Origin of the sequence: Pandoraea captiosa, from assembly GCF_902459775.1 — a bacterium.
Classification (GTDB): Bacteria; Pseudomonadota; Gammaproteobacteria; order Burkholderiales; family Burkholderiaceae; genus Pandoraea; species Pandoraea captiosa.
This window is the reverse complement of record NZ_CABPSQ010000002.1, coordinates 288,357-749,729: the sequence shown is the minus strand read 5'-3', so window position 1 is coordinate 749,729 and position 461,373 is coordinate 288,357. Positions and strand designations below refer to the sequence as shown.

At 63.3% G+C, this 461,373-nt stretch carries 416 protein-coding genes, 2 tRNA genes, 11 pseudogenes and 1 riboswitch (2 of these 430 running past the window's edge); of the genes and pseudogenes, 182 read left to right on the top strand and 247 right to left on the bottom strand.

Going from position 1 to position 461,373, the window contains the following annotated elements:
* On the top strand, window positions 1-66 hold the final stretch of the coding sequence (cydB, locus tag PCA31118_RS08625) for a cytochrome d ubiquinol oxidase subunit II (RefSeq protein WP_174990417.1). Its footprint begins 1,071 nt before the window's first position; the window shows 66 of its 1,137 coding nt (coding positions 1,072-1,137); its start codon lies beyond the left edge, outside the window; it ends in the stop codon at window positions 64-66.
* Window positions 67-81: 15 nt separating this feature from the next.
* Complete coding sequence (cydX, locus tag PCA31118_RS08620) at window positions 82-198, top strand: cytochrome bd-I oxidase subunit CydX (RefSeq protein WP_023597792.1); 117 nt, start codon at window positions 82-84, stop codon at window positions 196-198.
* Between the two features lie 84 nt (window positions 199-282).
* On the opposite strand, the gene PCA31118_RS08615 is transcribed toward cydX, so the two are convergent.
* From PCA31118_RS08615 to PCA31118_RS08595, 5 genes are all read right to left on the bottom strand, one after another.
* On the bottom strand, window positions 283-888 hold the full coding sequence (locus PCA31118_RS08615; RefSeq protein WP_150624815.1) for an SCO family protein: 606 nt from the start codon (window positions 886-888) through the stop codon (window positions 283-285).
* Window positions 889-1,006: 118 nt separating this feature from the next.
* Window positions 1,007-1,912 (bottom strand): heme o synthase, encoded by a 906-nt coding sequence (gene cyoE / locus PCA31118_RS08610; protein WP_044453757.1) that lies wholly within the window; start codon window positions 1,910-1,912, stop codon window positions 1,007-1,009.
* 16 nt (window positions 1,913-1,928) lie between these two features.
* Window positions 1,929-3,128 carry a COX15/CtaA family protein gene (locus PCA31118_RS08605; protein WP_150624814.1) on the bottom strand — a complete coding sequence of 400 codons (1,200 nt, stop codon included), beginning with the start codon at window positions 3,126-3,128 and terminating at the stop codon, window positions 1,929-1,931.
* A 121-nt stretch (window positions 3,129-3,249) separates the two neighbouring features.
* Window positions 3,250-3,894: an SCO family protein gene (locus PCA31118_RS08600; protein ID WP_150624813.1), complete on the bottom strand. Its 645-nt coding sequence runs from the start codon at window positions 3,892-3,894 to the stop codon at window positions 3,250-3,252.
* 42 nt (window positions 3,895-3,936) lie between these two features.
* Window positions 3,937-4,653 (bottom strand): SURF1 family protein, encoded by a 717-nt coding sequence (locus tag PCA31118_RS08595; RefSeq protein WP_150625181.1) that lies wholly within the window; start codon window positions 4,651-4,653, stop codon window positions 3,937-3,939.
* A 180-nt stretch (window positions 4,654-4,833) separates the two neighbouring features.
* Here PCA31118_RS08595 and PCA31118_RS08590 point away from each other — a divergent pair, with 180 nt between their 5' ends.
* Entirely contained in the window at window positions 4,834-5,037 is a 204-nt protein-coding gene (locus tag PCA31118_RS08590; protein WP_044453748.1) for a twin transmembrane helix small protein, read from the top strand.
* A 281-nt stretch (window positions 5,038-5,318) separates the two neighbouring features.
* On the opposite strand, the gene PCA31118_RS08585 is transcribed toward PCA31118_RS08590, so the two are convergent.
* The 7 genes and pseudogenes from PCA31118_RS08585 to PCA31118_RS08560 form a co-directional block, all read right to left on the bottom strand.
* Window positions 5,319-6,179 (bottom strand): cytochrome c oxidase subunit 3, encoded by an 861-nt coding sequence (locus PCA31118_RS08585; RefSeq protein ID WP_044453746.1) that lies wholly within the window; start codon window positions 6,177-6,179, stop codon window positions 5,319-5,321.
* Window positions 6,180-6,218: 39 nt separating this feature from the next.
* On the bottom strand, window positions 6,219-6,440 hold the full coding sequence (locus tag PCA31118_RS08580; RefSeq protein ID WP_044453744.1) for a DUF2970 domain-containing protein: 222 nt from the start codon (window positions 6,438-6,440) through the stop codon (window positions 6,219-6,221).
* Window positions 6,433-7,050: a cytochrome c oxidase assembly protein gene (locus PCA31118_RS08575; protein ID WP_150624812.1), complete on the bottom strand. Its 618-nt coding sequence runs from the start codon at window positions 7,048-7,050 to the stop codon at window positions 6,433-6,435. The genes PCA31118_RS08580 and PCA31118_RS08575 overlap by 8 nt, the downstream gene beginning before the upstream one ends.
* Window positions 7,051-7,170 (bottom strand): cytochrome oxidase small assembly protein, encoded by a 120-nt coding sequence (locus PCA31118_RS27190; RefSeq protein WP_217431254.1) that lies wholly within the window; start codon window positions 7,168-7,170, stop codon window positions 7,051-7,053.
* A 2-nt stretch (window positions 7,171-7,172) separates the two neighbouring features.
* Window positions 7,173-8,765, bottom strand: coding sequence for a cytochrome c oxidase subunit I (ctaD, locus tag PCA31118_RS08570; RefSeq protein ID WP_150624811.1), 1,593 nt, complete (start codon window positions 8,763-8,765; stop codon window positions 7,173-7,175).
* 46 nt (window positions 8,766-8,811) lie between these two features.
* Window positions 8,812-10,026: pseudogene (gene coxB / locus PCA31118_RS08565) on the bottom strand (cytochrome c oxidase subunit II); the annotation flags it as partial.
* A 41-nt stretch (window positions 10,027-10,067) separates the two neighbouring features.
* Complete coding sequence (locus PCA31118_RS08560) at window positions 10,068-10,541, bottom strand: DUF2244 domain-containing protein (protein WP_150624810.1); 474 nt, start codon at window positions 10,539-10,541, stop codon at window positions 10,068-10,070.
* 649 nt (window positions 10,542-11,190) lie between these two features.
* Between PCA31118_RS08560 and PCA31118_RS08555 the strand changes: the two genes are divergently transcribed.
* Window positions 11,191-12,051 (top strand): autoinducer binding domain-containing protein, encoded by an 861-nt coding sequence (locus PCA31118_RS08555; protein WP_174990398.1) that lies wholly within the window; start codon window positions 11,191-11,193, stop codon window positions 12,049-12,051.
* On the opposite strand, the gene PCA31118_RS08550 is transcribed toward PCA31118_RS08555, so the two are convergent.
* From PCA31118_RS08550 to PCA31118_RS08505, 9 genes are all read right to left on the bottom strand, one after another.
* On the bottom strand, window positions 12,002-12,646 hold the full coding sequence (locus PCA31118_RS08550) for a flavin reductase family protein (RefSeq protein WP_150624807.1): 645 nt from the start codon (window positions 12,644-12,646) through the stop codon (window positions 12,002-12,004). The two genes, PCA31118_RS08555 and PCA31118_RS08550, sit on opposite strands and share 50 nt — an antisense overlap.
* A 237-nt stretch (window positions 12,647-12,883) precedes the next feature.
* Window positions 12,884-13,843 carry an FAD-dependent oxidoreductase gene (locus PCA31118_RS08540; protein ID WP_174990397.1) on the bottom strand — a complete coding sequence of 320 codons (960 nt, stop codon included), beginning with the start codon at window positions 13,841-13,843 and terminating at the stop codon, window positions 12,884-12,886.
* Window positions 13,840-15,246 (bottom strand): threonine synthase, encoded by a 1,407-nt coding sequence (locus PCA31118_RS08535; RefSeq protein WP_174990396.1) that lies wholly within the window; start codon window positions 15,244-15,246, stop codon window positions 13,840-13,842. Before PCA31118_RS08535 ends, PCA31118_RS08540 begins: the two co-directional genes overlap by 4 nt.
* Window positions 15,246-16,259, bottom strand: coding sequence for an ornithine carbamoyltransferase (locus PCA31118_RS08530; protein WP_174990395.1), 1,014 nt, complete (start codon window positions 16,257-16,259; stop codon window positions 15,246-15,248). Before PCA31118_RS08530 ends, PCA31118_RS08535 begins: the two co-directional genes overlap by 1 nt.
* 100 nt (window positions 16,260-16,359) lie before the next feature.
* Window positions 16,360-17,328, bottom strand: coding sequence for a diiron oxygenase (locus PCA31118_RS08525; protein ID WP_174990394.1), 969 nt, complete (start codon window positions 17,326-17,328; stop codon window positions 16,360-16,362).
* A 16-nt stretch (window positions 17,329-17,344) separates the two neighbouring features.
* A complete protein-coding gene (locus PCA31118_RS08520) occupies window positions 17,345-18,739 on the bottom strand; it encodes an adenylosuccinate synthetase (protein ID WP_246190136.1) in 1,395 nt (464 codons plus the stop codon).
* A 125-nt stretch (window positions 18,740-18,864) separates the two neighbouring features.
* Window positions 18,865-19,893 (bottom strand): 2,3-diaminopropionate biosynthesis protein SbnB, encoded by a 1,029-nt coding sequence (gene sbnB / locus PCA31118_RS08515; protein WP_150624795.1) that lies wholly within the window; start codon window positions 19,891-19,893, stop codon window positions 18,865-18,867.
* Window positions 19,890-20,927, bottom strand: a complete 1,038-nt coding sequence (gene sbnA / locus PCA31118_RS08510) for a 2,3-diaminopropionate biosynthesis protein SbnA (protein ID WP_150624793.1) — start codon at window positions 20,925-20,927, stop codon at window positions 19,890-19,892. Before sbnA ends, sbnB begins: the two co-directional genes overlap by 4 nt.
* Before the next feature lie 479 nt (window positions 20,928-21,406).
* Window positions 21,407-22,327 carry a methyltransferase domain-containing protein gene (locus PCA31118_RS08505; protein WP_150624791.1) on the bottom strand — a complete coding sequence of 307 codons (921 nt, stop codon included), beginning with the start codon at window positions 22,325-22,327 and terminating at the stop codon, window positions 21,407-21,409.
* Between the two features lie 498 nt (window positions 22,328-22,825).
* Between PCA31118_RS08505 and PCA31118_RS27000 the strand changes: the two genes are divergently transcribed.
* Together PCA31118_RS27000 and trmL are read left to right on the top strand one after the other, a co-directional pair.
* Window positions 22,826-23,371 (top strand): ComF family protein, encoded by a 546-nt coding sequence (locus PCA31118_RS27000; RefSeq protein ID WP_174990393.1) that lies wholly within the window; start codon window positions 22,826-22,828, stop codon window positions 23,369-23,371.
* Between the two features lie 10 nt (window positions 23,372-23,381).
* Window positions 23,382-23,852, top strand: coding sequence for a tRNA (uridine(34)/cytosine(34)/5-carboxymethylaminomethyluridine(34)-2'-O)-methyltransferase TrmL (gene trmL / locus PCA31118_RS08495; protein WP_150624787.1), 471 nt, complete (start codon window positions 23,382-23,384; stop codon window positions 23,850-23,852).
* A gap of 103 nt (window positions 23,853-23,955) precedes the next feature.
* Here the strand turns inward: trmL and PCA31118_RS08490 are convergent, their stop codons facing one another.
* The 5 genes from PCA31118_RS08490 to PCA31118_RS08470 all read right to left on the bottom strand — a co-directional run bounded on the left by PCA31118_RS08490 (window position 23,956) and on the right by PCA31118_RS08470 (window position 26,985).
* Window positions 23,956-24,483: an O-acetyl-ADP-ribose deacetylase gene (locus PCA31118_RS08490; protein ID WP_150624785.1), complete on the bottom strand. Its 528-nt coding sequence runs from the start codon at window positions 24,481-24,483 to the stop codon at window positions 23,956-23,958.
* 161 nt (window positions 24,484-24,644) lie between these two features.
* Entirely contained in the window at window positions 24,645-25,664 is a 1,020-nt protein-coding gene (locus tag PCA31118_RS08485) for an NAD(P)H-dependent glycerol-3-phosphate dehydrogenase (protein WP_150624783.1), read from the bottom strand.
* A 63-nt stretch (window positions 25,665-25,727) separates the two neighbouring features.
* Entirely contained in the window at window positions 25,728-26,234 is a 507-nt protein-coding gene (secB, locus tag PCA31118_RS08480; protein ID WP_010804753.1) for a protein-export chaperone SecB, read from the bottom strand.
* A gap of 65 nt (window positions 26,235-26,299) precedes the next feature.
* Window positions 26,300-26,560, bottom strand: coding sequence for a glutaredoxin 3 (gene grxC, locus PCA31118_RS08475; RefSeq protein ID WP_044453710.1), 261 nt, complete (start codon window positions 26,558-26,560; stop codon window positions 26,300-26,302).
* A 17-nt stretch (window positions 26,561-26,577) separates the two neighbouring features.
* Window positions 26,578-26,985: a rhodanese-like domain-containing protein gene (locus PCA31118_RS08470; RefSeq protein ID WP_044457658.1), complete on the bottom strand. Its 408-nt coding sequence runs from the start codon at window positions 26,983-26,985 to the stop codon at window positions 26,578-26,580.
* A 233-nt stretch (window positions 26,986-27,218) separates the two neighbouring features.
* Here PCA31118_RS08470 and gpmA point away from each other — a divergent pair, with 233 nt between their 5' ends.
* The 3 genes from gpmA (at window position 27,219) to PCA31118_RS08455 (ending at window position 30,768) form a co-directional block, all read left to right on the top strand.
* The gene (gene gpmA / locus PCA31118_RS08465) at window positions 27,219-27,965 is read left to right on the top strand and encodes a 2,3-diphosphoglycerate-dependent phosphoglycerate mutase (RefSeq protein WP_044453708.1); all 747 of its coding nucleotides are present in this window, start codon (window positions 27,219-27,221) and stop codon (window positions 27,963-27,965) included.
* Between the two features lie 389 nt (window positions 27,966-28,354).
* Window positions 28,355-29,923, top strand: a complete 1,569-nt coding sequence (locus PCA31118_RS08460; RefSeq protein ID WP_150624781.1) for a S41 family peptidase — start codon at window positions 28,355-28,357, stop codon at window positions 29,921-29,923.
* A 92-nt stretch (window positions 29,924-30,015) separates the two neighbouring features.
* Window positions 30,016-30,768, top strand: coding sequence for a HesA/MoeB/ThiF family protein (locus PCA31118_RS08455; protein ID WP_150624779.1), 753 nt, complete (start codon window positions 30,016-30,018; stop codon window positions 30,766-30,768).
* A gap of 131 nt (window positions 30,769-30,899) precedes the next feature.
* Here the strand turns inward: PCA31118_RS08455 and ptsP are convergent, their stop codons facing one another.
* From ptsP to PCA31118_RS08410, 9 genes are all read right to left on the bottom strand, one after another.
* Window positions 30,900-32,636, bottom strand: coding sequence for a phosphoenolpyruvate--protein phosphotransferase (ptsP, locus tag PCA31118_RS08450; protein ID WP_150624777.1), 1,737 nt, complete (start codon window positions 32,634-32,636; stop codon window positions 30,900-30,902).
* A gap of 143 nt (window positions 32,637-32,779) precedes the next feature.
* On the bottom strand, window positions 32,780-33,049 hold the full coding sequence (locus PCA31118_RS08445; protein ID WP_044453701.1) for an HPr family phosphocarrier protein: 270 nt from the start codon (window positions 33,047-33,049) through the stop codon (window positions 32,780-32,782).
* 3 nt (window positions 33,050-33,052) lie between these two features.
* Entirely contained in the window at window positions 33,053-33,466 is a 414-nt protein-coding gene (locus PCA31118_RS08440) for a PTS sugar transporter subunit IIA (RefSeq protein ID WP_044453699.1), read from the bottom strand.
* Window positions 33,467-33,651: 185 nt separating this feature from the next.
* On the bottom strand, window positions 33,652-34,590 hold the full coding sequence (gene gshB / locus PCA31118_RS08435) for a glutathione synthase (protein ID WP_150624775.1): 939 nt from the start codon (window positions 34,588-34,590) through the stop codon (window positions 33,652-33,654).
* A gap of 59 nt (window positions 34,591-34,649) precedes the next feature.
* Window positions 34,650-35,696 carry a helix-turn-helix transcriptional regulator gene (locus PCA31118_RS08430; protein WP_174990392.1) on the bottom strand — a complete coding sequence of 349 codons (1,047 nt, stop codon included), beginning with the start codon at window positions 35,694-35,696 and terminating at the stop codon, window positions 34,650-34,652.
* A 721-nt stretch (window positions 35,697-36,417) separates the two neighbouring features.
* Window positions 36,418-37,707, bottom strand: a complete 1,290-nt coding sequence (gene gshA / locus PCA31118_RS08425; protein ID WP_150624771.1) for a glutamate--cysteine ligase — start codon at window positions 37,705-37,707, stop codon at window positions 36,418-36,420.
* A gap of 306 nt (window positions 37,708-38,013) precedes the next feature.
* Window positions 38,014-39,492: an ammonium transporter gene (gene amt / locus PCA31118_RS08420; protein WP_246190168.1), complete on the bottom strand. Its 1,479-nt coding sequence runs from the start codon at window positions 39,490-39,492 to the stop codon at window positions 38,014-38,016.
* Between the two features lie 85 nt (window positions 39,493-39,577).
* Window positions 39,578-39,916, bottom strand: coding sequence for a P-II family nitrogen regulator (locus PCA31118_RS08415; protein ID WP_010804740.1), 339 nt, complete (start codon window positions 39,914-39,916; stop codon window positions 39,578-39,580).
* A 13-nt stretch (window positions 39,917-39,929) separates the two neighbouring features.
* Window positions 39,930-40,775 carry a TorF family putative porin gene (locus PCA31118_RS08410; RefSeq protein ID WP_150624767.1) on the bottom strand — a complete coding sequence of 282 codons (846 nt, stop codon included), beginning with the start codon at window positions 40,773-40,775 and terminating at the stop codon, window positions 39,930-39,932.
* 395 nt (window positions 40,776-41,170) lie between these two features.
* Between PCA31118_RS08410 and PCA31118_RS08405 the strand changes: the two genes are divergently transcribed.
* Together PCA31118_RS08405 and PCA31118_RS08400 are read left to right on the top strand one after the other, a co-directional pair.
* Complete coding sequence (locus PCA31118_RS08405) at window positions 41,171-41,419, top strand: accessory factor UbiK family protein (protein WP_150624765.1); 249 nt, start codon at window positions 41,171-41,173, stop codon at window positions 41,417-41,419.
* Between the two features lie 429 nt (window positions 41,420-41,848).
* A pseudogene (locus PCA31118_RS08400) lies at window positions 41,849-42,808 on the top strand (YifB family Mg chelatase-like AAA ATPase); the annotation flags it as partial.
* Between the two features lie 481 nt (window positions 42,809-43,289).
* On the opposite strand, the gene PCA31118_RS08395 reads toward PCA31118_RS08400, so the two are convergent.
* Window positions 43,290-44,891 carry a carboxylesterase/lipase family protein gene (locus PCA31118_RS08395; RefSeq protein ID WP_150624761.1) on the bottom strand — a complete coding sequence of 534 codons (1,602 nt, stop codon included), beginning with the start codon at window positions 44,889-44,891 and terminating at the stop codon, window positions 43,290-43,292.
* Between the two features lie 471 nt (window positions 44,892-45,362).
* Between PCA31118_RS08395 and PCA31118_RS08390 the strand changes: the two genes are divergently transcribed.
* The 5 genes and pseudogenes from PCA31118_RS08390 to PCA31118_RS08370 all read left to right on the top strand — a co-directional run.
* The gene (locus PCA31118_RS08390; protein WP_246190135.1) at window positions 45,363-46,571 is read left to right on the top strand and encodes a LysR family transcriptional regulator; all 1,209 of its coding nucleotides are present in this window, start codon (window positions 45,363-45,365) and stop codon (window positions 46,569-46,571) included.
* A 301-nt stretch (window positions 46,572-46,872) separates the two neighbouring features.
* Complete coding sequence (locus tag PCA31118_RS08385; protein WP_174990390.1) at window positions 46,873-48,273, top strand: sulfatase-like hydrolase/transferase; 1,401 nt, start codon at window positions 46,873-46,875, stop codon at window positions 48,271-48,273.
* Window positions 48,274-48,466: 193 nt separating this feature from the next.
* Window positions 48,467-49,633, top strand: coding sequence for a porin (locus tag PCA31118_RS08380; protein ID WP_150624755.1), 1,167 nt, complete (start codon window positions 48,467-48,469; stop codon window positions 49,631-49,633).
* Window positions 49,634-49,655: 22 nt separating this feature from the next.
* On the top strand, window positions 49,656-49,973 hold the full coding sequence (locus tag PCA31118_RS08375) for a hypothetical protein (protein WP_150624753.1): 318 nt from the start codon (window positions 49,656-49,658) through the stop codon (window positions 49,971-49,973).
* A 380-nt stretch (window positions 49,974-50,353) separates the two neighbouring features.
* Window positions 50,354-50,795, top strand: a pseudogene (locus PCA31118_RS08370) (integrase core domain-containing protein); the annotation flags it as partial.
* Here PCA31118_RS08370 and PCA31118_RS08365 read toward each other — a convergent pair.
* The 10 genes from PCA31118_RS08365 to PCA31118_RS08320 form a co-directional block, all read right to left on the bottom strand.
* Window positions 50,792-51,025: a hypothetical protein gene (locus PCA31118_RS08365; protein ID WP_150624749.1), complete on the bottom strand. Its 234-nt coding sequence runs from the start codon at window positions 51,023-51,025 to the stop codon at window positions 50,792-50,794. The pseudogene PCA31118_RS08370 and the gene PCA31118_RS08365 sit on opposite strands and share 4 nt — an antisense overlap.
* Window positions 51,026-51,214: 189 nt before the next feature.
* Entirely contained in the window at window positions 51,215-51,895 is a 681-nt protein-coding gene (locus tag PCA31118_RS08360; protein ID WP_150624747.1) for a Fe2+-dependent dioxygenase, read from the bottom strand.
* 78 nt (window positions 51,896-51,973) lie between these two features.
* The gene (locus PCA31118_RS08355) at window positions 51,974-54,616 is read right to left on the bottom strand and encodes a TonB-dependent siderophore receptor (protein ID WP_150624745.1); all 2,643 of its coding nucleotides are present in this window, start codon (window positions 54,614-54,616) and stop codon (window positions 51,974-51,976) included.
* Between the two features lie 125 nt (window positions 54,617-54,741).
* Complete coding sequence (locus tag PCA31118_RS08350; protein ID WP_174990387.1) at window positions 54,742-55,773, bottom strand: DUF4880 domain-containing protein; 1,032 nt, start codon at window positions 55,771-55,773, stop codon at window positions 54,742-54,744.
* Between the two features lie 5 nt (window positions 55,774-55,778).
* Window positions 55,779-56,288 carry a sigma-70 family RNA polymerase sigma factor gene (locus PCA31118_RS08345; RefSeq protein ID WP_150624741.1) on the bottom strand — a complete coding sequence of 170 codons (510 nt, stop codon included), beginning with the start codon at window positions 56,286-56,288 and terminating at the stop codon, window positions 55,779-55,781.
* Between the two features lie 430 nt (window positions 56,289-56,718).
* A complete protein-coding gene (locus PCA31118_RS08340; RefSeq protein ID WP_150624739.1) occupies window positions 56,719-58,647 on the bottom strand; it encodes an ATP-dependent nuclease in 1,929 nt (642 codons plus the stop codon).
* Between the two features lie 99 nt (window positions 58,648-58,746).
* The gene (locus tag PCA31118_RS08335; protein WP_150624737.1) at window positions 58,747-59,685 is read right to left on the bottom strand and encodes a LysR family transcriptional regulator; all 939 of its coding nucleotides are present in this window, start codon (window positions 59,683-59,685) and stop codon (window positions 58,747-58,749) included.
* Between the two features lie 199 nt (window positions 59,686-59,884).
* A complete protein-coding gene (locus PCA31118_RS08330) occupies window positions 59,885-61,054 on the bottom strand; it encodes an NAD(P)/FAD-dependent oxidoreductase (RefSeq protein ID WP_150624735.1) in 1,170 nt (389 codons plus the stop codon).
* A gap of 11 nt (window positions 61,055-61,065) precedes the next feature.
* Window positions 61,066-61,236 (bottom strand): rubredoxin, encoded by a 171-nt coding sequence (locus PCA31118_RS08325; RefSeq protein WP_150624733.1) that lies wholly within the window; start codon window positions 61,234-61,236, stop codon window positions 61,066-61,068.
* Between the two features lie 10 nt (window positions 61,237-61,246).
* The gene (locus PCA31118_RS08320; protein WP_150624730.1) at window positions 61,247-62,311 is read right to left on the bottom strand and encodes an aromatic ring-hydroxylating oxygenase subunit alpha; all 1,065 of its coding nucleotides are present in this window, start codon (window positions 62,309-62,311) and stop codon (window positions 61,247-61,249) included.
* 656 nt (window positions 62,312-62,967) lie between these two features.
* Between PCA31118_RS08320 and PCA31118_RS08315 the strand changes: the two genes are divergently transcribed.
* Window positions 62,968-63,777 carry an outer membrane protein OmpK gene (locus PCA31118_RS08315; RefSeq protein ID WP_150624728.1) on the top strand — a complete coding sequence of 270 codons (810 nt, stop codon included), beginning with the start codon at window positions 62,968-62,970 and terminating at the stop codon, window positions 63,775-63,777.
* Window positions 63,778-64,034: 257 nt separating this feature from the next.
* Here PCA31118_RS08315 and fghA read toward each other — a convergent pair whose 3' ends face one another.
* From fghA to PCA31118_RS08285, 6 genes are all read right to left on the bottom strand, one after another.
* A complete protein-coding gene (gene fghA / locus PCA31118_RS08310) occupies window positions 64,035-64,886 on the bottom strand; it encodes an S-formylglutathione hydrolase (protein ID WP_150625178.1) in 852 nt (283 codons plus the stop codon).
* Between the two features lie 21 nt (window positions 64,887-64,907).
* Window positions 64,908-66,014, bottom strand: coding sequence for an S-(hydroxymethyl)glutathione dehydrogenase/class III alcohol dehydrogenase (locus PCA31118_RS08305; protein ID WP_150624726.1), 1,107 nt, complete (start codon window positions 66,012-66,014; stop codon window positions 64,908-64,910).
* A 102-nt stretch (window positions 66,015-66,116) separates the two neighbouring features.
* Complete coding sequence (locus PCA31118_RS08300) at window positions 66,117-66,791, bottom strand: glutathione S-transferase family protein (protein WP_150624724.1); 675 nt, start codon at window positions 66,789-66,791, stop codon at window positions 66,117-66,119.
* 10 nt (window positions 66,792-66,801) lie between these two features.
* Entirely contained in the window at window positions 66,802-68,568 is a 1,767-nt protein-coding gene (locus tag PCA31118_RS08295) for a Rieske 2Fe-2S domain-containing protein (RefSeq protein ID WP_150624722.1), read from the bottom strand.
* A 21-nt stretch (window positions 68,569-68,589) separates the two neighbouring features.
* Complete coding sequence (locus PCA31118_RS08290) at window positions 68,590-69,441, bottom strand: aromatic ring-hydroxylating oxygenase subunit alpha (protein ID WP_150624720.1); 852 nt, start codon at window positions 69,439-69,441, stop codon at window positions 68,590-68,592.
* A 195-nt stretch (window positions 69,442-69,636) separates the two neighbouring features.
* On the bottom strand, window positions 69,637-70,299 hold the full coding sequence (locus PCA31118_RS08285) for a GntR family transcriptional regulator (RefSeq protein WP_150624718.1): 663 nt from the start codon (window positions 70,297-70,299) through the stop codon (window positions 69,637-69,639).
* A 392-nt stretch (window positions 70,300-70,691) separates the two neighbouring features.
* On the opposite strand from PCA31118_RS08285, the gene PCA31118_RS08280 reads away from it, so the two are divergent.
* Window positions 70,692-71,768: an aromatic ring-hydroxylating oxygenase subunit alpha gene (locus PCA31118_RS08280; protein ID WP_217431253.1), complete on the top strand. Its 1,077-nt coding sequence runs from the start codon at window positions 70,692-70,694 to the stop codon at window positions 71,766-71,768.
* 35 nt (window positions 71,769-71,803) lie between these two features.
* Window positions 71,804-72,898 carry a sugar phosphate isomerase/epimerase family protein gene (locus PCA31118_RS08275; protein WP_150624716.1) on the top strand — a complete coding sequence of 365 codons (1,095 nt, stop codon included), beginning with the start codon at window positions 71,804-71,806 and terminating at the stop codon, window positions 72,896-72,898.
* Between the two features lie 1,847 nt (window positions 72,899-74,745).
* On the opposite strand, the gene PCA31118_RS08270 is transcribed toward PCA31118_RS08275, so the two are convergent.
* Window positions 74,746-76,089 carry a nucleobase:cation symporter-2 family protein gene (locus tag PCA31118_RS08270; protein ID WP_150624714.1) on the bottom strand — a complete coding sequence of 448 codons (1,344 nt, stop codon included), beginning with the start codon at window positions 76,087-76,089 and terminating at the stop codon, window positions 74,746-74,748.
* Window positions 76,090-76,694: 605 nt separating this feature from the next.
* On the opposite strand from PCA31118_RS08270, the gene PCA31118_RS08265 reads away from it, so the two are divergent.
* Entirely contained in the window at window positions 76,695-77,765 is a 1,071-nt protein-coding gene (locus PCA31118_RS08265) for an aromatic ring-hydroxylating oxygenase subunit alpha (protein ID WP_150624712.1), read from the top strand.
* Between the two features lie 362 nt (window positions 77,766-78,127).
* Here PCA31118_RS08265 and PCA31118_RS08260 read toward each other — a convergent pair whose 3' ends face one another.
* A complete protein-coding gene (locus tag PCA31118_RS08260) occupies window positions 78,128-78,721 on the bottom strand; it encodes a TetR/AcrR family transcriptional regulator (protein WP_150624710.1) in 594 nt (197 codons plus the stop codon).
* Between the two features lie 237 nt (window positions 78,722-78,958).
* On the opposite strand from PCA31118_RS08260, the gene PCA31118_RS08255 reads away from it, so the two are divergent.
* The 5 genes from PCA31118_RS08255 (at window position 78,959) to PCA31118_RS08235 (ending at window position 86,770) form a co-directional block, all read left to right on the top strand.
* On the top strand, window positions 78,959-80,098 hold the full coding sequence (locus PCA31118_RS08255) for an efflux RND transporter periplasmic adaptor subunit (RefSeq protein ID WP_150624708.1): 1,140 nt from the start codon (window positions 78,959-78,961) through the stop codon (window positions 80,096-80,098).
* 11 nt (window positions 80,099-80,109) lie between these two features.
* Window positions 80,110-83,238, top strand: a complete 3,129-nt coding sequence (locus tag PCA31118_RS08250) for an efflux RND transporter permease subunit (RefSeq protein WP_150624706.1) — start codon at window positions 80,110-80,112, stop codon at window positions 83,236-83,238.
* Window positions 83,235-84,698, top strand: a complete 1,464-nt coding sequence (locus PCA31118_RS08245; protein WP_150624704.1) for an efflux transporter outer membrane subunit — start codon at window positions 83,235-83,237, stop codon at window positions 84,696-84,698. The genes PCA31118_RS08250 and PCA31118_RS08245 overlap by 4 nt, the downstream gene beginning before the upstream one ends.
* A 308-nt stretch (window positions 84,699-85,006) precedes the next feature.
* Entirely contained in the window at window positions 85,007-85,828 is an 822-nt protein-coding gene (locus PCA31118_RS08240; protein WP_150624702.1) for a DUF2971 domain-containing protein, read from the top strand.
* The gene (locus PCA31118_RS08235) at window positions 85,829-86,770 is read left to right on the top strand and encodes a MurR/RpiR family transcriptional regulator (RefSeq protein WP_150624700.1); all 942 of its coding nucleotides are present in this window, start codon (window positions 85,829-85,831) and stop codon (window positions 86,768-86,770) included. It abuts the gene before it with no gap.
* 702 nt (window positions 86,771-87,472) lie between these two features.
* On the opposite strand, the gene PCA31118_RS08230 is transcribed toward PCA31118_RS08235, so the two are convergent.
* The 5 genes from PCA31118_RS08230 to PCA31118_RS08210 form a co-directional block, all read right to left on the bottom strand.
* Window positions 87,473-88,593, bottom strand: a protein-coding gene (locus PCA31118_RS08230; RefSeq protein ID WP_150624698.1) for an IS3 family transposase whose coding sequence is annotated in 2 segments (ribosomal slippage) — window positions 87,473-88,335 and window positions 88,335-88,593 — 1,122 coding nt in all. Because the reading frame shifts where the segments join, the coding sequence is not laid out codon by codon here.
* Between the two features lie 76 nt (window positions 88,594-88,669).
* Window positions 88,670-89,146, bottom strand: coding sequence for a hypothetical protein (locus PCA31118_RS08225; protein ID WP_150624696.1), 477 nt, complete (start codon window positions 89,144-89,146; stop codon window positions 88,670-88,672).
* A gap of 109 nt (window positions 89,147-89,255) precedes the next feature.
* Entirely contained in the window at window positions 89,256-91,037 is a 1,782-nt protein-coding gene (locus tag PCA31118_RS08220) for a hypothetical protein (RefSeq protein WP_150624694.1), read from the bottom strand.
* Between the two features lie 789 nt (window positions 91,038-91,826).
* On the bottom strand, window positions 91,827-92,306 hold the full coding sequence (locus PCA31118_RS08215; protein WP_217431252.1) for a hypothetical protein: 480 nt from the start codon (window positions 92,304-92,306) through the stop codon (window positions 91,827-91,829).
* A 20-nt stretch (window positions 92,307-92,326) separates the two neighbouring features.
* Complete coding sequence (locus PCA31118_RS08210; RefSeq protein ID WP_150624691.1) at window positions 92,327-93,478, bottom strand: ImmA/IrrE family metallo-endopeptidase; 1,152 nt, start codon at window positions 93,476-93,478, stop codon at window positions 92,327-92,329.
* A 302-nt stretch (window positions 93,479-93,780) separates the two neighbouring features.
* On the opposite strand from PCA31118_RS08210, the gene PCA31118_RS08205 reads away from it, so the two are divergent.
* Window positions 93,781-94,353 carry a hypothetical protein gene (locus PCA31118_RS08205; protein WP_150624689.1) on the top strand — a complete coding sequence of 191 codons (573 nt, stop codon included), beginning with the start codon at window positions 93,781-93,783 and terminating at the stop codon, window positions 94,351-94,353.
* Between the two features lie 12 nt (window positions 94,354-94,365).
* On the opposite strand, the gene PCA31118_RS08200 is transcribed toward PCA31118_RS08205, so the two are convergent.
* The 6 genes and pseudogenes from PCA31118_RS08200 to PCA31118_RS08180 all read right to left on the bottom strand — a co-directional run bounded on the left by PCA31118_RS08200 (window position 94,366) and on the right by PCA31118_RS08180 (window position 100,315).
* On the bottom strand, window positions 94,366-95,127 hold the full coding sequence (locus PCA31118_RS08200) for a hypothetical protein (RefSeq protein ID WP_150624688.1): 762 nt from the start codon (window positions 95,125-95,127) through the stop codon (window positions 94,366-94,368).
* Between the two features lie 674 nt (window positions 95,128-95,801).
* Window positions 95,802-96,278 (bottom strand): hypothetical protein, encoded by a 477-nt coding sequence (locus tag PCA31118_RS27345; RefSeq protein ID WP_246190133.1) that lies wholly within the window; start codon window positions 96,276-96,278, stop codon window positions 95,802-95,804.
* Window positions 96,279-96,455: 177 nt separating this feature from the next.
* A pseudogene (locus PCA31118_RS27635) lies at window positions 96,456-96,860 on the bottom strand (TniQ family protein); the annotation flags it as partial.
* A gap of 8 nt (window positions 96,861-96,868) precedes the next feature.
* Window positions 96,869-97,762, bottom strand: a complete 894-nt coding sequence (locus tag PCA31118_RS08190; RefSeq protein WP_150624684.1) for a TniB family NTP-binding protein — start codon at window positions 97,760-97,762, stop codon at window positions 96,869-96,871.
* On the bottom strand, window positions 97,759-99,696 hold the full coding sequence (locus PCA31118_RS08185) for a Mu transposase C-terminal domain-containing protein (protein WP_150624682.1): 1,938 nt from the start codon (window positions 99,694-99,696) through the stop codon (window positions 97,759-97,761). The genes PCA31118_RS08190 and PCA31118_RS08185 overlap by 4 nt, the downstream gene beginning before the upstream one ends.
* Window positions 99,689-100,315: a TnsA endonuclease N-terminal domain-containing protein gene (locus PCA31118_RS08180; RefSeq protein ID WP_246190132.1), complete on the bottom strand. Its 627-nt coding sequence runs from the start codon at window positions 100,313-100,315 to the stop codon at window positions 99,689-99,691. Before PCA31118_RS08180 ends, PCA31118_RS08185 begins: the two co-directional genes overlap by 8 nt.
* A 183-nt stretch (window positions 100,316-100,498) precedes the next feature.
* Between PCA31118_RS08180 and PCA31118_RS08175 the strand changes: the two are divergent.
* A pseudogene (locus PCA31118_RS08175) lies at window positions 100,499-101,152 on the top strand (ATP-binding protein); the annotation flags it as partial.
* Here the strand turns inward: PCA31118_RS08175 and PCA31118_RS08170 are convergent.
* Both PCA31118_RS08170 and PCA31118_RS08165 read right to left on the bottom strand, forming a co-directional pair.
* Entirely contained in the window at window positions 101,112-102,680 is a 1,569-nt protein-coding gene (locus tag PCA31118_RS08170; protein WP_150624678.1) for a hypothetical protein, read from the bottom strand. The pseudogene PCA31118_RS08175 and the gene PCA31118_RS08170 sit on opposite strands and share 41 nt — an antisense overlap.
* Before the next feature lie 304 nt (window positions 102,681-102,984).
* Complete coding sequence (locus tag PCA31118_RS08165) at window positions 102,985-103,524, bottom strand: hypothetical protein (RefSeq protein WP_246190131.1); 540 nt, start codon at window positions 103,522-103,524, stop codon at window positions 102,985-102,987.
* Between the two features lie 79 nt (window positions 103,525-103,603).
* On the opposite strand from PCA31118_RS08165, the gene PCA31118_RS26990 reads away from it, so the two are divergent.
* The 3 genes and pseudogenes from PCA31118_RS26990 to PCA31118_RS27340 all read left to right on the top strand — a co-directional run.
* Window positions 103,604-104,308 carry a thioredoxin domain-containing protein gene (locus PCA31118_RS26990; RefSeq protein ID WP_174990386.1) on the top strand — a complete coding sequence of 235 codons (705 nt, stop codon included), beginning with the start codon at window positions 103,604-103,606 and terminating at the stop codon, window positions 104,306-104,308.
* Between the two features lie 57 nt (window positions 104,309-104,365).
* Window positions 104,366-104,890, top strand: coding sequence for a TlpA disulfide reductase family protein (locus PCA31118_RS08155; protein ID WP_150624674.1), 525 nt, complete (start codon window positions 104,366-104,368; stop codon window positions 104,888-104,890).
* 97 nt (window positions 104,891-104,987) lie between these two features.
* A pseudogene (locus PCA31118_RS27340) lies at window positions 104,988-105,158 on the top strand (carbonic anhydrase); the annotation flags it as partial.
* A 9-nt stretch (window positions 105,159-105,167) separates the two neighbouring features.
* On the opposite strand, the gene PCA31118_RS08145 reads toward PCA31118_RS27340, so the two are convergent.
* From PCA31118_RS08145 to PCA31118_RS08090, 12 genes are all read right to left on the bottom strand, one after another.
* Window positions 105,168-106,505 (bottom strand): sigma-54-dependent transcriptional regulator, encoded by a 1,338-nt coding sequence (locus PCA31118_RS08145; protein ID WP_150625175.1) that lies wholly within the window; start codon window positions 106,503-106,505, stop codon window positions 105,168-105,170.
* A complete protein-coding gene (locus tag PCA31118_RS08140; protein WP_150624672.1) occupies window positions 106,505-108,511 on the bottom strand; it encodes a sensor histidine kinase in 2,007 nt (668 codons plus the stop codon). Before PCA31118_RS08140 ends, PCA31118_RS08145 begins: the two co-directional genes overlap by 1 nt.
* Before the next feature lie 175 nt (window positions 108,512-108,686).
* Window positions 108,687-109,973 carry a dicarboxylate/amino acid:cation symporter gene (locus tag PCA31118_RS08135; RefSeq protein ID WP_044453685.1) on the bottom strand — a complete coding sequence of 429 codons (1,287 nt, stop codon included), beginning with the start codon at window positions 109,971-109,973 and terminating at the stop codon, window positions 108,687-108,689.
* A gap of 44 nt (window positions 109,974-110,017) precedes the next feature.
* Window positions 110,018-110,812 (bottom strand): ABC transporter ATP-binding protein, encoded by a 795-nt coding sequence (locus PCA31118_RS08130; RefSeq protein ID WP_044453684.1) that lies wholly within the window; start codon window positions 110,810-110,812, stop codon window positions 110,018-110,020.
* Window positions 110,813-110,825: 13 nt separating this feature from the next.
* Window positions 110,826-111,617, bottom strand: a complete 792-nt coding sequence (locus tag PCA31118_RS08125; protein WP_044453683.1) for an ABC transporter permease — start codon at window positions 111,615-111,617, stop codon at window positions 110,826-110,828.
* Between the two features lie 95 nt (window positions 111,618-111,712).
* Entirely contained in the window at window positions 111,713-112,681 is a 969-nt protein-coding gene (locus PCA31118_RS08120; RefSeq protein ID WP_150624670.1) for an ABC transporter substrate-binding protein, read from the bottom strand.
* 425 nt (window positions 112,682-113,106) lie between these two features.
* The gene (locus PCA31118_RS08115) at window positions 113,107-113,886 is read right to left on the bottom strand and encodes an IclR family transcriptional regulator (RefSeq protein WP_150624668.1); all 780 of its coding nucleotides are present in this window, start codon (window positions 113,884-113,886) and stop codon (window positions 113,107-113,109) included.
* Window positions 113,886-114,788 (bottom strand): N-formylglutamate amidohydrolase, encoded by a 903-nt coding sequence (locus tag PCA31118_RS08110; protein ID WP_150624666.1) that lies wholly within the window; start codon window positions 114,786-114,788, stop codon window positions 113,886-113,888. The genes PCA31118_RS08115 and PCA31118_RS08110 overlap by 1 nt, the downstream gene beginning before the upstream one ends.
* A gap of 456 nt (window positions 114,789-115,244) precedes the next feature.
* Window positions 115,245-116,252 (bottom strand): lipoyl synthase, encoded by a 1,008-nt coding sequence (gene lipA / locus PCA31118_RS08105; protein ID WP_044453675.1) that lies wholly within the window; start codon window positions 116,250-116,252, stop codon window positions 115,245-115,247.
* Between the two features lie 24 nt (window positions 116,253-116,276).
* Complete coding sequence (lipB, locus tag PCA31118_RS08100) at window positions 116,277-116,990, bottom strand: lipoyl(octanoyl) transferase LipB (protein WP_150624664.1); 714 nt, start codon at window positions 116,988-116,990, stop codon at window positions 116,277-116,279.
* A gap of 101 nt (window positions 116,991-117,091) precedes the next feature.
* Window positions 117,092-118,027, bottom strand: a complete 936-nt coding sequence (locus tag PCA31118_RS08095) for a DMT family transporter (protein ID WP_174990385.1) — start codon at window positions 118,025-118,027, stop codon at window positions 117,092-117,094.
* A 230-nt stretch (window positions 118,028-118,257) separates the two neighbouring features.
* Window positions 118,258-118,590: a DUF2917 domain-containing protein gene (locus PCA31118_RS08090; RefSeq protein ID WP_150624660.1), complete on the bottom strand. Its 333-nt coding sequence runs from the start codon at window positions 118,588-118,590 to the stop codon at window positions 118,258-118,260.
* Between the two features lie 100 nt (window positions 118,591-118,690).
* Here PCA31118_RS08090 and PCA31118_RS08085 point away from each other — a divergent pair, with 100 nt between their 5' ends.
* Window positions 118,691-119,731 (top strand): transcriptional regulator GcvA, encoded by a 1,041-nt coding sequence (locus PCA31118_RS08085; RefSeq protein WP_150624658.1) that lies wholly within the window; start codon window positions 118,691-118,693, stop codon window positions 119,729-119,731.
* Between the two features lie 36 nt (window positions 119,732-119,767).
* Here the strand turns inward: PCA31118_RS08085 and PCA31118_RS08080 are convergent, their stop codons facing one another.
* From PCA31118_RS08080 to PCA31118_RS08030, 11 genes are all read right to left on the bottom strand, one after another.
* On the bottom strand, window positions 119,768-120,040 hold the full coding sequence (locus PCA31118_RS08080) for an HP0495 family protein (RefSeq protein WP_044453667.1): 273 nt from the start codon (window positions 120,038-120,040) through the stop codon (window positions 119,768-119,770).
* On the bottom strand, window positions 120,037-120,885 hold the full coding sequence (locus tag PCA31118_RS08075) for a D-amino acid aminotransferase (RefSeq protein ID WP_150624656.1): 849 nt from the start codon (window positions 120,883-120,885) through the stop codon (window positions 120,037-120,039). Before PCA31118_RS08075 ends, PCA31118_RS08080 begins: the two co-directional genes overlap by 4 nt.
* 19 nt (window positions 120,886-120,904) lie before the next feature.
* Window positions 120,905-122,092, bottom strand: a complete 1,188-nt coding sequence (locus PCA31118_RS08070; RefSeq protein WP_052810869.1) for a D-alanyl-D-alanine carboxypeptidase family protein — start codon at window positions 122,090-122,092, stop codon at window positions 120,905-120,907.
* A gap of 259 nt (window positions 122,093-122,351) precedes the next feature.
* On the bottom strand, window positions 122,352-122,981 hold the full coding sequence (locus tag PCA31118_RS08065; protein WP_150624654.1) for an alpha/beta hydrolase: 630 nt from the start codon (window positions 122,979-122,981) through the stop codon (window positions 122,352-122,354).
* Between the two features lie 45 nt (window positions 122,982-123,026).
* Window positions 123,027-123,356, bottom strand: coding sequence for a (2Fe-2S) ferredoxin domain-containing protein (locus PCA31118_RS08060; RefSeq protein ID WP_150624652.1), 330 nt, complete (start codon window positions 123,354-123,356; stop codon window positions 123,027-123,029).
* A gap of 334 nt (window positions 123,357-123,690) precedes the next feature.
* Window positions 123,691-125,232 (bottom strand): MFS transporter, encoded by a 1,542-nt coding sequence (locus PCA31118_RS08055; RefSeq protein WP_150624650.1) that lies wholly within the window; start codon window positions 125,230-125,232, stop codon window positions 123,691-123,693.
* Window positions 125,233-125,429: 197 nt separating this feature from the next.
* Window positions 125,430-126,602 carry a VanZ family protein gene (locus PCA31118_RS08050; RefSeq protein ID WP_150624648.1) on the bottom strand — a complete coding sequence of 391 codons (1,173 nt, stop codon included), beginning with the start codon at window positions 126,600-126,602 and terminating at the stop codon, window positions 125,430-125,432.
* Between the two features lie 15 nt (window positions 126,603-126,617).
* The gene (locus tag PCA31118_RS08045) at window positions 126,618-127,409 is read right to left on the bottom strand and encodes an ABC-type transport auxiliary lipoprotein family protein (RefSeq protein WP_174990384.1); all 792 of its coding nucleotides are present in this window, start codon (window positions 127,407-127,409) and stop codon (window positions 126,618-126,620) included.
* 296 nt (window positions 127,410-127,705) lie between these two features.
* On the bottom strand, window positions 127,706-128,674 hold the full coding sequence (locus PCA31118_RS08040; protein ID WP_150624644.1) for an MlaD family protein: 969 nt from the start codon (window positions 128,672-128,674) through the stop codon (window positions 127,706-127,708).
* The gene (locus tag PCA31118_RS08035; RefSeq protein ID WP_150624642.1) at window positions 128,664-129,629 is read right to left on the bottom strand and encodes an ABC transporter ATP-binding protein; all 966 of its coding nucleotides are present in this window, start codon (window positions 129,627-129,629) and stop codon (window positions 128,664-128,666) included. Before PCA31118_RS08035 ends, PCA31118_RS08040 begins: the two co-directional genes overlap by 11 nt.
* Entirely contained in the window at window positions 129,629-130,750 is a 1,122-nt protein-coding gene (locus PCA31118_RS08030; RefSeq protein ID WP_150624640.1) for an MlaE family ABC transporter permease, read from the bottom strand. Before PCA31118_RS08030 ends, PCA31118_RS08035 begins: the two co-directional genes overlap by 1 nt.
* Window positions 130,751-131,084: 334 nt before the next feature.
* Here PCA31118_RS08030 and PCA31118_RS08025 point away from each other — a divergent pair, with 334 nt between their 5' ends.
* The 4 genes and pseudogenes from PCA31118_RS08025 (at window position 131,085) to PCA31118_RS08015 (ending at window position 134,182) form a co-directional block, all read left to right on the top strand.
* Window positions 131,085-132,068, top strand: coding sequence for a biotin--[acetyl-CoA-carboxylase] ligase (locus PCA31118_RS08025; protein ID WP_174990383.1), 984 nt, complete (start codon window positions 131,085-131,087; stop codon window positions 132,066-132,068).
* Between the two features lie 65 nt (window positions 132,069-132,133).
* Window positions 132,134-132,340: pseudogene (locus PCA31118_RS27630) on the top strand (hypothetical protein); the annotation flags it as partial.
* Between the two features lie 57 nt (window positions 132,341-132,397).
* Entirely contained in the window at window positions 132,398-133,318 is a 921-nt protein-coding gene (locus PCA31118_RS08020; protein WP_425495339.1) for a type III pantothenate kinase, read from the top strand.
* Window positions 133,319-134,182: an SPOR domain-containing protein gene (locus PCA31118_RS08015; RefSeq protein ID WP_150624634.1), complete on the top strand. Its 864-nt coding sequence runs from the start codon at window positions 133,319-133,321 to the stop codon at window positions 134,180-134,182.
* Window positions 134,183-134,197: 15 nt separating this feature from the next.
* Here the strand turns inward: PCA31118_RS08015 and PCA31118_RS08010 are convergent, their stop codons facing one another.
* The 3 genes from PCA31118_RS08010 to PCA31118_RS08000 all read right to left on the bottom strand — a co-directional run bounded on the left by PCA31118_RS08010 (window position 134,198) and on the right by PCA31118_RS08000 (window position 136,725).
* Window positions 134,198-135,205 (bottom strand): asparaginase, encoded by a 1,008-nt coding sequence (locus tag PCA31118_RS08010; RefSeq protein WP_150624632.1) that lies wholly within the window; start codon window positions 135,203-135,205, stop codon window positions 134,198-134,200.
* Window positions 135,202-135,705, bottom strand: coding sequence for a D-glycero-beta-D-manno-heptose 1-phosphate adenylyltransferase (gene rfaE2, locus PCA31118_RS08005; protein ID WP_150624630.1), 504 nt, complete (start codon window positions 135,703-135,705; stop codon window positions 135,202-135,204). The genes PCA31118_RS08010 and rfaE2 overlap by 4 nt, the downstream gene beginning before the upstream one ends.
* A 147-nt stretch (window positions 135,706-135,852) precedes the next feature.
* On the bottom strand, window positions 135,853-136,725 hold the full coding sequence (locus tag PCA31118_RS08000) for a ferritin family protein (protein ID WP_174556777.1): 873 nt from the start codon (window positions 136,723-136,725) through the stop codon (window positions 135,853-135,855).
* Window positions 136,726-137,446: 721 nt separating this feature from the next.
* On the opposite strand from PCA31118_RS08000, the gene PCA31118_RS07995 reads away from it, so the two are divergent.
* From PCA31118_RS07995 to PCA31118_RS07985, 3 genes are all read left to right on the top strand, one after another.
* Window positions 137,447-138,052 (top strand): chalcone isomerase family protein, encoded by a 606-nt coding sequence (locus tag PCA31118_RS07995; RefSeq protein ID WP_150624628.1) that lies wholly within the window; start codon window positions 137,447-137,449, stop codon window positions 138,050-138,052.
* Window positions 138,053-138,082: 30 nt separating this feature from the next.
* A complete protein-coding gene (locus tag PCA31118_RS07990; RefSeq protein ID WP_150624626.1) occupies window positions 138,083-138,520 on the top strand; it encodes a nuclear transport factor 2 family protein in 438 nt (145 codons plus the stop codon).
* A gap of 202 nt (window positions 138,521-138,722) precedes the next feature.
* Window positions 138,723-139,310 carry a LysE family translocator gene (locus PCA31118_RS07985; protein WP_150624624.1) on the top strand — a complete coding sequence of 196 codons (588 nt, stop codon included), beginning with the start codon at window positions 138,723-138,725 and terminating at the stop codon, window positions 139,308-139,310.
* Between the two features lie 4 nt (window positions 139,311-139,314).
* Here the strand turns inward: PCA31118_RS07985 and PCA31118_RS07980 are convergent, their stop codons facing one another.
* The 6 genes from PCA31118_RS07980 to PCA31118_RS07955 form a co-directional block, all read right to left on the bottom strand.
* Entirely contained in the window at window positions 139,315-140,166 is an 852-nt protein-coding gene (locus PCA31118_RS07980; protein WP_150624622.1) for an AraC family transcriptional regulator, read from the bottom strand.
* 28 nt (window positions 140,167-140,194) lie between these two features.
* A complete protein-coding gene (locus tag PCA31118_RS07975; RefSeq protein WP_150624620.1) occupies window positions 140,195-141,490 on the bottom strand; it encodes a patatin-like phospholipase family protein in 1,296 nt (431 codons plus the stop codon).
* 112 nt (window positions 141,491-141,602) lie between these two features.
* Entirely contained in the window at window positions 141,603-142,604 is a 1,002-nt protein-coding gene (locus tag PCA31118_RS07970) for a PhaM family polyhydroxyalkanoate granule multifunctional regulatory protein (protein WP_150624618.1), read from the bottom strand.
* Window positions 142,605-142,706: 102 nt separating this feature from the next.
* The gene (locus PCA31118_RS07965; RefSeq protein WP_044453636.1) at window positions 142,707-143,528 is read right to left on the bottom strand and encodes an enoyl-CoA hydratase/isomerase family protein; all 822 of its coding nucleotides are present in this window, start codon (window positions 143,526-143,528) and stop codon (window positions 142,707-142,709) included.
* A 194-nt stretch (window positions 143,529-143,722) separates the two neighbouring features.
* Window positions 143,723-144,874 (bottom strand): ABC transporter substrate-binding protein, encoded by a 1,152-nt coding sequence (locus PCA31118_RS07960; protein ID WP_150624616.1) that lies wholly within the window; start codon window positions 144,872-144,874, stop codon window positions 143,723-143,725.
* 363 nt (window positions 144,875-145,237) lie between these two features.
* On the bottom strand, window positions 145,238-146,224 hold the full coding sequence (locus tag PCA31118_RS07955) for a fumarylacetoacetate hydrolase family protein (RefSeq protein WP_150624614.1): 987 nt from the start codon (window positions 146,222-146,224) through the stop codon (window positions 145,238-145,240).
* A 250-nt stretch (window positions 146,225-146,474) separates the two neighbouring features.
* On the opposite strand from PCA31118_RS07955, the gene PCA31118_RS07950 reads away from it, so the two are divergent.
* From PCA31118_RS07950 to PCA31118_RS07930, 5 genes and pseudogenes are all read left to right on the top strand, one after another.
* Window positions 146,475-147,338, top strand: coding sequence for an IclR family transcriptional regulator (locus PCA31118_RS07950; RefSeq protein WP_150624612.1), 864 nt, complete (start codon window positions 146,475-146,477; stop codon window positions 147,336-147,338).
* Between the two features lie 250 nt (window positions 147,339-147,588).
* The gene (locus PCA31118_RS07945) at window positions 147,589-148,710 is read left to right on the top strand and encodes a DUF3108 domain-containing protein (protein WP_150624610.1); all 1,122 of its coding nucleotides are present in this window, start codon (window positions 147,589-147,591) and stop codon (window positions 148,708-148,710) included.
* Between the two features lie 245 nt (window positions 148,711-148,955).
* Window positions 148,956-149,213: pseudogene (locus tag PCA31118_RS27625) on the top strand (alpha/beta fold hydrolase); the annotation flags it as partial.
* On the top strand, window positions 149,173-149,748 hold the full coding sequence (locus PCA31118_RS07935; RefSeq protein WP_150624608.1) for an alpha/beta fold hydrolase: 576 nt from the start codon (window positions 149,173-149,175) through the stop codon (window positions 149,746-149,748). The pseudogene PCA31118_RS27625 and the gene PCA31118_RS07935, both read left to right, overlap by 41 nt.
* A gap of 196 nt (window positions 149,749-149,944) precedes the next feature.
* Window positions 149,945-150,202, top strand: coding sequence for a BTH_I0359 family protein (locus PCA31118_RS07930; protein WP_044453626.1), 258 nt, complete (start codon window positions 149,945-149,947; stop codon window positions 150,200-150,202).
* 154 nt (window positions 150,203-150,356) lie between these two features.
* On the opposite strand, the gene PCA31118_RS07925 is transcribed toward PCA31118_RS07930, so the two are convergent.
* Window positions 150,357-150,749, bottom strand: coding sequence for a rhodanese-like domain-containing protein (locus PCA31118_RS07925; RefSeq protein ID WP_044453624.1), 393 nt, complete (start codon window positions 150,747-150,749; stop codon window positions 150,357-150,359).
* A 154-nt stretch (window positions 150,750-150,903) separates the two neighbouring features.
* On the opposite strand from PCA31118_RS07925, the gene PCA31118_RS07920 reads away from it, so the two are divergent.
* The 4 genes from PCA31118_RS07920 (at window position 150,904) to PCA31118_RS07905 (ending at window position 156,330) form a co-directional block, all read left to right on the top strand.
* Window positions 150,904-151,989 carry a homocysteine S-methyltransferase family protein gene (locus tag PCA31118_RS07920; RefSeq protein WP_150624606.1) on the top strand — a complete coding sequence of 362 codons (1,086 nt, stop codon included), beginning with the start codon at window positions 150,904-150,906 and terminating at the stop codon, window positions 151,987-151,989.
* Window positions 151,990-152,153: 164 nt separating this feature from the next.
* Window positions 152,154-154,859, top strand: a complete 2,706-nt coding sequence (metH, locus tag PCA31118_RS07915; RefSeq protein WP_150625174.1) for a methionine synthase — start codon at window positions 152,154-152,156, stop codon at window positions 154,857-154,859.
* Window positions 154,860-155,011: 152 nt separating this feature from the next.
* The gene (locus PCA31118_RS07910; RefSeq protein ID WP_150625173.1) at window positions 155,012-155,722 is read left to right on the top strand and encodes an MgtC/SapB family protein; all 711 of its coding nucleotides are present in this window, start codon (window positions 155,012-155,014) and stop codon (window positions 155,720-155,722) included.
* Window positions 155,723-156,003: 281 nt separating this feature from the next.
* Window positions 156,004-156,330: a hypothetical protein gene (locus PCA31118_RS07905; protein ID WP_150624604.1), complete on the top strand. Its 327-nt coding sequence runs from the start codon at window positions 156,004-156,006 to the stop codon at window positions 156,328-156,330.
* Between the two features lie 240 nt (window positions 156,331-156,570).
* On the opposite strand, the gene PCA31118_RS07900 is transcribed toward PCA31118_RS07905, so the two are convergent.
* Window positions 156,571-156,894, bottom strand: coding sequence for a DUF1840 domain-containing protein (locus tag PCA31118_RS07900; protein ID WP_150624602.1), 324 nt, complete (start codon window positions 156,892-156,894; stop codon window positions 156,571-156,573).
* A 153-nt stretch (window positions 156,895-157,047) separates the two neighbouring features.
* Here PCA31118_RS07900 and argS point away from each other — a divergent pair, with 153 nt between their 5' ends.
* The 4 genes from argS (at window position 157,048) to PCA31118_RS07880 (ending at window position 161,451) form a co-directional block, all read left to right on the top strand.
* A complete protein-coding gene (argS, locus tag PCA31118_RS07895; RefSeq protein WP_150624600.1) occupies window positions 157,048-158,811 on the top strand; it encodes an arginine--tRNA ligase in 1,764 nt (587 codons plus the stop codon).
* Between the two features lie 60 nt (window positions 158,812-158,871).
* On the top strand, window positions 158,872-159,546 hold the full coding sequence (locus PCA31118_RS07890) for an SPOR domain-containing protein (RefSeq protein ID WP_150624598.1): 675 nt from the start codon (window positions 158,872-158,874) through the stop codon (window positions 159,544-159,546).
* 299 nt (window positions 159,547-159,845) lie between these two features.
* The gene (locus PCA31118_RS07885) at window positions 159,846-160,526 is read left to right on the top strand and encodes a thiol:disulfide interchange protein DsbA/DsbL (RefSeq protein ID WP_150624596.1); all 681 of its coding nucleotides are present in this window, start codon (window positions 159,846-159,848) and stop codon (window positions 160,524-160,526) included.
* 46 nt (window positions 160,527-160,572) lie between these two features.
* Window positions 160,573-161,451, top strand: coding sequence for an SDR family oxidoreductase (locus PCA31118_RS07880; protein WP_150624594.1), 879 nt, complete (start codon window positions 160,573-160,575; stop codon window positions 161,449-161,451).
* Here PCA31118_RS07880 and PCA31118_RS07875 read toward each other — a convergent pair.
* The gene (locus tag PCA31118_RS07875; protein WP_150624592.1) at window positions 161,440-162,390 is read right to left on the bottom strand and encodes a LysR family transcriptional regulator; all 951 of its coding nucleotides are present in this window, start codon (window positions 162,388-162,390) and stop codon (window positions 161,440-161,442) included. The two genes, PCA31118_RS07880 and PCA31118_RS07875, sit on opposite strands and share 12 nt — an antisense overlap.
* A gap of 171 nt (window positions 162,391-162,561) precedes the next feature.
* Between PCA31118_RS07875 and PCA31118_RS07870 the strand changes: the two genes are divergently transcribed.
* The 8 genes from PCA31118_RS07870 to PCA31118_RS07835 all read left to right on the top strand — a co-directional run bounded on the left by PCA31118_RS07870 (window position 162,562) and on the right by PCA31118_RS07835 (window position 170,724).
* Entirely contained in the window at window positions 162,562-163,233 is a 672-nt protein-coding gene (locus PCA31118_RS07870) for an aspartate/glutamate racemase family protein (protein ID WP_150624590.1), read from the top strand.
* Window positions 163,230-164,015, top strand: coding sequence for a cysteate racemase (gene cuyB, locus PCA31118_RS07865; protein WP_150624588.1), 786 nt, complete (start codon window positions 163,230-163,232; stop codon window positions 164,013-164,015). Before PCA31118_RS07870 ends, cuyB begins: the two co-directional genes overlap by 4 nt.
* A complete protein-coding gene (hydA, locus tag PCA31118_RS07860) occupies window positions 164,012-165,493 on the top strand; it encodes a dihydropyrimidinase (protein ID WP_150624586.1) in 1,482 nt (493 codons plus the stop codon). The genes cuyB and hydA overlap by 4 nt, the downstream gene beginning before the upstream one ends.
* A gap of 45 nt (window positions 165,494-165,538) precedes the next feature.
* Entirely contained in the window at window positions 165,539-166,486 is a 948-nt protein-coding gene (locus tag PCA31118_RS07855) for an N-carbamoyl-D-amino-acid hydrolase (RefSeq protein ID WP_150624584.1), read from the top strand.
* 169 nt (window positions 166,487-166,655) lie between these two features.
* A complete protein-coding gene (locus PCA31118_RS07850) occupies window positions 166,656-167,828 on the top strand; it encodes an MFS transporter (protein WP_246190165.1) in 1,173 nt (390 codons plus the stop codon).
* 60 nt (window positions 167,829-167,888) lie between these two features.
* Entirely contained in the window at window positions 167,889-168,476 is a 588-nt protein-coding gene (locus PCA31118_RS07845) for a flavin reductase family protein (protein WP_150624580.1), read from the top strand.
* 303 nt (window positions 168,477-168,779) lie between these two features.
* Window positions 168,780-169,232 (top strand): hypothetical protein, encoded by a 453-nt coding sequence (locus PCA31118_RS07840; RefSeq protein ID WP_150624578.1) that lies wholly within the window; start codon window positions 168,780-168,782, stop codon window positions 169,230-169,232.
* 172 nt (window positions 169,233-169,404) lie between these two features.
* Window positions 169,405-170,724 carry an MFS transporter gene (locus PCA31118_RS07835; RefSeq protein ID WP_150624576.1) on the top strand — a complete coding sequence of 440 codons (1,320 nt, stop codon included), beginning with the start codon at window positions 169,405-169,407 and terminating at the stop codon, window positions 170,722-170,724.
* A 164-nt stretch (window positions 170,725-170,888) separates the two neighbouring features.
* On the opposite strand, the gene PCA31118_RS07830 is transcribed toward PCA31118_RS07835, so the two are convergent.
* Complete coding sequence (locus PCA31118_RS07830; RefSeq protein WP_150624574.1) at window positions 170,889-171,971, bottom strand: MBL fold metallo-hydrolase; 1,083 nt, start codon at window positions 171,969-171,971, stop codon at window positions 170,889-170,891.
* A 155-nt stretch (window positions 171,972-172,126) separates the two neighbouring features.
* Between PCA31118_RS07830 and PCA31118_RS07825 the strand changes: the two genes are divergently transcribed.
* The 16 genes from PCA31118_RS07825 (at window position 172,127) to PCA31118_RS07750 (ending at window position 190,193) form a co-directional block, all read left to right on the top strand.
* Entirely contained in the window at window positions 172,127-172,561 is a 435-nt protein-coding gene (locus PCA31118_RS07825; protein ID WP_150624572.1) for a MerR family transcriptional regulator, read from the top strand.
* A 338-nt stretch (window positions 172,562-172,899) separates the two neighbouring features.
* Window positions 172,900-173,382 carry a PaaI family thioesterase gene (locus tag PCA31118_RS07820; RefSeq protein ID WP_150624570.1) on the top strand — a complete coding sequence of 161 codons (483 nt, stop codon included), beginning with the start codon at window positions 172,900-172,902 and terminating at the stop codon, window positions 173,380-173,382.
* Window positions 173,383-173,491: 109 nt separating this feature from the next.
* Window positions 173,492-174,673, top strand: a complete 1,182-nt coding sequence (locus PCA31118_RS07815; RefSeq protein ID WP_044453591.1) for an isovaleryl-CoA dehydrogenase — start codon at window positions 173,492-173,494, stop codon at window positions 174,671-174,673.
* Between the two features lie 42 nt (window positions 174,674-174,715).
* Entirely contained in the window at window positions 174,716-176,527 is a 1,812-nt protein-coding gene (aceK, locus tag PCA31118_RS07810) for a bifunctional isocitrate dehydrogenase kinase/phosphatase (protein ID WP_150624568.1), read from the top strand.
* Between the two features lie 66 nt (window positions 176,528-176,593).
* Window positions 176,594-177,274, top strand: coding sequence for a carbonate dehydratase (gene can / locus PCA31118_RS07805; protein ID WP_150624566.1), 681 nt, complete (start codon window positions 176,594-176,596; stop codon window positions 177,272-177,274).
* Between the two features lie 196 nt (window positions 177,275-177,470).
* Window positions 177,471-178,655, top strand: coding sequence for an acetyl-CoA C-acetyltransferase (locus tag PCA31118_RS07800; RefSeq protein WP_174990380.1), 1,185 nt, complete (start codon window positions 177,471-177,473; stop codon window positions 178,653-178,655).
* Window positions 178,656-178,720: 65 nt separating this feature from the next.
* On the top strand, window positions 178,721-179,398 hold the full coding sequence (locus PCA31118_RS07795) for an SDR family oxidoreductase (RefSeq protein ID WP_150624562.1): 678 nt from the start codon (window positions 178,721-178,723) through the stop codon (window positions 179,396-179,398).
* A gap of 144 nt (window positions 179,399-179,542) precedes the next feature.
* Window positions 179,543-180,148: a 2-hydroxychromene-2-carboxylate isomerase gene (locus tag PCA31118_RS07790; protein ID WP_150624560.1), complete on the top strand. Its 606-nt coding sequence runs from the start codon at window positions 179,543-179,545 to the stop codon at window positions 180,146-180,148.
* Between the two features lie 19 nt (window positions 180,149-180,167).
* A complete protein-coding gene (locus PCA31118_RS07785; protein WP_150624558.1) occupies window positions 180,168-180,575 on the top strand; it encodes a YchJ family protein in 408 nt (135 codons plus the stop codon).
* A gap of 88 nt (window positions 180,576-180,663) precedes the next feature.
* Entirely contained in the window at window positions 180,664-182,271 is a 1,608-nt protein-coding gene (locus PCA31118_RS07780; RefSeq protein ID WP_044453578.1) for a carboxyl transferase domain-containing protein, read from the top strand.
* Window positions 182,272-182,341: 70 nt separating this feature from the next.
* Complete coding sequence (locus tag PCA31118_RS07775) at window positions 182,342-183,133, top strand: enoyl-CoA hydratase/isomerase family protein (protein ID WP_150624557.1); 792 nt, start codon at window positions 182,342-182,344, stop codon at window positions 183,131-183,133.
* A gap of 307 nt (window positions 183,134-183,440) precedes the next feature.
* Window positions 183,441-184,844, top strand: coding sequence for an adenosylmethionine--8-amino-7-oxononanoate transaminase (gene bioA / locus PCA31118_RS07770; RefSeq protein WP_150624555.1), 1,404 nt, complete (start codon window positions 183,441-183,443; stop codon window positions 184,842-184,844).
* The gene (gene bioF, locus PCA31118_RS07765) at window positions 184,841-186,049 is read left to right on the top strand and encodes an 8-amino-7-oxononanoate synthase (RefSeq protein WP_150624552.1); all 1,209 of its coding nucleotides are present in this window, start codon (window positions 184,841-184,843) and stop codon (window positions 186,047-186,049) included. Before bioA ends, bioF begins: the two co-directional genes overlap by 4 nt.
* Entirely contained in the window at window positions 186,042-186,812 is a 771-nt protein-coding gene (gene bioD, locus PCA31118_RS07760) for a dethiobiotin synthase (protein ID WP_150624550.1), read from the top strand. Before bioF ends, bioD begins: the two co-directional genes overlap by 8 nt.
* Before the next feature lie 60 nt (window positions 186,813-186,872).
* Window positions 186,873-187,964 carry a biotin synthase BioB gene (gene bioB, locus PCA31118_RS07755; protein ID WP_246190129.1) on the top strand — a complete coding sequence of 364 codons (1,092 nt, stop codon included), beginning with the start codon at window positions 186,873-186,875 and terminating at the stop codon, window positions 187,962-187,964.
* A 207-nt stretch (window positions 187,965-188,171) separates the two neighbouring features.
* Window positions 188,172-190,193, top strand: coding sequence for an acetyl/propionyl/methylcrotonyl-CoA carboxylase subunit alpha (locus PCA31118_RS07750; RefSeq protein WP_150624548.1), 2,022 nt, complete (start codon window positions 188,172-188,174; stop codon window positions 190,191-190,193).
* 5 nt (window positions 190,194-190,198) lie between these two features.
* On the opposite strand, the gene PCA31118_RS07745 is transcribed toward PCA31118_RS07750, so the two are convergent.
* A complete protein-coding gene (locus PCA31118_RS07745) occupies window positions 190,199-190,996 on the bottom strand; it encodes an AraC family transcriptional regulator (protein ID WP_150624546.1) in 798 nt (265 codons plus the stop codon).
* Between the two features lie 80 nt (window positions 190,997-191,076).
* Here PCA31118_RS07745 and PCA31118_RS07740 point away from each other — a divergent pair, with 80 nt between their 5' ends.
* The 3 genes from PCA31118_RS07740 (at window position 191,077) to PCA31118_RS07730 (ending at window position 195,002) form a co-directional block, all read left to right on the top strand.
* A complete protein-coding gene (locus PCA31118_RS07740; protein WP_343043267.1) occupies window positions 191,077-192,090 on the top strand; it encodes an NAD(P)-dependent oxidoreductase in 1,014 nt (337 codons plus the stop codon).
* Between the two features lie 227 nt (window positions 192,091-192,317).
* Window positions 192,318-193,529: a porin gene (locus PCA31118_RS07735; protein WP_150624542.1), complete on the top strand. Its 1,212-nt coding sequence runs from the start codon at window positions 192,318-192,320 to the stop codon at window positions 193,527-193,529.
* Window positions 193,530-194,756: 1,227 nt separating this feature from the next.
* Complete coding sequence (locus PCA31118_RS07730; RefSeq protein ID WP_150624541.1) at window positions 194,757-195,002, top strand: hypothetical protein; 246 nt, start codon at window positions 194,757-194,759, stop codon at window positions 195,000-195,002.
* Window positions 195,003-195,007: 5 nt separating this feature from the next.
* Here PCA31118_RS07730 and PCA31118_RS07725 read toward each other — a convergent pair whose 3' ends face one another.
* Window positions 195,008-195,232: a hypothetical protein gene (locus PCA31118_RS07725; RefSeq protein ID WP_150624539.1), complete on the bottom strand. Its 225-nt coding sequence runs from the start codon at window positions 195,230-195,232 to the stop codon at window positions 195,008-195,010.
* Between the two features lie 289 nt (window positions 195,233-195,521).
* Between PCA31118_RS07725 and PCA31118_RS07720 the strand changes: the two genes are divergently transcribed.
* From PCA31118_RS07720 to PCA31118_RS07710, 3 genes are all read left to right on the top strand, one after another.
* Window positions 195,522-196,445, top strand: a complete 924-nt coding sequence (locus PCA31118_RS07720; protein ID WP_150624537.1) for a DMT family transporter — start codon at window positions 195,522-195,524, stop codon at window positions 196,443-196,445.
* A gap of 129 nt (window positions 196,446-196,574) precedes the next feature.
* Entirely contained in the window at window positions 196,575-197,489 is a 915-nt protein-coding gene (locus PCA31118_RS27335) for a helix-turn-helix domain-containing protein (protein ID WP_246190128.1), read from the top strand.
* A gap of 793 nt (window positions 197,490-198,282) precedes the next feature.
* A complete protein-coding gene (locus PCA31118_RS07710; RefSeq protein ID WP_044453566.1) occupies window positions 198,283-198,660 on the top strand; it encodes a helix-turn-helix domain-containing protein in 378 nt (125 codons plus the stop codon).
* A 158-nt stretch (window positions 198,661-198,818) separates the two neighbouring features.
* On the opposite strand, the gene PCA31118_RS07705 is transcribed toward PCA31118_RS07710, so the two are convergent.
* Window positions 198,819-199,655 carry an alpha/beta fold hydrolase gene (locus PCA31118_RS07705; protein WP_150624535.1) on the bottom strand — a complete coding sequence of 279 codons (837 nt, stop codon included), beginning with the start codon at window positions 199,653-199,655 and terminating at the stop codon, window positions 198,819-198,821.
* Between the two features lie 133 nt (window positions 199,656-199,788).
* Between PCA31118_RS07705 and PCA31118_RS07700 the strand changes: the two genes are divergently transcribed.
* From PCA31118_RS07700 to PCA31118_RS07650, 11 genes are all read left to right on the top strand, one after another.
* Window positions 199,789-200,340, top strand: coding sequence for a YaeQ family protein (locus tag PCA31118_RS07700; RefSeq protein ID WP_150624533.1), 552 nt, complete (start codon window positions 199,789-199,791; stop codon window positions 200,338-200,340).
* A gap of 149 nt (window positions 200,341-200,489) precedes the next feature.
* Window positions 200,490-201,434, top strand: a complete 945-nt coding sequence (locus PCA31118_RS07695) for a 2-hydroxyacid dehydrogenase (protein WP_150624531.1) — start codon at window positions 200,490-200,492, stop codon at window positions 201,432-201,434.
* 103 nt (window positions 201,435-201,537) lie between these two features.
* Window positions 201,538-202,470: a hydroxymethylglutaryl-CoA lyase gene (locus tag PCA31118_RS07690; RefSeq protein ID WP_150624529.1), complete on the top strand. Its 933-nt coding sequence runs from the start codon at window positions 201,538-201,540 to the stop codon at window positions 202,468-202,470.
* A gap of 139 nt (window positions 202,471-202,609) precedes the next feature.
* Window positions 202,610-203,128: a YbaK/EbsC family protein gene (locus tag PCA31118_RS07685; RefSeq protein ID WP_150624527.1), complete on the top strand. Its 519-nt coding sequence runs from the start codon at window positions 202,610-202,612 to the stop codon at window positions 203,126-203,128.
* A 106-nt stretch (window positions 203,129-203,234) separates the two neighbouring features.
* Window positions 203,235-203,498: a DUF1289 domain-containing protein gene (locus tag PCA31118_RS07680; protein WP_150624525.1), complete on the top strand. Its 264-nt coding sequence runs from the start codon at window positions 203,235-203,237 to the stop codon at window positions 203,496-203,498.
* A 39-nt stretch (window positions 203,499-203,537) separates the two neighbouring features.
* Entirely contained in the window at window positions 203,538-203,969 is a 432-nt protein-coding gene (locus PCA31118_RS07675; protein ID WP_150624523.1) for a MaoC family dehydratase, read from the top strand.
* A gap of 125 nt (window positions 203,970-204,094) precedes the next feature.
* The gene (locus PCA31118_RS07670; protein WP_150624521.1) at window positions 204,095-205,018 is read left to right on the top strand and encodes an MBL fold metallo-hydrolase; all 924 of its coding nucleotides are present in this window, start codon (window positions 204,095-204,097) and stop codon (window positions 205,016-205,018) included.
* Between the two features lie 517 nt (window positions 205,019-205,535).
* Window positions 205,536-206,483 (top strand): NAD(P)H-dependent flavin oxidoreductase, encoded by a 948-nt coding sequence (locus PCA31118_RS07665; protein WP_150624519.1) that lies wholly within the window; start codon window positions 205,536-205,538, stop codon window positions 206,481-206,483.
* Window positions 206,484-206,767: 284 nt separating this feature from the next.
* Complete coding sequence (locus PCA31118_RS27495; RefSeq protein WP_150624517.1) at window positions 206,768-208,879, top strand: hypothetical protein; 2,112 nt, start codon at window positions 206,768-206,770, stop codon at window positions 208,877-208,879.
* 121 nt (window positions 208,880-209,000) lie between these two features.
* Window positions 209,001-211,181 carry a hypothetical protein gene (locus PCA31118_RS07655; RefSeq protein ID WP_150624515.1) on the top strand — a complete coding sequence of 727 codons (2,181 nt, stop codon included), beginning with the start codon at window positions 209,001-209,003 and terminating at the stop codon, window positions 211,179-211,181.
* Between the two features lie 189 nt (window positions 211,182-211,370).
* Window positions 211,371-213,467, top strand: coding sequence for a hypothetical protein (locus PCA31118_RS07650; RefSeq protein ID WP_150624513.1), 2,097 nt, complete (start codon window positions 211,371-211,373; stop codon window positions 213,465-213,467).
* Between the two features lie 83 nt (window positions 213,468-213,550).
* On the opposite strand, the gene PCA31118_RS07645 is transcribed toward PCA31118_RS07650, so the two are convergent.
* The 4 genes from PCA31118_RS07645 to PCA31118_RS07630 all read right to left on the bottom strand — a co-directional run bounded on the left by PCA31118_RS07645 (window position 213,551) and on the right by PCA31118_RS07630 (window position 217,384).
* A complete protein-coding gene (locus tag PCA31118_RS07645; protein ID WP_150624511.1) occupies window positions 213,551-214,399 on the bottom strand; it encodes a 3-hydroxybutyryl-CoA dehydrogenase in 849 nt (282 codons plus the stop codon).
* A gap of 287 nt (window positions 214,400-214,686) precedes the next feature.
* Window positions 214,687-215,727 (bottom strand): porin, encoded by a 1,041-nt coding sequence (locus PCA31118_RS07640; protein WP_150624509.1) that lies wholly within the window; start codon window positions 215,725-215,727, stop codon window positions 214,687-214,689.
* Between the two features lie 589 nt (window positions 215,728-216,316).
* Window positions 216,317-216,580, bottom strand: a complete 264-nt coding sequence (locus PCA31118_RS07635; RefSeq protein ID WP_150624507.1) for a hypothetical protein — start codon at window positions 216,578-216,580, stop codon at window positions 216,317-216,319.
* A 288-nt stretch (window positions 216,581-216,868) separates the two neighbouring features.
* On the bottom strand, window positions 216,869-217,384 hold the full coding sequence (locus PCA31118_RS07630) for a hypothetical protein (RefSeq protein WP_150624505.1): 516 nt from the start codon (window positions 217,382-217,384) through the stop codon (window positions 216,869-216,871).
* A gap of 616 nt (window positions 217,385-218,000) precedes the next feature.
* On the opposite strand from PCA31118_RS07630, the gene PCA31118_RS07625 reads away from it, so the two are divergent.
* The 7 genes from PCA31118_RS07625 to PCA31118_RS07595 all read left to right on the top strand — a co-directional run bounded on the left by PCA31118_RS07625 (window position 218,001) and on the right by PCA31118_RS07595 (window position 223,845).
* On the top strand, window positions 218,001-218,468 hold the full coding sequence (locus PCA31118_RS07625) for a hypothetical protein (protein WP_150624503.1): 468 nt from the start codon (window positions 218,001-218,003) through the stop codon (window positions 218,466-218,468).
* Between the two features lie 26 nt (window positions 218,469-218,494).
* On the top strand, window positions 218,495-218,899 hold the full coding sequence (locus tag PCA31118_RS07620; RefSeq protein ID WP_150624501.1) for a hypothetical protein: 405 nt from the start codon (window positions 218,495-218,497) through the stop codon (window positions 218,897-218,899).
* An 18-nt stretch (window positions 218,900-218,917) separates the two neighbouring features.
* Window positions 218,918-219,523: a hypothetical protein gene (locus PCA31118_RS07615; RefSeq protein ID WP_150624499.1), complete on the top strand. Its 606-nt coding sequence runs from the start codon at window positions 218,918-218,920 to the stop codon at window positions 219,521-219,523.
* Between the two features lie 251 nt (window positions 219,524-219,774).
* The gene (locus PCA31118_RS07610) at window positions 219,775-220,215 is read left to right on the top strand and encodes a hypothetical protein (protein ID WP_150624497.1); all 441 of its coding nucleotides are present in this window, start codon (window positions 219,775-219,777) and stop codon (window positions 220,213-220,215) included.
* The gene (locus tag PCA31118_RS07605; protein ID WP_150624495.1) at window positions 220,212-221,825 is read left to right on the top strand and encodes a TolC family protein; all 1,614 of its coding nucleotides are present in this window, start codon (window positions 220,212-220,214) and stop codon (window positions 221,823-221,825) included. Before PCA31118_RS07610 ends, PCA31118_RS07605 begins: the two co-directional genes overlap by 4 nt.
* Entirely contained in the window at window positions 221,822-223,168 is a 1,347-nt protein-coding gene (locus PCA31118_RS07600) for a multicopper oxidase family protein (RefSeq protein WP_150624493.1), read from the top strand. Before PCA31118_RS07605 ends, PCA31118_RS07600 begins: the two co-directional genes overlap by 4 nt.
* Window positions 223,165-223,845 carry a cupredoxin domain-containing protein gene (locus PCA31118_RS07595; protein ID WP_246190125.1) on the top strand — a complete coding sequence of 227 codons (681 nt, stop codon included), beginning with the start codon at window positions 223,165-223,167 and terminating at the stop codon, window positions 223,843-223,845. Before PCA31118_RS07600 ends, PCA31118_RS07595 begins: the two co-directional genes overlap by 4 nt.
* Before the next feature lie 78 nt (window positions 223,846-223,923).
* Here the strand turns inward: PCA31118_RS07595 and PCA31118_RS07590 are convergent, their stop codons facing one another.
* Both PCA31118_RS07590 and PCA31118_RS07585 read right to left on the bottom strand, forming a co-directional pair.
* On the bottom strand, window positions 223,924-224,508 hold the full coding sequence (locus PCA31118_RS07590; protein WP_150624491.1) for an IMPACT family protein: 585 nt from the start codon (window positions 224,506-224,508) through the stop codon (window positions 223,924-223,926).
* Between the two features lie 32 nt (window positions 224,509-224,540).
* Entirely contained in the window at window positions 224,541-225,410 is an 870-nt protein-coding gene (locus PCA31118_RS07585; RefSeq protein WP_150624489.1) for a PhzF family phenazine biosynthesis protein, read from the bottom strand.
* A 382-nt stretch (window positions 225,411-225,792) separates the two neighbouring features.
* Between PCA31118_RS07585 and PCA31118_RS07580 the strand changes: the two genes are divergently transcribed.
* On the top strand, window positions 225,793-226,512 hold the full coding sequence (locus tag PCA31118_RS07580) for a pirin family protein (protein ID WP_044457635.1): 720 nt from the start codon (window positions 225,793-225,795) through the stop codon (window positions 226,510-226,512).
* 272 nt (window positions 226,513-226,784) lie between these two features.
* On the opposite strand, the gene PCA31118_RS07575 is transcribed toward PCA31118_RS07580, so the two are convergent.
* Together PCA31118_RS07575 and PCA31118_RS07570 are read right to left on the bottom strand one after the other, a co-directional pair.
* On the bottom strand, window positions 226,785-227,234 hold the full coding sequence (locus PCA31118_RS07575) for a 6-pyruvoyl trahydropterin synthase family protein (RefSeq protein ID WP_150624487.1): 450 nt from the start codon (window positions 227,232-227,234) through the stop codon (window positions 226,785-226,787).
* Window positions 227,235-227,278: 44 nt separating this feature from the next.
* A complete protein-coding gene (locus PCA31118_RS07570; RefSeq protein ID WP_150624485.1) occupies window positions 227,279-228,556 on the bottom strand; it encodes a GTP-binding protein in 1,278 nt (425 codons plus the stop codon).
* Between the two features lie 766 nt (window positions 228,557-229,322).
* On the opposite strand from PCA31118_RS07570, the gene PCA31118_RS07565 reads away from it, so the two are divergent.
* The 5 genes from PCA31118_RS07565 to alkB all read left to right on the top strand — a co-directional run bounded on the left by PCA31118_RS07565 (window position 229,323) and on the right by alkB (window position 233,684).
* Window positions 229,323-229,742 carry a copper resistance CopC family protein gene (locus tag PCA31118_RS07565; protein WP_150624483.1) on the top strand — a complete coding sequence of 140 codons (420 nt, stop codon included), beginning with the start codon at window positions 229,323-229,325 and terminating at the stop codon, window positions 229,740-229,742.
* Complete coding sequence (locus PCA31118_RS07560; RefSeq protein WP_150624481.1) at window positions 229,742-230,731, top strand: copper resistance D family protein; 990 nt, start codon at window positions 229,742-229,744, stop codon at window positions 230,729-230,731. Before PCA31118_RS07565 ends, PCA31118_RS07560 begins: the two co-directional genes overlap by 1 nt.
* A 153-nt stretch (window positions 230,732-230,884) precedes the next feature.
* Window positions 230,885-232,180 carry a bifunctional DNA-binding transcriptional regulator/O6-methylguanine-DNA methyltransferase Ada gene (ada, locus tag PCA31118_RS07555; RefSeq protein ID WP_246190124.1) on the top strand — a complete coding sequence of 432 codons (1,296 nt, stop codon included), beginning with the start codon at window positions 230,885-230,887 and terminating at the stop codon, window positions 232,178-232,180.
* Window positions 232,177-232,992 carry a 2OG-Fe(II) oxygenase gene (locus tag PCA31118_RS07550; RefSeq protein ID WP_150624479.1) on the top strand — a complete coding sequence of 272 codons (816 nt, stop codon included), beginning with the start codon at window positions 232,177-232,179 and terminating at the stop codon, window positions 232,990-232,992. The genes ada and PCA31118_RS07550 overlap by 4 nt, the downstream gene beginning before the upstream one ends.
* Window positions 232,993-233,027: 35 nt before the next feature.
* Complete coding sequence (gene alkB / locus PCA31118_RS07545) at window positions 233,028-233,684, top strand: DNA oxidative demethylase AlkB (RefSeq protein ID WP_150624477.1); 657 nt, start codon at window positions 233,028-233,030, stop codon at window positions 233,682-233,684.
* Window positions 233,685-233,719: 35 nt separating this feature from the next.
* Here the strand turns inward: alkB and PCA31118_RS07540 are convergent, their stop codons facing one another.
* On the bottom strand, window positions 233,720-234,340 hold the full coding sequence (locus PCA31118_RS07540) for an NAD(P)-dependent oxidoreductase (RefSeq protein ID WP_150624475.1): 621 nt from the start codon (window positions 234,338-234,340) through the stop codon (window positions 233,720-233,722).
* A gap of 95 nt (window positions 234,341-234,435) precedes the next feature.
* Window positions 234,436-235,146: a DsbA family protein gene (locus PCA31118_RS07535; RefSeq protein WP_150624473.1), complete on the bottom strand. Its 711-nt coding sequence runs from the start codon at window positions 235,144-235,146 to the stop codon at window positions 234,436-234,438.
* Window positions 235,147-235,278: 132 nt separating this feature from the next.
* Between PCA31118_RS07535 and PCA31118_RS07530 the strand changes: the two genes are divergently transcribed.
* Complete coding sequence (locus tag PCA31118_RS07530; protein ID WP_150624471.1) at window positions 235,279-236,208, top strand: LysR family transcriptional regulator; 930 nt, start codon at window positions 235,279-235,281, stop codon at window positions 236,206-236,208.
* A gap of 283 nt (window positions 236,209-236,491) precedes the next feature.
* Window positions 236,492-238,204: an acid phosphatase gene (locus PCA31118_RS07525; RefSeq protein ID WP_150624469.1), complete on the top strand. Its 1,713-nt coding sequence runs from the start codon at window positions 236,492-236,494 to the stop codon at window positions 238,202-238,204.
* Between the two features lie 99 nt (window positions 238,205-238,303).
* Here PCA31118_RS07525 and PCA31118_RS07520 read toward each other — a convergent pair whose 3' ends face one another.
* The gene (locus PCA31118_RS07520; RefSeq protein WP_174990379.1) at window positions 238,304-238,759 is read right to left on the bottom strand and encodes a MarR family winged helix-turn-helix transcriptional regulator; all 456 of its coding nucleotides are present in this window, start codon (window positions 238,757-238,759) and stop codon (window positions 238,304-238,306) included.
* Window positions 238,760-238,954: 195 nt separating this feature from the next.
* On the opposite strand from PCA31118_RS07520, the gene PCA31118_RS07515 reads away from it, so the two are divergent.
* The 6 genes and pseudogenes from PCA31118_RS07515 (at window position 238,955) to PCA31118_RS07490 (ending at window position 244,382) form a co-directional block, all read left to right on the top strand.
* Window positions 238,955-240,652, top strand: coding sequence for an FAD-dependent monooxygenase (locus tag PCA31118_RS07515; RefSeq protein ID WP_150624465.1), 1,698 nt, complete (start codon window positions 238,955-238,957; stop codon window positions 240,650-240,652).
* 33 nt (window positions 240,653-240,685) lie between these two features.
* Window positions 240,686-240,874: a DUF2783 domain-containing protein gene (locus PCA31118_RS07510; protein ID WP_150624463.1), complete on the top strand. Its 189-nt coding sequence runs from the start codon at window positions 240,686-240,688 to the stop codon at window positions 240,872-240,874.
* A 235-nt stretch (window positions 240,875-241,109) separates the two neighbouring features.
* Window positions 241,110-242,501, top strand: coding sequence for an MFS transporter (locus PCA31118_RS07505; protein WP_150624461.1), 1,392 nt, complete (start codon window positions 241,110-241,112; stop codon window positions 242,499-242,501).
* A 140-nt stretch (window positions 242,502-242,641) separates the two neighbouring features.
* Window positions 242,642-243,401, top strand: a pseudogene (locus PCA31118_RS07500) (NYN domain-containing protein); the annotation flags it as partial.
* A gap of 201 nt (window positions 243,402-243,602) precedes the next feature.
* Window positions 243,603-243,679, top strand: a tRNA-Val gene (locus PCA31118_RS07495).
* Between the two features lie 400 nt (window positions 243,680-244,079).
* Window positions 244,080-244,382, top strand: coding sequence for a hypothetical protein (locus PCA31118_RS07490; protein ID WP_150624459.1), 303 nt, complete (start codon window positions 244,080-244,082; stop codon window positions 244,380-244,382).
* 156 nt (window positions 244,383-244,538) lie between these two features.
* Here PCA31118_RS07490 and PCA31118_RS07485 read toward each other — a convergent pair whose 3' ends face one another.
* The gene (locus PCA31118_RS07485) at window positions 244,539-245,432 is read right to left on the bottom strand and encodes a LysR family transcriptional regulator (protein WP_150624457.1); all 894 of its coding nucleotides are present in this window, start codon (window positions 245,430-245,432) and stop codon (window positions 244,539-244,541) included.
* A 176-nt stretch (window positions 245,433-245,608) separates the two neighbouring features.
* On the opposite strand from PCA31118_RS07485, the gene PCA31118_RS07480 reads away from it, so the two are divergent.
* The 7 genes from PCA31118_RS07480 to PCA31118_RS07450 all read left to right on the top strand — a co-directional run bounded on the left by PCA31118_RS07480 (window position 245,609) and on the right by PCA31118_RS07450 (window position 254,361).
* Complete coding sequence (locus PCA31118_RS07480; RefSeq protein WP_150624455.1) at window positions 245,609-246,322, top strand: glutathione S-transferase family protein; 714 nt, start codon at window positions 245,609-245,611, stop codon at window positions 246,320-246,322.
* 70 nt (window positions 246,323-246,392) lie between these two features.
* Window positions 246,393-247,340, top strand: a complete 948-nt coding sequence (locus PCA31118_RS07475) for a pyridoxamine 5'-phosphate oxidase family protein (protein WP_174990377.1) — start codon at window positions 246,393-246,395, stop codon at window positions 247,338-247,340.
* Window positions 247,341-247,830: 490 nt separating this feature from the next.
* Entirely contained in the window at window positions 247,831-248,679 is an 849-nt protein-coding gene (locus tag PCA31118_RS07470) for a DMT family transporter (RefSeq protein WP_150624451.1), read from the top strand.
* Between the two features lie 146 nt (window positions 248,680-248,825).
* Window positions 248,826-249,722 (top strand): LysR family transcriptional regulator, encoded by an 897-nt coding sequence (locus PCA31118_RS07465; protein WP_150624449.1) that lies wholly within the window; start codon window positions 248,826-248,828, stop codon window positions 249,720-249,722.
* Between the two features lie 208 nt (window positions 249,723-249,930).
* Window positions 249,931-251,265 (top strand): argininosuccinate synthase, encoded by a 1,335-nt coding sequence (argG, locus tag PCA31118_RS07460; RefSeq protein WP_150624447.1) that lies wholly within the window; start codon window positions 249,931-249,933, stop codon window positions 251,263-251,265.
* A gap of 328 nt (window positions 251,266-251,593) precedes the next feature.
* Window positions 251,594-252,994, top strand: coding sequence for an HdeD family acid-resistance protein (locus PCA31118_RS07455; RefSeq protein WP_150624445.1), 1,401 nt, complete (start codon window positions 251,594-251,596; stop codon window positions 252,992-252,994).
* Between the two features lie 194 nt (window positions 252,995-253,188).
* Window positions 253,189-254,361, top strand: coding sequence for an alpha/beta fold hydrolase (locus PCA31118_RS07450; protein ID WP_150624443.1), 1,173 nt, complete (start codon window positions 253,189-253,191; stop codon window positions 254,359-254,361).
* 248 nt (window positions 254,362-254,609) lie between these two features.
* On the opposite strand, the gene PCA31118_RS27620 is transcribed toward PCA31118_RS07450, so the two are convergent.
* The 4 genes from PCA31118_RS27620 to PCA31118_RS07430 all read right to left on the bottom strand — a co-directional run bounded on the left by PCA31118_RS27620 (window position 254,610) and on the right by PCA31118_RS07430 (window position 258,968).
* Window positions 254,610-254,762 carry a DUF6726 family protein gene (locus PCA31118_RS27620; RefSeq protein WP_425495337.1) on the bottom strand — a complete coding sequence of 51 codons (153 nt, stop codon included), beginning with the start codon at window positions 254,760-254,762 and terminating at the stop codon, window positions 254,610-254,612.
* A gap of 424 nt (window positions 254,763-255,186) precedes the next feature.
* Window positions 255,187-256,026: a bestrophin-like domain gene (locus tag PCA31118_RS07440; RefSeq protein ID WP_150624439.1), complete on the bottom strand. Its 840-nt coding sequence runs from the start codon at window positions 256,024-256,026 to the stop codon at window positions 255,187-255,189.
* A gap of 241 nt (window positions 256,027-256,267) precedes the next feature.
* Entirely contained in the window at window positions 256,268-256,897 is a 630-nt protein-coding gene (locus PCA31118_RS07435; RefSeq protein WP_246190123.1) for a GNAT family N-acetyltransferase, read from the bottom strand.
* The gene (locus PCA31118_RS07430) at window positions 256,884-258,968 is read right to left on the bottom strand and encodes an ATP-dependent helicase (RefSeq protein ID WP_150624437.1); all 2,085 of its coding nucleotides are present in this window, start codon (window positions 258,966-258,968) and stop codon (window positions 256,884-256,886) included. Before PCA31118_RS07430 ends, PCA31118_RS07435 begins: the two co-directional genes overlap by 14 nt.
* Before the next feature lie 213 nt (window positions 258,969-259,181).
* Between PCA31118_RS07430 and PCA31118_RS07425 the strand changes: the two genes are divergently transcribed.
* The 3 genes from PCA31118_RS07425 (at window position 259,182) to PCA31118_RS07415 (ending at window position 261,483) form a co-directional block, all read left to right on the top strand.
* The gene (locus tag PCA31118_RS07425) at window positions 259,182-260,129 is read left to right on the top strand and encodes a DUF72 domain-containing protein (protein ID WP_150624435.1); all 948 of its coding nucleotides are present in this window, start codon (window positions 259,182-259,184) and stop codon (window positions 260,127-260,129) included.
* Window positions 260,130-260,313: 184 nt separating this feature from the next.
* Window positions 260,314-260,823 carry a hypothetical protein gene (locus PCA31118_RS07420; protein ID WP_150624433.1) on the top strand — a complete coding sequence of 170 codons (510 nt, stop codon included), beginning with the start codon at window positions 260,314-260,316 and terminating at the stop codon, window positions 260,821-260,823.
* Between the two features lie 66 nt (window positions 260,824-260,889).
* Window positions 260,890-261,483 carry a hypothetical protein gene (locus PCA31118_RS07415; RefSeq protein ID WP_150624431.1) on the top strand — a complete coding sequence of 198 codons (594 nt, stop codon included), beginning with the start codon at window positions 260,890-260,892 and terminating at the stop codon, window positions 261,481-261,483.
* A gap of 12 nt (window positions 261,484-261,495) precedes the next feature.
* Here PCA31118_RS07415 and PCA31118_RS07410 read toward each other — a convergent pair whose 3' ends face one another.
* The 4 genes and pseudogenes from PCA31118_RS07410 to PCA31118_RS07395 form a co-directional block, all read right to left on the bottom strand.
* Window positions 261,496-262,965, bottom strand: coding sequence for a catalase (locus PCA31118_RS07410; protein ID WP_150624429.1), 1,470 nt, complete (start codon window positions 262,963-262,965; stop codon window positions 261,496-261,498).
* A 520-nt stretch (window positions 262,966-263,485) separates the two neighbouring features.
* Window positions 263,486-264,643 (bottom strand): annotated as a pseudogene (locus PCA31118_RS07405) (cysteine desulfurase family protein); the annotation flags it as partial.
* Between the two features lie 154 nt (window positions 264,644-264,797).
* Entirely contained in the window at window positions 264,798-266,234 is a 1,437-nt protein-coding gene (locus tag PCA31118_RS07400; protein WP_150624425.1) for a sensor histidine kinase, read from the bottom strand.
* A gap of 160 nt (window positions 266,235-266,394) precedes the next feature.
* Entirely contained in the window at window positions 266,395-267,084 is a 690-nt protein-coding gene (locus PCA31118_RS07395; protein WP_150624423.1) for a response regulator, read from the bottom strand.
* 273 nt (window positions 267,085-267,357) lie between these two features.
* Between PCA31118_RS07395 and PCA31118_RS07390 the strand changes: the two genes are divergently transcribed.
* The 4 genes from PCA31118_RS07390 to PCA31118_RS07375 all read left to right on the top strand — a co-directional run bounded on the left by PCA31118_RS07390 (window position 267,358) and on the right by PCA31118_RS07375 (window position 272,640).
* A complete protein-coding gene (locus PCA31118_RS07390; RefSeq protein WP_425495336.1) occupies window positions 267,358-268,458 on the top strand; it encodes an ABC transporter substrate-binding protein in 1,101 nt (366 codons plus the stop codon).
* Window positions 268,459-268,593: 135 nt separating this feature from the next.
* Window positions 268,594-270,357 carry an ABC transporter permease gene (locus PCA31118_RS07385; protein WP_150624419.1) on the top strand — a complete coding sequence of 588 codons (1,764 nt, stop codon included), beginning with the start codon at window positions 268,594-268,596 and terminating at the stop codon, window positions 270,355-270,357.
* Window positions 270,350-271,420: an ABC transporter ATP-binding protein gene (locus tag PCA31118_RS07380; RefSeq protein WP_150624417.1), complete on the top strand. Its 1,071-nt coding sequence runs from the start codon at window positions 270,350-270,352 to the stop codon at window positions 271,418-271,420. Before PCA31118_RS07385 ends, PCA31118_RS07380 begins: the two co-directional genes overlap by 8 nt.
* Before the next feature lie 137 nt (window positions 271,421-271,557).
* A complete protein-coding gene (locus PCA31118_RS07375; RefSeq protein ID WP_150624416.1) occupies window positions 271,558-272,640 on the top strand; it encodes a porin in 1,083 nt (360 codons plus the stop codon).
* Between the two features lie 116 nt (window positions 272,641-272,756).
* Here PCA31118_RS07375 and PCA31118_RS07370 read toward each other — a convergent pair whose 3' ends face one another.
* A complete protein-coding gene (locus tag PCA31118_RS07370; protein WP_150624414.1) occupies window positions 272,757-273,854 on the bottom strand; it encodes a saccharopine dehydrogenase family protein in 1,098 nt (365 codons plus the stop codon).
* Between the two features lie 383 nt (window positions 273,855-274,237).
* On the opposite strand from PCA31118_RS07370, the gene PCA31118_RS07365 reads away from it, so the two are divergent.
* The 4 genes from PCA31118_RS07365 (at window position 274,238) to PCA31118_RS07350 (ending at window position 278,019) form a co-directional block, all read left to right on the top strand.
* Window positions 274,238-274,801 carry a lytic transglycosylase domain-containing protein gene (locus PCA31118_RS07365; RefSeq protein WP_246190122.1) on the top strand — a complete coding sequence of 188 codons (564 nt, stop codon included), beginning with the start codon at window positions 274,238-274,240 and terminating at the stop codon, window positions 274,799-274,801.
* A gap of 282 nt (window positions 274,802-275,083) precedes the next feature.
* Window positions 275,084-276,241: a porin gene (locus tag PCA31118_RS07360; protein ID WP_150624412.1), complete on the top strand. Its 1,158-nt coding sequence runs from the start codon at window positions 275,084-275,086 to the stop codon at window positions 276,239-276,241.
* Window positions 276,242-277,240: 999 nt separating this feature from the next.
* Entirely contained in the window at window positions 277,241-277,666 is a 426-nt protein-coding gene (locus PCA31118_RS07355; RefSeq protein WP_150624410.1) for a DUF3224 domain-containing protein, read from the top strand.
* The gene (locus PCA31118_RS07350; RefSeq protein WP_150624408.1) at window positions 277,663-278,019 is read left to right on the top strand and encodes a VOC family protein; all 357 of its coding nucleotides are present in this window, start codon (window positions 277,663-277,665) and stop codon (window positions 278,017-278,019) included. The genes PCA31118_RS07355 and PCA31118_RS07350 overlap by 4 nt, the downstream gene beginning before the upstream one ends.
* A gap of 228 nt (window positions 278,020-278,247) precedes the next feature.
* Here PCA31118_RS07350 and glmS read toward each other — a convergent pair whose 3' ends face one another.
* The 5 genes from glmS to PCA31118_RS07325 all read right to left on the bottom strand — a co-directional run bounded on the left by glmS (window position 278,248) and on the right by PCA31118_RS07325 (window position 283,908).
* Window positions 278,248-280,077, bottom strand: a complete 1,830-nt coding sequence (gene glmS, locus PCA31118_RS07345) for a glutamine--fructose-6-phosphate transaminase (isomerizing) (RefSeq protein ID WP_150624406.1) — start codon at window positions 280,075-280,077, stop codon at window positions 278,248-278,250.
* Window positions 280,078-280,186: 109 nt separating this feature from the next.
* Window positions 280,187-281,548, bottom strand: a complete 1,362-nt coding sequence (glmU, locus tag PCA31118_RS07340; protein ID WP_150624404.1) for a bifunctional UDP-N-acetylglucosamine diphosphorylase/glucosamine-1-phosphate N-acetyltransferase GlmU — start codon at window positions 281,546-281,548, stop codon at window positions 280,187-280,189.
* 145 nt (window positions 281,549-281,693) lie between these two features.
* Window positions 281,694-282,638: a tRNA 2-thiocytidine(32) synthetase TtcA gene (ttcA, locus tag PCA31118_RS07335; RefSeq protein WP_150625168.1), complete on the bottom strand. Its 945-nt coding sequence runs from the start codon at window positions 282,636-282,638 to the stop codon at window positions 281,694-281,696.
* A gap of 13 nt (window positions 282,639-282,651) precedes the next feature.
* Window positions 282,652-283,047, bottom strand: coding sequence for a dihydroneopterin aldolase (locus PCA31118_RS07330; RefSeq protein ID WP_150624402.1), 396 nt, complete (start codon window positions 283,045-283,047; stop codon window positions 282,652-282,654).
* A gap of 21 nt (window positions 283,048-283,068) precedes the next feature.
* On the bottom strand, window positions 283,069-283,908 hold the full coding sequence (locus tag PCA31118_RS07325; protein ID WP_174990376.1) for an SDR family oxidoreductase: 840 nt from the start codon (window positions 283,906-283,908) through the stop codon (window positions 283,069-283,071).
* A gap of 267 nt (window positions 283,909-284,175) precedes the next feature.
* On the opposite strand from PCA31118_RS07325, the gene PCA31118_RS07320 reads away from it, so the two are divergent.
* The 3 genes from PCA31118_RS07320 to PCA31118_RS07310 all read left to right on the top strand — a co-directional run bounded on the left by PCA31118_RS07320 (window position 284,176) and on the right by PCA31118_RS07310 (window position 286,861).
* On the top strand, window positions 284,176-285,390 hold the full coding sequence (locus PCA31118_RS07320) for a class I SAM-dependent methyltransferase (RefSeq protein ID WP_150624400.1): 1,215 nt from the start codon (window positions 284,176-284,178) through the stop codon (window positions 285,388-285,390).
* 38 nt (window positions 285,391-285,428) lie between these two features.
* Window positions 285,429-285,623: a DUF2905 domain-containing protein gene (locus PCA31118_RS07315; RefSeq protein WP_044453465.1), complete on the top strand. Its 195-nt coding sequence runs from the start codon at window positions 285,429-285,431 to the stop codon at window positions 285,621-285,623.
* 335 nt (window positions 285,624-285,958) lie between these two features.
* Complete coding sequence (locus PCA31118_RS07310; protein ID WP_150625166.1) at window positions 285,959-286,861, top strand: glutamate/aspartate ABC transporter substrate-binding protein; 903 nt, start codon at window positions 285,959-285,961, stop codon at window positions 286,859-286,861.
* A 110-nt stretch (window positions 286,862-286,971) separates the two neighbouring features.
* Here the strand turns inward: PCA31118_RS07310 and PCA31118_RS07305 are convergent, their stop codons facing one another.
* From PCA31118_RS07305 to PCA31118_RS07290, 4 genes are all read right to left on the bottom strand, one after another.
* Complete coding sequence (locus tag PCA31118_RS07305) at window positions 286,972-288,222, bottom strand: multifunctional CCA addition/repair protein (protein ID WP_150624398.1); 1,251 nt, start codon at window positions 288,220-288,222, stop codon at window positions 286,972-286,974.
* Complete coding sequence (locus PCA31118_RS07300; protein ID WP_150624396.1) at window positions 288,219-288,863, bottom strand: glutathione S-transferase family protein; 645 nt, start codon at window positions 288,861-288,863, stop codon at window positions 288,219-288,221. The genes PCA31118_RS07305 and PCA31118_RS07300 overlap by 4 nt, the downstream gene beginning before the upstream one ends.
* A 239-nt stretch (window positions 288,864-289,102) precedes the next feature.
* Window positions 289,103-290,053, bottom strand: a complete 951-nt coding sequence (locus PCA31118_RS07295) for a complex I NDUFA9 subunit family protein (RefSeq protein WP_150624394.1) — start codon at window positions 290,051-290,053, stop codon at window positions 289,103-289,105.
* A gap of 52 nt (window positions 290,054-290,105) precedes the next feature.
* Window positions 290,106-292,112: a lytic transglycosylase domain-containing protein gene (locus PCA31118_RS07290; protein ID WP_150624392.1), complete on the bottom strand. Its 2,007-nt coding sequence runs from the start codon at window positions 292,110-292,112 to the stop codon at window positions 290,106-290,108.
* A 22-nt stretch (window positions 292,113-292,134) separates the two neighbouring features.
* On the opposite strand from PCA31118_RS07290, the gene PCA31118_RS07285 reads away from it, so the two are divergent.
* Genes PCA31118_RS07285 through pxpA form a run of 4 tightly spaced genes read left to right on the top strand, consistent with a single transcriptional unit; the run spans window position 292,135 to window position 295,280 of the window.
* Entirely contained in the window at window positions 292,135-292,818 is a 684-nt protein-coding gene (locus PCA31118_RS07285; protein ID WP_343043266.1) for a 5-formyltetrahydrofolate cyclo-ligase, read from the top strand.
* 3 nt (window positions 292,819-292,821) lie between these two features.
* Window positions 292,822-293,484 (top strand): 5-oxoprolinase subunit PxpB, encoded by a 663-nt coding sequence (pxpB, locus tag PCA31118_RS07280; protein WP_150624390.1) that lies wholly within the window; start codon window positions 292,822-292,824, stop codon window positions 293,482-293,484.
* Window positions 293,481-294,494: a 5-oxoprolinase subunit C family protein gene (locus PCA31118_RS07275; RefSeq protein ID WP_150624388.1), complete on the top strand. Its 1,014-nt coding sequence runs from the start codon at window positions 293,481-293,483 to the stop codon at window positions 294,492-294,494. The genes pxpB and PCA31118_RS07275 overlap by 4 nt, the downstream gene beginning before the upstream one ends.
* Before the next feature lie 42 nt (window positions 294,495-294,536).
* Entirely contained in the window at window positions 294,537-295,280 is a 744-nt protein-coding gene (gene pxpA / locus PCA31118_RS07270) for a 5-oxoprolinase subunit PxpA (protein WP_150624386.1), read from the top strand.
* Between the two features lie 162 nt (window positions 295,281-295,442).
* On the opposite strand, the gene aptA is transcribed toward pxpA, so the two are convergent.
* Window positions 295,443-296,774, bottom strand: coding sequence for an omega-aminotransferase AptA (aptA, locus tag PCA31118_RS07265; protein WP_150624384.1), 1,332 nt, complete (start codon window positions 296,772-296,774; stop codon window positions 295,443-295,445).
* 330 nt (window positions 296,775-297,104) lie between these two features.
* Here aptA and PCA31118_RS07260 point away from each other — a divergent pair, with 330 nt between their 5' ends.
* Window positions 297,105-298,568 (top strand): aminotransferase-like domain-containing protein, encoded by a 1,464-nt coding sequence (locus PCA31118_RS07260; RefSeq protein ID WP_150624382.1) that lies wholly within the window; start codon window positions 297,105-297,107, stop codon window positions 298,566-298,568.
* 43 nt (window positions 298,569-298,611) lie between these two features.
* Here PCA31118_RS07260 and PCA31118_RS07255 read toward each other — a convergent pair whose 3' ends face one another.
* Together PCA31118_RS07255 and PCA31118_RS07250 are read right to left on the bottom strand one after the other, a co-directional pair.
* The gene (locus tag PCA31118_RS07255) at window positions 298,612-299,592 is read right to left on the bottom strand and encodes a GlxA family transcriptional regulator (protein WP_150624380.1); all 981 of its coding nucleotides are present in this window, start codon (window positions 299,590-299,592) and stop codon (window positions 298,612-298,614) included.
* 68 nt (window positions 299,593-299,660) lie between these two features.
* Window positions 299,661-300,932, bottom strand: coding sequence for an MFS transporter (locus tag PCA31118_RS07250; RefSeq protein ID WP_150624378.1), 1,272 nt, complete (start codon window positions 300,930-300,932; stop codon window positions 299,661-299,663).
* A gap of 606 nt (window positions 300,933-301,538) precedes the next feature.
* Here PCA31118_RS07250 and urtA point away from each other — a divergent pair.
* From urtA to PCA31118_RS07220, 6 genes are all read left to right on the top strand, one after another.
* Window positions 301,539-302,735, top strand: a complete 1,197-nt coding sequence (urtA, locus tag PCA31118_RS07245) for an urea ABC transporter substrate-binding protein (protein WP_418303932.1) — start codon at window positions 301,539-301,541, stop codon at window positions 302,733-302,735.
* A 63-nt stretch (window positions 302,736-302,798) separates the two neighbouring features.
* Window positions 302,799-304,439 carry an urea ABC transporter permease subunit UrtB gene (urtB, locus tag PCA31118_RS07240; RefSeq protein WP_150624376.1) on the top strand — a complete coding sequence of 547 codons (1,641 nt, stop codon included), beginning with the start codon at window positions 302,799-302,801 and terminating at the stop codon, window positions 304,437-304,439.
* On the top strand, window positions 304,440-305,669 hold the full coding sequence (gene urtC / locus PCA31118_RS07235; protein ID WP_150624374.1) for an urea ABC transporter permease subunit UrtC: 1,230 nt from the start codon (window positions 304,440-304,442) through the stop codon (window positions 305,667-305,669).
* Complete coding sequence (gene urtD, locus PCA31118_RS07230; RefSeq protein WP_150624372.1) at window positions 305,666-306,532, top strand: urea ABC transporter ATP-binding protein UrtD; 867 nt, start codon at window positions 305,666-305,668, stop codon at window positions 306,530-306,532. The genes urtC and urtD overlap by 4 nt, the downstream gene beginning before the upstream one ends.
* A gap of 2 nt (window positions 306,533-306,534) precedes the next feature.
* Window positions 306,535-307,236, top strand: coding sequence for an urea ABC transporter ATP-binding subunit UrtE (gene urtE / locus PCA31118_RS07225; protein ID WP_150624370.1), 702 nt, complete (start codon window positions 306,535-306,537; stop codon window positions 307,234-307,236).
* Between the two features lie 14 nt (window positions 307,237-307,250).
* Window positions 307,251-308,147, top strand: coding sequence for an urease accessory protein UreD (locus PCA31118_RS07220; protein WP_150624368.1), 897 nt, complete (start codon window positions 307,251-307,253; stop codon window positions 308,145-308,147).
* Window positions 308,148-308,275: 128 nt separating this feature from the next.
* Here PCA31118_RS07220 and PCA31118_RS07215 read toward each other — a convergent pair whose 3' ends face one another.
* Together PCA31118_RS07215 and PCA31118_RS07210 are read right to left on the bottom strand one after the other, a co-directional pair.
* Window positions 308,276-309,481, bottom strand: a complete 1,206-nt coding sequence (locus tag PCA31118_RS07215) for an epoxide hydrolase family protein (RefSeq protein WP_425495328.1) — start codon at window positions 309,479-309,481, stop codon at window positions 308,276-308,278.
* 250 nt (window positions 309,482-309,731) lie between these two features.
* The gene (locus PCA31118_RS07210; RefSeq protein WP_150624364.1) at window positions 309,732-310,142 is read right to left on the bottom strand and encodes an organic hydroperoxide resistance protein; all 411 of its coding nucleotides are present in this window, start codon (window positions 310,140-310,142) and stop codon (window positions 309,732-309,734) included.
* Between the two features lie 584 nt (window positions 310,143-310,726).
* Here PCA31118_RS07210 and PCA31118_RS07205 point away from each other — a divergent pair.
* From PCA31118_RS07205 to ureG, 11 genes are all read left to right on the top strand, one after another.
* A complete protein-coding gene (locus tag PCA31118_RS07205; RefSeq protein ID WP_150625164.1) occupies window positions 310,727-311,497 on the top strand; it encodes a transporter substrate-binding domain-containing protein in 771 nt (256 codons plus the stop codon).
* A 60-nt stretch (window positions 311,498-311,557) separates the two neighbouring features.
* On the top strand, window positions 311,558-312,244 hold the full coding sequence (locus tag PCA31118_RS07200) for an amino acid ABC transporter permease (RefSeq protein ID WP_150624362.1): 687 nt from the start codon (window positions 311,558-311,560) through the stop codon (window positions 312,242-312,244).
* Window positions 312,241-312,891: an amino acid ABC transporter permease gene (locus PCA31118_RS07195; protein WP_150624360.1), complete on the top strand. Its 651-nt coding sequence runs from the start codon at window positions 312,241-312,243 to the stop codon at window positions 312,889-312,891. The genes PCA31118_RS07200 and PCA31118_RS07195 overlap by 4 nt, the downstream gene beginning before the upstream one ends.
* On the top strand, window positions 312,878-313,600 hold the full coding sequence (locus tag PCA31118_RS07190) for an amino acid ABC transporter ATP-binding protein (RefSeq protein WP_150624358.1): 723 nt from the start codon (window positions 312,878-312,880) through the stop codon (window positions 313,598-313,600). The genes PCA31118_RS07195 and PCA31118_RS07190 overlap by 14 nt, the downstream gene beginning before the upstream one ends.
* Window positions 313,601-313,797: 197 nt before the next feature.
* Window positions 313,798-314,100, top strand: coding sequence for an urease subunit gamma (locus PCA31118_RS07185; RefSeq protein ID WP_039407388.1), 303 nt, complete (start codon window positions 313,798-313,800; stop codon window positions 314,098-314,100).
* A gap of 181 nt (window positions 314,101-314,281) precedes the next feature.
* Window positions 314,282-314,866, top strand: coding sequence for a HupE/UreJ family protein (locus PCA31118_RS07180; protein WP_150625163.1), 585 nt, complete (start codon window positions 314,282-314,284; stop codon window positions 314,864-314,866).
* A gap of 43 nt (window positions 314,867-314,909) precedes the next feature.
* Entirely contained in the window at window positions 314,910-315,215 is a 306-nt protein-coding gene (locus PCA31118_RS07175; RefSeq protein ID WP_044453428.1) for an urease subunit beta, read from the top strand.
* Window positions 315,212-316,912, top strand: coding sequence for an urease subunit alpha (gene ureC, locus PCA31118_RS07170; RefSeq protein WP_150624356.1), 1,701 nt, complete (start codon window positions 315,212-315,214; stop codon window positions 316,910-316,912). The genes PCA31118_RS07175 and ureC overlap by 4 nt, the downstream gene beginning before the upstream one ends.
* Window positions 316,913-316,969: 57 nt before the next feature.
* Entirely contained in the window at window positions 316,970-317,779 is an 810-nt protein-coding gene (gene ureE / locus PCA31118_RS07165) for an urease accessory protein UreE (RefSeq protein WP_150625162.1), read from the top strand.
* On the top strand, window positions 317,748-318,473 hold the full coding sequence (locus PCA31118_RS07160; protein ID WP_150624354.1) for an urease accessory protein UreF: 726 nt from the start codon (window positions 317,748-317,750) through the stop codon (window positions 318,471-318,473). Before ureE ends, PCA31118_RS07160 begins: the two co-directional genes overlap by 32 nt.
* 57 nt (window positions 318,474-318,530) lie before the next feature.
* Window positions 318,531-319,169: an urease accessory protein UreG gene (gene ureG, locus PCA31118_RS07155; protein WP_044453422.1), complete on the top strand. Its 639-nt coding sequence runs from the start codon at window positions 318,531-318,533 to the stop codon at window positions 319,167-319,169.
* 27 nt (window positions 319,170-319,196) lie between these two features.
* Here ureG and PCA31118_RS27615 read toward each other — a convergent pair whose 3' ends face one another.
* The 14 genes from PCA31118_RS27615 to PCA31118_RS07085 form a co-directional block, all read right to left on the bottom strand.
* The gene (locus tag PCA31118_RS27615) at window positions 319,197-319,487 is read right to left on the bottom strand and encodes a type II toxin-antitoxin system RelE/ParE family toxin (protein WP_150624352.1); all 291 of its coding nucleotides are present in this window, start codon (window positions 319,485-319,487) and stop codon (window positions 319,197-319,199) included.
* A 15-nt stretch (window positions 319,488-319,502) separates the two neighbouring features.
* Window positions 319,503-319,751, bottom strand: coding sequence for a hypothetical protein (locus PCA31118_RS27610; RefSeq protein WP_150624350.1), 249 nt, complete (start codon window positions 319,749-319,751; stop codon window positions 319,503-319,505).
* Window positions 319,752-319,967: 216 nt separating this feature from the next.
* The gene (locus tag PCA31118_RS07140) at window positions 319,968-320,885 is read right to left on the bottom strand and encodes a TraB/GumN family protein (protein ID WP_150624347.1); all 918 of its coding nucleotides are present in this window, start codon (window positions 320,883-320,885) and stop codon (window positions 319,968-319,970) included.
* A gap of 80 nt (window positions 320,886-320,965) precedes the next feature.
* Window positions 320,966-321,994, bottom strand: coding sequence for a peptide ABC transporter ATP-binding protein (locus PCA31118_RS07135; RefSeq protein WP_174990373.1), 1,029 nt, complete (start codon window positions 321,992-321,994; stop codon window positions 320,966-320,968).
* Window positions 321,991-323,007, bottom strand: a complete 1,017-nt coding sequence (locus PCA31118_RS07130; RefSeq protein ID WP_150624345.1) for an ABC transporter ATP-binding protein — start codon at window positions 323,005-323,007, stop codon at window positions 321,991-321,993. Before PCA31118_RS07130 ends, PCA31118_RS07135 begins: the two co-directional genes overlap by 4 nt.
* On the bottom strand, window positions 323,004-323,924 hold the full coding sequence (locus tag PCA31118_RS07125; protein ID WP_150624343.1) for an ABC transporter permease subunit: 921 nt from the start codon (window positions 323,922-323,924) through the stop codon (window positions 323,004-323,006). Before PCA31118_RS07125 ends, PCA31118_RS07130 begins: the two co-directional genes overlap by 4 nt.
* Window positions 323,925-323,935: 11 nt before the next feature.
* Window positions 323,936-324,940 carry an ABC transporter permease subunit gene (locus tag PCA31118_RS07120; protein WP_044453418.1) on the bottom strand — a complete coding sequence of 335 codons (1,005 nt, stop codon included), beginning with the start codon at window positions 324,938-324,940 and terminating at the stop codon, window positions 323,936-323,938.
* Between the two features lie 248 nt (window positions 324,941-325,188).
* Window positions 325,189-326,829 (bottom strand): ABC transporter substrate-binding protein, encoded by a 1,641-nt coding sequence (locus tag PCA31118_RS07115; protein WP_150624341.1) that lies wholly within the window; start codon window positions 326,827-326,829, stop codon window positions 325,189-325,191.
* Window positions 326,830-327,080: 251 nt separating this feature from the next.
* Complete coding sequence (gene metF / locus PCA31118_RS07110) at window positions 327,081-327,911, bottom strand: methylenetetrahydrofolate reductase [NAD(P)H] (RefSeq protein ID WP_150625160.1); 831 nt, start codon at window positions 327,909-327,911, stop codon at window positions 327,081-327,083.
* Window positions 327,912-327,937: 26 nt separating this feature from the next.
* On the bottom strand, window positions 327,938-328,780 hold the full coding sequence (locus PCA31118_RS07105) for a TlyA family RNA methyltransferase (RefSeq protein WP_150624339.1): 843 nt from the start codon (window positions 328,778-328,780) through the stop codon (window positions 327,938-327,940).
* A gap of 48 nt (window positions 328,781-328,828) precedes the next feature.
* The gene (locus PCA31118_RS07100) at window positions 328,829-329,185 is read right to left on the bottom strand and encodes a phage holin family protein (protein ID WP_044453410.1); all 357 of its coding nucleotides are present in this window, start codon (window positions 329,183-329,185) and stop codon (window positions 328,829-328,831) included.
* Between the two features lie 273 nt (window positions 329,186-329,458).
* Window positions 329,459-330,874, bottom strand: coding sequence for an adenosylhomocysteinase (gene ahcY / locus PCA31118_RS07095; RefSeq protein WP_044453408.1), 1,416 nt, complete (start codon window positions 330,872-330,874; stop codon window positions 329,459-329,461).
* 31 nt (window positions 330,875-330,905) lie between these two features.
* A riboswitch (S-adenosyl-L-homocysteine riboswitch) is annotated at window positions 330,906-331,030 on the bottom strand.
* A gap of 151 nt (window positions 331,031-331,181) precedes the next feature.
* Window positions 331,182-331,865 (bottom strand): LrgB family protein, encoded by a 684-nt coding sequence (locus PCA31118_RS07090; RefSeq protein ID WP_150624337.1) that lies wholly within the window; start codon window positions 331,863-331,865, stop codon window positions 331,182-331,184.
* A gap of 77 nt (window positions 331,866-331,942) precedes the next feature.
* Entirely contained in the window at window positions 331,943-332,398 is a 456-nt protein-coding gene (locus PCA31118_RS07085; RefSeq protein ID WP_150624335.1) for a CidA/LrgA family protein, read from the bottom strand.
* Between the two features lie 198 nt (window positions 332,399-332,596).
* On the opposite strand from PCA31118_RS07085, the gene PCA31118_RS07080 reads away from it, so the two are divergent.
* From PCA31118_RS07080 to PCA31118_RS07070, 3 genes are all read left to right on the top strand, one after another.
* Window positions 332,597-333,541, top strand: coding sequence for a LysR family transcriptional regulator (locus PCA31118_RS07080; RefSeq protein WP_150624333.1), 945 nt, complete (start codon window positions 332,597-332,599; stop codon window positions 333,539-333,541).
* 181 nt (window positions 333,542-333,722) lie between these two features.
* Window positions 333,723-334,496, top strand: coding sequence for an exodeoxyribonuclease III (locus tag PCA31118_RS07075; protein ID WP_044453401.1), 774 nt, complete (start codon window positions 333,723-333,725; stop codon window positions 334,494-334,496).
* A 21-nt stretch (window positions 334,497-334,517) separates the two neighbouring features.
* Window positions 334,518-335,279 carry a hypothetical protein gene (locus PCA31118_RS07070; RefSeq protein WP_150624331.1) on the top strand — a complete coding sequence of 254 codons (762 nt, stop codon included), beginning with the start codon at window positions 334,518-334,520 and terminating at the stop codon, window positions 335,277-335,279.
* A gap of 112 nt (window positions 335,280-335,391) precedes the next feature.
* Here the strand turns inward: PCA31118_RS07070 and PCA31118_RS07065 are convergent, their stop codons facing one another.
* From PCA31118_RS07065 to PCA31118_RS06970, 20 genes are all read right to left on the bottom strand, one after another.
* Window positions 335,392-336,684 carry an AmpG family muropeptide MFS transporter gene (locus tag PCA31118_RS07065; protein ID WP_150624329.1) on the bottom strand — a complete coding sequence of 431 codons (1,293 nt, stop codon included), beginning with the start codon at window positions 336,682-336,684 and terminating at the stop codon, window positions 335,392-335,394.
* Window positions 336,685-336,788: 104 nt separating this feature from the next.
* Complete coding sequence (gene metW, locus PCA31118_RS07060; RefSeq protein ID WP_246190119.1) at window positions 336,789-337,451, bottom strand: methionine biosynthesis protein MetW; 663 nt, start codon at window positions 337,449-337,451, stop codon at window positions 336,789-336,791.
* Window positions 337,448-338,653: a homoserine O-acetyltransferase MetX gene (gene metX / locus PCA31118_RS07055; RefSeq protein WP_150624327.1), complete on the bottom strand. Its 1,206-nt coding sequence runs from the start codon at window positions 338,651-338,653 to the stop codon at window positions 337,448-337,450. The genes metW and metX overlap by 4 nt, the downstream gene beginning before the upstream one ends.
* A gap of 324 nt (window positions 338,654-338,977) precedes the next feature.
* On the bottom strand, window positions 338,978-339,634 hold the full coding sequence (gene slmA / locus PCA31118_RS07050) for a nucleoid occlusion factor SlmA (RefSeq protein WP_063389806.1): 657 nt from the start codon (window positions 339,632-339,634) through the stop codon (window positions 338,978-338,980).
* Window positions 339,635-339,647: 13 nt separating this feature from the next.
* Window positions 339,648-340,448, bottom strand: a complete 801-nt coding sequence (locus tag PCA31118_RS07045) for an HAD-IA family hydrolase (protein WP_150624325.1) — start codon at window positions 340,446-340,448, stop codon at window positions 339,648-339,650.
* Window positions 340,449-340,694: 246 nt separating this feature from the next.
* The gene (locus tag PCA31118_RS07040) at window positions 340,695-342,080 is read right to left on the bottom strand and encodes an MFS transporter (RefSeq protein WP_246190117.1); all 1,386 of its coding nucleotides are present in this window, start codon (window positions 342,078-342,080) and stop codon (window positions 340,695-340,697) included.
* Between the two features lie 339 nt (window positions 342,081-342,419).
* Complete coding sequence (locus PCA31118_RS07035) at window positions 342,420-343,493, bottom strand: porin (protein WP_418303958.1); 1,074 nt, start codon at window positions 343,491-343,493, stop codon at window positions 342,420-342,422.
* A 217-nt stretch (window positions 343,494-343,710) separates the two neighbouring features.
* Complete coding sequence (locus PCA31118_RS07030) at window positions 343,711-344,250, bottom strand: nuclear transport factor 2 family protein (protein WP_246190116.1); 540 nt, start codon at window positions 344,248-344,250, stop codon at window positions 343,711-343,713.
* Window positions 344,247-344,999 (bottom strand): alpha/beta fold hydrolase, encoded by a 753-nt coding sequence (locus PCA31118_RS07025; RefSeq protein ID WP_150624321.1) that lies wholly within the window; start codon window positions 344,997-344,999, stop codon window positions 344,247-344,249. Before PCA31118_RS07025 ends, PCA31118_RS07030 begins: the two co-directional genes overlap by 4 nt.
* Window positions 344,996-346,114 carry a 4-oxalomesaconate tautomerase gene (locus tag PCA31118_RS07020; protein WP_150624319.1) on the bottom strand — a complete coding sequence of 373 codons (1,119 nt, stop codon included), beginning with the start codon at window positions 346,112-346,114 and terminating at the stop codon, window positions 344,996-344,998. Before PCA31118_RS07020 ends, PCA31118_RS07025 begins: the two co-directional genes overlap by 4 nt.
* Window positions 346,115-346,124: 10 nt before the next feature.
* On the bottom strand, window positions 346,125-346,829 hold the full coding sequence (locus PCA31118_RS07015) for a 4-carboxy-4-hydroxy-2-oxoadipate aldolase/oxaloacetate decarboxylase (protein ID WP_174990372.1): 705 nt from the start codon (window positions 346,827-346,829) through the stop codon (window positions 346,125-346,127).
* Window positions 346,826-347,581: a PIG-L deacetylase family protein gene (locus tag PCA31118_RS07010; protein WP_150624317.1), complete on the bottom strand. Its 756-nt coding sequence runs from the start codon at window positions 347,579-347,581 to the stop codon at window positions 346,826-346,828. Before PCA31118_RS07010 ends, PCA31118_RS07015 begins: the two co-directional genes overlap by 4 nt.
* 51 nt (window positions 347,582-347,632) lie before the next feature.
* Entirely contained in the window at window positions 347,633-348,370 is a 738-nt protein-coding gene (locus PCA31118_RS07005) for an ABC transporter ATP-binding protein (protein WP_044453383.1), read from the bottom strand.
* Window positions 348,363-349,115, bottom strand: coding sequence for an ABC transporter ATP-binding protein (locus PCA31118_RS07000; RefSeq protein ID WP_150624315.1), 753 nt, complete (start codon window positions 349,113-349,115; stop codon window positions 348,363-348,365). Before PCA31118_RS07000 ends, PCA31118_RS07005 begins: the two co-directional genes overlap by 8 nt.
* Window positions 349,112-350,185 carry a branched-chain amino acid ABC transporter permease gene (locus tag PCA31118_RS06995; protein WP_150624313.1) on the bottom strand — a complete coding sequence of 358 codons (1,074 nt, stop codon included), beginning with the start codon at window positions 350,183-350,185 and terminating at the stop codon, window positions 349,112-349,114. Before PCA31118_RS06995 ends, PCA31118_RS07000 begins: the two co-directional genes overlap by 4 nt.
* A 13-nt stretch (window positions 350,186-350,198) precedes the next feature.
* Window positions 350,199-351,071 (bottom strand): branched-chain amino acid ABC transporter permease, encoded by an 873-nt coding sequence (locus PCA31118_RS06990; protein WP_044453377.1) that lies wholly within the window; start codon window positions 351,069-351,071, stop codon window positions 350,199-350,201.
* Between the two features lie 57 nt (window positions 351,072-351,128).
* Window positions 351,129-352,328, bottom strand: coding sequence for an ABC transporter substrate-binding protein (locus PCA31118_RS06985; protein ID WP_150624311.1), 1,200 nt, complete (start codon window positions 352,326-352,328; stop codon window positions 351,129-351,131).
* A gap of 393 nt (window positions 352,329-352,721) precedes the next feature.
* On the bottom strand, window positions 352,722-354,062 hold the full coding sequence (locus PCA31118_RS06980) for a LysR family transcriptional regulator (protein ID WP_150624309.1): 1,341 nt from the start codon (window positions 354,060-354,062) through the stop codon (window positions 352,722-352,724).
* 1 nt (window position 354,063) lies between these two features.
* Window positions 354,064-354,423, bottom strand: coding sequence for a protocatechuate 3,4-dioxygenase (locus PCA31118_RS06975; protein WP_150624307.1), 360 nt, complete (start codon window positions 354,421-354,423; stop codon window positions 354,064-354,066).
* Window positions 354,420-355,262 (bottom strand): gallate dioxygenase, encoded by an 843-nt coding sequence (locus PCA31118_RS06970; protein WP_044453373.1) that lies wholly within the window; start codon window positions 355,260-355,262, stop codon window positions 354,420-354,422. Before PCA31118_RS06970 ends, PCA31118_RS06975 begins: the two co-directional genes overlap by 4 nt.
* 213 nt (window positions 355,263-355,475) lie before the next feature.
* On the opposite strand from PCA31118_RS06970, the gene PCA31118_RS06965 reads away from it, so the two are divergent.
* The 3 genes from PCA31118_RS06965 (at window position 355,476) to PCA31118_RS06955 (ending at window position 358,260) form a co-directional block, all read left to right on the top strand.
* Complete coding sequence (locus tag PCA31118_RS06965) at window positions 355,476-356,144, top strand: GntR family transcriptional regulator (RefSeq protein ID WP_150624305.1); 669 nt, start codon at window positions 355,476-355,478, stop codon at window positions 356,142-356,144.
* 107 nt (window positions 356,145-356,251) lie between these two features.
* Window positions 356,252-357,313: an aromatic ring-hydroxylating dioxygenase subunit alpha gene (locus PCA31118_RS06960; protein ID WP_150624304.1), complete on the top strand. Its 1,062-nt coding sequence runs from the start codon at window positions 356,252-356,254 to the stop codon at window positions 357,311-357,313.
* Window positions 357,310-358,260, top strand: coding sequence for a PDR/VanB family oxidoreductase (locus tag PCA31118_RS06955; protein WP_150624302.1), 951 nt, complete (start codon window positions 357,310-357,312; stop codon window positions 358,258-358,260). Before PCA31118_RS06960 ends, PCA31118_RS06955 begins: the two co-directional genes overlap by 4 nt.
* A 128-nt stretch (window positions 358,261-358,388) precedes the next feature.
* Here PCA31118_RS06955 and PCA31118_RS06950 read toward each other — a convergent pair whose 3' ends face one another.
* From PCA31118_RS06950 to mdlC, 3 genes are all read right to left on the bottom strand, one after another.
* The gene (locus PCA31118_RS06950) at window positions 358,389-359,753 is read right to left on the bottom strand and encodes an MFS transporter (protein WP_150624299.1); all 1,365 of its coding nucleotides are present in this window, start codon (window positions 359,751-359,753) and stop codon (window positions 358,389-358,391) included.
* Between the two features lie 99 nt (window positions 359,754-359,852).
* Window positions 359,853-361,274 (bottom strand): aldehyde dehydrogenase, encoded by a 1,422-nt coding sequence (locus tag PCA31118_RS06945; protein WP_425495335.1) that lies wholly within the window; start codon window positions 361,272-361,274, stop codon window positions 359,853-359,855.
* A gap of 144 nt (window positions 361,275-361,418) precedes the next feature.
* Window positions 361,419-363,056 (bottom strand): benzoylformate decarboxylase, encoded by a 1,638-nt coding sequence (gene mdlC, locus PCA31118_RS06940; RefSeq protein WP_150624297.1) that lies wholly within the window; start codon window positions 363,054-363,056, stop codon window positions 361,419-361,421.
* Between the two features lie 264 nt (window positions 363,057-363,320).
* Between mdlC and PCA31118_RS06935 the strand changes: the two genes are divergently transcribed.
* Entirely contained in the window at window positions 363,321-364,226 is a 906-nt protein-coding gene (locus tag PCA31118_RS06935; RefSeq protein WP_150624295.1) for a LysR family transcriptional regulator, read from the top strand.
* Between the two features lie 149 nt (window positions 364,227-364,375).
* On the opposite strand, the gene argB is transcribed toward PCA31118_RS06935, so the two are convergent.
* The gene (argB, locus tag PCA31118_RS06930) at window positions 364,376-365,281 is read right to left on the bottom strand and encodes an acetylglutamate kinase (RefSeq protein WP_069343031.1); all 906 of its coding nucleotides are present in this window, start codon (window positions 365,279-365,281) and stop codon (window positions 364,376-364,378) included.
* Here argB and PCA31118_RS27605 point away from each other — a divergent pair.
* Window positions 365,280-365,999 (top strand): cysteine-rich CWC family protein, encoded by a 720-nt coding sequence (locus tag PCA31118_RS27605; RefSeq protein WP_150624293.1) that lies wholly within the window; start codon window positions 365,280-365,282, stop codon window positions 365,997-365,999. The genes argB and PCA31118_RS27605 overlap by 2 nt on opposite strands.
* Before the next feature lie 117 nt (window positions 366,000-366,116).
* On the opposite strand, the gene PCA31118_RS06920 is transcribed toward PCA31118_RS27605, so the two are convergent.
* Window positions 366,117-366,614, bottom strand: a complete 498-nt coding sequence (locus PCA31118_RS06920) for a copper chaperone PCu(A)C (protein ID WP_150624289.1) — start codon at window positions 366,612-366,614, stop codon at window positions 366,117-366,119.
* A 241-nt stretch (window positions 366,615-366,855) separates the two neighbouring features.
* Between PCA31118_RS06920 and PCA31118_RS06915 the strand changes: the two genes are divergently transcribed.
* Complete coding sequence (locus PCA31118_RS06915) at window positions 366,856-368,124, top strand: ATP-binding protein (protein WP_150624287.1); 1,269 nt, start codon at window positions 366,856-366,858, stop codon at window positions 368,122-368,124.
* On the top strand, window positions 368,121-368,663 hold the full coding sequence (locus tag PCA31118_RS06910) for a response regulator transcription factor (protein WP_039394779.1): 543 nt from the start codon (window positions 368,121-368,123) through the stop codon (window positions 368,661-368,663). Before PCA31118_RS06915 ends, PCA31118_RS06910 begins: the two co-directional genes overlap by 4 nt.
* Window positions 368,664-368,751: 88 nt before the next feature.
* Here the strand turns inward: PCA31118_RS06910 and hslU are convergent, their stop codons facing one another.
* The 7 genes from hslU to PCA31118_RS06875 all read right to left on the bottom strand — a co-directional run bounded on the left by hslU (window position 368,752) and on the right by PCA31118_RS06875 (window position 376,765).
* The gene (hslU, locus tag PCA31118_RS06905) at window positions 368,752-370,110 is read right to left on the bottom strand and encodes an ATP-dependent protease ATPase subunit HslU (RefSeq protein WP_150624285.1); all 1,359 of its coding nucleotides are present in this window, start codon (window positions 370,108-370,110) and stop codon (window positions 368,752-368,754) included.
* Between the two features lie 137 nt (window positions 370,111-370,247).
* Window positions 370,248-370,799, bottom strand: coding sequence for an ATP-dependent protease subunit HslV (gene hslV, locus PCA31118_RS06900; protein ID WP_046290402.1), 552 nt, complete (start codon window positions 370,797-370,799; stop codon window positions 370,248-370,250).
* 334 nt (window positions 370,800-371,133) lie between these two features.
* On the bottom strand, window positions 371,134-373,161 hold the full coding sequence (locus PCA31118_RS06895) for a TonB-dependent receptor (protein ID WP_150625155.1): 2,028 nt from the start codon (window positions 373,159-373,161) through the stop codon (window positions 371,134-371,136).
* 395 nt (window positions 373,162-373,556) lie between these two features.
* Complete coding sequence (locus PCA31118_RS06890; protein WP_150624283.1) at window positions 373,557-374,102, bottom strand: hypothetical protein; 546 nt, start codon at window positions 374,100-374,102, stop codon at window positions 373,557-373,559.
* A gap of 239 nt (window positions 374,103-374,341) precedes the next feature.
* A complete protein-coding gene (gene dksA, locus PCA31118_RS06885) occupies window positions 374,342-374,761 on the bottom strand; it encodes an RNA polymerase-binding protein DksA (protein ID WP_044457598.1) in 420 nt (139 codons plus the stop codon).
* Window positions 374,762-375,151: 390 nt separating this feature from the next.
* A complete protein-coding gene (locus PCA31118_RS06880; RefSeq protein ID WP_150624282.1) occupies window positions 375,152-376,231 on the bottom strand; it encodes a CobW family GTP-binding protein in 1,080 nt (359 codons plus the stop codon).
* Between the two features lie 39 nt (window positions 376,232-376,270).
* Window positions 376,271-376,765 carry a Fur family transcriptional regulator gene (locus tag PCA31118_RS06875; RefSeq protein ID WP_044453350.1) on the bottom strand — a complete coding sequence of 165 codons (495 nt, stop codon included), beginning with the start codon at window positions 376,763-376,765 and terminating at the stop codon, window positions 376,271-376,273.
* A gap of 237 nt (window positions 376,766-377,002) precedes the next feature.
* On the opposite strand from PCA31118_RS06875, the gene PCA31118_RS06870 reads away from it, so the two are divergent.
* Window positions 377,003-377,878, top strand: coding sequence for a DMT family transporter (locus PCA31118_RS06870; RefSeq protein ID WP_150624280.1), 876 nt, complete (start codon window positions 377,003-377,005; stop codon window positions 377,876-377,878).
* A gap of 64 nt (window positions 377,879-377,942) precedes the next feature.
* Here PCA31118_RS06870 and PCA31118_RS06865 read toward each other — a convergent pair whose 3' ends face one another.
* The 5 genes from PCA31118_RS06865 to PCA31118_RS06845 form a co-directional block, all read right to left on the bottom strand.
* Window positions 377,943-379,157 carry a class I SAM-dependent rRNA methyltransferase gene (locus tag PCA31118_RS06865; RefSeq protein ID WP_150624278.1) on the bottom strand — a complete coding sequence of 405 codons (1,215 nt, stop codon included), beginning with the start codon at window positions 379,155-379,157 and terminating at the stop codon, window positions 377,943-377,945.
* Window positions 379,158-379,451: 294 nt separating this feature from the next.
* The gene (gene xerC, locus PCA31118_RS06860) at window positions 379,452-380,417 is read right to left on the bottom strand and encodes a tyrosine recombinase XerC (RefSeq protein WP_150624276.1); all 966 of its coding nucleotides are present in this window, start codon (window positions 380,415-380,417) and stop codon (window positions 379,452-379,454) included.
* A gap of 1 nt (window position 380,418) precedes the next feature.
* The gene (locus PCA31118_RS06855) at window positions 380,419-381,087 is read right to left on the bottom strand and encodes a DUF484 family protein (RefSeq protein WP_044453346.1); all 669 of its coding nucleotides are present in this window, start codon (window positions 381,085-381,087) and stop codon (window positions 380,419-380,421) included.
* A 203-nt stretch (window positions 381,088-381,290) separates the two neighbouring features.
* On the bottom strand, window positions 381,291-382,142 hold the full coding sequence (dapF, locus tag PCA31118_RS06850; protein WP_150624274.1) for a diaminopimelate epimerase: 852 nt from the start codon (window positions 382,140-382,142) through the stop codon (window positions 381,291-381,293).
* 42 nt (window positions 382,143-382,184) lie between these two features.
* On the bottom strand, window positions 382,185-383,081 hold the full coding sequence (locus PCA31118_RS06845) for a lipid A biosynthesis lauroyl acyltransferase (RefSeq protein ID WP_044453343.1): 897 nt from the start codon (window positions 383,079-383,081) through the stop codon (window positions 382,185-382,187).
* A 187-nt stretch (window positions 383,082-383,268) separates the two neighbouring features.
* Here PCA31118_RS06845 and metK point away from each other — a divergent pair, with 187 nt between their 5' ends.
* Window positions 383,269-384,447, top strand: a complete 1,179-nt coding sequence (gene metK / locus PCA31118_RS06840; RefSeq protein WP_044453342.1) for a methionine adenosyltransferase — start codon at window positions 383,269-383,271, stop codon at window positions 384,445-384,447.
* A 166-nt stretch (window positions 384,448-384,613) separates the two neighbouring features.
* On the opposite strand, the gene PCA31118_RS06835 is transcribed toward metK, so the two are convergent.
* Window positions 384,614-386,014, bottom strand: a complete 1,401-nt coding sequence (locus PCA31118_RS06835; protein WP_217431259.1) for a coniferyl aldehyde dehydrogenase — start codon at window positions 386,012-386,014, stop codon at window positions 384,614-384,616.
* A 150-nt stretch (window positions 386,015-386,164) separates the two neighbouring features.
* Window positions 386,165-387,829 (bottom strand): isovaleryl-CoA dehydrogenase, encoded by a 1,665-nt coding sequence (locus PCA31118_RS06830; protein ID WP_150624270.1) that lies wholly within the window; start codon window positions 387,827-387,829, stop codon window positions 386,165-386,167.
* A gap of 403 nt (window positions 387,830-388,232) precedes the next feature.
* Here PCA31118_RS06830 and PCA31118_RS06825 point away from each other — a divergent pair, with 403 nt between their 5' ends.
* Window positions 388,233-389,939 carry a GMC family oxidoreductase gene (locus PCA31118_RS06825; protein WP_246190113.1) on the top strand — a complete coding sequence of 569 codons (1,707 nt, stop codon included), beginning with the start codon at window positions 388,233-388,235 and terminating at the stop codon, window positions 389,937-389,939.
* On the opposite strand, the gene PCA31118_RS06820 is transcribed toward PCA31118_RS06825, so the two are convergent.
* The 15 genes from PCA31118_RS06820 to gatC form a co-directional block, all read right to left on the bottom strand.
* Complete coding sequence (locus PCA31118_RS06820) at window positions 389,910-390,836, bottom strand: prepilin peptidase (RefSeq protein ID WP_246190112.1); 927 nt, start codon at window positions 390,834-390,836, stop codon at window positions 389,910-389,912. The two genes, PCA31118_RS06825 and PCA31118_RS06820, sit on opposite strands and share 30 nt — an antisense overlap.
* The gene (locus PCA31118_RS06815) at window positions 390,836-391,927 is read right to left on the bottom strand and encodes a type II secretion system F family protein (RefSeq protein WP_150624268.1); all 1,092 of its coding nucleotides are present in this window, start codon (window positions 391,925-391,927) and stop codon (window positions 390,836-390,838) included. Before PCA31118_RS06815 ends, PCA31118_RS06820 begins: the two co-directional genes overlap by 1 nt.
* Window positions 391,928-392,009: 82 nt before the next feature.
* The gene (locus PCA31118_RS06810) at window positions 392,010-393,734 is read right to left on the bottom strand and encodes a GspE/PulE family protein (protein WP_174990370.1); all 1,725 of its coding nucleotides are present in this window, start codon (window positions 393,732-393,734) and stop codon (window positions 392,010-392,012) included.
* A complete protein-coding gene (locus PCA31118_RS06805) occupies window positions 393,718-394,200 on the bottom strand; it encodes a hypothetical protein (protein WP_150624264.1) in 483 nt (160 codons plus the stop codon). The genes PCA31118_RS06810 and PCA31118_RS06805 overlap by 17 nt, the downstream gene beginning before the upstream one ends.
* On the bottom strand, window positions 394,190-395,596 hold the full coding sequence (pilO2, locus tag PCA31118_RS06800; protein ID WP_150624262.1) for a type 4b pilus protein PilO2: 1,407 nt from the start codon (window positions 395,594-395,596) through the stop codon (window positions 394,190-394,192). Before pilO2 ends, PCA31118_RS06805 begins: the two co-directional genes overlap by 11 nt.
* A 1-nt stretch (window position 395,597) precedes the next feature.
* Window positions 395,598-397,370, bottom strand: a complete 1,773-nt coding sequence (locus PCA31118_RS06795) for a secretin N-terminal domain-containing protein (protein WP_150624260.1) — start codon at window positions 397,368-397,370, stop codon at window positions 395,598-395,600.
* Between the two features lie 48 nt (window positions 397,371-397,418).
* A complete protein-coding gene (locus PCA31118_RS06790) occupies window positions 397,419-397,973 on the bottom strand; it encodes a toxin co-regulated pilus biosynthesis Q family protein (RefSeq protein ID WP_150624258.1) in 555 nt (184 codons plus the stop codon).
* Window positions 397,974-398,012: 39 nt separating this feature from the next.
* Window positions 398,013-398,618 (bottom strand): pilus assembly FimT family protein, encoded by a 606-nt coding sequence (locus tag PCA31118_RS06785; RefSeq protein ID WP_150624256.1) that lies wholly within the window; start codon window positions 398,616-398,618, stop codon window positions 398,013-398,015.
* Between the two features lie 532 nt (window positions 398,619-399,150).
* Window positions 399,151-402,327: an efflux RND transporter permease subunit gene (locus tag PCA31118_RS06780; protein ID WP_150624254.1), complete on the bottom strand. Its 3,177-nt coding sequence runs from the start codon at window positions 402,325-402,327 to the stop codon at window positions 399,151-399,153.
* Window positions 402,324-403,562 (bottom strand): efflux RND transporter periplasmic adaptor subunit, encoded by a 1,239-nt coding sequence (locus PCA31118_RS06775; RefSeq protein ID WP_174990369.1) that lies wholly within the window; start codon window positions 403,560-403,562, stop codon window positions 402,324-402,326. The genes PCA31118_RS06780 and PCA31118_RS06775 overlap by 4 nt, the downstream gene beginning before the upstream one ends.
* A 161-nt stretch (window positions 403,563-403,723) precedes the next feature.
* A complete protein-coding gene (locus PCA31118_RS06770; protein ID WP_044453328.1) occupies window positions 403,724-404,530 on the bottom strand; it encodes a polyphosphate kinase 2 family protein in 807 nt (268 codons plus the stop codon).
* A gap of 318 nt (window positions 404,531-404,848) precedes the next feature.
* A complete protein-coding gene (gatB, locus tag PCA31118_RS06765) occupies window positions 404,849-406,321 on the bottom strand; it encodes an Asp-tRNA(Asn)/Glu-tRNA(Gln) amidotransferase subunit GatB (protein ID WP_150625153.1) in 1,473 nt (490 codons plus the stop codon).
* 143 nt (window positions 406,322-406,464) lie between these two features.
* Window positions 406,465-406,893 carry a hypothetical protein gene (locus tag PCA31118_RS06760; protein ID WP_150625152.1) on the bottom strand — a complete coding sequence of 143 codons (429 nt, stop codon included), beginning with the start codon at window positions 406,891-406,893 and terminating at the stop codon, window positions 406,465-406,467.
* Between the two features lie 101 nt (window positions 406,894-406,994).
* Complete coding sequence (gene gatA, locus PCA31118_RS06755; RefSeq protein WP_150624249.1) at window positions 406,995-408,485, bottom strand: Asp-tRNA(Asn)/Glu-tRNA(Gln) amidotransferase subunit GatA; 1,491 nt, start codon at window positions 408,483-408,485, stop codon at window positions 406,995-406,997.
* 203 nt (window positions 408,486-408,688) lie between these two features.
* The gene (gene gatC, locus PCA31118_RS06750) at window positions 408,689-408,988 is read right to left on the bottom strand and encodes an Asp-tRNA(Asn)/Glu-tRNA(Gln) amidotransferase subunit GatC (RefSeq protein ID WP_150624247.1); all 300 of its coding nucleotides are present in this window, start codon (window positions 408,986-408,988) and stop codon (window positions 408,689-408,691) included.
* 551 nt (window positions 408,989-409,539) lie between these two features.
* Between gatC and PCA31118_RS06745 the strand changes: the two genes are divergently transcribed.
* From PCA31118_RS06745 to PCA31118_RS06695, 12 genes are all read left to right on the top strand, one after another.
* On the top strand, window positions 409,540-410,583 hold the full coding sequence (locus PCA31118_RS06745; RefSeq protein WP_010805637.1) for a rod shape-determining protein: 1,044 nt from the start codon (window positions 409,540-409,542) through the stop codon (window positions 410,581-410,583).
* Window positions 410,584-410,767: 184 nt separating this feature from the next.
* A complete protein-coding gene (mreC, locus tag PCA31118_RS06740; protein ID WP_150624245.1) occupies window positions 410,768-411,736 on the top strand; it encodes a rod shape-determining protein MreC in 969 nt (322 codons plus the stop codon).
* A gap of 9 nt (window positions 411,737-411,745) precedes the next feature.
* Entirely contained in the window at window positions 411,746-412,258 is a 513-nt protein-coding gene (mreD, locus tag PCA31118_RS06735) for a rod shape-determining protein MreD (RefSeq protein WP_150557491.1), read from the top strand.
* Between the two features lie 52 nt (window positions 412,259-412,310).
* The gene (mrdA, locus tag PCA31118_RS06730; protein ID WP_150624243.1) at window positions 412,311-414,620 is read left to right on the top strand and encodes a penicillin-binding protein 2; all 2,310 of its coding nucleotides are present in this window, start codon (window positions 412,311-412,313) and stop codon (window positions 414,618-414,620) included.
* A complete protein-coding gene (gene rodA, locus PCA31118_RS06725) occupies window positions 414,620-415,768 on the top strand; it encodes a rod shape-determining protein RodA (protein WP_150625151.1) in 1,149 nt (382 codons plus the stop codon). The genes mrdA and rodA overlap by 1 nt, the downstream gene beginning before the upstream one ends.
* Before the next feature lie 240 nt (window positions 415,769-416,008).
* A complete protein-coding gene (locus tag PCA31118_RS06720; protein WP_150624241.1) occupies window positions 416,009-416,932 on the top strand; it encodes a hypothetical protein in 924 nt (307 codons plus the stop codon).
* Window positions 416,933-416,960: 28 nt separating this feature from the next.
* A complete protein-coding gene (locus PCA31118_RS06715) occupies window positions 416,961-417,794 on the top strand; it encodes an NADH-quinone oxidoreductase subunit E (protein ID WP_150624239.1) in 834 nt (277 codons plus the stop codon).
* Between the two features lie 308 nt (window positions 417,795-418,102).
* Window positions 418,103-418,972 (top strand): hypothetical protein, encoded by an 870-nt coding sequence (locus PCA31118_RS06710; protein WP_150624237.1) that lies wholly within the window; start codon window positions 418,103-418,105, stop codon window positions 418,970-418,972.
* A gap of 206 nt (window positions 418,973-419,178) precedes the next feature.
* Window positions 419,179-420,465: a protein-tyrosine phosphatase family protein gene (locus PCA31118_RS06705; protein ID WP_150624235.1), complete on the top strand. Its 1,287-nt coding sequence runs from the start codon at window positions 419,179-419,181 to the stop codon at window positions 420,463-420,465.
* A gap of 85 nt (window positions 420,466-420,550) precedes the next feature.
* On the top strand, window positions 420,551-421,522 hold the full coding sequence (locus PCA31118_RS26980) for a hypothetical protein (RefSeq protein ID WP_174990368.1): 972 nt from the start codon (window positions 420,551-420,553) through the stop codon (window positions 421,520-421,522).
* Window positions 421,485-421,868, top strand: coding sequence for a CesT family type III secretion system chaperone (locus tag PCA31118_RS06700; protein ID WP_044453317.1), 384 nt, complete (start codon window positions 421,485-421,487; stop codon window positions 421,866-421,868). Before PCA31118_RS26980 ends, PCA31118_RS06700 begins: the two co-directional genes overlap by 38 nt.
* Before the next feature lie 29 nt (window positions 421,869-421,897).
* Complete coding sequence (locus tag PCA31118_RS06695) at window positions 421,898-422,725, top strand: nitrogen fixation protein NifZ (RefSeq protein WP_150624231.1); 828 nt, start codon at window positions 421,898-421,900, stop codon at window positions 422,723-422,725.
* Between the two features lie 78 nt (window positions 422,726-422,803).
* Here PCA31118_RS06695 and PCA31118_RS06690 read toward each other — a convergent pair whose 3' ends face one another.
* The 3 genes from PCA31118_RS06690 to PCA31118_RS06680 all read right to left on the bottom strand — a co-directional run bounded on the left by PCA31118_RS06690 (window position 422,804) and on the right by PCA31118_RS06680 (window position 426,062).
* A complete protein-coding gene (locus PCA31118_RS06690) occupies window positions 422,804-425,167 on the bottom strand; it encodes a hypothetical protein (protein WP_150624229.1) in 2,364 nt (787 codons plus the stop codon).
* A gap of 110 nt (window positions 425,168-425,277) precedes the next feature.
* Entirely contained in the window at window positions 425,278-425,607 is a 330-nt protein-coding gene (locus PCA31118_RS06685) for a hypothetical protein (RefSeq protein ID WP_150624227.1), read from the bottom strand.
* Complete coding sequence (locus tag PCA31118_RS06680) at window positions 425,604-426,062, bottom strand: hypothetical protein (RefSeq protein ID WP_150624225.1); 459 nt, start codon at window positions 426,060-426,062, stop codon at window positions 425,604-425,606. The genes PCA31118_RS06685 and PCA31118_RS06680 overlap by 4 nt, the downstream gene beginning before the upstream one ends.
* A gap of 341 nt (window positions 426,063-426,403) precedes the next feature.
* Here PCA31118_RS06680 and PCA31118_RS06675 point away from each other — a divergent pair, with 341 nt between their 5' ends.
* Window positions 426,404-428,062 (top strand): winged helix-turn-helix domain-containing protein, encoded by a 1,659-nt coding sequence (locus PCA31118_RS06675; protein ID WP_174990367.1) that lies wholly within the window; start codon window positions 426,404-426,406, stop codon window positions 428,060-428,062.
* 57 nt (window positions 428,063-428,119) lie between these two features.
* Here PCA31118_RS06675 and PCA31118_RS06670 read toward each other — a convergent pair whose 3' ends face one another.
* The 35 genes and pseudogenes from PCA31118_RS06670 to rsmB all read right to left on the bottom strand — a co-directional run.
* The gene (locus tag PCA31118_RS06670; protein ID WP_174990366.1) at window positions 428,120-428,587 is read right to left on the bottom strand and encodes a hypothetical protein; all 468 of its coding nucleotides are present in this window, start codon (window positions 428,585-428,587) and stop codon (window positions 428,120-428,122) included.
* 65 nt (window positions 428,588-428,652) lie between these two features.
* Window positions 428,653-429,831: an IpaD/SipD/SspD family type III secretion system needle tip protein gene (locus PCA31118_RS06665; protein ID WP_150624220.1), complete on the bottom strand. Its 1,179-nt coding sequence runs from the start codon at window positions 429,829-429,831 to the stop codon at window positions 428,653-428,655.
* A gap of 28 nt (window positions 429,832-429,859) precedes the next feature.
* A complete protein-coding gene (locus tag PCA31118_RS06660; RefSeq protein ID WP_150624218.1) occupies window positions 429,860-430,921 on the bottom strand; it encodes a hypothetical protein in 1,062 nt (353 codons plus the stop codon).
* Between the two features lie 10 nt (window positions 430,922-430,931).
* Window positions 430,932-432,671, bottom strand: a complete 1,740-nt coding sequence (sctE, locus tag PCA31118_RS06655; RefSeq protein ID WP_150624216.1) for a type III secretion system translocon subunit SseC family protein — start codon at window positions 432,669-432,671, stop codon at window positions 430,932-430,934.
* On the bottom strand, window positions 432,668-433,990 hold the full coding sequence (sicA, locus tag PCA31118_RS27490; protein WP_281356207.1) for a type III secretion system translocator chaperone SicA: 1,323 nt from the start codon (window positions 433,988-433,990) through the stop codon (window positions 432,668-432,670). Before sicA ends, sctE begins: the two co-directional genes overlap by 4 nt.
* A gap of 118 nt (window positions 433,991-434,108) precedes the next feature.
* Window positions 434,109-435,506: an EscU/YscU/HrcU family type III secretion system export apparatus switch protein gene (locus PCA31118_RS06645; protein WP_150624214.1), complete on the bottom strand. Its 1,398-nt coding sequence runs from the start codon at window positions 435,504-435,506 to the stop codon at window positions 434,109-434,111.
* 5 nt (window positions 435,507-435,511) lie between these two features.
* Window positions 435,512-436,291, bottom strand: coding sequence for a type III secretion system export apparatus subunit SctT (gene sctT / locus PCA31118_RS06640; RefSeq protein ID WP_150624212.1), 780 nt, complete (start codon window positions 436,289-436,291; stop codon window positions 435,512-435,514).
* A gap of 1 nt (window position 436,292) precedes the next feature.
* Window positions 436,293-436,559 (bottom strand): EscS/YscS/HrcS family type III secretion system export apparatus protein, encoded by a 267-nt coding sequence (locus PCA31118_RS06635; RefSeq protein WP_150624210.1) that lies wholly within the window; start codon window positions 436,557-436,559, stop codon window positions 436,293-436,295.
* A gap of 9 nt (window positions 436,560-436,568) precedes the next feature.
* Window positions 436,569-437,213: an EscR/YscR/HrcR family type III secretion system export apparatus protein gene (locus PCA31118_RS06630; protein WP_150624208.1), complete on the bottom strand. Its 645-nt coding sequence runs from the start codon at window positions 437,211-437,213 to the stop codon at window positions 436,569-436,571.
* Window positions 437,203-438,189, bottom strand: coding sequence for a YscQ/HrcQ family type III secretion apparatus protein (locus PCA31118_RS06625; RefSeq protein WP_150624206.1), 987 nt, complete (start codon window positions 438,187-438,189; stop codon window positions 437,203-437,205). The genes PCA31118_RS06630 and PCA31118_RS06625 overlap by 11 nt, the downstream gene beginning before the upstream one ends.
* On the bottom strand, window positions 438,189-439,226 hold the full coding sequence (locus PCA31118_RS06620) for a SpaN/EivJ family type III secretion system needle length determinant (protein WP_150624204.1): 1,038 nt from the start codon (window positions 439,224-439,226) through the stop codon (window positions 438,189-438,191). The genes PCA31118_RS06625 and PCA31118_RS06620 overlap by 1 nt, the downstream gene beginning before the upstream one ends.
* Window positions 439,214-439,669, bottom strand: coding sequence for a hypothetical protein (locus PCA31118_RS06615; protein ID WP_174990364.1), 456 nt, complete (start codon window positions 439,667-439,669; stop codon window positions 439,214-439,216). Before PCA31118_RS06615 ends, PCA31118_RS06620 begins: the two co-directional genes overlap by 13 nt.
* Entirely contained in the window at window positions 439,653-440,966 is a 1,314-nt protein-coding gene (locus tag PCA31118_RS06610; protein ID WP_150624200.1) for a FliI/YscN family ATPase, read from the bottom strand. Before PCA31118_RS06610 ends, PCA31118_RS06615 begins: the two co-directional genes overlap by 17 nt.
* Window positions 440,967-440,997: 31 nt before the next feature.
* Window positions 440,998-443,073: an EscV/YscV/HrcV family type III secretion system export apparatus protein gene (locus PCA31118_RS06605; protein WP_150624198.1), complete on the bottom strand. Its 2,076-nt coding sequence runs from the start codon at window positions 443,071-443,073 to the stop codon at window positions 440,998-441,000.
* Complete coding sequence (sctW, locus tag PCA31118_RS06600) at window positions 443,073-444,215, bottom strand: type III secretion system gatekeeper subunit SctW (protein WP_174990363.1); 1,143 nt, start codon at window positions 444,213-444,215, stop codon at window positions 443,073-443,075. The genes PCA31118_RS06605 and sctW overlap by 1 nt, the downstream gene beginning before the upstream one ends.
* The gene (sctC, locus tag PCA31118_RS06595; protein WP_150624194.1) at window positions 444,202-446,412 is read right to left on the bottom strand and encodes a type III secretion system outer membrane ring subunit SctC; all 2,211 of its coding nucleotides are present in this window, start codon (window positions 446,410-446,412) and stop codon (window positions 444,202-444,204) included. Before sctC ends, sctW begins: the two co-directional genes overlap by 14 nt.
* A complete protein-coding gene (locus PCA31118_RS06590; protein ID WP_217431251.1) occupies window positions 446,409-447,200 on the bottom strand; it encodes a helix-turn-helix domain-containing protein in 792 nt (263 codons plus the stop codon). The genes sctC and PCA31118_RS06590 overlap by 4 nt, the downstream gene beginning before the upstream one ends.
* Before the next feature lie 165 nt (window positions 447,201-447,365).
* The gene (locus tag PCA31118_RS06585) at window positions 447,366-447,680 is read right to left on the bottom strand and encodes a hypothetical protein (protein ID WP_150624192.1); all 315 of its coding nucleotides are present in this window, start codon (window positions 447,678-447,680) and stop codon (window positions 447,366-447,368) included.
* 2 nt (window positions 447,681-447,682) lie between these two features.
* Window positions 447,683-448,498: a hypothetical protein gene (locus tag PCA31118_RS06580; RefSeq protein WP_150624190.1), complete on the bottom strand. Its 816-nt coding sequence runs from the start codon at window positions 448,496-448,498 to the stop codon at window positions 447,683-447,685.
* Entirely contained in the window at window positions 448,455-449,066 is a 612-nt protein-coding gene (locus PCA31118_RS06575; protein WP_150624188.1) for a type III secretion apparatus protein OrgA/MxiK, read from the bottom strand. Before PCA31118_RS06575 ends, PCA31118_RS06580 begins: the two co-directional genes overlap by 44 nt.
* Before the next feature lie 2 nt (window positions 449,067-449,068).
* Complete coding sequence (locus PCA31118_RS06570; RefSeq protein ID WP_246190111.1) at window positions 449,069-449,854, bottom strand: EscJ/YscJ/HrcJ family type III secretion inner membrane ring protein; 786 nt, start codon at window positions 449,852-449,854, stop codon at window positions 449,069-449,071.
* Entirely contained in the window at window positions 449,854-450,159 is a 306-nt protein-coding gene (sctI, locus tag PCA31118_RS06565) for a type III secretion system inner rod subunit SctI (protein ID WP_150624184.1), read from the bottom strand. The genes PCA31118_RS06570 and sctI overlap by 1 nt, the downstream gene beginning before the upstream one ends.
* Window positions 450,160-450,222: 63 nt before the next feature.
* Window positions 450,223-450,495 carry a type III secretion system needle filament subunit SctF gene (sctF, locus tag PCA31118_RS06560; protein ID WP_150624182.1) on the bottom strand — a complete coding sequence of 91 codons (273 nt, stop codon included), beginning with the start codon at window positions 450,493-450,495 and terminating at the stop codon, window positions 450,223-450,225.
* Between the two features lie 19 nt (window positions 450,496-450,514).
* The gene (locus PCA31118_RS06555) at window positions 450,515-451,726 is read right to left on the bottom strand and encodes a PrgH/EprH family type III secretion apparatus protein (RefSeq protein ID WP_150624180.1); all 1,212 of its coding nucleotides are present in this window, start codon (window positions 451,724-451,726) and stop codon (window positions 450,515-450,517) included.
* 173 nt (window positions 451,727-451,899) lie between these two features.
* Window positions 451,900-452,649: a tetratricopeptide repeat protein gene (locus PCA31118_RS06550; protein WP_150624178.1), complete on the bottom strand. Its 750-nt coding sequence runs from the start codon at window positions 452,647-452,649 to the stop codon at window positions 451,900-451,902.
* A 187-nt stretch (window positions 452,650-452,836) separates the two neighbouring features.
* A complete protein-coding gene (locus PCA31118_RS06545; RefSeq protein WP_150624176.1) occupies window positions 452,837-453,259 on the bottom strand; it encodes a DsrE family protein in 423 nt (140 codons plus the stop codon).
* A gap of 82 nt (window positions 453,260-453,341) precedes the next feature.
* On the bottom strand, window positions 453,342-453,596 hold the full coding sequence (locus PCA31118_RS06540; protein WP_150624174.1) for a hypothetical protein: 255 nt from the start codon (window positions 453,594-453,596) through the stop codon (window positions 453,342-453,344).
* Between the two features lie 472 nt (window positions 453,597-454,068).
* Window positions 454,069-454,512, bottom strand: a complete 444-nt coding sequence (gene queD, locus PCA31118_RS06535; RefSeq protein WP_150624172.1) for a 6-carboxytetrahydropterin synthase QueD — start codon at window positions 454,510-454,512, stop codon at window positions 454,069-454,071.
* Between the two features lie 9 nt (window positions 454,513-454,521).
* Window positions 454,522-455,157, bottom strand: a complete 636-nt coding sequence (gene queE, locus PCA31118_RS06530; protein ID WP_150624170.1) for a 7-carboxy-7-deazaguanine synthase — start codon at window positions 455,155-455,157, stop codon at window positions 454,522-454,524.
* A gap of 58 nt (window positions 455,158-455,215) precedes the next feature.
* Complete coding sequence (gene queC / locus PCA31118_RS06525; protein ID WP_150624168.1) at window positions 455,216-455,953, bottom strand: 7-cyano-7-deazaguanine synthase QueC; 738 nt, start codon at window positions 455,951-455,953, stop codon at window positions 455,216-455,218.
* Between the two features lie 261 nt (window positions 455,954-456,214).
* Window positions 456,215-456,290 (bottom strand) — tRNA-Phe (locus tag PCA31118_RS06520).
* A 144-nt stretch (window positions 456,291-456,434) separates the two neighbouring features.
* Window positions 456,435-457,175, bottom strand: a complete 741-nt coding sequence (locus PCA31118_RS06515) for a response regulator (RefSeq protein ID WP_150624166.1) — start codon at window positions 457,173-457,175, stop codon at window positions 456,435-456,437.
* Window positions 457,176-459,554, bottom strand: a complete 2,379-nt coding sequence (locus tag PCA31118_RS06510; RefSeq protein ID WP_281356206.1) for an ATP-binding protein — start codon at window positions 459,552-459,554, stop codon at window positions 457,176-457,178. It abuts the gene before it with no gap.
* 217 nt (window positions 459,555-459,771) lie between these two features.
* Window positions 459,772-460,371: pseudogene (locus PCA31118_RS06505) on the bottom strand (DUF4390 domain-containing protein); the annotation flags it as partial.
* On the bottom strand, window positions 460,368-461,373 hold the 3' portion of the coding sequence (rsmB, locus tag PCA31118_RS06500; RefSeq protein WP_150624159.1) for a 16S rRNA (cytosine(967)-C(5))-methyltransferase RsmB. Its footprint extends 308 nt past the window's final position; only the last 1,006 of its 1,314 coding nucleotides appear in the window; the start codon falls outside the window, past its right edge; it ends in the stop codon at window positions 460,368-460,370. The gene rsmB and the pseudogene PCA31118_RS06505, both read right to left, overlap by 4 nt.

Here is a 461,373-nt window from a genome sequence, read left to right as displayed (position 1 = left end):
TACCGCGTGATCCGTGGCCGCGTGACGATCGAGACGGTCAACGACAACCCCCACACGATGTACTGATCAAGGAGTCGCGACATGTGGTACTTCTCTTGGATTCTCGGCCTTGGCCTCGCGCTCGCGTTCGGCATCATCAACGTGATGTGGTTCGAAGCGCATGACGATCTCGAGCGTCGCAGCCAGGAAGGCAACTGAAGCCGACTTGCCTCATCCGATGCAGAAATGAAAATCGCGCCTCACGAGGCGCGATTTTTTTGGGCGGACGATGTCGGCGAAAACTTAGCTCAACAGTGTCTTCAGGTCCTTGGCCATGGCGTCGACGGGCTCGTCGGGGCGCATGAACAGACGCAATTGTCCGTTCGGATCGAACACGTAAATGCCCGCGGTGTGATCGATGGTGTAATTGTTCGGCGTAGATCCCTCGACCTTGTTCACGACCACGCGAAACGACTTGGTCACGGCTTTGAGCGCTGCCTCGTCGGCCGGACGCAATCCCACGAACGCCGGATTGAATGCCGGGACGTACTGCCCCATCAGTTCGGCCGTATCGCGCTGCGGGTCGACCGTCACAAACAGCACCTGCACACGCTGGGCGTCGTCCGGGCCGAGCTTCTGCATGACCTGGTTGAGTTCGGCCATCGTGGTCGGGCAGACATCCGGGCAATGCGTATAGCCGAAGAACATCACCACCGCCTTACCCTTGTAATCGGCAAGCGTGCGGGTTTTGCCCTGCGGGTCCTGCAACGAGAAGTCCTGCGCGAATTCCTTATTGCCGGTGATGTCCAGACTCGTGAACGTCGGGCCTTGCTTGCCGCACGCGGCGAGAAGTACGGTGAGCCCCATGAGCCACATCGCGCGGCGCAACCAGATGACAGCTAGATTCATGAACGAATGACCCCAGAACGTATGGAAAAAACGCCTTCCGAAAATACAACAGGCGCGCCGGTCGGAAATACCGTAACGCGCCTGTCGTCGTGATGCAGTCTGCGCACTTGCGCCGTGCTCAGCCCAGCAGATAGATCTGTACGTAATGATCGACGAGCAACGCCGCGAACAGCAGCGAAAGGTAGACGATCGAGTAGCGGAACATCGAGCGCGAGAGCTCATCGGAATACTTGCGCCACAGCTTCACGGCGTACCCCAGGAAGATGCCCGACAGCACCACGGCGCTTACCAGATACAGATACCCGCTCATGCGATGCGCGAACGGCAGCAACGACACGGCGAACAGCACCACGCTGTAGAGCAGGATTTGCAGGCGCGTGTACTTCTCGCCGTGCGTGATCGGCAGCATGGGCAGGCCGGAGTTCACGTAGTCCTGACGACGATAGAGGGCGAGCGCCCAGAAATGCGGCGGCGTCCACACGAAGATGATGAGTACGAGGATCCACGCGTCGGCCGGCACGGCGCCGGTGACCGCCGCCCAGCCCAGCGCGGGCGGCATCGCCCCGGCAGCACCGCCGATCACGATGTTCTGCGGCGTGGAGGGCTTGAGGATGATGGTGTAGATCAACGCGTAGCCGACAAAGGTGCCCAGCGTGAGCCACATCGTCAGTGCGTTGGTGAACGTGTAGAGCACCACCATGCCGGCGCCACCCAGAATCGTCGAGAAGACGATGATCTGCCACGGGGCGATCTCGCCGCGTGCGGACGGACGCCACGCCGTGCGGCGCATGAGCGCGTCCACGCGTTGCTCGATCAGGCAGTTCACGGCAAAAGCGGATCCGGCGAGCAGCCAGATGCCGATGGTGCCGCCGATCAGCACCTGCCACGGCACCATGCCGCGCGTGGACAGGAACATGCCGATCACGGCACAGAACACAGCAAGCTGCGTCACGCGGGGCTTGGTGAGCGCCCAGTACTGCGCGATGCGGCTGGCTGGCGGATGGGGAAGGGTCGTGCTTTTCATATCTGAAGGCAATGCGCTACGCCGGGCCAGTGGGGGCGCCGAGCGGTGCGGCAGCCGGCTCCGCGGTGGAGAGAGGCTTCTGGCGGGCCGAAAGGTCTGCCTGATTCATCAGGCCGGACGCAAAAGGCGCCGCTTCAAACTCTTGAACGAGCCGGGCGGCGCGAATGCGGTAGTTTAACATGACGAGCAAAAGCAGCAGGACGGCCGCCCCGCCGTTATGCGCAATGGCGTTGAGCAACGGCCACTGGAAAACGATGTTCGACAGCCCCGTGGCAAATTGCACGAGCACCAGTATCAATACCAGAATCGACAGCCTTCTGAGCGCGGCATGACGTCGCAGCCGGCTCGCCAGCCACGCCAGATACAGCACCACGACCACGGCAAAAGTGCGATGCGCCCAATGGATTGCCACGAGCGCGTCCATGGGAATCACCTCGCCACCGGCCGTCTTGCCCAGTTCACGCCACAGCTTGAAGCCGTTGTGGAAGTCCATCGGCGGAATCCATTGACCCTGACACGTTGGGAAGTCGGTACATGCCAATACAGCGTAGTTGGTACTTACCCATCCGCCAAGGGCAATCTGGAAGACGAGCAACGCCAGGCCGATCAGCGCCGCCGTACGCCAGCGCAAGGCCCCGGGGTCGGCCGCGACGCTCGCGAGCGGCATCTGTCGCGAGGCCAGCCAGGCAAGCGAGCCCAATAGAGTGAGTGCCAGCATCAGGTGAATGGAGACGATCACCGGCTGGAGCTTCATCGTGACCGTCCATGCGCCGAATGCGCCTTGCACGCAAACGAGGACCAGCAACCCTGTGGCGAGCCACGGCGACTGCTTCAGTTCGCGGCGCTTCACCCAGGCCATGACCATCAGCGCGATGATGAGCACACCCACCGCCATGGCGAAATAGCGGTGGATCATTTCGATCCACGCCTTCACGAACGTGACCGGCCCGCTCGGCAGCAGCAACTGCGCGGCATGAATGTCGGCGTGCGCCGCAAACGGCGACGACGTGCCGTAGCACCCCGGCCAGTCGGGGCAGCCCAGCCCCGAATCCGTCAGCCGCGTGAAGCCGCCGAACATGATCAGGTCGAGCGTGAGATAGGTCGTCACCCAGGCCAGTTTGCGGTACTTGTTGGTGTCGCGGCGCAACACCACCCAACCGAGCGGCAGCACCGCGATGCACAGGCCGATGAAGCCCAGTTCCAGAAGGTAAAGCATTGGTTTTACGTCAGTTCTTCGTCATGTCCGGCGTGGCGCAACGCCACACGCGAGGGTTCATTCCGGCACCATCCTGCATCACATCCTGCATCACAAGTTGGCGCCCACTCCGCTCACCGTATCAACCCGTGCCGGACCACTTGAGCAGGCGCGACAGGTCGCTCTTGATCTTGCCCGGATCGGCGTTCTTCGGGAACGCCATCATCAGGTTGCCCAGCGGGTCGACCAGATAAATGTGGTCGCGCAAGCCAGTGCCCTCCTGTGTGGGCAACCACGCGGCGAGCGCGACCGGATCCGCACGCAAACGCCGCGTGTCGGGATAGGCGTCATCGATCTGCTTCGACACGGCAGCACCGTCGGTGACAAGCCACAGGGTCTCGACACGCGTGCGCTCGTTGCCCTGCAGAACGCGGATCTGCCGCATGTAGAACAGCTTGCTGACGCAGTTCTCGTCGCAGGTGGCGGTATCCGCACTGATCATCAGCCACTTTCCCTTGAGCGAGGACAGCGGCAGGTTCTCGCCCGTCTCGTCATCGTGGACGACCAACGTGGGCAGGGGCCGCTGAGGTTCGACCAACTTGCCGTAGGCCGACGTGCCGCCTTGGGGCTTGAAGACGAAATACATCAGGTATGCCGCGACCGCAGGCGCCGCGCACACCGCGAACAGCAGTACGAGCATACGTCGCGCGCGACGTCGCTGCACCGGGTCGATGGCGGGATTGCCGGGGTTCCCCGCGTTTGCGGCGGTCCTCACGTCTGCACTCATATTCACCTATGCCCTTATGCCTATGCCTTTATGCCGATGCCCTTATGCGCTCATGCCCGCACCATGCTGCTGACGGCCGCGTCGATATGCGATTCGCAGACCGAGCACCGCCAGTATCAGCGACAGACCGAACCACTGGGCCATATAACCATAATTGCGATCCGCCCCGCTCGCCGGCGCGGGCCAGTCGCGCAACAGGTGGTCGCCCGTGTCGTTCGTCTGCATGATGACGAACGGCTGCAACGGTAGCGACGTTTCACGCGCGTAATCCGCCACGTCCAGATTCTGGCGAATCGCCAGCCCCGCAGCGGAACCACCGTGCCCCAGTTCGAAGGCGCGCGACGGATCCTGTGTGGCAATGCCTTCTACCGTAACGTCGCCCGCCGGGGTGGCGTACGGCATGATCGCTTCGCGATCGCGCAAGTCACGCGGCAACCAGCCACGATTGACGAGCACGACGTGTTCCGGCGAGACCTGCAACGCCATCACCACATAGAAGCCGGGCAGTTCGTTGCGCGGCCGGTTGTCCAGATACACCACGCGGTTCGTCAAAAAACGCCCGGTCACGCGTACCCGTCGGTGTGTCACGTCTGCGAGCGAATAGGCCCGGTCGCCAAGTGCGATCACCGGCGCACGCTCTGCCTGTTCGATCTGTGCCTGGCGCGCCAGGCGCATCTGCGCGCGCTGATACTGCCACACGCCAAGCGACGCGCTCAGTATCACGCCCAGCAGAATCAGCACCGTCGGCACCGGCCGCATGCCACGCAAAAGGGTTTTCAACACATCCGTTCCCAGTCCGACAGTCCCAACATTCCCAACCGCCCCAGCAGTCGCTGCGGCCGTCCGATGGCGCACGACGCGAGCGGAATACACTGCATTGCAGCGTGCCAGCACAGGGGCATTGCCCGATAATGAAACATTCCCGTGCCCGGACACATCATGCGCATCATCGTTGCCATCGCCTTCGTCCTGATTCTCGGCAGTCTGGCGTCCGCATTGTTTTTCATGATGCGGGACAAGGGCCGATCGAACCGCACCGTGCAATCGCTCGCGGTGCGCGTCGGCCTGTCGGTGACGCTGTTCCTGCTCATCCTCTTCGCCAACTGGATGGGCTGGATTCACAGCACGGGCATACGATACTGAGTCCCGCACCGCCCTCCTGCGGCAAATCGCCGCACCCTTTCTCCGTCGCTCTGCCTGACGCCAAAGAACGTCTTTCTGCGCCGGGCGTCGATGCATTGCGGCGCGCCAAGCGATGAAACTGCGACGCTGCGACATAAGGCCGCATTCCCCGCCGCGCCTGCCGCGACTGAGCTGAAAGCCCCTACTGGCCTATCCGGCAAGCGCACGCCACGTCCGCAAATGGAAACGCCGCCGGAATCCGGCGGCGCCCTGGGCGTTGACGGTATCGACGAGGTCCGGCGTCAGAGCCAGTAGACGACGACGTACAGCCCCAGCCAGACCACGTCCACAAAGTGCCAGTACCAGGCTGCGCCTTCGAAACCGAAGTGATGATCCGGCGTGAAGTGCCCCTTCATCAGACGCACCAGCATGACGGAGAGCATGATCGCGCCCATCATCACGTGAAAACCGTGAAAGCCGGTGAGCAGGAAGAACGTCGAGCCATAGACGCCCGAGGTCAGCTTCAGGTTCAGTTCGGTGTAAGCGTGGTGATATTCGTACGCCTGAAAGCCCAGGAACACGAAACCGAGCACGACGGTGGCGAACAGCCAGAAGATCGCGCTGCCACGATGGTTCGCCCGCAGGGCGTGGTGCGAAATCGTGAGCGTGACGCCTGAGGTGAGCAGCAGTGCCGTGTTGAGCGTCGGGATCGGCCACGGACCCATCGTCTCGAACGCGTCGACCACACCTGCCGGGCCGGTGTTCGGCCATACGGCGGTGAAGTCGGGCCACAGCAGCTTGTTATCGAGGTCGCCCAGCCATGGCATGGCCAGCGTGCGGGCATAGAACAACGCCCCGAAGAATGCGCCGAAGAACATCACTTCCGAGAAGATGAACCAGCTCATGCCCCAGCGGTAGGACACGTCGATGCGCTTGCTGTACAGACCGCCCTCGGACTCTGCGATGGAGTCGCCGAACCAGCTGCGCAGCACCCAAAGTACCCACAGCAGGCCGACCAGCGCCGTCCACGGCGCCCACGACAGTCCGTTGACCCACGCGGCGGCCGACGCGAGCACCACCAGCAAGCCGACGCTGCAGCTCACCGGGTGACGCGAGGGGGCCGGCACGAAGTAGTAAGGCGCCGTTTGGTGTTGACCACTCATTCTTATCTCTCCAGGCTTGGTTCTCTTTGTCTATGCCACTCACGTCGCGAGCCGAATGGCGAGCTTCGCCAGAAACACCAGCGCCACGACGAACAGGATGCCCCCGATCAGTCCCGCAACGATCAGATGCACAGGGTTGAGCTGCGCCATGTCGCGGTCGTGATCACGTCCCTTGCGCACACCGAAAAACGACCAGAACACCGCACCGATGGTCTGGAAGAATGACAGTTTGCGCTGGGTCGCCTCCTTCAGGTCATCCATTGCCGCCCTTGCCTCCTCCTGTCGCTCCTGCGCTCACCTCGCCGACCGGCGAACCCGTCGGGGCGTCCGCGCGTTGGTTGGCGTCGTTCTTGCCGAGATCGAAAAAAGTATAGGACAGCGTGATCGTATTCACATCCTTGGGCAGCTTCGTGTCGACCACGAACACCACCGGAAACTCCTTGGCCTCACCGGCCTTGAGGGTTTGCTGCGTGAAGCAGAAACACTCGATCTTCTTGAAGTAGCTCGCCGCCTGTGCCGGCGCGTAGCTGGGAATCGCCTGCGCGCGCACTTCATGCGGTTGTTGATTCGCCACTTCGTATTCGATGGTCGCCATCTGCCCCGGATGCACCGTCAGGCTGCTCTTCGCCGGCTTGAAGCGCAGCGGTCCCTGCGCGTTGGCGTCGAACTCGACCGTGATCGTGCGACTCTCGTCGACCTGCGAATTACGCGCACTGATCTGCGTGGTGCGATCGCCGAGCTGGTTAATGCCCACGAGGTCGCAAAACGCGCGGTAGAACGGCACCATCGCGTAGCCGAATCCGAACATCACCGCGACGAGCAGCAACAGCTTGCTGAAGGTGCGTGCGTTGATGCGTCGCAGGCCGGCCATTCAGATACCGCCCAGCAGCTTGGTCTTGATCATCACGCCGACGAAGAAGGCCAGCACGACCGAGCCGAGAATCAGCCCGGTGCGCAGGTTCTTCGCCCGCTGTTCACGACTGAGCGCCATGCTCAATGCACCTTCGGCGGCGTCTCGAACGTATGGAACGGCGCCGGGCTCGGCACGGTCCACTCCAGCCCTTCCGCGCCATCCCACGGCTTGGCTTCGGCGGCCTTGCCACCGCGCCATGCCGGCAGCGCCACCCAGAACAGGAAGTACACCTGCATCAGGCCGAAACCGAAGGCGCCAATGGTCGCCAGCTGGTTGAAGTCGGTGAACTGCGCCGGGTAGTCGGCATAGCGACGCGGCATGCCTGCCAGCCCCAGGAAGTGCATCGGGAAGAACGTCACGTTGAACGTGATGAGCGAGCCCCAGAAGTGGAACTTGCCGCGCCACTCGTTGTACATGTGGCCTGTCCACTTCGGTACCCAGTAATAGAACCCTGAGAACAACGCGAAGAGTGAACCGGCCACCAGCACATAGTGGAAGTGCGCCACCACGTAGTAAGTCCCGTGCATCTGGATATCGAGCGGTGCGAGCGAGAGCATCAGGCCAGTGAAGCCGCCCATCGTGAACACGAAGAGGAAGCCGACGGCGAAGAGCATCGGCGTCTCGAACGTGAGCGCGCCCTTCCACATCGTGGCGACCCAGTTGAAGACCTTCACGCCCGTGGGCACGGAGATCAGCATCGTCGCGTACATGAAGAACAGCTGCCCCGTGACCGGCATGCCCGTCACAAACATGTGGTGCGCCCACACCATGAACGACAGGATCGCGATCGATGCCGTGGCGTACACCATCGAGCTATAGCCAAAGAGCGGCTTACGCGAGAACGCCGGAATGACCTGCGAGACGATCCCGAACGCCGGCAGAATCATGATGTACACCTCCGGGTGTCCGAAGAACCAGAAGATGTGCTGATACATGACGGGATCGCCGCCGCCCGCCGCGTTGAAGAACGACGTGCCGAAGTGACGATCCGTGAGCAGCATCGTGATCGCGCCGGCGAGCACCGGCATCACGGCGATGAGCAGGTAGGCGGTGATCAGCCACGTCCACACGAACATCGGCATCTTCATGAGCGTCATGCCCGGCGCGCGCATGTTCAGAATCGTGACGATGATGTTGATCGCGCCCATGATCGACGACGCGCCCAGAATGTGGGCCCCAAAGATCGCCAGATCCTGGCCCGGTCCCATCTGTACCGACAGGGGCGCGTACATCGTCCAGCCGGCGGCGGTGGCGCCGCCCGGCACTAGGAACGACGAGATCAGCAGCAAGCCACCGACCGGCAGCAGCCAGAAGCTGAAGTTGTTCATGCGCGCGAACGCCATGTCCGAAGCGCCGATCTGCAGCGGGATCATCCAGTTCGCGAAACCCACGAACGCCGGCATGATCGCGCCGAAAATCATCACCAGCCCGTGCATCGTCGTGAGCTGATTGAAAAACTCCGGACGAATGAACTGCAAGCCCGGCTCGAACAATTCGGCGCGGATCATCAAGGCCATCACGCCGCCCGAGAGCAGCATGACGAACGAGAAGATCATGTACATCGTGCCGATGTCCTTGTGATTCGTCGCGAACAGCCAGCGACGCCATCCGTGCGGATGGTCGTGCGCGTGATCGTCGTGACCCGCCACGTGATCGTGAGCGATGGAACTCATACCCAATCTCCTTGCTTCGAACTGGTCGAACGACTTAACTGTTCTTCGCTGCGTCTGCCGCGGCGCCGGCCGCGTTGGCCGACTTGTTGCCGCGTGCCTCACGCACCTGCGCCGGCTGAACGACGTCGCCGGTCTTGTTGCTCCACGAATTGCGCTCGTACGTGATGACGGCCGCAAGCTCCACATCGTTCAGGTGCGACCAGTTCGGCATCGCATTCTTGCCATGCAGCACGATGCTGACGTGATCCGCCACCGGACCGGTCACGATCTTGCCGCCATCGAGCGCCGGGAACGCGCCGCCGCCCTTGCCGTTGGGCTGGTGGCACACCGCGCAATTCGATGCGTAGACCTTCTGGCCGCGCTCCATCAATTCCTGCACGGTGTAAGTCTTGTTCGGATCGTCCGCCGACGCCGCCATCTGCTTCTTCTGCGCGTCGACCCACTTGTTGTAGTCGTCTTCCGATACCACCTTCACGACCACCGGCATGAACGCGTGTTCCTTGCCGCACAGTTCGGTGCAGAAGCCGCGATATTCGCCGACCTTCTCGGCTTTGAACCAGGTGTCGCGCACGAAGCCGGGAATGGCGTCCTGCTTGATGCCGAAGGCAGGCACGTAGAACGAGTGGATGACGTCGTTGGCCGTGGTGATCAGACGCACCTTCTTGTTGACCGGCACGACCATCGGGTTGTCGACTTCCTGCAAGTACGTGTTGCTCTTGGGCTCGGCGCCGTCGATCTGGCTGCGCGGGGTCGTGAGCGTGGAGAGGAACTTGATGCCCTCGCCTTCTCCCTTCAGGTAGTCGTAGCCCCATTTCCACTGATAGCCGGTCACCTTGATGGTGAGATCGGCGTTGGTGGTGTCCTTCATCGCGACGACCGTCTTCGTGGCGGGCAACGCCATGAGAATCACGATGATGAACGGCACGACCGTCCAGATCACCTCGACCGTGGTGCTTTCGTGGAAGTTCGCGGGCTGATGGCCCTTGGATTTGCGGTGCTTGATGATCGAGTAGAACATCACGCCGAACACCGCGAGGAAGATCACCAGGCAGATGATCAACATCATGGTGTGAAGGCTGTGAAGCTCTTGCGCGAGCTTCGTCACCGGCGGCTGGAAGTTGAGTTCGTTGACGGCCGGCCCCCCCGGCATATCCGTGACCACCGCCAGTGCCGGAGCGCCGACGAGCAGTGAGGCGCCCGCAAGGAAAGCCGCCAAGGCGTGTTTCGTTTTTTTCATAGCTTCCTTACCCAAAATTACCATCCAAATCCTCCCTGGCGGTCGCCCGAGATCGTCTCCATCTCTCAGGCCTGTTGGGCAAGACAACGGCGCAGCTCGCGCGCAAACGTTTCGCGGCGATGCGGCGCAAGATAGGCACCGACGGTGACCGAGCGGCTACCCGAGCGCAAGACGATGCGCGTACGCGGCGGCTTCTCGATGTCGATGCGCACCCAGCGGGGATTGAACTCGAACTGCGTCAACCTCTGTGCTGAACGTTGCTCGACCACAAGGCTCACGGGCGACAACCGAATGACCTCGTAATCTGTGGCATGCCGGGCATGAATGACGAACGCAACGCCCACCACGAGCAAGTCCAGGCCTGTGAACGGCAAGACCAACCACCCACCGCGCCACGCCGCAATCAAGGCAACACCCAGTGACACGGCGGCCAACGACAGGTAGAACAGGACAAACTGGCGCGGCGATATCGCGCAGTTGCGCTTGTGCTTCCATTCCTTCGTCACCGATCCGGCTTCGGAAGAAGAGGCTGCGAGCATCGCCGTCACCCGTGGGGCATTTTGGGTCTTTCATGTCCGACGGCCGGGAACCAGTTGCGTCCGGGCCGCGACAAACTGCCGCATTATAGAACGCGCATTCTCCAAGCGACAACATTGATACCGAGTATTTGGCGCGCCATAGCATCCTCCTGAACCCATTGATGCAAAAGGGAAATCCGGTAATTCCCCTAGCGAAAAATCTCAGCGACCGGGCGACTACGGGATACTCCCTATGCGCCGACGGTTTGACACATTGCAACACGATGCGACTCGTTGCGGTGTCCTGAATACCCTGATCGACAAGACGCACGATCGATGCTCTGCGTCGTTTCGCATGGCGTCGTGGCGCGTCGCCAACCTCACCCCGAGTGCGCAACGCGCTCCGCTGCGATGCGGGATTCGTCCGATATCCATTCACAGTAGACGGCGTCGCGGATTTCGCGTGCGACGTTATGTCGCGCCCCCTTCATTCGGCTTCGCAAACGTGACCGACGGCATAGACACGACATGGCCGCCTTTGGGCAACGGCAGCCTCGCGAAGCGTCGGCGACATCCCGGACGACATTCGCGCCATGTCCGGGCGACACGCCATGCGCACGGCCATGAGACGCATGCTACAAGCGAAACATGTTCCCTACATCGTCATGCCATGTGCGCCACGCGACACTTCACCCCACGTTCGTTTTCCGACGGTCTCGGTGCCTTGCGGACCGCCAGGGATGTCGACGCCCTGCGCGCTTTGTTGCCGTCGCTGTGTGCCTCGCTCGGGCAACGGTTCTTCCGCTATTGCGGCCGTTTCCCGCTGCCCGACGGTTCCGTTGCGACGCGGCGCCTCGACAATCTCCTGCCCGACTGGCGACAACGTTACGAGCAGCACTATGAAGCGATCGATCCGGCGCTCGCGCGTGCCGCGCGTCAGCTCACGCCCGTCGAATGGACCGCCGGGTTGTACACGTCCCCCGAAGCCCTGTGCCTGCGCGACGAGCAGCGCGCCGCAGGGTTGCGCTTCGGCGTGACGTACCCTGTCTTCACCCCCTCCGGCGCGTTGGGCACGCTGAGCTTGTCGTCGCCGCGTCGGTCGCCATTGCGGCGTCACGCGCGACGCCTGTGCGATACGGTAGCGACCGGCGCACACGTGTGGCGACAGCATGCAGGGGTGGTGCTGGCCACGCATCTGCACGAGGCCGTCTGGCGCGTCGTACAACGCGACACGGCCGCGCGTGCGAACCACCGCGCCGCGCCCGCGTTGACGCCTCGCGAGCGAGAGTGTCTGCGGTGGGTTGCGCGCGGCAAGACGTCGTGGGAGATCGGCCGCATTCTCACCCTCTCCGAGCATGGGGTGGTATTCCATTTGCGCTCCGTCATGCGCAAGTTTGGCGTGTCGAGTCGCCATCGCGCCGCGAAACTGGCGAGCGACTACGGGCTGCTCGACGACACCGCCACACCGCCATTGCCGAACATCACTTGCGTGTCGCCAGATCGGCAAGCGTCCTGTAGCGTGTCAACGTAAAGGTATCGGTCGCTGCGTTCGTGAACGATCCGCCGCCGAGACGTCCCACCGGACGCAGCCCGTGCACGTCCACGTGGCACGTATTGGGATCGAGCAATGCCTCATCGACGTGTGCGACGAGCACCGTCCCCAGCACGAGCCATCCGCCGCCCGGCGCGGCACTGATTTCAATGACGTCGCGCACCCGGCACTCGTAAGCGACGGAAGCCTCCTTGACGCGCGGTGGACGCACCCGCGAAGACGCTACCGGCGTCGTTCCGGTGAGGTCGAATTCCGATTCCCCTGCGGGCAGCGGAGCGGCCGACAGATTCACCGCGTCGATGCAGGAGGCGCTGGCGACATTGACCACGAATTCCGGTACCGCTTCGATGTTGCGCAGGGTGTCCTTCTTGCGTTTGGGCGGTGGTGGTACGACCGGGCAGAACAGCACGGTCATCGGCACACAACACACGCCCATGAAGTAGGCGTATGGCGCCAGGTTCGGCCTGCCCTGAGCATCGATCGTACTGATCCACGCGATCGGGCGGGGCAGGATCGTACTCATCATGAAGTTGTAGATCTTCGCCTCGTCGAGCGTCGACGGGTCCAGTTCCATCGTGCCTCCTCAATAGTCGTTGATTCGCCGTCGGCGGCGACTCACCGCAGCGCCGCGGTCCCGATGTCCCGAGGTCCATGGGACCTGTGGTTCTGTGGTTCTGTGGTTCTGTGGTTCTGTGGTTCTGTGGTTCTGTGGTTCTGTGGTTCTGTGATCCAGTCATCCGGCCGAAACCGCGCGAATGGCAACGGCCATTACAGGTGCGTGTCGTGCGTACTTCGAGACCTGTCGTTCCACTCACGTCCCGGCTGATACGATGCCCGCCAGGCGAAGGACATCGTGTGCGCACCCCCATGACAACGTGAAACCGCCGCCACCGTGACCGTAGTTGTGAAAGAGGCGAGCATGCTTGTCGTCTCGCGCGACGCGCGGCGCACCTCGTATCGGACGAAATCCGATGCGGGCGTCGATCACACGCAACTTGGCAACCCCGTCGCACAAACGCGTGCAGCGATGCAGGATGTCCCGAATCTGCGGCTCGGCGATCACCGTCGACGTCAGACCCGGATCTGCCGTCCCGCCCAGCACAATGTCGTGCACGCGCTCAACGATGTAGGTGGGCAGCGCAGGATCGGAGTCGTCGATATGGCACCCGCTCACCGCATCGTCACGCGCAGCGCGCAGCACGATCGCGCGCGAGAGCGACAGCGCATCATCGCCAAACCGTCGACTACCGTAGCCGCAGCAATTCACCACAACTTCGGCCTCGTCGAGCAACGGCACCGGGTCATCGACGCAGCGCTGCACATACGTTCCGCCCAGTTCGAGGAACATGTTCATCAGATATCGGAGGTAGGTCCCGGTATCGGCGACCGGCACATCCATACGGTACGCGCAGGTGAAACGCGACGACATCCCGGTGTCTCGCACACGCGTCAGATTGGCGACACACTCCGCCCACCACGGTTCGCCCGCGTCGCGTCGAAAGTACTCGGTCAGCGGTTTCGTGATCACCCCCGATGCGGTATCGGCGGACAGTCGGCGCATCGTGGCGTAGGTGTGGCGTGCGCGCGCCAGATAGACGAGATCGGGGGCCTGATAGAACGGATGCCAGATCGCGGCGGCCAGCGACGACGTCGTCTGCGCAGGTCCCTCCGCCGCGTGGATGGCAACGCGGCACCCCGAGAGCGCCATGGCGACGGCCGTCGTCAAGCCGCTGACACCGGCGCCGAGAACGACGACTCGTTCGCGGCTCACAGCCCCTTCCCCCCGGTAATCGACGAGTGCCCGCCATTCGAAATCGGCTGTGATGCTGACTGTGAATTCTGCTGCGAAATCGTCTGCGATGCCGACCGCGATATCAACTGCGATGTCGATACCGACGCCGATGTGGGTGGCGATGTGGGTGGCGATGTGGGTGGTGATTTGGGTGGTGATGGGAGCTGCGAGATGTCGACACACGACGGTTCCGTCACGTGCGCCATGCGATCGAAGCCCTGTGGCGACTTCATGCCGCTGCCGGTACCGAGCAACACCACCTGTTCGCCCGCGCGAATTCGTCCCGAGTCGCGACTTGCGTGGAGGGCCGCGTAACCGGCCGCCGTCGACGGTTCAAACCACAAGCCGAAGCGCTGCGCGAGCGCGCGCGATGCCCATGCAATGTCCGAATCGGTCAGTGCGACGCACGCACCACGTGTCGTGCGCAGCGCGTGTAACGCGGCGAAGTGATCGCGAGGACGACCGACCGCGAGGCTGTCTGCCACCGTATCCGGGACGACCTCCGTAGGCGCTTCGGGCAACGCCGTCGTCTCGTCCCCCCGTTGCCAATCACGCGAGATGCTGTTTGAACTGACGGCTTGCGCCGCCATCAATCGCGGCACTGCAGACGTGATGCCCAGCGCGAACAGGTCGAGAAAGCCCGCCGCCACGCCGGAGAGAATGTTTCCATCGCCCGTCGGCACGATCACCCAGTCGGGCACCTGCCAGTCGAACGCTTCGGCGATCTCGAACGCGCATGTCTTTTTCCCTTCCCGGGTGAAAGGGTTGATGCCGGTGTTTCGGCAACACACCTGTGGGTCGTCCGCCATGCGCTCCGCCATTTCGAACGCATCGTCATAAGTCCCTTGCACCTCGTGGATCTTCGCACCGTACGCCCGGATCTGCGCAAGCTTGACGAAGGGCGTGCGCGCAGGCACGACCACGGTCGCTGCCAGGCCCTGCGACGCCGCTATGCACGCTAGCGAGGCACCGGCATTGCCGGTCGACGCGGTCACTGCGTGGGTGCACCCGGCGCGCTTCGCGACCGCCAGCACGAGTTCGGTCGCGCGATCCTTGAGCGAACCACTGGGATTGCGCGCGTCGTCCTTGACCCACAGTCGCACGCCACCATCGTTGCCGCAATCGACCATCGGCGTGCCGCCCACACGCAATCGACTGCCCCACCGTGCCTCCACCGGCAAAAGCGCCGCATATCGCCACATGCCGTGCATCGCGCTACCGTGGAACGCGCTCAGCACCTCGGCAGCCGATGGCGAATCGGCGTTGGCCCTGCGCTGGACGCGCAAGTTCTGCCCGCAAACAGGGCAGCGATAGCGGATGTCGCCCCACGCCTGCGGCGTCGCACATCGCACGCACGCGTAGCGATAGGAGAATGCCGCCATCACGACAGCGCTCCCGGATTCAACAAGTGCGCCATCACGGCGTTTTGTGCATGCAGACGGTTCGCCGCCTGACGGAAGACCCATGAGGAGACACCTTCCACGACGTCGTCGGTGACCTCTTGCCCACGATCGACCGGCAGGCAATGAAGGTATCCCGCACCGGACGTCGCAAGGCCCATGATGTCAGCGTCCACACACCAGTCCCGGTGCTGCTCGAAAGTGTTGCGCATGGCGACTTCGTCGACGGGATCGCCATGACGCGTCGGCAGGTGTCCCAGGCCGCACCAGGACTTCGCATAAACCGCGTGCGCGTGCGTCACGCCATCGCGCAGATCGTGCGTCACGCGAATACGCGCTCCCGTATCGTCCGCAAACGCCGCTGCCGCCTGCATCACTTGCGGATCGAGTGCGAATGGTTCGGGATGCGCCAACGTGACGTCCATTCCCGATTTGACCGCAGCCAGCAGCAGGCTCTGTGGCACCGCAACAGGCTTGTGCCAACTTCCCGAGTAGGTCCAGGCAATGCACAGGCGTCGACCGGCAAGTTCTCCCAGTTGCTCGCGCAACGTCATCGCGTCCGCGAGCGCCTGACACGGATGAAACCGGTCACACTCCATGTTGATGACAGGTACCCGGCTTGCTTGCGCGAAGGCTTCCAGATGGCGATGCGCAGCGCCATAGACCCAGCCGGCGGGCGCGCCGTACATGCGCACCGCAATCGCGTCACCGTATGACGACAACACCCGGGCCACGTCGGCGACACGCTCCGTTGCGTAGGGGATTTCGGCGTCAGCCAACGCCGGCGTGTAAATCCCGTTTAGCGGATCCAGAACAATGGCGTTTCCGCCTAACCGCATGAGGCCCGTTTGGAAGCTGCTTCGCGTGCGCAGCGAAGGGTTGTAGAAGAGAAAGTAGATCGTCCGGTTGCGAAGCGTGCCCTCGGTATGAAGGGGATATCGGGACTTGAACGACAGCGCCGCGTCGAGCAGCGTTCGATAGTCCTGTGCACTCATCGTCAAATCGGGAGCAAGCCAATGGCAAGTCACACGTCCCTCCTCTGCTCCCGCCTGATCGGCGCCTGCGTCGATGTTTCGCTTTGGTGTGCCTGACACGCTATCGCGGGGGTCTCCAGCGGCGCGCATGCTGCGCGAAGCGCTCGGCACACGACAACCCCAACCGCTCGAAGAGACGTCGTGGCACCAACGCCGCCTCCATCATCTGTATGCCGACTTCCAGTGGATCGATGCTCTCGCCAAGCACCCGGTCCGCCTGCAACGCATCGAGCCCCACCTCGCATAAATGGTCATGCCAGACCGGTATTTCCGGTGCGAGAAAAGCCGTCATCAGCTCAGGCAGCAACGCATCGAGGTACTCGCCCTCGTCCTTCGGCAACGACGGCAACCACTCCCCCGAGAAATGAACGAATGCCGCCTGATGACGCAGCTCGTCGGCACCGTGTTCGGTCAACAGCATTCGCACAGGCGGATAGATGTCGTCTCCCGCGCCCGCCTGACGCAACGTGGTCGTAATCAGGGTCTCCGTCACACAAGCCGCCGCAATGATCGCCAGATCCCGGTAGTGCATCGGCGCACCATCGCAAAGCGACTGCACACGCGCAACGCTCAACGACGGCCCCTGAGCCAGCACATACCCGGTCGCGCGCTGACAATGCCCCCGGAAGCGCTCCATCATCCACGTATGAAATCCTTCGTCGGTGTAGATGGCCAGCAAGTCGTCTCGCGTGACCGAGGTGATTCGTGGAATCTCCAGCATCCGTTCAATGGCGCGATTGACGATGCCTAACTCGACACGCTCGGTCTTGTTGAGGTAGTCCTCAAACCGAAGTGCGCTCAACCGTTGTCGCGCCGATTGCCCAAGCTCGCACACCAGCGGATGCATGGCATAGGGCATGAGCGAAACGTTGAAGAACAAGTGGCCCGGCTCAAGACTCGGAAACGGCGCTTCGGTCGCGCAGCGGGTAACCGCCGCTACCTCGCGCCACGGTCGTTGCGGCGAAGGGGTCACCTCGGGCGCGCCGTATGCGCGATCCCGGCTGCCGGCGTCGGTTGTCATATCAGGCATTGGGCCACCCGTGGAATTAAGCATCGGAGGCGGCTTGCGCGACCGGCGCGGACTCGCGGGGGTCGAGCAACACGAGACTTGCGCGTTCGGGGCCGAGACCCAGCCCTGCCAATGGCGCACCGATGTGTCGCTCCACGAAATCGATGAATCCGATCAGCGCGGCATCAAGTGTCCCTTCGCGACCTGACGTGATCGACTGTGCGGTCAGGCCCGGATAAATCTGCACATCGGGCAACGCGTCTTCCGGTACAGCGTCGCCATGCACGCGAACGGGCACCCCTTGATAGGAGGAGTTCGCATAGTGCGTCAGACAATCCACCTTGTTGAGGTACACACAGTCCACACCATGCGCTTTGATGACGTCTCGCAATTCGCCAAGATCCAGCATGCCGATGCGACGCGGACGACCGGTTCCCGTACCGTACTCGTCGGTGAGCATGCGAAGGGCGGTCCCGACATCCAGCGGATCGCTGGAGCGCAGCAACGATTGCGCGGAGAATCGCGTTTTCTCCTGCGCCTTGCCGATATTCGACACGGACGCTTCGTGGCAGTACCGTGCGGAACGCTCGCCGCCCAACTCGGCGGGAAACGGCCCCCGCCCGACTCGCGACACGATGGCCTTGGCCACGCCAATGACCCGCCGATGGTATTTGGGCGAAAGATCGCCCCCCACGTACGCATAGGCGGGCACGGTGTGGCTGGACGTGACATAGGGCTGGCTTCCGTCCACCACGTCGAGCAAGACCGACTGTGCGCCTTCGAAGAGCACTCTCGCCCCGGCTTTCACGCGATTCGTGAGCCATGTGCGATCGGGCTGGACGTAGCAACGCAGCGTCTTTGCGACCTTGGGCAGACTCAGAAGCAAATCCGACATCTCCGCCACCCACGGTGAGGTTCCGCCGTCTGCGTTGATCATGCGCATGAAAATGTCGCGCATCGCAACGACGGTGTCCGTCTCGTTGCCCAACAAGTCGCCAAGCATCAGATTCACACGGGTATCGTTGCGCACGCGCAGCGCACGATCTGCATAGCACGGGCCAATGCCATTGCCCGTGGTGCCGATCGTATCGCCGCCTCTTCGGTCCATCGCGATGTGATGCGGCTGCACCAGTGCCGCGCGCGCACTGATATGCAGACGCCCTTCGAGCGACACGCCCATCTCCCGCACTTGCTCGATTTCCTCGGCCAGTTTCCACGGATTGATGGCGCATCCCGAACCGATGTAGAGCGTCGCATGCGGATGAAAAACCCCGGAGGGCAACTGCTTTAGCGCGATCCTGCCGTGTGGGGTGTCGATGGTGTGGCCAGCGTTCGCGCCGCCGTTAAAGCGCGCGATCACGTCGTATCCCGGCGCGAGAGCGTCGATGATCTTCGCCTTGCCTTCGTCGCCGTATTGCAGTCCGACGAGCACGTCGGCGAATCCTTCGGCAGCGTGCGAAACGCGATCGGCTGAGAGCGATAAGGGCGATGAGGGCGATGAGGGCGATGAGGCCGATGAGGTGGATGGTGTGGACGAGGGGCAGGAGGCAGCAGTGGTCATGCGCGTTGCATATCAAAGAAAAAACGGGGAACAGGCGTTTGCCGGGCAGCCAGACGTTCGTAAATCCAGTGCCCGACGGCAATGTCGAGAATGCCGAGGCCAAAGGGAGAAAACACGATCGGACGGTCTCGCGCAGGAGGATCACCACCGCACAGCAGATGCGGGAGCGAAGTCGTGACAAAGTGTCGATGCCCCGTGGCTGCCTCGGTGAGATGCAGCGAGGTCATGGCGCGCAGACAATGGTCGACATCGTCCACGACGTTATGCGACGCCAGTACGATGGCCGGCGCCAGATCGCGTAGCGACAGATGCAGCACGACCGGGCAGTGCGAGAACCAGGCCGGATCGTTCACATGCGGCGAAGACGCCGTGGTGGCGAACACAATGACGTCCGACGACCGGATGGCGGCCTCCAGCGAAGGTTCCGTGCGGGCATCCAGGCCGACGTGCGTCCTGACTCGCGTCGCCAACGACTCTGCGTAGTCGCTGTTCAGGTCGTGAATCACCACCTCGTCGATGGGGAGCGCGGCGAGCGACAGACTCTCGACCACATGTCGAGCAATAACGCCCGCGCCCACGAACGCCACACGGCGGTGTACTGACGCATCGTTGCGAGTCAGGCACCGCAGCGCGCTGATCGCGCTGGCCGCGGTGCGCGCCGCGCTGATGATGCTCGCTTCCATGCAAGCCATCGGATAACCGCTCGGGGCATCGTTCAGGATCAGAACGGCCGAAGCGCGCGGCATGCCGCGTTCGATGTTTTCGGGGAAACTCGAAATCCATTTGATTCCCGTCACGCTGTCACCCGCGTCGTTGTGGATGTGGGCAGGCAGGGCGATGATGCGATTGCACCGGGCGTCGGGAAAGCGGAGAAACTGGCTTTGCGGATTGACCGTGTGTCCCGCGTGATGCGAGCGATAGGCCGCTTCCACCGTGTCGAGAATGTCGCGTTTGCCCGCTCTCACGGCCGCGTCGATTTGCTCGCCGGTGAACACGCGGAATTGTGGCGTCGGAAGGGCGTTCATGACAGAGAGGGAGAGACGACTTCGACGAAAGACGAGGGGACGGCCGTTGACGCCGAGGTGCCGCACGCACCACCGGGGTCGCCCCGGCTCTCGGGAATGGCGCTCGCCACCCATTGCGCGTCGTAAATCGTGTCGAGATACTTGTCGCCCATATCCGGCGCAATCGCGACGACCGTGTCGCTCGCGGCGATGTCGAGCGCCGATCGCCGGACTGCGCTCAACACACTTCCGGTCGAGCCACCCGCCACTAGCCCTCGCTTTGCCAACGCATGGCACATGCGAACCGTGTCGTGCTCAGGCACATGGATGATGGCGTCCGGCACCTCGACGTCCGGCAAGTCGCATAACGGCGGCCGGCAGCTTGTGCCGAGTCCCGGAATGCGGCGCGGCCCCGGCGGGCCGCCAAAGGTGACGGATCCGACGGCGTCGACAGCCACGACGCGCGTCGGTAACCGATGCGCTCGAACGTAATGAAGACACCCCAGCAAGGTGCCCGTCGTCCCCGCGCCGATGAAGAGATGATCGACGTCGGGATACGCGGAAAAAATCTCCGGGGCCGTCCATCGGAAATGCGCGCGCCAATTTCCTTGATTCGCGTATTGATTGATCCAGATCCATCGCGAGTCGCGGGCCACCTGCTCGCGAATCCACGCGATCCGTGTCCCGAGATATCCGCCCTGCGCGTCGCGGTGCACCACCCGCACCACGCGTGCGCCTACGGCCTGCATCGCTTTCACCGCCTGGCGCGACGTATTGGGGTCCGTCACGCAGACAAAGCGATAACCGCGATTAGCGCACACCATCGCCAGGGCGACACCGAGATTTCCCGACGACGACTCCACGATCTGCGTATCCGCATGAACGCGATGCGTCGCCTCGAGGTCGTCGATCAGCTGCATCGCTGTCTTGAGCTTGATCGACCCCGCCGCGTTCAGTCCCTCCAGTTTGAGGTGAACGGTTGCCGGGCAAAGGTCATCGATGGCAGCGAACACCGGGACCGTCGGCCGCAGGAATTCGCCATCGACGCGGAGCATCGGCGTCTCGTGCAGTCGATCGCTTCGTGCAGATTCCCCCTGCCGCTGCACCGCCGACGTTTCGTGCTGATAGCCCGCCACTGATCACCTCCCGAAGACTCGCCAACTGGCCACGCGATGGTGTGAAACTGCGCAGGAATCGCGAGCCGAAGTCCCGAAGCGACTTCCAGGACATTGCGCGCCTTTTCACACCGTGAAGCATCATTTAAGCGAAGCGAGCGAGCGCGGAATACCTGCATGGTCGTGTAGGACGCAGGGTGCGGTGAGTCCAGGAGCAGGCGCCGACGCGAGGACGTCGTGACAGCATCTGGCAGCGGGAGTGGTGGGATCGGAGACACATCGGCGGAGATTTCCGCCGATTGTCGCTAACGTCGACGCGCGACGAAAGCGTTGGAGGACAGGGACTTACCGCGAGCTGGCAGGGATATCGGGGGTTAACGCGGTTTACGCGGTTTACGCGGTTTACGTGGTTTACGTGGTTAGCGGGGTCGGCCACCGCGACCGATGTCCTGGATACGCACGACGGCGTTGCCCGCAGCGTCGGTCTTTTCCGGAATCTTCCAGGCGTGTCCGTAGACGAGTTCGAACGTCAGGGAAATGGTGCCGTCACGATCGCGCTGGCGATCTAGTGCCGCCCGCAGCGCCGCAAGCCGCGTACGCCCCGTCAGCCCTTGACGGCGCTCCGGCAATGGATTCACGCCAAGCAGGCGTACGTCGCGCAGCAAGGTGTCCGGCGACTCGAAGGTCAGTGTGAGCCGTTCCATATCGGTCACCGGCGTGTCGAAACCGCTCGCCACCATCATGTCGCCGAGGTCGTGCATATCCGTCGGTTCGAGCGCATGCGGAAGGTCGTCGACTTCTGCCCACGCAGCACGCAACTCGCGCAATGTGTCAGGGCCATATGCCGAGAACATCAGCAAGCCGTCGGTGCTCAGCACGCGGTGCCATTCCGGAATCACACGATGCGGTTCGCGATACCAGTGAAGCGCAAGGTTCGACCACACGAGGTCGAACGAGCGCGGCGCGAACGGCAGTGCCGCGAAGTCGGCCTGCACCACACCATACGGCGGCGCGCTGCGCAGCAAACGTCTCCAGCCCGTCGTCGCGCCGGCCGCTGCGGCAGACCTGGCCATGGCATACGACGCGTCGAGCCCCACCCGATAGGCGTCGGGATACCGCTCGCCAAAACCGAGCAGATCGTTGCCCGTGCCGCAACCGGCGTCGAGCAGACGTTTCGGCTTGAGCTTGATGTAGTCGAGTCGGCTCGCCAGCCGCGACGCGACCTCCCGCATCAGGAAATCGGCATCCGGCCATTTCGATGCGCGGCGATCGAATGCGGTGCGCAAAAAGCGTGCGGAAAACGCAGGGGACGGGTTTTGGGGAGCGTCGGAGGGCTTCATGGGACAGGCGAAAAGACGAGTCGGCAGTATACTCGCTGCTGTCGGAACGCATCGACCACCGCCGGACTGCCCGCCGCACCGACACTGATAGACGCTTCCCATCGTGCGCATCGACTTGCCGACTTCGCGATGGCGTCGCACCGGCAGCCCGCCGCCAACCTGACCTCGTCGCCGTCGCATTCTGCCCTTCCAGCCGTCATCCCCACCGCCGTGCCAATGCTCCCATCCCTCATTCCGACACTTGCCAAGCTCGCAGGTGGACTGCTGGGCATTGTGCTGCCGGATCATTGCGCCGTCTGCCGTCAGCGGGGGCAGCGCCAGATCTGTGCGGACTGCGCCGCCGGCTTCGATGTGTCCAGCGCCATCGCCCCCTCGCGATGCCGTCGATGTGCGATTGCCCTGCCGCCGCAGTGGCTCGGAAGAGACGGAACGTCGGCGTGCCACACGGAACATGCGACAATTTGTCGCACCCTGGACACTGCCCTATGCGGACAATGCTTGCGACACCCGCCGGCGTTCGACGCCACATTGACGCTCGCAGACTACGTGACGCCGCTCGACAGCTTGATGATTCGTCTGAAATACCATGGTGCTCTGCCGCTCGCGCGGGAATTCGGCGAACGACTCGGCGATGCCATTGCATCCCATCATGGCGATGACAGTGCCCATGCAGACGCGACAGCACCGCTGCTCGTGCCCGTGCCCTTGGCGCCGTCGCGACTCGCATCACGCGGCTTCAATCAGGCCTGGGAACTGACGCGCGTAGCCTCGCGGCGAGCCCATCTGCCGGCGAGCGCCAGCATGCTGCATCGCGAACGCACGACAGCGGCGCAGCGACGGCTCTCGCGCGACGAGCGGCGACGTAACCTGCGCGGCGTTTTCGTCGCCGACGCCCGCGTGCGTGGGCGGCATGTCGTGCTGATTGACGACGTGATGACCACCGGCGCCACCTGCGACGCGGCCGCCGCTGCGCTCAAGCGTGCCGGTGCGGCGCACGTCCTGGCAGCGGTCGCATTGCGCACGCCGCCCTTCCCTAACCCTTAGCCGAACCGTCATGTTCAACGTCGTTCTCGTCAGCCCTGAAATTCCGCCGAACACCGGCAACGTGATCCGTCTGTGCGCCAACACCGGCGCGCGATTGCATCTGATCGAACCCCTTGGGTTTCCGCTCGACGACGCGCGCATGCGACGCGCCGGGCTCGACTATCACGAGTATGCGCAAATGAAGGTACACCGGGATTGGGCCGCGTTTGTCGCAGCCGAATCGCCGGACCCCGCGCGCATGTTCGCATTGACCACACGCGGCTCGCGCCCGTTCGGAGAGTTGGCATTCGCGCCGGGAGACTGGTTCGTCTTCGGCTCCGAGACCCGGGGTCTCGATCCGCAGTTGCTCGACACGTTCGCAACGACGCAGCGCGTGCGACTGCCGATGCGCCCCGGCAATCGCAGCCTGAATCTCTCGAATACCGTCGCCGTGGTGGTCTTTGAAGCGTGGCGTCAGCAGGGCTACGCGGGCGGGTCCTGATCGCCGGATTTGCGAGTTCGCCGGTCTGCGGTATCGCGTCGCCCACTCAGGTCGCTCAGGTCCCTCGGTTCGCTAACTCAGGTCGCTAACTCGGGTCGCCAAATCAGGTCGCCAACTCTCGCTCGTAGGCGGCAAACATGGCCGCATCGAAGCACACGAACTCCACACGCTCGATGCCGGGAAAGTGCGGAAGCGCGTCGCGCACCGTGAACACAGCCAGCGGGACCGCAAGTTCGGCAGGGTACCCATACACACCGCAACTGATGGCAGGAAATGCGATGCTCCGGCATCCATGCTCAGCGGCCAGACGCAAGCTCTCGCGATAGCAACTCGCCAGTAGCGCGGGCTCGTCATTCGCGCCGCCGTGCCACACGGGGCCGACGGTGTGAATCACGAACTTTGCCTTGAGGCGGAATCCGGGCGTGAGCTTCGCTTGCCCGGTCGGGCAACCCTGGAGTTTTCGGCAGGCTTCGAGGAGTTCCGGTCCGGCAGCGCGATGGATCGCGCCGTCGACGCCGCCACCGCCGAGCAGCGATTCATTCGCGGCATTGACGATCGCGTCGAGTGTCGAGCGCGTGATATCGCCCAGACTGGCATGAAGACGAACATGGGATGGGACGACTTGCGACATGGGCGTGGCTCCCTTGTGGCGAGTGTCGACGGCAGGCAACCGTCGTCGGGAAACATGATGACCGGCAGCGATGACCGGTCATCCTTCGTGATGACAGCGCGGCGGCGCAGTGCTTTGACCGCCGGTCAGATAACACCGGCATTGCCAGCCCCGCGCACGAATCAGCCTTGCGGGCCGTCGTCCTCGCGTTCCGCGCGGGCGTCGCGGCGCAGCAGTGCTTCGACCGCAGCACGCGCAGGCAATCCATCGAACAACGTTGCGCAAACGGCGTCGGTGATCGGCATTTCGACACCGTGCGCGCGCGCCAGATCGCGCACAGCACGCGCACATCGTACGCCTTCGGCGACATGACCGAGCGACGCCAGGACTTCGTCCAGCGTCTTGCCCGAGGCCAGTTGCAGCCCGACGGTACGGTTGCGCGACAGATCGCCGGTCGCCGTGAGAATCAAGTCGCCCATGCCTGCGAGCCCCATGAACGTTTCGGGCTTGCCGCCAAGCGCCACGCCCAGACGTGTCATTTCGGCCAGGCCGCGCGTGACCAGCGCAGCGCGCGCATTGAGGCCCAGACCGAGGCCATCGCTCACACCGGTGGCAATCGCGAGTACGTTCTTCACTGCCCCGCCGACTTCAACGCCAATGACGTCGTCGCTCGAATAAATGCGCAGCGCACCGAAGTGACACGCCGCGATCGTCAGTTCACACAGCGCTGGCGCCGCGCTCGCAATGGTCAGCGCGGCAGGCAGGCCTTGCGCGACTTCGCGCGCAAAGCTCGGCCCGGACAACGAGCCGCCGGCGACCGCCGGAAATACTTCCGCGACGATCTGATGTGGCAACAGACCGGTATCGGCCTCGAAACCCTTGCAAAGCCAGATGAGGTTCTGCGGCGCGTTGTCAGCCAGCGCCATGTGGCCGGCCAGCGCACGCAACCCGGCCACAGGCACGGCCGCGACACACAGGGCGCGCTCGCCCGTGCCATGCGCCATGGCCGTCGCGAAATCGGCTTCGAATCGCAGACGGGGGGACAACGGGGAACCGGGGAGGTAGGTGGAATTCTCGTGCGAAGCGCTCAATTGCGCCACGAGGGCAGCGTCGCGCGCCCAGAGGACGACGTCATGGCGTGCTGCCATGTGGCTCGCCATCGCGGTGCCCCAGGCACCTGCACCGAATACGGCAATCTTCATGAGAGAGGTCTCGACGCCATCGCAGGCACGGTGCCCGCCATGGCGTCGATGCAGCGCAAGCGCTTAGTGGGTCTGCGCGGACGAGCCGTCGGGCATCACGATACCCGGGGCCGGCGTCTCGCCATTGGCCGCTTGTTGCTCGGCCAGTTGTGCCAGACGTTGCTCGTACAGCGCCTGGAAGTTTACTTCCGCCAGATGAATCGGCTGGAAACCGGCGCGGCTGATGGCATCGGCCACGTTGGCGCGCAGGTACGGGTAGACGATCGTCGGGCAGGCAATGCCGATGAGCGGATCGAGCTGTTCGACCGGCACGTTACGGATTTCGAAAATACCGGCTTGCTTGCCTTCGACCAGGAACGCGACCTTGTCCTTGATCTTGGCCGTCACGGTGGCGATCACGGCGACTTCGAAGATCTCCTCGGCCAGGCGTTCTGCTGCCACGTCCAGCTGCACTTCAACGGTCGGCATCTCCTGCTCGAGGAAGATCGCGGGCGAATTCGGCTGCTCGAGCGACAGATCTTTCAGGTAGGCGCGCTGGATGCTGAAAAACGGCTGATTCTGGTCGGACATTTCGTTTCCTTGGAATAAAGACAGCCGCGCAATCACGCGGCTGGGCGACTATTTTGCAGGCGGGATCAGGCAGCTTGCAAGAGCGGTACGAGGCCACCGGCACGATCGAGCGCCGAAAGATCGTCGTAACCGCCGATATGGCGCTCGTCGATATAGATTTGCGGTACGGTACGACGCCCGGTTCGCGTCATCATTTCCTCGCGGCGGGCGGGATCCTTGTCGATCAGAATCTTTTCGATTTCCTGAACACCACGCTGACGCAGCAGACGCTCCGCCATCTGGCAATACGGGCACACTTGCGTGCTGTACATCACGATCTTCGGCATGACTTGCAACTCCTCGATTACTTGACTACCGGCAGGCCGGCTTCCTGCCAGGCGGCAACACCGCCCTGGAGGCTGAATGCCTCAGCATAACCAAGATTGCGAAGGAGCGTCTGCGCGCGCGCCGAGCGCTGGCCGCTCTTGCACACGATGAGGACCGGAGCCGCCTTGTTCTTGATGACGCCGGCGACCTTTTGCTCCACGTCGTCGAGCGGCACATTGCGTGCGGAAGGCAAGTGACCGGTGGCAAACTCCTCTGCCGTACGGACATCGAGCACCACGGCGCCCTTGCGGTTGATAAGCTGGGTCGCTTCCATGGTCGACAGACCGCGACCGCCACGCTTGAATACCGGCCAGGCCAGCATGCCGCCCGAAACGAGAGCGATGGCGATCAGCGCGAGGTTGGTGTAATCGGCAAAGAACTTCACAAACCACCTGAAAATAATCAAAAGAATCCGATCATTATAAAATATTCCGTGATTGCGCCGACGAGTGACGTTGCCAATCGTTGCGCCGGACCCCGGCAGCCCCGTTTTCGGGGTGCCGAACCTGTCCGGGAGATGGCGTCAAACCCTTACCAGGCTTGGCTGCGCCCCCTCGCAACGAACCGCCCCCACCCAGCCGGCTGCCCCCGCTTTCCTACTCTGACTGAAGTTTGCTCATGTACAAGCTCGTTCTCATCCGCCACGGCGAATCGACGTGGAACAAAGAAAATCGCTTCACGGGCTGGGTCGACGTCGACCTGACCGAGAAGGGTGTCGCCGAAGCCGGTCACGCCGGCAAGCTGCTGGCCGAAGCCGGCTTCAAATTCGATCTTGCCTACACGTCGGTGCTCAAGCGCGCGATCCGCACGCTGTGGCACGTGCAGGACGCCATGGATCAGATGTGGATTCCGGTGGTGCACAGCTGGCGCCTGAACGAGCGCCATTACGGCGCGCTCGCGGGCCTGAACAAGGCCGAGACCGCCGCGAAGTACGGCGACGATCAGGTGCACGTGTGGCGTCGCAGCTACGACACGCCGCCGCCGCCGCTGGCCGCAGACGATGAGCGCAGCTCGTTCAACGACCCGCGCTACGCCAAGCTCAAGCGCGAAGAGATTCCGCTCACCGAGTGCCTGAAGGACACCGTGGCGCGCGTGCTCCCGTTGTGGAACGAGTCGATCGCCCCGGCCGTGCGCGCCGGCAAGCAGGTGCTCATTGCTGCACACGGCAATTCGCTGCGCGCGCTGATCAAGCATCTCGACAACATCTCGGACGACGACATCGCCGGCCTGAACATCCCGAACGGCACGCCGCTCGTGTATGAACTGGACGCCGAGCTCAAGCCGATTCGTCACTACTATCTCGGCGATCAGGACAAGATCGCCGGTGCGCTGGCCGCCGTGGCCGCGCAGGGCAAGTCGAAGTAAGCGTCAAACGTCGTCTGCGGCGGTCCGGCCTCGCGCCGACGCCGCAGAAGGCATATCCCTCCTTATCTCCCTCTCCCCTGTCCGCCGCATCCACCCTTCCGCCTCGTAATAAGCGGTAACACGTCTCCAACTCCGCCGAGAATCCTATTCATCGCACGCTGCGCGTACCGGCGAGGCCTCGTCGCGTCGGCCAAAGCGGCGCACTGTCGGGCGACGTTCACCGAAATTCGTCGTGCGACATCGCTTGGAATGGCACTTTTCGTAGAACCACTCAGGAAAACCCCCTGTCGAATGGGCAATGTCCCGCCTGCGGGCAAACGGTTATACTTCGCCAAAGTGCGCGCGCCCATTGGCGTGCGCCCCAAAATTCCGGGAAATTCCACGCCTATATGCGCCAAACCCTCAAACACATCGGCCTGATCGTGCTGGGCCTCGCGACCGGTGCGGCAGCCACCCTCGCGTTCTCGCAGGCTTCCGCACAAAGCGCTACCACGCCATTGCCGCTCGAACAGCTCCGATTGCTGGCGGAAGTGTTCGGTCAGATCAAGCGGGAGTACGTGCAGCCGGTCGACGACAAGAAGCTGCTCACCGCAGCCATCAAGGGCATGGTGTCGAGCCTCGATCCCCACTCGTCGTATCTCGACAAGGACGAGTACAAGGAACTGCAAGAGCAAACGCGCGGCCGTTTCGCGGGTCTTGGCATCGAGATCTCGCAGGAAGACGGTCTCGTGAAGGTGATCTCGCCCATCGAGGACAGCCCGGCATTCAAGGCCGGCCTGAAGCCCGGTGACCTGATCACCCGCATCGACGACAAGCCCGTGCGCGGCATGACGCTCGATCAGGCGGTCAAGCGCATGCGCGGCGCGCCGGGCAGCAAGGTCACGCTGACGATCTTCCGCAAGTCGGAAGAGCGCACGTTCCCGGTCTCGATCGTGCGTGCCGAAATCCGTGTCCAGAGCATCAAGGGCAAGTTGCTCGAGCCGGGTATCGGTTACGTGCGCATTACCAGCTTCCAGGAACGCACCGTGCCGGATCTGGCCAAGAAGCTCCAGGAACTGGCCAAGGACCAACCGCTCAAGGGCCTGATCCTCGACCTGCGCAACAACGGCGGCGGTATCCTCCAGTCGGCCGTGGGCGTGTCCGCGGCGTTCCTGAAGGAAGGCGCCACGGTCGTGTCGACCAACGGTCAGATCGAAGACGCCAAGCAGACGTACAAGGCGACGTTCGACAATTACCGCTTGTCGGCCAGCCCGGAAGATCCGCTCAAGGGCGAAGCCCCGATCTGGAAGACGGTCCCGATGGTGGTGCTGGTGAACGCCTACTCGGCGTCGGCATCGGAAATCGTGGCGGGGGCGCTCCAGGACTCGAAGCGCGCCATCATCATGGGCAAGACGACCTTCGGTAAGGGCTCGGTGCAGACCGTGCGCCAGATGGGTCCGGATACGGCGTTGCGTCTGACCACGGCGTACTACTACACGCCGAGCGGCCGCTCGATCCAGTCCATCGGTATCAAGCCGGACGTGCCGGTCGACCAGAACCCGAAGGGCGATCCGGACGACGTGCTGGTGACCCGCGAAATCGATTACCAGAACCACCTGCACAACACGCAAACGCCTGACGAGCAGAAGGAAATCGACGCGCGCGAAGCCCGCCGCCTGGAAGAACTGCGCCGCCTCGAAGAAGAGAACGCGAAGAAGACGCCGGACGAGCGCAAGAAGGAGCGTGAAGAACGCCTGCCGGATCTGGGCAGCGCCGACGACTTCATGCTCCAGCAAGCGGTCCACCAGCTCAAGGGCGAGCCTGTCCAGCGCACCAAGTCGCGTCTCGAAGCGAACGCCGGCCCGCTGCCGAAAGACGCGTCAAAGGCTGCTATACCGGCTACCACACCGGCCGCCGGCGCCAAGACGGATCCGAAAACGGACACCGTGGTCCCGGCCAAGCCAGCGGACAAGAAGTAAGTAAAGGCTTTAGGCTTTACACTACAAACCGTGCCCGCGAAAGCCGGCACGGTTTTTTTATCCCTTTGCGTTTTGCGCTTTTGCGTTTTGAGATGAACGACGATCAGCTGCTGCGTTACTCCCGTCATATCCTGCTCGACGAACTCGGCATCGAGGGTCAGGAGCGTCTGCTCGCCGCCCATGCCGTCATCGTCGGTGCGGGGGGACTCGGCTCGCCTGCCGCGCTGTATCTGGCGGCATCCGGAGTAGGCCGCATCACGCTGATCGATGACGACGTCGTCGATCTCACCAACCTGCAGCGCCAGATTCTGCATGACACGCAAAGCGTGGGGCAGTCGAAGGTCGACTCCGGACGCGCGCGCATCGCGCAGATCAACCCGGGCGTGAGCGTCGACGTGGTCAATGAACGTGTGGACGAAGCCCGGCTCACCGCGCTGGCGCGCACCGCGACCGTCGTGCTGGACGGCTCGGACAACTTCGCCACGCGTCACGCCGTCAACCGCGCGTGCGTGGCGGCGGGCGTGCCGCTCGTCTCCGGCGCGGCCTTGCGCTTCGATGGGCAAATCAGCGTGTTCGATGTGCGCAACGACGCGTCGCCCTGCTATGAATGCATCTTCCCCGCGGACGAACCCTTCCCCGAGCAGGCGTGTGCAACGATGGGGGTTCTGGCGCCGCTCGTGGGCATTATCGGCAGCATGCAGGCAGCGGAGGCGATCAAGCTGATCACGGGTGTGGGCACGCCGCTCGTCGGCCGTCTTCAGATGCTCGACGGGCGCAAGATGAGCTGGCACACCATGCACTGCGCACGCAACCCGGAGTGCAAGGTCTGCGGACAGCGTCACTGATCGCATGGGCATTGGGTGACGACCGCCACGGCGGTATCCCAAATTCGAAATAAAAAAACGGACGCTCCGCAAAGGAAGCGTCCGTTTTTTTGCCTATCGCTACGACGATGTGCGTCTGGCGTAACGACCGGTCAGGCGACAGCCAACCGCGCCAGCGCCGCCTGCATCTCCTCGGGTTCGGTCGCCGCGAGCAGCTCCTGCACCGGCCGCTCCAGATCGGGCAGATGCGCCCGCAGGATTTCCTGTTTGACCTGCAACAACTGGCTCGGATGCATGGAGAATTCGCGCAGCCCCATGCCCAGCAGCAAACGCGTGGCCGTCGGGTCGCCAGCCATCTCGCCACACACCGCCACCGGCACACCGAAGGCATGTGCCTCGCGAATCGTCATGGCGATCAGGCGAAGGACGGCAGGATGCAGCGGATCGTACAGATGCGCGACGGCATTGTCTGCCCGGTCGATGGCCAGCGTGTACTGAATCAGATCGTTCGTCCCGATGGACAGGAAATCGAGCCGCTTGAGGAACATTGGCACCGTAAGCGCGGCGGCCGGGACCTCGATCATGGCGCCCAGCTTCACGTTCGGGTCATACAGCAGGCCCGCCGCATCGAGTTGCGACTTGGCCTCGCGCACCAGTTCGAGCGTCTGATCGATTTCCTGCGCATGCGCGAGCATCGGGAACAGAATCTGCACCTTACCGAACGCCGAAGCCCGCAAAATCGCGCGCAGTTGCGTGAGGAACATGCGCGGCTCGGACAAACTCCAGCGAATGGCGCGCAGACCCAGCGCCGGGTTCGGCGCGGTCTCGTAAGTCTCGTGACTGTCGAGGGGTTTGTCGGCGCCCACGTCGATGGTGCGAATGGTGAGCGGCAGCCCCTGCATCGCTTCGACCGCACGTTTGTATGCCTCGAACTGCGCTTCTTCCTCCGGCGCCTCCTCCTCGTTCATGAAGAGGAACTCCGTGCGGAACAGGCCAACGCCGACAGCGCCCGCCGCTACGGCGGTCTTGGCGTCCTCGGGCAATTCGATGTTGGCGAGCAACTCGATATGCGTCCCGTCGATGGTCTGCGCGGGCGAATGCTTCAGACGCTGCAGGCGTCGCTCTTCGAGTGCACGCTCGCTCTGGCGATAGCTGTACTCCTCGAGCACGATCGGCGCAGGGTCGACGATGACGATCCCGTGATCGCCGTCGATGATGATGACGTCATCCTGCTTGATGAGCAGACTGGCCTGTGCCACGCCGACAGCGGCGGGAATCCCGAGACTGCGCGCGACGATGGCCGTGTGCGAAGTCTTGCCGCCGAGATCGGTCACGAAGCCCTTGAACGTCTGCGACTTGAATTGCAGCATGTCGGCCGGCGCGATGTCGCGCGCCACGACGATCATGTCGTCGCGCGGCGTCTCGGTCGCCACGTGGCGAATGCCAGGGGTCCCGGCAAGCGCCTTGAGCACGCGCTCGGTCACCTGTTCGATGTCCGCACGACGCTCGCGCAGGTATTCGTCCTCGATGTCTTCGAAACGCGCGACGAGCACTTCGAGTTGCGTCGTCAGCGCCCACTCGGCGTTGTAGCGACGCTCGCGAATGAGCTTCACCACGGCATCGACGAGCAGCGTGTCGTTGAGGATCAGGGAGTGAACGTCGAGAAACGCGCCCATCTCGCCCGGGGCGTCGTCAGGGAGTTCCTCTTTGAGCGTATCGAGTTCTTGCTGGACGGTCGCCTGAGCGCTTTCGAAGCGAGCGATCTCGTCGTCGATCTGGCTGGGATCGAGCAGATAGTGCGGAACATCGAGCGTGGCGGGCGCGAGCAGATAAGCGCGTCCGATCGCGATGCCGCGGGAAACGGGAATGCCGTGCAGGGTGAAAGACAAGGAAGTCTCCCCAGTTCAGAGGCGGGTGATTCGACCGTATTCTGTGTGTTGGCTGTCGTTGCGGACAGTGAGCGGCGGTGCGGCGAAAGCACGGCCAGCGTGACACGGCGCGCCTGCCGACGCCGCGTCACCACAGCAACGTATTATTCCCCTTCGCCGAACTTGTTCGCGATGAGGTCGAGAATTTCTTGCATGGCCTGCGCTTCGTCCGGGCCCTCGGTCTCGACTTCGACCTTCGAGCCGATGCCGGCCGCCAGCATCATAACGCCCATGATGCTTTTCGCGTTGATCCGACGACCGTTTCGGGTCAGCCAGACCTCACTCTGAAATTTTGCCGCCAGCTGCGTCAGCTTTGCGGATGCCCGGGCGTGCAAGCCCAATTTATTTACGATCGTCGTTTCTTGTCGAAGCATGTTTCAGTGTGACGTAGTGTGTGTGGCCGGCGCACCCGCGCCGACTTCCAGAATACCTTTAGACCCGCCCGAAAGCACCTTCTCCGCCAGCGTGTCGAGGGGCACCGAGCGATAGCAAACCGCTTTGATGAGCATCGACAGATTCACGCCGGCGAGCACGCGCACCTTCGGCCCCACGAGTTGCGCCGCCACGTTCGAAGGCGTCGCCCCGAACAGATCGGTGAGCACCAGCACGCCGTTCTCTTCGTGCAGTTGCGCGAGGCGTTCTTTTGCGACGTCTACGAGCGCCGCCGTGTCCTGGTCGGGGACAACGTCGATCGCGCCGATGCGCGACGGACACCCGCCGTAGATGTGCGAGACGCACTCGCGAAGGGCCGAAGCCAGCGGTGCGTGGGCAATGATCAGAATTCCAGCCATGATGCTAGGCACGCCGGGCGCCGCAGGTGTTCGGGATACAAACACAACGACGAACGCGAACCTGTCGATTTTGGGATTCTTATTTTAGCAGGCGCGACAAAATCCCGAATTAATCCTGAAATTTCATCAAGTTAGGGTTCGACCCAAAGCAGGTCTTCACTGGACGAACCCTTTGCGCGTCCGCGTCAGACCGCCAGTTCCAGGGCGTCGATAAACATCTTCGGCACGTCGAAACCGGTCTGATCGGTAATTTCCTGGAAGCACGTCGGACTCGTGACGTTCACTTCCGTGAGGTAATCGCCGATGACGTCGAGGCCCACCAGCAACAGGCCGCGTTGCCAGAGAACCGGCGCCAGCGCCTCGGCAATCTGACGATCGCGCGCCGAGAGGTTCCGGGCCTCGCCGAGCCCCCCCGCCGCGAGGTTGCCGCGCACTTCGTTCCCTTGCGGAATACGCGCGAGCGAATGGGGGACCACTTTGCCGCCGATGACGAGCACTCGCTTGTCACCGAGCTTGATATCCGGGATGAAGCGTTGCGCCATGACCGAACGCGCGCCGTTCTCGCCCAGCATTTCAATCACCGAGCCGAGGTTACGGCCGTCCGGGCCGATGCGGAACACCCCCGTACCCCCCATGCCGTCAAGCGGCTTGTAGATCACGTCGCCATGTTCCGCGTGAAAGGCGCGCAGACGCACGGCGTCGCGCGTGACCAGCGTCGGCGCCACGAACTGACCGAATTCGGCAATCGCCAGCTTTTCGGAGTGATCGCGAATCGCGCTCGGCTTGTTGAAGACACGCGCGCCGGCGCGCTCGGCAATCTCGAGCAGCCACGTGGCGTTGATGTACTCCATGTCGAACGGCGGGTCCTTGCGCATGAGCACCGCGTCGAATTCGGTCAGCGCAGCCACGCGTGTATCGACGACTTCGTACCAGGTCTGTGCGTCTCCCGTCAGACGAATTTCCTTCACGCGCGCATCGACCGTTGCGCCTTGCCACGCCATCTCGTGCGGCTCGCAAGCGAAGATGCGGTGCCCACGACGCGCGCCTTCGCGCATCATCGAGAACGTGGTGTCCTTGTAGATCTTGAATTGGTCGAGCGGGTCGGCGATAAAGAGAATCTGCATCGATCGGCGGGAATCTTGGAGGTTCGGATGCACACACCGCAAGCTGCGGCGACAGGCGTCTATTCTAGCCGAGGCGTCGTTTTGCCGCTGCCGACGGCACCGACGATGCCGCTCCCTCCCAGCCCGAGCAGCAGCGAGGCGTCACGCACCGGGTCGAGCCGCGCACGCATGAGCGACAGATGGGTCTTGAGTGTCTGTACACCGATCGCGCACGCTTCACGCGTGGCGGTACGCGACTGTCCCGCCAGCAAGCGCATGGCAATGTCACGCTGCACGGGCGTGAGCCCCGTCTCGCACAGTCGCTGCCACAGCCGCATGGCGGGTGGCACGACGAGATGCAGCGCAATGCGCACGCGCTCGGTCGCACGTCCGCCCATGCCGCACAGGTGCGTGGCGTGCAAATGAAGCGTACCGCCGGGCACGGGGACACGCGCGCCGACTTGCGCGAGCGCCGAAGCGTTACCGCCCGGATGCCGCGTCAGTTCGTCTGCGAGACGCTGGCAGGCCTGAACCACCACGCAGGCGTCTGGCCACGCCCGCCCGGGCGAGCGTCGCCAAACCCGACGCATGAGCGCGAGCGCCGTGGGATCCGCCCACTCCGGCGCCTGTCCGTGCCAGACGAGCGTGCCCGCGATATCACGACAAATGGCGTTGATCGGCGCGTGCACGACGTCCGGCGACGCAGGCACCATGGCACTGAACGACGGGAATTGAGGACGTTCGGGCACGACGGAGAACTCCGCCGCTGCCATCTCGAACGCACCGATTTCCCGCGTCGTGAACGACGGGCGCTCGCGGTCGCGCGACACGAGCAAACGTAACGCGCCAATCGAGGTCGCACGGGGTGCCACGCCGTCATCGCAAGCCGGGGGCGCTTGCGCGGCACGCGCGACCGGCAAAAGGCAGACGTCGAGCACATCGCCGTCGGCCAGGCATGCGTTCAACTCCGGCGGGCGATGCAGCACGTCTGCCACGCTGCGGTTGCTGCCATGCGGCCCCGGCTCCGCGCACCGTCCAGGCCGCACATGCCGCCGTGCATGTCGCGCGTGACCACGCAGCATCGCACGGTCGACCAACGCCTGTTGCAGCGTTGCGACAGACGGCATCGGCGGCATCCCCCATGCGCAAGCGGCAAGACGCTCACACGCCGTGACAGACGCCTGTGGTGCATACCAACGGACGCCGCCCGCCGTCGCAGCATCAGCGGCTATAGCGCCGGCCGTTTCAGGCGCCGAACACCACAGTGCGGCCACATTATCGGCGTCAAGCCACAGACGTAACGTCTCCAGCCACAGCGGCAGATAGCCGAGCGTGGGGACCGGCAACCGATGAATTTGACGAAGGCACGTGCGCAAATCCCCCTGCATTCGCCTGTCTCTCCCAGTCAAGAACCGTCCCGTAGATCATCGAGGAAATTTCCTATTCCACTTGAACACGGACGGACATCCCCCATTCGGGGGATGTTGGATGCGTCGAACCGCCGCATTATCACGACATGACTGACGCGAACCAGACGACGGACCGGCACAGTACACCGATCCGAAGGACGAAGGAGATGCGAAGGGAGCCAGTTTGCGGGGGGGACCGCCCAGGAAAGCCCCGATTTCCGACCGTTGCATGAGGCGGCCGGTAAATGTGACGCCCGGCTAGTCGGGGGGCCAGCCGGGCGTCTTTTTCTTTTCGCTTCTCAGGCAGAGAAGCGCACGGGAGCGCCGCCGACCGGAGAGCGTCCCACATCAAAATCAGAAACTTCTCAATACGGCGCTGCGACCCATAGGCAGCAGCGGGCTGTCACTCGGCGTGCAACGGCCCACGCACCGATATCGCTCAATAGGTTTCCGGATCCGGATCGGTGCGCTCGAGTTCGACCGATGCCGCCAGCAGCGCAAGCCGCGCCACCACGCCATACATATAGAAGCGATTGGGCGGCGCCGCCCCCGGCTTGGCGTGGACGTCAGGCAGCGCCGTGTGCTCGAATGCGAGCGGCACGAAGTGCATGCCCGGCGCATTCAGGTTCTCGTCGGTACCCCGCCCGGTGTGCACGCGATAGAAGCCGCCCACCACATAGCGATCGATCATGTAGACGACGGGTTCGGCCACGGCTTCGTTGATGCGCTCGAACGTGTAGACGCCTTCCTGCACGATGAAGTCATGCACTTCGAGCCCTTCCTTCACCACGCTCATCTTGGTGCGCTCGCGGCGGTTCAGGTTTTTGAGCTCGGCAGCGTCGTGCACCATCATCACGCCCATGCCGTAAGTGCCGGCATCGGCCTTGATCACTACGAACGGCTTCTCGGCGATGCCGTACTCGCGATACTTCTTGTTGATCTTCTTGAGTACCGCGTCGACGGTGTCGGCAAGCTTTTCCTCACCCACCCCTTCGTCGAAATCGACGCCCTCGCATTTCGCAAAGTACGGATTGAGCATCCATTGGTCGACGTCGATCATCTTCGAGAACTTCTTGACGATGTCGTCGTAGGCCGAGAAATGCTGGCTCTTGCGACGCATGGCCCAGCCGGCGTGCAGGGGTGGCAGCAGATACTGCTCGTGCAGGCCTTCCAGAATCGGCGGAATGCCGGCCGACAGATCGTTATTGAGCAGAATCGAGCATGGATCGAAGTTCTTCAGCCCCAAACGGCGCGGCGTGCGCTCCAGCGGTTCGATCACGACGTGCTGGCCATCGGGCAGCTCGATGGTCGTCGGTTCGGTAATGTCGTCCGACAGACTCCCCAGTCGCACATGCAAGCCGGCGTGACGCATGATCGTCGACAGACGCGCAATGTTCTGCAAATAGAACGAGTTACGCGTATGACGTTCGGGAATCAGCAGCAGATTCTTGGCATCGGGGCAGATCTTCTCGATCGCGGCCATCGCCGCCTGCACGGCGAGCGGCAGGACCTCCGGCGCCAGATTGTTGAAGCCACCCGGGAAGAGGTTGGTGTCGACGGGAGCAAGCTTGAAGCCGGCATTTCGCAGGTCGACCGAACAATAGAACGGCGGTGTGTGTTCCTGCCACTCGAGCCGGAACCAGCGCTCGATGGCGGGCGTCGCATCGAGAATCTTCTTTTCCAGGTCGAGCAAGGGGCCTTTCAGGGCCGTGACGAGATGCGGAACCATGCTTCTCTCATATCCAGATGGAATATCGATTGTAGAGCATCCACCCGGCGCCCCCGCCGTTTGCCATGCCCCACGAAGGGGCTCCAGCCGGGAAACCGCGGTGCAATGCGGTGAGAAGAGATGGGGGACGAAACGGCCAATCGCAAGCGCGCAGAGGGCACGCCCGCTCTCGCTGGGAAAAAAAACGGGCACCCAACGGGTGCCCGCGCAATGCCGGTGCCGGCTGTCCGACCGACCACCAGCGACTCCTTCTGTCAGGCCGGCTTGCGCCGGGGCAAATCCTTTCAACCTTGCGATGAGGTCAGATCAGTTGTGGTAGGCCGACTCGCCGTGCGAGGTGATGTCCAGGCCTTCGCGTTCTTCGTCTTCCGGCACACGCAAGCCCAGCACGATGTCCGCAATCTTGAAGGCGATGAAGGCGACCACACCGGACCACACGAGCGTGGTCACAACGCCCTGGAACTGAATCCAGACCTGCCCGCCGATCGAATAGTCCGGCGCAACGGCATTGGCCACGTAGTCGTAGATACCCGTGCCGCCAAGCGACGGGGCAGCGAACACGCCCGTCAGAAGCGCGCCGAGCATACCGCCCACGCCGTGCACTCCGAACACGTCGAGCGCGTCGTCCGCCTTGAGCAGGCGCTTCAGACCGTTCACGCCCCACAGGCAGATCACACCGGCGAGCAGGCCGAGCACGATCGAGCCCATCGGACCGACGAAGCCTGCCGCCGGGGTGACGGCCACCAGACCGGCCACAGCCCCCGAAGCACCACCCAGCATCGACGGCTTGCCCTTGCCGATCCATTCACCGGCCGTCCAGGACAGCGTAGCGGCGGCAGTGGCCAACAGCGTGTTGACGAAGGCGAGCGCAGCGCCGCCATTGGCTTCCAGACCCGAGCCGGCGTTAAAGCCGAACCAGCCGAACCAGAGCAGCGAGGCGCCGATCATCGTCATGGTGAGCGAGTGCGGCTTGAACGCTTCCTTGCCGAAACCCACGCGCTTGCCGACCATGTACGAGCCCACCAGACCGGCAATCGCCGCGTTGATGTGCACCACCGTACCGCCGGCGTAATCGAGCGCCCCCTTCTGGAACAACCAGCCGGCGTGTGCGTTGGCAGCGTCGGCAGCGGCGGCGTCGACGTAGGCATCCGGGCCGGCCCAGAACCACACCATATGCGCCATCGGCAGGTACGAGAACGTGAACCAGATCACCGTGAAGAGCAGCACGGCCGAGAACCGGGCGCGTTCTGCAAAGGCACCGACGATCAGCGCGCAGGTGATGGCAGCGAAAGCGGCCTGGAACGCCATGTAAGCGTACTCGGGGACATTCACGCCCTTGCTGAAGGTCGCGGCCACCGAGTCCGGCGTCATGCCCTTGAGGAAGATGCGATCGAACCCACCGAAGAACGCCCCGCCTTCCGTGAACGCGATGCTATAGCCGTAAATGGCCCAGAGCACGACCACCAGCGAGAAGATGATGAAACACTGCATCAGTACCGAGAGCATGTTCTTCGAGCGTACGAGACCGCCGTAGAACAGGCCCAGGCCCGGCAGCGTCATGAGAATGACGAATGCGGTACAGGTGAGCAGCCACGCCGTGTCGCCCTTGTTCGGGGGCACAGGCGTTGCCGCGGCAGGCGCGGCCGGTGCTGCCGCCTGAGCGGCAGGTGCCGGTGCGGCAGCGGGCGCTGCGGTCGCCGCAGCAGATGCAGGCGCGGCCGTGGCCGAAGCGGCCGCAGGCGCAGAGGCGTCCTGCGCCAGTGCAGCGCTCGAGCCGAGGCCCATGGTGCCCACGACGCCCGCGAAGGCGGCGGCGAGCAAGAGTTTGGCAAGCAGTTTTTTCATGATTATTGTCTCTTTTGTGGGACCTTTACAGCGCGTCTTCGCCGGTCTCTCCAGTACGGATACGGACCACGTGCTCGACGTTGGACACGAAAATCTTGCCGTCGCCGATCTTGCCGGTACGGGCTGCCTGCTCGATGGCGTCGATCGCCTGGTCGAGCAAGGCATCGCCGATTACCGCCTCGATCTTCACCTTCGGCAGAAAGTCGACGACATACTCTGCGCCCCGGTACAACTCGGTATGGCCCTTCTGACGGCCGAAGCCCTTGACCTCGGTCACCGTAATGCCCGCCACGCCGATGTTCGAGAGGGCTTCGCGCACCTCGTCGAGCTTGAAGGGTTTCACAATTGCGGTAATCAGCTTCATGATGAGTCGCTCCTTAGAATGTCTTCGACAACCCAACGACGACCGTCGCCTTCGAGAGCACCTTGCCGGAATTCGCGGCGGTGTAGTACTTCTCGTCGGCGTTCGTATCGACGTAGGAGACCGACACGCTGAAGTTCTTGCCCAGATCCTTCGTCAGGCCGATCTTCCAGTCGGTGTAGCTTGCGGGGCTGAAGTTGTGCACCCACTGATGACCCACGTGGCCCACGGCCGAGAGGCCCCAGAAGCCGAGGTCATAGGTGCCCGTCAGGTCGAGATAGCCGCTGTTGGACGTATCCTGGCCGTCCGGACTCACGAGACCGAAAAGACGGGTCAGTGCGTGCGAATACTTCAGCGTTACGGTCTTCCAGCCCACTGCGGCATACAGTTCGAACGTATGCGGACGCGGGTAAAAGTCACCCGACGGGTAGGTGCCCGGGTAGTAGTACTGCAGACCGCCGAAATCGATGGTCCAGTCGGGGATGATTTCCTTCTTCCAGCCACCGTAAAAGTCCATCTCGATGGGCGCGCTCACCTGCGAGTTCCCATCCGAAATCCAGCTGATGTTCGATGCCCACACGCCGGCATACAAACCGGATTCATGCGCGATATCGAAGCCGCCCTGCACCGCCGGGCGCTTGGCCGTTTGCGAAATACCGCGGAAGCGATAGTCCGAGAACAGGCCGATGTTCGCGGTAATCGTCAGCGGCTCTGCCGCCGCAGCAGCAGCTTCGGTCGGCGCCGCCGCGGGTGCGGCGCCATCGGCGGCCGCCTGCGCGAACGCGCCGGTCGACACTGTCATGGCGCCAAAAACCACTGCGCCAGCCACTGCATTGCAAACCGCTGTTGACACTTTTTTCATCACTTTCCCCTAAGTTGACTGTTCGACGTCTTGGTACAGCGTGCGGCAAGTTCCGACATGGGTAGAGCAACTCCCGTGCCAGGTCTTTCGACCGCTTTCGCTGCGAGGCGCACGATACGAATTTCGGGATAAAAAATTGGCAAAATTGCGGGCAAAGTGACGCCGACATGCGACATCTCGGCACCAACGAACCCCGGCACGCGGTGTCCGGGGCCCGCGTGAGGGCCGCTGGCCGGGCGGCTTGGCTGGCTGGGCGCAAAAAACGGTGTTAGAGTTGCGCCAATCCATCAGGTCCCTGCCGAATGCACCACCTTGCACCGGTCAGACCGGCACGGCGAAGCACGCTGAAGGTGCAAGCACCACATCGGTGCAAAGTTTTAATGAGAGGAAGGCTTATGAAACCGAACGAGATCCTGCAAGACATGCAAGCCAAGGTGAGCGAGATGCTCAGGCAATCGCCCGCGAAGGATATCGAGCGCAACGTCAAGAGCCTGCTCAATCAAGGTTTCACCAAGCTCGATTTGGTGACGCGCGAAGAATTCGATGTGCAGGCGCAGGTGCTCGCCCGCACGCGCGAGAAACTCGAGGCGCTAGAGAAGCGCGTGGCCGAACTCGAAGGCCTGCGCAGCGAAGCGCAAGACTAACGACTTGCAGGGGTGCGAAAGCACCCCTTGTTACATCCGGACCGGCCTGGGCGGGCAATGCCGCCGGTCCGTCAGCAAAGCGGTGCCGTTTGCGGCTGCCGTCGCAACTTTCCCGTACCTTGGTTCGGCGCACTCGCTCCGGCCCCCTCCTCCCTTCCGCCTCTCGCTCCTCCCCGTCGTCACCCTCACTCGCTCATCTTCCGTTGCGTCTTCCCCGTAGCGCATGTCTTGTGAATTTCCGAACCCCGCCCGGAATCCTCTTATTCGCCGAGCAGCGCATTCCGAACGGGCAATGGCATCCGTCCGAAATCCTGCCCGGTGTCCGACATTTGCGCCGATAAGGCATTGCGCCATGCCATCAGCCGGGGCGACGATCTTCCATCGCGTCAGACGCCGAGCGCGTCATGAGATCAGGAGGGAAGAAAAGACATGTCATTGGCAGTGGTGAGCAGTCGGGCCATCACCGGAATGGCGGCACGTCCGGTCACGGTTGAAGTGCATCTGGCGAACGGTTTGCCGGGCCTGTCGCTGGTGGGTCTGCCGGATACGGAAGTCAAGGAGAGCCGCGAGCGCGTGCGCTCGGCGTTGCAGAATAGCCGGTTCGAGTTTCCGGCGCGACGTATCACCATCAATCTCGCCCCGGCGGATTTGCCCAAGGCGTCGGGTTGCTTCGACTTGCCGATCGCGCTGGGCATTCTGGCGGCGAGCGGCCAATTGCCGGAGACGGGACTGCGCACGCACGAGTTTGCCGGCGAGTTGTCGCTCACGGGCGAGCTGCGCCCGATTCGCGGTGGGCTGGCCATGGCGAGCGCGATGGCGCAGAGCCGGTCTTCACGAGCGCTGGTGTTGCCCGCGAGCAGCGCGCAGGAGGCCGCGCTGGTGGAAGAGGCAACTGTCTATGGTGCGCAGACCTTGCTCGACGTTTGCGCGCATCTTGCCGAACCGGACGTCGCCACCCCGTTACCGCGCGCGACGGTGCCACGGGGCGTGGCCGAGGAAGGGGCACACCCAGCGCATCCCTCGGAGCAACTTCCGGGGCGACCCCAGCGAGACCTTGACGCGCCACGTCAGGAGACACTACAGGCACCGCACGCCGGCGAAATCGCCGACATGCTCGACATCAAAGGTCAGGAACACGCCAAACGGGCGCTGGAAGTTGCGGCGGCAGGCGGGCATCACATCCTGTTCCATGGGCCGCCCGGCACTGGCAAATCCATGCTCGCCACACGACTTGCCGGATTGCTCCCGCCGTTAAGCAAGGCACAGGCCGTCGAGGCCGCAACGCTCGCCAGTCTCAGCGCACACGGCTTCGACATGCGGCACTGGGGACGGCGCCCGTTTCGTGCACCGCATCACACGGCGTCGGCGGCAGCGCTGGTGGGCGGGGGCTGTCATTTTTCGAAATTAATGCGACTCAGTCGAATTAAATGCGACGAATGACGAATGCTCCCGCCAATAGTGGAGGGGCGTTGCAGCCGCACTTTCAGGTCTTCCCCCTTCCGCGACAAAATCGCGGGCAGCTGCTTTGGCTCCGAAGTCCCAAAAATCAAAACCGACTATGATTTATTCGTAGATACGTCGAGAAACTTGGTAGTTTCCACGAATAAACTATGGAGCTTGTGGGCCCTTGCTGCCATCAGCCGCCCGGTAGCGTCCAACTTTTGACCAGTAATCCTCAACGAGGACGATGTCTCATCTCGACCAGAGGCGGACATTGAGGCGCAACACGTGTTTGTTCGCTTCGGGTCGGCTGCCGTCAGACTTTCGCCTGATTCCGCTGCGGGCCTAATGAGTGGTTTTCCCAGTACGGGGAGCGAGTATCAAAGTTTTCCGCCTCGCTCTACGATGCATGCGCATTGCCTGCATGGCATCACAACCTTGGGAGCACGAGCGCCTTCGCCACGTCATCGCATCGAAAGTGAGTCGATGCAGCCCGTATCGCAGTTGCTCCATTTGCGGTATATCGCAGCGTTTCCTCATTTGTCTCGTCAAAGCGTTTCCAGCGATCCGCACCCGACGCGTTGGGTGAGCCACTACGTGCGAACGTGGTCCAGTTCGACGTCATCCGATCGGCCAACTGGCGCTGCCGAGCATTCAGCGGTGTTTGATGGCCAGAATCACCGTGAAAACCACTGAACAGATATTGCAACTCACTGGTGTGTGCTGCGCCATAAGGAATCGAAGCCTGGTCCAGCAACGGCGGTGCGGACTCGTCCGCGAAATCGTAGGCGTAAACAGGCACGTACCTCGACAGAATGGCGCTGGTCAGAATCGACGAACAAATGAATTTGCTCCGACCGAAGAACGACGCATACTTTTGCGTCACGTCGGTAGCACCCGGCGGGAAGTTTGCGATGTTGTATAGCGATGCGCCAATGCGCGGGCCAAATGAGCCCACGAGCGCCTCGCGCGTATCGCGTTCGGCGATTGGCCGCTTGCGCTGAAGCTCGGCCAACCCGGCAAAGAATGCGCCCTCGTTCTCGTTGTAGCCGTTGATGACGGGCACTCGAAGGAATCTCCCCGCCTGAAACGCGTCGATGAAATCGCTCGGGATGATCGTTCCATCGACGTACACCTGTGCGATCGGGAGGCGATTCGTACCGTGTTGCAATATCGCCTCAGTGGAGGCTTTGCGCAGGCACGATGCTACCGAATCGTCTTCACCGTCGCCGCAACCAAGATCGGACGCAATCTTCCTGCCCCAGACGTTCGCCTCTTTCAGCGACGGCTGGCGAAGCCCATAGGCTCCACTCTCCACTATGGCCCGTTGAAACAACCCTTTCGCGGCGGGCGACACCATTTGTGCAAGCACGCTGTGCCCCCCAGCGGATTCGCCGAAGATCGTGACGTTACGATTATCGCCCCCGAAGCGCCAAATATTGCGTTGTACCCATTTCAATACGGCTTGCTGGTCCAGCGTGCCGTAGTTCACACCGGGATGATGCTCGCGGTTGATGGCCGGGTGCGAAAAGTAGCCGAACGTGCCGAGACGGTAATTGAACGTCACGAGGATCACCCCGTGATCGACCACCGGATGCGGACTGTAATCGTTCCCCGATCCTGTACCCAGGCCTCCCCCGTGGATCCAGACCATCACTGGCAGACGGCCTCTGGCGGCGTGCCCTCGTGGCACGAAGACATTGAGGTACAGACAGTCTTCACTTGAGCTCAGCTTGCCGAATCCTCCGAGGGTGTAGCCCGTTGCACATGTCGCGGAGAAATGGTCCGCATGCAGCGGAGTATCCCAGCGCGCATGGGGTTGCGGCGGCAGCCACCGCAACTCCCCAACCGGCGCTTGTGCATACGGAATGCCCTTGAAAGTCTGAATGCCCCCGTCGACGACCCCGATCACCGGGCCCCGGTCCGTGTCGACCACCGGCTCGCGGCCGTCGGAGCGCGCATGATCGGTTGATGCGTGGACGGCCCCCGATGCGACCAGACTGAGCATCATGACCATTGCCCTGATTTTCATACGTTCTTCCTCGATGATGTTCGTCCGGCACCGTGCCGACTTGCCGTCCGAAGACTCGGGAGCTCCAGGCAACCCGAGGCAGCACGGCACACGAACCGTAGCTGATGCAATCGCGCAGGATAAGGAAGGGTTAACCTCGATCGAACGCCGAGGCGTGATGCGCAGATTGCGCCATAACGCGATGCTTCCCGGTTAGTCCCCGCCATTAGTGCGTTGACGGCATCGCGAACAGGCTATCCTGTGACGACGACGCTGTTCGTCGCTGCAAGGCCATAACGAAAATCGAACGATATGCGTGCAAATGGCAATGCAGGATCCGATCTTCAACTGTGACGATCGGGTTCGCCAGGGGGGAACGCTTCTCTGCGTCATCCGGCGCGTTCGTTTTTCCGGGCATCCAACAACCCACTCTCGCAAACGGAAAACATGTCGCCCTCAGCGCCGATAACGCCCGACGAACTGAGCACCTCGATGAGCCTCGCGCAATTGCAGGTGTTCGCCGCGGTGGCGACCACGGGGAGTGTGGCTGCCGCCTCCGATCTGCTGTTCAAGGCCCAATCGGCCGTCTCACGCTCGATTACCGAATTCGAGGCAACGATCGGCCATACGCTGTTCGAGCGTCGGTCTTTCGGCATGCTGCCGACCCCAGTAGGTAATGCAGTCCACGAACGCGGCGCGCGTGTGCTCGGTGAGCTTGCAGAATTTGCCGTCTGGTGCGAACTTCTGCGATCGCGGCATGTAGCAGCGTCGCGCGGCGTGGTTCCCAACTACTTGCTGAACACCCGTCGCTTGCAGTTGTTCATCGAATTGTGCCGGCATCGCAACATGCAGAGCGCGGCGGTAAGCATGGGCATCTCGCAGCCTGCCGTCAGTGCCGCAGTCAGGACGCTGGAGGCTGGCGCAGGTTTCCCGCTGTTCGAGCGATCGTCGCGCGGGCTCTTGCTCACGGAGTACGGTCAGACCTTCGAACTTCGTGTGCGGCGCGCCCTCAACGAGCTGCGGCAGATACCTTACGAAGTGGCCGCGCTGGAGGGGATGGTCAGAGGTGTGGTTTCGGTCGGCGCACTTCCGCCTGTGAGGTCCAGGATTCTGCCGCAAGCCATCGCCCGACTGAGCCAGACGCATCGTGGCGTTCGTGTGGTGACCGACGAACGGCCGTATGACGACCTGCTCGCCGAACTTCGCTCGGGTGACATCGATTTCGTGCTGGGCGCCATCGCCAACGTCGACGTTTCCGTCGGTCTGGTCACGGAGCTTCTCTACAGGGAATCAATGTGCGCGCTGGTGCGCCAAGGCCATCCATTGGCCCGTCAGGGGAAAGCCTGCTCAGTGGACGCAATCCAGGCCTACGGCCTGATACTGCCTCGCCAGAAATCTCTCGCGCGCAAACTCGTTGATGAGCACTTCCGGCGCCATGGCAGGAAGGCGTTGGTGGCGACAGTGGAGACTGCCGATCTGGCCGTGGTGCGTAGTCTGCTGCTCGACACCGATATGATTGCCTTCCTGTCTGAAAACCACGTTCACCGCGACGTCGTGGACGGCGACATTGTGTCGCTGCCAACGGTCGCCGGTGCGCTGGAGCGCAAGATTGGTTTCACGTTCCGCTCAGACTCGGCGCATTCGCCCGCCGCGCTGGCATTGATCAGTATCGTACGAAGTCTGGCGCCAGACTGTCGCTGATCGACGTCATCGTCATTGCCAATTTCGTTCATCGCGTTCGAAATTGCTTATGCCAATGCGGCGCAACATCGCCGAATCACCACTCTCCCCCGCGAATTCGATATGAATATTTGATTCATATAAAACAATTACTTGAGGCAAATATATCGCCATCGCCAAGCCCCCTCTTTTGCTCCCACCCAGGGTTCGTTAGAGGTTAACCCACCCTTCCAGTCTGGCACGCGAAACCGTACCGTTCGTTCCCGAAGCAGACCAGGGGCGAGAGGCCGTGCCCGATAACCGAATGACTGGAAGAGACACCATGAGCAACAAGACCAACGAAAGCCGGCGCGCTTTCATGATCAAGGTGGGAGCGGCCGGCGTGGCCGCCTCGCTCGGCACGCAGGCAATCGCTGCCACACAGCGCAACGATCGCCCGAACATCGTCTTCATTCTCGCCGACGATATGGGCTTCGCCGACCTCAGCTGCTACGGCCGGCGCGACTACAAGACGCCGAATCTGGACCGACTGGCGAGCCAGGGCATGCTGTTCACGCGCGGCTACGCCAACTCCGCCGTCTGTTCGGCCACGCGTACGGCACTCGTCACGGGCCGGTATCAGGACCGCTTCGAAATCGGTCTCGAAGAGCCTGTCAAGGAAGGTACCGATATCGGCTTGCCGGCCGGTACGCCCACGATGCCGGGACAACTGAAGCGGTTGGGCTATGAGACGTTCCTGGTCGGCAAGTGGCACCTTGGGTCGATCCCGAAATACAGCCCGCTTAAGTTCGGCTACGACCACTTCTTCGGCTTCCAGGGCGGCGCCACCGATTATTTCGCGCATCGATTCAATCCGGCAGAGCCTGCAAGCCCGTCCACGGGCATGTTTGCTGACGACAAGCCGATCGAGCGCGATGGCTATATGACGGACCTTCTCGGCGATGAGACCGTTCGCATCATTCGCGGCGCCTCGGACAAGCCGTTCATGATCAGCCTGCATTTCAATGCGCCGCACTGGCCGTGGGAAGGTCCCGACGATATCGCCCGCTCGCGGACCATGAAAGACATCAAAGACTTCTCCGGCGGCAGCCTCGAGACGTACGGCAAGATCGTGCAGCGGCTTGACGAAAACGTCGGCAAGGTGCTAAGGGCGCTCGACGAGACGGGCGCTGCGAAAAACACCATTGTCGTGTTTACGAGCGACAACGGTGGAGAACGCTTCTCCGACGTGTGGCCGTTGACCGGCCGCAAGGGCGAGCTGCTCGAAGGCGGGCTGCGCGTGCCGCTGCTCGTGCGTTGGCCTGACCGCATCAAGGCCGGCTCGCGCTCCAGCCAGATGGTGATGTCGATGGACTGGCTGCCGACGCTGTTGGCGGCCGCCGGCGGCGTGCCGGATCCGTCGTCGCGCCCCGACGGTGACAACGTGTTGCCGGTCATGCTTGGTGCCGCGCCTCAGTACGACCGCGAGCTGTTCTGGCGATACAAGGCGAATCAGCAAGCTGCAGTCATTCGTGGCAACTGGAAGCTGCTGTTCCTCGCGGGCAAGGAATACCTGTTCGATCTGGCCGCGGACGAACACGAACGCGCCAACGTCAAGGACCTTCATCCCGAGATCTTCAAGTCGCTGCGGCACGACTTCGATCATTGGAATCGTCAGATGCTGCCGTATCCGATTGCCAGCTTCTCCGAGAGCGCTCGCGGCATGCAGCCCGACCGATACTGACCCGTTACACCCCCGCGTGCCTGCGGGCGGAGTAACTAACGCCCAGAAAAGACCGCCCCCGCGAATCGACATCTCGCGGGACGGCCCGCCTTTGCCTCAAAGGCGGTACGAATGCAGCGCTTGACTGCAAAAAAAAGATGGGGCCGGCGTCGAACATCGCCGAGCGTCACGACAACGAAAAACGGAGACACTCATGACATCTCGCCAACTCGCCGGGCCCAGCGCTCGACTCTGTCTCGGTTTTGCCATCGCCGGCCTATGCGGGCCATCCTTCGCGCAAAGTACCGTCACGCTCGGGGGCATGATCAACGCTGGCGTGCTCTACGTGAACAATAGCGCCGGCGCTTCCGCGTGGACTACCACGACCAGCCAGCTCTCGCCGACGCGGTTCTTTCTTGCCGGCAGCGAAGACCTGGGGGGCGGCAATCGAGCGGTGTTTCGCTTGATGGCCCCCTTCAACATCCAGACCGGCACCGGCTCCGGTCGTGCGTGGAACGTCGCCTATGTCGGTCTCGCAAAACGAGGCATCGGCTCGCTGACGATCGGTCGTCAGTTCGACTCGCTGCCGACCATCATGCAGGGCATCGCGAGCACCTCCGAGTGGGGCGGCACCATTTCTGCGCACGCGGGCAATGCCGATAACCTTTCCAGCTCCTTCAAGTCGAGCAATGCGGTGAAGTTCACAAGCGTTGCGTATCGGGGGCTGGTCACCAGCGCGACGTATGCCTTCAGCAACAGCGCCAACACTGGCAATGGCAGCTCGGGCTTTGCGGTCAATCGGATGATGAGCGCGGGCACGTCATATTCGAACGGCCCGGTTCGGCTGTCAGCTGCGTACTTTCTGGCAGATCGGCCGGACGGGCAGGCATCCGGCGCGATCGGCACGACGGGCTCCGGTGTCACCGACGACTTCACGAAGACGGGTTTCACCAGCAGCTACAGCGGGAAGGCGTTGATCGATACGCAGCAGATCTGGATGGCCGGCGGGACCTATGCCATCGGAGACGTCACGATCGGTGCCTTGTATAGCAAGGTGCTGTACCACTATCGGGACAATACCGGCTTTCACATCGAGAACTACGAGTTGAACGCCCGCTGGCGACCGTCGGCCACGTGGCAGTTCGGTGCTGCCGTATTTCGCTCCGCTGGTGCCTACAACGGTGCAGGTACGGGCAATCTGCGCCCGGCGTGGAACCAGTTGACGCTTTCCGTGGAGTACTTCCTGTCCAAGCGGACGTGGCTGTATGCACTGGCGGCAGGGCAACAGGCCAGCCGGACGAAAGCGCAGATCTACTCGATGTCGGCGTCAACGACCACACGTCAACTAGTGCTGACGTCCGGCATCCAGCACGTCTTCTAAGGCCGACAATCCCTCCGCCATCATGACCAAACTGGCGCAACTGCTTTCCCGATGCCGCTACGGTGTGTTTCTCAACATCAATGCGCACCGCGATCAGAGCATACCGATCGAAACTTGGCTCGACTCATTGAGCGAGGAACCCGGTTGCGCCATTTCCGCGACGGTTCGGCGCGGCGTTGTGGAGAGCGGCAACCTTGTCGACCTTCAGTGCTACCCGCACAACGCGCTGGACGGCCACCACATTGTCCATTTCGATGTGGACGTCGCTGTTGAACTCGCGCTCGCGAGTCTCGGCACGGTCGGCGCGCCCCACCTGTCATCGATCAAGAGAATTGCATGAAAGTTACGCCATCCCGACACATCTGCCGGCGACGCATCGGTCAAGGCCGCGACGAACACCGGCCGACGAAGCTTTCTGAGGGCCGCGGCCGTGACGCCGGCGCTTCTGTCCGAGGCAATAGGCGCGGCACCTGTCAGCGCGAAATCGCCCACGAATAGCATCCCGTACATTGAAGGTCCGCTTCTGGCCGTATCTGCCCGTTGCGATTGGCGCATCCCGCCCCGAAGCGGACATCCGCACGACAACGGAGAATGTCCGTTTAGAGGCAGAAACGACAGGTGCGCCGACAGCTACTGACGGCCAGAAGCTGGCATCCGCGCTCTTCGTATGTGTACATGAACTACCTCCAGGTAGTCCAAGATTTTGTCCGCATCCCCGTGTGGTCAATGGACTTCATGCATGACCAGCTCGTTGACGGGCGCAGCATCCGGACGCTGAACGTGATTGATGATTTCAACCGCGAGGCGCTGGGCATTGAGGTGGATTATTCGCACGCTGAAGCAGCACATGGAGTGGCGTGGCAAGCCGAAGGTAATTCGTTGTGACAACGGCCCACAATATCTGAGCACAGCCATCATGACTCGGACGCAGAAGCTAGGTATACGGCTGGAATACATTGAGCCGGGCAAGCCGCAACAGAGCGCGTACATCGAACGGTTCAATCGGACCGCCCGATACGAATGGCTCTCGCAATATTTGTGGGAAGACCTGGAGCAGGCTCGGCAGGCAGCGGCCGACTGGATGTGGACTTACAATCACGAGCGCCCAAATATGGCATTGGGCGGCTATACCCCGAAGCAGCGGCTGGCCATGGCAGCTTAGTTTCTACTTCTGCCGACTGTGGAAAACGGGGGCATTACCGTCTTGCTTTGGGCGGTGTCGTCGGCGGTAGTGGCGGTGGCGGCACTGGCCGGTGCTGCGGCGGCGTCGAGGTCGGCGGATTCGGCCATGACCGACGTCACGGCGAGGCAGATGGCGCTCACCAGCATGCCGCTGCGCAGCAGCGTCTGACGCGACGGCGCGCGGCGTTTCGATACGTAAGTCATTGTCATCCCGATCCCCGGCGCCATGCATGAGGCGGCCGGGCTTGCAAATGGAGTTGCCTGTGGCCGTCGATCGTGAGCGACGGCGCCAACAGGTAAACCGAATCTCGCCGGCGGTTTGTCTACCGGCCGGACGAAATAAACCTGCGGGATGCAAGACGGGGATGGGGGGGCGGCGCGTCGCGAGCCCCGTAGGGCTCAGCAGTCGGCGTGCAGCCGCAACTGGTTGTGATAGACGTTGGTGAGCGACAGCACGGCCGGATGCGTGTCGGGAAGCTCCTGGCGAATTTGCACGATTGCCATGTCGAGTTCGTGCAGGATCGCGCGCTGTTCATGCGAGCGCACGGTCGACTGGGTCCAGAAGAAGGCCGCCAGTCGGGCGCCGCGCGTGACCGGGCTGACGCTGTGGATCGTATCGGTCGGATAGACGAGCAGGTCGCCTGCGTTGAGCTTGTACGTCTCCGTGCTGTGCAGGCGCTGTATCACGAGCTCGCCGCCGTCGTATTCATCCGGGCCGCAGAGAAACAGCGTCGACGACAGGTCGGCACGCATGCGCGGTGCGCCGGGCACCGTGTGAATGGCGCCGTCCACGTGCGCGCCGTAGCTCATGCCCACGTCGTAGCGGTTGAACATCGGCGAGCGAACCCGCAGCGGAATCGCCACAGAGTTGAACAGCGCGTTGCGCCCGAGCGCGTGCAAGATCATGTCGCCAAGCGCTTCGTAGGTCTGCGAGTTGATGCGGATCTGCACGTTGCGCTTGACGTCGCGCGCCTGCTCCCCGGCGCTCTCCTTGCCGTCGACCCAGGCGGCCTGTGCCAGCGCTTCGCGGCAGCGGGCCACTTCTTCTGCGTTCAGGACATTGGGAATGGTGACGATCATGGGGGCACTCGGTTTGACGACAGGGACTTGGGGCATCCGGCCCGGCAGGCACGCCGGGCACGGACGCATTGGCGCAGCTTACATCGAGATGCGCGTGCTCAGGATGAAGGTGCGACCGGCAGACGGGATGGCCCGTGCCGTGTTGGCGTTCTCGCCAGCGAAGTAGTTGTCATAGTTGATGCGGTTCGCCAGGTTGTAGCCGTTGAGCGCGACGCGCACGTTCTTGTACTCCCACGCCAGCATCGCATCGAACGACAGGCTGTACGGGACCTTCGCCATCATGTCGTCGCGAATATACATGCTGTCGCGATACGTCACGCCACCCCCGACCATGAAGCGACCCGGCAGCACCTTCGACCATTGCGGCGTCAGGTCGTAGGTGGTCCACAGCGTGGCGGAGTTGCGCGCGGCGCCTTGCACCGGATTGCCGATGTTGGTCTTGGTGGCGGCATCGACGATCTCGCTATGCAGCCACGTGTAGCCGACATACGCCGTCCAGTGCGGCAGGATGGTGCCGCTCAGGCCGAGTTCGATACCGTAGTAGCGCTCCTTGTTGCCGGTCGCGGTCAGGTTGCCCGATCCGTCGTCATAGTAGGAGTTGTTCTTCTCCGTATGGAACACCGCTCCCGACAGGCCCACGCGACCGTTGGCCAGATCCACCTTGCCGCCCAGTTCGAGCGTCTTGGTCTTTTCCGGCGACAGGTTGCGCAGATTGTCACTGGCTGTCGTCACGCTGTTCACGCCCAGCGGGTTCGCATCGGCCGTGATCGAACCGGCCCACGGCGTGGTCGAGGCCCACCCGTACGACAGGTAGTACGACTGCGCGTTGTTCGGCTCCCAGATCAGGCTCAGCTTCGGGCTGAAGAAGTTCGAGCTGGTGTTGACGTTGGACGTCTGGCTGCCGGTACTGAGCGTCGACAGGCGCGAGGTCTGCGAATAGTAGTCCCAGCGCACCGAGCCGAGTACCGACCATTGCGGCGCGAAGTGCACGCGATCGCTGGCAAACAGGGCCACGTCGGTCAGCGTCGAATCGCGCACGTCGCTGGTGCCGTTCGGATCGATCGCGACGATGTAGTTGCTCGACGAGTTGTTCGGGCTGTTCAGCGTGCCGGGAACCTTCGTCGTGGTGCCCGACATGTCGGGCTTCATGTACGCGTAGGCCTGACGGTGATCGGTCTGGTACGACAGGTCGAGGCCCAGGCGCACGTCATGCTTCAGGAACGCCGTGTCGAAGGCGCTCTTGAGGGTGGTGATGTTCTGCGCGCCGGTCGAGCGCTGGAAGTAGCGCGGACCGCCGCCGGAGCCGAGGATGACGGTGCCGTCGCCCGACGTCAGGAAACTGTTGGCGCAGGTCTGGTCGCACGTCGCCGTGGTCGCGCTGAACATGCGTTCGTAATAGCCGAAGCGCGTGTCGTTGCTGATCGACGTGTCTTCGTTGAACTTGTGCTTGAACAGCGACGTGAAGATGTCGGCCGTCGAGTAGTCGCGGTCGGTGTCCTTGCCGTAGTAGTTCGAGCGATCGACGCCGTACGCCGAGGCCACCGGTTCGCGCACCGACGTGGCGGTACGGCCGATCAGCGGCTGGCCATAGTCGGGCGTGCGGTCGTTGGTCTGGTGCATGTAGTTCATGTACCAGTTGGTGTCGGTGCCAAGGCCGGCGGCGAACGACAGCGCCAGGCCCCAGCGGTCCGACTTCACGTTGTCGCGGTCGACGATCGTCTGGTCCTGTCGCATCGCGTTCAGACGCAGGGCAGTGGTGTCGGTCAACTGATGGTTGAGGTCAACCGTCTGGCGGTTCATCGGGCCGTTGCCGACCATGGCTTCCGCAGCGGCGGCCTCGCCCAGGTGTGCCAGCTTGGTCTCGCTGTTGATGGCGCCACCGTTCGAGCCCATGCCGAAGTTCTCCGACGACGGGCCCTTGATCACGTCGACCTGCTCGGTGTTGAACGTGTCGCGCACGTAGACGCCGAAGTCGCGCAAGCCGTCGAGGTAGGCGTCGTTCTTGGCCGTCGAGCCTCGAATGCGGAACTGGTCGCCGTTGGCGCCGCCGTTCGCTTCACCGATGGCCACCGTGATGCCCGGCACATTGCGCAGCGCCTGCTCCAGCGTGGTGACCTGTTGCTGCTGCATCATCTCCTGCGGCACGACGCTGACCACTTGCGGTAGTTCATGCACCGTGCCGGACATGCGGGCGAGGTTGGTCTGCGCGTGCAGCAGGTTGCCTGCGGCGAGCGGATCGTCCGTGACGTTGGTGGTCGGCAGGACAGCCACCGCCGAGCCGCCACCGGCCGATTGGGCCACCGCGGGCTCGGCCGCCTGCAGGCCGTAGCTGCCATCGGGCCAGCGCACTGCGCGCAGGCCGGAGCCCGCCAGCAAGGCCTTGAGTGCCTCGTCGGCACTGAGCTTGCCGGACACGCCGGCCGTCGTCTTGCCGTTGGTCTGGTCGGGCGTGAACGACAGCAGTGCATTCGATGCACTCGCCCAGCGATGCAGCGCGGGGGCCAGCGGCCCGGCGGGAATGCCGTACGTTTGCGTCGCGCCTTGGGCGGCTACCTGCGCCGTCTGGGCGTGGGCCGTCGAGGGCAGGGCCGCGTACAGCGCCGTCGTGCACAGCGCGGCCGAGACGGCCAGCGTGACGGCGTGACGGGCGGGTTTGACGTCTACGTGTGTCTTGATAACCGTGCGGCTCGAACGAGCACCGCTTCGGGGGCTGCGTGGCATAGCTTCCTCACCTGTGAAAGAGTGGATGTTTTGGTCTTCACCAGGTAGGAACCGCGAGAACGGAAAAAGGCTAGTGGAAGCGCGAAATAATTTGCCAACCGGCGCAATTTGCCGAGGCGAGCGGGTCAGCCTGCGGTCGGCGAACGCTCGAACATCACCCAGTAGCGGGTCCAGCGACGCACATGTACGTGCAAGGTGCGGGCGGCCGATGCAATGACGCGCTCCGTATCGGCCACTGGATAGACGCCCGAGAGCCGCAGGTCGGCCACGGCCGGCGCCACGCGAATGACGCCCGGACGATAGCGGTTGAGCTCGGCCGCGAAGTCGGCGAGTCGCATGTTGTCGGCCACGATCTGTCCGTGGAGCCACGCGAGCATGCTGTCTTTCGACGCAGAGGGTTCGTCGACGCTGGCGCGCGTGAAGCACGTCTGCTGGCCGGCGTCGAGGTGGCGCACGTGCGCACTGTCGTCGGCAGGCACGATGTCGACTGTGCTGCGCTCGACGGCGCACGACGCATAACGATCGTGCAGGCGCGCAACGAAGTCGGCGTCGACGGCACGGATGTCGCCTTGCTCCGAACTCAGGACGAACGGTGCTGCCGCGGCGTCACGCTGCGTGAAGGGCTGCGTCTGCACTCGGAGCTGGCCGCGCAGCAGTGTTACCACGCGCTGCTCGGCGCGATAGCGTACGGCGATCGCGGTCTCGGTATCGAGCATGAGGCGGGTGCCGTCGGCCAGCGTGACGTTGCGCGTTTCACCCTTGGCCGTGCTGAAGTCGGCCGCGACTGCCAGCACGACGTCGCTGCGCGTGGCGATACCCCCGATGCCGAGCGCTGTGCCGCCAAGCACCATTGCCTTGAGGATGGCGCGCCGACGGCGCTGGCGTTGCACGGCCGAGGCACCGTAGGGCGACAGCGCCTGATATGCCGCTTTGGCCTCGAGCGACTTCATGCGGCCGAATACGCTTTCCACGCGCGCCCATGCTGCGGCATGGTGCGGCGACGCCTGCCGCCAGCTTTCCCAGCGCAGACGCTCTTCGGTCGTGGCGTCGCCCGACATCAGCAACGTCATCCATTCGACGGCCGCGTCGAGGGCCGTGTCGATCGGGGGTGGTGCGCTGGCGTTGGTGGGCGCGAGTTGGGGAGCGCGTGCGGGCATCGGCATCAGTCGAGCATGACCTGCAGGCATTGCCGGTTGGCGCGCAGCATGTACAGCTTCACGGACGCCAGCGACACGCCGAGTTGGCGGGCGATGTCGGCGTATTTCATTTCACCCAGGTGCGCCAGCAGGAACGCCTCACGGGCCTTCGGCGGCAGACCGTCGAGGGCGCGGTCGATCAGCGCCAGTGTTTGCAGCGCGACAAGGCGTTCTTCCGGGGCGGGGGAGAAGGCTTCCGGCAGCCCGGCGAGCCAGTCGAGATAACTGGCTTCGAGCGCCTGACGGCGGTGGTAATGGGACAGGATGTGTTTGGCGACAGTGGCCAGGAACGGCCGCGGCGCCTGAATCTGCGTGGCCGTGCCGGCACTCAGCACGTTGACGAAGGTGTCCTGCGCCAGATCGGCGGCAACCCCCGCATCGCCCAGCTTGCGGCGAATCCAGCCCGTCAGCCAGCCGTAATGCTCGGTGTACAAGCCTGCGACATGTTGACGGAGTTCTGTCTCGCTGGAATCCACGGTGTCCTTGCTGCGCCCGCCACTTTCCGCGCGTATGCCGCGTGCCAGTGAAGCGTGATGTTAATGAGAATTATTTGCAATATATACGAATCAGGATGTCTGTGCAATCTGCATTCCGGAGAATGACGGCCGCCGTCAAGCTGCGGCGAGGGCAGGAAATGATCGGGAAGGCGCAGTCGGCGGACAGCCAAAAGCCACCGCTAACACGCGGCGTCTCTCGGACGTTCAAGCGTCGGCTACACCCAGTAACCGGTCATCTAATCGTAAAGGACGAACGCTTGGTCCTCAGCATTTACGGACGCTGATGTAGTTCTACGACTGCGATCCTTGAGTGTCGTAGACCGGCGGCTCAACTATGCCTGGCAGCGGGATGACACGCCCGGACGCGCAACATGCCGAAGCACAATTTGATGTGCACGCCAGATCCAGATCAATGCGTTCCGAACGCAAGTATTTTGTCGCAAAGCTGGCTAAGCGACTTCGAGTCAGCACCTTCATCCAGAGCGAAGGCTAGCTTAGCGCCGATAAGCAGCGGATTCTTATGCAAGCCTTTCGCATTGCCATAGGACAAATGTGCTTGTGTCCTGATGCGTTCAAATCCCTCAGCGCCTAAGACGGCGGTCAGTTCGGAGTCAACGGTCTCGCCGAGATTTGTGTGCCACATAGTGTAGTCCGCGCCCCACACTGTCTCCGTAGGAATCGGATTCTTGTCGTCGCCCCCCAGCATCTTTAGGAGCGCTGTGTTGTCCTTCACATGATGAGGCTTGTATTTTTCGTCACAGTCGCCGTCACCATCGAAGACCAGAAAAACCGGGATCTCTAACTGTCGAGCAATGATTGCTGGCCGAAGCAGATGGCTCTTATTATCGACCGGTACGATGTGACAGCCACCTTTCCGAAACTCCTGCATCCTGTCGGTCAGGGACATCCACGCATGAATGTAGGCGACATCCTCGATACCTTCGACTAGGATGAGCCGTTGCGCGAAGAAAATCTCGGTGAGCGTAGGCTGCAGTATCTGGGCAATCCTAGCGAGACTTCCGCGAGGCGCAACAGGAGGTTCGCCGGTGAGACGTGCATATTCCTCGCCTATTTTCGCCGGAGAGGGGCGCGTCGTGTAAGAGGCTTTCGACTCTGAGTGCCGTCGCACGAGGCGCACGCTTTCGAATGACTCTCCAGAGACAAACAGCGGACTATGCGTCGTCACCAGTACCTGCGAGCCAGCCGCCGCAAGACTATTTAGGACGCTTGCAAGGTGTCGCGCCTGAGGCGGATGTTGATACAGCTCCGGCTCTTCACAACCAAGGATCAGGCGCGGCTCGGTGGTCTCGCCTTGCGTTGCGAGCTCCTGCAATAGGGCGAGCAGGAATGAGCGCTGAAAGCCGTGTCCAAAGCGAGCTATGTCGCCTTCGAACGTACCCTCACCGGCGATGATTTTTGCGAACGGCTCGTCGACCTTGACGGATTTGTCCAGGTCCTGCTGCCAACTGACGCGCAGGCTTGTGTCCGGGTGCGCCCACTGCATTAGCCGCGTCTGGAGCGAACCCGAGATACCCTCAAGCGCCCCTTGGCTCTCGTCGAGGAGCTTTTGATATTCGTCGCGTGCCTGCTGCGCAACGGCGTTCAGCCGCTCGGTGAAATTCACCTTGGAGCGGACTGTCCGCGCAAGTAGCCGGCCTAGTGCGGTAGTCTTGCCTTCGGACTGTTCCGCAGTAGCGTCCTTGACCGCTGGGATGTAGACCCACTGCACATATTTCTGCAGTCGGTTCGCACCCTTGCTAACACCATAGAACTGGTCTTCGCTCGGAATGAGAACACATTGTTCAGGTACGTTCGCCTCGTAACTTTGCAACTCCTCGGCCATCGCGCCTACGCTGCTTGCCTTGGGCAATTTGAATTCGGCTTGTAGGGTCGCGTAAATCTGTTTCAGTTCGTCGGCCTTTGCTTTGTCGCCTTGGCGCTTAAAGAAGTGCATGAACTGAGCCATGCCGAGTCGCTCGCCAAGCTGCCGAACCTCGGCCCGACCGGCTATTGGGTCGAAGGTAGCTTTGGCGGTAACAATCAGACGATCTTGCCGAAAATAATCTTTGAATTCCTGCTTTGCGTCGTCACTCAAGTCGCAGAACGTGACGGTGATTTCGATCGGCTCAGAGGTGTCTTTGCGATGAAAATCTTCGGCCGACAGGTAAGTGACATCCGTGGCCACACCGTCGGTCTCTCGAAAAAAGACGTTAAGCGCAAACAGGAAGGTTGATTTTCCTGCGCCGTTCGGACCGACAAAGCAGTTGTACTGGTCGATGTCGACGACCGCGTCTTTGATGGTCCTCAGATTCTTGATTCGAACAGACTCGATACGCATGACGCCCCCGGTATGTGGCTTTCTTGTTGTTGGAATTATCTGAAGAATTACGTTGGCACACTATGGTTATGTCCATTCGACAAACCTCAGGATGAGCCCTTACGCTTGAGCTTTGGTAGAGCTCCCGAAAATACTATCCGCAACCGAAGCCACCACGCGTCGCAACCATTTGGCGCCTTCATCCTTGTGATTCCGCTCATGCCAAAGCTGGTAATAGCGAAGTTCTCTCGAGTCGGCGGGGAACGGCTCCAGCCGCAGGGGCAGGAAGTTCGCATAGTGACTCGCGAACGCCCGAGTGGTTGTGAAAATCAAATCGGACCGCAGCAGGACGTAGGGGGCCATTCCGAAGTACGGGATCTTCGCCGTCACACGACGAGTTAAGCCAGACCGACTCAGCTCCGTATCAATTGTGTCCTGCCCCGGCAGCTCTCTAGTTACAGCAGACAAATGGTGGGCGCACGCGTAGGTTTCCGGACTTAATCTGCCAATACCGATTGGGTGATCCTCGCGCACCAAACACACCAACTCGTCTGTGCACAGCGTCCTTAGGTGCAGATTCTCAGGGGGCGTCGGCCAGTTTCCGATGACATGATCTAGATCACCCTCGACAAGACCTTGTTCATATCCCCCATGGCCTGTCAAATTCCGGATTTCAAGAACAGCATTGGGCGCTTCCGCTTGGAAGCGTTCTATCACCGACGGCACAAAGAAAACGTCCAGATAGTCGGGAGACCCAATGCGGAACGTCCTCCGAGTCTTCGCCGGGTCAAAATTCGTGTTCGGCTCCAGGATTCTGTTGATGCCGTCCAGTGCTTGCTCGGCCGCAGCAAGCAACGCTAGTCCGTGTTCGGTTGGAACCATTCCGTTCCCATTCCGAATTAGCAACGTATCTCCCGTGATCGATCGCAGCTTTCGCAGCGCGACGCTCACGGCCGGTTGCGTTTGCCCCAGCATCCGCGCAGTGCGCGAGACACTACGCTCCATCAACAGGGTATGAAGAATACGAATCAGATTCGAATCAAGGAGCTCACGCGTCATGATGTTTTGTGGTGGCGGATCTTTACGGCTTCCGTTCGCTCCATGCTGCCATCTGGAATACCAAATGTCTAATCAAAAAAGCCAAAAAATGCCGGCTCGAACGTCACTCTGCGGATGAGAGCGTTGGCCGGCAGACAACTCATGCAACAACCTCATGCCCCTCGATAAATTTTTTGCAAGGGGGGCCGTGGGCACAGCGTTACGAGTTCGACATCATGCGAACGAGGTCCGCCTTCTCGCTGGTGGCAGTTCCCAACAGCGAGAAACCTATTACTTGACCGCTCTCTTCATCGGTGCACAGCGCTTTCACCCCCCCAGTCATCGGCTCGACGACGGTCCAGTGGCCGCGATCGTTTCCGGTATGGACTAGCACCGTCGGCATTGCCGGTGTCTTCACCACGACTGGCATGACGGGAAAATTAACGGATGCGTTGTCCCCGCAAAGAGTCGACCCTAATGCTCGAGCTGCGTGCATGATCGGAAGAACAAAAGGCTGAACCTTCCCATCAATTTCGGCGCAATCGCCAAGCGCAAAAACATTCGCGGCGCTTGTGCGGCAAAATTTGTCGGTTCGAATACCTTTCCCGACTTGAATGCCAGCGCTTCGAGCAAGCTCGATACGCGGAGTCAAACCTATCGCCGAGATGACAAGATCGGCCGCGATGCTGACGCCACTTTCGAGCAGAAGTTTGTAGCCGGACTGCGCCCGCTCCATCCGCATGACGACATCGCCAAGATACAGTTTTACTCCGCACTCAACTAATGCCCCAGCCAATACCTCGCCCGCCTCGCTGGGTAGCATGCGAGAAAGCGGTGTTGGAGCCGGATCGACCAGCGATACAAAATATCCAGCTGTCGCGAGATCGTTGGCAAACTCGACGCCAATCAGTCCCGCACCGAGTATGAGTATGCTTTTCGCCGAATCCAGCTTTCGGCGAAAGTCGTAATAATCAGTGAGGTCGTTGATGCAGAGAATGTCTTCGGCCCCGGTGCCTGGCAGTTTTGGGCGTCGAGGATCAGCCCCCAGCGCAAGCACGAGCTGACTGAAGCCCTGTGTACGCTTCCCGATCTCGATGAATTGACCGCCTAGATCGATTTTTTCTACCGGGCTATGTGTAATCAACTTGATGCCCAGTTGGCTTTCCATCGCTGCGGCGTCAAAGTTGGCAAGTGCCTCAGGTGACTTTCCCAAAGAGCACGCGTTCGACAGCATTGGCTTGGAATACGATGCTCCGTCATCCTTGGTAACGAGGACGATTTCTCTATGCTTGTCCAACTTTCTCACCTCGCGCGCTACTGTGTAACCGGCAAGGCCTGACCCGACAATTACCAGCGGCTGGGCGGATTCATTCGTTAATGCTTGACTCATGGAGGTCTCCTTTATGCGTCAAGAAGCTGCATCTCAAAGTCGTGCTTCCCGGTTCCGCAGTCAGGACAAATCCAATCCGCTGGAACATCTTCCCATCGAGTTCCTGGGGGAATCCCCTCATCGGGAAGGCCAATCGCTTCATCGTAACGAAGGCCACAGATCACACACTCCCAAACTCGCATATCTCCCCCGTTAGCTCGCGTATGACTGACCGAGACCGATTTCCGCCAATGCTCGACGATAGGCGCCGGAAGAGCGGTCGGCCAAGATCGGAACTTCTGCCGATCGATCGATCGGCAAGTCTTCCGGACACTGAAGCTCCACTATCGCGCGATCTTCCTCAAAAATTTGACGGTTAAAGTCGTAGACGTCCTGCACCGGGATGTCATGATCGAAATTCCTTGCGATCGGCACAAACAATCTCGTCTTCCGGGCCGACACCGGACTGGCCGCATTCAGAATCGAGAGTAGTCCGCCCTCCGGAAACTGAACGGTCAATCTTGCAAAAAACGGCACGTCGACCTCGAAAACTCTCCGCCACAGAAAGCCTGGCGGCGTCCGATGCGCAAACGCCTTCGGAAAGTTGCACACAGTACTCACATACTCTGCGCGAAGGCCTGTTCCTTGCCGCTGAACGGTGTACTGGGGAACGACAGCATTGCCCCGATCTGCAAAACTTTGATGATGAATCCACGCGAAGTGCGCGACGTCAATGAAGCCCTCAGTCTGCCTGCCAGCAGAGGCATTGATGTCGATTGATGGGCAAACAATCTGCTGAAACCCCGGCTTCGACCACGCGGAAAACTCAGGGAGGGGCTTTTTACCACCGCCAATCGATACCCAAATAAGACCGTAAGCCTCACAAGTGGCAAAACTTGTCAGTCGCAAGCGATCGGGAATCGGCCCTTCGGGTTGCGAAGGAATGCGGTTACATTGCCCGTCCGTACCGTACGCAAGACCGTGGTAAGGGCACACGAGATTTCCGTCCTCCACCCATCCTTGGCTCAACGGCGCACCTCGATGCGGACAAACGTCACGTGCTGCCATGGCCACACCATCGACCCGATACAGGACTAGGCGCACATCGAGAAGCACCGCAGCGATCGGTGAAGTTAAAAGTTCCGTACTGGCGGCAACGGGGTGCCAATACTGGCTGAGAATCTCCCAGTCCGTGGCGTCGAAGGAGCAATCCTTCGGCATATGCTGCCGATTGCCATGGTGAAGTTGCACGACGTGAGATTGAGCGCTGCTGGACATATACATTCTCCAAGTCAAATGTGTTCGGCTTCCAATTGAAGTCAAGATTAGAGAGCCGAAGCCCGAAATCCAATGGGAAGCAAAACAACTTGGTCATGCCGGATAGCACATATCCATGGTCTCGCGACGCAGAAAACGGTGGTGACACGAGAGGGATCGGAGTAGCAGCACAGCGCACGTTTCCTACGTCGATGACCGTTGTCAGATAGGGAATGGGGCGCCCGCTCAAAGGCAGGATCGCAGAGAGCATCGCTGAGCAGCGACGCATTTCAAACAAGCACTTCGTCTCAGACGCTGAACGCCAAAACGCCCCTTTTTCAAGGCGCACGCGAGACTCACATGAGGACTCGATATTCGATATTGATCCTCAGCCTGTCATCGCCATGTCAGAGCCAATCAGCTACGGCCAGCAAGCGCCTCTAATTTGCAAAAAATTGCGCACCGCGAAGGTGTTGCGTCAAGGCAAAACGGGTAAACACTTAGGTCGCATCAACAGCTTTCTGGTGTTTCAGTCTGATAATCTGGCATCTTAGATCGCACAGATGGAATGCCAAAGTGCGGCGTAGCATCATGCGTCCATGAAGACTGCTCCCAACGACGAAGTACTAGTTTGACCAACCACGTTCGTAAACTTCGCCCAGGGACTACGTATCTCCATGAAATACGCACAGAAAATTGGCATTGTCGCCAGCGGCCTCGCATTGACCCTCGCAACTGCACACTCCGTCGCAGGGGAGTGGAGTGAGAGTGACTTCCAGTACCGGTACGGATCGAACTTCAATGACAATGGAGGTTCGGGTGGATCGAGAATTTCGAAGAACCTCGTCGAGTTTCAGAACAACACGGGATTTGGCTGGGGCCGTAGCTATGTATTCTTGCTGATGTCCAAGGCAGGAGATGCCGACAACAACTCCGCCGACCTTTACAGCGAAGGGCAAGTTACTGCCAGCTTATCGAAGCTCACGGGTAAAGAGCTTTCTTGGGGGGCAATTCGGGATCTTGGCGTCACCGCAGGTTACAACTACGGTGCGCGCAACAGCGCGTACCGATCGAACGCTCGAGTTCTGGTTTATGGCGGAACCGTCGACTTCAACGTCCCTGGCTTCACCTTTTTCAACGTCGACCTCCTCGCATACCATGACGCCGGTACATACGGCGGATATGGGGGCGGCTTCATGTGCGGCCGCGTGGCAACAACCTACCAGGTCACCCCTTACTGGCGATTGCCATTCAACATTGGACCGGCACGTTTCATGTTCGACGGCTACGTCGACTTCATTGGGGCTCACGGAAGCTGTGCTGCGCAGATCTTGGCAGAGCCGCAACTGAAGCTGGACGTCGGCAACTTCTGGGGCTACAAGGATAAGCTGTTTGTTGGCGTTGAGTTGCAATACTGGAGCAACAAGTTCGGGACCCGCGGGGTAAACGAAACGGTCCCTCAGCTTGTCTTACAGTGGAAGCTCTAATCCGGTCAACTGCCGGCATCGACGTACCAAGGAAATGAGGCGGAACGCCAAAAGCAGTCGATGACGCCGCTCCTTTTCAGCTCCTCCGACCACCGACAACTTAAATGCCTGGGGGCATTCTCACTATGTGCACTTGCCCCCTTGCTCCATCAGCCACTTCGTCGTTTTGACGAAAGGTGCCAACCTATTGCGGGACGAGACAGCGAAAAAAAGGCGCTTCAGTCTGAAGCGCCTTCTCTTCCTTGAACAACTAGAGCTCAAACAGATAACTGTGCCGCATGGTGCTTCAGATGGTCGTCTACCAGGGTAGAAATAAAATAATACCCATGGTCGTAACCTTCGTGTCGGCGGACGGTAAGAGGCTGCCCGGCCTTAGCGCAAGCTTCCTCGAATCGCAGAGGCAGGAGTTGCTCCTCCAAAAATTTATCGTCCAAGCCCTGATCCACCAAAATTCCTCCCTGGAACACAGCGCCACCACTCCTTGCCATAAGCTCAGTGGCGTCATAAGAGCGCCAGGTGGATTGATCCGCACCAAGATAGTGGCCGAACGCCTTAATCCCCCAAGGGCAGTTCGTCGGGTTCGCAATAGGCGCGAAGGCCGAGACCGAGCGAAACTTTTCCGGATTCCGAAGTGCGATCACTAGCGCGCCGTGACCGCCCATCGAATGCCCCATAATGCCGATACGCTCGACGTCGATTGGCAACTGTGCAACAACGGTGTCGAAAAGCTCATCGACAATGTAGCTGTACATCCGGTAGTGATTGGACCAGGGACTCTCGGACGCATCGACGTAAAATCCGGCACCAACACCAAAGTCCCAGCTTTCGCGATCACCCGGTATTTCAACGCCCCGCGGACTCGTATCCGGACAGACGAGAATCAAGCCGAGCTCGGAGGCCAACCGCTGAGCCCCCCCCTTGGTGATGAACGTCTCCTCGGTGCACGTCAATCCCGCAAGATAGAACACCGTCGCGCAGCGCCCTCCATTGAGCGCTTTGTGCGGCAAGAAGACCGAGAGCCTCATCGTGCAATTGGTCTGCTCAGACTGGTGCTGATAAAACCGCTGTTCACCACCGAAGCACCGGTGAGTAGAAAGGATCTCTAACATACTCATCACGCTCTCGTCGCCTTAATAGAGAACCACCGAGCGAATAGACTCGCCTCGCTTCATCAGATCAAAGCCTTCATTGATTCGCTCAAGCGGCAACGTGTGGGTAATCAGATCGTCGATATTCAGCTTCCCTTCCATGTACCAATCTACAATTTTCGGAACGTCGGTTCGACCACGGGCGCCGCCGAACGCGGAACCTTTCCACTCACGTCCAGTTACGAGCTGGAACGGACGAGTCGAGATTTCCGCTCCTGCCTCTGCCACGCCGATGACGATCGACTTGCCCCATCCCTTGTGACAACACTCGAGCGCCTGGCGCATAACCTTCGTGTTGCCGATACACTCGAAAGAGTAGTCTGCGCCGCCGTCGGTCATCTGAACGATGTGATCAACAACGTTCTCCACATCCTTCGGGTTCACAAAATGGGTCATACCGAACTTGCGAGCCATCGCCTCTCGATCCGGATTCAGATCGACGCCAATGATCTTGTTCGCACCGACCATCTTCGCGGCCTGGATCACATTCAATCCGATGCCGCCCAAGCCAAAGACGACGACATTCGCGCCAGCCTCGACTTTTGCCGTGAACAGCACCGCACCAACGCCGGTGGTCACGCCACAACCGATGTAGCAAACCTTGTCAAACGGCGCGTCCGGTCGAATTTTCGCGAGCGAGATCTCGGGCACGACGATATGGTTCGCGAAGGTTGACGTTCCCATGTAATGGAAGATGGGCTTGCCGTCCAGTGAAAATCGCGAGGAGCCATCAGGCATCAGGCCCTTACCTTGAGTTGCGCGGATTGCTTGGCACAGATTGGTTTTCCGGGACAAACAGAACTTGCACTGCCGGCACTCTGGCGTGTACAAGGGGATCACATGGTCACCCGGTTTAAGCGACGTGACGCCAGCGCCGACATCCGTCACGATCCCGGCTCCTTCATGGCCGAGAATGGCAGGAAAGATCCCTTCGGGATCGGCGCCCGAAAGCGTGTAGTAGTCGGTGTGACAGATGCCAGTGGCCTTGATCTCGACCAGCACTTCGCCGGCACGCGGCCCCTCAAGGTCAACTTCTTCAACGCTCAGCGGAGCACCAGCCTTCCACGCAATTGCTGCTTTGGTTTTCATAGTAGTTGTCGTCGACGATGTCGATTGAATAAGTATATGAAGCGCGTCCCTCACCAAGGAAGTCCCACGAAGTGACTCGTGGATTGGGGCGCAGTGACGAAGCTAGCGTGCCAACGCAGAGGCCAGCGACTGCTGATCCAACGACGGACCGGCGGGAAACACTCCTGACATGACCGTAAAGCCCGGAACTCGCTTAATGCGATCAGTCCATCGCCGAACCGCCGGGTAATCCTCCAGCGATACCCCCCCCTCGTCCGACAGAGCGATGTAGGGGAAGCAAGCAAGGTCCGCGATCGTCGGGCGAATGGCTGCGCAGAGGTATCCATACCCGCGCTGCTCTTGGAGCCAAAGATGCTCATCCATTACGCGCAACAGTTCGTGAGCGCGGCGCCGACATGCTGCGGCATCAAACTCGAAAAAGAAAAGATCATGTAGACGAGCTGCCGAAATTGACCCAGTCAACCCATCAGCGAACGAAAGCCACATCTGGATTTCACCCATCAGCTCAGCATTGTTCGCGGGATACCAGTGGCCAGACTTGTCATACTTGCGCGCCAAGTACACCAGGATCGCTTGCGCGTCGCGCAGCGTTACTTCGTCATCCCTGAGCGCGGGCAACTGACCAAGCGGGTTAATGCGTAAGAACTCATCGGTCTTGTGCTCGCGCGCCGGATAAAATTCCACCGGCTCAATATCAAACTCGAGCTCGAGAATGCTCAGGAAGAGGCGAACCTTGTAGCAGTTTCCCGAGAGTTCATAGTCGTACAGCGTGATCATCTGAAGCCCCTCAAATATCCAGAACCAGTTTTCCCGACTTGCATCGCGAGACGCACGGCATAATCCACTTCCCGCTCTCACGCTCCTGCTTTGAGAGGTACGTGTCGTGGTGTTCAATCTCGCCGCTTACAACGCCGGTCAGACACGTCCCGCAGACCCCCTGTTCACACGACGCATCGATTTCAACGCCGTGGTCCCAGCAAGCCTTCAGAAGCGAGGTATCTCCTGAGACTGAGAATGCCTTGCCAGACTTTGCCAGCTCCACTTCGAAGGCGTCACCACCCGTCGGCGCATCATCGTTCTTGAATAGTTCGAATCGGATGTTGTCCTCGGGAATGCCGTGATGAGACGCGACTTCACGGACGGTCCCGATCATTACTCCCGGGCCACAGGTGTACACATCGCTGTGCTGTGGTTCGGACGCGGAGAAAATCTTGCCGAGTGCCTCCCGAGTTTCGTCAGGGTTCAGACCGAGGTGGAGCGTGACCTTGTCGTCCAGCTCGCGGAGGCGCTCAACGAACGGCGTGTGCTCAGGACCGCGCACGAAGTAATGAAGCGCAAAGTCGTCACCGCGTGCATCCAATGCTTGTGCCATGGCCAAAATTGGCGTGATGCCAATGCCACCAGCCACGAGGATGGGACGACGCCCTGTGCGGACGAGGGGAAATCCATTTCGCGGCACCGTCACGCGTAGCTCAGTCCCCTCGACAACGTCCTCATGCATCGAACGCGAACCGCCACGCGATTGAGCCTCGAGTTTCACTCCGATAATGAACGCATCACGCTCGTCAGGAGCATTGATCACCGAGTACTGACGGATAGCGCCTGCTGGCGTGGAAACACTCACGTGCATACCAGGAGAGATCGCCGGGACACTGCGATTCACTGGGGTCAAATGCAAGGAAATGATGTCCGGCGTCTCTTGCGACCGCGCGGTTACCTTGCAGGTGAGTTCGGTATTGGCTGCCTTCGGAAACGCAACGACGACCGCAGACGGCTCTTGGGAGCGCGCCTCAGTCGCATCACTTTTTACGATGGATACCGGCGCGGCAGAGATCTCGATCGCTCGACGGAATTCGTTAAAGAGCAAAGAAAAATGACTCCGCGTCGCTATCGAAGGCGGTGTCGAGAATACCCCTTGTGCGTGAACAACTGCTTTCCCCTTAGAGTGCGGCTGGACGTGAAATAGAATTGCTCTCGTGACGTCTTCCGTGGAGACAAGCTCTACCGCATAGGTCCGGACTTGCCGCGCCTCCAACGACTCCTCAGTTCCACTGAAGAACTTGGCGAATCTGCCGGCCTGATGCGTCAGTGCCAGAACCACATCGTCCGGACTTGCGTTGATAGGCAAGCTGCGCATCGTCGCGCGCACGAGTCGGTCCTGCGAGTTTCCGAAGCGGACGGGCTCAATATCAGGTGCACCAAGCGAGGCCCAGATTAGGCCATCTGCTTCCAGAATCGCAAATGTCTGGGCGCAAGCTGAGGTTGTTTGAGACGCATCGCGTTCGCGATGCGCCGGGACGAAAGTGCATCCGCCACTACCGGTCTCATAAGTCCAACCGTGATACTGACAACGCAGTTCGTGCCCGAGGTTCACGCCAAGCGAAAGGCGTAGACCTCGATGCGGGCATCGATTTTCCCACGCGTTAACCAAGCCGTTGTCGTCGCGCCATAGCGCCAGCTCCTGCCCGCCCAACGTGGTGTGATGTACGTGACGCCACGCCAGATCTGACGACGTCGCGACGGGGTACCAACCGTCTCTCACAAATTTCTGCATGACTGGGGACCTATTCTTGTATCAATCTCTGATGGCGCCGTAGCTGAGACCACCTTCACGCAACCAACGGCGATATGCGGTAGCAAGGACATCAGCCCTCACCGGATTCTCGTGACTCGGTGCGATAGGCAGTCGCTTCGGAACCTGATTGAGAAGAATCATCAGGTCCTGGCCAAAGATCGTTTGCTGGAAGCGCCGCAATTGCTCGTCAGAATTCATCTCATCGACATAGCACATGATCGTGTGCGCGATACACCACTCTTCGCTCACCGGCTGGACAAACAAGCAAAGAACATCCCAGCGAGTAGGGTCCGGCGGGCAAGTCTTATAGAGAATGGCCACGTTCGGTCGCGTAACGCGATACACATACTGCGTCTCAATCGGCTCAAGCGCGGTTGCCGAAGCACGAGGTTGTGCAAAGCGGCAGTCAGTTGCAATAACCTCGTCGAGCTCCTCATCAATCTTGACGTTGTAGGGCAGGACCTCAGTAAGCGGCTCCGCCCCGAGAATGTCCGTGTGCACAAACGGGAAATGCGCCATGTCAAGGAAGTTCTCGACGGCCCGAAGTCCCGACACATTGACGCGAGTCGATCCCGCGCTGACAACGCGCCGGTCGGACTCGGCGAATTCCGGCATCGGGAACAACGCACGCGGCGAGTCAGAGAACGAAGCCCACAGCGTGCCGTAATCCTCTTTAATTGAAAGCGGCTTGGACAGCCCCTCTTCGCTCCACGTGCCAGAAACACCGTCTTGAGTGCGAGCAAAGCTGATGGCCCGGCCCAAAAGGCGCGTGCTGAACTCACGCCCCAACACCACATCTTCCAACGCTGCCACGGGGTGCCAATCCTCGAACAGCAACCGATCTGCTTCCACTGCGCCTCCTTATTGGCTTGTTAGATTGCCTATCTGGTATACCAAGATTACCGCAAGAGATTCAGCGAAAACAATATTTTTTGACGTGGGGAAAACACTTATCGTCCGACGCACGGGTCGCACCATGCGCTTGAGCCGGAAACAAAAAAGCCGGCGAAATGGCCGGCTCTCTGCTCGTAGGAACGATGGAATAGGCTAGACAGTGAGCGCAGCCCTCAGATCGACCTCCGGCGGGGCGAGCGCATCAAAGCGATAACCCCGAATCACCAAATTGTAGTGCGACGACAACAAAGCCTTGGCGGCCGAAGCGTCACGCTTCTCTAAGCACTCCACCAGCTTGCCATGCTCATCGCGGAGTTGGCAGTAGTCGAAGCCCACCCGGAACATGGCATTGATCAAGGCCTCGCGACGACGAAGTTGTGAGTGAATCTGGTTGATGGTTGCGTTATTGAGGTACGAAATCAGCAGAGAGTGGAACTCACGCCCCAGCTTGTCACCTTGATCGTGCTTCCCCTTCTCGAAAGCAACCTTTTCCTTGGCGGTATGCGCACGCAAAGCCTTCAACTGCTCCGGCGTGATCTGCTTGATGAGTTGATCAATCACACCACTTTCAAGCACCAGGAGCATCTGGTAAAGCTCGAATGCGTCATCGAAGGTAGGGCGCCAGACCGCGGACGATCGCTTGGGAGATATCTCCACCAACCCGTCCTGTGATAAGCGTATAAGCGCTTGCCGCACCACCGTGCGACTCACACCAAACAGCTCGGCGATGTCGCGCTCATTGAGCTTGGTCCCCGGCGGCAGTCGGCGATGGTAAATCGCCTCCGAGACCGCATTTACAATCGTTTGAGTAAGCATGTTGGGTGCGGTTTCTCCATGCCGCGGTGTCATAACCGAATTCTATCTGGTCGACCAAAGTTTTTGAATTGTATCTTAGACGTGCGTTTTGGCACCAACCTAAGGCGCACTGCACCAATTTGATGCTCGCCCTGTGCTGGGCGGTGAGTAGCTCACATCATGCCACGCGATTGCAGCGGTGCAACACGGCTTGGAACGGCTTTCGTTCCTTGAGGTCACGCTGAGCTGGCATAGTTCCTGCGACCTCGGAGCTAATTCCATTTCCAAATTCGCCGGGGTAATCCCTGATTGCTCATGAATTTTGTGCCCTCTAACTTGGTATACCAGATTGATGATTTGATGCACCAGAATTCGAATTTGGCTTCGCACAAAAACCCCACCGGAGTTCATAAATGAGTGTGAATGAGCAGTACAAGCCTCTCCTGGAGGACAAGACCTATCTCCGACACTTCTGGCACCCCGTGTGTACGTTGGCGGAATTCGAAAAATCAAATCCATCCGGACACGGACCGATGGCGGTAACGCTGCTCGGCGAGCAAGTCGTGCTGGCCCGCTTGAATGGCACTGTGACTGCGGCCGCAGATCGCTGCGCCCATCGCTCGGCAAAATTGTCGATCGGCCGGGTTTGCAATCGCAACGGGGAAGATTTTCTTCAGTGCCCGTACCACGGTTGGGAATACGACAAAGGTGGCGCTTGCAAACTGGTCCCCGCATGCCCCGATAAGTCCATCCCGCCCAAGGCCCGAATCACGACGTACGACTGCGAGGTCAAGTACGACATTGTTTGGGTCCGGCTGGATAGCAGCTTCGACTGTACCGAAATTCCTTACCTGAGCGACTGGGACACCGATGGCATGCAGGTCATCGTGGCTGACTCGTATATCTGGAATACCGTCGCAGAGCGTCGCTGGGAAAACTTTACGGACTTTTCGCACTTTGCGTTCGTCCACCCTGGCACGCTTTACGACCCCTTCTTTGCGAGTCACCCGACGGTCAACGTGAATCGTGTGGACGGTGAGCTGCAATTCAAACTTGCTCCGCCTCGAGAGATGGACGGCATCCCGGAGGAGGCGCCGATGGGCGACTTTGACTATCGATGCACGATGCCGTACGCCATCAACCTTGAAATCAAACTCTGGCGTGACGACTCTCGCTTCATCTTGTGGACAACCGCATGCCCCGTTGACGAAAAGACATGCCGCAACTTCATGATCATCGTCCGCGAAAAGGACGGCCAACCCGATCATATGCACCTCGCTTTCCAGAAGCGAGTTTTGAATGAGGACCAACCGATCATCCAGTCGCAATGGCCTGCCGAAATCTCCAACAGTGAGATCTCGGTCGCCACCGACAAGGTTTCTATTCAGTACCGGAAGTGGCACCGTGAACTCTCGATGGCGGCCCTCAAAGGGAAGGAAGAGTTTCGCGCCGTTCTGCGCAGCAATGTTACTGACGAGTCGGCATCGTAAGTGGGCACAACAAATACTTTAGGAGAAGATTCAATATGAAACCCATGTTCTTGCTCGGCTGTGCGGGTCGAGGCGTTCATCCGTCCTCGCTACAGAATCCGGTTGGCGACGATGAGTTGCCGGTGATGGAACAGTTTCGCCTTCAAAAAGAGTCAGGCCTTTGGGACTTTGTTGATCGGATTCCTCCTGACGACAAATCGCTCGACGAGTACATCAAGGCCAGCCAGCATTACAACTTTCCCGTGCTATCGGGAAGTTGGACGTACACGCTTGGCGTCGACGAACCGAAGATCCGGGAAAACATCGATCGGACGAAGGAGGTTGGGGCGCAATATCACAACTTGATGGTGTGGGCTAAACACGCCGACGGCCACTACATTACCGATGAGGAGGTGGTCACGTCCTACCTCAACACGTTCGAGTACGCGCAGAAGAAGGGCATTACGATCACCTACGAAAGTCACGTGGACATGTGGTCGGAGGATTTCCGCCGGGTGTCACGCGTTGCCGACATGGTCGAAAAGCACGGGATCCCGTTCAACTTTTGCATGGATTACAGCCATTGCATTTTCAAAATCGAAAACGAGGTTGAACACGCCGTATCTCAAATGCGCGGCGATCAAAACGCCATTCGCAAGCTGGACCCGTACAACGATGACAGCTTCGCAGACGAATGGCTGAACCGGAACATGGTTCACTGGACGCAAGTTCGCCCGGCTGCACCGAATGGCCCGGTCAACTGGTGGGCCTTCGAGTCCGGACCGTGGGATGGGCTGGGTTATGACCGCCCCGGACGTTCGATTCAATACCCATTTAGCTTGCCCAAGCCTGGCGAGTGGCACACTGACTTCTGGCACGCACACAAACTGGCATGCACGAAAGAGCTCGTGCGAAAAGTCATCGACCAGTACCTCAGCACCGAGAACTCCGCGATGCGCATCATGACGATCGACAACATTAATCTTGGCGCTTACGGCTTGGGCTGGAAGTACAACATGTTCGCCGATAGCTGTCTCGTTGCTAAGTTCGTACGCGAGCTTTACGCCGAACGTGTGGTTATCGCAGAGGCCAAAAAGGGCAAAAGCGCCGCTGAGTTTGTCGATCAGTATCGAGGCAGCGTAGACCGGTAAGTTCGATCCTCCGTTTTCCGTTTCAAGCATCCGTCGTTGGATATTTGCGGGGGCGTAATGCCCTCGCTTTTTTTGCGTTGCTGGACATTTTCATCAGCACCCCGGTGGCTTGCTTAACCTCACCTAACTGAGGCCCGCATTGTCACGGCAGAAATTGCGCTCTGAACACTTCAGGGCGTAGTTCAGCAGACCGTTTCGCGTGCCTAACTCGGGGCCCCCTCCCTATGCCTCCAACCAATCCCCCTTCGCCTGTCGCCCGTCAATCGCGGCGCCGAACGTTGCCACCCATTGAGCACAGTGGCACCTTTCGCCACGGACAGCGCTTCGGTATGTGGACACTTGATGCTCCGATTGGCGGAGGAGAGAACGGCGACGTCTGGCGCGTATCTAGCCCGAGTCACGCACCGCATGCGATAAAGCTCTTTACATCGATTAGCGCCGACTCCTACGAACATTTCAGGGCAGCGGTCTTGAGCTTGGACATTGGGCACCCCGTCGATGGGGTGATTCCGATCCATCAACGGAACCTACCGCGCTCAAAGTACGGCACTGTTCCATGGCTCGTCATGCCACTTGCGACCGCCCTGACGGAATACGTGCTAACGTCCCGACACGTAGATATCGCCCGTGACTTCTCCGACCTAGCCGATACGGTGGTTCGCCTGGCGGATAACGGTATCTCGCGTGGCACAATCAAGCCGTCAAATATCCTCCATCTAGACGGCCGCTTGTGCTTGTCTGACATCGGCCTACCGCAGTACCCGCGAAAATCACAAATAACGCCTGCGCGACGCAGTAGGGGCAGTGCGTCGACTCCACCGGAAATGCGTCGGCTTGCGGCTCAGGTCGATAGCATTGAGGCGGACGTCTACTCGCTCGGCAAAGCACTGTGGTGTGCACTGACACGAACTCGCGAAGCATTCGACGGCCCGTATGATCCGCGAGCATCTCATGCGTTAGTTCACTATATGCAGGGAGTTGAGACATCGATCTTGGACCGACTGCTTATCGAGTGCACGGACCCGGCCCCTCAGAATCGCCCCCACGCATCGGCTTTCAGCGCCCGGCTTAGAGAATGGTCGGCACCCATTCATGATTTCCCGGCTACCTGCCTGCAGGAGTGGAACGAGTTAATCCACGCACTCTTCCCTTTCGGTCACCCTGCATGTGTCGAGTGGAGAAATGCGGATGTCATTTGCTCAGTTTTGGATCAGGTTGGTAAGACGGGGCTCTTGAACTTCCTAATCTACCCGTCAGGAGGCGGTGTGCGGTTTGTCAGCGCCCGGCGGGCAGGCGAGTCGGGCATGATCTCGCTGCAAATGACTGACGGCGGCGTGGTCGTTCTGAAGCCCAAGAAACTCACGCTCGAACTCTCAAATGATGATGCGGCGTGGTCGTACTTTCGCGTCGAACTTTCCCACGTCCCACCGGCAATACCGGAATTGGCGATGTGCGATGGCGCTCAGAGGGAATATCTAAGCGAGCTGGCGCCTGGCATATACGCCCCTCGCGGACGCTATAGCGGATTCGTCACAGACGCCCAAGAGATCGAGCCTGTCGTCACCGGGCGGCGGGTGTGCCGACTGCTCTCCGGCACCTGTGTGTTGTTCAGCATGCGCTCGCCGTACGGACGTGCACCAAGCTCCGAGCGGAGGTATCACGAACAAATGTCTGAGAGCGCCTTCCGAGCGTTCGTGTCTCGGCAAACAGTGTCAAAACCTCCGAGGAGCTAGCGACTCCGTACGACGCTTGTGCAGCCGAATCGGTATGCGATCATTCTCAGGTGAAAAAAGGGGCACGTCATGTGCCCCTTGATAGCGCTCGCGCTACTGTCCGCGCCAGTACTGTCAAAGCTCAGCCTCTCGCGCCGTTTTCATAAGCGTCACGCGCGCTTCGTCAGCGTCTCCAACACCGTTGAAAAAGACATTCAGTACTATCGCTGATATGGCTGTCAACAGGATGGGGCTCTCAAGAATCGGCGCCAGGTCATGCGGAAACTGCGAGAAGAACTTGGGAGAGACCACTGGCAGCATACCGACAGCGATACTGATGGCAATCACGTAGAGGTTTCTTAGGTCGGTCAGATCAACCCTAGTAAGAACCTTGATACCGCTCGCGGTGACCATCCCAAACATTACGATGCCCGCCCCGCCGAGAACAAACGGCGGAATCGATGCTACGACTACAGCGACTTTGGGAAAAAGGCCAAGCACCATCAACAATACGCCGGCAGTAGCGCACACCCAGCGACTTTTCACCCCCGTGACGCTAACTAAGCCAACGTTCTGTGCGTAAGACGTGTACGGAAAAGTGTTAAAAATCCCTCCGATGATCGTACCCAGACCGTCCGCCCGAAATCCTCGGACAAGGTCTTTCTCTTCGACGGGCTTGTCCACGATTTCTCCAAGCGCCAGAAACATGCCCGCTGATTCGATGAAAGTGACGAACATGACAATGCTCATCGCAGCAATCGGCCAAAAACTGAACACGGGGACGCCAAAGTGAAACGGGAGAATAAACCCGAACGCCGGGACTTCCTTGAGTTCCCCCATGGACACTTGCCCTAGTGCTCCCGACACGACAAATCCGAACAGTAGTCCGAGCAGAATCGCAATGTTTGCGATAAAGCCGCGGGCGAAACGCACCAGCAGAAGAATGGCGACAAGCACCGAAGCGGCGATCCCAAGGTAAAGCGGACTACCAAAGTTGGGATTACCAAAGCCGCCCGCCGACCATGCTGCGGCTACTCCCATCAAAGAGAGCCCCACCGCAAGAATCTCTGTGCCCGTTACCAAAGGCGGAAAAAATCGCAGGAGCTTGCCGACCACGGGCGCCACCAGAATCCCGACGATACCGGCACCAATCGTAGCTCCAAAGATGCCGAGGAGCCCAGCGCTAGGGTTAGTGCCAATCGCGATCATTGGCCCCATCGCTGTGAACGTCACCCCCATCATGACCGGAAGGCGGATGCCGATTCCCCCCACTCCTACGGCCTGCACCAGTGTGGCCAAGCCGCACGCAAACAGGTCTGCATTGATCAATAACGCGATCTGCTGCTTCGGCAAATTGAGAGCTGCGCCTAACACCAACGGAATCGCAATGGCCCCTGCATACATGACAAGGACGTGCTGACACCCGAGAACAAGGAGCGAGAGCGCTCCCAAATTTTCATCAACGCGACGACGCTGCATTTCATCCTCCAAGTTACGTTCCTAGTGGCACCTAATGGCGCCGTCCGTGCGTTGGTGGTTTATGGGAAGTGTGGCCGCGTGATTGACGGCTCTCGTATTCGCTTGTCTCGAAGGTTAAGCGGCACCCGCGAGAAAGGTATACCAGACTAGCATTTCTAAAATGCCAAAAAAAATATATTGACTGGTATTTTCCCGCGATTCGGAGCGTAGACGCCGACAAAGGTTAGAGATAGGTTAGGTGACGTCACGAGAAGCCGTGCGGGAACTCTGCCGGCGTTCCTACTGCGCTTATGAGTGAGGCATCAATCCGGTGCACGCTGCAAATTGAAGCAAGGCACGTACCATTTGACGCATTGCGCGTAGATCAGAGCAGCCAGCGATCCGGAAATCCCCTTGGTTGACAGGGAAATTTCGTCGACCTATTTTTGGTATACCAGAAACTCAACCTAAAGGTCCAAAAATGATCAGGGGGCAGTGACTGGCGCTCATACCTGGCCACAAACGGGGTGAGCGATGAGGGACTCGACAGCAGCAAGAGCGCGTGATTCGCATCACCGATCTCGCTATCGAGTGAACTTCAAATCCACCACAAAGAAGGCATTGACATGCAACAGGCAGCTAAGCAGGAAGACAGGGAGTATCTGCGCCACTTCTGGCACCCCGTTTGCACCGTCACCGAGCTGGAACGAGCGCACCCGTCCAGCGTCGGCCCCCTTGGCGTAAAGCTACTCAACGAACAGATCGTGATCGCGAAGCTCGGCAAAGAGTATGTCGCGATGCGTGATCGTTGTGCCCATAGATCGGCTAAGCTCTCGTGCGGCAAAGTGGTCAACGAGCAAATTCAGTGCCCGTACCATGGATGGCAGTACGATACGAAGGGCGTATGTCAGTTGATCCCTGCATGTCCCGGTAACCCGATTCCCGCTAAAGCGAAAGTTGAACGCTTCAGCTGCGAGGAAAAGTATGGCCTCATCTGGGTCCGTTTGGACTCCACGCTCGACTGCACCGAGATTCCGTACTTCAGCGCGGCCAACGATCCAAAAATGCGCATTGTTGTACAAGAGCCATATTGGTGGGATGCGACAGCGGAGCGGCGCTGGGAGAACTTCACAGATTTCTCTCACTTTGCGTTCATTCACCCAGGTACGCTATTTGATCCCCAGAACGCGGAACCTCCGATCGTTCCGATGGACCGAGTGAATGGGCAACTCCGCTTCGTGTACGAGACGCCCGAAGACATGGATGTTCCGGAAGAAGCCCCGATCGGAACCTTCTCGTACCACTGCAGCATGCCGTTTGCTATCAACCTCGCGGTGAAAAAATACACGAGCGATTCATTGCATGTGCTCTTTAACGTGTCTTGCCCCGTTGATGACACCACGACCAAGAACTTTTTGATTTTCGCGCGAGAGCAGGTCGGGGATTCCGACTATCTGCACATCGCATTCAACAACGTTGTCTTCGCCGAAGATCAACCCGTCATTGAATCACAGTGGCCCAAGGGCATCTCGAGTGACGAAGTTTCCGTCACTACAGACAAAGTGTCCGTTCAGTACCGGAAGTGGCTCAGGGAGTTGCAAATGGCCTATGCGGAAAGTGGCGACGCGTTCCGCAAGGCACTCCTCACGCCTCAGCTGGAAAGCACTCGGGAGTATGCCGACCTGCGGCAGGCTTAACCGTTGAAGCGAGCGGGGGGCGTGTGCGTGCGCCACCCGCTTCACAAGCAAGCAGCCCGTGGGTGAGTACCGATGTCGACGTTGATCGCATAGCAATGGTGTACTACCCAATCAAAGCGGTCGAATTGCTGCGTGAGAGAGGAGGTGATCGAAGCTCGATGGATCGGGCAGAATGCTTTGAACCGCCCCAATCCAGTGGAAAAGCTCATCTTTCCTGAGAAATCGTGCTAGCCGCACTGTCTCATCGGTGGCGCGGACGACCTCACTGGGCGCAATGCCCCCCCACATTTCCTTGCCTGCCGCACGCCCGGTACGCGGATCGAAGTGTCGCTCATTCGTCGCTATATCTATTTCCTCGGCGACTATGCCTCCGACAGAATGTATCCGACGGCGCGTTGCAACATTTCCATGTCAACTGTCTTAGCGGAGTCCGCATTTCGTAGGGCTCGTGCAGACAGACCTTCAAGAAGTGCAGCAACGATCTCACACCGCGATTGGACACCCGGAGTGCCCGCCCCCAGGAGGTCGTGAAATGCCTCGCGCACCTCAAGATCGTTGTTGCCTATCAACTTTGAGACCTCGGGATTCCGGGTCGACTCGGCGAGAATTTCGATCGACAGCGTGGCATTTGCGGAATCCACGTAGCGTGCGACGCTTTTTGGGATGACGTTCAGGATTGCCGAGACGGCGTCCTGGTCACGCGCGGCCGCTCTGCAGTCGTCGATCAGTTGACCGAGCTCGCTGTGCTCTCGGGCGACGATGCCGGCAATGATTCCCTCTTTCCCACCGAAGAAGTGATGGATGTGGCCCGCGCTCATTCCCGCAGCCGCAGAGATTTGGGACATGCTGGTCCGGTGAAATCCTTCGCGTCTCACGCACTCCGCCGCAGCCTTGAGCACTTGCTCCTTCCGTCGAACTGCCACGGCCGTTTCGTTGAGCTTTTTCGCAGTTGTCATCGTTCTTCTCACAGTTGATCGGAGGGTACCTGGGGCGAATTAGAGTGTTTGCTAAGTATTTGCTTGCGCCCGAATAGTGCCTTGATACTTTACACTTTCATTAGGTGGGTCGTTCGACCTAAATTGTAGGTGCGTTCCTTCCTAGCGTGATCCGCTCGCGTTCTGCGATCAGCCCACCACCCCGTCATTTCACCAGAAAAATAGGTGGGTCGAGCCACCTAAATATTAATATATTCAATGAAGAATCAAATGACACCCCGCGCCATGGTTACGGCCTTGGGGATTTTGGGCATTGCGCTCCTGCCCGCTTGCAGCAGAACAGATTCGGGCACGAAGACAGCGGAAGCTCCAGAGGTCAAGGTTGTTACGCTGGCACCTAGGACCGTGAACCTCTCTTCCGATCTTCCTGGTCGAGCTTCGGCATATATGGTTGCCGAAGTGCGGCCCCAGGTGGGGGGCATCCTCTTGAAGCGCCACTTCGAGGAAGGCTCGATGGTGAAAGCCGGACAAGTGCTTTACCAGATCGATTCCGCACCTTTCCGTGCGATCGAGGCAAGAGCTGAAGCCAGTCTGGATTCGGCCCGTTCGCTGTCTCAACGGTATGAGACGTTGGTCAAGGTTCACGCCGTGAGTCAGCAGCAGGTTGACGATGCTCGCTCCCAATACCTTCAGGCAAAAGCTGCAGCCGAAAGTGCACGTATTGACCTTGGATATACCCGCATCACGGCGCCGATCTCCGGCCGTATCGGACGCTCATCTGTTACACAGGGCGCCCTACTTACTGCGAATCAAACCACAGCGCTGGCAACCGTACAGCAGTTGGATCCGATTTACGTCGATATTGAGCAACCGGCTAAGGCCTTACTTCAGATGAAGGAAGAGTTGAGCAACGGGCAAATCAAGAACGTTGGCGGACAGGCGGAGATACATCTCAAGCTGGAGAACGGTCGCACCTACCCTCATGCGGGGAAGCTAAAATTTTCCGAAGTCAGCGTGGATGCTAGCACTGGTGCAGTGACGTTGCGGGCGGTCTTTCCCAATCCGGAGGGAGCTCTGCTACCCGGTATGTTTGTACGAGCTGAATTGCTGGAGGGCGTGCGTGAGCACGCGATTTTGGTCCCGCAACGCGCTGTATCACGGGATACCCAAGGAAATGCGGTCGCGCTGATTGTTGATTCTCAAAGCCGGGTCCAGCAGCGCTCTCTGGCAACCGATCGCGCAATCGATGGGCAGTGGCTGATACGGAGTGGCTTGCAGAGTGGTGACCGGGTGATTGTCGATGGTTTGCAGTTTGCGCGTCCAGGTGGACAAGTGAGGCCCGTTGATGTTAGCCCGCCTAAATCCACCGGCGTATCTTCTCCCCGCCAGACCGACTAAAGGCCGATCACATGTCTAGATTCTTTATCGACAGGCCTATTTTCGCGTGGGTCATCGCAATCGTAATCATCATCGCGGGCTCGCTTGCAGTAGCGAGCATGCCCGTGAATCAATATCCCAACATTGCTCCTCCCGCCATTGGCATTATCGCGAGCTATCCTGGCGCCTCTGCACAAACAGTGCAGGACACGGTCACACAGGTTATTGAACAGCAGATGAATGGGCTGGATGGCCTCCGCTATGTCCGCTCGGAAAGCAACACCGACGGTAGCGTCACTATTATCGTGACCTTTGAGCAGAGCGTTGACCCCGATACAGCGCAGGTACAGGTACAAAACAAACTGTCATTGGCGACGCCAATGTTGCCGGAAGCCGTGCAGAAGCTTGGGCTTCGAGTCGTCAAGTACAAGCTGAACTTCATGCTGGTTGCCGCGCTTGTTTCCGAGGACGGTCGACTAGACAACTATGCACTTGGCGACTTGGTGGTGTCTCAACTCCAGGACCCGATCACGCGAACGCCTGGTGTCGGCGACTTCATGGTGCTGGGCGCTCAGAACGCGATGCGCGTTTGGCTCGACCCTGCCAAGCTTGATAGCTACAAGCTGATGCCAAGCGACGTGATCACGTCAATTCAGGAGCAAAACGTTCAGGTCTCGTCTGGACAACTCGGTGGGCGACCAAGCTCAGGCAAGGTCGAGATCAACGCTACAGTGATTGGGAAGTCTCTGCTCCAAACGCCGAAGCAGTTTGGAGACATCCTGCTGAAAGTGAATGCGGACGGCTCACAGGTGCGCTTGCGTGATGTGGCAGACGTGAAGCTCGGTGCGGATGACTATTCCATTAGTGCTATGTACAACGGGAAGCCAAGTGCCGGTATCGCACTTCGTCTGGTTTCCGGGGGGAACACGCTTGATGCAGTTAAGGCGGTTCGGGAAACGCTCAAGCAAATCGAGCCAACGCTTCCGGCTGGGGTAAAAGTTGTTTACCCCTATGACACCGCCCCTGTCGTCAGTGAATCAATCAAAGGCGTAGTTCACACGCTGATTGAGGCCATCGTGCTGGTCTTTATCATCATGTATCTGTTTCTACAGAACTGGCGTGCAACGTTGATTCCCACTCTAGCGGTACCGGTCGTACTGCTAGGTACATTTGGCGTGATGAAGGCCTGCGGCTTTACGGTCAACATTTTGACGATGTTCGGCTTGGTGCTCGCCATTGGCCTCCTGGTGGACGACGCAATCGTTGTCGTCGAGAACGTCGAACGCCTGATGGCCCGGGAGGGACTGTCGCCAGTAGAAGCGTCGCGGAAGTCGATGGACCAAATTTCTGGTGCGTTGGTTGGAATCGGGCTGGTGCTCTCGGCGGTTTTTGTGCCGATGGCATTCTTCGGTGGGTCGATTGGCGTGATTTACCGTCAATTCTCAATCACCATCGTCACAGCGATGGCGCTATCGGTGCTGGTCGCCCTTGTCTTTACCCCGGCACTATGTGCGACGTTACTAAAGCCGGTGTTTGATGAGCACGAGAAGCGCGGATTCTTCGGGTGGTTTAACCGAACGTTCGATCGAAGTGCCGATAGGTATGAGCGGGGAGTGGCGCGCGTGCTCCGTGGACGTGGTCGTTACATGCTCGCGTTCGTGGGCATTGTAGTTGCTCTCGGCTTGCTGTTTCCGCTTATGCCGACGTCCTTTCTACCCGACGAAGATCAGGGATTTATCGTTACGCAAGTAGAGCTACCCAAGAACAGTACCGCAGAACAGACCGACAAGGTACTGAAGGAAATGTCTGACTACCTCCTAGTTGATGAACACGAAACCGTCAGCGCAGTGTTCGCAGTGAATGGCTTTAGTTTTTCCGGACGAGGGCAGAACTCTGGAATGGCCTTCGTGATGCTCAAGCCGTGGGAGAACCGTAAGTTGACGGCGGCCGAGCTACAACGCAAGGCAATGAAGCGCTTCGGTCAGATCAGATCTGCGGTAGCGCTCGCCTTTCTACCTCCTGCAATCATGGAGCTGGGAAACGCAACCGGCTTCGATTTATTTTTGCAGGATGCTAGCGGCAAGGGACATGAGCACCTGATGGAGGCGCGTGCGAAATTTTTGGCAGAGGCCGCGAAACGTCGTGAGCTTAGTCTGGTGAGACCCAACGGGAAAGATGACGAACCTCAATATCGCGTCTTGATCGATGACGAAAAAGCACGCGCATATGGTGTCACCATCGCTGACATCAATTCCACGATGTCCGCAGCGTGGGGCTCATCGTACGTCAATGATTTCATCGACCGAGATCGGGTTAAGCGTGTCTATGTGCAAGGCGTGCCGGCATCACGTATCACTCCGGAGGATTTCAGCAAATGGTATGTGCGCAACAAAGCAGGCGACATGGTTTCGTTTGCCACATTTGCCACCGGTGAGTGGACATACGGCTCGCCCAAGCTCGAACGCTATAACGGTTTACCGGCGGTGGAACTACTTGGTCAACCCGCACCTGGTTTCAGTTCTGGAGATGCGATGCGCGCAGTGCAGGAGATCGCCGCAAATCTTCCTTCCGGCGTGAGTGTTGCATGGACTGGGTCGTCGTATGAAGAGCGGCTGTCGGGTTCGCAGGCCCCAGCGCTCTACGTGCTGTCGATCATCGCAGTGTTCTTATGTCTCGCGGCCCTGTATGAGAGTTGGTCGGTGCCGTTTGCCGTGCTGCTCGTGATTCCACTAGGCGTGCTCGGCACCGTAATTGCGACCCTTCTGCGCGGCTTGGAAAATGATGCATTTTTCCAGATTGGTTTACTGACCACGGTCGGCTTGAGCGCAAAGAACGCTATCCTGATCGTCGAGTTTGCAAAAGATCTTTACGAAAATGAAGGCCGCAGTCTCATCGACGCAGCAATTGAGGCATCTCGACTCCGTCTGCGTCCGATCATCATGACGTCTCTGGCGTTCACGATGGGCGTGATTCCTTTGGCGATCTCTAGTGGGGCTGGTTCGGGCAGCAAACATGCTATTGGAACCGGTGTTATCGGCGGCATGGCGATGGCCACCTTCCTTGCCATATTCTTCATTCCCTTGTTCTACGTTGTCGTGACGTCGCGCTTTAGCAAACCGAAGAAAAAATCCGATGTACGTCACGCGGAGGCTTCGGCATGAGAATCGAACGAGTCTCTTTAAGCGCGTTGAGTGTCGCACTTTGCTTGCAGTTTGCTGGTTGTGCTCATACGCTTGCGCCGGCATTCGAATCGCCGCCGTTACCGGTCCCGAAAAAATGGGAGTTCGACGATCATTCCGCAGTGAGCAACGGGCCCGCGACCGTGGTCGACGTGTCGTGGCAGCATCTTGTTGCGGATAGCGGCATGCGCCAAGTGATTAGCCTCGCACTCGACAACAACCGGGATTTGCGTGTGGCCGCGCTAAACATTCTCAAAGCGCGCGCGCAGTATCAAATACGTCGCGCAGACTTGCTTCCCAACATGGGCGTTGGCTTCTCAGCGACCAGCGAGCGTACGCCTGCTTCGGTCTCTGTGACGGGATATACAACGACCTCCCACGCCTATGAAATCGGGTTTGGAACCTCGGCGTGGGAGTTGGACCTCTTCGGACGAATTCGTAGCCTGAAAGACGCGGCGCTGCAGCAGTATCTGTCAACGGTAGAGGTCCAGCGGGCGACCAAAATCGGATTGATCGCTGAAGTGGCAAATGCATACCTGCAACTCGCTGCGACAGACGAGCAACTCGCTCTAGCGAGAGACACAGAGCACGGTCGACAACTTTCTTACGAAATTCAGCGTCAGCTATTTGAGACAGGGAGTGACTCGGACGTGGCGTTGAAGCAGGCTCAGGCGGAGTTGCAGGCCGTGCGCGATGAGAGGCTGGCGTTGGAAACAACTTACGCTACCAATCGGCATGCGCTCGATCTACTTGTTGGCCAGGCGTTGCCTCCGGAGCTGCTCCCGCACGCGCCACTTGAGTCAATGTTGGCAATCCAAGAGCTACCGGCCGGGCTGCCATCAGACCTGCTTGAACGCAGGCCAGACATCATCGCGGCAGAACACTTGCTACGCGGTGCCGACGCAAACATCGGCGCCGCACGTGCCGCTTTTTTTCCAGAGATCACTTTGACCGGTGGCATAGGGCAGGCGAGTGCATCGCTAGGCGATCTATTTGTAGCGGCGAATCGCGTTTGGACGTTTATGCCACAGATTAGCGTGCCAATCTTCGCTGGTGGGAGGCTGCAAGCGAACCTGGACGTGGCGAAGGCTGACCAGAAGATTGCAATCGCAAACTATGAACATGCTATCCAGACTGCTTTTCGGGAAGTGGCTGATGCGTTGTCCGCTCGGGAAAAGCTCCGGGAGCGACTGGATGCTCAGCGCATCCGAGTAGACGCTACACGTTCGGCTTTTGCGTTAACCCAAGCGCGGTATGACGGTGGCGTTGACAATTACCTTTCGGTACTTGACGCCCAGCGAACTATGTTCTCCGCGCAGCAACTGTGGATCTCGACTCGCTTAGCCAAGCAAGAGAATATCTTGACGCTTTACAAGGCGTTAGGCGGTGACTGGAGAAACCGGGATCATGCCTCCGAAGTTGGCAGTTCGGATTTCGATTAGTGAGCGCTGCGTTTCCCTGAAGTAATTGCCGGATCGTTTGCAGGGGCTCGACTTTACGTCGATGTGCCGGATTGCGATTCGCGAGGAGAGGGGCCACGTGCTCGGATCGTCGGGCAACATTTTGGACTAGGTAACCGCGAGAGTCAGCGCCATCGCCTTGATGTCGCTACTTTGTGCGGTTAGTCCAAGGCCGGATTGAGGCCTTGCCCATGTCGGGCCTTAATCCGGCACCATGGCCGAAGGATGGTGGCCGCCGTCGCGTAGCAACTTGCACCCTATGCAGTTGGCTACTACGAATATTTACCGAAATGCTGATATACAAGTACATGCCAACAGCGAGGTTCTTTACGAACTTCAAACTTCGTTTCACGCCACCAAGCGCCCTGGCGGACCCACTTGAGTTGATCCCCGAGATTCGCCTTAGAGACCCGGACGGTTGCGCGCAGAACGTACCGCGTCGCGACCTTGAGTCGGCCATCTCACTCTTTCAGCAGGAGCACCCAAATGTTCCTCTCGCTGAAATACGCACTAGAGTGGCGTTGGCCGCAAAGATACTCGAGAGCTTGATGAGGCCCCAGGCAAAGGCGCGTGAGCACTTCCATATGTTCATGAGCGTCACCAATCCGAACATCGGAGTTCTGTCATTGACGACAGATCCAGGCAGCGCACCGATGTGGTCCCATTATGCCGATAAGTATAGTGGGCTTGCCGTTGGCTTCGATTCCGAGAGCAACTTCTTCCGCCCGGCACAGGGTGAGCCAAAGCATTGCGGCGAACTGGTGAGGGTCACGTACACGAACACGCCGCCGGTCGCTTATGTAGAGCCGGGGAAGATTGGTTTTTCAAAGGAGCTATTTTTCACCAAGGCGGAGTGCTGGAGCTACGAAAACGAATGGCGAGTCATTAAGTATCTTCTCCAAGCCCATGAAGTGTTAGCGGGCCCGAACGGGATACCGATCCATTTATTCAAAGTGCCACCGGACGCAATCAAGGAGGTGATATTTGGCTTCCGGATGAGCCCCGTCGCACGCGCCGCAGTAGAAATGGCGTTGGCAGAATTCGCCCCACACGTGGAGAGAAAGATGATTGAATTTTTGCCAAACGTTGGCCTTCGCGTAGTGAGGTGTTAGGTGAAACCACGTTCTCCCCTCGCAGATGAGATCGAACAAGCGTTCGCGACAATGCCCGCGCAGTTGCAAGCGGCTGCGCGCTTCGTGATCGACAATCCTGAGGACGTTGCTTTGCTTTCCATGCGCGAGCAGGCGAAGCGGGCGGGTGTGCCTCCGGCTACGATGATTAGGCTCGCGCAAAGGCTAGACTATGCGGGCTATGACGAAATTCGAGCAGTTCATGCCGAGAGCGTCCGGCGCCAGTCAACTGGGGTTGCCTCGCGGGCAAAGGAACAGATCGCGGGGCATCGGGCTAAGGGTCAAGCGGGGATTGCCGTCAAGTTTGTTGAGTCAGCGGCGAGGCACGTCGATGCGCTCGGCTCGGCCTCCTCGTTGCCCGCCCTGGTGGCCGCAGCCAAGCGAATTGCCTCTGCTAGGCGCATCTACGTCGTGGGGCTGCGACCTAGCTACGCCGTAGCGTTTCATCTGAGCCACCTCCTTGAGTTGATTGGTCTTGACGTTCGAATGCTCGAGGGTCCTGGAGGAACCGGCATTGATCGGCTGGCCGGTGCTGGCGACGCTGACGTGTTAGTCGGAATCAGTGTTCACCCTTACACGCGTGAAACGCTACGGCTAGCGGAAATCACCCGAGAGCTTGGCTGCTATCAGGTTGCAATAACGGACAGCGTGGTGTCACCACTGGCGAAAAACGCAAATGTGGCCGTCATTGTCGGCATCGAGAGCCCGTCGTTTTTTCATTCGATGACATCCTCCGTCGCTGCTGTCGAAGCCCTGGCTGCACTGGCAGCAGCGGAATGCGGTGAACATGCGCTGCGTGCTCTGGAAGTGCGTGACCAGCACTTCAAAGAGCTCGAACTTTTCTTGATGCCTCGACCGAAGCGTCGGCTGCAACGTGTCGAGAAAGTGAGGCAAAGAAAACGCGCACCTGAGCGTTCGAGTTAGGTATGCAAATTAGGAGCCTACCGTGTTTGCCAGGATCAAGCGTGTAATAGCCGGGTTGTCGCCGATTTTGCCTGGGATTCCCACGCCACACGCACGCTTGCCGTGCCGATAAATTACCTCGTCCGCCAAGTGAAGGATGCAGGTCGACCTACGCTCGAAGCCATCGGAGCTTAAGCCCGTTTCCTAGGGGCCTTGACGAGCGATTCGAGCGAGAGTCAAACTCATCTCATCCACTGCAGAGTCTAAAGCGATCGACGTCTGCGCGGGCTGCCGCTGTGCGCAATTGCACCGGATGCGGGTGCAGCGGAGCTCCCTCCGGAATGTAACGACCTCACACATGAACATGCCGAAGCCCCTGAGAGAACGGATTGCGCTTGCCACAGAGTTTGCCGCAGATGTTAAGCGTTTATTTAAGTGCGCTGCATCGGAAGGCCTAGAGGCAACAGATGATGATGTTGTGCGGGCTTGGTGCGACTACTCGGAAACCATATGTGCAGGTTGGCTGACACCTCCCGAAGATGATTCGGAACTCCGCGACATCCTACTCAAACATTTGCCCTCCCCAATAGGGAGCAGGCTGCGGTTTCGACTGACCCTCGCAGATGCTCGCGATGCCCCTGACGAACTGTGGCTCCCATTGCCGGAATCGCTGCTGGAGGCAATGGGGTGGAAAATTGGCGACCAGCCGACGTCCCGCCGTCTTCAGTAGCGTCGGGCTTTAGAGTCCGAGGGTTGATGTAACTGTTTTTCCGCCAGATTCCGGGCGTAGGTCGCTGGCGTTAATCCACCCAGTGATTTCTTCGGTCGCTCTTCGTTGTACTCCCGCCGCCAGGCTTCGATCACAACCTTGGCGTGAGTCAGACTGGTGAACCAGTGTTCGTTCAGGCATTCATCCCGAAGTCGTCCGTTAAACGATTCAATGTAGGCATTCTGGTTCGGCTTGCCTGGCTCGATCAGAAATAATTTCACGCCTCGCCCATGCGCCCAGCTCAGCATGGCACGACCACAGAATTCCTTGCCGTTATCGGTACGAATCACCTGCGGCAAACCGCGATGCAACGCTACGCGGTCCAGAATGCGCGGCAGCGCCAGTCCGCCAATCGCCCGCTCCGGAACGATGGCCACGGCCTCATGTGTGGCATCGTCGACCACCGGCAGATTCTTGATCACACGACCTTCCGCCGTTCGGTCAAACACGAAGTCCATCGACCAAACCTGATTAGCCGCCGACGGTCGCACCAGCGGTTGACGATCTGAGACCGGCACCTTCTTTCGCTTGCGCCGGCGCACCTGCAACTTCTCTTCGGCATACAGTCGCTCGACTCGCTTGTGGTTGACTGGCATGCCGGACTGCCGCAGTTTCAGGTAGATCATTCCCGAGCCGTAGCGGCGATGTCGCTGGGCCAGCGCGACGATCTGCTCTCGCAGGGCCTGATTGCGATCCGGCGCGGGCTCATAACGATATGCGCTGGCGCTCATGCCGATTATCCGCAGGGCTCGGCGCTCACTCAAGCCACTGTCGGTCATATGGCGCACCAGCTCTCGGCGGGCCGGTGCGCTCACCACTTTTTTCGCAACGCCTCGCGCGTGACCTCGTTTTCCAGCATCGACTCGGCCAGCAATTTCTTAAGCCGGGCATTTTCGGCCTCCAGCTCCTTCAGACGCTTGGCGTCGGGCACACTCATGCCCCCGAACTTGCTGCGCCACAGGTAGTAGCTCGCCTCCGAGAAACCGTGCCGACGGCAGAGCTCCTTAATCGGCAAACCCGCTTCGGCCTCGCGCAAGAAACCAATGATCTGTTCTTCGGTGAATCGCTTCTTCATGTCCAATCTCCTGACTACGTGATTGGACTCCAAATCGCCGTGCTACTCAAATTGGGGGAGACGTCGCACGCAGTCCTCATCGCACCGTCCTGCGCCTCACGACCGTTCCATTGATGATGCGCCGGTTGATCTTCTCCTTCCAACTCTTCTGCCCTGCCGACAAGTTCCGTTTACGTGCCGTTGAACGGAGAAACGCGGGTTCCTTGTCGAACAGGTAGCCCTTGGATTCCGCATATTCGATTACAGCCAAATTGGCGTTCGCGTTGATGTCGCTCTTGATACGGCGTAGGCCATCAAATAGGTTTCCGGTGTCGATCCCGATAAAGTTGTTGACACAAACGTTGCCCACATAGGTCATCTTCCCCGTAACCTTATTGCGCAGGTAGCAGTGCTCCTTGATCTCCTGTCCGCACGGGCATGAATCAAACTCCTCACTGACCTCGATGGATTCGAGTACCCATTCTGACCTCGCCGCTTCAAAGGTCGAAGCCTGCGAAAGGGAGAGAATGTGTTCTTTCAAGCGTTCAAAATTTGGACTCACCGCTACCCCCATCAATAAGAGTTGACCTTACTAGTCACTCGATCAGACGAACAGTTCCCCTCATTGCTAGCCAGAGCAATCGAAACGGCCCCAATCCGCATCTGGCACCTTCATAAAGGACTTACGAAGCAGCCTTCCTCAACTTCAGGGAGACGCCTAACTTCTCGAGCCCCGAAAGTAGGGATGCTTCACCGGCAACCTGGGGTGCTTCAGAGGGTTTGTGCTTGAATGCTTTGCACCACCCAAAGGTAGTGCTCTCCAGGTTCCTGATGATCCCTCGTTCTACCGGAATTCTCTCGCGCATGTGAGCGACCCACGCTGTCAAGGCATCCGCTGATTTAGGCACGTACACCATCCCGCGCAACGCCTCCTCTCGCTCAACGTAGAGATCCGGGCGAATTTTTCGAGCCGTCATCTTGCGCTCGATCTCCAAGAAGCACACGCGAAGACCTCTCACGACCACGCTCGCAAGGAGAATGCTTCGAAGCTGCCTATCGATATAGACCCAATTTCGATCGCTTTTACGCATGGCGACATCGTCGGGTACCGCGCAGAGCGGAATGAGCTTCGGCTCCCCCTGGGATTGAAACCCATGCTCAATCGAGTACCACTCAACACTCTCGATGACATACTTCTTCTGCAAGTGCAGGAGCGCACTCCACGTGTCTCTAAGTACACCATTCGGCGGCACGTCCATCAATGGGACGACCGATAAATGTCCGATCCCCTTGCCGCCGCCATGCGAATCGCCTGCCGCATATTGGTGAGGGGACTCTGCGGTAGCAAAGGGGACCGCCAAACGCGCCGTCTTGCGATGCCGACTATCGTGAACAACCCGAGAGGTACCCAGCACTTCGAACGCTGTATCCCACACCTCAACGGTCTCCGCCCCACCGTCCGGTGAATCGTCGGCGGTGACGTGCACAATGTCGGGAGAGAGGACCTGCCGGCGCCCACCGATGGGAAAGCCGCCAAGACCCTCTGCACCACTCTTACTCGCGTCAATCGTGTCGCGCAATCGGTGCAGCGGTGCCCCACCCGGTTCCGACCCACCGACAATGTTCAGCGCGAGGAAAGAGCCGTCGTCACCGAACGGAATCCCGGCCACTTTGAGTCTCGCTCGGCCACGGTGCCATGGCATAACGTCAATAAATGCGATTGACGCCTTCGATGGCTGAAACTGAGCTTGAATCTGACTGTTGATACTGCGTGCCGCGCGCGCCGTGTACTCGTCGTACTTTGCGTGTGCAAGAAAAATCACATCCCCATTGGCCATCTGACGACGCAGCTTTACCTTCCAAACGTCAGGCTCCTCGGGCTCACCAAGCGGCGCATAGAATTTACTCGATGGGCTTTGCCAATCCTGCCATGGATCCGCAGCCAGAAGCCTACGCAGGTTTGAGGATCGTCCGTAGCACCGTGAGTAAAACTCCAAACATGGCACCACGAGCTTGCCGCCCTGAACGAGGTCGAACATCAGCAATTTGTTCTTGTCGTACGTGTTGCTCAACCGGTGTATGCCTATCGGATAGGGTGGTTTCGCTCCGGAGTCAAATGCTTCTTCGAATGAGGATACGCACCATCCCCCCTCGTCGTACGAGACATCAAACTCTTTGACCGGATACCCTACGTGCTGCCGGCTTTCCCCGTCGTTCCAGATGCTACCAACGCTGAATTTCGACAAGAGCGCAATGGGCACGGGCCATAGCACGCTGTTGCCACTTACTTTGCCGTTCACCAACTGCCGGAAATCGACCAGCACCAATGGTTGGGCGTTGTCGAAGTAATTCTTCCGGATGCCGCAGTACCACCAGGCCAGCCAGTCGCCAGGCCCGAGCTTGAGAACGAAGTCAGCCCGAACGACTTCATCACGCGGGTATATTTGATCAGGTGCGATGTGCATTAATTTGTTAAGCGCCTACAACGCCATTCACCCGCCTCGTCGGTCAGTGATCGGCCATCACATTCAACGCAATGGCGTGATGTGGCAGCGGAACATACACGCTTGCGCTCAGCCTCCAATCAAGTAAAGTGATCTCGACACATTTACTCACGAAAGGGAACGCATAGACTGGCGAGTCAAATTGCAACTCTCTGATGGCGAAACTCTGAACCTGGAGCGCTCTTATCCAGAGGGGGCGCTACAGGAGACCGACATCGACGAATACTCCGTACGTGACGCTAACGACGTCGTTGTCGGTAGCGTTAAGCGGACGGTACACGTAGCCATCCGAGGGTTTCGAATCACCGAAACCGTCGAACAACGAGACTCAAAGGGAAATGTGATGAGCAGCGAAACCTGGGATGTGCGCAACTGAGGCCGATGTGCGACTGGCCAGTACGCATCAAAGCATCCTCCGCGACAGGAGTCGCGATGGATGCTTCTGCACACAGGTTACTTCTTCCGTTTGTTACGAATCACAATCCGGAAGGGCTGTCCGTTCGGGCGCCGGATCTTCCGGCCCTTCACGGTGATGGTCATCCTGTAGATGACTTGTTCGCCGTCTTCGTGCATGTTGGATTCCTCCAAAATGCGACTCCAACTTGTAACTTGACTTGACGGGCGTAAACAGCAACACCTATCATTCGGCTGCACTTCCAATGCACCGTAGTATCAAGATGCACAGCTCATGGAGTCTTTGAGCTTTGCATTTTCAGAGGCTCACAATGCTGCAAACATTGTGGGCCTTTTTCATGCCGCTTCGTCTTCTTCGTCCGGTGCGTTCTTTCTCCACTCGATGTCTTCCGTGAAGTCCATCGGGATAGTGATCGGCTCTTCTTCCGGATGGATGCTGTTCCAATGGTCGCTGTCCAACGTCAGTTGCAGACCATCGCCAATCATCTGCTCGCGACGATTGATGAGCGACTTGTGCATCTGCGGCCGCGTGGCTTCGTCGATGTCAACCCACAAAACCATCTGCTGCGTACCGTGCGTCTGATACAGGGCATGGTTGACTCGATACGGCCGGCCAGTCTTGGCATCCTTGCGAAACTCCTGACGCGCGGCCTGTGTAAACTCTCGAGCCAGCAGTGCCATGGGATCCTTCGGTTTCGGAACAGGCCACCCGTTCGCATGAGCGAATTTAGCGACCTTGTTCATATCTACCTCAGTTTCGCCAGTCGTCTCCTTATATCGACGGATCAGCCGCAGCATCTCCTCACTTTTCGTCACTAGACACTCCTTTCAACGGGCTACAAACCAACTGGAGCGACATCGCCCCAGCCATCGACGATAGCGGACGGTGCCACTATCGAACGAACCTTTGACAGGTGCGACCTGAAGCGGTCATAGCGCCCGGTCTTGTGCTGCAACTGGCCAGCGATCAGGCCAGGATGCACGTTGATCGTTTTGGCGAATCCGAGCAAATCCCGCTCAGCAAAGAAGGGGGCCTTTCTCGCGATGAAGGCCTCAAGCTTCTTCCGAGGGACGCAGAATTCCGCGGCTGCGGCGTTCGCCACTCGCTCCTCCTCCGACACGGAATCTCCGGTGCCAGCGCGCTCACCTTCGAGCTCGGCATCAAGAATGACCTGACGCGTGTCCTTGCCGTGCCCCTGGAGCACATGCTCGAGCTCATGGCGGAGCACGAACCAGAAATTGTCGATTCGGTCGTGGCGAATGGACATTCCGATCACCGGCGAGTGCTCATTCAGCCACATGCAAACGCCGTCGATTTTTGCCCCAGTCAGCGACTCAACGATGACAAAACGGATGCCGCATTCCGCCAAGATTCGCGGGACATGACGCACCTCTTCAGCCGCCGCAAGCAGCGTCGACAGCTTCTCGACAGCCTTGCGCCCGCCTTGTTGCGTATATTTCGGCACCAACATCTCAGCGGCGATCTCACGCACGCGATACAACCAAGCCATCTGCACCGCCGTGGCCGTGCCAAGGACCTCGGTTTTCTTGGCCGCGTGGGGCAGGAACTCGATCTCCGACGCCGATTCGACCTTAAAGAACTTCGACATCGCCTTTTCCACGGCCGGCACGTCGCGGGGATTTTCCGCATCCAACCATCCACGCTTGATCATCTCCGTGACCGGCAAGCCGCCAAAGAGCTGCGCGCGGGTTGCCCGCTTCGGGTCGGGGCGCGCCGTGATGCGCGCACGCGCCAAATCGTACGATTTCTGAAGATCCAGGAACACATCGGCTGGGACTGAGAAAATCTCTTCCAGTGCAATCGCCAAAGGCGCATCCACCGCGCGCTTGTCGGAAACGATGCGATTCACCCCGCTATCGTCGATGCCCAAAATGATCGCAAGCACGCGCTTGTGCCATCCACGCTCCTCCAAGAGCGCGTCAATGAACTGGCCAGGGGTCTTGTAATCGTTCGGTTCAATCTTCATGATGAGGCGATGATATGTGAGTTTGCGATTTTGCGCAAACTCACGGTTTCTGCAAATTTTATGTCTGCCCGAGCGAGGCGGGCGCACTCGTTCAGCCGAGCGGAAAAACGGTACTACCGAGGCCTATCAATGGTTCGCTTCACCGAGCCCACTTCTCCCGAAAGTGTCACTGCACATCGGCCCTCCATCCATCTGGCGGTGCTTTCGCTAGCGGGTTACGCAAGTGAAAGCGGATCAATATCCACATTGTCCACCGGAAACTCGCGCGAGAATGACACCCCAGCAACTTCTTACGGATGATCATGACGAAGAAACTCTTGGCCGGGCTGACCGCCTTTCTGATTGGCGCTATGGCAGTCATGGCAAACCTTACAAACATTTGGAGTTTCATCGAACAAAATTTCGGCGATGGCGGGCACGGCACTGAATTTGTCGGTCGTTGGAAAAATACATCGCATCACGTCGATCAGGATGGCATCGCCACTGATTTCGATGGGCAAAGCGAGTACTTCCAAAACGGGCACTTCAATTCCACAGGAAAAATGTCACTCTCTTGGCTAGACAAGGACAAGAAGCCCAACCGCATCGAGTATCAGCTAGCTTGGGCTGGGACCTGGTCCGTGAAGGGCAAGAAAATCCTTACCACCGCAGCAGACGTCAAGTCCCTTGCCACATCACTGGTTACCGAAGGTAAAGCGAGGAACCCTTACGAGGTCGCAACGCTTTTAGGATCCCCGATTCCGAGCCCAGCTCAACTCATTGCCAGCGGAACGACATACTCGGCCACGATTGCCAAGATCGATCACCGTCACATGGAGTTGCAGCAGCTCGATTTCCACGGATCGCCGTTCCTGGTTCTGGGTGATCGCGAGTAACGAAGCCTCGCTCTAGCCTTTGCCAGTCGGGGTGAAGCGCGCCCAAGACGGGATCCATAGATAATTGTCGCCAACGGACACGCTAAACCCACTGCCATCCGGACTTCTCACCACACTGCCGCCCGGCTTCACGTGGTCGTGAAAGTAGGCCAAGCCCGCGCGGATCCACTCCAGCTCAAATTCCGGCGAGTCGACGGCGCGCTTGGCCAGGGCAAGCAACACCTTTTCTCTGACACGTCGACGATGAGCGCGCAGCACGGACTCATCGATTCTTACGTTCAGCGAGGTGCCATGCTCGGCGTTGAGAAATCGTACAAACCCCGTGACTGCGGCCACTTGCCCTGGCGACTGGCTAAGGTACTTCACCAGTGCGGCTTGCGTTGGCAGGGAGCGCCCCTCGGCATCGACGGTAGACAGCAGCGCAAGTGCAGGGGTCAGTGCGAGACGATTCGAGCGAACTGTGGTCGCCCCAGCAACAACCTTCAGTTGCAACTTCCGGTGATAGGCCGCGAGGGCCACCCCTCCGACCGAAGTGACGGGCATCGCGCTCAACAGCGCATCAATCCGGCGTTTCTCGCTATCCGCCTCACGTGCCGACGCATCCACCGTAATTCTCCGCGTCTCCGCGAGCCAAGTCATCGGCAGGGCCACCCTGCGCAGAGCCGCGGCACCGAAATTAACCAACAGTACGTCGTAACTTGGCACGTCAGCCCAACGTTGCTCAATCACCGCGAAGAACTCTAAATATCGCCTCATGGTTTGGCTAGCCTTCATGGGCCCAATACGACAGGCCAGCCAAGCGACAAATTCCTCCCATAGCCTTTGACAGGCCACCGTCGCGAAGGATGCCTGGCAGATCTTCGAGCGTCGTTCAAGCAAGCCCGTCCAATAGCACGCTTCGCATTCGCTCACCCGCCCAGCAGGCATTGGGGCGGCACATTTCGGGCACGGTGACTCTCCGACGTTTCGGCAGCGCCGGCAAAGCATGCGGCCAGCACCATCGTCGAAGAGACGCCTATGGCGGCGGCAAGCCGAGCAGGCCGCGTGGTCCTGCTGCGCACAGGATGGACACACGGGGACATCGATTCCCAAACGTGTCACGCGAGACAGCCGCGTTGAAAGATCACCGCACTCGCCGCACGGTCGCGGCTCAATAAAGTGCGGTCGGCAGCTATTACACACCGGCCCATACTGTGTGAGCAGGCCCACGGGGCGCCCCGTTTCGCCGCATCGGGCACAGGGCGCTGCGTTCTGACAGGTCAGGCATACCGCGCCCAGATCGTTTGGAAGTCGTTTGAAATTTCCGCAGCAGGGGCACATGCGTCGCTTGAACTCTCGCGCGTAGCACGCCGCACAGTACCCAGTCGCTTTGTGCCGGCGATGAATCTTGGACACGGATCGGCCGCAGCAATCACATGTCACTATCGTTAAGTGATCGGTGGACGTCATCACAGTTTTGATCTTCTCTGCAATCGGGCACACATCGTTTCGACGGACCCACGACCTCGCCGACGCTGCGTTCTTTGGCCTGATCGCACCCGCACATGGGGTCTTGCGTCAGGCAGGGTGCCGACGATACTGTCAAAACAAGCTGGCGGATGATGCGTCGCCAAGCGGAAACATCCGACAGTCAACGATAGTTGCTGCGCTTCACGCCGGAAATCGGCTGCGCCCCGATCAAGAATACTCATAGCCCGGGCAAACAGATCGATTCGATCACGGGTTCCAAGCAGTTCGATCGGCAGCGCCGACACGGGCGCATGCACATCGTGAACGTCGATATCCATGCGCGCCAGGAACTCGATGAGGCCGGCATGCCGCGTGCGCATCCCGGCTCGGATTAGAAACACGATGAACCGGGCCAGAGCCAGCGCATCACATGGCGGCAGGCTAAGCTCACCGAATCGCGCATGTCCAGAATCCATCGAGGCATTGCACCATGCTTGGAATCTCGCAGCACCTGCGCTCAAAGGCACCCGGGGAGCCGAGCGCAAGTCAGCATGGCAAAAGGCACATATGGCTTGATGTTCATCTTGAGCACGTAAGCGATGTGGCTCAGGAGCACGACCACATGACCAGCACCTATCCCATAGTGAGCATTGGTGGAACTCACACCCTGTGCGCCAAGCGAGCCGCCCTTTGCGCCCGAAATATGGGTCTCGTACCGTGCTCATGCACTCCGGACAGAACTGAATACCGCCCAACCGCCGAGCGCCCCTACATCCTGCGGCAAGCACCCAAGGCCAAACAGCGCGCGGTAATTCCGAGCCACCTACGATCCGCTCACCGATACTCCGAAGGGTCAACTTCTCGTATGTCTCCCTGTGTTGCGATGGCAGGCCGCATGGCACGGGTAGAGTGCCTCTGTCCAAATCTCGCGCCCAGACTCTGAGGCCAGGCCAAAACGACGAAGTGACAACGATCGGCTCGCAACCCGAGGCAAGCGCACGCCTTACAAGCCACGAAGAAAGAAGCTCGTCCGACAACGGCGGAAAATGCTCAAACATACCGTGCGTCACACAGATATGTGACGTACCCCCTGAGTCGGCCGCATCCACGCTTTGGACTTGATAATCTTGTCGTCGATGCGCTCGGTGCCGGATTTGATCGCCTCTTGCGAGCACTCCACCAGCAGTCTGTGAAGGTTGCCCAAATTTCCATTGCAAATGGTATGCAGCAACGTTGCTCGTTCTGGCTCTGAAAGGTTCGAGGCCTCCTTCAGTGGCAATGTGCGCTCAAAGCTGAGCAACAAACGCTGGAATTCCTTATCAAGCGACCAGATGGGCAAGGGGAACACATCAAATCGGCTTGCGTGTTGTGGATCCGTGTGGAGTACTCGCACCGCCTCCCGGGTACCGACGCCCACAATCGGAATCGCAAGCTCGTTGCACAGCAGCTTGATCGCATTCATAACCTCACGCTGCTTGATCGCAGATCCCGTAAGCATGGAGTGAAACTCATCGATCACCAGCATGCGAACGTGGCAAGTCCGGAACATGTGAATGACCTGATAGCGCAGTTTCGCCGTAGGATCGGAAGCGCGATAAGTCGCGAAGAACTGCTCCAAGATCGAGATATACAGTCCCTTTTCATCCGCGCTCGGAGGTGCCTCGGCCAAGATCACCGGCTTGACAGCCTCCATTTCCTCGGTCACGTAGCCCTTGCCACACGTCTCCAAGAAGCGCCGAACGATCGTAGTTTTTCCGTTGTTTGAGTCACCCACAATTAGCAGACTGGGCATTCTCGGGCGCTGCGGCTTAGCAAGCAGACTCTGCAAGTTGTCGAGTAGCCTCTGTGCCGCCGTGTATCCGATCCAGCGCGGCATGTCGAGGTACGCCAGTCGCTCTGCATCGGAGAGCGCCAAAACGTGTTGAAACTCGGGACGAACGTGTGAATAGTTGTTGCTCATTCAATTTCACCAAACTCGGTCACATCTCCGGACAGAGCCTCGAGTATCGGGCGCGCGAGCGTAGGTTCAGGCGCCGTGGGCGCTGACACTGACTTCGCCCTCAACGGGTCAGCCGGAGAAATCTTTCGCTCATGCTCCTTGCGCCGCTGTGCCTGCCGTCGCGCGATCTTGGTGTTCTCCGATGCCTTATCGACTTTAGTGCGCAACTCACCGACGGCACGCAAAATCTGCGCTGGATCAGATCCATCCGAGCCGTCTTTCTTGATCTGCGCAGTCACCTGCGCGTATTCCCAGATGCTCATGGAAGGTAGCGACAGATCGGCGTAGGGCACCTTGAAATACTGCTTCAAGGCCGGATCGTAAAACCAGAGCGCGCTGATATCTCGAGGGTCTCGCCTGAAAATGAATTTCTGCTTTTTGCCTGTCTCCGCGTTCACAGCATTGATCCAAGGACGCAGCGCTTCCGAGTAATACTCCACATTGTCGACGGTGGTGCCGAACGTCTGAACGGTACGATGGAACGATGGCAAGAAGTCGAGCAACACCGTATGCCTGTCTGTCGGGCGCGGCTGCATCCCAACGCCCAACACATCGCCGTTGCCCAGCACACCAATTTCCCATTTCCGCAGCGGCGACATCATCAGCGCACTATGTTTACGGCCGTGATAAATCTTACAGATCAGCCCGACGAGCCACTCCTCAAACTCCGACTTGGTCATGACTGCCCGCTTTTCCGAGTCGTAGCCGTCGCGCTCTTTGACCGACGAGAACGTGGTCCCGGGGAGGTCGTGGATTTCTCTAAGCACGGTACCCAGCAAACGTTCGATGTGGCCGCCGTAGCGAGGCTGCTTGACCGGTCGGAATTCCAGATTGATGGCGTATTGCAGGCACGACTTCTGGAAGTTGTTTGATCGGAAATCGGCACCATTATCAACGTGGATCTTCTTCGGCAGCCCCCACACCGGCCATTGCGCGTCGACGTTGTGCAACGCAAGCCAATCTTCCTTCGGCAAGATCGAATGGGCGACGCACATTGCGACCGACGCCTCCGAAGGCGGGTCAAATGAAAGGTAGTAGCCGGTCACCATGCGGCTGAAGACGTCGATCGCCAAAGTAATCCACGGCCGACCGATCGGTTTGCGGTGTACATCATCGACAAGGATGATGTCTGCCGGCGTGTGATCAATCTGTATGACGGCCAGCGGGTAATCAGCGCCGGGAAACTTACCGGCGGTAGGAAGAAATCTATTCCTCGCCTTCTCAGCATATCCACGCCGACGAAGTTTCTCGCGCTCACTGAGCCGTCCGATTCTGAGGCGAATCGCAGAGTCGCTTGGTGCCTGAATCCCAACGGCAAGACAACGCCGCTGGATCTCGGTGATCGTCTTGCTCGGTGTGCGGCGTTGATCCGTTAGATAGAAGTCCCGCAACACCTCTGCGACCACCGTCTCGGCCAGGGGAGAGATTCGGCTCTTACCCGGTTTCCATCCGCGCGCGCGCGGGATGAGCGCGGACACAAGTCCAAACGGTTTGTATAGATTCCACCACCGATACAAGGAGCTGACGTCAACTCCCACCTCTGCTGCACGGCGTATGAAGGCCTCACGACCGACCACTTCTCCGTCCACGATGGGTTTGATCGCGGCAAACCGCGATTCCGCGACACGCCAGTCTTCGTCGGCAATTGCGTCCAAATCCGCGCTCCCAGCCGGAGAACGGTCTACGTCAGAGACCGGGCGCAGTTGATCTATTCGCAGCGCGCTGCTACGGCCGGTCTCAACGTCCACTCCAATCGCCGACTCGAAGTCCAGGATCTGCGTGATCTTGAACACGCTGTTCTCACGCTGAACAAACGCCCCTACATCTAGGTTCACGCGTTGACGACTTGGCAAATAGGCTGAGCCGTAGTCGTCGATTTGGTCGTTGTCATTCATGCTCAGGCACCCACAGTTCTGTATGTTCGCTGAGCGGCATGCTCATATCACATTCAATGCGACCGGCCCAAAGAAGGTGCCAAATGTGGGCGATACCTATTGCACGGTCGTCCCCCATGAAGTGACGCGCTACCAGGTAATGAAAAGGCGCCGCTCCCACTGCAGCGAGATTGCTCACGATCCAGGCCGATTCGGTTTCATCGAACATCAACCGTTCAAACCGTTCGAGGAACCGAATATTCAGTAGCGTCTGATCGCGGATCCTAGATTCATCGAAGATCTGAAAGCGCCAACCGTGCTCGTGGGCATATCGGCGTGCCGCCTTCCACTTCCCCGACCACGAACGCCAATGCGCACGCCACGCTTCACCGGGTTTGACCTCGACCAGCAATGGTTTTCGGTAGTTATCAAGGTTGGGAAAACCAGCGCGGTAATAGACGAGGAAATCAGGCGTATAGATGTTCGGGCGGCCCAGCGGCTCCAGAAAAGGAACCTCCACCGGTTGCGGCACAACATCGAGCACGTCACGCAGATGCGCCATTCGGATTAAGAAATCGCGCTCCAATGTCGACTCGTATTGGATCGCAGACAAACCGCGAAACATGTAGACGCCGGACACACTTCTGCGCGTCGGCCCGATGCGCCGTTTTTGCTTTACGGTAGGATAGTCGCATCTATTTCCACTCATTGTAGGCCTAGTCGCAATTAATTCAAAAATTTTGTCGCAGAAATTTCGCCTGATTCAACCGTAGAATAAGGCTTATAGGTCCGATCTGTCGCATTTCATTCGAGATCTTACAGGGGCAGCACGCCGCGTCCCGGAGAGATCAGTCTCGCGCATCGGGGGGTACTTTTTCTTGACGAGTTGCCCGAGTTTCAACGCAGGGTGCTCGAGGTATTACGCGAGCCGCTGGAACTCGGTCACGTGACGATCTCCCGCGCTGGCGGACACGCCACGTTCCCTGCGGCCTTCCAACTGGTCGCGGCGATGAATCCCTGCCCTTGCGGTGATCTGGGGCATCCATTGCGAACTTGCCGGTGTAGCGGCGACGCCGTCGCGAGGTATCGCAACCGACTCTCCGGCCCGTTGCTCGACCGGATCGACTTGCACGTGGAAGTACCGGCGCTGAGTGCCGAGACGTTTGCGGCCCCCGCGTGCGGCGAACGTAGCGCCGAGGTTGCCAAACGCGTGGCACAGGCGCAGGCGAGGCAGTTCTCGCGTCAGGGCCAGTTGAATTGCAGTCTGTCGAACCGCGCGCTGGAAACCCAATGTCCGTTAAGTCCCGAAGCGAAGGCAATCCTGCACCGCGCTGTCACTCAGCATCATTGGTCCGCGCGCACCTATCACCGAGTGTTGCGGGTGGCGCGTACCATCGCCGATCTCGCAGAGCGCGACGCGATCGACGTACCGGAGATCACCGAGGCTGTTCAATATCGCGAGATAGCCATGTCCTGAGATGATGTCGCCATCGCAGCTTTGCCGCCCTTGCCGCTGTCGGCGACACGTAGGGTGCGTATTGCGCTGGCACTACGCCGAGCCGGTATTCGCCCAAAGGCGTCAGCGTCCCGTCCGCGCGGATGAAGCTCTTCAACGATCCGTAAGCGACATCGTACCTTTCGGCGAGACCGGTCAGCCCGCCCGCGCTTCGGATACCCGTTCGACCAAGCGCCTGTATTTCGCACAGAATGTCTTGGGTCACGAGTTTCTTCGGCGGGAATGCCTTTTCCCGAAGCATGCACTTTGCGCGCGAACTCAAGTTGCCGTCGTCGTTGAAGTATTGGCGCAACGACGTGAACGGCACGCCGTATGCGTCGGCCAGCATACGCAGATCAACCTTGGCGCCGCCCGACTGTCGAATGTGCGTATTCACCTGGCGAAGGAGATCGGCGTCGACCACGCGACGGGGCCTCGCAGACGCAAGGAGGCGGGCGTACGCCCGGGGTGTGAGATGGCCACTCGCTTCGAGCCAGTGTTTCAACGAGAGTGGCGAAATATTGAAGATCCTCGCCATCGCCTTGCGCCCACCGGCTTGTCCAATGCGTTGGGGTCCCAACGCCAGGAGCGCCCGCAAGATGTCGGCCGACATTCGGCCTGTCGTCGCAATGCTTCCAAGCTTGAGCTTGATTTCGCCAGTCACGGACAACGTGCCGTCAACACGCAAATAGCGTTTCACCGTCTTGTACGAGACGTGGCACCGCGCCGCCAGCGCTTCTTGCTGCTCGACATTGAGCGTGCCGGCGGGCGCCGCGGCCGCTGCTTGCAAGAATGCGACGACGCCCCTGTCATGCAGCGGCGCGGCGAGCGTTTCCGCTGACCCGGTGGGCATCGACGCGTCGCCGCGACCGGACGTCTCGGCTGAAGTGAAACGCGGCGCGTTGCACGAGACGCTCAAAGCTCGCACATCCGCGCGTTCCTGATGTGGGGCATTAGAAGGCGTGCGGCCTGCCGTGACATCAGGCGTATGCATGATTTCGACGGGCGACGTCGTGAGACTGTCTCGCAACGTACCGTTGGACGATGTGGATTCGACGGACTCGATGAACGCGGCCAGCAGACGCGTTCCCTGGTCGGTCAGATCGGCATTCTCATCGACGTGGGCGCGTAACGCCTCGAAGGAAACACGATGATTCTCGGCAATCGTCGCAAGTCCGCCAGACCGACGCAGTTGCTCCCGACCCATGACCATCAGCATGCAGATCAACTCCGGCGTGATGGGTTGTAAGCCAGCGGGCGCGGCGACCGGCGTGACCCGCGAAACCGGCGAGACCAGCGAAACGGGTGAACTGGCAGCGCCGAGCGTGCGGCCCCAATGCGGTCTCGTCTCGACACCACGCCATCGCGACACGGCAACGTCGTGCAACGAGAGCGCGCTCGAAGCGCCGGCCTGTCGAACATCGCGAAGTTCGCCGACGAACGCGCTCGGTCCGCCAGGCGCTTCATTGCCGAGTTGCGACACCCGCGACATCCGCGACATCTGCGACATGTGGGTCCGGCCGATCGCCGAAGGTCCCCGGCGACCCGCGTCAGGCTGACCCCGGGTCAGCAGCGAGAGAAGTTCGTACATGGGCGTTGGCAGGAGAACGCGGCGACGTCATCGGACGATATGGCGTTGCATGCGGGTTAGGCGTCGGCTCGGGACATGCAGCAAAACTCGCATGAGTCGGCGTGACAATCTTGCACAGAACGCTCAAACCCGAGGGGGCACGCGCGCCGAACGGCCTTCACGGCGGATCTCCGCGATGTCGGCCACCAACCAACACCAGCCCACATCCGTCGACGGTAACCGCCTACTCCAGCGTAAACGAATCGAGAAACTGGTCGACCTGTTCCTTGCCCGGCGCTTTCGTCGCCATGACGACAATCTGATAGACATGATTGCCGCGTCCGACGAAACGCGCGAAAACGTAGCGCTCGGCCTTGTCGCCCGCGACACCCTGCGCCGAGACCGCCAATCCGGGAAGCGCGGGCGCGTCGCCCGCCTGACGCACCATCACCTGCGACGGCGTCGCAGCGCTCTCGTTCACGTTGGCGAGCAAGCCGTGCTGCAATTCGTCGACGACCGTCTGGCGCAACGTCGCGTCATCGCTGGGTAGCGTGACCACGCCGACGGCGAAAAGCGCCGCATCCACGCGCGCCGCCTGCATGCGCATCGGTAACGGTCCGGAAGCGAACTTCACCTCACGCGCGTCCTGCGTCGGTTTGGCGGGATAGGTCACCGCGTACGCCCCATCCTTGTCGTGGACCTCACGCCAGTCGTAGCGGGGCGAACAGGCAGCAAGCACTACCGTTGCAACGAGCATTGCGCAGACACGGACGACGCGATTCATGGACATAACGAGGACCGGCAGATTCGGGGATGGGGAAGCCGCCATTATCCGCCATCGGTTGCAGCAGGAAAAACTGGCAATGGGGACGACGGCAGTTCCCGCAACCTTCGCAGCACCCGGTATCATCGAGCGCATGACACCCGCTCTCGCCCGTGCAATCTCCCGTCAACGCCCCCGCACGCGCGCTGCCGTAGCGTTCGCATGCCTCATCGGCGCCGGCGTGTCGGGCGCAGCCGTTGGCGCGACTGAGACGGGCGCCGCTCGCGCCAAGGCGCCGACGCTCACCGTGGCCCAGGCAACCGGCATCACGTATCCGCGCGAGGGCGTCACCGCCGCACCGCTCGACAGCGGCACCGCAGCGCGGCAGCAGGCTGCCGTTCCCGTCGCCACGGACTTCGCAGCACATGCCCGTCGCGCAGCGTCGCTCGGTGTCCCGCTGATCGTGCTGGTGTCGCTTCGCGACTGCGTCTATTGCGGGCCGATTCGTCAGCGTGAACTGGCGCCATTGGTGCGTAGCGGCAAATATGAAGTCCGCGAAATCGGCATGGACAGCACGACGCCGATACGGGATTTCGACAACGCGACAACGACCGGCGTCGCCTGGGCACGTGCCCACGGCGTCAAGGTTTCGCCGACCGTTTTGTTCCTCGATACCCAGGGACGCCCGGTTGCCGATCCGTTGATCGGCGCCGGCCTGCCCGACTTCTACGGCGCCTATCTCGACGACGCCATCGCCCGTGGCCGCACGCGTATGCCCCCGTCGGGCGACGCCACGACACGCTGAGATTCAGAGTAGAATCGACGTCGACTCGTCATCCTCCCAACCTCACACGGCTGTGTCATGAGCGCTACGACCTCCCGCAAATCTCCTCTGGGCAAGCTCATCGCCATTGCGATCATTGCCGCCGTGGCCATCGCCGCGTATTTCACTTTCGCTGGCCAGAAGCGCGCGCCGGAAGCCACGTTCACCCTGCTCTCGGGCCAAAAACTGGGGCCGGACCAACTCAAGGGCAAGGTCTATCTGGTCAACTTCTGGGCGACGAGCTGCGTCACGTGCATGAAGGAAATGCCGACGATGGTGAAGACGTACGAGAAGTACAAGGGACAGGGACTGGAGTTCGTCGCAGTCGCCATGAGCTACGATCCGCCGATGTACGTGATGAACTACGCGCAGACGCGCCAGTTGCCGTTCAAGGTCGCCATGGATTCGGACGGCAGCGTCGCCAAGCAGTACGGCAACGTTCAACTCACGCCGACGACCTTCGTCGTGGACCGTAACGGCAAGGTCCTCAAGCAATACGTCGGCGAGCCGGAATACGCGGAACTGAACAAGCTCATCGAGACGGCACTGGCGAAGCAGGCCTGACGCCCGGGCCTTCGGCCCGAGCCGAGTGTCCGACGTTATCCGATGACACCCACGAAAAAGCGCCCTGCGGGGCGCTTTTCGTTTTCCGGCGGCAGGTATGTCGACTGCCTTGCCGCATATGGGCCAGACGTGTGGGCAAAACGTGCGGGCCGGGCAAATCACCCCAAACCGAGGCGATCTGTTCACCATTCGCGTGGCCGGCAATATCGTGAGCGACGACGTGACCGGCAGTCTCGAATATGCCGTGGGCGTACTCAAGGTGCCGCTGATCGTCGATCTAGGCGTCGCCATGCCCGCGCGTATGCAGCCCATAGCGCTTGAGCTTTTCATACAGCGTGGCCTTCGGCACATGGAGCGCTTCGGCCGTCGCCGCCACGTTGCCCTTGCTGTGTTCGAGCGCTTCTTGCAGCACGGCGCGTTCGAAGCGTTCGACCTGTTCCTTGAGGGGCAACGGCGCAAGCGAATCCCCCGCGGGCGCGCTCGCCACGCCCAGCACCAGCCGGTCTGCCGCGTTGCGCAATTCGCGCACGTTGCCCGGCCAGTCCGACTGCAACAACTCCTGACGCATCCGGTCGGAGACCACCGGCGCGGGGCGCCCGTAGCGCACGGCAGCGTCGAGCATGAAGTGCTCGAACAGCGGCAGGATATCTTCGCGACGCTCGCGCAACGGCGGTAGGGCCAGCGTGACCACATTGAGTCGGTAATACAGATCGCGACGGAAAGTCCCCTCGCGCACGAGTGCTTCCATGTCGCCCTTGGCCGCCGCCACCACGCGGCAATCCACGCGAATCGACTGGTTCGAGCCAAGGCGCTCCAGCACTCCGTCCTGCAACACGCGCAGCAGTTTGACCTGCAACGCCGCCGGCATGCTCTCGATCTCGTCGAGAAACAACGTGCCCCCGGACGCATGCTCCAGCTTGCCGATCCGACGCTTCGCCGCGCCGGTAAACGCGCCGACTTCATGGCCGAACATCTCGCTCTCGAAAATCGCTTCGGGCAGCGCGCCGCAATTCAGGGCGACGAACGGCGCATCGCGGCGACGCGACAATTCGTGCAGGCTACGCGCGACCAACTCCTTGCCTGTGCCGGTATCGCCATTGATGAGCACCGGGGCATCCGTCATGGCCACGTTGGCGATCAGCGTGCGCAGTGTCTCCATCGAGGGGCTGCGTCCGATGATGCGCGAGGCGCGCCCGCCCTGCTCCGCCAGCTCGCGCCGCAGCGCCTGATTTTCCAGCATGAGCTTGCGGGTTTCGAGCGCGCGCTTGACCGATTCGATCAGGCGATCCGGCGCGAAGGGCTTCTCGATGAAATCGTAAGCGCCGTCGCGAATGGCCTGCACGGCCATCGAGATATCGCCATGACCGGTGACGAGAATCACCGGCACTTCCGGCGCATGCTGACGCAAATGCGCGAGCAATTCGAGCCCGCTCATGCCGATGAGTCGGATGTCCGACACGACAATGCCGGCGAAGTCCGGCGTGATGCGCTCGCGTGCGGCTTCGGCCGAGGCCAGTCCGAAGGCGTCCAGCCCGGCGAGTTGCAGGCTTTGCAGCGTGGCACGCCGCACGAGTTCGTCGTCTTCGACAAATAGGATCTGGAGGTTCTTGTACATCATGCGTTTGTCGCGCCCGCGGCTTGCACGCGGCGCAGCGTCACGAGAAATTCTGCGCCACCGCCCGGAACGTTGCGAGCGACCAGCTGGCCGCCGTTCTCTTGTGCGATGGATGATGAAATTGCGAGTCCGAGCCCCATGCCCTGACCGCCCTCCTTGGTACTGAAAAACGGCTCGAACAGACGCGGCATATGCGCCTCGGCGATCCCCGGCCCATTGTCGCGCACGTAAATGCGCACCCAAAGGTCGTCCGCGTCCACATCGATCCAGATCGACGGCGAGGCCTGCGGTCCGGGGGCTCCCACCACGGCGTCGATAGCGTTGCCCACCAGATTGATCAACACCTGCTCCAGCCGCAAGCCCTCGCACGCGACCTGCACATCGTCCAGCCCGTTGGCAAAGGTCGTCGTCACCTGGACACCGGCCAGACGTCCGCGCAGCAGCATCAGCGTGTTGTCGATCGCACGGCGCACCGAGGCGTCCATGTCGCCGCGACGCGCGCGACCGGCGAAGAGCCGCAGTTGGCCTGTGATCTTGCCCATGCGATCGGTGAGCGATGCAATGGCTTCGAGGTTTTCCTGCGCGGCGTTGTACTCGCGCCGCTCGATGAGCACGCGTGTGTTGTCCGAGAAACTGCGCAGCGCCGAGAGCGGCTGATTGAGTTCGTGCGTAATGCCCGCCGCCATTTGTCCCAGCGCCACGAGCTTCGATGCCTGTACGAGTTCGCTCTGCGCCTCGCGCAATTCATGTTCGGTGCGTGCGCGCTCCTGAACTTCGGTTTGCAGACGTTCGTTCGCCGATTGCAGATCCGCCGTACGCTCGGCCACGCGCTCGCCAAGTTCTGCGTAAGCCGACTGTAGCAACTCACGACTCTTGAGCATGTCGCGCACACGCTGACGCCGCTGATTCCACGCCACGCCCAGCAAACAGGTGAAGGCCGCAAGACACGCTGCGGCCACCGCCGCGATCCGTGCGTTGGCGATCACCTGATCGAGCGGTGCGAAATACATGAGCGTCCAGTCCGGCTCGCCGAGCTTGCGCTGCACGGCAAGAAAGCGCCGGGTCTTACCCGTCGCGCGAGGCCCGGCCGCATCACGCACGGTCACCACTTCGCCATCGGCGTCGAGCCGTTCGTCTTCGCTCCATGCGAGCGGCGTGACATGCTGGTTGTAGTACTGACGCGTGCTCTCGAGCGCCGCCTTCACATCGGGCGTGAGCGGCGTGAGCGAGCGGTACTGCCAGCGAGGCTCGGAGGACAGGAAAATCACGCCATGATCGTCGGCCACGACGACCGGCTCGGCGGCATCGGCGCCGGCGCGCTGGAACCATTCGAGGTTCAGCTTCACCACGACCACGCCGTGAATCTGTCCGTCGACGAGAATCGGCTGAGAGACGAAATACCCCGGCTCGCCGGAGGTCGTCCCCACGCCGTAGAAGCGGCCGAAGGCGCCCTTGATGGCATCGATGAAATACGGACGGAAGCGATACTCCTGCCCGACGAACGTGGCCTTTTCGCGCCAGTTGCTTGCGGCGAGCGCGAGTCCGTTGGCGTCGATCACATAGGCCGCCGACGCCTTGGCGCGCTGGTTCACGTCGAAAAGGTAATCGTTGGCCCGCTGTACCACCGCCTTGTCTTTGGGATTGAGCAGCAGGTCGTGGACGTACGGATGCAGCGAGAGCAGATAAGGCAGAAATTCGTAGCGGTCGACGGTGCTGCGCAGGCTGCCTGCGTAGCGCTCGACACGCGCGCCGGCATTCACGCGCAGGTCGGCCACGCCGCGCTGCCAGCTCAGGGCGTACGTCAACCAGCAGAACAGGACACTCGCCAACAGCATGACGACGATCCATGACCAACGGCGCATCGGGGCGGTCCTCTCGAGATCGATGGGGACTTCGTCGCGCCGGTCGTCCGCAGCGTTCCCGGTTTTCGCGGCCATGGCAGCACCCGGGGGGGCGGCATGGCGACGTATGCGGGCGCGGATCGTGTCGTCTTGCAGGGTGGCCATTAGGGGCGCAGGGACGCAGGGGCTCAAAGGGCCACCGGGCGGCGAAGCTCAGGCGCTATTGTGCCTGTGCCGCGCCGCCCGGTGGCGAACGTCATGTTGACGCGGAGTTGGCAGCACATGCCGGTGTCACGTGATCGTGTTCACGCGACGCATCGGGCATGGCTGCCGCCGACCGTCAGGCCAGCTCCGGACCTTGCTTGCCCGACATGGCGTCGGCCAGCTTCTTGCGGTCCAGTTCCTTTTCCCAGGCCGACACGACGATCGTTGCCACGCCGTTGCCGCAGATGTTCGTCAACGCGCGGCATTCGCTCATGAAGCGGTCGATACCGAGGATCAGCACCATACCGGCAACCGGGATCGTCGGAATCACGGCGAGCGTGGCGGCCAGCGTGATGAAGCCGGCGCCGGTCACGCCCGAAGCGCCCTTCGAGGTGAGCATCGCCACGGCGAGCAGCGTGAGCTGTTGGCCCCAGGTCAGGTCGATGTTCGTCGCCTGCGCGATGAACAGCACGGCCATCGTCATGTAGATGTTGGTGCCATCGAGGTTGAACGAGTAACCGGTCGGGATCACGAGACCCACCACCGACTTCGAGCAACCGGCCTTTTCCATCTTTTCCATCAGGTGCGGCAAGGCCGCTTCCGACGAGCTCGTGCCCAGCACGATCAGCAGCTCTTCCTTGATGTAGGCGAGGAAGCGGAAGATCGAGAAGCCGGTGAATCGGGCGATCAGGCCCAGCACGACGATCACGAACAGGAACGACGTCAGGTAGAAGGTGCCCATCAGCTTGGCCAGCGGCACCAGCGAGGCAATGCCGTACTTGCCGATGGTGAAGGCCATGGCGCCAAATGCACCCAGCGGCGCGACCTTGGTGATGATGTGCACCACGCGGAAGAGCACGCCCGACACGCTGTCGATCCAGCTCGTCACCACGCGACCACGCTCGCCGATCGCAGCCAGTGCTGCGCCGAACAGGATGGCGATCACGAGAATCTGCAGGATTTCACCCTTGGCGAACGCATCGGTGATGGTGTTCGGGATGAGGTGCAACAGGAAGTCGGTGAACGTGTCGCCGTGCGCGGCCTTCTCGGCGTAGCCGGCGATCGCCTTCGGATCGAGCGAATTGATGTCGACGTTGAAGCCGGCGCCCGGCTTGAGCACGTGCGTGGCGATCAGACCGATCACCAGCGCCAGCGTCGAGACGACCTCGAAGTAGATCAGGGCCTTGCCGCCAACGCGGCCGACCTTCTTCATGTCTTCCATGCCGGCGATGCCGGTCACGACCGTACAGAAAATCACCGGGCCGATGATCATCTTGATGAGCTTGATGAACGCGTCACCGAGCGGCTTCATCTCGACGGCCAGATCGGGCCTGAAATGCCCGAGCAGAATGCCGACGACGATGGCAAACAGCACCTGAACATACAGGATGCGGTAGAAAGGTTTCTTGGTCTGAGTTTGCATGTTGTTTCCTCTTCAGGCGGCGGGGCAAGCCACCGCCCTTGTTATCAATCCGCGGTGACGCCGCGAATCTCGCTTTGCGCAAAGCGCATTTGCTCCTCCATCACCATCTGGGCCAGCTCCTTCTTCAACTCGTTGAATTCGCTGCCTGCCGTGTCGCGCGGACGGGGCAGGTCGATGACCACGTCCCGCTTGACCGTGCCCGGCCGGTACGTCATGACGACGACACGGTCGGCCAGATAGATCGACTCCTCGATGCTGTGTGTGACGAAAATGATCGTCTTCTTGAATTCCTCCCAGATGCGCAGCAGCTCGTCCTGCAACGTACGACGCGTGAGCGCGTCGAGCGCGCCGAACGGTTCGTCCATGAGCATGATCGGACTGTCGAGCGCGAGCACGCGGGCAATGGCCACGCGCTGGCGCATGCCGCCCGACAGATCGCGCGGAAAGCGATCGCGAAACTCGCGCAGATTGAGCTTGCCCAGCAGAAGGTCCACGCGCTCGTTGATCTCGGCGCGCTTCATGCCCTTGATTTCCAGACCGAAGGCGATGTTCTGCGCCACCGTCATCCACGGAAACAGCGCGTACTCCTGGAACACCATGCCGCGATCCGGGCCCGGCTCGGCTGCCGCATCTGCCCGTCCGTCGATACGAATGACACCCGAGCTCGGCTGTACGAACCCGGCGAGCGCATTGAGCAACGTCGACTTGCCGCAGCCCGACGGACCGAGCAGGCAGACGAACTCGCCGGCATCGATGCGCAGATCGATGTCCTTGAGGGCGTCGACGACGCCGCCGGGAACGGGGAACTGTTTGTTGACGTGGTCGATTTGAATCAGCATGTCGCTCGTCTCCTCACTTGGTTTCCAGACCACGGTGCCACTTGAGCAGGTGGTTGTTGAGACGATCCATGCCGAGGTCGATCACCAGACCGAGCAGGCCGATGGTCAGCATGCCCGCGATGATCTTGTCGGACCACATGTATTCGCGGGCTTCCAGAATGCGGTAGCCCAGACCGTTGTTCACGGCAATCATCTCCGCGACGATCACGACGATGAACGCCGTGCCGATACCGATGCGCACGCCCGACAGAATGTAGGGCGTCGCGGCCGGCAGAATCACGCGACGGAAAATGGTCAGCTGGCCCGCGCCGAGATTGCGCGCGGCGCGCAGATAGATGCCGTCGACATGGCGCACGCCGGCGATCGTGTTCATCAGCACGGGGAAGAACGCGCCCAGCGCGATGAGGAAGAACGCGGGCGGATTCCCCAACCCGAACCACAGGATCGCGAGCGGGATGTACGCGATCGGGGGAATCGGACGCACCACCTGCACCAGCGGGTTGAACAGGCCGTAGACACGCGTGCTCGTGCCCATGAGCAGGCCCAGCGGCAGCGCAATGCCTGCACCGACGAGAAAGCCCATGACCACGCGGTACAGGCTGTGCGTGGCGTCCATGAGCAACTCGCTCGATTGCAGCCATGCACTGAAGCCGTCGGCCATCGCCACAGTCGGCTTGAGGTATTGCCACCACTTGACCACGACGGCCAGCGGCGACGGAAGAATGATCGGGTTGATCCAGCCCAGGCCGGTGACGATCTGCCAGATCACCACGACCGCGAGCGGAATCAATACACCGCGCAGCATGCGCGCGGCGCGTGAAGTACGTGACGTACCTGAAGCGCCCGAGGCGCCCGAGGCGCCCGGTTTTGCAATGACAGCGGACATCCGGTCGCCTCGCCTTACTTGATGTTCAGCTTGGTTTTCGCCTTGGCGAGCAAGTCGAGCTTGACCCAGTCGTCAGCCTTCGGCACCGGATCCTGCAACTTGCCCACGCCGTACTTCTTCATCAGGTCGGTCGTGAGTTGCACATGCGAGAGGTTCAGGTCGTAGCTGTACGGCGAGTTGCCGATGGCGTCCGTGAAATCCTGCTCGGTGATCTGGTTCTTGAACATGTCCTCGCGAACGAACTTCTCGGCCGCCTTCGGATTCTTGATGAAATAGTCGGTCGCTTCGACGAACGCGTACATCAGGCGTTGTGCGACGTCCGGCTTTTCCTTGTAGAGCTTCTCGGTGATCACGAGCGCACGCACCGGCTCGCCGATCGGCGTGTCGTACGGCTTGAGCACTTCGACGCCGAAGCCCTTGTTGATGGATTGCGAGGCTTGCGGCTCGGACTGGCACATCGCGTCGATGCTGCCGGCGGCAAGCGCCTGATTCAGATCGGCAAAGGCCATGAACATGATCTGCACGTCCTTGCCCGGCTGATCCGACCAGCTCAGACCGGCCTTGGCCAGTTCCGCGTACAGAATCAGTTCCTGGGCGCCGCCACGCGCGACCCCGACCTTCTTGCCCTTGAGATCGGCAACCTTGGTGATCGGCAGTCCCTTCTTCGCCACGAGGCGCACACCGCCCTTGGCAAAACCGGCTACCGCGTAGATCGGCGCGCCCTGCGCACGACCCGCAATCGCGGCATCAAGCGCGCTTGCCGACACGTCGATCTGACCCGCCACGATCGCCGGCATGATGTCCACGCCCTTGGCGAACATGCGCTCTTCGATCTTCAGGCCGTACTTCGGCCCGATCACCTTCATGTACGACACGGCGCCGTAATGGGCGAATTTCAGGTTCCCCAAACGCACCACATCGTCGGCGAAAGCGTGTAGCGAGGCTGCACACAGCGCAGCGGCGGCAAGGCATTGCTTGAACATAAGGTCTCCTCTCTTATTAGAACGGCTTGCTCTGGTTTTCCGGATTCCGGATGGGATTCCGTACGACACGGCAGCACGCGCGTTAGAAAGCAATACTTATGCCAACAATGCAAGTCGTTGATTTTATTGTGGGAAGCTGTGGAAAACCCGATGTTCGGTTATACGAAAAATCGGAAAATACGCCCATAAAGATTCTGGAATTCCAGAAAATCAGGCGAATTGGGGAAGCGCGGCACGCACAACCCCCTCGCCGGCCGTCCTTCCCGGGCGAGGGCGCCACACAACGATTCGTTGAAAAAAACGAAACCTCGCTTCGACGTGCCTCATGACCGGGGGAAGCGGCGGGCGGATTGTCGAGACGAGGTGTCGATGGCGCAGCGCAATGCGTCGCGCCATCGTTTTCCTGGTGCGAACGCCGGCAGCGCTCAGGCAGACAGCACTTCAGGCACCGGCGTCTGATAGCCGAGCGCTGCCGAGATTTCCGCCGCACATGCCGACAGGCGTGACGAGATGTCCGGCAACAGCGCGCGCGTCATGCGCGACGACGGGCCCGACGCCGACAGCGACGCGATGACTTCACCCGACGCATCGCGAACCGGCACAGCAACGGAGACGGCTTCGGGGGCCAGCTCGCCGAAGCTCACCGCGCAATCCTGACGGCGCACGTTGAGCAATTCGGCGGCGAGTTCGTCGCGCTCGATGAGCGTGCCCGCCGTGAAGCGTTTGCGCGGGCGCCCCAGCACCTGTGCACGGACGTCGTCCGAAGCGAAGGCCAGCAGCACGCGACCCGACGCGCCGACATAGAGAGGGCGACGGTTGCCGACCACACCGTGCACGCGCAACTCGTGCGTCGATTCGACGCGCGCGACACACAGCGACTCCAGACCGTCGCGCACGCGCAACTGAATGTTCTCGTTGAGCGCGCGATTGAGCGCCTGCAGATGGCGATGCGCGACCTTCACGAGATTGACCTGCTCGTGTCCCGCCACACCGAGCACCAGCGCCTGGGCGCCAAGCACGTAGGTAACCGGGCTGCCCTCGCGGACCACCCAGCGGTGCTGCTCGAGCGTTGCCAACAGACGAAAGGCCCGCGACTTGTTCAACCCGGCGCGCTGCGCCAGTTCCGTCACACCCAGGCCGGGGCACTCCCCGACCAGCGACAGCAGCGAAAGCGCCGTGTCGACCGAAGCGACTGTGTAGTCCATCAAACTTCCTCGCTATGTTGTTCGGCATACGCGGCGAGCGCCGCCGCAAATTGGCCAAGTTGCGATTGCAGCGTCGAAAAGCCCGAATGTCGTACCGGCCTGTCGACGCTCGATTCATCCAGATAGAGCGCCTGGTTCAGTTCGATCTGCACACTGTGGCGTCCCTCGGCAGGACGGCCGAAGTGGCGCACGAGGTCGCCACCGCGATACGGCGTGTTGTAGGCCACGCGAAAGCCCAGCCGCGTGAATTCCGCCATCACCCAGCGCGAGAACGCGGGATTGGCCGTGGTGCCGTCGCCGTCGCTCACCAGCACGTCGGGGCGCGTCATGCCCGCATCGGGGTCCAGCGCACCGCCGCGCGAACGCATCGAGTGACAGTCGAGATGCCAGACGACGCCATGACGCTGCCACGCGGTGTCAAGCGCGTCGCGCAATGCCTGTCGGTACGGCCGGTAATAGTCGTGAATCCGGCGCTCGACTTCAGGCACCGTCAGACGCCGGTCGTAAAGCGGCACGTTGGGCGCAGCGAACCGGTGCAGCAAGCCGACGCCCCGCTCGCTGTACGCTTGCGGACGTGCGTCATGCGGCCACAAGCTCGCAAGCAATTCGGGATCGAGGTCGTGTTCGGCGCGATTCGGGTCGATGTAGGCGCGGGGGAAGAGCGCCGCGACCAGCGTCGCGCCGTGCCGGGTCGCCACTGACCAGAGTTCGTCGACATAGGCATCGCCGCAGGCGAGGATCGCTGCCGTCGGGGCCACGGTGTCGAAATCCGGCGGAAGCACGTGGCCGCTGTGCGGCACATCGATCACGATCGGCAAGCGCGCGCCGGCACGCTTCGCACCGTTCGGGTCACCTTGCGGCGCCTCCACAAAAAATCGGCCCTCAGTGACCTGACGGGACATGCTGCCTCCTGGCGTGCATCCGGAACTTCCGCCCGAAATAACCATTTCGGGAACAGTGTTTTGCTACGCAAAACGCCGTCCGAATATTCTGAAACAACGTCAGAAAGGCGACAAGGTGATGCTTGTTACAACATATTTCGTGGCAGGGAGACAGGCAGGCGCCGCCGGAAACGGAAATTTCGGCGACGATGAGGGCAAATGGAAGCACGTATTCACCGCGTTAGTCGATATCTGCGAGTGCCGACGGCACGTATCGCCTATCGAACCGGGCGCGGCTTGTGACGTGTCGTAATCGTCTTCGAACACTCGTCGCAGGCTTCGAGCGCCTTACCGGATATGCCCGGACGGCACACTCCCCGCGGGTCGGGTCGTCAACGACCAGGCACAAAAAAACGCGGATCGCCAAAAGACGATCCGCGTTTTTACATGTCACCCGGCAAATTCTGATCGGACCGATCAGATGGCGTCGGCGACACCCGCTTCGTGTGCCTGCACGTCGGCGTGATAGCTCGAACGCACCATCGCGCCCACGGCGGCGTGCGTGAAGCCCATCTTGTAGGCCTCTTCTTCGAACATCTTGAAGGTGTCCGGCGTCACGTAACGGCGCACCGGCAGGTGGTGTTCCGACGGTTGCAGATACTGACCGATCGTGAGCATGTCGACGTTGTGTGCGCGCATGTCACGCATGACTTGCAGGATTTCTTCGTCCGTCTCGCCCAGTCCGACCATCAGGCCCGACTTCGTCGAGACATCGGGATGCGCGGCCTTGAATTCCTTGAGCAGGTTCAGCGAATGCTGGTAGTCCGAGCCCGGGCGCGCTTCCTTGTACAGACGGGGCACCGTTTCCAGATTGTGGTTCATCACATCGGGCGGTGCGGCGTTCAGAATGCCCAGCGCGCGATCCAGACGAGCGCGGAAGTCCGGCGTCAGAATTTCAATGCGCGTCGAGGGCGAAAGTTCGCGAACGTGACGGATGCAGTCGACGAAGTGTTGCGCACCGCCGTCGCGCAGATCGTCGCGGTCCACGCTCGTGATCACCACGTACTTCAGGCGCATCGCGGCGATGGTCTTCGCCAGATTGAGCGGCTCGTCGGCGTCGAGCGGGTCCGGACGGCCATGGCCGACGTCGCAGAACGGGCAGCGCCGCGTGCACTTGTCGCCCATGATCATGAACGTGGCCGTGCCCTTGCCGAAGCACTCGCCGATATTCGGGCAGCTCGCCTCTTCGCACACGGTGTGCAAGTTGTGCTCACGCAGAATTTGCTTGATCTCGTAGAAGCGGGAGGTGTGAGTGGCCGCCTTTACGCGAATCCAGTCCGGCTTCTTCAGACGTTCGATCGGCACGACCTTGATCGGAATGCGCGCCGTCTTGGCTTGGGACTTTTGCTTGGCGGTAGCGTCGTATTCGCCGTCGATCGAGCGAACTTCCTTGCTCGTGCTGTCGTTCTGAGTCACGGTGGTCATGATGGGGGCGTTCCAGGCGTCCAATCAGGCGGCGGCGTTTGCGCTCGTGGCCGGATCGTTACCGGCCTGCGGCGCGACATCGGTCGTCGCGGGGTGCTGTTCGAGATGTTGACCGAGTTGCTGCGCCAGTCGCGCGGCCACTTCGTCCCAGCGGGGAGCCACGCCAAGCGTGGCCATATCTACGGTTTGCAAGCCGGCGTATCCGCACGGATTGATCCAGTCGAACGGGCGCAGATCCATGGCGACGTTCAGCGACACGCCGTGATAACTGCATCCGTTGCGGATCTTCAATCCGAGCGCAGCGATCTTTGCGCCGGCATGCGCTGCGGTGCCGTCGGCGGGGCTCACGTAGATGCCCGGCGCGCCGGCCCGGCGCTCAACGTCGAGATTATACGCTCCAAGGGTGTCGATCACCGCCTGCTCGATCAGCCGCACCATTTCGCGCACGCCAAGCTTGCGTCGACGCAGGTCGACGAGCAGATAGACCACGACCTGGCCGGGGCCGTGATACGTGATCTGGCCGCCGCGATCGACCTTGACGAGCGGGATACCGGTATTGGCGACAAGCAGGTGAGCAGGATCGCCGGCGTGTCCGAGCGTGTAGACGGGCGGATGCTGGACGATCCAGAGCTGGTCGGGGCCGTTCGGGCCGCGCGCGTCGGTGTAGGCGCGCATGGCGTCGAACGATGTGGCGTAGTCTTCCGTGCCGCGCCAGCAAACTTCGATCGGGGAGGTCATGGCCGCAATTTTAGCGAAACCGCGCCGGTCTTGCTCGGTGTCCCGTCGCACGGGCCTCACCGGGCGGGTGTTGCCCGGCTGCAACGCTCGGGCGAGACCGCTCACGCGGCCTTTCGGGACGTCGAGACGCCCATTCCCCGCGCGTACCAGCCCGCCGCCAGCACGATCATCGCGCCGCCAAGCCACTGGGTCGGATGCAGGACGATATCAAATGCCAGAAAATCGACCGCCACGGCGACGACCGGGTAGACGAAGCCGAACACCGCAAGACTCGACGTCGACGCCTTCTGAAACGCGCCATAGAGCAGCAAATACATGAACGTCGTATGGAAAAGCCCCAGCGTGACGATCGCGCCCCATTCGCGTGGCGCGGACGGCAGCTGTCCGAAATCGGCCATCCAGACGAAGACGACAGCGCCGATCACCATGTGCAGCGCGGCAATGATTTCCGGTCGGATCGTCCCGGCGAGCTTCTTGGTAAAGAGCGTGGTGGCCGCGTACAGGGTCGCGGCGGCCAGCGCACTCGCCACGCCGAGCAGATAGCCCTTCCCATGCACGCCGCCCGGTTCCGCCAGGATGACCAGACCGGCGAACGCCACGCCGAGGCATCCCATGGTGGCAAGCGACGGCCGCTCACGCGTGACGACGATGCCGGCCAGCACCAGCAGGAACGGCTGGACGTTGTAGACGACCGTCGTAATTCCCACCGACGTGAGCTTGTACGCCGTGAACAGGAAGTACCAGTTCGAGACGAGCGTCACCGCGCCCAGCACAACGTTCACGACTTGCCAGCGCGCCATGCGAAAGCCGCGCCAGTAGCCGCGATACGCACACCACGCGCACAAACTCAGCGAGCCGATCAGGCACCGGAAGAACACCACGTTCAGCGCGGGTTGCCCCGACATCAGGACGAAAAAGCCGATGGTCCCCGAGATCACCATGGCGGCGATCATCAGCAGACGTCCGAGGCGCTCGTCGGCCTGAGGGTTCGGTGTGGAGGCTGAAGGCATCGGTGTGGGGGGCGAAGCTGGGTTCATCAGGATTGGCTCGGGGGAAACGATTACGCTGGTTTCGACGTATTTTCCGGGTATTGGGGTTCGATTATTGCGCGCCTTGTTGTGAATTCGATTAACACATTCGGGTGACAGACAGTATCGTCCGCAATCATGGAAACGGCACGCAAAATGAAACACGCGCTCCTCGGCAATCATTGCCTCGGAACGCGTGATCTGTTTGCGGGACGATGCCCGGCAGTCCTCAGCTTACGTCAGGCGGCCGCCGTGCACGAATTGGCTTCCCGCGCAGCGCGACGACCGGCCAGCCACTTGCGAAGCACACGCATCAGCGAAAAGCGGCGCGCTACTTCTCGCTCCAGTTCGGCTTCGGCGACATCCTCGGAGGAGAGCCAGTAGCGGCGTCCCGGCTCGACGGCGAGGCGTTGGCCCGGCGCGAGCCAGTAGTCGCGGGGATCGCCCGCTCGCGTGACCCAGACCGACGCGCCGCGCGCGACAAGCGTATGCTCGTGATGCAGGTCGAGCGTGATGACTTCGCCCGGGCGAAGACCGTAGAAGTACTGAACCTTTGTCAAATTGTTTTGCATTTTACGACCCCCACTCAGTGCGAGACAATGACTGAATCATAGGGACTGGCAGGCGCCGCACCAAACGACATATTTTCACGGCCTTGCGAATAAAGCTCACATGGATCTTCGGAGACTTCCCAATCTAAGCGCCTTGCGCGCGTTCGAGGCGGCCGCCCGCCTCGAGAGCTTCTCACGTGCCGCCGAGGAATTGTTCGTCACGCACGGCGCCATCAGCCACCAGATCCGCGCGCTGGAGCAGGAACTGGGCACCACGCTCTTTGCCCGTAACGGCAAGCGCATCAGCATCACGCCGGCGGGACGCCAGTACGCGACATCGATCCGCACCGCCCTCACCGACATCGCGCAGGCCACGCGCAAGCTTCAGGCGGGCACGCGCAGCGAACGCCGACTGGTGCTCACGACCATGCCGTCGTTCGCCAGTCGCTGGCTCACGCCGCGCATCGGCCGGTTCATCGACCGGCACCCGGAACTGGAAGTCGAATTGCGATGCAGCGCACAGTTGACCGACTTCGAACGCGACGACGTCGACGTGGCGCTGCGCATGGGTAAGGGAAACTGGCCCGGCCTGCACATCGAGAAAGTGCTCGACGACGTCTTCTTCCCGGCGTGCAGCCCGACTTACAACGACGGCAAGCTGCCGCAAACGGCCGAGGAATTCCGTGCCAGCACCCTGCTGCGCTCGCACGACGAGCCGTGGGCGCCGTGGTTCGCTTCGGCAGGCTTCGACCTGCCCGAGCCGATGCAGGGCATGATGTACGAGGATTCGGGAATGCTGTCGCAGGCCGCCATCGTCGGCCAGGGCGTGGCACTGGTGCGGCGCTCGCTGGCCGTCGGGGACATCATGGCCGGGCGACTGGTGCGCCTGTCCGATGTCGATACGCCATGCGAATGGGATTACTTCTTCGTGTGCCCGCACGCGGTGCTCGATACGCAGCGCGTTCAGGCATTCAGAACATGGTTTCTGGAAGAGGTGGCGGCGTTCGATCTGGTCAAAGACACACGCGCCCGGCCCGCCCAGCCCAGCGGTGCCGCGCTCGCCGCGGGCATGGCCGCGACGGCGGGCGAGATGACAACGCATGCGCAACTGGGGCTGGCCCCCAGGGTAACGCCGGATGACGGGGCGCCGACGAACGGCTGAGCTGCAACCTGAGCCGCAGCCGCCCCTTCACGCCAGTTAGAGCACCACCTTGACCATCGGGTGGCTGGTCAGCTTGCGGTAGATGTCGTCGAGATGCGCCTGCGAATGCGCACGGACCGTGACGGTCAGACCGAGGTACTTCCCCGAACTCGACGGACGCATTTCGATCGTGGCCGCGTCGAACTGCGCGTCGAACTCACGCAGCAACTCCGCAATCGCCTGCGCAAAACCGTCCTGCGCATGGCCCATCACCTTGATCGGGAAGTCGCACGGAAACTCGATCAGACTCTTCTTCTCTTCCGTCGTCATAGTGCCTCCTTGGCGCGTTGATACGCCGCATAAAGCGCGCGGAAGACCGGACCCGGTTTGCCGTCGCCTACCGGCTTGCCATCGAGCGAGACGACCGCCAGCACTTCCTTCGTGGCCGACGTGATGAGCAGTTCATCGGCGTCGCGCACTTCCGCTTCGCTCACCGCCCGCTCCTCGAACGCAATGCCGCATTCCTGCGCCAGCGCTTCGAGCGCGCCGTAGCGAATGCCTTCGAGAATACGATTATCGCGCTGCGGCGCGGCCATTGCACCGTGCTTGATGACCCACACGTTGCTCGACGACGCCTCGGTGAGCAGCCCGTCACGGAACTGGATGGTCTCCTGCACGTCGTGATCCGCCGCGTATTGCGCCATCAGCACGTTGCCCAGCAGCGAGGTCGACTTGATGTGGCAGTTCAGCCAGCGGCGGTCTTCATGCGTGACTGCGCCAACGCCCTGCTCCACTTTCTCGCGACTCGGCAGCGTGAGCGGCGTGGCGATGCCGAACACGGTCGGCGTCACATCCTTCGGGAAGGTGTGCGCGCGCGGCGCGACACCGCGCGTGACCTGCACGTACACGCTGTGCGGATCGGCCGCGCACGTGGCCGACAGGCGCGCGAACAGCGCCTCCCAGTCGGCACGCGTGTACGGGTTGGCGATGCGGATCTCGGCGAGACTGCGCTCGAGGCGGTCCAGATGCTGCGCAAGGCGGAACGGCTTGCCGTGATAGACCGGCACGACTTCGTAGATGCCGTCACCGAAGAGAAAACCTCGGTCGAGAACGGAAATCTTCGCGTCGGCGAGCGGCACCAGTTCGCCATTGAGCCAGACGGTGGGGTTGTTCATGATGCTGACGTCTTCCGGATTACTTCTTCACGAACATCAGGCGCAGGGCGTCCCACGCACGGCCGATGAAGCTGGCCTGTGCCACGTCGCTCAGTGCGACGACCGGGAATTCGGCCAGCTGCTTGCCGTCTGCCATGACCTTGACGGTGCCCACCTGCGCGCCGTTGGCGATCGGTGCGATCAGCGGCTCACGCAGTTCGAGCTGCGGCTTGATCTTGTCGGCGACGCCCTTGGGCACGGTGATGAAAGTGTCCTTCTTCACGCCGATCTTCAGCTCGCTGTCCTTGCCCTTCCAGACCTTGGGCGTGGCAACCACCTGGTTGGCGCCGTACACGCGCAGCGTGTCGAAGTTCTGGTAAGCGTAGTTCAGGGCCGAGAGGCTGTCCTGCACGCGCGCACGCTCGGTCGGCTCGCCGACGACCACCGACAGCACGCGGCGGTTCACGCCCGGTGCGCCCGGCAGCGGACGCGACGCCGTCGACACGAGGCAGTAACCGGCTTCCTTCGTGTGTCCCGTCTTCAGACCGTCGACGGTGGGGTCGAGGTACAGCAGACGGTTGCGGTTCGGCTGGCGAATGTTGTTGTACGTAAAGCTCTTCTCCGAATAGACCTTGTAGTACTCGGGGAAGTCCTGAATCATGCGCGTCGAGAGCGTGGCGATATCGGCCACGGTCGTGTAGTGCTGCGGGTCGGTCAGACCGTCGACGTTCGTGTAGTGCGTGTTCTTCAGACCCATGCGCTGCGCGGCACGGTTCATCAGTTCGACGAAGCCCGGCTGCGAGCCGCCGACGAGTTCGGCCAGCGCGATGGAAGCGTCGTTACCCGACTGGATGATCATGCCGTAGACCAGGTCGTGCACCGAGACCGGCTTGCCTGCCTCGATGAAGGTGCGCGACTCGTCGCGGCCCACCTTGCGCACCGACTCGCCCGGAATCACCGTCTGCTCCCACGAAATGCGCTTGTCGCGCAGGGCTTCGAAGACCAGATACGTCGTCATGATCTTCGTGAGCGAGGCCGGCTCCACACGGGCGTCCGGGTCACCGGAGGCGAGCACCTGACCGCTGGTCACGTCGACGATGGCCCACGCCTTGGCCGTCATCGGCGGCGGCGGGATTTGTTGAGCACGGGCGGGAAGCGTAGCGAGCGAGCCACAAGCGACAATCGCCGCGGCGACGGCGGCACGGGACAGCGAAGCGTTGAATTTCATTGGCGATGAAGAAAACGAAGTGAGCGATGTAAGACTCAGGGGCATCTGCGCTTGAAAGAGCGCCGTGCAACCGACGCTTTGGCGAGCGCGGCACGGCGAAGGAGACGGCGGCACCGGAGCGCCGGAGCCATGCCTGTCGGGGACATAGACCCGACACGGCACGACATGGTTCAGAGGCGAATTATACCCGTCGCGATTTCACGTCCCCAGCGAAGCGAGCGCTGGCTGTCGAAATTGCGCGAAATTCTTCGGGGATGTATCAATGACGCCACGCGTCGACCACGATCTGTTTCAGCAGAGGCAACAGGCCGTGGAAGAAATGCTCGCCACCGGGGATTACCACGACCGGCAAGGTTTGCGGACGCGCCCAGTCGAGCACCGATTGCAGCGGCACCGTTTCGTCTTTTTCGCCGTGGATGACGAGCGTGTCCGCCGGTACTGTCGCCACTTCCCAGTTGCTCGCGGCGGTGCCGACGAACACCAGACGTTGCGCGGGCGTGCCCGCCGCCTCCAGCGTTTTGGCCACGTGCGAGAGCACGAACGTGCCGAACGAGAAACCCGCGAGCGCGAGCGGCAGCGTCTCCCAGCCCGGCTGCTGGCGCATCCAGGCAATGACCGCGAGCAGATCGTCGCGCTCGCCGATGCCCTTGTCGTGCTCGCCTGCTGTCTTGCCTACGCCGCGGAAGTTCGGGCGCACGACGGCGTAACCGAGCTGGACGAAAGCACGGGCGAGCGTCTGCGCAACCTTGTTGTCGAGCGTGCCGCCGAACAGCGGATGCGGGTGAGCAACGAGCGTAATGCCGCGCGGCGCGCCCGCCGGGCGATCGATGGCGATTTCGATGGCGCCGACCGGGCCGTCGATGGTGAAGCGTTCAGTCTGAGCGTTCATGAGCGATGGTGATCTGAAATGCGGAGCTGCCGAATCCGTCGCGGATCAGTCGATCAGCAGGCGCTCGACGATTTCGCCTTGCGCCAGATGCTTCTCGACGATCTCGTCGATATCGGATTCGTCGATGTACGTGTACCAGGTCCCCTCGGGATAAATCACCACGACCGGTCCCTGTTCGCAGCGATCGAGGCACCCGGCCTTGTTCACGCGCACCTGACCGGGCCCCGCGAGACCGAGCTGTTTGACCTTCTTCTTGGCGTATTCCTGCATCGACTGCGCGTTGCAGTTCGCGCACGACGGGCGGTCGGCACCCGGTTCGCGCTGATTGAGGCAGAAAAACACGTGATGCTTGTAGTACTGCGTGGGGGTAGTCATGTCGGATTTGCGGGGGAATGGGCGACTTAACGACACGCGGCAAGCGTGCTGCTGACGGTTGCGAGCCATTCTAACCGACCTTCCCGGGCCATTGCGGCACGCCCGGCAGGCGGGCCGGGTGGGGCGTCGCAAGTGATTGCGAAAATGCGGATTCCGGGACGGACCGCCCCGGCGTGTCGACGGCGCTGCTCGCCCGGCGCCCATGCCTGCGCCGAAGCTGTCGAACTGTCCGAAGGGACCGGCTGGGTCCGCCTGGGTCCGCCTGGGTCCGCCTGGGTCCGCCTGGGTCCGCCTGGGTGCGCCTGGGTCCGCCGGGTCCGCCGGGTCCGCCGGGTCAGCGAAGACGGCGTTGTACCGCCATGAACAAGGCGCAGAAACCTGCCAGACAGGCGAAGCCGAAGAACACGTTCACGCACGAGAGCACCAGCGCCTGCTGCGAGGCGAGGCTGCCGACCCACGCGGACGCCATGTGCGCCGCCGTCGCCGGATCGACACTTGCCGCGAACGTCTCTTGCGCCTGCGAGACTGCGGCGTTGTAGGCGGGGTTGAGCGGCGTCATGGCGGGCGTGAGCTGATGCATGAAGACCGCCTGACGATCCTGCATGAGCACGGCCATGACGGACACCGACATCGAGCTCACCAACTGCCGCACGATGTTCTTCGTCTGGTAGCCGTGCTGGAACACGTATTCGTCCATGCCGCGAAACGTCAGCTCGGCGATCGGAATCATGGCGAACACACCCCCCAGGCCGCTCAGCACCATCGGAGCAATCAGCCACGCGCTCGACACGCCCTGATAGCTTTGCGAGAGCAGAAACGCGTAGCCCAGCAGACACAGATAACCGAGCAGCACGAAAGGCTTGAGTTGCACGAACTTCGGGCGCGCCAGCGTGTACAGGACCGCGACGACCAGACTCGTCACCGAGGCGACTGCCTGCAGATAGCCCGTATGTTCCACGCTCCAGTTCAGCCCCTGCTGCATGTAGATCGGGAACAGATACGAAGTCGAGTAGGAGAAGAAGTAGTAGACGGCGTACCCGCCCAGACCGAGGACATAGACGGGGTTGCGCACCAGCACGCGAAAGTCGATGAGCGGCTTGTGATGCGAATACTGATGCCACATGTAACCAATCGCGCAGACGGCGCCTACCAGACACAGTTCAAGCAGATGCAGCGGATTGGAGAAGAAATCGAAGCGCGAACGCTGCATCATCACTTCGACGAACAGCACGCCCGCGGCAAAGAACACGATGCCACGCATCTCGAACTCGCCTTCGTCACGCAACCGTTCACGGAAGTCTGGAATGACGAGCCACGACGCGAAGGCGCCGGCCAGCGCAATCGGCACCACGGCGAAGAACACCGACGACCACAGGAAGTGGTCGACGAGATAGCTGGCAAGCAACGGTGCGGAAATCTGCGCGCCGAAGAATCCGTACGTGAAGAAGAGCAGCGCGCGCATGCGCAGTTCGGGCGCAAAGCACAGGTTGATGAGGATACGACTGGCGGTGAACAGCGATCCCGCGCCCAGTCCGAGAATGAATCGTGCCACGGCGAGTTGCGTCGGGTTATGGGCCATGCCACACAGCCAGGCGCCGAACGCCATGAGCGTCAGCGCACCGGTCAGGAACCCGCGATAACCGAGGCGCGCCGCGAGCCAGCGCTGCTTGAGAATGACAAGGATGCCGGCTACGGCATAAAGGGTGGAGACGAAGGCGTACTCTTCGGGCGCCGCGCCGACGCCGCCCGCGATATGCGACGACGCGAACACGAACATGCCGTTCTCCAGCATTTCGATGCCCGTCGCGGCCGCAATCACGGCCATCAGCACACGCTGCCGTGTCCTGTGCGCAAACGCCAATCCCCAGGTGCTCATCCTTCCTCCAATTTCCTCCCAATGAAAACCGCCCGGGATCTCCCTGAGGATGCCGGGCGGTCATGGCACATCAAGTATCAGCGTGCCTTACACAGAAGTTTAGGAGTGGTGCGTCGTCTCACCAAGGGGTTGCAGGCCAATACGCTATTTCCAAAATGGAAACAATCATGAGCGCGCCCTCCGAAGGCGAATGGCGCTTAGCGCTGCTTGCCGACGCTACGTGCAGGCCCGTGATGGCTGGGATCGAACATCGCGAGCAGATAGATCAGTACGAGGTACGGCCACGTCCAGGCGAGCCAGCGGGCGAGCACGTTAAAGTGCACATACCGCCCTTGCCGCCATGACTGAAGCGCCGCTTCGTAGTATGGGTTGGCGGGCAGAAGATTGACGAAGACGAGCAGCACCACGAGTGCCGCCAGCGCGAGGGCACCGCGAAGCGCACGCGGCCCGCGACCGGCCACTGCGAGCACCAGCGCGCCGATGACCAGCCCGTAGATCGCCCCCGCCGTGACCCAGTCGAACGCTTGCGATGGCGAGAACTGCCATGCCGAAGCGATGGCCTTGATCGCGAACGCGCTGATGAACATGGCGCACAACAGCGGCACGCGCGGCGCCGAGCGACGCATCGCCAGCGTAGCGAGCAAGCCGGCCAGCACCGTGCCGCTTGCCGTGACGACCGTTTCCCACAACGCGTGGCTGGCCACCGCATCGAGCGCCGACAAGTAGTCCTGCAATTGCCCGAGCTTCGGCACCCAGTCGAGCACCAAATTCGTAATGTCGGGGTCCTGCCAAAGCCAGATCTGGCGTACGAGATCGCCGTCGCCGAAGAGAAATTGCTGGGGATAGGCTTGCGCCCAGGGCCACAGCGCAAGCAGCACGAGCAACAGACTCGCGTGCCGTTCGAACCATGCGAAACGCAAGTGCCTGAGCCACCCGCGATCGAGCAGCGGGCTCGTCAGCGGCACGGCGATCGCGCCGCCGATGAGCGCGCCGAGGGCGTTCGTCGCCAGATCGACGTTCGACGCTACGCGCGTCGGCAGATACGTCTGCAACGCCTCCATGCCGCATGAGAGCAGTGCGCCAAGCACGAAGGCCGCGAGCACCGCGCGCGTGCCGCGCCACGCCGGATGCAGCGCCAGCACCGTGAGCACGCCGAGCGGCATGTAGCCGAGCACGTTGGTCACGACGTCGAACATCGTCATCCAGCGCGGAAGCGGCGCGAAAAGGTAGTCGAAGGGGCCGACTGCGGCGCGTTGAAATTCGAACGGATAAAGACTCGCGTAAGCCACCAGCAGAATCAGACACAGCAGTGCCTGGCGCGTGAGCGGAGACGCGCGTCGTTGCCAGGGTTTGATGTCATGCTCCGGCATGGGCGAGACAGCCCGCTATCGTGACGGTGCCGCCGCGCGCGCGCCCGACGAAGGCGGCAACGCGGACGATGTCGCTGCCGGGATTGCGCGCGTTTGCGCGGGTGCGCGGGTCGTGGCCGAGGGGGCGGGCACGCGACCGGCAAGCCACTGAATCAATTGACGCTGTACGCTGTCGCTCGCCGTGGCGAGCGCTTTCGCGCCACCGGCCGCATCGGCAGTGGCCGCAGGCGCCTGGCCCCGAAGCGTGGTCTGGGCAAGCAGTTTCGGGCCATCGAACAGCGTCGCCCGTACCTGCACCACGCCGTGACTTGCCGAGGTGCTGTCAAAGTACTGCGCGAACTCCTCGATGTCGACCCGTACCGCAGGCGCTGCCGTCGGGTCTCCTGCAGCGAGCACGATCCGATCGACCGCCAGGGCGGCGCGCAGACGGTCCCCGAACAGCCGTGCGGGCGAAGACAGCCAACGGCTATTCGCATACACACGCGCCTGATCGCCCTCGCTCGCAGGCAGACGGTAATAGATCATGTCGGAGTCAAGCCAGCTGGGCGCATTGACGACGACCTTGAGCGGCGACAACTGCGCCGTACCGGCAGCGGCGACACCCGACGCCGGCGCATTCACGCCATTCACGCCATTCGCGCCGGTCGTGTCGCCCGACATTGAAGCCCCTCGGCCGTTGTTCTGAACATCGGTGCCAACAAGGGCCAACGCAGGCATTGAGGGCGGACCGAGATCGAAGCGCGCCAGCGAAGCCGACGGCGCCGGGGCAGCGCAGCCCGCCACCAGCAGCGCCGTACCCATGACCATACCCACGACCCTACCCAACGTCGTCAAGACCGCCGTAGCGGCCCGTTTCGTCGCGTCACGGACTGACAGGTTGGCAGTGCTCCGCTCGGCATCGCGCCGCCGTGTGTTGAAGCCACGCGGCGGATTCGCATCATCACTCGTCTTGTTCAGTTCGTTCACTGTTGTTGTCCCAGTACCGTCGAACGTGCCGTTCGTCTCCTCAGGCTCGACCGCGTCAGGCCGGACCGCCCCAACCCTTTTCATCGATCCGTTCGGTTCACCCATGTCGATATCCTCTTGCATGACGGTGTCGCACCTCACTGACTTGCCCCGCCGGTGGCACCCGGCCACGTGAAACCGGTCTCACCGGGTCCCGGCGGCGGCGGCGTAGTCCCGAACAGTAGAGCGCGCGGGTTGCGATTGATCGTCTCGGCAGCCTGCCCGACTGCCTGCGAGGTAAAGCGCAGGTCGTCGGAGAGCCGGTTAAGCCGCGGCAGCGCTTCCTGTTGCAGCGATCCTTCGAATGTTTGCATCGTGCCCTGGAAGGCCGCAAGACTCGACGTCGCCTGATCGGCCGCACGGCCCACACTGTCCAGATTGCGCACGAGCGGACCTTGCGGATCGGTCAATTGACTCGTCAGGCGATGCGCGCCCGCGAGCGTGCCGTTCAACTCGCGCACCGTCTCCGGCAATTGCTTCGTGACGGGCTCCAATTGCGTGGCCACGCGATTCACGCTCTGCGCCGCCGTCTTCACGCTGTTGATGGAATCCAGAATCGCCTGTCGGTTCTCGGGAGCCAGCAGCTTGTTGACCGAGGAGGTCGCCTCTTCCAGTTGATGCACGAGATTGTTCCCGCGCCGCTGGAGTTCGTCGACGAAGCTCGGGCGCAACCGCAACTGCGCGACCTGTGTCTCCGACGACGGCAACAACGTGCGATCGTGTCCGTCATCGTCGAGTTGCACGAACGCCAGCCCCGTTACCCCCTGATAGCTCAGCGTGGCGAACGTCGACTTGGTCATCGGGGTACCTTCGTTCACGAGGATGCGAATCAAGATCTGCCCGGGCTTGCGCCGATCGAACTTGATCGATTCCACCTTGCCGACAGCCAGCCCCCGGTAGCGCACCGCCGACTCCGGATTGAGGCCCGTCACGTTGGTACTGGCAACCAGATCGTAGGGCACGCGCACACGGTTGTCGCGATTGAACCAGTACACCGAAGCGGCAACGGCGGCGAGCAACAGCAGGGTGAAGAGGCCCGCCATGAAAGCGTGCGATTTATTTTCCATCGTCGAGTAACTCCGAAATCTTGGCGCGTCGTGCCGCAGGCAAGGCCAGCAAAGCGCGTCTGCCACGCTCACCGAGGAAGAAGGTGTGGATGAACGGATGGTCGACACACACCACGTCTTCGACCGGTGCATTGACGAGCACCTTGCGCTCGGCCAGCACGGCCACGCGCGTGGCGAGCATCATCACCGTATCCAGATCGTGCGTGACCATGACGACCGTCAGGCCGAGCGAGCGATGCAGGCCGCGAATCATGTCGACGAACTCGTCGGACGCCTGCGGGTCGAGACCGGCGGTCGGTTCATCGAGGAAGAGCAGCTCCGGCTCAAGCGCAATGGCGCGCGCAATACCGACACGCTTGATCATGCCTCCCGACAACTCGGACGGCATGCGATTGGCCATCCGTCCCGACAACCCGACCATCTCGAGTTTGTACATCACAACGTCGCGAATCAGGTCTTCGGAGAGCGTATGCAACTCGCGCAAGGGTTGCGCAATGTTGTCGAACACCGTCATGGCGGAGAACAGCGCGCCACGCTGGAACAACATGCCCGAGCGACGGCGCAGCAAGTGCGCCGTGCGCCGGTCGATCATCGTGATGTCGTGACCGAACACCCTGATATGCCCGCTCGTGGGAGCTTCCAGTCCGATGATCTGTCGGATCAATGTCGTCTTGCCCGACCCCGACCCGCCAACCAGCGCGATGATTTCGCTCTGGCGCACCGTGAGATCCAGATGCTCGTGGATCGTGTGGGTGCCGTAACGCTTGGTGAGATCGCGAACTTCGATGACCGGCTGCGCCTCCCCCGGCAACGTGGAGGACACGGGGGGACAACTGGCCGATGCGCCGAACAACACATCGCCTGCCTGCGACGGCACGGCCGCCGCGGCAAACGATGCCGGCGAAGCGGAAGATGCGGAAGATGCGGATGTATCGCGCGCAGTGGAATCGCTCATCACCCGATCCCCACGTTACGGAACAGAATGGCGAAAACGGCATCCGCCAGAATCACAACCGTGATCGAAGTGACGACCGACTGCGTCGTGCCTTCGCCAAGACTCTGGGTATTGGGCTTCACGCGCATGCCGAAGTGGCATGCCACCAGTGCAATCAACATGCCGAAGACAACGCCCTTGCCGAGACCGATCCACAAGTTCGCGATACGAACGGCATTCGGCAACGTGGTGAAGAAGTAATGCAACCCGATGCCGAGTTCGTACTTTGCCGCGAGCGCGCCCCCGAGCAGCGAGACGATGTTCGTCCACATGACCAGAAGCGGCATGGCGATGGCCAGCGCGATAACCTTGGGCAACACCAGACGCAATCCATGCGGGATATCCATCACGCGCATGGCATCGAGCTCCTCTGTCACGCGCATGACGCCCAATTGCGCGGTAATCGCCGAGCCGGAGCGTCCTGCGACAAGAATCGCCGAGAGCACGGGGCCGAGTTCGCGGATCACCGCGAGGCCCAGAATATTCACAATGAAGGTACTGGCCCCATACAACTTCAACTGCTGGGCGGACAGGTAAGACAGCACGATACCGATAAGGAACGCCACCAGCGCGGTGATCCCGAGCGCGCGGGTGCCGGCGCTGTAGATGTTCGCTGACATTTCCAGCCATGGCGCGCGCGACGGGTGACGGACAACGCGGCCGAGGTCGATCACGAAACGTCCGAACATCGTGATGCCGTCACGCAGATGTTCGCCGAGGGTGAACAGCGAGTAGCCCAGCCGGCTGACCGGATCGACGCGACGCGTAGGCACCGGGCTCTGTCGCGTGCGGTCGAACTCGGCAAGGTGATCGAACAATGCGCGCTGCGTGGGGGTAAGTGCGATGCGTTCGGGGTACTTGCGCTGCCAGTAGCGCCATAGCGCTTGCGCACCTACGTGATCCAGACGCTCGACACACGTCAGGTCCCACGCCAGCTCTGCGCGAGGCAGGGCGCGGACCAGTCCCAGCAGCGTCTTCTTGCGCTGCGAGAGCGCCAGCGCCGTCCACAGGCCGCGCAGCATGACCACAGGGCCTTGCGCCGAGGTGGTCAGCTCGAGAGTGGGAACGGCATCGAGGTTCAAAACGTTGGATCTCCTGACGAAAAACTGGCCGGAATGCGGCGTGAATGCGGCGCGAATCCGGCATGAATCCAGCAAAACGCGGTCATTGTACGGTACAGGTGCGACCTGTCGATGGCAACCCGGCGCGGGCTGAAAACCCGCCGGAATTGTCTGATGCATGCCTCGGATCATGCCGAAATGCGCGATCCGACGCAGGACAGCCCGGCACAGCACAAGCCTCGCCGCTACAATAGCAGCCATGAATAACGCCGCATCCTCTTCCCCGGACACGCCCGGCACTGCGACACCTTCCGCCCCGTCGGAAAGCCAGTCCAGCGGGGGTCCGACGTCGCCGATGACTGCACCCGCGCGTCAGCTTGACGGCGAGCGCATACGGTCCCGTCTGGTCACGTCATGCAGGCGCTGGCAGGTCGAAGTCGTCGACGCCACCGGCTCCACCAATCTTGACTTGCTCGCACGGCTGCGCGAAGACGCCTCGTGCGCGCCCATCGTGCGCGCAGCGATGCATCAAACGGCAGGACGTGGTCAGCGCGGACGCGTCTGGCAGAGCCTGCCCGGCGACAGCCTCACCTTTTCACTCGCCTACGTCATGCCCGGTGGGCCGGCCGAACTCGCGGGGTTGTCGCTCGCGACAGGGGTTGCCGTCGTCGAGGGACTCTCCGACCTGCCTTTATCTGCACCGCAGGCCCTGGGCCTCAAATGGCCCAATGACGTGCTGCTGCGTGGCGGCAAGCTCGCAGGCATTCTGATCGAAACCGTGCCGGCAGGACCAGGCCGCATCGGGGTCGTCATCGGCATCGGGGTCAATCTTCGACACGCGGGCGATGTGGCGACGCGCATCGACAGCGCTGCCGCTGCCGCGCGCGCATCGGCCTCGTCAGGTCTCGCGACGCCCGCGGCGTCCGCCCCCTCGGTTGACCGGGCACGCGCCGCGACCGAGACGCTCTCCACCGCCCCGACGATTCCCGCCACGCCACCGGCGGCCCTGGAATCGGTGCTCGCGGAACCGGACATGTCATCGGTCCTCATCGCTCTGGTGCAACGTCTGGCCACGATGCTCGAACGGTTCTCGGCGCAACGGTTCGCAGCATTTCGCGAAGACTGGGAAGCCATGCATGCCTACGGAGGATCGTCGATTCGCGTGATCGAACAGGGTCGCGACGTGTTGCACGGTGTGGCGCTTGGCGTCGATGCTCAAGGATGCCTGCGGGTGGCGACGGACGAAGGCGAACGCACGATCGCCAGCGGCGAAGTCTCGGTGCGCTTGCTCGATCCGTCGTCGAGCGTTGCGGCGTCGGCCGCCAGAGGAGTTCGGTAATGCCTCGATCACGGCAGACATCCGCGCAACCAACGCTCACGTCGCACGGTGCAAAAAACACGCGCATAAGCGCCGCCCCCTGGTTGCTCGTTGACGCAGGCAATAGCCGGATCAAGTGGGCGCTGGCGCCCGCAACGCGGCCTGCGAACTGGCGCGCGGCGGCGCCGTCGTTCCTGGCCAGCGGTGCCGTGGACCACGCGCAGTGGCGACTGCTTGCCACGCAGATTCGTGCCGGGTGGGCAACGCTGAATTCGGACGCCCCGAATACCTCGGATACCTCGGATACCTCGGATACCCCGGCTACCTCGGGCGTCCCGGGCAGTGACGCTATGGACAGGTCCCGAAGCGGCCGGCACTTTGCCCCCAATGCCGCGCCGCTGGCGCTGGGTCAGGCCGGTCGCAGCGCGCAGGACGACGACTTCGTCTGCCCCGCGCCCGCTGGTGTCTGGCTGACGAACGTCGCCGGGGATGCCGCAGAGCAGGCCGTACGCATGACGTTGCAGACGTTGTGGGGCATGGCGTCTGCCGACTGGTTGCAAGTCCTGCGAGCGAGCGAGTCGATTGCGGGCGTTCGCAATGGTTATCGTGAGCCGACGCAACTCGGCAGCGACCGATGGGCAAGTCTTATCGGCGCACACGCCGCGTGGCCGGACGAACATTTGCTGATTGTCACACTGGGCACGGCCACCACCGTGGAGGCATTGCGTGGTGACGGCCAATATCTCGGCGGGCTGATTGCCCCCGGTCCGGCGTTGATGCTGCAATCGCTCGCGCAAGGCACTGCACAGTTGCCGACGCTGGAGGCGACCATGCCGCCGGGCGGGCAGGCCTTCGCGCGCAGCACCGCAGAAGCCATTCTTCGCGGATGCGCCGCTTCTCAGGCGGGTCTCGTGGAGCGCAGCCACGCACAGCTGGAATCGCAACTCGGCGCAACGGTGCGCTGTGTGCTGTCGGGCGGCGCACGTCATTCGCTCGCGCATGCCCTGACGCTGCCGTTCACCGAACACGATCAACTCGTAACGGCGGGCCTTTACGAAGTCGCGCTGCGAACGGCCAACGCGTCTGTGGCTCGCCACGCCGCAACACCCAAAGACGTGGCCACTGCGGCAGCCAACGAGGTAGCCACTGAATCAGCCAATCCGGCAGCCGCTACGAAAACTGGTACAACAACCGATACGTCAACTGATACGAAAACTGATACCCCGGCAAGCACATCACGCGACGCCGGGCACGCAGACGGAGGCGTCTGAATGTTGCGCGCGTTATTGCTGGTCATGTTTCTTGCTGCGAATGCAGCGCTGGTCGCCGTGCAGCTGGGCTGGCTGAAATGGCGTGACGTGCTGCCCGAGACCGGTCGCGAACCGGCACGTGTCACGACACAGGTCGACCCCGCGCGCGTTCGCCTGACCGGCGCGCAAATCAGTGGCCCGACATCAGCCAGTACCGCCACTTCGGCCTCGGGGGCTTCCGAGGCTCCCGGTGGCGCAAGCGGCCTCCAGGTGACGGCCTCTGCAGCATCCGCCGCCGAGGCGGCAGCGAGTCATGCGCTCGCCACGACGGGCCCCGGCGCGGTGTCGGGCGAACCTGCCGCGTCGCAGGCCCCGGCCGCCGCGGTCGCCGTGACAGCCTCCACCTGCCTCGATGTCGGGCCGTTCGCGGCGGCTGACGCGCAACAAGCACGTGGCCTGCTTCTCGCGGCCCTCCCGGCAGGACAAGGCGATATTCAGTCGATCTCGGTCGACAAGCGGTATTGGGTGCATCTCGATGCAGTGCCGAACAAGGCCGCTGCCGACAAGCAGGTGGCGCAACTGCGCGCGGCTGGCGTGACGGAGTATTTTCTGGTGAACGACGAGGGCTCCACGCTTGTCGTCTCACTGGGCCTGTTCAATGACAAGGATCGTGCGACGCGCCTGATGGCGGCTGCGCAAAAGAAAGGCCTCACGCCACAGCTGAGCGAGAGGCCGAATGCCAGGAGCCGAATCATCTACCGCATCGCAGGCATCAATGCGAATGCTGCGACCCAAGTCCGAGGGGTCGTCACCCAGCAATGGTCGGCACAGTTGGTCAAGGCTTGCCCCACCCCCGCGGGTAGCCCACCCGCTGGCGTGCATTAGCCCCGCGCCTGCCCGTCACGATACGCGCCTGAGTTCCACCACTGGCCGCACTACGCCCGTGCGCGTACCGCGCGCGTTCTTTACGACGGGTGTAACCCACGGGGCCAGGCCGGTATCCTCGGGGGTTGTCACGAGACCGAGCGCCTTGAGTACCGCAACGGCGGCGGTGTAGAGCGCACGCATATTGCCGTCGACGACTTTGATTGCGATACCCAGGCCGGCCGAACGCACGCCAATAGTTTGCACGCCGTCTGCGCCAATCTTCGCCACCCAGTCGCCCGGCGCCATGCGCATGAACGCCAGGTCGTTGCGCGCCGTGCCGGACACCATCTCGGGCTGCTGCGTCATCGCGGCAAACAGCGTCGAGAGCGCGGCCTCGTCGCTCGCGGCAAGCCGCGCGTACGCCGCAGCCAGCTTGTCGAGCGGCAGCGCGTAATTCGGCGCCGAGCATCCGTCGATACCCAGGGGCAACGCATCGCCTTCGAGACCCACGACATTGCCCACGCGCGCGCGAATCTTCTGCTGCAATGCGTGATTCGGGTCGAGATAACTATCGAGCGGCAGGCCATGCTGCACGCAATATGCGAGAAAGCCCGCGTGCTTGCCCGAGCAATTGTGATGCAGCGGCGTCGGCTTCAGATCGGCCGGTGCACGCTTGCCGGTCGCGGAGTAAAACGTCGGCACGTGGCACCCGCACTGCAAGTGGCGTTCGTCGCAGCCGGCCTTGCTCAGCAGGCGCTTCACACCGTCGACGTGGAACGATTCGCCGGAGTGGCTGGCGCACAGCAAGGCCAGTTCCGCCTGGGATAGTCCGAAATACGCAACGCCGTCGCCCTCCACGAAGGGGAGTGCCTGAAACGGTTTGAGCGTGGAGCGAGAGAACGTGAGGAACGAAGGGTCGCCGGCGGCGTATCGCAGGCGGCCTTGCGCGTCGACGACTGCGACCGAACCGTAGTGCACGCATTCGACCGTATCGACGCCATTCGCGCCGCGCGTGACTTCAACGAGAGGTGCCAGGTTCATGATTGCGCCCGCACCTTCTTGAGCAACGACGTGGTGGAGCGTTGATGCTCGAACGGAATGGCCAGCGCCTTGCCGCCCCAGCCGCGCACCAGCGCGGACTCGGGCAGCTTGTCCATGTCGTAGTCGCCCCCTTTGACGAGAATGTCGGGGCGCACGGCGGCGATCAGGGCTTCGGGCGTCGTTTCGCCGAACGTCACGACATAGTCGACGCTTTGCAGCGCCGCGAGCAAGGCGGCACGATCGTTCTCGTTGTTGATCGGGCGATCGTCGCCCTTACCCAAAGTGCGAACCGACGCGTCCGTATTCACCCCGACGACCAGACACGCGCCCAACGCACGCGCCTGCGCCAGATACGTCACATGCCCCCGATGAAGAATGTCGAACACACCATTGGTGAACACGAGCGGGCGCGGCAGCGTCGGCGCGAGCGCGGCCAACGCGTCGCGTGAAAGAATCTTGGCCTCGAAGTCGGCCTGGGGAATGACTTGGGAAGATGACATGACGATCGATCGAAGTAGGCGCGCCTGGGCGCTGAAAATGCGGCACGAGCGCTGACGGTCGGTATTGTCCCACGACGCACCAACAAAAAAGGGGCCGAAGCCCCTTTTTCGCTGATACCGCAACGCTCGGCTCGCGCCGACGCCCGTTCAGGCAGATGCCGCCACGGCCGGTGCCGGTGCAGCCACCGCCGCCAGGCGAACGGTGATTTCCTTGCGGTAGCGGTTCAGGTCCTGCGCCGTCGCGAACGTGCGCTCGAACAGCAGCGACATGTTGTGCAGAATGCGCTCGACCACCTTCTTCTCCCAGCTGTCGTCGAACTTGATCTGTTCGTCGAGCCAGTGCTCGAGCCATTCCGGCTCCGGCAGACGCGACTGCACCGTGTCGTTCGGGAACAGTTCCTTGTTCACATGCAGGTTGGTCGGGTGCAGCGGCTTTTCGGTGCGGCGCGCCGCAGCCATCAGCACGCCGATCTTCGCGAACGCAGCACGTGCGTTATCGCCGAAGTTCGTCAGCGCCTTCTTCATGTAACGCAGATAAGCGCCGCCATGACGGGCTTCATCGCGCGAGATGACTTCGTAAATGTGCTTGATGACCGGCTCGGTGTGCCACTCGGCAGCACGGCGATACCAGTGGTTCAGACGGATTTCACCGCAGAAGTGCAGCATCAGCGTCTCGAGCGGCGGCGCCGGGTCGAACGGGAAGCGCACGGCGTGCAGTTCTGCCTCGGTCGGTACGAGATCCGGGCGGAAGCGGCGCAGGTACTCCATGAGCACCAACGAATGCTTTTGCTCTTCGAAGAACCAGACGCTCATGAAAGCGGAGAAATCGCTGTCGTCACGGTTGTCGCGCAGGAACATCTCGGTGGCCGGCAGCGCCGCCCATTCCGTGATCGCATTCATCTTGATGGTGCGCGCCTGATCGTCGGTGAGTTGGCTCGCGTCGAACTTGTCCCACGGAATGTCCTTCTCCATGTTCCAACGCACTGCCTCCAGCGACTTGTACAGTTCGGGATACAGCATTTCGGTCATTTCAATTACCCCCAAGGTCGCGAGACCTTACACCAGGACTCAAGATAGTATTGTGAAAGTTTACGCCGAATTTCGACAGACAAAACGGTGAGCGTGTCACGGTCGGCCCCCGCCGTCCGGTTCCACGTCTTGAACCCTGCCGTCGCATAAGGACGGCGATTTCACGCCTGTAATCTGGCCGCATCCTGGCGATATGGCTTAGAGCGACCCTACTAAAATATGGGCAAACTCTTGAATCATAACATAATTCCCCTTCATTTCCGTGACGTTTGACACTCACGTGACGGTAATGCGTCGTAATTTTGACGCGAGTCAAATTGTCACGCAAAGCCCCTAAGCTCAAGGGGGCGGCGGACTTCCCCGAACGCGCGCTGCAACCCTGGTCGGCCCCTCTTCGAAACGGCTGGACGAAGCGGCCGACGGCGGTTCGCGCCTTGTGCAGCGGCGCATCAGGGTATCTCCTTGTGCCTGCGATCTGCGCGAGTCGCGTTCGATGGTCTACGCTGGAGACATTCTGGCGATATTCGTTACCCAGTTGCGACACCTCTCGAGCGCTGAGCCGATTGTTTTGAGGATAGTTCTCAGTCGCAATTACGCAACACGCATAACACGCATAACACACGTATTACGGGCAGACGCCCGGCCAACGTAGCCGGACGTCCCCAACGGGCCCACCGACTCGACTGAATCCTTGCGCGATAAGGAGCCGAGCATGGCACTTCGAGCACATCGGGCAAGCCGGGCGCGCCTGACACATCAGGCATCTCGTCCCGCTTTTGCCGTTTGGCTGCGCACCGCCTGCTTTTTGATGGCGGTCGCGACAGCTCCCGTCGCGCAGGCGTTCGACGCCGGCCAACTGGCCTCACAAGAGGTCCCCGCCGCCCATCTGGTCGGACAGGGGTCGTTCTCGCGACTGGGGTTCCATCTCTACGACGCAGCGCTGTTCGTCGGCGCCGAGCGTGTCGGCCCGAACTGGAGCGCCCATCCCCTGGTCCTGGACGTGCGCTATGCGCGTAGCTTCAAGTCGCGCACACTCGTGCAGCGAAGTCTGATCGAGATGAGCAAGTTGCAAGTGGGGACGGACACCGAACGGCAGCACTGGGCCGACGAACTCGCCCGCATCCTGCCCGACGTGTCGGCAGGCCAGCACATCACGGGGGTTTTCCGGCCCGGAGACGGCACACGCTTCTTCTCCGACGGCAAGCTCATCGGCCAGATCGCGGGCGACGCCTTCGGTCGCGCCTTCTTCGCAATCTGGCTGGACCCGCGCACCAGCGCGCCCGACCTTCGCGCGGAACTGATCAGCGACGCTCGCTGACCCGCGCCCGGACTCGTCGCCTATGGCGCTATGGAAATCGACCACACGGCAGCGCTCACGCGCCTTACACACTACGTCGAGACCCTGACACGTCAAAGCATCGACAATCTGGGCGAGTTCTACACGCCCAACGTCTACGTGAAGACACCGCTTCACGAAGTTCGCAGCGCTGCCGAAGTGGCCGGACTGCTCACGCATCTGTTCGAGCGCCTCGACGTGCCGCGCATCGAAGTGACCGCCCAATTGCTGCAACACAATCAGGCGCTGATCGTCTGGAATCTCCACTTCCACGCCAGGCGTTGGCTCGACGACGAGCAAGTCATCCACGGCGCCTCACACTTGCGTCTGGCCGTGGACGGACGTGTCGCCTATCAGCGCGACTATTGGGACGCCACGGAAGATCTCTATCTGAAGCTGCCCATGCTTGGCCGCCTGATACGGTGGCTGCGTCATCGACTTTTCCGCTGATTTTGCCTTAGACGTTTCCGCCAACGTCTCCTTCGAGGCCGGACCCGGCTCCTTGCCGCCCCGTCCATGGCTCAAGGGCAGTTTTCTTCCCGACGGCAGTTTTATTCGGCAGTTTTATTCAATACGCAGCAGACATCCCCGCCTACAGTCGGAGTCCAGCACTGACCGCACCGCTGCGGACGTGCTCGCAACGAGGATTCCGATGACAATTTTCTATTCGATGGCCGCCTTCGCGCTGGCCGCCTCCATCACCCCCGGTCCCGTCAACGTCGTGGCGCTCGGTTCGGGCGCGCGTTATGGCCTCGTGCCGAGCCTGCGCCACGTGACCGGCGCGACGGCGGGATTCGTCGTCCTGCTCGTCGCCGTGGGCTTCGGCGTCTACGAACTGCTGCAACGCATGCCGGCGTTGATGCAGGCGATTCAGTGGTTCGGCGTCGCGTTTTTGCTGTACATGGCGTACAAGCTGGCCGTTGATGACGGCGAACTCGGCGACGCCGACCCGCAGCGCGGTCCGTCGATGTCGCACGGCGCCGTCATGCAATGGCTCAACCCGAAAGCCTGGCTTGCCGCGCTGGCGGGCATGGGCGCCTACACCGGCGGCGACGCCAGCCGCATCTGGCAATTCGCGGCGATCTACTTCGTCGTGTGCTGGTTGTCGGTCGGATGCTGGGCGGCGGCGGGGGCGATGCTGCGTCATCACATGCGCCACCCCAGGCGCGTGCGCCATCTGAACCGGGTAATGGCCGCGTTGCTCGCAGGCAGCGCGGTCTACCTCGTGGCGGCAGGGTGACGGCTCAGGCCGCGCGCGTCTCCCGGTATTGTCCGGGCGTGGCGGCAAGCAATTGCTTGAAGGTGCGCTGGAAGTGCGCCTGATCGGCGAAGCCCGCATCGAGCGCCACCTCTGCAATGGCATGTCCGCGCCGCAAGCGCGCCCGCGCATATTGAATCCGCTGATTCATGAGAAAGGCATGCGGCGTGAGGCCGTACCGCGCGCGGAACGACCGCGTCAGGTACGACGCCGACAGTCCCGCCGCCTCACAGATCTGCGCGAGCGTCAGGGCTTCGCGGCAATGCGCGCGGATGAAGTCCGCTGCGCGGCTGAGCTTTTGCGAATCGTCTCGCATCGGCGTCGGCGCAGGATTCAACCGCTCGTGCACGTCGATGAAGAACTGCTGCACGACACCCTCGCGCTCGAGGGTATCGCGCGACGCATCGGTACACACGTCGTAGAGCCGGTTCAGACCTTCGTACAGCGCAGGATCGTTCGACGACATCGGGTCGAACAGATGCAGATCGCGCCCATGCGAAAACCCCAGTTCGCGCTGGAGATCGCGTAGCCACGTCGTGTCGACGAACAGCATGCGATACGCCCACGCCTCATCGCCGATGGGGTTGCATGCATGCACCGCGTCCGGATTCATCACGACGACGCTGCCACGCCCCACCGTCTCGCGCGCGCGGCCGTTCAGATACGTGCTGCGTCCGCCGGTGACCGCACCGATGGAAAACGTTTCGTGGCTATGCAACGCGTAGCACACGCGACGTCCGTCGAGCACTTCGCGCGCTTCGAGGAACGGCAGCGACGGATCACGCCAGAACGTGGACGGATAGGGACAAGCGACGGTCGACGAGACGGATTTCGACATGGATAGGCAAGGCGATGAAAACGAGCGGTCAGGCGGCCGGTTTGCCGGTATCGCCCGTGGCCAAAGCGGCATCAGGGTCGACCGACAGCGGCGAGTTCGCCGGTGGCGCTGCGCCGCCCACGGCGCCGGCCTCGACGTCGTCGAGCGGGCTGGTGCCATCCGCTTCGGCGACGAGCCACGCGGCAATCGCGTCGCGCTGCGCGTAGGCGTCCGCTTCTCCCAGCGCGATGAGTTCCTGAGTGTACGCCGATTCGAACAGCAGGTAGCTGGCGAACGCCGCGCCGCGCTCGGCATCGGCGCCGATGGCGCCCAGCATGGTGCGCACGGCACGAGGCAACTGCTTCAGATGACGCGCCGCAATCGGCTCCAGTCGCTGGCTCGGTGAGATCAGCAGCGTTTCGATGGGACGCCATCCGCTCGACTCGCGCTGCGCTTCGGGCACGTATCGCAGCACATTGTTGATGTGCTGCAAACGCTCCAGATCCGCGGACAATCCGTCGATGAACACGCTCGCGAGCGCCTGCCCGCCAATCTGCGCCAGACTCGGATAGCCCCCGATGCGCTCGCCGCTGCTGTCGAGTCCGTACTGCCCGTGCGAGGCGCCGATGATGAGCACGCGTGTCGCGCCCAGATGGATCGGTGGACTGAGCGGCGCAATCTGACGCATGGAGCCGTCGCCGAAGTACTCGGACTGTCCGTCCAGATCGAGTTCGATGGCCGGAAACAGATACGGAATAGCGCTCGATGCGAGCAGGTGTTCCACCGTCAGCGGCACATTACGGGCCAGACGCAACGAACGCTTCCACGGCTGAATCGGCTCCGCGCTCTGATAGAAGGTCACGTGTTTGCCGGACGAATACGAGAGCGCGGTGACCGACAGGGCTTCGAGCGCGCCGCACGCGAACACTTCGGGCAGCCGGTCGAGGCGAATCGCCTGACGCAGCATGTCAGCGAGCGGCGACCAGTCGAACAGCGAGCGCGGTGAACGGCGCAATGCCCAGCCCAAAGAGAGGGCGGCGAGCCAGCGCGCGCCGGTGCCTGCCATGCCCAGCGAATCGGCACGGAACACCTGCCCTGCGTGAAACTGCCGCCAGACGGCGTCGAGCTTCATGACGCCATGCTGAAAGTCGTCTGCATGCGAGGCAAGCGCGGCCGCGTTGATCGCTCCGGCGGACGTGCCGCACACCACGGGAAACGGAATGGCCCGCCGCGACGGCAGGACCTCGCGCTGGATCGCGGCAATCGCCGCGAGCACGCCGACCTGGTACGCGGCGCGTGCGCCGCCGCCCATCAGGACGAGACCGGTACGTTCGCCTGAGATCATGGGGGCCTCCCTTCTGCCGTCGTTGTGCTTTTCACCCGGTCAGCGGCCGGGGCTCGTGGCCCGATTTACCGATTTCACAGACTTCACGGACCCTTGCGCCCTCAGCCCCCGGTTACCACTTCCAGGCGGCTTGCTTGCCCGTCGTACCTGCGGCTTTGCCTGCCGACTTCACCGCCGCTTTGGGCGACGTCTTGGCGGACGTCTTTGCGGACGTGGCGGACTTGGCGGAAGTCTTGGCAGCAGCCGATTTTGCAGGCGTCGTCTTGCTGGCTGGGCGGCGTCCAGCGGACTTGCCCGACTTCGGCGCCGCCTTGCCGGATGTCCCGGTGGCGGTCTTCTTCGCCGCCGTGCGCGCCTTGCTGCCCGTGGCCTTCCCTGCCGACGATGCCTTTGCCGCACCCGCGCTCGCATGCGTGGCCTTGGCTGCGGCCTCGGACATTTGCGCCGCCGCCGCTTCGGTCATCTGGGCGGCCGATACGCCCGCGGCCTGTGCCGCCGCTGCGATCTGATCGAACTGGGCACGCATCGCGTTAAACCACATCGACGGATCGAGCGCGCCATACGCGCTGCTCGCCTGCGCGAATGGCGATTCGGCGGCACCGGCGCCCCCGGCGTCGTTCGCCCCCGCATTCGATGCGTCATCGGTGTCCTGCGCTTGCTGTGCTTCCTGCGCGGGCGCCTCGGGCTCGGGCTCGGGCTCGCTCGCCTGCGGCTCGACGTCCTGCGGGGGTTCCTGCGTCGCGAACGGCGAGCGCCAGAAGTGGGCCGCACCTGCCTGGCCGGTGGTGTCGGCGGTGCCGGCGCCCGCCGTGTCCGACGCCCCGGCGGTGCCGAAGCTCCCCGTACCGAATGCGCGCAGCGTGGCGTAGGTGGCGCGCTGCACTTCGAAGGCCTGAATGGTCGAGCGCAACACGTTCAGATTGAGCGTGAGCCACTGTTCGACGGCCCGCATCTCGGCGATGCGGTTCTCGATTTCGTCGGGATCGAGCAGCGGTGCGGCGCTCTGCATCAGTTGCGTTAGCGGCGAGGTGAAAGTCGCGGGCGGACTGAATGCCTCCCACATCTTCTTGAGAATGTCGAAGCCGTTGGGCATGGCACTCGTCGAATCGCTCATTACGATCTCCAGTCACGGTCGGGAACGCACGGCTTGTCGCGCAAGCCAGGCGCACAGGGCGTATGGCTATCGATCATACGCCGAGCGTGCGCCGGTGGTGTGTCAAAACGGTGCATCGCCGCTGAAGTCGGGCGCACGGCGCTCGCGCAGCGACGCAAGACCCTCGCGCACGTCCGGCCCGGAAAACCCCATGAATTCGAGCGCCAGCGACGCATCGAACGCCGGTCCGGCGCTGCGCAGCCAATTGTTGAGCGTGTATTTCGTCCAGCGAATCGCCGTGGTCGAACCGCGTGCGAGCTTATCGGCCACCTCGAATGCCTTGGGCAGCAGATCCGCCTCGTCGACGGTCAGTGAAACGAGGCCGATGCGCTCGGCTTCCTCGCCCGTGACCGGCTCGCATAACAACAAGTAGTACTTCGCCTTGGCCATACCGCACAGCAGCGGCCACACGATGGCAGCATGGTCGCCCGCCGCAACGCCCAGACGCGTATGGCCATCGATGATCCGCGCGGTCTTCGCGGCAATCGAAATGTCGGCGAGCAGGCCCGCAACGAGTCCGGCCCCGACCGCCGGGCCGTGCATCGCAGAGACGATGGGCTTGCTGCAATTGATCACGTTGTAGACGAGATCGCGCGCTTCACGCCACACGCGCGCGCGCACGGCGAAGTCATCGGCCATGTCCTCCACGAGCGACAGATCGCCACCGCCGGAGAACCCCTTGCCTTCGCCGCGAATGACGACGGCGCGCGTGTCGGCGTCCCGATCGATGTCGCGCCACACATCGGCCAGTTCCTGATGCATGCGATGGTCGGCCGTCGACAGGCCGCTCTTGTTCGCGCCGGCGCCCATGATGAGTTCGAGCACGCCGTTCGGATGCCGCTTGAATTGCAGCGACTGGTAGTGTTGATACGGATCTAGCGACATGGATTACCGCTCCGGAAAAAAATATCCCCGCGCAGGCGGGGATGGAACAGCGGCACCGGACATCGGCCGGCACCGCCGACGGTCAACCGTCGATGGCGAGGCGTCTCACGCCTCTCGCCTTCATGTCGTCGCCACAGCGGCGGCGATCACGACGGCGGTCATGATGGTGGTCACGACGGCAATCATTACGGGGATTACGGGGCAATCACCCACTTGCCGTTGTCGATCTTGACCATCACGCGAGCGCGCTGGTCGAGCCCCAGGTGATCGGTCGGGCTCATGTTGGTCACGCCGTTCGACACGTGCACGTCCTTGCTCGTCTCGAGCGCATCGCGCAGGGCCTTGCGGAATTCCGGCGTGCCCGGCTTGGCGCTCTTGAGCGCAATCGGAATGGCACGTTGGAGCAGAATGCCCGCATCCCAGGCGTACGAGCCGAACGCCGCCACCTTGCCCGCGCCGTACTTGGCGTCGAACTTCTTGATGTAGTCGAGCGCCACGGCCTTGGCAGGGTGATCGTTCGGCAACTGCGACGCCACGAGCACCGGGCTGGCCGGCAGATACGTGTTATTGCAGTCCTTGCCGCACACGCGCAGGAAGTCGTTATTGCCCACGCCGTGGTTGTGATACACGAGGCCCTTGTAGCCGCGTTCCGCCAGCGCCTTCGGCGGCAAGGCTGCCGGCGTGCCTGCGGCGCCGACAACGACGGCGTCCGGGTTCGCGCCCATGATCTTGAGAATCTGGCCGGTCACGCTCGGGTCCGTGCGGGCGAAGCGCTCGCTGGCGACCATCTTGATCTTGTGAAGGCCGGCGAACTTGGCGACTTCTTCGTAGAAGGCTTCGCCCAGCGCGTCGCCCTGACCGATGAAGGCCATCGTCTTCACGCCATGCTTGCTGGCATGCTCGGCGATCGCGGAGGCCATCTGCGCGTCGGTCTGCGGGGTCTTGAACATCCAGTAACGCTTCGCATCGACCGGTTCGATGATGCGCGCGGACGAGGCGAGCGAGATCGTCGGCGTGGTGCCGGCAGCGATCACGTCGAGCATGGCCAGCGTGTTGGGCGTGATCGACGAGCCGATGATGGCGTCGACGTGATTCTCGGAGATGAGCTTCTTGGTGTTCTGAACGGCAGTCGTCGTGTCGGACGCGTCGTCCAGCACGATGTAGTCGACCTTCTCGCCGCCGATTTCCTTCGGCAGCATGCTGATCGTGTCGCGCGCGGGAAGGCCGAGCGAAGCGGCGGGGCCGGTGAGCGAGATGCTCACACCAATCTTGACCTGAGCGGCAGCGCCGCCGGCCAGCGCCAGCAACATCGCACCCAGCAGGGCAGTGCGCACGGGGTTTCGCATGAAAAATCTCCTGGTCTGGCCTGCGCTGGTTTTTTCTGTCGCGCGGGCACCCCGGAACGGATACCTCGCGCCGCGCCGGCGAAAGTTAGGGCCGAGGCGCATACCCGCGTAGGGCGCGCAACGACTCAAGGAGACAAAGAATAGCGGAGCCAGAATTGCCCGCCATATCCGGGTTCACCCTATGCGAGCATCGCCCGACAGGCCGCAAAGCCTTGCCGGGCGCGGCATTCGGGCCGGTTCATTTTCCCGTCCGGGCGGTCGGCCGTCGCCGTCTGCGGCCCCCAGGGACTGACGACACGAAAGCGACCGGCGATCGCGCGCGCCGGATCACACGCGCAACCGATGGTGACGAACGCGTGACGCTTACTCGTCGAGCGGCGCCACCGCCTGATCGATCGCGCCGAAGATCGTCTTGCCCTGCGCGTCGAACATCTCGATGCGCACGCGGTCGCCATATCGCATGAACGCGGTCTCGGGCGCGCCCTTCTCCAGGGTTTCGAGCATGCGCTTCTCGGCAATGCATGCGCTGCCCCGGCTGCGATCCTTGTTGGAAATCGTGCCCGAGCCGACGATGGTGCCGGCGCGCGCGTTACGTGTCTTGCACACATGCGCGACCAACTGGCCGAAATCGAACACCATGTCCTCGCCGCACTCCGGCGCACCGAACTTCTTGTCGTTCCACTTCACCGTGAGCGGACGGTGCACGCGACCGTCGCGCCAGGCATCGCCCAGTTCGTCCGGCGTGACAGCCACCGGCGAGAAGGCGCTCGCGGGCTTGCTCTGGAAGAAGCCGAAACCCTTGGCCAGTTCGGCCGGAATCAGGTTGCGCAGGCTCACGTCGTTCACGAGCATCAGCAAGCGCACCCCTTCGAGCGCACGCGCCGGGCTTGCGCCCATCGGCACGTCCGAGGTCACGACAGCAACCTCGGCTTCGAAGTCGATGCCGAAGTCCTCCGAGGCGCAAACGATATCGTCCGTCGGACCGATAAAGTCGTCGCTGCCGCCCTGATACATGAGCGGATCCGTCCAGAACTCCGGCGGCATTTCCGCGCCGCGCGCCTTTCGTACCAGTTCGACGTGGTTCACGTACGCCGAGCCGTCCGCCCACTGGTAAGCGCGCGGCAACGGCGCCATGCATTCGGCCGGGTCGAACGCGAAGGCATGGCGTGCGCGGCCATGGTTGAGTTCGGTGTACAACGAATGCAGTTGCGGGGCGTAGAAGGTCCAGTCGTCGAGCACGCGTTGCAGCGTGGGCGCAATGGCGTCGGCAATGCAGGCGGTCGAGAGGTCACGCGAGACGACGATCAACTGGCCGTCGCGGGTGCCGTCCTTACGGGTAGCGAGTTTCATGGCAATGGAGTCTGCGAGCGGGTTCGGGTGTTCAGAGGCAATTCGAACGCCGGGCCGTGGCAATCGTGCATGATGCCGACAGGCATGGAGCAGGACACCGCAGGCCCGATAGAATGACGCTTGAAGCCGAGGATTCTACCCGAGCGCTCCGCAGGCGCTTGCGGACATCGATCGCGAAAGACCACGAAGGATCGCAAACGATCACGAAGGATCACGAATCGAGCGGCCATGACGACAACAAAAGAGACACATGACAGTGCCTGAACAAGACAATGACATCGGTCAAGACAGCGACGGCAACACGGCCGCGCCCGACGAGGAGAAAACCCGCTCGGGCATTCAGTCCATCGAAGTGGGCTTCCGGCTGATCGAGGTGCTGACCGAGGCGTCGAACGCCATGATGCTGCGCGATCTCGCGCACGCCGCAGGCATGAACCCGGCCAAGGCGCACCGCTACCTCGTGAGCTTCCAGCGGCTTGGCCTCATCGTGCAGGACCCGGTGAGCGGACGCTACGACCTCGGCCCGTTCACCTTGCGCATGGGGCTCGCGCACCTCGCCCGCATCGACGCCTTCAAGGCCGCCCGCTTCGCCATGTCCGAACTGCGCGACGCGATCGATCAGACCGTGGGGCTGGCCGTGTGGGGCAATCAGGGACCGACCGTGGTGCATTGGCTGGACTCGACCTTTCCGATGCGCGTGCCGCTGCGACTGGGTGACGTCATGCCCATGCTGGAATCGGCAGCCGGACGCCTGTTCGCCGCCTACCTTCCGGAGCGTCAGACCGCGCCGCTCATCGACGCCGCACTGGCCGCCGCGCAGCACGCGTCGCGGCATCAATTGCCGGCCACGCGCGCCGACTACGACGCCGTGCTCGACGACGTGCGTGCCCATCGGGCCGCGCGTGTGGAGGGCACCGTGTTGCCGTCGGTCAATGCATTCTGCATGCCGGTATTCGATGCGACGGGACAGTTGGTGATGGGACTCATGGCGCTCGGGCCGGAGAGCCGCTTCGACGCGCGCTGGGGAGGTCCGATCGACACGGCGCTGCGCACGCTCGCCCAAAAGCTGTCTGCGGATCTCGGTCACGCCCACGCGCCCGACCGTCGAACGTGACACACTGAAAGTCATTCGCCAGACACGGCCGGGCGAGCGGTGAACGGCACCGGCACGAGCCTGTCGAACCAAACTCGTTCCGATATGCGATCCTGACGCTCCGACGTCCCGATTATCGATCCTCGTGTCTTCGCGCCCCTCCCCTCCTGGCGGTCCTTCAGACCATTCGGGCCATGCCGGTCCTGCCGGTCCGGATCGTCGTAACGTCCCTGAAGCCCCCGACGCGACTTCGGCGTCGGACGCTTCGGCGATGGCGGCGCAGGCCCGCTCGGCCAAGCGGGCGAAGGGACGAGGTAAGCGCTGGAGGCGCGGGGCGCTCTGGGTGGGCGTGCTGACGGCAGTTTTCGTCGCGCATCTGGTGATCGCACTCTGGGTGGCGCGCCATCGCACGACACTCGAAGACAAGCCGATTCCCAGCATTCCGATCACCCTGATCCCGCTCAAGCCGGTCGCCCCACCCGCGCCACCGGCCCCTCCCGCACCGCCGCCGCAGGCGGCAGTGGAGCCGCCGCCCCCTGCCCCAAAACCCGCGCCGCCCAAGCAAGCGCCGCCCGACACGCTGGCTGCGCCGGTGACCACCGACATGCCGGGGCCTCAGGCCGCCTCGACGACGGCGGCCGGTACGGGCGACGCCCCCGGCGCAACGGCGTCGGCGACGACGGCGACGGCGACGGCGACGGCGCCACCGAGCGTTGCCCTTACGGCGGCCGCCGCCAATGGCGACAAGTTCGACCCGCCGCCATCCGTCACGCTGACCTACGACGCGCTCATGAACGGCGTGCGCAACCAGACCGGGCAACTCCACTGGGTCAACGACAACGGGCATTACCAGTTGCGCATCTCGGTGCCGATCCTCTTTTTCGGCACCTTCGAATTCATCAGCGAAGGCGGGTATGACGTCAACGGCATCGCGCCATCCCGCTATGTGGAAAAACGCGGACGCCGCGCCGAATACGTGACGGACTTCCACCGCGAGGCCACGCCCACACTGCAGTTCTCGCGCTCGGGGCAGTCCTTGCCGCTGGCGCCGGGCGCGCAGGACCGCTTCAGCGTGATGATGCAGTTGGCCGGCTACGCGCGAGGCAATCCCGAACGCTACACGCAGGTGGGGGTGACGCACGAATTCACCGTGGTCGATACGGATAGCAGCGAGGTGTGGCCGGTGCAGTACGTGGGCAGCGAGACGATGACGACGCCGCAGGGTTATCTCGAAACGCGTCACTTCACCCGTCTGCCTCGCAAGGCGGGCGACGAACGACGCGTCGACATCTGGCTTGCCCCCTCGCTCGACTGGCTGCCGGTGCGGGTCAAGCAAACGGAGCCGTCCGGCACGGAATTCGAGCTGATATTCACGCAGCGCTCGGCCCCCTGACGCATGGCGCGGTCCGGCGTCATGATTCCCTGCCCGGCACAGGGTTTTCCGTATCGAAAATCCGCGCGCAAATCCTTAGAATTTCAAGCGATGTAGCACCCATGCGGGTATGCGGCGAAGTGTTGCCCAACTACGACGAAACGCTCAGCACAAGTGCGATGTTCCTGACATAATCAGAAACATCCCATCGCATCGACGCCATCGACACTACCTCGCAACGCATCGACGAACCTAGGGGGCCGCACATGAAGGTCAGTGCCAATGGAGCATCGATTCATTACGCGGTCGATGGCCACGGTCCGTGGCTCACGCTGGCGCACCCGCTGGGGGCGGATCTCAGCGTATGGGACGACCTGGTCCCTGCGTTGGCGACACACTTCAGAGTGCTACGCTACGACAGCCGGGGCCACGGCAAGAGCGACGTCACGCGTGGCCCATACTCCGTCGCGCAATTGGCGGCCGATGCGACCGCGCTTCTCAGTTCCCTGGAAATTCCACGCACGCACTTCGCTGGCGTCTCGATGGGCGGCGCGGTCGCCCAACAGGTCGCGCTGGACGCTCGAACGTATCGCGAGCCTGACCCTGATCGACACGACCGCCGGATACGACGCCGCCGATGCCGACCTGTTCCTGCAACGAGCGGCCAAGGCGCGCTCGCAGGGGATGAAGGAACTGGCCGTCGGCACCCTCGAACGCTGGCTCGGCGAGCGCTTTCGCAAGCATCATCCGGCGCAAAGCGAGCGTATCCGCTCACTGGTGGCGCAGGCCGACCCGGAAGGCTTCGCCGCCGCGTGCGAAGCGCTGGCCGCGTTCGATGTGCGAACACGTCTGGGCGAGATCGAAGCGCCCACGCTGGTGCTCGTGGGAGAAAACGACCCGTCGACGCCACCGGCGGTGGCCCGGCGCATCGCCAGCGGGATTGCAGGCGCTCAGTTGGAGATCGTGCCCGACGCAGCCCACCTGTCGATCGTCGAACAGAAACAGTTCGTAACGAATGCCCTTGCAACATTTTTGCAAGGGGCCGCATCTAACGTATGAACCCTGCAAAAAGTGGTTGGAAATGAGGGACTTGCGGGACTTGTTGCGGAACCTTTGATAAAAGGAGGGCCAAAACCATTGAATTCGTCAGCCGGTGTGCCGATAAGCGAATCATGGGGCACTGCCTCTTGAAATCGCGCCGCGTCGCCCCTATGTGGGTTACCAAGGACCATGCAGGAACACCAGGAGAGTTGCCATGCTCATGATTTACAACAGCCCGAATTACTGTGTCGTTGAGTTTGCCGCAGACAACGGCAATCACTCGCTGTCCGCCGGTGGCTATGAAATCGTGGACAAAACCGCCGGCCGCGAGATTTTCCTCGACGGCTCGCTTGCCCGGCAATTCCGTGAAGAAGTGCAGAAACTGATTGCCAGCGAACCGTCGGAGGACGAAGTCGACGAATTCCTCGGGCAGTTCGACAACTTCATGACGAATCCGGTCGTGCTCCACTGACATCCACGGATGTCGATACGTCGATACCCACGCGGTGCAACCCCACAAAAAACCCTCGCTTCGGCGAGGGTTTTTTCATGGACTGAGAATTCGACGTCCTTGACGTCATGTCAGACTTTCGCACGTCCGGCGGGGGGACCGACGCGAGACCGCCTCAGCACTGTTGCCACGGCAGCCCGTCGAAGCGCCAGCCGTTCAAGGCATTGCGGTGGTGAGTCGCATCCAGATCGCCCTCGAAACCGTGCAGCACCCCATAGACATTCAGGAAGCCGGCCGCCTCCAGCGCCTCGCCGGCCGCCGCGCTGCGATTGCCGCTGCGGCAAATGAGCAGAACCGGCCGCTCGCCGCCCGCCCCCGCCAGCTTGCGCACGCTTTGCACGAAATGCGGGTTGATCTCCCAGTCCGGACCGTCGTTCCAGGCCACGTGGATCGCGCCGACCGGGTGTCCGACGAACAGGTGTTCCATTTCGCTGCGGCAGTCCACGAACAGCGCGTTGGCATTGGCTTGCAAAAACTTGTGAGCGGCGCTCGGGAGCAGGAATTCCATATTTTCAGCTTCGTCGACAAAACTTCGGGATCATTGGGCGAGGCCGCCCGGCAAGCGCGCCGGGGCGCATTCGATCAGGCGCCGGCGCACAGGCGCAAACCGCGAAAACCATTACAATTATAGGTTTTCCGGCCACTCCAAGGCGACGTCCGTCATGACCACCGCAACCCCACCCGCCGCGAACGCTCTGCCCACCGCCCTGCCATACACGCGCGGCCAGGCACTGCCCGCGCTGCTCGAACAGCGCATCCTGATTCTGGATGGCGCGATGGGGACGATGATTCAGCGCTACAAGCTGGACGAAGCCCAGTATCGCGGCGAGCGGTTCGCCGACTTCGCGCACGACGTCAAGGGCAACAACGAGTTGCTCTCGCTCACGCGGCCGGACGTCATCAGCGAGATTCATCGCCAGTATCTCGCCGCAGGCGCCGACATCATCGAGACGAACACCTTCGGGGCGACGACGATCGCCCAGGCCGACTACCACATGGAAGACCTGGCCGACGAGATGAACCGGGCGTCGGCGCGTCTGGCGCGCGAGGCGTGCGCCGCTTTCAGCACACCGGACAAACCCCGTTTCGCCGCCGGCGCCATCGGCCCGACCCCCAAGACCGCGAGCATCAGTCCGGACGTGAACGATCCGGGCGCACGCAACGTCGACTTCGACCAGTTGCGCGACGCTTACTACGCGCAGGCGAAGTCGCTCATGGAAGGGGGCGTGGACCTGTTCCTCGTCGAAACCATCTTCGACACGCTCAACGCCAAAGCGGCGCTCTTTGCCATCGACGAACTGTTCGAGGACACCGGCGAGATTCTGCCGATCATGATCTCGGGCACCGTGACGGACGCCTCGGGGCGCATTCTGTCCGGTCAGACGGTCGAGGCCTTCTGGAATTCGCTGCGTCACGCGCGCCCGCTCACGTTCGGCCTGAACTGTGCGCTCGGCGCCACGCTGATGCGTCCCTATATCGCCGAGTTGGCCAAGCTGTGCAATACCTACGTATCGGTCTACCCGAACGCCGGCCTGCCCAACCCGATGAGCGACACGGGCTTCGACGAAACCCCGGATGTGACCTCTGGCCTGCTCAGGGAATTCGCCCAGGCAGGACTGGTGAACCTGGCCGGCGGCTGCTGCGGCACCACGCCGGAGCACATCGCCGAGATCGCCAAGGCACTCTCGGAAGTGAAGCCGCGCCGCTGGCCGTCGCAGTATCGCAACGACGCAGACGCAGACGTCTGAGCCGCGCCGCCCGAACCTCACAAGACTGATTGCATGAAGCCCGGCGCAACGACGCTCTCACCGACCCGGTCGAGCCAATCGACACGAGAGGTGCGACCCGCGTGCGCCACCACACAACGGATTGCCCCATGAGCCAAACGCCTTCCGCACCGCAAGTCCCGCCGATGCGCCTGTCCGGCCTCGAGCCCTTCAACATCGGCGCGGGCACACTGTTCGTGAATGTCGGTGAGCGCACCAACGTCACCGGTTCGAAAGCGTTTGCGCGCATGATCCTGAACGGTCAGTTCGACGAAGCGCTCGCGGTCGCCCGCCAGCAGGTCGAAAACGGCGCACAGGTCATCGACATCAACATGGACGAGGCCATGCTCGACTCGAAGGCCGCGATGGTTCGCTTCATGAACCTGATCGCCTCCGAACCGGACATCGCGCGCGTGCCGATCATGATCGACTCCTCGAAGTGGGAAGTGATCGAGGCCGGTCTGAAGTGCGTGCAGGGCAAGGCAATCGTCAATTCGATCTCGCTCAAGGAAGGCAAGGAAGCCTTCGTGCATCATGCCCGGCGAATTCGCCGCTACGGCGCCGCCGCCGTGGTCATGGCGTTCGACGAGCAGGGCCAGGCCGACACCTACCAGCGCAAGATCGAGATCTGCGAGCGCAGTTACCGCGTGCTGGTCGACGAAGTGGGCTTCCCGCCGGAAGACATCATTTTCGACCCGAACATCTTCGCGGTCGCCACCGGCATCGAAGAGCACAACAACTACGCTGTCGACTTCATCAACGCCACGCGCTGGATCAAGGAACACCTGCCCGGTGCGAAGATCAGCGGCGGCGTGTCGAACGTGTCGTTCTCGTTCCGCGGCAACGACCTCGTGCGTGAAGCGATTCATACCGTGTTCCTGTACCACGCGATTCAGGCGGGCATGGACATGGGCATCGTCAACGCCGGTCAGCTCGGCGTGTACGAAAACCTCGATCCCGAGTTGCGCGAGCGTGTGGAAGACGTGGTACTCAACCGCCGCGAGGACAGCACCGAGCGCCTGCTGGAAATCGCCGATCGCTTCAAGGGCGGCGCCGCCAGGCGCGAAGAGAATCTGGAGTGGCGCAATCAGCCGGTCGAAGCGCGGCTCGCGCATGCGCTGGTGCACGGCATCACGACGTTCATCGTCGAAGACACCGAGGAAGTGCGCCAGAAGATCGCCAGCGCGGGCGGCCGCCCGATCCAGGTGATCGAAGGCCCGCTCATGGACGGCATGAACGTCGTGGGCGATCTGTTCGGCGCGGGCAAGATGTTCCTGCCGCAGGTCGTGAAGAGCGCCCGCGTGATGAAGCAGGCCGTGGCGCATCTGGTCCCGTTCATCGAGGAAGAAAAGGCGCGCATGGCGGCTGCCGGGGAGGATGTCCGCTCCAAGGGCAAGATCGTGATCGCCACCGTCAAGGGCGACGTGCACGACATCGGCAAGAACATCGTCACCGTGGTGCTTCAGTGCAATAACTTCGAAGTCGTCAACATGGGTGTGATGGTGCCGTGCGCCGAAATTCTCGCGAAGGCGAAGGAAGAAGGCGCAGACATCATCGGGCTGTCGGGACTCATTACGCCGAGTCTCGAAGAAATGGCTTACGTTGCCTCGGAAATGCAGCGCGACGACTACTTCCGCCTGCGCAACATTCCGCTGCTCATCGGCGGGGCCACGACATCGCGCGTGCACACTGCCGTGAAGATCGCACCGCATTACGACGGGCCGGTGATCTACGTGCCGGACGCCTCGCGCTCGGTCTCCGTGGCCTCGAACCTGCTCTCGGACGAAGCCGCCGAGCGTTACCTCGAAGAAGTGAAGACGGACTACGACCGCGTGCGCGCACAGCACGCGAACCGCAAGGCCACGCCCATGGTCTCGCTCGCTACGGCGCGCGAGAACAAGTTCAAGGTCGACTGGTCGACGTATGTGCCACCCAAGCCAAAGTTCATTGGCCGACGCGTCTTCAAGAACTACGATCTCGCGGAACTCGCCGAATTCATCGACTGGGGTCCGTTCTTCCAGACGTGGGACCTTGCCGGCCCCTACCCCGCGATTCTCAAGGACGAGGTCGTCGGCGAATCGGCGCAGCGCGTGTTCGCCGATGGTCGCGCCATGCTCGAGCGCCTGATCAAGGGACGCTGGCTCACCGCAAACGGTGTCATCGCCATGCTGCCCGCGAACGTGGTGAACGACGACGACATCGAAATCTACACCGACGAATCGCGCTCGCAAGTCGCGTTCACGTGGCATAACCTGCGCCAGCAGAGCGAGCGTCCCGTGGTGGACGGCGTGCGTCGCCCGAACCGCTCGCTGGCCGACTTTATCGCCCCCAAGGATAGCGGCGTGGCCGATTACATCGGCGTGTTCGCCGTGACGGCCGGCCTTGGCGTCGACGCCAAAGAAGCCGGGTTCCTCGCCACGCACGACGATTACAGCGCCATCATGCTCAAGGCACTGGCCGATCGTCTGGCCGAGGCCTTCGCCGAGTGCATGCATGCGCGTGTGCGGCGCGACTTCTGGGGCTATGCGGCCGACGAGCAGCTCGACAACGACGCGCTCATCAAGGAACAGTACGTCGGTATCCGCCCGGCACCGGGCTATCCGGCCTGCCCGGAGCATTCGGTCAAGGGACCGATGTTCCATTACCTGCAAGCGCACGAAATCGGCATGAGCGTGACGGAATCGCTCGCCATGCTGCCGGCGGCGAGCGTCTCGGGGTTCTATCTGTCGCATCCGGACAGCACGTACTTCAGCGTCGGCAAGATTGGTCCCGATCAGGTCGAAGACTTCATGGAGCGCACCGGCGTGGACGAGGCGACGGCACGTCGTCTGCTCGCGCCGCAACTGTCCTGATTCGGTCACGTCACGGTATACGTGCGCCGGGGCATGCGCTGGACATGCATTGCGGCGCATGACCGGCGGTGCGTCTTCCGTCGGACACGTCCCGGTGCCATAATGCGGCGGCGCAACATTGCCGGATTACGTCGGGACGTCCCATGCAAGCACTGCACAGCCTCCAGAACTTCCATCTCCTGCCGCTGCTCAATACGCTCATTTCGCTGGCCGTCGCCTTCATTCTGGGCACGATCATCGGCGTGGAGCGGCAGGTCCGCCAACGTACGGCCGGCTTGCGTACCAACGTGCTCGTGGCGGTGGGCGCCGCGGCGTTCGTCGACCTGTCGATGCGGCTGATGCCCGGGGATACCCGCGTGATCGCGTATGTGGTGTCGGGGGTGGGTTTCCTCGGCGCGGGCGCGATCATGAAGGACGGCGCCTCGGTGCGCGGTCTCAATACCGCCGCCACGCTATGGGGGTCGGCGGCCGTGGGCGCAGCGGCCGGGGCCAGTCTGATCGTCGAGGCGATCGTCGTGGCGCTGTTCGTGCTCGCCGCCAACACGCTGCTGCGTCCGGTCGTCAACCGCATCAACCGCGCGCCAATCAACGAGGCGACTTCCGAAGCCACGTATGCGCTGTCCGTCATCTGCGCACGCACGACGCAACGTGAAGTGCTCGACAAGGTGGAAGCCTGGCTCGAAGCGTCCAACTATCCGGTGCGCGCGCTCGACATTCATCCCTTCGGCGAAGCGGAAGTCGAGATCGAAGCGCTGCTGCTGCCCACTGCGGTGAAGGCCGGTGAACTCGACGCACTGACCGATCATCTCGAAACGCTGCCCGGCGTCAATCAGGTGTTCTGGTCAAGTCGTTCGGACGACTAACCGATCTTGACGTCGGATGGCGCCTGCTTTCGACCGGCTTCCGACCTGCTTTCGACCTGCACGCGCCTTGACTTCTCACGCCGATGCCGACGGATCGGCAAGGGTCCAGAACTTCGGCAGATGCGAGAAATTTCCCGCGAAAAAGCCGAATTACATTCGATTACAAACCCTTACAGCACCGCGCGGCGCGGCTTCTTAGACTGGAATCTCACTAACGCAAGTGATGCCTGCACGAAAGACGTTTCCTGCAATGTGCAGCGCAAAGCAAAGGAGTCCATCTGATGAAGAAGCTGATCATTTCGGTTGCCGCCCTGACCCTCGCCGGTGCCTCGGCACTGAGTTTTGCACAAGGTTCGGCTGGTGGCGGCGCGGCCGGCCCCGGCGGCGGCACGACGACGGATCCGACCACCCCCATGCCCAGCCAGGCGTCGCCGGACGCACGTCAGTCGGCCCCGACGCCGGGCGCACAAACCATGACCCCGTCGGATCCGCAGCCGAACGCCAAGGCCCAGAAGCCGCGTCACAGCACCAAGAAGACGCCGAACAACGGCAATACGGGCAATGGCGCCACCAACGCGCCAGATAACGCCCCGGGCAAGGCGCAGTAACCTCCAATGGCATCGGGCGCGTCGCGCCCGCACGGGAACCGGCGCCGCCGCTGCTCATGCCGCTGCTCACGCTTCACTGCCGAGCCCGATCCCCTCGCCCGGGGGCGGCCCCGGTTGCTCGATGCCACCCCCTCCGGTTTTGACGGACACAAAAAAAGCAGGCTCGCATTTGCGGCCTGCTTTTTTCGTTTGAACCTGTGTTCGGCGTAGGTGCGGGCGTGGGTGCGGATGTACGTGCGCTTAGCGACTGACTTCCCACATCACCGCGCCACCCTCGGCGTGGGCTTCCTTGAGCATGTTCAGCAGCGGATAAGCACGCTGCGACAAACGCAGGCGATTGTCCTCGTCGCGCTCGTCGGACTTCTTCCCCTCGCTTTCTCTGTCTGCCGCCGCCTTGTCTTCGGCAATCGCCGCTTCGAGCTTGGCGATGGCGTCCCCTGTTTCGTCCGATCCGATCGCACCGCGCTCGCCGAGCGTCTTGCCCACGATCCCGAGCAGCAACTGCGCGAGATTTTCGAGCATGTTGATCGTTGGCGACGCATGCGCCTTGAACGTTACCAGCATGGTTGGCTCCCTATTCGAGTTATCACCACCACCGTCCCTGCCGATGTTACCCAGGGAGGGGTACCGTGACTTCATCATACACCTGTTAAAATCCGGTGCTGACGATTCAATTGCCTGTCCGGACGTGTCCGGACGCACCCGAAACACCCGCCAATGCTACCCGCACAAAAGAATGCTCTCGTCGCGCTGATCGGCGACGTCGTCGCCGGTTTGATGCCCGCGGACGGCACCGCGCCCGCCGCGCCCGTCATCCTGCTCGAACGCCCGAAAGTCGCCGCACACGGCGATCTGGCCTGTAACGTGGCAATGCAGCTCGCCAAGCCGTTGCGCGCCAACCCGCGCGAGCTGGCCCAGAAGATCGCCGACGCGATCCTCGCCGACGCCCGCGCCAAGGGGCTCGTCGACGCCGTGGAAATCGCCGGTCCCGGCTTCATCAACCTGCGTCTGGCCAATGCCGCCAAGCAGTCGGTAGCCCGCGCGATCCTGACCGAAGGCGCCGCTTTCGGCCGGCGCGCCGCCAGCAACGACGCCGCACCGGTACTGGTCGAGTTCGTCTCGGCCAACCCGACCGGCCCGCTGCACGTCGGTCATGGCCGTCAGGCCGCCCTCGGCGACACGATCTCGGCGCTGCTCGGCACGCAGGGGCGCCCGGTCCACCGCGAGTTCTACTACAACGACGCCGGCGTCCAGATCCAGACGCTCGCCACGTCGGTGCAGGCCCGCGCGCGCGGCTTCAAGCCGGGTGACGCCCAGTGGCCCGAGTCGGCCTACAACGGCGACTACATCGGTGACATCGCACAGGACTTCCTCGCCGGCAAGACCGTGCAGGCGTCCGACGGCGCGCCCGTCACGGGCAGCGGCGACATCGAGGACATCGACTCGATCCGCGCCTTCGCGGTGGCGTATCTGCGTCGCGAGCAGGACATCGATCTGCAAACGTTCGGCGTCATCTTCGACCAGTACTACCTCGAATCGTCTCTGTATGCCGACGGCAGCGTCGAGCGTACGGTGCAGGCGCTCATCGACGCCGGCGTGACGTACGAACAGGAAGGCGCGCTGTGGCTGCGCACCACCGATTACGGCGACGACAAGGACCGCGTGATGCGCAAGTCCGACGGCACGTATACCTACTTCGTGCCGGACGTTGCCTATCACACGCGCAAATGGGACCGTGGCTTCCATCAGGTCATCAACGTGCAGGGCTCGGACCACCACGGCACCATCGCCCGCGTGCGCGCCGGCCTGCAAGCGCTCGGCATCGGCATTCCGAAGGGCTACCCCGATTACGTGCTGCACAAGATGGTCACCGTCATGCGCAACGGCGAAGAGGTGAAGATCTCCAAGCGCGCGGGCAGCTACGTGACCGTGCGCGATCTGATCGAATGGTCGGGCGGCATTACGGCGGAAACGCCTGTCACGGACCCCGCCGAGCGTGAAGACGCCCTGCGTCGTGGCCGCGACGCCGTGCGTTTCTTCCTAATTTCGCGCAAGGCCGATACCGAATTCGTGTTCGACGTGGACCTCGCGCTCAAGCAGAACGACGAGAACCCGGTGTACTACGTGCAGTACGCTCACGCGCGTATCTGTTCGATCCTCACGCAGTGGGGCGGCGACGAAGCCGCACTGGCGAACGCCGATCTCGCCCCGCTCGACAGCGAACGCGCCCTCGCGCTGCTGCAACTGCTCGCCGAGTACCCGGACATGCTCACGCGTGCCGCCGAGGAACTTGCGCCGCACGCCGTGGCCTTCTATCTGCGGGATCTGGCAGGCGCGTTCCACTCCTTCTACAACTCGGATCGCGTGCTGGTCGACGACGAGACCGTGAAGCATGCGCGTCTGGCATTGCTTGCGGCCACGCGTCAGGTGCTGCGCAACGGGCTTGCCGTGCTGGGCGTGTCGGCCCCGGCCAAGATGTAAGTTATCCACCACTCCGAACGGCAAGCCGCATCGGAACTCTGTAAGGACGGAATCGACTCGATGGCAAACACACGTCGACCACCCCGCCAGCGGGGCGGTACTTTTCTGGGCATCGTGCTCGGCCTGATCGTTGGGCTGGCCGTTGCCGTCGTCGTTGCGCTCTACATCACGAAGACACCGACCCCGTTCGTCGAAAAGACGCCGCCGCGCCCTGCCGAAAATTCGCCGGCGGCGCAAGCGCCCGATCCGAACAAGTCGCTCCAGCCGCGTACGCCGCTGCCGGGGGCGGCGGCGCCTGCCACACCGGACACCGCGTCGGCCGTCGAGTCGTCGCCGCTCGTGCCCGGAACGCCGGTCACGCCGCCGGTGGCTTCCGCCCCCACGGCACCGGCACAACCCGCGCAGAAGCCGTCGCCGGCCGACATTCTGAACGGCAAGTCGACGGTGCCGGTCGCCCCGCCGACCACGCCGCCGGCCAGCGCCACGGATAACGCCAGCACGGGTTACTACCTGCAAGTGGGCGCGTTCAAGTCGCAAAGCGACGCAGAACAACTGCGTGCCAAGCTGGCCCTCTCGGGCTTCGAGGCGAAGATCACGCAGCGCGATGCCAACGGCCTGACGCTCTTCCGCGTGCGTCTGGGCCCGTACGGCAAGCTCGACGAGATGAATCACGTGCGTCAGCGCTTGCAGGATGGCGGTTACGACACGGCGGTCATCCGTTTCACGAAGCAATGAACGAGAAAGGCGCTGCACCGAAAGGGGCAGCGCCTTTTGTTCCAGCGGCATCCCGTTCGGCAAGGATCGGCAAAAGCCCGCATCATTAGCCCGTGCGTAGTCTGCGAAGGCGGCGAAAGCAGCGAAAGCAGCGAAAACGGGCTGAAGGCGGTGACAGGGCCTGCGGGCGTTGAACCCGGCAGCGCCTCGCCGGTCATACGCACTGGCTCATTTGCCTGAATCCGGGATATGGTTTCGCTCACACGCTGCCACTCGCTCCTTGCGGACCGGCGTGTTTGCCTCACTCCTATACAACGATCATGAAAAAACTTCTTGGTGCCTTACTGATTTCTTTCGGTTTCCTCTCTGGCGCCGCTTCGGCCTCGCCTGAAGCACCGGTCGCGGGAACCGACTATCTGACGATTTCGCAGCAGCCGTTGACCGCCGGTGCGGGCAAGATCGAAGTGACCGAATTCTTCTGGTACGGCTGCCCGCATTGCAATGCGCTCGAGCCGACGCTGGAGAAGTGGGTCAAGGCCCAGGGCAAGGATGTCGTGTTCAAGCGCGTGCCGGTCGCCTTCCAGAGCCGGTTCGAGCCGCATACGCGCATGTTCCTGGCGCTCGCGGCGCTGGGCAAGGAAGCCGAACTCACGCCGAAGGTTTTCAATGAAATCCACGTCAAGCACAACTACCTGCTGACGGCCGATCAGCAAGCCGATTTCCTGGCGACGCTGGGCGTCGACAAGCAAAAGTACCTCGACGCGTACAAGAGCTTCGGCGTCGACAACGGTGTGAAGGTCGCAAACAAGACGTGGCAGGACTACAAGATCGACGGCGTACCGACGATCGCGATCAACGGCAAGTACCTCGTCTCGCCGGCCACGTCGGGCGACGCGCTGCAAAAGCAGGGCAAGCCGGCCACGACCGAGCAGCAGACATTCGATGCGGCGCTCAAGACGGCCGACTCGATCATCAACCAGATCCGCGCGAAGAAGATGTAAGCTTCGCCGCTCACAAAGCCCGGCCCCGGCCGGGCTTTTGCGTTACATGGCTACACACACGACATCACCGAAGGTCTTCATCACCGGCGCATCCAGCGGGTTGGGACAGGCACTTGCTCGCCACTACGCGGCGCAGGGCGCCATTCTCGGCCTCGTTGGTCGTCGCGGCGACAAGCTCACCGATCTGGCAGCCACGCTCCCCCACCCGCATGCGGTGCATTGTTATGCGCTCGACGTGCGCGACACGCTGGCGCTTCGCGCCGCCGCCGGCGACTTCATGTCGCGCCATGGCGTGCCCGACATCGTGATCGCCAACGCCGGCATCAGTCACGGCGTGAATACGGAAGACGCTGCGGATCTGCCGCATTTCGCGTCCGTCATGGATACGAACTGGATGGCGATGGTCGCCACCTTCAGCCCGTTCGTCGGCCCCATGCGCGAGCGCAAGCGCGGCACGCTCGTGGGGATCGGCAGCGTGGCAGGTGTGCGCGGCTTGCCGGGACATGGCGCGTACAGCGCGTCCAAGGCGGCGGCCATGACTTATCTGGAGAGCCTGCGCGTCGAACTGCGTGCGGACAAGGTACGCGTTGTGACGATTGCTCCCGGTTACATCCGCACCCCGATGACCGACGGCAATCCGTTTCCCATGCCGTTCCTCATGGACGCGGACAAGTTTGCCCGCAAAGCGGCGGCGGCGATCGCGCGGGGCAAACGTTTTGCCGTGCTGCCGTGGCAGATGGGCGTCGTGGCGTGCCTCATGCGACGCCTTCCCCGGTGGCTGTACGACGCGCTCTTCGCCCGCGCACCGCGCAAACCGACGATGGCGCAGAAGCAAGCCCAAGAGCAAGCCCATAACGCCCATAATGCCGCCTCGACGGCGAAAGACGACACCACCAGGCCGGGCGACGACAACCTATCCCGCTGATCGGCGCAATCCGTCCACCGCACGAAGATGATCGTCGAGGATCGACTGAAGCATCCGGATGAAGGCGCGTCCGGCGTGCGATAGCGGCTCCGCCTGCGAGTAGACGGCGTGCACGCGCAGCTTTCTCGCCGGGCGGATTTCGTGAACGTCGATCCGCTGAAAGGTCGATGCATCGATGCAAAACGGATCGACGATCGCCACCCCGACGCGCTCCTTGACCAGCACCCGCGCGCTGATCGCCGAGCGCACCTCCACGATGGGCGACGGCCGGCGATGCCTGCCGAAGATGTCCCCGACGATCGCCCCCAGCGGCGTGTCGTGCCCGTAGTCGATCCACGGATGCGACGTCAGGTCGTCCACCTTCACGATGCCCCCCGGCGCGAGCCAGCCCGGCGGACTGATGCACATCATCGGCCCATCCACCAACGCCTCCATCTTCAGGTTGTTCGAGTTCACCGCGAACATCGATATCCCCAGGTAGTCCTTGCCCAGCAGCACGCGAGGAATCAGATTGTTGTGCGTGAGCGGCTCGAAGTGAATCGGCAAGTCCGGATATCGCTGGTTGAACAGCGCAATCGCTCGCGGCACCAGTTCCGCGCCGAGGCTCGGGCTGCATACGATGTTCAGCTTCCCGCTCTTGCCCTCGATGATCGCGCGCACCAGATCGTCGACACGCAACACGCCGGCATACGCCGTCTCCACTTCGCTATAGATGCGTCGGGCTTCGGGCGTCGGGAATAGTCGCCCCTTGGAGCGCTCGAACAGCGCGAAGCCGAGGCGACTCTCCGCCGCCGCCAGAATGCGACTGGCCGAAGGTTGTGTAATGAAGAGCATCTTCGCCGCCTCGGTGATCGAGCCGGTCATCATGACGGCGCGAAAGGTCTCGATCTGCCGCAGGCTCATGGCGAGCGGGCGCTGTATGGGGGCGGCGGATACCACGTGTGCACCTGTCTGAAGGGGTCTCGATGGTGCAAAAGCTTACCTCAGGCACCCTCGTGGTGCGAACCCATGCATTGAGGCTATAAGGTCCGAAAATCGTTCTATTGGACCCCTCGTCGATGCGGTTGTTATCGTGAATCCGTCACATTTGCCGTGTAACGGGTTCCCCGCATGCCACCTACCCTGCTTGTCCTCAACCCCAACTCCCTTGTCAGCGTGACGCAAAGCATTGCGTCGACAGCGAGTGCCCAGTTCCGCGACAGCCCCGTGCGCCTCACGTACGAAACGCTGACGGAGGCCCCCGCGGGCATCGCCACGCAGCGCGACGCCGAGCGCGCCGCCGTTCTGGTCGTCAACGCCATCGAGCGCAACTTGCAGGGCACCGACGCCGCAGACGCTTTCGTCCTCGCATGTTACAGCGACCCGGGCCTCGCCGCCGCGCGCGAAATCACGCGTAGGCCGGTCATCGGCATCGGTCAGGCAGCGTTGGGAGCCGCCTCGGCCCTGGGTGAGCGCATCGGTGTGGTGGCCATCACGTCCGGCAGCATCGCCCGGCATTGGCGCGCCTATCGCGCCCATGGATTCGCACAGAAGATCGTCGGCGAGCGCGCCATCGATCTGAGCGTGGCGGAATCGGGCGACGACACCCTCGCCGTTCCGCGCATTATCGAGACCGCGCGTGCGCTCATCGAAGAGGATGGCGCCGATGTCGTGGTGCTCGGCTGCGCAGGCATGGCCGCACTGCGCGCCCGCATCGAACATGCGATCGGCGTGCCCGTCGTCGAGCCCTGCATGACGGCGATCGCACTGGCATCGAATGTCCTCACCGGAGCCGCCCGATGAGCGCCAGCGTCCACACCTGTTCACCGATACTCGGCGTGCTCGGCGGCATGGGACCGCTCGCCACGGCCGACTTCATGCGCAAGCTCGTGCAGAGCACGCCGGCCACCAGGGATCAGGATCACATGCCGGTGTTCGTCCACAGCGTGCCCCAGATTCCCGACCGCAGCGAGTCGTTTCTCGCCGGGTCCGACGCCCCCTGGCCTTTCCTGCTCTCGGGGCTGCGCATTCTCGAGACGGCCGGCGCCGGCGCCATTGCGATTCCCTGCAATACCGCGCATCTCTGGCATGCGCGTCTGGCCGCAGCAACGGATCTCGAAGTGTTGCATATCGGCACGGCAACGTCCGATGCGATCGCCGCACATCCCGCGGGACTCACGCGCGTCGGTCTGATGGCCACGTCGGCCACGATCGAAGGGCGCATTTATCACGATGCGCTGCGCGCAGCAGGCATCGACGTCATGACGCCCTCGGCCCGGCAACAGACCGATCACGTCATGGCAGGCATTGCCGCCGTCAAGGCGGGCGAGCTCGGCACCGCGACTTCGCTGCTGCAATCGGCCGCAACCCGCCTGATCGACGACGGTGCGCAAGCCGTGATTCTCGGATGCACGGAACTGCCGCTGGTCCTTGGCGGTAAATCGGTCGGCGCATCGCCTGGCGAGTCCAACGCATCGCACGACGTCCCCTTCTTCGACACCACGCAGTTGCTGGTGAAGGCTTGCCTTGCATGGTGGAGCCGGTCAAAGGCAGCTCAACTCCGGAGCGAGAGCTTTTCACAATGAACGACTTCGATCTGATCATTCGCGGCGGCACTGTCGTCAATGCCACGCACACCTGCGAGGCCGACGTCGCGATTCGCGGCGACAAGATCGCCGCCATCGGCCCGCATCTGCCGGGCAGCGCAGCACGCGTCATCGACGCGACCGGTCGTCTCGTCATGCCCGGCGGCATCGACACGCACTGTCATGTCGAACAACTGTCGGGCATGGGCAAGATGGGTGCCGACGACTGGTACTCGGCCAGTGTGTCGGCCGCCTTCGGCGGCACGACGATGATCGTGCCCTTCGCGGCGCAGCATCGCGGCAACTCGCTGCGCAAGGTCGCCGACGACTACGCCGACCTCGCGCGGCGCAAGTCCGTCATCGACTACAGCTATCACCTGATTCTCTCGGAAACCGACCCGCAGACGCTGCACACGGATCTGCCCGAACTCATTCGCAGCGGCATCACGTCGTTCAAGGTCTACATGACGTATGACCAACTGAAGATCGACGACTACCAGTTGCTCGACGTGCTCGCCGTCGCCGCACGCGAGCGCGCGCTGGTCATGGTCCATGCAGAGAACAACGACGTCATTCGCTGGGTCTCGCAACGCCTGCTCGAACGCGGCTACACCGCGCCGAAGTTCCACGGCGTAAGCCACGTTGCGCTCGCCGAGGCCGAAGCCACTCACCGCGTCATTCAGCTCTCGCGCCTTTTCGACGTGCCGGTCATGATCGTGCACGTCTCGGCCGTCGAAGCGCTCTCGACCATTCAGGCGGCACGCCAGATCGGCGCACAGGTCTATGGCGAAACGTGTCCGCACTACCTCGTGCTGACGGAAGACGACATGGACCTGCCGGGCACCGAAGGGGCCAAATACTGTTGCAGCCCGCCACTGCGCGACGCACAGGCGCAGGCCAGTCTGTGGGAAGGGCTCGCCAACGGCACGCTGCAAACCCTGTCCTCCGATCACGCACCGTATCGCTACGACGAGAGCGGCAAGATTCCTTACGGCGACAAGACCACCTTCAAGCAGATGGCCAACGGCATGCCCGGCCTCGAAGCGCGGCTACCCCTGCTGTTCTCCGAAGGCGTTGGCGGCGGGCGTCTGACCCTGCAGCAGTTCGTGGCGCTGAGCGCGACCAATCACGCAAAGATGTACGGCATCTTTCCGCGCAAGGGCCATATCGCCCAGGGCGCCGATGCCGACATCGCCATCTGGAATCCCGAGCGCGAAGTCACGCTCACCGTCGCCGCGCTGCACGATCAGGTCGGCTACACGCCGTACGAAGGGCGCACGGTCAAGGGGTGGCCGGAGACCGTCATCAGCGCAGGGCGGGTAATCGTGAGCGACGGTCGTCTCGACGCCGCCCCCGGCAGCGGCCGGTTCATTGCGCGCGGCGTGCCCGAACCGCACACCGTCGAGCGCGAGATCTCGCCACGCGCGACATTCTTCCGCACGTTGGCCCTGACCCAGGAGAAGCAGAAGAACTATTGATGTTCCGGATGACGGATTGCGTTTTGTAATTTCAAGAGAGTGAATATGAGCAAGAGCAGAAAACTTGGACTGGCCGTCGCGCAAATGGGCGCAGTGAACCTGGCGGACGATCGTCGCAGCGTCGTCGCACGTCTGGTCGAGATGCTGCGTGAGGCGGCCGGACGCGGCGCAAAACTCGTGGTGTTCCCGGAAATGGCCCTCACGACCTTCTTCCCGCGCTACTGGATGCCCGAGGAGGAGGCCGTCGCACGCTACTTCGAGAAGTCGATGCCCAACGCCGACGTGCAACCGCTGTTCGACACCGCGAAGCAACTCGGCGTCGGTTTCTATCTCGGGTATGCCGAGCTCACCCCGGACGGTCGGCGCTTCAATACGTGCGTGCTGGTGGGTACCGACGGCAACATCCTCGGCAAGTACCGCAAGATTCATTTGCCGGGCCACGCGGATCACAAGACCGAGGCGCCCTTCCAGCATCTGGAGAAGAAGTTCTTCGAAGTCGGCAACTCCGGCATTCCGGTGATCGAGTCGTTCGGCACGCGCGTAGGCATGTGCCTGTGCAATGACCGTCGCTGGCCCGAGACGTGGCGCGTGATGTCGCTGCAAAGCGCCGAGATCGGGCTGGTCGGCTACAACACACCGTCGATCAACATTCACTGGAACGAGCCGGTGCATCTGCGCATGCACACGCATCTCGTGTCGCTACAGGCCGCCGCGTACCAGAACGCCATGTTCATTGCGGCAGCCGCCAAATGCGGCAGCGAGGACGGTCATCACATGATCGGCGGATCGGTCATCGTGGCGCCCACGGCCGAGATCGTGGCGCAGGCCGTCACCGAAGACGACGAAGTCATCGTCGCGTCGGTCGATCTGGCGGTCACCGAAGGCTTCCGCAATCACGTCTTCAACTTCGCAAAGCACCGCCGTCCGGAACATTACCGCCTGATCGTGGAGCGCACGGGCGCCGGCGCCCCGCTGCCGCAGGAAGACATCTGAGACACCCGTCCATATCGCGTGCCGAGCGCACGGAGGAAACATCATGAGTGGCTATGAAACGAACAGCCTGAGTCCGGCGCAAGGGGCTCAAGACCGACCGGGTGCGTCCGCATTACAGGGAACGGGCACAGGCGCGGGCGCGAGCGCAGGGCAGCCGGGCAATAGTCCGATGCGCGCGCTGATCGCAGCCGTATCCGGCTATGCCATGGACGGCTTCGACCTTCTCATTCTGGGTTTCATGATGAGCGTGGTCAGCGTCGATCTAGGGCTCAGTGCTACGCAGGGCGGCTCGCTGGTGACGGTAACGCTCATCGGCGGCATCTTCGGTGGCATCGGCTTCGGGATTCTGAGCGACTACTACGGCCGCGTTCGCGTACTGACATACACGATCCTCGTGTTCGCGCTCTTCACCGGTCTGTGCGCTTTTGCCACGGGCTATTGGGACTTGCTGGTCTATCGCTTCCTCGCGGGTCTCGGACTCGGGGGGGAGTTCGGTATCGGCATGGCGCTGGCCATCGAGGCGTGGCCGGCCGAGAAGCGCGGGCGCGTATCGTCTTATGTCGGCATGGGCTGGCAACTCGGCGTGCTGCTCGCCGCGGTGCTCACACCGCTGCTGTTGCCGCATATCGGCTGGCGCGGCATGTTCGTCGTGGGCGTGCTGCCCGCGCTCGGCTCGTTCGTGATCCGCAAGGTCATTGGCGAGTCGGAGATCTTCCTGAAGTCGGCACGCAAGAAGCGCGAATTTCCCATCAAGACCTTGTTCCGCGACGCCCAGACGACCAAGCGAAGCATCGGCGTCATCATTCTGTGTTCGGTGCAGAACTTCGGCTACTACGGGCTGATCGTGTGGATGCCGGCGTATCTGTCGAAGATGTTCGGTTACAGCCTCGCGAAATCGGCGGTGTGGACCGGCGCGTCGATCATCGGCATGCTCGTGGGCATCTGGATCTTCGGCCAACTTGCCGATCGTATCGGGCGTCGCCCGACCTTCATCGGTTATCAGATCGGGGCGCTGGTGATGGTGTTCGTGTACTCGCAACTGAGTACGCCGGAAGCGCTGCTCATCGGCGGGGTCGTCATGGGTGTCTTCGTCAACGGCATGATGGGCGGCTACGGTGCACTGCTCGCGGAGCTCTATCCGACGCACGCCCGTGGCACGGCGCAGAACGTGCTGTGGAGCATTGGCCGGGGCTTTGGCGGTCTGAGTCCTCTGGCGATCGGCGTGATTGCGGCGCACTACTCGTTCGAGATCGCAATTGCAGCGCTCGCGGGAATTTACGTCATCGACATTCTCGCCACGGTATTCCTCATCCCTGAACTGAAGGGCGTGGAACTGGAGTAATCCGGACAGGGCGGGGCGAAGCCGCGCGCCCGCCTTGTCGGTTCTGCCACTGGAGATCGTGTGGAAATCGATTTTGGAGACCTCACGCCTTACGAGCGTTACAAGCTGATGAGCAGCCTGATCGTGCCCCGGCCCATTGCCTTGATCACCACGCTGAGCGCCGACGGCACGGTCAACGCCGCGCCCTTCTCGATGTTCAACATGCTCGGGGAGGACCCGCCTATCGTGATGGTGAGCATCAACCGGCACGACGACGGCGCGCTCAAGGACACCGCCGTCAATATCGCGCGCGCGGGCGAGTTCGTGGTGCATCTGTGCGACGAACGGATTGCCGACAAGATGCACCGATGCGGCGCGCGACTGCCGTCGGACATCAGTGAGCTCGACGCCGCAGGCTTTACCCCGGTGCAGAGTGTCGACATTGCGCCACCTCGCATCGCCGAAGCCCCCGTCGCGTTCGAATGCACGGTCTGGGAGACGCTGAGTTCCGAGAGTCGTCGGATCTTCATCGGTCGCGTACTGCGTCTGCATGCGCGCGACGGCCTGATCGATCGTGACACGTGCCGCATCCGTCTGGACGATTACGCCCCCGTCGGGCGGCTCGGAGGCGGCGTCTATACGACGACGCGAGATCGCTTCACCCTATGACTGCGTTCGTCGGCACATCGGCGACGTCCGATGCGCCCCGACACACGCACGACGCCCGCACGACACCGTCACAACACCGTCACGGCACTGTCACCGCACAGTCGGGCCCACGCATTCGGCGGGCGCGACTCGGACATTCCCCAAATCGCAGGACGAAGCGCAGGCGTGAGGCATTGGGCGGGGTACAGTGCCCCGCCTTCCCAACCCTGCGGTGTCCCCATGAACGCGATCTTCCGGCAAGCGGCACCCCGCGCTTGTTCCTCATCCGGCGTTGTCCTGCGTCGTAACTCAGGCCTGTCGCTGATGCGGACCGCCGTCGCGCCGTCCTTCGCACTGTCCGTCGCACTGCTGGCAGGATGCGCCGCGATGGACCCCGGCAACTGGCAGGTCGTCGGACCGCCATCGTCCTATGTGCGCCCCGCACCAACGGTCGTTGTCCCTGCGCCGGTCATCGTGCAGCCGGGTCCCGCCACGCTGGCCCCAGCGCCAGTCGTCATCACGCCGGCACCGGCCATCGTGACACCGGCCCCGGTGATCGTCGGTCCCCGTCCGCCTCCGCCCGTCATCGTCGCGCCCGTGCAGCCTCGCACCTCACGCGACGCCGCCCACTTTCTGCGCGAGCGCTGCTATCTGGAAAAGGGCGGCTGCTACACGTCCGAATCTCGTCAGGGGTACGAATTCAATCCGTACACCGGCACCTGGGACTGGGTGAATCAGACGGATTACCACTGGAAGGGACGTCGCGGACATCGTTGATTTTTGACCCGTTGTGGTGCATTCCAAACCTGCGTTAGAGTGTTCGGGTAACTTGAACAGAGGTAAACACGACGTTAATCCGGACTCGCCGCCATAGAGCGGACGCGTGTCGACGACCATTCTGTCGGCTTCCGATCCGCCTGCGGCACTCCCAACCAAGCAGGAGAGGCACATGCAGACAACCCCCACCGGTACGCCGGTCATCGATCCGGCGCTGCGTCGCAAAGCGGTGATCGGCTCCACGCTGGGCAATGCGTTCGAATGGTTCGACTTCACGGTCTACGGGCTTTTCGCCGTCGTGATCGCGAAACTCTTCTTCCCTGCCGATAACGACACGACCTCGCTGCTCGCGAGCGTGGCGTCGCTCGGCGTCGCGTTCTTCTTCCGCCCGATCGGTGGCCTGGCCTTCGGTCTGTACGCCGACCATGCCGGGCGCAAGTCGGCGCTGTCCGTGATGGTGCTGTTGATGGCGCTCGGCACTGGCCTCATCGGTATCGCACCGACCTATGCGCAGATCGGTTTCGCCGCGCCGTTGCTGATCCTGCTCGCCCGCGTGATTCAGGGCTTCTCGGCAGGCGGCGAGTTCGGCGGCTCGACGGCCATGCTCATCGAGTTCTCTCCGCCGAATCTGCGCGGCTTCTATGGCAGCTTCCAGATGTGTTCGCAGGCGCTGGCCGTCGCGCTCGCGGGGCTGTGCGCGTATGCCCTGAACACCGGGCTCACGAAAGAAGCGCTCGAATCGTGGGGCTGGCGTCTGCCGTTCCTGTTCGGGATTCTGATCGGCCCGGTGGGTTTCTACATTCGTCGCCGCATGACGGAGTCGCCGGAATTTCTGGCCTACGCCGCAGCGCGCGAACCGGCCCGTCGTACGCCGCTTGCCGACGTGTTCTCGAAGCACTATCGCGCACTGATCGCGGGCTTCGGTCTGACGGTGGCGGCCACGACGTCGTTCTACGTCACGCTCATCTACACGCCGATTTACGCCGTCAAGCAACTGGGTCTGACGCAAGGCGTCGCAAGCCTCTCGACATTCATCGCCGCCATGCTGATCGCATGCCTCTGCCCGCTCACCGGCTGGATTTCGGATCGGGTGGGGCGCAAGCCGCTGATTCTGCTGTTCGTGCTGCTCTACGGGCTGACGTCGTTCTGGATGTTTACGCGTCTGCACGGCGCGCCGTCGATGGGCAATCTGCTGCTCGCGCAAATTCTCCCGGCGATCTGCATGGGCTTCGTGTGGGGGGCGTTCCCGACGGCCGTCACGGAAGTGTTCCCGGTGGGCGTGCGCTCGACGGGCGTCTCGATTCTGTACAACATTTCGGTGATGCTCTTCGGCGGCCTCGCACCGTTCTGGATCACGTATCTGATCAAGATCACGGCGAACCCGCTGGCGCCCGCCTATTACATTCTGCTCACGGTAACGATCAGCCTCGTCACCTACGGTCTGCTGGGCCGCGACGGCCGGCATATTCAGGCGTCGCCGCAACACGCCTGATACCGCTCCGGCGTCAGGTGTCAGCACGAACCGCGCTCAAGTCGCGCCGGCGTTTAGTGTAGGCAGGAACGGCGCGCGCGGCGCGCCATAAAAAAGCGCCCCGCAGACTTCGGTCTGCGGGGCGCTTCGTTTGCAGCGTAATGAAAGTAAAGCGTGAAGGGCAATCAGACCGGCGAGAAGCGCCAGACGCCCTTGGCATCGCGCTCGCGCTTGAGTTCGCCCGAGCGCCAGAGCATATGCAGGTGCGCAAGCGCTTCGCCCATGGCGAAGGTCGTTTGATGCGCGTCGAGCTTGCGATGGAACATGATGGGCACGATGTCGCCCGCGCTTTGCGGCGACTTCGCGCATGCCTCACGCACTTCTTGCAGGCGTGCGGCGTGGTGATCGCGCAGCTGTTGAATGCGCGTGTGCAATCCGGTGAACGGCCGACCGTGCGACGGCAGGACGAGGCAGTCGACCGGGAGGTCGAGATACACGCCGAGCGAGTCGAGGAACAGTTGCAGCGAGTTGGCCTCGGGCTCGATGTCGAACACGCTGACGTTGGTGGAAATGCGCGGCAGCACCATATCGCCGGAGATGAGCACGTTATGCTGCTCGGAGTAGAGCGCCATGTGCTCGGGCGAATGACCGTAGCCGGCGATCAGACGCCAGTCGCTGCCGCCAATGCGCAGCGAGTCGCCATCTCGCAGTCGGAAGTAGCGCGACGGCACTTCGGGCACGAGATCGCTGAAGTACGACTTGCGATTGCGGATCTGCTCGATCATGGCCTCGTCGGCGAGCCCATGCGCGAGGAAGTGCGCGACGGCGAATTCTCCCCCGGCGTTGGCGGCATTGTTGTTATCGCCTTCGGACATGAGACGTCCCCAGGCGTAGTCGCCCAACGACATGGCAAGGCGCGCTTGCCAACGTTGCTTGTCGCCGCCTTTGCAGATCCAGTGCGCAAGGCCGAGGTGATCGGGGTGGCAGTGGGTCACGACCACGCGCAGCACCGGCTCGCCGCCGAGCGCGCTGTCGAACACTTGTTCCCAATACGCCTTGATCTGGGGATGCGTGATGCCGCAGTCGACAACGGTCCATCCCTTGACCCCGTCGATTTCATCGCGCAGCAGCCACAGATTGATGTGATCGAGCACGAAAGGCAACGGCATGCGTATCCAGAAGACGCCGGGGACGACTTCATGCACGGTGCCGCCGTCGGGAAGGAAATCGCCAAGGGGATAGTTCAGTTGTTGTTCGAGGGCATTCACGGGGACCACACTCCAGAGGGACTTGTTCTCTTGTTGTCGGTTGACGCCATCACCGATTGCATACGATGCAAGTTGACGCTAACGTAAACGGCAATTCTAGCTGCAATGGTAAGCATTCGCTTAACCTCATGCTTCACATCGCATAACCCGACCCGATGCTCACATACACGATTACCGACCTCGCCCGCGAGTTCGACATCACCCCCCGCGCGATCCGCTTCTACGAGGATCAGGGGCTGCTCACGCCCGCCCGCGAAGGCCCCGGCGGGCGCCATCGTGTCTACACGGGCCAGGATCGCACACGCCTGAAACTCACCCTGCGCGGCAAACGCCTCGGACTGACCCTCTCCGAAATCAAGACGATTCTCGACCTCTACGAATCGCCGAAAGACACGGTGCCGCAACTGAAAGTCTTCCTCGAAACGCTCGCCCAGCACCGCCAGGTGCTCGAACAGCAACTCGAAGACCTCCACGCCACGCTCGACGAAGTCTCCCAGCATGAGGCCCAGTGCCTCTCGCTGCTCGAAGCCGCCGGTGAAGCCGTGCCGCCCATCGCCCGACGTGTTAAGGCTGCGGCGGCCTCTCACTGATAACACCACATCCCGCTTCACTCCCCCTCGCCCCCGCTCACCCCCAGGGCCGCGGGAACCAGCACTACCCTGACTCCGTTCCACCTGAAAGTCTCTCCGTCAGGGCAGCGCCGGTCCCCGCCCATCCGACGCCCATACCCCCTCGCCTACTTGCCTCCCCCTAGCCCTTCCCACTCCCGCTTTCCTCCCGCTTTCCTCCCGCTTTCCCCCCCTTCCCCTCGCCCATCGTCCCCCGCCAGACCGACGCTCCCGCCCTCTGGAAAGTCCTTACTTTACGTTTACGTAAACGTTAAGTAACATCGGGGCACTCGGCTTCCCACTGCCCTTTGCTCGCGACCATGGTCAACGCTCCTGCCACTCACGCCGCTCCGCTCGACGACGCCGTCGCTGCGAAAATCCGCGCCAGTTTTGACAAACAAGGCGTGATGACCCACTGGGGCGCGCAACTCACGCAGCTGGCCGACGGTTTTTGCGAGATTTCGCTGCCGTTCTCCGACAAGGTCAATCAGCAGCTTGGCTACTTTCACGGTGGCGTGATCGGCGCCATTGCCGATTCGGCAGGGGGCTACGCCGGTTACACGCGCATCTCGCCCGAGCAGGAACTGGTCACCGCAGAGTACAAACTGAATATTCTGGCCCCCGGCAAGGGCGATACACTGGTCGGACGCGGTCAGGTCGTGAAAGCCGGTCGCACCCTCATCGTCGCCACGGCCGAGCTGTTCGCCGTCGATCACGGCCAATGGACGCTCTGCGCCCTCATGCAGCAAACGCTCTTCGTGCTGCCACTCAATTCCGCTACGGCGGCAGGTACGGCGCGCTGATCGGTTCGCATCACCGGACGCATTGCAGCAACATCGCTTTCGAAGCCCACTACATCATCGAACATGCGCGCGGGCCGAACGCCACGCGCCACCCTCTGGAGACTGTGTCATGACGACGTTGCCCGGCCTCAATTTCATGCTCGGCGAAGACCTGGACATGCTGCGCGAATCGGTCGCGAACTTCGCATCGAAGGAAATCGCGCCACGCGCTGCGGAAGTGGACCGCACCGATCAGTTCCCGATGGACCTCTGGCGCAAGATGGGCGACCTCGGCGTACTCGGCATGACGGTCTCGGAAGAGTACGGCGGCGCGAACATGGGCTATCTCGCTCACATGATCGCGATGGAAGAAATCTCGCGCGCCTCCGCTTCGGTCGGCCTGTCGTACGGCGCGCATTCGAACCTGTGCGTGAATCAGATCCATCGCAACGGCACGGCCGCACAGAAGGCGAAGTATCTGCCCAAGCTGGTGTCGGGTGAACACGTGGGTGCGTTGGCAATGAGCGAGCCGAACGCCGGTTCCGACGTGGTGAGCATGAAGCTGCGCGCCGAGAAGCGCGGCGACCGTTACGTGCTCAATGGCACGAAGATGTGGATCACGAACGGCCCGGACTGCGACACGCTGGTCGTCTACGGCAAGACGGATATCGACGCCGGCGCGCGCGGCATGACGGCATTCCTCGTCGAGAAGGGCATGAAGGGCTTCTCGGTCGCACAAAAGCTCGACAAGCTCGGCATGCGCGGCTCGCACACGGGCGAACTGGTGTTCGAGAATGTGGAAGTGCCGGAAGAGAACGTACTCGGGCAGGTCGGCGGCGGCGTGAAGGTGCTGATGAGCGGCCTGGACTATGAGCGCGCCGTGCTCGCCGGTGGCCCGCTGGGCATCATGCAGGCAGCCATGGACGTGGTGGTGCCATACATCCACGACCGCAAGCAGTTCGGCCAGTCGATCGGGGAATTCCAGCTGATTCAGGGCAAGGTCGCCGACATGTACACGATCCTGCAGGCAAGCCGCGCGTATCTGTACGCCGTGGGCCGTCAGCTCGATTCGCTCGGCAGCGATCACGTGCGTCAGGTACGCAAGGACTGCGCCGGCGTCATTCTCTACACGGCGGAAAAGGCGACGTGGATGGCCGGCGAGGCGATTCAGATTCTCGGCGGCAACGGCTATATCAACGAATACCCGGTCGGACGCCTGTGGCGCGACGCCAAGCTGTACGAAATCGGCGCGGGGACGTCGGAAATTCGCCGCATGCTGATCGGTCGCGAGCTGTTCGCCGAGACAATGTAAGCGCAGCGACGCAAATCCTCTCTGTCATCGCCGTCGCCCGGTATGAACCGCTTCCCGAAACTCCTGTCGTCGCAGGTCGCTTTCGATGTCGCCCGCCTGATGCTGGACGGCTTCGACAAGCATTACCGCATCTTCCGCGAGGTATGTGTCGCGGCGCGGGCCTGTTTCGAGGCGGGCGATTTCTTGGGCATTCAGAAACTCCAGCGTGACCGCATCGCCTATTACGACGAGCGGGTTCGCGAATGCATCGTCACGCTGGAAGACGAGTTCGACGCGCAATCGCTCGACGACGATGTCTGGCAGCAAGTGAAGCTGCACTACATCGGCCTGCTCACCGAGCATCGTCAGCCGGAACTCGCCGAGACATTCTTCAACTCGGTATGCTGCAAGATCCTGCACCGCTCGTACTTCAACAATCGCTTTATCTTCGTGCGTCCGGCGCTCGCCACGGAGTACATCGAGAACGACGCACCCGCGGCCAGGCCAACGTACCGCGTCTACTATCCGGCGCAGGACGGCATGGCGGCGACGCTCACGCGCATCGTCACGAATTTCCAGTTGCAGCGCCCGTTCGCCGATCTGTCGCGCGATGTGAGCTACGTGATGCGCGCCATCGAAGAGGCTTTCGGCACGTTCGAAGCCGCGGCGAACTTTCAGATCCACGTGCTCGCGTCGCTGTTCTTTCGCAACAAGGCGGCGTACATCGTGGGACGTATCGTGAACGGCGACGCAACGACACCGTTCGCCATCCCGATCGTGCATGACGACAACGGTCATCTCGCACTCGACGCCGTGCTGCTGCGCGGCGAGCAACTGCGGGTGATGTTCAGTTTCGCGCACGCGTATTTCATGGTCGATATGGAAGTCCCGTCGGCCTACGTGCACTTTCTGCGCACCATAATGCCGGGCAAACCCAAGGCGGAGATCTACACGTCGGTCGGCTTGCAGAAGCATGGCAAAAATCTGTTCTACCGCGATTTTCTGCATCACCTGAAGCATTCGAGCGACAAGTTCGTCAGCGCGCCCGGCATTCCCGGGCTGGTGATGCTGGTGTTCACGCTGCCCTCGTATCCGTATGTCTTCAAGCTCATTCGCGAGCGCTTCGCACCGCCCAAGGAGACGACACGAGAGCAGGTGAAAGCGAAGTACCTGATGGTCAAGCAGCATGATCGCGTGGGGCGCATGGCCGACACGCTGGAGTTCTCCAGCGTGGCTTTCCCGCTCTCGCGTTTCGACGACGCCCTGCTCGCCCAGCTGCAAAGCGAAGTGCCCTCGCTGCTGGAGATCGACGGCGATGCGCTCGTGATCCGTCACTGCTATATCGAGCGCCGCATGACGCCACTCAATCTGTGGCTGCAAACGGCGTCCGACGCCGAGGTGGATCACGCGATGCGCGAGTACGGCAACGCGGTCAAGGAGTTGATGGCGGCGAACGTGTTTCCGGGCGACATGCTGTACAAGAATTTCGGCGTGACCCGTCACGGCCGGGTGGTCTTCTACGATTACGACGAGCTGGAATATCTGACGGATTGCCACATCCGCCGGGTGCCCGAACCCCGTAACGAAGAAGAGGCGATGTCGGGGGAAGTCTGGTACCGTGTAGGCCCGCACGACGTGTTTCCCGAGACGTTCGAGACGTTTCTGACGGGGGACGCGCGCGTGCGGCACTCTCTGAGCCAGCATCATCCGGATTTTTTCGACCCCGACCTGTGGCAAGGCTTTCAGGATCGGGTGCGAGCCGGACAGATGCACGACTTCTATCCGTACGATGTCGCGCTGCGTTTCGTCAATCGCTACGGCGCCGGCCGCCATGCCGACGCCTCGGGTGCGCCGCCGCACGCGGCGGCTGCCTGAGGCTCGCGCCCTCTGGACGCTATCGACGAGACCCAGCCAACGACACGCCCGCCGGATGACACGATCATGACCGAAGACAAAGACCAGCCTCTCATCCATCTGCTCGATAACAACCGCGCCTGGGTCGCCAGCGTGAACGCGGAAGATCCCACGTTTTTCGAGCGACTGGCCAAAATACAGACCCCGGAATACCTCTGGATCGGCTGCTCGGACTCTCGCGTACCCGCCAACCAGATCACGGGTCTCGCCCCGGGTGAGGTGTTCGTCCACCGCAACATCGCGAACGTGGTCGTGCACAGCGATCTGAACTGCCTGTCGGTGTTGCAGTTCGCCATCGAAGTCCTGAAGGTGCGCCACATCATGGTGGTCGGCCACTACGGCTGCGGTGGCGTGGGCGCGGCGCTCGACGGCGCGAAGATGGGCCTCGTCGACAACTGGCTGCGCCACGTGCGCGATGTCTACGAGCGCCACGTCGACCAGATCGACGCCCTGCCCTCGCGCGACTCGCGCCACGACCGCCTGTGCGAGTTGAACGTCATCGAACAGGTCGTGAATATTTGTCACACGACCGTGTTGCGCGACGCCTGGGCTCGCAACCAGCCGGTTACGGTGCATGGCTGGGTGTACGGCCTGCGCGACGGCCTGGTGCGCGATCTGCGCATGTCGGTGAACAGCCTCGAAGCCCTGCCGCGGGTTTATGACCGCTGCGTGGAAGCGATGGCCGAATTGCGTCATCCACAGGCGTAGCGCTCGCGGGGGCGCGCGAGCGCGACGCCGTCCGGCATGGCCTCGCGCCGCCGGCCCCCCCCCTGAGCCGATGCACGCTCGTGTGGACGTGGAAGGACTGAAGCTTTGGATATCCGGGCGTTGGCTGCCCGTCCGAGAGGACAACGGCGCCGGCGCCTTAACCCGTTAAATGCATCAACGAGTCAAGGAGATTGCCATGCAACACGACCCGATCGTCATCGTCTCCGCAGCGCGCACCCCCATGGGCGGCCTGCAAGGGGTTTTCGGCGACGTTGCCGCCCCGCAACTGGGCGCGGCCGCGATCCGCGCCGCCGTCGAGCGCGCCGGCCTCAAGCCGGAACAGGTCGACGAAGTGGTGATGGGCTGCGTGCTGCCCGCCGGTCAGGGACAGGCGCCGGCGCGTCAGGCCACGCTGGGCGCCGGCCTGCCGCTCGCCGCCGGCGCCACCACCATCAACAAGATGTGCGGCTCGGGCATGCGCGCCGCCATGTTCGCCCACGACATGCTCGTCGCCGGCAGCGCCGATGTGATCGTCGCAGGCGGCATGGAAAGCATGAGCAACGCCCCCTATCTGCTGCCCAAGGCACGCGCCGGCATGCGCATGGGGCACGGTCAGGTCATCGACCACATGTTCTTCGACGGTCTGGAAGACGCTTACGACAAAGGCCGCCTGATGGGCACCTTTGCCGAGGAATGCGCCGACCGTTACGCCTTCACCCGCGAAGCGCAGGACGCCTTCGCCATCGCCTCGCTCGAACGCGCTCAGAACGCCACGAAGGACGGCTCGTTCGCCTGGGAAATCACCGCCGTGACGGTGCCGGGCCGCAAGGGCGACACGCTCGTCGAACAGGACGAACAACCGTTCAAGGCCAATCCCGAAAAGATTCCGACGCTCAAGGCCGCGTTCCGCAAGGACGGTACGGTGACCGCCGCGAACTCGTCGTCGATCTCCGACGGCGCCGCCGCCCTCGTGCTCATGCGCGAATCCACCGCGAAGCGCCTGGGTCTTGCGCCGCTCGCGCGCATCGCCGGACACAGCACGTTCGCACAGCAACCGGGCCTGTTCACGACCGCCCCGGTCGGCGCGATGCGCAAGCTCTTCGAGAAGACCGGCTGGTCGACGACGGACGTCGATCTTTACGAAATCAACGAAGCGTTCGCGGTCGTCACCATGGCCGCGATGCACGAGTTCGATCTTCCGCACGACAAGGTCAATATTCACGGCGGCGCGTGTGCGCTCGGTCACCCGATCGGCGCCTCCGGCGCACGTATTCTGGTCACGCTGATCGGCGCCTTGCGCAAGACCGGTGGCAAACGCGGCGTGGCCAGTCTGTGCATCGGCGGCGGCGAAGCGACGGCCATGGCCATCGAACTCGTCTGACGCCCCCGCTCCCGGGGCCTGCCGCGTCCTGCGGCTCAGGCCCCGGCCAACAGGACACTTACGTCATGAAAACAGCACTCATCATCGGCGCCTCACGCGGCATCGGCCTGGAATTCGTACGGCAATATCGCGAGGACGGCTGGCGTGTCTTCGCGAGCGCGCGCAGCGACGATGCGCTGGCCGCGCTGCGCGAAGTGGGCGCCGAGGCCCTGAAGCTGGATGTCACGCGTGTGGAATCGCTCTCCGGGCTGTCATGGCAGCTCGACGGCGTGGAACTCGATGTCGCGGTCTACAACGCGGGCGTGAATTCGGTGCGCACGACGGGGCTCGCGCCGATCACGCAACCGGAGTTCGATCGGGTATTCCACACCAACGTGCTCGGGGCCATGCAGGTCGCACCGCTCGTGCTGCCCTTCGTGGAAGCGGCGGGCGGCGCGTTCGGCTTCCTGTCGAGCCGCATGGGCAGCGTCGCGCTGATGGATTCGAACGGCAGCTGGCTCTATCGCGCCAGCAAGGCCGCCGTGAATTCGGTCGTGAAGGCTGTGTCGCTCGAAGCGCAGCGCGCCACCTGCGTGGCCATGCACCCGGGCTGGGTGCGCACCGACATGGGCGGCGAGAACGCCGACATCGACGTGCACACGAGCGTGGCCGGCATGCGTAGCGTGCTCGCACGTGCATCGGGCGAGCGCGCCACGTACAACGGCGCGTTCTACAACTACGACGGCAACGCGCTCACCTGGTGATGCGCGCCGCAAGGACTAGGTCGAACAACGAATGGACGAATCACGTCATTCATAACAAGCTGTTGCCACACCGCCGTATCTTTTGATTCGCGGGCCAGAAACGTCACCCGGAAACATTCGGAAACACTCGGAAACGGAGCGAACATGACGTCCGCCATCGACTTTTATTTCGACTTCGCATCCCCGTATGGGTATTTTGCGAGCACCTGCATCGACGATATCGCCGCACGCAACGGGCGCGGCGTCGCGTGGCATCCGATTCTGCTGGACATCGTCTACAAGGTGAACGGCACAGGCGCGCCGATGCAGCATCCGATCAAGACGGAGTATCTGCGGCACGACGTGGAGCGCACGGCCCGCTTTCACGGCATCGACTACAAGCGCCCGACGCATTTCCCGATCCCGACGCAGGCCGCCGAGCGCGCCGTGCTGTGGGTGCAGGACCACCGGGGGGGCGACCTGTCCGCCGAGTACGCGAAGTCGATCTTCCGCGCGCTGTACGTCGACGACGTGAACATCGGCGAGCCCGCCGAACTCGTGCGTCTGGGCGAAGCGCTCGGCATCGACGGCAAGGCGCTCGAACTCGGCATGAACTCCCCCGCAGCCAAGGATCATCTGAAGGCCGAGATCGATCTGGCGATGGCACGCGGCGTGTTCGGCTCGCCCTTCGTGATCGTGGACGGCGAACCGTTCTGGGGCTTCGACCGCTTCTCGCAGGTCGACGCCTGCCTGAAGCACGGCAAGATCTGACTACAAGGCAAGACACACCATGGCAAGCCCCCAACCGTCGCAAAACAACGAACACGACGCCTGCCCCTGCGGCGGCCTCTCGTTCGACGCTTGCTGCGCCCGTTATCTGGAGCGCGGCGAGATTGCGCCGACGGCCGAAGCGCTGATGCGTTCGCGCTACACCGCATTCGTTCGTCACGACGCGCCCTATCTGCTCGAAACGTGGGCGGCCCGCACGCGCCCCGCGACACTCGACTTCGACGACGCACCGCCGTGGCTCGGCCTTCAGGTCAAGGCGCATCTGCAACGCGACGACTCGCATGCGGAAGTCGAATTCGTGGCGCGCTACAAAGTGGGTGGACGCGCGCACCGCCTGCATGAGCGCAGCCGCTTCGAGCGCACCGACGACGGCCGCTGGCGCTACATCGACGGCGACCTGTTCGACTGACACCGCATTCGCATGCGAGCGTGGTCGTGCGCGACAGCCGCCTGCACAAGCACTCAACGACAACTCACACTCCACCGGATTTCGTCACATGCCGATTCTTGAAAGCAAACTCAACCCGCGCAGCGAAGACTTTGCACGCAATGCGTCCGCCATGCAGACCGTCGTCGACGAACTGCGCGCCCGTATCGCGCAACTGGCCGGTGGCGGCGGTGAGGCGGCACGCAAGAAGCATGTCGGACGCGGCAAGCTGCTGCCGCGCGATCGCGTGCAGCAACTGCTCGATCCGGGCTCGCCGTTCCTCGAACTGTCGCAACTCGCCGCGACGGGCATGTATCACGACGAGGCGCCGGGCGCGGGCATCATCACCGGCATCGGGCGCGTGTCCGGCCAGGAATGCGTGATCGTGTGCAACGACGCCACCGTCAAGGGCGGCACCTACTACCCCATGACGGTCAAGAAGCACCTGCGCGCCCAGGAGATCGCCGAGCAGAACCATCTGCCGTGCATCTATCTGGTCGACTCGGGCGGCGCCAACCTGCCGAACCAGGACGACGTTTTCCCCGATCGCGATCACTTCGGCCGCATCTTCTACAACCAGGCGCAAATGTCCGCGCAGGGCATTCCGCAGATCGCCGTGGTGATGGGCTCATGCACGGCCGGTGGCGCGTATGTGCCGGCCATGAGCGACGAGTCGATCATCGTCAAAGAACAAGGCACGATTTTCCTCGGCGGCCCGCCGCTGGTGAAGGCCGCGACGGGCGAGGAGGTCAGTGCCGAAGACCTCGGCGGCGCCGACGTGCACACGCGCCTGTCGGGAGTCGCCGACCACTTCGCGCAGAACGACGCGCATGCGCTGTCCATCGCGCGCAGCATCGCGGCGAACCTGAACCGTCGCAAGCCGGCGACCGTGGCCGTCAGGACGCCGGTCGAGCCGAAGTACGACGCGCGAGAACTCTATGGCGTGATCCCCGCCGACACGAAGAAGCCGTTCGATGTGCGCGAAGTCATCGCGCGTCTGGTCGACGGCTCCGAATTCGACGAATTCAAGGCGCGTTACGGCACCACGCTGGTTTGCGGCTTCGCGCACCTGTGGGGCTATCCGGTGGGTATCGTCGCGAACAACGGCATTCTGTTCTCCGAGTCGGCGCAAAAGGGCGCGCACTTCATCGAACTGTGCTGCCAGCGCAAGATTCCCCTGATCTTTTTGCAGAACATCACCGGCTTCATGGTCGGGCGCAAATACGAAAACGAAGGGATTGCCAAGCATGGCGCAAAGATGGTGACCGCTGTCGCGACGGCGAACGTGCCGAAGTTCACCGTCATCATCGGCGGCTCGTTCGGCGCTGGTAACTACGGCATGTGCGGTCGCGCCTACTCGCCGCGCTTCCTGTGGATGTGGCCGAATGCACGCATTTCCGTCATGGGCGGTGAGCAGGCCGCGTCGGTGCTTGCGACCGTCAAGCGCGACGGCATCCAGGCGAAGGGCGGTCAGTGGAGCGCCGAGGAAGAAGACGCTTTCAAGCAACCGATCCGAGACCAGTACGAACGTCAGGGCCATCCGTTCTACGCGAGCGCGCGCCTGTGGGACGACGGCGTGATCGATCCGGCCGACACGCGCACCGTGCTCGGGCTCGGGCTGTCCGCGGCGCTCAATGCCCCCATTCCGGAAACACGCTTCGGCCTGTTCCGCATGTAAGACGTGGGTGACGCGGTCGGCGTGGGCAAAACGCCGATACCGCGTCATCGAATCATCAAGGATTACCGTCATGAATCTCGCAACGCTCAAGCTCAGTGTCGACGCCCACGTCGCCACCGTCACGCTCAACCGTCCGGACGTACGTAACGCCTTCAACGAAACCGTCATCGAGGAATTGACGGGCACGTTCCGGGCGCTCGCCACGAACGACGACGTGCGCGCCATCGTGCTCGCGGCCGAAGGTGTCGCCTTCTGCGCCGGCGCGGATCTGAACTGGATGAAGAAGATGGCCGGATACTCTGACACCGAGAACCGCGCCGACGCCATGACGCTCGCCGTCATGCTCAATACGATCTATCGCTGCCCGAAGCCGGTGGTCGCGCGGGTGCAGGGCGACACCTATGCCGGTGGCGTGGGACTCGCGGCGGTCGCAGACGTGGTGGTCGCCGTGGACACCGCGCACTTCTGCCTGTCCGAAGCGAAGCTCGGCCTGATTCCCGCCACGATTGGCCCGTACGTGATCCGCGCGCTGGGCGAGCAGGCGTCGCGCCGTTACTTCGTGACGGCCGAACGCTTCACGGCAACCACGGCACAGCGCCTCGGCCTCGTGCACGAAGTGGTGAGCGCAGACGCCCTCGACAGCACGGTCGGCGCGCTGACCAAGGCGCTCGTCGACAACAGCCCGAATGCCGTGGGGGAATGCAAACGTCTGGTGCAGGACTTCGCCGGGCGCGCCATCGACGAGGCCGCCATCGCCGATACGGCCGATCGCATCGCCAGGATCCGCGCCTCCGACGAAGGACGCGAGGGCGTGCGCTCGTTCCTGGAGAAGCGTTCGCCGTCGTGGCGCGACGTTTCGTGATCGGACGCCGAACGACCGATGCCGTCGGTTACAAAATTTATTTGCGAGGGGTGACAGCGGAGATGCCGCAACGTTGACGGCGAGATTTACGAAATTGTCGATAACGTCTCTTTACGGCTAACAAAACAGCGAGTTTTCTCGCCAATTCCGCCTATTGCCCTGCCAAATCGCTTTGCCTACCATGCGCCCATCCCCCACCTCCGGCCTCGTGCAACCCAGCGCAGTTTCCTGCGCCGCACCGGCCAGCCGCACGAACGGCGATCGTCGCGACGATCGTTGTTCGGTGCGGCCCTCCAAGGAGTCAACGATGGACGCCTCCCCGCGCCCCCCCACCGGTCCCGGTGATCTCGCCGCGCGCAGTCTGCGACAGGTCTGGCACCCCTGCACGCAGATGAAGCAACAGGCAAAGCTGCCCCTCGTCGCGCTGTCTCACGGCGAAGGACCCTGGCTCGTCGACACCGGCGGCGAGCGCTACCTCGATGCGATCAGCTCGTGGTGGGTCAATCTGTTCGGCCACGCCAACCCGCGCATCAACGCGGCGCTCGTCGATCAGCTCGGCCGCCTCGAACATGCCATGCTCGCGGGCTTTACGCACGAGCCGGTCGTCTCGCTGGCCGAACGGCTCTCGGCATTGACCGGCGGCGTGCTCGGTCACGCGTTCTTTGCGTCCGATGGCGCATCGGCCGTTGAGATCGCCCTGAAGATGAGTTTTCACGCGTGGCGCAATCAGGGCCACGGCGACAAGCGCGAGTTCGTGTGCGTGCGCAACGGCTACCACGGCGAGACGCTCGGCGCGCTGGCCGTCACCGATGTGGCACTGTTTCGCGACGCCTACGATCCGCTGTTGCGCCACGCGCACGTTGTCGCCTCGCCCGACGCGCGCAATGCAGGCGACGGAGAAACGTCGCTCGACGTGGCACGCCGCGCCGCCGCCGAACTCGATACTCTGCTCACGCAACGCGAAGGGCGCATCGCCGCGGTCATCGTCGAGCCTCTCGTACAGTGCGCAGCGGGCATGGCGATGCACGACCCCGAGTATCTGCGCCTCGTGCGTGCGCTGTGCGACCGGCACGGCGCTCACATGATCGCGGACGAAATCGCTGTCGGCTGCGGTCGCACCGGTACCTTCTTCGCGAGCGAGCAGGCGGGTGTCTGGCCCGATCTGCTCACGCTCTCCAAAGGCATCAGCGGCGGCTATCTGCCGCTCTCGCTCGTGCTCTCGCGCGACGCCATCTACGACGCCTTCTATGACGACGACACCGCGCGCGGCTTTCTGCATTCGCATTCGTACACCGGCAACCCACTGGCGTGTCGCGCCGCGCTCGCCACGCTCGACATCTTTGCCGACGACGATGTGCTCGCCGCCAACGCCGTGCGCGCACAACGCCTCACTCAGGGTCTTGGTTCGCTGGCCGACGACCCACGTGCGAAACACTTCCGTCATCGCGGCATGATCTGGGCGTTCGACGCCGTGCTGCCTGAGGTGCCTGACGTGCCTGAGGTGCCCGGCATGGCCGGTACATTCGCGAAACGCTTTTACACCGAAGCCCGAGCGCGCGGCGTGTTGCTGCGTCCCATCGGCGCGACCGTGTATCTGATGCCGCCCTACGTGCTGGACGACGACACCATCGACTGGCTCGCCCGGCAAACGCTCGCGGCCTTCGATAGCACGATGGGCGCGATCGCCGCGGGCCAGGAGATGACGGCATGACGAACCATCCTCTGCTCGATCGTCTCGACGCCGGCCTCGCGGAAATCGACCGGCAGCATCTGCGTCGACGCCATCGCGTGGTGTCCACGCCCTGCCAGCCGCACGTGCGCGCTGACGGCCGCGACATTCTCGCTTTCGCCAGCAACGATTACCTCGGCCTTGCGGCACACCCCCGGGTCGTGGAAGCCCTCATCGAAGGTGCACAGCGCTACGGTGCGGGCAGCGGCGCATCGCACCTCATCAGCGGACACTCGCAAGCGCATGCGGCGCTCGAAGACGCACTCGCCGAGTTCATGTCGCCGCATCTGGTCGACGCCCGCGCGCTGTACTTCTGCACCGGCTACATGGCCAATCTGGCCACGATCTCGGCACTCGCCGGCAAGGACGCCGAGATCTTTTCCGAAGCGCTCAACCATGCGTCGCTGATCGACGGCGCCCGTCTGTCGCGCGCGAAAACACACGTCTATGCCCATGGCGACGTCGACGCGCTTGCCGCGCTGCTCGACGCGAGCGCCGCGCAGACGAAGCTGATCGTCACCGACGGCGTGTTCTCGATGGACGGCGACATCGCGCCGCTGCCGCAACTGCTCGCGCTCGCGGAGCGCCACGACGCCTGGCTGATCGTCGACGATGCGCACGGCTTCGGTGTCGTGGGTGAGAACGGTCGTGGCGTGTTCGAGCACTTCGACATGCGCTCGCCCAACCTCGTCATCGTGGGCACGCTCGGCAAGGCGGCAGGCGTCGGGGGTGCGTTCGTGGCGGCCAACCGCCGTGTCGTCGAATGGCTCATCAACCGGGCGCGTCCGTACATCTTCACCACGGCGGCCGCACCGTCGCAGGCCCATGCCCTGCTCGCCAGCCTGAAGATCATTGCAGGCGACGAAGGGCGGGAACGGCGCGCCGCCTTGCAGGCGCGCATTGCGCAACTTCGGGATTCGCTCACGCTCACGCACTGGCATCACATGGTCTCGCCCACAGGCGTTCAACCGATCATCCTCGGTGAGAACGCCGCCGCGCTGCACGCGCAGGCAGGGCTTGCCGAGGCCGGCCTGTGGGTGCCCGCCATCCGGCCGCCGACGGTGGCGCCCGGAACATCGCGCCTGCGTCTGACGTTGAGCGCAGCGCATACGGTTGGCGACGTGGAGCGCGTGACGCGCGCCATCAATCAACTCGATCGGGACTGGACGGAGCGCGCCCATGGCTGAACACACTCTCCCGCTCGACCTCCAGACGCCGGTCGCACGCACCACGCCGGCGCGTCACGCCTTCTTCGTCACCGGCACGGATACCGAGATCGGCAAGACGCTCGTGTCGTCGGCGTTACTGCATGCGGCGGCACGTCGCGGACTGGTGTGTGCCGGGCTGAAGTCCGTCGCTGCGGGCGCGTCGGAGCGCAACGGGCGCTTCGTCAACGACGACGTCGAGCAATTGCATCACGCGAGCAATCTGAAGTTGCCCGACGACTGGTACTGCCCTTACGTGCTCAAGGACGCGACCGCGCCTCACATCGCCGCTGCCGCCGAAGGCGTGGCGCTCGATTGCAGCGTGATCCGGGCGGGCTACGCACGCGTCGCGGCGCGGGCGGATCTGGTGATCGTCGAAGGCGTCGGCGGTTTTCGTGTTCCGCTCGGCCCTGACGCCAGCGCCCCCGACACGGCCGACCTCGCACGCCAGCTCGCCCTGCCGGTGATCCTCGTCGTCGGGCTGCGGCTGGGCTGCATCAGCCATGCGCTGCTGACCGCTGAGGCGATCACCTCGCGGGGCCTGACACTGGCAGGCTGGGTGGCGAATCACGTCGATCCGGACATGCGTCACGTCGACGCCAACATCGAGGCAATCGCCGCGCGACTGGACGCGCCGCTGCTCGGACGCGTGCCGCATCTGCCGCACCCGGATGCGGCGACCGCCTCCGGATACCTCGATATCGCGCCTCTGGTCGACGCGGCGAGGCACCGCGCGGCGCCCTGAGCGCCCGCTTCCCGTCCATCGCACCTGCTAACGAAACTACAGAATTCAAGGATTCACACCATGCAAGTTCACGCTCACACCGCCGCCCACGGGCACGACGAAGCCCTGCGTCGCAACGACACGCCCTGGACCGTCGCCGAGATCGAAGCCCTGTTCGCGCTGCCGTTCAACGATCTGATCTTCCGTGCCCAGCAAGTGCATCGCGAGCACTTCGACGCCAACGCCGTACAGCTGTCCACCCTGCTGTCGATCAAGACCGGCGGCTGCCCCGAGGACTGCTCGTACTGCCCGCAGTCGGCGAAGTACGACACCGGCGTGGAAGCCGAGAAGCTCATGCCGATCGATGAAGTCGTGGCCGCCGCCCAGCGCGCAAAGGATGCGGGCGCCACGCGCTTTTGCATGGGCGCCGCATGGCGCAGCCCGAAGCCGCATCAGGTCGATGCGGTGGGCGAGATGGTGCGCAGCGTGAAGGCGCTTGGTCTGGAAACCTGCGTGACGCTGGGCATGCTGCGCGACGGTCAGGCGCAGCAACTGCGTGACGCGGGCCTCGACTACTACAACCACAACCTCGATACGTCCCCCGAGTTCTATGGACAGATCATCACGACGCGTACCTATCAGGATCGTCTGGACACGCTCGCCCGCGTGCGCGACGCCGGCCTGAAGGTCTGCTGCGGCGGGATCGTGGGTCTGGGAGAGACCCGTCGCGAGCGCGCCGGGCTGATCGCGCAACTGGCCAACATGTCGCCGTATCCGGAATCGGTGCCCATCAACAACCTGATGAAAGTGGAAGGCACGCCGCTGGCGGACAACGAGAGCGTGGATCCCTTCGACTTCGTGCGCATGATCGCCGTGGCCCGCATCACGATGCCGCGCGCCATGGTGCGCCTGTCGGCCGGACGCGAGATGATGGACGACGCGCTGCAATCGCTGTGCTTTCTCGCCGGCGCGAATTCGATGTTCTATGGCGAGAAGCTGCTCGTCACGCAAAACCCGCAGGCCGAGCACGACCGCGCGTTGCTGGCGCGACTCGGCATGCGCACGTCGACGGAGGAGAAGCTTGGTGCGCACAACGACGATGCTGCCGATGCCACCTTTAGCGCCGATAGCGCGAGTGCATGCGACAACCGCAAAGCCTGCGCGACGCATTAATTGAGCGCGAGGCGACCGCGCTGGCGCTGAACGATTGAAGGATTGAAGGACTGAAGGGCCGTCGCAGCCACGACATCGCACGAGACGATTCGCTGCGGCGGTATCGCGCAATAGCAAAAACAATGGAGCAAGTGCGTGGGAATTGCGTCACAAGCGCAACCTCCCGCGCATGAGCGCCGCCCAAATCGATCATTTTCCGGAGGCAACATGTTCGACAAGATCCTCATCGCCAACCGCGGCGAAATCGCCTGCCGTGTGGCCGCTACGGCCGCCCGTCTGGGCATTCGCACCGTCGCCGTCTACTCCGATGCCGACGCACAGGCAAAGCACGTTGCCGTATGCGACGAAGCCGTGCACGTGGGCGGCGCGGCCGCACGCGATAGCTATCTGCGCATCGACGCCATTATCGATGCGGCCAAGGCCACCGGCGCTCAGGCCATCCATCCGGGCTACGGCTTCCTGTCCGAGAACGAAGCATTCGCCGCTGCGTGCCACGAAGCCGGCATCGTCTTCATCGGCCCGCCGGTCGGCGCCATTCATGCCATGGGCAGCAAGAGCGCGGCCAAGACACTGATGGAAGGCGCAGCCGTGCCGCTGGTGCCGGGCTATCACGGTGACAATCAGGACGCGGCGTTTTTGCATGCGCGCGCCGACGAGATCGGCTATCCGGTGTTGCTCAAGGCCAGCGCGGGCGGTGGCGGCAAGGGCATGCGCGTGGTCGAGAGCAGCGAGGCATTTCGCGCCGCGCTCGCCTCGTGCCAGCGCGAAGCCGCCAGCAGCTTCGGTGACGACCGTGTGCTCGTGGAGAAGTATCTGACACGTCCGCGTCACATCGAAATTCAGGTGTTCGCCGACACGCACGGCAATTGCGTCTATCTGTTCGAGCGCGATTGCTCGGTGCAGCGTCGCCATCAGAAGGTGCTGGAAGAAGCACCGGCGCCGGGCATGACACCAGAGCGCCGCCGGGCGATGGGCGAGGCCGCATGCAATGCCGCGCGCGCCGTGGGTTACGTGGGCGCGGGTACGGTCGAGTTCATTGCCAATCAGGACGGCTCGTTCTACTTCATGGAGATGAATACGCGTTTGCAGGTCGAGCATCCGGTCACGGAGATGATCACCGGTCTCGACCTGGTCGAATGGCAATTGCGCGTGGCCGCCGGTGAAGTGCTGCCGCGCAAGCAAGACGAGCTGCGCATTCACGGGCATTCGCTCGAAGCGCGCATCTACGCCGAGAACCCGGACAACAACTTCCTGCCGTCGACCGGCACGCTCTCGACGCTGCGTCCGCCGGCGGCGGTGCAGTTCGATATCGGCAGCGCAACGTCGCCCGCCGCCGTGCGAATCGATTCCGGTGTGCGCGAAGGCGACACGATCTCCCCGTTCTACGACCCGATGATCGCCAAGCTGATCGTGTGGGGGCAGGATCGCGACGAAGCACTCGCACGCATGCGCCGCGCACTGGGTCAGTACCGCGTGGTGGGCGTGCAGACGAACATTGCCTTTCTCGGGCGCCTCGTGGCGAGCGAGCCGTTCGCCGGCGCCGACCTAGACACGGGTCTCATCGAGCGCCATCGCGACACCCTGTTTCCGGCGGCTGCGCCCGTGCCCGCCACGACGCTGGCGCTCGCCGTGGCCGCGCAGCTCGCTCGCGAGACGGTCGTCGGCCTGCGCAAATATCAGGACAGCATCGACCGACATTCGCCCTGGCAGCTTGCGACGGGCTGGCGTCTGAACGGCGACTACCGGCGTACGCTGTCGTTCGATCATGGCGAGACGCGCCTGGATGCCGTGCTCACGAGCGGCGCGCAGGAAAGCACACTCACCATCGACGGGCAGACCTACCCGTACCGCTATGCGCACGAGGCCGGCGCGTATCGCGTGACGCTCGGCGAGCGCCGCGTGCAGGGGCATGTCGACTTCGAACACGAGACGGCCCACGTCTTCGCCGACGGCCTGTCGTGGACGCTGCGCTGGCATGATCCGCTGGCGCAGGCCGGTGCGCACGAAGGCGGTGAGGGGCGCCTGACCGCCCCCATGCCGGGCAAGGTCATTGCCGTGCTCGCGGCGGCAGGCACGAAGGTCGAGAAAGGCGCACCGCTGCTGGTGATGGAGGCGATGAAGATGGAGCACACCATCAGCGCGCCGGCAGACGGCGAGATCGAGGAAGTGCTGTACGCGGTGGGCGATCAGGTGCCGGAAGGCGCGCAGTTGCTAGCGTTCAAGCGGTAACACGATCACGCAGTCACGCGATCGCTGAGGATCACCTGGCGCCGGAACTGCTCCGGCGTCAGTCCCGACTGGCGCGTAAACATCTCGATGAAGGTCGAAGGCGTGGCGTAACCCAGATCGAACGCGATCGACTTTACCGTGCGCCCCGCCTCCAATCCTTCGATCGCGCGCAAGAAGCGCATGCGCTGACGCCATTGTCCCAACGTCATCCCCAACTCCGTCAGGCAGTGACGCGCCAGCGTGCGCTCCGTCATGGAGACGGTCGTCGCCCACTCCCCCACGGTCCGGCTGTCCCCCGGCTCGGTCTGCAATGCATCGAGTACGCGTACCAGCGAAGGCGATCTCGCCTGCGGCAGGAAACGCGGTTCGGCGGGGGCGAGCGCAATCTGATCGACCAGCACGTGCGCCAGCCGCTTGTCCGCCTCGGTCTGCGGGCACGCCACGCCCCGGTCGGCGAAGTCGCTCAGAATCGCACGCAGGAGCCCGCTGATGCGCAACGTGGCCGCTTGCGCCGGTAGCGCGGTGGCAAGCGAAGCGTCGATGTACACGGACCGGTAGACGATCGCTTCGGCGTTGAAGCTTGCGTGCGTGGCTTTCGGCGGCACCCATACGGCGTACTGTGGCGGCGACAGGAAGCGCGTGCCTTCGATCTCGATCTGCATCACGCCACGGGCCACGTAGCTGAACGTTCCCCAATCGTGGCGATGCGGCACCCATGCGGTCTGGGCATCGAACTCGTCGTTGCGGAAGTAGACCGGATACGGCAGCGTCTGGAAGGTCGGCCAGTGGTAACGAACGGTCATGATGGCTGGGGGCACACAGGGCGGAACGATGTCGAACATCTTACCGGTGCCCGGGTCTGCCCTGCAAAAACCCGTGTCCGGTGTCATGCTTTCTGGAGGTACCGGTCCGCCCCCCCGCCCGCCGGGTATGTCGACGGACGCATGGGCGCGGCACCGCACGCGTCGCACGCGCAGCAACCCCACCTCATGCACCAGGAGAAGGTATGAATATCGGATTTCTCGGTCTCGGCACGATGGGTGCCCCCATGGCACGCAATCTGCTCGACGCAGGCTTCGCGCTGCGTGTGTGGAACCGCTCGACCGAGCCGGTCGACGCGCTCGCGGCGCACGGCGCTTTCGCCGCATCCAGCCCCGCACAGGCGGCCCTCGGTGTCGACGTCCTCATCGCCATGCTCGCCGACGATGACGCATCGCGCGCCGTCCTCGTCGACGGGGGCGCGCTCGCCGCGCTCACGCCGGGCGCCATCGTCGTGAACATGGCGACCGTCTCGCTCGCGTTCGCCCGTGAAATGCGCGCGCAGTGCGAGGCGCTCGACCTGCGTTATGTGGCAGCCCCCGTGCTCGGCCGCGTGAATGTGGCTCAAGCCGGCAGGCTCAACATTCTGGCCGCCGGTCAGTCGACCACGCTCGATGCGATCGCGCCGCTGTTCGACGTACTCGGTCAGCGCACATGGCGTTTTGGCGACGCCCCCGAGAGCGCCAACGTAGTGAAGCTCGCCGCCAACTTCATGATCGCCAGCGCTATCGAGTCGATGAGCGAAGCGGCCGCGCTCGCACAGGGACACGGGGTGGCGGGCAGCGATTTCCTCGACATGATCACCACCACGATGTTCAACACGCCGGCGTACACCGGATACGGTGCGTCGATTTCGAAGCAGGTGTTCGAACCGGCGGGCTTCAAGCTTTCGCTCGGCGCAAAGGACGTGCGTCTCGCCCTGCTCGCCGGGGAAGCCGCCAACGTGCCGATGCCCTTCGCGAGCGTGCTGCGCGACAATCATCTCGACAGCCTCGCCCATGGTGAAGGGCAGCTCGACTGGGCCGCGCTGTCGCGGGTGGCGGTGCGTCGCGCAGGTCTGGCGAAGGACGAGACGTAAGGGCTTGCGCGCCGCGCACGTAGTGGATCGTTTCGCAAGGCCGCTTATCGCGGAGTCCAGGCGAGTTTCCTAAGGAGGGTTCCTAGAAAATTTGGCAGCAACACAGAACGATGGTCGCTGCCATGGGGCTTTGCGTGGTTTCGGAATTTTCATAAGGAATCCGAATAGGGGTTCAGAAATATTCTCGGTGTCGATTTCAACCCTGCGCGCCAAGAGCGCCCGACACCATGACCCAACGTCCACACTCGACCACCGGCGTGCGCGCCCTCGCGCTCGCCGCAACGCTCTCGTTGTTTGCCCTGCCCGCGAGCGTCAGCGCCAGCAACGTCACCCTCTACGGCACCATCGACCCCGGCTTCGTGCATGCGAATCACACGGCGCAATCCAATGGCCCCGAGTCGTTTTCCGGCATCACGAGCAACATCATCGGCGGTAGCCGCTGGGGCCTGCGCGGCACCGAATCGCTCGGTCGCGGCCTGTCCGCCCTCTTCCAGATCGAAAGCGGTTTCAACGCCGTCAACGGCAGCATGGGCAACGGCGGACTCGCGTTCGGCCGGAAGGCCATCGTCGGTCTCAGGAGCCCCGAATGGGGTGAGGTGACGATCGGCCGCCAGTACGATCCGGTCGTCAATCTCGTGCAGGGCCTGACCGCCGACGGTTACTTCGGCGGCTTCTTCGCCACGCCGGGCGATGTCGACAACTACGACAACGGCGCACGCATCAACAACTCGATTCGTTACGCAACGCCGAACTTCGGCGGTCTGCAATTCGAGGGGATGTATGCGACGGGCAACGTCGCGGGGAAGGAAGGCGCGGGCCGCGCGTATGGCCTCGCGGGTGCCTACAGCAATGGGCCGGTTGCTCTCGCGGCAGGCTACTTCTTCGCCGATGGTGGCAGCAACCGCGGACGCTTCGGCGAGAACAGCGACTGGCCTTACCGCGAATGGACCAGTAGCGCCGGTTCGCTGTTCAACTCGCCGATCAACGCCGGATTCCGCACGGCGAGCAAAGTGCGCATCGCCCGCGTGGGTGGCAAGTACGCGATCGGTCCTGCCATTCTGGGTGTGTCGTTCTCGAACGCCCAGTACGCGAGCGATGGCCTGTCGAACTTCTCCGGTACCGCAAAGTTCGACACCATCAATGCCTTTGCGACCTACGCGCTCACACCGGCGATCAATACCGGCGTGGGTTACAGCTACACCCGCATGCGCGCGGACGGCTCGATCGGCGCGCATTACAACCAGTTCAATGCTGGCGTCACTTATGCGCTGTCCAAGCGTACGTCCACTTACGTGATCGGTGGTTATCAGCAAGCCGTTGGCAAAACGCTGAATCAGGGACGCGCAGTGGAAGCGACGGCTTCCGTCGGATCGTACGGCATCGATGCGGGTGCGCGAACGCAATTGCTGGTGGGTATGGGGTTAAAGCACAGCTTCTGATGGCGAAGTCGTGACCCCACTCGGCCCGAACGCGTTTAACCATGCGGGTTCGGGCCGAATTTCCCTGTGAAATCAACGACCTCTCCATAACGTTTTCGGAACGCCGCGGTAAGGTCTAAATGGCGCTTCAATAACGCATTTATTCAAACGATCGTTTGGAGTTTTGGCATTGTTCGTCTAAAAAAATACACTCTTTACGATTTTAAGGGTTTACCCTATTCGGGAATCTATTTAGAATGCACTCCATTGAAGTGACATGCAGTTGCAACCGGCGGTTACCACGCTTTTTGATTTCCCTATGAATTCGATGCGCACCGGTTTGTCCTGGCGCTGCAAACATCAAAGGGAGAAACGTAGTGGTGTTCACGAGTTGGTTGTTGATCGCGACATTTGCGGTTTGCGTGTCGGCAGCACGCGTGAGGCAGTTGCATCGACAGTCGATGCGCACAGCCGCTGCGGCCCACGTTGAACGCGTGCTGCGGTACCGCCGACGTCACCGCGTGACGCCGTGCCCCCGCATCCAGTTCAAGGACGCCGCATAACCCGGCGATGTCCGCAAGCGCGTATCGGATGCAGTAGCAGTAGCAGTAGCAGTAGCAGTAGCAGTTCGGAAGTTGATGGTTGGTGTAGTTCCGTAGTTTTGTTTTATCCGCAGTGGCAGTTCAGCAAGTCGCAGTCTCGGAATATCGATGTCTGCATCGCTGTACACGCATCACCCGCAGTCCTGAAGTTGGAAGGTCTCGCATCACCGCAGTACCCGCAATAGCTTGCAGCACCCGTCATCGATATCTGGTGACGATCGTTGTAGTGATCTTTAGCAATACCCGCAGTCGTAGTTAGCAGTACTCATGCTGTATTCCGGCGCCATTGTCGTGGCCGGATGGAGAGTCATCCCTCCCCGTTTTTACGAGGCATCGCTCTCACGCGTTAGTGCCGTACCGCCGCCAATGCTGGATTCAGGCGGCGGATTGCGCGCCCACAGCCTCGTATTGCCCACGCGTTGCAAAAGACAACCCGACGCCACGATCACACGTTGCGTGCTTCGTCGGAATCGATTTCGCCGTTCAAACACTGCGATGTCGTTCCTTCGTCGTATCCGCGATGTTCGCCCTATCGGCCGATCCAGCGTAGTCGGATCCGGCTCGCCCTCGTTTCCACGTGGGCGTTTTGGCATGCGCCTGCCTGCGCGTCATGCCCGAAGTTTTGAAAAAGAGAAAACCGAAAGACATGAATACCGACCCAGAGCGCGTTACCCTCACCATCTCGCTGCATCCGAGTGACCTCAAGCAACTCGATCACGCTTGCCGGCGCGTGGGTATGCGCCGTGAAGATTTCTGCGTATTGGCCACGCATCTGGAAGGTGCCCGCGTGCTCAACGGCGAGGGACTGGCGACGCTCGCGCGTCCCTTCAGCTTCGCCGCCGCTCTGCCTGCCGCGCTGCGCGGTGCGCTCACACGTCTTTGCGTGCGCTGATTCGCTTAGTCAGCGTAACGGGGGGTTGTCGGCCAATGGCGGGCCGCCCGCCCCATCGACGTCCCGAATCCGTCAATCGGTGCCACGCGAGCGCGCAGATCGGCCAGCAGACGATGCATCAGATCGCGTCCCGCCACTTCGCCGGTGTTCACGAGCACCGCACCGAACGCCTCCCACCGTAACGCCCGACTGCGCCGATCTCCCGCAGCCGCCGACGCAGCAGCGAGCATCGGTACAACGGGTCGGACCAGCGCACTTCAAACGCCTGCCCAAAGCCTTTCGACGCGTTTCGACGCGTTTCAACGCGCTTCGAGCCCGGCTGCATCATGCCGTCGTCGCGTCCGAAATCCCTCATCTTTTGTCTGAAATTCGTTATGCGATAGGGCCGTTCGGGCTGACAATTGGCTCCAGCGTTTGCTCTGGTTCGCCTCTTCCCCTCTTTGTCCCTTTGCCTCTTTGCCTCTTTGCCTCTTTGCATCCGCGCCGATTGCGGGTCCGACCGGCACACTCCTCCCCATCATGGCTAATTTCATTCTGCCGCTGACCGCTGTGCTCATCTGGTCGGCCAACGTGATCGTCAACAAGCTTGCTGTCGGTCACATCTTTCCTGCGGAGATCGCCTTCCTGCGCTGGTTCGCGGCAGGGCTGATCCTCACGCCGCTGGCGTTGCCGCGACTGTGGCGCGCGCGCCAGACATTTGCGCCGCATATGGCGCAGTACGCCACGCTTGGCGTGCTCGGCATGGCGCTGTATCAGGGCATCGCGTACTCGGCGGCGCACTACACCAGCGCGACGAACATGGGCATCATTCTGGCGCTGCTGCCGCTCACCACGCTCGGTCTGGCCGTGATGCTCCTGGGCGACGCCCTGACCGCCGGGGCACTCGTCGGTGGCCTGCTGTCCATCGGTGGCGTGTTGCTCGTGGTGGGCCACGGTTCGCTATTGCATCTGGCAGATCAGGGTATCGGCGTGGGTGACGCGATGATGGTCGTCGCGATGCTCGCCTACGCCATCTACTGCGTGCTGCTGCGCAAGTGGCGCTTGCCGCTTGCGCCGCTGCCATCGCTCTACGCACAGGTCGTGTTCGCGGTCATTGCGCTGCTGCCGTTCTATCTGTTCTCGCAAAAGGCCGGAGTCTCGCTGGACAACCTGCCCGAGCTCGCCTTTGCCGCCATTCCGGTGTCGGTGATTGCGCCGTTCATCTGGATGGTTGGGGTCGCACGCATCGGCCCGCGACGCGCAACCGTCGTCATCAATCTGGTACCGATCTTCACGGCGCTGATCGCCGCCTTCGGCCTGGGTGAACATCTGGCGCTCTATCACCTCGTGGGTGGCGCGTTGATCCTTGCCGGCGTGGCGCTCGGCGAAAACTGGCATCTGCCGATTCGCAAAGCGCGTGAAACGATGTCGCCTACTGCGGATGAATTGGGAAGCGTCCGATAAATTTTGCGCTATAAAGGTCGACGACTCTTTATAGAGGCCCGCCTGTAACGCATGGGAAGGAGAGCGATATAACGTCGCAGGGCGCGGGGGGATTGATTACGCTGTGTGACTCGTCAACGGAGTCTCGCCATGCAAACGAATCCACTCGCGCTGTTCGGAGACCACCTCGCCCGCTTGCGCAAAGCACGCGGCTGGTCGCAGGAGAAACTTGCGCTCGAGAGCGGTCTGGCTCGCTCATATGTCAGCGGCATCGAGCGCGGTCGACGCAACGTCGCTCTCGTCAACATCTGTGTGCTGGCCGATACGTTGGGTGTTCCAACGTCCGAGATGCTGCGCTTTGCGCAGAACGCGTCGAGCGCCGCCGACGGCGCCGATGCTGCAACGCCCGGCGAGCGCACGCCGCTGCCGCAAATCAGTCGCTCGCTGTGCAAGCTCGAAAACCGCGATCAGGTCTGGCTCGCCGAGATCATCCGCAGTCTCAGTTCCCGTTTGAGTCATGCCGCGCCACCGGCCGCAACCGCCGCCTATGCCCAAACCCGCGCCGATGCGCTCGACGGCGATGTCGTCGTCGATCAGATTCAAGGTGAGGGGCAACACGAGCGGCGAGATGAGGGAAGAGACGAGGGAAGAGACGGGGGAAGAGACGAAGCAAATGACGAAGGCCTCGACGGCATCGAAGACCACGAGGGGAAGGCAGCGAGCGTGGCCGGCGACGGCGAGGGCTCAAGTGGTGAATTCATCGCGCTGCGTGCGGATGCCGCAGACGGTGCCGACAATGCCGCCCGGACGCGTGAGCACCACGCCCGCTTCGGCGAAACCCCGCCTCGTCTTCCGGTTGACACCGGCGTCGAGCCCGCCTATGCGGCAGGTCACCGACTCGCCGCATCGCGTTCCGGAGATGCCGATGCCGACGCAGCGGCGCGCAACGCGTCCACCGGCGCATCGCCGATGGTGCGCCCGATCGGCGAGCCGGATCGCGAGTCTGGACCCTCGGGCGGTGCGGCCCGCGAACCGTCGAGACCCCTGATCGACGGCGACGACTAAGTCGGAGAGCCCATACCGCTCCATATGGCCCCATACCTCTGCATACCGCTGCATACCGCTGCATACCGCTGCATATCGCCGAACATCGCGGCATATCGCCGCTAATCGACAGCCAATGGGCCGCTAATGACGCTCTAATCGGCCACTCATCGACTGCCAATGGCCGCTGATTTCAGCCGACATCGGCAACGGGCCTGCTTAGGACATCGCGCAAAGTCCCCCGGTTCTGCCGGGGGCCTCGCACCATGATTCGTCTCGTTGAAGTCACTGTTTAACCTCTTAAAAATAATCCCCCTTACGCCCGTCGCGCGTTTGCGCGATGAATCCACCTCGACGTCGGGCGGACGCTCACAACGTCAATAACGACAGGAATGCCAGCGGTTCGACGCCTACGCCAATTCCCTACCGCTCGACACAACATCACGCTCTGCTCGTCAACATCGAGTGACATCCCAACGCGGAACCTTTCAGAATCCCCGCTCTATTCCGTCCGGTCAGACCAGTGTCACACTGCGCGGCTCTGGTTGGCGCCAGTGCGGCAAAGGGAAGCGAGCACGCCGGACGCATCGCAGCGCGTGAATTCAACACGTGCCCTATGCGCGTCCCGTACGCGAAATAGCGTCACCAGTGACGTCGGGATGACCGCGCTCGTTGTGCCTTCTCCGAAAGTCCGCGAAAAATCTGCGAGGCGCCCCCGACAGTTCGTGCCTCACAAACGAGGGACACCCGAGGCACCGCCCCCGATGCCGGATTTTTGTTCCAATCTTCTCGTCCCTAACAAGGAAACTTTTTTATGGACACCAATTTATTCCGATTCGGCAGACACCTCGCCGGTTTGCGCAAGAAATACAACTGGGCGCAGGACAAGCTCGCCCTGGAGAGTGGTCTTGCGCGTTCCTATCTGAGTGGTGTCGAGCGTGGCAAACGCAATATCTCGCTGCGCAACATCTGCATTCTGGCCGACACGTTGGGGCTACCGCCGCACGAACTGCTCGCGTTCGATTCGTCTGGCAGCATGGCGGCCGATACCGGTGTCGCGGCACCTTGCGATCCGTATCCGTCACTCAATCGCGCAATGCAAAAACTGTCGGATCGGGATCAGGCGTGGATGGCCGATCTCGTGCGTACGCTGAGCTTGCGTCTGGGTCACGGCGTGTTACGCGACGAATGACGGCGAGGCAAGTGTCCCGCGCGGCACGCTCATGCCCGGTTCGGCAGGACCGTCCGGCGCGTCCGACGCGTCCGACGCATGGGACGCATGGGGCGCACGGGTCACATGTGACGCACGTGACGCATGTGATGCATGCGGCGCGCGAAACGTGTGGGACGTCAGTCGTTTCCGAGGAAGGCATCCACCGCGCGGTGAAACGCGATCGGATTGGCGAGGTTCATGCCGTGCGATGCGTCCTGAATCAGCATGCGACGCGCGTCCGGCATGGCGTACGCGAGGGCATTGAGTACGTCCGGATAGGGGGCGGGGCTTTGCGCACCGCCCATGAGCAACACCGGGGCATGCAGCGCACCCAACGCGTCGATGGGCAGTGGCGTGCGTGGCTCGGCGACCTGTCCGATCAGCGTACGGGCGTTGTCGCGCACCATTTGCTTGAACCACGGCACCATGCGCCGCCATGTGTCCGGACCGCTGACCGCGTCGATGAAAATCGCCAGGCCGCCATCGACATCGCCTGCCTCGATGGCGTTCAGTGCCTTCTGCCGGAAGTTGCCACGCTCGCCGTCGAGCGAAATCTGTACCGGCCCGCCACTGATTTCCACGCCGGGGTCGGCCAGAATGAGCGAGCGTACGGTATCGGGCGCGAGCAGCGCGGTGCGCAGAGCGACGTAGCCGCCGCGCGAATGGCCGAGCACGTGGACAGGGCCGACGCCCAGTGCCGTAATGAACGCCGCGAGATCCTCGGCGTGCTGCTCGCCGGAGAACACGCCGTCGTGACCGTTCCAGGCTTCGGGGAAATAGTGCCGCAGACTGACCGAGATTACGCGCCGCCGTTGTCCGAGCGGGGCCATGTTCGGCTTGAAATAGCGGTAGTCGCAGAGCGAGCCGTGAACCAGCACTAGCGGGGCGCCGACAGCGTCGGCAGGTGCGGGGGTTTCGACGTACGCCATCGGGTAGCCGTTGACGTCGATCGTTTGCGGTGCAGGAACCGGCATGGGGATGCTTCTGGTGAGACGAAGGCGCCAGTATACCGAGCTTGCCGGCCGCTCGCAGCGACACGGGTCCCTGCGCACGCTGGTGTATCCTTGCGACTTTCTTCATTCCTGCGGTTGCCCGCGATTCCCCGGTATGGCACTCAAAGCCACCATTTACAAGGCCGAGGTGCAAATCACCGACCTCGATCGCCACTACTACGCGACCCACAATCTCACGATCGCCCGCCATCCCTCGGAAACCGACGAACGCATGATGGTGCGTGTGCTGGCGTTCATGCTGTACGCCGGTGAGCGCCTCTCGTTCGGCAAGGGCATCTCGACCGCCGACGAGCCGGACCTCTGGGAGCATGACTTCGGCGGTGACATCGTGCGCTGGATCGATGTCGGCCAACCGGACGCCCGCCGTCTCGTCAAAGCGGCCGGCCGCGCGCAGCATGTCGATGTCATCGCATACGGCGGCAAGCCGGCCGCCATCTGGTGGCAGACGACGCTCAAGGAGGTAAACCGCTTGTCGAACCTCACCGTGCGAATGCTGGACGACGAATCGGCCGAGGCGCTCACCGCGCTCGCGTCGCGCACAATGCGTCTGCAATGCACCCTTCAGGACGGCGAGGTCTGGGTGGCGGACGACAACCATAACTTCGCGGTCAAGCTCGACACGCTGCGCGACGCCGCGCGCGACTGATCCGGCGAGATGGGAATGCGGGGCGGTGGGGGCAAGGATTTCGTCTCGGCTCGGGCCTCGCCCCAATACGCGACGCCCGGCAAGCTGCGTTACACTTGACGTTAACGTAAATCGAGTGAACGCGACCGCGCCGACGGCACGCGCAATTCATGGACATCCTCATCTATTCCCCGGACGGCAAGACTGCCGCTTACGAGACCGGTCTCGCCGAGCATTTGCCGCAGGCCAACATTCGCGGCTGGCAGCCGGGCGACACCGCGCCGGCCGACTATCTGGTGCTTTGGAAACCGAACGCCGAAGTGCTGCAACCCCGTGAGCGTCTGAAGGCGATCTTCAACCTCGGCGCGGGGGTGGACGGCGTGCTGGGCACCCGCGGCGAAGGGGCGCATCGCCTGCCCGCCGGCGTGCCGCTTGTGCGTCTGGAAGACGCCGGCATGGCCGACCAGATGGCGCAGTACGTCAGCGCCGCCGCGCTGCGTTACTTCCGTCGGCTCGACGATTTCGACGCCCAGCAGGCACAAGCGCAGTGGAAATTCCAGAAACCCAACCGTCTGTCGGACTTTCCGATTGCCGTGCTGGGTTACGGCACGCTCGGTGCGCACGTCGCCAAAGCCCTGAAGACGTTCGGCTTTCCGGTGCGCGCGTGGAGCCGCAGCGAGCGTCAGGACGACAGCGGCGTCGCGCTGTATCACGGCGACGCGGGTTTCGACGCCTGTGTCGGCGGCGCACGCATTCTCGTCAACCTGCTGCCGCTCACGCCCCAAACGGTGGACGTGCTCAATGCGAACCTGTTCGCCAAACTGGCCCAGGGGGCATTCCTGATCAACGTTGCCCGCGGCGCGCATCTGGTCGAAGCAGACCTGCTGGTCGCGCTCGAAAGCGGTCAGATCGCGGGCGCCACGCTCGACGTGTTCCGCACCGAACCGCTGCCGGCCGATCACCCGTTCTGGCACGCGCCGCGCGTCACCGTCACGCCGCATATCTCGGCGCTGACGCTGCGCGACGAGACGGTCGCCCAGATCGCAGGCAAGATCGCGGCCCTGGCGCGTGGCGAAGCCATCACCGGCATCGTCGATCTCGCGCGCGGCTACTGAGGTGACTACTGAGGCGGCTACTGAGCCGCCGCCCGCCGTCCCGACTGCCCATCCCGGACAAACCCAACAGACACATCAGACGAATTCGAGGAGACCGATTCCCATGTCCGCATCTCATCTGCCGCAACGTGTGAAGGTGGTCGAAGTCGGGCCGCGCGACGGTCTGCAAAACGAAAAGCAGCCCGTGCCCACCGACATCAAGATCGCGCTGGTCGACCGGCTCTCGGCCGCCGGCTTCGCCAATATCGAAGCGACGTCCTTCGTATCGCCGAAGTGGGTGCCGCAGATGGCTGACGGCGCCGAAGTCATGGCCGGTATCACGCGCCATCCGGGCACGATCTACTCGGTGCTCACGCCCAATATGCGCGGCTTCGAAGGCGCCGTTGCGGCGAAAGCGGACGAAGTGGTCATCTTCGCCGCAGCGAGCGAAGCCTTCTCGCAGCGCAATATCAACTGCTCCATCGAAGAGAGCATCACGCGCTTCGAACCGGTCGCGCGCGCCGCGAAAGACGCCGGTCTGCGACTGCGCGGCAGCATTTCGTGTGCACTCGGATGCCCTTACCAGGGCGAAGTGCCCGTTGCAAACGTGGTCGACGTCGTGAAACGTCTCGCCGCGCTCGGGTGCGACGAAATCGATATCGCCGACACCATCGGCGTCGGCACGCCCTCGCGCACGCGCGAAGTCATGGAAGCCTGCGCCAGGGCGTTCCCCATCGAACGTCTCTCGGGCCATTTTCACGACACCTATGGTCAGGCGACGGCCAACATTTACGCCGCGCTGCTCTCGGGCATTTCGATTTTCCACTCGTCTGTCGCCGGGCTCGGCGGCTGCCCGTACGCCAAAGGTGCCACCGGCAACGTGGCGACGGAAGACGTGCTGTATCTGCTTCAAGGACTGGGCATCGAGACCGGCATCGATCTCGAGGCGGTGGTTCACACCGGGGACTTCATCTCGCAGGCTATTGGTCGCCCGAATGCGTCGCGCGTGGGCCGCGCGATGCTTGCCAAGATGAAGGACGCTGCAACCAGCGCCTGACGGGCGCGAAGCTCCCCGGGCGGCGGATGCAAGAGACGCGCCGCACGCTACGCGCCTCTGACGCCGCGAACCTCAAGGACACTCGCGTCGCGCGAATCCTCGTCGCACGACGCATTGCCACAAACTCGACGGACCCATCATGAGCGAAACGCCCCAGATCCCTGAATCCGCCAACGAGCAAGACCTTCCCGAGGGCGCGCGGCATGTCGCGCGACTGCTCGCCGGCATGGGCCACGACCAGCCTATCGTGCTGCTGCCCGCGACCGGCAAGACGTCGGCCGAAGCCGCCGCCGGGCTCGGTTGCGAAGTCGCCCAGATCGCCAAATCGATCATCTTCCGTCGTGCGGCGGACGACACGCCGGTGTTGGTCATTGCCAGCGGCGTCAACCGTGTGGACGAGAAGAAGGTCGCCGCGCAGGTCGGTGAACTCGCACGCGCCGACGCGCGCTTCGTCAAGGAAAAGACCGGATATTCGATTGGCGGCGTGAGCCCGATCGGTCACGTGGTCTCACCGGTGACGCTAATCGACGAAGACCTGCTCAAACTCGCCAGCTTGTGGGCAGCTGCCGGGCATCCGCACGCCGTGTTCAACCTCACGCCACAGCAGTTGGTCGCCATGACGGGCGCACCGGTCGTCGACGTCGCGCTTCGCAGCTAGGCGCCCGGCATCGTCGCCACGATTGCCGCCCCGGCGAACGGACAAGCCCATCAATGGAAATCTGCCATGCCGATCCCCGAACCTGTGCCGGGTCTGACCAGCGCTCATGATCCCGCCCGAGTCGTTACCTGAGTCGCCGGTGCCGTCGCCCTGCACCAACATCTGCCGCATGAACCCGGCAACGGGCTGGTGCTCGGGTTGCTGGCGCACGCTCGACGAGATCGCGTCGTGGTCGACGATGGAGGACGACGCCAAGCGCCTCGTCTGGTCGCTGCTGCCTGCACGACGCGCCGAACACGAAGCCCCGCCCGTGATGCATCGCCGCGTGGTCGCGCGAAGTCGAAGTCCATCCGGTGAGGACGACACCTGAGATCGCGCCCACACCGCCCCCAACTCTCTGTCATCGCATATGGGAAAAATCGTTGCCGTCGGCGAGACGTTCTCCGCCACCCATCATTTCTCGCCGGATTCGATTCGCGAATTCTCCACCCTCGCGCACGACTTCAATCCGCTGCATCTCGACGCCGAATACGCCGCTGCCGATCCGCGTTTCGGTGGGCTGATCGCGTCGGGCACGCAGCAAATGTCCTACCTCGCCGCACTGCTTGCCACGCACTACGCCAAGACGGCGCAACCGCTCGGACTCGAATTCGACATGAAGCTGCGCCGTGCCGTGCACGCGGGCGACGACATCACGGTGCGCTGGACCGTCACCGAAAGCCTGTGGAAGGAAAAGCTCGCGGGCGACATCGTGTCGCTCGAGGGCGAGGCCTTCAACCAGCGCGGCGAGACGGTGATCGCGGCCACCGCCAAGATTCTCGTGTGCCCCAAACCGTCGTGATCCGCGCGTGGTGACGCGCGTTGCCGCCTGATGCCTCGCGACAACGCCCGATACCGCGAACCCGCGATCGTTTCCCCCTTGCCAACTTTGCGACCGCAGACCTGACCTGAAATGAGATACGCCCAATGACCTCGCTTGCCCTGCCTGCCGGGTTGCGCGTGTTCGAGCGCGGCTGGCTCTCATCGAACAACGTGCTGTTCCTCGGCGATACGCCGACGCTCATCGATAGCGGCTACGTCAGCCATTCGGAACAGACGCTTGCGCTCGTCGCGCATGCGTTGCCCGAAGGCCGTGCGCTCGCACGCCTGATCAACACACATCTGCACTCGGACCATTGCGGCGGCAATGCTGCCTTGCAGGCCCGATACGGCTGCCGGACATGGGTGCCGGCGGCCGAGGCCGACTCCGTGCGTCACTGGGACGAGAAGCGACTGTCGTTCGACGCCACCGGCCAGCAGTGTGCGCGCTTCACGTTCGACGACACGCTCTCGCCCGGCGACACCGTGCCCCTCGGCGATCACGAATGGCTCGTGCTGGGCGCGCCCGGACACGATCCGCATGCGCTCATGCTTTACAACGCCGCCGAAGGCATCCTGATCTCCGGCGACGCCCTGTGGGAGCGCGGCTTCGGCGTGATCTTCCCGGAACTCGACGGCGAGTCGGGCTTCGCCGAGCAGGCCGCCGTGCTCGACCTGATCGAGCAGATCGACGTCTCACTGGTCATTCCCGGCCACGGCAAGCCGTTCAACGACATCGACGCCGCGCTCGGCGCTGCACGCTCGCGGCTCGACTATCTGCAAAGCGACCCTGCGCGCAATGCGCGCAACGCACTCAAGGTACTGATCGTTTTCCGCCTCATGGCCGAAGTCACGATGACCGGCGCCTCGCTCAAGGCCACGCTCGACACCGCGCGCGCGTGGCGCAATGCGGCCGCGATGCTCGCGCCGCCATCGGAGTGGCCTGCGCTCCTCGACCAGCTCGTCGCGGAACTGGCGAAAGCCGGCGCGATTCGCTACGACAGCGAGACGGGCGCGCTGCACTCGGTGTGAACGAAGGGGGCTGCGGCAGATGATGGACGGCGATGGTGAATAACGGATGACGGATAAGGAATGACGCGGCGCTGTCGAGGCACCCCGCACACCGGCGATGCGCGGGGCAAAAAAATAACGCCGCTGGCCAGTCACGGCAAGCGGCGTTTGAGGACGTGACGTGCCGGACGAACGCTGCGGTCGCTAACGCGGCGCTCGTCCTGCGACACGGTGATGCTGTGTCCCCTGGCACGCGATTCCATCGTAGTCAGCCCGTTCGCGGCGCCCAAGAGGACTTTCCCTGATAGGGACGAAATATGGACGAGACAGGGACGAGAGAGGGACGGGACTGGCCGGTGGGAACTGAAGCTTTCTTCGAGTGACCGCACGTCGGGCAACGTCCGAATCCCCCTATAATCGAACGACCGTTCGCGAATATCGAGACCACCGAATCCCTTCCGCCACGGCACGCGCTCGCACGCCAATGTCGCAAGTGCCGTCGACCGAACGCCCTGCCTCAGGAGACTCAGGAGACTTCATGGCCCTTCCCAAGATTCTGCAAAACCTGGCGCTGCCCGTGGTGGCGTCGCCCATGTTCATCGTGAGCTACCCGGAGCTGGTGCTCGCGCAGTGCAAGGCCGGCATCGTCGGCTCGTTCCCCGCGCTCAACGCGCGTGAGCCGCAAATTCTCGAGGATTGGCTCTCGCACATCAACGAGGAACTCGCGTCGCACAAGGCAGCGAACCCGGACGCCGTCGTCGGCCCGCTCGCCGTGAATCAGATCGTGCATCAGTCGAATCAGCGACTCGAACACGACGTGCGTGTGTGCGTCGAGCATCGCGTGCCGATCTTCATCACGAGCCTCAGAGCGCCGCCCAAGGAGGTGCTCGATGCAGTGCACAGCTATGGCGGCATCGTGCTGCACGACGTGATCAACCTGCGTCACGCGAACAAGGCGCTCGAAGCCGGTGTCGACGGCCTGATCCTCGTTGCCGCCGGTGCCGGCGGTCACGCGGGCATGCTCTCCCCGTTCGCGCTGGTCGGCGAAGTACGCAAGATCTTCGACGGGCCCATCGTCCTCTCCGGCTCGATCGCCAACGGCGGCTCGATTCTCGCCGCGCAGGCCATGGGCGCCGATCTCGCCTATATCGGCACGCGGTTCATCGCATCGACCGAAGCCAATGCCAGCGATACCTACAAGCAGGCCATCGTCGACGCGAGTGCGAACGACATCATCTACACGAACCTGTTCACCGGCGTATCGGGCAACTACATTCGTCAGAGCATTTTGAACGCGGGTCTCGATCCGGATAATCTGCCCACCGCCGACAAGTCCGCCATGAACTTCTCGAAGGCAAAGGCGTGGAAAGACATCTGGGGCGCGGGCCAGGGCGTGGGGCTGATGGACGATGTGCAACCGGCGGCGGAGATCATCGCGCGGCTCAAACAGGAGTACGACGACACGCGCAAGCGACTCGCAGGCTGATGCGCCACGGCTGACGCCGGGCCAGTCTCATGGGCGACGCGAATGCGAGACGGGCGCCGCCAGTGCGCCCGGCCGACCTCATCCGACGATCGCTTCAAACCATGTGTTTGATGACGAACCTCCTGCGCGCGCCCACCCACGGAACCGCAAACCGATAGTCATCCCGACCGATACGCAAGCCCGGGGCATTGGGGCGATGGCAGTCTTCTCATCCCGGGCCACCGATACGTCAGCGACTCCGTCATGCTGTGTGTGAGATGGCCCTCACTTCGGGAGAGGCCGCCATGCCGCACATCTCGCATCACATCCCGCACCACATTCCACATCACCGCGCGCGGTACGCCACGCCGCGCTATGGCCTGCCGCTCACCAGACAGCGACGTGACTCGCCTGCCACCGCGCCGGGAAGCTTCACCGGCAGCTTTCGCCATGCCGGGCTTCGCTCAGGTGCACGCAAGGCGAGCAAGTCTACGTCGGCGGCAGCGGGCCACGTGAGCAGCAACACGCCCCCCTCCTGTCGCCTATGGCCCGCCACCCTGGCGGTGCTGCTGGTCGCCAACCTGACAACGCCGGCCAGTGGCGCCGTTCCGCGCCGTCATCTGATTGCCGACACGCACGGCAACGCGCATGACCCCGCCAACGATCATTCCCTGCCGCAACTCGCCCCCGCCGCGATGCGTCACGAAGCGTGCCACAGCACCACGGGCGCACCGGACGATGTCGATATCCGCCCCGTCGAGCGCCCGCGCTTCAGATCCGACTACACGCTGACGGACTTGCTTCGCATCGTTGCGGCCTCACGCTCACCGTTCGAGAAGCTGGGCGAATCGCTGGGCGACGCCTACGAGGTCTTCACCGGCGACGTTCCCGCGCCCGAGACCCGCGCAGCGATTCTCCGGGGCGGCATGGCGGCCGATATCGCGACCGGGATCGTGCCTCAGGTACGCATGGCCCGCATGCCGGGCGACATTTCGCATGTCGCGCTCAGGCAAGTCGAGGGACACGGCTTCGTTGCCGAAGACCTTTCGACGTTGATGCAGGCGCTGGATCCGCGCACGTGGCGCGCCGACATCGGGTCGGACACCGTCGCTGCACCAATCGCGCCGGGCGCGCGCAGGGCAATCGACGCCGTTGCCGTTGCCGATGCCATTGCTGCCGTCGACATCCCGGATTCGCTGCCGGAAATGGCCGCCCCCGATGTCCCCGATGTCCCCGATGCCCCCGGACACGACACGTTGGCGAAGCCTCGCATCGAGGGTGAGCGCGAGCATCTTGCCGGCTACGAGCAATCGCCAACGGCGCAGCGTCCACCGGCCGACCGGTCCTCGCAGCCGCTGCTGATCGACGGCCATCACTATCTCCTCGGCGAGAACGGCTACTACCGCGTAAGCCGAGGAACGAGCGAGAGTACGTGGCTGGTGGATGCTCCCCGTCACGACAAGGCGCAGGTGCCCGTCACCTTCGACCCGCTGAGCGGTCATTGGCGTGCGAATCCGCCCTTGCGGCTGTGCGGCGGCGGCTGCGGGCAGAGCAAGCGCATGCCGGAATCCGACAGCATCGTGGACGGCTGGGCCGCCATCGCCTCCACCATCTCGCACCTGCCCGACCTGGATACTCAGGACGCCATTCAGGCAGCCTTCGGCAACCTGAGCAGTCTGCGGCTGCTGCGCGGCAACCGCGTGGACTTGCGCCCCTCCCGCGACTATTCGATCGTCGGGCACCGTGCGGCGCTGCGCAAGGCGATGCGCAATATCGACCGGGATGAACCCCTGCTCCGGCAACAGGAGGAAGTCGCGGCGGCCACGGCGATGTATTACTCGGACAATCCACTGGCCGAAGCCTTCTGTCAGGAGAACGCCGAGATTCTGTTTCATCTGCTGCTCGAAAGTGGCGTCCCGGAAACGCGGATTCGCATGATCACGTTCCAGCCCAAGCATCGTCCGGCGCATGTGATGGTCCTGTATACCGAGTCGGAGACGTTCATCGACATGCTGCACGTCGCCACACCTCAGCCGCTCGTCGTCGGGCGTCCGGACGGTATCGGCAATCGCATGTTCGCGCGCGCCATTTTTCTCACGCGGGACACGACCCTGCTGCTCGACCCGTGGAGCCGGACCAAGGTCACCGGGTTCGCGGGCGCCATGACGGAACGCGACATCGAGCAGCGCCTGAACCGCATGCTCGCCACGCTCGGGCATCGGGAGGATCATCCGTTCGTCGTCTCGATCACGCGACCGCTCGGCCGAGCCGCCGCCACGCGCCCGCACAGTGCAGGCAGTGCAAGCAGCGCGGACAGCCCGGTCAGTGTCGGCAGCGAGAGCAACGGCAGTGTGTTCGATCCGTCGATCGTGCCGGACCTCACCTCCTCGGACGATGCGCCCGAAGACGGCTTCTGACGCACGCACGTCGTTGCCCGCTTCATCTTCCCGTCGGTCCGGGCCGCGCATCTCTTCCCTCTCTTCCCTCTTGCCCCTCTTGCATCACGCCGCGTGAAAGCCCTCTTTCGGAGACGTCGCCATGCCCTACCGCTCCCATTGCCGCGTCACCCACGCATCGCCGCAGTACGGCATGCCGCCCGCAGGTCAGTCCACTCATCAGCCCACTCGTCAGCCGCCTCGTCAGCTCACCCATCAACTCACCCGCATGTGCGCCGATGCAGACGTCGGTCTGGCGCGTTCCTTACGTCGTGCCCGGACCACCCACGCCGCATGCCGAGGCACGCAGCGCAGAGCGTCGAGCGTGTCATGTCACCGGCAACAGGGCGACGTCCCATGTCACACGGGCAAGGCCTGGCCGGCGGCTCTCGCGCTGCTTCTCGTGGCGAACATGATCTCGCCGGTGGCCAGCGGCATTCCGCGCGGCGCAACGCATCGGACACAGCCTGGCAAGGAGGCGCCGTCGTTCGTCGACGGGCAAGCGGCGGCAAGCACGCCGTTGCGCGCCTCATCCGATGGCGTCGCCGTTCGTCCCGTGGAATTCCTGCCGATCAAGTCCGATTACACCCTGTCCGAATTCCTGGGTGCGGTTGCCGCATCGAGCGCCCCGTTCCAGCACACTGGCGGGGCGCTGATCGAGATGTACGCGCTCGTGACTGGCGACACCGTCGATGCCGGAACGCGCAGAAGCATCGACCAATGGACCGAAGCCCTCGACTTCGCCACCGGGCTGATTCCGGATGTCGGCTTGTCGCGTATTCCCGGCGAAGCCGCCGGTATCGCGGCCGAGGGGATCGACGGGCGCGTGCCCGATGCCGGGCGCCTCATGTCGGTGGTGCAGTCTGCCGACGCACGCAACTGGCAAAGTCGTGGCGTCGTCCGCGCGCGTCCAGACTTCGCCCGGATGTACAAGGACCGACGCACACACGCAGGGCGTCGAAACGATGCGTCGCACAGCGTTGCAGCCGCGCAAAACGGTCCGGATGAGACACCACCGTCATTGCCCGAGCCGGTCGGCGCTGCCCTGCCGTCGGCCTCCGACATGTCTGGCGCCGGCAATGGCCCGGCGACGCTTGCGCGACCCGACTGGCACATCGAAGGCGAGCATGAACATTTGCGCGGCTACGCCCAATCGTTCTCTGCGGACCGCCTGCCCGACGATCGCCGTGGTCGTCTGATCCTGCTCGGCGGTCGGCACTACCTTCGCGGGGAAGCCGGTTACTACCACGCCATGCGCGGGCGCAGCGCGGACCACTGGCTCGTGTCGCCCCCACGCGGTAGCGGTCACGTCGCGCAGGTGCCGGTGACGTACGATCCGGCCACCGGCGCATGGCGCGCAGAAAAGCCATTACGCCTTTGTGGCGGCGGGTGTGGGCCGAGCCGCGAAGCGAGCCCCGACAGCATCGCCGTCGATCGGCAGAAGATTTTCGACGCCCTTGCGCACCTCGACGACAGCGCGCGCGAAGGGATTCGCTACGCGTTCAACGATCTGAGTTTGCTGCATCTCACACGCAGCAACCGACCCGATCTTCACATGATGCGAGACAACTCGATCATCGATCACCGCGAAGCGCTGCGTGTCTCGATGAAGCGCATCCGGCGCGACCTGCCGCTGGTCAGGCAACAGGAGGAGGCGTCTCTCATCACCACCATGCACTACTACTGGAATCGCTACAGCGAGGCCTTCTGTCAGGAGAATTCGGAGATCCTGTTTCACTACCTGCTGGCAAACAACATTCCGACCGAGCGGGTTCGCATGATCACCGTGCAACCAAAGAACCGGCCGCCGCACGTGCTGGTGCTGTACACGGAGTCGGAGCGCCTGATCGGTGTGCTCGAATCAGCGACGCCCCAACCGCCGCTGAACCTGGAGCCCGACGGCATCAGCGACATGCTGTTCGCGCGCGAGATCTACGAGTCGCGCGATTCGACCGTGCTGCTCGATCCCTGGAGCCGCGCACGCGCGACGTCCTTCGCGAACGCGAATCATGCCGTCGATCTGGTCGACGCGCTCGACGCGGCGTTCTCCGATATCGGGCATCGGCCTGGCAACCGGTACCGCGTCTCCATCACGCGCCCCCTCGGCGCACGGCGCACCGGCACCGGTCGTCAGGCGAGCGTGGGCAGTCGAGGGAGCGTCGGCAGCAACTCGCTCTCCGGCCAATCGACCGGTGCAACGAGCTGGAATAGCGAGACGGGTCAGGTACCGGGGCCGCCACGCGAGTCGATCGATTTGCCGCAGGCACAGCCCGTCAGTGTGTGAGTGCCTCCCGTTCGTCCACGCAGCGTATTCTTCGGAGACTTCCCCGTGCCTTTGACCCACCATCACCGGGCGTTGCCCGCGCCTGTGTGCTACGGCTTGCCTCATGCGTCGACACGCACGGCACATCGAAATGGTTTTCCCGCCACGTTCCGCCGCGCTCGGACGGCACGGCCGCAGCGAGACAGCCGTGTGCGATCTGCGCCGTCGAGCGCACCGCACGAGCGTGCACACGCGCATCGGCATCCGGGCGGGGCATGGCCCGCAGCACTGGCGATCATGCTGGTCGCGAACTTCGTCACGCCGTCATCGGCAGCGGTACCGCAACGTTTTCGCGACCCCGATGATCCCGCGCGACCGACCGTTCCCGGTGACGTCGTGGCGCGCGACGCCATCTCGCCGATGCCCGACGGTGTCGACGCCGCAGTTCCAGCATTGGAAACATCGGCGGCATCGGGGGTCATGATCGAGCCGGTCAGACACGCGGCGCTCAAATCGCAGTACGCCCCTGTCGACGTACTCAGAGCGCTGGCCGCCGCACGCACGCCGTTCTCCAGCACCGGAGAGTCGATATCCGACGCCTACACACTCGTCACCGGCCGGGAAGTTCCCGCCACCGTTCGTAAAACGGTCAAGGGCTGGACGGCCGCCATCGACATGACCACCGGTTTTCTCCCGGAGGTTCAACTGCTGCGTCTGCCGGCGGAAATCTCCGACGTCGCCGTCGAGCGCATCGACGGCAAGACACCCTCCACCGATCAATTGATCGGGCTGGTGCAATTTGCGTCGCCACGCGGTGTCGGCGCTCCCGCTACCTCCCGTGCCGCGCGGCCGCGAGCGGGCGCGCCGCGCAATGCGCCCGCATTGATTCCGTCGAAGCGCGAGACACCGTGGCAGATACCGAAAGACGAGCGCGCGGGCATCGTCAGCGCGCCGGACAATCTGTCGACCCACGAACGGAGCGCGAGCCGCTTCGCCATCAAGGGCGAGTTCGATCATCTCGACGGGTATGAGCAACGCTTCACCGAAGCCGAGTTGCCGTCCGACAAGGCCTCGCGGCTGGTCGTCGTGGGTGGAAATCGCTATCTTCGCGGGGAGGCAGGCTACTACCGGGCCACACAGGGCATCAGCGCCGATCACTGGCTCATCGACGCCCCGCGACACGCCCGCGCGCAAGTGCCCGTCACCTACGATCACGCGACCGGGCAATGGCAGGCGCACGAACCGTTGCGCCTGTGTGGCGGCGGCTGCGGGTCGAGCCGCCCGTTGACACCGGACAGCATTGCCGGCAGCTTTGAAGACATCTTCTCCGCAACGCGCCATCTGCCCGACGAGTCGGCACAGGAAGCCATTCAGAATGCGTTCGCCGATCTCAGCCGTCTGCATCTCGTACGATCCAATCGTCCCGACTTGCGCACGATGCGGGACAACTCGATCGTCGACCATCGTGCGTCGCTGCGCACCGCGATGAAAGGCATCGACCGTCGGCTGCCGTTGATCAAGCAGCAGTGCCAGGCCGCAGAGGTGACCGCACGGTATTACTACTCCCATCCGTTCACCGAAGCCTTCTGTCAGGAGAATGCCGAGATCCTGTTTTTCTTTTTGCTTCAGGACGGCATCGACATCGACAACCTTCGCATGATTACCGTGCAACCCAAGAATCGGTCGCCGCACGTCATGGTGCTCTACTCGGAGTCGACCCGACTGATCGACATTCTCGACGCCTCGACACCGCATCCGCGCGTGAGCCTGCATCAGGATGGCATCTCGTCCGCGCAATTCGCCTGGGCCGCCTATATGACGCGCGACACCACGTTGCTGCTCGATCCATGGAGCCGCAGCAAGGCGGTCTCGTTCGCACGCGCCGACACGCCGCAAGACGCCGTGGACATTCTCGACGTGGCGTTCACCGACATCGGGCATCGCATCGGCAGTCCGTACACCGTGTCGATTACGCGTCCGCTGACCGCGCGCAAAGGGTTGCTGAGCAGCCATAGCAGCTTCGGTAGTGTCGGCAGCGCAGCAAGCTCGGGCGCGATTTCGGGAAGCTCGGGGAGTTCCGCGACATCGGGGGCAGCGGGGACATCGCTGCTGTCGGCATCCACGTCGGTATCGAGTGCGGCCTTCGAGTTGGGGCTTGACGCGCGTCGCCCATCGGCTGCCGGTGCTGCCGGCAAGCCGCGTACGGCGCCTCAAACGCCCCAGACACCGGAGACACCGGATATGCCGGAAACACAGGAAGCACCGGTCAAAGCCGAATCACCGCAATATGCGGCGAACGACGTCTGAGCGCGCCACGCCTGCGTTACCTGTATCGCCGGCCGGCGCGCCTTGCGCGCGCCGTACCGACTTGCCTCAGTCCATTCAGTCGCTCAGTACGTGTAGACGCCGCGTCCCGTCTTGCGTCCCAGGTAGCCGGCGGCCACCATCTCCTTGAGCAGCGGACAAGGGCGATACTTCGAGTCGGCAAATTCCTCGTAGTAGACGTTCATCACCGACAGGCAGACGTCCAGACCGATCATGTCGGCCAACGCCAGCGGGCCGATCGGGTGGTTGCAGCCGAGCTTCATGCCTTCGTCGATTTCTTCGGGCGACGCCAGATTCTCCGCCAGCACGAAGAAGGCTTCGTTGATCATCGGCACCAGAATCCGGTTGACGACGAAGCCCGGCGCATTCTTCACGGTAATCGGGGACTTGCCGAGCGCACGCGCGAGGGCGTCGACGCGTGCATGCGTTTCGTCGCTCGTTTGCAGGCCGCGAATGATCTCCACGAGTGCCATGAGCGGCACCGGGTTGAAGAAGTGCATGCCGATGAACTGCGCGGGCTTCGAGACGACGGCCGCGAGCTTGGTGATCGAAATCGACGACGTATTGGAGGCAAGAATTGCCCCTTCGCCGACCACACCTTCGAGCTGCTTGAGGATCTTCACCTTCAGATCGAAGTTCTCCGTGGCAGCTTCGATCACGATGTCGGCGCTTGCGAACACCGCGTAGTCGGTGGACGTCTTGATACGCGCGAGCGCAGCCTCCTTGTCGGCGGCGGTGATCTTGTCCTTCTTGATGAGGCGATCGAGGCTGCCGGCAATCGTCGCCACGCCTTTTTGCACCGCCGCGTCGCTGATGTCGACCATCGTCACCGACAATCCGGCCACTGCACAGGCCTGTGCAATGCCGTTACCCATCGTGCCTGCGCCAATGATGCCTACGTGTTGAATCGTCATGTCGTCTCTGCTCCGTTGATGTGGAATTGATGCCGGATCTGCCAAAGGGTTGGGGGGCCCCGTCTTGCGCGGTGCGCAAATCATAGCGCGGACCCGCCGTATCGGTGACACGCGGGACCGCTGTGCGAAACATCTACGACGCCATGCGCGATCATGGATGTCGCCGATCTGCGCGGACAATGAAAAAAGGGGCAGACAACGATGTCTGCCCCTTTTCACACCCGGCAAGTTCGGCAACTTTGGCAAGTCGCTACGGCACGCGCGTGCGGCGCGTGCGCAGGGGTGCCTCAGAACTTCATGCGAATGCCGCCGCCGAAGGTGTCGCCGCCCGAGAGCGTGCTCACCTTGTCGTTCATGTACGCGGCATAAATGTCGGTACGCTTGGACAGGTTGTAGTCGTAGCCGAGCGCCCAGGTCTTGCGGTTTACGTTGCTCGCACCCGAGCTCTTCGTGTACGCATACGAGGCGAGCACCTTGCCGTTACCCAGCGGCACCGACACGCCCAGCTGGCCGCCGTTTTCCGACACGCCACCGCCCGTGACGTTGTTGCGGATGTACTGGTACTGACCGAAGAGCTTCACGACCTGAAGGTCGTACGTGGCGCCCAGTTGCACGGCCTGCTGGCTGCGGAAGCCCGTCATGCCGGCGAGGTCGTCCGGCACGGCGTCGAACTTGACTTGCTGATACGCGAGCGACGCGGCGAACGGACCGTTGAAGTACAGCGCCGATGCGCTCCACTTGTTCTGGCCGGCCTCACCTGCCTTGTTGCCGAATGCGTATGACACGCTGCCCGACAGGCCCTTGAAGTTCGGCGTGGTGTACATCACGGCGTTGCTCCAGCCGGAGTCGCCCACGATACCCTGACCGGCCAGACCGATGAAGGTGTGGAACACCATCGGGCTGAACGTGTACGAGTCGACGAACGGGTTGAAGAGGATCGTCGAGACGAAGTACGACGTGGTCAGTCGACCCATCGTGACCGTACCGGCCGTATCCGATTGCAGGCCGACGTAGGCGTTGCGCGAGAACATCGTATCGCCCTGGAAACGGCCGTACTGACCATTCTGCGGACGGAAGAAGTCTTCGAGCACGAACACGGCCTTCAGGCCGCCGCCGAGATCTTCGCTACCCTTCATGCCCCAGTACGACGTGGACATACCGCCGCCGCCCGGCGTCCAGGCGCGATCGCCGCCCGGATTCTTGACCGCGCCCACCCAGGCGTCGACCTGACCGTACAACGTGACGTTCGATTGCGCGAAGGCCGGTGCACTCATGCACGCGCCCAAAACGATCGCCCCGCCAATTCCCTTGGCCATGCTGCGCTTCATTCACTTCTCCTTGCTTTATGTATTTTGTGTGCCTGTTCCCGCCTTGCACGGGACCTGCCGGCGCCCATTCGAGAAGCGCCTCCCTGTTAAACGGCCGTGATTCTCGCATAGCCGCCCCCCGCTCATAAAGGTCGGAACGGCCGGAAAAATGCACCACACGAAGTGGCTGGGAAATGGTGGAGAGACAAAAATCGGAGGACCATCCGCGCCGCAATTAATCTCGGTATAACGAGATCGATATAACCCGCATATTGCGGGGTTAGCGATCACTCACATACGCGGTGATGTCCACGAATAATGGACGTTGCGCAAGGCCGACCGGCAGCCGGCTTTGGCGGTCGATGAACGCATCTAATGTTGCACATGTGCAACATTCGGTGCAGTCAACCAGTTACGCAGGAAAGAATTTCGGCTGGGGCGCGGTCGGCGAAAATCGCGAGTACGCAGCAGTGAAGCGTCAGTAAAGCGGCAGTAAAGCGGCAGGGGACAGGGAGGGAGAGATGGACGGGATAACGCTGCGCGGCCCGAGCGAGCCGAACGAACCGATGAGGGGGCGGCAGCACTCACCGCCCACGCAAACGTCGACGCGTCAGCGGTTGCGGCGACCGCCCTCGCCGCGCTGGCCACGAGGTTCGCCTTGCGGCGTGTACTGGCGCTCACGCGGTTCCGCCGGCGCAGCCCAGTTCGGATAAGCCGCCTGTCCGCGACCGCGATCCGCGTTGAAACGACTGATGTCTTCGCGCAGCGATGCCTTGTTCAGGTCCAGCATGTCGCGACCCCGCCCGCCGTCGGCCCAGGCAGGCAAGGCACACACCAGCAGTAACAGGAAGCAGCAACGCAGTCGGGCACTCATTTCGGTTCAGCCACATCACCCGGCCACGAAGGTGGGGCCGGTTGGCACGAGACGCGGTTTCCACCTGTGGGTGACAGGTGCGCCATACGCCTCACGAATGACTTTACCGGGTCAGCCGAACGAGCGTCGACCGAAAAGATGTTAATGCGCAGAGCGGTCTGCAACCGTTTGTAACTGCCGTGCCCCCGAGGGCAAACCGTGGTGCCCGGCCCAGGTCACGATGCGCCGCCCCGCCTTTACCGGCGGGGCTGAGCACGACGCTCCCGCGTGCCCCTGAGCTGCGTCGTTTTACTTGTCTACCTGCTTCTCGACCGACAGCGAAATCTCGCGCATCCGTTCACCGCGCGGCGTCACCAGATCCTGCGCCGTAATGGTGAAATTGACCGGACGCGCGAATTTCCGGCTCGCGCTTTGCCATTCGGCAGGCAGTCCGGCGGGATTCGTCGTGGTCGTGCGCATGGTCGTCACGCCGCGGGTGCAACGCGACACGTCGGTGGCGAACTTCTGCGCCTGACGGCGCAAGTCCATCGGCGTGATCTTCTGGTAATCCCAGATGCATTCGTAGGTCGGCGCGAGGCCTGTGGCGCGGAACACCTTGCAGTCGCCGCCCGGCACCGAATAGGTCGCCTGATAGCTCTCGCCAAGTTCGTTCTTGGCCACGAGCGGGCCCGTCACGTCTTCAAAGCCGGTTTGTGCGCTCTTGGCGAGCATGAGGATGCCCTCGCACTGGTCGGCGGCGAACGCCGTCTGGGCTGCGCAAAGGCACGCCAGCAAGGCCCATCGTTGTAGAGGTTTCGTTGACATTATTGGAATGTTCGACTGGGTACGCCAGTGCGCGGCGTGGCTGCCATGCGCGCTTTCATGCTTTCACGCCCTCGCGCCTTTGCCGGTTCACGTATTGCCTGGAATGGTGCCATTAGAACGCAAAGTTCGCGCGGACGAAACCACAGTCATGAGGGAAATCGTGCGTCAATTCGAGTGCGTCCTCTTCCGATAGTTCTCGCCAGACACAGGCGTCGCTCTCATCCGAAAAGCCGATTGGCGAGTGGCGTGCGCGTCCTATACTCCAATGGCAGCGAAGCTGCACGGGCACGGCCGGGAACCCTGCGGGGTTCATCCGCTTCACGGCAATGCCCTCTGGTGCCAAGTCTCCTTGGCCCATACCATGCCGCGCCGGTACACGCGGCTGGCGATGCCCTGATGGGGCCTCAACCGGCGGCTTAGTCCGCCGGTTTCCATTTGTGCGTTCCATGCCCGCCCCAGGGTCCATGCACTGCGTGCGCTCACGGTGAGCCCGCCCCACTCATGCCGACGGACTAAGCGAAAGTGCGGATTTCGCCTACGGCACCTGTCTGCAACTATCGAATCACAAGACCAATATTTACCGGGCACTCACCTTCGGGAAGTCAACGGAGCGTTTGTGTACACCAACGGGTACGGCACGTCGCACCTGATCGACTTCGTTCGCGGTCATGGCGGCACGCTGGCGCATGTGCTTGGCGCGCTCGGTCGGTTTCGCCTCCGGCACGGCCATTGGCCGTCCCGCGTCTTTCTCTATCCCGAGACCCTCGCCGCGCTCGTCCAGGACCTCACGCCCCTGGGCTTCTACCGCGTTCAGCAGCGACTCGACGTCGTGGCCGATCTGGAGCGCGACCTGTTCTGTTCGGACGACTGCGGCAACGTTGCCGTGTATCGCATACAGGCCCCTTCGAACCCGGCGAGCGTCGACGCTGCCGCCGTTTGGCTCGGCCTTGCGCTGCCCGCAGTGGCATCGACGGTCCCGCGTCCCCCCACATCGTCGGCAAGGTCGGGTACAGCGGACACGTCCGATATGCAGGAGGACGATGCCCAGCCGCGCCCGTACGTCGCGCCATCACCGCCGAGCTGATCTCGGCGCGCCGCCGGAGAGTTGTCATGAACCGACTCGCAATCGTTCTCGATGGTCTGATGCTGCTCTACCTCGCTGCGGCGACGGTGGTCGGCGTGCAATCGAGCGCCGCCGACGGGCACGCGCTGCTGGCCAGCGTGCTCGGCGTGTTGCTCGCGCTTTGTGTGCTCGCCATGATCGCGGCGCCGTTCTACGTTTCGCTCGTGGTACTCGTCGCGCAGTCCGAGCGATATCTGCGTCTGGCCGCATGGTTGCATCGCGTGCTGCTCTCGCTAATGGTATTGCTGACGGTTTTCTCGCTGCTTGCACGCGATACGGTGGAAGTGTCCGCCCCGCTGTTCGTGCTCGTCGCGCTCGTGTGCGTCGTCAATCTCGTGGCGCTGTCCAGACGACGCACTCACTTCGAGACGTTCCATCTGTTCGAACATTGACATTGGGGTGTCCTGGGCGTGCGTGCTGCCGACGCTGTCCACGCGTTGCGGGCGATGCTCGCCATCATGCGCCGCACGTCGATTTGCGAGCGGCGCGCAGGCGGTGCTAGACTGCGCGGCATGAATCGCTGGCGCAAACTCCTCGTGCTGATGCTGTTGTGCGTAACCATGCCGTTACAGGCCATGGCTGCGCTGCGCACGCATTGCGCGCCGGGAACGCCTGCGACGTCGGCGACGTCGGCGCAAGCTGCCGCTGCGACGGCAAGCGAGGCCGCCGTCATGGCGCCACTGCCGATGCCCCGGCATTACGCGACGACGTCCGGCGGCGTGGCCATGGACGACCACGCGATGTCCGGCGCACACCATCACGGTGACGACGGCGTGATCGCTTCATTGCGCGAACCTGGCGCCTTGCCGGACTCGCACGATGCCGGGGGCGCGCACAGTCTTCACGCCAGTTGCTCCGCGTGTGCGGCGTGCGTCGTCTGCACGGCGCTGCCGCCAAGCGTGGCGCTGCGCCTGCCGGACGCCCAGCCGTCCACCGCCATTCCTTTCCTGCGTACGTCTGCCGCCAGTGCCGTCGTCGCAGTGCCTGAACGCCCTCCCAAAGCACTCGCCGTCTGACGACACTGCGTCCACCGCGCACGCGCGAACCGGATGCACGTCGTCTTCGTTCCCCGTCGAACTGACTTACGTCGTCGTGCACGACCGGCCCCGGCTCACTCGCGGTCCATGCTGGCCACGTCATGCACACCGTAAGTCCGTCCGCCCGATGAATGGGTGATGCGCGACGGCGTTCGGGCCTTTCCTGCCTTTCCGACATTTGGCAGGCCGAGCGCATCGTCTGCGGCATCGCCGTATCGACGAGTCTTTCGATGACGCTTCTTCTCTTACGACGGCACGCGTGGCGCGTGCCTGTCGCGCTATCGCTGTGGGGTGCCGGGTCGGTAACCGCCACCGCAGCAGACAGCGCGACGCCACCGGTCGTGATCCACGACCCGGCTTCTCCGGACGCCCCTGCGGGTCCCATTCCCGCCAGCGTGCTCGGTGACTTCACCGCACCGGCGTTGTCGGTGCCGACCGGCGACTGGCGCGCGATCAACGCCAGCGTGTCCGGCAACGCCGGCATGTCGGGCGGCCACCACGATATGCCCCGTCAACGCGACAATCCCCCAACCACGCCGACGGGCCATGCGGGACACAACATGCCGGCCTCACCAGCATCGATGGACCACAGCGCAATGGGTCACAAGATGCCGATGACTCCGGCGCCCGCTGCGCATGGCGGACACATCCCGGAAGGGGACTCGCAATGAGGCACGCGACTTCCTTTCCTTCGACATTGCGCATCGCCACGGGCACCCCGTCGCATGTCGCACCGTCGCATGTCGCGTCGTTAGGCCGGCGACCTTCCCGGCGAACACCGTTCGTCCTTGCCTCACTCACCGCGCTCGCGACGCTCGCCCTCTCGGGCTGCGCCACGTTCAGCGACGACGGCGGTTTCTCCCCTGTCGCGCAAGCCACGCAAAAGCGTCTCGGCGCCTCCGCCGTCTGGGCGCGTGACGACGCCACCGCGCAAGCGCTGGCCGATGCCCGCGACGACTTGCTCAAGCGGCCGCTCGACATCGACGCCGCCGTTCGTGTCACGCTGCTCAACCATCGCGGCTTGCAGGCGACCTATGCGGAACTCGGTATTGCCGAGGCGTCGCTCGTACAGGCCGGACGGTTGCCTAATCCGCGCTTCTCGTTCCAGCGCGTGCAAGGCGGCGGCGACGTCAGCATCGAACGCACGTGGGGCATCGACTTCGTGCGCGTGCTGACGATGCCGCTGGCCGCGCGCATCGAAGCGCGTCGCTTCGCGCAAGTGCAGGCGCAGGTAACGCAAGCCATTGTCGAACAGGCCACGCTCACGCGCCGGGCCTGGATCGACGCCGTTGCCGCACAGGAGCGCGTGGCGATCCTCGAGCAAACCCGTCTTGCCACGCAGGCCGCGAGCGAACTCGCCGACGGCATGACCCGCGCAGGCAACTTCAGCGCGATGCGCCGCACGCAAGCGAATCTCGTCTACGCGGACACGGCGGCGCGGCTCGCCCGCGCACGCGAGCAGGCCAACTCGGCGCGCGAACATCTGGCGCGCCAGATGGGTCTGTGGGGGCAACAACTGGAATTCACGCTGCCCTCGCGATTGCCCGACTTGCCGCGCACCCGGCCGGCCTGGCCAGATGCGCAAGCGCAAGCCCTGCGCGAGCGTGCCGACGTGCGCGCCGCGCGCGCAGCGCTCGACGCCACGGCCAGCGACCTCGGTCTCACGCGCGTCACGCGTATCGTCAACGTGCTCGACACGGCATACCGCAACAACAGCGAGACAGGCAAACCCAGCGAACACGGCTATGAGATTTCACTGGAGGTTCCGCTGTTCGACAGGGGCTCGGCGCGCGTTGCCGGTGCCGAAGCGCGCTATCGCCAGAGTGTCGACCGTCTGGCGGACACGGCGGTGGCCGCGCGTGCCGACGTTCGCACGCGACGTGCGCAGGCGCTCGCCGCGTGGGACATCGCGGAGCATTACCGCACGACGATCCTGCCGATGCGCCAGCGCGTCTCGGACGAATGGTTGCTGCGATACAACGGCATGCTGGCGAGCGTGTTCGATCTGCTCACCGATGCCCGCGAGCAACGTGACACGATCCTCGGCGACATCGATGCGAGGGCCGACTACTGGCTTGCCGACACCGCGTTTCGGGAAAGCGTCGGCGGGGCAGAACCGGACGAGGCAGACACACCGCCGGGCGCGAACGCCCAGGCGCGGGGCACGCCCTCTGCATCGGGCAGCGTCGCCACAGGCGTAGCAACGCCAACGCCAACATCCTCGCAACCGTCACCACCCACACAGCCCTCGCAATCCCATCGACACGGAGGTGACGCATGACTTCGCGCCGACGATTCCTGCGCAACGCCAGTCTTGCCGTCATGGGCGCGGCTGCCGTCGAACGCACCAGCCTCGCCGCGCTGCCGGACGCCGCCACGCGCAACGATGCCAGCACCGCCAAGCCCCTCTCACCGCCGAACGGGCGGCCCTATCGCCCCGTTGTCACGCTCAACGGCTGGACACTGCCGTGGCGCATGCGCAATGGCGTCAAGGAGTTCCATCTGGTCGCCGAGCCTGTCGTGCGGGAAATTGCGCCCGGCATGCAAGCGAACCTCTGGGGCTATAACGGCCAGAGCCCGGGCCCGACCATCGAAGTCGTCGAAGGTGACCGTGTCCGCCTTTACGTGACGAACAAGCTGCCCGAAGCGACGAGCGTGCACTGGCACGGCCAGCGATTGCCCAACGGGATGGACGGCGTAGCCGGCCTCAACCAGCGCGCGATCGCTCCCGGCCAGACATATGTCTACGAGTTCGAGGCCAAACGTCCGGGCACATTCATGTATCACCCGCATGCGGACGAGATGATGCAAATGGCGATGGGCCTCATGGGGTTCTGGGTCACGCATCCGAAAGACCCGTCGTTCATGCCGGTGGATCGCGACTACGTCTTCCTCATCAACGCCTATGCGATCGACCCCGGCACGCGCACGCCGCGCGTGAACGAGATGACGGACTTCAACCTGTGGACCTGGAACAGTCGTGCCTTCCCCGGCATCGATCCGCTGGTCGCGCGCCAGGGCGACCGGGTGCGAATCCGCATCGGCAATCTGACCATGACGAATCACCCGATTCACCTGCACGGGCACGAATTCAAGGTCACGGGCACCGATGGCGGCTGGGTGCCGCCAACGGCGCAGTGGCCCGAGGTCACCACGGATGTCGCCGTCGGGCAAATGCGCGCCATCGAGTTCGACGCCACCGAACCCGGCGACTGGGCGTTGCATTGTCACAAGTCGCACCACACGATGAACCCGATGGGACACGACGTGCCCACCATGCTCGGTGTCAACCAGCGCGAGATCGCCGCGAAGATCGCCCGCATCATTCCCGACTACATGGCCATGGGCGAGACCGGCGGGTCGATGAACGGCATGGACATGCCGTTGCCCGAAAACACGCTGCCGATGATGACGGGCACCGGCCCGTACGGCCCCATCGAAATGGGCGGCATGTTCACCACCCTGAAAGTGCGGCAGGACCTGCCGCGCGACAGTTATCGCGATCCCGGCTGGTATCGCGCGCCACGCGGCTCCGTCGCAAGTCCGTGGCAAGGCAGCACTTCAGCGTTACCCTCTACCCATCGCCAGCCCGCAAAGGCGGCCAAAACCGGAGTCAAATCATGATTCGCACGCCCCTCGGCTCACGCCACGATGCAAGCCTCGACTCACTTCTCGGTTCACGCTTCGGTTCACGCTTCGGTTCACTTCTCGGTTCACCCTTCGGTTCGCCCGTCAGTTCGCCCCTCGGGTCGAACACGGCCCCGCATACCGCCGGGCAAAGCCGCTTGCAACGTGCGGCGCGACGCCTGCGCTTCGTGCGCGTTCCTATGCTGAGTGCGGCCATGCTCGGGCTTGCCACGCCCGCGTTCGCCGACGATTCACACGCGACGCATGCCATGCACGCGCAGCACAGCCATGGGGGTGAAGCGGCCGCTATCGGCGAGCCGGGCGACGACGCGAAGGCGACGCGCACCGTCGACGTCGACATGCGCGACACCATGCGTTTCTCGCCCGCCACGCTGACGGTCAAGCGTGGCGACACGGTGCGCTTCGTGGTGGCGAACAACGGCAAGATTCGTCACGAGTTGACGCTGGGCACAGCGGCTTCGCTCGCCGAGCACGCCAAAATGATGCAGCAGATGCCGGGCATGACGCACACCGAAGCCAACGCCGTGACGGTCGAACCGGGTCAGAAGAAAACGCTGGTGTGGCATTTCACGCAAGCCGGCACCGTCGACTTCGCCTGTCTGGAGCCCGGTCACTTCGAAGCCGGCATGCGCGGGGTGATCAACGTGCGATAGCGTTGGAGGTGAGGTCAATCTCGGGTCGAGTTCGGGCCAAAGCTCGGGCCGAGATGGCGTCGACAACGCCCGAACACCTCAGTCGTCACATCGTTCGAGGCCGCCGCTCAACGCTTGCGTTGCGGCGGCTTCGAACGCCTCCACGTCACGCGCCTTCATTCGCAAGCGCAGGGTAACGGCGTCGTCGTAAGCGACGTCGAGCACGTCCGCGGCGTGACGCTCCGCCAGCCGGCGCAGCGTCGCTTCATGCGCGAAAGCGCAGCGATACCGCGGCTGCGCCATCGGCTCGACGGCAGTGAGCGTTGCGAGCTTGAGCGCCTCGCTCACCGCCTGTCCGTACGCACGCGTCAGCCCGCCGGCACCGAGCTTGATACCGCCGTAGTAGCGCACCACCACCGCGAACACGTTCATCAGCCCCTTGTGCATGAGCACGTTGTACATCGGCTTCGCGGCGGTGCCGCCCGGCTCGCCGTCGTCGTCGAAACCCGACGCGCCATCGCACAACAATACCCAGCAGTAATGCGTGGCGTTCGGAAAGCGCACGCGCAACGCATCCAATTCGCGCATGGCCGATTCACGCGACGCGATGGGCATGACGATGCCGATAAACCGGCTCTTTCTGATGTCCAGCTCGGTTTCGACCGGTGCTGCCAATGCGTACATACGACTGTCGTTCCCTGACGTTTCCCCGAGCCTTACAGGCTCACTTCGCCGCGTGCGATCTCGATGACGTTACCGCCCACTCGAATCTCGCGCTTTTCCGTGACTTCGAGCGTCAGTCGGCACGGACGCTCGATCGCATCGCCCTGCGACACGCGCGCACGCACCGGCAGCGGATAGTCCTGCCCGATCAGCCATCCGCCGAGGTTGGCGCACGCCGAGCCCGTACCCGGATCTTCGCTGACACCTCCGCCCTGCGTGGTGAAGAAGTATCGTGCCGTCACCTGCAATTCGTTACCCGTCTGATCGTCGATGGAGAACACGTACCCGGTCTTGCGCTCCAGGCTCGAGAGCGGCCAACGCTCCAGCTTCGCGCTGTCGGGTTGTGCACGGGCAACGGCTTCGGCGTTGCGCACCGGAATCAGCAACTGGTCGGCCCCCGTGTCGACCCACTGCGGCGATTGCGCGAGGTCGTCGCGGCTCAGGCGCACGAGCGCCGCGATGTCCGCATCCGCCTCGGTCGCCTTCTCGATCTTCGGCTCCCCCGACGACGGCGCCGTCAACGTCCAGTGATCGCCCTTGGCCTGGACCGGCACCAGACCCGCTGCGAACTGCAGCGTGACGTGATCGCCCAGATTGCGCATGGCACGCAGCACATGGGCCGTGCCGAGCGTCGGATGGCCCGCGAAACGCATTTCGTAGCCGGGGGTGAAGATCCGCACATGCGCATCGGCCGTCTCCGACGGCAAGATGAAAGTCGTCTCGGACAGATTGAACTGGCGTGCCAGCGAACGCATCTCGTCGTCGCTCAACCCCCGCGCGTCTTCGAACACGCACAGCGGATTGCCGCCGAAGGCGGATTCGGCGAAGACATTGACGATGCGGAATGCGTAACTGCGGCTCATGGCGATGCTCCAGTAGAGAGTGATCGGACAGGGTGACAGCCTCCCCACCTTGTGAGTGAGGGCGACCGCCGGTCGGCGGGCCTTGCCGTCCGATTCGCGGGGCGGTCGGCTGACCTTTCAAATGAAGGCTCGTAGTCTCGCACATCGGCTCCCGGCACGCGCGCCAATGCAGCCGTTTTCGGCATTTTGTACCCCACCCCTTAAGAAACTTCTGCCCCGTTGCCGGAAAAACGGCCGAAATCGGCTCACCAGCATTGTCAATCTATACGAGACAATTATTCTCAATTCAGATGGATTGTAGTTCTCCATGGGGACCCTAAAATGTCATTCATCGAGGCCAAGCAAGCCTCTTAACGAAACGATGAAGACACAGGAGCCCATCATGCTGGACATCAGAAAAGCTACCGACCGAGGCGTTGCCGACCATGGCTGGCTGAGCTCGCGCCATACGTTCTCGTTCGCCAACTACTACGATCCGAAGCAAGTCGGCTTCTCCGATCTGCTGGTGATCAACGACGACCGCGTGGCACCGGCACAGGGCTTCGGCAAGCACCCGCACCGCGACATGGAGATCTTTTCGTATGTGCTCGAAGGAGCGCTCGAACACAAGGACACCATGGGCACCGGGTCGGTGATCGAGCCGGGCGACGTGCAACTGATGAGCGCGGGACGCGGCGTGGCGCACAGCGAGTTCAATCACTCGAAGACGTCGCCGGTGCACTTCCTGCAAATCTGGATCGTGCCGAACCAGGCAGGCATCGCCCCGGAGTATCAGCAACAACGTTTTACGCCGGAAGAAAAGCGCGGCCAGTTGCGCAAGATCATCTCGCCGGACGGCAGCGACAACTCGCTGCACATCCATCAGGATGCGCGCGTGTACGCCGGGCTGTTCGACGGGGATGAATCGGCCACGCTCACGCTCGCACCGAACCGCTACGCCTACGTGCATGTCGCACGCGGCAGCGTCAGTGTGAACGGAGTGGCGCTGGGCGAGGGAGACGGGGTGCGCGTGCGCGATGAAACCGCGCTCACGATCGCCAACGGCAACGATGCCGAAGTGCTCGTGTTCGATCTGCGCCCGGTGGAAACGCCCGACTTCTAAGTTGCGTCGAAGCGCGGCAGGTGATGGCGGCGTACGGACAGGCTTCCCGCCGTGCGACGCCTCTCGGACACCGCCTTCCCTCGGTGTCCACGCGGCCGGTACCTCACGGTGCCGGCCGCATCTCGTTTGCTGCGGACGTTAGCGCGGCACGGTGTGCGCAAGTGACGTCCTCTCGTTGATCGCTCATGGATCGCTCACGGATCGCTCATGGAACGCTTGGATAGCGGATGGATCGTGCACCCATCACGCCCAAGCACCGCACGCACCACGCATCATGCATCGCGCATGGAAAGCGAACAGGCGTCACCTCGCGCGTCGCGGCCGACCGTCACGCGCGACAGGCCGACCAACTGCGGCGCGAGCGCGCGCCAGATGAACACACACAGGTTTTCCAGGGTGGCGGGGCCGAGTCCGGCCACGTCGTCGAGCAAACGATGATCGAGCCGATCGCTGATCTGCGAGAGCACGCCGTCGAGCCGTGCGAGGTCGATCACCATGCCCGACTCGCCCGTCGGCACGCCGGTGATTTCCACCGTGGCGCGGTAGCTGTGACCGTGAATCCGGCGGCTCGCGTCGATACTCGGCGGATCGATGTCGCGCCGGACCAGCGTGTGCGCCGCTTCGAACACGAAGCTGCGCGAGAGCGTAAACTGCGCACGTGTCTCGCCCAGCGCATGCTCGCGCGTGCTGCGCGACGCCGCTCGTCCCGTCGGTAGCTTCATCGACGGCTCACCTGCCAGTGCCGATTTTTGTCGACGCCCGCCGCTCATGCGCCAACGTCGGCCGCTTCCGGCATTTCCAATGGCAGGGCATGCGCCGCGTCACGCCACGCCGCATCCCCCTGCGCGAGTTCGGCCACGCTCAGGCGACACGCCCGAAACGCCTTTTCGATGGCGTCGCGGTCCAGCGCCCGACCGATGAACACGACTTCGTTGATACGGTCGCCCCAAGGGGCTTCCCAGTTCGATTCGATCGCCGCGCGTTGCGGATCGCCTTCCGGCGGCCAGTGCTCGGGGTCTGCCGCTGCCCACCATTGCCCCACGCCTTCGAGCGTTGCCGTGTTGCCGGCGCGCGAGTATGCCAGCGCCCACGCCGGACGGTTTGCCGCCCATACGTAACCCTTCGCGCGAATCAGCCCCTCGAACGGCATCGACATGAATGACGCAAAGCGCGCCGGGTGCATCGGCTCGCGCTGGCGCAGCACGAAGCTCGTCACGCCGAAGGTATCGGCTTCGGACGCATGATCGCCGGCAAGCGCCTGCGCCCAACCGGCCATTTGCTCCGCACGATCCGGATCGAATCGGCCGGTGCCCAGGACTTCGTTCAGCGGCACTTGTCCGCGCTCGCCGAGCACGATTTTGGCCGACGGATTCAGACCGGTGATGAGGGCCCTGACGGCGTCGAGCTGGAGCGCGTCGACGCAATCCACCTTGCTCACCACCACCACATCGGCGAATTCGATCTGTTCGGTCAGCAATTCCGCCAGACGGCGCTCATCCTCCTCGCCCGCGACCTCGCCGCGCTCTGCAAGCGTATCCAGTCCGTTGAAATCCTGAAGCACGTGCAGCGCATCGACGACCGTCACCATGGTGTCGAGGCGCGCGACGTCGGCGAGCGACTGTCCTGCCTCGTCACGGAACTCGAAGGTCGCCGCCACCGGCATCGGCTCGGCAATGCCCGTGGACTCGATGAGCAGATAGTCGAAGCGGCCGTCCTGCGCGAGTTCGCGCACGGCGATGAGCAGGTCTTCGCGCAGCGTGCAGCAGATGCACCCATTGCTCATCTCGACCAGACGCTCTTCGGTGCGCGAGAGCGCCGCCCCCGCGTTGATCGCCCCGCGCTCGACGAACGAGGCGTCGATGTTGACTTCGCTCATGTCGTTCACGAGCACGGCTACGCGCAAGCCTTCGCGATTGCGCAACACGTGGTTGAGCAGCGTGGTTTTGCCTGCGCCGAGAAAACCGGAGAGGACGGTGACGGGCAGACGGCGATCGCCGGCACTGACGGCATCGCCGGCAGCGGAATTCGAAAAGGGATGAGTCATGACATCTAAGTCCTGTGTTTCAGGGGCAGGTCTTCGCCCGAAGGATGCGCGCCGACGTCACCCACACTGAGGCGGGTTCCGCTGCACCGGGGCCTGGGATAACCGGTACGGCGGACCGTGACGCCGTCAGTGCGCGCCGTCGGGGGGACCGGCGCGATACCACGCCACAGGCTGGCGCGTCGGCGCGCATTCATGGCGATGTCAGCCGCTTATCGATCATCGTGACCATCGCGACCATCGCGGCTATCGAGGACATCGCAAGGCGGGAGCCGAACGTCACCGCCGGGATCGACGACACATGCGGGAGCCGAGGGCTTCCGTCGCTGTCGCCGGCAGCATCGTTCGCAAACGCATAATGCAACCAAGTTGCAATAATGCGCGATGATACGGCGACCATTCCGAATTTGCAACTCAGTTGCACATACCCGACACGTTTCCCGGCATTCCCTCCTTTTGCGTCCCAGCGCAATCGCGCGCCGCACGGCGAGGGAACCGTGGCGACCGCTTGCCAGCACCACGTGCTAACACCCCCTGCCACCGCCTGCCGCCATCGTTTGCCACGGCCTTGCACGCCGTGGGAACTGGCGCGCGGCTGCGCCGGTCTGCAAGGTCTGCGATACTTCACGAGCGGCGCGACTCGCGTGAACGACGGCATCGTCGGATGTCCCGCTTCACGGGTGAGCGACAGGTTCTTCCTTCTTGTTTTCCCGGCGTCCGGTCGATGACGTCGCAACGATATCCCCGTTTTTTCTGAGTCCAACCCGATATGCGCACTCCCAAGAAAGCCTTCCACGACGCCCACGCGTCGCGTGCCACCGGTCTGCTGCGTCGCGCGACGCAGGGCCTCGCCGTGGCCGCAGCCATCGGCCTGTCCAGCATCTCGCAAGGCGCCTGGGCCCACGCGCACGTGACGTCGAGCGAGCCCGCCGCACAAGCCACGGTCGAAGCGCCCCGGGCGGTGCGCGTGACGTTCGACTCGGTGCTCGAAGGCGCGCTCTCGAAGCTCACCGTGGTGGATGCCAAAGGCAAGGCCGTCACCAACGCGAAACCCGAACTCGACGCCGCTCGCAAGACCCTCACCCTGAGCGTTCCCGCATTGGCGGCAGGCGACTATCAGGCGAACTGGGTCGCCGTGGCCAGCGACGGCCATCGCACCCAAGGCAGCTTCAAGTTCACCGTGAAGTGATGTCGGCCGATCTGGCGGCCGGAACGTGGCAGCCGGCGACGGCGGGCCTGTTGAATCTCGCCCTGGCGCTCGCGCTCGGCGTGTTGCTGCTTCGCAGCCCGCATGCGGTCAAGCGCGGCCTCACGCTGCGCGTCCTTCCGGCATTTGCGGCGGGACTGGCGGTGCTCGCATGGCTCGCCTACGTGCTGGCGAGCACGGAAGCCATGACCGGCGGCGACTGGGAAACCTCGTCCGCAATGGCCTCCGACGTGTGGCTGGTGCTCACGCAAACCCATTACGGGCGTGCGCAGTGGGTCGCCGGACTGGGTGCGGCCTTGCTGTGTGCGGGTGCATGGGCGTGGTACGACGCACGACGGCGGCTGCGCGCCGTCATGCCCATCGCGGACGATCCCCGTGACCGGCATCACCGTCGCGAGCATCTTCAGGAACGATACGCCCGCTGGGTCTATGCGGCCGGCGCACTCGTCCTTGCGCTGGGACGGGCGAGTACCGGCCACGCCGCCGATGCCGCCATGCCGTGGCTCGCCATCGGCGTGCATACGCTTCACGTGGCAGCGGCGGCGTCGTGGACCGGCGCGCTGCTCGTGGCCGGATGCGCGATTCCCGGATGGCGTCACTGGCCGGTCGGCGCGCGCGCCGCTTACGGCGATCGGCTGTCGTCCGTCGCAACGCTGGCCATGGTCGTCGCCCTCGTTACCGGGGCGTTCAACGCGTGGCGCACGCTCGGCGAGAACGCATCGCTATGGTTTTCAGCGCAGAATGGGCCTTATCTGGCGTGGCTCGTGACGAAACTGGTGCTCGTGGCCTGTGCTGCGATGCTGGGCGCGTGGAACCGCTGGCATTTTCTGCCGCGACTGGCGCTCGATACCGGTGAGACGCCGCTGGACACGTCGGCATTCGCGCGTGTCGTCGCCATCGAGGCATTGGTGCTGGTGATGGTGATGAGTCTCGCGGCAAAGCTCGGCACGACCATGCCGCCGGGCGTCTGACCCACGGCACTCACGCCCTTGTTCGCTTGAGCCCTTGTTCCTTTGAAGCACGTTCGCCACAGACGTCGAATTCGATAGCAAGAAACGGAGCGCAGCGTCACACCTCTCTCCCTAGACTGAAGGCTAGTCATCAGCCATCGGGAGACCCTCGTGATGCATTCCCAGACCATGACCGCCAAACGTGCGTCCACCCAGCGCAGCGACATTGCCGACTCGCATCGGGAGACGGCGCACGCGCCTGCGCAGGGGCCGTCGCCATCTCATCCGCCACACTCTGCCCACTCGGCCCACTCGGCCCATTCGGCCCACTCGCGTTACGCCAGCGACGACGCCAAGTGGGCCGCCGTCACCGCGCGCGACAAGCAGGCGGACGGCGCATTCTTCTACTCCGTGCGCACGACCGGTGTTTACTGCCGCCCTTCGTGCGGCGCGAGGCTCGCGCGCCGTGAGAACGTCACCTTCCACGCGGATAGGGCAGCCGCCGAGCGCGCAGGCTTTCGTCCCTGCAAGCGGTGCAAGCCAGACCAGGGTGCGGAGGGTGCAATGGATACGCGTCACGCTGCGCTGGTGACAGCGGCCTGTCGCCGTATCGAGGCGGCCGACGTGCCACCGACGCTGGAAACGCTCGCGAACGAAGCCGGCCTCAGCCCGCATTACTTCCACCGGCTGTTCCGCTCTGTGACGGGCGTCACCCCGCGCGCCTATGCGAACGCCCGCCGTGCCGAGCGCGTGCGCGATGCGTTGCCGGCGGCACCCAGCGTCACGTCCGCCTACTACGACGCCGGCTTCAACTCCAACGGACGCTTCTACGCCAAGTCGGACGCCCTGCTCGGCATGAAGCCCGCCGCATTCCGCGCGGGCGGCAAGGCCGAATCGATCCGTTTCGCCGTTGCGCAATGTTCACTCGGCGCACTGCTGGTCGCGGCCACGTCGCGCGGCCTGTGCGCCATTTCGCTGGGCGACGATCCGGACATCCTCGTGCGCGAGTTGCAGGACCGCTTCCCGCACGCCGAACTCGTCGGCGCCGATGCCGGGTTCGAGCGCTGGGTTGCGCAAGTGGTGGGTTTCGTCGAGTCGCCGCACATCGGTCTGTCGCTACCGCTGGACGTGCGCGGCACGGCGTTCCAGCAGCGCGTATGGCAAGCGTTGCGCGACGTCCCCGCCGGCGAGACGGCGAGCTACGCGCAGATCGCCGAGCGCATCGGCGCACCACGCGCCGTGCGCGCCGTTGCGCAGGCGTGTGCGTCGAACACGTTGGCCGTGGCGATTCCTTGCCACCGCATCGTGCGAAACGACGGCGCCGTCTCGGGCTACCGCTGGGGTGTCGAGCGCAAACGCGCGCTGCTCTCGCAGGAGCGGGAAGCTACAGAAGCCCCGGAAGCCCGAGTGGCCCGAGTGGCCCGAGAGGCCCCGGCACCCGGCGACACCGTGACGAAGGGGAAGCGATGAATGCGCGCGTGCCCACAACGGTTGCGTCTCGCGTCGCCTCGCTGGATTGGCCTGCGCTCGAAGACGAACTCAACGGCTTCGGGGCCGCGCGGATTCCCCGATTGCTCGACGCCGCAGAGTGCGCCGCGCTTCGCGAGATGTACGACGACGGGCTAACAACGCAGAGCGGGACGGAAGCGGGGACGGAAGCGGGAACGGAAGCGGGAACGGAGACCGGACGCGGCGGCACCACGCCGACGTCCGAGCGGTTTCGCAGCCGGATCGTGATGGCGCGTTACGGCTTCGGACAGGGGGAATACCAGTACTTCGCCTACCCGCTGCCGTCGCTCGTGGCCGACCTGCGCGAGGCCTTCTACGGGCCGCTGCGCGGTATCGCACACCGTTGGCACAAGGCGATGGGCGTCGCGACGCAATACCCGTCGACGCATCGCGCCTATCTCGCACAGTGTCACGACGCCGGCCAGCGCCGCCCGACCCCGTTGCTGTTGCGCTACGAAGCGGGCGATTACAATTGCCTGCATCAGGACCTCTATGGGGAACACGTCTTCCCGTTGCAGGTCGCGGTTCTGCTTTCGCAACCCGGTGAGGACTTCACGGGCGGCGAGTTCGTACTGACCGAGCAGCGCCCCCGGATGCAGTCACGCGCCGAAGTGGTGCCGCTCACCCGCGGCGACGCCGTGGTGTTCGCCGTGCATCATCGTCCGGTAAACGGCACGCGTGGCGTGTATCGGGTCAACATGCGACACGGCGTGAGTCGCGTGCGCAGCGGCCATCGGCATACGCTCGGCGTGATCCTGCACGACGCGACCTGACCTGTGCTGCGCCGGTCGCCACCCACGTAACCCCTATGACGCTCGACCTCTTCGGCAATCACACCACTGACGACATCGCGAATCCGCACGCCGACACGCTGGGTCCGGGCGCGTTCGTGTTGCGCGGCTTCGCGCGTTCGCGTCTGGCCGTGTTGCAAGCCGATATCGACGCGGTGATCGCACAAGCGCCGTTACGGCACTGGCTGACGCCGGGCGGCAAGCGCATGTCGGTCGCGATGACCAATTGCGGGGAGGTGGGATGGATCAGCGACAGGATGGGCTATCGCTACGGCACACACGATCCGCTCTCGAAGCAGCCCTGGCCTGCCATGCCTGCGTCGTTCTTAGCGCTGGCCCGTGAGGCGGCGGACGCGGCCGGGTATCGCGACTTCACGCCTGACGCCTGCCTCATCAACCGTTACACGCTCGACGCGCGACTGACATTGCATCAGGATCGCGACGAACGCGAGTTGGGCGCACCGATCGTGTCGGTGTCGCTGGGATTGCCCGCGGTCTTCCTGTGGGGCGGTTTGCAACGCGGCGATCGCACGCGTCGCGTGCGGCTGGAGCCGGGCGATGTCGTGGTGTGGGGCGGGCCGTCGCGACTCGTCTATCACGGCATTGCGAGCGTCGAAGGCAGCTTCGACGCTCAGGCCGTACGGTACAACCTCACCTTCCGGCAGGCACGCTGATCAGGCACACGCGACGCACACGCCAGGCATACCGCTCAGTAGCCGACCGTGAAACGCGCACGCGGATGCTGGTTCTTCTCGAGTTCGTCGACCAGCGCGATCGCGAAGTCTTCCATCGAAATCCAGCTTTTGCCGTTGGCGTCCACGAGCAGGGCGTCGGCACCGATACGGAACTTGCCGGTGCGCTCGCCCGGTTCGAACAGCGCCGACGGCGACAGGAACGTCCAGTTCAGCGGCGAGTCTTTCGGCTGCGCGCGCAGGACATCCAGGAACACGCGACCCGCGCTCGCTTCCGGCTTGTAGGCGTCCGGAAACTCCGGCGTGTCGATGAGTGCCTTGCCCGGCGCGACCTCCAGACTTCCCGCCCCACCCACGACCAGCAGACGCGGCACGCCCGCGCGCTCGACGGCGTCGATCAGCTTGGCGGCATCCATCGAGACGAATCGGCCCGCGCTGATGACCGCATCGTGACCGGCGAGCAGCGGCGCGAGCGACGACGGATCGGACGCGTCGCCCTTGACGACCGTGAGCCCTTGCTCGGGTTCGACGCGCTCGGGATTACGCGCGATACCGGTCACGGTGTGACCACGCTGGAGCAATTCTTCGGCAACGCGCGTACCCACGCGGCCGGTAATACCAATCAATGCGACTTTCATCAGGACTCTCCTGAGGGTGAGGGGGAAGACTAAGGTTCGGGTTCGGAAAACGGCGGATATCGGATATCGCGGATACCAGATGGCGGCCAGCGCACTCAGATCGCGCAGCCGTCGGGGCCGCACTGCGGCAGCGCAGCGCCGCCTGCGGCATCGGCGGACCGGGCCGCGAGCAAACGCGCGCGAAGCATGTCGCGCCAGGCATCGGGCTGGCCGAGGTATCGCCCCGGTTCGAGCCGTTCGAGCTCGCCGTCGATGTCCAGCACGAACGTCGGGAAGCCGCTGCCGCCTACCCGCGCGAGCCAGTTGCGGCTGTCGCGGAAGTGCTGCATCAGCGCGGCCGCGTCTTGCGCATCGAGCGCCGTGGAAAACGCGTCGCGATCCAACCCAAGGTCCGCAGCGAGGCCGACCAGCACATCGCGGTCCGCAATGCGCTTGCCGTCGACGTAGTGGGCGCGTTGCACGGCGGAGAACATGTCGAGCCCGCGTGCGGCCAGCGCTTCGGCTGCCAACACGGCGGCGGTCGGGGGTGCGGAGTCGAAGACGGCGGTACCGTCGCACAGCAATCCGTCGAAGTAGGCGTCGCCGAACGGCTGCCCCGTCAGCTCGGCGATCCGGTGATCGTGCGGCATGACGTAGTTGCGCAGTTGCGGCGTGACCGGCTGCACGTTCGGGCCGGCCATCATGCCGCCGCCGTGAAACGCCACGCCAAGTCCCGCCACGTCGCGCGCTGCGCGCACGAGGGGTGCGGCGGCATAGCACCAGCCGCACAGCGGATCGGCAATGTAATGCAGGGTGGCTCGGGTCATGTCGGGTGTCCTCGGGTGTTGCAGCGCGCGCGGGATGCGTTCGACGCTTGTCATGCATGCCATCGTAGTCGCGCTACTCGCGCAAAAAAAGCCCATAATGACGATCACTTTGTTGCACGGATCGAGCAAATCATGGACCGTCTGACGGCAATGCGGGTCTTCACGGAAGTGGCGGAGCGCGGCTCGCTCACGGCGGCGGCGCAGCGTCTCGACATGTCGCGCGCGATGGTCTCGCGCTATCTGGCGGAACTCGAAGCGTGGCTCGGCACGCGGTTGCTGCACCGGACCACGCGCGCAGTGAGCCTGACCGACGCGGGTAACGACGCCCTGCCGCGCTGTCGCGAAATGCTCGGTATCGCAGACGACCTCGCGTGCGCATCGAACGCCGACAGCACACCGCGCGGCCTGCTGCGCGTGGCGTGCAGCACCTCGCTCGGACAGGCGTTTCTGGCCGCAGCGGTGACGCGCTTCATCGTGCGGCATCCGGGGGTGGCCGTCGATCTCGTCGTGGCGGACCGCACCGTCGATCTGGTCGACGAGCGTATCGATCTGGCGATTCGCGTGACGACCGATCCGTCGCCCGGGCTGATTGCGCGCAAGCTCGCGACGTGCCACTCGGTCGTATGCGCGGCGCCTTCCTATCTGGAGCGTCATGGCACGCCTGAACGTGCCGAGGATCTCGCGCTTCACAACTGCCTGACATACACCTACTTCGGCAAAAGCCTTTGGCAGTTCACGCACAACGGCGCGCCGCTCGGCGTGCCCGTGGGCGGCAATCTGTCGGCTAACGAAGTGAATGTGGTGTTCGCGGCAACGCTCGCGGGTGCGGGCATCTCGATGCAGCCGGTCTACTCCGCGCTGCCGCATCTGCGCGACGGCACATTGCGCGCGCTGTTGCCCGACTACGTACCGCGCGAGATGACCGTCTATGGCGTGTACATCTCACGCAAGCAGATGCCCAGCGCGCTGCGCGCACTGCTCGACGATCTCGTCGTGCAGTTCCGTACGGGGTTGTTCGAAGACACCGGATATCCGGGGCGAGCGGCCACGCCGCCCGGCTGACCGGCATCGGGGAAACGTCACACTCGCGCCACACTCGCGCCACACTCGCGCCACACCCCCGCCACATCCCCGACCCCGCCATGTTTCACTCTGCGTGACGCGTCGACGATGTCACCGAAATGTCACATTCCCCGCGTAAAAACGTCGCTTGCCTCGCCCGCCCGGGCAAGCTGACGACGTAGCGCGACCGCAATCCTTCTGCGGCATCTTCCCGTCAGTCCTTGCCGACCGGTCGCGGGCGCTCGCGCGCGCCCCACTGCCCGACACGTCAACCAAGGACATCATGACGCACGACACCACGCCCCAGCCGCACGATCCGGCACTCGATACCGATCTCTCACACGACGACGATCCGACGAATCCGTCGCGCCGCCGGGTGCTTCAGGGTCTGGCCGCCATCGGCGCGGCAGGTGCCGCAGGCGCCACCCTGAGCGGATGCGCGACCGAAGGCGGTGCGGGTGCACCGACGGCCGTCGCCGCCGGCGGCACGTTCGACGCGCAGCTCAAGGCGAACGTCAAAACGGTCGTCGTGATCTATCTGGAAAACCGCAGCTTCAACAACCTGTTCGCCGACTTCCCCGGTCTCGAGAAGCCGTTGTCGAAGGTGCCTGCCTCGGCCTATACGCAACTCGATCGCGACGGCAAGACGCCGATGTCGCTGCTGCCCCCGGTCTTCGACGGTCTGGTGCCGCGCGCGCAGATGATCGGCGGAAAGAAGTACCACATCACCGAGAAGGACATCGCCCGTCAGCCGAATGCGCCGTTCATGCTCAAGGACGCCGAAGGAAAGTTGCTGCCCGAGTCCGTCATCACGCGCGATCTGTGGCATCTGTTCTGGCAGAACCAGATGCAGATCAACGACGGCGCGAATAACCAGTTCGCCGCATGGGCCGACTCGGGCGGTCTGGTCATGGGCTACTACGGCGAGACGGCCAAGACGCTCGACCTGTACAAGATCGCGCAGCAGTACACGATGTGCGACAACTTCTTCATGGCGGCTTTCGGTGGCTCGTTCCTGAACCATCAGTTTCTTGTGACGGCGCGCCCGCCGGTTTATCCCAACGCGGCGCAAAGCCCGGCAAAAGACAAGATCGCGGTGCTGGCCGACGGCCCGCAAGGCGTGCGCCTGGCGGTCGCGCCGGACTCGCCCGCCTCGGCCGCCGACGGCAAGCCGAAGTTCGTGCGCGACGGTGCGATCACGCCGGACAACTACGCGGTGAACACGATGATGCCGGCTTACCAGCCGTCCCCGGTCAAGCCTGCGGCGTCGGGCGACAAGCGTCTGGCAGACCCGGCAAACCCGGCGACGCTACCCCCGCAGAACTACGCGACCATCGGCGACCTGCTCTCGAACAAGGGTGTGTCGTGGGCCTGGTATGCGGGCGCCTGGCAGTCGGCGCTCGATCACAAGGGCGGGGCGGACAAGCCGAACTTCCAGTATCACCATCAGCCCTTCAACTATTTCGCGCAATTCGCGCCCGGCACGTCGGCACGCGAGACCCATTTGCGCGATGGCGGGGAAGGCGACAGCCCGATCTCGAACAAATTCATCGCCGACGCGATTGCCGGCAAATTGCCGGCCGTCACGTTCTACAAGCCGCAGGGCAACCTGAACCAGCACGCCGGCTATTCGGACGTGGAGTCCGGCGACCAGCACGTGGCGAACGTGCTCGCGCATCTGATGAAGTCGCCGCAGTGGAACAACATGGTGGTGGTCATCACGTATGACGAGAACGGTGGCTGGTGGGATCACGTCGCGCCGCCGAAGGGCGATCGCTGGGGCCCCGGTTCGCGCATTCCCGCGATCGTGGTCTCGCCGTTCGCCAGGCGCGGCGCCGTCGATCACACGTTCTACGACACCACGTCGATTCTGCGCTTCGTCACGCGCCTGCACGACCTGCCGACGCTCGAAGGCATCGCCTATCGCAACGCCGCCTTCGCGGCGCGCGGTGCGAACCCGCCGGGCGACTTGACGAAGGCCCTGTCGTTTTCGTAATTAGGTTTGCGTAATTAGGTTCGCGTAATTAGGTTTGCCCAATCAGCTTTGTCGCAGAAGAAGAAGAAAGGGCGCCCTCGGGTGCCCTTTCTTCATGCGTCACGCCTGCTCGTCCAGTTCGTCCGAACGTAGCAGCAGCTTGTCCAGCAGACGTTCGTACACGCGCATCTCGTCGTCGCTCAACGCCTCGAACAATTGCTCGTAGTGCGAGCGCGCGGCGTCGATCACTACGCGCCAGACTCGCTCGCCCTCTGAGGTCAACGTCACCTTCACGGCACGGCCGTCGTGTTCGTCAGGGGCGCGGCGCACCAGTCCGCGCGCCACCAGCCCGTCCGCCCCGCGGCTCGCCTGACTCTTGTCCAGATTCGCGCGACGCGCCAACTCCGAATTCGACAACGCCCCCGCCGTTCCCACCGCCGCCAGCACGCGCGATTCCGCAAGACTCAACTGGGCGCCGTGCGCGTACGACTGCGAGACACGCCTGTCGTGCTGCTTCATCAGGCGGTGCATCTTGTACGTCAGGAACTGGTCGAGCGATTTGTGGGATGGCCGCATTTCAGTGTTTTCCCCTAGACGAAATGGGTCGATATTTGGTTGCGGACGCAACATTAGCACACTAGAATTGTTGCGTTAGCAACTAAATGCTCGATGACGTTTCACGTCGATCGCGCGTGGTGCAGGCGCGGTCTCCCCGCTGACACGAGACCTCGCTGCGCGCGCGCCGAGCCGCTTTTCGGGTGCCGCATCGCCATGCACAAACCAGAGACCACCCCGCGCGCGTCGCTCTATCACGCATACCGCGTTTATTCACACTTTTCTCCGCAGTCCGCGCACCAGAGCGAACACCGCGACATCCCTGTCACGGTCGTCGGCGGCGGTCCGATCGGCATGGTCACAGCGCTCGCGCTCGCACGCCATGGCGTGCGCTGCGTCGTGTTGCAAGCCGAGCAGCAAGTCTCGGAGGGCAGCCGCGCCATCGTCTTCACGCGTCGTTCGCAGGAAATTCTGCAGGCCGTGGGCGTGTCGGACGCCGTTGTCGCCAACGGTCTGCCGTGGACCAGCGGCAATTCGTACTATCGCGGTCAGCGCGTGTTTCGCATGGAGTCGCCGGTCGACGAAGACGACCGCTTCGCGCCGCTCATCAACCTGCAACAGAACGTGCTCGAGAGCTATCTGGTGGACGCCATCGAGCGCGAACCGCTCGTCGAGATCCGCTGGGGCAACAAGCTCGTGGGCGTGACGCAGGACGACGAAGGCGTAACGCTGCAAATCGACACGCCCGAAGGCGAGTACTCGCAACGCACCGGCTGGCTCGTGGCGGCCGACGGCGCACGCTCGACGGTACGCACCGCGCTCGGCCTTCGCTTCGAAGGAGCGAGCTACGAGGGACGCTTCGTGATCGCGGACATCCGCATCGATCTCGATCTGCCGACCGAACGACTCGCGTACTTCGCGCCCGACTGGAACCCTGGCAATACCGTGCTCATGCACCGCGAGCCGGGCGGCATCTGGCGCGTGGACTATCAATTGCCGGTCGAGGAAACGTCGGAACATGCGTTGCAACCGGACACGATCCGCGAGCGCATCGACGCACAGCTCGACATGATGGGCCTGGGCGGCAAGCCCTGGGAGCTCGACTGGTGCTCCGTGTATTCGGCGCGCGCACTCACGCTGCCCGACTACGTGCACGGTCGCATTCTTTTCGCGGGCGACGCCGCGCACCTGCTGCCGATCTTCGGCGTGCGCGGCGCGAACACCGGCTTTCAGGACGCCATCGATCTGTCGTGGAAACTCGCCGCCGTCGCGAAAGGCGCGGCGCCTGCGACGCTGCTTGCCTCCTATACGCACGACCGCGTGGGCGCGGCGCGCGAGATCATCGCCGAAGCGGGCAAGAGCACGCGCTTCATGACGCCGCCCTCGCACGGTTTTCGCGTGCTGCGCGACGCCGTGCTCGATCTCTCGCTCGATCACGAATTCGTGCGCCCGCTGTTCCACTGGCGCACGTCGCGCGCGCACGACTACCGCGACTCCCCGCTCAACTGCCCGGGCGACGACAACACGTCGATGACCGCAGGTCCGGGCGTCGGGGCGCCGACACCGAACGTAAAGCTCGGCGAGAACGACTACCTCTACGACCATCTCGGCGCGGCTTTTCATCTGCTGACGTTTGGCGACGCCCCCGTGAGCGACGCGCTGCGCGAGGAAATCGGGGCATGGCGTGAGCGCGGCGTACCGGTCAGAGTCGTGACGTTCGCCGCGTGCGCAGACACCGTAGCCGGGGCGGACGTCACCCTGCCCGATCCGACGGGCCACGCCGCTGCGAAGTATCACGCCCAGGACGGCACCGCTTATCTCGTGCGTCCCGACCATCACATTTGCGCATGCTGGCAGCGGCTCGATGCCGGGCGTCTGGCCGAAGCACTCGCGCACGCGACGGCACGCGTCTGAGCGCGGACGTCAACGGCACCCAAGGAATTCATCATGACCGCCCAGCAAACCGCCATCGCCGGCCTCGAAGACATTTACGACACGCTCGCACTCGCCATCGACGCAGCCCCCGAAGACAAACGAGAGCTATTGCTCGCCAAAGTCGTGCTGCTGCTCGCGAACGACGTCGGCGATCCGAAGCGCGTGATCGAACGCATTCAACAAGCGGCCGATAGTGCGTAATGACTCGTAATGACTCGTAATGACTCGCAAGGACACGCAAGGACACGCAATGAGCCGCAATAGCACGCGGTGACGGGCGCCAGCGAACTGCGTTCGCCGTAAGCGGCTTCGGCGAGCCATCAGCCAAGCCGCCCTTACCGTTCCATTTTTTGGCGCGTGCCCTCGACGGCGCGCCCGCATACCTAACACCGCCACACATCCAACAAGGCGGGGAGCGTCGGAGAAGACACCCATCATGAGCCGTATCACGCCCGCCACCGGTCTTGCCGGCGGCATTCCCTCGCCCGTGCCCGGCGACAGCGGCACCACCGTCCATCGCATTGCCAGCGAAGCGATGGAACGCGCCGTCGTGCGCAAGGTCTCGCGCCGCTTGCTCGGCTTCCTGTTCGTGCTGTTCCTTTTCTCGTTCCTCGACCGCATCAACGTCGGCTTCGCCGCGCTCACGATGAGTCAGGATCTCGGGCTCACGAGCACGATGTTCGGCATGGCGTCGACCGTCTTCTATCTGACGTACGTGCTTTGCGGCGTGCCGAGCAATCTCATGCTCGTGAAGTTCGGCGCACGTCGCTGGATCGGCGCGATTCTGATCGCGTGGGGCCTCGCGTCGAGCGCGACGATGTTCGCCCACGACGCCACGAGCCTCTATCTGATTCGCGCCATCGTCGGCATTACCGAAGCCGGGTTCCTGCCGGGCATGCTGCTCTACATGGGCGACTGGTTCCCCTCGGCGGCGCGGGCACGCGCCAACGCCTGGTTCATGATCGCCATGCCGGTGACGTCCGCGCTCGGCGCGGCGGCATCGGGGTATCTGCTGCGACTCGATGGCGTAGGCGGCCTTGCGGGATGGCAGTGGCTGTTCGTACTCGAAGGACTGCCGACGGTGCTGCTCGGCGTCGTCACCTGGTGGTATCTCGACGACAAGCCGGCGGATGCGCGCTGGCTGAACGCTGCCGAGAAGCAGACCCTCGCCGCGATGATCGAGCGCGACCGCGCTGCGGCGCTCGCCAGACTCGCGGGCACGGCATCCGGCAAACCGGTTGGCATGTGGCGTGCGATTCTCACACCGAGCGTCGCCCGGTTTGCGCTCGGCTACTTCTGCCTCGTCAATACGCTCTCGCTCGCATCGCTCTGGATTCCGCAGATCGTGAAGAGCTTCGGCACGACCAGCAGCAACGTCACGATCGGCCTGCTCGCGGCCATTCCGTCGGTGTGCACGATTGCGGGCATGATTTGGTGGGGACGCCGCTCCGATCGCCTGCAAGAGCGTCGCTGGCATCTGGTGTTGCCGATGCTGTTCTCCGCCGCCGGCTGGGGCGTGACGTGCTTCGCACCGGACCCGTCGCTGCGTCTTGCCGGGGTGGCGATGGCCTCGACCGGCGCGTACACCGCGATGGCGATCTTCTGGACAGTGCCGGACCGCACGCTGGCGCCGCATACGCGCGCCCTCGGGCTGGCGGTCATCAACGCCGTCGGCAACCTCGGCTCGGCGCTCAGTCCGATTGTCGTCGGCGTGCTCAAGGACTGGACGCACTCGTTCACCTCGGGTCTCATGTTCGCCGCCGTGAGTCTGCTCGTGGGCATTGGCGTGCTGTGGTTCGCGCCACTGGGCCAACGCCGCGCCGGCTGAGCGCAGGCACACATCGGAACCGTGCCTGGCATGGCGGTCACGGTTCCGGGCCATAATGCGGTCTTTCCCGAACGTCTTCGCATGACGTTGCATCGCTTCGCATCGATATGCGGCAGTGCTCACGTTAAAGGAACCCCGCCATGCCAGTCGCAACGCCAGTGGCCGCCCAAGGCCCCACGCTCGTCGTACTGATCGACGCCGATAACGCCGCCCCCGCCATCGTGGAGGGACTGCTCACCGAAGTCGCCAAGTACGGGGTGGCGAGCGTGAAGCGCATCTACGGCGACTGGACGAAACCGAACCTCGACGGCTGGAAGAAGTGTCTGCTCGAATATTCGATTCAGCCGATCCAGCAATTTCGCTACACCGTCGGCAAGAATGCCACCGACAGCGCCATGATCATCGACGCGATGGATCTGCTCTACACCGGGCGATTCGATGGCTTCTGCCTCGTGTCCAGCGATAGCGACTTCACACGACTGGCGTCGCGCATTCGTGAGCAAGGACTGATCGTGTACGGTTTCGGCGAACGCAAAACCCCGCAGCCCTTCGTCACGGCGTGCGACAAGTTCATCTACACGGAATTGCTGCGCCAGGACGACGAACCCGACGACGATGAAGCGCCCACGCCGCGCAAGCGCCGCAGCGCCTCCGAACTCAAGCGCGACACCCGCCTCGTGCGACTGCTGCGCAACGCCGTGACCGGCGTGTCCGATGAGGATGGCTGGGCCAGTCTCGGGGCGATCGGCAGCCACATCGCCAAACAGGCGCCCGACTTCGACGCGCGCAACTACGGCTTCGGCAAGCTGAGCGATCTGGTCGCGACCGTCGGACTGTTCGACGTGGAGCAGCGCGCGGGCAGCGGCGGCAACAAGGGCATCTGGGTACGACTCAAACCGAAGCGCGGGGCGTCCGGCGGCGCAGAAGGCGGTGCAGCAGGAAGTGCAGTAGGAAGCTCGGAAAGCGCAGCAAAAAACGCAAGCGCACCGTCGTCGTCGAGGACGAAGCGCGGCAAATGAGCGTGCCTCGCGCTTTTTTGCGAGAAATTTTCGCCAAACGCTTGCCAGCCTCGAAAACTCACCCTATAATCGCGGTCTTTCTAGGCTCGTAGCTCAGTTGGTTAGAGCACCACCTTGACATGGTGGGGGTCGTTGGTTCGAATCCAATCGAGCCTACCAACGAACAAAAAACAAAAGGCGTCCGCGTTTTCGCGTGACGCCTTTTTGTTTTGCCTTTTTGTTTTTCGTCCTCCGCATTGTCGGCTTCCGCCGCATCTTCCGCTTTGCCCGGGGAGCCCTCTTCTCTCGCTTCCTCCTTGCCCGACGCCTGTCGAGCGCCACATCGAAGGGCGCAACTTCCCGGCGTCCACACGCGTTACAAAACGACACATCCCGAACACACTCGTAGCACCTGCGATGCGAGGCCATCGCTAGACTTGCATCAACGGTTCAACGAAGGTCTTGTGCCCACAGCAGCTTCAGGGCCTCTCGCGACACCGATCCGACTCACTGGCTTTTTGCCGACGCGCACGCAGTCTGCTGCAACCCGCAACGACGGCGAGCGCTCATGGAGGACACCATGAAACGCATTCTCATCATCGCTGCCCTCGGTGCCGCCGCTGCGGTGGCCTCGACCGCCGCATCGGCTCACGTGGATGTCGGCCTCTATCTGGGCGTTCCTGCGCCGGTGGTCGTCGCACCGCAACCGGTCTACGTTGCACCCGAGCCAGTGTATGTGGCACCGCGCCCGGTGTATCGCGCACCGCAACCCGTGGTGTACTACGGCCGCGATCGCTGGGACGACTGGCGCGAGCGTCGCTGGGAAGAACGACGCCACGACCGCGGCTGGCACCGTGGCTGGTACAAGGGCGACCGCGATTGATCTGACGGCGTCCGGACAACGAACGAAGCGGCCCGCCGGTTGGCGTCGGCGGGCTTTTTAAGCGGGAAGCGGCTCCGTCGCTTTCCGCGTTCTTTTGTCCGAAAACCGTTGCGTTGAATCAGCGCGACAAAGTCAGTACGGCAAAATCAGCGCGCCTTACGTCATCGCCACATCACGCAGTTCGCGCTTCATCCACTCGACGAACGCCCGCGTGCGCGAAGGCAACAGCCTGGCATGCGGATACACGATGCTCACCGGCCGCGCCGGTCCTTCAAAGTCTTTCAGCACACGCACGAGTCGTCCGTCGGCCAGTGCACCGGCGACCTGATACGACAGGAAGCAGCCGTAGCCAACGCCGCCGACACACGCGTCGACCGCTGCCATCCCGTGACTGATGTCGAGATTGCCGTCCACGGCGACGACGTATTCCTTTCCGCCCTCCCAGAAGCGCCAGTGCCCGTAGCCGCCCCCGTGCGAGATGATGCAATTCTTGCCGATCAGCTCGCGCGGATGCGTCACCGCCCCCTGCTCGGCGATACATGCAGGACTGGCCACCACGACACGACGGATCGCGCCAATGCCTTGCGCCACGAGCGTCGAGTCGTCCAGCGGTGAGATGCGGATACCGACATCGATGCCCTCCTCCCACAGGTTCACGACGCGGTCGTTGAGCATGAGCCTGCATTTGACGGCCGGATACGCCCGCAAGAACCGATAAAGCGCGGGTGCAACGTGCAGTTGTCCGAACAGCACCGGCGCGGTGACGACCAGCGTGCCGGTCGGCGCTTCGTGGCGTGCGGCGAGCCGTGCCTCCGCCTCATGCAACTCGCTCAGAATCTGACGACAGGTGTCGAGATACGTGCGCCCTTCCTCCGTGAGTGCAATGCGACGCGTGGTGCGATTGAGCAGGCGCACGTCGAGCGACGTTTCCAGCGCCGCGAGTGTACGCACCACCGCCGGAAGCGACGAGTCGAGCGATCGGGCCGCCGCGCTCAGGCTGCCCTGATCGACGATGGCGACGAATGTCTGCATTGCGCGGAGTTTGTCCATGTGGCGCATGATTACTCCGATTTTCGGAGTAGTCAAATCAACCTAACGCCATTTATCCGGAAATCGGCGGGATGGAGAATTGGGGCATTGGATGACCGCGCCACGTTCCGGCGCACACCGGTCGCTTCCGTTCCGCTCCTGTTCTCTTTGCCCGACTCGTTACCCGGAGATGCTCGATGTCCCTATCCACTGCTGCCACTGCTGCCACTGCTGCCACCGCTCCCCACGCTGACCGTCCTGCCCGCCCTGCGCGCCCGATCAAGCTGTATCGCCTCGCGCTCTCGGGTCACTGTCACCGCATCGAACTGATGCTCAACCTGCTGGATTTGCCCTACGAGAACGTCGACATCGATCTGGGTGCGGGTGAGCACAAGCAACCGGCGTATCTCGCCATCAATCCGTTTGGACAGGTCCCGGCCATCGACGACGATGGTGTGGTGCTTGCCGATTCGAACGCGATCCTGGTGTATCTCGCCACGCGCTACGACGCACAGCACAGCTGGCTGCCGCGCGACGCCGTCGCCGCCGCTCGCGTACAGCGCTGGCTGTCGGTGGCGGCAGGCGATCTGGCGTTCGGCGCTGCGGCCGCGCGCGTCGCAGTGCTGTTCGGTCGCGATGTCGACACGACCGCAATGATCGAGCGCGGCGTGCTGCTGCTCTCGCGTCTGGAAGCGCATCTCACGGCACCGAACGCCACGCCGTTCGTCACGGCCGCCACGCCGACGATTGCAGATATTGCGCTGTACACCTATCTGGCACACGCGCCCGAAGGGAACGTGTCGCTTGCCCCGTACCCGGCCGTGCGGGCGTGGCTCGCGCGCATCGAAGCGCTGCCGCGCTTCATCCCGATGGCATCCACGCCCTGCGGCCTGAACGCCGTCGCGGCGTAAGGCCCCCGAGTGCTGCAAGTCCGAACCGACGGAGAGCATGATGAATGCCCCTACCCCCGCGTCACCCGACATGGCTTCCCCCTTTCATGCCGGAGAAACCTACGTGCAAACACTTGCCGGTTCTCGCGAAGCGATGGCGGAGGTCGGGGGGCGCGTCATTCGTGTCGCCATGCCGGACCAGCATCGTCAGTTCTTCGCGCAGTTGCCGTTTCTCGTGATGGGCGCGCTGGATGCCGACGATCAACCCTGGGCCACGCTGCTCAGCGGCACGCCGGGCTTTGCCCACTCGCCCGACCCGCGGCTGCTGCGCGTGAACGCGTTTCCCCCGTCAACCGATCCACTGCATGGCGCCGTGAGACCAGGCGCGTCGATCGGTTTGCTCGGCATCGAGCCGTCGACACGTCGCCGCAATCGCGTGAATGGCCTCGTCGCGGAGATGGATGCGCAGGGCTTTACGATGCGCGTTGCGCAGAGCTTCGGCAATTGCCCGCAGTACATCCGCAAGCGGGAGATGACGCCCGCTGGCCATGACGCGCCGCCGGTCGCCGAACCGGCGCAGACGTCGCTCGACGACGACGCGCAATGGCAGATCGTCAGCGCCGATACGTTCTTCGTTGCCACGCACTACGCCGGAGACGGCGCCACCGAGCGCAGCGCAGGCACGGATGTCTCCCACCGCGGCGGCAAGGCAGGCTTCGTCCGGGTCGAGGACGCCAATACGTTGATCTGGCCCGACTTTCGCGGCAACGCGTTCTACAACACGCTTGGCAATCTTCAGATGAATCCGCGTGCGGGGCTCGTGTTCGTCGACTTCGCGTCGGGCGACTTCCTGCATGTCGCGGGCGACGCAGAAGTGCTCTGGCAGGATGAAACCCAAAGCGGCTTCGAAGGCGCGCTGCGACTGGTGCGTCTTCGCATACGCGAAGTGCGACGCGTTCGCGGGGCATTGCCGCACGCATGGCGCGAAGGCGAGGCATCGCCCAGCGTCGAACGCACTGGCGCATGGCCAACCGTCTGAGGCCGGACGCCACCCTTGCCTGCATCAAACGCTGCGTGTACAGTGTGTCAACGCCTGTCGAGTGACAGGCGTGTTCTTCTCTTCCTCGATCCATGACTGCTGAATCGTTCGCCCGTCTCGCTGTATCGCCGCCGCCAAGCGGTGCCGGCGCTCGGCTGCGCGCACGGTTTGCAGCTGTCGCCCCTCCCCCTGCTCGCGGCGTGGCACCGCCCGCCGTGGTCGTCGCCGACGTTAGCGACGCTGTGGTCGCTTTCGTAGCCTGACGTCAAGGGCTTACCGAGGGCACGTCCGGCGTTCGTCGCCCGGCACGTGACCCACACGACTTATTCATTCGAATTTCAGTTTCGTTCTGCCTGTCTGCGCGTTGCGCAGCGTTGGCCGATGCGGCATCGCCCCGCGGCTGAGCGCGCGAGCGTGCGACGCCATGGCGTTTGCCCACGACGGCAAGCCATGATCCGGCAGGCCGGACGAGCTGCACAGGGGAAGATCGATGCAATCAGAGAGTCTCGCGTGGCGCCGACATGGCGCGACGCTCATGTTCGTTCTGCTATGGAGTGGCGGTGCACTCGCCGCCAAATGGGGGCTGGCGCACGCGTCGGCGTTTGCGTTCCTCGTGATCCGGCTCGGCGTGGCGTTCGCCGCGCTCGCGCTTATTGCACTGACGAGGCGTCAGTGGTGGCCAGCGCCCGGCACGCGATGGCAGGTCGCAGGCACTGGGGTGCTGCTCGTCGGCGGCTACCAGACGGCATATCTGCTCGCACTCGCGAACGGCATGACGCCCGGCGCGCTGGCCACCGTGCTGGGCGTGCAGCCGATTCTGACGCTCGTGGCGCTGGAGCGGGCACACAGCGCACGACGTCTGCTGGGGCTCGCTGTCGCCCTTGCCGGCCTTGCACTGGTGGTGGCGCAAAGTCTGCTCTCGGCACGCCTGTCGGTGGCGGGCTCGGCGTGGGCGCTCACCGCGCTCGCCTGCATGACACTCGGCACCATTGCACAGAAAGGCTCGCGACAGACGCCGCTCGACGTCCTGCCCTTGCAGTACGCCGTCGGGCTGGCGATGGCGCTGCTGATTGCGCCGACGCAGCCGTTGCAAATCGACGGCACGCTCGGGTTCTGGCTTCCGATGCTCTATATGGGCCTCGTGATCTCCGTGGGCGCAACGCTGCTGCTCTATCGCATGATCGCCTCCGGCAATCTCGTGACGGTCACCAGCCTGTTCTATCTGGTGCCCGTGGTGACAGCCCTGCTCGACTGGGGCATCTTCGGGCATCGACCGACGGTGCTTGCCGTGGCAGGGACCGGCGCGATCCTGCTGGGCCTTCGGCTGGCGCTGCGGTAGGCCCGCGCTCGCGCGGGCAAGGACAGCGACCGGCATTGCCGTGAAACGGCGTGCCATCTCGGCTAAGATTGTCGGCCTGCGGGTGACAATGACGGCATGTGTCCGTCCGTTGTCACCCGTCAACTTCTCAAGACGGGATCTTGTCGATGGACCTGCTCGACGACATGCGCATTTTCGTCACGGCCGTGGACGCCATGAGCTTTACCGGCGCGGCGGCGAAACTCGGACTGTCCAAGCAGTTCGTCAGTCGCCGCATCTCGTCACTGGAGCAGTCGCTGGGCGCTCGCCTGTTGTTGCGCACGACGCGGCGGCTGTCGGTGACCGACCTCGGGCGTGTCTATTACGAGCGCGCCAGACGCATTCTCGAAGACGTCGAAGCCGCGAACCTCGCCGTGAGCAGTCAGGGCGAGCGCCCGCGCGGCAATCTGCGTGTGTCCGCGCCGATGTCCTTCGGCACGATGTTTCTCAGTTCGGTGATTCCGTCGTTTCTCACCACATATCCGGACGTCAGCATCGAACTGGAATTGAACGATCGTACCGTCGACATCATCGGTGAAGGCTACGACGTGGCGGTACGCATCGGGGCGCTGGCCGATTCGTCGTTGATCGCACGCACGATCGCGCCGATGCGAATGGTCACCTGCGCGAGCCCCCGCTATCTGGAAACGCACGGTGTGCCGCAAACGCCCGAGGACCTGCGCGATCACACGCTGCTCCCGTACGGCCACAGCCAGCGCGTGAGCTGGCATTACGCGCGTGACGGGCAACCACTGGAGATTCCGGTCACCGGGCGGCTTCGCGTGAACAACGGTGAACTGGCGCGCGACGCCGCCGTGGCGGGACTCGGGGTGACCTGGCTGCCGGTGTTCATCCTGGCGCCAGCCCTGCTGGGCGGACGTCTGGTGACGGTGCTCGACGACTTCGAGCCTGCGCCCTCGTCGATATATGTCGTCTACCCGCAGCATCGTCAGGCATCGCTCGTGATTCGGGCCTTCTCGGATTTTCTGGCGTCGGCGTGCAGCGTGGCGGGCACCCAGTGGTGACGCGCCGCAGCGTGACATCGCAGGAAGGTTGTCCCGGCCCACGGGAATGCGGGTGATTCCGGCTGGTTTCGGGGAAATTCGGACCGTATTTACGGCACACGGGGAAGAAATCGGGGCGCCGATAGCGAAGCGATCGCCCGTCAGACTTGACCATCCATAGCCCGGACGGGGATACTTGACAGGTTAAAAACCCAGCTTTTGCACGCCGATGACCACGATTCTGCAACATATCCCCACGGGACAACGGGTCGGCATCGCCTTTTCGGGCGGTCTCGACACCAGCGCTGCGCTGCTTTGGATGCGCCAGAAGGGCGCGATTCCTTACGCATACACGGCCAATCTGGGTCAGCCGGACGAACCTGACTACGAAGAGATCCCGCGCCGTGCCATGGGCTATGGCGCCGAGAACGCCCGCCTGATCGACTGCCGTGCGCAACTCGTGGCAGAAGGTATCGCCGCCCTGCAATCGGGCGCGTTCCACATCTCGACCGCCGGCGTCACGTACTTCAACACCACCCCGATCGGCCGCGCCGTCACCGGCACGATGCTCGTCGCTGCCATGAAGGAAGATGGCGTCAATATCTGGGGCGATGGCAGCACGTACAAGGGCAATGACATCGAGCGTTTCTACCGCTACGGTCTGCTCACGAACCCGGGCCTGCAAATCTACAAGCCGTGGCTGGATCAGACGTTCATCGACGAACTCGGTGGCCGCAAGGAAATGTCGGAATTCCTGATCGCCAACGGTTTCGATTACAAGATGTCGGTCGAGAAGGCCTATTCGACGGACTCGAACATGCTTGGCGCCACGCACGAAGCCAAGGACCTGGAACACCTGAATTCGGGTATCAAGATCGTTCAGCCGATCATGGGCGTCCCGTTCTGGCGCGATGACTGCGCCATCAAGGCCGAGGAAGTCACCGTGCGCTTCGAAGAAGGCCAGCCGGTCGCCCTCAACGGCAAGACGTTCGCCAACGCCGTCGAGCTGTTCGAAGAAGCCAACCGCATCGGTGGCCGCCACGGTCTGGGCATGAGCGATCAGATCGAGAACCGCATTATCGAAGCCAAGAGCCGCGGCATCTACGAAGCCCCGGGCCTCGCACTGCTGTTCATCGCTTACGAGCGTCTCGTCACCGGCATCCACAACGAAGACACCATCGAGCAGTACCGTGAGAACGGCCGCCGCCTCGGTCGTCTGCTGTATCAGGGCCGCTGGTTCGACCCGCAGGCCATCATGCTGCGCGAGACGGCACAACGCTGGGTGGCACGCGCCGTGACCGGTGAAGTGACCATCGAACTGCGTCGCGGCAACGACTATTCGCTGCTCAACACGACGTCGCCGAACCTGACGTACAAGCCGGAACGTCTCACGATGGAAAAGGGCGACTCGGTCTTCACGCCGCTCGACCGTATCGGTCAGCTCACGATGCGCACGCTCGACATCGTCGACACGCGCGAGAAACTGATGACGTATGCCAAGGCCGGTCTGCTGACCTCGACGAGCGACGACGCTCTGCCGCAGCTCGAAGGCAAGAAGGACTAAGTCGGCCATCCGAGGCTTCGCACCTCCCGGCGAGGTGCGAAGCGCCCGTGTTGTCCGCTGCAACAGGCGGCGCGCCCCGAAAGGAGCGCGCCGCCTTTGTTTTTGGCCTGTCACGGATGACGCGATAAGATATCGCCACAACGATGCGTCAACGATGCTTCAAGAACGGCTCAACGATGCATCAACGACGCCTCATCGATATCTGAAGAGACGCCGCAAATAGCGGTGAAAAATTAGGCCGCATTCCAAATTAGTCCAAACCCTCCCGCATTCGGGGTGTGTGTTATGCCCGGTCGCCGGGGAACGCGCATGCGATGGAGACTCTGCGTTGGTACGTCTGATTCTGTTGTTGCTCGGCGTGAACTACTTGCGTCGCCGGGCCCGCGCGCTGATCTGGATCGGCGCGATTTTCTTCGCGTTCGGTCTGGCGCTGATCGTCGACGCGCTCGATGGCGTGGTGCACTTCCCACTCAAGGTCTTCGCGTGGCTGCTGCTGCTCGAAGGACTCGCCACGCTGGCCATCGCCACGATCGGCGTGGGCGGACAGCGACTCGTGCGCGGGCTCAAGGGCGGCACCTTCGCGGTCGCGGCACTGCTCGTGCTGCTGTTCGATCAGCACAACGGCAACTTCTGGCTCTCGATGCTGTTCGGCACGCTGTTCCTCGCCGACGGCCTGCTGCAATGCGTGGCGGCCTACGTGGTGCGCTATCCGCGCTGGATATGGGCCATGGTCGGGGGACTGTTGGAGATCGGCGTCGCGGTGTTCTTCTATCAACCGTATCCCACGCACTACAAGGGCACCTTGCCCTATGCCATCGGCCTGGGTCTCGTCTTCACGGGGTGGAATGTGCTGGTGCTCGCCATGCGCGCGCGACGCATGCGTGGCGACTTCCGTGTCGAACAGATTCTGGGCAGCCCGGAGGACAAGCGCCGCCTGTGGCGCGAACGTCCCCGTGCTCCGCGCTGGGACGGCCCGCCTGCCGACTCAGAACCCGCACTGACGGTCCACGTCTGGACGCCTTCGGGTTCGGCCAAGGCGCCGGCACGCCGGCATCCCGTGATCGATCGCTACATCGCCGCTGTCGACAAGAATGGCGTGATCTCGACCGGTCATGCGGCGCTGGAAAGCCACGAAGGCGTGTATGTGAGTCTTTACCCAGCCAAGGAAATCGACCGTTCGCCGGATCAGTTCGGCCAGCTTCTGCGAGCCACACGCGAGAACGACGTGCCCGGCACGTTCCAGCCCGACTACGCTACCGAGTCGAAGGCGTGGTGCCCGTCCACGGTCAAAGTGCGCATTCGCAACTACAGCCCGCAACAATTGGCCGCTTTCTGGCAGACGTACCAGCAGGACGCGACGTATAACCTCACGCACCGCAACTGCTCGAGCAGTGTGGCCAAGGCACTCGAAGCCGCGATCGAGGGGCGTGTGGGGCAACTGCCGAACGGCGTGGATGCCGGTTGGTGGACTTTCGTGCGGTTGTGGCTGACACCGGAGCTGTGGGTCGCCGCACAACTTCGCAAGCGTGCCAAGACCATGGCGTGGACGCCCGGCCTGGTCCTCGATTACGCCCGCGCCGTGAGCATGCTGGTCGATCCGCGTCCCTTCGGATGGATCACGATGTCGTCGCTGGCGTTGCGCCGCATGCGCCGCTCGCGTCGCGCGTGGCGCGAGGCCGAACAGGCCGCCGCCGCTCAGGCGCAGGGTAATCAGCCATCGCACGGTTGACGCCCGTCTGGGTAAGATCAGGCAAGATGGTGGCGACGCTTCGGGACGTATCGATTCGGCACGAATGCGTCACCCCCAGGGCGACGGCATAACGTCACCCGTATTGGCCCCGCAACAGCAGCAGGCATCCGGGCAACGCGAGAGCGCTGCCTGCCCGAGCTTCAAGAGCATTCCCAATACGAGGACAGTCCAACATGTTCAACCGCCTCTGGCGCTACGTGAGCGCCGCCCTGTTCGCCAGTCTGGTCATCGGCCGCGCTGCTCACGCGGTCACCGCCGACACCGCGCCCGTCACCATTCCGCACGGCGCCATGGTCGAGCGCCAGCCGCTCAGGGCGGATTACGGACTGGCCGAAGCCGGCGAGCAGTTCCATATCCGGTACAGCTCGATCGACGGTGTCGGCGGCATCGAAGCCCGCGAAGATACGGGCGCTGTCTTCCTGCCCAAAGGGCCGACGCCGCCCGGCGGCTGGCCTGTGGTCCTCTGGGCCCATGGCACGGTCGGCATCGCGAGCGCATGCGCGCCGTCGCTCAACGTGCGCAGCCCGCGTGACATTCAGTATCTCGACACCTGGCTCTCGCTGGGATTTGCGGTCGTGGCGCCCGACTACGCCGGGCTCGGATCGCCGGGGCTGCACCACTATCTGAACGCCCGCGCCGAAGCGTATAGCGTGCTCGACAGTCTGCTGGCCGCGCGTAGCGCCTTCCCGTTACAGAATCGCGTGGTGCTCGTGGGCCAATCACAAGGCGCACATGCGGCCTTCGCCGCCGCGGGCTATCAGCCGCAGTACGCACCGGACGTCAAAGTCGTGGCCACCGTGCTGACCGGAACCCCGTACTTCAACGCGCGCACGTCGGCCGGCACCCTGTTCGCGAGCCAGCCGGACCCGGGCGCGCCGGACCCCAAGATCCCGTATGTCATGTACATGTTCCTGTCGGCCGCCGACCGCGATCCGTCGTTGAACCCGGCGAAGTACTTCTCGCCGCAGGCGCTGCCGGTGCTCAACGAAGCCCGCACGCTATGCATCGACACGCTGACCGATCACTCCACGGCCGCCGGACTCAATGCAGGCAACAGCGTGCAGCCGGGCATTCAGAAACTGCTCGATAGCCAGACGCCATCGCTGCGCTACCCCACGCTGCGAGTCAGGCATCCGGTCTTCATCGGCATGGGTTCGGAGGACATCGACGTGCCGCTCATCATGCAACAGGCTTTCGCTCAGGACGTTACGAAAGCCGGGACGAAGACGCTCGTGCGCGTATACAAGGGGCTGGACCACGATGCCACGGTCAATCCCTCGCTGCGCGACTCCGTGCCGTTCGTGCTTGACCTGATGTCGACGAAAAAGCGTGCGCGCGCACAATAACTAGAGGATTGATTCGAGATTAGAGCTGGGAGCGGAGGAGAGTCTCTTGGCGCAAGGAAATAACCCATTGATTTCGTTCGGTTTATTTTCCGTTGCATGAACGCAACATGCGGACACTTACGTAAAAATACATATGGTGCATCGCAACACGGCGTCCTATACTGAACTCGTCTCCTCCATGTCTCCTCCTGATATGGATTAAGCCCGCAACGCGCGGGCTTTCTTTTTTTCTGCGGTCAGTCCTGCGGTCAGTCAATTGCCGCAGCGCAGGCATCCGTCGGCGTTGCCAGCACGCCCCCCACCCCCGGAATGATCTTCAGCCCTGCCGAAGCCACCCGGCACGGTGCCGCAAGCAATCCACACCCCGCCACCGACGTCACGAACGGCAGAATCGCAAACACGGCCCACCAGCGACGCCAATGGCGCGGCGCAGGCGTCGAGACGGACGGCTCGCGTTCGGCCTTGCCAGAGTGCGCCCGCGGGTCATGTTCATCAGTCGGCGCAGCGTTAGCGGCGTGCATAGTGGCGCGTGTGGTGGCGTGCGTGGTGGCGATGGCCTTGCCGCGCATCGTGGAGAGCGTGTTCATTGGGGGGCGTCCTGAATAGCGCTGGAGAGAGCTGAGATGGTCTGAGGTGGGTTGAATCGGTCCGGGGACAAAAGTCCCGGAAAGTCGGCGCGCAACGGATCCGACGCATCGCGGGTTACGTGTTTCAGTGTGTAGCCATCGGGCGGGGTCGCCTATGGACCTCGCTGGCGCTCAAACGTTTCCGTTTGCCGGACCCACTCGCGTCGTCATATCGGTTCGTCTGCCTCTCTCGAGTGCCTTAGCGCGGCACGGTGAGACCGACCGACTTCGCAAGGGGGGTCGGCGAAATGCCCGACACGCCACGGAACGGTTCGTCGAGATTCACGATCAGTGCGATCACCATGCCGATCGCCCCCATGTGAATGGCGATGATGAAGTTACTTTTCCATGACCCCGGATAGCGGCCATTCATTGCCATCGCCGCGAGCATGAAAAGTGAGATAACCCACCAGAAGACACCGGGCACCGTCTTCGTCGAGTTCTCGAAGCGTCCCTGACGCGCCTCCTCAAGACGATCGAGCAGGGTGCGAATCGAACTGGCGCTGTCTTCATGACGCGCCACGACTCGTCGCGTCGCACTCACAAACGCCGTAAGCGCTGCTTCGGTCTTGGGCGACAAATCCGGATCCGCAGTACTCAACGTCTTCCATTCGTCGGTGACGGCCGATGTCACATAACCGCGCAGTAATACGCGTGCCGCCTGTGCGTCGTCGTCGCCAACCGCCTTTAGTTCGCGATCGAGTCGTCGCACGACCGAGGCCTCATGCAGCGCCTGATCGTCGGCATGACCGAGATTGGCGCGCACGTCGGTCAACACGTGAGCCAGCACGAAAACGATAAAGGCGAGCAGGCTGCCGTGGACCACGTCCGCCACCGTGCCCCGCATTTCCGAGGGATCCTCCAGCCGGTCGAACAACGAGACGCGCGCCAGCCAGGCGACGAAAACGGCGAGCACCGCCGTCCCGAGCGCCATGCAGACGAGCAACACGCCCGTCGGCAGCAACGTCATCTGATCCACCAGCCACTGCATGCCTGTCTCCCTGCGTTCGTCGTCGATGCGACTGTCGGCAATTGCCACACCTATCGCATCTATTGCGCCTGCCGCGCTTGCCTCACTCCTTGCGGATATCGCAACGAGCCGCAATCCTGTGCGCCCCCTCTGAATCCGTCTACGCCTTCGCGCCGTTCTCGGCGGCGCACATGCCATGTCTCGCCGCCGATGCGGCGACTATACCTGATGCATAAAAGACGGCAACTTTAGAAAATTTCCGGGCCTGACAGCGGAAACGTGACGAAAGATTTCGTGCCCACCCCGGCAGTCAGAGCGCCTTGGTAAGCAATACGGTCGTAAAGCCGCTGTCCCACGCATCATCGGGGTATGTCGCCACCTCGGCATAACCATTGCGAACGTAGAACGCGCGGCTTTGCGCGTTGAACGTGTCGGTCTCCAGACGCGCGAGACAATGGCCGCCCGCGCGCATCTGCGCTTCGGCGTGGGTGAGCAGCAACACCCCGATGCCCTGGCGTTGGCGCGACGGCGAAACATGCAGCGCGTCGATGAAGTCGCCGATGACGTGCACCATGCCGACGACCTCGTCTTCGAACGCGACGTTGCATTCGGCTGCGGTCTCGCGCGGAGTGTCGCCTGTTAGCTCGCCTGTTAGCTCGCCTGATGTTTCGCCTGATGTGTCGCCTGATGTGTCGCCTGATGTGTCGCCTGAGGACCGGCTTGAAAGCTCACTTGCGAACGTCCGCGATACCGCAACAGTGAACTCACGCCAGTGCGCAAGCACGTATGCGCGCGTCCGCTCGCCCGAGGCGAACGTTGCGGCAACTTCGGGGCGCAGCATTGGCGCCCACGTTGTGTGATACGTCTGCATGAGAAGCGCCGTCACCGCATCGACATCCGATAGGCGCGTCATGCGCAGCGCGATTTCAGGACCACGCATTGCGAAGCTTCCTTGCCACATCGATATGCACCGTGACGTCTCCCACCGGCCCGCGCGGTGCATCATCCTCGCGCGGTTTCGGAAAAATGTCGTACAGCGGCAACATCGTGTCCGGGACAAAGCGGCTACGCGTGCCATACACGTGTCGGTCGCCCATGCCGGTTTGCTGATGCACATAGAAGCGCTGCGGCACGATCAGTTGCAACGACTCCTTCGCACGCGTCATGGCGACGTACAGCAACCGCCGCTCCTCCTCGATATCCTCGTCATCCCCGGTGCTCATGTCGGAGGGAATGCACCCGTCGACAACATTGAGCACGTACACCGAATGCCACTCCTGCCCCTTCGCGCTGTGAATCGTCGACAGGATGAGGTAATCCTCGTCGAGCAACGGTGGCCCGGACTGGGCGCTGGTCGCGTCCGGGGGATCGAGCGTGAGTTCGGTCAGGAATTGCTCGCGCGAACCGTAGGTGTTTGCAATCCGTGCGAGTTGTTCGAGATCGGCTTGCCGCACGGCGGCGTCATCGAAGCGTTGCGCGAGCAGCGGCGAATACCAGCGCAGTGCAAGATCGACGTCTGCCGGCCACGCCAGACGCGTATCGTGCAACACCATGAAGACCTCGACAAACGCGCGCCACGCCGTCGTGGCAGCCGCGGGCGGTTTGAACTCAGCCAGCACCTGGGCCGGCGTTGCAGATTGCGCCATCGCGTCGAGCAGCCGTGTGGCGCTCACCGGGCCGATGCCCGGAATCAACTGTGCGACGCGAAACCCCGACAGGCGGCTCGCCGGGTTGTGCGCCCAGCGCAGAATCGACAACATGTCCTTCACATGGGCCGCTTCGAGAAACTTCAGCCCACCGAACTTCACAAATGGAATATTGCGCCGCGTGAGTTCGAGCTCCAGCGCGGCGCTATGGCTGCCGGTACGAAACAACACCGCCTGCTGCGTGAGCCGGGTGCCCGTCTCGCGCTGCGCCAGCACCTGATCGGCGACCCAGCGCGCCTGCCCCGATTCATCGCTCACGTTCACGAGTTGCGGCAGACGTGACGATTGCCGGTCCGTCCACAGCGCCTTGGCGTAGCGCTCGCTCGACTCGGCGATGACGGCATTGGACGCATCGAGAATCGGTTGTGTCGAACGATAGTTGCGCTCCAGCGTGACCACATGCGCCGGCTCGGCGAACTGCCCGGGAAAGTCGAGGATGTTGCGGATCGTCGCTGCACGAAAGGCGTAAATCGATTGCGCGTCGTCCCCCACCACCGTCAGGCCCCGCCCTTGCGGCTTCATCGACAGCAGAATCTGCGCCTGCAAGCGATTCGTATCCTGATATTCGTCGACGAGCACATGGTCGAAACGCGCGTCGAGTTCGCGCGCAAGTTCCGACGCCCCCATCGTCTCGGCCCAGTACAAGAGCAGATCGTCGTAATCGAGCACGTGTTGCGCCTGCTTGGCGTCGACATATGCGCCGAAGAGCTGCTTGAGCTGGCCTTCCCACTGCGCGCACCATGGAAAGTGCTTCGCCAGGACGTCTCCCAGCGGCGCCTGACTGTTCACTACGCGCGAATAGATGGACAGACAAGTGCCCTTGAGCGGAAATCGCGACTGCGTGGCCGAAAACCCCAGGTCGTGACGCACCAGCCCAAGCAGATCTTCGGCATCGCTGCGGTCATGAATGGTGAACGCCTCCGACAGGCCAATGCGCGGCGCAAAGTCGCGCAACAATCGTGCGCCGATCGCGTGAAACGTTCCCGCCCACGGCAGCGACGGCGGCTGCGTCGATGAGAGCCCCAGCACCTTTTGCAGCACTGCGCCCACACGTCGCTCCATCTCGCTCGCCGCACGACGCGAGAACGTGAGAAGCAGAATGCGGTTCGGATCGGCGCCGCGCACGATCAGGTTGGCGACGCGGTGGGCGAGCGTACTCGTCTTACCTGACCCCGCCCCGGCAATGACGAGCAGCGGGCCGCCCGGCGCGCCGTCGTCGCCCACGCCATAGTCGACCGCTTCGCGCTGGCGGTCATTCAGTTCGGCCCATGGGTCGCGGGCAGTAGCGGACGGCTGTTCGGACATGCGAGTTAGCGAAAGAACCACGAAAATACGCACACAAGCGAACGAAACGCATCGCTTGTGTACGAGGACGCTTTAAGAGTACTGTATATTTATACATTATAACGATGGGTTTGACGCCCATCGAGCTTCCCGCGAATTTAAGACGAGTCCTCGGTGCGCCGCTTGTTCACTTTTCTCCATTCCGGCCCCTGATGACGCTCTGATGACACCTTAATGACGATTCGCATCGGTACATCGTCCTGGACCGATCCCACGCTTATCGCGTGCGGACGGTTCTATCCGCCCGGCGTCGACACGCCGCAGGCGCGCCTGCGGCATTACGCATCGACGTTCGATCTGGTGGAGGTCGACAGCAGCTATTACCGGCTGCCCGATGCCGCCGTCGCATGGCGATGGACACAACGCACGCCCCCGTCGTTTCGCTTCCACATCAAGGCGTTTCGCGCCTTCACCGGCCACGCCACACCGCTGAATGCGTTTCCGAACGACATCGCGCGGGCGCTGGGGGCAAGGGCGTTGGACGACTCGGAGGATGTCCCTGCGACGCAAGGCGTTCAAATCGCGGCCAGCGACATTCCCGCCGAGTTGCGAGACGAGTTGTGGCGCCGCTATCTGAGCGCCGTCGAACCGCTGCGCCAGAGCGGACAACTGAGTGCGATTCATTTTCAGTTTTCGCCGCGCATACAAAACGATCCGGCCGGGCGCGCCCTGGTCTTCGAGACGGCGCGGAGACTGGACGGCGAGCGCCACGTCGTGGAATTTCGCCATCGCAGCTGGTTCGATAGCCCTTCACGCGAGACCGCCACGCTGGCGATGCTTCGCGAGACGGGCGCGGCGCACACCATCGTCGACAGCCCGGTGGGATTCGACAATACGGTGCCCGCCGTGTGGGCGACCACACGCGACGATCTTTGCGTGGTACGCCTGCATGGACGCAACGCCGCCGCATGGAATCGCCGGGGAATCACGGCGTCGTCGGGTCGCTTCGTCTACGAGTACAGCGCGAGCGAGCTGATCGACATCTCGGCACGGGTCGAACGCATCGCCGCGCTCGCCGATGACACGCACGTGCTCTTCAATACCAACCACGAAGACCAGGGTATGAAAAACGCCTCGGCGTTTCAGCGGGCACTGGCCGATCTGGCGCGCCTCGGACGTTAGGCGAGACGCCCGGTCTCAAGCAGACATCCCGCTACACGACGCGGTCACTCACAACGAGTGACATTTTCCCGCCGAAACTCAGACAAAAAGCCGAACCGCATCGGCCAATTCCGATAAATCGGCCACTTGCCGTTTTCCCGCCATTCCCGCCTCTAAAATCGGCCTGAGATTCACGGAGAACGGCATGGTCGCAGACAGGGAATATATCGAACGCGTGCGAGGGTACGGATGGAAGGATGTCGACGGATTATGGCGCGACGTCAAGCAATGCTCGACACCGGGTTGGGACGCAGGCAAGGCGCTGGAATATCTCGTGCTCAAGGGATTCGAGCTCAGTGGTGCGACAGTGAAGTGGCCATATCGCGTCGACTTTCTCGATACGAAAAATGTGGAGCAAATCGATGGCGTCGTTTATGTCGCAAACATCGCTGCAATGATCGAATGCAAAGATTATTCGACACCCTGCCGCCCGTGCGAAACGCAAGATGACGCATGGCCCCATCGCCAAATTGCAGGGGCAACTGGCTCGACGTCCATCCTCACTCATTGGCTGCCTGTTCACTTCTGGAGGGCTAAGCGAATCCGCTCGCACGCTGGTGAATTTCACGAAGCCCGCCACGATTCTTTGCTGGACGGGGAAAGACATCGACGACTGCGTGCGCCGAAAGGACTTCGCCGAAACCCTTCAGCGTAAGCTTCGCGCCTGCATGGAAGGCGCTGCGCATTTCGACAACCATACTCCTCATGAGGCACAAGACTCATGCTGAAACGCTGCATCGTTTGCCCATCCAACGATAGTGCAAAACTCCTGCGGGCCTGGCTGCCCCGACACATCGTCACTTCGTCCAAGTTCTATGTCAGTGACAGTCAATCGCTCGCTGCCAGCAATGCTCAAGCGCTGCTTGGGAGTTGCCCCGCACAACTTCTTTTGATTCGCAACGCCTACACCTACCACGAGGAAACGATTCTGGACCTGGAAGGCGAGTCGGAAGACGCGCTGTCGTTGTACTCGTCGTCGCGACGTTTTGAAGTCGAAGTGGTTGCACCCGCGTTGGAATCGATGCTGTTCGAAACACCGAAAATCTTCGAAGCTGTCTTTCGCGAAATGGCGACTCAGCGGCTTCATTTGATTGGATTTTATGAACCCGACCGAGCGATCAGAGAGGCAGGGTTGACCATGAGAGAAATTGTCGCCTCCGCCGATGAGGTCACCCGGGATTTGATGCGAGAGACATCGATCGCACAGAGAATATTGGCGCGCATTGCGAAACTTGACGCCAAGCCCTTCACATACGTCGACGGCGAGGACCATGCATGGCACAGTCGCTCGCCGCCGTTCACTGCCGGGCAGTAGAATTGAAAATCGTTACTTCTTCGCGTCCTTCACAGCCTTCTCGATACGCGCACCGACGTCGGGGTCAATCTGCTTCCAGTAGTCGAACGCGCGCTCCAGCACCGGACTGCGCACGCCGCCGAGCAGCGCCCCGGACACGGTTTCGACAAGACGCGCTCGCGATGCATCGTCGAACACGTTGCGAACGAGATCGCCCGGTTGCGAGAAGTCGTCGTCGTCCTTGTGCAGCGTATAGGCGCTACGAACCATGTCGCCATCCGATTCCCAGCCGTCTTCGGCCGCACCGGTCTGGTCGGCATACGGCCGTCCGGCGCTGTTCGGCACGTACACCGGCGCGTTGCCCGTGTGCTCGAACGTCATGTGGCCGTCGAACATGTAGGTGTTCACCGGTACCTTCGGACGATTCACCGGCAGCTGATGGAAGTTCGTGCCGATACGGTTGCGCTGTGCGTCGTTATAGGCAAACGCGCGGCCAAGCAGCATCTTGTCCGGCGACAGGCCAATGCCCGGCACCGTGTTGCCCGGGGAGAACGCAGCCTGCTCGATTTGCGCAAAGAAGTTCTCCGGATTCCGGTTGAGCGTCATCTTGCCCACCTTGATCAGCGGATAGTCCTTGTGCGACCACGTTTTGGTCAGATCGAACGGATTGAAGCGGTACTGCTTCGCTTGCGCGTACGGCATGACCTGAACGGACAGGATCCAGCTCGGATGCTCGCCACGCGCGATGGCGTCGAACAGGTCGCGACGATGGAAGTCGGCATCCTGACCGGACATCGTGGCCGCTTCGGCATTGGAGAAGAACGCCATGCCCTGCTGGGTGTGGAAGTGATACTTGACCCAGAATTTCTCACCCTGCGCGTTCACCCACATGTAGGTGTGCGAACCATAGCCGTTCATGTGGCGCCAGGTGCGCGGCAAACCGCGGTCGCCCATCAGATACGTGACCTGGTGCGCCGACTCCGGATTGTTTGTCCAGAAGTCCCACTGCATGTGGTTGTCGCGCAGCCCCGAATCCGGCAGACGCTTCTGGCTACGGATGAAGTGCGGGAACTTCATCGGGTCACGCACGAAGAAAACGGGGGTGTTGTTGCCGACGAGATCGTAGTTGCCTTCGTCGGTATAGAACTTGAGCGAGAAACCTCGCACGTCGCGCCAGGTATCCGGACTGCCGGCTTCGCCCGCGACCGTGGAGAAACGCGCGAGCATGTCAACTTTGGCGCCCTTCCTGAACAGGGAAGCCTTGGTGAAGCGGCTCACATCTTCGGTGGTTTCAAAAATGCCGAAGGCACCTGCACCCTTGGCGTGGGGTTGACGCTCGGGGACCTTCTCCCGATTGAAGTGCGCCATCTGCTCGAGGAAGTGAACGTCGTGCAACAGAAGCGGCCCGTCTGCGCCGACCGACAGCGTGTTCCGGTCGCTTGCCGCCGGTGCACCTGCACCGGTCGTTGAACCAGTGCCCGGACGTTCGTTCTCTTTGCTCATACATACCTCCGACAAGAAGGTGGGTGGGGAGAGGGAGAGAATAGGAGTCAGCGATGCCGCAAGTGGTTCAAAGCATAATACAAGTCGATGAAATGCATCCACCGGCATATGGCGCGCTGAATATCCGTCAACTTGCGAACGACCTGCCGCGACGCGCCCGAACCGCTTGGCGCAATGTGGCACGAGCATTGGTAATGCGTATCGATATGGGTATGGACGTGGGTGCGGATGCGAGGACTGCTACGGATCGTAGCGCACGTACTGACAGGAGGGGCGGCGACAGGTACGGTCACTGACGCTGCGGCGCACCATCCAGAGCGACTGCGATGACTGGGCGACGACGAGACTAAGCGACAACGAGACCCAGCGGAAACGACAGACCGACGACGACCAGGCGAAAACGATCAACCGACGATGACCAACAGGAGGTTGCCGAGCGCCTCAGGCGCGAGACGCTCGGCCCTGGCCGCCTTGCGTCCTATACTCAAGACCCCAAGACATGAAGACATCAAGACGGTCAGGCGGCCAGCGCGCGACACTGACCCACCACGCGCTCGAAGCATGCGATCGCAAAGTCGACGGAGGCCTCGGAGGTGAAGCGTCCGAGACTCACACGTACCGTACGGCCTGCGGCCTCGCTGTCGAGCCCGATCGCACTCAGCACATGTGACGGTTGCCCCGAAGCCGAATTGCATGCCGACGTGGACGATACCGCCAGGTTGCCGTTGAGCATGAACGTGAAGAAGCCCGGATGTCCGATGGTCAGGCTCAGCGTATGCGGAATGCGTCGCGCATCCGCCGCGTTGTGCACCACGCCGTCGAGCACCCGCACCCCGTCGAGCAGACGACGGCTCAGCCGGGCAATGCGTTCGTTGTCGGTCGTCATGTGCTGGCGGGCCAACTCGCAAGCCGTTCCCATCCCCACGATCTGATGTGTCGCCAACGTGCCGGAACGCAGTCCGCGCTCGTGACCACCACCATGCATCTGCGGGGCGATGCGCGCCATCACGTCCTTGTTCACGTACAACGCACCGATACCCTTCGGGCCATAAACCTTGTGCGCCGACATCGACAGCATGTCGATGCCCATGGCCTTCACGTCGATGGGGGTCTTGCCCAGCGCCTGCGCAGCATCCACATGCAGCAGCGCGCCCGCTTCATGCACGACTTTGGCGATGGCCGCGACGTCGGTCAGCGTGCCAAGTTCGTTATTGACGAGCATGACCGACACCAGCCCGGTGTCGGGACGCAGCGCCGCCGCGACGGCGTCCGCCGTGATCTCTCCCGTGGCCGAAGGCTTCAGGTACGTGACCGGCGCGCCTCGCTTTTCCAGATACGCCATGGTGTCGAGAATCGCCTTGTGCTCAAGAACGCTCGTCATCAGATGCGCACGTGCCTGCCCCAGCTCTGCGTACCCCTTGAGCGCAAGGTTGTTGGACTCGGTAGCGCCGGACGTCCAGACGATTTCCGCGGCATCGGCACCGATGAGCGCAGCAACCTGCGAACGCGAGCGCTCCACGAGACGACGGGCGCTCACCCCGGCCGGGTGCGAACTGGACGCCGGGTTCCCGAACACGCCGTCGACACCGAGACACTCGGCCATGGCCGCGATCACCTCGGCATCCGCCGGTGTCGTTGCTGCGTAATCGAAATAGTGAAGTGTGTCGCTCTCGCGCATGATCGTCCCCCGCCCAAAAAATTGTGCATCGATCGTACGCGCCGAAACTGAGAAAAGGCTTGCAGAATCACCCGCAATAAACGCATTTCATAGAAAATTCATCCAGATATCACGGCACTGCGGGAAATTTCATCCAAGCCGTCCGCCGACTGGGTCACATATCCTCATGCGGCGGGAATCGAACGGTAACCGCCAACCCGCCGCCAGCGGCTTCGTCGAGCGTCACCTGCGCGTGATGCTTGCGCGCGATTTCCTTGACGATGGCCAGCCCAAGGCCCGAGCCATCGGCGGACTGGGTACTCGTGCGGCTTTGCTCGCTACGATAAAAGCGCTCGAACACCGCGTCGCGCTCGTTCGCCGGAATGCCGGGGCCGTCGTCGAGGACCTGAAGCACCGGCACCCCGCCGTCGAGCCGTGTCCGCACGGTGATGACCGCGCCATCGCCGGCGTAACGAATGGCGTTGTCGATCAGGTTGCCGCATAGTTCGGCAAGCAACTCGCGCTGCGCGACCACTTGCACCGGTCCATCCTGCTCGAATCCGAGATCGATGTGCCGCGCGCGCGCGACCGGCGACCAGTCGAGCGTTACGCTCCGAGCCACTTCGTCCAGTCGCAACGGCACCATCGCCACGGGTGGCCCACCCTCCGCCTCAAGGCGAGACAACGACAGCAACTGCCGCACGCTTTTCCCCGCCTGCTTCACCGCCTGGTTGAGCCGCTCGACACGTTCGCGCGCCTGAGCGCTCAACGACTCGCGCAGCGTCAGTTCCGACTCCGCCTGGATGATGGCCAGTGGCGTCTTCAACTGATGCGCCGCATCGGCGAAGAAGCGCTGACGGGAGGCCTGCATCCGCCCGACGCGTCCCACGTATTGATTGATGGACTCGACCAGCGGTTTGACTTCGGTGGGCAGATCGACGTTATCGAGCGGAGTCGTATCGTCTTCGCCCCGCGCAGCCACCTTGGCGGACAGGCGATTGAGCGGACGCAGACCGCGCGTGACCCCAAGCCACACGATGGCAAGGGCAAGCACCACCAGCAACACCTCCTGCTGAAGCGCCCCGGTGAGGATCTGGCGGGCGAGTTCGTGCCGTGCCTCGGTCGTCTCGCCGACCACGATCCAAACGACACGCGTCCGGGCGTTCGGCACGTCGTGCACCGGCAGTTGCAGCGCGCCCATGCGCAGCGTCTCACCCCGATATTCGGCGTCGTAAAACGCAGTGTGATAAGGCTCCGGCCTGAGTCGGCCGGGCGGCAACGGAAGGTCGTGATACCCCGTCACCGCGCGTCCGTCGTTGCCGCCGCCCTGCGCGCCGTCGCCACCTTCACGGATTACGTAGTAGATTTTGCCGCCACGATCCGACTCGAACATTTCCAGTGCGAGATACGGCAGATTGACCTGGACTTCGTCATCAATGAGCTGCGTGCCTTCTCGGATCGACTTGATCGAGAACTCCAGCGAACGATCGAACGCCGAGTTGGCCGCGCTCATCGCACGCTGATAGGTGAGCCACGTGTCGAGTGCGAGCAATCCGAGCAAGGGGAACAGCAGCCAGAGCGCGAGTTGACGTCGGAGATTCGGTTGCGGCATACGTGGCGAGATAGCGAGGCTTGAATGACGAAGGTGTGGCAAAGGCGTCCGAGTCGCGGCTCAGGCATGGCTGAGGCACAGCTAAGGCGCTGCAAAATCGCTGCAACGGCGCTTCAGGCAGAACGCGTGACATCGACGGGCGCACGACGCGTCGCCCGGATCACCCTCCGGGCGGTGCAACGTCCGCTTTCTCCTCGAGCAGATAACCGAGCCCGCGCAGCGTGACGATCGCGACACGGCTACCTTCGAGCTTCTTGCGCAGGCGGTGGACGTAGATTTCGATGGCGTCCGGGCTGACAGACTCGTCGATACCGAACAGCTTCTCCGAGAGCGCTTCCTTGTTGATGGCGCGCCCGCCCCGCAAGATCAAGACTTCGAGCACGGCGCGCTCGCGTTTGGTCAGGGCCAGCAATTCGCCATCGAGCCGAAAGCTGCGCTCCACGCCGTCGAACACCAGCGGACCGCACACCACGTCGGCGCTCTCATGATGTTGCGATCGACGAATCAACGCACGGGCGCGCGCCTCCAGCTCATCGAGTTCGAACGGTTTGGAAAGATAATCGTCGGCCCCGAGATTGAGGCCCTTCACGCGATCTTCCAGTGAGCCGTGTGCCGTGAGAATCAGCACCGGCACGCGGTTGCGCCGCGCGCGCAATCTGCGCAGGATCTCGAGACCATCGAGCCGTGGCAGTCCGAGATCGAGAATCACGAGCGAGTACTCCTGCGTGCGCAATACATGGTCGGCCGCTTCGCCGTCATGCATGCAGTCGACGGCAAAGTTCGCCTGCGTCAACGCCTCGGACAGCGATTTGGCCAGGCTCGGGTTGTCTTCGACAAGCAGAATGCGCATGAGTGCAGGAATGACAGGAGACGGAAAAGCACCCTCACGGCGCCGATGCCTCCGATTCCGGCCATGCGTCACGCATCGAACGATTGATGTCACGCATGACGACACTAGGGAAATCCATGACCCCAAAAATAGGCGTCAGGCGGGATTCGACAGGAAATCGAAAGCGAATTGAAAGTTTCGGCAAATTAACATGCGCCACGCGAAAACGACAAATCCCTCTCAAGGGATCCTCCGGAGGATGACATGAAGCAAACGACAACGCGCGGCGCCGTGATGGCCACGACCACGGCCGCGTCCATCGCGCTCTCGCTCCTGGCAACGGTTGCCGCCGTGCCCGCAGCGCATGCACAGGTGCCGGCCGGCTATCCGGCGAATTACCAGACGACCATCGACGCCGCGAAAAAGGAAGGCAAGCTGATCGTGTACTCGGTGACCGACACCGCGCTCGTGCGTCCGCTCATCAAGGATTTCGAGTCGATGTACGGCGTCAAGGTCGAGTACAACGACATGAACAGCACCGAGCTGTACAACCGCTACATCAGCGAATACGCCGCGAACAGCACCAGCGCCGATGTGCTCTGGAGCTCGGCCATGGACCTCCAGGTCAAGCTGGTGAACGACGGCACGATGGCCAGCTACGAGTCGCCGGAGGCCGCACACATTCCCCAATGGGCGCAGTACCAGAAGCAGGCTTACGGCACGACGTACGAGCCTCTCGCGATCGTCTACAACAAGCGCCTGCTGCCCGCGAACGAAGTGCCGCAAACGCGCATGGAGCTCATCAAGCTGTTGCAGGCGAACCCGGCCAGATTCAAAGGCAAGGTCACGACGTACGACATCGAAAAATCCGGCGTAGGTTTCAACTACCTGACGCAGGATGCCCGCGTGAACCCGGAAGTCACGTGGGAACTGGTCGGCGCGATCGGCGCCCTCAACCCCAAGCTGCAATCCAGCACGGGCGCGATGATGGAGCGCATCTCGTCTGGCGAAAACCTGATCGGCTACAACATCCTGGGCTCGTACGCGTTCGCCAAGGCGAAGAAGGATCCGTCCATCGGCTACGTCTACCCGCGCGATTACACGCAGGTGGTGAGCCGTCTCGTGACGATCTCGAAGAAGGCGAAGAGCCCGAACGCCGCGAAGCTCTGGATCGATTACCTGCTCTCCAAGCGCGGCCAGACGTTGCTCGCCAATCAGGCCAACCTGTTCTCGATCCGTGCCGACGTGGACGGCGAGACGTCGATGGCCGGCCTGACGCAACAACTCGGCTCGGCACTCAAGCCGATTCCGATCGGCGCAGGTCTGCTCGTCTATCTGGATCAGTCCAAGCGTCTCGAATTCCTCAAGCGCTGGCAGCAGTCGATCAAGCGTTGATCCCACGGTAATCGGGCTTCGCCCCGAACCTCCACGCCCTGGACCGGCGGCAGTACCCGGCATCAGTCGCCGGGACGTGCCGCCTCTCCCCTGGCCTTTCTCGATATGCACCCTGCGGGGTGCAGGGAGACCCTCATGCTGTCGTCTTCTACCGCCCACCGCGCTGCGGCATCAAGCGGGCGTTTGCCTGCGAGCGGCGCCCCCCATGTGGCGCCTGCCTGGCGTGCGCTGGCCGCCACCTCGCGCTGGCTCGTCATCGCCGTGCTGACGATCGCGGTGCTGCTGCCGCTGTCGTTCATCGTGCTGCAAAGCGTGCTCTCCGCGCCGTTTTTCGACGCCGGCCGCACGTTCGGCATCGACGGCTATCGCTTCATCTTCACCGACCCCGACTTCTGGTCGGCCGTGAAGAACTCATTCATCATCGCGTTCGGGATGCTGTTCATCTCGATCCCGTTCGGCGGCATTCTCGCGTTTCTGATGGTCCGCACCGACTTGCCCGGTCGCCGCTGGCTCGAACCGCTGCTGCTCACGCCGGTGTTCGTCTCGCCGATGGTGCTGGCGTTCGGCTACGTGGTGGCCGCCGGCCCCGTGGGCTTCTATTCGGTGTGGTTCCGAGAACTCACGGGTCTCGACGCCCCATGGTCGGTGTACTCCGTGCTCGCCATCACCCTCATCGTCGGCCTCACGCATGTGCCGCACGTCTACCTGTACTCGTCGGCGGCGTTGCGCAATCTCGGGTCCGACGTCGAGGAAGCCGCGCGCGTCGCCGGTGCCCGCCCGTTCCGGGTGGCACTCGACGTCAGCCTGCCGATGACCATGCCCGCCCTGCTCTTCGCCGGCGTGCTCGTATTTTTCCTCGGCTTCGAAGTCTTCGGCCTGCCCCTCGTGCTGGGCGACCCCGAAGGCCACCTCGTGCTCGCCACGTATCTCTACAAGCTGACCAACAAGCTCGGTGTGCCGTCGTATCACCTCATGGCCGCCGTCGCGATGTGCATCGTTGCGATCACGTTTCCGCTCGTGCTGTTGCAACGTCATCTGCTCAAGCGCGCCAACAAGTTCGTCACGGTCAAGGGCAAGGCGGGACGTCAGACAGTGCTGCCGCTGGGCGCGTGGCGTTGGGTAGCGCTGGCCATCGTCGCCGCGTGGCTGATCGTGACGGTCTTCGTGCCCATCTCGGGCATCGTGCTGCGCTCGTTCGTCACGCATTGGGGCGAAGGCGTGGCCCTTGCCGACGTGCTCACGATCGGGAACTTCACCGAGCTATTCGAGCAGGACAACCTCGTACGCGCCATTCTCAACACGCTGGGCATCGGCGTGATCGGCGGTGCACTGGCCGTGGGGTTTTACTCGCTCGTGGCCTTCGCCGGCCATCGCCGCAACGACTGGGCCGCCAGGCTGCTCGACTACCTCGTGCTGCTGCCGCGCGCCGTGCCGGGGTTGCTGGCCGGTCTCGCCTTCCTGTGGATCTTCCTCTTCGTGCCGGGGCTGCGCGAGATGAAGAACTCGATGTGGAGCATCTGGGTGGCCTACACGGTGGTGTGGCTCGCCTACGGTATGCGCCTCATCCAAAGCGCTCTGCTGCAAGTCGGCCCCGAACTGGAAGAAGCGGGGCGCAGTGTCGGCGCCACGCGCAGCCGCGTGAGCCTCGATGTCACGCTGCCGCTCGTGCGCTTCGGTCTGCTCGCCGCGTGGCTGCTGATTTTCATGATCTTCGAGCGCGAATATTCGACCGCCGTCTACCTGCTGTCGCCCGGCACGGAAGTCATCGGCTCGCTGCTCGTGTCGCTGTGGGCGACCGGCGCGGTCGATCAGGTCGCCGCGCTCTCTGTCATCAACATCGCGATGGTCGGCGCCGGTCTGGGCGTGGCGTTGCGCTTCGGAGTCAAATTGCATGGATAAGCTCGTCGTCGACAATCTCTTCCTGAGCTACGGCGCCAACCCGATCCTCAAGGGTGTGTCGTTCGAACTCAAGGCCGGTGAAGTCGTGTGTCTGCTCGGGGCTTCGGGCAGCGGCAAAACCACGCTGCTGCGCGCCGTGGCCGGTCTTGAACAACCGTCCGCCGGACGCATTGCGCTCGACGATCAGGTCTTCTTCGACGGCGCCGGGCACATCGACTGCCCGGTCGAACAGCGTTCGCTGGGGCTCGTTTTCCAGTCGTACGCCCTGTGGCCGCATCGCACCGTCGCGGACAACGTGGGTTACGGTTTGAAGCTGCGTAAGGTGGGCGCGGCCGAGCGGCGTGAGCGTGTGCAGAACGCGCTCGACCAGCTCGGTCTCGGCCATCTCGCCGAGCGCTTCCCGTTTCAGCTCTCCGGCGGTCAGCAGCAGCGCGTGGCGATTGCCCGCGCGCTGGTCTACAACCCGCCGGTCATCCTGCTCGACGAACCGCTCTCGAACCTGGATGCAAAGCTGCGCGAAGAAGCGCGTGCCTGGCTGCGCGAACTGATCGTCTCGCTGGGGCTCTCGGCGCTGTGCGTGACACACGATCAGACCGAAGCGATGGCGATGTCGGATCGCATTCTGCTGCTGCGCAACGGTCGCATCGAGCAGGAGGGCACGCCGGCCGAACTCTATGGCTCGCCGCGCTCGCTCTACACGGCGGAATTCATGGGCAGCAACAACCGGATCGACGCCACGGTGAGCGCCGTCGACGGCGACATCGTCACGCTCTCGGGCGAAGGCTTCGCGTTGCAGGCGCGCGCCCGCGACCCGCTTGCTCCCGGTCAGGACGCACAGGCCGTGATCCGTCTCGAACGGGTGCAGGTGGCCGATGGCCCGGGCCACAACCGCGTGAGCGCGCAACTCGTCACCTCGATGTATCTCGGTGATCGCTGGGAGTACCTCTTCCATTGCGGCGCGCTGCGCTTTCGTGCGTTCGGTCACGTACCGCGAGAGCCGGGCCATCACTGGGTGGAGTTTCCGGCCAACGACTGCTGGGCGTTCGCGCAATCGAACGCCTGAGGCGAGGGAACGCCCCTACACGGCCCCTACTCGGCCCCTACGCGGCCCCTACGTAGCCACCTAAGCAGCATCTTCATGCGACGCGCGGGCGCTCTCCCGCGCAAACACCACGAGAAACAAAAAGAGAGGAGACGACAATGAAACGACGCAGTATCGCCCTGGCCGCGACAGTGGCCTTGACGGCCGCGGGCACGCTGGTCGGCCAGGCCCACGCGCAGTCGAACGTGACGATTTACGGGATCATCGACGCCGGTGTGGAGTACGTGAACCACGCCAGCGACAACGGCGGCGCGGTGCGCGCCATCTCGGGCGGCAAGAATACGTCGCGCTTTGGCTTCAAGGGCACGGAAGACCTGGGTGGCGATCTCAAGGCGGTGTTCAACCTCGAGAGCGGCATCAACATGGTCAACGGACAGTTCGACGACGGCCCCGGCGCGATCTTCGACCGCCGCGCGACAGTCGGCCTGTTGCACAAGACCTGGGGACAGTTCACGCTCGGGCGCACGTTCACCACGACGTACGACTATATGCTCCCCTTCGACCCGATGGGCTATGCGCCGAACTATTCGTGGGCAACCAGCGCCACGGCCACGGGCGGTCGCAAGGATGGCCTGTTCTCGCGCTCGTCGAACGTCGTGCGCTATGACGGCGACTACAACGGCCTGAAGTTCGGCGCGATGTACGGCTTCGGCAATGTGGCCGACAGCATGAAAACCTCGTCGAAGTACGACGTCGCGCTCGGCTACGAGAACGGCCCGTTCGCCATCGTCGCCACGTACGATCGTCAGAATGGCGCAGGCAGCAGCGTGACGCCGGCCGACACGACGGACTACATTCAGGGCATTCACGCCGGTGCAAGCTACCGCTTCGGCAGCGCCAAGATCATGGCGGGCTACCGCAATTACAAGAAGACGTTCGTGACGGCAGGCACCGCGTCGTTGCGCAGCGATATGTACTGGCTGGGCGGCTCGTACGACTTCACGCCGGCGTTCACCTTGTACGGCGCGATTTACCATCAGAACATCAAGGACGCGGGCGACGCCGATCCGACGCTCATCTCGCTGCGCGCGCAATACGCGATGTCAAAGCGCACGGCCCTGTACCTGTCCGGGGGCTACGCCTTCGCGAAGCACGGCCAGAAAGTCAGTCTCTCGCGCGATCTGACAGGCGCGGCGGATACGCAACTCGGCGTGACGGCCGGTATCCAGCACCGCTTCTGATGCGCTGATCCACCGTCGATACCCCGCCTGAACCTGTTTTCCTCAACGACGGCCCGGTGGTGCGGGGGTGCACCGCTTGCCGGGCCGTCGTGTTTTTTTGTGAGGACTGAGACGTGTCAGGACAGCGATTCGATGTGCGTGGAGTGCGCGTAGACCTGCCCGAAGCGATTCGCAAGAAAGTCGGGCAGCGCGATCTGCTCCTGGCGCACGAATCCTCGTTGCGGGAGCTGCTGTGCGAAGAACATGTCGACAGCCGCGCAGATCGCGGATGCCGTGGTGATCTGGATCGCACTGGCGCTGTGCCCGTTGTTACGCTCGGCAAAGATCTTCCGCGCAAATACTTCCTGCGTGAGTACACCGCCGCGCAGCCCATTGACCACCACGAAGATGAGCACCACGTCCTGCAAGGTGCTCGGTATCGCCCGCTTGAGAATCGTCTTGATCGTTTCCTGATCGTCCTTCAGGCGCAATTCGTTGAGCAGGACTTTCATCAGCGCGCCATGCCCCGGATAGCGCACCGATTTGTAGTCGAGATCGCGCACGCGTCCCGCCAGCGTCTCGCATAACGTTCCCAATCCGCCCGAGGTATTGAACGCCTCGTATTCCACGCCGTCGAGCGAGAAGTGCTCCAGGTCCTCCAGCGGTTGCACGCTGAGTCGCGCGCCATCGCGAATCGCTTCGCAAGGCTGGCAGTACTCGTTGATCAGGCCGTCGACACTCCACGTCAGGTTGTATTTGAGGGAGTTGGTCGGAAACGCAGGAAGCGCGCCGACGCGCATCTTGACGGAATCGACCTGATCGAACTCGGCAGCGAGGTGATGGGCGGCAATGGCAATGAACCCGGGTGCCAGTCCGCATTGCGGCATGAGCGCCGTCGAGGCGCCCTCCGCGAGCTGCGCAATCGCATGCGTGGCGGCCACGTCCTCCGTCAGATCGAAGTAGTGACACCCGGCGGCGACGGATGCCGTCGCAGCGCTCGTCGCCATGGTGTAGGGCAATGCATTCACGACGGCGTCGAAACCCGTGACAGCCCGTTGCAGCGCGCCGGTATCGTGATGCGTCAGTTCGACGAAGGCGTGCGCGTATTCGCGCACCGCGTCGCGCGATTGCGCGTTGCGGTCGAAAACCGTCACCTGGTAATCGCCACTGTCATGCAACAGACGCGCAATGGTCTGGCCGATGTGTCCCGCACCCAGCAAGGCAATCTTCTTCATGTTTTCCCCCTATTCAGGAACGTCGGTCAATGCGCCGCCGGTCTGGCCGACAACGCGTCAGTGCTTCAATTCTAGGGAGAGGTGACGATGAAATGTAGCGTTAAATCGTCGATAAATATGCCGTTTGTGACGAAATGACGATATTTACATACGTTTCGTCACGTGGTGGATTGCGCGCTGCTCGGGACATAGGGGACGAACGCGCCAACCGTGCCACACGGGTCGGTGAGTCTGGCGCGCTTCCGAGCGAATTTCGGAAGCGCGCATCGTACTGTGGCACCAAGCTTGCGTTGCGACTTTGACGAACGCCGGGACCGCGTCGGGCGGACCGGAGGTCGAAACGTCTGAATTTATCGTCTACGGCTTTGCGCCGGTATGAACCTATGTGGCTGCTTATGCATCGCCTGCGCATGCGTGGCATGCGTGTATTCGGGGTGGTTGCCATTTCAGCCATCGGCTTGCTGCACGCGTCGCGCGCGAGCGCCGACTGCTGGGACGTGGCCGCTGAGCGCTATCAGCTCGATCCGCTACTGCTCTACGCCATCGCCCAAGTCGAGTCGAATCTCGACATGAACGCACGCAATACCAATCGCAATGGCACCTATGACATCGGTCTGATGCAGATCAACAGCATTCATCTTCCCAAGCTGGCGCAGTACGGGGTGACGGAGCGGCATCTGCGCGAGGACGCGTGTGCGTCGATCGTCACCGGTGCGTGGATCCTCGCCGGGTTCGTGCGTCAGTACGGCTATGGGTGGGAAGCCGTAGGCGCCTACAACGCCGGGACAGGTGAAGCCCGCGCGCCTCTGCGAAGACGCTACGCCGACAAGGTGCGCAAGCGTTACGCACGGCTTGTCGCGGAACGCACGCGGCGCATGGCCTTAAGTGCGTGCGACGGACAAGATGACATCGGTGCGTGCCCGAACACGACAGCGTCACAACCGTGACACCGGCGTCTGCCCGTTGTTTTGATGATCGCTTTGATGATCGGTGGACTTTGCGCGCATTTCCTTTATACGGCGTTCATATGTCATGAAAATGAATTCACGCACGTTCGTCGACAACGGATTCATTACGTTGCAGCGGGAAGACACCTCACGCGAATTTTCGTTAATACACCTATTGAATTGCGAATTCCTTCGATATAGTTCGGCCCGAACCCACGGGGCGCCCGTCCACAGGCGAAGGGTTCGCATTGACCCATAAGTTATCGATAGAGGAATCGACCGATGAAAATGACGCAATTGGCCGCCGCACTGTGTGGCGTTATCGCAGCCGCCGCCACCGGTGCTGCACAAGCACAGAGCAACGTCTCGCTGTACGGCATTCTTGACGGCGGTCTCGCCTACGTGAGCAATGTCGGCGGCAGCAAGAACTTCACGACGGCTGACGGCCTGCAATCGGGCAACCGCTGGGGTCTGAAGGGGTCGGAGGAACTGGGCGGCGGCACGTCGGCCATCTTCACGCTGGAAAACGGCTTCAACCTCACGAACGGCGCGCTGGGCCAGGGCAGCCGCGAGTTCGGCCGTCAGGCGTTCGTGGGTTTGTCGAACAAGTCGTTCGGTAGCGTGACCATCGGTCGTCAGTACGACTCCGTGGTCGACTTCGTGAGCGGCCTGACATCTGCCAAACAGTTTGCGACGAAGCTCGGCGCTCACGTCGGCGATGTCGACAACCTGTACAACTCGTTCCGCATCAACAACTCGATCAAGTACACGAGTGCCAATTACGGCGGCTTCTCGTTCGGTGGCCTGTATGGCTTCTCGAACCAGCCGAGCAGCAGCACGCCGGGCAATGGCTTCGCCAACAACCGCGCGTGGAGCGTGGGTGCGAGTTACGCGAACGGCCCGGTCAAGTTCGGCATCGGTTATCTGGAAGTCGGTACGCCGAATGGCAGCAACACCGGTGGCGCGGTTTCCGGCGACTACAGCGGCGATTTCTACTCGGCCCGAATTGGCACGACCACGGTCGGTGTGGACAAGCAACGCGTGTTCGCCACGGGCGGCAGCTACAAGTTCGGCCCGGCCAACGTTGGCTTCGTGTACAGCAACACGCAACTGCGTTACGTCGGCGGTACGGGCGCGCGCGTGTCGAACTACGAACTGAACGGCACGTACAACCTGACGCCGTCGCTGTTGCTCGGTCTGTCGTACACGTACACGGATGCCAGCACGCGCAGCGCCACACTCGCCGATCTGAGCCCGAAGTACCACCAGGTCAATGCCGCAGTGGACTACCTGCTCTCGAAGCGTACCGATGTGTATCTGGTCGGTATCTATCAAAAGGCCGCAGGCGACGCGACGGCCGCCTCGATCAACGGTGCCGGTGGTGCGTCGAGCACGAAGACGCAGGCGGCTGTGATCTCGGGCCTGCGTCACAAGTTCTGAGCCAACGCCTTCGCGAGAGGTTTTTGTCGTTGGTTTGAGTGCTCCAGTCGTTTGGGGGAGTCCTGAAGGGGACTCCCCTTTTTGTTTGGAGATTCCGGGTCATACGAGGCGCACTCCATCCAACTCAGAAGATCAGCAAGTTGACTGGTCAAAACGCCTTGTATTAGTATTTGCGCTGAAAACTACGTACAAGCGGGTGAAAAAAACGTAGCGCCGCCCGGCATGCCGGGTCCCACCTGGAGTGGGAATTCTACTTGTGTAGATAGAGAATCCCGCCTGCAACGGCCACCTCATGGTGGCCGTTGGTCTTTCCGATATGGGCTATGCCCGTATCGCGGTGCCTTCGTGAACCTTTCGCAGCAACGTCGCCAGCGCAATTCTCTTCGCCTCGCGTTGACGCCTCGTTAGACCACCTTCCAAGACATATGCGGACTGGACACGTAATACCAGTCGATTGCGCACCTTGTCTTTTTCGACTTCAAAAAAAACGGCGTAAAGCCCCATCTTTCCGTTTTCGTCGACATGCTCACGTGTGACGAAATCGGGCCGTCTGTCGTCCGCCAACGTTATCCTTCGAGACCCCAAACTCAAAACGATGCCTGGCAGAAACTTGCGGGAGAGACGGTACCGAACCGGGCAAAGAATTCTGCGTTCGCGTGCATCCGAGTAAATCTCGCTTCGAGGAATGGACACTAAAGGACGGTCGTCCCACTTGAGACTCTTCGTAAAGCAGTGGCACGAAAAGAGCACGATCACCGATACGTCACAGTGCTCGCGCACCCGTGCCCTGAACGCGAACGGCGACAAGTGGCTTAGATCCCACGGCGTTCAATCTCAAGAAACTCGGAAATGTCCTGACGCTTATACGGTTAGTGGTGCAAATCGTTGTTTACTTGTAGCCATCTCTTTCGTCGTGACAAATTTCACCTTGCATCTCACTCAAGTTCGAGTACACTCGATGCTGTACAAAAACACAGTACTCAGACAAGGAGAGCAACCGTGGATTTCTCGGCAAAAGGGCCCTTCGACGTGCAACTCGGGCCGCAGGAATTGAGTGCTGTGGCGCAGAGCACCGGGCTTGGGCGCCTGTCGCTCGATAAGACGTACCACGGCGATCTGAATGCCACCAGCCAAGGAGAAATGCTCTCGTTTCGCAGCGGCACGGCGGGCTCTGCCGGGTATGTCGCGATGGAAACGGTGCGTGGCACGCTGCACGGGCGCAGCGGCACGTTCGTGTTGCAGCACAGTTGCACGATGGCGCGCGGGGTGCCAACGCAGTCCATCACGGTCGTTCCCGACTCCGGCACCGACGCGCTCGTCGGTCTTGCCGGCCAGCTCGTCATCGACATCTCGGACGGCAAACACGCTTATCACTTCAGCTACACGCTGCCGGACGCGCAACCATCGAACGGAGAACACGCATGAGCCAACGAGGCACCGATCGCCAGATCGACAACATCGAATTCAACGTCGCCGACATCGCGCGTAGCAAAGACTTCTATGGCAGCGTGTTCGGCTGGACATTTACCGATTACGGTCCGACCTATACGGAATTCAGCGACGGGCGTCTGACGGGAGGCTTCACGACGGGCGAAGCCGTTCGTCCGGGCGGTCCGCTCGTGATCCTTTATGCGGAAGATCTGGCGGAGACTCAGCGTCGCGTCGAATCCGCCGGCGCGAGGATCAGTCGGGCAGTGTTCTCCTTTCCGGGCGGTCAACGGTTCCACTTCCTCGACCCGGACGGATACGAACTCGCCGTGTGGTCGGCGGTAGCCTGAGCCGTGGCATGAGATGAGCCCGTACCGTCGCGCCACGTGGCGCGCTGCGCTGCCCACGTCGCGCAAACGCGCCAATGGAATACGCCTCGAATACCTCTCGAATACCTCTCGAATACCTCTCGAATACGCCTCGAATACACATCGAATACGCAAACAAAAGGCCGGCACGCTAACAGCGTTACCGGCCCTTTTCGCAGCCCGGGAAGCAAGCTCCCCGGCTTCACTACATCACTCCACCGTCACCGACTTGGCAAGGTTACGCGGCTTGTCGACGTCGGTGCCGCGTGCGCACGCCGTGTGGTACGCGAGCAACTGCAACGGCACCACATGCAGAATCGGCGAGAGCTGGCCGTAGTGTTCCGGCATACGGATCACGTGCAGGCCCTCGGCGTTGGCGATCTCGGTGTCCGAGTCCGCGAAGACATACAACTGGCCGCCGCGAGCGCGCACTTCCTGCATGTTCGACTTCAACTTCTCGACCAGGGCGTCGCGCGGCGCCACCGTGACGACCGGCATCTGCTCGGTCACCAACGCCAACGGACCGTGCTTCAATTCGCCTGCCGGATAGGCCTCGGCGTGAATGTACGAGATTTCCTTGAGCTTGAGCGCACCCTCCAGGGCGATCGGGTAATGCAGACCGCGTCCGAGGAACAGCGCGTTCTCGCGGCGGGCAAACTCTTCCGCCCACGCAATGATCTGCGGCTCGAGCGCCAGCACGCTATTGAGCGCCGCCGGCAGGTGGCGCAGCTGCGTGAGGTATTCGGCTTCCTGCGGTGCCGACAAGCGGCCACGCAGCTTGGCAATCGTCAGCGTGAGCAGGAACAGTGCAGTGAGTTGCGTGGTGAACGCCTTGGTCGACGCCACACCGATTTCCGTGCCCGCGCGCGTGAGGTAGTGCAGTGCCGTCTGACGCACCATTGCACTCGTGCCCACGTTGCAGATGGCCAGCGTGTTCGTCATGCCCAGCGACTGCGCGTGTTGCAGCGCCGCCATCGTGTCGGCCGTCTCGCCCGACTGGGAAATCGTCACGACCAGCGTTTTCGGATTCGGCACGCTATCGCGATAGCGATACTCGCTCGCCACTTCAACCTGCGTCGGAATCTGCGCCAGCGACTCGAGCCAGTACTTCGCCGTCATGCCCGAGTAGTAGCTCGTGCCGCACGCCAGAATCAGAATCGAGTCAACGCTGCCCAGCATCGCCTCGGCGTTCTCGCCGAAGAGCGTCGGTGAAATGCCTTCCACGCCCTCCATCGTGTCGCCGATCGCGCGCGGCTGCTCGAAGATTTCCTTCTGCATGTAGTGACGATACGGTCCGAGCTCCACGGCGCCCGTATAGGCCTGCACCGTGCGCACTTCGCGCTCGACGGCCACGTCGTTGCGATCCACGATCTTCACGCCATCGAGCGTGAGTTCGACGACATCGCCTTCTTCCAGATAGATGAACTGGTCGGTCGTGCCGGCCAGCGCCAGCGCGTCCGAGGCGAGGAAGTTCTCGCCCTCGCCAACACCGACCACCAGGGGTGAGCCCGCACGCGCGCCCACGACACGGTGCGGCTCCTGCTTGCGGAACACGGCGATGGCATACGCGCCATGCAAACGGCGCGTGGCCAGACGCACCGCCTGATACAGGTCACCGGCGGCGCCGTTCGACAGAATGTGATGAATCAGATGCGCGATGACTTCCGTGTCCGTCTGCGACACGAACTCGTAACCCAGACCGCGCAATTCGTCGCGCAGGCTCTCATGGTTTTCGATGATGCCGTTGTGCACCAGCGCCACTTCGTCGCGCGAGAAAATGGGATGCGCGTTATTCGTGACCGGCGCACCATGGGTCGCCCAGCGGGTATGGGCAATGCCCGTCTCGCCCGCCAATTGCGTTTGCTTGAGCTGCTCGTCGAGATCGGCCACGCGCGACACACTGCGCGCGCGTTGCGGCACACCGTCCTTGAGCACGGCCACGCCGCACGAGTCATAGCCGCGATACTCCAGACGGCGCAGCCCTTCGACCAACACCGGTACTACATTACGTCGCGCTACCGCGCCGACAATGCCGCACATATTCGCTTCCTTGAGGGCCGGATCGTCTCCGGCGCATTCGAACGGATGAGATCCGCTTTAACTCCCCGGCACACGTCTGTCTCTCGCGCACCGGCACATAACCGCGATTTTACTGCTTCTGCTTGCGCGGGCGGACATAACCCGCCTTCGCTTCCTGCGTCTTGCCGTTGAGCACCAGAGAATCTTCCGGTGTGTCCTTCCACACGGTCGTACCGGCGGCAATGGTCGTGCCGCGACGCACCGTCACCGGCGCGACGAGCTGGGTGTCCGAGCCGATGAACACGTCGTCCTCGATGACCGTGCGGTGCTTGTTCGCGCCGTCGTAATTGCAAGTGATCGTGCCGGCGCCGATGTTCACGCGCGCGCCCACGGTCGAATCGCCGACGTACGCCAGATGGTTGGCTTTCGAGCCCTTCGCCATCGAGGCGTTCTTCACCTCCACGAAGTTGCCGATGTGCACGTCGTCCGCAAGATCCGCTCCCGGACGCAGCCGGGCGTAAGGCCCGATATGCGCATCCGCGCCGACAACCGCACCATCCAGATGGCTGAATGCCTCGATGCGCGTGCCCGCGCCGATGGTCGTGTTCCGAATGACGCAGTTCGCACCGATCGACACGCCGTCGCCAATCGTCACCTTGCCTTCGAACACACAGTTCACATCGATGGACACATCGGTGCCGCATGCGATCTCGCCGCGCAGGTCGAACCGTGCCGGGTCGATCAGCGTGACGCCAGCCGCCAGCAGGGCGCCTGCTGCGTTGCGTTGATAGTCGCGCTCCAGCTCGGCCAGTTGCGCCTTGTCGTTCACACCGTTCGGTTCCCACGCGAACGCCGGCTGCGTGGTGACGACGGACACGCCGTCCGCCACCGCGCACGCAATCACGTCGGTCAGGTAGTACTCGCCCTGTGCGTTCTGATTCTTCAGTCCGCCAAGCCACCCCTTGAGGGCACGCGTGGGCGCGACCAGGATCCCGGTGTTGATTTCGCGGATCGCCAATTCGGCTTCGTTGGCGTCCTTTTGCTCGACGATGCGCTGCACGTTGCCCGCCGCGTCGCGCACGATCCGACCGTAGCCGGTGGGGTTGTCGAGGTCGACGGTCAGCACGCCCAGCTTGTCGTTGCCGGCGGCGTCGATCAGACCCTTCAGGGTCTCGGCACGCGTGAGCGGCACGTCGCCGTACAGCACGAGCGTCGGAGCCGACTCGTCGAGCAACGACACCGCTTGTTGCACTGCGTGGCCCGTACCCAACTGTTGCGCCTGCTCGGCAAACAACACACCGTCACCGGCAACCGCCTCGCGCACGGCGTCGCCGCCGTGCCCGATCACGACGATCAGCTTGCCGGGTTCGAGTTTGCGGGCCGTCGCGATCACGTGCGACAGGAGCGGGCGGCCGGCCAGCGGTTGCAAGACCTTGGGCAACTTCGAGCGCATGCGCTTACCCATGCCTGCGGCGAGAATCACAATATTCATAGCGTCGTGACGATTCGAAAATAGGAAGGCTTGATTCGGGATCTCGCGCCCCGCCCTCGCACGCGAGGGTGGGGGCGAGGCACGTTCGTATCGATGGCTGGCGAGCGATTCGGTCGAAAACTCGGTCGAAGACTCGGCCCGAGACTCAGTCGTCGAACTGAGTGATGCGGATGATGCCCGCATCGTTCTCATCGCCGCAGGGGGCCTCGTCGAACGCAATGTCGCCGAGCGGATCGGGTTGTCCCGTTGCGCGCAAGTTCTTGAAGTCGTGCAGATTCGTGTCCATCAGATGCGACGGCACCACGTTGGACAACGCGCTGAAGATCGACTTGATGCGCCCCGGGTGCTGCTTCTCCCACAGGCGAATGAGCGACTTCATTTCCGCACGCTTCAGGTTGGGCTGGCTGCCGCACAGCGTGCACGGAATGATCGGGAACTGCTTGTACTCGGCATAGCGCTCCAGATCCGGTTCGCGCACGTAAGCGAGCGGCCGGATCACGACGTTCTTGCCGTCGTCCGATTGGAGCTTCGGCGGCATGCCCTTGAGCTTGCCACCGTAGAAGATGTTCAGGAACAGCGTCTCGATGATGTCGTCGCGATGATGGCCCAGCGCAATCTTCGTCGCCCCGAGTTCGCCCGCCACGCGATAGAGAATGCCGCGGCGCAGACGCGAACACAGCGAACACGTGGTCTTGCCCTCGGGCACCACGCGCTTCACGATGGAATACGTATCCTGATTCTCGATGTGGAAATCCACACCGATGGAGCGGAAGTAATCCGGCAGCACATGCTCCGGGAACCCCGGTTGCTTCTGATCGAGGTTGACGGCCACGATCGAGAAATCGATCGGCGCACGCTCGCGCAGTTTGAGCAGGATGTCGAGCATCGCGTAGCTGTCCTTGCCACCGGACATACATACCATCACACGATCGCCCTGCTCGATCATGTTGTAGTCGCCGATCGCCTGCCCCGTCAGACGGAACAGACGCTTTTCGAGCTTGTTGTTCTCGAACGCCAGCTTCTGCGCTTTCTTCACGCTCTCGGCGGCGGGATTGCCGGTCGCGGCCAACGGCGCGCCGGTCTCGGGCATGACGGCACTCATGTCAGGCATCCTTCATCTGGAACACTTCGATGCCGACCGAGTGGCAATCGGGATAAACGTCGGGCTTCTCGGTCGACACGCCCACGGCTCGCACGCGCGGATGCGCCAGCAGCGCACGCGCGACGTCGTCGCAAAGGGTTTCCTGCAAATGGATATGGCCTTGCCCCACGCGCTTGGCGATGGTCTCGCGCATGAAGTCATAGTCGACGACTTCGTCGAGCTTGTCTTCCGTGGGCGTGCTGTCGGCCAGCGGCACAAACAACTGCACGTTGATGAGCACGCGCTGCTCGCCACGCTTTTCGTAATCGTGCACGCCGATATTGATGAACACTTCGTAGTCGCGCAGGAACATGCGACGGCAGTCCATCAGGCGGGGGTGGGAAAGAGCGCTATGCATTTTCAAGACTCGTAATGACAATCAACGAGACCGGTCGGCGTCGGCCGGCTCGGTCAGAAATTTCACGTCTCGCGATGAACTCGCGAGATGCTGCCCGCCGTCGACATACAACACCGTGCCGGTCACGGCAGGCGCCTCGGCCAGATACGCGACGGCCTGAGCGATGTCCTCCGGCGTCGAGGACGCGCCCAACGGCGTTGAGGCATGCGCCGCCGCAAAACCCGCCGGGGTCTGGTCGACGGACAGGAGCGTGACGCCCGGCGCCACGCCGACCACGCGCAAGCGCGGCGCAAACGCCTGCGCCAGCAGCGTGGTGGCGACATCGAGGGCCGCCTTCGACAGCGTGTACGACAGGTAATCGGGGTTCGGATTCGCCAGCTTCTGATCGAGCAGATTGACGACCACCCCGCGCCCCGTCTCCCCGAGCGCAGCGTGCATCTCGCGCGCGAGCACGAGCGGCGCGCCCGCGTTCACACGCATGTGACGCTCCAGCGCCTGATACCCGAAATCGTCGGCGCTATCGTATTCGAAGCGCGACGCATTGTTCACGAGGCAACGAACGACACCGAGCGATTCACGGCAACGGGCGATCAAACCGGCAGTCGCGGCTTCGTCCGCCAGGGACGCCTGCAATGCACATGCGCGGCGCCCGAGCGCCTCAATGGCGGCGACGGTCTCGAGCGCTTCGTCGTGCGAGCGCTCGTAGTGAACCGCAATGTCCCATCCCATGCTCGCCAGCTTCAAGGCAATGGCCCGCCCGATGCGGCGCGCGCCGCCGGTCACGAGCGCCACGCGCGACACGTCTGACGTGCTGGCGCTGTCGCTGGCGGATGCGGGGCGTGGCGTCGATGCAACGGTCATGCGGCGAATTCCTGTCGAATGCCTCTCAGGGGCAGATTGGGGGACGAATTTCGGATGGCTTGGTGCGACACCGACCGTCGCCTGACACTGACGGGAAGCGTTGCCCGCATCGCGCACGCGACGGCAGACATTGCGAAAACTGGCGAAAAACTCGCAAAAAGCATCGAAAACCGGGAAAAATCGGCGCAAAAGTCGTCGATTTTGCCCGCAGACGCGCTTATCTCATCCATCGCAGCCAGTCTGCATCGTCTCCGTTACAATGCCCGCATGAATCAGGTCGCACCGAAACCCCATAGTTTACCCGTTCCGGAGACGGACGCGCTCGAACACTCGCGCCGCCTCACGGCTTACCTTGCCGACGCCATCGCAGCAAGCGGCGGCTGGCTGCCGTTCGATCGCTTCATGGAACTGGCGCTGTACGCCCCCGGCCTCGGCTATTACGCCGCCGGGGCGGCCAAGTTCGGGCGCCTCGCCGCCGACGGCAGCGACTTCGTCACCGCGCCGGAGCTCACGCCTTTCTTTGCCCGTACGCTGGCTCGCCAGCTCGGCGAGATCTTCGAGCAGACCGGCGACGCCCGCGTACTGGAGTTCGGTGCGGGGTCGGGGCGACTCGCCGCCGATCTTCTGCTCGCGCTCGAGGCCGAAGGCACGCCATGCGAGCAGTACTCGATCATGGAGCTCTCCGGCGAGCTTCGCGCACGCCAGCGCGACACCATCGAGAAGGCGGCGCCGCATCTGCTCGATCGCGTCACGTGGCTCGACCAGTTGCCTGACGCCTTTCACGGCGTGATGCTCGGCAACGAAGTGCTCGACGCCATGCCGGTGCGGCTGTGGGCGCGCCGTCCGGATGAAAAAGGTCAGCCGCACTGGTTCGAGCGCGGCGTCGTCCTCACGCAGGAGGGCTTCGCATGGGAGGAACGTCTTTACACCGGGCCGCTGCCCGATGCCCTCACCGCGCTCGACGACCTGCCGCCGACACAGGAATATCTGACGGAAACCCATGAAGCGGGCGCCGCGTTCGTGCGCAGCGTGGCGCCGTTGCTCGCACGCGGTGTGCTGCTGCTGATCGACTACGGTTTTCCGGCGCGCGAGTATTACCATGCCCAACGCGCGGGCGGCACGCTCATGTGCCATTACCGTCACCATGCGCACGACGACCCGTTTTACTACCCGGGCTTGCAGGACATCACCGCGCACGTCGAGTTTTCGGGCATTGCCGACGCGGGCGTGGAAGCCGGCCTCGATCTGCTGGGGTTCACCTCGCAAGCGCGCTTCCTGATGAACGCGGGCATCGTCGATCTGATGAGCGCGCTCGATCCGACCGACCCGAAGACGTTCCTGCCGGCGGCTTCTGCCGCGCAGAAGCTGCTGTCCGAGGCGGAGATGGGCGAATTGTTCAAGGTCATCGCCTTCGGGCGGGGCATGGACGAATGGGCCGGGCTCATCGGCTTCGCCAACGGCGACCGTAGCCACGCCCTCTGATTCTCCACCCCCACAGCCCCACCACCGAGAGGCCGCCGATGTTTCGCTGGATGTTCACCATCTTCTTCGCGATCTGCGTCCTCTCGGCGGCCGCGCCGTGGCTCACCAAGCTCGGCATCGGTCGTCTGCCTGGCGACGTGCGTCTGCGCTGGCGCGGCAAGGAGATGGTCTTTCCCTTCGCCTCGACCGTGTTGCTTTCGCTCGTTTTCAACCTGCTGATCCGCCTGCTGTAAGCCCGCCCTCCTCGTGCCCGCGGGCGCGTCGCAACACCTGTTGCAGCATTGACGGCCGCAGCACGCGCTCGCGACATCGCCTCCGATTTGCCCCTCGATTTGCCTCTCGATTTGCCTCTTTCCCACTGCTGAGCGCCCGCGAAGCAACGGTTTGCGCCGTCCCCAGCGCTCGTCACGCGGAGCGTGCGCCGTCACGTCCGGTCATCTGTTTCGGTGCGTCCCGTTTTTCAGGGTTAACAACGATTTGATCATTTGTTGCAAAAAAATTACTATGAAACAAATGATTCAGAAGTGAATCACGAGAAGACCATTTTCAGGAGCAGGACATGATCAAGATGCAGTTGACCGGGGTGATGCGTGGCGTACTGGGTGTAGCAATGACATTGGCCGCCGGTGCGGCGCTGGCTCAGGGCGCATCGGAGACGCTGCAGAAGATCGACAGCAGCGGCGTGATCTCGATCGGCCATCGCGAAACGTCGATTCCGTTCTCGTACTACGACAACAACCAGAAAGTCGTCGGTTACTCGCAGGACCTGTGCAACAAGGTCGTCGACGCCGTAAAGACCCGCCTGAAAAAGCCCGACCTGCAAGTGCGCTTCATTCCCGTCACGTCGCAAAACCGCATCGCCCTCGTGCAGAACGGCACGGTGGACATTGAATGCGGCGTGACGACGAACCTCAAGGCGCGTCAGGCGCAGGTCAACTTCTCGAACACGTTCTTCGTGGCCGGCACGCGCCTGCTCGTGAACAAGAACGGCGCCGTGAAAGACTTCCCGGATCTCGCGGGCAAGTCCGTGGTGACGAACGCGGGCACGACCTCGGAGCGCATCCTGAGCAAGATGAACAACGAGAAGAAGATGAACATGAACGTGATCTCGGGCAAGGATTACGGCGAGTCGTTCGTCATGCTCCAGAGCGGGCGCGTGCAGGCATTCATGATGGACGACGTGCTGCTCGCCGGCGCGCGCACCATGGGCCGCAACCCGGATGACTGGGTCGTGACCGGCACGCCGCAATCGTTCGAAGCCTATGGTTTCATGATGAAACACGGCGACGCCGAGTTCAAAAAGCTCGTGGACGACACGCTCGCCGGCGTGATGAAGAGCGGCGAGATCAACGCGATGTACAAGAAGTGGTTCGAAACGCCGGTGCCGCCGAAGAACATCAACTTCAACTTCCCGATGAGCGAGCAGCTCAAGCAGCTTTACGCCAATCCGAACGACAAGGCGTTCGAGTGAGACTGCCGAACGACTGATCACCGGGCGGTTGCCCGGTGACAGGCGAAGGAAAACGCGAGGGCGTGCACGGATTCGAGAATCCGGCACGCCCCTCGGTCATTCGTTTCCGGTCACTCGCCCTCGCCCCGCAGACCGGCCGCTTCAACCGCATCGATTCTTGCCGCTTGCACGGCGTCCCGAATTCTTGCGGGTTGGTCGGCGTACTGACGCGCCACCGCCCCCGCGTCGATGCTTCGCGCCGCGTCGAGCGCCGCCATCAGCCGTTCGCGCTGCGGGTACGGCGCCGTGGCGAACTCACCGCCTCGCCCACGCGCATCGGCCTCGCAGGCTTGCAGCACTTCGACGAAGCGCTCGGGTTTGCGCAGCGCATCGCACCGCTCCAGCAGACGTACCAGCGCGCCAGCACCGAACTTCAGGCTCGCATGAATATTGCCGTGCTCGCGAGCCACGACCTGCGCCAGCTCGCGGCAGTCGACCGGCACGCGAAGGCGCGCGCACAACGGACCGAGCAATCCGACGCTGCGCCCCTCGTGTCCGATGTGACGCGGCAGTACGTCTTCCGGTGTCGTACCCTTGCCGAGATCGTGCGTGAGCGCCGCGAAGCGCACCGGCAGCGAAAAACCCCGTGTCGCGGCGTAATCGAGCACCATCATCACGTGCACACCGGTATCCACTTCCGGGTGATATTCGGGGCGTTGCGGCACGCCCCACAGGCGGGCGACCTCCGGCAAGATGCGCTCAAGCGCGCCTGCGGCACGCAACACCTCAAACATGCGCGACGGCCGATGCTCCATCAGGCCACGCGAAATCTCCTGCCAGACGCGCTCGGGCACCAGCGCGTCCACCTCGCCGTTGGCCGTCATCGCCTGCATGAGCGCCAGCGTCTGCGGCGCGACATGAAAGTCGGTGAAGCGCGCGGCGAAGCGACCGCACCGAAGAATCCGCACGGGATCTTCCGCGAACGCCTCGCCGACATGGCGGAACAACCGCGCCTCCAGATCGCGCTTGCCACCATAAGGGTCGACGAGGACATCGGACAGACTGTCGTCCGGCAGCACTTCGCGCGCCATGGCGTTGATCGTGAAATCGCGTCGGATCAGATCCTCTTCAAGCGTGACTTCCGGAGCGAAATAGAACGAGAAGCCGTGATAGCCGCGCGCGGTCTTGCGTTCGGTACGGGCGAGGGCGTACTCGGCCTGGGTTTTCGGATGGAGGAACACGGGAAAGTCGCGCCCGACCGGGCGAAAGCCTTTCGCGACCATTTCCTCCGGGGTCGCCCCGACCACGACATAGTCGCGATCCTTGACGGGCAGCCCCAGCATCTCGTCGCGAATGGCGCCTCCAACGGCGTAGATCTTCATGGACGCACGTCGTAGAAAGCGATGCTTTGCGTCTCGGCGCGCCCGCCTGCGACCCATGCCTGCACCGCCGGCACTTCGCGAATGCGATCGGCGTAGGCCTGCGCGTGAGCGGACAACGTCGGCTCGAACGTCGCGAATCGCATCACGACCGGCGCGTAGAACGCGTCGGCAATCGAGAAATCCCCGAACAGGAACGGGCCTTCGTAGCGCGCGAGGCAATCCTCCCAGATCGCCTCGATGCGCCGCACGTCCGCGAGCACTTCCGGTGTGGCGCTCGCGCCCGGCCAGTGCGCCGCCACGTTCATCCACATGTTCGTGCGCAACGCCGTGAAGCCGCTATGCATCTCCGCGCAGACGCTGCGGGCGTGCGCGCGCGTGCCAAGCGATTTCGGCCAGAGGGGGAGGTGCGCATAGGCGTCGGCCAGATACTCGCAGATCGCGAGCGAGTCCCACACGGTAATGCCGTTGTCGATCAGACAGGGAACTTTGCCCGTGGGCGAATACCGCAAGATCTGCTCGCGCGAGTCCTGCTGCGCCAGCCACACATTCTTTTCTTCGAAGGCGATGCCGAAATGCTTGAGCAGCACCCACGGGCGCATCGACCATGAGGAGTATTTTTTGTTGGCGATGATGAGTTGCATGAGGGCTTTCCTTGCTCGCGCGGCACCGGGGTGTCGCGCGTTTCCATTGATTTATCGAGAGGGACTACGCATGACGATGGCGATGACGATGACGACGGCGACGGCGATCGCACAGTCGCAACGTCAGTAGTGCCCATCACGCCGATCGCGCCGATCACGCCAGTCGCTCGGATAATGGCGGGCGTCGAACGTCTGAATCCGAACGCCGGGACCCCACCGTCAGCGACCATCGGCGATCGTCAGCGACCGGCGAAACGCCGATAGTCCGCCATCCGCTTTTCCCAGTTGCCGCCGTTGAGATAGTCGACGGCGATCTCCAGGCCGTTCGGCGTGAGACCCAGTTCCGGCGCCAGCGGGCCGGTCATGACGTTGTCCACCGTCATCGAGTCGAGGTTGTCGCGTGTGATGATCGGCTCGCCGGGCAACTTCTCGAAGATCACGGCCTGAAGTCGCGCCGTGCTGTCCGGCAACGGCAGAATCGGTCGCTCGCAACCGCAGGCTGCACCGGCGAAGCGCACCAGTTCTTCCAACGTATAAACGTCCGGCCCGCCAAGCTCGTAAGTCTTGCCCACGGTGGCATCGTTGTCTAGCGACTGGGCGAACGCCTGCGCCACGTCCGTGACATACACCGGCTGAAACCGCGCCTTCGCGCTCGCCAGCGGCACGATGGGCAAACGGCGTTGCAGCTTCGCAAACGTGTTCAGGAAGTTGTCGCCGGGGCCGAACACAACGGACGGACGGAAGATCGTGGCAGCAATGCCCGTCTCCCGAATCGCCACTTCGCCATCGCCTTTCGAGCGCTGATACATGCTCGGACCGCTCGAATCGGCGCCGAGCGCGCTCATGTGAAGCACGCGCGCGATACCGCGATCCGAGCAAGCCTGAGCAATCTTGCGCGGCAGCTCGACGTGCGCACGCGCAAAGGCGCGACCGTAAGGCGTGCCACGATCGCCATGCAGAATGCCGACGAGATTGATGACGGCGTCGCTGCCGGCGATCACGCGCTCCAGCGCGCGCGGGTCGTGCACGTCGCATTCGACGAGTTCCACGCCGGGCAGCACGGCGAGCGCCTTGGCGGCCTCGACACGACGAGTCGGTAACCGCACGACATGCCCCATCGTCACCAGTCTCGCTACCAGATGGCTGCCGATGAAGCCGGTGCCTCCGACGACACAAACGTTATAGCGCATGCGTCACCTCCGCGTTATGACCATGGGTTCGCGGCCCCGACCGCTGCCCCCGTCACTGGGGCAGGATTACGCCGAGCCGCTCCTTGAGCGATTGCGGACGGCCCGTGATGATGGCCGAGTAATACGTGGTGTTCGACAACACGTTCTCGACATACTGACGCGTCTCGTTGAACGGAATCGTCTCCGCGAAGATCGCGCCCTCGACCGGACGGTCGAGCGTAGAGCGCCACGTACGCGGACGCCCCGGACCTGCGTTGTAACCGGCAGATGCCAGCACGGCCGATCCGTCGAACTGATTGTAGATACCCGACAGATAGCTCGTGCCCAGACGGATGTTGGTGTCGATGTCGTGCATCATGCCCGGGCTGTAGTCCATGCCGATCTGCTTGGCGACCATCTTGGCCGTCGCCGGCATGACCTGCATCAGACCGCCGGCGCCAGCCGACGAGCGGGCATTGATGATGAAACGCGACTCCTGGCGGATCAGGCCGTAGGCCCACGCTTCGTCCAGATCGACGCTCTTGGAGAAGCGGTCGACCTTGTCGCGGAACGGCATCAGATAGCGCAGCGTGAAGTCATGCTCCACCTTCGTACGATCCGCCGTGTTCACGGCGCGGTCGAACAGTTCGATGCCGTTGGCGTACTGCGCGGCGGCGATCAGCTGACGGTCGGTCATGTTGCGCAATTCCCAGTTCCACTCGCGGTTGCCTTCGAAACGCAGGCCCAGGTCGTAGAACTTCGCCGCGCGCAGGAAGCCGGGGTTGGAACGGTTCGCGTCGATTTCGGCTTGCGTGACGGTGGTGCGCGGCGGCAGCGCCGTCTTGTTGCCGAGTTCTTCGTTCGCGAGTTGCCCGTAGAAATTCGGTTGCGAGGCAATTTTCTGGAACTGTGCACGGGCGGCATCCGCTTGTCCCGCTTCGCGCAGCGCGCGGCCGTACCAGTAAGTCCACACGCCGTCGTCGCGCAATGCGGCGGGCATTGCTTCGATACCGGTACGCACGAGATTCCAGTCGCCTGCGCGCAGCGCCGCACGGATCTTCCACTCCTGCGCCGTGTTGGAGAGCTTGGCGTTGCCTGCCTGGCGATACCAGTTGATCGCCATCGGGTTCTGCGACAACGCGCCGCGCATGCCGATCGCGCCCCAACCGATGGCGCGCTCGTCCTGCGACAGGCTGCCGGCGATGCTGCCGAAATTGCTCGCGGCCAGCATGGCGTCCGAGCGGGCCATGCGAACGGTGGCGAGCAGCGCGAGCTGGCGCGACGCCTCCGAGCCGTCCACGCCGCGCGCGAGAATCTGTGCCGGGCGCGTGGCCGCCATATCGAGCAGGGTGTCGTCCGGACGTGCGGCGCCCAGCGCATCGGCAATCTGCTTGCCAAGCGAGGTGTAGTTCTCTTCGTAGGCCAGGCGAATCTGATGCCAGACTTCCTTGCGCGGCAACTGACCGCTCGCCGCCAGCGTATTGATCATGTCGACGCAACCGTCGCCGTAGTACTTCGGCGTGGTCAGCAAATCGATGGCCGCCTGCGTCACGTTCTCGCCACGCGAGGCGCGCGACATCAGCGCATAGCACTTGACCTGGGTATCGTCGTCGAGGACGAACTTCGGATACTGCGCGTCGAACGTTTGCCAGTCGTGCCGCTTACCCAGCGAAAGCAGCCAGTCGTTGCGCAGGCGATCAGCGATGGCCTGACCGTCGTACGTGCGCAGGAAGGCGCGAATTTCGTCGTCGGGCGTGTCGATCAGCGCCTTGCCCGAGCGATCGAACATGCGTGACTTGATCTGGAAGTACTGGACGTACGACGGCACGTCGTAGTCGGAGAGCATGGCGGCGAGCGCGGCGACACGCGGCGTATCGTTGCTGCGGGCAGCGTCACGCAGCTGGACGAAGATGTCATCCGGCGAGCGCTGCGAAAGCGCGTCGGCAGACGTTGCCGAGCGGCTTGCCGCCGTCTGCGCCTTGGGACGGCCGGTCGCCTCGGTCGTGCTGCATGCCACCAGCGTTACGGCAGTCAGGGCAAGCGCGGCGGCGCGATATACTCGGGTCAAACGTTCGGACATCTTCGGGAGCGTCGGGTAAAAAGTGAATTCAAGCATAGCACGGGACCCCGCCCAATCGGCGGCCCAGACGTCGGGAAATGAGGCGGATGCAACGCCCGCGAAAGCCCGGCTGCGCAAGGCGTTGCTCGAAGCTCGCAGCACCCTCGAAGGGCGTGCCGCGCGCGACGCCGCGCTCGCCCTGCGGCTCGCCGACGAACTGGCTCGCCGCGCGCCGCGCTGCGTCGGGTTCTACTGGCCGATTCAGGGGGAATTCGACGCCCGCGCCGTCGTCGCCGACTGGCTCGCACAGGCCGACGCCGATGCGGTGACAACAGGTCGCCCGGCGGCTCGGCAGGCCGCCCTGCCCGTCGTCACCGCACCGGCGGCGCCGCTCGTCTTCCACCGCTGGACACCGGACACCCCCATGATGGAAGGCCGCTATCGCATTCCGGTGCCGCGCGAGACCGAAGTGCTGGTGCCCGACCTGCTGCTGGTGCCGTGTGTGGGCTTCACGCGCGACGGCCTGCGCCTCGGCTACGGTGGCGGCTTTTACGACCGCACGCTCCATTCGATGGCACCTGCACCGCAAACGCTCGGCATCGCGTACGATGTCCTCGAAATCGAACATCTCAGCGCCGAAGCGCATGATCTGGCGCTCGACGCCATCGTGACGGAATCCGCCACCTTTGCGCGCCATCCGGCGGGCGTCTGCCGCAATCCACGCTAATCCATGACAACGCTCAAGATTCTGCCGCTCGGCGACAGTGCGCTCGTGTGCGAAGCCGGCACCACTTCCACGTCGGCTACGCTCGCCACACAACGCCGCGTCTGGCACGTCGCGGCGCTCGCCCGCGACTGGCCCGACGTGCGGGAGGTCGTGCCGGGCATGAACAATCTCACGCTGCTCTTCGACCCGCTCGCCACCGACATCGAGGTGCTGGGTGAGCGTCTGCGCGACGCGTGGCAAACCCAGCCGGCGGCGGGCGAAGTGGGACGCGACATCGAGATCCCGGTTCACTACGGCGGCAAACACGGCCCCGATCTCGCAGACGTCGCCAAACACGCGCGCCTGCAACCGAAGACGGTCGTGCAACGCCACACGGCGCCGGAATACGTCGTCTACTTCCTGGGATTCCAGCCGGGCTTTGCCTATCTGGGCGGCCTCGACGATTCGATTGCCGCGCCGCGCCGCGCCGAACCCCGGCTGTCGGTGCCCGCCGGGTCCGTTGGCATCGGCGGCAATCAGACGGGCATCTACCCACTCAATTCGCCCGGCGGCTGGCAGATCATCGGCCACGCCACGAGCGCCCTGTTCGACCCCGCCGCGAACCCGCCCGCCCTCCTGGCGCCGGGTGACCGCGTGCGCTTCACCATCGCGAGTCTCGACCTGTGATCGAAATCCAGCGTGCCGGCCTGCTCACCACGGTGCAGGATCTGGGCCGACCCCGTCAGCGCGAATTCGGCGTTGCCAGTGGCGGCGCCCTCGATCCGCTCGCCTGTGCCGTCGCCAACCGTCTCGTCGGCAACGACCTGAACGCCGCCACCCTCGAAATCACGATGGGAACGTGCGTGATGCGCTTCACGTCCGCCACCCTCGTCTCGCTGACCGGCGCGGACTGTCATGCGGATCTGGACGGCACGCCCGTGTGGTCGTGGTGGCGGTTCCCCGTCGCACGCGGCCAGACCTTGACGCTACGCCCGTCGCGCTTCGGCATGCGCACGTACCTTGCCGTGGCAGGCGGCATCGACGTGCCCGAGACGCTCGGCTCACGCAGCACCGACCTGAGCGCTGCGTTCGGCGGCTTCGAGGGACGCGCGCTGCGCGATGGGGACCGCGTCGCCATCGGGCATCCGAGCGCCGCCGCGCGCAACGCCGAACCGCTGGGCGTTCGCCCGCCGCTATGGTTGTCCGACCCGCTGGCGCATCGCGTGCGCGTGCTGCCCGGCCCCGAGTACGACGACTTCACCGCCGCCACGCACAAGAGCTTCTGGGAGAACCCCTGGCAGGTCACGCCCAACAGCAACCGCATGGGCTACCGCCTCTCGGGTCCCGAGCCGCTCGCGCGCAAGAAGAACCGCCTGCACGACCTGCTCTCGCACGGCGTACTGCCGGGTGTGATTCAGGTGCCGCCATCGGGGCAACCCATCATTTTGCTGGCCGACGCGCAAACGACAGGCGGGTATCCGAAGATCGGCGTGGTGATCAGTGCGGATCTGTGGCGTCTGGGACAGGCACGGCTCGGCAGCACGCTCTACTTTTCGGAATGCACCCCCGCCGAGGCTCGGGAAGCGCTGCGCGAGCAACTGCGCTATCTTGACCAGATCGAGCGCGCGCTCGCCTGGCACGACCGCGGCATTCTGCATTCGCCGAAGATCCCGGCCATCACGCGCCAACGTGCGTGAGCCGGCGTCGACAGAGATGGCGGTGTTTGCGCAGGAGAACTCATGACGAAGATTGACCTGAATGTCGACCTCGGAGAAGGTTGCGATTACGACGAAGCGCTGCTCGCGCTCGTGAGCTCGGCCAACGTGGCGTGCGGCTGGCACGCGGGCGATGCGGGCACGATGCAGCAGGTCGTGCGCTGGGCACTGGAGAACGGTGTCGCCATCGGCGCGCATCCCAGCTTTCCCGATCGCGAGAATTTCGGACGCACCGAAATGCAACTACCGCTCGACGAAATTCGTGCGGGCATGCTGTATCAGATCGGCGCCCTCGCCGCGCTGGTGCGCGCACAGGGTGGCTGGCTCTCGCATGTCAAACCGCACGGTGCGCTATACAACCAGGCGGCGCGCGACCCGGCATTGGCCGAAACACTGGTCGAAGCCATTCGCGCGTTCGATACCGATCTTGCCGTCTTCGGGTTGGCGGGCGGTGAAATGGTGAAGGCGGCCCGCGCGGCCGGCATGACGGCCGTCGAGGAAGTGTTCGCCGATCGTGGGTACAACCCCGACGGCTCGCTCGTCAAACGCGGCACGCCGGGTGCGCTGATCGAACGGGAAGAAGAGGCGCTGGCACAAACGTTGATGATGGTCAGAGAGCAGCGTGTTCGCGCCATCGACGGCACGTTCGTGCCGATTCAGGCGCAAACCGTTTGCCTGCACGGCGATGGCGAACACGCGCTGGAATTCGCGAGGCGCATTCGCAGCTTCCTGCTCGATGAAGGCATCGAGATCGCGCCGGTGCGATAGATCGAATCGGGTCCGATCGGGTCGCGTCGGGTCGCGTCGGGTCGCTTCGGGTCGAATCGGCAAACACACCGCACCAACGAAAAACGCCGTCCGGGGTCTCCCGGACGGCGTTTTCGCATGACGTCATCGCGATGGCGCCAATGCCGTTGCTTATGCCATTGCTTATGCCGTCTCGCGAATGGCTTGCGCCACGATGCCGAACAGTTCGTCGATCTGCGCTTCGCTGATGATGAGCGGCGGCGAGAACGCCAGGATATCGCCCGTGTAGCGGATGAGTGCGCCCCGCTCGAAGCACTTCACGAAAATCTCATGCGCCCGCGCGCCCGGCTTGCCGTCGCGCGTTGCCAGTTCGATTCCGCCGACCATCCCCAGATTGCGAATGTCGACGACGTTCGGCAGGTCGCGCAGGCCGTGAATCGTCTTCTCGAAATGCGGCGCGAGCTTGGCAGCGCGCTCGAACAGCCCCTCGCTTTTGTAGAGGTCGAGCGCCGCGCACGCCGCAGCGGCAGCCAGGGGATGGCCCGAGTACGTGTAGCCGTGGAAGAACTCGATCGCGCCCGTGTTGCCGGCGTCGACGATCGTGTCGTGCACGCTGGTCTTCACGGCCACGGCGCCCATCGGCACGGCGGCGTTGTTCACGCCCTTGGCCATCGTGATGATGTCCGGCGTCACGTTGAAGTATTGCGCCGCGAACGGCTTGCCCAGGCGACCGAGGCCGGTAATGACTTCGTCGAAAATCAGCAGGATGCCGTGCTTGTCGCAGATCTCGCGCAGCTTTTGCAGATAGCCTTGCGGCGGCACCAGCACACCGGTGGACCCGGCAAGCGGCTCCACGATCACGGCAGCGATGGTCGAGGCGTCGTGCAGCGTGACGAGACGCTCCAGTTCGTCGGCCAGATGCGCGCCCCATGCGGGCTGTCCCTTCGTGAAGGCGGCTTCCTTGATATTGAGCGTGTGCGGCAGATGATCGACGGCGGGCAGCAACTGGCCCGAATACGCCTTGCGGTTCGGCGAGATGCCGCCTACCGAGATGCCACCGAAGCCCACGCCGTGATAGCCGCGCTCGCGGCCGATAAGGCGCGTGCGCTGGCCTTCGCCACGGGCGCGATGATAGGCAAGCGCGATCTTCAGCGCCGTGTCCACCGATTCCGATCCCGAGTTCGTGAAGAAGATGCGGTCGAGCCCTTGCGGCGTGATCTCGGCGATCTTGGCCGCCGCTTCGAACGCCTTGGGGTGGCCCATCTGGAAGGTCGGTGCGAAGTCCATTTCGCCCGCTTGCTGACGAATCGCCTCGACGATTTCCGTGCGGCAGTGACCGGCGTTCACGCACCAAAGACCTGCGGTGCCGTCGAGGATCTGTCGATTGTCCGACGACGTGTAGTACATGCCCTCGGCGCGGGTGAGCAGGCGCGGCGCGCTCTTGAACTGACGGTTGTTGGTGAACGGCATCCAGAACGCCGTCATGTCGAGATTGAGCGCTTTCATCATGTTCATCGCGGGTCTCCCCAAGGCTGGGTAGGGTTAGGTGGGGTTCGGCAGGGTTGGGCTGGGTTCAGTCAGGTTGTTCCGGCGACGAACGCCGTCACACGGGTAGATGGAACGATGCTACGAGAGGCCGACCGATACAGACATGTACAGTAACGCGGAATATGGTTATTCTGTATCGGTCAATCACCCAAACTGTATTGGCAACAGCCGATGTAGCGGACACCCGGCAATGCCGCGCCCCGTGGGCGCGCACGTGTGTGCCGCGCGCTCGGGATTTACCCGTACACCGTACGCTGTCTGTACTGTTTCGGAGATGGTTTCCCCTCGAATTGCCCTATGGTCCAGCCGCTCGCCTTCTCCCTGAACCGCGCCCAGCCCGAAGCGCTCGTCGATCAGATCGTGCGCGAGGTCGAGCGTGCGCTACAGCGTCAGACGCTGCACGCCGGCATGCGCATGCCGTCGATCCGCTCATTGGCGAAAGCACACGGCATCAGCACGTTCACGGTCGTCGAGGCATATGACCGGCTCGTCGCGCATGGCACGCTGATCGCCCGGCGCGGTGCGGGGTTTTTCGTGGCCGGTGCGGCGGAAGGGCGTGACACACGCACCGCGCATCCCGGCGGAACGCTCGCGATGGGGCCGACCGCGAGCGAGGTCACGAACGCGTGGCTGCTCTCGGAGATCTTCGCCGACGATTCGATCGCGGTGAAAAGCGGTTGCGGCTGGCTCCCCGACAGTTGGCTGGACGAAGACGGGCTGCACGGGGCGTTGCGCTCGCTGTCGAAAGGGCCTGGTGCGCATTTCGCGCATTACGGCCATCCGCACGGGTACGGGCCGTTGCGTCAGTGGCTTACACGTCGGCTCGGCGAGTTGTCCATCGATGCGCCGCCCGAGCAGATCGTGCTCACTCAAGGCGCCACGCAGGCCCTCGACCTGATCGTACGGACTTTACTCAAGCCGGGCGACACGGTGCTGGTCGAAGCGCCCGCGTATTGCAACTTGCTGGCGGTGTTGCGCCTCGCGGGGTTGAACGTCATCGGCATTGCCCGCACGGAAGCGGGACTGGATCTCGCCGCGCTGGAGCAGGCGGCGCAGATGCATCGCCCACGAGCGTTGTTCGTCAACCCGGCGTTGCAGAATCCACTGGGCACGTCGCTGACGCCGGCCTCGGCGCATCGCATTCTGCAATGCGCCGAGCAGCACGATTTCTGGATTGTCGAAGACGACATCTATCGCGAGCTGGCGCCGGCGGGCACACCGTCGTTGGCGGCCATGGACGGGTTGTCACGCGTGATCTACGTTTCGAGTTTTTCGAAGACGATCTCGCCGTCGGTGCGTGTGGGATATCTTGCGTGCTCGCGTGAGATGGCGCATGAAATTGCCCGCAGCAAGATGGTGGCGGGTCTCACGTCCTCGGAGATCAATGAGCGTATCGTGCACGCGATCCTGACCGAAGGCCGTCATCGCAAACACATCGAGCGCCTGTCGGACCGGCTGACGCGCTCGCGCGCGCGATTGATCTCGCAACTGCAATCGCATGGCGTCACATTGCTCGCGCAGCCCGAGGGCGGCATGTTCGTCTGCGGCAGCTTGCCCGACACCGCGCAGCCCGCGCGCGAGCTGGCGGAAGCCGCACTCCTCGAGAGCATCATGCTCGCCCCGGGCGAGTTCTTTCTCGCGCACAACGAACCGTGCCACTGGTTCCGCTTCAACGTCGCGTACTCGGACGACGCACGACTGTTCCGGTTTCTGGAGAAGGCTGCGGCGGGGAAGTGGGTAGCGGGGAAGCGGGCGGCGTGAGGCGAATCGGCACCGTAATGCTCTTGTGCCCTCATGCCCTCATTCACGCGGTCACGCCGAACCGCTCCCGATACGCCACCGGCGTCACTCCGTACTGCCGCTGAAATGCGCGTCGCAGGTTTTGTTCGTCGCCGAATCCCACGCGGGCGGCAATGCGTTTGAGCGGCGCGTCGGAATCGAGCAGCGCAAATCGCGCGGCTTCCAGGCGCATGCGCTCCACCGCCTTCGCCGGGGTCGATCCGGTGCGCGCGAGGTAACTGCGTGCGAATGTCCTCGGGCTCATGTTCGCCTGCTCCGCCAGACGCATCACCGACAAGTCGCCGTCGAGCCGCTGCGACATCCACGCGTGCAGGTCGCCAAACGGCGCGCCGGCCGCCACCTGCTCCTGCAACGGCGGACTGAACTGCGATTGCCCGCCCGCACGCTTGAGGAACACCACGAGCCGACGCGCCGCCTGTAACGCAACATCCACACCGCAATCGTCCTCGATCAACGCCAGCCCGAGATCGATGCCCGCCGTGATCCCGGCAGACGTCCACACCGGATCCTGACGCACGTAAATCGGATCGGACTCGACGATCGCCGCCGGGTAGCACTGTTGCAGCATCGCCGTATCGAGCCAGTGCGTGGTCGCACGGCGTCCGTCCAGCAGCCCCGCAGCGCCGAGAATGAACGCCCCCACGCACACCGAACATACGCGTCGCACCCTCGGCGCATACCCGCGCAACCAGTCGCCCACCGGCCCCGGGACCGCCGGTCGATGGGCCACCGCGCCTCCGACGGCGATCAGCGTATCGACGAGCATGTCGTCGAGCGCGTGCATCGGCTCTGTGTGCAGCGTAATGCCGGAGCCGGTTTCCACCGGACCGCCATGCTCGGATACGACCACGGTCCTGTACGGCGCCTCCTGCCCCCGCTCCGTAAAGTTGCGGATGACGGCGTGAAACGCGTCGAGCGGCCCCGCCAGATCCAGCAACACGAACGGCGGCACGATCAGAAATGCGACGAGACGAGGCTGGCTCATGGGGGTAGCGATGGGCAAACAACACACAAACAATAGGTCAATGAAATTCCGCTTCGCCGTACCAGACCCTAGGCGGCGGCCTGCGCCGGTCGACGCTTCGCATCGAGTGCGTACCACACGGTGGCCAGCGCGGCGACGAGCAGCAACGGGAACGTCGCCTGATTGATCGTCGACCAGCCGAAGCGCGCGAGCAGTTGTCCGGCGAACAGACTGGCAAGCGCTGTCCCCGCAAAGGTGATGAACTCGTTGGCCGCCTGCGCACGCGCGCGCTCGGCCGGGCGATACGACATCGTGAGCAAGGTCGTGCCGCCCACGAACATGAAGTTCCAGCCCACGCCAAGAAAGGCCAGCGCGGCATAGAAGTACGCCAGACTCGTCGACATCAGCGCCAGCACGCCGCACAACGCCGACATTGCAATGCCCAGCAGCAACACCGGCACCACACCCCAACGCTTGACGAGATGTCCCGAGAAGAACGACGGCGCATACATCCCGACCAGATGCCATTCGATGATGTGCGCCCCATCGTCGATGCTGTGGCCGCACGCGACTGCCGCAATCGGTGTGGCCGTCATCACGAACATCATGACCATGAAGCCGATCAGATTGTTCGCCAGCGCTGCCACGTATATCGGCTGACGCATGATCTGGCCCAGCGGACGTGCGGGCAACTCGGCCGCGCTCCCCGTCGCACCCACCGCCGAATGCACCGGCAGATCGCGCAGAAAGCCTGCAAGCAAGATCAACGAGATGCCCGAGAGTATCGTGACGACGAGATACGACCCGGCGAACGTCACCGGCGCGAGCCAGTCCTTGCTCCCCGCCGCCAGGGCCGGGCCAACCACGGCAGCCAGCACGCCGCCCGTGAGCACGATGGAGATGGCGCGCGGCTTGTCTTCCACGGGCACCACGTCGGCCGCCGCCAGACGGTAGTACCGCGCGAATGCCTGGAACACCCCCACGCAGGCCGTGCCCGCACAGAACATCGCGAAGTGGCGCTCATAGATCGCCAGCACCGACACCAGACCGCCGACGGTGCCGAACAACGCGCCCAGCGCGAAGCCGATACGCTGGCCGAAGCGCTGGATCAACATCGACGCGAAGATCGTCGTAATGGCCGATGCCACCGTGATCAGCGAAAACGGCAACGTCGCATAGCCCTTGTCGGACGCCAGCATGTAGCCCACGAGCCCCGTGAGCGTCAGATCGACGGAGAGCGCCGCCGTGTAGAGCGCCTGGCACGCGGCGAGCACGGCGGCGTAGCGTCGGCCCAGCTGACGGCGTTGCCGCTGGGCAGGATCGGTGGGCGGCGCAGCGCGCCCGGCAACGGTATCGGTCATAAGCGGTTATCCAACAAGTCGGGAATCTTCAGGAATCCTTGAGAGCCCCCATCTTGCCGTCGGCGGGTTTGGCACGAATGCCAATCATGCATCAAAAAATGCCATGCGTGGCCAGCGTGGAACGGCCGAAGTTCTTCCCGCCCCGGGGAGGGAGCCACAATGCCCCGACACCCTGACGCACCGCTAAATCCTGCGGCCAGCCCGGCGACGGTGCGCGATGCACAACCGTGACCCATCGCCTGCGTCGCGCCAAATCGGTGCGCACCAACTCAGCGCACGTCGCACCATGGTGCCGCTCGCCCCCTCGGCTGAACGGACGATGCCCGCCGAAAGCGCACGCCGCCATCCGCCGTGTCGATGGCTCGGGAAGCCGGATCGCGCTCGGCGCCGAATGAAGTCCGGCCATTCCGTCGACCGTCGCAGGGGCGCCCGTCACACCGGCAAATCGGCGCGCTCCGACGCATTCCCCGTACGCTGGCACAGCCCTTGCGTATATCTCCCCGACACCGGATCTACCGGTCTAACCAGGAAAGGGGAAGACGTACCATGAAACGACGCACGCTACTCCAGATGGCGGCCCTGTCGGGCGCCGCATCACTTACCGGCATGGCGCCGAATCTGTTCGCGCAAAGCAAGCAGCCCATCAAGGTCGGTATCCTGCACTCGCTCTCGGGCACGATGGCCATTTCGGAGACGTCGCTCAAGGATGTCGCGCTCATGACCATCGCCGACATCAACGCCAAGGGCGGTGTCATGGGTCGCCCGCTCGAAGCTGTGGTGGTCGATCCGGCGTCGAACTGGCCGCTCTTCGCCGAGAAGGCGCGTCAGCTGCTCACCAAGGACAAAGTCGCCGCCGTGTTCGGCTGCTGGACCTCGGTGTCGCGCAAGTCGGTGCTGCCCGTCTTCGAAGAACTCAACGGTCTGCTGTACTACCCGGTGCAGTACGAAGGCGAAGAGATGTCGAAGAACGTCTTCTACACCGGCGCCGCGCCGAACCAGCAGGCCATTCCCGCCGTGGAATACCTGATGGGCAAGGAAGGCGGCAGCGCCAAGCGCTTCTTCCTGCTGGGTACCGACTACGTCTACCCGCGCACGACGAACAAGATCCTGCGCGCGTTCCTGCACTCGAAGGGCGTGGCCGACAAGGACATTCAGGAGGTCTACACGCCGTTCGGACACAGCGACTATCAGACCATCGTCGCCAACATCAAACAGTTCGCGCAAGGCGGCAAGACGACGGTCATCTCGACCATCAACGGCGACTCGAACGTGCCGTTCTACAAGGAACTCGGCAATCAGGGCCTGAAGGCGACCGACGTGCCGGTCGTGGCGTTCTCCGTGGGTGAGGAAGAACTGCGCGGCATCGACACGAAGCCGCTCGTGGGCCACCTCGCTGCGTGGAACTACTTCATGTCGGTCAAGAACCCGACCAACGATGCCTTCAAGAAGGAGTGGTTCACGTATGTGAAAGCCAAGGGGCTGCCCGGCGGCGACAAGCGCGTGACGAACGACCCGATGGAAGCAACATACGTCGGCATGCACATGTGGAAGCAGGCCGTGGAGAAGGCGGCGAGCACCGACGTGGACAAGGTGCGCACCGCGATGATCGGCCAGTCCTTCAAGTCGCCGGACGGCTTCGACATGGTCATGGACGGCAACCACCACCTGCACAAGCCGGTGATGATCGGCGAGATCCGTCCGGACGGCCAGTTCAACGTCGTGTGGAAGACGAAGGCACCGGTGCGCGCCCAACCGTGGAGCCCTTTCATCGCGGGTAACGAAGGCAAACCCGACAAGGTCTGATCTTCCTTCCATTCCCTGCGCCGGAGCCTCATCGAAAAGCTTCGGCGCATGCAGAGGTTTCACATGATAACGATAAGACGCTGGACCGCTGCCGCCCTTGTCCTGATGTCACTGGGCGCTGCGCTGACGATGTCCTCCCAGGCCGTTGCGGCCGCCTCCACCGGCTCCACCATCACCCAAGACGATTTGCACGCGCTCGCGGGCGACGACTTCGACGCCAAGGCGCAAGCCATCGACCACCTCGCCGCCGACGGCTCTGCGCAGGCCACCGCCCTGCTCAAGGCGCTTGCCGACGATACGGCCGTGACGGTGGGCGACAGCCTGGCGATTCAGAAAGACGACAAGTACCTCGACCCGATCACGGGCGCACCGGTCAAGGGCGACGACGCGGGATCGCTCACGCTCAACAATGTGCTGCGCGCGAAGGTGGCCACGGCCGCCGCTGCTGGCGCGCTGCTCTCGCCGGATCACGACGCGCGTGCGCACGCCATCGACACGATGCTGCAAAACCCGTCGCCGGCGTTCAAGACGCTCATCGAACAGGCGCGCCAGAAGGAGACGGATGCCGTGCTGCGCAAGCGTCTCGACCAGCTCTGGGCGCAGTCGGCGCTGCATGACGCCGATCCGAACAAGCGCAAGGAAGCCATCGATCTGATCGCGGCAGCAGGCGATCCGCAGATGCGCGACCTGCTGCTGCCCATCATCGCCAGGCAAGCCGACGGCACCTTCGCCGAGCCGGACGCCACGGTGCGCAGCGCCGCCGACATTGCGCTCACGCAACTCGCCGCAGCACAGCGTCGCAGCGAATTCTTCGGGACCGTGTTCGCCGGTCTGTCGCTCGGCAGCGTGCTGCTGCTCGCCGCGCTGGGGCTGGCGATCACTTACGGCCTGATCGGCGTGATCAACATGGCGCACGGCGAATTCCTGATGATCGGCGCGTACGCCACCTACGCCGTCCAGACCCTGTTCCAGCGATTCCTGCCGGGGGCGTTCGACTTTTATCTGGTCGCCGCCGTGCCGAGTGCGTTCGTCGTGGCCGCTGCCGTGGGGTTCGTGCTGGAGCGCACCGTGATCAAGCATCTGTACGGAAGACCCCTGGAGACGCTGCTCACGACCTTCGGTATCAGCCTGCTGCTGATTCAGGCGGTGCGCACGCTGTTCGGCGCGCAAAACGTCGAAGTCATCAACCCGTCGTGGATGAGCGGCGGCATCGCCGTGCTACCCAATCTGATGCTGCCCTACAACCGCATCGTGATTCTCGTATTCGCGCTGGTAGTCGTCGCACTCACCTGGTCGGTGCTCAATCTCACCCGTCTGGGCCTGTTCATTCGCGCCGTGACGCAGAACCGGTCGATGGCCGCATGCGTGGGTGTCAAGACGGGGCGCGTCGACAGCTATGCGTTCGCCTTTGGTGCAGGCATTGCCGGTCTCGGCGGCTGCGCACTCTCGCAGATCGGCAACGTCGGCCCTGACCTCGGGCAGAGCTACATCATCGACTCGTTCATGGCCGTGGTGCTCGGTGGCGTGGGTCAGCTCGCAGGGACCATCGTCGGTGCGTTCGGACTGGGCATCGCCAACAAGCTGCTCGAACCGGTATGGGGCGCCGTGCTCGCCAAGATCGCCGTGCTGATCCTGATCGTGCTGTTCATCCAGAAACGCCCGCAGGGCATGTTTGCGCTCAAAGGGCGCAGCGCGGAGGCCTGAATGCAGACGTCGAACTTTCTTCCCGAAGGCGTCACGCCAACGATGTCGCTCGATGTCCCGGCGCGCGCGCGCCTGTTGCCCAGGCATGTCGCGCCGGTGTTGCTCGCCTTCGTGCTCGCCGTGATGGTGATCGTGCCGGTATGTGCGCTGGTCCTGCCGGCCACGCACCCGTTGCATCTCTCGGCGTACGCCATGACGCTGGTGGGCAAGATCATGTGCTACGCCATCGCAGCGCTCGCGCTCGATCTGGTGTGGGGCTACTGCGGCATTCTGAGCCTCGGCCACGGCCTGTTCTTCGCGCTGGGCGGCTATGCCATGGGGATGTACCTCATGCGCGGCATCGGACGCGACGGCGTGTATCACAGCGACCTGCCGGACTTCATGGTGTTTCTCGACTGGAAGGCATTGCCCTGGTACTGGACCGGCACGGAACATTTCGCCTGGGCCATGTTTCTTGTCGTGGCGTTGCCCGGTGTGGTGGCGTGGCTCTTCGGCTATCTGGCCTTCCGCTCGCGCGTGAAGGGCGTGTATCTGTCGATCATCACGCAGGCGCTCACGTTCGCCGCCATGCTGCTGTTCTATCGCAACGAAACGGGCTTCGGCGGCAACAACGGCTTCACCGACTTCAAGCGCATTCTCGGCTACTCGATTACGTCGGCGAACACGCGCACCGTGCTGTTTCTGGTCACGTTCGCGGTGCTCATCGGTGCGTTCCTGTTGTGCCGCGCGCTGGTCGTCTCGAAGTTCGGTCGCGTCGTCACCGCCATTCGCGACGGCGAGTCGCGCGCCATGTTCCTCGGCTACCGACCGCTGAGCTACAAGCTTTTCGTGTGGACGCTGTCCGCCATGTTGTGCGGTGTCGCCGGGGCGCTGTACGTGCCGCAGGTCGGCATCATCAACCCGAGCGAGATGGCGCCGGTCAACTCCATCGAGATGGCGATCTGGGTGGCCATCGGCGGGCGTGGCTCGCTCGTGGGCGCGATTGCGGGGGCGTTCATCGTCAACGGTGCGAAGAGCTTCTTCACGGCGTATTTCGCCGAGTACTGGCTGTTCTTCCTTGGCGCGATGTTCGTGCTGGTGCCGCTGCTGTTGCCGCAAGGGGTGATCGGTCTGCTCACGCAATTCTCGCGCAAGCGCGCGCAGCACGCGCCGACCGAGGCCGTCGGCGACGTTCCTCATCACGCCTCCCCCGTTTCAACCGCTTCATCCGCTTCCGGAGACCGCGCATGAGACCCGATTACGACATCACCTGGCAGCAGGCCGATGCGCCGGAAGCCTCCGTCACCGTCAGCGGCGACGCCACCGGCATGTCACACCTCGTGGTGCCCGGCGAGATCGATACCTCGCACGGACTGATTCTCTATCTGGAGAACATCTGCGTCTCGTTCGACGGCTTTCGTGCCCTGAACGATCTTTCGCTGTCGATCAAGACCGACGAACTGCGCTGCATCATCGGCCCGAACGGCGCCGGCAAGACGACGATGATGGACGTGATTACCGGCAAGACGCGCGCCGATTCGGGCCGCGCCTTTCTCGGCCAGACGCTCGATCTGTCGCGTCTGGACGAACCGGCCATCGCGCAGGCCGGCGTGGGACGCAAGTTCCAGAAGCCGACCGTCTTCGAGCATCACAGCGTGTGGGAAAACCTCGAACTCGCGTGTGCGGGCGACAAGCGTTGGTTCCGTGCACTGTGGGCCATGCTCACGCCGACGATGCGCCGTCGCATCGAAGAGGTGCTCGCGCTCACGCATCTGGAGCATCAGGCCCACGTGCGCGCGGGTCAACTCTCGCACGGCCAGAAGCAGCGGCTGGAGATCGGTATGTTGCTCATGCAGCAGCCGCAATTGCTCCTGCTCGACGAACCCGCAGCCGGCATGACTGACGAGGAAACGGCGCAACTGGCCGAACTGCTCAATCGTCTGCGCGGACATTGCTCGATGATGGTGGTCGAGCACGACATGGCGTTCGTCGCCGCGCTCGCGGGCGATTCGGGAACGGTGACGGTCATGGCCGAAGGCCGGGTACTCGCCGAAGGCACGCTCGACGCGGTGCAACGCGACGAGCGGGTGATCGAATCGTATCTGGGACGCTGACCATGCTCGAAATTCACGCACTCAATCAGTACTACAGCGGCAGCCACATCCTGCGCAACGTCGAGTTCACAGTGCCCGATGCACAACTCACCGTGCTGCTCGGACGCAACGGCGTGGGCAAAACCACGCTGCTCAAATGCCTCATGGGCGTGGTGCCGGTGAAGTCGGGCAGCATCGCCTGGCGCGGCAAGACGATCACATCCGCGCCGTCGTATGCCCGCGTGTCGGGCGGTCTGGCGTATGTGCCGCAGGGGCGGGAAATTTTCCCGCGCCTCACCGTCGAGGAGAACCTTCTGATCGGTGCGGCGAGCCGTCCGTCGCGCGACGCCAAGCGCGGCGTGCCCGACGACATCTACGAACTGTTCCCCGTGCTGCGCGACATGAAGCAGCGTCGCGGCGGCGATCTGTCGGGTGGACAGCAACAGCAACTCGCCATCGGACGCGCGCTCATGAGCGAGCCGCAGCTGCTGATTCTCGATGAGCCGACCGAGGGTATTCAGCCATCGATTATCAAGGACATCGGGCGTACCTTACGACGTCTTGTCGACGAGCGCGGCATGACGGTGCTCCTCGTCGAGCAGTACTACGACTTCGCCCTGGAACTCGCCGATCACTATCGTGTGATGAGCCGCGGAGCCATCGTGGCCAGCGGTCTGGGCAAGGACATGGAGGCCGACGGGGTGCGGCATATGGTGGCGGTGTAAGGCATCGAACTTTCATGAACATCTCGCAAGTCCCCTCCGATACCGTGGCGGCCGGTGGCAGCGCCGCCGCAACGAACGCACCCACCGGCTGGCATGCCGAGTTGACGCTCGGCTTCGTACGCCAGGACGCGCGCACCGTGCTCGCCACGCGCCGCCACCAGGGACCGCTCGTCGTACAGAAGTCGCTGCACCCGGAAGGCCCCGGCATCTGCCATGCGGTGGTCGTGCATCCGCCGGGAGGGATCGCGGGCGGCGATGCGTTATCCATCGATATCGGCGTGGGCGAGAAGGCCCACGCGGTGCTGACGACGCCCGGCGCGACCAAGTGGTACAAGTCGCAGGGCCGCTTCGGCACGCAGGACATTACGCTCACGGTGCAAGCCGAGGCGAAGCTCGACTGGCTGCCGCTGGAGAACATCGTGTTCGACCATGCGGATGCGCGTCAGCGCATTACCGTGCGACTCGGTGAGAACGCCACCGCCATCGGCTGGGACGCCACGCTGCTCGGCCGTCAGGCAGCCGGTGAGCAGTGGACGCAGGGAAGCTGGCGCGCCAACTTCGAATTGCGCGACGCGCAGGACCAATTGCTGTGGGCCGAGCAAGCGGTGCTCGGTGCGGATGACGCGCAGCGCACCGGCGCGACCGGCCTCGCCGGCTTTCCGGTCTTCGCCACGTTGTGGGCCGTGGGCCCGGCGTGCACGCGCGAGTTGGCGGAGTCGCTGGCCGAGGGCCTGCCGTTTGACGACAAGCTTCGCGCGGGTATCACTTGCCTGCCGGGCAACGTGCTCGTGCTGCGTGTACTTAGTCACGACATGGAAACGGCGCGTGAGCTGCTGATCGCGCACTGGCTCAAGCTGCGCCCGCTGGTTCACGGCGCACCCGCGCAACCCCTGCGGATCTGGGCGACCTGAGAGGTGACCTGAGAGGCGACCCAAGAGATAACCTGAAACGCAACAAGAAGGCGGCCGTCGACCACCGTCCGCCTTCCTGCTTTCCACCTTCTGCTTCCACCTTCTGCTTCCACCCTCCTGCAAGATCGTCAGCGCACCGACCGGAATGCCTGTCGAAGATCCTTCGTCAGCGTATCGGGCTGCTCCCATGCGGCGAAGTGCCCACCCTTGTCCGCACGGCTGTAGTAGATGAGATTCGGAAACGCCCGCTTCGCCCAACTTTCCGGCACCTGATACAGCTCGTCCGGGAACGCGCTCACGGCGACGGGGATCGTGATGCCCTTCGGCGCGAAGAACGCAAACTTGTTCTCCCAGTACAGCCGCGCCGAGGACACCGCCGTATTCGTGAGCCAGTACAGCGTGATGTTGTCCAGCACGTCATCGCGCGTCAGTCCCTCGCGCTTGCCGTCGAACACGCGCGCGATCAGCGCGTAGCTTCGTGCGTCATGATCGAGCATCCATGCGGCCAGACCGATCGGGGAGTCTTCGATACCGTACAGCGTCTGCGGGCGCGCCGACATCTCCTGCGCGTATGCGAGCCCGTGCGAGTAGAAGACATCGAGTTGCTCGTAGGCGCGCTTTTCATCGGGCGTCAAATTCCCCGGCGCCGGCAAATGGGCATCGAGCGACTTCTGGATGTCGTCGGGGACCGCACCCGGCATGTTGGTATGGATAGCGAGTAACCCGGGCGACGCCTGCACGGCCATCTGCTCGGTCACCGCGTCTCCCCAGTCGCCGCCTTGCGCGACGTAATGCGTGTACCCCAGGCGTCGCATCAGTTCGGTCCAGGCCCGGGCGACATGTGCCGGATCCCAGCCGAGTTCGGTGGGCTTGCCCGAGAAGCCGTAACCGGGCAGTGACGGGATGACGATATCGAAAGCGTCTTGCGCGTCGCCGCCGTGTGCCGTCGGATTCGTGAGCGGATCGATGAGCTTCAGTTGCTCGATGACCGAACCAGGCCAGCCGTGCGTGACGATGACCGGCAAGGCGTGTTTGTGCTTCGAGCGCACATGAATGAAGTGAATGTCCACCCCGTCGATGTTCGTCACGTACTGCGGCAGCGCATTGAGCTTCGCTTCCACCCGGCGCCAGTCGTAATCGTTCGCCCAGTACTGGGCGAGGCGCTTCATCGTTTCGAGTTGCACGCCCTGGGAACCGTCGCTCACGAGTTCGCGATCGGGCCATTTCGTTGCAGCGATTCGCTGACGCAGGTCTTTCAGCGATGCCTCCGAGGCGCGAAAGCGGAATGGGCGAATCGAGGTATCGACGGCCTGCGTCGCCGAAGTGATCCCCACGATTGCCCCGGAGGTTGCCTCTGCCGACGCTCCCGAACCATTGACGGCCAGCTGTGCGGCATTGGCGCCCGCAGAAGTCAGGGCGCCGGCGCACAGGAATGCCGCCGATAGGGCGATCAGCCGTGCGCCATGCACGGAAAGAGAGAAATGAGTGGAACGAGTGGGACGAAGGGAGCGAGGGGCATGAAATGAATCAGGCGAACGCGAACGCTTGGCGGATGGCATGTCGGTGTCTCCGGGGGTCCGAGCGTCAGACGAGATTGAGTTCGACGTCGATGTTGTTGCGGGTGGCCTTCGAGTAGGGGCAGGTCTGATGCGCGGCCTCGACAAGCGAGCGTGCGACATCTTGCTCCAGCCCGGGCAGGCTGACGTTCAGGCGCGCCTGAAGGAAGTAGGCACCATCGGCGTTCGCGAGATCGACTTCGGCGTCAACGGCAGTGTCGGCGGGCAGCACGATCTTCAGCTTGGCGGCGGCCAACCCCATCGCCCCGATGAAGCAGGCGGACCAGCCGGCGGCGAACAGTTGCTCGGGGTTCGTACCCACACCCGGCGTGCCGGGGGCGGACAAACGGATGTCGAGTTTGCCGTCGGAGCTGCGCGCCGCGCCATCGCGCCCGCCGGTGGTGTGGGTCTTGCCGGTGTAGAGCACTTTGCCAGTCATGATGATTTCCTCTGAGGTTACGTGACTTCGTCACATTGATCGAATGCGATTACATCGCATGCGATGCATATTGCACGCTTCGATCGGCGAAGTCAATACCGCGCGATTAAATCGCATGCGAATCAATGCGAGCGGTATCGGCCTGACAGGCAGTCACGACGGCAGCGCCTAGGCGCGAGCCGGGTGGCCGATCCGCGCCTTGCGCACCATTGCGGTGATGCCGACGCGCCAGCCTTCGTCGCCCGCCGCCTTTGCGCACCCAATACGCACCAACATCGTGCATGCGCGTCTTGCCCACGACATCGCCCACGGCTGGGATTTCACTGCCTGGCGCGGCCGCCGGCCTTTTCCATCAGGCTGAGGCAGCGCTTGGCACGGTCTGGGCACGATTCCTGCTACCTCACTGTATCGACCGGTCAGACCAGATGATCCGGCCGCCGGAACACTCCCGTTGCCGGAACGCTTCGCCCCCGATTTACGAGGTTGTCGACATGCTGCCGTTCATCCGCTCCGCCGTCTCTCACGACACTATCGCTGCCACGCTCGGCGCGCGCGCCCGCGCCCGTCGTCTGTTCGCCACGCTCATGCTGAGCGTGAGCGCCGTTGCCGCCTTCGCGGTGGCCATGCCGCGCGCCGCCCATGCCGACGGTCTCGACGACATCGTCAAGCGCGGCACCCTGCGCGTGGCGGTGCCGCAGGACTTCCCGCCGTTCGGCTCCATCGGCCCGGACATGAAGCCGGCCGGCTACGACATCGACACCGCCGCGCTGCTGGCCAAGGGCATGGGTGTGAAGCTCGAACTCGTGCCGGTCACGAGCGCCAATCGCGTGCCGTATCTCACGACGAACAAGGCAGACCTTGTGATCTCCAGCCTCGGCAAGAACGCCGAGCGTGAAAAGGTCATCGACTTCTCCGACGCCTATGCACCGTTCTACAACGGCGTGTTCGGCCCCAAGGACATCGCCGTGTCGAAACCGGCCGACCTGTCGGGTAAAACCATCGGCGTGACGCGCGGCGCAGTGGAAGACCTCGAACTCTCGAAGGTCGCGCCGGCAGACGTCACGATCAAGCGTTTCGAAGACAACAACGGCACCATCTCGGCATTCCTCTCGGGCCAGGTGCAGCTCGTCGCCACGGGCAACGTCGTGGCCGCCGCAATCGTCGCCAAACATCCGCCGAAGCTGCCGGAGCCGAAGTTCCTCATCAAGAACTCGCCCTGCTTCGTCGGCCTGAACAAGAACGAGCCGCGACTGCTCGCGAAGGTCAACGAGATCATTGCGACCTCGAAAAAGGACGGCTCGCTGGGCAAGGTCTCGCAGAAGTGGCTCGGCATGCCGCTGCCGACCGATCTGTAATCGCGCGTCGTCGCCCCGACCGATGCGTCTGACACGCTGAGCGCCTCACTGCCCCCCCTCATGCACTACGTCCTCGACTTTGCCGATCTGCGGCAATACTTCATGCTGTTCGTGCGCGGCGCCGCGCTGACGATCGCGCTCACGGCCGTCTCCACGGTCATTGGCGTGATCATCGGCGCGCTGTGCGCCATCGCACGCGAGGAAGGCTCGAACGTGTCCAGGCTGTTTGCCGGCCTTTACGTCGAACTCATTCGCAATACGCCGTTCATCGTTCAGCTGTTTTTCATCTTCTTCGGCCTGCCCAGTCTCGGCATTCATATCGACGAGACGTCCGCCGCCGTGATTGCCATGAGTCTCAATCTCGGCGCCTATGCGACCGAGATCATTCGTGCGGGCATGCGCGCCGTGCCCCGTGGATTGTCGGAAGCGGGACTGTCGCTCGCCATGACGCGCGCGCAGATCCTGCGGCATGTGATCCTGCCGCAAGCGTTTGCCAAAGTGTTTCCGGCGCTCGCCAGTCAGATCGTGATCGTGATGCTCGGCTCGGCGGTCGTCTCGCAGATCTCCGTGCCGGATCTGTCGTATGCCGCGAACTTCGTGCAGTCGCGCACGTTCCGCGCCTTTGAGAGCTATCTGATCGTGACGGCGTTGTATCTCGTGCTCGCCATCGCGCTGCGTCGTGTCCTCATGCGTTGTGCGCGACGTCTGTTCCGAGGCATGATCAAGGTCGGAGGAGGCGCGCGATGATCGAATTCTCAATATGGGACATGCTGCGCGGGCTCGTGCTCGCGGGACGCTGGACGCTCGCGCTATCGGCCATCGCGTTCGTGTGCGGCGGGCTCGTCGCGCTCGTGCTGCTGGTGATTCGCGTCGGGCGCGTGCAATGGGCGGCGCGCGCCGTCGCGCTATACATCGAGGTGTTCCAGGGCACGCCGCTTCTCATGCAGTTGTTCCTGGTGTTCTTCGGCCTTCCGTTGCTGGGCTTCGAAGTGTCGCCGTGGGTGGCGGCCGCCGTCTGTCTTACGCTTTATACGAGCGCCTATCTCACGGAAATCTGGCGCGGCTGTGTCGACGCCATTCCGCACGGTCAGTGGGAGGCGTCGTCGAGTCTGGCCATGCGCTATGGCGAGCAACTGCGCCACGTCATCCTGCCGCAGGCCCTGCGCATCGCCATCGCGCCGACGGTCGGCTTCTCGGTGCAAGTGGTCAAAAGCACCGCGCTCGCGTCGATCATCGGCTTCGACGAACTCACCAAGACCGGCACCATGCTGACCAACGCCACGTTCCAGCCGTTCACGGTGTACGGCCTCGTCGCGCTGCTTTACTTCGCCGCCTGCTATCCATTGTCGTTGTGGGCGCGCCATCTCGAAAGGAAACTCCATGTCGCTAATTAAAGTCAGGGGCATGCAAAAGCGCTTCGGCGAAAACCCCGTGCTGCGAGGCATCGACATGGACGTCGAGCGCGGTCAGGTCGTATCGATCATCGGCAAGAGCGGTTCGGGCAAAAGCACGCTGCTTCGCACGCTCAACGGCCTGGAGCGTTTCGATGCGGGCAGCGTGGACGTCGATGGCGTACTCGTCGGCGCGCGCGACACCGATCTGCGGGCGCTGCGCCTGAAGGTCGGCATGGTGTTCCAGCAATACAACCTGTTTCCGCATCTGACGGCGGGCGAGAACGTGATGCTCGCGCAGAAGGTGGTCAAGAAGACCGCCGGCGCACAGGCACGCGACATCGCGCGCACGATGCTTGCGAAGGTCGGGCTGGCCGACAAGTTCGACAGCTATCCATCGCAACTCTCCGGGGGGCAGCAACAGCGTGTGGCGATTGCGCGCTCGCTGGCCATGCAGCCCGCCGTGCTGCTGTGCGACGAAATCACCTCGGCGCTCGATCCGGAATTGGTGGCGGAAGTGCTCAAGGTACTCGAAGACCTCGCAGCCGAAGGCATGACGCTGATTCTCGTCACGCACGAGATGCGCTTTGCTCGCCACGTGTCGGATCGCGTGGTGTTCATGCATCAGGGAAAGATATGGGAGTCCGGGGATCCGGAACAGCTCTTCACGCAACCGTCGACCCCCGAATTGCAGCGGTTCATCTGCCAATGAAAGATGACCGGGGCCGATGTTCGGCGCCGGTGTGTTTCACCCGTTGAAGTGACGTCGTTGGCTCGTCGTTTTTCGCACCATTCAGGTGCGTTTTGCGTCGTTTTCAGAAGCTTGTAGCGCGGCATTGGCGTCGTGCTTATGATGTGCGGCAGCAGCGTCACCCCATGAACCTTTGGCATTGAAATTCACCCGTCACGATGAAGCTCACTCCGCGCGAAAAAGACAAGTTGCTCATCTTCACTGCCGCCCTGCTCGCCGAACGGCGCCGTGCACGCGGACTGAAACTGAACTACCCGGAGGCGGTGGCGTTCATCAGCGCGGCCCTCATGGAAGCGGCGCGCGACGGACGCACCGTCGCCGACCTCATGCACTACGGCACGACGCTCCTCACCCGTGACGACGTCATGGAAGGCGTGCCGGAAATGATCCCGGACATTCAGGTGGAAGCGACCTTCCCGGACGGGACCAAGCTCGTTACCGTGCATCACCCGATTCCCTGAACGTAACGCCTGTGCAGGCGTTGCGAGCCGCATGGCCGGCGCGACGCCACGCATGACCCGACGAATCCAGACCTTAGCCACCGATTGAGGACGCCCCGATATGCCCCGCAACGACACCCTTCACGACACCAGTGAAATGACGCCCGTCCCTTCCTCCCTCACGCGCCGTCGCACGGCACGCATGGCGAGCGTGGCCACCGGCCTCGCACTACTCGCGAGCTCGGGCGTTGCGCTCGCGCACCCCGGCCATCCCGGGCACGACGCCGCCAGCAGCTTTGCCGCAGGTTTCCTGCATCCGCTCACGGGCGCCGACCATCTGTGCGCAATGGTCGTCGTGGGACTGTGGAGTTCGCTCACATCCAAACGCGTGTGGGCCGCGCCGCTCGCATTCGTGGCCATGCTCGCCGCCGGCGGCCTGCTCGGCATGGCGCACTGGTTCGCGCTGCCGGGCGTGGAGCCGATGATTGCCGTCTCGCTGCTCGTGCTCGGCCTGATGCTGGCCACGCGCACGCAACTGCCGAGCTGGGCGGGTGCGACGATAGTGGGCGCATTCGCCGTCTTCCACGGCTTTGCGCACGGTGCCGAGTTGCCCGACGAGGCAAGCGCCATGCACTACATGGCCGGCTTCCTGGTGGCGACCGGCATGCTGCACTGTATTGGCCTCGGCGCGGGGGTGGCCCTGCGTCACCGCACGATCTGGGTGCCGCGCGTGCTTGGCGCCGGTGTGCTGGCCTACGGCGCGACGTTGCTTGCCGCAGCAAGCTGATGTCGACACCCTCTTCCCGACCGCCCCTATCCCGGAGACACGCATGATTCCCGGAGAACTGCTGCCCGCCGATGGCGAGATCACGCTCAACGAAGGGCGCGCGACGCTCAGCGTGACGGTTGCGAATACCGGCGACCGTCCGATTCAGATCGGCTCGCATTTCCACTTCTATGAAGTCAACGATGCCCTGCAATTCGACCGGGAAGCCGCGCGCGGTTACCGTCTGAACATTGCGGCGGGGACCGCCGTACGCTTCGAGCCGGGGCAGCAGCGCACGGTGGAGCTGGTCGCGCTTGCGGGCGATCGCCGTGTTTATGGTTTCGCAGGTCGCGTCATGGGGGCGCTATGAAGATCTCTCGCCGCGCCTATGCGGAAATGTTCGGCCCGACGACGGGCGACCGGCTGCGTCTGGCCGACACGGAACTCATCATCGAGATCGAGCGCGATTACACGATCTACGGCGAGGAGGTGAAGTTCGGCGGCGGCAAGGTGATTCGCGACGGCATGGGACAGTCCCAACGCACGCGGGCCGACGTGGTCGACACCGTCATCACGAACGCCGTCATCATCGATCACTGGGGCATCGTCAAGGCGGATATCGGCCTGAAGGACGGGCGCATCTGGGCCATCGGCAAGGCCGGGAATCCGGACATCCAGCCCGGCGTGACGATTCCGCTGGGCGGTGCGACGGAGGTCATTGCGGGCGAAGGCATGATCGTGACCGCCGGCGGTATCGATTCGCACATCCATTTCATCTGTCCGCAGCAAATCGAAGAGGCGCTGTCGTCCGGCGTGACGACGTTGCTCGGCGGCGGCACGGGTCCGGCAACGGGCACCAATGCCACGACCTGCACGCCCGGGCCGTGGCATATGGAGCGCATGCTTCAGGCGGCCGACGGCTGGCCGATCAACCTCGGCTTCCTAGGCAAGGGCAACGTGAGTCAGCCCGCACCGCTCATGGAGCAGATCGAAGCCGGTGCCATCGGGCTGAAGCTGCACGAAGACTGGGGCTCGACACCCGCGGCCATCGATGCCTGCCTGTCCGTGGCCGACCTCACCGATACGCAGGTCGCGATTCACACGGACACGCTCAATGAAGGCGGCTTCGTCGAGGCAACGGTTGCCGCGATCAAGGGCCGCACGATTCACACGTATCACACCGAGGGCGCCGGTGGCGGCCACGCACCGGACATCCTCAAGGTGTGCGGTGAGGCGAACGTGTTGCCGTCGTCCACGAATCCTACGCGCCCCTACACCATCAACACGCTCGACGAACACCTCGACATGCTGATGGTCTGCCATCACCTCGACCCTGCGATTGCGGAAGACATCGCTTTCGCCGAATCGCGCATTCGTCGCGAGACGATTGCCGCCGAAGACATCCTGCATGACCTCGGCGCGCTGTCGATGATCTCGTCGGACTCGCAGGCGATGGGACGCGTTGGGGAAGTCGTCATGCGCACCTGGCAGACGGCGCACAAGATGAAGGTGCAACGCGGCGCGCTCGGCACCGATTCGTCGCAATCGGACAACTTCCGCGTCAAGCGTTACGTTGCGAAATACACCATCAACCCGGCGATCACTCACGGCATGGCCCATGAAATCGGGTCGGTCGAGGTGGGTAAGTGGGCGGATCTGGTGCTGTGGGAACCGGCCTTCTTCGGTGTGAAACCGTCGCTGATTCTCAAGGGCGGCATGATTACGTCGGCGCTGATGGGAGACCCCAATGCGTCGATCCCCACGCCGCAACCGGTGCACTACCGCGAGATGTTCGGCGCGCGGGCCGGCGCGCTCGCACGCACCTCGCTGACCTTCGTGTCGCAAGCGGCGTACGATGGCGACGTGGCGGGCCGTTTCGGTCTGTCCAAGCGCATCGTGCCGGTGCGCAATATCCGGCAGGTGACCAAAGCCAACATGATCAACAACGACTGGCTGCCGCAGATCAGCGTGGACCCCGAGACCTATCAGGTCATCGCCGACGGTCAACTGCTGACCTGCGAGCCGGCGACCGTGTTGCCGATGGCGCAACGCTATTTCCTTTTCTGACCTATGTCGCAAGATTCCGAATCGCCCGCCGCGGCCGATCCCTCATCGTCGTCGGCACTGCGTCGCGTCGAAAAACGCTTCGAAGCCGGACGCATCGCCGCATCGCTCGCGCGACGCGCCCCTGCGCTCGTCCTGCCGTTCGATGCACGTAGCAAGAGCCGCCTGCGGGCCACGCTGGACACCGGGGAGGAAGTTGCGCTGTTTCTGCCGCGCGGCACCGTGCTGCGCGGCGGCGATATGCTCGTTGCCGACGACGGCGGTTTCATTCGGGTGGAGGCTGCGCCGGAGACGGTGCTGCTCGTCACCGCGACCACGGCGCTCGCGCTCACCCGCGCGGCGTATCACCTCGGCAACCGTCATACGCCCGTCGAAGTCGGTGACGGTTATCTGAAGCTTGAGTACGACCCGGTGCTGCGCGACATGTTGCTGCGTCTGGACGTCGATGTGGCCGAGGCGTTGATGCCGTTCGAGCCGGAAGCCGGCGCCTATGGCGGTGGTCACAAGCATGGTCACGATGCGACGTTCGCCGAAGACTTCGCCCTCGCGCAGCAAGTGTTCCACGAGCACCACGGACATTCTCATGACCATGACCATGACCACGGCCATGATCACGGACACGTTCACGGCCCCGGATGCGGGCACGATCACGGACACTCGCACTCGCATTCGCACTCTCATTCGCACGGTCACGACTCGGGTCATGTGCACGGCCCGGCATGTGCGCATGGTCATGGGCACTCGCACGACCATGACGGTGGCCACGTGCATGGCGCCGACTGTGGGCACGATCATGTGGCCGACGCGAACGCCACCTCCCCGACGATGAGTCCGAGCGATGACGGCAAGTCTGGCCAGCCCGCTCACTGAGCCGGTCGCCGCGGCGTCGTTGCAGTCGCTCGCGGCGCTGCTGCATCTGGCTTCGCCAGCGCTGCCCATTGGCGCCTTCAGCTATTCGCAAGGGCTCGAAGCCGCGGTCGAACACGGCATCATCCACGACGCGCCCAGCGCCGAGCAATGGATCGCCAGTCAACTCGATGGCGTGTTTACGACGGGGGAGATGGCGTTGCTCGCGCGACAGTGGCGACATTGGCAGGCGCGAGACCTCGTGGCGCTCAGGCACGTGAATGACTGGCTGCTCGCCACGCGCGAGGCGTCCGAATTGCGCGCCGAGACCGAGCAGATGGGCTGGTCTCTCACGCAACTCGCCGTGTCGCTTGAATGGGGGGACGCCGAGCAGCGGGTGCATCTGGCGTCGATCAAGCCGATTGCGCTGCCCACGGCGTTTGCGTTCGCTGCGCTCGCGCATGGCGCGCCGCTGGCCGATACGCTCGTCGCCTACGCGTTCAGTTGGCTGGAGAATCAGGTGGCCGGCGCACTCAAGGCGGTGCCGCTTGGGCAGCTCGCGGCGCAGCGCGTGATCGTGGCGCTGCGGCCTCGCGTGGTCGACGCGGCGCATCGGGCGGCGTCGTTGCCGGACGACCGGATCAATACGTTTTCCCCGGCGCTTGCCATTCTGGCGTCGCGCCACGAGACACAATATTCACGGCTATTCCGTTCCTAGGACGCGGCGCACTGCGTCCTTTTTCATCGATATTTCACCGCCACCACGACATTCGCCATGACGACATCTGCCAACGCCCGTCGTACCAAGAAGAATCCGCCGCTGCGTGTCGGCATCGGAGGCCCGGTCGGCTCCGGCAAGACCACGTTGACCGAAATGCTGTGCAAGGCCATGCGTGAGCGCTACGACCTCGTGGTCATCACCAACGACATTTACACGAAGGAAGATCAGCGTCTGCTGACCGTGGCCGGTGCGCTGGAGCCCGAGCGCATCCTGGGCGTGGAGACCGGGGGTTGCCCGCACACCGCGATTCGCGAGGACGCTTCGATCAACCTCGAAGCCGTGGAGCGCATGCTGGATCGCTTTCCCGATGCGGACGTCGTTTTCATCGAGTCCGGCGGCGACAACCTGGCGGCGACCTTCAGTCCGGAGTTGTCGGACCTGACGATTTACGTGATCGACGTGGCCGGCGGCGAAAAGATTCCGCGCAAGGGTGGCCCGGGCATCACCAAGTCGGACCTGCTGGTGATCAACAAGACGGATCTCGCCCCGTACGTTGGCGCGTCGCTCGACATCATGCGCTCCGACACACAGAAGATGCGTGGCATGCGCCCGTTCGTGATGGGGAACATGAAAGAAGGCAAAGGCCTTCAGGAGATCATTCGCTTCATTGAAGCACGGGGGATGTTGGCGTGAGGTGATGCCAGGGCCGCCGGGATTACGTCATGCCATCAGGAATGTTCGCCGACGCACGTGGTGCACGGCCAGCACGGTGATATACGCCTCATCAACCATGTAGATGACCTGGTAGTTTTTGTGGACCGTGAGGTGTCGCGTTCCCGGGATGTCGCCTTCGCGACCGAATCCCGGGAACGTTTGCAACCGGTCGACAGACGTCTTGAACAACTGGTTCATGCGTTTCGCAGCCCCGATATCCTTTTCCGCAATATCTCTCAATATCCGTTTTCGTTCGCCTGTCGCTTCGACGGTCCACGGGATCCGTCGAAAGTGCATGACAAATGCCTCGCCTCATCGGAACAAGGCGTCGCACTCCGCTTCGGCGGCGTCTGCAGTAAGCACACGTCCGGCGGCGACATCTGCCAATCCACGCATCACTTTTGCGCGGACGATGCGCGCATCGTCAACATCCGGGTCGGCACCGGTATCGGCGGCGACGGCGGCGTCGACATGAATAAGGTGAACTTGCGTTGAAAGCGCCTCTGGTACCGGTTGACGGCGTATAGGCATTTCCGAGATCTGTGGGTCGACAATCTGCATTGTGATTCCTGGCTGGGTATTGGCGGGGGGCCACTCACACGAGTGTTGCCAAATTAGCTGTCAGGAATAAGGCCAGTCAACAGGGGCGGACGATAACTCGGACGATGCTCGGGAGAATCGCCAAATTAGGATTTCGCCCGTTCGAACGACAGACGTCTGACCGTCTCGATTCCGCTGTCGTTATCGCCGTCATTACCGCCGTCGTAATCTCTGCCGTTACCGCTGCGAGACGGAAAACCCATGTTCTCGCAACAGTTGCAGCACGCCGCGCGGGCCGCCGAGATGCAAGGTACCGACCGCGACGAAGACCGGCTTGCCCGGGTCCGCGAGGAACAGCATGCGCGCCAGAAAGCGGCGGTTGCGCGAATAAAGAATGCGCTCGTCGATGGCGTCCGCCAGCGCGACATTGCGTCGTACCTGCGCCGCCTTGGCCTGCGACCAGTCGAAGACCAGTTCCGCATCGCCCGCCCGCCACAACCGGTGCAACTCTTCGACCTGCGCCGTTGCCATTTTCGGTGTAAGCACCAACTCCTGCGCGAGCAACTCGTTTTGCTGCGGGCCCGTCAGTCCGGTGAATGCCTCCATCTGCTCGGCCAGCGATTCGAGACCGACGATGCGACCGCGATAGATGTTCTCCAGCTGGTTTTCCGTGCCGTACTCCGTTTGCAGGTCCGCGCCCATCGAATCCAGCGTCTCGACAAGCAGCGCCGCCAGCCAGGGCCGCATATGGCGAATCTCGGCGAGCATCGCCGGATTGCCCTTGAGACGATCGCGCAACGTGCGCCACATCGGCGCCGGAATCAGTCTCGGCAAACAGGCTCGAGGACACATGCCGTACTTCTGCACGTCGTCCTGCGACATGGTGAGATCGTCGGGCGAGAGCTCGAACGCCACCACGTTCGATACGCGCAGCGCATCGACCACGACTTTGCGGAACGGATAATCGTCAGGCTTGCCGACATGCAGCGTGCCCATCACGTAGATGGTCATGTCGCCCTTGCGGGCTTCATAGAACGGGAGATTGGCGCCCGGCGGCGGCTCGCCGGGCTCCGGCACCACCAGCGGAAAGGCTCGCGGCGCCACCGCGCGCGGAACGGCAGTCGACGCCGCGTCCAGCGTGATAGCAAGCGTCATCAGCAGGCAACCCAGCAGCCAGCCGGTCCATGCAACGCCCCGGCGAACATGCGTCGCGCGTGGTGGTCCACCCAATCTCGTTATCCCTCTATGTCTTCAACCCGATGGCACGCCACCAGACGGCCATCAAGCTCGCGCAATTGCGGCACTTCCCCACGGCAACGGTCTATCGCGTACGGACAACGCGGCGCAAACGCACACCCGGGCGGCGGGCGCAGCGGCGACGGCAGCTCGCCGATTAGCGGAATTTTCACCCGCCGCTCGGATGCCTTGATCGCCGGCGTCGCCGACATCAACGCCTTGGTATACGGATGCAGCGGCTTGCCGAACACGGTGGCCTTGGGACCGTGTTCGACCGCGCGGCCGAGGTACATCACCATGACGTCGTCGGCCACATGCTCGACCACCGCGAGATTATGCGACACGAATACGTAACTCGTCGCGTATCGGTCCTGCAAATCCATGAAAAGATTCAGGATTTGTGCCTGAATTGAGACATCCAGGGCGGAAACGGGCTCATCGGCCACCACGATGGCAGGCGACAGGATCATCGCCCGGGCAATCGCCACGCGCTGACGCTGCCCGCCCGAGAACATGTGCGGATACCGCGCCACGTGCTCGGGACGCAGCCCGACGGTGCGCATCATCGCGGCAATCTTCTCGCCGCGCTCGGCGCGGCTCAGCGATGTGTTGATGGCCAGCGGCTCGTCGAGCGCCTGTCCGACCGTCTTGCGCGGATTGAGCGACGCGTACGGATTCTGAAACACCATCTGGACCCGCGTGCGCAGCGGCGCCAACTCGCCCGCCGACGCCGTCGTCGTCTCGGTCGCATCGACGAAGAGTCTGCCGGACGTCGGCGGCTCGATCAACGTCAGCACCCGGGCCAGCGTCGATTTGCCGCACCCCGACTCGCCGACCACGGCAAGGGTGCGTCCGGCCTTCAGATCGAACGACACGCCCGCCAGCGCCTTGACGCTCGCCTGCCCCCGAAACAACCCGCGATTGACGGTATAAAAACGCGTCAGATTCTGCGCGGCCAACACCACGCGCGCGTCCGGCGCGCCTGCCGGCGGCGTTCCCGGAGGCGTCGCGATCACCGTTTCACTCATTGCGAACCTCCCATCGACCGCTCACCCGACGACACACCCGCCACCTCATGCGGCAAGGGCTTGAAACACCGCACCAGCGGCGCACCCGCCGCGCTCGGCCCGACGTAGGGCGTAAGCGTGGGTTGCACCTCGCGGCAATGATCGTCGGCGTACGGACAGCGTGGTGAGAGCAGACAGCCTGCCGGGCGGTCGTCGCGCCCCGGCACCACCCCCGGCAGAGTACGCAACCGGCGTACTCCTCGGTTGTGCTCGGGAATCGCCGAGAGCAAGGCTTCCGTATAGGGATGATGCGGCGCATCGAACAGCGCCGGCACCTGCTGGACTTCGATCACCTGGCCGGCGTACATCACGGCCACCTTGTGCGCGACTTCGGCCACGACCGCCAGATCGTGGGAAATCAGCACGAGCGACATCCCGTAGTCCTTTTGCAGCTGGAGCAGCAGCGCCATGATCTGCGCCTGAATGGTGACGTCGAGCGCCGTCGTCGGCTCGTCCGCAATCAGGAGCTTCGGACGGCACGCAATCGCCATGGCAATCATGACCCGCTGGTTCATCCCGCCGGAGAGCTGATGCGGATACGCGCCCAGCCGGTTCGCAGCATCCGGAATTTCGACCTGCTCCAGCAATTCGACGATACGCTCGCGCAACGCGCGGCCGCGCAGGCCCATGTGACGGCGCAGGACCTCACCGATCTGATACCCGATGGTGTAGCTGGGGTTCAGGCTGGTGAGGGCGTCCTGAAAGATCATCGAGACGTCGCGCCCGACGATGTTGCGACGCTCCCGCCGCGACGCATGCAACAGGTCTTTCCCGTCGAAGCGCACCTCGTCGGCCGTCACGCGCCCGGGGGCATCGATGAGGCCCATGAGCGCGAGCATCGTCACGCTCTTGCCAGAGCCGGATTCGCCGACCACGCCGAGAATCTCGCTCGGGCCGACGTCGAGGTCGATGGCGTCGACAGCGCGAGCGCCGTCGAAGGCGACCGATAGATTTCGTATGGAGAGCAGACTCATGCGATTCGCTTCAGTTTGGGGTCGAGCGCATCGCGCAGGCCGTCGCCGACCAGGTTGATGGCAAGGACCGAGATGACGATCGCCAGGCCCGGCAGTGTCACGATCCACCAGGCGCTTTCCATATAGTCGCGTGCAGAGGCGAGCATCGAGCCCCACTCGGCGAGCGGCGGTTGCACGCCGAGGCCGAGGAAGCCGAGCGCCGCCGCATCGAGAATGGCCACCGAGAAGCTCAGCGTCGCCTGCACGATGAGCGGCGCAGCGCAGTTCGGCAGCACCGTCGAGAACATCAGACGCAGCGTGCCCGCCCCCGCCATGCGCGACGCCACCACATACTCGCGCTGCAATTCACCGATCGCGGCCGCGCGTGTCAGACGCACATAGGCGGGCAACGTCACGATCGCGATGGCGATGGTCGTATTCGCCAGACCCGGACCGATCACGGCCACCACGGCCACCGCCAGCAGCAGCGACGGCAGCGCCATCATCATGTCCATCAGACGCATGATCGGCGTGTCGAGCCAGCGCGGGAAGAAGGCGGCGAGCAATCCGAGCAGAATGCCCGGAATGAGCGATAGCACCACCGACGACAGGCCAATCCAGAACGACAGGCGCGCGCCGTAGATCAGCCGCGAAAGAATGTCGCGCCCGGCTTCGTCGGTGCCGAGCAGAAACTTCGCGTTGCCCCCCTCGAACCACGCGGGCGGGATTTTCACGAAGTCGCGATATTGCTCGATGGGGCTGTGCGGCGAGATCACCGGCGCGAGAATCGCGGCCGCGAACATCAACAACAGGATAATGGCCGCCACCGTGGCGCCACGGTTGGCGGTGAAGCTGCGCAGGAACTCCCGGACCAGACGCGCGCGAGGCGTCGCGGTCACAGCGGCGGGAGGCGGCAGCGTAGCAGGCGTGTCATTCATCAGAGACCTCCTCAGTGCCGGATGCGCGGGTTGACGACGCCGTAAAGCACGTCGACCAGCAGGTTGACCAGAATGACGCCCGTCGCGATGAGCAGAATGCCGCCCTGCACCACCGGATAGTCGCGTCGCAAAATGGCGTCGATCAGCCATTTGCCGATGCCGGGCCAGGAGAAGACGTTCTCGGTCAGCACCGCGCCCGCGAGCAGCGTGCCGACCTGCAACCCGATCACCGTAATCACCGGAATCAGCGCGTTACGCAGCGCGTGCACGACGATCACACGCCACGGCGACAGGCCCTTTGCCCGCGCAGTGCGAATGTAGTCCTCGCGTAGCACCTCCAGCATGGCCGAGCGCGTCATGCGTGCAATCACCGCGAGCGGCACCGTACCGAGCACGATGGTCGGCAAGATTAGATGACTGAACGCCGATGCGAAGGCCCCCTCGTCGCCCGAGAGCAGTGTGTCGATGAGCATGAAGCCGGTAACGTGCGGGACGTCGAACTCCACGCCGATCCGCCCGGATACGGGCGTCCATTGCAGGTCGACGGAGAACAGCATGATGAGCAGCAGGCCCCACCAGAAGATCGGCATGGAGTAGCCGGTGAGCGCCGCGCCCATGGTGGTGTGGTCGAGCATCTTGCCGCGCCGCAACGATGCCGCCACACCGGCGGGCAAGCCGACGACCAGCGCAAAGATCATGGCGCACAGCGCCAGTTCGAGGGTGGCGGGAAAGCGGGCGAAGAACTCGTGAAGCACGCCTTCGTTGGTCACGATGGAGCGACCGAGATCGCCTTGCGCGGCGTGCTTGAGATAGACGAAATACTGCGTGGTGAGCGGCTGATCGAGCCCCAGCCGCTTCATTGCTTCGGCGTGCATGACGGGATCGAGATTTCGCTCGCCCACCAGCACTTCGATCGGATCGCCGGGAATGAGGTGAATGAGCGCGAACGCGAGGACAGTGATACCGATGAAGGTCGGGATCACCATGCCTAGTCGTCTCAGGACGAATCTCAGCATAGGAAAGTTCCGTGGGGGCTTCGCGCGCCGTCCGCCCCCGGCAGGGACGGGTGACGCTTTGCCGCGTTAGTCGATCTGGTCAGTCTTGGACGGTACGCCGTCGGCATGCTGCAAACCGGCTGCAGACCGGCTGCAAACTGCGTGCAAACCGGCCCGGGCGCGGCGGCCGGGCCAGTCGGCCTTCTTGTTGCCACCGGTTCGGGCGATTGCGTCATCGCCCGAACCGGTGTCCTGCAGCGCCAGCGCGCTTAATCGAGCGACACGCCGGCGAAGCTGTTACGGCTGAACGGGCTGAGCTTGAAGCCCTTGACGTTCGTGGCCATCGGCTTGTATTGCGTGGAGTGCGCAATCGGCGAGAACGGCAGTTGCTGCGCGAAAATCTGCTGCGCCTGCGTGTAAAGCCGCGTGCGCTCCTTCACGTCCGTGGTCTGACGCGCCTGCTTGATGAGGTCGTCGAACGGCTTGTCGCACCACTTCGAGAAGTTGTTGCCGTTCATCGAATCGCAGCCGAGCAGCACGCCGAGCCAGTTGTCCGGATCGCCGTTGTCGCCCGTCCAGCCGATGAGCATCGCGTCATGCTCGCCCGCCTTCGCACGCTTGATGTACTCGCCCCATTCGTACGTGACGATGTTGGCCTTCACGCCGATCTTCGCCCAGTCGGCCTGGATCATTTCGGCCATGAGCTTGCCGTTCGGGTTGTACGGACGTTGCACCGGCATGGCCCACAGCGTGATCTCCACGCCCTTCACCCCAGCCTTGTCGAGCAATGCCTTGGCCTTCTCAGGATCGTAGCTGGCCGACTTGATGTTCTTGTCGTAGGACCATTGCGTCGGCGGCATCGGTGCACCGTTCGACAACTGACCGGCCGAACCGTACACCGACTGAAGGATCGCCTTCTTGTTGATCGCCATGTCGAGCGCCTGACGCACCTCCACGCGATCGAGCGGGGCCTTCTTGACGTTGTAAGCCACGTAACCGAGATTGAAGCCGACCTGATCCGGCATCTTCAGCTTCGACGACTTGCCCTGTGCCTGAATCTCCGCCTTGAGCGCATCGACGTCCGCCGGACGCGGATACGTCACGACCTGACACTCGTTGCGCTTGAGTTTCTGGATCCGCACGTTGGCGTCCGTCGTGATCGCGAACACGAGCTTGCCCACCTTCGGCGGCAGGTTCGTGTTCCAGTACTCCTTGTTGCCGTCCATGCGCAGCGTGGCGTCCTTCGTGTAGCTGCGGAAGATGAACGGGCCGGTGCCGACCGGCTTGAGCGCGATGTCACGCGGGTTGTTCGCTGCAAGCAGCTTGTCCGCGTATTCCTTCGAGAGAATCGACGCGAACGACATGGCCAGGTTCTGAATGAACGGCGCGTCGACCTTCTTCAGCACGAAGCGAACGGTGTACGGATCGACGATCTCGATGCGCTCGATGTCGGCCTGCAGGCCCATGTCGACGTAGTACGGGAATTCCGCCGGATAAGCCTTGCGGAACGGCATTTCGCGATCGCCCATGCGCTCGAACGTGAATTTCACGTCTTCGGCATTGAAGTCACGCGTGGGCTTGAAATACTCGGTGGTGTGGAACTTCACACCCTTGCGCAGATGGAACGTGTAGACCTTGTTGTCCGGCGAAATGTCCCACTTCTCGGCCAGCGACGGCATCACACCGGTCTCGCCCGGAACGAAGGCAATGAGACGGTTGTAGATGGCGTCGGCGGGGTCGAAGTCGGTGCCGGTGGTCAGTTGCCCCGGATCGAAACCGGCGGGGCTGCCCTCGGAGCAGTACACGAGGGTCTTGTTCGGGAGCTCGACGGCTGCCGCGGGCGGGATCACTGCCGCGCCGGCGAGCACGGTTGCAGCCAAAAGCAAACGCAGGGTGTGAGTCTGTTTCATAGGCTCCTCGGGTTCTGAGTAGACGCCCGGCAGCGATCCGCCGCCGAGCCCACGAGGGATATTACTGAAGCTTCACCTGCGTAACAACACGCCAGATCCCTAGCAAACCGCCTATTTGTGGTGTTTTTGAATAGGAAATTGCTTAATTGTGATCGGGATTGACTTCCATCGGTCCGATGGGTAGCAAACCATTGCGCGCGCGCCGTCTCGATATTGGGCTTGCCCCGACGTCACGCGCGCACCCCCGGGGCTTACAACCCGAGCCGCTGCCACATGGCCTTGGTGGCCGACGCCGCATTGAGCGTGTAGAAGTGCAGGCCCGGCGCGCCTTCCTTGAGCAGGCGTTCGCAAAGCGCCGACACCACGTCCAGCCCAAAGGCGCGGATCGACTCGCGGTCGTCGCCGAACCCTTCGAGGCGCTTCGCAATCCAGCGTGGCACTTCGGCGCCGCACATTTCCGAGAACCGCATCATCTGCGAGTAGTTCGTGATCGGCATGATGCCCGGCACGATCGGCACTGTCACGCCCAGACGCGAGACGTCGTCGATGAAACGGAAGTACGCGTCTGCGTTGAAGAAGTACTGCGTGATTGCAGCGTTGGCGCCGGCTTTCACCTTGTGGGCGAAGTGCTCGAGATCGAGGCGCGGCGACTTGGCTTGCGGATGGTACTCGGGATATGCCGCCACTTCGATGTGGAACCAGTCACCGGTTTCCGCACGAATGAATTCGACCAGTTCCGAGGCGTAACGAAATTCGCCGATCTCGCCCATGCCGGACGGCAGATCGCCGCGCAACGCGACGATGTGGCGGATGCCGTTGTCGCGATACGTTTTGAGAATGTCGCGAATGTTGTCGCGCGTCGAGCCGACGCACGAGAGGTGCGGCGCGGCGTCCACACCTTCGCGCTGGATTTCGATGACGGTATCGAGCGTGCCCTGTTGGGTCGAGCCGCCCGCGCCGAACGTCACCGAAACGAACTTCGGGCCGAGCGGGAACAGTTGCTGACGCGTGGCGCGCAGCTTCTCCGCGCCATCGGCCGTCTTGGGCGGGAAGAATTCGAAACTGAAGGATGGTTGCGTCATGATCGTCTTGTCATCGAGAGAGCCGCTCATGCCGCACGCCTGGCGTGCACGAAGAACTCCCGGTTGCCGTCACCGCCTGCGATCGGACTGTCGAGCCAGGCGGCCACGGTCAGTCCAAGCGCTTCGCAAGCGGTGCGGATCTTTGTCTCTACTTGCGCGTACTGCGCGACATCTTTCACGAGGCCACCGCGCGCGATGTGCTCTCGTCCGACTTCGAATTGCGGTTTCACCAGCATCAGCAGATCGCCGCGCTCGCTCAGCAAGGGCGCGAGTGCGGGTAGCACCAGCGTGAGCGAAATGAACGACACGTCGCCAACGATCAGGTCGAAACCCGCTTCCGGCACGGCACCCGGTGCGCCTTGCGCGGTGCCATCAGAGACACCATCGGAAGCCGTCGCCTCGGCCAGGCGTTCGTCGAGCATCTCACGCGTCAGGTGCCGCGCGTTGATCCCTTCGAGCGATACGAGCCGCGCCTCGCCTGTCAGACGCTGATGCAGTTGCCCATGCCCCACGTCCACGCCGATCACGCGAGCCGCGCCCGCCTGCAAGAGGCAGTCCGCAAAGCCACCGGTCGACAGTCCGACGTCGAGTGCCACGCGGCCCGTCACATCGAGCCCCGTCTGCGCGAGCGCGCCGGCCAGCTTCAGGCCGCCGCGCGACACGTAACGGTCTTCGCCCGGCAACCCGTCAGCCGCCGCGCGCACTTCCAGCGCCTCATCGCTCGCCACGGGCTGGCTGGCCTTTTTCAGCGCCGTGTCGGTGCCGGCGTAATACACGCGGCCGGCATCGATCAGACGTTGAGCGACGGTGCGCGATGCCGCGAGCCCTCGGGAGACGAGAGCCTGATCGGCGCGAAGCGCTTGTGACATGAGTTACTGACTTCCTGCGAAATGTTGTCGACGCGGCGACGTCGACACTTAAACGTTGGTGGCGCGATCGCCGAACACCAGTGCCGACAGAATCCACGAAATCAGGCTGTACAGCAGCGAGCCGAACAGCGCCGCCCAGAAGCCCGAGACCTCGAAGCCTTTTACGACATGCGAGGCCAGCCAGAACAGCAAGGCGTTGATGACGAAAATGAACAGTCCCAGCGTCACCACCGTGACCGGCAGCGTAAGCACGACGAGCAGCGGGCGCAGGAACGCGTTGATCAGGCCGAGTACGACGGCCACGATCAGTGCCGTGCCGATGCCCTTGAGCTGAACGCCCGACACGATGTAAGGCAAAACGAGAAGTGCGATGGCATTGATGAGCCAAATCAGCAGCAAACGCATGGCAAGCTCCGGATAACGTGACGGCGCCGATCGTCATACCGGCACCGGCGATGGGAAGGCAACGAACGGCAACGAAACACTACGAGAGGCAACGAGAGACTTCCGGCGCGAGGGCAACTGACGCCCCCGCGCTGTCCCGACGTCCGCATGCCTGATTGCACCGATTGCACCGATTGCATGGTCGCACCGGTCGCCGGCTGCCGAGACCTCGCACCCCTCCGAATGCGAAATCCCGGCAGACCGACGGCCGATCAGGCGACGGACGTCAAAGCATCAATAGCGATAGTGTGCCGGCTTGAACGGACCGTTCTTGTCGACACTGATGTACTTCGCCTGATCGTCGGTCAACACGGTCAGCTCGGCACCGATACGACCCAGGTGCAGGCGCGCGACCTTCTCGTCCAGATGCTTCGGCAGCACGTACACGCTGTTCTTGTACTTGGCGCCATGCACGAACAGTTCGATCTGTGCGAGCGTCTGGTTCGTGAACGAGTTGCTCATCACGAACGACGGGTGGCCCGTCGCGCAACCCAGGTTCACGAGGCGACCTTCCGCGAGCAGAATGATGCGCTTGCCGTCCGGGAAGATAATGTGATCGACCTGCGGCTTGATGTTTTCCCACTGGTACTTGCGGGTCGACGCCACGTTGATTTCCGAGTCGAAGTGACCGATGTTGCACACGATGGCCTGGTGCTTCATGGCGGCCATGTGGTCGTGATCGATCACGTGGAAGTTGCCGGTGGCGGTCACGAAGATGTCGGCCTTGTCGGCGGCGTAGTCCATCGTCACGACGCGGTAGCCTTCCATCGCAGCTTGCAGCGCGCAGATCGGATCGATTTCCGTGACCCACACCGTGGCGCCCAGACCGCGCAGGCTCTGGGCACAGCCCTTGCCCACGTCACCGTAGCCCGCCACGAGGGCGATCTTGCCGGCGATCATCACGTCGGTAGCACGCTTGATACCGTCGACCAGCGATTCGCGGCAGCCGTACAGGTTGTCGAACTTCGACTTGGTGACCGAGTCGTTCACATTGATGGCCGGGAACGGCAGCGTGCCGTCCTTTTCCATCTGGTACAGACGATGCACGCCGGTGGTGGTCTCTTCGGTCACGCCCTTGATCTGCGACAGGCGCTTGCTGTACCACTGCGGATCGACTTGCAGATGACGCTTGATCGACGCGTACAGCGCCACTTCTTCTTCGTTGGTCGGGTTGCCCACGACCGAAATGTCCTTCTCGGCCTTGCTGCCGAGAATCAGCAGCAGGGTGGCGTCGCCGCCGTCATCGAGAATCATGTTGGCGAACTCGCCGTTCGGCCATTCGAAGATGCGGTGGCTGTATTCCCAGTACTCGTCGAGCGACTCGCCCTTGAAGGCGAACACGGGAATGCCTGCGGCCGCGATGGCGGCAGCAGCGTGGTCCTGCGTCGAGAAGATGTTGCACGAGGCCCAGCGCACTTCGGCGCCCAGCGCGACCAGCGTCTCGATGAGCACGCCCGTCTGGATGGTCATGTGCAGCGAACCGGCGATACGTGCGCCCTTGAGCGGCTGGGTCGCTTTGAACTCGGCGCGCGTGGCCATCAGACCCGGCATTTCGCTCTCAGCGATGGTCAGCTCTTTGCGACCCCAATCGGCCAGCTTGATATCGGCAACGTGGAAATCGGAGAATTTCGAATCGACTACGGCGTTCATCACGCCTCCTTTCTCTAAAGTCTAGATAGTTGGGACGTGAGCGCCGTTCTTGGGGCCCACTCGCCAACGATCCGGGGGTAACCGGCGGCCGGCGGGGCCAATAGGAAGGATCTTGAGCCTGGCAGCACTTCGGCTGTCGCAACGCTCCTCAAGACCCCGGCATTGTAGCAAAACTGATGCGCGACGTAGTATCCGGGGCGACGCCCGAAGGGTTATTTTTTACAAGGCGGAAACGCTGTCGAAATGGGCGACGAACGACGGAAGCCCACCCCCGCAGGAATGTGGGCTCCTGAAGAACGCAAAAACGTCAGAGCGGCAGATGGGCGATCAACGGGGCGGCGAGCACCATGAGCACGCCGTTGATCATCATGACCAGGCTGGCGACCACGCCTTCCTCGCCGCCGATCTGGCGCGCCTTGGCCGTGCCGAAGCCGTGGGCGCCTGCGCCGAACGGCGCGCCGCGCGCCATGCGCGTGCGCAGCGGCAGCCAGGAGAGCAGCGCCTCGCCGAGCAGCATCCCGATCAGGCCCGTAATGATGACGAAGAGCCCGACCAGATCACGCGAGCCGCCAAGTTGATCGGAGACAGCCAGCGCGAACGGCGTCGAGATGGAGCGGGCCAGCAGGCTGCGCGCCATCTCCGGCGGCAACTGAAACAGGCGAGCCAACACGTAGGAGCTCCCGACAGCGACCACCATGGCGACGATCACGCCGAACGTCAGCGCAAAGGCATGACGGCGGATGATGCCGCGATGCTCGTAGATCGGCACCGCGAACGCGATCGTCGTCGGCCCCAGCAGCCAGACGAGCCAGCGCGAGTCGGCGATGTACGTCGTGTACGAGATGTCGCCGCCGATCATCACGCCGATGACCAGAATCGGCGCGAGAATCGCCGGCCCCAGCCATACCTTGCCGAAGCGCGCATAAAGACGCTTCGAGACGTAATAGAAGAAGATCGTGAGAACGAGCAGCAGGAGCGCCGTATGATTCATGACTGGACCCCGAAGGCGCGATTCACGCGAAAGAGAACTTGAGTCGGTTCAATGCATCGCCGGGCATCGGGCGGGCATCACCGGGCATCGTGCGCATGCGCGCGCCGCGCCGGAATGCGCACCAGTGCGCGCTTCAGACGACGCTCGGCGCGGCAGCCAAAATCAACCGCCAGTGCGGTCGAGACCATCACAAGCACGGTGCCCACGCCAATCACGGCGAGCAGTTGCAGACCTTCCTGGCGCAGCAGGTCGGTGTATTGCATGACGGCAGCGACCAGCGGCACGAAGAAAAGGATCATCTCGGCCAGGAACCAGTCGGCCCCGCGCTTGATTTTCTCCGTCTTGAGCACACCGCTCATGAGCAGCGCCACAACCACGAGCAGACCCAGCACGCCGCCCGGCAGGGGCAGATGAAAATGACGCGATGCAGCATCCGCTGCCAGATAGATACCCATCAGGAGCGCAATTTGCCAAAGCACAGCGATAATGGCCTTGCTGCGGCCATACACATGGCGGGCGATCATCTTGGTCATGGCGGACTCCCTAGGGGTTTTCACGAATATGGAGCCAAGTATAGGAAGCACCGCAACATAAATATAATGAATTAGTCGTATAAAAACGATTCCAAATTGGAATATTTTAAGTATTAACCCTAATAGTGCATGGAAAAGCCTTACGGGGCGGGCTTCTTCACAAAAATGCACTGACTTGGTGCGACCGAGAGAACCAAAATGGAACTGCGTGCATTGCGAGGATTTGTGGAAGTTGTGCGACAGCAGAGCTTCACAGCGGCGGCCGAGGCGCTATTTGTTACGCAGCCTACGGTGAGCAAGATGGTCAAGGCGCTGGAGGACGAACTGGGTACGCCATTGATGTTGCGTGAGGAGCGCGGCATGGGGCGGCGGCTTCAGTTGACCGATGCCGGACGCGTCGTGTTCGAGCGCGGGCAGGACGTACTCGCCGCCTACGCCCGCTTGCAGCAAGAGCTCGCCGACCTCGAGACGGTCTCGCGCGGCGAGCTGTCGATCGGCATTCCGCCTCTGGGCGGCGACCTGTTCATTCCGGTGATCGGCGCGTTCCATCAGCACTATCCGGACATCGAGATGAAGTTGTTCGAGACCGGCTCCCGGGCGATCGAGCAAGCGTTGCTGGCCGGCGAAATCGAGCTGGGCGCCGTATTGCTGCCGGTGGATCCCACGGTCCTGGACGTGCTGCCCGTGTGCCACTACCAGTTGCGACTGATCGCCCCCCGCGAATCGCGTTGGGAGGGACGCGCCTCCGTTGGCCTCGGCGAATTGCGCGATGAGCCGTTCGTCTTCTACGGCGAAGGGTTCGCATTGTCGGAGTTCGTGATTGCCGCGTGCCGGCGTGCGGGCTTTACGCCGAAGATCGCCGGGCGCTCCAGCCAGTGGGACTTCATCGCCTCGATGGTGGACAACGGCGTGGGCGTCGCGCTGCTGCCCGAGCCGTTTTGCGCTCGCCTCGATCCGAAGCGCTTCGTGATCACGGACGTGCGCGACCCGGCCATTGCGTGGGACCTCGCCATGGCTTGGCGGCGCGATTCCTATTTGTCGCATGCGGCGCGGCGCTGGCTCGCGCTGGCGCGCGACCTCCTTGGCCCCGGAGGCGACGGCGAAGCCAAGGCCGCGATTGCCGGTGCGGCACGGCGCACGTGAGCGCCACGCGCTCGCGAAGGCGGTCCGACCGCCAGCGACCGGCGAACGCTCACCGACCGCTGACCGCCGATACGAAACACCTTCGTCCAACACGATTCGGCGATTGCGGTATCCTTGCCGCTGACAAATTTCCCCCCCAAGCGATCGCGCCAGATGTCCCAGGCGCGATGCATCGATACCCATGCGCATCATTACCGCGAATCTCAACGGCGTGCGATCGGCCGCCAAGAAAGGCTTCTTCGAGTGGTTCGGCAATCAGGAAGCCGACATCCTCTGCGTGCAGGAGATCAAGGCTCAGTTGCCTGACATGACGCCCGACTTTCTCAAGCCGCACGACTATCAGGGCTACTTCCACTACGCCGAGAAGAAGGGGTACAGCGGGGCGGGCGTGTACGTTCGCCGCGAGCCGGACGACATCGTCATCGGCTGGAACAATGCGGAATTCGATGCCGAAGGCCGCTACGTCGAGGTGCGCTACGGCAATCTGTCGGTGATCTCCGTATACATCCCGTCGGGATCGAGCGGTGAAGAGCGCCAGGCGGCCAAGTTCCGTTTCATGGCGGACTTCATGCCGCACCTGCTCGCGCTCAAGGCCGAGGGACGCGAAGTCGTGCTGTGCGGCGACGTGAACATCGCGCACAAGGAAATCGACATCAAGAACTGGAAGGGCAATCTGAAGAACTCGGGCTTCCTGCCAGAAGAGCGGGCGTGGCTCACGCAGTTGTTCGACGACCACGGTTATGTGGACGTCTTCCGTACGCTCGATCCGCGGCCGGAGCAGTACACATGGTGGAGCAATCGCGGTCAGGCGTATGCGAAGAACGTCGGCTGGCGCATCGACTACCAGATCGCCACGCCCGGCATCGCCGGCAAGGCGAAGACGACTTCCGTGTTCCGCGACATCAAGTTCAGCGACCATGCGCCGCTGACGGTCGACTACGATCACGCGCTCTGAGGTTACGCTGTCGAGCGCATCATGAAGACCCTTTTGTTCTGCACGAGCTACATCCGCGATGCCGACGCGTGGCACACGCGGTATCAACGCTGGCTGGATTTCTACGGTAACGGGCCGATCCACGCCGACAAGACCGTCATGATCGACGACGGGTCACCCTACCTGCCGCCGGCCGAGATCATTCCGACGATCCCCGCAAGCCGCGACATCCAGGAACACGACCACGCCCTCGGCATCGTTCGCTTCGAGGAGAATCTCGGACGGCGAAGCATGAGCGACTATCCGGGATGGTGGCGCAGTTTCCTGCACGCGCACACCATCGCCACGGCCATGGGGGCGGACAAGATCGTCCACATCGAATCCGATGCCTATTTGCTGAGTCAGGCGCTCGTGGACTTCGTCAACGAGACCCGCAGCGGGTGGCATGTCATGTGGGCGCAGCGCTACGAACTACCCGAGACCGCCATTCAGGTCATTTGCCGGGACCAGTTCGACGCGCTCGAAGCCTTCAAAAACGCGCACGCCGACATGCATTTCACGGATATCGCGGAACGCCTGCTGCCGTTCACGTCGGTCAACCGGCAATTCAAGGGCGATCGGTATAGCGAGTTCAAACGCAACCGGGGCATTTTCCGGTCGCGCAAATTCAACTTCATTCCGATCTTCCAGCACGACTTTTTCTGGGAACCGATTCCGTCCGATGCGGACTTTGCCACCCAGGTCGTCAAACGTCAGAAGCTCGTGGTGCGTCACACCGGGCGCTCAGGCACAACCCATCGATGAACGGTGGCGGGTAGCGGGCCGCGCAGCAGGCCCACGGCAAGCGCTGTCGACGCCGATCGCCTTCGCCTTTCCGCGTCCCCGCCCCCCCTTGCTCACGTCGCCTCACATCACCTCACGTCCGGCTGGCGGCGGGCACACCGTCGCCGCCGTCGTCATCAGCGCCCCACGGCGCCACTTTCGGCAGCAGCAACATGCCCGGCAAGGCGAGCGCCGTGCAGATCAGGAAGAAGGTCAGCCACCCCACGCCATCCACGATATAGCCCGTGCCCGCGTTTGCGAACGTGCGCGGGACCGACGCCAGACTCGTGAACAGGGCGAACTGCGTTGCCGTGTAGCGCGGGTCCGTGGTCCGGGCAATGTACGCGGTGAATGCCGCCGTGCCCAATCCTGCGGTGAACGCTTCGAACGCGATCACCACGCCCAGCCCCGCCACCACCGGCCCGGCTTCGGCGAGCCACGCGAAGCCCAGCACCGACACGAGTTGCAGCACACCGAACACCCAGAGTCCCCGGTTGATACCGAGCTTGATCAACCAGATCCCGCCGATAATGCCGCCGGCCACGCTTGCCCAGAGGCTGGTCGCTTTCGCCACCACACCGATCTGCGTCTTCGTGAACCCCAGATCCAGATAGAACGACGTGGCAAGCGACGTCGCCATCGAATCGCCCAGCTTGTACAGAAAGATGAACGCCAGCACCAGCAGGGCCTGCGACCAGCCGCCACGAGTCACGAACTCGTGAAACGGTTCAACCACCGCCTCGCGCAATGTCTTGGGCGGCGTGCCACGAATCTCCGGCTCCTTCACCACCAGTGTCATCACGATGCCGGGCAGCATGAACGCCGCCGTCGCGAAAAAGACCTGCGACCACGGCAGGTGATCCGCCATGATCAGCGCCAGCGAGCCCGGCACCAGACCGGCGACCTTGTAGGCGTTCACATGCATGGCCGTGCCCAGTCCCTGCTCGCGGTCGGACAGCAACTCACGTCGATAGGCGTCCAGACAAATATCGAGACTCGCACTGAAGAACGCCAGCGCCGCCGCCAACGCGGCGATCGTCATCAGATCGCGCTGCGGCGAATAGGTCCCCATGACCGCGACCGCACCCGCGACCAGCAATTGCGTGACGAACATCCAGCCGCGACGCCGTCCCGGCTTCCAGCCCAGCAAATTGGGTGCGAAGCGATCCATGAGCGGTGCCCACAGGAACTTCCATGTATAGGGAAACTGGATCAGCGCAAACAGGCCGATCGACTTGAGATCGACGTGCTCGCTGCGCAGCCATGCCTGCACGAGATTGAGCAGGATGAACAGCGGCAGACCGGAGGTGAAACCCAGAATCACGCAGATCAGCATCCGCGTGGGGTGAAAAACGCGCCCGTCGTCGGGCCGCAGCGAATCGATCATGGAAAAGACAGTTGGGGCCAGCCGCCGGCGGTGCACGGCGCCCTGCCCCTTTGTCTGCTCGTCACGGGGCCTGGCGCAGCGCTGCCCCGCGAGCTGCCGTCGGTTCAGGAACGCTTGACGCGATAGACCGCAAGACTACCACGCCAGTTCGCGCCCACCGACACGAGTCGTCCGTTGTGCAACACCGCGCGATCGAGAATCTTCACACCGACGTCGGGCGCCAGCGCCTCGAAATCCCGGATCGTGAGCACACGCACGTTCGGCGTGTTGTGCCACTGGAACGGCAAGCTCTTCGACACCGGCATACGGCCCTGCAACACGGAGAGCCGGTGCGGCCAGTAACCGAAGTTTGGGAAGGAGACGATGGCCTCGCGACCCACCCGCACCGTCTCGCGAAGAATATCCGCCGTGCGATGGATGGTCTGCAACGTTTGCGACAGGATGACGGTATCGAAGCTCTGGTCTTCGAACAGCTTCAGCCCGTCTTCCATGTTTTGCTGAATCACGTTGATGCCGCGCTGCGCGGACGCGAGCACGCCGGCGTCGTCGATCTCGATGCCGTAGCCGCTCACGTCGAGTTCGTCGGTGAGCAAACGCAGCAACGAGCCGTCGCTGCACCCGAGGTCGAGCACCTGCGACGACGGCTCGATCCATCGCGCGATGACACGAAAGTCGGGACGCTCCGCAAGCGAGGCCGAAATGCGATGGCGCGACGCCGCCAGTTGCGCGGCCTGTGCGCTGGTGGACGGGTTCGTGGATTGACTCATACCCCGACCTCCTGGGCGATACGTTCGTAGTAGGCGCGCACCAGATTGTGATAGCGCGAATCGGTGAGCAGGAACGCGTCGTGACCGTGCGGCGCGTCGATCTCGGCGTAGCTCACGGTGCGGCGCGTATCGAGCAATGCCTTGACGATCTCGCGCGAGCGCGACGGCGCAAAACGCCAGTCGGTCGTGAACGACACGATCAGATATTTGGCGGACGTGTGCGACAGCGCCTTCGCCAGATCGCCGCCCACGGTGCGCGCCGGGTCGAAGTAATCGAGCGCACGCGTGATCAGCAAATACGTATTGGCGTCGAAGTACTCGGCGAACTTGTCGCCCTGATAGCGCAGATAGGACTCGACTTCGAATTCGACGTCGAAGCTGAACCGGTAGCCATCGTCCTGGCCGTTTCCGTTTGCGCCGGCGTTGCCCCCGGCGCCCGCCTTCACGCCGTCGACCAGCGCTTCGGCGCGACGCAACGCCCGCCCGAACTTGGTCGCCATGTCCTCGTCGGACAGATACGTGATGTGGCCGATCATGCGCGCCACGCGCAGACCGCGACGCGGCACGACACCGTGCGCGTAATAGTCACCGCCATGAAAATCGGGATCGGAGAGGATGGCCGAGCGCGCCACTTCGTTGAAGGCAATGTTCTGCGCGGAGAGCTTCGGCGTGGAGGCGATCACCAGACAATGCCCCACGCGCTCGGGATACATGATGCTCCACGCGAGCGCCTGCATGCCGCCGAGGCTGCCGCCCATCACGGCGGCGAACTTGCGAATGCCGAAAGCGTCAGCCACGCGCGCCTGGGCGTTGACCCAGTCTTCGACCGTCACCACCGGGAAGCGCGCACCGTAAGGCGTGCCTGTGGCTTCGTCGAGACTCATCGGCCCGGTCGATCCGAAGCACGACCCGAGGTTGTTCACGCCAATGACGAAGAAGCGGTTGGTGTCGAGCGGCTTGCCCGGTCCGACCATGTTGTCCCACCAGCCGATGTCCTTAGGGTTGTCGGCGGCAATGCCCGCCACATGGTGCGACGCATTGAGCGCATGACACACCAGCACGGCGTTGCTCCGGTCAGCGTTCAGCTCGCCATAGGTCTCGACCATGAGGTCGTAACCGGCAAGGGTGCTGCCGTTTTGCAGTGCCAGCGGCTCAGCGAAATGCATCCGCTGCGGCGTGACGATTCCGATTGAAGATTCCATAAATCCCTGTCCGAAACATACCGGAGGCCAACGTCTTCATCGATTCGTAACGACAAATGACGAATCGACGGACGATGTCCAGAAGTGTTCTGTGCGGGAAAAGGGGTCGACGGAAAAACGGCGGGGTGCGCGAACGACCTCTTTAGCCGCATTTTTAGTGAATGTCCCAACCGAAGTGTCTCCGGCAGAGTCATTCGCGCGCCCGCAAGCGAGTCACCAAATCGGCGCGCCAATGATCGCGGCAAGACCGGTGAACCTGGCACCGGCCCCGTCGCGAGTTGCAAAAGTATAACGTAATCTGCGCACAGGGCGCAGACCACCACCTCAGCGCAGCAAGGCTGCGACTTGCGGCTCGGCGCCTTCGGCCGGCGAGCGCTTGAAGCCGCTCTTGGCAAAACGGTGCCAGCGGCCGAGCACGTAGGATACGAGCAGATTGGCGCGCGAATTGGCGTCGAACGTTTCGGGCAGCGTGCCCTGTGCGGCGGCCAGACGCAGTACTTGGCGCAGCGACGCCTCGATGCGGTCGAGCAGTTGGTTCATGCGCTCTTGCAGGCGTTCGTGTTCGCCGACCAGCGCTTCGCCCGTCAGCACACGCGTCATGCCGGGGTTCTTCTCGGCGAAGCCGAGCAGCATCAGCACGATAGCGCGCGCTTGCGACACGCCATCCTGATCCTGAGCGGAGATCTGGTTGATCAGACCGAAGATGGTCTGTTCGATGAATTCGATCAGGCCTTCGAACATCTGGGCCTTGCTCGCGAAGTGGCGATAGAGCGCCGCTTCCGAGACGTCGAGCCGCGCAGCAAGCGCGGCCGTGGTGATCTTTTCGCCTTTGGGCGTTTCAAGCATGGCAGCAAGGGTCTGCAACACTTGCACGCGGCGCTCGCCCGGCTTCGGGCGGGTGGTCTTCACCGGCGCTGGCGCGGCCTCCAGCGCATCGGCGGTGCCGTAACCGGCGCCGTTCGAAGAATTTTCCTGCTGCATCGTCTGGTCGTTATCAGTTGGGATTTGATTGTCGGGCTGCCCGGGCCACGCGTTTCGCGCCTTCCCCGGTCGCTAGGCTCGCCCGTAACTCGCGCAGAGATTGTACTTTGATATCCACGTAGTGTGGGCGGCCACTTCGCGGCATAACCTTGCCAAGACTGTTTCTGATCGGCAGATGCCCCGTGATCCAGACCGTCTTGATGCCGAAATGCCGCAGGTGCTTGAGGTGCGAGCGCGTGTCTTCGACGAGCCACGTGCGCGCCGGCGCCAACCCCTCACGCACGAGCAGACGGCGCAGCATCGTGGCATCGGGTTTGGCCCGCCATGCCCGGCGATCCGCCATGTCTTCGATACTCACGCATCGCTCGAAATGGCGACGAATGCCAAGCGCCTCCAAGATAGGCATGGCGTAATGGGCCGGTGCATTCGTGAGCAGGATCTTGCGCCCGGGCAACCCGGCGACCAGCCGGGCGATGCCGCGCTCGGCGCGCAGCACGTCGGCCAGCGGCGGCAATTCGTGCACCTGCGCAAGAAATTCGTGAGGATCGATGGCGTGGTGCCGGATCAGCCCGAGCAGCACCGCCCCATAGCGCTCCGTGTACGAAGCGCGCATCAGATTCGCCTCGTCGTGCGCCACCCCGAGCTTCTCGACGATATAGGCGGTCATCGCGCGGTTGATGCGCGGAAAGATCGCGTGAGACGCGCGATGCAGTGTGTTGTCCAGATCGAACAGCCAGACCGGACCGCGCGTGCCGTGCTCGCTACGGGCGCGGTGCACCCGGCGTCGCCGGCTCAGAACGTGAGAAGAAGACACGGAGATAGCGGATTCTTGCGAGGAGATACGAGAACATGACCGGCGTCGCCCGACGACACCCCGTCAAGCCGGGGGAAGCGACATGGTCACGGCAAGGCAAGATGCTATCGCGCGATGCCCGCTTTGACAAATCGGCCGGACCCGCCTCGCGGCCAGGTGCCTGCCAACACGGGTCCAACCCACGTCCAACGTCGGCCGCCGGCATTTCACATACATCCGCCCATACAAGCAGCGCATCTCCAGGCATTACGCGCCCCGCGTTTTCGCCCTCACGCGCAGCAGACCGACGCCGCCACCGAGCGCGGCCAATACCGTTGCCCCCACCATGGCCGCGCGCGCACCGTCGTCGCCGTACACATCGAACAGCAGCGCCACGACCGCCGCGCCGAGCGTCATGCCGACGGTACGGGAGATCGTCATCAGACCGCTGGCCGCACCGCTGCGCTCGCGCGGCGCGCCCATCATGATGATGCGATTGTTCGGCGTCTGGAAAAAGCCGAAGCCCACGCCGCATACCAGCATTCGCCACGCGATGCCCCAGTCGGTGGCCTGCATCGGCAACGCGGCCAGCAGCGCAAGTCCCACCGCGAACACCCCCAGTCCCAGCGCGCTCATGCGCGCGCTGTCGAAGCGATCCGACAACCGCCCCGCCAGCGGCGCAATGAACACGATCACGAGCGGCCACGGCGTAATCAGCAGGCCCGTCGCGGCTTCACTGCGTGCGAACGTATGCTGCAACAAGAACGGCATACCGACGTAAGCCAACGTCTGCGCCATGTAACACGCCACAGAAGTCAGCGACGACAACGCCAGCACCGGTACGCGCAAAAGATCCAGGGGCAACAACGGCGCCGGGCGATTGCGTTGATGGCGCACCAGCACGACCGCAACGATCAGTCCGAGCGCGATCTGCAACGCGGCTACGCCGTGGCGTCCCGGCTCGCCCACGTGCCCCAGTCCGATGATGATGAGCGCGAGCGTGACAGCGTTGAGCAACGCGCCGGGCACGTCGACGCGACGTGGCGCGCCCGGCGTATGAGGCAAAAACCGGGCGGACGCCAACAGCGCGACCATCCCGATCGGAAGATTGATGGCAAACAGCCAGCGCCAGTCGCCGAGCGACAGGATCACCGCGGCGACACTCGGCCCGGCCGCCGTCGACAGTGCGACGGTCAACGCAAGTAACGAGATGGCGCGCCCGCCCATCTGCGGTGGAAACACCATGCGCAGCAACGCCGGGACGATGGTCGACATGCATGCGCCGCACAGCCCCTGCGCGACCCGTGCGGCGACCAGCCACGACAACGTCGGCGCCATCGCACAGCCGAGCGAGGCCAGCGTGAACCCCGCAACGCCGAAGAGAAAGACGCGCCGGTAGCCAAGCTTCTCGCCCAGTGCGGCGAGCGGCAGCACGGCCATCGCGAAGATCAGTTGATAAGCATTGACGACCCACACCGTCGATGCCGGATCGGCCACGAGATCGCGCGCAATGGTCGGCAGCGCCACGTTGGCGATGGAGGCGTCGAGATTGCCGAGGAAAGTGCCCAGCAGAATGGACGGAACGGCGATGCGGCGTGCGCTCGCGCCAAGCCCTTCGGCAAGCGGTGCGCTGGGTGTCATCGATGGCTTCATGGGTCGAACGGCGCCGCGAAGCGCGCGGCAAACCAGATGGCGAATCTCTTGAAAAAATCACGGCCCGGGGAATCGCTTCTCACTAGCCTGTGCCTACGTCGGCATCATAGCCCGGGCCGGGCAGGAAAATCGTGCGCAATGGTGCAGCTCGGGGAATGTTCGGCTGCACACGGTGACGCCGCACGACGTCTGCCGGATCACTCGCGCATGATGCGCGGCACGCCACCACGACGCTCGCCGCACAACAGGGAGTGACGCAGCACCGCGTCACGTGTGAATCGCCCCCCCGGACGCCTCACACGTGCTCGCTACGCGGTGCCGCGTGCCTGATGAACCCGATCAGAACGTGTGCTGAATCCCCAGCATCGTGCCGAACTGGTTGCCACCGGTGACGACCGAACCGCCCGCGGCAATCGCCACTGCGCCGTTCTGGCTGTTCGCCACCCAGCCGGCCATGCCATACAGCGACGTACGCTTCGAGAGCGAATACGTGGCGCGGCCGATGAGCATCGTGGCATTGGCGCGGCTCTTCAACTGATAACGGATCGCCTGCGCGTCGAACGCCCAGGTGATCGTCGGCAGGTACGTGAAGCCCAGGAAGTAGATGTCCGAGCGCAGCGATGCGGCGTCGGCGCTCACGTTGCGGTGAATCCAGCCCCCGCCCACGCGACCCGTCGACCACTTGTAGTACGCGTTGATGACCGAGTGCGAATCGGTGTAGTTCGAGCTGGTGAGCGGCGCAGCGGCGCCGGTGTTGCCGCGCATCTGGTCGTACGACGCCGAGATACCGAAGTTCTCGTAGTCGTAGCCGAGCAAGCCGGTGAACTGCTTGCACGCCTGATAGTTGCCTGCGACGTTGCCCGCGCAGTTCGTGGCCGAGGGACCGCCTGCGGCCGACGCGTCGCGACCGAAGCTGTACGTCGCACCGACGGTCACGCCGGAGAACTTGCCCATGTACCCGATGGCGCTGTCGCTACGTGCGTTGGCAATGTACGGATCGATACTCGCGAGCGAGAAGATCGACGGTCCGATCACATCGGCGTTGCCCGTCACGTAGAACGTCATGTTGTTCTGGCGGCCGATGAGCAGCGTGCCCCACGAGCTCGACAGACCGACGTTGGCCTGACGGCCGAACAGACGCCCGCCGTAGTTAAGGCCACCGGTGCCCGGCTGGAAACCGTTTTCGAGCGTGAAGACGGCCTTGAGGCCACCGCCCAGATCCTCGACACCCTTGAAGCCGAAGCGCGACGGCACCTTACCGGTCAGGGTCGGTTCGCCGACGAAGCTGCCGCCATTGGCGGCGTTGTTGTAATAAGCGATGCCGGTATCGATGATCCCGTACACCTGCACGTTGCTTTGCGCGTGCGCCAGGCCTGCACCCAGCAGCAGGCCAGCGGCCAATGCGTATTTCACTTTCACTTCTGTCCCCTTGTTTTTGAATACACAGCTACTCCAAACCACAACCTCCAAGCCGCTGGCAACGCCATCAGCCCAGCCTTTTGGGACGGCACTGCGGCCGCCTCCGGTACTGCCTTCTTGCGCATGCCGGGTGATCGATGCCGCCTCCTGTGCTGCCTTTCGGCATCGATCCCCGTTGTTTTTCAGCGCGACGCGAGGTGCTGTTTTTGCCTCAGGCCTCGCGTAAGAAAGTGAATCGCGCTTCGCGGCGCGCGATACGCCATCCCTGCGCCGTGCGCACGAACGTGTCTTCGAATTCGCCCATGACCTGACGCCCCTGTGCCGGACGTCCGAACGGCCCCGGCGTGTCCTGCGCCGACCCGCTCCAGACCAGCACCGCGCTGCTGCCGATGGCGCTCGTAGCCGAGGTCACGTCGATCAGCACATTGCCCACGAGGTGCTGGGTCAGGCGATCCGCCGGACGATCCGCATACGCCGCCGCAATCGCCGCCTGACCGACGAGCGTTTCGCCATTCGGGCGCACCAGCACGCCGTTGTGCGCAAACAGCGCGGCAAGCCCTTGCGGATCGCGACGGTCGTTGCACAGCGCAAAGCGCATTACGAGGTCGTAACACGCCTGTCTGGCGCGCAAGACGTCGAGGCTCTGCGGGTCGATGGCATCGGCGCGTTGCACGGCCTGTGTGGCTTGTGCGGCTTGTGCGGCTTGTGTGTCTTGCATCGGTGCGCCTTCGTTTGGAATGTCCTGCGTCATGACAACGCCCCCTGCATCGATGGTGACTGCGGCGCGCGCGCCAGCCACGCACGCATGGCCTCGGCCACGGCTTCGGGGCGCTCCATCGGACTCATGTGGCCGCTATGCTCGATGACACTCAGCACGGCGCCGGGAATCAGTCCGGCCATGACTTCGTGTCGGGCGAGCGGACTCCATGTGTCCTGGCGACCGCAAAGCACGAGCGTCGGACACCGGATCTCCGGCAGTTGCGACGTTGCGTCGGGACGCCCCAGCAGCGCATGAATCTGCGCAGCGAACTGATCGGGATGACTGCGCTCGATCATGTCGAGAATCGCGTCGAAGAGGGGTGTGCCGATCCGGTCCGGATGCACCATCCCGGTCGCCCAGACTGCGCCCATCGTACGCATGCCCTCGTCGCGCGAACGCGCGAGCAATGCGGCGCGACCGCTGCGCTCCTTGTGCGCCGCTTCGCCTTCCGGCAGCGCCTGATACCCCGTGTCGAGCAATGCCAGATGGCTCACGCGATGCGGCGCGCGCCGCACCACTTCCAGCGCCACGCGCCCCCCCATCGAATGACCGGCGAGCGCAAAACGCGACTCGGGCGTCGTCGCCAGCACGTGCTCGGCCATCGCGCCGATGGTGTCGAGCGATCCCCAGGCGGGAACGCGGCAATCGAACTCGGGCAGCAGCGCTGCCGTGGCGGCCCACGCCACCTGATCGCAGAGCAGGCCGGGCAGCATGAGCAACGGGGAACGTTCGCGGCTCATGGTGTGTCTCCCTGCGCCCAGATGTGTTTCGGAATACAGACCTCGCCGTCGAACAGCCAGCGCGCCGTTCGCAACAGGCCCGCACCGGTGACTTCCGGCGCGCCCCCGGCATCGCGACCGAGCGCCAGGCGCACGGTGAATTCTCCCGTCGGGTGCTCGATGGAAAGCAGCGGTGCGTCGCCATGCGGCACCACCACCATCTCGTGGCAGACGGTGCCCGGCAACGCCGCCGCCGTCGCCACGCTGACCGCCGCGAGCACACCGATGGATGAATGACACCGATGCGGAATGAAGCAGCGCGTGGCGAGTGCGCCACCGGCCTGCGGCGGCGCGACGAGGCACATCTTCGGTACCGTGCGCGAGCGCACGTCGCCCAGATTCATGCGCGGACCGACAGCCAGACGAATCGCCTCGATGGTCTCGCGCATCGCCTGAAACTTGTCGTCCGATTCGAGTTGCTCCCACGTCTCCGTGCCGGTGCACCCGAGATCCGCCGCGCGCATGAGCACGAGCGGCATGCCGTTGTCGATGCACGTCACCGTGACGCCGTGCACGACATCCTGCCGTTGTCCGGTCGGAAACAGCGCACCGCACGACGCGCCTGCGGTGTCGCGAAACATCAGCGGAATCGGCGCCGCCGTGCCCGGCACACCGTCAATGGCCACATCGCCGTCATACTTCGCCGTGCCACCCGGCGTCTGCACGGTAGCGACCGCCACCTGCCCCGTATTGACCATGTGAATGCCGACCTCCGTCACATCGGCGGTCGCGGCCACGAGGCCTCGCTCGATGGCAAACGGGCCGACGCCCGCGAGGAGGTTGCCGCAGTTCTGGCCGTAGTCCACGCGTGCCTCGTCGACGACGACCTGCGCAAAGAGATAGTCGACGTCGGCGTCTGCCCGCGTGGCGCGCGAGACGATCGCGACCTTGCTCGTGAGCGGGTTCGCCCCGCCCATGCCGTCGATCTGACGCGCATCGGGCGAGCCCATCGCGGCGAGCAGCACGGCGTCGCGCGTGGCGGCGTCCGATGGCAGGTCCTCGGCGAGGAAGTACAGCCCCTTCGAGGTGCCCCCGCGCATGACGGCGGCGCGAATGCGCGTTTGGGAATGCGTCATGGCGCGCTCGTCACTTGCCTTGCAGTTCGTCGAGCGAATCGACATAACGCAGGCCCTTCTGCGCCAGACGCTCGCGCATCTTGTAGTAGTCGAGCCCAAGCGTGCCGCCCGCCAGCACGCCGCGCTTGTACGCTTCGTCGGCGGCGCGCGCCGCAGCCGCCTTGGCCACGACCTGCGCGACAGCAAACGGCACGACGACCACACCGTCGTCGTCGGCCACGATCACGTCGCCCGGGTTCACGATCTGGTTGGCGCACACGACCGGCACATTGACCGAACCGAGCGTTTCCTTGACGGTCCCCTGCGACGAAATGGCTTTGGACCACACCGGGAACTGCATCTCGGTGAGCGTGCCGATATCGCGGCAACCGGCGTCGATGACGAGCCCGGCGACGCCGCGCGCTTTCATCGACGTGGCGAGCAGATCGCCGAAATAGCCGTCCTCGCACGGCGAGGTCACGGCGACCACCACAACATCGCCAGGCTGCGCCTGCTCGACCGCCACGTGCAGCATCCAGTTATCGGAGGGCGGCGCGAGCACCGTCACCGCGCTGCCCGCCACCGTGGCGCCTGCATAGATCGGACGCAGATAGGTCGCCATCAGGCCGAGTCGGCTTTGCGCTTCGTGCACCGTGGCACTGCCGGCGCTGCGCAGAATGTCGAGCGTGGCGGCATCGACCCGCGGAATTTGACGAACGACGACGCCGCGAATCATGACAGTTGCTCCGTGACCACGGGCGTGAGGCGCATCAGCCCTTCCGCATACTTGATGTCGCGCGAGGCCGTGATGCCGATGTTGCGCTTGGCCTGCACACCGCGTTGCAGCGCCACGCGCGTGTAGTAATCCCAGAGATGTTCCTGACCGGCCATGCATTCGATGGCGGCGCGCTTCTTCTCCCACACCGGCGTGATGTCCACGAACGTGTTGGGAATCCATTCGCACTGCTCCGTCTGGTGCGGCTCGAACGCCAGCACCGCCGGTGCGCCGATGATCTTCTCGCCCGGCTTGTGGCCTTCGGCCTGCGCGATCACACGTGCCTCCTGCGTGACGTGCATCGCCAGCGGGTGATCGAAGTTGTACGGGTCCTTCTCCGAATGGCTCAGCACGAACGACGGCTGCAATTCGCGATAGATGTCCACAAGCTTGAAGAGCGTCTCGTCCGACACACGCATCGGGTAATCGCCGATGTCGAGAAACTCGATTTCCGCACCGAGAATGTCGGCTGCGCGCTGAGCCTCTTCACGGCGTGCCGTCTTGACCTTCGCCTCCGTCATCTCCGCGCCCTTGCGCCAGAGCTTGGCCGACTCGCCGCGCTCGCCGAACGACAGGCAGACGACCTTCATGCGGTAGCCCTGCGCCACGTGCGTGGCGATCGTGCCCGCCGCACGCCAGACGAAATCTGCCGAATGGGCGCTGACCACGAGACCCGAGGGCCCCGTGTTGTTGCTGTTCTGTGTTGTGCTCATGTGGTTGACTCTGATACGTGTTGCACTAGGTGCGCGATGCCGTCCGGGCGCTCAGGCACTTTCCAGGCCGACGAGCGTGCCGAGCAATTCCGGCGACGCCGCCAGATCGGCGCTGCGCCCCGCCCAGACCTGACGGCCCCGGTCGAGCACCAGCGCACGGTCGGTGAGCTCCAGCCCCAATTCCGCGTGTTGCTCCACGAGCACCACGCCCATGCCGCCGTCGGCACGCAGCTTCCAGAAGGCGTCGACCAGTTGATCGACGATCACGGGCGCAAGCCCTTCGAATGGCTCGTCGAACAGAATCACGCGCGGATTGCCGATCAGCGCGCGACCGATGGCGAGCATCTGCTGCTCGCCGCCCGAGAGCTGATTGCCAAGATTGCGACGGCGCTCCTTGAGTCGCGGAAACAGGTCGTACACCCGTTCGAGTGTCCAGACCTTGCCGTCGGCGCTCGCGTTAGCCATCTCGGCCATTGCGGAGACTTGCAGGTTTTCCTCGACGGAGAGCGACTTGAAGATCTCGCGCTCCTGCGGCACCAGCGCCAGACCGGCGCGCGCACGGCGAAAGGCGGGCCATGCGGTGATGTCGTCGTCGCGATAGCGCAGCACGCCGCCGTGTCGTGTGGTGAGTCCCAGCAGGCTCAGCAGCAACGTGCTCTTACCCACGCCGTTACGGCCCAGAATGGCAACGGCTTCGCCGGCGCCGACGCGCAGGCTCAGATCTTCGAGCACGATGGTCTCGCCATACCCGGCACTGAGCCCGCCGGCTTCGAGCAGAATGTCAGTCATGATGGCGACGCCCCAGATAGATATCGCGCACGCGCGGATCGCTGCGCACTTCGTCCTTCTCGCCTTCCATGAGCACCGCGCCCTCGACCAGCACCGTGATGCGGCGCGCGAAGCGGAAGACCAGATCCATGTCGTGTTCGATAACCATCACCGCCACGTCTTCCGGCAGACGCTCCAGCAGTTCGAACAACTTGCGCCCCTGTCCCGACGGCACACCCGCCACGGGCTCGTCGAGCAGCAGCACCTTCGGGTCGAGCGCGAGGCCCAGCGCGATTTCCACCTGACGACGCTGGCCGTAGGCGAGTTCGTTGATGCGTCGGCCGGCGAGTTCGATCATGCCGAGTTCGCGCAGGCGTTCGGCCGCTTCCTCCACGACGGCGGGACGACTCGCCAGCGGCTTGCCGATGCGCCCGTCGAGGCCACGACGCGAGGTAATGGCGAGCGCCACGTTCTCCGCGACGGTGAGCGTGTCGAACAGCGTGTTCAGTTGGAACGTGCGCGCCAGCCCAAGCTTGACGCGCTTGTGCGATGACATCGAGGTGACATCCGTGCCACCGACACGCACCACGCCGGCATTCGGCTTAAGCACGCCCGTGAGCAGGTTCATCAACGTGCTCTTGCCCGCGCCATTCGGCCCGATGAGTGCATGACGCGCACCGACCGGCAGCGAGAGACTGACGTTGCGGGTCACGTCCAACTGGCCGAAGCGCTTGGACAGTCCCTGAATTTCGAGTGCAGCGCTCACGGCGTCACCTCCTTGTCCGTGGTCGTTGCCTGAGGGTTGGCGGCTTCGGTCGGCGCGACCGCCGGGGCCGGGCGACGCACGCGCGCCGTGAGGCGATCCACCAGGCCGATCAGGCCGTCCGGGGCGAAGCGCACCACGACGATCAGCAACACGCCAAGCGCGGCAAGCCAGTTCGTCGGATCGATCGCCGCGATCCGGTCGGAGAGCACCATGAAGACGACGGCGCCGAGCACCGCGCCATACAGGCGTCCCGTACCACCGAGCGCGAGCATCACCAGCACGTTGGCGGAGAGCGTGAACGACAGCGTATCGAGCGCAACGATGTTGTTGACCTGCGCCGAGAGCGCACCCGCGACGCCCGCCACCGCCGCCGCAATCGTGTACAGCATCAGCCGGCGCAGGCCGACCCGAACGCCGAGCAACGACATGCGCATGGCGTTCTCGCGAATGCCCTGCACCGTCAGCCCGAACGGCGAGTTCACGAGGTACTGCGTGAACAGATAGACGACGAGCAGCACGGCGAGCGCATACAGATAGGCGGTATGGCCGTAGATGTCGAATTCGAACATGCCGAGCACGGGCGCAATGGTGTAGCCCGTCAGACCGTCGTCGCCCATCGTGATGGACTTGGCGATGTTGCCCGCTTCATAAAGCAGCGTGGCGCATGTGAGCGTGAGCATGATCTGCGTGAGGCCGTTCACGCGCAGCACGACCACGCCGGTGATCAGTCCCACGAGACCCGCGACCACCGCACCGACCGCGAGACCCAGCAGGGGATTCGGCGAGACATGCAGCGCGAACAGTCCGGCGGCATATGCCCCGCTGCCGAAGAACGCGGCATGCCCCAGCGTCTCGATACCGCAGTAGCCCTGCACGAGATCGAGCGAGAGCGCGAAGACGATCATGATCAGCACGCTCGTGGCGAGCGCCAGATACAGATCCGCGAAGAAGTACGTGGCAATGGCAGCCAGAAGCAGCAGCGCGTCGAGCATGCCGAGGCGCTTGCGACGCAGCGCCGGTGCGACTTGTTTCATACCGTTGATCGACGGCGAAGGATTCGTTCGGGACATCGTCATCCTCCGCTCAGGCACGACCGACCAGCCCTTGCGGGCGGATCAGCAGAATGGCCAGCACGGCCAGATAGATCATGAAGGCGCCGAGCGCCGGCACGTAGTAGCGGCCCAGCGTGTCGATCAGCCCAAGCAGCAAACCGGCATACAACGAGCCGCGCAAGCTGCCCAGCCCACCGGCGGCCACCACGATCAGCACCAGCACCAGATACTTCAGGCCGTAGTAGGGCTCCAGCGGCAGGATCTGGCTCGACAGCGCGCCGCCCAGTCCGGACAGCCCGCAGCCGATGGCGAACGTGATCGAGAACACGACCGGCACATTGATGCCGACGCAACGCGCCATGCGCGGATTGTCGACGGCGGCGCGCAGCTTCGCACCGAACGACGTACGTTCGAGGCCCAGCCAGATACCGAAGGCGACGACCGCACTGCACACCAGCGCGAAGATGCGGTACACGGAAACGGAGAACGCACCGAAATCCCAGGTGCCGCGCAGTCCCTGCGGCACCGGAATCGTCTGCAATTCGGTACCGGCGAGATGCTTGGCAATCGCGCAGATGATGAACGCGAGGCCGATCGTCATGAGCAACTGCCCCAGACCGTTGGCTGTGTAGACCCAGCGGTACAGCGTGCGCTCAAGCACCGCGCCGAGCAGCATGGTGCCGATCACGCCCACGAGCAGGGCGACGAAGAAGTCGAGCCCGGCGCGCTGCATGGCCCACAAGGTGAAATAACCGCCGATCATGGCGAAGGCGGAGTGCGCGAGATTGACCACGCGCATGACGCCCAGCGTGACCGTGAGGCCCACGGAGATGAGGAACAGCAACATCCCGTAGGCCACACCGTCGATCGACAACGACAGGAAAGTGGCAAGCGATTGCGTCATGACGAAGTACCGGAACCTAACGATCAGAGCGAACTTTGGGGGGTGTTGTCGCCTGCGTTACTTCGCGGCCACTTGCGGGTGGCCGATGTGCCACGGCTCCACCACGGACTTGTACGTGTCGATCGGCTTGTTGCCAAGCTTGCCGTCGATGTTTTCCACGCGACGGATGTACACGTTCTGCACGATTTCACGCGTCTTGGGATCGATCGACACCGGACCGCGTGCGCTCACCCACGAGTACCCCTTCACGGCGGCGATGGCCTTCTCGGCGTCCTTCTTGCCCTTGGTCGCCTTGATCATCTGCGCGATGAGCGTCATCGAGTCGTAGGCCGACACCGACGCGATCGACGGCAGCGCGCCCGGTCCGTACTTGGCCTTGTAGGCTTTCACGAACGCGGTGTTCTCCGGCGTCGTGAGGAACGGCGAGTAGTGCAGTGCGGTGATGGTGCCCAGTGCGCTGTCGCCAATGGCGGGCAGGTCCGACTCCATCGTCTCGGTCGTGGCGAAGAGCTGAATGCCGGCCTTGTCGAGCTCGCGTTCCTTGAAGGCCTTCACGAAGCCAGCCGACATCGGGCCGACCGGCATGAACATGAAGACGGCGTCCGGCTTGGCGTCGCGCACACGTTGCAGGTAGCTGGAGAAGTCCGTGGTGCCCAGCGGGACCTTCACTTCGACCGCGACCTTGCCGCCGGCCTTCTTGAACGTTTCGCTGTACGCGTCGATGGCGTCGTAGCCGGTGGCGAAATCGGCGACCACGATGGCGGCGTTCTTCACGCCCTTCTTCGCGGCGTACTCGACGAGCGGCACGCTCACGGTCCATTGCGTAAAGCCGGTGCGCACGAAGTACGGCGACTTCAGCGTCACGCTGGACGTGCCCGAGTTACCGATCACGAGCGGCGTCTTGGTCTGGTTCACGACGTCGGCCATCGCCAGCACGTTCGGCGTGAACGAGCCGCCGAACAGGTACTGCACCTGATCGCGCACCACCAGTTCCTGCGCGAGCTGACGCGTGCGCTGCGGGTTCACGCCGCCTTCGTCGCGCTCCAGGATGACGAGCGTGTCGTCGCCGACCTTGTTCTTGTTCTGTTCGAGCCACAGGTTGATACCGCGGCGGTATTCCGTGCCCCACCACGACGCCGAGCCCGAGAACAGACCCAGCACGCCGATCTTGATTTCCTCGGCGCGGGCAGCCGAAACGGCAGTGAATTGGCAAACGCTCGCGAGTGCAACTGCGAGCCAGAGATGGCGCTTCATCATGGTGTCGTCTCCTCGTCGGTGTCGTTGCACCGAGCCGTTTTCTGATGAGGTCGCGCCGGGGGTTGGCGCGCCTTTTCTATGTGTCCGGAACAGCTTAGGCAGACGAAATGTGAACGTCGAACGACCTTCTCGCGTCGAGCGTTGCGTTTTTCGTATATCCCCGAGATTTCCCCTACGGTTCGCAGTGGATTTTTCGAAGGGAATTTCGCGCTGCGGGACGCCTTGCGTTCCGTGGGTGGAACGCCCGCCGGACAAGGCGCGGCAGGCGGTCGTCAGTGAGCGTGCCGTACTGCGAGAACCGGGTACGGCCGAAGAAGGCGAGACATGCAACTCATGGCGAATCCGGCGATTTTCGCCGCGCTCGCCGTGCGTATCGCGAACATGATTCGCGTTTTATGTCGGATGCTGCATCGTCGGCGCAAGCGCGCGCAATTCGTCGAGCAATTGCTCGGCGGCGGGCGAGAGCAAACCGTCGCGCCGTGTCGCCACCCCGATCGAGCGGCGCGCATGTTGCAGCGTCACCGGCACGACAGCCAGCTCCCCCGTGCGCAGCTCGGACGTGATCTGCACCGGCGAGAGCAGCGCGAGTCGGTCGCTCGACGACAACAACCCGCGCACCACCGGTGAACTGCTCGCATGCACCTGCGTCTGCGACAACGCCAGGCCTTCGGCATGAAACACGCGCTCGAACACGCCGCGCGCCGGCGTGCAGGGCAACGGACTCACCCAGCCGTAGGCGGCAAGCTCCGTGAGTGTCGGCGCCCTGCCCGATGTCAGGCACGGGTGGTCCGCTCGCGCGACGACCGACAGGTGGTCTTCGAAAAGCGCCTCCTGCCGGATGTCCGGCGGCACGTCGTTCGCACGCAGCGCACCGACGATCATGTCGACGTCCGCCTGACGCAACTGCCGAACGAGCGCTTCATACGTGCCGTCGACCACGGTGACCGTGAGATACGGCGACTTGTGCAGCAGGCTGTCGATGGCCTTGGGCAACAGGAAACCGCTCGAGAGCGGCAGCGCAGCGACGATGACCGTCCCTTGCTGACGGCCACCGAACGGGGCGAGCTCATCTTCGGCAATCGCCAGTTCGGCCAGTGCGCGCTTGACGGGACCCAGCAGCGCCAGCGCCTCGTCGGTCAGACGTGTGCCACGCGGCGTGCGCCGGAACAGCTTGATGCCGATGAGGTCTTCGAGCTGATCGAGATTGCGCTGAATCGTCGGCTGCGAACACTGAAGACGACTCGCGGCGAGCGGCCCGCTGCCCAGTTCCGCCACGGCAATGAAACTGGTGAGCTGCTGCGGCGCGACCACGGCAGCGAACCGGCTCGCGGCGCGCGCCCCGCCGTCGGCCTGCGAGGCCGTCGCCGCGAACGCTTCGCGATAACCGTTCGCCAGTTCCGCGAGCGCGCGCGTGGCGCGCACGCCGAGGCGCTGCCCCGCAGCATTCGGGATCAGCCCACGCGCGCTGCGATGGAACAGCGGAAAACCCAGTTCGGCTTCGATATCGGAGATCGAACGCGCGACGGCCGACTGCGACAGATGCAGCATGCGCGCCGCACGCGCGACCGAGTCGCATTCGAGTACCGCCACCATCGCGCGAAGGCCGCGCAACTTGCGCACCAGCAGCGTGGCGTCGTTGCTTTGCGGCGCGCGACTCCACGTGCCGCGCTCGTGGCAGGCGAGCCGGGGCGCGGCCGGTGCGTTGGTGAGACTGACGGCAGTGTCGATCGCCATGTCAGCGCATGGTCGGTACGCGGCGCGTGGCCATGAACTCGTCGAGCGTCTCGCCGCGCATGAGCGCATAGACTTCCAGGTTGGTCCTGCGCACCACGCGGGCGAACTTCTCCAGCACGAAGAAATTCACGCCGTGGCGCACGAGGCCCAGCCAGTCCTGCGCCTGCACCAGCGCTTGCTCTTCGGACGTGAGACCGGCAGCGGTCATCGCCGCGACGGGATCGCTCAGATACGTCTCGCGATTTTCCGCGCGGATCATGTGCCAGAAGAAGCGGTTGAGCTTGAGGGTGCGATTGCTCACGCGCAGGTCGAACGCGTAGGTGCCGGTAATCGCTTCGATGCCTTCGAGTTGCGGATTCATGCTGCGTCCTCCTCGTAAAGTGCCACGGTCATGGCGGTGGTCGTCGCGAGGTAGTAGTTCAGGTGCAGACGCTTGATGCGCGGGCCCATTGCGCCGCGCATCGACAGCCACATGATTTGTTCGACGCTCTCGGCGCCGCCGCGCGCCACGTAGTCGACATGCTTGAGTTCCGTGAGCTTTTCCGGCTGATGCTCCAGCAAATCGAGGAATTCGCGGTCCCACGCTTCGTCGTTGTACCCGGTGCGCTCGCCGTGGATCTGATGCGAGAGGCCGCCCGTGCCGACGACCACCACACGCAAATCTTCCGGATACGACTCGATGGCGCGACGCACGGCCTGACCGAGGCGATAGCAGCGACGCCCGGTGGGCAGCGGATATTGCAGCACGTTGATGGCGATCGGCACGACCGTGCCGGGCCAGTCCGGCTTGTGCGGCCAGAGCAGCGGCAGCGGCGACGCGCAGCCGTGATCGATGGGTTTGTCCTGGAAGACGGTGATGTCGAACTCGTCGTTCACCAGCGACTCGGCGATATGCGCCTGCAAGGCAACGTCACCGCGAATCGGCGGCAGCGGACGCAACCCGGCGCCCTCGTCGGCAATCGGGAACGACTCGCCCACGCCCAGCGCGAACGTCGGGTACATGTCGAAGAAGAAGGTGGTGGCGTGGTCGTTGTAGAAGAACACGAGCACGTCGGCCTGCTTCTCGGCCAGCCACTTCGCCACGGGCTCGTAGCCCTGAAACAGCGGCGCCCACGCGGGATCCTGTTGCTTGCCCTTGTCGTACGCCACACCGATGGTCGGCACGTGCGACGTGCCGATCCCCCCAATGATCTTTGCCACGCTGAAAGTCTCCGTCTTTTGTTTTGTCATGCCCGGGCAGCAGAATGAAACTGCCCGCATTTATGCAGGGCCGAGTCTATCCGGGATCCCATATGTCCATAAACAAGGGTATTTACCGATGCGTTTACGAATTACGGGATCCCATAATGAAAAAAAGCCGATGCCATCAAGCCCAGCTTGGGGGCAGGCACGAAAGGAAATGAAAGGAGACGCATGCTGCATCCCACCCCGACCACGGTTCAACTGCGCGAAATGATCCTCAAGGGCGAACTCGCGCCCGGCGAGCGGCTGGCCGAAGCCAAGCTGGCGGAGCAACTGGGCGTGTCGCGCATGCCGGTGCGCCAGGCGCTGCCGGTGCTTGCGGAAGAAGGGCTGGTGGTGCGCGCGGGACAGCGCGGCTACGCCGTGCGGGCGCACACGCGTGAGGAGAGTGTCGAAGCGTTGCATCTGCGCGGCACGCTCGAAGGCTATGCCGCGCGGCTGCTCGCCGAGAAGGGGGCCAGCGCCGAACTGCTCGGGCAACTGCGCGAGTTGCTGGCCGAGGGCGATGCGCTGCTCGCCGATCACACCATGACGCCCGAAGTGCAGATCGGCTATGCGTCGCTCAACGCCCGCTTTCACGACCTGCTCATCAGCGGCGCGCGCAATCCGCTGCTCGAAGGCTTCATCGCGCGCTGCAACCTGGTGCCGTTCGTCGCACCGCGCACGGTCGCTTTCGGTCATGAGGACCGACGCCAGTACGCAGACATCATCGCTTACGCGCATCGCCAGCATCACGCGATCGTCGAGGCCATTGCGGCACGCCAGCCCGACCGTGCGGAATTCATGTGCCGCGAACACATCGTCACGCAGGAGCACAGCATGGGCGCGCAGTTACTCTGACGCGCACCCGCCATTCACGTAGTCACCGATTCCACGCATTCCACGCTTTCATTGCAACAAGAGCGCGCCGCACTCCGCGTCGAGGCGCGCCAAGGAGACAAACGATCATGTTCCTCAAAAATACCTGGTACGTCGCCTGCACGCCGGACGAATTCGCCGAGAAACCCCTCGGTCGCAAGATCTGTAACGAAGCGATGGTGTTCTTCCGCGACGGCAACGGCAACGTGGCCGCGCTCGAAGACTTCTGCCCGCATCGCGGCGCCGCGCTCTCGCTCGGCTTCGTGAAAGACGGGCATCTCGTGTGCGGCTATCACGGCCTCACGGTCGATGGCGGCGGCAAGTGCACGAAGATGGTGGGCCAGCGCGTGGGCGGTTTCCCGAAGACGCGCGCCTTCCCGTGCGTGGAGCGCTATGGGTTCGTGTGGGTCTGGCCGGGCGACGCCGCGCTGGCCAATCCCGACGAGATCCCGCACCTCGAATGGGCGGTGAGCGACAAATGGGCGTATGGCGGCGGCCTGTACCACATCAAGTGCGACTATCGCCTGATGATCGACAACCTGATGGATCTGACGCACGAGACGTATGTGCACGCCACCAGCATCGGTCAGGAAGAGATTGAAGAGGCGCCGCCGAAGACGACTGTCGAAGGCGACGTGGTCATCACGGCGCGCCACATGGAGAACATCAAGGCGCCGCCATTCTGGGCAAGCGCCCTGCGCGCGAACGGTCTGGACGATCAGGTGCCGTGCGATCGGTGGCAAATCTGTCGCTTCACGCCGCCGAGTCACGTGATGATCGAAGTGGGTGTCGCGCATGCGGGCCATGGCGGCTACGACGCCCCGGCGGACAAGAAGGCGGGCAGCATTGTCGTCGATTTCATCACGCCCGAGACCGACGAGTCGATCTGGTACTTCTGGGGCATGGCGCGTAACTTCAAGCCGCAGGACGCCGAACTGACGGCTGCGATCAAGCGCGGCCAGGGCGGCATCTTCGCCGAAGACCAGGAAGTGCTCGAAGCGCAGCAGCGCAACCTGTCCGCCTACCCGGAGAAGAAGATTCTGAAGCTCAATATCGACGCAGGCGGCGTGCAGTCGCGCAAGGTGCTGGACCGCCTCATCGAAGCGGAGCGCGCGGGCACGAACACCGCTGGCGCGGAGAACGCAGCATGAAAGTCCGGCTGGCGAACAAACGCGATGTCGCCACCGACATCTGCGAATTCGAGCTGGTGAGTGTCGACGGCAGCGCGCTGCCGCCGTTCACCGCGGGCGCGCACATCGACGTGCATGTGGCCGACGGCGTCATTCGTCAGTACTCGCTGTGCAACGCACCGGGAGAGACGCATCGCTATTGCCTTGGCGTGCTGCGCGATCCGCAATCGCGTGGTGGCTCGGTGGGCATGCATGCGCTGAAGGTCGGCGCCGAGATCGACATCAGCGCCCCTCGCAATCACTTCCCGCTCAACGAGCAAGCGACGCACAGCATTCTGCTCGCCGGCGGCATCGGCGTCACGCCGATTCTGTGCATGGCCGAGGCGCTGGCCGCCAGCGGCGCGTCGTTCGAAGTGCACTACTGCACACGCGAGCCGGCGCGCACGGCGTTTCGAGAGCGCTTCGCACGTGAGGACATTGCCGCGAAAACGCATGTGTACTTCGACAGCGAAGGTGCGCGCGCCGACCTCGACGCGATCCTCGCGCAACCGTCCGGCGGCAAGCATCTGTATGTGTGCGGTCCGGCCGGCTTCATCGAGGCGGTGCTCGCACGCGCCGAAGCAGCACAATGGCCGGAAGGGAATGTGCATCGCGAGTACTTCGCCGCGCCCGCGCAGGCAAGCACGGATAGCGACGGAGACAAGCCGTTCCAGGTGAAGCTGCATTCGAGCGGCCGCGTGATCGACGTGCAAGCCGGGCAGACCATCGTGGCGGCACTGGCCGCGCAGGGGGTCGAAGTGCAGATGTCGTGCGAGCAGGGCGTGTGCGGCACGTGCCTGACGCGCGTCGTCGACGGCACGCCCGATCACCGCGACGTTTACCTCACCGACGAAGAACGCGCCGCCAACGATCAGATTCTGCCGTGCTGCTCCCGCAGCAAGTCGGCCATGCTGGTGCTCGATCTCTGACGTCGACGCGGCCGCTCTCGTCCTCTAGTCCTCTCGTCCCCCAAAAAACAGCCCCGCTTCGCGTTGCGAGCGGGGCTGTTCGTTTTCATCGACGTCCCGTGACCGAGACGATCCACGTGCGTCACACGTTACATCGTGCGGTGACGGGTCTCACGCACCAGCACCGTGGAGATCAGCGCCATCGCCGCCAGCACGAGGAAGTACACGATCACCGGCCAGATCTGCCCATGGCTCCACGCCAGCAAACTCGCGGCAATCATCGGCGCGAGGCCGCCGCCCATCACCGTGCCTACCTGCTTGCCGAGCGACACCCCGGAGAAGCGCACACGCGTGTCGAACAGCTCGGAGAAGAAGCTGCCCTCGGGGCCGAACATCATCGGATGAATCACGCCCGCTCCGATCACGATGGCCAGAACGACCAGCGCCGTCTCCTTGCTGCCCATCATCAGGAAGAAGGGATAGATGAAGAGCGCCGTGGCAGCGAGCCCCATCAGGAACATCGGGCGACGTCCCAGCTTGTCGGAGAGCATGCCGAACGCCGGGATCGTCAGCATGGCGAGAATGTTCGCGTACAGCACGCCGTCGGCCATCACGTTACGCGGCAAGCCGAGCGTCTTGGTGCCGTACGACAGCGAGAAAATCGCCACCAGATAGAAGAAGCTCGTCTCCGCCAGACAGATGAAGAACGTGACGAGCGTCGGGCGCCAGTAGTTCGTCAGCACCTCGGCCACCGGCACCTTGGCAATGTCGCGGTGCTGTTCGGCCGCCTTGAAGCTGGGCGACTCCTCGACCTTCAGACGCACGTACGTGCCGAGCGCGACGAGCAGCAGGCTCACGAGAAACGGCAGACGCCAGCCCCATGACAGCAGATCGTCTTCCGGCAGGCGCGTGACGAGCACGATGGCGAGCGACGCGCCGACGATCGAGGTCGGCCCGGCCGCCTGAATCAGCCCGCCGAACAGGCCGCGCAAATGGGCCGGCGCGCCTTCGACCGTCATGAGCAGCCCGCCGACGGATTCGCCGCCGAGCGCGAAGCCCTGGATAAAGCGCAGCGTGACGAGCATGATGGGCGCCCACACGCCGACCATGGCGTAGGTCGGCAGCAGACCGATGAGCGTGGTCGCCACGCCCATCAGAATCAGCGTGAACAGCAGAATCGACTTGCGCCCGATACGGTCGCCGAAGTGTCCGAAGACGATGCCGCCGATGGGGCGCGCGAGAAAGCCCACGGCGAATGTCGCGAATACGGCGATCATGCCCGTCATCGAATCGAGCTGCGGGAAGAACAACCGGTCGAAAACGATGGGGGCGAGAAAGCCGTAGACGAAAAAGTCGTACCACTCGATGGCCGTGCCGAAGCAACTTGCCGCGACGACGCGGCCGAAGTTCGGCGCAGCCGCGGCGGGCGCTTCCGTGGCGTTGGACGAGGTGCCGGGTGCAGACGAAGATGCAGCACGCGCGCCCGCAGGGGCAGTTTCAAACGGTTGTGACACGGTTGTCTCCTCCGGCCGTCTATTCCGGTGTCCGGCTGCGGCGGTATGGTGGATGTAGAGTGAAAAAAGTCATCGAAAGCGGCTACGAGCCGCTTCCGCTCAGAACGGGTAGTGTCGCGGCGTGGTCTGCACCGTCATCCAGCGCAAGTCGGTGAACTCGTGCACGCCGGCCTTGCCGCCAAAGCGTCCCCACCCGCTCGCCTTCACGCCGCCGAACGGCATCTGCGCTTCGTCGTGCACGGTGGGCCCGTTGATATGGCAGATACCCGACTCGATGCGCTTCGCAACGCCCATCGCGCGTGCGATATCGCGGCTGAACACGGCCGACGACAGGCCGTACGCGTTGTCGTTGGCGCAGGCGATGGCGGCTTCGTCGTCCTTCACGCGCACGATGCCCTTGACCGGGCCGAACGACTCCTCGGCGTAGATCCGCATCTCGGGGGTGACGTGATCGAGCAGCGTCGCGGGCATCAGCGTGGTTTCGGCTCTGCCACCGCACAGCAGCTTCGCGCCTTTGGCGAGCGCGTCGTCGATGAGCGCATTGCAGCGCTCGACCGTCGACATGTCGATCACCGAACCGAGCACGACCGGGCCGTTGCGGGGGTCGCCCAGCGGCAGCGCGCGCGCCTTGGCTGCGAGCCTTTCGACGAACACGTCCGCAATCGATTCCGCCACGACGATGCGCTCCGTCGACATGCAGATCTGGCCCGAGTTGGCGAAGGCGCCGAACGCCACGCCGTTCACGGCATCGTCGAGCACGAGGCACGGGGCCTTGCCCCCGAGTTCGAGCACTGCGGGTTTGAGATGCGTTGCGCACAATTCCGCGATGATCTGCCCCACGCGCGTGGAGCCGGTGAAATTCACGCGCCGCACGGCCGGCTCGGCAATCAGGGCTTCGACGATGGCACCCGCGTCCTTCGGTGCGTTGGTGATGAAGTTCACCACCCCCGGCGGCAGACCGGCTTCGTCGAGGGCGTCGGCAATCAGGCCGTGCGTGGCCGGACACAGCTCGGAGCCCTTGAAGACGACGGTATTGCCACACGCGAGCGGCAACGCCAGCGCACGCACGCCAAGGATCACCGGCGCATTCCACGGGGCAATGCCAAGGACGACGCCGGCCGCCTGACGCACGCCCATGGCGAGGCTGCCGGGCACATCCGAGGGAATGATTTCGCCAGCGATTTGCGTCGTCATGGCGGCGGCTTCGCGCAGACCTTGTGCGGCGAGATGGACGTTGAATCCGGCCCACAGGCCGGACGCCCCCGTCTCAGCGGCCATCGCGGCCTGAAACTGCGCTACCCGCGCTTCGAGCCGGTCGGCGGCCTTCATCAACAGCGCACGGCGCTCGCCGGGGCCGGTGTTCGACCACGCAGGAAACGCGTCGCGTGCGGCGTGCACCGCAGCTCTCGCATCGTCGGCCGTCGCCGCAGGCGCGCGCGAGGCCACTTCGCCGTCGAGCGGATTGCGTCGCTCGAACGTCGCGCCGTTGGTCGCGCCGACGCGCCGACCGGCAACGAGCATGGTAAGGGCTTTGGGGTCCTGAACGGACACGGGGACAGACATGGGAACGGACATCGGATTACGTCTCCTGGTTCTGAAGGGCGACTCGCGCGGACATGGGTGTCCGGATGGGTGCCCGCATGGGTGCCCAAATGACGTCGGGCATCATGCCACCACCAGCTCGACGAGCTGCGTCTCGCCGCTGGCGATGGCTTGCGACAACACGTCGTGCAGCTCGCCGCCCTGCGTCACGCGCTGCGCCTTCACGCCCATGCCCTGCGCCAGTTGCACGAAATCGAGATCCGGCAGATCGGTGCCCTGCACAGGGTCTTTCGGGCCGAAGCCGAACGACGGCGCGAAGTCCTGCAATGCAGCGTAGCGACGGTTATTCAGGATAACGAATGTTATTGGCAAACGCGCCTGCGCCGCGCTCCATAGCGCCTGAATCGAATACATCGCCGAGCCGTCGCCGATCAGGCCGATGACACGCCGCCCCGGATTCGCCATCGCCACCCCGACTGCGGCAGGCATCGAATAACCCAGACCGCCGCTGTTCATCGTGTAGAACGTGCCCGCGCGCGTGAACGGCAGGTATTGCTGCATGACGGGGCGCGCACTCGGCGCTTCTTCCACGACGATGTCCTGCGCATCGCGCACCTGCGCGAGCGTTTGCAGTGCGAACGCCGTGGTCATCGGCGCGCCCGGCGGGTTGGGCAGCGCCACGGGCGGCACGGCACGGGCAGGCGGCACATCTCGCTCACGCGGGACATCGCGAACATCGCGCGCGAGCAGCGCATCTACGCCAAGACGCACATTGCCGACGACCGAGGCACCGACCGGCGTCCATGCCGCAACGCCCGGATCTTCGATGAGCTGGAACAACGATGCGCCTTCAGGCACATGCGGCCCCGCGCCTTCCACGTGATAGGTGAAGGCCGGTGCGCCGATCACGAGAATGAGGTCGTGGCCGCCGAGCAGCCCGACGATCTTCTCGCGCATCGGCGGCAGGAAACCGGCGAACAGCCGATGGTCTTCGGGGAAGGCACAGCGCGCGCACATCGGTGCGGTGAAGACGCGTGCACGATGGCGCTCGGCCAGGGCCACCACGGCGTCGATCGCGCCTGCGCGATCGATGGACGAACCAACGACGAAGGCCGGACGCTCGCACGCGTCGAGCGCCGCCGCCAGTTGGGCGAGCGCCACGGGATCGGGCTGCACGCGCGTGCTCACCTGACGCGGGGGCACGGGCTCGGCAGGGCGGTCCCAGTCATCGACCGGAATCGACACGAAAACCGGACCCCTCGGTTCCTGCATGGCAAGGTGGTATGCACGGGCGAGCGCGAGCGGCACGTCTTCGGCGCGCGCGGGTTCGAGGCTGAACTTGACGTACGGCTGCGGCAGTTCGGTCGCACGCACCGAGGCAAGGAAAGGATCGAACGGGAGAATCGAGCGGGCCTGCTGTCCGGCCGTCACGATCAGCGGCGTCTGATTCTTGTACGCGGTGAAGATATTGCCCATCGCATTGCCCACGCCGGCGGCGGAGTGCAGGTTGATGAACGCCGCGTTGCCGGTGGCCTGCGCATACCCGTCCGCCATGCCGACGACGACGGCTTCCTGCAATCCCAGCACGTACTCGAAGTCTTCGGGGAAATCGCGAAACAGCGGCAGCTCGGTCGACCCGGGATTGGCGAACACCTTCGTCATGCCGTGGCGACGCATCAGATCGATGACCACCTCGCGCACGGAGAGGCTCTGGGGGGCGCCGGCGCTTTGCCCGGCACGCAGTTCTCGACTGTCTTTCATGGAGGCGGATTGTCTACGGTTGTCTCGTGCCGCCATCGACGCGCAGGACGTGGCAGCGTGGTTTTGTATTGGCCCGGTGGCGCAGTGGCACAGTGGCCCGGCGATCGGGCAAGCGATGGGGACAAGTATAGGCAGCCGATATATGCATCGGAATTGCTTTTACGTACCGAAGTCATTACGCTTTTGCATGACTTTCGGAGGCGCCGTCGGCGGCGCCTCCTCGGGGTCGGCTTCCTCTCACCTACGGGACTTCCTTCGTCCGACATGAGCCTCAATCTTCAGCAACTGCGCGCCTTCACGACCATCGTCGCGACCGGCAGTCTGGGGCGCGCCGCCACCGAACTGCATCTCACGCAGCCCGCGCTCAGCCGCACGATAAAACGTCTCGAGACGGATCTGGGCGCGCCGCTGTTCGAGCGTCACAGCAAGGGCATGGAGCTGACGGCGTTCGGTCAGGCGCTGCTGCCGCACGCAATGCTGCTCGCGCGGGAAGCCGAGCACGCGCGCGAGGAGATCGATGCGTTGCGCGGACTCGCGAAAGGCACGATCAAGGTCGGCGCGGTCGGCGCCATTGCCAGCCATGTGCTGCCGCTGGCCGTCGATCGCGTGCTCACCCGATGGCCGAATTTGCGCGTGGAGATCATCGAGGGCGTGTGGGACCGGCTCGCGCAGGGACTGATGCGCCACGAGATCGATCTGGCGCTCTCGACCGTCGCCCCGGACACGGAAGACATCGTCGCCATCGCGGACTGCCACTGGGAAGACGACAGCTACGTGGTGGCAAGGTGCGATCACCCGCTGCGCCAGCGCAAGACGATTACGCTGGCCGACACGCTCAGCGAACGCTGGGCGATTCCGCCACGCGGCACGGCGCCGTACGCCCATATGCAGGACGTGTTCGCTGCGCACGGACTGGGCCTGCCGAATATCGTCGTGGAAACGCGCTCGGTGCCGGTGCTCAAGAGCATGGTCGCGCGATGCGGCTTTCTGACTTGGATGCCGGAGCCAATGTACGACGTCGAGGCCGCCGCGCGCGTGATGGATACGCTGCCGATCGCCACCGTGCGTGCGACGCGCACGCTCACGGCGTTTCGCCGTCGTCAGGGCATACTGCCGAGCCCTGCCGCGAAATTGCTCGACGAATTGCGGCGGCTCACGGCACCGGCCTGAGGGTTCGTCAGGCGTTCAGCAGTCATTCCACGGTCATCGGTGCCGCCCAAATGCAAAACGGACCCCGAAGGGTCCGTTGTCTGCAACTTCACAGGCTTGCGCACACCGTCATGCATGGTGTGCGCCGGTGGCGCCCGCCGAGAACGCGCTCAGTGCGAGCGGATCATCGTGCCGAACGGCTGCTCGGTCAGAATCTCCAGCAGCACCGAATGCTCGATGCGGCCGTCGACGATATGCACCGACTTCACGCCGCTCTTGGCAGCGTCGAGCGCCGACGAGATCTTCGGCAGCATGCCGCCCGAGATCGTGCCGTCCGCGAAGAGCTCGTCGATCTCGCGCGCCGACAGATCGGTCAGCAGATTGCCGTCCTTGTCCATCACGCCCGGGATGTTCGTCATCATCACCAGCTTCTCGGCGCCCAGCACCGTGGCGAGCTTGCCCGCCACGAGGTCGGCGTTGATGTTGTACGCCTGACCGTCTTCGCCCACGCCGATCGGCGAGATGACGGGGATGAAGGCGTCGTCCTGCAGCGCGCGCACCACGGCCGGATTGATGGAGTCGACTTCACCGACATAGCCGATGTCGAGGAACTGACCGGCGTTCTCGCGATCCGGCATCATCATCTTGCGGGCATTGATGAGGCCGCCATCCTTGCCGGTGAGGCCCACGGCCTGACCGCCGTACTGGTTGATCAGCATGACGATGTCCTGCTGGACTTCGCCGCCGAGCACCCACTCGACCACTTCCATCGTCTCTTCGTCCGTCACGCGCATGCCCTGGATGAACGTGCCCTGCTTGCCGATCTTCTTGAGCGCCTGATCGATTTGCGGGCCGCCACCGTGCACGACCACCGGGTTGATGCCGACGAGCTTGAGCAAAATGACGTCGCGCGCGAAGCCACGCTTCAATCGCTCTTCGGTCATGGCGTTACCGCCGTATTTGATCACCACGGTCTTGCCGTGGTACTTGCGGATGTACGGCATCGCCTCGGCCAGAATTTCGGCCTTGAGAGCGGGTGCGATGTCGTCGATGGAGTTCAGTTGCTGATCGGACATGGCGGGAAGGTTCGGAAGGGAAAGCGGGTGGACCGGGAAACAGGGCGAATTGTACAGCCAAGAAGTCTTGCCGTGCGGGGCGTTCATGGGTTTCGGCGGCTTTCGGGGAGTGCCGGGGCTTGCCTCGGCCCACACCCGAGGCTACCCTTCGCCACGCGTTCGGCGGCAGGCGCAAAAGCGGCGATTCTCGCCCCGTCAGCGGCACAGGCATGTAGGTGCGTATCACCCCTTTCACTTGCCAAAGGACGCCCGTGCGTGGCCGATTTTTACCTTGTTGCTTCTTCATCGCCCGATTGCCGCGCGCATGTGGTCGGCGGGTGACGCCCGACAGGCTGTTGCACCTGCGCAACTCGGTCGCCCTGCGGCACCCGGGAGAGGAGACGTCCGGCAGCATGTCTCTCACGAGACGGAAATCAGTGAGCAAGTTCAGGTGATGAACGGCAAACCAACGCGAAACGACACGCCAAGCGACACGACGAACGACGCAACGGATCTCTCGCGCTGTCCGCAGTGCGGGGGCGAGGTCATTTGCGGGGCCGTACCCGGCGCGCAAGTGTCGGGCGAGGTGCGCTGTTGGTGCCTCGATTGGCCGCGCCTGCCAGTATCGGCAAGACCCGGCGCCGGGAGCTGCCTGTGTCCAGCCTGTTTGCGTGCGGCGCTTTGCGCCGCCGGCGTGGCCGTCGACGGCACCGCCGCCGACCCCGGCAAAGCGATTTGAGCGACCGGCTCCGGCCGCGCTCTCACGTTGAATCACACCCCGTCACGTCCCCATGCCCGACCACGCGAGCGAGGTGCGCCCGGACTACCATCCTGCCGACCGTCACGTCCGGTCACATCACTTATGTGCGCCGTGCGCCATGCCCGCCATACCGCCACCCGCAGGGGCGGCCGCGCTCAGGTCGCGCACCGTGGCCTGCACCTGCTGCTCGCTGGTCTTGTGGTCGGCGGTCTCGAACTTCAGCGTCACGGGCACGGTATCGCCCTTCTTGAGCGGCGCCTTCAGATCCGTGAGCATGATGTGATAGCTGCCCGGTTTGAGCTCCACCGGTTTGTTCGCCTCGAGCGGCAACCCCTTGGGCAGCGCGCGCATTTTCATGAGCGTGCCTTCGAGCTTCATTTCATGGACTTCGGCGTTGGCTGCTGCCGGCGTGCTCACGCTGAGTAGCGTCGTGGGCGCATGCGCCTGCAAGGTCATGTAGACGGCAGACGACGTCTGGCCGGGAACGGTGCCGCGCGCCCAGGCGTCGGACACGTCCACCGTGTTTTGTGCGAAGGCCGTGACCGAGGCCATGCCGAGACCGAATGCGACCGCCGCCAAAAGCTTGTGCTTCATGCAAACTCCTTTTTGTTGTCGACGGGCCGACTCTCGTCGCTCGTCACGGGTCTATGTCTGTCGGTTCGACGAAGACATCGCGCGACGTTATGCCGCGCAAAACGCGAGCGATCATTGTAGTCGCGCGCCGTCGAATGCGTGCGCGGGCGATGGCATACCGAACCTCAGAGCGATGCGGCAGAGTGTCGCAGCGACTCGCTGCGCCCGATGGCGCGGGACGCGGACTTGGTACACTTGTCGTATGACTCATTTTCCCATCGAGCGGACCAACGTCGTCCAGCTCTTCTGGTTGCGCTGCCTGGCGATCGTCGGCCAGCTGGCGACCATTGGCGTGGCGCAACTCTGGCTTGGCGTGCGCTTGCCGCTCGAGCCGATGCTCACCATCGTCGCCCTGGAAGTGCTGTTCAACGTGCTCACGTGGATACGGGCGCGACGCGGCATGGAACGCGCCAAGCGGCGCACCGATCTCGATCTGATGGGGCAGTTGCTCGTCGATCTGGCCGCACTCACGGCGCTGCTGTTCTTCTCCGGCGGCGCGACCAATCCCTTCGTTTCGCTCTTCCTTCCCGGACTGGCGATTGCCGCTGCCGTACTGCCGTGGCGTAACGCATCGCAACTCGCGCTGCTCTCGCTCGTCGCTTACGGCGCGCTCAACTTCCAATACGTACCGCTCGATCTCGCCGACCCGGGCAACCTGCTGCGCCTGCATCTTGCCGGGATGTGGGTGAACTTCGTGGTCAGCGTGCTGGTGATCGCCTGGTTCGTCTCGCGCATGTCGCGCGCGCTGCGTGCGCGCGACGCGCAACTCGCCCGCGCCGAGCAGCGTCTGCTGCGTGACGAGCGGATGGCGGCCCTTGGCGCCCAGGCGGCGAGTGTCGCGCACGAACTCGGCACGCCGCTCTCCACGATGGCGGTGGTCGTCGGAGAACTGCGCAGCGAAAGCGTGGGCAACAGTGCATTGAAACCGTTCGAGCCGGACCTTCAGACGCTGGAGCAGCAGATTGCGCTGTGCAAGAGCGCCATCGGTCACGTGCAGATGCGTGCGGCCGCGCCGGTGCGTCAGCCGCTGGCCGAGTGGCTGCCCGCCTTCACCACGCAATGGCGGTTGCGGCATCCGCAGGTGCAGTTCCAGTTGCACATGCCGCCCGAGTTGGCCGCACGTATCGAGGACACCGTGCAGGTCGGCCAGATCCTGACGATCCTGCTCGACAATGCGGCTTACTTCAGCCCGTCGTCGGTCACGCTCGACGTGGCCGTGGCCCCCGAGGACGTGTGCTTTACCGTTTGCGACGAAGGCCCGGGCATGAACGCCGAACTTCGCGCCCGTCTGGGCAACTCGCCCGTCATGAGCACGCATGGCGGCCATGGCATGGGCCTGTATCTGGCGTTCGCCAGCGCACAGCGCCTTGGCGGCGACATCGCCCTTACCCCCAACACGCCGCAAGGCACGCGCGCCGAATTGCGCCTGCCACTGGCGACCTTCTTCTTCGGTTCGCGGAGTCAGACATGAACGCCTCCCACTTTCTTCTTATCGACGACGATGTCGTGTTCGCCGAGACGCTGGCCCGGGCCTTGACCCGGCGCGGCTACGACGTGCAGATCGCGGCCGACAGCGCAGCGGCCTTGCTCGCCGCACGCACGCGTCAGTTCGATCTGATTTCGGTCGACCTGCATCTGGGGCACGACTCGGGGCTGCCGCTCATCGCGCCGCTACGCGCGCTGCAACCGAAAGCGCGCATGCTGGTGCTCACCGGTTACGCCAGCATTGCCACGGCAGTGCAGGCCGTCAAGGACGGCGCCGACAACTATCTCGCCAAACCCGCCAACGCGGACACCATCCTCGCATCGCTGCGCAGCGATGCGAGCGAAACGCAGGCCGACGAAGCCATCGAGAACCCCTCGCCGCTGTCGGTCGCGCGACTGGAGTGGGAGCACATTCAACGCGTGCTGGCCGAACACAACGGCAACATCTCCGCCACGGCCCGCGCGCTGAACATGCATCGCCGTACACTGCAACGCAAGCTGCTCAAGCGTCCCGTCAAGCAGTGAGCATGGCATTGCGACGCCGTCGCCGAACGAAAAAAAGGCCCCTTGCGGGGCCTTTTCGTTTGACATGCGACGTGACAGCGTTACAGCATCACAGCACGTAGCGCGACAGATCTTCGTTCTGCGCCACTTCTTCCAGGAAGCGATTCACGTATTCCGTGTTGATGGTGACCACTTCGTTGGACTGCTTGCCTGCGCTGTACGAGATGTCTTCGAGCAACTTCTCGATGACCGTGTACAGACGACGCGCACCGATGTTTTCGGTCTTCTCGTTGACCGAGAACGCGATCTCCGCGAGACGCTTGATTCCGTCCGGCGCGAATTCGAGCTTCACGTCTTCGGTGGCCAGCAGCGCCTGATACTGCTTCACGAGGCTGGCGTCCGTCTGCGTGAGAATCGCTTCGAAGTCCTCGACCGACAGCGATTCGAGTTCGACGCGAATCGGGAAGCGGCCCTGCAGCTCCGGAATCAGATCGCTCGGCTTCGCAAGATGGAACGCCCCGCTCGCGATGAACAGGATGTGGTCCGTCTTGATCATGCCGAACTTCGTGCTCACGGTCGTGCCTTCGACCAGCGGCAGCAGGTCGCGCTGCACGCCCTGGCGCGACACGTCGCCCCCGCCCACTTCGCTGCGCGTGGCGATCTTGTCGATTTCATCGAGAAACACGATGCCGTTCTGCTCGACGTTGCGCAGGGCCAGTTGCTTGACCTCTTCGTCGTTGAGCATCTTCGACGCTTCTTCGTCCGTGAGGATCTTGAGCGCGTCCTTGATCTTGAGCTTCTGACGCTTCTTCTTCTGGTTGCCCAGATTCGCGAACATGCCCTTGATCTGCTCGGTCATCTCTTCCATTCCCGGCGGGCCCATGATTTCCATGCCCTGTGCCGGGATTTCGACTTCGAGTTCGATTTCCTTGTCGTCGAGCGCACCTTCACGCAGACGCTTGCGGAAGGTCTGGCGCGTGGCGTTGTCTTCGCCGCTCGGCTCGCTGTCATGCGCGGCCGAACCGAAACGAATGTCGCGCGACGACTCGCGCCCGGTCGGCAACAGCAGATCGAGAATGCGATCCTCGGCGCGGTCTTCGGCCTTGGTGCGTACCTTCTTCATCTCGGCTTCGCGCGTCTGTTTGATCGCGATTTCCGCGAGATCGCGCACGATGCTGTCCACGTCGCGGCCCACATAGCCGACTTCCGTGAACTTGGTCGCCTCGACCTTGATGAACGGCGCGTCCGCCAGCTTGGCCAGACGTCGCGCGATTTCGGTCTTGCCGACACCGGTCGGGCCGATCATCAGAATGTTCTTCGGCGTAATTTCCTGACGCAGGGGCTCGGCCACCTGCTGACGACGCCAGCGGTTGCGCAACGCGACCGCGACGGCTTTCTTGGCCTTGTGCTGGCCGATGATGTGTTTGTCGAGTTCCGAAACGATCTCGGAGGGGGTCATATGGGTCATGACGTTCGCCAGTGTAGGGGTTCGCAAAGCAGGTGACGCCCGGCCCGGCGGCGAAACGTGGTGATCTGACGATTCGCCACCGGCCGGCAAGTCGCGCCGCAGGAGTCCACCTGCTGCGGCGCGTGCGTCGTCCGACGTTACTTCGCTGCCTTCGGCGGCAGCGATTCGATGATGTGATTGCCGTTGGTGTAGATGCACATTTCGCCCGCGATCGTCAGCGCTTTCTTGACGATCTCCGCCGGCGTGAGGTCGGTGTTCTCGACCAGCGCGCGTGCGGCGGCCTGTGCGTACGATCCGCCCGAACCGATGGCCGCCACGCCGCCTTCCGGGTCGAGCACGTCGCCGTTGCCGGTGATGACCAGGGTGGTCTCGGCGTCCGCGACGATCATCATCGCCTCGAGACGTCGCAGCATGCGATCCGTACGCCAGTCCTTGGCGAGTTCGACGGCCGAGCGCGTGAGATGGCCCTGGTGCTTCTGAAGCTTCGCTTCGAAGCGGTCGAGCAGCGAGAAGGCGTCTGCGGTAGCGCCCGCGAAACCGACCATGACCTTGCCGTCATAGATCGTGCGGACCTTGCGCGCCGTACCCTTCATCACGATGTTGCCGAGCGTGACCTGTCCGTCACCGCCGAGCGCGACCTGATCGCCGCGCCGAACGGAGACGATGGTGGTGCCGTGATATTGCTCCATGCCTGTTCCTTTTCGGGGGGCGACATGCGCCCCGTAACGATTGGCCCGGCGGCCGCGCGCATGCCGTCCGTGGACGGTAACGACGCGCCCTGCGGGCGAGACGTCACTGTAGTTTAGGGCAATCGAAAGAATATCAAGAGGCGTCGACGGCATCCGGCAAGGCATGCCGCCGACGATAAGCCGATGCCCGGGAAGCGGCATGGATCGCGGCATTCGCGCGGCGTTGCCCCGCACGAACTTGGGGATACGAGGCAATTTCTCGGAAATTGCCTCGATGATGCGGTAGGACGCAGCAGAATGCGGCGCCGTCCCGTGCGTTGCACGGCCAACGCGTTCAGAACGTGGTGCGCAATCCCACGCGAACCGCGCGACCGCCCTGCGGCGCAATGTCGCGCAGTACCGAACTGGCCAGACGCACTTCCTGATTGGTCAGGTTCTCGCCCTTCAGATAGGCCAGCCACTGTGCGCCACCGGCCTTGAACTGATAGGTGAGCGCGGCGCCCAGTGTGGTGTAGCCGCTTGTCGTCAGATCGTTGGCCGGCACACGCCCCTGATTGCTCGCGTGGACCATCTCCAGGCGTGCGCCCCAGTGGCCCAGCCCGTACACGAGCGCCGCCGTCAGACGCAACGGGGCAATGCGCGGCAGCGGCTCACCCGTGTCGCGATTGCGACCGATCGTGTAATCGCCGCGAAGCTCGACGTCGAGATTGCCGTAGCCCTGCCAGACACGGGCACGGCCTTCGGCTTCGAAGCCATAGAGGTCGGCAGGCACCCCGGCGTATTGATAGACCGGCAGCGGATTCTCGTCACCTTCAACGGTGCGGCCCGTGTTGTTCAGCGAAATGAAGTTGGTGAAGCGGCTGTAGAACACCCCCACGCTGCCCTTGTTCGGACCGTTTTCATAGCGCAGCGACAAATCGGTGGAGAACGCCTTCTCAAGCTTGGCCTGCGGATCGCCGATTTCATACACGCCGGTCGCGAGGTGCGGGCCGTTGGCGTACAGCTCGTAGAAGGTCGGCGCACGTTCGGTGTAGGCGGTATTGAGCGCCACGGACCACGCCGGCGCCAGCGCGAACACCGCCCCGGCCGACACGCTGCCCGGCGTGAAATTGCGCGACGGCAGGTTATCGAAGCGCTCGTTGCCCCCGGCGCTCGGCTTCACGCTGGAGTGCTCGACGCGCGCACCGAACGAGAGCTTCACCGCCTGATTGACGGCCCACTCTTCGAGCGCAAAAAGTGCGACGTTGGTCGTATCGCTCTTGGGCACGAATGCTTCTTCGCCAAGGGCGGAGAACGTGTTTTGCGAGAACTGCACGCCCACGGCGCCTTCGAGCGGCCCGATCTTCGCGTGACGGGCTTCGATGCGTCCCTCGTAGCCGTGGTTCTTGAACGTCGTGCCCGTCTGCCCGTTCTCGATTTCCTTGTGCTCGTAATCGGTGTAACCGAAATCGAACTTGAACGCCGTAAAGGGGCCGGCGAGATTACGTACTTCACTGGCTAGCGCAAGACGCTGCTGACGCAGGCGGATGCGGGTGTTTTCCTCCGCAACGGTGCCGTAGTCGGAGTCGTAACCGGAGTACGAGAGGCCCGCATAACCGTCGGCCCAAGTCCACGAGGCGCCGGCGGCCGCGCCGCTCGTCTGCCCGTCGCTGTTGGGCAACGTGCCGGAGGGCTGCGCCACATCTTCGTCGTCGCGCGCGCGTTGTTGCGCCGAACGGGCGAAGCCCGGAATGCGCAGGTCGGCGCTCTTGCGCGCAAAACCGTCGACGTGGAAGGCGAACTGGCCGTTGCCGAATTCGAGTTGTGCGGCCCCGGCACGCTCCCGGTTGGCGCCGCCATAGCTCACGTCCGTGGCCCCCGAGATGCCGTTGAGGGCTTCACGCGGAATCCGGTTGTCGATGGTGTTGACCACGCCGCCCACGGCGTTGCCGCCGTACAGCAGCGCCGCCGGACCTCGCACGATTTCCACGCGCTCGATGCTCAGCGGATCTTGCGCCACGGCGTGATCGTAGGACAGCGACGAGGCGTCGAGCGACGCCGTGCCGTTTTGCAGAACGCGGATGCGGTCGCCGTCGAGGCCGCGAATGATCGGACGGCTGACGTTCGGGCCATACGACGTGGCCGACACGCCCGGCAGACCGTCCAGCGTCTCGCCCAGCGTGGCGGCGCGACGCAGCGCGAGCGCCTTGCCGTCGAGCTCGGTGATCGGGGCGGCGAGCTCGGCGGCAGCGCGACCGAGCGGGTTGCCCGTGACGAACGTGGCGGGCAGTGCGGCTTCCGGCGTGGTGCTCGTCGCGGGCACGCTTGTCGAGGTGGTCGAGCCGGGCGACGCGTCGGCGGCGTGCGCCGAGACGCCGGTCATTGAGGAGGCGCTGAACGCGAGCGCTGCGGCGAGCGGCAACGGGGCGAGCGTCGCGCGTGAGTGGCGGCGCGCACCGGTGTCGGGGGCAAGCGAGCGGGCGGCGGCACGTTTGTGTGCGACGCGAGAAGACGGCGTTGAAGAAATTGAGGGCGTTGCCATATCGGTCTGGTGTGAATCGGTCTGGTTTTGTTCGGTCTGATGCGGGCGGGCGCACGCGTCGCACGACGGCACCCCGCATGTCCCACCATTCGGCACGAACGCGCGCGCACAACGCACCGGCGTCGCCTGCCGTGAAGGGCATGAGCGGCGTGAGGTACGTGAGGAGGCCTGCGTCAGCGGCGTGCTGGCGAGAATTCGTGGAAAACGTCGAAGACGTGATCGGAGACGTTCGGGCGTCAGACCGCGACCGGTGGCGCGCGGGAATCGAAAGGCAGAAGGACGGCGCTCGCGTGGCTTCGTCCATGGGCGCGTAACGGGGCTTGCGCCGTGTGGGCATCGCCCGACCACTGAAGCGTCGCCACGGCCATGGCCATGGCGAGGGTCGCGCCCTCGAAAAGATGGCAATGATGGTGATGCGTGCCGAAACTCGCGTGCGACGTCGGCATCGATTGCGCTGCCCCGGCGGCGGCGTCGCGCGCCATGGCGGGGACCGGGCCGTCGTCGCCATCGGTTGCGGCGGCGGAGATGATGACATCGCCCGCCGCAGGGCTGGCCTTTGCGAGATTCGACAGGACCTTCGCGGCGACCGGGCCGCCGCCCGGCAGCGCGCCCGACAGCGCGCCCGACAACTCGCGAGCATGCACGATCTCATGCTGCAAGCCCCACATCTGCACGCAAAGCAGCGCGACGATAAGCCATGCGATCCAGCCGCTGCGCCCACGCCCGAGCGGCATGCGCGAGCGCGCACGCCACAGGCGGAAGGCGGAATCGATGGAAGGCATGGAAAGACTAAATTGCAACTGAGTTGCAATTCTGCCATAAAGCGATGTCCGCTGCGAGCATAGCGTAACGTTGCGCGCAGGCCACACTGGGCGGCACGTGCGTCTGGCGCAAGCGCGTGCGCGGTCGACCGGTCGCGATCGAAGCGCAATAAAAAAGGCATGCCGTCAAGACATGCCTTCGATCAAGCGTGGTACCCGTTCACCGCCACCGCACGGGATCGGGACCGGTCATGCGTGCATCAGTCGCCGAACAGCTTCTGGCGCAGTTCGCGGCGCTCCTGCGCTTCGAGCGAGAGCGTTGCGGTCGGCCGTGCAAGCAGACGCGGCACGCCGATCGGCTCACCGGTCTCTTCGCACCAGCCGTACTCACCCGACTCGATGCGAGCGAGCGATTGCTGCACCTTCTTCAGAAGCTTGCGCTCGCGATCGCGAGTGCGCAGCTCAAGCGCGTGCTCTTCCTCGATCGTGGCGCGGTCGGCCGGATCCGGAACCAGAATGGTTTCCCGCAGGTTCTCGGTCGTCTGGCCGGCGTTACGCAGAATTTCGGCTTGCAGCTCTTCGAGACGATTCTTGAAGAAGTCGAGTTGAGCCTGATTCATATAGTCCTTGTCGGACATCTTCAGAATTTCGGCTTCGGTCAAAAGTCGTTGCTTGCTCATGGGTTTCTGTGGCGTCTCTTTCGGATGATCCGGCGATGCCCCTGTAGCGGGTGGCACGTCTTGCTTACCGGCAATGCCGCGGGCGGCTTCTTGGGTTACTTTCCTGCCGGACGATTTGGGTGGCCCCTTCTTGGCGGCGGCCTCGTCGCCCGTCTTCGATTTGCCTGCTGGAGCACGCTTGGCGCCCGCTCCCGGTGCCGGTTCTGACCGGCGCGTGGGGCGTGCGGTGGCAGTCTTGCGAGAGGCGGTGGCCATGACGGTGCTCCCCTGCCTACCCTCCGGAGTGCCGCGTCGGTTCGCTGGCGGCAGCCCCAGTGGGCAGGTATTGTAACCGAATCGTCCGACGGTCCCGATTAAGGGCTTTCCCGTCACCGAATTCGGCAATTCCGCTCAGACCAGACAGCGTTCCAGCCCTTGCAGGATGATGTCTTTCGGCAGTTCCGCGCCAATGAACACCATCTTGGTGTTCGGCGTCTCCCCGGGTTGCCACTTCGCGCCCACGTCGCTACCCATCATCTGGTGAACGCCCTGGAACACGACCCGGCGGTCGATGCCGCGCATGTTTAATACGCCTTTATAACGCAATAAGCGTTCGCCGTACACCTGTAGGATGCTCCCGAGGAAATCCTCCAGCTTGGCCGGGTCGAACGCCTTCTCGCTACGGAACACGAACGACTTGATGGCGTCGTCGTGATGGGCGTGGTGATGGTGGTGGCCGTGGTCGTGACCTTCGTGGTCGCACTTGCCGTGATCGTGGTCGCAATGCGAATGATCATGGTCATGGCCATGATCATGACCGTGGTCGTGCGCGTGCTCGTCGGCGGCGAGGAAGTCCGGATCGATGTCGAGCTTGTCGTTCAGGTTGAAGCCATGAATGTCGAAGATCTGCTTGAGGTCCGCCTGACCGAAGTCGACCACGAGTTGCGGCGCACGCGGGTTCATGTGGGCGAGACGATGCTTCAGGTCATGCAGGGCGTCCGGCGTCACGAGGTCGGCCTTGGTGATGAACAGGCGGTCGGCGAACCCGACCTGGCGCTGCACCACTTCGTGCTGATCGAGCTGCTGCTGGCCATGCTTGGCGTCGACCAGCGTGATGATGGCGTCCAGACGGTAGGTATCGGCCACTTCATCGTCGATGAAGAACGTTTGGGCCACCGGTCCAGGGTTGGCCAGACCGGTCGTCTCGATGACCACGCGATCGAACTGGATCTTGCCCTCGTCGCGCTGCGTATTCAGGTCGGAGAGCGCCTGCACCAGATCGCCGCGGATCGTGCAGCAAATGCAGCCGTTGCTCATCTGGACGATCTGCTCGGCGTTGTCCTGCACGAGGATGTCGTTGTCGATGTTCTCTTCACCGAATTCGTTTTCGATGACGGCGATCTTCATGCCGTGCGCTTCGGTCAGGATGCGCTTGAGCAGCGTGGTCTTACCGCTGCCGAGAAAGCCGGTCAGGATGGTGACGGGAGTCATGAATGCAATGTCCTGTGGTGGTACTGCGCGAGGGTCGCGTCAGTTGGTAGCCCCGGCGCACTGGGCGCAGGTGCCATGAATCAGAAGCTCGACCTGTTCGCCGACAAACCCCTTGGGCAGGCGCTTGAGTTCGCGCTCGCTTAATTGGGGATGCTGCGGCCAATCGTCAAGACAGAAAGTGCGGTGGCAGCGTACGCAGCGGAAATGACCATGCTGCGTATGCGGACGCGGCGCGTTGGCACGTTCCGGATCGACGTGCTCGGCCATGACGAAGCGGAAGATGCGGTCGTCGCCCGCCTGCTTGATGGCCCAACCCTGCGCGACCAGCCAGTCGAGTACGCGGTAGGCCGTCACGCGGTCAAGCGGGTCGGCGTCGGTGGCCAGGTCGGCCAGCACCTCCTGATGCGTAAGTGGCCGCCCCGCCTTGAGCAGCAATGCCAGCACACGTACGCGCCCCGAGGTCACACGGCCCGATTGCTCCTGCAAGCTCGCGCGGGCCGCTTCCAGATACGGTTGTAATTGAGTAAGGCTCATGAATCGATTTAAGCACAGCCCCGTCAGCGCTGCAACCGAGTTGCAAAAGTGGGGATAAGCGCAGGGATTTGCGGGACAACGCAGAATATTAGCAAGCCATTCGCACTCGATGGCACCACATTACACACAATTACGCGATTTTATCGATGTGCGGTCTGCCGCACCCGGAAGCGATCCGAATTGCCCCGTGGTCACCGGCGATGCGACATACAATTGACACAAAAAACACCCTTCGTCATGTCGCTCACCGCCCTCGCCCTTGTCGTTACCGCTGCTTTCCTGCACGCCACCTGGAACTTCGTCGCCAAACGAATCGATACCCGTGAGGGCGGTGGCCCGCAACTTGTCTTCCTTTACGCGTTGCTCACGGTCGTTATCTACACGCCGCTCGCACTCTATTTCCTGACGGGCACGCAAGCCAGCTGGCCTTCGCCGCTCGGTTGGGGCGTGATTACCGTAAGCGCCCTGCTGCATTACGGCTACACGCTGGTCCTGCAGCGTGGCTATCGCGTGGGCGACCTGTCGGTGGTGTACCCGCTCGCGCGAGGCACGGGCCCGTTGCTCTCGTCACTCGGCGCCATCGTATTGCTGGGAGAGCGTCCCGGCTGGCTGGCGCTCGTCGGCATCGGACTGGTGGTTTGCGGCGTGCTCGTGATCGCTGGCGGCGAACGCCTCTTTCGGCGCGGCAGCATGCACGCGGGCGCCGGCTGGGGCGTGCTGACCGGCGGGTTCATCGCGGCTTACACGCTGGCGGACGCCTACGCCATTCGCACGCTGATGCTCGCACCGCTCGTCTATTACTACCTGGAGAATGTGCTTCGGGTGGTGCTCTCGGCACCCACGGCCTTCTCGCGCCCCGCACGCATCAAGGTGCTCTGGCAGGCGAACTGGCGCAAGATTCTGGTGATTTCGACGATCTCGCCGATGTCCTACTTTCTGATTCTCACTGCGCTCAGGTATGCGCCGGTGTCCCACGTCGCCCCGGCGCGCGAGATGTCGATGATGGTCGCCGCGTTACTCGGCGTTCGGGTGCTGGGCGAAGGCGACATGCACCGCCGCGTGGGCGGTGCCGTGCTGATCGCGCTGGGTGTCGCGGGCCTGACGCTGGGCTGATGCGCCGGTGCCGGAGTGATGTCGGGGCGACGTTGGAGTCACGCCGCCCCGACGAAGCGATGGCTCACATGCGTTGCAGCCAAAGCCCCTTGAGGTATTCGCCTTCGGGGAATTGCGTGAGCATCGGGTGATCCATGCCCGCCGACAGCCGACGCAGGATACGCGCGTCGACGCCGGCATCCACCGCAGCTCCCGCCACGATCTTCTGGAACAGATCGGCGTCGATGGCCCCGGAGCACGAGTAGGTCAGCAACTGGCCGCCCGGACGCAGCAACTTGAAGCCCGCCATGTTGATGTCCTTGTAAGCCCGCGCAGCGCGGTCGACGTGGTGCGCCGACGGTGCGAACTTCGGCGGATCGAGCACGATCATGTCGAAGGTCCGACCCTCTTCGCGCAAGGCACGCAACGTTTTGAAAACGTCGGCATCGCGCCATTCCGCCCGGGCGGCGTCGAAACCGTTGAGTTCGACGTTGCGCGCGCCGATGGCGAGCGCCTCGCCAGACGAATCGATGGACAACACGCTCTGCGCGCCCCCGGCCAGCGCCGCCAGCGAGAAACCGCCGGTGTAGCAGAAGCAGTTCAGCACATCGCGGCCCCTGGCCTGTTGCTGCACGAGCAGACGATTATCGCGCTGGTCCACGTAGAAACCGGTCTTGTGGCCGTTGCGCACGTCGACGTAATACTTCACGCCGTTCTCGTGGGTCGTCAGCAACTCGGGCGCTTCGGGCGGCTCGGCGCCCGCCAGCACGCCGGTGAGGCTCGGCAGACCTTCACGCTCACGCACGGCGGCGTCCGAGCGCTCGTACACGTTCGGGCAACCGGTTGCGCCGACGAGCGCCTTCGTGATGGCGTCTTTCCAGGCTTCCACACCCGCCGCCATGAACTGGCATACGAGCTGGTCGCTCGCCGGTTGGCCCGGCGCGGATTGGTAGCGGTCGACGATCAGGCCCGGCAAACCGTCGGCCTCACCGAAGATCAGGCGCGTGGCGCCGGTGCCCTGCACCATGGCCTCGCGATAGGCGAGCGCCGCCGACACGCGGCGCTTGAAGAACGCGTGGTCGACAGGCTCGTTCTCGGCGAACGTCCACACGCGTGCGCGAATGGCCGAGACCGGGCTGAATGCGGCGCGCGCAAGAAAGCGGCCGTCGGCGGCACGCACCACGACCGTCGCGCCGGATGCCGGATTGCCGTCCACACGGGCCACGGCGGTGGCGTAAATCCAGGGATGGCGGCGCAGCAAGGACTTTTCTTTGCCGGGCTTGAGGGTCAAGGTATTCATGCGGGACGGACCAACGGTTGCCTACGGTTACATACGGGGTGACGGCAAGTCTCGCGACACGGCGCCGGATTCGCAAGACGCGAAGCGTGCGATGCGCCGTGCGGGTGGCGTCCATGGCATCGACGGCATCGACGGCTTCGATGATCGACGTGCGGACTTGCTGGGAAGGACGCGATTCTACACCGACTCGCGTTGTCGACCGTCGGACCGGTCGGGTTCGGTCGCGATCGGTCGAGATCGTCCGGGAAGACACGACACTGGCCGGCGGCGCATGGCGGGCGCTCCGGCCATCGTTCAGGGCTTCTTGCGCGAGCGCGGGTGCGCCTGGTCGTAGACCTTCGCCAGATGCTGGAAGTCGAGTTTGGTGTAGATCTGCGTGGTCGAGATATTGCTGTGGCCGAGCATTTCCTGCACGGCGCGCAGGTCGCCCGACGATTGCAGCACATGCGTGGCGAACGAGTGGCGCAACATGTGCGGATGGACATGCGTCGGCAGTCCGGCGGCGAGCGCATGACGCTCCAGCCCCTGCTGCACGGCCCGCGCGCCGATACGCTTGCCCCGCGCGGAAAGAAACAGGGCATGAGGCTCGGCCGACGCCAGAGGACCGCGCATCTCGAGCCACTGTGCCAGCGCCTGCGCCGCCTTCTCGCCCACCGGCACGCGACGCCGCTTGTTGCCCTTGCCCGTCACCACGACTTCGCGCTCGGCAAGGTCCAGCCAACTTGCCGAACGGTAGCCGTCGGCCTCCACATAACGATGATCGAGCCCCGTGAGCTCCGACAAGCGCAGCCCGGACGAATACAGCAGTTCGAACATCGCCCGGTTGCGCACGGCTTCGGCAGACGTGCCCGTCTCGAACTCGACGAGCGCCGAGGCCTGATCGGGCGAGAGCGCCTTGGGCAGCGGTTTGGGTTGTTTGGGCGCGCGCACGCCCTCGACGGGATTGGCTGCGAGCGTCGTGCGCTGGGCCAGCCACGCGAAGTAACCGCGCCAGGCGGAGAGCTTGCGGGCAATGGAGCGACCGACCAGTCCCTCGCCGTGCATCTTCATGACGAAGCGGCGAATGTCGCCGTGCTGCAACGATTCGAGCGGACGACCGTTCGCGAGACGCTGCAACTGACGCAGGTCCCGCGTGTAGTTTTCCAGCGTGAGCGCGGCCAGCTTGCGCTCGCTGGCCAGCGATGTGAGGTAGGTGCGGATGCCCGGCTGGAGCGGTGTCTGGTCGGACGTATCGTCCTCGACCGGGAATCCGGACGACATCTCAGTCGTCGGCGCGCAGCTTGCCGAGCGCAGCGCCGGCCAGCTCGCCGATCTGCGTCAGGAAGTCGGTTGCCATGCCTTCGTGGAAACGGCGGGCGTCGTCCGAGCCCATGACGAGCAGGCCGAAGACCGGGCCGTCGACCACTTGCGGGTCGCGCAGCGCGAGCAACGCGACGGAGGCCGGATCGCTCGGCGCGCCCAGCCACGTCACGGCTTCGAAACCGGTATTCGCACCGCAATACGGCGTGGCGAGGCTCGCCGCAAAGATCTTCACCTCTTCGCTCACGCTGCGTGCGAATTCCGCAGGTTGATACGGGGCAGCGACATTCCACAGACGCACGGCGGCGAACGGCACGCTGAAGACGTCGCGCAGACCGCGGGCGATGGCCTCGGGCAGTGCGTGCGGATCGCGCTCGCCCAGCAGGCCGAGGGTCCAACGGTGCAATTTGCCCGAGATATCGTCGTTTTCGTGGCCGTAGCGCATCAGTTCGGCGAGGCGTCGCTCGATCTGCTTGGTCTTCTCGCGCTGCATCTCGATCTGACGTTCCTGCAGCGACACGGCACGCTGGCCGTGCGGGCTCGTGAGCCGCACACCGGCAAGCAACTCGGCGTGGCGTTCGAAGAAGTCGGGATGCGCGATCAGGTATTCGGCAATATCTCGGTCGTTCATGAATGTCCGTCTGCTATTCGTCAACTGCCGCCCGCCGCCCCGTGGTGTCATCCACAAGGAAGGCCAGCGGCTGCCAGGGTCGCTAAATCAGAATCCTCGGATCCGTCTCTTACCAGTGACTTTACTGCGTGGGCCATGCTGATTCGGCCGTGCTGATTCAGCCGTACTGCCCGAGGCTGCATTGGGCTGCATCAGGCACCCATTCAAATCTCGATGGTGCCCTCGAAGACCGTGGCCGCCGGTCCCGTCATGATGACCGGGCCGCTTGCGCCGTCCCAATCGATGGTGAGCGTGCCGCCGTGCGTCTCGATGGCGACCGGTGCCTTGAGCAGCCCCCGACGGATCCCCGCCACGGCCGCCGCACAGGCGCCGGTGCCGCAGGCCAGCGTCTCGCCCGCGCCGCGCTCGAACACGCGCAGACGGGCTTCGTGCGGCGACACCACTTGCAGGAATCCGGCGTTCACGCGGCGCGGGAAGCGCCGGTGACGCTCGACGAGCGGGCCATCCGTCTCGACGGGCGCCGTGTCGACGTTATCGACCACCTGCACGGCGTGCGGATTGCCCATGGAGACCACGGAAATCCAGGTTGTCCTGCCGCCGACATCGAGCGGCCAGAGCGTGTCGTCGCCCTCGCGACGGCCTTCCAGGCCGGTGGCATCGAACGGTACGTCGGACGGCGTGAGAATCGGTGCGCCCATATCCACGCTGACCTGACCGTCTTCGCGCATCGTGAGCGTGATCACGCCCTGCTGCACCTCGACACGCACGGTCTGCTTGTCCGTGAGCCCCGTGTCGCGCACGAACTTGACGAAGCAGCGCGCTCCATTGCCGCAGTGTTCGACCTCACCACCGTCCGCGTTGAAGATACGATAGCGGAAGTCCACGCCGGGCAAGGCCGAGCGCTCCACGAGCAACAACTGGTCCGCGCCGACGCCAAAATGGCGATCGGCGAGCGCACGCCACTGTTCGGGCGTGAAATCGATGGTCTGCGAGATGCCGTCGATCACGACGAAGTCGTTCCCGGCACCTTGCATCTTGGTGAATTTGAGCTTCATGCCGCTATTGTAGTGGAGAAGGTCGACGCGCATCCGGTGTCGTCAATAGACGCCCGGCTCGCCCGGGGGGCGTGTCTTGAAGCGCTTGTGGACCCAGTAATACTGCTCCGGCATCTTGAGGATCTGCGCTTCCAGGAATTCGTTCATGCGGCGGGCGTCGGCGTCCGGGTCGCCGCTCGGGTAATTCTCCCAAATGGGGAACACCTTGAGCCGATAGCCCTTGAAATTCGGCAGCACCTCGCCGATGAAGGGCAGAATCTGCGCCCGGCCGACTTCGGCCAGTCGCGACACCGAGGTCAGCGTGCAGGCCTGCATCCCGAAAAACGGCACGAACGTGGAATTGCGCGCGCCATAGTCCATGTCCGCTGCCAGCATGACCGGTTTCTTCTTCCGGAACATGCGCAATACGTCGCGGGCACTGTCGCCGCGCGGGATCATCTCGGCGTCGAAGCGACCGCGCTGCTCGCGGGCCATGGCGTCGAACGCCGGGTTCGACATCGGCGTGTAGAGCGACGCGCAGGGCCGGCGCAGGGCGTGATTGATGAAAACCGAGGCCGCCTCGATCCCCACGAAGTGGAAGCCCAGCAAAATCGTGGGCGGCATGTCCGGCGCGAGCAGATCCACGGCCGAATCGACCTCGATTAGCCGCTCCAGCTTTTCGGCACTACCGAACCACTGGACGCTGCGCTCGGCATAGCTGCGGATCGCGTGGACGAAGGACGCCTTGGCCACCCGCTCGCGGGTAGCGTCGTCCCAATGGGGGAAACACAGGCGCAAATTGGTATGGACCACCCGTTTGCGGGAGCTCGGGATCCGGTACAGCACATGCCCGATACCCGCGCCAAAGCGCGCGACCCAGCTATAGGGCAGCAGGTTGAGTCCGCGCAGCAGACCCACGCTCAGGTAATACCCGAGGGATTTCTTGGGAGTGGTTGACATGTCGCAAGCAGGATTTCTTCAGGGGCGTATAATAAGCGACATCGCCGAGTTAACTGACAACTTGCGGGGCGATTCGGATGTGCCACCCTATCGAGGCAGCGCATTCGACCAATTTTCCGCTAAAGCGTCGCCGCTTCCCCTCCGATGACGGCAACGTGAGTCGCCAAATACGTTAGAGGAGCCAGAAGTGGCGAACGACTATCTCTTTACCTCCGAATCCGTCTCCGAAGGCCACCCGGACAAGGTCGCCGATCAAATCTCCGACGCGGTTCTCGATGCCATCCTGACCCAGGACAAGTACGCGCGTGTTGCCGCGGAAACGCTCTGCAACACGGGTCTCGTCGTGCTCGCGGGGGAAATCACCACGACAGCCACGGTCGACTACCAGCAAGTGGCGCGCGAAACGATCCGCCGCATCGGTTATGACAACACCGACTACGGGATCGATTACAAGGGCTGCGCCGTGCTGGTCGCCTACGACCGCCAGTCGCCGGACATCGCCCAGGGTGTGGATCGCGCGCATGACGACAACCTCGATCAGGGCGCCGGCGACCAGGGCCTGATGTTCGGTTACGCCTGCGATGAAACGCCGGAACTCATGCCGCTGCCGATCTACCTGTCGCACCGTCTGGTCGAGCGCCAGTCGCAAGTGCGTCGCGACGGTCGTCTGCCCTGGCTGCGCCCGGACGCCAAGTCGCAGGTCACGATCAAGTACGAAAACGGTCGCCCGCACAGCATCGACACGGTCGTGCTGTCGACCCAGCACCATCCGGACATCGGTCTTGAAGCGCTGCGCGAAGCTGTCATCGAAGAAGTCATCAAGCCGGTGCTGCCGGCCGACCTGATCAAGGGCGACATCAAGTTCCTGGTGAACCCGACCGGCCGTTTCGTGATCGGTGGCCCGCAGGGCGACGCCGGCCTCACGGGCCGCAAGATCATCGTCGACACGTACGGCGGTGCCGCACCGCACGGCGGCGGCGCCTTCTCGGGCAAGGACCCGTCGAAGGTCGACCGTTCGGCAGCCTACGCCGGCCGTTACGTCGCGAAGAACATTGTGGCTGCCGGTCTGGCCTCGAAGTGCGTGATTCAGGTCTCGTACGCCATCGGCGTGGCGCGTCCGACGTCGGTCATGGTCAACACGTTCGGTACGGGCAAGATCAGCGATCAGCGCATCGCCGAACTGGTCGAGAAGCACTTCGACCTGCGTCCGAAGGGCATCATCCAGATGCTCGACCTGCTGCGTCCGATCTATGAGAAGACCGCTGCTTACGGCCACTTCGGCCGCGAAGAGCCGGAATTCTCGTGGGAAGCCACCGATCGTGCCGACGCGCTGCTGGCCGACGCCGGTCTGCGCGCAGTCGCCTGATTCGGCTCCACGTCTGATGGGCAATGCCGGTGCAAACCGGCATCGTTCCGACAAAACCCCCGCTCGGGTCACACCGGCGGGGGTTTTGTTTTGGAGAGATGGCCGACGATCATTGCGCGCTCAGCGGCGCTCATCGGCGCTCATCGGTACTCACGCAGCAGCGCATTCACCGGATCAGTTGCCGAATCATCGCGGCGAACACCTTGCCATAAGGCGGGTTGAGCAATCCGGCGCCATTCCAGCGGGCCTGGCGAAAGATGGGCTTCTCCTTGGAGAACGTGCGAAAACCCGCTTCGCCGTGATACCCGCCCATGCCCGACGGTCCTACACCGCCAAACGGCAGCGAATGTTCCGCAACGTGCAGCAGCGTGTCGTTGATGGTCACACCCCCCGAAATCGTGCCGTTCACCACCCTGTCGATGCGCGTGTTATCGGTATCGAACACGTACAACGCGAGCGGTCGCGGCCGCTCGTTCACGTAGGCAATGGCAGCCTCCAGATCGTCGTAAGGCACCACCGGCAACAGCGGCCCGAAGATCTCCTCGCGCATCACGCGCATGCCATCGTGCACGCCCGTGAGTACGACCGGCGGCAAGCGTCTGCGCGACGCCTGCGGCGCAGCGTCGAACAGCGCATGCGACGTTGCCCCCTGTGCTGCCGCCTCGCCCGCCAGTCCTGTCAGACGCTCGAAGTGCCGCGCCGACACGATGCTCGTGTACTGCGGATTGTTCACGGCATCGGGGTACATCCGCGCCGCCACACGACGCGCGGTCGCGACGAAACTGTCGAGCTTCTCACGAGGCACGAGCACGTAATCGGGGGCGACGCATGTCTGCCCCGCATTGAGCAGCTTGCCGAGCATGATGCGCTCCACCGCATGCTCCCAGCGCGCGCCCGGGCCGATGATGGCGGGCGACTTGCCGCCAAGCTCCAGGGTCACCGGCGTGAGATGCTCGCTTGCCGCACGCATCACGTGATGCCCGATGGACGTCGCGCCCGTGAACAGCAGATGGTCGAACGGCAGCGTCGAGAAGGCGCGTGCGACCTGTGCGTCGCCAGTGACCACCGTCACCCACTCCGGCGCGAACGTTTCGGCAACGGCCGAGGCAAAGACTTCTGCGAACCGCGGTGTGACCTCGGACACTTTGATCATGACGCGATTGCCCGCAGCCAACGCATCCGTCAATGGACCGACTGCGAGAAACAGCGGGTAATTCCAGGGCACGATGACGCCGACCACACCTAGCGGTTGGGGCACCACCGCCTGACGCGCAGGCAACAGCCACAGATTCGCCCAGCCTTGCGAGCCACGCATCCAACGCCGCGTGTGGGACAGCGCATGCTTCAGATTCCCCAGCGACGGGAACAGTTCGAGCATGTCGGTTTCCTGCATCGAGCGTCCGCTGAAGTCGGCGTCGATAGCCTTCGCAAACGGCTCGCGATACTTGTGCAGCATCGCTTGCAATGCCTTCAGATGGCGTTTGCGCGTCGGCCAGTCGACGTGCGGCGAGGCGTTGTGAGCATGCCGCATCGCGTCGAAGCGCGGCAGCAGCATTGCACGCGCCATGTCGTCGTCGGTGGAGACGTCCAATGCCGCTGCCGGATGCAGTTCACCCGTCGGCCCGCCCGGCTCATCCTTGTGTCCCATGCGTATCCTCCCTGCCGCTGTCGAAGTCTTGTAATGATGTGAAGCGATGCGAATTGCGCAGCAACCGTCTCATCCGGGAAACGCCCGGTCGAGCCATGCGCGCTGGGCACTGGCGGCGAGCGTATCGGGCATCACGCCGTACACGCGCCCGCCGAGGGTAGAAAACCGGCTTTCGATGAAACCATGCGCCAGATCGGTCGGCGCATGCTCGAGCAGCAGCGCGGCCTGTGCGAGCAACACGATCTGTTGCGCAATGGCACGCGCGCGCACCGCATGCGTTGCCGGGTCCGCCGCGAGCCAGCCATGCAACTGCGCGAGCGCGGCGCGCAGCGCGGGGTGCGACCCTGTGTGCTGGGCGAGCCAGTGGAACCAGCTTTGCGCCACGTCCGGCTCGCGGCTCATGGCCCGCAATACGTCCAGACACATCACATTGCCCGAGCCTTCCCAGATCGAATTGACGGGCGCCTCACGATACAGCCGCGCGAGCGGTCCGGTCTCCACATACCCGTTGCCGCCCCACACTTCCATGCATTCACCGGCCAGTTCCAGCGCGCGCTTGCATACCCAGAACTTCGCCGCCGGCAACACGATGCGGCGCCACGCACGTTGCAGCGGGGAATCGTCGTCGGCGGCACTCGCATCGAACGCCTGTGCGAGGCGCATCGCGAGCCAGGTCGCCGCTTCGGATTCCAGCGCGAGATCCGCGAGCACCGTCGTCATCAGATCCTGATCGACGAGCTTCGCACCGAACGCCACGCGGTGGCGCGCGTGATGCGTCGCCTGCACGACGCCCGTGCGCATCATCGCAGCACTGCCGATCACGCAGTCGAGTCGCGTGTACGTCGCCATCTCGATGATGGTGGGGATGCCGCGTCCCGGTGCACCGACACGCACGCCGTAAGCGCCCTGAAATTCGACCTCGCTGCTCGCATTCGACCGGTTCCCCAACTTGTCCTTGAGACGCTGGACCTGCACGGCGTTCTTGCGGCCATCCGGCGCGTATCGCGGCACGAAGAAGCATGACAATGCGTCGCTGTCGTGCTCACGCGCGAGGACGAGATGCGCGTCGCACTGCGGCGCGGAGAAGAACCACTTGTGCCCGACGAGCGAGAACGTGCCGTCGCCGCGATCGGTGGCGCGCGTCGTGTTGGTGCGCACGTCCGAGCCGCCCTGCTTTTCCGTCATGCCCATGCCGATGAGGATGGCGTGCTTCTGCGCAAGCGGTACGTCGCGCGGATCGTGTTGCGGCGCAAGCAACTTGTCCTTGAGGCTCGCGAAGAGCGCAGGCTCGCGAGCGAGCACGGGAATGCTCGCGAAGGTCATCGTGGTGGGGCATAGCGAGCCGGCTTCATTCTGCGCGTGCAGGAAATACGACGCCGTGCGCGCCGCCATCGCCCCACCGCGCGGCTGCGCCCAGGGCAGCGACTGCAACTGCGCCCCGCGCAACAGCCCCATGAGCGAATGCCACGCCGGATGGAACTCGATACGGTCGATCCGATTGCCTTGAGAATCGAAGGATTGCAACTCCGGGGCGTGCCGATTGGCGTCCTGCGCCCATTGCTGCACCTCCGCCTCGCCCAGCCGCGCGCCCTGACGATGCAACGTCTTTGCATGCCAGGCGGCGTCGAACGCGGCCACGGCGGCTTGCAGCGCCGTGTCGGTGGCGTACAGGTTGTAGTCCGTGAGCGGCGGCACCTGATTGGTGACGTCGTGCGTCTGCCAGAGCTCAGCCATCGTGTCTCCCTGTCTCCCTGTCTTCCCTACCGGCCTCGGTGCAATCCCTCGTGTCGTCTGGCTGCGCTCGGAATGCCAATCATGGGACGGTCACCTGAAGGCAATCATTTCATCATAGCCCTCATGTTCCCGAGTTCGCACAAATTAGAGGAATGCTTCACTTCGCCCCCGGTCGGGCCCGATGTCTGCCTACAATAAGCGCCACCGCAAAGTGACAACGGGTAGCGTCCGTACAGAACACACAACCGTCACATGCATCACGTGCATCAGTGCATCGAGAGACAGCAGCAACGTGCAGCGCAACGACGCAAGCCACGGCATCGCGAAAAATAAGAGAAGCAAAAGCAGCGAACGCATTCAACACCACAGTTGAAGCAATGCCATCCAAAGGGAGGATGACAGCATGGACTACGACTACGTCATTGTCGGTGGCGGTTCGGCCGGTTGCGCACTGGCTGCGCGACTGGCGGACGGTTTGCCCGAGCGCACCATCGCGCTCGTGGAAGCGGGCCCGCCCGACAACAGCTTCCTTGTGCGTCTGCCACTCGGTCTCGCTGCACTGGTGCCGTTCGCGTCGCGCCGCAACTATGGCTACCGCACGACGCCGCAGGCGGGACTGGGAGGACGTCAGGGCTATCAGCCACGAGGCCGCGGCCTTGGGGGTTCCAGTTCGATCAACGCGATGATCTACACGCGCGGTCATCCCGACGACTACAACGATTGGGCGGCTGCCGGGTGTACCGGGTGGGGGTGGGACGACGTGCTGCCTTACTTCCGTCGCAACGAGAACAACGAGCGCGGCGCCAATGCGTGGCATGGCGTCGGCGGCCCGCTCAACGTCGCCGATTTGCAGACCGTCAATCCATTCTCCCGACACTATGTCGACGCCGCGCGAGAAGCCGGATTCCCCGTGAGCGAAGACTTCAACGGCGAGCATTACGAAGGCGCGGGCATCTATCAGGTCACGCAGAAAGGCGGCCAGCGATGGAACGCCGCGCGCGCCTATCTGCACGGCAAGGCGCGCGCGAATCTGCACGTGATCACCGACGCGCTCGTGCAGCGCATCGTCTTCGACGGCAACCGCGCCGCCGGCATCAAACTGCAACGCCACGGCGCGGTGCAGACCCTCCGTGCACGCGCCGAAGTCGTGCTGAGCGCCGGGGCATTCAATTCGCCGCAGTTGCTGATGTGCTCGGGCATCGGCCCTGCCGAGCAACTTCGCGCGCATGGCGTGGAGGTCCGTGTCGACGCGCCCGGCGTCGGCGAGAACTTGCAGGACCACATCGACTTCATCGTCAACAAGTACGTCGCGCATCCCGACCTCGTCGGCTACACGCCCGCCGGGCTGTGGCATCTGCTCACACAGGGATTGCAGTATCTGCGCGACCGGCGCGGCCTGTTCGCCAGTAACGTCGCGGAGGCAGGCGGATTCCTCAAGAGCGATCCGTCACTCACGCGGCCCGATTTGCAGATGCACTTTCTCGTGGGCATCTGCGACAACCATAACCGTCGGCCGCACCTGCGACGCGGCATGTCGCTGCACGCGTGCGTGCTTCGCCCGAAGAGCCGCGGACGCGTGACGCTCGCCTCCGCCGACATGCGCGACGCCCCGCTGATCGACCCGGCATTCCTGAGCGCGCAGGAAGACGTCGACACGTTGCTGCGCGGCGCGCGCGTCATCCGTCGCATACTCGCCGCGCCATCGCTCGCCAGGTTCGGCGGCGAAGAGTTACATAGCCGGGGGGTGGAATCCGACGAAGCCCTCACCGCGCTGATTCGTGCGCGTGCGGACACGATTTATCATCCGGTCGGCACGTGTCGGATGGGCGCCGACGCGCAGTCGGTCGTGGACACCGAACTGCGCGTGCGCGGCGTCGAAGGGCTGCGGGTGGTGGACGCCTCGATCATGCCGACGCTCATCGGCGGCAACACGAACGCGCCATCGATGATGATCGGCGAGAAGGCGGCGGATCTGATGTTGGCGAGCGCGGCAGCAAGCGGTGTGACTGCGTCTGCTGCCAGCGACACGCCTCGTATGCCTGCCGCGCAGACCATTGCCGCGCTGCCGGAAACGATCGCCTCAGGCGCGCGTGCGCAGCCACAGGTTTAGGAAGCGCTCGCCCCACAGTGCGCTCGTCAACGCGCCGAACACCAGCCACGGACCGAACGGCAGTGGTTCGCGCAACACGCGCCCGCGCACAAGCCCGAATGCCGCGAAGGCGAGCGTTGCCGCCGTGGCGCCGAACGCCAGCATCAGCGGAATACCGGTCCATCCCAGCCATGCGCCGCAGGCGGCAACGAGCTTCGCGTCGCCGCCGCCCAGGCCGTCCTGATGCGCGAGCGCCCGATAGACGCCCCCGATCAGGCACATCACGCCATAGCCCAACGCCGCCCCGAGCACGGCCTCGTCAAGGGGTAACGTCAGGCCCGCTACCGCGCACAGCAAACCTGCCCACAGCAGCGGCAACGTCAGCGCATCGGGCAGCAGACGCGTGTCCATGTCGATGAGGGCGAGCGCAAGCGCCGTCGCGCCAAAACCGCACCACGCGAGCATCGTGCCGTATTGGCTCATCGGCACGAATGTCCACGCGAGGGCCGCGAACAACGCGCCGACCGACAATTCCACCAGAGCATAACGGGCCGAGATGCGAGCGCCGCAAGCCGCACATCGCCCGCGCAGCCCCAGGTAGCTGACGACCGGCAGGTTATGACGCGCCGCAATCGGTGTCTCGCAGGACGGACAGCGTGAGCGCGGCCATGCGAGATTGAACGTCGGCGTCACGGGCGGTGTCTGCCCCGACCAGGCCGCGATTTCCCGCGCCCATTGCGTCTCCAGCATGCGCGGCAGGCGATACACGACCACGTTCAGGAAGCTGCCGACGAACAGTCCCAGCGTCGCCATGACGGCGACGACGCCTTCACGCGGCAGGTCGCGAAAGGCCTCAAGGGTCTCAACGGTCTCAAGGGCATCCAAGGCACCCCATAGGCAATCGATGAACGCGTCCATCAGAACATCGACTGCGCGTATTCGCCCGCCGCATGGCCGATTTGCAGCATGCCGCCGACGGTGAAGATGATCGTCAGGCCCACCAGTGCGAGCAGCACCGAGCGCAACGTCGCCGAGCGCGCCTTGATGCGCTCGGCAACTTCCTCGATGGTCATGAGCCCGATCTTGCGAATGCCGGCGTCGAAATTGGTACGACCGGCATACTCCACGAGGCGGTCAAACACTTCCTCATTGAAGAGGCCGGTGTCCATCGCCTTGATCATGCTGCGCTCGCTCCTGAGCGACGCGCGCATGCGCAGCAAATGCCAGCGCAGCCACGGCGACGCACGCGCGAGCAACAGCGAGACGGCGTCGAACACCGAGGTCTTGGCGCTCGTGAGCGCAGCGAGCGCCACGAGAAACTCGCCGGCGCGAACGTCGCGATACACCGCATACGGGCCGAAACTGTCGAAGCGCCGACGCAGCGGCCCCGTCCAGCGGCTAAACGACAGCGACATGCCCACCACGAGGGCAGCGGGCACGCCATAGAGAAGCGGCCACCACGTCGCAACAAAGCCCGACATCGCGTAAAGCCCGGCACCGACGAGCGGAAACTTCTCCGGCGGCATGATCTCCGTCATGATCGGCATCATGCCGTAGGCCACCCCAAGCTGAATGGCTGCGAGCAGCACCGACATGAAGATCGGCAGTGCTACTGCCCCGGCGATGGCCGAGCGGGTTTGCTGTTGCAGGGTGACCACGCGTGCGAGAAAACGCAACGTGCCGGGCAAGTCGCCTTTTTCGCCCGCCGCGATGACCACGAGGTCCTCGTCGGGAATCGTACCGGCCCACGACTTTTGCAGATTCTTCGAACTGGCGCGGTCGCGCCAAACGGCGTACAGCGGCGCCATCGGATTGCGTCGCTCCTTCGCACGCGCATGGCGTCGGGAAAACAGCTCGAACGGATTCGCGCCGTCTTCGATGGCGTCGGCGAAATCGCTGTAGAACTTGGCGCGCGTCTTGCGGAATCGACGCTTGGCCTTCGTCAAACCGGGATAGGGATCGCGAACGGGGGTGAGGTTGGCGAGCAGACGCTTGGCGGCTTCGATCATGGCAAAAGAGACTGGAAAGCCTGGGAAGGCAGGGAAGACCAGGGAGGCGAGGACATTAGACGCACGTAAACGTCATGTCATGTCAAACGCTGGCAAGCCGCCTCGATGACGGCGCACTCAACGACGCGGACTGGCGAAAATGGAATTTCTTGAGCTTGCAGAACGCGGCTTCCACGTCGCGGGGATCGACCAACCCCTGCGACATCTTGTACATGGCGTGCTCCATCGCGGACTTGCCGGTCATGTTCGCGCTGGTGAGGTCACCGTCGTGGCATGCACGCCAGTGCCGCTCGGCTTCCCAGAAGTGCCCTTCGCGCAACAGATCGAGCAGCGCGTCGGACAATTCGCAGACTTCGGCAACCACCGTCTGCCCGCGCGTGCCGCGCCCGTTGCAGCGCTCACAACCCGGCCCTTCGACGCAGACCTTCGAGGTATCGATGCCGAGTGCGCCGATCACCGACAGCGTGGCGTCGTCGAGCGCCTGCGACGCAGGCCGCTTGCAGTGGCCGCACAACACGGGAATCAGCTTCTGATAAACGATGGCCGTCAGGAAGTTCGGTGAGGTGACGGCGGCGAGCGGCATGCCGATCTCGTCGCTAACGAGACGTGTGACGATCCCGAACGCACTCGATGCGTGCACCGTCGACAACACCTGGTGGCCCGTCTCCGTCATCGACTTGGCGAACGACCCGGTCTCCACGTCGCGGATCTCGCCGGGCATGAGTTTGTCGGGGTCGCCCCGCAACAGGACTTTGGCAGCGGCGCCAAACGGAGAATCGCCGGGACTGTCCTCCGCGCGACGCTGAATCGGAATCTGCGTCATATGCGGCTGAATGTACTCGACCGGGTCCTCGATGGAGAAGAATTTCTTGCCGGAGTCGCGCTCGTAAGTCATCAGCGTGCGCAACGTCGTGGACTTTCCCGACCCGGTCTCGCCGGCAATGATCGTGAGCCCGGGGCTGCGATGCACGGCATCTTCCAGAATTTCGACCTGATCGTCGGAATAGCCCAGTTGCGACAACGTGAGCACGTCGCCATCGGTTGCTTCGTTGACCAGCAGGCGCAACACCACGTCCACGCCGCGATTCTCCTTCACGCTCTGGAACCGCAACTGATACTTGCGCTGGCGGATCGTCAGCGGAATCGAACAGCTTTGGTGCTGCGCTTCGTCGAAGTGATTGTGGCTGCGGCTGCTCGGATCGGCGCGCGAGTTGTAAGCCGCGGACACCGCGTCGAGCATGGCATGATAGTCGCGCGCCAGGCGGTCGCTCTCGGCGGCGGTGCGCAACTTGCCGTGAATCCGCATGCGCACGTTCACTTGCCGTCCTTCGCGAAATTCGAAATGGATGTCCGACGCACCGGCGTCGACCGCGCGCTCGATGATCAGATCGAAATTGCGATACGCGCCCGTTCGCTGCTCGCCGGTCTGGCCGCCGTCGTCGCCCGGCTGTTGCAACCGCGATTGCATCAGCAGAATCTCTTCGGTGGTGCCGACGTAAATGCCTTCGAGATCGAGGCGATGCTTTGCCCGCACGGCGCGGTCGAAGCGCTCGAGCAAGTCCGACCCCTGCGTGCGCACGAAAGTGGTGTGTTCGAGCAGCATGAGATACAGACGCGGCTTCATCGCCACGAGTACCAGCGAGCCGTGCTCCGCGCCTGGGAGCGTGATGCCCAGGTCCTGACGCCAGCCAAGCGTCTGAATGTCGGACTCGCGCAGATCGGTGATGGGGTGAACGACGGCGCGCGTTCTGGCACGCTGCCCGAAACGCGCCAACGCAGCGCGAATCCGCTCAGAAATCGTCGCCACGTGAGTGCTCCGGGTCACGGTGACTCGTTTGCACAGTCGACGACGACGCCTGCCCGAAAGCATTGGGTAACAGCAGGCGCTTCTGGCGTGCGCCGTGGCGCATGTCGACGTAATCGTCGCCGATGTTCACCACCTGCCACTCGCCGACCTTGTCGCCCTTGACGACGTTGCGGCCAAAGCGCCCGTCTACGCGTAGGTAGGCCACCACGGCGTTCTCCACGCCGTAGATGAAGAGCAACTCCGGGGACGCTTCGGAACGCGCCGATGTGGCAGAGGCAGGCGTCTTCGCCTCGCCCGCCCCCGCCGCACTCGCTGCTCTGGCTTGCGCCTCGCGGGCGTCCTGCGCTTCCTGAGACGCCCGGAGATGAGCACGGGCGAAGGCGTCTATCGTCTCCTCGGCACGCGCGCTCGCGGGCAACATCACCGAAAGCGTGAGCACGGCACCGCCGAAAAACTTAATGGACATAGTAGGTTCCTTGTGCGGAGAAGACAGGTTTGCCATCGTCGATCACGATCTTCAGTTCGCCGAGCGACATGTTGCCCGCGCGCATCATCAATCCCGCCACCGAATCGAAGAACGCCAGATGTCCGGCCATCTTCCATTGCCCTTTGGAGATCGGTGGCGGCACGTCGTGACGTGCAGCGACGCCGGGTGGGACGGGCACCAGCGGTACCGGCATCGTCAGTGCAATGTCCATGCCGTAGTCGCCGAGCGCTTGTAAGCGCGCGCCGGCAGTCCGAAGGAACTGGTTGCGTGGTATCGGGGTAACGCGTGCCTCGCCGTCGTCTTCAGCGAGGTCTTCCTCGGCCTGTGTCTTCGCATCCGTGTCGACCTTCGCCGCGCCGGTTGGCGTTGGCGTTGGCGTTGGCGTTGGCGTTGGCGTTGGCGTTGGCGTTCGCGTTGGCGTTGATGTGGCTCGCTCGGCAGGCAACGCAACGATCTCTTTCGCGTGATCGAGATCGACGATCTGCGCATTCGGCCGATGCGAGAGCAGCAAATCGAATGTCCCGCCCTCCTTGCGACGCCACTCGATGGCGCATTCCCGCCCCTTGCAGTCGATGGTCGCAGGTCGCCATCCGCCAGCGCTCGCCGGCAAGCGTTGAATCGCGTGCTGCAAATGTCGTGCATATGACGCCCCGGTCGAGAATGGTTCGACCGCCAGCGCACGACCAAGCGCGGCCTTGTACGCGTCGATCGGATCGACACGATTGGCCGCGGCGAGCTTTTCTCGCTGCATCGTCTCGTACCATGTCCAGCCCCAGTATGCTGCCCCACCGATGACAACGAACGCCGCCACCAACACGGCAGCGATTGCAATCTGCCGGGCGGGCAAGGCCTTGCGCACGAGTTTGAGCCGGGCTTGCGCCGGACCGTCGTGAAGCGCTGTGGCGGCAATGTCGTCGAGCGTGAGCACGACGTCTGCCTGCGGCAGGTCCACGTGCGTGACGCCAGCCACCTTCACCGGACCTTCGACTTCAGCGGACCACTGCGCCAGACGTTGCTTGACTTCCGAGGCAGGAATCTCCAGATCGAGCTCGGGACGCCGGTCGCGCAGTGTCACGAAGACAATCTTGGTGGCATCGTCCGGAGCGGGGTGGAGGAAGGCGACGTTCGGCCCGTCGACCAGCGTGCCGAGCACGGCGGCCAGCGCGTAAGCGTGCACGGCAGCATCGGCTTGCGGGCCGTCCGCCATCGACACCAGGCCGACGGTGCGCGTGCCGGCCCCGTCGTCGGCCACGGCGAAGTGGGAGGCGTCGCGACTGCGCGCGAGGCTGCGAATCTCGGTCATCTCCTTTTCGAGACCGATCAGCGTTTCCCACTGCGCGCCGACGACGAGCCGATTGGACAATGCGCGCGCCATCTCACACGCCCTCGGTCAATTCCGGCGAGATCAGAATCACGACCTCGTTGACCCGTTGGCGCGCTTCTTTCGTGCCGCCCTCGTAGTGATAGATGCCGTCGCGGTCCGTGGTGTCGTCCTTGCGACGGAATCCGCTGAGCACCAGCGTGTCGCCCGACTTGAGCGAGGCACGCTGCATCGTCTGCACCGAGGCCGTGAGCGGAAGCTGCATGAACGTGCCGACGCCCAGTCCGTCGTCGCCTCGGCCACGGCCATCGCGTCCACCGCCTTTACCATCATCCCCCAGCGTTACGCTCGTGCCGGCCCCGCTCTCGCCGAAGTTCGCCTTGATCTGCGCGCCACCGGTGTCGCTGCCGCTGTCGGATTCCTTGCCGGTGCGCAGATTGATCTTCTCCAGCTTCTTCAGGTCGGACATGTCGATCTGCACCTGCAACATCACACTGCGGTTGTCCATGAGCGTAGGCAGCAGGTTCATGACGAACCCCGTCGTGAGCACCGACTGCTCGGCGGTCACCACCGCCTGTCCGCCATAGCTGCCCGGCGACATCTTGGTTTGTGCCACGAACCCCTGATTCTGGGTGACGGCCACCGGCGCAGGCTGATTGTTCAGCGTGACGACCGTCGTATCGATCACCGTACTCACGCGCCCCTGTTGACTGAGCGCGCGCAGGAACGCGGTGGAACCCGCCAGCCGCCCATTCGGAATTTTGCTGACGTTCAAGCCGCCCTGGCGCGCCATGAGCATGCCGCTCGCGGCCGGACCGCCGAGAGACGCCACGAGACCGCTCGCCGACTGATAGACGAGTGACCAGTCGATACCGGCCGCCGAGTTCTCATCGAGGCTCACGGAGTACACCTGGACCCGTAGCTTGACCTGACGGCCCAGCACCGCGTTTTCGGCGTCGACGTATTGCGCCACCCGCGAGATCACGTCCGCCGTATCGGTCACGACCAGCGAACTGGTGACGACGGACGGCGTTACGCGGCCGCCGGGCGACAGCATGTCGCTGACGGTCTTCACGAGGTCCGTCCAATAGTCGAGTTCCGACTCGACGGTGACGTTGGCGTCCGCATTGAAGCTCAGATCGACACCGCCCGTCGAAGCGCCACCGGCGCCACCGCCGCCCGAGGCGCCGCGGTCCGCCTTCATCTTCGACGCCTTGCCGACCGAGGCCGTGTACGACGAACTGCCCGGCATCATCTTGATCTGGAACGTGCGCGTGACATATCGCGCGAATTGCACCACGCCGTCGCGATAGGTCCAGTGGGTCCCCGAGCGATGGGCAATGGTGTCGAGAAGGCCCGAGAGCGAGCCGCGATATTGCAGCGGCACGGCGGGTTCGCCGCTCTCGGTGCAGTTGATCTGGAAGCGCTTCAGGGCACTGCCGCTCTGCCCGCGCATGCCACTCCCCGCGCCCCCGGCATTCGCCTCGCAGGCGACATCGGAGGCGACGCGGATCGTCAGCCCGTTGCCGCGCGCGACCTGCGCAAGCAACACGGAGATGGGTAGCGCAGTCCCCGTGGCGAAACGCACGTCGCGCTTGAAGAAGTCCGGCAGCGCGACGGTGGCGTTGACGGCAACGGACTTTCGGGAAAGCCACGCGCCATCCACGCGTTCGATGGCGCTGATCGGGGGCGCCGTGTGTGTGTCGAGCGCCGCGCGCGCGTCGTTGCGCGAGCGGGTAATGTTCTCGTCGGTTTGCGACAGCATGCCCGGCGTGCCGCACGCTGTCAGTAACGTGATGGCGCACAACACGCCGAGTCGCATTCTCATGGATTACCGCTTCCGAGGTAGTTCGCCGTGCGCACGGCACGGCGCGAATTATTGTGTGGCGTGCACGACACGCAGCACGCGATTGGCCTCGTAGACCTTCACGCGTATCGGCGCATCGGTGTTCTGGAGCGAGCGCACGATCTGCTCGACGACGCCAAGAAAATCGCCACGAAACGTGGCCGGATATTCAATGGGGAAATCGCGGTCGATCTCCCACGCCAGTTGCCAGCCGTGGCGCTCAGCGTAACGCCGCACCGCCTGCGAGACGCGGCCGTCCGACGGCTGCATGGCCAGCTCGAACCCGGCTTGCGGCGCAAGCGCCGGCGTGGCCTCGGCAAGCGCAGGAGCAGGAGCAGGAGCTGCCACGGACGACACGCGCCGCGGCGCGTCGTCCAGCACTTGCCGAGGCAGTCCGCCGACCGGTTCCGCGTCGGGCACGGGCCCCGCGCTGGCGATGCTGCCGACGGACTGCATCAGAGGCTTGTGGCTCGCGAACATCCACGTGACGTCGGGTTGGGGCGATGCGTCGAACGCGGGCGCCGTACCCGGCGCGCCGCCGAACATCAAAGCGATCAACGCAACACGCATGCCTGAATAAGTCATGTCTTGTCCGCCTTCAAGTCAGATCCCCGTGAACGCCTCTCATCCGGCGATGGTGAATTCGATTTCGGACTGCGTGACGTTGTCCTTGCCGTTGGACTTGCAGTAATCGTTGATCTTGTTGAGCTCGATCTTCGTTCCCGACTTCACTTCCTGCTTGTTGATCGTGAGCGTGGAGAAAAGACCGTTCATCTTGCTGGCGAACTCTTCGCACTGCGCACTCGGGTAACCCACCGACGTGACGGAAACGCCGCTGGACGGATACCCCGTGCCGGGCACCGGCGTGATCGTGATCGCGCCGCCGAAACGATTCAGAATCTGCGTGCCGCCTTCCGGTCGGTTGAACGGCTCGGCGATCGCCATGTTGCGAATGACGTCGGGCGCTGTCGCCGGCGTCAGCGTGCCGGAAGCCACGGCGTTCTGCACGGCCAGCGCCGACATCTGCCAGTCCTTCATTTCCTGCGACAGCTTCACGCTGTTCATCAGGCGGGGTACCCCGACCATGGCCCCCGCCATGATCAACCCCATTACCGCGACGGCGACCGAGAGTTCGACCAGCGTCACCCCCCGCTGCCGACGCTTGTTCAGGGGTTGCGTCGATGGGGCTTTCAATTGCGCGATTGCGCTCGCGTCTGTGCGTACGTTCATCTTTGAGTCCAGTTTTTTTGAAGGAGTAGAAAGAAATGACGTCACGATCCGAGAGACGTATTCGTGACGACAGGGGCGATTTATGCCCGAATGTGCGTCGCCGCGTTGTCGCGGGCAGCACGCGTCTTTCGCAAATTGACATTTGGCGCAAGCAAGAAATCGCCCATTGGTGTGTCGTTTCCGATACCTCGGGACACGCGTCGACAATCGCGAAATCAATCGCGAAATGCGAGGAAAAACAAGACGGAGGCGGGAGACCGGCCGACAGGACGTCGGCCGTTACATCAATGTGAAAATAGGAATGCGACTAAACGCAAAACGAGGGCCTTCAACGGCGTGCGCGAAGCACAGGAATCAGCCAATTCACAAGCCATGTGGCGTGGGCTTTCGACGTTTTGCACGGCACGCGCGATGGCCTCAGGTCGTGCAGAGGCGATGCGAAGGCGCGCAGCATGCATGAACGCATGCCGCGCGCCGACGTGGATGGCGTCGCCGACGCCAGGTTCACCGACGCCGCCGATGCCCGTCCTGCTTAATGCGCGTGCCCGGCCGTGAAGCCGTCCACGGCGTTGGCGCGCTGTGTGCCTTGAGCATCGTGAGCGCTGTGAGCGTCATCGGCGCTGCGGCCGCCATCGTTCGCTGCCTTGTCGCCGGGCAACACCAGCGGGCCGTTACCGGCGAAGCGATCGAGATAGAGATAGATGACCGGCGTGATGTAGAGCGTAATCACCTGCGAGAACAGCAGACCGCCCACCACGGCCAGACCGAGCGGCTGGCGCAACTCCGCCCCGGCCCCGAGGCCGAGTGCGATCGGCAACGCCCCCATGAGCGCCGCGAGCGTGGTCATCATGATCGGCCGGAAGCGCAACGCACACGCCTGACGAATGGCCTGTGTCGGTGTCATGCCCCCGTTTCGCTGCGCGTCGAGTGCGAAGTCGATCATCATGATGGCGTTCTTCTTCACGATACCGATCAGCATCAGAATGCCGATCACCGCGATGAGCGACAGATCCATCCCGAACAGGCGCAACGTGATCAGCGCGCCAACGGCGGCCGACGGCAGTCCCGCCAGAATCGTGATCGGGTGAATGTAGCTCTCGTACAGCACGCCCAGCAGCACGTAGATCACCAGCAAGGCGCCCACGAGCAGCACGACCTGACTCGACTGCGACTTCTGGAACGCCGCGGCATCGCCGCCCCAACTCGTGATGATGCTAGGCGGGAAGCCGAGCTGTTGCTGGAAGCCGACGATCTTCTGCGAGGCGTCGCCCAGCGCCGCGCCCGGTGCGAGGTTGAACGACAGCGTCACGGCCTGCAACTGGCCCTGATGGTTCACCGACACCGGCCCCATCTTGCGCTCGACGGTCGCAACGGCCGAGAGCGGCACCAGCGCACCGCCCTTGCCCCGCACATAGATCTTGTCGAATGCGCCTTCGTCGCGACGGTCGTTGTCGTCCGCCTGCAGAATCACCTGATAGCTGTCGCTCGGCGTATAGATCGTGGAGACCTGACGCTCGCCGAACGCGCTGTACAGCGCACTACGAATATCGCCGATGGCCACACCCAGCGTGTTGGCCTTGTCCCGGTCGATGGTGAGCTGCGCTTGCAGGCCCTTCATCTGCGCGTCGGTCGTCACGTCGCGAAAGATCGGATCGGCGCGCATCAGGTTCATCAGCCGGTCTGACCACAACTGCATTTCCCCCGGCTTCACACTCTGCATCACGTACTGGTAGCGACTCTTGCTCTGCTTGCCGCCCAGTTGCAGGTTCTGCACCGGATTGAAGTAGACGTTCAGCCCGGGCACCTGTTTCACGTCGCGCCGCAGCGCTTCGAGCACCTCGCTCATGTGCGCACGTTCGCCATGAGGCTTGAGGTTGATGAACATGCGCCCCTGATTGCTGTCGTTGGCCGACACGATGACCGTCTCTACCGCAGGATTGGCGCGAATGATGTCGCCCGCCTGACGCAGCAGCGCCGACATGGCCGCGAACGAAATGTCCTGCGCGCCCTCGGCCGTCACCTGTACCTGGCCGATGTCTTCGCTGGGGAAAAAGCCCTTCGGAATGGTGGCGAAGAGCACTCCGGTCGCGATGAACGTGGCGCCCGCCGCGCCCATCACCCATTTTCGATGGGCGAGACACCAGTCGACGCTGCGCACATAGCCGTTCTGCACCCACACGAAGCCGTCCTCGAACCACTGCGTTGCCCGCAGCCCCAGTCCTTCGTCCTGCTCGTGCTTGAGATAGCGGCTGCACAGCATCGGAATGAGCGTGAGCGACACGGCCGCCGACACGAGAATCGCCAGCGACACCACCACGGCGAACTCGTGGAACATCAGCCCGATCACCCCCGGCATGAAGAAGATGGGGATGAACACCGCCACCAGCGAAATGGAAATCGAGAGAATCGTGAAGCCCATCTCGCGCGAGCCGACGAGGGCTGCACGCAGCGGGGGCACACCGTTTTCGATGTGGCGCACGATGTTTTCCAGCATCACGATGGCATCGTCCACGACCAGACCGACCGCGAGCGTAATGCCCAGCAGCGAAATGTTGTCGATGGAGTAGCCCATGCCCTTCATCAGTGCGACCGTGCCGATGAGCGACACCGGCAGCGACATCACGGGAATGAGCGTGGCGGCCAGCCGGCGCAGGAACAGGAAGATCACCAGTGTGACGAGAATCACCGTGAGCGCGAGCGTGAACTGCACGTCGTCGATCGATTCGCGGATCGAGACCGACCGGTCGTTGAGCAGCTTGACCTGAATCGACTGCGGCATTTGTTCGGCCAGACGCGGCAGCGCCGCCTTGACCTGATCGACCGTTGCCACCGTGTTGGCGTTGGGCTGGCGTAACACCGCGAGCACGATCGAGCGCTCGCCGTTGACCCAGCTCCCCGTCTTCACGGATTCCACGCTGTCCTGCACGTCGGCCACGTCGCGCAGATACACCGGGTTGCCGTTCACGCTGGCGATGATGAGATTCGCGAACTGTTCGGCCTTCGTCATCTGCCGGTTGGCTTCGATGGTCAGCGTCTGACGGCTGCCGTCGAGCGTACCCACGGGGCTGTTGGCGTTGGCCGAGGCCAGCGCGCGCGCCACATCGTCGAGCGTGAGCTTGCGCGCGGCCAGCGCGTCGGGGCGTGCCTTGACCCGCACCGCAAACCGCTTTTGTCCGAAGATGAGCACCTGCGCCACACCGGGCAGCGTGGAGAGCGTGGGAGAGACGAGGTTCTCCGCGTAGTCGTCGAGCTCGGCCAGCGACATCGACGGCGAGTTCATTGCGAGGAACAGAATCGGCGCGTCGGCCGGATTGACCTTGCGGTACGACGGCGGCGTCGTCATCTCCACCGGCAGCTTGCGCTGCGCTCGGAAAAGCGCCGCCTGCACGTCGACAGCCGCCGCGTCGATATCGCGGTCGCTGTCGAATTCGATGATGATCGAGGTGGTGCCCTGCGTGTTGGTCGAACTGATGACCGCGACGCCCGCAATCGTCGAGAACTGCTTTTCCATCGGCGCAGCCACCGACGCTGCCATCGTCTCTGGACTGGCGCCGGGCAGCGTGGCGGTGACCTGAATGACCGGCGAGTTGTAGCTGGGCAGCGCGGAAATCGGGATCTGGCCGTACGCGATCAGCCCGGCCACGACGGCCGCCACGCACAGCAGGATCGTCATGACCGGCCGGCGGATGCAGAGTTCCGAGAGGTTCATGGCGCTTTCCCTGCCCCTGTCGCGCCACCCTCACGCGACGCGACGACCGTCACCTTGTTGCCCGGGCGCAAGTTTTCCGCGCCCTCCTGCACGACCTTCGTGCCACCGGGCACGCCGTCGACCACCGCGAGCTTCGCTTCCACATAGCCGACCTTCACCGCTTTGGCGCTCACCTTGCCGTCCTCGCCGATCACATAGACGAACTTGCCATCCGGACCGGTTTGCACCGCCTGCGGCGGCACCACGCTCGCCTGCCTGAGCACGCGGCCAATCACGGCGACGTTCAGATACATGCCGGGCCACAGCTTCGCGTCGCGATTGTCGTAGGCGGCCTTCAGACGGATCGTGCCCGTTTGCGAATCCACGGCGTTATCGATGAAGCTGAGCTGACCGGTGGCCGTCACTCCCGTGGTGCCGAGCGTGGCCGTCACCGACACGGGACCGCCTGCGCGCGCGGCCTGAAGTTCGGCCAGCGCGCCTTCAGGCAGCGTGAAACTGATGTCGATCGGGTCGAGCTGGGTGATGCTCACGAGCGCCGCCCCGCCCGGCGTCACGAGACTGCCCGGGTGCACGTTGATCGCGCCGGTGCGTCCGTCGATACCCGCGCGGATCTGGTTGTAATCGACCGCCACCTGACTGGCGGCAATCGCGGCGCGGTCGGCCGCCACCTGCGCGGTGAGACTGTCCACGCTGCTTTGCGCCGTATCGAGCGCGCTTTGCGAGACGAAATGCTCCGCGATCAGTTGCCGCGTCCGGGCGAGCGAGCGACGCGCGTTGGCGAGATCGGCCTCGTCCTTGGCGAGTTGTGCCTGCACCTTCTTGAGGTTCGCCTCGTCCATGCGGGCATCGAGCGAGAACAGCAACTGTCCCGCTTTGACGAAGTCGCCTTCCTTGATGTGCACCTGGCGGATCGTGCTGGAGATTTGCGGACGAACGTCGATCGTCTGCCGCGCCGTGACCGTGCCGTTAGCGACGAGCCGCACCGGCACATCGCGCACCTCGACCGTCGCGACCGTCACCGAAGGCGCAACGGCCGCCTTGACCGGCTTCTCCGCGCCGCGCGAGCGCAGCCAGAGCGCCCCACCCGCCACCAGTACCACAGCGAGCAGGCCGACGCCCCAGCGGCGCGCCCCGCGCTTGCCTGGCTTATCCGGTTGACTCGGCTTACCCGTCCCCGCCTGCCCTCGGGCAGCCGCCTCCCCCGGCAACGGCCGGCGGGCGTTCTCGTCACTCATCTTCTTCCCCGTTTCCCCATGCGACGCCAATTTGCCGGTCAGGCCCCCGCCTGCCTCGGTTGCGTCTGTTTCTACTGACAAAACCATCGTGAACGCCTACCGCCATCCACGTCACTGCGCTGCTTTATTTTCTGTCTTGCGACAGCCTGTGCTGCGCTGCGTCATTCCACCTTCATGCCCGTCAGTTCGGGCCGGGCCGGCGGATAGGTCAACTTCAGCTCGCTCAATACGTGCACAAGCAACTCTGCCACCATCAGATTACGGTGACGTTTCGAGTCGGAAGGCACGATATACCACGGCGCATGTTCCGTCGACGTTGCCGACAACGCGGCTTCGTAGGCCTTTGTGTATTGCGGCCAGAAGCTGCGTTCCTTGAGGTCGCCCAGCTCGAATTTCCAATGCTTGTTCGGATCGTCGATGCGCTCCTGCAAGCGCTTGCGCTGCTCTTCGGACGAAATATGCAGGAAGCACTTGATGATGTGCGTGTTGTTGTCGATGAGCAGTTGTTCGAAGTTGTTGATGTGCGTGTAGCGACGCTTGCACTCGTCGGCATCGATCCAGTCGTGCACGCGCGTGATGAGCACGTCTTCGTAATGACTGCGATTGAAAATCGTCAGCTCGCCAGCGGCGGGGACCACGGCGTGAACGCGCCACAGAAAGTCACGCGCCAGTTCGATCGGCGTGGGCGACTTGAAGTTGGCGACGCGAATGCCCAGCGGATCGACGTTCTGGAATACCGCGCGAATGGTCCCGTCCTTACCGCTGGTGTCCATGCCCTGAAGGACGAGCAGGACCCGATGCCTGCTGTTGGCGTGCAGAATCGTCTGCAACTCGTCGAGCTTGAGCGCCAACTCGGCCATGCGCACCTTGTCGTCGTCCTTGTTCGCGCTGGAAAAGGGTTTGTCGGCCGGGTCGAAGGCGGACAGGTCCAGCTTCTTGCCGAGCGGTACGCGGTATTTCTCGAACATCGCCAACTCCTCCCGTTTCAGTTAGCTGGGAGTATGGCGCAATTTGCGGGGGGCCCAAAAAAGTCCCGGCATAAGGGAATTCAGGTGGACGATAAGTGGACGAGTGACGGGGGTGGCGCAGTGACGGGGCGCAGGGGTGAAAAGATGAGCAGGCGAATCGGGGCGTCGCCCGGCCCAAAAGGGCAAAACAAAAGGCGCGGTGCCGAATCCCGGCGACCGCGCCCTTCGTGCATCACGGCTTACCGGCGGCTGTTGCCGCCGTTATTGCCGTTATTGCCGCTACTGCCGTGAGCGCCATGAGCACGCCCCCGACGTTCGTCAGGCACCCAGCTTCTTCTTGAGCAGCTCGTTGACCTGTGCCGGATTGGCCTTGCCCTTCGTGGCCTTCATCGCCTGGCCGACCAACGCGTTGAACGCCTTTTCCTTGCCCGCGCGGAACTCTTCGACGGACTTGGCATTCGCAGCCAGCACTTCGTCGATGGTTTTCTCGATCGCGCCCGTGTCGGTAATCTGCTTCAGCCCCTTCGCCTCGATGATGCGATCGGCCGCGCCGTCATCGGTAGCGCGCTCCTCCCACATCAGCTGGAAGACCTCCTTGGCGATCTTGTTCGAGATCGTGTTGTCGGCGATACGGGCGAGCAGACCGGCAAGTTGCGCGCTCGACACCGGGCTCGCGTCGATGGTCAGGTCTTCGCGATTGAGCATCGACGACAGCTCGCCCATGATCCAGTTCGCAGCGGGCTTGGCGTTCGCCTTGCCGGCCTTCGCGACCACGGCTTCGAAGTATGCGGCTTGCGCCTTCGACTGCGTGAGCACGGCGGCGTCGTAATCGGACAAACCATACGACTCGACGAAGCGCGCCTGCATACCTGCGGGCAACTCCGGCAATGCGGCGCGCACGCGCTCGACCCATTCGCTGTCGATCACGAGCGGCATCAGGTCCGGATCCGGGAAGTAACGGTAGTCGTGCGCGTCTTCCTTGCTGCGCATCGAACGCGTTTCCTTCTTGTCCGGGTCGTAAAGACGCGTTTCCTGCACCACCGTGCCGCCATCCTCGATCAGTTCGATCTGACGGCGTACTTCGTACTGGATCGCCTCTTCAAGGAAGCGGAACGAGTTCAGGTTCTTGATTTCGGCGCGCGTGCCGAATTCCTTCTGGCCAAGCGGGCGCACGGACACGTTGGCGTCGCAACGGAACGAGCCTTCCTGCATATTGCCGTCGCAAATGCCGAGCCAGACCACCAGACCGTGAAGCGCCTTGGCGTACGCCACGGCTTCGGCCGCGCTGCGCATTTCCGGCTCCGTCACGATTTCCAGCAGCGGCGTGCCTGCACGGTTCAGGTCGATGCCCGTCATGCCGGCAAAGTCCTCATGAAGCGACTTGCCTGCGTCCTCTTCGAGGTGAGCCCGCGTGAGCGTGACCACCTTCTCGTAGGCTTCGCGGCCCGTGCGGGCATCGGCTTCGACCTGAATCTTCAGCGAGCCGCCCTGCACCACCGGGATTTCGTACTGGCTGATCTGATAGCCCTTGGGGAGATCCGGGTAGAAGTAGTTCTTGCGCGCGAAGATGCTGCGCGGCGCAATCGTCGCGCCGATGGCCAGACCGAATTCGATGGCACGCTCGACCGCGCCGCGATTGAGCACCGGCAGCACGCCCGGCAATGCCAGATCCACCGGACATGCCTGCGTGTTGGGGGCCGCGCCGAACTGCGTCGATGCGCCCGAGAAAATCTTGGAAGCGGTGGAGAGCTGTGCATGCGTCTCCAGACCAATAACGACTTCCCATTGCATAAGGTTCACCCTTGTCTCAACTTGTGGGCATGGCGCATGTCGCCCTGCCTTTGCTGCCGGTCATCGCCGGGTTCATCCCCGGCGGCGACCGGCCTGTTCCTGTTCGTCGCCGCTTGCCAGCGCTCACCAGCGCTCACCAGCGATTACCTGCGCGTGCCGCGTGCGCAAATGCCCGACTGCGGATCGAAACTCACCGGCCACGCCGTCTCGTAGACGCCCGGCGTGCAATACGCCTCGCAATTCGCGTGGCCGATGGTCACATTGCCCGGATCCTGCCAGATCAACAGCTTGCAGCTACCGCGGTTGGCGCGCAGCTCGATGCTCGGGCGCCACTGCGTCTGGTGAAAATCCGCCAGATTGAAGTGGCAACTGCCGCGATTGCCGACCCACAAACGCCAGTCGAGGGACTGCACCTGATTGCCCTGGACCTTGAGCGTCGCCTGTTCGCGAAAACCGTCTTCGTCGGTCTGCGAGCAGTAGCCCGACAGATTGATCTCGCGATAAGCGATCGGCGTCGGACGCGAGAACGGCAACGAGCACGACGCGAGCGTGAGCACCATGCCTGCAAGCATCAGGCCACGCGCGAGCAGACTGCGCGCGCCCGGCGCAACGATCGCCGCACGGGCGGCGGGAGATGTCGTGTCGTCGTGTTGCATACGCTGGCCGCCCATGATCAGACGCCTGCCGGCGCGCGTTTGTGCCAGTCGGTCGCACGCTGGAACGCGTCGGCCACTTGCAGCAGGCGGGCTTCGTCGAAGTAGTTGCCGATCATTTGCAGACCCACCGGGCGCGCGTCACGCCCCGGCCCGACCGGCAGGCTCATGCCCGGCAGACCCGCGAGGCTCACCGACAGCGTGTAGATGTCGGCCAGATACATCTGCACCGGATCGGCGCTCTTCTCGCCAAGGTTCCACGCCACCGACGGCGCGACCGGTCCCATGATGACGTCGCACTGCGCGAACGCGTTCTGGAAATCCTGCGCGATCAGGCGGCGAATCTTCTGCGCCTGGAGATAGTAAGCGTCGTAGTAACCGTGCGAGAGCACGTAGGTACCCACGAGAATGCGGCGCTTGACCTCCGTGCCAAAGCCTTCGGCACGCGACTTCTTGTACATGTCGAGCAGATCGCGGTACTCGGCGGCGCGATGGCCGAAGCGCACGCCATCGAAACGCGACAGGTTCGACGAGGCTTCCGCCGGGGCCAGCACGTAGTACACCGGGATCGAGAGTTCCGTCTTCGGCAGCGATACCGGCACGCGCACGGCGCCGAGCTTCTCGAATTCGGCAAGCGCGTTGTCGATGGAGGCGCGCACGTCGGCGTCGAGCCCTTCACCGAAGTATTCGGCCGGCAGACCGATGCGCAGACCGGCGAGCGGCTTGTCGGCCGTCGCGCCATCGAGCGGCTTGCCCAGACCGCGGGCGAAGTCTTCGTCCGCACGTTCCAGACTGGTCGAATCGCGGGCGTCGAAACCGGCCATGCCGTTGAGCAGCCACGCGCAGTCGGCGGCACTGTGCCCGAACGGGCCGCCCTGATCGAGCGACGAGGCGAAGGCGATCATGCCGTAGCGCGACACGCGGCCGTACGTCGGCTTGATACCGGTCACACCGCAGAACGCGGCCGGCTGGCGGATCGAACCGCCGGTGTCGGTGCCCGTGGCGACCGGCGCGAGACGTGCCGCCACCGCGGCGGCCGAGCCACCGGATGAGCCACCGGGCACGGCCAGCTTGTCCCACGGGTTCTTCACCGGGCCGTAGTAGGAGTTTTCGTTCGACGACCCCATGGCGAACTCATCCATGTTGGTCTTGCCCAGCGTGACCATGCCGGCGTCCGAGAGACGCTCCACGACAGCGGCGTCGAACGGGCTTTGGTAGCCCTTGAGCATGCGCGAGCCGGCAGTGCTGTGCCAGCCGCGCGTGACGAACACGTCCTTGTGCGCGACGGGAATGCCCAGCAGCGGCTGGTTCGCACCATCGCCTGCGGCGATGCGGGCGTCGGCCGCGCGTGCCTGCGTGAGGCTGGCTTCGGCGTCGACGTGAACGAAGGCGTTCAGATCGGCGGCAGCGTCGATGCGCGCCAGATAGTGCTGCGTGAGCTCGACGCTCGAGACGCGCTTAGCGTCGAGCGCGGCGCGCAAATCCTGCAAATGAATCAGATCTTGTTCCATGATGGCGGCTGTGCTGGGTAGCGCATGAAAGCTGCGTGAATATGCGTCAGTGGTATGCGTCAGTGGTATGCGTCGGTGGTGCGCGTCAGCGGTGTGCCGGCGACCGTGCGTCGATACTGAGCGGCAGTAACCGGCGGCGGACCTGAGCAGCGACGACGAAGCCCGCGCGCGGCGCTAGGCGCCTCGGCCGACGACCTCCGACCTCACTCGATGACCTTTGGTACCAGATAGAGGCCGTCCTGCACGGCAGGCGCCGGACGCTGATTCGCGTCGCGATCGACCAGCTCGGTCACGGCATCGGTACGCAAACGCTGAGCGACTTCCTGAATTTGTTCGATCGGATGCGCAAGCGGGGCGACGCCCGTCGTGTCGACCGACTGCATCTGCTCGACGAGCGCGAAGAAGCCGTTGAGCTCCTTTTCCATGTGTGCCGCCTCGTCATCGGCCAGCTCGAGACGCGCGAGATGGGCAATGCGTTTGACGTCTGAGAGATTCAAAGCCATGAAGAAATCCCGAAAAAATGCGCATTGGAGAGCAGCCCGATGCATGCCTGACGCCAAAATTAGGGACAGAATGCGGAGAATCTGCGACCGAGTCGGAACTCGACCTCTGTTTTACTCCATGCACCGCGCTGCGCAGGAGGGCTGACACGCCGTGCCGCAAGGCTCCCGGGCGAAACTGCCGCGGGGGTCGAATGTGGTGTCAACGTGCTCGTTTTTCCTGCAAAACCTGCGAAATTATAAGGTATCATTGCGCATTAAATTTGCGTCGGAGCGTGTTTTTGCACCCTCCGCCGCTGTCGCGCAGGTGGGCCACGGCCAGTCCGGGGGGCGCGACAGACGATCGCGCAGTCCATTGGAAGACCCTGACGCGACGGATTTTTTGACGGCAGCCCCGCCTCCTGCCCAGTACAGCATTCCTCGGTTTGTCCGCATGTTTCGCGAGCCGCCGCGTGGCGCCTGGCGATTTTTTTGCGAACAGGCCGGAACCCAGACGACAGGCAGCCGTCCCAGTCAAGTTCATTGGGCGGCCTCACGCAAACACAGGATTTTGCATGTTCGGTTTTCTTCGCAGCTATTTCTCCAACGACCTGGCCATCGACCTGGGCACGGCCAACACCCTGATCTACATGCGCGGCAAGGGCGTCGTTCTCGACGAACCCTCGGTTGTCGCCATTCGTCAGGAAGGCGGCCCGAGCGGCAAGAAGACGATTCAAGCCGTCGGTAAGGAAGCCAAGCAGATGCTCGGCAAGGTCCCGGGCAACATCGAAGCCATTCGTCCGATGAAGGACGGCGTGATCGCCGACTTCACCGTGACCGAACAGATGATCAAGCAGTTCATCAAGATGGCTCACGAGTCGCGCCTGTTCTCGCCCTCGCCGCGCATCATCATTTGCGTGCCGTGCGGTTCGACTCAGGTCGAGCGTCGCGCCATCAAGGAAGCTGCGCACGGCGCCGGCGCCTCGCAGGTGTACTTGATCGAAGAGCCGATGGCCGCTGCCATCGGCGCCGGCCTGCCGGTCTCGGAAGCCACGGGCTCGATGGTCGTCGACATCGGCGGCGGCACGACCGAAGTGGGCGTGATCTCGCTGGGCGGCATCGTCTACAAGGGTTCGGTGCGTGTGGGCGGCGACAAGTTCGACGAAGCCATCGTCAACTACATCCGCCGCAACTACGGCATGCTGATCGGCGAACAGACGGCTGAGGCGATCAAGAAGGAAATCGGCTCGGCCTTCCCGGGCTCGGAAGTCAAGGAAATGGAAGTCAAGGGCCGCAACCTCTCGGAAGGCATTCCGCGCGCCTTCACCATCTCCAGCAACGAAATCCTCGAAGCCCTGACCGATCCGCTCAACCAGATCGTTTCCTCGGTGAAGATCGCACTCGAACAAACGCCGCCGGAACTGGGCGCCGACATCGCCGAGCGCGGCATGATGCTCACGGGCGGTGGCGCGTTGCTGCGCGACCTGGACCGTCTGCTCGCCGAAGAAACCGGCCTGCCCGTGCTCGTCGCCGAAGACCCGCTCACCTGCGTGGTGCGTGGCTCGGGCATGGCGCTCGAGCGCATGGACAAGCTCGGCAGCATCTTCTCCTACGAGTAAGCCAACGTGCGTGGTTCGTCGTCCGGCGCGGTGGGGCAATCCCTTCCACACCTCGCCTGGCACGACCGGCCACGCAGCAAGACCTCGCGCGCGGAGTCAGGCGTCACGCCGCTGCGTCGCGCCCGACTGACACCACTCGCGCACCGCGGCGTCTCGCTGCGCGTGCTTCCCTGAAGGGCCCACCATGCAGTACAGTCCGCCGCCACTGTTCAAACAGGGACCGTCGGCGTTGGCCCGGCTGATCTGTTTCGTCGCGCTCGCCATCGGCCTGCTCGTGGTCGACTCGCACTACAACACACTGGAGCGGGTACGAACCGTCGTCGGCACCGCGCTCTACCCTGTGCAACGCATGATGCTGTTGCCGCGCGACGCGATTCTCGGCGTCGCGGGTTTCTTCTCGACCGAATCGCAACTCACTACCGAAAACGGCAAGCTCCGCGAACGCAATCTCGAACTGTCCGTGCAGGCCCAGCGCAACAACCAGCTGGTCGCCGAGAACGAACACCTGCGTCAGATGCTGGCCCTTCGCGAGCGCCTGCCTGTGCCGAGCATCCCCGCGGAGATCGAATACGACACGCGCGACCCGTTCACGCAGCGTGTCGTGATCGACCGCGGCACGAAACATGGCGTCAGGCTCGGCGCCCCCGTGGTGACCGAGCAAGGGTTGCTCGGTCAGGTCTCGCGCGTCTTCCTGATGCAAAGCGAGGTGACGCTGCTCACCGACAAGGAACAGGCCGTGCCGGTGCAGGTGACCCGCAGCGGTGTGCACAGCGTGATCTACGGCGGGCTGCGCGGCGACGTGCTCGACCTGCGCTTCATCCCGCTCTCGGCAGACGTGAAGGTCGGCGACGAGATCGCCACCAGCGGGCTCGACGGCGTGTACCCCGCCGGTCTGCCGGTTGCGCGCATTACCAAGGTCGACCGGGTGTCGGACACCGCGTTCGCGCGCATTCTGTGTCAGCCGGTCGCCAACCTGCGCAGTCAGCGTCAGGTACTGGTGTTGCAATACACCACGCCGCTGCCGCTGCATCCGGACGCCGCCGCCGATCTCGCACGCGCCTCGGATCCGGCCGCCAGCGGCGGCAAGCCCGCCCCGAAGGGCGGCACGCGCGCAGACCCGAAACTCGCGCCGGGCGCCCGCAAGGGTCATTAAGGAATTCACATGTCACGACCGCAATACATCCTGCTGCCGGTCAATCCGTACTTCATCACGCTCAGCCTCGTGGTGGCGTTTCTGGTGAACCTGATGCCGTGGGGTCACGCCCCCGCCATGCCCGACTTCGTCGCGCTGGTGCTCATGTTCTGGAACATCCACCAGCCGCGCAAGGTTGGCATGGGCGTGGCGTTTCTCGTCGGTTTGCTCATGGACGTGCACAACGCCGGGCTGCTGGGCGAGCATGCCCTTGCCTATACGCTGCTGTCGTACGGCGCGATCATGATTCACCGCCGCGTCCTGTTCTTCACGTTGCTGGGGCAGGCGCTCACGGTGTTGCCGCTGCTGTTGCTCGCGCACGTCGTGCCGTTCATCATCCGTCTGGCGACTGGCGCCGCGTTCCCCGGCTGGTGGCCGCTTGCTGCGAGCTTCGTGGAAGCGGTGCTCTGGCCGGTGATCAGCATTTTGCTGCTGGCGCCTCAGAAACGCGCCGTCGACCGCGACGATACGCGTCCGATCTGACGGGCGCCGCCCCTCAGATCGCACCCACGAGTCCCGCCACGCACCGCCGCGCATGACCGAGTTCAAGAACCCCCAGCAACAACTGCAGACGTTTCACGTGCGGGTGACGGCGGCCGCGCTGTTCGTGCTGATCTGCTTCAGCCTGCTCGCAGTCCGCTTCGTCTACCTCCAGGTCTTCCGTCATAACCAGTACGCGCTGCAAGCCGACGAAAACCGCGTTTCGCTCGCGCCCATCGTGCCCAACCGCGGCGTGATCATGGATCGCAACGGTGTGGTGCTGGCGCGCAACTATTCCGCTTACACGCTGGAAATCACGCCGTCGAAGATCGGCCGCCCGCTCGAAGACCTGGTGACGGATCTGTCCGATGTGATCGAAATCACCCCGCGCGACCGTGCCCGCTTCAAGAAGCTGATGGACGACAGCAAGAGCTTCGAGAGCTTGCCGATCCGCACGCGACTCACCGACGAGGAAGTGGCGCGCTTTACCGCACAGCGTTTCCGCTTCCCCGGCGTCGACGTGCACGCGCGCCTGTTCCGGCAATATCCGCTCGGCGAGACCGCCGCCCACGTGATCGGCTATATCGGCCGAATCTCGCAGCGTGACCGTCAGCGTATTGACGCGATGAGCGAAGAGAACGACAGCGACAGCGCGAAGTACGACATTCGCCGCGACGCGAACAACTACAAGGGCACCGACTACATCGGCAAGATCGGTGTCGAGCAAAGCTACGAGACGCAGTTGCACGGCATCACCGGCTTCGAGGAAATCGAAGTGACGGCGGGCGGGCGTCCGGTGCGCACGATCTCGCGCACGCCGGCCACCCCCGGCGACAACCTCGTGCTGTCCATCGACATCAAGCTCCAGCAGGTGGCCGAACAGGCCTTCGCAGGTCGCCGCGGGGCCGTCGTCGCCATCGAACCGAAGACGGGCGACGTGCTGGCCTTCGTCTCCGCGCCGAGCTTCGATCCGAACCTGTTCGTCGAAGGCATCGATCAGCAAAACTGGGACGCCCTGAACAACTCGCCCGACCGGCCGCTGCTCAATCGCCCGTTGCGCGGCACCTATCCGATCGGCTCGACGTACAAGCCGTTCATGGCGCTCGCCGCCCTCGAACTCGGCAAACGCACACCCAACTGGGGTTTTCAGGACACGGGCTCGTTCACGCTGGGCAACCACACGTTCCGTAACGACGTGCGCAACGGTCAGGGCTGGATCGACATGTATCGCTCGATCGTGGTCTCGAACGACACGTATTACTACATGCTCGCGCATGACCTCGGTGTGAACGCCATCCACGACTTCATGGCGCCGCTCGGCTTCGGCCAGTTGACGGGAATCGACATCGAAGGCGAGGCGCGCGGGATCCTGCCGTCCACCGAATGGAAACGCAAGGCGTACAAGAAGCCCGCGCAACAGAAGTGGTACGACGGCGAGACGATCAGTCTGGGCATCGGTCAGGGTTACAACTCCTTTACGATCCTGCAGCTCGCGCACGCCACGGCCACCCTCGCCAATAACGGCGTGGTGATGAAGCCTCACCTCGTAAAGGCGGTCGAAGATCCGGTCTCGCATTCGCGCCAGCTCACCGTGCCGCATGAAAGCGCGCGTCTGCCCTACAAACAGGCGGACGTCGACTTCGTCAAGCGTGCGATGGTCGGTGTCATCAAGGAAGGCACGGGACGCCAGGCCTTTGCCGGCGCCCCATACGACGCTGGCGGCAAGACCGGCACGGCACAGGTGTACTCGCTCGGCAAGAACGAGAAGTACAACCACAACGCGATTCCGGAGTTCAAACGCGACCACGCCCTGTTCATCGCCTTCGCACCGGCGGACGATCCGAAGATCGCCATCGCGCTGATCGTCGAAAACGCGGGTTGGGGGGGGGCACAGGCCGGTCCGGTGGCGCGCAGTCTGCTGGACTACTACCTCATCACCGAGCCGAAGGAGCGTGCCGCCGAGGCGGCTGCGCTGCAGGCAGCAGCGTCGGGCGCCGTTGCCTCGTCGGCTTCGTCGGTCTCCGCCGCGCCGGATGCGCCGCCTGCCAGCGCCGCCGAACTCGATCGCGCCGTCATGACGGGTTCGACGACGGTGCCGCGCGTGGCCCCCGGTGCCCCAGGTTCATCGGTACCGTCGGGAGCGGCGGGAGCGAGCGCGGTAGCACCCACTTCGCGCGCCCCGACCGCCAAGGCATCGGCCGCAACAGCCGCTGCGGCCGACACGCCGAAGCCCGCGCCGCAAACACCGTCCGACAAACCGGCCATCAGCCCGACCGTCGCCGACGAAGCGCGTCATCGCGCCGCCATCCGTGCTCAGGGGCAAGGCACGCGCAACGCCAAGGGCGCGCAAGGAGAAACGCCATGATGGCGCTCGACAAACGTACGTGGAAAGAACAGGTGAAGCGCCTGTTCGCCGCCTTCGACAAACCGCTCGCGCTGATCGTCTTCCTGCTGCTGTGCGTGGGGCTGGTAACGCTCTACAGCGCCAGCATCGACGTGCCGGGCCGCGTGGAAGACCAGATCCGCAACATCGTGCTCACGTTCATGCTGATGTGGGTGCTGGCGATGCTGCCGACGCAAACGCTGATGAAGTTCGCGGTACCGCTGTATACCGCGGGCGTGGCGTTGCTCATTGCGGTGGCGATGTTCGGTCTGACGAAGAAGGGTGCGAAGCGCTGGCTCAACGTCGGCATGGTGATCCAGCCGTCCGAAATCATGAAGATCGCCATGCCGCTAATGCTGGCCTGGTACTTCCAGAAGCGCGAAGGCAACATCCGCTGGTTCGACTATCTGGCCGCCCTCGCATTGCTCGGCGTGCCCGTCGGGCTGATCGCAAAGCAGCCCGACCTCGGCACCGGCCTGCTCGTGGCCGCCGCCGGCCTCTACGTGATCTATCTGGCCGGGTTGTCGTGGAAGCTGATTCTGCCCGTGCTGATTGCCGGCGTCGTCGGCATCGGGACCATTCTCGCGCTCGAAGACAAGATCTGTCAGCCGGACGTGGAATGGCACATTCTTCACGACTATCAAAAGCACCGTGTGTGCACGCTGCTCGACCCGACGTCCGACCCGCTCGGCAAAGGATTCCACACGATCCAGTCGGTGATCGCCATCGGCTCGGGGGGCACCACGGGCAAGGGCTGGCTCAAAGGCACGCAGGCGCACCTTGAATTCATTCCGGAAAAGCACACCGACTTCATCTTTGCGGTGTTCGCCGAGGAATTCGGTCTGATCGGCGAGGGTGTGCTGATTCTGCTGTATCTGCTGCTCGTCGCGCGCGGACTGATGATCGCCGCGAGCGGCGCCACCTTGTTCGGCCGCCTGCTCGCAGGTGCGGTCACCATGATCTTCTTCACCTACGCCTTCGTGAACATGGGCATGGTGAGCGGCATTCTGCCGGTCGTCGGCGTACCGCTGCCGTTCATGAGTTACGGGGGTACCGCACTCGTGACGCTCGGCCTCGGCGTCGGCATTCTCATGAGCGTGGCGCGTGAAAAACGCCTCATGCAGAGCTAGCGTAAGTTACCGCAGCACCGCAACGCCAACAGGACGGCAGGGCAATCGCCCTGCCGTTTTTGCATTCGGCCGAAGCTTTCGTCGATTCTGATGAGCGAAACTTGGGATTCAGCCTAGTCCCAATCCTATAAAAACGAGGCTCATATTCGACAACACACGTGCATTCGCCGCGTTTGCGGCTTGCCTCGACAGACGTAGTCCGGCAGGCGTCATGCACATAACCGAAGGAGAAGCTTCGCGATGAGCATGAGCACCTCGCTGCAATCCGTGGCCAATGTCTCGCGCGCCACACTCGAGCGTCTGAGCGCCCCGACCATCAACGCCTCGCTCAAGGGCGCGCGCATCGGCATCAACCGGCACGACGAACTCGTCGTCTTCAAGGGTGCGCGCTTTGTGCTGCATTTCCGGGAATGCCGTCGTGCGGCGCGGTTCGTGAAAACGCAGGACATTGCGCAGGACGTTACGGGCGAAACGAAAGCATCGCGCCTGTCGTCGCTCAAATTCAGCAATCTCAAGGTTGGCACGCCGTCCATGGTCGCGCTGGTGACGAAGATGAAAGCGGCCAATGCGGACCCGGACGCAGGCATCGGCGCGGCGACGCTCGCGCGGGAAACGCCCCCGCCCGGGCCCTGTGCGAAACGCGCCTCGTCACCGCGCGCATTCTCGCGGCTTGTCATGGCGGCCTCCATTTCGCAATCACGTGAGGACGCCAAAGGCTTCTCCAGCCCCACGTCCGCCATCGGTCATGGACGCATTCCGACCGACCCGCTCGAAGCCGCCGCCCTCCATCGCCGCCTTCAGGACGAGGCGGCGAGATTGTGGGACGAACGATTCGCGGACGCCCCGGGCACGACCCCCTACCGGTTCACGGCGGATGAAACGCGACCGCCCCCGCTGTCACCGAAACGCAATTCGGTCGAGTTGAAACGGAATGTCAGTCTCGAACGGCTTGCGCATGGCGATCCGACACCGGTCTACGTGTCGTGCGCATCGGAAGCCGGGTTCGCCGGGTGGTCCGGGCCGGATACGTCGATGCGCGCAAGGTTAATGAAAGTGACGAACCGGCCCGAGAATGCCGGACGAGCGCGCACGCTCGGGTTCACCCGCACCGAACTGCTCCAGCAGTTGGCTGCGACATCGGCGTCCGAAGTGCATCCGGTCTGATGCCGACAACCCAAGGAGGAGCTTTGCGATGAGCACCAGTATCTCGCTGCATTCGGTGGCGTTACATTCCCGCGCCACGCTCGACAGGCTGGATTCGCTTGCGCAGCCCAAAGGCGGCGCGGCCATCACCAACGGACGCATCGGCGTCAACAGCAAGGACCAGCTCGTCATCTTCAAGGGCAAGTCGTTTCTCTTGCATCTGCGCCAATGTCACCGTGCGGACAAGCTGATACGCGAGAGCAAGACGGCCACCCGGCCTGCGACGTCCCTTTTGTCGAAACTCAAGTTCAAGGATCTGAGGCTCGGCAAACCGTCGGTCATTGTGCTCGTGAAAAAGATGAAGGACGCCAACGCGCAGTCGGACATGACGGGCGCGCCTGCGGTATCGGTATCGGCGACGTCCCCCTTCAAGGGCATCCTCAGGGAGGCGCTGGCAAAGGTGAGGCTCAGGTCGGATCCGCCGACCGCGCGCGTGCGGATTACGACGCAGCCCCCCATGTCGCTCAGTGAGGTCCTCGTCGCGGCACCTGCGGCCAACGACGTGGACTCTGCCGCCGAGTCCAGGCCCCGGACTGCGCCGCCCAAGCCGCTACGCAGCTTCACGTCGCCGCTTTCACCGAAGCTTCCCGCGGGCAGTCAGTCACCTGCGGCGATATCGTCGCATTCGTTCGATTTCTTTCCGGGAACACCGCCACAAAGCCCAACGGACTCCGCGCCGTCGTCGGCCTCGGGCACACCGTCGGCGCCCCCCTCGCCAGCGTCGAACGAGCCCACTCGCCCTGCCTTTCTGGACGACCTGGAACGAAACGGTTTCGTGAACGCCGTCCTGCTGCAAAACGTGCTGAATAACCAGGAGCGATAGCCCCATCCTTCAGATGCCGTGCGCGTGTACCGCACGCGGTCTCGCGTCGCACGGTCTTCCCACGTCCGCCGGAGGTTGCCGCGCGCCCGCCGAATTCTCCGGGGGCGCCGGCCCGGAGAGCCAAACGTGGAAGCCCGCGCGCGCCGCGCGCACGACCATTCATGCCTACGAACGGTCTGCGATGATTCGCGTCATCTCACTCGCCAACCTGCCCGGCGCGGGCGAAATGCATTCGCGGCGTTCGTGGAATCCGTCGACAGACGCATTCCTGTACGCAGCAGGCATTCAGGCGAAGGAGAAACGTTGCGATGAGCACGAACATCACGCTGCAAGAGGTAGCGCTGGCATCCGCCCCAACGCTTTACACACTTTACGGCTGGAAGAGTCAGTACCCCACGCAAGACAAGCGCATTGGCATCAACGAGCGTGGTGCGATCGTCATCTTCAAAGGCAACCGCTATCGGCTTCATCCCGACCAATGTCGGCGCGCCTGGGATCTGATGGTCCGCGAAAATCTGAACGTCGAGCCGAAGGCAACTGTCCCGACCTTATCCAAAAGCAAAGGCCTGCGGATGGGGAGCGCCCCGGTCGTGCGGCTGCTCAATCTCCTGAAGCAGCACATGCCGACCGACGACGGCAAGGTGTCTTGCTTCACCAGCCTTCTCGACCCGGCCCCCGATCCGGCGCGGGCTCGGGCGCTGCAGAAGTGCAAGTCGCACAAGTCCGGGTTTCGGGCGGCCATGGCGAGCCTCACGCCGACACGACAGTGCGATGCCTACCAGCGACTGCGCTCGGCCGAAGACGACGACACCGAACCCGGCGCCGAGATCGAATCGCGAACGAAGACACTCCAGGCCCTGACCGATCAATTGCGACGTGAGTATGTCGCCTCCAGAAACGGCGACGACCAGGACCTTCCCGACACTCGCGAAGCCACATTGGACGCCCGTCCAAACCCATCGCTGTCGTCCAAGAAGGATCGGGACACACTCATCAGGAACGTCAGCAAGTTTCAATTTGCATGGCTCAATGACGTGAGGAAGAGTCTGACGCTCGGGCACGATGTCGTGCCGGACAAACGACCGCTCCCGCCCCCGCCGCCCAAGCCGCCCCGCAAATTCCTCTCTGCGCAGGCCCAACGCCCATCCGACACGTCGGCGCTCGTGCGCGGCAAATGAGCCCACTGGCGTGCGGCGCTGTCCCGGTCCCGCAATAGCCCACCGCATTCAAGGGCCTTCGGATATCGCCCAATCGCGATGCGCCCGATGAGCACGGCCTGCCGGGCGCCGTGGCGTATACGATGAGCCAAACCTGCAAGCGGCTTCCTGCGGTGGACCCGACCATTGCCTCTCGAACGTTCCGGAATCGGGAGGCATTTCCACGCATGGCATCGATCCACACCCAGATCAACGCCGCCACCATGACGAACCAGGAAGCCGAGCAGCTCCACCGTCTGATCTGCCGGCACGCGCTCGATCCTGCCCGCACGACAGTCGGTGTCACCCGCGACGGTTTTCTCGTTCTGCTTATCGGATGGAGCGCCTACCGGCACCCGCACCTGTGGCGTCGCGCACGCGACCTGGCGCTCGCCGCCCATCCGAATGCGCCGGCCAGTGGGCCGGAGTCGTCCCGCCCCGGTGTCCGGTCCATGCGACTCGATCAGCCCTTCGTCATTGTCTGGTTGTTGCGCAACGCCACCCCGGGCGTCAAGGACCGGGTGCTCCAGGGCATCAGGCGCCAACTCGATTGGCGCGGCAACCCCGAGGCCTGCACCATCGATGTCTTCGAGCGCAGCTGCCCGGAAGATGCGTTGCATGAGCTCAAACTTCGCATGGGCTCCGCGCAGAACGTGGTCGGGCACTACAAGCTGATCACGCAGCCCAATGCGTCCTATCGCGATCACTATCACCGCGACCTGGCGACGAGCCGGGAACGCAAGCTCTGGGTGGCGCGCCGCACGGCGTTACGCAGTCACGACGGCGCGTTGCTCCCCGCCAGTGTCGTTCACGTCGCCCGCCAACCGCTCGCAGTGGTTTGTCAGTCACCGCAACACGGCGCCATCGAAGCTTTCCTCACACTGCTCATGCGACTGCGGCCTTGCGTGGTCGTGCACGTCACGCCGCAGTGCGAGCCGCACGGTGCCGAGCGTCACGACGGCGCCATTCGCGTGAGCCGGCGTCACATCACCACCAGTACGGCAGCCACCTTCGTCACGGACTTCAGTGTGTACGAGACGACGCTGCGCTCTTCGGAGCGGGAAGTGACGTTTTCGGTATTGCACGCGCCCTATCGCCAGGCGCCCGACATTTCGTCCGACCGACTTTACGTCACGCAAACTCTGCAGTTCGTCGAGAACGCGTTGCGCCATATGTCACTGCCGCACGATGTCGGCGCGAAGCGCACCGCGAGCACGAGCAACGCTGCGGGGACGAACGGCACGTCGCCCATCGGCTGCCCGGTCATCGTCTTCGACGATCCCGAAGGCATCGCAGGCGTGCTCGTCGCCGCGCTCGCCATGTCGCGTGGCCATCACGAACATCTCAGCGTAGAGGAGATCGTGACGGACATCCGACTCACCAGCGCGCCGCAGCTTGTCGGCACCCATCATCAGCTCGACGTCATCGGTGCGTTCGCAGACGATCTGCGACGGCCCTTGTTGATGCATCGCTAGACGAGATGCGCAGTGCGTTTCATTTTCGCATCGCCCGTCCAACCGCTTCTCGCGCCAAGACGCTAACGCATACAGGAGATTTGCCATGTCGTCCCCGGTCAACGTGACTCCCGCATCTGCACGCGCTACGACGATGGCCGCCCGGCGCTGCGCCCGAGACGCCCGCGCAGCGGCGACACGCGACACCGAGACAGTCGCGGCATCGGGCGACAAGTCGCCCCGCGATTCGCAAATGCTCTCACACGCCAAACGCACGCTCGCCGTGCGACGCGAACCGCCGCGCGCCCCCGACATCGAGCGATATCTGAGACGCTGGCTGGTCGCCCCGCCATCGGTACTCATCACCCTGGCCTCGGACGACGAACTGCTCGCACGCAACGCGTCGTATCCGTTGCTATCGTCGAGAAGCCGACGCTTCGGCGACATCGGCTTCGCATCCTACCTGCTCACCCACAGCGAGTGCGGCTATCGCGGCACTCAACTGCGCACCTGCATCGTCTCGATGACGCACGGGGCCAACGTCGTGACCTTTCCGGCGCTTCAGGCATGGGCAGACGACGGCGAGACGATCGTCCGTGCCGACGCCCTCTCGCATCTTTATCAGGCCGCAGAGCGCCTGAAAGCGACCACGCCCGCGCAGCACATGCGCCGCCAGGATTTCTATCACACAGAAACGCTGTGCGCGACGCCGCACCCGGCCGTCGTGCAGTCGACACACCGCACGGCGCGTCTGGGCATGTGGCTGGCGGCAACCGCCTTGCTTGAGCGCGGCAGCGCGACGCTCGATAGCGTGCTGCGCGACATTCGTATCGGATCGACGAAATTCGACCCGACCTTTCGTCAACATCAGGAGCTCGCCCGCCTGGCGCGCGCGCGCAATCGCCGTAACAGCGCGCGACCGGCGGATGACACCACTCCCGCCGCTGCGGTTGCCGATGCTGCACCCACATCCGCCTGCGATCCGCTCGACGCCCACGACAACGGGATGGGTGCCTCTCCCTTATCAAGGACCTTCCACGATGCAAGACCTGCACACTTTTCACAACGTTGTCGGTGAGCTACTGCACCACATCGGATTTTTCGCCTTCGAACCGGCGCCGGATCAGGAAGTCGTGAGTCTGGATGTCGAGGACCGCATGTCCGTGCACTTCGGCGCCATCGATCACGCTTCGTGGTTCATGCTCGCCGAGTTCAACGAAACGCCCTCGACCGACTCGCTGATGGCCGCGCTCGCGGCGAACCATCTGCGCGCCGATTTTTGCCAGCCGGTGTTCTCGCTCAACGATAACGGAACGCTCAACTGCTGGATGAAGATGCCGCTCGCCGGGCAGGACCGGGCCACACTGGCCGACGCGTTCGGTGAATTGCTCGACGTTGCCCAGGCGTTGCCCTCGGCAAATTAGCACCGCGTTACCGGCTACGGGAGATTTCAATGTCCAAGATCGTTTTCGCGAGTACGGTGGTGGCCCCTTCCACCCTTTCCATGAACCCTCCAGAGCGCACTAACATCGCCCACGCCAAGCCCAACGAACACGTGTCGTATGGCGGTCAGAGCATCACGCTCGTGCCGGTCGACGGGCTGCGCACGCAACAGTTCGTTCGCACGAACGATAGTCGCGCGGCGCCGAAGCCCAAGCCCTGGGCCACCATCGTCACCCGCCTTCGGGCGACCTTCACCCGCGTGAAACTGTCGCGGCTGATCCGGAACCTGGGAACCTGTCCCGGCGCACCGATCGGACGCACCGCTTCGCTCGACTCGCTGCCGCGCTCGCCTCTGTCTGCGTCGCCTCTGTCTCCGTCTCCTTTGCAACCGTCGCACCACCGTCGTCTGTCGTTCTTCAACTTTCAGCCCCATGAGGTCGTCGACCGGAGGATCGATCAGGCGAAAGCACAGATCCTGGCCATCTACGCGAGAGATCCCGTCGGTCCGGCCGCGTCGCCAGCCCCGGCTGCCAGTGCGACACGTCGCGCGTCCATCCCCTGCCCGATATCGGCGCAGCGGGATCGTCCGTCTGCGCCGGCGGCATCGAACGCAGCACGTCCGGCGACGCCACATGAACCGCCAGCCCCGCCATTTCCGGCACGTCCGTCCCGGGTCGCGGCCAACACGCCCATTCTCGTCGATCGGCCTGCGCTTCTGAGCCCGCAAACGAACGCGCTGAAAGCGGCCATCGCGAGCGCTGACATCGGCATTCCTCCGATCCTGATTCCCCCCAAACCTCCGAAGCCGGAACCGGACGGCGGCACGGGAACCAAGTGATCCCCTCCTCGTGAAGACGGAAAAGGCGCGGTACGCCCGCGCCTTCCTTTTTTCCTCGAGACAATCGGATAAGGTGGATCAGGCGGCCATCGCCTCACGCGTCGTCTGGGGGGTGGAAGCCGGGGCCGCGGCCTGAGCCGGTAGTGCGATGCGTTTCCCGTTCACGGTCGGCTGCCACTTGGCGGACACCTTGTCCTTGTAGCCCCCTTTGACGTAAGCCATCAGAAACTCCGCCATCGCGTCGTTGGCGACCGCCCGGTTCTGCGGTGTGGTCTCGTCCGCGAATTGCGCGGCGGCGTCGCGCAGTGCGTTCAACAGCGGCCGGATGGCGGGCATCTCGCAGACCACGCGTTCGAGATCGGCTTCGAGCGTGGTATTCGGCACGGCGTCGGCGATCTTGAAGTACATCTCGTCGAGTTCCTCCTTGTGAAGCACCGTGAAGTCGTTCCACCACGCTTCGCCGCCGAATCTCGGATTGGCATAGCGCATGCGCATCATCGGCAGCAGCAGATCGAGGCAATCGCTGCCGATCGTCAGCTTGTCCGCCGTATTGCTGTTCCACATCAATCCCGCAAGCACGGCGACCGGCGTGGGAAGCTTCCGGTCGAATCCGAGCGTGCTGGTAATGCCACGGACCGAGTGCATCAGCGCCACGCCGTCTTTTTTCAGCTTGAAGCGCATCGAGGTCATGATTCCGGCGCTGTAGTCGAAATCGATCTTCCTGAGCGCCGTCTGTATCTCTGCCACGCCCCAACCACCGCCGGCGGACACCCCCACAGCTTCGAGCGCACCGGTCACGGCACCCGCCACCGCAACGATGCCGGCCACGTTCACGTTCACGAAATGGCCGCAGTAGTGCGGATCTTCATCTTCGGTGACGTGCTCATAAGTCACGCTGGCGTTGACCCCGTTGGGAAACACCAGCGGCACGCCGGCCACCGTGGCCAGCTCGGCCTGCCATTTGGTCTGGCGACAGCTCAGTTCATGGGTCGCCAGCGCTGCCGGGCGCAAGATGCGCTCGCGCTCCTTGAACAGGTCCATCAGAATCGCTTCGACTTCCGGGGTCAGCCCGCCTTCGAGCTTGAGCAGCGCAAACTGCTCCAGCAGAAACTGCGCCCGCTCCTCCATGTCCTGCACGGCAGTCCCGGACCTTTTCGCCATGATCTCGGCCGTAATCTCGGTGCTGGACGTCTTGAGATGCGAACGCACGGCTTCCAGAAGCGTCAGCGGACTGCACACGAGTTGCTTTTTGGCGAGTAATTGCCGCGCCCATTCAGGGCGTATGTCGGCAATTGCCAGAATGTCGTGATGCGCGCGTTTGGCCGTGACCGACCGGCGGCCCGCCGCATTGACGCTCGCGGTGATGCCGACATCGACCGCCGCCGTGCCCTTCACTTCGCCGGCCAGCGTGTCGTGCCGCTCGATCGGCAGCGCTCCCGGTCCGCGCTGCCGAATGTCGATGCTCCTGCCGCAAAGCTCGATCAGGTTCGCTTCGAGACAGTCGCGACTGAAGTCGGCACGCGCCCGACCGGCCTCGTAAGACGACGAGATCATGAACAGATGCCGGATCTTGGCAATCAGCGCGATCGGGCCCTGCTTGACCCATGTGGTGAACTTGTGGCTCTCGCTGGTCACATAGTCCGATAAGGAACCGTAAATGTCGGCGCGCGAAGACGACGCCGACAGCGACAACTCCGTCTTGATGAAATCGAGCACGTCTGCGCCGGCCGACAGCGTGACCTTTTTGCCCGTCGCATCCACCAGCCATTCGGTAGGCGTGATCGACAGGCTCGAATCGCGCGTCACGCTGGCATTGATCCCCACGCCCGGCACCACGTCGATACCCACGCCGCCTTTCGCGCTGAAAGATGTCGCCGAGCCCGGCTTCATGTCAGCCAGACGTTTCGTCAACGCACGGTCGAGCTTCTGCTTGACGCACTCGTCGGCACTGGCCTTGAACTGCCACTCCAGAAACAGCCCCGTATCCACGGCGAGCTGGAAATGCGTGACGTTCTTGCCCTTGGGATGCTCGTGATGCTTCAGGCCGCGCACCAACTTACCGAACAGTTGCTTCGCCTGCATCATGTCGCTGCGCTTGACGCCCGCACTGGCGGGCCGTGCGAGGAAGCGCTCGACGTCCTTCTTGAGATCGTCGTACTGCCGGCCTTTATCCGGCAACCCCAATGCGCTGCGGCTTTGCTGAAAGACACTCCACAGCGCGGCAACCGCCGTGCGGGCGTCTTGTTGCGTGAGCGGTGGAGGAATGGCGTCACGCTTCGTTCTCGTGACGCTCAGCTCGTCGTTATCGTTACTGGCCTGGAACAGGCTATCGTCGTTTGCAATTCGAGAGTCGAATTCGTTTTGCGAAATATCGACTGGCATCGAGGCCGCCATCGCGGGCGCATTCTGTACGCCCGGACTCGACTGAATCATTGCTGCCATAGGATTTTGTCCCCTTCAATTTTCGACACTGCGCCACTCCCCGGGAAAGAGAGCCGGTCTCCGGCCGGCTTCCATTTGCTTTCTTGCGCTTCAATGCGCGTCAATGCAATTCAATGCGCCAATACGCGATGCAGGAACAGCTCCACGCAGGCGACGATGTCCGCGCGGGTGCCGCGAACGGCGCTGCCGTACATCAACAACACCCGACGCGATTCGAACAGCGCGGGACTGCACATCCAGAATTCGCAGACCGGTGTGCGTTCGCCGAAGTGCACTTCGGGCAGCGTTGCCCCGGCGATCGCGATCATGAACGTCAGATGGCCGTGCGAGTATTCGAGCAGCCAGAACGGCTCGAATCCCGCCGACGAACGCGCCTGCACGAACGTGCTCACCGTCTCGGGAAGCGAAGCGCGAAGCATCACCACGATGGCGTGACTCATATCGCCATCACCGCACGCTTGATGCGTTCCGAGACCACGAAGAACTCGCGTACTGCCGTCATGCACGTCTCAAAGCTCTCCCACGGCGCAACGTACCGGTGCAGCACCAGCACGCCGCGCCTCACCCCGAAGGCAAAGCCCTGACGGCACAGCGTGAGGTTCATCGCCAGTGCGCGGGCAGCCGCCGCATCGTCTGCCCCCGTCATACGCCGCTCGATGTGTGTGCCTGCCGTCTGACGGATCAGACACGTGTCGAGGTCGCGCGCCTCGAAGAAGATCGTTTCGCGCCGCAGCGTCACGTCGATTTCCCAGCGCTCGCGCATCTCGGTGCAAATTCGTGCTAGCGACGGGGCATCCGCGAGCGCCGTCACCACGGTGTCGTGTCGGCGCGACGCTGCGTGTCTCCGAAGCTCTGCTGACGAAATCGAACTGCCAAATACGAGGGCTCCGTCCATGATTTCTTATAGGTTGGGGACTTTCAGGAACATGTCTTGCTTGCGGCCATCATCCCGGTCTTATCCTGCGAGTGCATTTCATCTTTCGCCCAAGCGCGGGAGATCCGTATGGGCCACTGACGCAAACTGACAGGGAATCGGCCCAATTATTTATGTTCATCCCCCCAGAAACGTTAGTTCCTCGCATAGTCTCCTCGCTTTGAGGAACATGATTTCGCCGGAGCCCCCCGCGGCGATGATTCAGCGCACGTATGTCTCACACGTCTTCGGTTTGCGACGGGGCAAACCGGCAGTCGTCGTCGCTCGCGTCGAGCAGGGCTTGCTGGCAGGAGACTCGGCACGTGAATCAAATCAGCTCGACGCAGACCGGAAAGATCTATCTGTTCGACGATTTTTCGTTGGACGCGAACGGCATACTCAAGCAGGGAGACCGGCAGATCAGCCTGCCGCCCAAGGAAGTCGCGGTACTGCGCACGCTGCTCGAAGCGGCCGGCGAGAACGTCAGCAAGGACAAGTTGCTCTCGCTGGTATGGCCACATCAGGACGTCAGCGAAGAATCGCTGACACGGTGCATTTACGCGATCCGGCGCGTGCTCAGGGAGAAGAAGTCCGACCGCATCGTGGAGACGGTATATGGCACCGGTTACCGGATTCGACGCTCGGTCGCCATCGTGTCGGGCGCCACGCGCGCAGCCGCGTTATGCACGCTCGCCATCATGCCGTTCCGGCTGCCGAATTCAGCGCAAACGCTCATGCTGCACGACCGGCTGGTGACACGCTTTTTCGAGTACACCGCTTACGGGCTGCGTGTCCTGCCGGCGTCGATCACCCGCACGGTGCTCGAATGTCACGACATCGCCACGTTCGTCGAGCGCTTCGCGCCGGACTTCTACGTCACCGGCCATGCGATCGAACGCGACCGGCTGCGCATCGAGCTGGTCAGCTCGGATGGCCATCAGTTGCTGTTCAGCGAAGACTTCGTGCTGAGCGACGCCAACAACACGCTTCCCATCGAAATCCGCATCACGGACATCGTCACGAAGCACGTGCCGGGCCTCAAGGCGTCGGTGCACCTCTCGCATTCCTTCGACTCGTTCGACTCCGCCACGACGTTCCTGCACGCCAGATTCAAGCTCCAGCAACACACGCCGTCGAGCCTGCGGCAGTCGCTGCAGTTGTTTCATCAATGCGTGGGGGAAGGGGCGTCGCGTACTGCGCCGTATTGCGGACAGGCCGAATGCTATCTGGCACTGGCGCATCTCGGCCTGTTCGACCAGAAAGCGGCGTTGCACGGCGCGCGCGCGGCCGTCGAGGCCGCTCTTGCGCTGGCGCCGCGAGATCCGCATGCCGTGAGTCTGCTGGCGATCCTGCACAGTATGAAATTCGAGTCCAGCGTGGCGAACATTCTTTTCGACCGTGCGTTGTGGTCGGCCCCGTCGAATCCGTACGTGCGATATCACCACGCCTGGCACTGCATTCTCAAGGGAGAATCGAAGGCGGCGGAGATGGCGCTCGATATCGCGCTGGAACACGATCCGAGTTTCATCGCGGCGGCCATCCTCAAGACATGGGCGATGTTCTTCGACCGACGCACGGACGAAGCCATTGCCGTGGCGCGAGAAAATCTGCAACGGTTCGGCCAGCATCATCCGGTGCTCACCAGCGCGTTGGCGATCATGTTGTCGCACCAATGCCGTCATGCGGAAGCGGAGGCGCTCGTGCGCGCGGTGCGCGAAACCGGTGACGATGCCGGTCTGTTGCGCGTCAACCGGCATTACGTCGAACTGGCGCGCGGGGGAATGCCGGCCAAGCGCGCAGCCGAGCAACTGCTTGCCGAGATCGACTCGCGCCAGGTGCGCGCGGGCCTGCTGCCGCTGATCCTGCACACCCACGGTATCTGGGCGGCGCGAGACGCCTGGCGTCGCATGCGCACCGACTGGTATCCGTGGCAGCGGCTATACCGTCACGATCCGCGGCTCGAAACGCTGTTCTCCATCTGAGCGCACAACGAAAAAACCCCGCCGGCGCCGGCGGGGCTGAACGTGTGAAGTTTCGCGTTATTGCAGTACGGCAGAGGCCGACGGCGACGAGCGAGAGAACAACCCGAGCCCGGCAAGCATCGCCGCGACGAGCGGATTGCGCCGTATTTCGTGTGCCGGCGCGAAGTCGCGCAAACAGAGTTGTGCGGCAAAGTCGCGCAAGGCGTCACGCTGCGGGTGGTCGGCCAGTAGCGTAATCAGCAACCCCAGCGTGTCGCCGAGCGGCTTGGCTTCACCGCTGGCGAAGCGCTCCAGAATGGCGCGCTGACGCATGGCGTCACGCGGCAAGATTGCGTCACGCATCGCATTGCATTGGCGCCGCAACGAAATGTCCGGCAATGCGGACGGATCGAAGGCGTCGCGCACCACCATCAGCAACGCGACACCGAGCGCCCGCGCGTCGCCCGTGCAGAGCAGCGCCGACAGGTAGGCCTGCGACGGCAGATTGCGCAACGGGCCGGGGCGAAAGCGGGCACAGGGCAGCATTTCCCGTGTGAGGCTCGGCACCCGGCGTGAACGGGCTGCGTGATGAAGAATGCCTTCAGCGCCCATTACCGGAAGAACCCCTTGTTGGATTCGCTCATCGCGAGAATCGCACCGCTGAGCAACTTCACCAGATTCTCGTTCGTGGCGTTGGCGGTGGCGAAACGCTGCGACAACCCCTGCACCTGCGTCTTGACGACACTTTCCTGCCCCATGAACCCGGTGCGCCAGATTTCGAGCTGCTGGGTCGTCATCCGGGCTATACCGTTATCACCTTTGGGCAGCGAATCAATCATCGATTGGATGGTGCCGGTATCGACCACGACAACGTAGTTATCACTGCCTTTGGGTTGCTCCACCACACTGCCTTCCGGCAGGCCCAGGTCTTTCGCCCACTTCTCGGCGTCCGCCTTGCTTCCGCCCTCAGCCTCACCGTCGCCCTCCTTTTGCTTGGGCCAGAGAACGCCATTCTTGCTCGGCAGCGAGTACTTATCCATGAGGGCCTGGAGCGCCTCATTCAACTTGCCGACATCCAGATCGACCTCTTTGCCGTCCTTCTTGTTCTCGATCCATCCCGACAATTTCGAGATGATGTCGGCAAGCTCCTTGCTGAAGTTCAGATACTTCTGGGCCGCATCGCCGAAGATCTTGAGGAACTCCTCCTTCATGTGGCCGATCACCTCGACGAGCTTGTCCCATATCTGCCCGTCGGTCGGGGGCACATAGTCGTCGTCGCCCTTGTCTTTGCCGTCGTCTGCGTCGTCCTCTTTGTTTTCGGGCGCGTCATTGTTATTGACATCCGTCTTCGGAGCATCGTCCGCCGACTTTGTGCCCAACCCATCCGGATCGTTGCCTTTGCCGGCGCCGGGTCGCTCGGTGAAGCGATCGACCAACTGCTCCTTCAGCGCGTCCGGCACGGGAATATCGCTGCCTGCCAACCCTTTCAGCCGCGATCCCAGGTCGAGCGCGGCGATGCGCGCATCGTCGAGCGTCTCGTCGAGCGCAGCGGCAAGCACCCGGCCCTGCTTCAGATCGCTCATCGAATCGTCGACGCTTCGCAGCGCCGCACCCAATCGGTCCGCGCTCTTGACGACCCCGGCGAGCAGGGACGCCATCGGCGACAGGTCGTCGCTGGATTGCTGGCCGGGCGCATTGTTCTCCTTGCGGCCCTCGACACCCGGGTCTATGACGCTCGCCTCCTGGAACATGAGCCAGGGAACGAAGCGGTCGCTAACACTTTCCGTCATTCATCTGTCCTTTGAGAATCGCGGCACATCAGGCACGCAAGTTACCTGCAATGGCGGAACCCGCCCCAGCCTTCGCCTGAGCAATGGCATCGCTCGCCTTGAGCATTTCCCGCACGAGCGAGAGATCGATGTTCGCCTGCTCCTGCGAATTGGTCGTGCCGTCACGGCTAAGCTGTGCGCCGCTGTCGGCCAGCTTCTGATTCTGCTGCTCCAGCGCTGCGGCGTATTGCGCGGTCCCGTTCATCATGTTGGCCAACGGCCCCGCCACCATCGAGAATATTCCGCCGACGGCCGCATCGTTCTTCGCATTCAGATTCAACGCATCGGGACCGGGCCCGTCCGGCACCGGCGGAGGTGTCGAATCACCGGACGTCGCCGGGGCAGGGACATCGGGCACGTCGTCGGGTACGTTCACGCGCGGCGGCGCCGCGTCGAGCACGTCGTCGGCGCCAACGCCGGGGGGGCGCGTGCCCGGCAGTTGACCGTCCGGGGTATTGGATGTCGACAGCGCATCGGGCGAACTGTTGGCCGGCGGCGCCGTGGGCGGCGCATCCGGCTTCGGTGGCTGCATTTTCAACGCGCTTCGCTCCTTGGACACTGCCGAGAGGTTTTTGAAAGCACCGAAGCCGCCGAGGAGGCCCTGCGTGAGACCCGCGGAAATTCCCCCCCACATCTGCGCCTTGCCGGCCTCTTTCACCGCGTCACTGCCGGCGATCACCGACTGCAGGTTCACGTCCGCCATCTTGTTGCGCAACTCAATGCCGTTCTGGAACGACTTCTGGAAGAACTCGAAGAACTTGCCGAGCAGCACCACGTCTGCGGAAATCAGGCTGCCGTACTGCGATCCCCCGTCCTTATTGCCGGGCTTGTCCTTGGCATCGAGGTCCTTGAGCCAATCGAGTGCACCGTCGCGGTCGGCGTCGAGGGGCGGACTCAGCAGCGACGGACGGTATCCATCGCCGTCGTCCTCCTCGTCGTCGAGAGGGGGGGTGAAAACGTTGTACAGCAACGCGGGCGGTGGCGCGTCTTTCGGGGTAAGCGAGTCCAGCGTCGGTACGACGGGCTTGTGACTGACTTCAAGAATGTTCATGAGAGGCTCCTTAAACGACAGCGCGCACGTTGTTCATCACGAAGCGCTGCGATTCCTGTGCGACCCGGCCCGCATCGGACATCTGGGTCACGAGGTTCGTGACAACGTCTTGCGTCGCCGCGAACTTGTCCGACGACTGCTTCACCGAATCCGTGATTTTTTCCAGCGTGTCCTGCGACACCATCATGTCGGCGGCCGCGTCCGAAGCGTTCTTGGCGTAGATGCCGGTGACCGTGCTGCCGGTGGCCTGCACCGTCGCGTTCGTCAGCTCGCCGGCGGTCACGATCTGACGAAGGATGTTCGCGAGCATCTGAGCGTTTCCTTCTTTCACACCGAGCTTGGCGGCCGCCGCCGTCAGGTTCTGTGTCAGATACTTGCTGCCCGCCTTGCCGGCTTCGCGCAGCAGATCGGGCACGAGTTTCTTGACGACATCGCCCACCATCTGCCCGAGCATCTTGCCCATATTGGTGGCGGCCGCCGCACCGCCCACGGCCACCGTGACGGCAACGGCGGCGACCACGACGACCGCGGCCGCCACGACACCCACGATGTTGCCGATCAGCTCCGCGGTGTCCTTGGCGACGCCGAGCTCTTCGAGCATCGAACCGACGAAACTGCCGATTTTTTCCGCCAGCGGCTGAACGACGTGCGTCATCACCGGTTTGATAGCCTCGCCGACCAATGAGAAGCCGGTCGCCGCGCCCATGATCGAGTCCGCCATCAATCCCACGCCGATCACGGTCAGCGTGGTGCTCATGCCACCGGTGAACACCGCGCCGAGCACGCCAACGACGGCCAGCACGGCGCCGAGAATCTTGCCGAAGATGCCGAAGATCTTGTTCATCTTCTCGGCCTTCTTCACTTGCTCCTCGTACTCCTCGTTCTTCTTGATCATGTCGGCTTCACGCGCCTTGCGAATCTTCTCGAAGAACTTCATGTCCTCCTGAATGGCGTCGTTCGCGGAGTCGCCAAGCAACTTCGCCAGTTGGGCCATCAGGTAGATGAGCGTGGTCGTATTGTCGAGATGGTCTTTGCCGGAATTCTGGTTGAGTTGTCCGAACGGATGCTCGCTCAGAAACTTGTCGAGCAAGTCGTCGGCTTTTTTCATCGCATCCTTCGCCGCGTCGTGGGCCTTGAGGGCGTCCTGCTTTGCAGCGTCGTACTTGCCCTTCGCCGCGTCGTATTCGGACTGCGCCTTGTCGTACGCCTGCTTCGCCGCGTCGTGCTCCGGGGTTCCCGGCGTCGTGGCGTCGAGGGCGGCTTTCGCGGCAGCGAGCTTGTCCCTGGCGTTATCGAGCGCCTTTTGTGCCTTGTCCAGGTTGTCGGCTGCGGCCTCGTAGGCGGCGAGCGCGTCGTTCGCCTCGGCAACGGCATCGTCGAACGCCTTCTGGCTTTCCTGCGCCAGCGCCTGCTGCGCGGCGGCCCTCGCCTCCAGTTCCTTGAGACGGCCCTGCAAATCGGCCAACGATGACTCACCGAACAGTGCGGTGATCTGGCTGAGCAGATAGGTCAGCGTGACACGCGTGTCCGTCGCCGGTGGCTTCAGGTCCGGAGGATCCGACAGCTTGTCGGACGTACCGTCTCCCTTCCATGCCATGTTTTCAACGATCTTCTTCATCACCGAACCGAAATCGAACTTCTCGACGACGGGGGGCTTGTCGGTCCCTTGCGTGCCGTTCGTTCCCGCGTCTTCTTCGGGTCCGGGAGCGGGCGGTGTGACGCCGTACTGCGAAACCGTCGACGTATTCATGCTGCCTCCTTGTCGTCAGGTGTTCCCCCCGTGGCAGGGGCTTCGGGCGAATCGCCGGAACCCGACGCCTTCCGGTCGTCGTCGCCGGGACCGGTGGCGTCGAGGTAGGCACGCGCTTTGGTGCGCAGATCCGCGTCGCAACTGCTCTCGCACACGAGCGAGAAGCATTCGCGCGCCAACGGCAGATTGCGCATCATCAGTTGGCACTGCCCCGCGTAGAAGACAGGTCGGTAATCATTCTTGCCCACAGCGAACGCCATCGCGTAGAGATCGACCGCTTTTTGATACTCCTCCTTGAGCTGACACACCGCCGCGAGTCCCACGATGTACTCGGGGTTATAGAAGTCATAGATGCACAGGAAGCGGAAGAACGCTTCGGCCTGTGCCAACTGACCGTTGGTGTAGAAGTCGTAGGCGTGCGCGTAAAGGCCGTCCATGGTTTCGCTCGGAATGCCATGAATGTCCTTGAGACTCGCGCCGGCGATTACGGCATTCCAGATTGCGTTGGTGACGCGACCTTCGTCCGTGTCTGATTGTGTTGCCGCTTGTGTCATCGAATTACCTCCTTCCGATACCCGAAAACGGGTCAATCTTCTGTTGGCCAGCCGGGTGACTGGAATGAATGCGAGCCGGGACACCGCCGCGCGACGGCATCCGTTCGCCGGACGTCCCCAGAAGGCCCGATGCTCGCCCCGGCTGTGATTGCCGGAACGGCTACCCCTGGACGAGGCCGCGCGCGTCTGCGGAAAATCGGGCAGTCGCGCCAGATGCCGGATCCACGACTCCACGGCACTCTCGCGAAGGCGCCGATATCCCTGGTCGGCCTGCGTCGCCGCGTCTCGCGCCTCGGCTAGCGCCGCGTGGCGCTTGCGGCTCGCCCGCGCGTACTGCGGGTCGTTCGGAGAGAGGATCTCGAGCACCAGCTGAACCTCGGCGACCACGGCGTCGGCCTGCATCGCCCGTGCCTGACTGCGTTCGAACGCCACCCGCGCGCGGTCGTGGGATGCGAGCGCCAGGCGAGCTGCGTCGCTCAGGCGCACCCGAGCAATGCGACGACCGACACCGCACGACATGCCCGCCGACAAGCGTTGCAACAAGCGCGGCGCCGACGGATCGGGAAACAGCTCGTGCGCGGCGGGCAGCACGAGCCCGTCGATCGACACGCGCCTCGTGAGCCCCGCATACGCCTGTTGCGCCATGGCACGCAGACATGCCCCGGTCTGCGCAGCGTCATCGTTATCGATCTCGTTCGCAGGCACGCCGGCATCGTTGCCGACGGTATGCCACCGCCAGAGGTGGCGCATGTCCTCACGTTCCATCGTTCCTCCCGGGGGCTCATCAAAGTGGGGATTGCGCCGTGTTGCTCGTCGTCATTGCCGGCATCCCGATAACTAGCATTTAAGCAACGCGTCCTTTGGGAGACTTCCAAAAAGCGTTCTATCGAATGTGGTCACCAATGTCGGGTTTCGTCGGTTCGACACCCTGTGATTCCTGACGGGGGGTGACACCGCGCGAAGCCCCGTACGGCGGGGATTGCGCGTGCTCTTCGGTACCGAGCCGAATCTCGCGCGCGAATTGAGCCGTTTCCTTTTCCAATCCCATGACGCCGCCGCTGTCATTGTTCTCGCCTTCATCTGTGCTAGTCGAACGCTCGGCTTGCGGCGCGCCGATGATCTCACCCGGCGCCCCCGGCTCAGGCGGCGCGTCCGACCCACCCGAAGCCTCGCCGTCGCTGGAGTCGCTGGAGTCGCTGGAGTCGGTGGAGTCGGTGGTATCGGTGGTATCGGTGACATCGACAGCGTCGTGCATTCCCGCCCTTTCCACGTCTTCGAGCCAGACGAGCAGCCGCATGATGGCGTCGATCTCATCGATGGACACGAAGGTGTACCGGCGGTGCGTGGCATACAGACGGCGCGCGAGCGCCACGTCGCCGATCACCGGCACACCTTGCGACTCGGCATAGCGGCGCACGGCAAGCGCCCGGGCGTTGGTCTCCATCACGGAGATGAACGGCATCACGACAAGGTCGGGCCGGAAGTAGATGCCCACGGCAATGTGTGTGGGATTGGCAATGATCAGTCGCGAATCGCGAATGTCGGATTTCACGCCTTCGGAGAGCAGTTCCGTGTGCATGGCGCGCCGTCGTTGCTTGATCTCGGGGTTGCCGTCGGAGTCCTTGTGCTCGCGTTTGACCTCGTGCCGTTCCATGCGCTGCTCTCGTATGAACAGCCAGAACTCGACCATGGCGTCGAGAATCGCAATGGGAACCACGCAGACCAGTGCGATCCAGACCAGCTTCGCCGTCAGCGCAATCCATGCGGCGGCCACCCCCGCGGGACTCATGTGAATCTGGGCGAAGAGCAAGCCTTTTCCGGTGCTCCATAACGTGAGGGCGATGGCACCGAAGCTGAGCAGGTACAGCACCGACTTGATCGCGTCCTTGAGGGTTCTCAGGCTGAAGATGCGCTTCATGCCCTGCAACGGGTTGATCGCGCCGAGATTGAGCTTGAGCGCCTGACTCGCCCAGAGAAATCCGGTCTGGAGCAACGTGGGCAGCACCGCCGCTGCGATGCATACGAGCAACACCGGCATAAACGCTTCCAGTCCGTGTCGGAAGAGCCTCACGGCGAATGCTTGCGGATTGGCGAAGCGCCCGTCTGCGAGCACCTGACGGTACTCCTGCATCAGCCACAACAACGGATCGGTCGAGAGCACGAAGAGCAGCCCGCCGAACACGAGCGTGACCATCGTCAATTCCTTGCTCTTGAACGACTGCCCTTTTTTTGCGGCATCGCGCAGCCGCTTTTGTGTCGGCTTCTCTGTTTTCTCCCCCATCGAGCCTAGCCCCCGGGCACGGAAGGCGAGAGCCAGCGCACCACGTCGTCGGGGCGCATGAAGAGCGGGACGATGGCGTCGGGCAGGGTCGCGGCGAAATAGATCAGCAGGATCGTGAAACCGATGAGACTCTTGATCGTGAGCGACAGCGCGAACGCATTGACCTGCGGCGCGAACCGCGACAGCAATCCCAATATGACTTCCGACAGGAACAAGGCGCCGACGACCGGCGCCGAGAGCGCAATTGCGTGTCCGACCAGCACGTCGAGGAATGCATGCACACGCGCAGCGGATAACGTGCATCCGGCAAACGGCGCACATACGCGGTAACTTCGGGCGAGCACTTCGAGCAACAGCGTCATGCCGCCCAGATGCAGATAGATCACCGCGCCGAACCACTGAAAGAAGCCCGCCAGTTCCGACGTGTCGACGCCATTGGCCGGGTCGATCACGCTGCTGAGCGTGGCACCGCGCTGGTTGTCGATGTACGCGCCCAAGCCATGAAACACCCAGAACGGGAATGCGACGGCCACGGCGATGACCAGTCCGATGGCAGCCTCGCGCAGCAACACGACCCACACGGGCGCATCGAGCACCAGCGGCGTGCCGTACGCATATGGCCAGACACCGACGGCCATCCACATCGAAACCACCGTAAGTACTACGCCGGCGAGCACATTGCCGTTGAGAATCGGCAGCAGAAACACCGACGGGGCCACGCGCGCGTAGGCGATGGCAGTGGCCATGATGCCGTCGTGATGCGCAAATACCAGTGACAGATCCATCTCAGGCTTTGCCTGCCATGGCCAGTCGCATCATGTCCGCACCGAACGCCACCAGGGTCTCGCCGTACCAGTCGGCCAGCAGGAACAGACTCATGGACACCGCGAGCAATTTCAGGCCGAACGGCAGTGTCTGCTCCTGCACCTGTGTCACGGTCTGGAGCAAACCGATGGCCACGCCCACGAGCGTTGCCACCGCCACCGGCCCCGCCGAGAGCACCAGCACGAGGTAGAGCGCACGGTTGCCTGCGAAAATCAGGTTATCGAGCACGTGCGACCCTCACGGCAGATACTGGCGAACCAGCCCTTGCGACAGCAGCGACCAGCCGTCCATCGCCACAAAGAGAATTAGCTTGATCGGCACCGAAATCGTGACCGGACTCATCATCATCATCCCAAGCGAGAGCAGCACACTCGAGACCACCAGATCCACCACCACGAACGGCAAATAGAGGTAGAAGCCGATGGTGAACGCGTTCTTGATCTCGGTGAGCGCGTACGCCGGCAGCAACGCGAAGATCGACGGCGTCGAGGCGTCGACCGGCATGTCGGCGCTGTCACGCGTCATCTCCTGCCGCGCGAAGAATTGCGTGAGTTGCGGGTCGGCGTACTTCACCAGATAGTCGCGGTACGGGGAGAGCCCATCGTCCAGAAAACGCCGGACCGAATTCGGATCGGCGAAATTGACGGGGTTGGCATGATAGGCGTCGAGCACGGCGGTTGCCACCGGCAACATCACGAATATCGAGATCAGCAGTGCGACGCCGTTGAGCGTCATGTTGCTGGGCACCTGCTGCAAGCCCAGCGCATTGCGCACCATCACGAACACGATGGAGAACTTGACGAAGCAGGTGCCCGAGGCGACCAGAAAGGGCAACAGCGTGAAGAAGCTCAGTATGCCGATGACCGGCATGTCACTCCACATGATCGGGCCCCTTCGCGCCTCGCACGCCCGGCGTCTCCAGCAGCCACTCGGAGACTTCGACCCCGAGCCTGCCGTCGAGCTGCACGAGTTCGCCGCGCGCGAGCAAGGTGTCGTTCACACGCACTTCCACACGCCGCTGCGCATCGGCATGCAATGGCAGCAGGTGCGTGCGCCCGATCTGCTGCAATTCGGCGAGTGTCATCCGCTCGCGTTGCAGCACGAACACGAGCTCCACAGGAAGTTGCGCGAAGGGCATCGCCACCGCCCTTTGTGCCGATTCTCCAAAGCCTTCGTCGTGTGCGTCGTGCTGCGCGTATTCATCGCCACCGTCCGGCGACGTGTCGTCGACGTCGTCGTGCAAAAAAGTCTCCAGCATCGCGTTCCCTTCTTCCTGTTGATAACCGCCGATCACCTGTCCGGCACAGCTCAACGAGCGCCGCACGTCGCGCACGATCAGCACATCGCCCCGTTTGACGTTGCGCAGCGTTGCCAGACGCGCGCGGCTGCGCCCGAGCTCCACGTTCAGCCAGAAGCGCACGCCATGCAGATCGAGCGGCTCGTGACTACGGACCTCAGGCACGCGCGCGAGCCACACGGGGCATTCGGCAGCGCGCACCTTGAGCAACGTTGCCTCGGGCAGCGCGGCCCCATCCACCGGGGCGCCGACATCGAGCACGTCGTAACGCAGCTCCGGCATCGGCAGATGCAGCGGACTGGCGGTGACCGCGAACAGGCGGGCGGCCAGTTGCTCCGAGTCGGCACTGCAAGCGAGCGACGCGAGTTCGTGCGCCACGCCTTCGAGCCACATCCCCGGCTCCACCCAGCCTTGCCACGTATGTGCCGTGTCCTGCACCCGCATCCACGACCCCGTGCGCGGCAAATGTTCGAGCGACGCGTGCCACCCCCGCGCGCGCCACGCCCGAGCCGCCGCATTCAGTCGCGTCATGTCCTCATCGATACGGCGCAGTCTGAGCATCACGACGCCTCATCGGCGCTATCGCCCGTCGACTCGATCGCCTTGACGGTGTGCAGGTCGATGCCGTTCGGACCGTGCGACGACGAGACGCCACTCGCCGCGTGCGGCAATGCCGCCGACAACCGCCGCTGCACGATGGCGTCGGACGCGCCAAGCACAAAGCTGCGCCGACCGTCCGTCTGTACGACCTGCACGTTGACGAAATGCCCCCTGCCCCAACTGCCGAATGCGTAGCGCAGGCTCTCGCCCGCGCCCGACGCTCGGGCGCCGCTGCCACCGCTGCCGCCGCCGTCTGTCTGGCGTGGCAGGTGTGCCTGCGACTGCGCCCCCCGAGGCATGCGTACGGGCGCACTCAGCGCCGGTCGATGCAGGGTGGGGGCCTGCCCGTTCAACAACGCAAGGACAGGGGTTCCGGAACCGCCCGCGTCGGCGTTGCCGTGACGGCCCGATCCGGACGTATCGCTTCCCGGCGTTGCTTGCGCGATTCGTGCGTCGTCGGAAGCGGAAGGGTTGGAAGGGGCGGACAGGAGCATCTTTCCCTCCTTCGCGTGGTTCACGGCCCGCTCGCCGCCTTGCGCCGTCGTGGTCTGATCCGCCGTACCGCTGCGGCCGTCCTCGGTCCCGGTCGGTGTCCTCGCGGTATCGATTTCTCCCGCGCGCACCGGCGGCGACATCGACGCGTTCGCTTTCGCGGCGGGCCGCTCGGCGGCAGCCCCCGCTTCGTCACGCAAACGGCGCTCGGCACGCTCGACCTCCTCGGTCGCGCGCTTGCCGGACGATGCGTCGCTGTCGCTGTCCGTTCGTCGGGCGCCGCGCCGTTCGTCGAACGACAAAGGTGGCGAGCGATCCTGCGGCACATGCATCAGCCAGACGAGCGCGGCATCGAGCGGCACCTCGCGCTCACGGTCCGCCGACTCGTGCTGGCGTCTGGCCTCGTCAACCCGATCGCGCATCGATTTTTCGTCGGTCTGCTGCAAACCCGGCTCCGCCGGACCGACCGACGGCACTACCGTGACAGCTCCGCTCATAGGCCCCATGACTGACGCTCCTCAAGTTCACCACTCTCAACGAATGCCTGGCGTTTGCGCGCTTCGTTGCGCAGTGTCCTCGCCAGGCGCGTGTACTTCGTCTCCTTTCTCCACCAGCGGCGCCATTCGTTTTCCGCCAGATCCCGGTCGGTTGCGAGTCGTTCACGCGACTCGGCAAGGGTCGTGAGCGTGACTTCGATGTCGCGCACCTGCTGACGCAGCATCGACGTCGCACGCATGCCGCTGCGCAGCCCTGTGATATCCGATTCGCGCTGCGATGGCTTCGAAGAATCGACCAACGCGAGGATGGCGTCGCGCTGCGACGCAAGCGCGGTATATCGCTCGGCAAGCACTGCGTCCTGCGCGGCAATGCTTTGCAGTTCCCGCTCCTGCAATTGCTTCATCTGCAACGCCCCCCGGCAAAGACGTCGCGCCTCAACCCACGATTTCATAGAGCCTCTGCAGCGTGTGCTCCGCCGGCGACCACTCCCCTCGCCCTTGCTGCAAGAATGCGTCGATGTGCGGCTTGGCCTCCATCGCACGGTCGTCCTGCGCATTCGCCCCCGGGCGGTATTCGCCCAGATCCACCAGCGTCTGCAACGATTCGAGACGTGCGAGCCAGGCGCGCAACGCACCGGCGGCGCGCAAATGCTCCTCGCTCGCGACACGGGTTGCGACCCGACTCACACTGCGCAGCACGTCGATGGCCGGATAGTGGTTGCGGTGAGCCAGCTGCGCACTCAGATGAATGTGGCCGTCCAGAATGGAGCGAATCTCCTCGGCCATCGGGTCGGGCATCTCTTCGTCTTCCATGAGCACGGTGTAGAACGCCGTGATGCTGCCGCGCCTGGCCGCACCGGCGCGCTCCAGCAACTGCGGCAGACTGGTGTAGACGGAGGCGGGCACCCCGGCGCGCATGGGCAACTCGCCGGTCGCCAGCGCGAGATCGCGGCATGCGCGCACGTAGCGCGTGAGGGAATCGACGAAAAGCGCCACGCGGTGCCCCTGATCGCGGAAATGTTCGGCAACCGTGGTCGCGAGCAGCGCGGCGTTGCGGCGCGTGACTGCCGGTGCATCCGATGTCGCAAAGATCACGACACAACGGTGTGCGCCCGGTGACTCGCGCAATTCGTCGACGATTTCCACCACTTCACGACCCCGCTCGCCAATCAGTGCGATGACCGTCGTGTCCACTTCCACGCCCGCCATCAGCGCACTGAGAAACGACGTCTTGCCGCACCCCGCCGGCGCGAAGATGCCGACACGCTGGCCGACGCCACAGGGCATGAGCGCATCGATGGCACGCAATCCGGTATGCAGACCGGTATCGACGCCGACACGGTTGTCGTAGGGCAGCGCCGGGGCGAGCAATCCGCGCTCCGGCGCCGAGGCGCGCAATGCCACCCGGGCCCGACCGTCAATGCGGTCCACCACGCCGCCCCCGGCGTCGAGCACCGCGCCGCGCCATTCGTCATGCGGACGGCAGGTCGCCTGACGCCCCGTGGGCATGAGCGCCGAGTCGCAGGACAGCCCTTGCGTGGCGGCAAACAGACTGAGCACCGCCCGGTCGTCGTGCACCGCGATGACCTGCGCCTGTCCCACCACCTGGGCGTCGCGCCATGTCCGCCGAATCTCGCAGATCTCGCCGATCGTCACGCCCGGGATGTGGGCTTCCGCCGTGTGCCCCGCAATGCGGGAGATCAGTGAGAGTTGCCGGATGAGCGGCGCTTGGCGGTTCAATGACGACATGACGGGCTCCCCATATGCAGATTGTCTGCGCTCAGATCGTGCTGATGACGTTGACGGACACGCCGTCGACCAGTTCGCCAAACGACAGCACTTCCAGATCGCGGAAACGCGTCTCGGCGAGCTTCTTCACGAAGCGGCGTACGTCCACCGAGGCGAGCAACACCACGTCCTTGTGCGGACGCCCCGACCCGTCGAGCGCCAGCGCCACCCGGTCGAGCAGCGACTCGGCATCCTTGGGATCCATGTTCACGAACGCGCCGCCCGCCGTCTGGCGAATCGAACGGCGCACGGTCTCCTCGATCTCGGCGGACAACATGACGACGCGCAGTTCCCCGTTGCGCAGGAACTTGTTGCAGATGTAGCGGCCAAGCGCGCCGCGTACGTGCTCGACAAGATTGAGCACGTCCTTCTCGCGCGGCGCCCACATGGCGAGCACTTCCATCACAAGTTTCATGTTGCGTACGGAGATTCGCTCCATGACCAGTCGCTGGAGGATTTCCGACACGCGCTGCAGGGCCACGTGACGCAGCACCTCCTTGACCAGATCGGGGTAGTGCTGCTCCACGAGGTCGAGCAGTTTCTTCGTCTCCTGAATCCCGAAGAACTCGTTGACGTGGCGGGTCAGCAACACGGCCAGGCTCTGGTACAGCTCGTCGGCGGGTGCGTGCGTCAGGTGACGCATCGCAGCGAGCGTTTCTCCCTGCTCCGGTGTTACCCATGCGCATCGGCCACGCTCCGGCCCGGAGAAGACAGGCTCGAACCCCAAAGACGCGATCTCGCCGGTGTAGGCGTCGACACGTACACGGTCGTAGAAGATGACGAACTCGTCGGCGCGAACCTCGTTGATGTACACCGCCGCACGCGAGGCGTTGAGCGTGGGCGATCCCTGCAACAGCAGCTCCGGCAGGTGCACCCCAAAGTCGGTAAAGAACTGACTGCGCACGCGCTGCGGGAAATTCGCACCTTCGAACGCCGGTATCTGGTCCGAGGGAATCACGACCGCCAGCGGTGCGGTCGAGGGCGCCACGTTGTCGAGATTGTCGATGGACGCCAGCGAGCTGTCGGCCTTCGGACCGCTACCGGGTTTCTTCGCCTTGCCGGCGGCGTCGGCAGCAGCGCCGGACTTGCTCGTTTTGCCAAGCGCTGCCGGGGCCGATTTGGCGAAGTAACACGCCAGCGCCAGCAAGCACGACAGCAGCGTAAAGGTGACGAACGGAAAGCCCGGCAACGTGCCGATAATCAGCGTGAGCAGGGCGGTTGCCCCGAGCACGAAGCGATTGCCCATCAACTGGCTGATGATGGTGCGGCCCATGTTGTCCGCCTCGCCATTCACGCGAGTCACCACGAAGCCGGCCGCGACCGAGATCAGCAGCGCGGGAATCTGCGCGACGAGGCCATCGCCGATGGTGAGTGTCGTGTACGTCGTGAGGGCGCCGCTGAGCTCCATGCCGCGCTGCGTCATGCCCACGATGATGCCGCCAATCAGGTTCACGAAGATGATGACGATGCCCGCAATGGCATCGCCCTTGACGAACTTCATCGCGCCGTCGAACGAGCCGTACAACTGGCTTTCGCGCTCCAGCACGCTGCGCCGCTCGCGCGCGCCGTCGTTATCGAGCGTGCCGGCCTTCACGTCGGCATCGATACTCATCTGCTTGCCCGGCATGCCGTCGAGCGAGAAACGCGCCGCCACTTCCGCCACGCGCTCCGATCCCTTCGCAATCACGATGAACTGCACGATCGTGACGATGGCGAACACCACGAACCCGACCGCCAGACTGTCGCCGATCACGAACTGCCCGAACGAATCGATGATCTTGCCCGCGTCGGCGTCGATGAGAATGAGGCGCGTCGTGCTGATCGACAAGGCCAGCCGGAACAGCGTGGTGATCAGCAGCATCGACGGAAACGACGAGAAGTTGAGGATCTTCTCGATGTGAAACGCGCCCAGGAACAGCAGCACCGAAATCGCGATGTTGATGCCGATGAGAAAATCGACCAGATACGTCGGCAACGGGATCACCAGCATGGCGATCACGCACGACATGAGAATCAGGATGACGATCTCGGGACGGCCGCGCAGATCGTTGAGCAACGCCGCGGGCATTACACGCTCCGACGATGCCGCGAAACGGGGTCGGCTGCTGCGGCGCTGCTTTCTCTGGCATAGGCGGCCGTGCCCAGGTCACGCAGCCCGGTGATGATGGCGTCGCGATCCTCCTGACACTGCAACGGTTCACCGGGCAACTTCTGGCATGCGAAAAGCAGGAGATTGAGCAACTGACTGTGTTCGCGGATCTCACGCGTAATCGCACCGACGCCCATGGTGTATCGCAGCGATTCGTCCAGTGCCGTGGGGTCGGTCAGAATGACGAGCAGGAAGTGCAGCCAGTCCTTCTCGCTCGAATTGAACGGCGCTGCGAGCGCACTTCCGCTCACGAGCAACACGAAGCCATGTTCGAGCGTGCGCAGACTGCGCAGCGTGGTGAGGCGCCCGAGCGACGACGTGAATTGTCCCGGCGTGCTGCTGGGGTCGTCTGCGCGCATGTCGTCGACGATCGCCCCTTCCATGAAGTCCAGCACCTGTTCGCGCCGCGCGAAGCCGAAGCCCGAAATCCAGGTCTGATAGATCTCGATATCCGGCGCGTCGGCGGTGAGGAAGCTTCGGTACGCCGCGCGCAGCAAATTGGGCGCAAATTCGAGCGTCATGGCGTGGCCGTAGAGTCGCGCCTTCACGGCACAGTGCACGCCCGCCTTACGCGCGCGAATCTCCTCGGGCGGCGCCGCCTCCGCCTGCGCGATGACGGTTTCGAGCGCGAGTTGCTGCGCCGCAGTGAGGAGGTGTCGCTGCGTATCGAGCGCCTGCAGGGCGAGCCAGCGGTCGCTGACGTCGTCGAATGCCTTGTGCAGCAAACGCGTCAGCTCCTCGGGCGATACCCACGCCGCGCCGAGGATCTCGCGAATCTTGTTCGGGGCGTCCTCTTCGAGGATGTAGTCATAGCTTTGCGCCATGCCCCGGTTCTCTTCCTTGCGATTCGCGCGCAAGCGGAATTGCGCCATGGCGGACGACATTTCGTCGCTCGACTCCGACGCGCGTCGAATATCGGCGACAGGCCCGCCGGTGATCAGGCGCTGCGGACCGTCGTCGTCGTCCGACGTTCGCGTGGCGCGCTGGCGGCCCGAATAGGTTTTGGCAGAGACGTCGGAGTATGACGACGGCGATGGCCGGTGGACATTAAGATCTGGCACGGTCGGCTCCCGTGTAATGAGGGGTGGCATCGCCGGGGGCGAGCGACTCGGTGTCGGTTCCCGTCGATAACTGTGAGGGTGGCGCCTCGGCAGGCACCTGCGCGGGCATAGGGTCCGGCGCCTGAGCGGGCGCCTGAGCGGGCGAATGCGGCAGCGCGCGAGGCGGCGTTCTGATGGTGTCGGCCGTGTCGGCGGAACGATTCATGCGGTTCGTCGCGCCGTGTGTGTCCAGCCCCGTGATGCGCCGCAGGTCCGCAGGCACGTCGTGGGTCGGATAAGGCAACGTCGCCACGGTGTCGGCAGCGATATCGCTCGCGTCGCGCAAGAGCGGGCCGTCGATCTCGCGCGGCTGGATAAGAAACACACGCACGTTGTTGTTCTGCGAAGTGCTGTTGTAGCGAAAGACGCGGCCGAGCCACGGAATGTCGCCAAGCAACGGGATCTTCTTCTCGACCGTATCGCCGCTGTCGCGCGTGTAACCGCCGATCAGCAGACTCTTGCCCTGCGGCACGCGTGCGATGGTGCTGATTCGCGTGCGCGACACCGTCGGCAGCACTGTGTACTTGCTGCTGTCGCCATCGGACTCCTTACCCGGCGCGCTCGTCCCGTCTTCGATGTTGAGCGTCATCTCGATTTCGTCGCGACCGGCAAAGCGTGGCCACACGCTGATCATCGTGCCGTAGGTCACGCTGCGCAGATCCGTCGTGCGCTCGCCTTCGAGCGGCACGTAGAACGTCTGACTGCCGTCGAACAACGCGGGAATGTTCTCTTGCGTGAGAATCACGGGACGCGACACGACCGTCGCCTGCCCGGTCGAGGCCATCGCCTGAATCTTGGCAAGAAAGCGCACGCCGTCGAGCGTGCTGACGGGCGCAGTCGCATTGAGTAACACACCGAACTTCGAACCGATGCCCACGCCACCCGACCAGTCCACGCCCAGCGCGTCGAGTGCTTCCTTGCGCACGTCGATGATCCAGAGCGAGAGCTCGATGTGACGGCGTGGGGCATCGAGCCGTGACACGAGACGTTCCACGCGCTCGACCTGTTCGGCCGTGCCGCGCACGAGCAGGCTGTTGCCTGCGGTGTAGGGCTGCACGATGACCTGTCCGTGTGCCAGGGTCCGCTCACCAGGAACGCCGGGCATGCCCGGCGGCGTGGCAGGGTTGAGCGCCGCCGGTGCACCCAGGCCCGGAAGCGGAGGGGGCAACGCTCCGGCATTGGCATTGGCGGCATTGCGCGTGTCTTGCGGCGAGAGCGGGAGTTGCGTCGAGGGCGGCGCCACGCTGCCGACACCGGCGCGAGACGACTGCACCAGTTGCGTAATGACCGACGCCATGCCGGGAATGACGATTTTCTCGTCGCGCATCTGATACGTGCGATCGGAGACGAAGGCGTTGTCCATGCGCACCACGCCGATCTGGTCGGGGCCCGCTGCCGGAATATCGCTGACCATGACGCGGTCGATGGAGCGCGACGCGGCGAGCACCAGATCGACGAACACGGGCGGTCCCGAGACATAAAACACTTTGCTGCCGGACTCCCCGCGAATCGGATAGCGGCGGTCGTACAGCCCCGCGCTGCGCAGATACGACGTCAGATCGCCAAGCGACGAGTAGTTCATCGAGACGGTGGCATTGCGAATCTCGGAGGCGTCGTACACGAAGATCGACTGGCCGTCGTGGTACCAGATCAGGCCCAGCTTCGTTGCCATCGATTCGAGCAGCGTGCGGGCATTGGACAGATCGAAGTCGCCCGAGACCTGTTTTTTCGCGGCAAGGTTGCTGACGATCACCGGACGGCCCAGATACGGCGACAGCGCCGCGAAGAACTCTCGCAGATTGTCGTTGCGCGCAACGTAGCCGCCCCGTCCGGACTCACCGGTCGGCAGTGCGTTGGGTTGTGCGTTGGGTTGTGCATTCGGTAGCGCGTTCGACAGCGCCTTCGGTGCTTTGGCCGGCACCGAAGGCGGCGCCGGCGCCGGCGCTGTTGGCGCGGGCGCCCGAACTTGAGCCGGGACCTGAGGTGGAACGTGAGGTGCGGGCGCAGGCGCGCTCGTGCCGGTATTCGCGGACTCCGCGTCCATGGGCCGTCCTTCGAGCGAGCCTGCCGACGACAGCGCCAGGGCCCACGAAGCGACGGCGGCCTTCGACACGCCTGCTGCCGTCAGGGCACAGGCAACGTAATACGCCCTGTTCATCGAGCCAGCGTTCGCAACGCACCGGCGGCACTGGTCGGCGACATGCCGATCAGTTCCTTGATTTCAGTCGAGAAGTGCGACGACGACGCATAGCCGTTGCGCAGCGCGATCTCCGTGAAGCTATCGTTGCCCTGGGCGACTTCCAGCATCGAGCGCGCCATGCGCCAGTCGCGCAACGCGATCTTGGCGGATTCGCCGAGTGCGCCTCGGCACAGTCGCCGGAAGTGCGAATACGACACACCGTATTTGGTGCACATGTGTCGCAACGTGCCGCCGGTCGGCGCGCGCGTGAGCAAGAAGCGGATCAGGTCGTAGGATTCGCAACGGCGCAGCATGTCGAGCATCGTACGAAATCCCTCCCCCGGCGCGGCGATCTGGTTGAGGAACCACAGTTCGCACTGGCGGCGGTCCGCCCACGGTTCAGGCACGGGCACACGATGCAACGCAGGCACCGCCGTGCGCCGATAGTTGTCGTGCGGATCGGTCCCTGTCGCATTCGCTTCGTCCATGAAGGCCAGCAGCTTGACGAGCACATCGCAATGGATCCGGTGATAGTGAAGCGCACCGCCTCTGACGAGGAGGTTGCCTTTGCTGACCATCAGCAAACCGCAGTAGTTCGGTGGCAACTCCAGTCGTGCGGCGCTCGCGTTACCGGCAGGTTGGAGTTCAAGCAAAAGACTTCGGGCAGACGGCGGCGAGCAGACGAACCACACGCCATCGCACGCCAATGCTCTCGCCTCGTTCGCGCCCAACGCCTGCGCGTCTTCCATGATTTGCATACTTCTCATCGCCACCTCGCTTCCCGCCGACATCCGGCGGCTCATCTGTTTCGCCACTGTGTGGCGCCTGCACCCGGCGCGGCTGGCGCCGACTTCACCGACATCGATCGGCCTTACGTCGTCGTTGCCGCCGGCGCGCGGCGCCGCGTGCCTCGCCAAACGGTCACGACGCGCTCATTCGCCGTTGTCGACCGTTTCTTCCGCCCGCTCCATCCATCCGTCGAACCATTCCAGCGTCAGTATCTTGTTGAAGAACTCGTCCCATTCCATAGGCTCGTCGTCACCCCGCTTGCCACGGTCCTCGGGCTCCGGCGACGGGAATAGCGATGACGGCGGAGGTGGCGACGGCGTCGTCAGCGGGTCGATGTCCAGATCCGGTGTCTCGTTCGACGACATGTCCCGCACCCGCTGCGCGAGCGTCATGTGCGGCAGCCCATCGTCGGTGGCGTCGGGCAATCTCGTGGTGGGTCCCTCAATCGCAGTCGTCATCCTCACTCTCCATTGCGAAATGGCTCGTCTTGCGGTGCGAGCGCGTCACCCGGCATTTCGGCTTGCCCCTTGGCGCACACACCGGCGCACACACCGGGGGGAATCTCGTGCGGGGGCGTGGGCGAGCCCCCGTTCGGTTCGCTCAGTTCGCGCAGTTCCTTCACGCGCTCGGCCAACGGCGACAACGCCGCCGCCAGCAGCTCACGCAGGTCCTGGCGAGGTGCCCGCGGGTCGATGTCGAGTGCGGCCTCGGCCCGCGCGACGTAATCGCTCGGGTCATATTCGATGACGGTGTCGCCTCGCATGACCGAAATGCGCTCGTCTCGTGCGCGAAATTCGAGCGTCACCGGTATGTGCCCGACGGTGGCCACGCGCGCCAGAATTTCCTCGCGACGTGGCTTGAGCCGCAGCGGCAAGACGACAGTGATCGAGGTCGCGCCACGCGGACCTGCGAGCGTGTGCACCGCATCGTCGAGCGCGGCAAGCAACGCGTGCGGATGTTGCGACGCCGACGTCAGCACCTCACGCACCTGTTCCGTCATGTCACTGCGCCACCTGTCGCACAGCTGCTCGGTGCGCATCAGATGCGCCACCACATCTTCCAGCGCTGCTGCCAGTCCGTCCCGATACCCGTCGCGCATCGCCTGCACACGTTGCGCGTCCAGCGCGCGCTGCGACTCGACGACGCGACGCTTCGCCCAATGACGAATGTCGTCGTCGACACGCGCATGCATCACACCGCGAACCAGTTCGGCCTGCGGGACGATCACCCCGTCAATGACCGGTGTCTGGGGGGGAATGGGGATGCTTCTTGGCATATTGCAGCGCGGTCACGAACAGTCGCACGTCGAGCGTGTCGGGCACGTCTGCGGCGTACGAATCGATGGGAGGAAACAGCAAGGGCAAGCGCTGGCGAAGTGGCTCGCGCAGCGACGCGCCCAGTGCCGTAAGACGCACGTACCCCTCGGCAAGCAGGTCCGCGTGCGACGGTGGCACATCGGTGACCGACGGCGTGGCGTCGAGCACCGGTAGTTTGGTATAGGCGTACGCCCACGCCGGAAGCCGCAGCAACGCGGCGCGTCGGCACAGACTCGCCTTGCGTGCCTGACATCCCATGAGATAGGCCACCTGTGGCAGTCGTCGCCAGTTCAGCACCCACGGACGCTCCACGATCCCGATCTGGTCGAGGGGCCAGTGACTGTCCAGCCGGAAGCCTCTCAAGAGCATCTCGTTGATGACCGCGCGCTGTCGTGGCGACGAGAACTGCGCCGGATACACAAAGCGGGCAGCGTGGATGTAGGACGCCGGGTCGAACATCATCGTGCGCCAGCCCACGGCAATGGCGCTTTGCGACTCGTGCAGTCCGGGAGGCAGCTTCATCGACATGCTCAGCGCTCCTTGCCGTCGAACGAACCGGACGGGGTCGCCGCGCCGGCGGTGCCGATACCGTCGGCGGTTCTACCCGACGCGCGCACCTTCATCCCCACGCCGACGGCCGCCACGAGGCACACGAATGCGCCGATCAGCACGAACGGCCAAATCGCAGAACTGCGGTCGTCTGACCTGGCCAGCGGCATGGGCGCCTGGGCGCCAAGCATGACGGGTTGCTGCGACAGCACGACCGAGATGTTCTCGTAACGCAGGTCGTCGACGCTGTTCTTCAGGAATCGCCGGATATCGTTGATCAGCTCGGTGCCATTCGCACCGTTCTGATAGACCACCACCGCCGAGATGTGCGGACTGCTCTTCACGGGTTCGCCGTTCTGCCCATCGACGTCGTAGCTCACATGCACCCGCGCGGCAAGCACGCCCTGCATCAGGCGCACGGACTGCTCCAGACGCTGCTCGATCGCAGAATACAGGCGCGCGCGCTCGGCCCGGGGGGAGGCAACGAGGGAATCGGGCGGAAACATCTGCGCAATTTCCATGCGCGGGCGTGGCGGCAGATCGTAGGTCTTTAGCCAGTCGACCGCCTGCGGAAAGTCCGCCGCATCCACCGTGATCGTGTAGCCCGCCTTCCCCCCGTCGATTTTCTCCGCCGCAATGTTGTGGCGCAGCAGTACGGCGGCCACTTCGTTGGCCTGCTGCTGGTCGAGCGCGCTCAACAGCGTCTCGGCCTTGCGGCAGCCCGTCAGAAGCAGCACCACGACGAGGGGGAAGACGAAGCGCGACATCACCGCAGCAGTGCCTCCACGGCACCGACCGTTTTACGCGCTACGGTGGCCACGAACTGCACCCCGATACCGTAGTCGGCAAGTTTCGTCTGCAATTCGACGGCGCTGCCGACGTCGGTGACGTCGAAGTTGGCGGTGACGTTCGCGATGTCGGCGCGCTGCGCCTCGAACCCGGCGGACATGTTGGACAGCGCGTTCATGACGCGCGTCTCCAGCGACTGGCCGGCCCCGGGGTCGGCCGCGAGGACCGGCTCCGATGTTTTGTACATCGCGGAGATCGATGACAACGACGGATCAAATGACATGGCAACCTCGTTCGGTAACGTTCGGTGTGGATTCGCCCGGCGACGGCGCGCACGCAGGCCTCGTCAGTACTTGGAGACAACGCCCTGGACAGCGTCCTTGAGCGACTTGACGGTCCCCGACTGGGCGGCGCGCAGCGATGTGTATGCGGCCATGGCCGACTGGAATGTCGCCATCGAGGCAGAATCGGTCGGGTCTTTCTTCACTGCCTCCAGCGCTGCTTCCATGCGCTGTTTAAGCTCGTTGACGGGTGGGTTGAAGCCGTAGGAAATCTGTTCGAGAAGCGTCGCATCGTCCGGCAGGGGCGGCGGGTTATACGGAGGCGGGGGGGCCGTCATGTCTGTCTGGTCTCCTGACTTACTGTCGATTGATGAAGCGCCACTGATGTGGCCCGTCTTTCACATACGCCGCCGTGCCGTACGCGTACGATTGCTGCGCAGTCCAGTCGTCGCGCAGATCGATGTTGAAGTGCACCAGGCGTTTTCCCCAGCGCTTCTCGAACGTCTGCATGAATCCGTAGAGTCGGCGTAGTTGAACGTCGTCGAGCTCGGTGCTGATGTGAAACGTCACACCCTCCGGCGTGTCGGTGCGAAGGAAGGGCACCATCTGCCGCCTGAGAGCGTCTTCGGCCTCGCCACTCGCTTCGCTTTCGTCGTGCAACGTGATGCTCACGCGCCGCGCGTAAGGAATTTTCTCCAGCAGCGATTCACGAAACCGCGCCATCTCCGCTTCGGACAGGCCGTTTTTCTTGCGGTTGATCCACAACTCCGGGGTCGCGGGGTCCTCGAGAGACAGCTTGAAATACAACACGTCGGTGCGCGACGCATCGATCCACTGGGTGATGCGTGCGTTCTCTTCGTCCAGCGCCATGAGCACGAGCCGTTCACGCTTGATCACCTCGGCGCCGAGCGCACGCGCGAGCGCATTGCGCTCGTCACGGTTTTCGGTGAGGACATAGATGTGGCCGTCGTTGCCCGGCAGCACGGTGGCGCGCCCCCCGAGCGACTCGAGATAGTCGGCGACGCTCTGGGCCTGCCGCTGCGGGCCGGCTTGCCAGTAGTAGTACGCGCCGCCCACGAGAAGCATGAGGACCGTGCACGACACGAGCGTTCGCGTCCAGCGCCGTTGCCGTGCTGCCGGGCGTGTCACGTCATCCAGCCGTGCGTCGGCACACAGGCTGCGCTGCACGTCATCGGACCATGGCGCGTCGATGCGTTTGACGCCGACACGCACGTCGCCCATGCGCGCGATCTGCGACGCATCGATGGCGACCTCCGCGCCCGCCCCTTCATTGAGTACGCGAATGAAAAGTCCCTCACGTCCCCCCTCGTCGACGAGCACTTCGAAGTTGTCGCCACCGTCGCCGTCCATCGGCACATAGATGGCGTTGGGCGGCATCTCCGTTTGCCAGCCACGGTCGAAGGTCGGGTCGCTCGGGCCGACGACGAACAGCGTCACACCAGGAGAGAGGGAGAATTCGCAACCGCGCATCGGCCCGGTCAGCAAACGCAATACGGCACCAGGGGGATGGTTTTCGATCTCTGCGGGTCGGGTGTCTGATTCCATCATCTCTTCGCGAGCGTGCGATGCCGGCCAGTCGTCGGACTACGGCATGGGTCGTCGTTCGCGCTCCTCAACAATGAATTCGTTGAGGTTGAGAATACCGACCGTCGATCAGCGATTCATGATGGGATTCTTCGCAACCGGATTAAGACCGATCAAGATTTGCAGGTCCCGTTGCGCTATCTGGCAGCGGGCGTTGGCGGCGTAGTGCCCGCCGCCGGTGCCGCCTGTCGCGCGAGCTCGCGGTTCATTGCGTCGAGCTTGCCCTGGGCGGCCACGTCGCCCTGCGCAGCGGCTTTTCCGTACCACAACCGCGCGCGTTCGAGATCGGGGGTGACGACACCGTAACCGCGTTCGTAATAGCTCGCGACGATGTATTGCGAGGGCAGATCGCCACCGCGTGCGGCTTTCTCGTACCAGGTGAAGGCGGTCTTGTAGTCCTTGGGAACACCGCGTCCGATGAAGTACTCGTTTGCAATGGCGGCCTGCGCTTGCACATGCCCTTGTCGGGCCGCCTTTTCATACCAGAGGTTGGCCTGAGGGATGGATTTGCCGACGACGTAGCCGTCGTCGAACATCTTGGCGTAGACGTATTGCGCCTGCGTCATGCCCGCACTCGCCGCGCGTTCGAGCCAATGCACCGCGCCGTCTGGATCCGCGTCTGCCCCCTCGCCGTTGAGCAACATCATGGCGTAATCGAACTGCGCAAGTCGATTGCCCTGCTCGGCGGCGCGGCGGAATTCTTCGCGCGCTTGCGTTTGTTGGCCCGCTTCGTAGTGATGCACCGCCTGATCGGTGAGCGCCTGTGCAGGTGCCTGCGCGGCGGCAACGGCGTAGGGTATCGGCGCGCACGCCACGCCGCTGAGCACAAGAGCGCTGCCGGCGAGCCAGCGGCGCAAGGCGGGAGTCGTCGGGACGGGACTTCTCATGGGGCACCTCCGAGAGCGGACGTGCGCCTATTGTGCGCCAAATAAAAAGGCTTTGCCCTCAGGGCTGCCGGTGACGTGTGGCGCACGTCCGCAGACAGCCGTTCTCCCGAAAAGCGTTTCGCACAAACGCAGAAACGCAAAAGCCCCGACACGTGGCCGGGGCTTTCCTGGCGCTGCGCAAGACGTCTTACGGCTTGATGTACGCGTAGCCTTTTTGCTGCAAGCGCGTAAGCTCGACCACACCGGACGGGGTGAAGTCCGCGTCGAGCACGAACTGGTCCTTCTTCAGATTGCGCTGCTTGAGCGTGATCTCGCACACCTCGAATTTCACGCCCCGTGCATGCAGCGCGGAGATGAGCGGGCCCACGGTGGCGGCGTCCTTGTAGCTCTCCATCAGGAAGTCGACACCCTGCGAATGCGCGACGACTACGACCTTGGTGTCGGGCACGGTATCGAGCTGGTTGCGAACATTGCGCAAGCCGGCGAGCGCCTGATGCTCGGCATCGTTGATGTGATACACGACCTTGTCTTCCGCGAATGCCGATGTCGCCGGCACAGCGAAAACGGTGAACAGAAATGCGGTCATCAGGCCGCGCAGCAGCGTCTTCATATCGGAGTCCCCTTTCGTTATTTCGGGTTTCGTATCGGGTTGAGGTATGCCAGCCGCATCATAGCGCGACGCGCGCCATACGTCAGACGTCGGCGCTCGGATAGCCCTGCCGCAGATACCAGTCGATCGAGGGACGCTCGTAGGGCGGTGGCAGGTCGCGCAGTATCGGATCGCCCGCGTGCATCGCGTCGCTAGACGTGTACGGAGGCGGCGCGCATGCGGGCAACGTCGCCGGCGTATCGCCCGGCGGCGCATACGGCGGCGGCGGATCGCCCCACGCGTGCTCGGACCGGCCCCGCGTCACATGCGTCACATGCGTCACGTGCATCGCAGGCATGAGGGCGTCGGCCTGGGGCGCGCTGGGCACGACGATTGCCACACGCCCCCGAGCACCACCGTGACATTCACACCGACGCAACCGTCTAACCGCCGCGATTTCCCGGTGAAATTCCCCATCGTGGGCGCCCGCGCGAGACGGTATCTCCGTCGCGGTGGCACGCGCCTCCGGGCGATTGACGACGCGGTTCAACGAAAGCAGGCTCTCGCGCGAGTCGACACGGCGCACCATGCGAAGCTCGACACTGGACGGCGGATCATGGGCTACCACTGCGGACGCTGACATTTTTGTCATGACTTCTCCGAAAAATAAAAAACCCGCCAGATGCCTGATCTGGCGGGTTTGCACTTTCGGTCATGCGGTCCGCGCACGCCGCCGCGATTGCGGCCAAAGTATCGAATCCGTTGCCGCTCGGGTTTCGTCCCAAGGTAACGACACGGGCAACGGGCGTGGCACGCGGAGATGCCGGCGCTCAGGCCGTGACTTCGGACCAGCAGTTCGGCGTCTCGTACAGACGCAGACGCACGAGGCGCAGGTCGCGACCGTAACGGGCGTCGAACACATGGCTGAGCTTGTCGAACGCCGCGGCTGCGAGGTTTTCGACGGTCGGCACGCGATCGAACACGACGGTCTTGTGGTCCGGCATCGTCTCGAGGAAATCGCGCACGGCGGTGTCGCCTTCGTACACGAGAAACGCGTGATCCCATACGGAGACGAGGTGCTCGTTCGCAAGCGCCTTGACGTCGGCGAAATCCATGACCATACCGTTGTCGGACGCACCGCTCTCACGGCTGACTTCGCCCGCGAGCGTAATTTCCAGCACATAGCGATGCCCGTGCAGATTGCGGCACTGGCTTCGGTGATCGGGAATGCGGTGGCCCGCATCGAATTCGAGTTTCCGGGTAATCGTAATCACGGCAACGGCTCAGGGAATATTCAGGTATTTGTGCGTCTGCATCGACAGCGACCAGCGCGGATGCGATTTGCAGTAGTCGATCGCCAGCTTCGTATTGGTGTCCCGCAACGGACCATCCATCGGCTGAAGATAGAAGTGCGTGAAATCGAGGGTCTCGTAGTCGGCCAGACGCTGGCGATCCTGCGGCACCACGACTTTCAGTTCGTCCCCACGCGTGACGATCATCTCGGCATCGGCCTTGGGGCTCACGCACACCCAGTCGATCCCCTCGGGAATGGCCTGCGTGCCGTTGGTCTCCACAGCGATGCGAAACCCCTCGGCATGCAGCGCGTCGATGAGCGGCGCATCGAGCTGGAGCAGCGGCTCGCCGCCCGTGCACACGACGAAGCGGTGCGCGCGATCGCTCTGCGGCCACAGCGCCACGATCTGCGCGACCAGTTCAGCCGGCGTGCGGTATTTGCCGCCGTTCTCGCCATCGGTGCCGACGAAATCCGTGTCGCAGAACTGGCATACCGCCCCGGCACGGTCCTCTTCGCGTCCCGTCCACAGATTGCAGCCTGCAAACCGGCAAAACACGGCCGGGCGGCCGGCGTTCGCGCCCTCGCCCTGCAATGTGTAGAAGATTTCCTTTACCGCGTACGTCATGATGTTCTCGACTCGACTCTCTTGTTGATGCGCTCGGCGACGACGCCGGGCGACCGGATCAGACGGTGCCGCCCGCGCCGCCATTCTCGCGCGCACGCCACTGCTCGTACCCGCGCTGGCGCAACTGGCATGCCGGGCATTCACCACACCCGTAGCCCCACGCGTGCAGCACGCTGCGCTCGCCCAGATAACACGTGTGCGTATCTTCACGCACCGTCTCCACGAGCACGTCGCCGCCCAGGTCCTGCGCCATCTGCCAGGTATCGGCCTTGTCGATCCACATGAGCGGTGTCTCGATGATGAATCGCTGGTCCATCCCCAGGTTGAGCGCCACCTGGAGGGCCTTCATCGTGTCGTCGCGGCAATCGGGATAGCCCGAAAAGTCCGTCTCGCACATGCCGCCGACCAGCACACGCAGGCCACGACGATACGCAATGGTCGCACCAATCGTCAGAAACAGCAGATTCCGACCCGGCACGAAGGTGTTCGGCAGATGGTTGGCTGCCATCGCGATCGTGGTTTCGCGCGTGAGCGACGTCTCGCTGATCTGACCCAGAATCGACAGGTCGATCATATGATCGTCGCCCAGGCGCGGCGCCCACTGCGGGAAACGTTGGCGCAGCTTGGCCAGCACGTCGGTGCGGCACTCCAGCTCAACGCTGTGGCGCTGGCCGTAGTCGAAACCCAGTGTCTCGACGCGCGCATAGCGCGATAGCGCCCATGCGAGGCAGGTAGTCGAATCCTGTCCACCGGAGAACAGAACCAGAGCGGAATCGGTGCTTGTCGTCATGATCATGCGCTAGCAGTATCGCCTTTGCCGTCAGGACATCGAGTCATCGGGACGACAAGGGCCAGGGCACGCGCTTGCGGCTGCCGTCGGATACCAAGCGATTCGGACCCTGTCGGACCCTCCGGGGCAACCCGCGTGCGGGATATGTCACGCGATTTTGAACCGCGTTGCCCCGCGTCGCTATCGCCGGGCCGTTATACCCATCATTGGGCAGCGTTTTCGTTCAAACGCAAAAAGGGCTTGCGATATGCGCAAGCCCTTCGAATTTGGTGGCCTGGGTCGGAATCGAACCAACGACACGCGGATTTTCAATCCGCTGCTCTACCAACTGAGCTACCGGGCCAAGAGAAAAGCGATTATAGAGACTGAATACGCTTTGCGCAAGCCCTTAATCGAAAAAATCTGCATTAAACGGCGAGAATCAGCATCAACCCCGGTGTTCATGCGGCGCAGCAACGCTGACGTCGCCCGCCACACGCCCACGCCGTCAGGTCTTGCTCTTGGACAGTTCCACGCCAAGTTGTTTGAGCTTGCGATACAAGTGCGTGCGCTCCAGCCCGGTTTTCTCGGCCACACGGGTCATGCTGCCGTGCTCCTTGGCCAGATGGTAGGCGAAATAGGCACGCTCGAAGGCGTCTCGCGCCTCACGCAAAGGCACGTCGAAGGAAATGTCGGCCGACATGCCCGTGCCGGTCGCGCCGCTCACGCCGTCCGCGTCATGCGCACCGAGCGGCACATGATGCGAAGCCGCACCGTTGAGCCCCGCGCCCGGGTGGCGTGCCTCGCTCTCGCCGAACACGCCGGTGTCGAGCGCTTCGTCGTCGCCATCGAAAGTGCTCGCCGCACCGCCGGACGCCTCGCGTTTGCCTCGTGCCAGCCCCTGCTCCACCGCCTGCAACAGTTTTTGCAGGGCGATGGGCTTCTCCAGGAAGTTGAGCGCGCCAATCTTCGTGGCTTCCACGGCCGTATCGATCGTGGCGTGGCCCGACATCATGATGACGGGCATGGTCAGCAATTGCTGGGCCGCCCATTCCTTGAGCAAGGTCACGCCGTCGGTATCGGGCATCCAGATATCGAGCAGCACGAGATCGGGCGTGTGTGCGGCACGGAAGGCGCGCGCTTCCTGCGCGTTCTCCGCCACCTCCACGACATGCCCTTCGTCGCTCAGAATCTCCGAGAGCAGCTCCCGGATCCCCATTTCGTCATCCACCACCAAAATGGTTGCCATTTACGCTACCTTCGTGTGTTCTGCCGGCCTTGTGCGCGGCAGTTCCTGGTCGTCAGCCAATTGAGTAAACAAGATCGAAATCTGGGCACCTGCACTGCCTTCGCCCTCGGGCAAGGACCGATTACGAATATCAATGCGCGCCTGATGCTCGTCGATGATCTTCTTGACCATCGCCAATCCGAGTCCGGTGCCCTTCGACTTGGTCGTCACGTAAGGTTCGAAGGCGCGGGTCAGAATGCGTGCCGGGAAACCCGGCCCGTTGTCCGTGATCGTCAGACGCACTGCCGTGCGCTTCGGCTCACCGGGCTGAATATCCGTTCCTGCGTATTCTACTGTCTTCGTTTCCACCGTGATAAGAGGGTTTTCGGTTCCGCCAACCGCATCTTGAGCATTCTGAAGCAGATTATGGATAACCTGGCGCAATTGCGTCGAGTCTCCACGAATCTCCGGCAGATCGGTATCGAGATAGGGTCGAATGGCACCGCGCCCCTCGTCCACCCCGTATAGCGTCAGTACTTCGCCGATCAACTCGTTGAGTTGCAGCGGATGCATGATCGCCGGGGGCAGGCGCGCGTAGTCTCGGAAATCGTCGACCATGCGCTTCATCGCCGCCACTTGATTGACGATGGTCGTCGCGCCTTTTCGCAGCACTTCGGCATCGGCCGGCGGCAGCTTGTCCGAGAGCTTCATCTGCAATCGCTCTGCCGAGAGCTGAATCGGCGTGAGCGGATTCTTGATCTCGTGCGCCAGACGCCGCGCCACTTCGGCCCACGCCACCGACCGCTGCGCCGAAATGACATCGCTGATGTCGTCGAACACCACGACATAGCCACCGCCCGCACGGGTCGGCACGCCTGCCACGGCGACCATCGGCTCGGGCAGGTGCGAGCCGCGCACCAGCAACGTGACACCGTCCGTCTCGCCCGGCAGCGTCAGACCGATCTGCTGCTGCCAGTGTCCGCCCGGCCCGAGGTCGGCATTCGCATCGCGATCGGCAAACGCGCGACGCAGCGTCTCACCGAACTCTACCAGCGCCGGAATATGTGCGGGGGAACGGTTGAGCTCTTGCTGAAAACTCTGCTTGAAGATGCGCTCGGCACCGGCGTTGGCGGTCGTGAGCCGGAAGTCGCGATCGAACACGAACACGCCGGCGGTCAGACTCGACAGAATACTTTCCAGGTGGGCCTTCGAGCTCTCCAGCGCCAGTCGATTGCGCTCGACGTTGGCGCGCGCGTCGGACAACTGGCGCGTCATGGCATTGAACGCCTGCGTAAGGAAGCCAAGTTCGTCGTTGGTGCGCACCTCGCCCTTGGGCGACAGGTCGCCTGCCGCCACTTCCTGCGTGCCGCGCGCGAGCAAGAACAGGGGGCGCGCGAGCTGGCTGCCGAGCGCGAGCGCGAGCATCATTGCCACGAACGTTGCGAGGAACAGCGACAGCGTCAGCGTGCCGATGTACATCTTGCGCAACCCGGTGCGGCCGAGCGCCTTTTCCTGATATTCGCGATACGCGTTCTGCACAGCCTCGGCGTTCTGCGCCAGATTCGCGGGCACGAGTTGCGTGACTTGCAGAAAGCGTTCGTCGTCCTGCAACGACGACGAATAGGTCGACGGAATCCGAATCACCACGCGCCAGCGCAACTGATCGTGTCCCTCGTTCTTGTCGTAGCCTTCGCTGCCGCCTTCGATTGCGGTATAGCCACGCGATTGCGTGCGCGCCTGACGCAACATGAGCGGCGTGGGCAAGTCCGGCACCAGCGCGTTGAAGTTGCCCGACGCGGATGCCAGCACACGACCGTTGCCGTCGACGATGGTCGCGTCCTGCAACCCGAACTGATCGCGCATGCGAAGCAGCGTAAGCGTGCCGCCCTTCTCACCGCTCGACGCGAGGTTGTCGGCGACCAGTTGCGCCTTTGCGCTCAGGTCCGACAGCCCGTTGTTCAGAATGGCGCGGCCGAGTTCAAGGCCCGAATCCAGCGCGGTTTCCACGCGCACGTCGAACCATGACTCGATACTGCGCGAGACGAACTGCAACGACACGAGATAGATGATGCCGCCCGGCAGCACGCCGACGAGCGCAAAGAAAATGGCGAGCTTGGCCAGCAGGCGCGTGCCGAAGCGCCGCTGTCGTAACCGGACCAGAATGATCCAGACGAGCGCACCGACGATGAACACGAAGATGATCGCCACGGCAATGTTCGCCGTGTAGAGCAGCGAATAGTAGCGATCGAAGAATTCGGTATTGGCCGACGCCAGCGCGAGCAGGCCGAACAGCCCGATGGCGACCAGCGCCATCGTGACGATCAGCGTGCGAATGACGATGTGTTTGAGCAGGCCGCCGCCATTATTTGACACGGGCAGCTCCGGGCGGCACCGCCGCATTGAAGGCGAGCGGCAGCTTGCCGGACATGCGCGAGGCATCCGGCGATGCCGTCACCGCCGCCGTCAGCCCCGCCAGACCGATGCCGGACGTCGAGCCCGGCGGCGCAATCGCCATGGAAGCGGCAGCGCCCGACGATGCGGAAGCTGCCGAGGCAGCGGCCGACGCGGATGAAGCGGATGCACCGGCCAGCGAGGTCGTCGGCAGATTCGCGGCCGCCGCCGGCTGAGACGGCGAGAACAGGAAGCGCGCCCAGTCGGAGCTCAGGTTCCAGTCGCGATTGTTCACCGCGTCGATCTGGAACGGCTTGGGCATGAGCGCATTGTCCAGACGCATCCGCACGGAGGCCTGATACTGCGTGCCCGGCTTCACCACGCCTTTCTCGATCACGCGCCATCCGCTCACATTGCGCACGAGCGCCAGTGCATCGCGCAGCGAGCCGAAGCCGAGTTGCAACCCGCCGCTGTTGCTGTTGCCGTTATTGCTCGAGACACGATACTGACGCGTCAGCGGCTGAAACCACAGCCGCACGCTTTGAGACGTATTCACGACCTTCTCGTCGAACCAGTACCAGCGCGAGCGCGTGAGTTCGAAGTCGGTCGTGAAATAGAGGGAGACGCCGCGATTGACAGCGTCCTCGAGACTGCTATTGAGCTCGAATGCAAAGCGCGCGTCGAGCGACCAACCGCCATCGGACGGTTCCAGCCGGGCTTCGCGCACCTGGATTTCGTTGTCGGCACGCGCGGGTGCCGCATAGCCGAGCGCAAGCACGCACAGCAGCGGCAGCAGGCAGGCCAGTAGCCGTTGGGAGAAGGTCACCGTTTCTGGAAGCGAGCGTAGTAGAAACCGTCATGGGCGCCGCCAGGGGTCATTAGCAATTGCCCGGGAGCGTCCAATCGTACCGCATCTGAGCAAACACGTTCAAACCATTGCGCTTGCTGTTCGTTTTCCGAGGGAAAGACGGAGCACGTCGCATAGATCAGTTCGCCGCCCACGGCGAGCGTGCCCCAGAGCGCGAGCAGGATGCGGCGCTGCTCTTCGACGAGCGCCGCGATGTCGGCTTCCCGGCGCAACCAGCGAATGTCCGGATGACGCCGCACGATACCGGCCGCCGAGCACGGCACGTCCGCCAGAATGCGGTCGAACGGCACGCCGTCCCAGCCGCCGCCCGACCATTTCGACGGGTTGCCGGCATCGCCGATGCGCACGTCCGCCTCCAACCCCAGGCGTTCGAGGTTTTCGTAAATGCGCGGCACTCGCGTGCGATCCGACTCCAGGGCCGTGACATGAACGTCAGCCATCTCCAGCAGATGGCCGGTCTTGCCGCCCGGCGCGGCGCACGCGTCGAGCACGCGCATGCCCGCGCGCGGATGCTCGCCAAGTACCAGCGGCGCGGCGAGTTGCGCGCCCGCGTCCTGCACCGAGACCCAACCGTCCGCAAAACCGGGCAGACGCTCCACCGGTACCGCGTGCGCGAGGCGCAGCGCCACCGGGCCAATCACCTCGGAGGCCATGCCTGCCTGCGTCAGACTCGCCTGCATGGCCGCCACGCTGGTGCGACGGGTGTTCACACGCAGCGTCATCGGCCCACGACTGTCACCGGCGGCGAGCAACGTTTCCCATTGGTCGGGATACGCTTCGCGCACGGTGTCGATCCACCAGACGGGATAGTTCCAGCGCGCCTCGGGCTGTTTGGCGATCTGCGCCATCAGGCCCTGACGCTCGCGCAGGAAACGGCGCAGCACCGCATTGGCGAGCCCCTTCGCGGCAGCCGTGCGGCGTTGTGCAGCAATCGCTTCGACCGCCTGATCGACGACGGTA

Bases quoted from the DNA above. Each gene is read 5' to 3' on its own strand.
- PCA31118_RS07065 (WP_150624329.1), bottom strand. From the start codon at position 336,684: ATGATCGATTCGCTGCGGCCCGACGACGGGCGCGTTTTTCACCCCACG.
- gshB (WP_150624775.1), bottom strand. From the start codon at position 34,590: ATGCAGATTCTCTTTATCGCCGACCCGCTCGACCAATTCAAGATCTAC.
- PCA31118_RS06990 (WP_044453377.1), bottom strand. From the start codon at position 351,071: ATGACGCAATCGCTTGCCACTTTCCTGTCGTTGTCGATCGACGGTGTG.
- PCA31118_RS08375 (WP_150624753.1), top strand. From the start codon at position 49,656: ATGACCAAACTGGCGCAACTGCTTTCCCGATGCCGCTACGGTGTGTTT.
- glmU (WP_150624404.1), bottom strand. From the start codon at position 281,548: ATGAATATTGTGATTCTCGCCGCAGGCATGGGTAAGCGCATGCGCTCG.
- metW (WP_246190119.1), bottom strand. From the start codon at position 337,451: ATGAGTCAATCCACGAACCCGTCCACCAGCGCACAGGCCGCGCAACTG.
- PCA31118_RS07635 (WP_150624507.1), bottom strand. From the start codon at position 216,580: ATGAGTGCCCGACTGCGTTGCTGCTTCCTGTTACTGCTGGTGTGTGCC.
- PCA31118_RS07685 (WP_150624527.1), top strand. From the start codon at position 202,610: ATGAGCGAAACGCCCCAGATCCCTGAATCCGCCAACGAGCAAGACCTT.
- PCA31118_RS08280 (WP_217431253.1), top strand. From the start codon at position 70,692: ATGAGTGTGAATGAGCAGTACAAGCCTCTCCTGGAGGACAAGACCTAT.
- PCA31118_RS07525 (WP_150624469.1), top strand. From the start codon at position 236,492: ATGACGCACGACACCACGCCCCAGCCGCACGATCCGGCACTCGATACC.
- PCA31118_RS07900 (WP_150624602.1), bottom strand. From the start codon at position 156,894: ATGCTGGTAACGTTCAAGGCGCATGCGTCGCCAACGATCAACATGCTC.
- PCA31118_RS07320 (WP_150624400.1), top strand. From the start codon at position 284,176: ATGAATCAGGTCGCACCGAAACCCCATAGTTTACCCGTTCCGGAGACG.
- trmL (WP_150624787.1), top strand. From the start codon at position 23,382: ATGTTCAACGTCGTTCTCGTCAGCCCTGAAATTCCGCCGAACACCGGC.
- PCA31118_RS07410 (WP_150624429.1), bottom strand. From the start codon at position 262,965: ATGAGCAAAGAGAACGAACGTCCGGGCACTGGTTCAACGACCGGTGCA.
- PCA31118_RS08065 (WP_150624654.1), bottom strand. From the start codon at position 122,981: ATGAACGCTCAGACTGAACGCTTCACCATCGACGGCCCGGTCGGCGCC.
- PCA31118_RS07520 (WP_174990379.1), bottom strand. From the start codon at position 238,759: ATGCGGCCATCCCACAAATCGCTCGACCAGTTCCTGACGTACAAGATG.
- PCA31118_RS06585 (WP_150624192.1), bottom strand. From the start codon at position 447,680: ATGACGACTGCGATTGAGGGACCCACCACGAGATTGCCCGACGCCACC.
- PCA31118_RS07350 (WP_150624408.1), top strand. From the start codon at position 277,663: ATGAGCCAACGAGGCACCGATCGCCAGATCGACAACATCGAATTCAAC.
- PCA31118_RS08190 (WP_150624684.1), bottom strand. From the start codon at position 97,762: ATGAGCAACAACTATTCACACGTTCGTCCCGAGTTTCAACACGTTTTG.
- PCA31118_RS07820 (WP_150624570.1), top strand. From the start codon at position 172,900: ATGGTCAACGCTCCTGCCACTCACGCCGCTCCGCTCGACGACGCCGTC.
- PCA31118_RS08135 (WP_044453685.1), bottom strand. From the start codon at position 109,973: ATGCAAACTCAGACCAAGAAACCTTTCTACCGCATCCTGTATGTTCAG.
- PCA31118_RS07540 (WP_150624475.1), bottom strand. From the start codon at position 234,340: ATGAAAGTCGCATTGATTGGTATTACCGGCCGCGTGGGTACGCGCGTT.
- PCA31118_RS06625 (WP_150624206.1), bottom strand. From the start codon at position 438,189: ATGCTCAGACTGCGCCGTATCGATGAGGACATGACGCGACTGAATGCG.
- PCA31118_RS07310 (WP_150625166.1), top strand. From the start codon at position 285,959: ATGCAGTTGACCGGGGTGATGCGTGGCGTACTGGGTGTAGCAATGACA.
- PCA31118_RS07655 (WP_150624515.1), top strand. From the start codon at position 209,001: ATGCCCTACCGCTCCCATTGCCGCGTCACCCACGCATCGCCGCAGTAC.
- sctI (WP_150624184.1), bottom strand. From the start codon at position 450,159: ATGTCATTTGATCCGTCGTTGTCATCGATCTCCGCGATGTACAAAACA.
- PCA31118_RS07025 (WP_150624321.1), bottom strand. From the start codon at position 344,999: ATGAGCCGCGAACGTTCCCCGTTGCTCATGCTGCCCGGCCTGCTCTGC.
- PCA31118_RS08120 (WP_150624670.1), bottom strand. From the start codon at position 112,681: ATGTTCAAGCAATGCCTTGCCGCCGCTGCGCTGTGTGCAGCCTCGCTA.
- dapF (WP_150624274.1), bottom strand. From the start codon at position 382,142: ATGAAGCTCAAATTCACCAAGATGCAAGGTGCCGGGAACGACTTCGTC.
- PCA31118_RS27335 (WP_246190128.1), top strand. From the start codon at position 196,575: ATGCAAACGAATCCACTCGCGCTGTTCGGAGACCACCTCGCCCGCTTG.
- PCA31118_RS07505 (WP_150624461.1), top strand. From the start codon at position 241,110: ATGAGCCGTATCACGCCCGCCACCGGTCTTGCCGGCGGCATTCCCTCG.
- PCA31118_RS06845 (WP_044453343.1), bottom strand. From the start codon at position 383,081: ATGTCAACCACTCCCAAGAAATCCCTCGGGTATTACCTGAGCGTGGGT.
- PCA31118_RS06680 (WP_150624225.1), bottom strand. From the start codon at position 426,062: ATGGACGGAGCCCTCGTATTTGGCAGTTCGATTTCGTCAGCAGAGCTT.
- PCA31118_RS27495 (WP_150624517.1), top strand. From the start codon at position 206,768: ATGCCGCACATCTCGCATCACATCCCGCACCACATTCCACATCACCGC.
- PCA31118_RS07470 (WP_150624451.1), top strand. From the start codon at position 247,831: ATGCAATCAGAGAGTCTCGCGTGGCGCCGACATGGCGCGACGCTCATG.
- PCA31118_RS06575 (WP_150624188.1), bottom strand. From the start codon at position 449,066: ATGTCGATGAAGCTGCCTCCCGGACTGCACGAGTCGCAAAGCGCCATT.
- PCA31118_RS26990 (WP_174990386.1), top strand. From the start codon at position 103,604: ATGGGGACGACGGCAGTTCCCGCAACCTTCGCAGCACCCGGTATCATC.
- PCA31118_RS06890 (WP_150624283.1), bottom strand. From the start codon at position 374,102: ATGCCTTCCATCGATTCCGCCTTCCGCCTGTGGCGTGCGCGCTCGCGC.
- PCA31118_RS08015 (WP_150624634.1), top strand. From the start codon at position 133,319: ATGTTGCGCGCGTTATTGCTGGTCATGTTTCTTGCTGCGAATGCAGCG.
- PCA31118_RS07100 (WP_044453410.1), bottom strand. From the start codon at position 329,185: ATGCGTTTGCTGCTGATTTGGCTCATCAATGCCATCGCACTTCTCGTT.
- aceK (WP_150624568.1), top strand. From the start codon at position 174,716: ATGAACCGCTTCCCGAAACTCCTGTCGTCGCAGGTCGCTTTCGATGTC.
- PCA31118_RS07750 (WP_150624548.1), top strand. From the start codon at position 188,172: ATGTTCGACAAGATCCTCATCGCCAACCGCGGCGAAATCGCCTGCCGT.
- PCA31118_RS07250 (WP_150624378.1), bottom strand. From the start codon at position 300,932: ATGACCGATACCGTTGCCGGGCGCGCTGCGCCGCCCACCGATCCTGCC.
- PCA31118_RS08045 (WP_174990384.1), bottom strand. From the start codon at position 127,409: ATGGTCATGGGTACGGCGCTGCTGGTGGCGGGCTGCGCTGCCCCGGCG.
- PCA31118_RS08090 (WP_150624660.1), bottom strand. From the start codon at position 118,590: ATGCAAAACAATTTGACAAAGGTTCAGTACTTCTACGGTCTTCGCCCG.
- metF (WP_150625160.1), bottom strand. From the start codon at position 327,911: ATGACGCAACCATCCTTCAGTTTCGAATTCTTCCCGCCCAAGACGGCC.
- PCA31118_RS08040 (WP_150624644.1), bottom strand. From the start codon at position 128,674: ATGGAAAATAAATCGCACGCTTTCATGGCGGGCCTCTTCACCCTGCTG.
- PCA31118_RS07955 (WP_150624614.1), bottom strand. From the start codon at position 146,224: ATGAAACTCGCTACCCGTAAGGACGGCACCCGCGACGGCCAGTTGATC.
- PCA31118_RS07195 (WP_150624360.1), top strand. From the start codon at position 312,241: ATGATCGAATTCTCAATATGGGACATGCTGCGCGGGCTCGTGCTCGCG.
- PCA31118_RS06685 (WP_150624227.1), bottom strand. From the start codon at position 425,607: ATGAGTCACGCCATCGTGGTGATGCTTCGCGCTTCGCTTCCCGAGACG.
- PCA31118_RS07690 (WP_150624529.1), top strand. From the start codon at position 201,538: ATGTCCGCATCTCATCTGCCGCAACGTGTGAAGGTGGTCGAAGTCGGG.
- PCA31118_RS06920 (WP_150624289.1), bottom strand. From the start codon at position 366,614: ATGAAGCACAAGCTTTTGGCGGCGGTCGCATTCGGTCTCGGCATGGCC.
- PCA31118_RS07210 (WP_150624364.1), bottom strand. From the start codon at position 310,142: ATGACTGGCAAAGTGCTCTACACCGGCAAGACCCACACCACCGGCGGG.
- secB (WP_010804753.1), bottom strand. From the start codon at position 26,234: ATGTCCGACCAGAATCAGCCGTTTTTCAGCATCCAGCGCGCCTACCTG.
- gatB (WP_150625153.1), bottom strand. From the start codon at position 406,321: ATGCAATGGGAAGTCGTTATTGGTCTGGAGACGCATGCACAGCTCTCC.
- PCA31118_RS08275 (WP_150624716.1), top strand. From the start codon at position 71,804: ATGAAACCCATGTTCTTGCTCGGCTGTGCGGGTCGAGGCGTTCATCCG.
- PCA31118_RS07985 (WP_150624624.1), top strand. From the start codon at position 138,723: ATGACAATTTTCTATTCGATGGCCGCCTTCGCGCTGGCCGCCTCCATC.
- PCA31118_RS08350 (WP_174990387.1), bottom strand. From the start codon at position 55,773: ATGCCCGCACGCGCTCCCCAACTCGCGCCCACCAACGCCAGCGCACCA.
- PCA31118_RS08505 (WP_150624791.1), bottom strand. From the start codon at position 22,327: ATGAAGCCCTCCGACGCTCCCCAAAACCCGTCCCCTGCGTTTTCCGCA.
- PCA31118_RS06955 (WP_150624302.1), top strand. From the start codon at position 357,310: ATGAAAGTCCGGCTGGCGAACAAACGCGATGTCGCCACCGACATCTGC.
- PCA31118_RS07175 (WP_044453428.1), top strand. From the start codon at position 314,910: ATGATTCCCGGAGAACTGCTGCCCGCCGATGGCGAGATCACGCTCAAC.
- PCA31118_RS07380 (WP_150624417.1), top strand. From the start codon at position 270,350: ATGGATAAGCTCGTCGTCGACAATCTCTTCCTGAGCTACGGCGCCAAC.
- PCA31118_RS08055 (WP_150624650.1), bottom strand. From the start codon at position 125,232: ATGAGCACCTGGGGATTGGCGTTTGCGCACAGGACACGGCAGCGTGTG.
- PCA31118_RS07645 (WP_150624511.1), bottom strand. From the start codon at position 214,399: ATGACGATTCAACACGTAGGCATCATTGGCGCAGGCACGATGGGTAAC.
- PCA31118_RS08305 (WP_150624726.1), bottom strand. From the start codon at position 66,014: ATGAAAACCAAAGCAGCAATTGCGTGGAAGGCTGGTGCTCCGCTGAGC.
- bioB (WP_246190129.1), top strand. From the start codon at position 186,873: ATGCAAGTTCACGCTCACACCGCCGCCCACGGGCACGACGAAGCCCTG.
- PCA31118_RS07835 (WP_150624576.1), top strand. From the start codon at position 169,405: ATGCAGACAACCCCCACCGGTACGCCGGTCATCGATCCGGCGCTGCGT.
- cydX (WP_023597792.1), top strand. From the start codon at position 82: ATGTGGTACTTCTCTTGGATTCTCGGCCTTGGCCTCGCGCTCGCGTTC.
- PCA31118_RS07920 (WP_150624606.1), top strand. From the start codon at position 150,904: ATGACCACCGCAACCCCACCCGCCGCGAACGCTCTGCCCACCGCCCTG.
- gatC (WP_150624247.1), bottom strand. From the start codon at position 408,988: ATGGCTTTGAATCTCTCAGACGTCAAACGCATTGCCCATCTCGCGCGT.
- PCA31118_RS08390 (WP_246190135.1), top strand. From the start codon at position 45,363: ATGAGCCTCGCGCAATTGCAGGTGTTCGCCGCGGTGGCGACCACGGGG.
- alkB (WP_150624477.1), top strand. From the start codon at position 233,028: ATGACGCTCGACCTCTTCGGCAATCACACCACTGACGACATCGCGAAT.
- PCA31118_RS07745 (WP_150624546.1), bottom strand. From the start codon at position 190,996: ATGACCGTTCGTTACCACTGGCCGACCTTCCAGACGCTGCCGTATCCG.
- PCA31118_RS07980 (WP_150624622.1), bottom strand. From the start codon at position 140,166: ATGTCGAAATCCGTCTCGTCGACCGTCGCTTGTCCCTATCCGTCCACG.
- PCA31118_RS06610 (WP_150624200.1), bottom strand. From the start codon at position 440,966: ATGTCGTCATTGAACCGCCAAGCGCCGCTCATCCGGCAACTCTCACTG.
- PCA31118_RS06975 (WP_150624307.1), bottom strand. From the start codon at position 354,423: ATGAATCCGCAACTCGAAGGCATCGAAGCGATTACCGGCACCTACGCG.
- PCA31118_RS07815 (WP_044453591.1), top strand. From the start codon at position 173,492: ATGACGACGTTGCCCGGCCTCAATTTCATGCTCGGCGAAGACCTGGAC.
- PCA31118_RS06935 (WP_150624295.1), top strand. From the start codon at position 363,321: ATGAGCCTCAATCTTCAGCAACTGCGCGCCTTCACGACCATCGTCGCG.
- PCA31118_RS08185 (WP_150624682.1), bottom strand. From the start codon at position 99,696: ATGAATGACAACGACCAAATCGACGACTACGGCTCAGCCTATTTGCCA.
- PCA31118_RS07420 (WP_150624433.1), top strand. From the start codon at position 260,314: ATGGTCGCAGACAGGGAATATATCGAACGCGTGCGAGGGTACGGATGG.
- PCA31118_RS07565 (WP_150624483.1), top strand. From the start codon at position 229,323: ATGCGCACTCCCAAGAAAGCCTTCCACGACGCCCACGCGTCGCGTGCC.
- PCA31118_RS08155 (WP_150624674.1), top strand. From the start codon at position 104,366: ATGAGCGCTACGACCTCCCGCAAATCTCCTCTGGGCAAGCTCATCGCC.
- PCA31118_RS06760 (WP_150625152.1), bottom strand. From the start codon at position 406,893: ATGCTTGCAGGCATGGTGCTCACGCTCGCGTCGTGCTCGTTGCCGTTC.
- PCA31118_RS07705 (WP_150624535.1), bottom strand. From the start codon at position 199,655: ATGCCGGTTCCTGCACCGCAAACGATCGACGTCAACGGCTACCCGATG.
- PCA31118_RS07160 (WP_150624354.1), top strand. From the start codon at position 317,748: ATGACGGCAAGTCTGGCCAGCCCGCTCACTGAGCCGGTCGCCGCGGCG.
- PCA31118_RS08070 (WP_052810869.1), bottom strand. From the start codon at position 122,092: ATGAAATTCAACGCTTCGCTGTCCCGTGCCGCCGTCGCCGCGGCGATT.
- PCA31118_RS07800 (WP_174990380.1), top strand. From the start codon at position 177,471: ATGCAACACGACCCGATCGTCATCGTCTCCGCAGCGCGCACCCCCATG.
- bioA (WP_150624555.1), top strand. From the start codon at position 183,441: ATGGACGCCTCCCCGCGCCCCCCCACCGGTCCCGGTGATCTCGCCGCG.
- PCA31118_RS07515 (WP_150624465.1), top strand. From the start codon at position 238,955: ATGCACAAACCAGAGACCACCCCGCGCGCGTCGCTCTATCACGCATAC.
- PCA31118_RS08440 (WP_044453699.1), bottom strand. From the start codon at position 33,466: ATGGCTGGAATTCTGATCATTGCCCACGCACCGCTGGCTTCGGCCCTT.
- pxpA (WP_150624386.1), top strand. From the start codon at position 294,537: ATGACGAAGATTGACCTGAATGTCGACCTCGGAGAAGGTTGCGATTAC.
- PCA31118_RS08165 (WP_246190131.1), bottom strand. From the start codon at position 103,524: ATGAATCGCGTCGTCCGTGTCTGCGCAATGCTCGTTGCAACGGTAGTG.
- PCA31118_RS06590 (WP_217431251.1), bottom strand. From the start codon at position 447,200: ATGAGAAGTATGCAAATCATGGAAGACGCGCAGGCGTTGGGCGCGAAC.
- PCA31118_RS07475 (WP_174990377.1), top strand. From the start codon at position 246,393: ATGGCTTCCCCCTTTCATGCCGGAGAAACCTACGTGCAAACACTTGCC.
- urtA (WP_418303932.1), top strand. From the start codon at position 301,539: ATGGCGCCGAATCTGTTCGCGCAAAGCAAGCAGCCCATCAAGGTCGGT.
- mdlC (WP_150624297.1), bottom strand. From the start codon at position 363,056: ATGAAAGACAGTCGAGAACTGCGTGCCGGGCAAAGCGCCGGCGCCCCC.
- PCA31118_RS08460 (WP_150624781.1), top strand. From the start codon at position 28,355: ATGCGCCAAACCCTCAAACACATCGGCCTGATCGTGCTGGGCCTCGCG.
- PCA31118_RS07220 (WP_150624368.1), top strand. From the start codon at position 307,251: ATGAACATCTCGCAAGTCCCCTCCGATACCGTGGCGGCCGGTGGCAGC.
- PCA31118_RS06605 (WP_150624198.1), bottom strand. From the start codon at position 443,073: ATGCCCGCGGCGTTGCTCAACGATCTGCGCGGCCGTCCCGAGATCGTC.
- PCA31118_RS07485 (WP_150624457.1), bottom strand. From the start codon at position 245,432: ATGGACAAACTCCGCGCAATGCAGACATTCGTCGCCATCGTCGATCAG.
- PCA31118_RS07560 (WP_150624481.1), top strand. From the start codon at position 229,742: ATGTCGGCCGATCTGGCGGCCGGAACGTGGCAGCCGGCGACGGCGGGC.
- PCA31118_RS08385 (WP_174990390.1), top strand. From the start codon at position 46,873: ATGAGCAACAAGACCAACGAAAGCCGGCGCGCTTTCATGATCAAGGTG.
- PCA31118_RS07140 (WP_150624347.1), bottom strand. From the start codon at position 320,885: ATGACGCTTGCTATCACGCTGGACGCGGCGTCGACTGCCGTTCCGCGC.
- PCA31118_RS08245 (WP_150624704.1), top strand. From the start codon at position 83,235: ATGAGAATCGAACGAGTCTCTTTAAGCGCGTTGAGTGTCGCACTTTGC.
- PCA31118_RS06705 (WP_150624235.1), top strand. From the start codon at position 419,179: ATGGCATCGATCCACACCCAGATCAACGCCGCCACCATGACGAACCAG.
- PCA31118_RS06510 (WP_281356206.1), bottom strand. From the start codon at position 459,554: ATGCGGCGGTGCCGCCCGGAGCTGCCCGTGTCAAATAATGGCGGCGGC.
- bioD (WP_150624550.1), top strand. From the start codon at position 186,042: ATGGCTGAACACACTCTCCCGCTCGACCTCCAGACGCCGGTCGCACGC.
- PCA31118_RS08130 (WP_044453684.1), bottom strand. From the start codon at position 110,812: ATGCTGATTCAAATCGACCACGTCAACAAACAGTTCCCCGTTCCCGGC.
- PCA31118_RS07570 (WP_150624485.1), bottom strand. From the start codon at position 228,556: ATGACTCATCCCTTTTCGAATTCCGCTGCCGGCGATGCCGTCAGTGCC.
- PCA31118_RS08330 (WP_150624735.1), bottom strand. From the start codon at position 61,054: ATGAGTCAAGCATTAACGAATGAATCCGCCCAGCCGCTGGTAATTGTC.
- PCA31118_RS07870 (WP_150624590.1), top strand. From the start codon at position 162,562: ATGCCACCTACCCTGCTTGTCCTCAACCCCAACTCCCTTGTCAGCGTG.
- PCA31118_RS07580 (WP_044457635.1), top strand. From the start codon at position 225,793: ATGCTGGACATCAGAAAAGCTACCGACCGAGGCGTTGCCGACCATGGC.
- PCA31118_RS08295 (WP_150624722.1), bottom strand. From the start codon at position 68,568: ATGCAGAAATTTGTGAGAGACGGTTGGTACCCCGTCGCGACGTCGTCA.
- PCA31118_RS08250 (WP_150624706.1), top strand. From the start codon at position 80,110: ATGTCTAGATTCTTTATCGACAGGCCTATTTTCGCGTGGGTCATCGCA.
- mrdA (WP_150624243.1), top strand. From the start codon at position 412,311: ATGACCGAGTTCAAGAACCCCCAGCAACAACTGCAGACGTTTCACGTG.
- PCA31118_RS07395 (WP_150624423.1), bottom strand. From the start codon at position 267,084: ATGCGCATTCTGCTTGTCGAAGACAACCCGAGCCTGGCCAAATCGCTG.
- PCA31118_RS07130 (WP_150624345.1), bottom strand. From the start codon at position 323,007: ATGAGTCTGCTCTCCATACGAAATCTATCGGTCGCCTTCGACGGCGCT.
- sicA (WP_281356207.1), bottom strand. From the start codon at position 433,990: ATGGAACGTGAGGACATGCGCCACCTCTGGCGGTGGCATACCGTCGGC.
- PCA31118_RS07840 (WP_150624578.1), top strand. From the start codon at position 168,780: ATGCGGACCGCCGTCGCGCCGTCCTTCGCACTGTCCGTCGCACTGCTG.
- PCA31118_RS27605 (WP_150624293.1), top strand. From the start codon at position 365,280: ATGGCGGGAAGGTTCGGAAGGGAAAGCGGGTGGACCGGGAAACAGGGC.
- PCA31118_RS08115 (WP_150624668.1), bottom strand. From the start codon at position 113,886: ATGGACTACACAGTCGCTTCGGTCGACACGGCGCTTTCGCTGCTGTCG.
- PCA31118_RS06630 (WP_150624208.1), bottom strand. From the start codon at position 437,213: ATGTGGAGTGACATGCCGGTCATCGGCATACTGAGCTTCTTCACGCTG.
- PCA31118_RS08035 (WP_150624642.1), bottom strand. From the start codon at position 129,629: ATGAGCGATTCCACTGCGCGCGATACATCCGCATCTTCCGCATCTTCC.
- xerC (WP_150624276.1), bottom strand. From the start codon at position 380,417: ATGTCGTCCGGATTCCCGGTCGAGGACGATACGTCCGACCAGACACCG.
- PCA31118_RS07885 (WP_150624596.1), top strand. From the start codon at position 159,846: ATGAAAAAACTTCTTGGTGCCTTACTGATTTCTTTCGGTTTCCTCTCT.
- ttcA (WP_150625168.1), bottom strand. From the start codon at position 282,638: ATGCCCGAGACCGGCGCGCCGTTGGCCGCGACCGGCAATCCCGCCGCC.
- PCA31118_RS08125 (WP_044453683.1), bottom strand. From the start codon at position 111,617: ATGCTGCGCGGTGTATTGATTCCGCTCGCGGTCGTGGTGATCTGGCAG.
- PCA31118_RS07325 (WP_174990376.1), bottom strand. From the start codon at position 283,908: ATGACCGTTGCATCGACGCCACGCCCCGCATCCGCCAGCGACAGCGCC.
- PCA31118_RS07970 (WP_150624618.1), bottom strand. From the start codon at position 142,604: ATGAGCGATTCGACGAGTGCCATGCCCAACGGCTTCGACATTCTCAAG.
- sctT (WP_150624212.1), bottom strand. From the start codon at position 436,291: ATGGATCTGTCACTGGTATTTGCGCATCACGACGGCATCATGGCCACT.
- ureG (WP_044453422.1), top strand. From the start codon at position 318,531: ATGACGACATCTGCCAACGCCCGTCGTACCAAGAAGAATCCGCCGCTG.
- pilO2 (WP_150624262.1), bottom strand. From the start codon at position 395,596: ATGGCGCGCGCATTGTCCAATCGGCTCGTCGTCGGCGCGCAGTGGGAA.
- urtE (WP_150624370.1), top strand. From the start codon at position 306,535: ATGCTCGAAATTCACGCACTCAATCAGTACTACAGCGGCAGCCACATC.
- hslV (WP_046290402.1), bottom strand. From the start codon at position 370,799: ATGGAGCAATATCACGGCACCACCATCGTCTCCGTTCGGCGCGGCGAT.
- PCA31118_RS08170 (WP_150624678.1), bottom strand. From the start codon at position 102,680: ATGTCGCAGATGTCGCGGATGTCGCGGGTGTCGCAACTCGGCAATGAA.
- mreC (WP_150624245.1), top strand. From the start codon at position 410,768: ATGCAGTACAGTCCGCCGCCACTGTTCAAACAGGGACCGTCGGCGTTG.
- metX (WP_150624327.1), bottom strand. From the start codon at position 338,653: ATGGAATCTTCAATCGGAATCGTCACGCCGCAGCGGATGCATTTCGCT.
- PCA31118_RS06985 (WP_150624311.1), bottom strand. From the start codon at position 352,328: ATGATGAAGCGCCATCTCTGGCTCGCAGTTGCACTCGCGAGCGTTTGC.
- PCA31118_RS08535 (WP_174990396.1), bottom strand. From the start codon at position 15,246: ATGGCGGCATTCTCCTATCGCTACGCGTGCGTGCGATGTGCGACGCCG.
- PCA31118_RS08095 (WP_174990385.1), bottom strand. From the start codon at position 118,027: ATGAACCCAGCTTCGCCCCCCACACCGATGCCTTCAGCCTCCACACCG.
- sbnB (WP_150624795.1), bottom strand. From the start codon at position 19,893: ATGAACGCCCTTCCGACGCCACAATTCCGCGTGTTCACCGGCGAGCAA.
- PCA31118_RS07600 (WP_150624493.1), top strand. From the start codon at position 221,822: ATGACTTCGCGCCGACGATTCCTGCGCAACGCCAGTCTTGCCGTCATG.
- PCA31118_RS08020 (WP_425495339.1), top strand. From the start codon at position 132,398: ATGGACAGGTCCCGAAGCGGCCGGCACTTTGCCCCCAATGCCGCGCCG.
- PCA31118_RS06515 (WP_150624166.1), bottom strand. From the start codon at position 457,175: ATGGCAACCATTTTGGTGGTGGATGACGAAATGGGGATCCGGGAGCTG.
- PCA31118_RS08595 (WP_150625181.1), bottom strand. From the start codon at position 4,653: ATGCGGCCGGTGCCGACGGTGCTGATTCTGCTGGGCGTGATACTGAGC.
- PCA31118_RS06775 (WP_174990369.1), bottom strand. From the start codon at position 403,562: ATGAGTGACGAGAACGCCCGCCGGCCGTTGCCGGGGGAGGCGGCTGCC.
- PCA31118_RS07010 (WP_150624317.1), bottom strand. From the start codon at position 347,581: ATGAGCACAACACAGAACAGCAACAACACGGGGCCCTCGGGTCTCGTG.
- PCA31118_RS07595 (WP_246190125.1), top strand. From the start codon at position 223,165: ATGATTCGCACGCCCCTCGGCTCACGCCACGATGCAAGCCTCGACTCA.
- PCA31118_RS08240 (WP_150624702.1), top strand. From the start codon at position 85,007: ATGCTGATATACAAGTACATGCCAACAGCGAGGTTCTTTACGAACTTC.
- PCA31118_RS07430 (WP_150624437.1), bottom strand. From the start codon at position 258,968: ATGTCCGAACAGCCGTCCGCTACTGCCCGCGACCCATGGGCCGAACTG.
- PCA31118_RS08025 (WP_174990383.1), top strand. From the start codon at position 131,085: ATGACTGCACCCGCGCGTCAGCTTGACGGCGAGCGCATACGGTCCCGT.
- PCA31118_RS06790 (WP_150624258.1), bottom strand. From the start codon at position 397,973: ATGACTTATTCAGGCATGCGTGTTGCGTTGATCGCTTTGATGTTCGGC.
- PCA31118_RS07450 (WP_150624443.1), top strand. From the start codon at position 253,189: ATGTTCAACCGCCTCTGGCGCTACGTGAGCGCCGCCCTGTTCGCCAGT.
- PCA31118_RS07995 (WP_150624628.1), top strand. From the start codon at position 137,447: ATGGCACTTCGAGCACATCGGGCAAGCCGGGCGCGCCTGACACATCAG.
- PCA31118_RS07020 (WP_150624319.1), bottom strand. From the start codon at position 346,114: ATGACGCATTCCCAAACGCGCATTCGCGCCGCCGTCATGCGCGGGGGC.
- PCA31118_RS06645 (WP_150624214.1), bottom strand. From the start codon at position 435,506: ATGGGGGAGAAAACAGAGAAGCCGACACAAAAGCGGCTGCGCGATGCC.
- PCA31118_RS07905 (WP_150624604.1), top strand. From the start codon at position 156,004: ATGAAGAAGCTGATCATTTCGGTTGCCGCCCTGACCCTCGCCGGTGCC.
- lipB (WP_150624664.1), bottom strand. From the start codon at position 116,990: ATGACCTCCCCGATCGAAGTTTGCTGGCGCGGCACGGAAGACTACGCC.
- PCA31118_RS07945 (WP_150624610.1), top strand. From the start codon at position 147,589: ATGGCGGCGCAGGCCCGCTCGGCCAAGCGGGCGAAGGGACGAGGTAAG.
- PCA31118_RS06710 (WP_150624237.1), top strand. From the start codon at position 418,103: ATGAGCACGAACATCACGCTGCAAGAGGTAGCGCTGGCATCCGCCCCA.
- argB (WP_069343031.1), bottom strand. From the start codon at position 365,281: ATGTCCGATCAGCAACTGAACTCCATCGACGACATCGCACCCGCTCTC.
- PCA31118_RS08360 (WP_150624747.1), bottom strand. From the start codon at position 51,895: ATGATCGTCACCATTCCCAATGTCCTGAACGCAGAAGAAGTGGCCCGC.
- PCA31118_RS08525 (WP_174990394.1), bottom strand. From the start codon at position 17,328: ATGCCTGATATGACAACCGACGCCGGCAGCCGGGATCGCGCATACGGC.
- PCA31118_RS06915 (WP_150624287.1), top strand. From the start codon at position 366,856: ATGACTCATTTTCCCATCGAGCGGACCAACGTCGTCCAGCTCTTCTGG.
- PCA31118_RS07390 (WP_425495336.1), top strand. From the start codon at position 267,358: ATGGCCACGACCACGGCCGCGTCCATCGCGCTCTCGCTCCTGGCAACG.
- PCA31118_RS08405 (WP_150624765.1), top strand. From the start codon at position 41,171: ATGAAACCGAACGAGATCCTGCAAGACATGCAAGCCAAGGTGAGCGAG.
- urtB (WP_150624376.1), top strand. From the start codon at position 302,799: ATGATAACGATAAGACGCTGGACCGCTGCCGCCCTTGTCCTGATGTCA.
- PCA31118_RS07290 (WP_150624392.1), bottom strand. From the start codon at position 292,112: ATGTCCGAACGTTTGACCCGAGTATATCGCGCCGCCGCGCTTGCCCTG.
- PCA31118_RS08320 (WP_150624730.1), bottom strand. From the start codon at position 62,311: ATGTCCAGCAGCGCTCAATCTCACGTCGTGCAACTTCACCATGGCAAT.
- PCA31118_RS07665 (WP_150624519.1), top strand. From the start codon at position 205,536: ATGGCCCTTCCCAAGATTCTGCAAAACCTGGCGCTGCCCGTGGTGGCG.
- PCA31118_RS07620 (WP_150624501.1), top strand. From the start codon at position 218,495: ATGAACCGACTCGCAATCGTTCTCGATGGTCTGATGCTGCTCTACCTC.
- PCA31118_RS07855 (WP_150624584.1), top strand. From the start codon at position 165,539: ATGAGCAAGAGCAGAAAACTTGGACTGGCCGTCGCGCAAATGGGCGCA.
- PCA31118_RS07785 (WP_150624558.1), top strand. From the start codon at position 180,168: ATGGCAAGCCCCCAACCGTCGCAAAACAACGAACACGACGCCTGCCCC.
- PCA31118_RS08580 (WP_044453744.1), bottom strand. From the start codon at position 6,440: ATGGATGACCTGAAGGAGGCGACCCAGCGCAAACTGTCATTCTTCCAG.
- PCA31118_RS07300 (WP_150624396.1), bottom strand. From the start codon at position 288,863: ATGCAACTCATCATCGCCAACAAAAAATACTCCTCATGGTCGATGCGC.
- PCA31118_RS07435 (WP_246190123.1), bottom strand. From the start codon at position 256,897: ATGCGTGGTCCTGAAATCGCGCTGCGCATGACGCGCCTATCGGATGTC.
- PCA31118_RS06815 (WP_150624268.1), bottom strand. From the start codon at position 391,927: ATGATCGAAGCCGCCAAGCGTCTGCTCGCCAACCTCACCCCCGTTCGC.
- PCA31118_RS07780 (WP_044453578.1), top strand. From the start codon at position 180,664: ATGCCGATTCTTGAAAGCAAACTCAACCCGCGCAGCGAAGACTTTGCA.
- PCA31118_RS07775 (WP_150624557.1), top strand. From the start codon at position 182,342: ATGAATCTCGCAACGCTCAAGCTCAGTGTCGACGCCCACGTCGCCACC.
- gatA (WP_150624249.1), bottom strand. From the start codon at position 408,485: ATGGAACAAGATCTGATTCATTTGCAGGATTTGCGCGCCGCGCTCGAC.
- PCA31118_RS08340 (WP_150624739.1), bottom strand. From the start codon at position 58,647: ATGCGTATCGAGTCTGTTCGAATCAAGAATCTGAGGACCATCAAAGAC.
- PCA31118_RS06795 (WP_150624260.1), bottom strand. From the start codon at position 397,370: ATGAGAATGCGACTCGGCGTGTTGTGCGCCATCACGTTACTGACAGCG.
- PCA31118_RS08050 (WP_150624648.1), bottom strand. From the start codon at position 126,602: ATGCCGGAGCATGACATCAAACCCTGGCAACGACGCGCGTCTCCGCTC.
- PCA31118_RS08490 (WP_150624785.1), bottom strand. From the start codon at position 24,483: ATGTCGCAAGTCGTCCCATCCCATGTTCGTCTTCATGCCAGTCTGGGC.
- PCA31118_RS06855 (WP_044453346.1), bottom strand. From the start codon at position 381,087: ATGAACGACCGAGATATTGCCGAATACCTGATCGCGCATCCCGACTTC.
- PCA31118_RS06960 (WP_150624304.1), top strand. From the start codon at position 356,252: ATGTTCCTCAAAAATACCTGGTACGTCGCCTGCACGCCGGACGAATTC.
- PCA31118_RS06545 (WP_150624176.1), bottom strand. From the start codon at position 453,259: ATGAAGACGCTGCTGCGCGGCCTGATGACCGCATTTCTGTTCACCGTT.
- PCA31118_RS07695 (WP_150624531.1), top strand. From the start codon at position 200,490: ATGGACATCCTCATCTATTCCCCGGACGGCAAGACTGCCGCTTACGAG.
- PCA31118_RS06865 (WP_150624278.1), bottom strand. From the start codon at position 379,157: ATGAATACCTTGACCCTCAAGCCCGGCAAAGAAAAGTCCTTGCTGCGC.
- PCA31118_RS07370 (WP_150624414.1), bottom strand. From the start codon at position 273,854: ATGAAGAAGATTGCCTTGCTGGGTGCGGGACACATCGGCCAGACCATT.
- PCA31118_RS07135 (WP_174990373.1), bottom strand. From the start codon at position 321,994: ATGAGTGAAACGGTGATCGCGACGCCTCCGGGAACGCCGCCGGCAGGC.
- PCA31118_RS07480 (WP_150624455.1), top strand. From the start codon at position 245,609: ATGTCCCTATCCACTGCTGCCACTGCTGCCACTGCTGCCACCGCTCCC.
- urtC (WP_150624374.1), top strand. From the start codon at position 304,440: ATGCAGACGTCGAACTTTCTTCCCGAAGGCGTCACGCCAACGATGTCG.
- PCA31118_RS07850 (WP_246190165.1), top strand. From the start codon at position 166,656: ATGCGCGCGCTGATCGCAGCCGTATCCGGCTATGCCATGGACGGCTTC.
- PCA31118_RS27610 (WP_150624350.1), bottom strand. From the start codon at position 319,751: ATGCAGATTGTCGACCCACAGATCTCGGAAATGCCTATACGCCGTCAA.
- PCA31118_RS08075 (WP_150624656.1), bottom strand. From the start codon at position 120,885: ATGAACAACCCCACCGTCTGGCTCAATGGCGAACTGGTGCCGCTCGCC.
- PCA31118_RS06670 (WP_174990366.1), bottom strand. From the start codon at position 428,587: ATGCTGCCCTGTGCCCGCTTTCGCCCCGGCCCGTTGCGCAATCTGCCG.
- PCA31118_RS07730 (WP_150624541.1), top strand. From the start codon at position 194,757: ATGAATACCGACCCAGAGCGCGTTACCCTCACCATCTCGCTGCATCCG.
- queE (WP_150624170.1), bottom strand. From the start codon at position 455,157: ATGACGTACGCGGTAAAGGAAATCTTCTACACATTGCAGGGCGAGGGC.
- PCA31118_RS08355 (WP_150624745.1), bottom strand. From the start codon at position 54,616: ATGCCACGCAGCCCCCGAAGCGGTGCTCGTTCGAGCCGCACGGTTATC.
- ahcY (WP_044453408.1), bottom strand. From the start codon at position 330,874: ATGAACGCCGTAGTCGATTCGAAATTCTCCGATTTCCACGTTGCCGAT.
- lipA (WP_044453675.1), bottom strand. From the start codon at position 116,252: ATGACCACCGTGACTCAGAACGACAGCACGAGCAAGGAAGTTCGCTCG.
- PCA31118_RS07950 (WP_150624612.1), top strand. From the start codon at position 146,475: ATGACAGTGCCTGAACAAGACAATGACATCGGTCAAGACAGCGACGGC.
- PCA31118_RS07975 (WP_150624620.1), bottom strand. From the start codon at position 141,490: ATGATCTCAGGCGAACGTACCGGTCTCGTCCTGATGGGCGGCGGCGCA.
- PCA31118_RS07510 (WP_150624463.1), top strand. From the start codon at position 240,686: ATGACCGCCCAGCAAACCGCCATCGCCGGCCTCGAAGACATTTACGAC.
- argS (WP_150624600.1), top strand. From the start codon at position 157,048: ATGCTACCCGCACAAAAGAATGCTCTCGTCGCGCTGATCGGCGACGTC.
- PCA31118_RS07400 (WP_150624425.1), bottom strand. From the start codon at position 266,234: ATGCCGCAACCGAATCTCCGACGTCAACTCGCGCTCTGGCTGCTGTTC.
- PCA31118_RS08265 (WP_150624712.1), top strand. From the start codon at position 76,695: ATGCAACAGGCAGCTAAGCAGGAAGACAGGGAGTATCTGCGCCACTTC.
- PCA31118_RS07360 (WP_150624412.1), top strand. From the start codon at position 275,084: ATGAAAATGACGCAATTGGCCGCCGCACTGTGTGGCGTTATCGCAGCC.
- PCA31118_RS07735 (WP_150624542.1), top strand. From the start codon at position 192,318: ATGACCCAACGTCCACACTCGACCACCGGCGTGCGCGCCCTCGCGCTC.
- mreD (WP_150557491.1), top strand. From the start codon at position 411,746: ATGTCACGACCGCAATACATCCTGCTGCCGGTCAATCCGTACTTCATC.
- aptA (WP_150624384.1), bottom strand. From the start codon at position 296,774: ATGAACATGATGAAAGCGCTCAATCTCGACATGACGGCGTTCTGGATG.
- PCA31118_RS07675 (WP_150624523.1), top strand. From the start codon at position 203,538: ATGGGAAAAATCGTTGCCGTCGGCGAGACGTTCTCCGCCACCCATCAT.
- PCA31118_RS07710 (WP_044453566.1), top strand. From the start codon at position 198,283: ATGGACACCAATTTATTCCGATTCGGCAGACACCTCGCCGGTTTGCGC.
- PCA31118_RS06620 (WP_150624204.1), bottom strand. From the start codon at position 439,226: ATGGGGCCTATGAGCGGAGCTGTCACGGTAGTGCCGTCGGTCGGTCCG.
- PCA31118_RS07180 (WP_150625163.1), top strand. From the start codon at position 314,282: ATGGCGAGCGTGGCCACCGGCCTCGCACTACTCGCGAGCTCGGGCGTT.
- PCA31118_RS08455 (WP_150624779.1), top strand. From the start codon at position 30,016: ATGAACGACGATCAGCTGCTGCGTTACTCCCGTCATATCCTGCTCGAC.
- PCA31118_RS07825 (WP_150624572.1), top strand. From the start codon at position 172,127: ATGCTCACATACACGATTACCGACCTCGCCCGCGAGTTCGACATCACC.
- queC (WP_150624168.1), bottom strand. From the start codon at position 455,953: ATGATCATGACGACAAGCACCGATTCCGCTCTGGTTCTGTTCTCCGGT.
- PCA31118_RS08260 (WP_150624710.1), bottom strand. From the start codon at position 78,721: ATGACAACTGCGAAAAAGCTCAACGAAACGGCCGTGGCAGTTCGACGG.
- PCA31118_RS08430 (WP_174990392.1), bottom strand. From the start codon at position 35,696: ATGCCGTCTGTCGCAACGCTGCAACAGGCGTTGGTCGACCGTGCGATG.
- PCA31118_RS07200 (WP_150624362.1), top strand. From the start codon at position 311,558: ATGCACTACGTCCTCGACTTTGCCGATCTGCGGCAATACTTCATGCTG.
- PCA31118_RS07640 (WP_150624509.1), bottom strand. From the start codon at position 215,727: ATGAAGCGCAGCATGGCCAAGGGAATTGGCGGGGCGATCGTTTTGGGC.
- PCA31118_RS06570 (WP_246190111.1), bottom strand. From the start codon at position 449,854: ATGTCGCGCTTCGTCTTCCCCCTCGTCGTGGTGCTGCTTCTGACGGGC.
- PCA31118_RS07550 (WP_150624479.1), top strand. From the start codon at position 232,177: ATGAATGCGCGCGTGCCCACAACGGTTGCGTCTCGCGTCGCCTCGCTG.
- PCA31118_RS06895 (WP_150625155.1), bottom strand. From the start codon at position 373,161: ATGACCGGCGTCTCGGCGCACGCCGCCGACGCGTCGCCCGGCTCGACC.
- PCA31118_RS07610 (WP_150624497.1), top strand. From the start codon at position 219,775: ATGACGCTTCTTCTCTTACGACGGCACGCGTGGCGCGTGCCTGTCGCG.
- PCA31118_RS08380 (WP_150624755.1), top strand. From the start codon at position 48,467: ATGACATCTCGCCAACTCGCCGGGCCCAGCGCTCGACTCTGTCTCGGT.
- dksA (WP_044457598.1), bottom strand. From the start codon at position 374,761: ATGAGCAAGCAACGACTTTTGACCGAAGCCGAAATTCTGAAGATGTCC.
- PCA31118_RS06780 (WP_150624254.1), bottom strand. From the start codon at position 402,327: ATGAACCTCTCGGAACTCTGCATCCGCCGGCCGGTCATGACGATCCTG.
- PCA31118_RS08000 (WP_174556777.1), bottom strand. From the start codon at position 136,725: ATGCTGTATCCCGAACTGTACAAGTCGCTGGAGGCAGTGCGTTGGAAC.
- PCA31118_RS07085 (WP_150624335.1), bottom strand. From the start codon at position 332,398: ATGACCAAGATGATCGCCCGCCATGTGTATGGCCGCAGCAAGGCCATT.
- rodA (WP_150625151.1), top strand. From the start codon at position 414,620: ATGGCGCTCGACAAACGTACGTGGAAAGAACAGGTGAAGCGCCTGTTC.
- PCA31118_RS08270 (WP_150624714.1), bottom strand. From the start codon at position 76,089: ATGCAGCGTCGTCGCGTTGATGAAAATTTGGGAGCGCTCTCGCTCCTT.
- PCA31118_RS06870 (WP_150624280.1), top strand. From the start codon at position 377,003: ATGTCGCTCACCGCCCTCGCCCTTGTCGTTACCGCTGCTTTCCTGCAC.
- PCA31118_RS27615 (WP_150624352.1), bottom strand. From the start codon at position 319,487: ATGCACTTTCGACGGATCCCGTGGACCGTCGAAGCGACAGGCGAACGA.
- sctE (WP_150624216.1), bottom strand. From the start codon at position 432,671: ATGAATACGTCGACGGTTTCGCAGTACGGCGTCACACCGCCCGCTCCC.
- PCA31118_RS08210 (WP_150624691.1), bottom strand. From the start codon at position 93,478: ATGAAGATTGAACCGAACGATTACAAGACCCCTGGCCAGTTCATTGAC.
- PCA31118_RS27190 (WP_217431254.1), bottom strand. From the start codon at position 7,170: ATGGCGCTCAGTCGTGAACAGCGGGCGAAGAACCTGCGCACCGGGCTG.
- PCA31118_RS07930 (WP_044453626.1), top strand. From the start codon at position 149,945: ATGCTCATGATTTACAACAGCCCGAATTACTGTGTCGTTGAGTTTGCC.
- PCA31118_RS08605 (WP_150624814.1), bottom strand. From the start codon at position 3,128: ATGCTTTACCTTCTGGAACTGGGCTTCATCGGCCTGTGCATCGCGGTG.
- PCA31118_RS07880 (WP_150624594.1), top strand. From the start codon at position 160,573: ATGGCTACACACACGACATCACCGAAGGTCTTCATCACCGGCGCATCC.
- PCA31118_RS06700 (WP_044453317.1), top strand. From the start codon at position 421,485: ATGCAAGACCTGCACACTTTTCACAACGTTGTCGGTGAGCTACTGCAC.
- PCA31118_RS07720 (WP_150624537.1), top strand. From the start codon at position 195,522: ATGGCTAATTTCATTCTGCCGCTGACCGCTGTGCTCATCTGGTCGGCC.
- PCA31118_RS07070 (WP_150624331.1), top strand. From the start codon at position 334,518: ATGAAGACCCTTTTGTTCTGCACGAGCTACATCCGCGATGCCGACGCG.
- PCA31118_RS08300 (WP_150624724.1), bottom strand. From the start codon at position 66,791: ATGATCACGCTGTACGACTATGAACTCTCGGGAAACTGCTACAAGGTT.
- PCA31118_RS07080 (WP_150624333.1), top strand. From the start codon at position 332,597: ATGGAACTGCGTGCATTGCGAGGATTTGTGGAAGTTGTGCGACAGCAG.
- PCA31118_RS07465 (WP_150624449.1), top strand. From the start codon at position 248,826: ATGGACCTGCTCGACGACATGCGCATTTTCGTCACGGCCGTGGACGCC.
- PCA31118_RS06665 (WP_150624220.1), bottom strand. From the start codon at position 429,831: ATGACGGAAAGTGTTAGCGACCGCTTCGTTCCCTGGCTCATGTTCCAG.
- PCA31118_RS07630 (WP_150624505.1), bottom strand. From the start codon at position 217,384: ATGTCAACGAAACCTCTACAACGATGGGCCTTGCTGGCGTGCCTTTGC.
- PCA31118_RS07415 (WP_150624431.1), top strand. From the start codon at position 260,890: ATGCTGAAACGCTGCATCGTTTGCCCATCCAACGATAGTGCAAAACTC.
- fghA (WP_150625178.1), bottom strand. From the start codon at position 64,886: ATGTTAGAGATCCTTTCTACTCACCGGTGCTTCGGTGGTGAACAGCGG.
- PCA31118_RS06825 (WP_246190113.1), top strand. From the start codon at position 388,233: ATGGACTACGACTACGTCATTGTCGGTGGCGGTTCGGCCGGTTGCGCA.
- PCA31118_RS07075 (WP_044453401.1), top strand. From the start codon at position 333,723: ATGCGCATCATTACCGCGAATCTCAACGGCGTGCGATCGGCCGCCAAG.
- pxpB (WP_150624390.1), top strand. From the start codon at position 292,822: ATGACAACGCTCAAGATTCTGCCGCTCGGCGACAGTGCGCTCGTGTGC.
- PCA31118_RS07040 (WP_246190117.1), bottom strand. From the start codon at position 342,080: ATGAAGCCATCGATGACACCCAGCGCACCGCTTGCCGAAGGGCTTGGC.
- PCA31118_RS08365 (WP_150624749.1), bottom strand. From the start codon at position 51,025: ATGACAATGACTTACGTATCGAAACGCCGCGCGCCGTCGCGTCAGACG.
- PCA31118_RS07120 (WP_044453418.1), bottom strand. From the start codon at position 324,940: ATGCTGAGATTCGTCCTGAGACGACTAGGCATGGTGATCCCGACCTTC.
- PCA31118_RS08080 (WP_044453667.1), bottom strand. From the start codon at position 120,040: ATGACGACGGAAGAGAAGAAGAGTCTGATCGAGTTTCCGTGCGACTTC.
- PCA31118_RS06615 (WP_174990364.1), bottom strand. From the start codon at position 439,669: ATGAAATCGTGGGTTGAGGCGCGACGTCTTTGCCGGGGGGCGTTGCAG.
- PCA31118_RS08485 (WP_150624783.1), bottom strand. From the start codon at position 25,664: ATGAAGATTGCCGTATTCGGTGCAGGTGCCTGGGGCACCGCGATGGCG.
- PCA31118_RS06910 (WP_039394779.1), top strand. From the start codon at position 368,121: ATGAACGCCTCCCACTTTCTTCTTATCGACGACGATGTCGTGTTCGCC.
- PCA31118_RS08255 (WP_150624708.1), top strand. From the start codon at position 78,959: ATGAAGAATCAAATGACACCCCGCGCCATGGTTACGGCCTTGGGGATT.
- gpmA (WP_044453708.1), top strand. From the start codon at position 27,219: ATGTACAAGCTCGTTCTCATCCGCCACGGCGAATCGACGTGGAACAAA.
- PCA31118_RS06720 (WP_150624241.1), top strand. From the start codon at position 416,009: ATGAGCATGAGCACCTCGCTGCAATCCGTGGCCAATGTCTCGCGCGCC.
- sctC (WP_150624194.1), bottom strand. From the start codon at position 446,412: ATGAACAGGGCGTATTACGTTGCCTGTGCCCTGACGGCAGCAGGCGTG.
- PCA31118_RS07105 (WP_150624339.1), bottom strand. From the start codon at position 328,780: ATGTCACAAGCGCTTCGCGCCGATCAGGCTCTCGTCTCCCGAGGGCTC.
- PCA31118_RS06695 (WP_150624231.1), top strand. From the start codon at position 421,898: ATGTCCAAGATCGTTTTCGCGAGTACGGTGGTGGCCCCTTCCACCCTT.
- PCA31118_RS07530 (WP_150624471.1), top strand. From the start codon at position 235,279: ATGGACCGTCTGACGGCAATGCGGGTCTTCACGGAAGTGGCGGAGCGC.
- PCA31118_RS07535 (WP_150624473.1), bottom strand. From the start codon at position 235,146: ATGACCCGAGCCACCCTGCATTACATTGCCGATCCGCTGTGCGGCTGG.
- PCA31118_RS06745 (WP_010805637.1), top strand. From the start codon at position 409,540: ATGTTCGGTTTTCTTCGCAGCTATTTCTCCAACGACCTGGCCATCGAC.
- sbnA (WP_150624793.1), bottom strand. From the start codon at position 20,927: ATGCTCCGCGTCGATGGCGAATTCCTGCGGCCGACGGTCCCGGTGTTC.
- metH (WP_150625174.1), top strand. From the start codon at position 152,154: ATGCGCCTGTCCGGCCTCGAGCCCTTCAACATCGGCGCGGGCACACTG.
- PCA31118_RS07205 (WP_150625164.1), top strand. From the start codon at position 310,727: ATGCTGAGCGTGAGCGCCGTTGCCGCCTTCGCGGTGGCCATGCCGCGC.
- PCA31118_RS08220 (WP_150624694.1), bottom strand. From the start codon at position 91,037: ATGCACATCGCACCTGATCAAATATACCCGCGTGATGAAGTCGTTCGG.
- PCA31118_RS07585 (WP_150624489.1), bottom strand. From the start codon at position 225,410: ATGAGCCGCAGTTACGCATTCCGCATCGTCAATGTCTTCGCCGAATCC.
- PCA31118_RS06965 (WP_150624305.1), top strand. From the start codon at position 355,476: ATGCTGCATCCCACCCCGACCACGGTTCAACTGCGCGAAATGATCCTC.
- PCA31118_RS08530 (WP_174990395.1), bottom strand. From the start codon at position 16,259: ATGAGTGCACAGGACTATCGAACGCTGCTCGACGCGGCGCTGTCGTTC.
- gshA (WP_150624771.1), bottom strand. From the start codon at position 37,707: ATGGTTCCGCATCTCGTCACGGCCCTGAAAGGCCCCTTGCTCGACCTG.
- PCA31118_RS08395 (WP_150624761.1), bottom strand. From the start codon at position 44,891: ATGAAAATCAGGGCAATGGTCATGATGCTCAGTCTGGTCGCATCGGGG.
- rfaE2 (WP_150624630.1), bottom strand. From the start codon at position 135,705: ATGTCATCTTCCCAAGTCATTCCCCAGGCCGACTTCGAGGCCAAGATT.
- PCA31118_RS08445 (WP_044453701.1), bottom strand. From the start codon at position 33,049: ATGCTTCGACAAGAAACGACGATCGTAAATAAATTGGGCTTGCACGCC.
- PCA31118_RS07680 (WP_150624525.1), top strand. From the start codon at position 203,235: ATGATCCCGCCCGAGTCGTTACCTGAGTCGCCGGTGCCGTCGCCCTGC.
- PCA31118_RS07375 (WP_150624416.1), top strand. From the start codon at position 271,558: ATGAAACGACGCAGTATCGCCCTGGCCGCGACAGTGGCCTTGACGGCC.
- PCA31118_RS07315 (WP_044453465.1), top strand. From the start codon at position 285,429: ATGTTTCGCTGGATGTTCACCATCTTCTTCGCGATCTGCGTCCTCTCG.
- PCA31118_RS08615 (WP_150624815.1), bottom strand. From the start codon at position 888: ATGAATCTAGCTGTCATCTGGTTGCGCCGCGCGATGTGGCTCATGGGG.
- PCA31118_RS06580 (WP_150624190.1), bottom strand. From the start codon at position 448,498: ATGCCAAGAAGCATCCCCATTCCCCCCCAGACACCGGTCATTGACGGG.
- PCA31118_RS07960 (WP_150624616.1), bottom strand. From the start codon at position 144,874: ATGCGAAACCCCGTGCGCACTGCCCTGCTGGGTGCGATGTTGCTGGCG.
- grxC (WP_044453710.1), bottom strand. From the start codon at position 26,560: ATGCCGAAGATCGTGATGTACAGCACGCAAGTGTGCCCGTATTGCCAG.
- glmS (WP_150624406.1), bottom strand. From the start codon at position 280,077: ATGTGCGGCATTGTCGGCGCGGTAGCGCGACGTAATGTAGTACCGGTG.
- PCA31118_RS08200 (WP_150624688.1), bottom strand. From the start codon at position 95,127: ATGAAGGCTAGCCAAACCATGAGGCGATATTTAGAGTTCTTCGCGGTG.
- amt (WP_246190168.1), bottom strand. From the start codon at position 39,492: ATGGGCCTCGGCTCGAGCGCTGCACTGGCGCAGGACGCCTCTGCGCCT.
- urtD (WP_150624372.1), top strand. From the start codon at position 305,666: ATGAGACCCGATTACGACATCACCTGGCAGCAGGCCGATGCGCCGGAA.
- PCA31118_RS08410 (WP_150624767.1), bottom strand. From the start codon at position 40,775: ATGAAAAAAGTGTCAACAGCGGTTTGCAATGCAGTGGCTGGCGCAGTG.
- PCA31118_RS07125 (WP_150624343.1), bottom strand. From the start codon at position 323,924: ATGAATGACACGCCTGCTACGCTGCCGCCTCCCGCCGCTGTGACCGCG.
- PCA31118_RS06980 (WP_150624309.1), bottom strand. From the start codon at position 354,062: ATGGCGATCGACACTGCCGTCAGTCTCACCAACGCACCGGCCGCGCCC.
- PCA31118_RS07605 (WP_150624495.1), top strand. From the start codon at position 220,212: ATGAGGCACGCGACTTCCTTTCCTTCGACATTGCGCATCGCCACGGGC.
- PCA31118_RS08335 (WP_150624737.1), bottom strand. From the start codon at position 59,685: ATGACGCGTGAGCTCCTTGATTCGAATCTGATTCGTATTCTTCATACC.
- PCA31118_RS08550 (WP_150624807.1), bottom strand. From the start codon at position 12,646: ATGGAACTGGACCCGTCGACGCTCGACGAGGCGAAGATCTACAACTTC.
- PCA31118_RS07965 (WP_044453636.1), bottom strand. From the start codon at position 143,528: ATGTCGCTAGATCCGTATCAACACTACCAGTCGCTGCAATTCAAGCGG.
- PCA31118_RS07295 (WP_150624394.1), bottom strand. From the start codon at position 290,053: ATGCGCTATAACGTTTGTGTCGTCGGAGGCACCGGCTTCATCGGCAGC.
- PCA31118_RS07425 (WP_150624435.1), top strand. From the start codon at position 259,182: ATGACGATTCGCATCGGTACATCGTCCTGGACCGATCCCACGCTTATC.
- bioF (WP_150624552.1), top strand. From the start codon at position 184,841: ATGACGAACCATCCTCTGCTCGATCGTCTCGACGCCGGCCTCGCGGAA.
- PCA31118_RS07890 (WP_150624598.1), top strand. From the start codon at position 158,872: ATGGCAAACACACGTCGACCACCCCGCCAGCGGGGCGGTACTTTTCTG.
- PCA31118_RS06835 (WP_217431259.1), bottom strand. From the start codon at position 386,014: ATGGCGCGTGCAATGCTGCTGCCGCGCTTCGACGCGATGCGGCATGCT.
- hslU (WP_150624285.1), bottom strand. From the start codon at position 370,110: ATGACCCATATGACCCCCTCCGAGATCGTTTCGGAACTCGACAAACAC.
- PCA31118_RS08140 (WP_150624672.1), bottom strand. From the start codon at position 108,511: ATGGCCACCCTGCAAGACGACACGATCCGCGCCCGCATACGTCGCCAT.
- PCA31118_RS07925 (WP_044453624.1), bottom strand. From the start codon at position 150,749: ATGGAATTCCTGCTCCCGAGCGCCGCTCACAAGTTTTTGCAAGCCAAT.
- PCA31118_RS08110 (WP_150624666.1), bottom strand. From the start codon at position 114,788: ATGTCCCGTCAGGTCACTGAGGGCCGATTTTTTGTGGAGGCGCCGCAA.
- PCA31118_RS06995 (WP_150624313.1), bottom strand. From the start codon at position 350,185: ATGTCCCGAACGAATCCTTCGCCGTCGATCAACGGTATGAAACAAGTC.
- PCA31118_RS06830 (WP_150624270.1), bottom strand. From the start codon at position 387,829: ATGGCTGAGCTCTGGCAGACGCACGACGTCACCAATCAGGTGCCGCCG.
- PCA31118_RS08325 (WP_150624733.1), bottom strand. From the start codon at position 61,236: ATGCGAGTTTGGGAGTGTGTGATCTGTGGCCTTCGTTACGATGAAGCG.
- PCA31118_RS07935 (WP_150624608.1), top strand. From the start codon at position 149,173: ATGCGACCGCGCTTCTCAGTTCCCTGGAAATTCCACGCACGCACTTCG.
- hydA (WP_150624586.1), top strand. From the start codon at position 164,012: ATGAACGACTTCGATCTGATCATTCGCGGCGGCACTGTCGTCAATGCC.
- PCA31118_RS07115 (WP_150624341.1), bottom strand. From the start codon at position 326,829: ATGAAACAGACTCACACCCTGCGTTTGCTTTTGGCTGCAACCGTGCTC.
- can (WP_150624566.1), top strand. From the start codon at position 176,594: ATGACCGAAGACAAAGACCAGCCTCTCATCCATCTGCTCGATAACAAC.
- PCA31118_RS07365 (WP_246190122.1), top strand. From the start codon at position 274,238: ATGTGGCTGCTTATGCATCGCCTGCGCATGCGTGGCATGCGTGTATTC.
- PCA31118_RS06660 (WP_150624218.1), bottom strand. From the start codon at position 430,921: ATGAACATTCTTGAAGTCAGTCACAAGCCCGTCGTACCGACGCTGGAC.
- PCA31118_RS07590 (WP_150624491.1), bottom strand. From the start codon at position 224,508: ATGTACGCATTGGCAGCACCGGTCGAAACCGAGCTGGACATCAGAAAG.
- cyoE (WP_044453757.1), bottom strand. From the start codon at position 1,912: ATGAAAAGCACGACCCTTCCCCATCCGCCAGCCAGCCGCATCGCGCAG.
- PCA31118_RS08590 (WP_044453748.1), top strand. From the start codon at position 4,834: ATGCGCATCATCGTTGCCATCGCCTTCGTCCTGATTCTCGGCAGTCTG.
- PCA31118_RS07795 (WP_150624562.1), top strand. From the start codon at position 178,721: ATGAAAACAGCACTCATCATCGGCGCCTCACGCGGCATCGGCCTGGAA.
- PCA31118_RS08560 (WP_150624810.1), bottom strand. From the start codon at position 10,541: ATGCTCGCAGCCTCTTCTTCCGAAGCCGGATCGGTGACGAAGGAATGG.
- PCA31118_RS08585 (WP_044453746.1), bottom strand. From the start codon at position 6,179: ATGAGTGGTCAACACCAAACGGCGCCTTACTACTTCGTGCCGGCCCCC.
- PCA31118_RS07005 (WP_044453383.1), bottom strand. From the start codon at position 348,370: ATGACTGACATTCTGCTCGAAGCCGGCGGGCTCAGTGCCGGGTATGGC.
- PCA31118_RS06770 (WP_044453328.1), bottom strand. From the start codon at position 404,530: ATGTTCGAGAAATACCGCGTACCGCTCGGCAAGAAGCTGGACCTGTCC.
- PCA31118_RS08315 (WP_150624728.1), top strand. From the start codon at position 62,968: ATGAAATACGCACAGAAAATTGGCATTGTCGCCAGCGGCCTCGCATTG.
- PCA31118_RS27345 (WP_246190133.1), bottom strand. From the start codon at position 96,278: ATGGATTCTGGACATGCGCGATTCGGTGAGCTTAGCCTGCCGCCATGT.
- PCA31118_RS07700 (WP_150624533.1), top strand. From the start codon at position 199,789: ATGGCACTCAAAGCCACCATTTACAAGGCCGAGGTGCAAATCACCGAC.
- PCA31118_RS08575 (WP_150624812.1), bottom strand. From the start codon at position 7,050: ATGGCCGGCCTGCGACGCATCAACGCACGCACCTTCAGCAAGCTGTTG.
- PCA31118_RS06785 (WP_150624256.1), bottom strand. From the start codon at position 398,618: ATGAACGTACGCACAGACGCGAGCGCAATCGCGCAATTGAAAGCCCCA.
- PCA31118_RS06715 (WP_150624239.1), top strand. From the start codon at position 416,961: ATGAGCACCAGTATCTCGCTGCATTCGGTGGCGTTACATTCCCGCGCC.
- PCA31118_RS06540 (WP_150624174.1), bottom strand. From the start codon at position 453,596: ATGCCTGCGATGCACGTGACGCATGTGACGCATGTGACGCGGGGCCGG.
- PCA31118_RS08415 (WP_010804740.1), bottom strand. From the start codon at position 39,916: ATGAAGCTGATTACCGCAATTGTGAAACCCTTCAAGCTCGACGAGGTG.
- PCA31118_RS07990 (WP_150624626.1), top strand. From the start codon at position 138,083: ATGGAAATCGACCACACGGCAGCGCTCACGCGCCTTACACACTACGTC.
- PCA31118_RS07790 (WP_150624560.1), top strand. From the start codon at position 179,543: ATGACGTCCGCCATCGACTTTTATTTCGACTTCGCATCCCCGTATGGG.
- argG (WP_150624447.1), top strand. From the start codon at position 249,931: ATGACCACGATTCTGCAACATATCCCCACGGGACAACGGGTCGGCATC.
- cuyB (WP_150624588.1), top strand. From the start codon at position 163,230: ATGAGCGCCAGCGTCCACACCTGTTCACCGATACTCGGCGTGCTCGGC.
- PCA31118_RS07385 (WP_150624419.1), top strand. From the start codon at position 268,594: ATGCTGTCGTCTTCTACCGCCCACCGCGCTGCGGCATCAAGCGGGCGT.
- PCA31118_RS08145 (WP_150625175.1), bottom strand. From the start codon at position 106,505: ATGTACAAGAACCTCCAGATCCTATTTGTCGAAGACGACGAACTCGTG.
- PCA31118_RS06805 (WP_150624264.1), bottom strand. From the start codon at position 394,200: ATGTCCATTAAGTTTTTCGGCGGTGCCGTGCTCACGCTTTCGGTGATG.
- PCA31118_RS06550 (WP_150624178.1), bottom strand. From the start codon at position 452,649: ATGAGAAGTCCCGTCCCGACGACTCCCGCCTTGCGCCGCTGGCTCGCC.
- PCA31118_RS07305 (WP_150624398.1), bottom strand. From the start codon at position 288,222: ATGAAGATCTACGCCGTTGGAGGCGCCATTCGCGACGAGATGCTGGGG.
- PCA31118_RS07490 (WP_150624459.1), top strand. From the start codon at position 244,080: ATGAAACGCATTCTCATCATCGCTGCCCTCGGTGCCGCCGCTGCGGTG.
- PCA31118_RS07015 (WP_174990372.1), bottom strand. From the start codon at position 346,829: ATGATTCGCGGCGTCGTCGTTCGTCAAATTCCGCGGGTCGATGCCGCC.
- PCA31118_RS07090 (WP_150624337.1), bottom strand. From the start codon at position 331,865: ATGAATCATACGGCGCTCCTGCTGCTCGTTCTCACGATCTTCTTCTAT.
- sctF (WP_150624182.1), bottom strand. From the start codon at position 450,495: ATGACGGCCCCCCCGCCTCCGTATAACCCGCCGCCCCTGCCGGACGAT.
- PCA31118_RS06945 (WP_425495335.1), bottom strand. From the start codon at position 361,274: ATGCTCGTTGCCGGTCGGCGCGTCGGCGCGACCAACGGCGCGACGTTC.
- PCA31118_RS07255 (WP_150624380.1), bottom strand. From the start codon at position 299,592: ATGAGCCAGCCTCGTCTCGTCGCATTTCTGATCGTGCCGCCGTTCGTG.
- PCA31118_RS07260 (WP_150624382.1), top strand. From the start codon at position 297,105: ATGGTCCAGCCGCTCGCCTTCTCCCTGAACCGCGCCCAGCCCGAAGCG.
- PCA31118_RS08285 (WP_150624718.1), bottom strand. From the start codon at position 70,299: ATGCTTACTCAAACGATTGTAAATGCGGTCTCGGAGGCGATTTACCAT.
- PCA31118_RS07725 (WP_150624539.1), bottom strand. From the start codon at position 195,232: ATGCTCGCTGCTGCGTCGGCGGCTGCGGGAGATCGGCGCAGTCGGGCG.
- PCA31118_RS07330 (WP_150624402.1), bottom strand. From the start codon at position 283,047: ATGCATAGCGCTCTTTCCCACCCCCGCCTGATGGACTGCCGTCGCATG.
- PCA31118_RS08600 (WP_150624813.1), bottom strand. From the start codon at position 3,894: ATGAGTGCAGACGTGAGGACCGCCGCAAACGCGGGGAACCCCGGCAAT.
- PCA31118_RS06690 (WP_150624229.1), bottom strand. From the start codon at position 425,167: ATGGCAGCAATGATTCAGTCGAGTCCGGGCGTACAGAATGCGCCCGCG.
- ctaD (WP_150624811.1), bottom strand. From the start codon at position 8,765: ATGAGTTCCATCGCTCACGATCACGTGGCGGGTCACGACGATCACGCG.
- slmA (WP_063389806.1), bottom strand. From the start codon at position 339,634: ATGCAGCAGGAAAATTCTTCGAACGGCGCCGGTTACGGCACCGCCGAT.
- PCA31118_RS26980 (WP_174990368.1), top strand. From the start codon at position 420,551: ATGTCGTCCCCGGTCAACGTGACTCCCGCATCTGCACGCGCTACGACG.
- PCA31118_RS07575 (WP_150624487.1), bottom strand. From the start codon at position 227,234: ATGAAGCTACCGACGGGACGAGCGGCGTCGCGCAGCACGCGCGAGCAT.
- PCA31118_RS06880 (WP_150624282.1), bottom strand. From the start codon at position 376,231: ATGACTCCCGTCACCATCCTGACCGGCTTTCTCGGCAGCGGTAAGACC.
- ureC (WP_150624356.1), top strand. From the start codon at position 315,212: ATGAAGATCTCTCGCCGCGCCTATGCGGAAATGTTCGGCCCGACGACG.
- PCA31118_RS06555 (WP_150624180.1), bottom strand. From the start codon at position 451,726: ATGATGGAATCAGACACCCGACCCGCAGAGATCGAAAACCATCCCCCT.
- PCA31118_RS08060 (WP_150624652.1), bottom strand. From the start codon at position 123,356: ATGACTACCCCCACGCAGTACTACAAGCATCACGTGTTTTTCTGCCTC.
- ada (WP_246190124.1), top strand. From the start codon at position 230,885: ATGCATTCCCAGACCATGACCGCCAAACGTGCGTCCACCCAGCGCAGC.
- PCA31118_RS08205 (WP_150624689.1), top strand. From the start codon at position 93,781: ATGACGAAGAAACTCTTGGCCGGGCTGACCGCCTTTCTGATTGGCGCT.
- PCA31118_RS08010 (WP_150624632.1), bottom strand. From the start codon at position 135,205: ATGAACCTGGCACCTCTCGTTGAAGTCACGCGCGGCGCGAATGGCGTC.
- PCA31118_RS07185 (WP_039407388.1), top strand. From the start codon at position 313,798: ATGAAGCTCACTCCGCGCGAAAAAGACAAGTTGCTCATCTTCACTGCC.
- PCA31118_RS08555 (WP_174990398.1), top strand. From the start codon at position 11,191: ATGTGCGCCACGCGACACTTCACCCCACGTTCGTTTTCCGACGGTCTC.
- PCA31118_RS07190 (WP_150624358.1), top strand. From the start codon at position 312,878: ATGTCGCTAATTAAAGTCAGGGGCATGCAAAAGCGCTTCGGCGAAAAC.
- PCA31118_RS06820 (WP_246190112.1), bottom strand. From the start codon at position 390,836: ATGGACGCGTTCATCGATTGCCTATGGGGTGCCTTGGATGCCCTTGAG.
- PCA31118_RS07670 (WP_150624521.1), top strand. From the start codon at position 204,095: ATGACCTCGCTTGCCCTGCCTGCCGGGTTGCGCGTGTTCGAGCGCGGC.
- PCA31118_RS06875 (WP_044453350.1), bottom strand. From the start codon at position 376,765: ATGAGCCTTACTCAATTACAACCGTATCTGGAAGCGGCCCGCGCGAGC.
- PCA31118_RS08085 (WP_150624658.1), top strand. From the start codon at position 118,691: ATGGATCTTCGGAGACTTCCCAATCTAAGCGCCTTGCGCGCGTTCGAG.
- PCA31118_RS07030 (WP_246190116.1), bottom strand. From the start codon at position 344,250: ATGACGCAGGACATTCCAAACGAAGGCGCACCGATGCAAGACACACAA.
- PCA31118_RS08225 (WP_150624696.1), bottom strand. From the start codon at position 89,146: ATGGGGGTAGCGGTGAGTCCAAATTTTGAACGCTTGAAAGAACACATT.